Genomic DNA, 461373 nt, shown 5'->3' on the forward strand with positions numbered 1-461373 from the left:
AACACCAACTGCCCATGGACCCATGCCGTATTTCAGACCTGCGGACCATACCTTGCTGTCATTATCAGAAATACCGGCTATGTCCTTTACCTGTTTATAACCACCACCGATTGTGAAGCCTGCAACGCCAATAGAAGTACCAAAAGAGTATTCGCTCATATCTTCAGCAGCACCAAAAACTTTCCCCTCCTGATAACCTGCGGAGAACGCTACGTCAACAGCACCAAATTTGTTGACATAGTTGGCCGCAGCTGACCAACTGCGATCAAGACCGGCTTTGGGGTTCGGGGCCGAATACTGGCCATTTCCAAGGGAACCCGTTTCAGAGGTTCCATCGGGAACATAAGAACCACCCAACTGGAAGCCGGCGAAACGCGGTGTGAAATAGGTAATCTTGTCCACGTCCCGGAATCCGAACAGGTTCGGACGGGTGGTGTTCGCCTGACCCGTCGGCCAAATGTTGGGCGAATCCGCGCCATACATCGGAACCGGTGACGGACTGGCGTAATGCATCAGGTATGCAGCACTGTCTTCTGAACCGATCAGAACGCGACCGAAGGAACCTTCAATAAAGATGAAGGTTTCGTCAAGCTGGTCGGCATTTGTATAGGCTTCGAGCTGAACCTCAACACCGAACTGGATACCGTTGTCCAGAGTAGTGGAACCCTTGAAGTGGATTTCACCTTCCTGCGTTACACGGTCAGAAGTACGGCTCGGCGTGCCAGCCGGCTCATCTGAATCCTGATAGAAGTATGTGGATTGCATATAGCCGCCAACATTAAGTTTGATTTTTTCAGCGGCCAAAGCAGGTGATGCAGCCAATGCACCAACTGCGACAAGCGCTGTTGTACCCAAGATTGCTTTTTTCATTTTGTCTCCCCTCTGCTCATCACAAGCTAGAGAACTAGATTAAAATACAGACGCAAGGCCGGTTGGCCCGTTAGTCAAGACGGAGTAAAGAAGGTTAATGGCCTCCCGGTCAAGCGCAAGACGATGGCGTTTTTACCAAAATTACCGGACTGTGCTTAAAAAGTCACATTTCTGCCGCACTGCGGATTTGCGGGGCGCGGGCCCGAATCCCGAAAAGAAGGCAACTCCCTTAATTTCTGCTGTTGTCGGGGCAAGAAAGCTGGCATAAACTCACCGTTCTTGATTTTGCCCAATTTCAAGCGTCTAGTAGCCAAGAAACATGAGGGTTTTGACAGATATGACACGACGAGGAAAATTTGCACTGGCGGGCGGATGCTGCCTGGCGCTTTTGCTGGCGGGGTGTGAATCTGATATGAGTTCGAATTCGACCTTTCCGACCTCAAGTCGCGGTCAGGTCTATCAGACGGGAAATGCGCCGGATGACACGATCTTCGGCAAGGGCGGTCTTTTTGGCGGTGATGAGAAGGACCTTGAAGGTGGCGTTGGCAGCGGCGGGGGCCTTGGCGTCAATGCCTATCTCTGGCGTGCCTCTCTCGATACACTCTCTTTCATGCCGCTCTCATCCGCGGATCCGTTCGGCGGCGTGATCATTACGGACTGGTATTCCTCTCCCGATTCCCCAAATGAACGCTTCAAGGTGACCGTTTATATCCTTGACCGGCGCTTGCGCGCGGACGGTGTGCGCGTCACCGCCTTCAAGCAGAATCTGGATGCAGCGAACCAGTGGATTGCCGTCCCGCTCGCGCCGAAGGTAACGGCAGATCTTGAAAACGCCATTCTTTCCAAAGCCCGCGGCCTCAGGATAGCGCGCGAAGGCGAATAACCTTCTAAACGCCGGTCCTGCACCGGATTATGAGGCACGTCACCGCTTTTTAATGACCCACGGGCGAATACGGATCGCCCCTCTTTTATGACATGATGATCAGGATGGAACGGGAAACAGGCTATGTCCCGCTATAACGCGAAAGAAGTAGAAGCCAAATGGCAGGCCGGCTGGGCCGAGCATAAGAGTTTCGAAGTGGAGGCCGATCCGGCCAAGCCGAAATACTATGTGCTGGAGATGTTCCCCTACCCGTCCGGCCGTATCCATATCGGCCATGTGCGCAACTACACCATGGGCGATGTGGTCGCCCGCTATAAAAAGGCGCAAGGCTTCAATGTGTTGCACCCGATGGGCTGGGACGCGTTCGGACTGCCCGCCGAGAATGCCGCCCGCGACAAGGGTGTGCATCCGGCCGACTGGACCTACGCCAATATCGCCCATATGCGCGACGAGTTGAAGGGCATGGGCCTGTCCCTTGACTGGAGCAAGGAAATCGCCACCTGCCATCCCGGCTATTACGGACATCAGCAGAAGCTCTTCCTTGATTTCTTCAAGAAGGGCCTCGTCTATCGCAAGGAAAGCTGGGTCAACTGGGACCCAATCGATATGACCGTGCTCGCCAACGAGCAGGTGATCGACGGCAAAGGCTGGCGCTCTGGCGCCGTGGTCGAAAAACGCAAGCTCGATCAATGGATGTTCCGCATTTCCGACTATAGCGAGGAACTGCTGGACGCGCTCGACACCCTCGATCGCTGGCCCGATCGCGTGCGCCTGATGCAGCAGAACTGGATCGGCCGCTCGACCGGCGCCCATATCGCCTTTGACATTATCGGCGAGAGCGACCCGCTCAATATCTATACGACGCGTCCGGATACCCTCTTCGGGGCGAGCTTTATGGCGGTATCCGCCGATCATCCGCTAACCCAGCGTCTCGCGAAGGATGATGCAAAGGTCGCGGCCTTCGTCGCCGAGTGCCATCAGATGGGCACCAGCGAAGAAGCCATTGAAAAGGCGGAGAAAAAAGGTGTCGATACGGGCCTGAAAGTCGCCCACCCCTTTATTGAGGGCAAAACACTCCCGATCTATGTCGCCAACTTCGTCCTGATGGATTACGGCACGGGCGCGATCTTCGGCTGTCCGGCCCATGACCAGCGCGACCTCGATTTCGCGCGGAAGTACGGCCTTGACGTCACCCCCGTTGTCTCCCCGGACGAGAATATTCCGGAGATCGGCAATGAGGCCTACACCGGCCCCGGCAAGATCATCAATTCCGATTTCCTGAACGGTCTGGAGGTTGAGGCCGCGAAATCGGAGATTATCCGCCGACTCGAGGAAATGGGCAAGGGCACGGAAAAGATCAATTACCGCCTGCGGGACTGGGGCCTCTCGCGCCAGCGCTACTGGGGCTGCCCGATCCCGATGATCCATTGCGCAAAATGCGGCACGGTACCGGAGAAGGAAGAAAACCTGCCCGTCACACTCCCCGATGACGTCACCTTCGACAAGCCGGGCAACCCGCTCGACCATCACCCGAGCTGGAAGCATGTCAAATGCCCGGAATGTGGCGGCGCGGCGACCCGCGAGACCGACACAATGGACACCTTCGTCGACAGTTCCTGGTATTTCGCGCGCTTCTGTTCCCCCCGCGCCGACGTGCCGGTGGATCGGGAAAAAGTCGATTACTGGCTGCCGGTCGATCAGTATATCGGCGGGATCGAGCATGCGATCCTCCATCTTCTCTATTCGCGCTTTTATTCCCGCGGCATGATGGAAACCGGCTGGTCCGATGTAAAAGAACCCTTTGCCGGGCTGTTCACGCAAGGCATGGTCACCCATGAAACCTACAAATCCGCCTCCGGTGAATGGCTGCTCCCCGATGAGGTCGTCCACAACGATGCGGGAGAGCTGGTGGAGCTGGCAACCAGCAAGCCCGTCACCGTCGGCGGCGTCGAAAAGATGTCGAAATCCAAGAAAAACGTTGTTGATCCCGGCGCGATTATCGAGAAATTCGGGGCCGACGCGGCCCGCTGGTATGTCCTCTCCGACAGTCCGCCGGATCGTGACATGGAATGGACCGATGCGGGGGCGACCGGCGCCTGGCGCTTTGTCCAGCGCCTGCATCGCTATATTTCGGAGAATCTCGACATGGCCGCCGCGGTAAACGCCCCGGCGCCGGCAGATTTTTCCGATGCGGCCCAGAGCCTTCGTAAAGTCGCTCATAAAACGGTCGCCCAGGTCACCCAGAATATCGAGGATTTGCATTTCAACAATGCGATCGCCCGTATCTATGAATTCATGAAGGCGCTCAGCGAGGTCAAGTTCGAAGACAGCGCCGATGTGAAATGGGCGCTCCGCGAAAGCATGGAGGCGATTGTCAAGCTCATCGCCCCGATGATGCCCCATCTCGCGGAGGAACTCTGGCAGATGCTGGGGCATGACACCATGCTGGTGGATACGGACTGGCCAAAGGCAGACCCTGCCTTGATTGTGGAGGACAGGGTGACCATGGCGGTTCAGGTAAAAGGCAAGCTGCGCGCCACCATAGAGGTGTCACTTGATGAGGAGGCCGCGAAGGTGGAAGAAATTGCACTCGCGCAGAAATCAGTCCAGAATGCCATCGGCGAGAACGCCATTCGCAAAGTCATCGTTGTACCGAACCGGATCGTCAATGTCGTTATTTAGGGTCAGCCTTGTTTTCCTGATTATGAGCCTCGCGGCGGCCTGCGGGTTTCAGCCGCTCTACGGCAGCGCGACCCGCAATGCCGATGTTCAGGAAAAGCTGGCGCAGATGTATATCGAACCGATGCCGGGACGCACCGGCCAGATTTTGCGCAACGAGTTGCTCGATCTCGCTAATCCGGGCGGCATCCCGAGAGACCCTCTCTACCGGCTGAAGGTGACCACGGAAACCCGCGCCGAGGGCCTTGCCATCCAGAGCGACGATACGAAAACCCGCTTTAACCTGACCCTTACCAGCAAATTCTTCCTGGTCAATATCGCCGAGCAGGAAGTGCTCTATAGCGGATCGACGCAGAATATCGCGTCCTACAACGTTGTGCAGTCGGAATTTGCCAACCTGTCGGCCGCGAAGAATGCGGAAAAACGGGCCGCCCTTGTTGCCGCCGAGCAGATAAACCAGCAGCTTTCCGTCTATTTCTCGGGGCGCTAGGCCGTGGAGCTGACGAGCAGCAGGTTCCCCGCTTTCCTTAAATCCCGCGACCCGAAACTTCGGATTTTCCTGTTTTATGGCCCCGATGAAGGGCTTGTGCGGGAGCTGTCGCGCAGCCTTTGCCTGAGCGTGGTGGACAGCCTCGATGATCCGTTCCGCTTTATCGATATTCAGGCCTCCGATCTCACGTCGGATCCCACCCGCCTGATGGATGAGGTCACGGCCATCTCCATGATGGGGGGAGAGCGGGTGGTGCGCCTGCGCGGTGCGAACAACAATTCGAAAGGCTATCTGGAACCGGCAACGGAGCAAGACCTGCCGGACAGCCTTCTGGTGATCGAGGCAGGCGATATCCGCAAAGACAGCGCCCTCGTCAAGATGATCAACAAGGCTCCCCATGGCGTCGTGACGCATTGCGCCCATGACAAGGCGCAGGACATTCTCGGCCTGATCAAGGAGGTTCTGGGCGCGGCAAACATCGATCCGCCCCGCGAAGTCATTGATTATCTTCGCGAAAACCTGGGGAGTGATCGCGCCATTTCCCGTCAGGAGCTGGACAAGCTGGTCCTCTATATGCGCGGGCGCACCGACCCGATGACGCTCGCGGATGTGCGCGCCAATATCGGGGATTCCTCCGCGCAGAATATCTTCGATATCATGGATGCGGCGCTTCTTGGCAATTTGGACGGGCTGGAACGACAGCTCAACAAGGCCTTTTCCGCCGGCGAAAGCCCCATCGGCTTCCTCCGCATCATACAGGGACAGCTTAAACAGCTGCATAAGGCCGCCGCCCTTCGGGATGCGGGCGCGCGCGCCGAGGATGCCATCCGCAAGGCAGGCATTGTCTATTTCAACCAGAAAAAGGCGGCGGTGCAGATTTCCGGCAAATCGAGCCGTCATATGGCGATCTGCCTGGATATTACGCTGGATGCGGAAATAAAATGTAAAACAACGGGGTATCCCGAAGAGGCCATCTGCCGCCGGGCCCTGATGCGCATTGCCATGGCCAACCGGAAGAGATAGATGAACCGGCCGGATCTCGTTATTTTCGATTGCGACGGTGTCCTGGTGGACACGGAACCGGTTTCCAACGCGGTTCTTGCCCAAAACCTGACCCGTCACGGCCTGCCGCTCTCAACAGAGGACTGCATCGTCAAGTTTACCGGCTGGAGCATGATCAATGTCGAGCAGGAGGCCATCCGGCTCGGCGCGACCCTTCCCGAGAACTGGATCGCCACCGTCTATGCCGAGGAGTTCGAGGCGCTGAAGCGGGGCGTGGACGCGGTAAAGGGCATTCCCGAAATCCTCGACCGGCTGGAAAGCCTGTATATTCCCTTTTGCGTCGCCTCCAACGGGAGCGAGGAGAAGATGGCGATTACCCTTGGCCAGACAGGCTTGTTCCCGCGATTTGAAGGCGCAATGTTCTCCGCCCATACGCTCAACACCTCGAAACCCGATCCGGCGCTGTTTCAGGCCGCGCTTGCCGCCTTCAACATGGAGCCTGCCCGCGCCGTGGTGATCGAGGACAGCGTTCTCGGCGCGACCGGAGCGGCCCGCGCCAATATCCCCTGCTACGGCTTTGCTCCGCATCACGCCGGCGCCGACCTCGCCGCCACCGGCGCAAAGGTTTTCAAGGAAATGCGGGAGTTGCCGGAATTGCTGGGGTTCTAGACCGGAAACCTCTCGGCGAAATCCTCGCCCTCAATCCGGGCGATATTGGCGGTGAAGCTGACGGTGTGGTAGGCGCCGCAAAGCGCAATGATTTCGAGCTGTTGGTCGAGGGTCCAGGCGGACTGGAACTTTTTGAGCGTATCCTCGCTTAAATCGCCGTTCTCGCAGATTTCATCGACGACGCGGAGGAGGAACCCCTCTTCTTCCGGCCAGCAGGGCGCATCGGCATTTGCCAGCCGCGTCGCGCGGACCTGCTCGGGCGTAAGTTTCACATGTTCCGCAAAGGCGCCCACATGCACGCCCCATTCATATTCGCAATTGCGGTTCGCGGTGACGCGGAGGATGACGATCTCGCGCGCGCGCATGGAAAGCGGGCTTTCCCTGTCCAGCAGGTTCGGGACCCCTTTTCTGAGGAACCGACGGCTGTTTGCAAAAATGCGGAAGAGTTTCAGGATATAGCCGTTCCGCTGCGGATAAGTTTTTAATATTTCTGCGATTTCAGGCGAGAATGGCTCGTTAATCGGTTTCAGAACATGGTTCATTTCGGGCTCCTTTTGTGCTATGTATTCTGTAGCAACAGTATGCTACTAAATATGTAGCGTCAAGAAGGAATCATAGATGGAGCCCAAAAAACCGGGATCAAGGGTGCGCGGATCGACGACCGGACGGCCGGTTATGGTGCTGTTCGATGTGCTCGGGCAACGCTGGACATTGCGTATTCTCTGGGAATTGCGCCATGGCCGCCTTAATTTCCGCGACCTCCGCGCCCGCTGCGACGACATATCGCCGACGGTGCTGAATGCGCGGCTCAAAACCCTGCGCGACCTCGCGCTTGTCGATCATCAGGAGGGGGGCTATGCCTATACGGACGCCGGGGCGGAGCTGTCGAGCCAGCTCGCAGGCTTCGACCGATGGGCAGAAAACTGGGCAAAATCGCTCGATCTGTCATAAAGCGGTTACCTGCGGCTGGTATTTTCCGGGCCGCAAATCTATAGTTTCGGTAACTCCCCGCAACCGAGGGCCCCGCGCATGGCAAAATCACCTGACATCACCACGATAGAGGCGCTGGAGGCGCTCTATGGTCCGGTCAATCCCAACTCGCTGGCGAAGGAGACACCGTTCCTTACGCCCGAATATCGCCGCTGGATCGGGGAAGCGCCGTTTTTTGCCCTCGCGAGCAGCGGGCCCGGCGGGCTTGATTGCTCGCCGCGCGGTGATGCGGCGGGGCAGCTTTTCCGCATTCTCGATGATCGGCATATCGCCATTCCCGACCGGCGGGGCAATAACCGCCTCGACACCTTGCGAAACATCCTTCATGACCCGCGCGTTGCCCTGCTCTTCCTCATCCCGGGGATCGAGGAGACGCTCCGTATCAACGGTCGCGCGACTGTAACGACAGAATCTGAATTAATTCAGAGCTTTAGGGTTGGCGCCACGACGCCGCTCTCGGTCATTCTGGTGGATATCGACGCGGTGTATTTCCAATGCGCCCGCGCCCTCAAGCGCTCAAAACTCTGGGATCCGGCGGCGCAACTTGCGAAAGGCGGCGTGCCGACGGCCGGGCAGATGACACGCGGTGCCAAGCCCGACTTTGATGCCGAAACCTATGACGCCGAGCTCCCCGCCCGCCAGCAATCTTCCCTCTATTAAAGGGATGACAGGTTGAGCGACGGGCGGGGGTCACCAGACGAAAGCTATTGCGGCCTCTTGGACCCGGCGATAACCGCATAACCCGGCTGGACAAGAGGGAAAACCCCCTTTACCAGGCCAGTCTGGTGGGAGAAGCGTGCGCCGAACTTCTGGGCAAGCCGGCGCATGGCCATGTTATTGGGCACGAAGTTCACCTCCAGAACATCGATATGGCTGTCACGTGCACATCGAAGCGCGAGGGTCATCAGCTCCGTCCCGATCCCCATCTGCTGCCAGTCATCCTCGACGCTGATGGCGAGTTCCGCCTGCGAGGATGAAACGTTATTCCCGAACCTGAGCTCGACAACGCCGCGAAGATCGGGCCCCAGAAACGCGCCGAAGATGATCGGCAGGGGCCGCCCGTCGTTCCGGCAATATTGCGCCACAACATGATCTGAGACCGGAGAGCCGAACCGGAGACGAAGGCTTTCCACGCTAAGCCGTTGTAAATGCGGCAATAACAGATCATGCTCCGCCGGACGGAGTTCCCTGCAAAAGGGCGGTATATAACCCGGCAGGAGTTTCAGCCCGGCGGCGTTGAACGGCTCAGTCATAATGGAGCCTTGTCTGTTGATGACGGAGGGTTGATGCTTCCAACCGGGCCGTCATCCGCTTTCCGGCGAGTTTCAGCCCCCGGTAAAGCATGGAAAAGAATTTGCGGACCAACGCGTTAGCGCGCCCCATCAACTTCTGAACTTCCTCAGCCCGAAGTCGGCGGCCCTCCCGGACGCAACGATCTATGTCCGCAAGGCTGGCATTTCTTAGATTGTTCTCGTTTAACAAATCATTCATCGAAATTTCCTTTTTTACTCTTGCGAAAGACATTATCTACAGCCATATTTATGCTGCATTGCAACAATATATGCGGCAGTGCACCATTTGATAATGGCCTGACTGGTCAAAACTGTTTTGCCCCGCAGGAAAAGATGGAGACATAAGTCCCATGGACATAGCCAGCCAGATGATCCTGTTCGCGAATGTCGTGGATCATGGCAGCTTCTCAGCCACGGCACGCGCCCTCGGCCTGACCCCGTCGGCCGTCAGCAAGCAGATAAGCCAGCTGGAAGACCGGCTCGGCGTCCGGCTCCTGAACCGGTCTACCCGCCATATTTCAACGACTTTGGAAGGACGCACATTCTACGAGCGCTGTGCGGAGATTTCCGCGGGTGTGACCCGCGCCGAGCAGCTCGCACAGTCCTTCAGCGGCCGGCCGCAGGGGAATTTGCGCATCGCCGCATCGGTGGCGTTCGGCAAGGCCTGCCTGATGCCGCTGATGCCGGCCTTTACCGCCAGTTTCCCGGAAGTGACGGTCGCGCTGGAGCTGACGGATCGGCAAATTGATCTCTCCGACTCCGACTATGATCTCGCCATTCGTTTTCCCGAGCAGATTACCGATGCCTCGCTGGTTGCCTGCAAGCTGTCCAGCAGCAAGCGCCATCTCTGCGCCTCACCCGCCTATCTAGAAAAACATGGTGCGCCGCAAACGCCGGACGATCTCAAAAATCACAACTGTCTCAGGATTTCGACGGTGGCGAACTGGAATGACTGGCATTTTCGCAAAGGCGAGGAAACCTGGACCTTCGCCGCGACCGGCAATTTCGATGCCAACAGCGCCGATGCGGTCTATCACGCGACCCTCGCCGGGCTCGGGATTGCGCAGCTTTCCTCCTATCTCGTGGATCCGGATATCGCCGCGGGCCGTCTCGTTACGCTGCTGCCGGAGTATGAGGAAAAGGCCACCGATATCTTTGCCGTCTATTCCGACAAGCGCAACCTGTCCCCCAAGGTGCGCGTCTTTATCGACTATCTGGTCGAACATTTCCGCCCCCTCCCGCATTGAGGCGGGCCGCGAACATCCGTATTTCGCTATCCGGTCTTAAGAATATATTCAGGATTGTTTTTATATTCTGATTATTCTTATAAATGGTGTTTTCAGGATGGCTCGTGGCAAACAATGGAACTTACGCGGACTAAAACGGCTTTGTCCCGCCTTATGCGGAAGAAATGGGTCTGGCTTCTCCTCGTCATCGTCGGATTCTGGACCGCATCGCACGTTTGGGATTATTACAAACTCCTCTCCGGGCAGACACCGATGTACGACGTCGCCATCAAACTCAAGGTCGGCGACGAACTGGTCGAGATAAGTCGCACCGTTCCCTGTCTCGAAATTCCACAAGGAGAGGCATTACCTTACCTAGTCAAACCATCGAAATGGTTTAAACGTCCTTTTCGGTATTTTTCACGCGATATGTCGACGGGTGCAGAGCTGGAAGATGGTCAGGGGGTAATGGTCACGATCCCGACGGTCTGTGATCTGGTCCAAAAAGCGAAAAAGGAAGAGGGTGAGGGAAATGTTCTGCCGGAGGGCTTTATGCCGATGGTGGCGCTTCTGGATAATGCGGATGATCCGCAGGTAGTCAAACTGATTGCATCACGTAGCTACTACCGGCGTGATGATCGCGAAATCGATCTTCTTGAGTATGATATCACGCCAAGCCCCAAATGGGCCTTCCCCAGCTTTATGGACAAGTTTAACTGGCTTCGCAGTTTTGACCCGGCAAGCGCGGAAATTGGCAATTCAAAAGAGATGTATTTTGAAAGCAGCTATTTGACTTCAATGCCGCTTGAGCTGTTTCGAAAAAGCAGCCCCGAAACCGTTATCGTTGACGGGATAACAAAGCCAACACCGCTTAATGACTTGCAGGGATTCGTTTATCCAGTCGGTTTGAAGAAAAAATACACTGAAGGCTTTGCTTTTCCTAGGCCTCCCGGTTGGGGATTATTCGGATTACCTTTTTTTAGCATTAGTCTGGAAAGTGAACCCTACGCCAAAGATCTCTCATATGACTATGTCATCCCGATTTTTGAAACAGCTGAAGGTCAAACTTATTTTCCTGATCAAATGGGATACTTGATGCTTTATCGCCGTAGTAAAAAGCAAGAACTTTACTCAGTATCGGTTGAAAGAAGTAATACTGGGGAAGCTTTAGCGCGCACATCTCGGCATCAAACCATCCTCCGGAAAAATGGAGTTGAGATACCAGTTATTAATGAATTTGAAGAAGTCGACAAGACGGGACGAAGTGTTCGCATTCCTTTTTTCTACGATCCTTCCGAGAATACCATCTATTGGCTGCGTCCTCGAATCATGGAATTTCCGGATTTATAATATCTACGCCTTTAACTAGAATTAATCCTTCAGCGCGTCGCCGAGGGCGTTTTTGATTTCGTCGTCGTAGCCATAGTCCTCTTCGTCGTCCTCATCTTCCTCTTCCAAGGTTTCTTCGGGGTCGGGCGCGGGCTCATCTTCGGCGTCTTCGGCGAATTCATCCTCGAGATCATCGTCCTCGTCGAGCGGATCCTCCTCCGGTTCGTCGCGAAAGAAGTTCAGCGGCTCCCGCGTCAGGCGGCGGCAGGCCTCATCGAGCTGATCGAGGTCCCCATAGTGGATGGTCAGCGTGCCGTTGCCCGTATCGAAATGATCAATGGAGACTTCCATCCCGATGGCGGCGCCGAGATCATCCTCCAGCGCGCGGACATCCGGGCTTTTCATCACCCGGCGCGCCATGACGCCAAGCGGCCCCTCGCCGTCTTTGCGATGGCCCTTTTTCTTGACGAGCTTTTCCACGGCGCGGACGCTAAGTCCTTCCCGTACAATCTTTTTCGCCAGTTCCTCGGCATTGTCCTGATTGATGAGCGATCGCGCCGCCCCGGCGGACAATTTACCCTCGCGCACCATCGTCTGCACAGCGGGCGGCAGGGTCAGGAGCCGCATCATATTCGCGACATGGGTCCGGCTCTTGCCGACATGCTGAGAGAGGGTTTCCTGGGTATGATCGAATTCCCCCATGAGCCGCTTGTAGGCCTCCGCCTCTTCTATCGGCGACAGGTCCTCGCGCTGGATATTCTCGATCAGCGCAATTTCCATGGTCTCGGCGTCGGTCAGCTCCTTGATGATGACCGGCACCTGATGCAGCTGCGCCATCTGCGCCGCGCGCCACCGCCGCTCCCCGGCGATAATTTCATATTCACTGTCAGAGGTGGGGTTCCGGCGCACCAGAATAGGTTGCAACACGCCCTTTTCCGCAATGGAGGCGGCGAGGCTGTCCAGTGCCTCCTGGTCCCAGTCGAGGCGCGGCTGAAACTTGTTCGCGCGCATCTGCTCCACCGGGACCTCCTTGGCCGAGCGTACCTTGTCGAGATCGGCATAATCCGCGGCCACGTCGTCGCCCAGCAGGGCGGAAAGCCCCCGCCCCAGTTTCTTCTTTGAAATATCGTCAGTCATTGTCTATTCGCATTCCGGCCGTCAGGCCGCATTGAGGTGGCGTTCCCGCCGGATCACTTCACTGGCAAGGCGGATATAGGCCTGGCTGCCGGCACAGCGGTGATCATAGATCAGGACCGGCTTGCCATGGCTCGGCGCCTCCGAAATCCGGACATTACGCGGGATAACCGTCCGGTAGACCTTGTCGCCGAGAAAATCGCGGACATCCTGCGCCACCTGAAGCGACAGATTGTTGCGCTTGTCGAACATGGTCAGGACAACCCCCTGTATTTCAAGCCCGGGATTGAGGGTGAGACGCACCCGCTCAATCGTTTTCATCAGCATGCTGAGGCCTTCAAGCGCGAAAAACTCGCATTGCAGCGGCACAACGACCGCATGCACGGCCACCATCGCGTTCAGGGTCAGCAGGTTCAGCGAGGGCGGGCAATCGACGAGGATGTAATCATAATCGCCCCGCACTTCCGACACCGCATCATACAGCCGATGGCTGCGGCGGTCGAGTTCAATCAGCTCCAGCTCGGCGCCAGAGAGATCCGCGGTCGAGGGGACGACATCGAGCTGCGGGATGCTGGTCTTATGGATAGCGGCTCGGATCGGCGTTTCCCCCATAAGGACGCCATAGACATTCTCGCCCCGGTCTTCGCGGCCAATGCCAAGCCCGGTGCTCGCATTGCCCTGCGGATCGATATCGACAATCAGGACTTTCTGGCCAATCGCGGCGAGCGCCGTTGCCAGATTTATGGTTGTGGTGGTTTTACCCACGCCGCCTTTTTGATTTGCAATGGCCAGGATACGCGCAGATACCAGATTATGAAGACTTGCCACATCGTTACTCATGATTCTCAGGCCTCTCTCTACTATGATCGGCGGCGCAACTTGGAAATTTTCAGGATGCAGCCGTCTTCACTTGTTAAACTACGGAGTTTCTTGATCTCCATATTCCAACATTTAGAGGCTATCGTCAATTCCTCATCTACATCTTGTCCTTTTAAAAAGAATAATTCTGTGTCTTTCCGGACAAAGGGTTCCGCGAGGGTCAGCAGCTTTTCGAGCGGAGCCAGTGCCCGGGCAGAGATAATATCGGCCTCCAGGGGCTCCATGTCCTCGATCCGGCAGTTATGAACGGTGACTCCCGCCGATGTTTCACGTGAAACATTTTGCATGAAGAGGCATTTGCGCTGATCGCTTTCGACCGCATGAACCTCGAAGTCGCTGCAAATCGCGATTACCAGCGGCGGGAAGCCTGCCCCGCTTCCAAGATCGATCCAGCGGCCGGTGGTTCTCGCCGTGTGGATCAAAAGCTGTGCGCTATCGAGCATATGGCGCCGCCAGAGATCGGGGAGCGTGGACTTTCCGACGAGATTGATCGCCTTCTGCCATTTCTGCAATAGCTCGGCATATATCCCGAGCCGGTCCAATGTTTCACGTGAAACATTCAGCGCCGATCTAAAATCGTCTGGTCCGAAAGGACGATGCGGCTCAGCCATGCCGGCGATGCGCTCCGCGCTTCACATAAGAGAGAAGCGCCGTCAGGGCCGCAGGCGTAACACCGGAAATTCGCGCCGCCTGGCCGAGGGTCGTCGGGCGGACCGCCGCCAGCTTTGTCCGCACTTCCATGGAGAGGCCGGCGACGTCTTCAAACACCAGATCATCGGGCAGCCGCAACGTCTCGTCTTTCCGGAAATCCCGGATATCCGATTTCTGCCGCTCCAGATAGCCGCTATATTGCGCATCTATGGCAATCTGGTCTAGAATTTCTGGTGTGAAATCAGAAACTTCGGGCCAAATGCGCGAGATGTCCTCCGTCGTGATCTCCGGGTAGGCCAGCAAATCCGACGCCGTCCGGCGCACGCCATCCTGATTGACATTGAACCCGTGACGGCGGGCTTCATTGGGGGTCATGCTGAGGCGTTCGAACAGCGCCCGCGCCACCTCAAGGTCTTCCGTCTTCGCACGGTAGGCCACCTCTCGCTCCGGACCGATGCAACCGATTTCGAGTCCGCGCCCGGTCAGCCGCTGATCCGCATTGTCCGCCCGCAGGATCAACCGATACTCCGCGCGGGAGGTAAACATGCGATAGGGTTCCTTCGTGCCCCGGGTGATCAGGTCATCGATCATCACCCCGATATAGGCATCGGCCCGATCAAGAATGACATCCTCTCCCCCACCGGCGCTGCGGGCCGCATTCAGACCGGCCATCAATCCCTGCGCCGCCGCTTCCTCATATCCGGTCGTACCGTTGATCTGCCCGGCGAGGTACAGATTTTTGAGCCGTCGGGTCTCGAGAGTCGGCTTCAGCTCCCGCGGATCGACGAAATCATATTCGATGGCATAGCCCGGGCGATACCATTCCACCTTCTCCAGCCCCGGAATGGAGCGCAGGAACGCTATCTGTACATCTTCCGGCAGCGACGTGGAAATCCCGTTGGGATAGATCGTATCGTCATCAAGGCCCTCCGGTTCCAGGAAAATCTGATGTCCCGGCTTTTCAGCAAAGCGCACGACTTTATCTTCGATCGACGGGCAGTAGCGCGGGCCCGTGCCTTCGATCTGTCCGGAATACATGGGCGCCCGATGAAGATTGTCCCGGATAATCCGGTGGGTTTCCTCGGTCGTTGTCGTGATATGGCAGGAAATCTGCGGTGTCGTGATCTTCTTCGTGAGAAAGGAGAAAGGAACGGGAATGTCATCGCCCGGCTGTTCCACCAGTATCGACCAGTCAATCGTCCCGCCTTTAAGCCGCGCCGGCGTGCCGGTTTTAAGCCGCCCGAGCTCGAACCCGGCGCGCTCCAGCGTATCGGACAGCCCGTTGGAGGGCGCATCGCCAATCCGTCCGGCGGGGATTTTCGTCTCCCCCATATGGATAAGACCCCGGAGGAAAGTGCCGGTGGTCAAAATCACCTTGCCACAGGGAATTTCCGTTCCATCTGCGGTAATCACCCCGGAGACAACTCCGTCCGTCACAATCAAGTCTTCCACCGCAGCCGCGCGGATGTCCAGATTTTCCTGACCCCGGAGAGTGGCCTGCATGGCCTCCCGATAGAGTTTGCGATCCGACTGCGCCCGCGGGCCCCGCACAGCGGGCCCTTTCCGGCGATTCAAAAGCCGGAACTGGATGCCCGCGGCATCGGCGACCCGGCCCATCACTCCGTCCAGCGCATCGATCTCCCGCACCAGATGGCCTTTGCCAAGACCGCCGATGGCCGGGTTGCAGGACATCTCGCCAATGGTTTCCAGCTTGTGGGTGATCAGGAGGGTTTCGGCCCCAAGGCGCGCGGAGGCCGCCGCCGCCTCGCAGCCCGCATGTCCCCCACCGATTACAATGACATCATATCGCTTCATCGCGGCACCCTTGAAATTCCGCCCCTACATAACGGGAATCCGGCGCATTTACAAGACGGGAGCGTCTCTACCCGTCAAAATGTTTCACGTGAAACGCTGAATATATACTGCGGGCCGATGTTTCACGTGAAACATTTCCTCCCGTCCCTATTTTCCGATACAGAAATCGCCAAAGATGACATCCAGCACGTCTTCTACATCGACTCGCCCGGTAATCCGCCCCAGCGCACGGACGGCAAGACGAATATCCTCTGCCGCCAGCTCCGGTTCCCTCGATCCATCGAATCGATCGAGGGCCGCCACGCAATCCTCCAGCGCCTGACGATGGCGCACGCGGGTCAGGGCCGGAGCGCCGGAAAGATCGAGGCGGCGAGTCACGTCCGCTTCCAACGCGGCCAGAAGAGCATCCAGCCCCTCTCCCGCCGCGACCGACAGCGGGAAAAGATGCGGCGCGGTCTTCACCCTTGGGCTTTCCGCAACCAGGTCGGTCTTATTGACCAGCCGGTAATCCCCGTCCTGCAGCAGATCAGCGAATTCATCCGGGATTGCGGGCGCATCCGCCGTTGTCATGAAAAGACGGATATCCGCCCGCGCCGCCCGATCCCGCGCCCGCCGGACGCCTTCCCGCTCGATCCTGTTGTCCGAAAGCCGTAATCCCGCCGTATCGACGATCGTTACCGGATATCCGGCGAGATCCATCGGAACCTCGATAATATCTCGGGTCGTCCCCGCTTCGTCCGACACAATCGCCGCATCGCGGCGGGCCAGCGCGTTCAAAAGGCTTGATTTTCCGACATTGGGCCGCCCGAGAATGACGACATCCAGCCCCTCGCGTATTTTCTCCCCGCGATGACCATCGGAAAGATGCGCGATAATCTCTTTCTTCAACAGCGCGACTTTCGGGGCGACCGCCGCCGCGACCCCGCCCGGTAGATCCTCATCGGGGAAATCGATATCCGCCTCGAGATGCGCAAGAGAGGAAACCAGCGCCGAGCGCCATCCTTCATAAATCCGGCCGAGTTCCCCCTGCATCTGGCGAAGCGCCTGGGTGGCCTGTGCTTCCGTCTCCGCATTTACGAGATCGCCGAGACCCTCTGCCTCCGTCAAATCCATCTTGCCATGCTCAAAGGCGCGGCGTGTAAACTCCCCCGGCGTTGCGGGCCGATGCCCAGAAAATCCGGAGAGTTCTTCCATCACCGCCGCAAGAATGGCCGGACCGCCATGCAGATGCAGCTCAACCACATCCTCCCCGGTGAAACTCTCCGGCCCCTTGAAAAGAATGACAAGTGATTGATCTATAATGCTTTTATTTGAAGAACGATAAATATTCCGAAGGCTTGCGACCCGTGGATCGGGCGCAGTCTTGCCCGTCATCCCCTCCAGCGACGCCACGGCGCCCGGGCCAGAGATGCGCACAACGGCAACCCCGGCACGGCCCCGCCCGCTTGCCAGCGCGTAAATGGTATCGGTGAAACTCATGGCGACACCCGCCCGGAAGGCGCGCGGCTATTTGCCGTCATTGTCGCCTTTGGCAAACTGCGACCAGAACAGCTTCTGCATCTGTTCCATGCCCTGGATACCCGCCGGGAGCCATGTCTTCATCATATTCTCCGGATCGAGATTGCCGATATTCTCCAGCATCTTCGCCTGCAGCTCTTTCATAACCGCCTCCTGCATCTTCTCGACTTCCGGCAATCCGAGAAAAGTCCTTGCTTCCTGTGGCGTGCAATCAATATCAACTGTTATCTTCATGAGCGGCATACTCCTCATTGATCCGGCGACGGTTGCTCTGGTACAACAAACCCCATAGGTTTCTATATACCGAAACAGGGGTGCAAGAACAGGTTTGAGATGAAAAATTTACTCGGCGCGGAAACAAGCCCCTATCTTCTCCAGCATCAGGACAATCCGGTGCATTGGCAGCCCTGGAGTGCGGAAACGCTGGCGCTTGCGAAGAAAGAGGGCAAGCCGATCCTGCTCAGCGTCGGCTATGCCGCCTGTCACTGGTGCCATGTGATGGCCCACGAAAGCTTCGAGGATGAGAAGACCGCGGCGCTGATGAATGATCTCTTTATCAATATCAAGGTGGACCGGGAGGAACGGCCCGATATCGACCAGATATATCAGACGGCCCTCGCCCTTCTCGGCGAACAGGGCGGATGGCCGCTGACCATGTTCCTCAATTCCAGCGGCGAGCCCTTCTGGGGTGGCACCTATTTTCCACCGGCGAATTCCTACGGCCGGCCGGGGTTTCAGAATGTGCTCCAGACCGTCTCGGATATTTTCAGGAACGAGCCCGAAAAAGTCACCAAAAACCGAGATGCGCTGAAAGATGCACTGAAAAACCTCAACCGTGGCCTGGATGGGGAGCGGCCGAAACTGACCCTGGAAATTATGGACCGCATCGCCGCCCGCTATGCCGAGGAAGCGGATCCGGAGCATGGCGGCATCGGCTCGGCCCCAAAATTCCCGCAAACCTATGTGCTGGAGAATATCTGGCGGAGCTATCTGCGCACCGGCGATACCGCCCTGTCGGAGATTGTGATCAAGGCGCTCACCGCCATGTCGCAAGGGGGCATTTATGATCATCTCGGCGGCGGATATGCGCGCTACTCGACCGATACCTTCTGGCTCGCCCCGCATTTCGAGAAGATGCTTTACGACAACGCACAAATCCTCGATCTGCTGCTGCTCGTCCATCATGAGACGAAATCGGAACTGTTCGAGGAACGCATCTATGAGACGATCGGCTGGCTGCTTCGCGAGATGACAACGCCGGAGGGCGGGTTTGCCGCCACCATCGATGCGGATTCGGAAGGCGTTGAAGGCAAGTTCTATGTCTGGTCCAAGGATGAAATCGACGAAATCCTCAGTGATCACGCCCCGCATTTCGAGGAGATATATGGGGTTTCTGCTGAAGGGAACTGGGAAAATACGAATATTCTCAACAGGTTAAAATATCCAGACCGGCTCGATATCGAGGCCGAGACGGCGTTGGCGCCATGGCGCCAGAAACTGTTCGAACATCGGGAGAGTCGCATTCGCCCGACCCTCGATGACAAGGTTCTGACCGACTGGAACGGCCTGATGATCGCGACACTGGCCCGCGCAGGGCAGTATTTCGGTGAGGCGCGCTGGATCGAGGCGGCGGAGAACGCCTTTGTCGCCATCACAACGCATTCCATGGAAAATAATGGCCGCCTCCATCACAGTTTCCGTCTCGGGCGGGCGCAACATACGGGTCTTCTCGACGATTACGCCAATATGGCGCGCGCGGCCATCGCTCTTTTTGAGATAACCGGCAAGGGCTTTTACCTGGAGCGCGCCGAACAATGGACCGACATTCTCGATGCGCATTTCTGGGATCATAACGGCGGCGGCTATTTCTTCACCGCCGATGATGCGGAAGCCCTGATCGTGCGTAGCAAGAATGCCCATGACAATGCGGTTCCCGCCGGGAACGGCACAATGCTGGAAGTTCTGGCAAAGTTGCATCTGCTGACCGGAAAACGGGAGCCGTTCGAGAAGGCAACCGAGGCCTTGCGCTGTTTCTCGGCGGAGCTGGGCCGGAACTTCTTCCCGCTTGGAACACTGCTCAATAATTTCGAGACATTGGTCAATGCCCGCCAGGTCATTATCATTGGCGAGCGTAGCGATCCGCAAGTTATTGACCTGATTAATGTTTTGAAGGATTTCAGCCTGCCGTCGAAAGTTGTGAACGTGCTGGAGGATACCAGTACCCTCCCCTTCGATCACCCGGCGAAGGACAAGACAAAGCTGGACGACAAACCGACGGCCTATCTCTGTACGGGGCCGACCTGTTCGCTGCCCGCCAATTCCGTCATCGATTTTGCCGCTCTGCTGAAGGAAGCAACGCACCATGCCCCAGCTTAGCCTGCACAGCCCCGTCGGCGATTTGACCGTTACGGAGGAAAACGGCGTTATCATCTCTCTCGACTGGGGATGGGTTCCGGCAGAATGGCAAAGCACAACTCCCCTGCTTGACCGCGCCGTGGACCAGCTGAACCGCTATTTCGATGGGGAAATCGGCGATTTCGATCTGCCCCTTGATCCGCCCGGCACGGATTTTCAGAAGAAAGTCTGGTCGGAAATGCTGAAAATCCCGGCGGGACAAACGAAAAGCTATGGCGAAATTGCGAAAATACTCAACTCCGCCGCTCAGCCGGTGGGCACGGCCTGCGGCGCCAATCCGATCCCGATTATCATTCCCTGTCACAGAATACTTGCGGCGGGGGGCAAGATGGGGGGATACTCAGGCCTTGGCGGCCTGGAGACGAAAACCGCGCTGCTCCGGCTTGAAAAAGCCCTGCCGCATGAACAGCAACAGCTTGATTTATAATAATAAACTGTGGGCGCAGTTATAGAGGGAAGAACAATGACAAAAGCGATGGTACAAACAGAAGTCGGCGGACCCGAAGTCATGAAATGGCAGGATGTCGAGCTTGGCAGCCCCAAAAAGGGCGAGGTTCGCCTGCGCCATACCGCCGTCGGCCTCAATTTTATCGACATCTATTTCCGCACCGGCCTCTATCCGGCCCCGCTCCCCATGACAACGGGCATGGAGGCCGCCGGGGTGATCGAGGAAATCGGCGAAGGGGTGACGGGTTTCGCTGTCGGCGATCGCATCGCCTATGCGGGCCGCCCCGTCGGCGCCTATTCGGAGGCGCGGGTGATGCCGGCGGATATCCTCATCAAGCTGCCCGACAGTATCGACGATAAAACCGCCGCGGCGATGATGCTCCAGGGGATGACGACGGAATATCTCCTGCAGCGAACGTTTCACGTGAAACAAGGCGATACGATCCTGTTTCATGCGGCGGCGGGCGGTGTCGGCCTCTTTGCCTGTCAGTGGGCGCGGCATATTGGCGCCACGGTGATCGGTACGGTCGGATCGGAGGAGAAAGCGGAGCTGGCGAAGGCCCATGGCTGCACCCATACAATTCTTTATCGGGAAGAGGATTTCCAGAAACGGGTGATGGAAATCACCGACGGCAAGGGCGTTCCGGTGGTCTATGATGCCATCGGTCAGGAGACGTTCGAGAAATCCCTCGACTGCCTCTCCCCGCGCGGATTGATGGTCTCCTTCGGCAATTCCTCGGGTCCGGTGAAAAATGTCGATCTTGCCATTCTCGGCGCAAAAGGCTCCCTCTATGTCACCCGCCCGTCCCTGATGACCTATACCGCCAAGCGCGAGGATCTCGAAAAATCCGCTGGCGATCTAATGAAACTCGTCGGCAGCGGCGCGATCAAGGTCAATATCGGCCAGACCTATCCCCTCTCCGAGGCCCGCAAGGCCCATGAAGACCTGGAAGGGCGTAAAACCACCGGCTCGACCGTGTTTACGGTGTGATATATCTTGACAGTAATAACAAATGTTATTACTTATATATCATGAATTGATTGGTGACTGTGATGTTGAAGAATAGCAGCAAAAAATCGGGAAGCTTTAAAACCAAACTGCGCAAGACAGGAAGCGCCGTGGGGGCGACGATCCCCGCGGAATTCCTGCGTCAGCTTGATTTAAAAGCCGGTGACAAGGTAACCGTCAATGTTGAAGAAGACGGCGTGAAAATCGTCAAGTCGGATCCGGCTTTTGAAGCTGACATGACGCATTATGACGTTATCGAGGATCGCTTCGCCCCGGCATTCCGAAAGCTTGCTGAGTAATGACACTTCATTTGCCGTCAAAGGCGGTGATGCTTGAAATCCATAAACGGCAATTGGCCCGATTTGGCGGCGCGCCTGGCATCCGCGACGAAGGCGGCATTGATGCCGCTCTCGCCCGGCCACATCAATTGATTGCCTATGGCGGTGGCGAAGATGTTGATATTTTCCAGATATCGGCCTCTCTTATGTATAGCATTACCAAGAACCGGCACCCCTTTGCCGATGGCAACAAACGGGTGGGACTTGCCATGCTGTTGCTGACGCTCAGATCCAATGGCTGGTCTCTCGATATCACGAATGATCAGGCTATTCACATGACGCTTAAAGTGGCGGATGGCACAATGAGCGAGGATGAGCTTGTCCAATATTGCCGGGAAAACTCAGTCTCTCTGGCAGACTAAAAAAGGCGCCCAAATGAGGCGCCTTTTTCATATAAATACCTGATTTCGTTTACGTATTCATTGAATCGAAGAAATCGTCGTTGGTTTTGCTCTGCTTGAGTTTGTCGAGCAGGAATTCCATGGCGTCGGTGGTGCCCATCGGGTTGAGGATACGGCGGAGGACCCACATTTTCTGCAAGGTTGCCTTGTCGACCAGCAATTCCTCTTTCCGGGTGCCGGACTTGGTGATGTCGATGGCCGGGAAGACGCGCTTGTCGGAGAGCTTGCGATCGAGAATGATCTCCGAGTTACCCGTGCCCTTGAATTCTTCAAAGATAACCTCGTCCATGCGCGATCCGGTTTCGATCAGGGCGGTGGCGACGATGGTGAGCGAACCCCCCTCCTCGATATTACGGGCGGCACCAAAGAAGCGTTTCGGACGCTGCAACGCATTGGCATCGACACCGCCGGTCAGCACCTTACCGCTGGAGGGAACAACCGTGTTATAGGCGCGGGCAAGACGGGTGATACTGTCGAGCAGGATGACCACATCGCGTTTATGCTCGACCAGGCGCTTGGCCTTCTCGATGACCATTTCCGCCACCTGCACATGGCGGGCGGCCGGCTCATCAAAGGTGGAGCTGATCACTTCCCCGCGGACGGAACGCTTCATATCCGTCACTTCCTCCGGCCGTTCGTCGATCAAGAGAACGATGAGATAGACTTCCGGATTGTTGGTGGTGATGGAATTGGCGATATGCTGCAGGAGAACGGTTTTACCGGTTCTGGGCGGGGCGACGATCAGAGCCCGCTGACCCTTGCCCTGCGGTGAGACCAGGTCGATCACGCGGGCGGAATTGATGTTGTTGCTGGTCGGGTCCGGGGTTTCGAGCTTGATACGCTCATCCGGATAAAGCGGTGTCAGGTTGTCGAAATTGATCTTGTGGCGGGCCTTTTCCGGGTCTTCAAAGTTGATTTTCTGAACTTTCAGGAGCGCGAAATAACGCTCCCCGTCTTTCGGGCTCCGGATCTGCCCTTCCACGGTATCCCCGGTACGGAGCGAAAAGCGGCGGATCTGGCTCGGGCTGACATAGATATCATCTGGCCCCGCAAGATAGTTCGCATCGGGAGAGCGCAGGAAGCCGAAGCCGTCCTGGAGAATCTCGAGCACCCCGCCGCCGGTAATCTCGGCGCCGTTTTCCGCCTCATATTTGAGAATGGCAAAAAGCTGTTCCTGCTTACGCAAGGTCGAGGCGTTCTCGATCTCGCGTTCTTCCGCCAGCATCAGGATTTCAGCGGGAGATTTTTTCTTAAGCTCTTGAAGATTCATAATATTTTCTGCGCTCGATTTTGGGAAATTTTGGAAAAAGAGGAATAAACCAATAACTTATATTACGGGATTACCGGACTTTGCCGACGATAAGGTCTGATGAAAATTGCTTGTATACTCGTGATGCAATGAGACCGTGGAACAGGAATTGTCCGAAGAGATTGGCCCCTCTTGCCATTTTTGGCCGCATTAGTCAACCGAAATATGCAGGATTAATTGCCCGTCAGAAGGGTTTGACGACGACCAGAATAACAATCCCGATGACCAGAACCGTGGGTATCTCATTGACAAGACGATAGAATTTCGCCGGGCGCGTATTCTTGTCCGCCTCGAACTGTTTGCGCCATTTGGAAAGCTCCCCGTGAAACCAGCCCATCAGGAACACCAGTGTCAGCTTCAGCCATATCCAGGGTTCGCTCCAATCGACGATTCCGGGTGTCAGCAGAAGCAATCCACCGAAGAAAAAAGTGAAAATCATGGCCGGATTGATGATCCCGCGGAGCAGCCGCCGTTCCATGATCTTGAAGGTTTCAGAGAGGTCCGAGCCGACCTCCGCATCCGCATGATAGACAAAAAGCCGCGGCAGATAGAACATTCCCGCCATCCAGGCAATGACCGAGATGATATGCAGGGCTTTTACCCAGGGATAAATATCAGCCAGAATGTCGTCCAAGGTCGGTCCCTTTTCTTCAATTTATCAATCACACCCGCTATTTACGGGATTTTGCGTCATGACGCCAGCATCAAACAGTCTTTAAAATGCGCTGGGCAGGTCCGCCCGCCGCTCTCGCTCGTGACATTTGCCGATTCCATTTTAAGCACCATCGCCGCGAGGCCCGCGATAAAGTCCGCATGAACACCAACGGTATCAACCCGGTAATAGCCCGCAACGCCCTTTTCCCGCGCGAGTTTTTCATATTCGATATCGAGCTCGACCAGAGTTTCGGAATGTTCCGACACGAAAGCGATGGGAACGATGACAAGGTTGATGTTTTCTTCCCCGGCGCGATGAATTTCAGTCTCGGTCGACGGTTCAAGCCATTTCATCGGCCCGACCCGGCTCTGGTAACAGACTTTCCAGTCGAGATCGGGCATATCCAGCTTTACCGCCACCCGCTTTGCCGTCTCCTCAACCTGAAACTGATAGGGATCGCCCTCATCGACGATTTTCTGGGGCAATCCATGGGCGGAGAAAAGAAGGCGCAGGAGCTGTCCGTCCGGAATTTCCTCCATTTTCTTTGAAATCAGGTCGGCATAGGCGGCGATAAACCCCTCTTCCATCGGATAGCAGCAAAGACGCATTGTCGGTACATCAAGCCCGGCTTTTTTGGCGGCCCGCTGCCAGTCGGTAAAGGATGAGGCGGTCGTCGTTGAGGAAAACTGCGGATAGAGCGGCAGCAGGATCACTTCATCGGGGGCCCAGGCACGAACAGCCTGAACGGTTTCATCGGAGAAGGGATGCCAGTAGCGCATGCTGACAAACAATTTGTAGTCATCGCCACCGGCTGTCGCCAGGCTCGCCTCAAGCGCGTCAGCTTGCGCTTTCGTTTGCTCCAAAATCGGCGAAGAACCGCCGATAAAGCTGTAGATTTCTTTTGCGACCGGTGCGCGCCGCCGGGATATCAGCTTCGCCACCAGCCAGCGAAGCGGCGTTGGCAGACGGATAATCGCCGCATCGTTAAACAGGTTGAACAGGAACGGTTCTACCGCGTCCGGCCTGTCCGGACCGCCGAGATTAAAGAGGACAACTGCCTTTTTTGCCATATCTCCCTCTTATGCGCCGCGGATCAGTTCGCTGAGCCGCGCCACATTTTCGGGCGGCGTCTGCGGGACGATCCCGTGGCCGAGATTGAAAATAAACGGGCCCTTGCCAAGGGTTTCCAAGATTGTCGCAATCCTCTTTTCCATCGCCGCGCCACCGGTTACCAGCAGCATCGGATCAAGATTGCCCTGCACGGGGACGAGGGATTGCACCTCCCGCGCCGCCCAGTCGAGCGGTGTTCCGGGATCAAGGCTGACGGCAGTAACGCCAGTCTCCTTCACGAAGGAGATAATATTGCCGCCCACGCCCTTGGGAAAGCCGATGACGGGCAAATCCGGATGCCGGGCACGTAACCCCACCACGATCCGCCTTGTCGGCTCTATGGCCCATTTTTGGAATTCATCGTCCGGCAGGACCCCGGCCCAGGTATCGAACAGCTGGACCACTTCGGCGCCGGCCTCGACCTGCTTCAGGAGATACTCGATCGTTGCCTCGACGAGAATATCCATCAACGCCCCGAAACCGTCCGGATCGCTATAGGCCCAATGCTTGATATTGGCATAATCCTTCGAGCCGCGCCCCTCCACCATATAGGTCGCCACCGTCCAGGGGGCTCCGGCAAAGCCAATGAGCGTACATTCCTTGGGGATCGACTGGCTGAGCCGCGCCACGGTTTCGTAAACCGGATTGAGGGTCTTGTGAATGGCCGTGAGATCAAGCCTGCCAAGCTCCGTCGCCGTGCGGATGGGATCAAGCACCGGTCCCTCGCCTTCCTTATAGGCAAGCGGTTGTCCCAATGCATGGGGGATCAGCAGGATATCGGCAAAGAGGATGGCCGCATCCATGCCGTAACGCCGTAAAGGCTGCAAGGTTACTTCCTCGGCAAGTTCCGGATTATAGCACAGATCAAGGAAATTACCGGCCTTCGCCCGGGTCTCGCGATATTCGGGAAGATAGCGTCCGGCCTGCCGCATGAGCCAGAACGGAGGTCTCTCCATCTTCTCGCCTGACAAGCTTTTGAGCAGGGGCTTGTTTTTTGACACACTCACGCTGGATACCTTCTCAAAATCTTATCCCTTTAAATAATATATTTAAATAAAAGGAGGTAGTTGTTGTTATTCCCTGTGGGACATGGGGATTAAATTTTATCCCCGCCCTTTATAGATTTTCTGGGGATAAAATCCAGTGTTGTTCCGCTCTGGTGATAACTACGGGATAAATCCACATTTGGGTCACCCTGAAAAGGAGGATAACGGGGATAAGTCGAAAAAACGGACTGTGTGGTCCGCTTATGCACATTTTTAAAGGACGCAGTAGTCTATCGTCCACAGCCGCATAAACACCCCCTTAAAAAATCGGTCTTTGGGGAGAAAATTTTTGGGATTTCCCGAACAGCCATGTTATCCCTGTTATTCACATTATTCACAGGGTCTCAAGCGGCGACATGGCGGAATTTCATCTTCATCTGGTTTCGGATTCAACCGGCGAAACCCTGCAATCCATGACGAAAGCGGCGCTGGTCCAGTTTGAGGGGATTTCCCCGGTCGAACATGTCTGGACCCTGACGCGCACCGTGCGGCAGCTCGATGATATCCTTGAATCCATTGTAAAAAAACCGGGCCTGGTGCTTTATACCCTGGTCAGCAAGGAAATGCGCGATGTGCTGGAGCTGGGGTGCCAGCGGGTCGGCGTGCCCTGTGTTTCCGTGCTCGATCCGGTGCTGACGGCCTTCTCCAGCTTCTTGGGCAAGGAGATCCGCCGCCTGCCCGGACGCCAGCATATGCTGGATAAAAACTATTTTGGCCGGATCGAGGCGCTGAACTTCACCATGGCCCATGATGACGGACAGATGGCGGATGATCTTTATGAGGCGCAGATCGTCCTTGTCGGCGTGTCGCGGACATCGAAAACGCCGACATCCTTCTATCTTGCCCATCGGGGATACAAGACGGCGAATATCCCGATCGTGCCGAATATCTCCCTGCCGGAGTCCCTGTTCAATCTTGGAAAAAAGACAACCGTGATCGGCCTTACCACCAGTCCGGAGCGGTTATCCGAAATCCGCAAAAACAGACTGCTCAGCCTCAATCAGACGGTTGAAACCGACTATATCGACCGCGACCGGATCAAGGAGGAAGTCATTTTCGCCCGGAAACTTTGTACAAAACAGGGCTGGCCGACGATTGATGTCTCCCGTCGATCTGTGGAGGAAACGGCGGCGCAGATTATCACCCTTTATAATCGCCGCATGGAAGAAGTGAGATAATCCTTCATGACAGAAGAAATTTCCCTGATCCTGGCGTCGCAAAGCCCGTCCCGTGCGAAAATACTGGAACAGGCGGGCCTCCGCTTCGATATCCTGCCTGCCCGCGTCGATGAGGATGAGGTAAAACATTCGATGCAAGGCGCCAAGGCGCCGGCAAAGGATACGGCGGTGGCACTGGCGGAGCTGAAAGCGGGGCGGATTTCCCACCGCTTTCCCGAAAGCTATGTGATCGGGGCCGACCAGATACTCGACTGTAACGGAATCTGGTTTGCTAAACCCGTGGATATGGATCATGCCCGCGCCCATCTCGTCAGCCTGAAAGGCAAGACCCACCGGCTCGCCAATGCGGTATGCGTGGCAAAGGGCGGATCGATCATCTGGCGTTATGTGGATGAGGCAAAACTGACGATGCGGCAATTTGATGATGATTTTCTGGACCGCTATCTGGAGGTTGCGGGGGATAAAATCCTCTCCTCCGTCGGGGCCTATCAGCTAGAGGCGGAAGGCGCACATCTTTTTGCAAGGATCGAGGGGGATTTCTTCTCCATCCTCGGCCTGCCGCTGCTACCGCTCCTTGATTTTCTGCGCGGCCATAAAATAGGGCTGGCCGCATGAGCAGGGATATGAAGAAAATTGCCGGTGTCATGGGCTGGCCGATCAGCCATTCCCTCTCCCCGCGGCTGCATGGTTACTGGATCGAAAAATATGGCCTTAACGCGGAATATCGCGCCTGGCCGGTGAAGCCGGAGGAACTCGCCCAAAAATTGACCGCGCTCAAATCCGACTGTGCCGCGGAAGGGGCCGTTTTTCGCGGCACCAATCTCACCATTCCCCTAAAGGAAACCGCGTTTGACGTGGTCGATACCCTCGATCCGTCGGCGACGCGGATCGGGGCGGTAAACACAGTTGTCCTTGATGACAACGGCGGCCTGACGGGAAGAAATACGGACGGGATCGGGTTCAAGGATTCGCTTGCCGAAGAAACGGACGTCACGGCGCTATCGGGCGGAACGGCGCTTATTCTGGGCGCGGGCGGGGCTTCGCGGGCAATTGCCGTTGCCCTTGCCGATCTTGGATTATCGGACATCATCATCTGCAACCGCTCGGCCGCACGGGCAGAGGCACTCGCCGGGCATATCGGTGATGTTGCGCGCGCCGCGCCGTGGGACCGCCGCTCTTCCCTGCTGGAAAAGGCGGATATCCTCGTCAATTGCACCAGCCTCGGCATGACCGGGCAGCCACCGCTCGAAATTTCGCTGGGTGGCTTGAAAAAGACGACGATTGTCAGCGATATTGTCTATGTGCCGCTGGAAACAGATCTGTTGAAACGGGCGCGGCGACAGGGGAATATCGCGATCGACGGTCTCGGGATGCTGCTGCATCAGGCAAAAGCGGGATTTGAAGCGTGGTTCGGCGTCAAACCGGAGGTGGATGCCGCCTTGCGGACCCATGTACTGGATGGATTGAAGGGATCTTGAGAATGTTGCTTTTGGGACTGACCGGCTCGATCGGCATGGGAAAATCTACTGTCGGGGAGATGTTCCGAAAGCTCGGCATCCCGGTCTATGATGCGGATGCGGAAATCCATAAACTCTATGCAAAGGGCGGCGCCGGGGTGGAACCGATCCGCGTTGTCTTCCCGGATGCGGTGGTCGATGATCATGTGGACCGGCAGCGCCTCAGCAAGATCGTCGTCGGCAATGAGGAAGAGATCAAAAAGCTGGAAGCGGTCATTCATCCGTTGCTGAGCGATGGCCGCGCCGCCTTTTTTGAAAAAGCCGAAGCCGAGGGGCATCATCTTGTCGTCCTCGATATCCCGCTCATTTTCGAGACAGGCGGCGAGGATCGGGTGCATAAAATCGCCGTTGTCTCGGCTCCGGCCGATGTGCAGCGGGCGCGGGTGCTGGACCGTCCGCAAATGACTGCGGAAAAGTTCGAGGCGATCCTCGCGCGGCAGGTGGATGATGCGGAGAAGCGCGAACGGGCGGATTTCGTGATCGATACCCATTGCACGCCGGAGGAAACCTTCGAACAGGTAAAGGCGCTGGTAGAGAGGTTGCAGGATGCGTGAAATCGTTCTCGATACGGAAACGACGGGTTTCGACCCCAATGATGGGGACCGGATTGTCGAAATCGGCTGTATCGAGCTGATCAACCATATCCCGACCGAAAATGTTTTTCATCGCTATATCAATCCGGAACGGGATATGCCGGAATCCGCCTTCAAGGTGCATGGCCTGAGCGAGGAATTCCTCCGTGGTCACAAGGTGATTGCCGAGGAGATAGATGAATTCCTGGAGTTTATTGGCGAGTCAAAACTGGTGATCCATAATGCCCAGTTCGATATGAAGTTCCTGAATGCGGAGCTGACCCGGCTCAACCGGCCGACCCTGCCAATGACGCAATCCATAGACACGGTCAGCATGGCGCGGCGGAAATTTCCGGGGGCGCAGGCGAACCTCGATGCGCTTTGCCGCCGCTTCGGCATCGACAACTCTGCCCGGACCAAGCATGGCGCCCTGCTTGATGCGGAACTGCTGGCCGAGGTTTATCTGGAACTGATCGGCGGGCGGCAGCATGGCCTCTCGCTGGAAGAGGACGACAGTGGCATGGCGGCGACGGTCTCTTTGGAAGTCCGGCCGCCGCGTCCGCATGAGGCGAGCGAGGCGGAACGTGTCGCGCACGCCGCCTTCCTCGAAACGATCACCGACCCGCTCTGGCGGCGATCCTCATAACATTTCAGTTCAAGCGTGGCCTGCCGGCATCTGCTGCGCCGCCATCTGGTTCTTGTGATCGCGATAGAGCGCGGAAAAATCGATGGGATCGAGAAGCAGCGGTGAATAACCGCCGTCCCGCGTTACATCGGCAACGACCCGGCGTGCGAAGGGGAACAACAGCCGCGGGCATTCGATCATGCAGACCATTTCAATGGTCTCCGCCGGGAAATCCTTGAGCTGGAACAGCGCGCCGTAGACAAGTTCCACCACGAAGGCGGTATCCTCTCCGTGATTGGCTTTGGCCTCGATCCGGAGTTCGACTTCATAGAGGCTGTTCTCCCCGGCCCGCGCCTGTATATTGACGCCAAGCTGGATTTGCGGCGGGCCCTTGTCCGGGTCAAGGCTGCCCGGCGCGTTCGGATTTTCGAAGGAAATATCCTTTATATACTGGCGAATGATCGCCAGCGATGGCTGATTTCCGGCTGCCTGTCCCTCTGCACCACCGCCGATTGCGCCCTCTTGACCTTCATCTGACATGAACCGGTCACTCCTCAAATTGTATGGCCGCTATTCCGGCCCGGTTGAAATTGCCGAATTGGCTAGCATGGATGCGGCGAACGGACAAGTCCGTTGCCGTTATTTTTCTTTCGTCCAGGGACTATCCGGATTTGGCTTGTCCGTGGGTTCAATGGTCGGCGGTTCCTTCTCGATCACTTCATATTCCCCGTCAATCACGGTGCCGCCGCGCGCTGTGCGCCCGCCCGGGCGGCGGACATTGGCGGCAACAAAGTTGGAATTCCGCGCCATATAGGCCGCAAGGGACCGGCGAAGCGGCGGGATCAGAAGCAAGAAGCCGATCGTATCGGTCACAAATCCCGGGATAATCAGGAACAGACCGGCGAGCGCGAGGAAAATCCCCTCGAAAATTTCATTGACCGGCGTTTCCTGCCTGTCCAGCGTGGCGCGGGCGCGCATCAGGACGCCAATCCCCTGAATTCGGATCAGGAATACGCCGATAACTGCGGTGACCACGGTAATAATAATCGTATTCAGCGCACCGATTTCGCTGCCGACCTCTATAAAGACCATTATTTCGATTAGTGGAATTCCGATCAGGGCCGCTAAAAACAGTAAAGCCAAACTTGTTTATCTCCGGATAAGTTTCTATGTAACAAACAGGCGTGCGAGAGATTGGTTTACATTGACTAAGGTACTGGACCTTGGCCGTGTAACCCTTTAACCTCTTGTACAGACCTATCCTTTACATAAGGGCTATTGGATATTTTACCAAACCCAATTTGAAGATAACAGCATGGACAACGGATTTCAGTTCCTGGACATTATTTTGCTCGCCGCGGTTGCCGGATTTATTTTCCTGCGCCTGCGCAGCGTGCTCGGGCGGCGCATGGGGCATGAACAATCCCCGCCCGAAGAAAAAGCCCGGCGCCGGGTTGAAGGGCATAAAGGCGATTTCGACGAAGGACCGAAAGAAGACAATGTCGTGCTTCTGGGGGACAAGTCAAAAAAAACCGAGAGCAGCCCCTTCGCGGGCACGCCGCTGATGCGGGCGCTGAACCAGATCCGCCAGAAAGACAAGACGTTCGATCAGACCACCTTTGTTCAGGGGGCCCAGTCCGCCTATGAGGCGATCGTCGTTGCCTTCGCCAAGGGGGATCGGGAAACACTGAAAATGCTCTTGTCCGAAACCGTTTATGAAAATTTCGAAGCCTCCATTCAGGAGCGTGAAGACCGCAATGAAGAAATGTCCACGGATATCCTCTCCATTGACTCCGCGGAGATAACCGAAGCCACCATTGAGGGGTCCGAAGCGGAAATCACGGTCAGCTTCGAAGCGGAAATGATCAGTATGACCAAGGATGAGGACGGTGTTGTCATTGCCGGTGATCCGCAACCCCATAAAGTGCACGAACTTTGGACGTTTGCCCGGAATCTCCGCTCCCGCAACCCGAACTGGCTGTTGATCACCACCCGCCGCGCGCACTAGTTTTCGGTCCCGGCCGTGACGCGTATTCGCAGCTTTACCCTTAACAAGAAAACAGGCACTGGCCTTGTCGTTGCCGCGATTATTGTTGCGGCGCTTGGCTATTGGCTGTTCTCCGAGACGGTTCCGACGGAGGATCAGATCGCGCTTGAGGAAACCTCCTTTTCCGAGCTTCCCGGCTGGCCGGAGGAGGATTTTTCCGGTTTTTTCGAAGCTTTTTTCAAATCCTGCGCGAAAATCGAGACTTTGCCTGAGACCCGCTCCATGGGCGGGGCCGACCTTGCGGGCACTGCAGGCGACTGGCAGCCTCTCTGTGCCGCCGCGCTCGCGCTACCTCCCGATGCCGATGTGCGAAGAGGCTTTTTCGAGAATAATTTCACGCCCTTTCAGATACTCAATAATGATACGGAAACCGGGCTTTTTACTGGCTATTACGAAGCCAGCCTCAACGGCAGCACGGAGAAGAAAGCCCCCTATCTTACACCGCTTTACCTGCGCCCGCCGGAACTGGTGATGGTGGATCTTGGCCGGTTTCGCGATGAATTGAAAGGCCAGCGCATTGCCGGCCGGGTGGAGGGCGGCAATCTGGTCCCCTATCCCGACCGCGCCGGGATCGAGACCGGCGCACTCGACGGGCGGGATCTGGAACTTCTCTGGGTCGATAGTGATATCGACGCCTTTTTCCTGCAGATACAGGGCTCCGGCATTGTCGAGATGGAAGACGGCAGCGAAATCCGGGTCGGCTATGCCGCCCAGAATGGCCATCCCTATTTTGCAATTGGCCGGGATTTGATCGAAAAAGGCTATGTGCCGAAGGAAGAAATGTCGATGCAGGCCATCCGGACATGGCTTGAGGAAAATCCCGACAAATCGACCGAACTGATGCAGATGAATAAATCCTACGTCTTTTTCCGGCAGCTTGAGACCGGCGGCCCGATCGGGGCGCAGGGAGTGGAGCTTACGCCCGAGCGCAGCCTTGCCGTCGATCGTAAATGGCTGCCGCTTGGCGTGCCGCTCTGGCTGTCGACGGAAGTGGCGCCTGCGTCCTCAAGCCTGGAAGTAGAAAAATTCGAACGGCTGATGATGGCGCAGGATACGGGCGGGGCCATTATCGGGCCGGTGCGCGGTGATGTCTTCTGGGGCCACGGCGATTATGCCTATGATATGTCCGGCGGCATGAAAAGCGAGGGAAAACTGTGGATCTTATTGCCGAACGCGGTGGCGGCGCGGCACGCGAATATGAACTAGACCATGGAATTCCTGACGGATTATCACATCTGGGCCAGTTTTCTCTCGCTGACGGCGCTGGAGATTGTCCTCGGTATTGACAATGTTGTTTTTATTGCTCTTCTGGTCAACCACCTGCCTGAAACCCAGCGGCAGAAAGCGCGCATCATCGGCATCAGCCTCGCGCTCTTCATGCGGATCGGCCTGCTGTTCAGCGCCATCTGGCTTATCGGGCTGAAGGAACCCTGGATCGAGATTTTTGGCGCATCCTTCTCGGGCAAGGATTTTCTGATGATCGGCGGCGGCCTGTTTCTGATTGCCAAGGGAACGACCAGCATCCATGACGAGATCACCGGCGACAAGAAAGAGAGTTATCACGGCTATTCCGCCGGGTTTCAGATCACCATTTTGCAGGTTATTCTGATCGATTTCATCTTTTCTTTCGATTCCATCATTACCGCCGTTGGCCTGACGGAGAATATCTGGGTGATCATCTCGGCGATGGTCCTTGCCATGCTGGTGATGCTGTTTTCGTCAAAATTCATTGCCGATTTTATTGACAAGCATACGACGCTCAAAATGCTGGCCCTCTCCTTTATCATGATGATCGGTGTCTTTCTCGTGGCGGAAGGGCTCGGCTTTCATGTGCCGCGCGGCTATATCTATTTCGGCATGGCCTTCTCGTTCGGTGTGGAAATACTGAACATGCTGGTCCGGCGGCGGTCATCGCGTTAAGAGAACTGGCGGAAGCGCTATTCAGGCGTTATAGTTCTTTGAGAAATAGGGAGAAACAGATGTCCACGCCGGAAAAGAAGAATATGAAAGTGGCCCTTTTTGTTACCTGCCTGGTCGATCTGAACCGTCCGTCCGTGGGGTTTGCGGCGGTCAAGCTGCTGGAGGCGGCTGGTTGCACCATCATGGTGCCGGAAGTGCAGACCTGCTGCGGCCAGATCGCCTATAATTCCGGCGACAAGGAAAGCGCGAAGATAATTGCATCCCAGGTAATCCGCGCCTTTGAGGGCTTTGACTATGTGGTGGCGCCGTCCGGCTCCTGCGCCGGGATGATCCGCTATCATTACAAGGAGCTGTTCGACGGCGACGATACCATGATGGTGGCGGTAGAGGAGCTGTCCGCCCGGACCTATGAGCTTACGTCGTTTCTGCATGATGTCTGCGGATATGCGCCTCGGGATGTGGAGCTTGAAACCTCCCTCACCTATCATGACAGTTGCAGTAGTTTACGTGAAATGAAGGTAAGGGATCAGCCGCGCGCGCTTCTCGGCGGAGTGAAAGGGCTAGAGCTACGTGAGGCGGAGGACCGGGAGGCCTGCTGCGGTTTCGGCGGGACCTTCTGCCTGAAATATTCCGAGATTTCGGAAAAAATGGTCGATACAAAAATTGACAACCTGATTGCAAGCGGCGCGAAAACTCTTGCCGCCGGGGATCTCGGCTGCCTGATGAATATCGCCGGGCGCCTGAAGCGCCGGGGCGCTGACATGAAAGTGCTGCATGTGGCGGAAATCCTCGCCGGGATGGGCGACAAGCCGGGCCTTGGGGAGGGCGGAAACTGATGCAGGTCACCAGCCGTCATTTCAAGAAAGGCGCCCATGAGGCGCTGCATGATGAAAATATCCAGAGCGCCTTTTCCCGGGTGAAGAGCGGTTTTCCGCTCGCCCGCGCGCGCGCCGCGGAGGGATTGCCGGAATTTGAAGGCCTGCGCGACGAAGCGCGGGACCTTAAAAACCATATTCTGGAAAATCTCGATTATTATCTCGAATATTTCGAGGATCAGGTGCTGCTTCAGGGCGGGCGCGTGCATTGGTGCTCAAGCTATACCGAAGCGCGCGATGTCGTCCTTGAAATCTGCAAAGAAGCGAACGCAAAGACGGTAACCAAGGGTAAATCCATGATTACCGAGGAAATGGCCCTCAATGATCATCTGGAGAAAAACGGGATCGAACCGATCGAGACCGACCTTGGCGAATATATCATCCAGCTTGCCCATGAGTATCCGAGCCATATCATCGCCCCGGCGCTGCATAAAACCAAGGAGCAGGTGACCGAGCTTTTCCATGAAAATCACGGAAAATATGGCCTGACCGAGCGGATTACGGACCCGCAGGCGCTGGTGAATGAGGCGCGCCAGGTCCTGCGCGATAAATATGTCGCCGCCGATGTCGGGATTACGGGCGCCAACTTCCTGATTGCCGAGACCGGATCGACGGTGATTGTCACCAATGAGGGCAATGGCGATCTGACCCAGTCCCTGCCCAAAACCCATATCGCGGTTTCCAGTATCGAGAAAGTCGTGCCGACCTTGGAGGATGCGAGCCTGTTCCTCCGCCTGCTGGCCCGCTCCGCGACGGGGCAGGAAATGTCCGTCTATACGACCTTTTCCACCGGTCCGCGGCGGATGGAGGATATCGACGGCCCGGCGAACTTCCATGTGGTGCTGGTCGATAGCGGGCGCAGCGATCTTCTGGGCACGGACAAGCAGGATTTGCTCCGGTGCCTCAAATGCGGGGCCTGCATGAATCATTGCCCGGTTTATCAGGCGGTGGGCGGCCATACCTATGGCTGGGTCTATCCCGGGCCTATCGGCGCGGCGCTCAATCCGCATATGGTCGGGCTGGAGGAGGCGCGGGACCTGCCCAATGCCTCCACTTTCTGCGGCCGGTGCGAAGAAGTCTGCCCGGTGCGCATTCCGCTTCCCAAGATCATGCGGCACTGGCGCGAACAGGCGTTTGAGACCCAGGTGACGCCGAAGCCGGAGCGCTGGGGCATTGGTATCTGGGCCTTTTTTGCAAAACGACCCAAGCTTTACCGCCTTATGACGCGGATCAGCGCCCGCGCCCTGAAAGGGATGGCCGGTAAAAAGGGCGTTATCCGCAAGCTCCCGCTGCTGACCGGCTGGAGTTCCGTTCGCGATTTCCCCGCGCCCGAAGGCCGTACCTTTATGGAACAATGGAAAAAACAGTCGCAGGAGGGGAAGTAATGCCGTCCCGCGACAGAATTTTCGCCCGTATCCGCCATAATCTCGGCCGTGGCCCGCTGGATGAAGCGGCGGCGGGCGCCCTGAAGGCACGGATCGAGGGGCATGCATCGCATACCATTCCGACCCGCACCGACATTTCGCGCGACAAACAGATCGATCTTTTTCAGGAGAAGGCAGAGGCGCTGGCGGCGACGGTGGCGCGGGTTCCCTCGCTCGCGGAGGTGCCGGAGGCGGTGCGCGATTACCTCGCGGCCCATAACCTTCCGACCCGGATCAAGATGTCGCCCGATACGGCGCTCGACGGCCTGCCGTTCGACAAGACACCGATGCTGGAGGTTAGCCGCGGCGCCGCATCACCGGAGGATGAGGTCAGCCTGACCCCGGCCTTTACCGGCATCGCCGAGACGGGGACGCTCTGCATGGCATCGGGACCGGAGACGCCGTCCACCCTCAATTTCCTGCCGGAAAATCATGTGGTGATGATCCGCGAAAGCCAGATTACCGGCACGCTGGAAGATAGCTGGGCACAGCTTCGCGAGAAATTCGGCGCGGGCAACCTGCCGCGCACGGTCAATTTCATCTCCGGCCCGTCGCGCACCGGGGATATCGAGCAGACCCTGATCATGGGCGCGCATGGCCCCCGCCGCCTTCATATCCTTATCGTTGACGATGAAAAATAGGAAGGACAGCCGCCCGCGAGGGCTTTCGGAAAAGGATCGCGACCTCTGGGACCATGTCGCCCGCAATATAGAGCCACTTAAGAGCAACCGGGTTGTCGAGACGGGAAAAGACACCAATATGGTGCCGCCGACGGCGAAGAGTGCCACCAAGATGGTATCTCCTCGCAAGGCCGGAAAGACGGCCTCCCCCCGAAACATGAGCGCGGCGGCAATGGCGAAAGCCATGGAAAACTGGTCAAACGCTTCAATGTCCGGGGAAAACCGTTCGAATTCGCCGACCCCGTCGCGCCGCGAAAATGTGCCGGGGCTGGATCGGCGCAGTGCGGAGCGTCTGCGCAAGGGCAAGATGGAGATTGACGGGCGGATCGACCTGCACGGGCTGACGCGGGCCGAGGCGCACCGGCGGCTCCGGCGCTTTGTCACAGCGGCGCAAATTCAGGGGAAGCGTTGCGTCCTTGTGATCACCGGCAAGGGGTCGTCAAAACAGAAAACCGAGGATGCGCCTTTCATGGCGCCGGAGAAAACCGGAATCCTGCGCGAGGCCGTGCCGAAATGGCTGACGGCGCCGGATTTGCGGCATCTGGTTATTGACATCCGCGCCGCACAGCCGAAACATGGGGGCAGCGGCGCGCTCTATGTCCTGCTGAGGCGGAGCCGTCAATGAGAAGAACAAGCGGATAAGGACAGTTTCATGACCCCCTTTGGCCTTCGGGTGCGCAGCTTGCGGAAAAGTCGCGGGATTACACTCAAAAAAATGGCAGCCGACCTTGCCATCAGTGCCGCTTATCTCTCGGCGCTGGAACATGGCCATCGCGGCCGCCCGTCCTGGTCGCTGGTCGCGCAAATCTGCGAATATTTCAATATCATCTGGGACGAGGCGGAGGAATTGCAGCGTCTCGCCTCCCTCTCCCATCCGAAAGTCACGGTGGATACCAGCGGGCTCAACCCGACGGCAACGGAATTTGCCAATCTGCTGGCCCATGAAATCCGCAAAGTCCCCGAGGCACGGCTGAGAGAGATGCTGAATTATCTCAAGAATATTTCGGGGCGGCGATGAGTGAGGCAAGATCCGACAAGGGCACGCGCCTTGCGCGCGGGGTGCAGCTCCTCCTCCATCAGATGGGCTATGACAGCCTGACCGAGGTCAAGCTGCGCATCCGCCGCCGGGTCGATGTGATGGGAATTAACGACAAGGGGCGGATTATCGTGGTCGAGGTGAAATCCGGCCCCGCTGACTTCCGCGTTGATGAGAAATGGACCGATTATCTGGAATTCTGCGACGAGTTTTATTTCGCCGTCGATACGGATTTCCCGCAAGACCTGCTGCCCGAGGCGCAAGGGCTGATTGTCGCCGATAATTTTGGCGGGGCGATCCTGCGCGCCTCCGCCGATTTCAACCTCAATGCGGCCCGGCGGCGTAATGTCACACTCCGGTTTGCGCGGATTGCCGCCCGCCGCCTGCTTGATTTCGAAAACCCGATGAAGGAGAAGTTCAATGTGTTCTGAAACCCCCGACGGCACGGCCCTCCCCAGCGTTTTTATCGACAATGCCCGCACCCGCGTGACCGAATGGCGGTTCAAAAAGCGCGGCGATGCAACCGGATGGCATACCCATCAATATGACTATGTCGTTGTCCCGCTGTTCGACGGTTTTCTCGATATCGAGCTGCCCGACGGCACCCGCACCCGCAACGAGCTGAAAACCGGCGTCCCCTATTTCCGCGAGACCGGCGTGGAACACAACGTTCTCAACGGCAACGACTTCGAATGCGCCTTTATCGAGGTGGAATTCCTAACGCCCCAACCGAAGGGGTTTTAGGGAACCGAAAATCATTTGTTTTTTGCCGATTTGCGTGGTTGAAAAAACAGAGATTCTATACACGCATTGATTCCCTGACGTTATTTGTTGCGTTTGAGCAACCAGAGTGCAGTTTTTTATTAACCATAATATTTCGGAATTGTCATTAAACCGCCGTATTCAGCGACATCTCGCTATCACCAAAATTTTAGCTACTAGATGTGGTATTTTTGCGGTTGACTCCAATAAATCACATCGACATCATCCTAGGCTGATGAGGGAATCAAAAAACCCGCCGAGAGGTCGCCAAACGACTCGACGGGTTTGAAATTCTCGCACCCGCACTCCAATAACTAGATACCGGAGCGGGACAAGACTTCGTAGAGACTTCATCTTTTCACAAGTCAGAATCTTGGTCAACCGGTATCTATTTTTATATAGAAAGGAAACCAAGATATGGTTTTTGAGACTTTCCGAGATACATCCTATGAGTGGCGTTGGCGTTTGCGAGCGGCAAATTATAGGATTATCGCAGTATCAGGCGAAGGTTATCACAATAAAACAGATTGTTTGCACGCAATCAGCCTTGTTAAAGGCTCAACAAATACCCCAATAAGGGATACTTAAGCAACTAGTCCCGGCTAAGAAATTGGTCGGGACTTTTTCACCTATACGGGTCGTCTTTTGCGAGATAGTTGGTGACGTAGTCGCTGATGCCGTCTTCCAGGCTGTGGAAATTGCCGCCGAAGCCGCATGATCGGAGTTTCTGCATATTGGCTTCGGTAAAATACTGGTATTTGTCGCGAATTTCGACCGGGGTGTCGATATAGTTGATCTTTTCCGGCTTGTTCGCGGCCTTGAAGGTGGCGGCGGCGAGGTCCTTGAAGCTTCTCGCCTTGCCGGTGCCGAGGTTGAACAGCCCGGAGACCGATCCGTTATCGAGCAGCCAGAGCACCACATCGACGCAATCCTTCACATAGACGAAATCGCGGAGCTGTCCGCCGTCCTCATAATCGGGATTGTGGGACTTGAAGAGGGTAACCGCCTCCCCGGCGGCGATTTTCGGGTAACTCTGGGCAATGACGCTTTTCATCCCGCCTTTGTGATATTCATTCGGGCCATAGACATTAAAAAATTTGAGCCCCGCCCATTGCGGCGGCGTCATGGCGCCACGGGCAATCTCCCGGGCGATGAATTTGTCGATGGCATGCTTGCTCCAGCCATAGAGATTAAGCGGTTGCAGCGTCGCGAGCACGGCTTCGCTCTCGTTATCGTCAAACCCGGCGGCGCCGTTGCCATAGGTCGCGGCGGAGGAGGCGAAGATAAAGGGCGTGGCGTTTTCCGTCGCGAACCGCCAGAGATTGCGCGTCGGATTGAAGTTGCGTTTCAGGATCAGATCGCCGTCCGTCTCGGTCGTTGCGGAAATCGCGCCCATATGGATGATGGCGCGCAGGCGACTGTCATTCTTGTGAAGCCAGCTTTCGAGGTTATCCGGATCGACAAATTCGGAGACGACGGATTTCGCGATATTCTTCCATTTCTCGCCCTGCTCCAGCCAGTCGCAGATGACGATCTTCTCGCCTCGTTCCGAGAGGGCCGCAACGATATTGGAGCCGATGAAGCCCGCGCCGCCGGTGACCAGGATCAGATTTCCCATCTTAAGCCTCTTTTTGGGCGGCGAGCAGCCGCTCTATGGTGCCGGTGGTGCTGAACCCCTGTTTCAGCGTGGCGAGATGAACCCGCCCGCCGTATGCCTGAACGATATCGGCGCCGACAACGGTTTCCACGGTGTAATCCGCGCCCTTGATGAGGACGTCGGGCTTGATTTCCTCGATCAGCCTGATCGGCGTATCCTCGGCGAAGGGGATGACGAGATCGACATCGGAAAGGCTGGCGAGCACGATGGCGCGGGAATTCTCATTGGTGACTGGCCGTCCTTCGCCCTTCAGGCGGCGGATGCTGGCATCGGTATTGAGCCCGACGATCAGCCGGTCGCATTCGCCGCGCGCCTGGCTCATCAGGGAAATATGCCCCGGATGCACGAGATCGAAGCAGCCGTTGGTAAAGCCGACGGTCAGTCCGCGGCTGCGCCAGTTGGAAACCCTGTCCAGCGCGTCCTTGAGGCTGGTGATCTTGGAGTCGAGCCCGCTCAGCTCAAGGCTGTGCAGGGCGTTTTTCATGTCCGCCTTGGTCACCGCCGCCGTCCCGGACTTGGAGACCGCAATCCCGCCCGCAAGGTTGGCGATGCGCGCCGCCTCCTCCAGGGAGGCCCCGGCGGCAAGCGCAAGGGAAAGGGCGGCAATCACGCTGTCGCCGGCGCCGGACACATCGAAAACCTCCTGCGCCTCGGCGCGGATATGATGCGCCTCTGTTGCCGTGATCAGGCTCATGCCGGCCTCGGACCGGGTGACGAGAAAGGCGGAAATGCCGGTTTCCTTGATGACGGCGCGGGCCGCCGCCTCGACTTCCCGGTTTGTGCCGCAGGGCATGCCGCTCGCTGCGATCATCTCCTTGCGGTTCGGGGTCAGCAGGGTGACGCCCGCATAGCGGCTGAAATCCCGGGATTTCGGATCGGCGATGACGGGGATATTCTTCTCGCGCGCCGCCGAAATCACCTGCCGCAGCACGGTATCGGAGAGGACGCCTTTTGCGTAATCGGAAAGAACGAGGATATCCGCCGACTGAATGGCATCCTGAAAGGTTTTGAGAACCATGCCGGCGGTTTTCGGCTGCAGTTGGTGCGTCGCTTCATGATCGCTCCGGAGGAGTTGTTGTCCGTCAGCGATGAAGCGTGTCTTCACCGTAGTCGGTCGACCGACTGATTTTACAAGATACGGCGTAATGGCGCTCTGGTTGCTGAAAATCCGTTCGATTTCGGTACCTTCCGCATCCTCGCCAATGACGGAGATAAGCCCCGCCCGCGCGCCGAGCGAGGTGATGTTCCGCCCGACATTGCCCGCCCCGCCCAGCATCTGCGACTGATGGGTAATATTGAGGATCGGGATCGGGGCTTCGGGGGAAATACGCCCGGCGCTGCCATAGACGAAGCGGTCCAGCATGATATCGCCGAGCACCAGAACGTTAATCTTGGAGGTGTTGTCCAGTATGGTCAGCAGGGAGGAACGGTTTTCCATGGGGGCTCACACCAGTTTCAGGGATTTTTCGAGGGCGCCGCAGAGCATATGGCCGAGGGTGATATGCATTTCCTGTATCCGCCGGGTGGACTGTGCGGGCACGATCAGCGAGACATCGGCAAGGTCTGGCATCTTGCCGCCGTCCCGGCCGGTAAAGGCATTGGTGACGAGCCCTTTTTTGCGGGCCATTTCAAGGGCTTTCACAATATTCGGGCTGGTGCCGGAGGTGGAAATACCGACTGCGACATCGCCCGCGCGACCGAGCGCGTCGATCTGGCGGGCGAAAACTTCATCGAAGCCGAGATCATTGGCTCCCGCGGTCAGCGCCGAAGTGTCGGTATTCAGTGCGATGGCGGCGATGGGTTTGCGATCCTCGACAAAGCGGATGACAAGCTCCGCCGCGAGGTGCTGGGCATCTGCGGCGCTGCCGCCGTTGCCGAAAAACAGGATCTTGTTGCCGCCTTCGATGGCGGTGATCCAGCAGGTGAGCATTTCCTGAAACGACGGGCCGAGCGCGGCGCGGGTTTTGGCCAGAACCTCGCCATGATCTTCCAGTTCGTCGTTAAAATAGTCTCGCGGGTCCAAATTGCATCGCCCTGAATGTAAGAGGTGTATTGGTCATAGTATAATCTGGCGGCCCCTGCAAATACGGAGTTGGTGTGGCCGTCAATTCGCCGCCTTTTCCCGGGGTGGCAGGCGGCCCGCGGCGACATCTTCTATCAGATGGAGCTGACGCGGCAGCATTTTCTTCAAGGCATATCTGTCGGTGGCGGTTTTCCGCGCGGCATCGCGGATATCCTGAAGCTCGGAGACATTGTCCAGCACCTCTTCAATCTGGGCGGCAAGAGCCTCGGGATCATGAAACGGCGCGAGGAAGCCGTTGACACCCGGGCGGATAATCTCGCGGACGGGCGCCGTATCGGACCCGACGACAAGCCCGCCGCAGGCAAGGCTTTCAATCAGGGACCAGCTCAGAACGAAGGGCACGGTGAGATAGGCGCGGACAGTGGAAAACTGCAGGACCTTCACATATTCCGAATAGGGAAGCGGCCCGGTGAAATGAAGTCTTTCTGGATCGGGCTTGAGCTCCGCCACCATGCGCTTGCCCCAGCTTTCCCCTTCCGGCAGCTGCTTGCCATAGGCGACGCGGTCCTCCCCCACCACCAGGACATGCAAATTCGGCCGCTGTTTCATCAGAAGGGCTGCGGCGCGCATGAATTCCGGAAACCCGCGGTACGGCTCCATCCCGCGCGTGGCATAGGTGAGAATTTCCCCGGCATGGCTGAGGTCCAGATTGCCGATTTTCGCGGGCGCATCCGGATTCGGCCTGAAATAATCCGTATCCACCCCGTCATGAAGGACCGACAGCTTCGAATGAAAAATGGCGGGAATCTGCGAGAGTTGAAACCCCGTCGGCACCTGCCCCCAGTCGCAGGTCGCCATATCCATCAACAGCGGCATGTTCTTGCTGTGGATACGGGCGGTGTCGTCATGGCCGATGGCGGCCGGATCGAGGAAGTCGGCATCGGATCCGCGCGCGTGATAATACCATTCGAAATAGCTGAGCAGCCGCGCTTTGGGGAAGACTTCCTTCACATAGAGGCTGTTTCCCCATCCGGAGTGGGCGCAGATGATATCCGGCACGAAGCCTTTCTGCTTCAGATCGAGGCAGGTACGAAAGACGGCCTGACCGTTGAGAACCGCCGATTCCACGGAGCGGAGATAATGATGGGTTTCCGCCTTGGCGTCGCGATGCGGCTTGTAGAGAATATTTCGAACGCCGGGAATGGCTGTTGGCGCCCGGTGCGAGGCGAACACCACGCGGTTATTCTTGTCGGCGGCCAGATGGCGCGCGACATGGCGATACTGCGCCGGGAAATTATTGTGCAGAAACAATATGTTCATTGAATTTAAAGCGGATCCTTCGGCAAATCCATCGATTGTCGCGCGGCCCGCGGATCAGTGCTGTCAAAGGACGAGAAAGGCGCTTTCAGGCGGGTTTCGGCCATGCTTATATAATCCGGATTAACCTCGATGCCAATGGCCTTGCGGCCAAGGACCGCGGCCACCCGCGCCGTCGTTCCACTGCCGAGAAAGGGATCGAGAACGGTATCGCCCGCATTGGAGGAGGCCTTGATCACCCGTTCCAGCAGGGCTTCCGGCTTTTGTGTGGGATGCGGCAGGCGCTCGGCCGCGCAATAATGCACATGGCTGAATTGCCAGACATCGCCGGGGTTGGCCCCCGCCATATTGTTGCGCTTGCGATAGTATTTCTGTGGCACCCGCACGTCATCGAGGTTAAAGCACGCCTCATTCCCTTTTGAAAACCAGAGAATATCCTCATGGCGCGGGGAAAAGCCGCGCTTGCGCCCCATGCCTTGCGTGTAATGCCAGGTGATCCAGCCCTGCGGCGTCAGCTCAAACGTCTCTTCCAGCATCAGATAGAGCCGGGCGATGAACTTGACCCCCATAAAACAATAGAGCGATCCGCCGGGTTTCAGGAGGCGCACGGCCTCGTTAAGCCAGTCCCGGGTGAAAGCCTGATATTCTTCCCGGTCCTTGAGGTCGATATTGTTGCCATAGTTCTTGCCGAGATTATAGGGCGGGTCCGCCACGATCAGATCGATGCTCTTAGCGGGCATTTTCGCCATTTCCGCCGTTGCATCGCCGCAGATCAGAATGGGTTTAGGGGTTTCCTGATCCATAAAATCTATTGCGGGGAGCGTTTTGCCATGATGCGCTGTAGCGTGCGCCGGTGCATGTTGAGCCGCCGCGCCGTCTCGGACACATTGTGATCGCACAGCTCATAGACGCGCTGGATATGTTCCCACCGGACGCGATCGGCGGACATCGGGTTCTCCGGCGGTGGCGGCGTGGCGCCCTTGTCGGCGAGCAGGGCATTGGCGATATCCTCGACATTGGCGGGCTTGGCGAGGTAATCGATGGCCCCCGCCTTCACCGCCGCCACCGCAGAGGCGATGTTGCCATAGCCGGTCAGCATGACAATGCTCGCGTCCTTGTTGACATTGCGGATGGTTTCCACCACTTCGAGGCCGTTTCCATCCTGAAGCCGGAGATCGACGACGGCATAGGCGGGCGAAACTTCCGCTGCCCGCTTCTTTCCCTCTTCCACCGAACTGGCCAGCGTTGGCGTAAACCCCTTGCGTTCCAGCGACCGGCCAAGTCGGTTCAGGAAAATCTCGTCATCATCAACAATCAGCAGAGTTTTTGTCTCGTCCATATCCCGGTCTTTATTATTGTTCACGCTCAATCACCTGCAACATCAAGATTAGCATACTTTTTAATTACTAAAAGGATCAGATTTTTCGAGCCTTTGGCGCGCCCAAAGGATTTCCACGACAGCGCCGCCGCCCGACCGGTTGCTGAAGCTGAGCTCGCCGCCGCTCCGCTTGATCAGCATGTCGGCGATAAAGACACCGAGGCCCATGCCGCCCTTGCCACGGCGGCTGGACATATAGGGCTCCCCCAGCCGGCTGAGAATTTCTTCCGAGATGCCGGGGCCGTCGTCCCGGATCTCCACCCGGACCAGGCTCTCGTTCCAGTAAAGATCAATGGTGACTTTGCTGGTCGCGAACTCGGCGGCGTTGCTGAGCAGGTTGCCAAGGCCGTGACGCAGTTCCGGGCTGAGGTACAGGCGCGGAATGTCGGACATGTCGCCTTCCGTCTGGATGGTGAATTCCTTGCCGCTGTCCTTGTATTTCTCCGTGATCAGGGTGAAGAGATTGTCGAGCGCGACAAAGTTGTGATGGGCGGTGCCCTGGATGAACCGCTCGGTTTCCGGCCCCTTGGAGAGCTGCGCCAGAACCTCCGCGCATTTTTTCGCCTGATTGTGCAGCAGCGCGGCATCGTCGGCGGCATCGCTTCCGGCGGGTAGCGCCTGCGCCAGTTCCTCGGAGACCAGCAGGATGGTGTTGAGCGGGGTGCCAAGCTCATGGGCGGCGGCAGCGGCGATCCCGCCGACAGCGGAAAGCTGCTGCTCGCGCGCGAGTTCCGCCCGAGCTACGGTGAGCGCATCGGTCATTTTCCGGGAATCCGCTGCGATCAGCCAGGCATAGCCGGAGAGAAATGCGGTTCCGAGCACAAGCGCCGCCCAGAGGGCGAGAATATAGGTATCCGACAGCACCAGTGAGCTCTCGGGAAGCGGCAGCGGTTCATAAAAGAGCGCCAGGACGGAAATACAGACAAGGGTTACGAGACCGAGGAAAAACGTTCCCTGCCGGGACAGGTTCGTGGCCGAAATGGTGACCGGCACCAGAAACAACACCGAAAAAGGGTTTGTCAGGCCGCCGGTGAAATACAGAAGCCCGGCGAGTTGCAGGATGTCATAAAAAAGATAGAGGATGGCGCCGCGGTTCGGCAGCCGCGCCGACGGCTTCCGGCTGAAACTGACCAGCAGATTGAGGATGGCGCTCGCGCTGATCAGCAGGGCAACCGGCAACAGTGGTAACTCATAGCCGAAAAAGACCAAAACGATGATAACGGTCAGCGCCTGACCCAGAACCGCGAGCCAGCGAATATACACCAATGTTTCCAGCCGCATACCCGGCGCGGTCTGGTTGATCTCATCTGCCTGGTCTTCAAGTGAGTCCGGCTCACCTATTTTTTTGGCCATATTCAAGGGAACTTTCGCATCCGCCTTTTTTTCTGAAGAAATTTCGACATATTAATGCCATCATTAACCACATATTTTAATGCAGTATCCCGTTTTCCAACGATTAGTCAAAAAGGATTGAGAAGATGCAGAAGACAATCAGGGCGAGCCGTCGAACCTTCCTGTCGCTTGTGGCCGCAGGCGCTCTGCTCATGGGCTCGGGCAACCTTGCCTCCGCGGGGGAGGCGCAGGACCAGATGGTGGAAAAAGCGAAGTTCACCGTTATGGATATGACCAAAAGATCGGAAATGGGTGAGTTCCGCAAGCTGCTGGCGGTTGCCAAGGGCGTTATCGTTTTCCCGCAGGTCCTGAAGGCCGGTTTCTTTCTTGGCGGTGCAGGGGGCGGCGGTGTGCTGCTCGGTAAGGATGAGGCCGGAAACTGGTCTTCCCCGGCATTCTACAAAATGGGCCAGGGTAGCATCGGCCTGCAATTCGGCGCCCAGGTGAATGAACTTGTGCTGGTCATCATGACCGACAAGGCGTTGCAGGCAATCATCAACAACCAGGTCAAGCTCGGCGGTGACCTGTCGGCAGCGGTTGGCCCGGTCGGAACGACTCTTGGGGCGTCCACCACCACAAACCTGAAGGTTGACGTATTCTCTTTCGCGATTTCCAAAGGCCTCTTTATCGGGGCGTCCGTGGAAGGCTCGATCCTGACCTCGAATGCGGAAGGCAATCAGTCCTATTATGGACAGTCGGTCACATCCCAGCAGATTGTGATCGATAGGATGGTCTCCAATCCGCAGGCCGATGGATTACGCTCAGCACTGGTTGCCGCTGAAGCGGAATAAGACCTCAGGCCGTTTCTGATACGATCAGGAATTTGCCTCCGAGAGAAGGCGCACGACATCGGAATGACGGTTTTGCTGGGCATGCTCCAGCGCCGTCCTTCCCGTAAAGTCAGTCCGGTCCGCCGTGGCGCCCTTTTCAAGCAACAGCTTTGCCACCTCATAATGACCGGTCTTCGCCGCCTTGATCAGGGCGGTCTCTCCCTGCCGGTTTTCCTCATCCAGTTTTGACCCCGCCTCTATAAGGATAACGGCGACAGCCGTCGAACCATAGGCGGCCGCCTGCATCAGGGCTGTATTGCCAAGCGGATCGGCCAGGTCAATCCGTGCTCCGTGGCGCAGCAGGGTTCGGACGGTCTTCGTAACACCGGCGATGGCGGCATGGTGCAGAAGCGGGACTTTCTTCAGATCCCGGATATTCGGATTATTTCCGTTTAGAAGAAAGGTTTCGACCGCCGCGGAATCCCCGTGAGCCGCGCTCCGGAAGACCGGATCCTCGCCAAGCAACGACGATTGGGCGAATGCCGAAGGTGACATCAGAAGAATCAGGAATAAAACCGACCAAAAAACCCGCATGAAAAATGTCCCTAATCCGCTGTCATGTGTGAGATTCCACACAAAATTGAGGGTAAATATTAATCAATTATCTGTATTTTCGCAAAAAATACTGACATGGCCGCAGATTTTCCTATATCATGTTGCAGTGCAGCGAACTTTTGCGCAGATAAACAATAACAAGACCCATGTGAAAAGGGCCTTGTCAAATTAGGAGAGTACAACGTGCTTTACCAATTTAACGAAATGCAGAAATTGGCGCTTTCCCCAGTCCGTATGGCCGCACAAATTTACTCTCAGGTCCTGAGGAATCCGTTCAACCCGATCTCCGATACGCCGCAGGCACAGACCCTTGCCGCGAGCTTTGATCTCTTCTCGGAAACGACGCAATATCACGGAAAACCGGCCTTTGATATTACATCCACCAATATTGACATGCGCACCGTCGCTGTGACGGAAGAGATTTTGCACCGCAAAAGCTTCTGCCAGCTCAAGCACTTCAAACGGGATACGAAGCGAAAAGATCCCAAGCTCCTGATCGTGGCGCCGATGTCCGGGCATTTCGCGACATTGCTGCGCGGGACGGTCGAAACAATGCTGCCGAACCATGATGTCTATGTTACGGACTGGCGCGATGCGGCGAATGTCCCGGTGTATGAGGGTCGATTCGATCTGGATGACTATATCGACTATGTCATCGAGTATCTTGAGATTCTCGGTCCGGAAACCCATGTCATGGCCGTTTGTCAGCCCGGCGTGCCGGTTCTCGCGGCTGTTGCCCTGATGTCGGAAGACAATAACCCGAATACACCGCCGTCCGTTACCCTGATGGGCAGTCCGATTGATACCCGCCGCCATCCGACAGAGCCGTGCAAACTGGCAATGAACCACTCCATCGAGTGGTTTGAACATACGGTGATCAACCATGTGCCGATCGGCTATCCGGGTGCGTTTCGGCGTGTCTATCCCGGCTTTCTGCAACTCAGCGGCTTTGTCAGCATGAATTTCGGCCGTCATATGGAGGCCCATGTGAAGCAGTTCGATCATCTTGTGCAGGGCGATGGCGATAGCGCGGATAAGCATCGCGCCTTCTATGCGGAATATAACGCGGTCATGGACCTGACGGCGGAATTCTATCTTCAGACGATCGAAACCGTGTTTCAGAAACAGTCCCTGGCCAAGGGCGAGATGATGTATCGCGGCGACCGCCCGGTACGCACTGATCTCATCAAGAAAACCGCGATTATGACGGTGGAGGGCGAGCTCGATGACATCTCCGGTATCGGCCAGACGGTTGCCGCCCATGACATCTGCACGGGCCTGCCGGAAAGCCTGAAAACCCATTATGAGCAAAAGGGTGTCGGTCATTACGGCGTGTTTAACGGTAGCAAGTTCAGAAGCGAAATTGCCCCGCGGATCAGCGATTTCATCCTCAATCACGAGCCCAGGAACCGTATCCGTCTCTCCCTTGTTCCGAAGGAAACGAAAGAGGGGGGCGAAAAGCCTGCGCCCGCAAAGGCGGCGATCTCCGCCAAAGCGGCGGTAAAAGAGGCGCCGAAAAAACCGGCGACAAAAGTGACGGCCAAACCCGCTGCGAAAAAAGCACCGGTGCGGACGGCGGCCAAAAAGTCGGCGGTGAAGAAAGCTCCGGCAGTGCGCAAAACAACACCCAAGACAATGGCGGAAAAAACAGCTACGGTCAGCTCAGCCGCGCCCCTGAAGGCGCAGAAATCGCCGACCAGAGCCAAAACAATGGCAAAGACACGGCGGAAACTGACAAAAAAGGCTTAAGCTGGTGTGAGTGAACGACCGTTTTGGGAGACCGTGGCCCTTGAGGACATGACGTCCGAGCAGTGGGAATCCCTCTGTGACGGCTGTGCCAAATGTTGTCTTCTCAAGCTCGAAGACGAAGATACCCTTGAACTTGCCTATACCGATGTGGCGTGCCGCCTGCTCGACCTCGGGACCTGTGCCTGCACGCGCTATCCGGAAAGGTCGCGCCTTGTGCCTGATTGTGTCACCATAACCCCGGACATTATCCCGAAGTTGCACTGGATGCCGAAAACCTGCGGTTACCGCCTCCTGTCGGAAGGCAAGCCCCTGCCCTGGTGGCATCCGCTGGTCTCCGGCGATCCGGAAACCGTTCATCAGGCGGGTATTTCCGTGCGCGGGCGGGTGATTTCGGAACGCCGGGCGGGGGATCTGGAAGATCATATCGTTGACTGGCCGGATGAAGACATTGACTGAGAACGCGGCGCCGCTGTTGGTGACGGGCCCGCCGCCCTATCTTGCCTACGACGGGCGGAAAATTCCCATCGAGATATCGCGCCCTGTCCGTTCAGCCCGGATCAAGGTCCGCATCGATCCCCGGCGCGGTATTGTCCTGCTGCTGCCGAAACGCGCTTCCCTCAAGGCCGGGTTGAATTTCCTGAAGCAGGAAATTGACTGGATTACAAGTAATATCAACAAGTTACCATCCGCCGTTCCGTTTCGCGATGGCGCCATGCTGCCGGTTCTGGGCCGGATGCACCGGATTACCCATGTCCCGGAGCAGCGCGGTTTCGTCTGGGCGGAGGACGGGCGCATCTATGTCGCGGGCGCCGCCGAGCATCTGCCGCGCCGGGTAAAGGATTGGACCCGCAAGATGGCGAAGACGGAAATCAGCGTCTGGGCCGCCGACTATGCCGATAAGATCGATGTCCGCTACAGCGGTATCACCCTGCGCGACCAGATTTCCCGCTGGGGCAGCTGTTCCTCCACGGGAAAGCTGAATTTTTCCTGGCGCCTGCTGCTCATGCCGGAGGAGGTGATGAGCTACATCGTCGCCCATGAGGTGGCGCATCTTCGGCATATGAACCATTCCTCCGACTTCTGGCAGCTGGTGGATGAGCTTCACCCCACGGTCGCCCCGGCGAAGAAATGGCTGAAATCCCACGGGGCGGAGCTACATAAATATGGCGTTGAGAGAAGAGACGGGGTATGACAGGGGGCCCTCTGTAGAAAGCCTCTCATGAAACGACTCGCCCCTTCTTCAGTTACCTTCACCTTCTATCTCGCGGCGGCCGTTGCGCTCGGGCCGCTGTCGACGGATATGTATCTGCCGACATTCCCCCAGCTGGCGGCCTTTTTCAACGCGACCCCGGCGGAGGTTCAGCTTACCCTCAGCATCTTTACCTTCGGGATTGGCGGGTGCCAGCTGATCTACGGGCCGCTCACCGACCGGTTCGGGCGAAAGCCGGTCATTCTGGGGGGATTGCTGATTTATGTGCTGGCAAGCCTCGCCTGCGTGGTGGCGGTCAATATCGATCAGCTCGTGATCTCACGGTTTTTCCAGGCCCTTGGCGCCTGTGCAGCGATGGTGGTGCCGCGCGCCATGGTCCGTGATCTTTTTGCCCGGGAACAGGCGGCCCGGCAACTTTCCCGTATGGGAACAATCATGGGGCTCGCGCCCGCCATTGCCCCGGTGATCGGTGGCTATATCGTGGTTTTCTATGGCTGGCAGTCGATCTTTTTCGTTCTCGGGCTGTTCGGTTTCACCATGGCGCTGATCACGGTCTTCCTGGTGGATGAGTCGCTGAAAGTCAAAGACCTGAACGCCATTCGTCCGCGCCATATTGTCCGCAATTATTCGGATTTGATCCGCCATCGGGAGTTTCTGGGCTATGCCCTGACCGGCGGCTTCTGTTTTGGTGGCCTGTTCTCCTTTATCTCGGGCTCGCCGCTCGTCCTGATCGAGGTGTTCGGGGTCGCCGCCGATAACTTCGGCTATTTTTTCGGGATCGTGGTTCTCGGTTATATGGCCGGAACCCTGCTCGGGCCCTATGTCACCAAAAGCCGGGGGCTTTCCTTCTCCGTCGGGATCGGAACGGTGATTTGCGCCCTTGGCGGGGTGGCGATGCTAGCCGCCGCCTGGGGCGGGCTGCATAGCGTTTCGGCCGTCGTTATCCCGATGATTGTCTACACCCTCGGCCTCGGGGTTGTGCTGCCGCAGTCTCAGGCCGGCGCCATGGCGCCTTTTCCGGAAAAGGCGGGTTCTGCCTCGGCCCTGATGGGGTTTTTGATGCTGGGATTTGCCGCGCTGCTCGGATTCCTGGTCGCCTATTTCTATGACGGAACCGAGATGGCGATGGTCACGTCCATTGGCCTGATGGGCATTGGCTCCGCCCTTATCTTCCGTCTGACGGCGAGCGGATCAACGGAAGAGCACTGGGAAGAAAACTAGCGGCTCAGGGCATTTGCCGCTGTTTCTCCAGATAGTCGAAAGAATCCTTCTTTTCCGGTATCTTGAGATTGTCCGATACCGGCGCGCCGCCGCCGCTGCTCTGGGACGCGGAGTTCCGGTTTGAAAAGGCGTTGACGATCCTATCCCAGATGCTGTCGGTCGATTTTTCCTCTTCCAGCTGGTTAAAGGCCACCGCATGGGAGGTTTCCGAATGGGTGATGAAGTCCTTCCAGGTAATAGCGGGCAGGTTACTGCCGTTGACCCGCTTGGTGGCGGACCCGTCATCATTGCCGAACCAGACCCCGGCAACCAGATCCGGCGTAAAGCCGATGAACCAGGCATCGCGGTAGTCCTGCGTCGTGCCCGTCTTGCCCGCGGCGGCGAAGCCCGGGTTCGCGGCCTTGCCCGTGCCCCACTGGATTGTTGCCGACATGACATCCTGCATCTTGTTGATGGTGGCGGCGCTGATCACCTTCCCCTGACCGGAGGTCTGGCGCTGATACAGGACCGGGCCGTCCTTTTCGCGGATCTGGAGAACGCCATAGGGAAGCACCGTCGTACCGCCATTGGCGATCACCGCATGGGCGGCCGTCATCTCCAGAAGGGAGACTTCATAGGTGCCAAGTGAAATCGACGGATGCAGTGGAAAATTCCCGGTCAGGCCCAGGTTTTTCGCCATTCCCGCGACCTTGTCGCGGCCGACCTGCTCGGTCACCTTCACGGCGACGGTGTTGATGGAACGGGCAAAAGCCTCGCGCAGGCTCATGGCGCCGTTATATTTGTTGGTGTAGTTATTCGGTTGCCAGCCGTCGATATTGATCGGGCTGTCATTGAAGATGTCGTCGGGGGCAAGGCCGTTTTCAAAGCCGGCAAGATAGACAACTGTCTTGAAAACCGACCCGGGCTGCCGCCGGGCAACTGTCGCCCGGTTATAGACCGACTCCGAATAGGCCCGCCCGCCGACCATTGCCTTCACCGCGCCCGTGGGAGACATGGCGACGAACGCCCCCTGACTCACATCCATGGCGGTGCCTTCCGCCTTCAGCCGCGCTTCGATCGCGCGTTCCGCATCCGCCTGCATCTCAAGATCAAGGGTTGTGGTAATCACCAAATCCTTGCCGGTCCGTCCGATATAGGCCTGTACCTCGCTGACCACCCAGTCGGCATAATACCGGACATTGCGAAAATCCTGGCTGGCATTCACCAGAACCGCTGGATTGGCGCGGATTTTCTCTGCTTCCTCCGGCGTGAGATAGTCTTCCACTACCATGCGGTTGAGGACAACGCTGGCCCGATCCTGCGCGCGCTCGAGGTTGCGGGTAGGCGCATAGTAGGACGGGGCCTTCAAAAGGCCTGCCAGCATCGCCGCCTCGGCCATTGTCATTTCCGGCGCCGGTTTTGAGAAATATTTCCGGGTTGCGGCGTCGATGCCGTAGGTACCGGAGCCGAAATAGACGCGATTGAGATAGAGCGCGAGGATTTCATCCTTCGAATATTCCGCTTCCAGCCAGAAGGCGAGCAGGGTTTCGCGGATTTTCCGGCCCAAAGTACGCTCCGGCGTCAGGAACAGGTTCTTGGCGAGCTGCTGGGTGACGGTACTGCCGCCCTGAACCACGCGGCCAGCTTCATAGTTCCGCCAGGCGGCGCGGACGAGGCTAACCGGGTTCAGGCCGAAATGATCATAGAAATGGCTGTCTTCCGTCGCGAGGACGGCCTGTTTGATGTTTTCCGGGATATCCTCGATCGGGAGCATGTCGCCATAAAGATCGCCATAGGTGGAATATCGGATGCCATCGGCGGTTTGCAGGACCATGGAGGGGCGCTTCTCGATCACGCCAATCCCGGAAATATCCGGAAGCGTATAGGCGAAATATCCGAGAAACAGGCCGCCCAGCAGCAGGCACCATAAAGCAACCGCGCCGCCCCAGTTGAGAATTGGCGTCAAAATGCCGGAATTGCGCCGTGACTTGCGTTTTCCCTTGGCAGTGCGCCGGGCCGGGCTCTGCCGGGAGGCGGCCTTTGCCGTGCTCTTCTTCTTTCTCGGCGCGGGTTTGGGACGTTGCGGATAGCCTGCCGTTCCTGACGTTGAAGCCGACGACTTGCCGCCTGATCCCTTTGATGCCTTCTTCATAATCGAACTCGATTGCTACTCTAATATTGGCGAAATCCCATTCAAGCCGCCCTTATTACCTATATATAAGGCAAAAATGAGATAGCCAAACCGCGAAGAATTTCCTCAGGCATCCAGAAAGCTGACTTTCAGGGCATTGTCCTGAATGAAATTGCGCCGTGGCTCCACCACATCGCCCATCAGGGTCGAGAAGACTTCATCGGCCTCGTCCCCGTGATTGATGCGCACCTGCAGCAATGTCCGTGCCTCGTGATCAAGGGTCGTTTCCCAGAGCTGCTCGGGGTTCATTTCGCCCAGCCCTTTATAACGCTGCATGGTGAGCCCGCGCTTGCCGAGATTGGTTACCGCCTCCATCAGTTCGAGCGGTGAGTAGATAACCTGTCGCTTGTCCTTGTGAATAAAGGTAGAGGCTTGTGCATAGATTACCTGCAACTCTTCCTTCATTGAATTAAGTTGGCGTGCTTCGGCGGAATGGATCAGGTTGCTGTCGACCATTTGCACTTCTGTCACGCCGCGGACTTCCCGGCTGAACTTCAGGCTGAAATCCGGCAGGATTTCGCCGGTCCATCCACGCTCTGTCTCCGAAGAAATGGCATCCAGTCGTCTGGCGACAAAATCGGCGGCTTCGGGTCCGCGAACCGGATCGCTCAAAACCTCGTCACTCAGCGCCCCGGCAATGGCCACTTGCTCGACCACGGGTCGGTTCTGGATACGGGCAATCGAATCAATAAGGTCGCGTGCCTGACGGGCCCGCGCGACGAGGGCACGTAAGTCCTCTCCGCTTCGCTGCTCACCGGACGCAAGTTCCAGCACCACCTCTTCCAGGCCCTGTTCGATCAGGTAATCGTCCATCGCCTTCTGATCTTTCAGATAGACCGAGGACTTGCCCTTCGTGACCTTGTAAAGCGGCGGCTGGGCAATATAGAGATAACCTTTTTCAACCAGTTCCGGCATCTGCCGGTAGAAGAAGGTGAGCAACAGGGTCCGGATATGCGATCCATCCACATCGGCATCGGTCATGATGATGATCTTGTGATAGCGCGCCTTCTCGATGTCGAACTCTTCCGGGCCGATGCCGGTGCCGAGCGCGGTAATCATCGTGCCGATTTCGTTCGACGAGAGCATGCGGTCGAAACGCGCCCGCTCGACATTGAGGATTTTACCCCTGAGCGGCAAAACCGCCTGATTGTGACGGTCCCGCCCCTGCTTGGCGGAGCCGCCGGCGCTGTCACCCTCGACCAAGAACAGTTCGGACACGGCCGGGTCCTTCGACTGGCAATCGGCGAGTTTGCCCGGCAGGCTGGAAATATCGAGCGCGCCCTTGCGGCGGGTAAGCTCCCGCGCCTTGCGGGCGGCCTCACGGGCGGCGGCGGCCTCGACCACTTTGGAGATGACGATTTTTGCATCGTTCGGATGCTCCTCAAACCACTGGCTGAGCGCATCATAGACAGAGCTTTCAACGATCGGGCGCACTTCGCTGGAGACCAGCTTGTCCTTGGTCTGGGAGGAAAATTTCGGATCCGGCACCTTGACCGACACCACACAGGTCAGCCCTTCGCGGGCGTCGTCGCCGGTGATTGTTGCCTTTTCCTTCTTGGCAATGCCGCTCGACGCCGCATACTGGTTGATGGCGCGGGTTAGTGCGGCGCGGAACCCGGCCAGATGGGTACCGCCGTCGCGCTGCGGAATATTATTGGTGAAGCAGAGCACATTTTCATGATAGCTGTCGTTCCATTCCAGCGACGCCTCGACCGTGACCCCTTCCTTTTCCGAAGCAAGATCAATGGTTTCCGTGATTAACGGGTTCTTCGACCGATCCAGATATCTAACGAACGCAGAAATACCGCCTTCATAGTGAAGGTCCACGGTCACCGGTTCGGCGGAGCGGAGGTCGTTGATCTGGATATAGACACCGGAGTTGAGGAAGGCGAGCTCCCGCAGGCGATGTTCCAGCGTCGAAAATTCAAACTTGATATTGGTGAAGGTTTCCGGCGATGGCGTAAAGGTGATTTCCGTTCCGCTTTTTCCCACCGCGTCACCCACGATTTCAAGGGCACCCACGGGTTCGCCATGTTCAAAACTAAGGCTGTGCTCCTTGTCATTGCGCCAGATGGTCATGTCGAGCCGTGTCGACAGCGCATTCACAACGGAGACGCCGACGCCATGCAGGCCGCCGGAAACCTTGTAGGAATTCTGGTCAAACTTGCCGCCGGCATGCAGCTGCGTCATGATCACCTCGGCAGCGGAGACCCCTTCCTCATGCATATCGACCGGGATACCGCGCCCGTTATCGCGCACGGTGACGGAGCCATCGGGATTGAGGGCGACATAAATCAGGTCGCAATGGCCGGCGAGGGACTCGTCGATGGCGTTGTCCACCACCTCATAGACCATATGGTGCAGGCCGGACCCGTCATCGGTATCGCCAATATACATGCCCGGGCGCTTGCGCACCGCATCGAGACCCTTCAGGACCTTGATGGACTCCGCGCCATATTCCGCCGCCTCCAAATGCTCCGGTGTGTTACTCATTACCTTGTCTTCCCTTTCAGCGGACGGCCGTCCGGCAGATACTGCCATTATCAACCGTCAAAAACTGCGCCCGGTCTCCAAGCTCGGAAAACAGGGCATAATCGGTGCCTGTCATCCAGGCCTGTGTCTTCATTTCGTCAATCTCGTCAAACAGGGCGATGCGCCGTGTTTGATCCAGATGCGCCGTAATCTCGTCCAGCAGTAGGACTGGCGCCCGTCCCTGCCGTCCCGCCTGAAGCCGTGCATCCCCGAGGATGATGGAGATCAGCAGCGCTTTCTGTTCCCCCGTCGAACAAAGGCCGGCGGGCATGCCTTTATCCTTATGCAGCACCGAAAGATCGCTCCTGTGCGGGCCGATCGTCGTGCTTCCTGCGGCACTGTCGCCGCGCCGTGACGCCTCCAGTTCGGCGCGATATCTGTCTTCCACCGCCAGCGCGGCCATATCTTCAAGCCAGCCTTCAAGCATTCCGTCCGCGCTCAGTTCCGCCTTTGGAAAGGCGCTGGCGCCGGTTTCTGTTGCGCTCATGGCGCCGTTCAATCGGGCTGCCGTCTCGCGCCGGGCGGCGGCGATGGCCGTTCCCGTTTCCGCCAATGTCCGCTCCAGCGAGGCGAGCCAGTGCCGGTCATATCGCCCTTCTTTCAGCAGGCGGTTTCGCTCCCGCATGACTTTCTCGAAAGATGTCATGCGCTTGCCATGGGCCGGATCGAACCCGAAGGTCAACCGATCAAGAAACCGGCGACGGCCCCCGGCCCCCTCCTGAAACAGCCGATCCATCTGCGGGGTCAGCCAGCTGACCCGGATATGGTCCGCGAGGGCCGCCGATCCGCTCATATTCTGGCCGTCGATGCGGACCAAACGCCGCTCCGGTCCTTCCCTGCCCTCTGTCGCCGGATTGTTCACAAGTCCGGTTCCAAGCGTGCTCTCTCCTCCGTCCGAGCGGACATCCGCCGCGACGGCCCATCCGCCATCGCCCTTTGTATTCGCCGCCTCCAGCAGTTTTGCCCGCCGCAATCCCCGCCCTGGCGTCAGAAACGAGATGGCTTCCAGAAGATTGGTTTTGCCGCTGCCATTTGCGCCGGTGAGAACAACCGGGCGGTTGTCTGTCTCAACCTTCAAATGCGTATAATTGCGAAAATCTGTCAAAATCAGGCGCGTAATAACATAGGCGGACACAAACGGCTCCTCTATGGCGTCATCCCTCGCTGCGGCCGTCCGGACCATACTGTGCGACGAGTGCCACCTTATACCCGCATTGGCATCAGGACATAGAGCGCGCCGTCGTCGGCGCCGTCCCGGACAATGGTTGGCGATCCGGAGTCAGCAAACAGAAAGCGGGCGTTGTCGCCATCGATCTGACCGGTGATATCCAACAGGTATTTCGAGTTAAAACCAATTTCCATATCGCCCGAGTTGTAGGACGCGGAGACTTCTTCCGTGGCGCTGCCCGCATCCGCACCCGTTGCGGAAAGGGTGATCAAGTCGTTGCTGAGCGACAGCTTGATGGCGCGCGTTTTCTCGGTTGCGACGGTGGAAACGCGATCCACGGCCTGGGCAAAGGACTTGCCGTCCAGCTCCAGCATTTTGTCATTCCCGTCGGGGATAACCCGCTCGTAATCCGGGAAGGTGCCGTCGATCAGCTTGGACGTGAGCAAGGTATCACCGAAAGAGAAGCTGATTTTGGTGTCGGAGAGCGAAATGGAGACAGCCTCGTCCCGCTCATCGATCAGGCGGAGCACTTCATTGACGGCCTTGCGCGGTACGATAACGCCCGGCATTCCTTCGGCATCGGCCGGAAGGGGCGTTTCTACACGGGCCAGCCGGTGACCGTCGGTCGCGACAGCGCGCAGCATTGGCACACCCTCGGTATCCGCTGTATGCAGATAGATACCGTTCAGGTAATAGCGTGTCTCCTCCGTCGAGATGGCGAAGCGGGTCTTGTCGATCAGCCGTTTGAGGATGGACGCCGAAATGGTGAAGTTATGCGGCAGTTGATTGGTTTCCATGACCGGGAAATCATCTTGCGGCAGGCAGGCCAGCGCAAATTTCGATTGTCCGCAATGGATATAGATCCGGCCCTCGGCGCTCTTGTAGTCGAGCTCGACCTGGCTGCCGTCGGGAAGTTTGCGGATGATATCATGAAGCAGATGGGCCGGAACGGTAATCGCCCCTTCCGTGCTGATATTCGCCGCGACTTTTTCGTTGATTGCAATGTCGAGGTCGGTTGCCGTCAGGCCAAGCGATCCATCCTCGGCAATCAGCAGGATATTGGCGAGGATCGGAATTGTGTTGCGGCGTTCGACAACGCTTTGGACATGGCTCAAAGACGTCAGCAAAGCGGAGCGTTCTATTGTCAGTTTCATTGGCTCAATCAGGCTTCAAATAGGTTACTTAAAATGGGCTCTTATTATGCCCGATAAACGTCAGTTACTTCAACAAAATTCTCCCGTAACCGGCAAATCCGCCTGACCTTAAGAAATTGATTCATAACCTTGAATCGAATTTCGGACCATCGGAGAAAATGCCGTCGCACTATATCAGAAACGAGGGCGGGAAGACAGGCAATTCGCAGGCCGGCCACGGCCGGAAAGCAGGCTGAAATTACCAGCAATATCAGGGGGTTGAAAGCAGGGCTGAGAGCGGGCGGTTTACGTAAGGGTTTTTGCGCGGATAAATCGGATGGTTGCCGCAAGGTCGACGGTCATATGGAGGACGGGCGCCCGCCGCTGCGCCTGTCGCATCACGGCAGCTTAGGCCCCTATTCCAGCATCCGCCGCAAAAGCTCCAGATCCTCCGACAGGGTGACGTCCTGCTGACGAAGCTCCTCGATCTTTTTGAGCGCATGCATCACCGTCGTATGATCGCGACCCCCGAATTTCCGGCCGATGTCCGGCAGGGAGCGGGAGGTCAGCTGCTTGGCGAGATACATCGCCACCTGGCGCGGACGGGCCACGGCGCGGGCCCGGCGGGCGGAATGCATATCCGACATCCGGATATTGAAATGCTCCGCCACCTTTTTCTGAATTTCCTCGATGGTAATCCGGCGGTCATTGGCGCGCAGAAGATCGCTCAGCACTTCCTGCGTGCTTTCAAGGGTAACGGCGCGTCCGACTAGATCGGAATAGGCCAGCACCCGGTTCAGCGCTCCTTCCAGCTCCCGCACATTTGACGTTATGCGATGGGCAAGAAATTCGAGAATGCGCGGGTCGATGGTGATCTTGCCCTGCTCGACCTTCGATTGCAGGATGCCGAGACGAAGTTCATAATCCGTCGGATGGATATCGGCGACAAGGCCCCAGCCGAGGCGGGAGCGCATCCTCTCCTCCATCCCCTCCAGGTCGGTGGGCGAGCGGTCGCCGGAGATGATAATCTGGTGGTTCTGGTCAACCAACGCATTGAACGTATGGAAGAATTCCTCCTGCGTGCTGTCCTTCCCGGCAATGAACTGCACATCATCGATCATCAGCACATCGACAGAACGGAACTGATCCTTGAAGTTCATCGTATCCTTGAAACGGAGCGCGCGGATGAAGCGATACATGAATTTTTCAGCCGACAGATAGAGCACGCGCTTCTTCGGGCTGTTGGCGGCAATGGCATGGCCGATGGCATGCATCAGATGGGTCTTGCCAAGCCCGACGCCGCCATAAAGATACAGCGGGTTGAAGGGCACGGAATCTTTCGCCTCCGCCACCCGGCGGGCCGCCGCGTGGGCCAGTTCGTTCGATTTGCCGACGACAAAATTCTCGAACGTAAAGCGCGGGTCCAGCGGCGCCATCAGAGCCGGATCCGGACTTGCGGTCTCCGCCTTTGCCTGCGCCTGTGATTTGAACGGGGCCGTCACCTCGCCCAGGCCGAAGGTCGGCTTCTGAGGAGCGAGATTCTTCTTGTCCAGCGGCTTGACCCGGATATCGACCGACTTGATGGACTTGTCGGACGTGGTCCAGAGCTGGCGGATGCGGTTGGCGTAATTATTGAGCACCCAGTCCCGCAAAAACCGCGTCGGCAGGGTCATGCAGACCCGTTCCCCATCAATCCGGTCAAGCTCGATATTCTTGAGCCATGAATTGAAGGTCGCTTCGCCATACTCCTCGCGAAGTTTTTCCCGGATCTCTTCCCAGTGCCCGCTTTCAGATGTCATCAGCTCTGTTTCCACTTCAGTCCGGCGACTTTCCATCCGCCGGTTTTTCCGCGGTGGCCCTCTGCGTCAGGGCCGCCCTCAAACCCTTCCAGAACGTTGTAGCTTTTTTCAAAACCGGCGCGTGTTGCGGCCTCTGCGGCGGCAATGGAGCGGACGCCGGAGCGGCAGAGAAAAATCATCGGTGCGGATTTTTTCGGCTGAATGGCAGAAATTTCGTCAATGAAACTTGCGTTTTTCGACATATCCGGGAACAGAACCCAGGAGACCGGGTGAACAGCCTTGCCGATCGGAGAGAGATCGGGCATTCCGACATATGCCCATTCCGCGGTGGTTCTGACATCGACCAGGACGGCATCCGGATTATTTTCCAGCAATTCCCAGGTTTCCTGAACCGTCAAATCCCCTGCATAGGTGGCGGCGCCTTCCGACTTTCCCCCGTTTGTCATTCACAAGTTTCCTTCGCTCTTAATTGCGGTCAGATATCCGTTGGAAGACGGCTATCAATTCAAAGATTTTCTCGGCGGCTTCTCCCCCAAGAGCCGCCAGAATGTTACGCAAAACTCATTTCTACATGTAAGCTACTGGATACGACATCTCCCGCAGGGCGATTGGCCCCTTCATCGCTTAACAACCGGCAATTTAGGATTGGGAGTGTTCCCTTGAGAACGGGCAGACTAATCTTATCCACAGGTGCCACGCAAGGGACTGGATGTGGGAAATGTGAAAATAATTTTCTGAATTGATCCAACAAATTCTTGACCTACCAGATGTAGTAATCGCTTCCACAGGAATGCCCTTAACTGGTAAAAACAGGCGGGAACTGCCTGGGACAGACACGCTTAAAAAGCGCAAAACCCCACAAAAAAACCGCAGCCCGTAAAAGAGCTGCGGTTTGATTCTTTAGTTGATTCCCGGCTTAGGCGGAGAGGGCCTTCACTCTCGCGTTCAGGCGTGAAATCTTGCGTGAGGCCGTGTTCTTATTATACACGCCCTTGACCACGCCGCGGGCAAGTTCAGACTGCGCAACGCGGAGTGCGTCGTTCGCTTTCGTCTGATCCCCTTCGGTGACGGCCAGTTCCACCTTTTTCACAAAGGTGCGGATGCGGCTGCGACGGGCCCGGTTGCGTTCGGTCCGGGTGCTTGTCTGCCGGATGCGTTTCAATGCAGATTTATGATGCGCCATGACAATCCAGTCTTTTAGCTTCGAAATTCGGAAGCCGGGTTATAACCAGCGACAAATACGCCGTCAACAGAAGAATATCGATTATCGCCCGTATTTCGCATATTTCCGCCGTTCGGGCGCCAAAGACACGTTATTCTTCTGTTATCGGGCATGTTTCTAACGGTTTTTAAAGTCCGGAGTCCGCTTTTCAGCGAAAGCGGACATGCCTTCTTTCTGGTCTTCCGTCGAGAATGTGGAATGGAAGACACGCCGCTCGAACATGATTCCCTCCCGCAATGTGGTTTCATAGGCCTTGTTGACGCTTTCCTTGCACATCATGACGGACGGTAAGGAGAGTTTGGCGATTTCACCGGCGACCTTGACGGCTTCCTCCATCAGGTCATCCAAGGGGACGATGCGGCTGACCAGTCCGGCGCGCTCCGCCTCTTCCGCCCCCATCATCCGCCCGGTCAGGCACATTTCCATGGCCTTCGATTTGCCGACGGCGCGAGTCAGACGCTGGGTGCCGCCAAGGCCCGGAATGGTGCCGAGCTTGATTTCGGGCTGGCCGAACTGGGCATTGTCGGCGGCAAGGATGAAATCGCACATCATCGCGACCTCGCAGCCGCCGCCGAGGGCATATCCGGCAACCGCCGCAATAACGGGCTTGCGGAAAGTGGAAAGCCGCTCCGCCTCGCCCGAGAGGAAGTTGTCCGTATAAACGTCCATATAGGTCTTGGGCTGCATTTCCAGGATATCGGCACCGGCCGCGAAGGCCTTCTCGGAGCCGGTCAGGACAACGGCGCCGATATTCTCATCCGCCTCGAACTTATCGAGGGCGTCGGCGAGCTCAATGAAAAGCTCGGCGCAGAGGGCGTTCAGCGCTTTCGGACGGTCAAGGCGGATGATGCCAACGGCGCCCTTCGTGTCGATTGCGATATTATTATAGGCCATGGGAATTTCCTGTCTGTTGCATTGTTGCTCAATTTCGCGCCCATTATCTTGATGCGAAGGCCTTTGTCCAGCCCTTGCGCCAAATTCTAGCGCTGGCATTTCGGGCAGAAGAATGTCGACCGCCCCGATTGCACGATTCTCCGGATTTCACCGGCGCACTCAGGTTTAGGGCAGGGCCTTCCTTCCCTGTCATAGACAAGAAAGCGATGCTGAAAATATCCGAGCTCACCGGTTGTATGGCTGTAGTTGCGCAACGTCGATCCGCCCGAGTCAATCGCTTCAAGCAGCACGGCGCGGATGGCCGCGGCAAGATCATCTGCACGGCGCCCCTTGACATTCTCCGCCCGGCGGCGCGGAGAAATTCCGCTCCGGTACAGCGCCTCGCAGGCATATATATTGCCGACCCCGGCCACCACCCGCTGATCCAGCAGCGCACTCTTGATCGGGGACTTCCGCCCGCGGAGCCTCTCGGCGAGGATCGGTCCGTTGAATTCATTGCCGAGGGGTTCCGGCCCGATCCCGGCAAGCTGCGGATGCATCGCGAGCCCGTCCGGCTGGCTCAGCAGCATAAAGCCGAATCGCCGCGGATCATGATATCGGACGCGCACGCCCCGTTTTGTCTCAAAGATAACGTGATCATGCTTGTCGAAAGGACTGGCCGGATCAAATTCCGGCTCGATGCGAAAACTGCCCGACATGCCAAGATGGCCGATCATGACCGGCCCGCCGTCAAAGGACATCAGAATATACTTCGCCCGCCGTGTTATCGCGTCAATGCGGCGGCCCGTCAGCGCCTCGGCGAAACCGTCGGCGAACGGAAAACGCAAATTCTCGCGGCGCAAGGTTACGGAGGTGAACTGGTCACCGACAAGGGCCTGTTCCAGGCCGCGGCAGACGGTTTCGACTTCTGGCAATTCGGGCATGGCGCGACAGTAGCCTTATTTTAGCCCTTGCGCTATGCTCTTATTTCAACCAAACAGAGGCGATCAACTGAGCCAATGGACGGAAAGCGCTATGGCAGCTTCGGACAATTCATCAGACAGCACGCATTTCGGGTTTCGGGAAGTCCGCACGGACGAGAAAGCCGGGCTGGTGCGCGGCGTTTTTGAAAGCGTCGCCGAAAATTACGACCTGATGAACGACCTGATGAGCGGCGGCATCCATCGCCTGTGGAAATCGGCAATGATCGACTGGCTGATGCCACGCAAGGGTCAGCATCTGCTCGATGTGGCGGGCGGCACCGGTGATATTGCCTTCCGCTTTCTGGATGCAGTTAAAGGGGACGGCAAAGTCACCGTTCTCGACATCAACCACGCCATGCTGAGCGTCGGCCAGGATCGGGCCATCGATCAGGGCCGCCTCGCCGGGCTTGAATGGGTCAATGGCGATGCGCAACAACTCCCCCTGCCCGATAAATCCGTCGATGCCTACACGATTGCTTTCGGCATCCGCAATGTCACCGATATTCCCCGCGCCCTGAAGGAGGCGTATCGCGTGTTGAGGCCGGGCGGACGGTTCCTTTGCCTTGAGTTCAGCAAGGTTGGAGCGCCGGCTTTAAAAGAGTTCTATGATTTTTATTCATTCAAGATCCTTCCCGAAATCGGTGGCATTGTTGCCAAGGACAAGCCCTCCTATGAGTATCTGGTGGAAAGTATTCGCCAGTTTCCGGATGCGGACCGTTTTGCGGAAATGATCGAGCAGGCCGGTTTCAGCCAGGTCAAGTATCGCCGTTTGTCGGGCGGTATCGCGGCGCTGCATTCCGCCTGGCGGCTCTGAAGGGAGCAGATATTCGTGATCCGGATTTTCAACAACTTCCTGCGGCTGCTTTTTATTGCCCGGACCCTTGCGCGCCATGATGCCCTGTTTTTTCTCGATAATTTCGAGCGCCTGCCCCTCTATGTGGTGTTGCTGCGAAAAATAATGCCGGTCTTTGCGCTGGGTGCCACCCGAAGCAAGGACCTGCGCGACGGGGAACGGCTGGCCAACGCGCTTCGAGAACTGGGCCCCAGCTTTATCAAGCTCGGTCAGGCCCTCTCCGTGCGGGCCGATCTGATCGGCGAGGAAATGGTGCTTGATCTCGGGAACCTGCGGGACAGGCTGCCTCCTTTCTCCTTCGAGAAGGCGCGCGAGACAATCGAATATGAACTGGAGGCCCCGCTTGAGGAGTTGTTCGCGGACTTCAATCCCGAACCGGTGGCCGCGGCCTCTATCGCGCAGGTGCATTTTGCAACGGTGCGCGAGAGGGTGCCCGCGCCGACCGAGGCGGACCCGGACGCAAAAGAGGAAGTCCTTCGCGATGTCGCCGTCAAGATCCTCCGGCCCGGGGTGGAAAGCGCGTTCGAGAGCGATCTGCAGCTTTTCTTCTGGCTTGCGGAACTGGCGGAGCGGTATCAGCCGCATTTCCGGCGCCTGCGCCTGACGAAGATCGTGGAAACCATGGCCGATTCCGTCGAGCTGGAGATGGATTTGCGGATGGAAGCCTCGGCCGCCTCGGAAATGGCGGAGAATTTCGCCGACGATCCGGCGTTCGGCGTGCCGGAAATCGACTGGCAGCGGACGGCGCGGCGTGTCATGACGCAAAGCCGGGTTGATGGCATCAGTATCTCCAGGAAGGAGGAACTGGTCGCCGCGGGTCATGATCTCAAGGCGCTCGGCGACAATGTCATCCGGGTTTTCCTTCATCAGGTCCTGCGGGACGGCTTTTTCCATGCGGACATGCATCACGGTAACCTGTTCGTCACGGCGGACGGGCGTCTGGTTGCCGTGGATTTCGGCATCATGGGCCGGATGAGCCGGGAAACGCGCCTGTTTATGGCGGAAATGCTGCATGCCTTCCTGACCCGTGATTACAAGCGCGCGGCGGAAATCCATTTTGAGGCGGGCTACGTGCCGCGCCACAAGTCCCTCGACAGTTTCGCGCAGGCCTGCCGGTCCATCGGCGAGCCGATTCTCGGCCGTCCGGTCAGTGAAATCTCGATCGCCCGGCTTCTGGTGCAGCTGTTCCAGATCACGGAAACCTTCGAGATGGAAACCCAGCCGCAGCTCCTGCTGTTGCAGAAAACCATGGTCACGGCGGAAGGCGTCGCGCAAAGCCTCAACCCGGATATCAATTTCTGGGAGTCGGCGGAACCCACCGTCGCCCACTGGATGCGCGAGAATATGGGGATCGAGGCGCAGGCCGCCGATGTGGTGAAAGACGGCATTGCGCTCATGCGCAAGATCCCCGCGATCGTAACCCGCGCCGATGATCTTCTGTCGGAAATGGAGGCACGGGAAAAAGCACGGGCCGATCTTATGGAACTCGAAGAAAGCGCCGCACAGCAACGGCGGATTCGCGGCGGCTACCTTCTGGGTGGTGTTGTTCTTGGCGCTATCGCGGCCTATCTCGTCGTGCTGGCCACTTAAAAACCATAACTCCAAAGCACCGCAAATTTGGCGTGTCAGCAAGATTTAGCTTGCGGGATGAGTGCGGAATATCTAGTTTTTACATAAAAGATCAGTAAAACTTCGGGAATGGTATATTTTGGGCGCAAATACAGAAAACAGGTCCGTTCTGCTGATCATCGGCGGGGGAATTGCGGCCTTTAAATCGCTTCAGCTCATTCGTCTGCTCACGAAAGAAGGGATCCGCTGCCGGGCCATTTTGACGCGGGCGGCGAAGGAGTTTGTCACCCCTCTCTCCGTCTCCTCGCTCACCGGCGAGAAAGTATATGATGACCTTTTCTCCCTCACGGATGAGGCGGAAATGGGCCATATACAGCTTTCGCGAAGCGCGGATTTGCTGGTGGTTGCGCCCGCAACGGCGGACCTTATGGCGAAAATGGCCACCGGGCAGGCGAGTGATCTTGCAACGACCGCCTTGCTGGCGACAGATAAACCGGTCCTTATTGCGCCGGCGATGAATGTCCGGATGTGGGAGCATCCGGCGACACAGCGGAACCTCGGCACGCTTCAGGGGGACGGCGTTCTTGTTGTCGGACCGGAAGACGGCGATATGGCCTGCGGTGAATATGGTCCCGGACGGATGGCGGAGCCGGAAGCGATCCTGGGCAGCATTCTCGATTTTTTTGACAAACAGGGTGACAAACCGCTCAAGGGCCGGAAGGTTCTTGTAACGGCAGGCCCGACCCATGAGCCGATTGATCCTGTTCGCTTTATTGCCAATCATTCGTCCGGCAAGCAGGGCTATGCCATCGCCTCCGCGCTGGCCGAATTCGGCGCGGAGGTGGTGCTGGTTTCCGGGCCGACCCGGCTCGACGCGCCGCGGGGCGTCACCCGGCATGACGTGCTGTCCGCCAAGGAAATGCTGGCGGCCTGCGAGGCGGTGCTCCCCGTCGATGCCGCTATTTTTGCCGCCGCCGTCGCCGACTGGCGGGTGGCAACGGAATCCGGGCAGAAGATCAAGAAACAGGAAGGCAAGCTTCCTCAGCTTACCCTCGCGGAAAACCCCGATATTCTGGCAACGCTCAGCGCCCTTGACGCGGGCCGCCCGTCCCTGATTATCGGTTTTGCAGCGGAAACCGAGAAAGTCGTCGAAAACGGCCAGGCCAAGCTTGCCCGCAAGGGCTGCGACTGGATCGTCGCAAATGACGTCGGCACGGGGACCGGCACCTTTGGCGGCGATGACAACCGGGTTTTCCTGCTGACGAAAGACGGTGTAGAGGATTGGCCGAAGCAATCAAAAGAGTTGGTGGCAAGAACATTGGTGAAGAGAATTGCCACGTTTTTTCAAGGTGTTAAAGCATGAGAGATGTCGTAATTTCAATTACCCGCCTGCCCCACGGAATGGATTTACCACTTCCGGGATATGAAACAGCGGACAGTGCCGGCATGGATATCCGCGCCGCGGTCGATCGACCGATTGAAATTGCGCCAGGCGGCCGCGCCCTGATCCCGACGGGCTTTAAAATGGCGCTGCCGCAGGGATTTGAAGCACAAATCCGGCCCCGGTCCGGCCTGGCGCTCAAAAAAGGCATCACGCTTCCCAATAGTCCGGGCACGATCGATGCGGATTATCGCGGGGAAGTCGGGATCATCCTGCTGAACGCCGGAGAGGAAACCTTTACCATAGAGCACGGGGACCGTATCGCGCAGATGGTGATCGCCCCTGTCCTGCAGGCAAGCTGGTACGAAGTCGAGAGCCTTGATGAAACCGCGCGGGGCGAAGGCGGTTTTGGCTCCACGGGTGTTGCGGAAAAGGTGTCCTGACCATGCTGCATTTGCCGAGAAAAATGCTTTATGCGCTTGAGGCCGTCGTTGATATCGCCTTTAACGCGCGTCCTGACCCGGTGCAATCGAAGGAAATTACCAAACGGCAGGGCATCCCGCTCCGGTATCTGGAACAGGTAATGCAACAGCTTGTCCATGGGGGCATTCTCAAGGGCGTGCGGGGGCCGCGCGGCGGATATCGTCTGGCGCGGGAGCGGCGGCGCATTACGGCGGGAGATGTGATCCGGGTGATCAATGCGGCGGAGGCGGAAGAAAACGAGCAGATTTTCACCTCGGAGATCGGACAGAATGTCGTCGGTCCCCTGTGGAACGACGCCCAGGCCTCCTTGCTGGCGGAACTGGATTCCGTTACGCTCGAAGATCTGTGTCAGCGCGCCCTGAAAAAAGACCCTGCGGAAGTGCCTGCCGATGGCTCTCATTTCGAAATATAGATAAAAATCAATGGATTGGGCTGAAAAATGAAAAACGACCCGCCCCGCGGCAAGATCTATGACTCCATCGTCGACACAATCGGTGCCACGCCCTTGGTGCGTGCACAACGGATCACGCGGGATTGCCCGAACAATGTGCAGATACTGCTGAAGCTGGAGTTTTTCAATCCGCTCGCCTCTGTAAAGGACCGGATCGCTGCGGCCATGATCGAGGCGATGGAGGAGGCGGGCCTGATCAATGAAAAAACAGCGATTATCGAACCCACCTCCGGCAATACCGGGATTGGCCTTGCCTTTGTCTGTGCGGCGAAGGGGTATCATCTGACTTTGGTGATGCCGGAGAGCATGTCGCTTGAACGGCGCAAGATGCTGAAACTGCTGGGCGCCAATCTGGAGCTGACGGATGCGGCGAAGGGAATGAACGGCGCCATTGCCCGCGCCGAGGAGCTCAAACGCGAAATCGGCGATGCCGTGATCCCCCAGCAGTTCGAAAATCCGGCGAACCCGGCGGTTCATAAGGTGACGACGGCAACGGAAATACTTGCCGATACCGGCGGCAAGGTTGATGTGGTGGTCATGGGGGTCGGCACCGGCGGCACGCTGACAGGGGTGGGAACAGTCCTGAAAGAACACAGCCCGGATATCCGCATTGTCGCGGTGGAGCCCGAGGACAGCCCCGTTCTCTCCGGCGGTCAGCCCGGGCCGCATAAAATCCAGGGGATCGGCGCCGGGTTCTCGCCGAAAAACCTTGATGAAAGCCTGATCGACGAGGTGCTGACCATCGGCAATGAAACCGCGTTCGAAACCGCGCGGGAAGTTGCCCGGCTTGAAGGGATTCCCGTCGGGATTTCCTCCGGCGCCGCCGTTGCCGCTGCGTTGGAGATTGCCGAACGCCCGGAAATGGACGGCAAGACGATTGTTGTCGTTATCCCGTCCTTCGCCGAGAGATATCTGACCACCGCCCTGTTCGACGGCCTCTGACGCCATGGCGCTTAGTGACGACCAGCTTGACCGGTACGCGCGCCATATCATCCTGCGGGAAATCGGCGGCGCCGGTCAGCAGAAGCTTCTGCGCGCAAAAGTCCTGATTGTCGGGGCAGGGGGGCTGGGATCGCCGCTCGCGCTGTATCTGGCGGCGGCCGGGATCGGGACGATCGGCATTATCGATGACGACGTGGTCGATCTTTCCAATCTGCAGCGGCAGATTGCCCATGGCACAGCGGATATCGGGACCGAAAAGGTGACAAGCGCGGCGCGTTCGGTTGCGCGTCTTAATCCGGATGTGACGGTCGTTCCCCATATCGAGCGGCTGGATGCTTCGAATGCCGCGGCAATCATCGGCGAATATGACCTGGTTACGGATGGCACGGATAATTTCGAGACACGGTTCCTGTTGAACGACGCCTGCTATTTTGCCAAAAAACCGCTGGTGTCCGGCTCGATACTCCAGTTCGACGGGCAAATCAGTACTTTCAAGGCCTATGAAGAGGGGGCGAACCCCTGTTATCGTTGTCTCTTTCCCGTGCCGCCGCCGCCCGAGATTGCGCAAACCTGTGGCGAGGCCGGGGTTCTGGGGGCGCTCGCCGGTGTCGTCGGCAGTTTTCAGGCGGTCGAAGTGGTCAAGGAACTGCTTGCAATCGGGGAGGGGCTCTCGGGCCGGCTGCTTCTTTATGATGCCCTCACCGCGGAGGTCCGGAAAATCAAGGTTCCCCGCGATCCGAACTGCCCGCTCTGCGGCGAACATCCAACAATCACGAGCGTGTCGGCGACCGGTTAGCCGAGGAAATAGGCGGCCGCAAGGGTGAGCGAGAGGGGCAGGGTGACCATGGAGATGAGGGTCTGCACTGTGATGATTCCGGCCATCACCTCCGCATCCGCGCCGAGCAGTTTGGCAAGGGCATAGCCGGAGCTTGCGGTCGGGATTGTGCCATAGATGATCAGGATCATTGCCGGAATGCCGTCAAGCCCGACCAGTATTGCCGTTGTGGCGACAATCGCCGGAAAAACCGCGAGTTTGCAGACGGTGGAAATCACGACATAAAGCGCGCCGGTATGGATCGCCTTGATTTTGAGCCCGGCGCCGACGCAGAGAAGCGCGATGGGCAGGGATGCCTTGGCCAGAATTCCGGCGAAATCATTGATAATGGGAATGGGCCCGATTCCGGAAAAATTAAGGAACGCCCCGGCCCCGATCGCGATCAGGAGCGGGTTTCGGATAATTTCCTGAAACAGCCGCCGGGGCAGGCTTATGCCGGAGGCGCTTCCCTGATATCCGACCAGAACGCTCACGCAGAAAAGGTTGGTTGGCGGCACCAGAACCGCCGTCGCGACAGCGGCGAGCAGAAGCCCTTCCGCATGAAACAGATAATCGGCGACCGCAAAGGCAATAAAGGTGTTGTGGCGCGCGGCGCCCTGGAAAACCGCGCCGCCGATCGGGGCCGAGATGCCGAACAGCTTGACCGACGCGAGCGATATCAGACCTGTCGCCAGGAGACCGCCGAGCAGGGCCAGTGCATAGGTGCCGACAATGTCGTTTTGAAAGGGCGCGGTTGTCGTATTGTAGAAGAGGAGCGCCGGGAACAGGACCCAGTAAACCACGCGATCCGCATTATGCCAGAAATCACCGCTCGGAAAACCGTTGCGCCGCAGCAGGTTTCCAAGAACCAGCAGCAGGAAAATCGGCAGCACGGAAAGCGAAATCGCCCACATGTCTTTTTTGCATCCTTTAATTGTTGTTGACCGGGGCAGGGGGTCAGCCTGTTTTGTGATCGAATTTACACCGTTTGGCCAGAATAAAATGCTCCGGCGCCGGGTTTGAATGCAAAAAGCCCGGCGGCTCCTCTATGGAAACCGCCGGGCTTTTAAAGCTCAGTTAAGCGAATAACGCTGCTTATGCAATCTTCGGGGCGGATTGCAGGACGTCATCCTCAACATAATCGGTGAACTGCTCGAAATTCTCGATAAAGCGGGCAACGAGATCTTTTGCTTTCCCATCATACGCTGCCTTGTCCGCCCATGTATTGCGTGGGTTCAGAATTTCCGGAGGAACGCCGGGGCAGGACGTGGGCATGGCCAGACCAAAGAACGGATCTTTCTCCGTCTCGGCATTGGCAAGGGTGCCGTCCAGGGCCGCATTGACCAGCGCCCGTGTGTGGCCGATGGGCATGCGATGGCCGGTGCCGTATTCGCCGCCGGTCCAGCCGGTGTTGACCAGCCAGCAGTTCACGCCATGCTTGGCAATTTTCTCGCCGAGAAGTTTTGCATAAACCGCCGGATGGCGCGGCATGAACGGTGCACCGAAGCAGGTGGAGAAAGTCGCCTGCGGCTCATTCCCGAGGCCCTTTTCCGTGCCTGCAAGTTTCGCGGTGTAACCGGAAAGGAAGTGGTACATGGCCTGTTCCGGCGTCATCTTGGAGATCGGAGGCAGAACGCCGAACGCATCGGCGGTCAGCATGACGACATTGGTCGGAAAGCCGGCAACGCCGGTCTCCGATGCATTCGGAATAAACTCGATCGGGTAGGAGGCGCGGGTGTTTTCCGTCAGGCTGTTGTCATCGAGGTCAAGCTCTCCGGTATCCGGATCCATGACGACATTTTCAAGGACCGTGCCGAAACGGCGGGTGGTCTCATAGATTTCCGGTTCCGCCTCTTTCGAGAGGTTGATGACCTTGGCGTAGCAGCCGCCTTCGAAGTTGAAGACGCCATCATCGGACCAGCCATGTTCGTCATCGCCAATCAGCATCTTGCTGGCATCGGCGGAAAGCGTGGTCTTGCCGGTTCCGGAAAGACCGAAAAAGACACTGGAATTGCCTTCGTCGCTGACATTGACGGAGCAATGCATCGGCAGGATGTTTTTCTCCGGCAGAAGGTAGTTGAGAATGGAGAAAACGGATTTCTTGATCTCGCCCGCATAGGACGTTCCGCCGATGATCACCAGCTTCTCGGCGAAGTTCGGCAGCACGAACACTTCAGAGCGTGTCCCGTCAACGGCGGGATCGGCCTCGAAAGAGGGGACCTGAAGGATTGTGAACTCGGGCTTGAAGTTTTCCAGCTCATCGAAGGTTGGCTGTATAAACATGTTGCGGGCAAACAGATTGTGCCAGGCGCATTCGGTGATGATACGGACGGGCAGGCGGTGTTTCGGGTCCGCGCCAGCGTAGCAGTCCTGTACGAAGACTTCGCGGCCATTGAGGTAATTGCACATTTTCTGGTGAAGGTTTGCGAATTTGTCGGCGCCGATCGGCTTGTTGACCTTGCCCCACCAGATATTCTTCTCGCTTCCTGGCTCCTGGACAATGAATTTGTCATTGGCGGAACGGCCGGTATGTTGGCCAGTCAGGGCGACAAGCGGACCTCCGGCGGCGAGAGACGCCTCTCCCCGTTTGAGGGCTTCCTGATAAAGGGCGGGTGTCGATAAATTCCAGTAGGCCTTGCCTACATTGCCTAGGCCATTCTTATCCAGCCCATAACTGCTCTTACGGGGTCCTAATTGCTCCACATTCTTTCTCCAGCGCTGTCTATCGGGTCCCGTTTCCGGGTTTTCGTTTCAGAATAAGTTGCTTGTCATACCGGTGCAACATAACTGTTGCCAAAAAAGTAACTCTTAATATTGCTCTCTTTGTGGCTGTTTCAAATTTCCTTTAATTTTGTTCCACTTAAGTCATAACCGCTAAATTTTTTGTTAATTTCTAACAATTTTCAGCATTTCAATAATCTTGGTTCGGATATCGTTGGCGCTTGAAACCGGCTCATCGAAGAGAATCCGCTGATAGGTCCAGCCGCTTCGGAAGTCAATTCCCTCCCGGTCGATGCCGGTTATCTCGAAGGCGTCGGCGCCGCTTCCCTCAGCCCCGCAAAGCTCCTGCACGGCATCCGGATGATCCGCATTCATATGATCCACGACATCTGTTTCGATATCGATGTCATCCAGAAATCCGGGGGCGAGCAGAAAATCATCCTTATCGAGCCAGTGAATGTCGCCGAACCCGGCAACCAGATGCCCGCGACGGACATCCATCCGGTAGAGATTGAAATCCTTGAACCCGACAAATCCGCGGGCGGAGGGAAATCGCCGCAAATACCGTTCCGTAAGCTTCGCATCCTCGATAATGCCGAGGGTTCCCTCGATCGAGACGCGCGATAGGGTGAGCGGATCACGTCCGTCCGGTTCTTCGGCGATTAACAGGGAGACATTGTTGTTCCTGGCGATATTGCGGCTGTGAACCGCCATATCCGACAGCAGCATCAAAGGCCGCCCGGCAGGATCGGTCGCCACCATGACCAGGGACACATAGGGTGTGGCGTCCTCCGCCATGCTGGTTGCAAGGGAGGCGGTCGTCGCGCCGCGCAGGAGATTGCGCACGGTGCGGGCCCGCGTTTGTATTTCAGTCGAATCCAGCATGGGAGTGTTTTGCGGATATTTTCCGGAAATGCAAAAGGAAAAATCAAAAACCGCCGGAAAAGTTACGAAATGTGGAATTTATGATGAGGAAACGCCACAAAATCCATCCCGGACACGTAATTGCCTTAATTTGGATAAATGTAGATGGAAATTCACAGCAACAGATCATACAATATAGGTACCGACATGAATCTGGGGACTGACATGGCGACGAAAGTAGCCTTGGTCGATGACGACCAAAATATTCTGACGACTGTATCTATCCTTCTCGAATCCGAGGGGTTCGAGGTGTATAAATATTCAGACGGAGAGGAAGCCTTGAAAGGGCTCGCCGAAAATCCGCCGGATCTGGCCGTGCTGGATATCAAGATGCCCCGCATGGACGGGATGGAGCTGTTGAATCGCCTGCGCCGGACAACCACCCTGCCGGTTATCTTCCTGACGTCCAAGGATGATGAGATCGACGAGTTTCTCGGCCTTAAAATGGGTGCCGACGACTATATCCGCAAACCGTTCTCGCAACGGCTTCTGGTTGAGCGTATCCGCACCGTCCTCCGCCGCCACGGCGCGGTGAAGGAAAGCGAGAAGGAGGGCGAGGAGGATATCCTCTCCCGCGGCAAGCTGCGGCTGGACAGTGTCCGCCATGCCTGCTTCTGGGATGACAAGGAAGTCACCCTGACCGTGACCGAGTTCATGCTGCTGCATGCCCTTGCGCTGCGCCCGGGCCATGTCAAAAGCCGGGATCAGTTGATGGATGCGGCCTATGATGACAATATCTATGTGGACGATCGCACGATTGACAGCCATATCAAGCGGCTGCGCAAGAAGATCAAGGCAACGGACCCCGACTTTTCCGCTATCGAGACTCTCTATGGTGTCGGATACAGGTTCAAGGAAAAGTAAAATCGGAGCGACTCACACTGTATGACTGCGGATTCCAAGCCCTATGTCGGAAAATCGGTTCCTGACAGAAAAGCGGAGAAGCGGGAGAAAAAGACAAGACGCGGTCCTTTTTCCTCCCTTGGGCGCCGGATCATGGCGATCAACCTTTTCTCCGTCATTTTTCTGGCAGGGGGAATCCTGTATCTGGACCAGTTTCGCGACGGTCTGATCGAGGCCCGGTTCCAGGCCTTGACGACCAACGGCCGGATGATTGCCGGCGCCCTGGGCGAAGCCGCGCTGCAGGAAGTCTCCCTTGATGGACAGGTTCAGTATCTGACGCTCGATTCCCTTCCCATCAAGCGGGTTCTGCGCCGTCTGTCGCTGATCACCAACACACCGACATTGTTGTTCGACCGGGAAGGGGTGCTGATTGCCGACAGCCGGCGATTGATTTCTGCGGGTCGCAACATCGTCTTTGAGGAATTGCCGCCACCCGAGGTCAAAAGCCCCGTCCGACTTTTCTTCGAGGAGCTCTATGACGGGTGGGAGAAACTTTTCCCTGCCAAATATGACTATCTTCTCTTCCCGACAAACCCGATTCCGACCGGCGCGGATTTTCAGGAGATTGGCACCGCGATCAATGGCGATAACGGCCGGATGACACGCCAGACACAAAGGGGTGAGCTGGTCCTTTCGGTTTCCGTTCCGGTGCAGGGGTTCAAGCATATTCTGGGCGGACTGCTGCTGACGGAGAGCGGCAGCGGCATCGATGATGCGGTACGCTCCGCACAGGTGACGACATTGATTGTCTTTGCCGTGACACTTGTTATCACCCTGTTGCTCTCCCTGTTTCTTGCGCGCACTATTGCGGCGCCCATCCATGTCCTCGCCGAGGCGGCGGACAAAGTCCGCCGGGGTATCGGGCGGCGCATGGTCATCCCCGATTTTTCGGAGAGAAAAGACGAGATCGGCGATCTATCTACCTCCTTCCGGGCGATGACAACGGCGCTTTATGACCGGCTCGATGCGATTGAGGCTTTTGCGGCGGATGTCGCCCATGAACTCAAGAATCCACTCACCTCCCTCGGCACCGCGGTGCAGGCGTTTGAGCGGGTCAAGGATGAGGAAACACGCGAGAAACTCCGCGTCGTGATCTACAGCGATGTGAAGCGGCTGGATCGCCTGATTACCGATATCTCGGCGGCAAGCCGCCTCGATGCGGAGCTTTCCCGTGCGGAAGGAGAGGCCGTCGACGTCGTCAAGCTGGTGGAAGGTGTTCTCGACGGTTACCGGACAACCCAGATGTTCAACACCATTACTTTCGAGTTCAAGAAGCCGGATGAAGAGGTGACGGTAAACGGTCTGCCTGGTCGTCTGGGACAGGTACTGCGCAACCTGATCGACAACGCGATATCCTTCTCACCCGAGAAAGGCCAGGTGGAAATCGGGATCGAAGTGCATGAGAAAACCATCGAACTCAGTGTCGCAGATAGCGGACCGGGTATTCCGGAGAGTAAACTTGATGCAATTTTCAATCGGTTTTACACGGAACGGCCGAAGGCAGAGGGCTTTGGGCGCCATTCCGGACTTGGGCTCAGTATTTCCCGCCTCATCGTCGAGGCGCATGGTGGAACAATCACGGCCCGAAACAGGTTTGGAGAGGATGGCGAGATCCTGGGCGCCCTTTTCCTAATAAGGTTGCCAAGATAGGAAACTCTGGCTTAGGGTCGCGAGCATGATCACTTGTCACGCCAGTTCAGTCGAGATCGAGGGCAGGGGTGTGCTGCTGCGCGGGCCGTCCGGCGCGGGCAAATCGGACCTGGCGCTCCGGCTTGTGGACGGCGGCGGAACGCTTATTTCAGATGATTACACAGAAATCACTGTCCGGGATGGGCGTGCCTTTTTGAGTCCACCGGCAAATATCGTGGGCCGGATTGAGGTGCGGGGTCTCGGGTTGATGCCGCTTCCCTCGGTTCACGACATTCCGCTTGCACTCGTCTTCGATCTGGTGCCCTATGACCAGATTGACCGCGCACCAACGGCAGAGGTAGTGACATTTGGCGATGTTGACATTCCCCGGCGATATCTGGACCCCTTCATGGCCTCTGCGGCGGCCTTCGTTCGTCTTACCCTCAAGCAGAACCCCCTGATGACCGGCTATGAATAACATGGATAACACCCGTCAATCGGCAAATCAGGTCGTCATCGTGTCCGGTATGTCCGGCGCGGGCAAAAGTACGGCGCTCCGCCAGTTTGAAGACATGGGGTGGGAAGTGGCGGACAATATCCCGCTTACCCTGCTTGTCCCGATGGTCCGGGATGTCGGCGCAGCCGGAAATGCCAACCTTGCCATCGGCATCGATCTCAGAACTCGCGGCTTTTCGCCTGAGCAGGTCCTCTCAACGATCGAGGAGCTTCGAGATGAAGGGCACGATCCCGTGCGCCTTCTTTTTATGGATTGTGACGAAGCCGTCCTGCAGCGGCGGTTTACAGAGACCCGCCGTCGCCATCCGCTGGCGAAGGATCGCCCGGTGGGAGATGGTATCCGGCAGGAAGCACAAAGGCTCGAAGGCCTCAAGACTGCGGCCGACCTGCGCATCGACAGCTCCAATCTGTCGCAACCGGAACTCAAGCGGATTCTGACCGGGCATTTCAGTCTGCAGCGATCCTCCCGTCTCGCGGTGACGGTGATGTCCTTTTCCTATGTTAATGGGATCCCGCGCGAATCCGATCTGATGTTCGATGTCCGGTTTTTGCAGAATCCGTTTTACGAGAGCAACCTTCGGCCCCTGACCGGTCAGGATGAGGCCGTCGCGGAATTCATCGCACGGGATCCGGCCTATGACGAGTTCATGGCGCAGATCGAAATGCTGCTCTTGCTGCTGCTGCCCCGGTATGTGGAGGAGGGGAAGTCCTATCTGACCATTGCCTTCGGCTGTACGGGCGGGCGGCATCGGTCGGTTTGCATTACGGAAAAAATCCATGACCTTGTGGTAAAATCCGGCTATTTTGCTAATTTGGTGCATCGCGATCTCGCCGATGCGAGAGGAACAGTAAAGTGAAACGAGACACGCCATTTCAACAACGGAAGAGGGCACGATGATCGGAATGGTACTGGTCACCCACGGGCGGCTGGCGGAAGAGTTCGTCAATGCGACGGAGCATGTTGTGGGGCCGCAGACACAGGTGCGCGCAATTTCGATCGGGCCCGACGATGATATGGAACAGCGCCGTCAGGATATTCTGAGCGCCGTTGCCGACGTTGAAAGCGGCGCCGGCGTGATCATCCTGACCGACATGTTCGGCGGGACACCGTCCAATCTCGCGATCTCGGTCATGGAAAAGGCGAATGTCGAGGTTATTGCCGGGATCAACCTGCCGATGCTGATCAAGCTGGCAAGCGTGCGCGGGGATGATGATATGGCGAATGCTGTCGCTGCCGCGCAGGAATCCGGCCGCAAATATATCAATGTTGCCTCCCATCTGCTCGCCGACAAATCCTGACATGATGTTGCATGCTGCCTCCTGTAGGAAAGGCCGATCACGGTGAAACGTGATCTGGTCATCGGGAATGCCCGTGGATTGCATGCGCGGGCCGCCGCCAAATTTGTCAAATGCGCCGAAAAATTTGATGCCGATATCCGCGTCACCAAAGGGGAGAGCGAGGTGTCGGGCTCCTCGATCATGGGGTTGATGATGCTTGCCGCCGCTACCGGATCGACCATTTCCGTCACTGTCTCCGGGCCGGAGGCGGAAGAGGCCCTCGATGCCATCACCGAACTGGTGACCGACAAGTTCGGGGAAGAGTGAAATCGGACAAACATCTGTCGTTATAACGATATAAATATTTCTTTATATGACTATTGATTATGCGGAGCGGGGTTGCTATACAGGCGACAAAGAGGGCGTCGGCCTGTGCGCTGGTGCCTCCCCATGACGAGTTTTTGACGCGAAAGAGCATAACATGACAAAATTTGAAGACTTCAAGGTCGCCGATATGTCGCTGGCCGACTGGGGCCGCAAGGAAATTGCCATTGCGGAAACCGAAATGCCGGGCCTGATGGCGCTGCGCGAAGAGTTTGGCAACAAAAAGCCGCTGAAGGGTGCGCGCATCGCGGGCTGCCTTCACATGACCATCCAGACGGCGGTTCTGATCGAGACGCTGACGGCGCTGGGCGCGGAAGTGCGCTGGTCCTCCTGCAACATCTTCTCGACGCAGGATCAGGCGGCGGCGGCCATGGCTGCGGCGGGCATTCCGGTGTTCGCCTGGAAAGGGGAAACGGAAGAAGAGGCCCTCTGGTGCATTATCCAGACAATCGAAGGGCCGGACGGCTGGCGGCCGAACCTCATCCTCGATGATGGCGGGGATCTGACCCAGGTCATGCATGATGACTACCCGGAATTGATGAAGGGTGTCCTTGGCCTGTCCGAAGAGACGACGACCGGTGTTCATCGCCTCTATGAAATGGCGAAGGCGGGCACGCTGAAAGTCCCGGCGATCAACGTCAATGACTCGGTCACCAAATCAAAATTCGACAACCTCTACGGCTGTCGCGAAAGCCTTGTTGATGGCATCAAGCGCGCAACGGACGTGATGATTGCAGGCAAGGTTGCCGTTGTCTGCGGCTATGGCGATGTCGGCAAGGGTTCCTCTGCCTCGCTTCGCAGTCAGGGCGCCCGTGTCATGGTCACGGAAATCGATCCGATCTGCGCGCTACAGGCGGCGATGGAAGGATATGAAGTCGTCACCCTTGATGAGGCGGCGAAATATGGTGATATTTTCGTCACCACGACCGGCAATATCGACGTCATCACCCTGGATCACATGCGGGATATGAAAGACCGTGCCATTGTCTGCAACATTGGTCATTTCGACAGCGAAATCCAGATCAATGCGCTTCGGAACTATACCTGGCACAATGTCAAACCGCAGGTCGATGAGGTCGAGTTTCCGGATGGCAAGCGCCTGATCGTTCTTGCCGAAGGGCGTCTGGTCAATCTCGGCTGTGCGACCGGCCACCCCAGCTTCGTGATGAGCGCCTCCTTCACCAACCAGGTGCTGGCGCAGATCGAATTGTGGGAACGCCATGATACCTACAAGAACGAGGTATATGTCCTGCCCAAGCATCTGGACGAAAAGGTTGCAAGGCTGCATCTTGGCAAACTTGGCGTGACCTTGACGGAGCTGAGCGCGGAACAGGCAAAATATATCAGCGTCCCGCAGGCAGGTCCGTTTAAGCCGGATCACTATCGTTATTAAAGCCTTGATGGGATTAAATTCCATGAATTAAGAGAAATGGCTGGCGGGGCTATCCCTCCGGCCATTTTTTTTCTATTCTCTGGGCGTTGGCGCTGAACAGACCGGGTGACACCATAATGTTGGCACCAGCATGGTAGGTTAGACAGTAAAGGCCGTAAACTGGCAGGGATGATAGAAGACTTCACCTCGACACAGCTGATGCTTGTCTGGATATTGGTTCTCGCGGTCGTCGGCATGGCGATGGCGTTTCTCGTCATGCGCAAGAAAGCGCTGGCGCTGCTGGTGCAGGGGGACCGGGACAATGACAAGCTGGCGTCACTGGAAGAGACGATCGATAATTTGAAATCGGAGCAGGATCGCCAGAAAGCGGAAGCGATCTCGCTGAAGTCTTCCCTCGCGACGGCACGCGGAGAGCGGGATGATTTCATCGAACTGCTGAACGCCGCACCAATCGCCATCTGGCGGCGGGATCAGAATTCAAAGATCATCTGGCAGAACCGGAAATATGCGGACATCGTTGGCCTCAAGGAAGAAGAGACGACGGTGCCGGAACTGGCGCCGAGCCGGGACCCGGATCAGGCGCGGAAACTGGCGACCAAGGCCCGGGTAACCGGGGTGACGCAAAGCGAGGTCCGCCGCTATATTGTCGATGGAGACCGGCTCAGCTTCAAGATCGTCGAAACGCCGCTTGAATTTGATAACCAGCTCGCCGGTTTTGCCCTTGATACGACGAGTGAGGCCGAGCTTTCCGAGGAACTCAAGCGGCATATCGACGGGCATGCGGATGTGCTGGAAAATATTACCAGCGCGATTGCCATTTACGGGCCGGACCAGCGTCTGGAATTCTTCAACCAGACCTATGCCAAGCTGTGGCGGATCAGCGATGACTTCCTGTATGGCAAGCCGACCATCAGCGAAGTGCTGGACAAGCAGCGGGAGCTCCGGCGGCTGCCCGAGCAGGCGGATTTCTCTTCCTACAAGGAAAAGCGCCGGGCGCTCTTTACCAATGTGATCGAGATGCGCGAGGAGCTGGTCCAGCTTCCCGACGAGACGGTCCTGCGGACGATTATCACGCCGCATCCGTTCGGCGGACTGCTTTTCCTGTTCGAGGATGTGACGGACAAGGTGGGGCTGGAACGGGCGCGCAATACCCAGATTGCCGTGCAGCGCGCGACCCTCGACAACCTGTATGAAGGTGTCGCGGTATTTGGCGCCGACGCAAGATTGAAGCTCTATAACGCGGCATATTGCGCGATTTGGGGCCTTGAAGAAGGGTTTTTGCAGGAAGATTTCCATATATCGCAAATCATCGATCATTATCTGGAAAAGACGGGCGCGACCTGGAGCGATGCCTACCGGGAGAAATATATCGCCAATGTTACGCGCCGTGACGCCGCCAGTGGCCGTATCGACCATGCGGGCGGGAATATTATCGACTTCAACCGGGTCCCGCTTCCCGACGGCAATGTGCTCTTTACCTATGTCGATGTGACCCATGAGTTGCGGGCACAGAGGGCCTTGCGCGAACGCAATGAAGCGCTGGAAGCCGCCGATAAGATGAAAACCGAATTCGTGGCAAGCGTCAGCCATGAACTCAGGACGCCGCTCAACACCATCATCGGATTTGCGGAAATTCTGGTGAAGGAGTTTTTCGGGCCGCTCAATGACAAACAGGTCGAATATGGTCAGGGCATCCTCGACAGTTCCGACCATCTCCTGCTGCTGATAAACGATATTCTGGATATGGCGAATATCCAGGCGGGCAGGATGGAGCTTGAAAAGGCGCCTGTGGACATTGCCTCAACGCTTCAGAATGTGGTCACCATGGTTCAGGAGCGGGCGAAAAAGCGGCACCTTGAAATCAAAACGGACATTGACGACGACCTCGGCCTTATCGAAGTGGATGAGCGCCGTATCAAGCAGGTCGTCTTCAATCTTTTCAGCAACGCCATCAAGTTCACACCGGCCAAAGGGCATATAACCCTCTCCGCCCATAAGAACTCTGACGGCTTCGAGATCACCATCAAGGACACGGGAAAGGGCATCGCCGAGGACCAGATCGAGCAGATTTTTGAGCGATTCTCCAAGGGCGATACGACCAAGCAGAACGCCGGTGCCGGTCTCGGGCTGTCACTGGTCCGCAGCTTCATCGAACTGCACGGCGGCCGGGTGGAACTGACATCGCAGGAAAATGTCGGCACGACAGTCTGCTGCTATCTGCCTCCCTCCCTCGCGGTGGAGCCGCTGCCGATGACGGAAGGATCCTGAGCGGCGTTATGGCGCATTCCCTGATTTTACAAAGCGAGGTGAGATCGCTTGCCGAGACCGCAGCCCTGGCGGAGCGGGTGTCGGAGATTCTCAAGCCGGGGGATATCATTGCCTTGGGAGGAACCCTCGGTGCTGGCAAAACCGCCTTCGTCCGCGCCCTTGTCCGGGCGCTGGCCAGGGAAGAAATCGACGTGCCGAGCCCGACCTACAACCTCCTCCTCACCTATGATTTCGATGACTTCTGTCTTTATCATTATGATCTTTATCGTCTGGAAGCACCGGAAGAGGCGTTCGAGCTTGATATCGACGAGGCATTTGACAGCGGGGTTTCTGTTATTGAATGGCCGGACCGCCTGGGCCGTTACCTGCCGGAGAGCAATTTGCGGATAGAAATCACGGCGGAGGATGCCGGGAACAGTGAGGCGCGTCTGTTCAGCTTTTATGGTGATGACCAGTGGCGACGGCGGTTGGGGGACATCGCGGAGCGTCAGAATGCGTGAAGACCTGCTGATGTCCTTTCTGGCGGAAAACAATCTTGAGGGCGCATCGCGTGAGCCGCTTGCCGGGGATGCCTCCTCCCGCCGGTATGAGAGGGTTACCTCAGGCGAGGAGAGCCTGATCCTTATGGATGCGCCGCCCCCTCAGGACGTCCGCGGATTTGTGACCATAGCCCGGGCATTGCGGGGGCTTGGATACTCTGCGCCGGAGATAATGGCCGATCAGTCGGAACAGGGATTTTTGTTGCTTGAAGATCTGGGTGACGATGTTTTTGCTCGGATTTTTGCAGCCGGGGAACCGGAAGAGCCGCTCTATGAGCTTGCTGTGGATTTTCTTGTTGATCTTGCGAAGTCGCCGGTCCCACCGTTCCTTCCAGTATTTTCCGATGACTATGTCCGCGACCAGAACAAGATGTTTCTGGATTATTACATACCGGAGAAAACCGGCAAATCGCTGGAAGCGGAACCGCGCGCTTTTTATCTGGAAATCTGGGAGAATTTGCTGCCCCGGATGCGCGTCGGTCCCGATGTCATGCTGCTGCGCGATTTTCACTCCGAAAACCTGATTTATCTTCAAAATCGCGACGGGCTGAAGGCGCTGGGCCTGCTCGATTTTCAGGATGCGCTTTCAGGCCCCGCCGCCTATGACCTTGTCTCACTTCTGCAGGACGCGCGCCGCGATGTGGCGGAACCGCTGGCGGAGGAAATGATGTATCATTATCTCGATGCAACAGGCGTAGAGGAAACGGCGTTTCGCGAATCATACGCCATACTCGGGGCCCACCGGGCCCTCCGGATCATGGGGATCTTCATCCGCCTTGCAAAAGTTGAGGGAAAGAGAAAGTATCTTGATATGATCCCGCGCATGCAGAGACATCTTGTCGGCAACCTCGCCCATCCCGGGCTTGCGGCATTGCGCAATTGGCTGGACCTGACGATAGGCGAGGGGCGGTCATGACGGGTCTACCGGATATTTCCGATATGCGGGCGATGATCCTGGCGGCGGGGCTTGGCAGCCGCCTGCGCCCGATAACGGATAAAACGCCCAAACCCCTGGTCAAGGTCGCCGGTCGCGCGCTGATCGATTATTGCTTTGAGTTGCTCGGCGTTGCCGGTATCCACTATGTCGTCGTCAACAAGCATCATCTGGCGCAGCAGATTTCGGCGTATGTCGAGGCTGTTCCGGGGTTCGACATCGCACTTTCCGATGAGACGGAGGCCTTGCTGGAAACCGGGGGCGGGGTCAGGAAGGCATTGCCGCTTCTAGGTCAGGCGCCTTTTTTCGTGCTCAACTCCGACGTTATTGTCCGTGACAGCGGCCCGAGCTCCCTTCGCAAGATGTATGCCCGGTGGCAGCCCGAAGAGATGGATATTCTGCTGCTGCTGCATCCGGTTGAAACGGCTGTCGGATATGCGGGGCAGGGCGATTTTCATTTGGAGGAGGGCGGCAGGTTGATCCGGCGCACAAAGGGAAGCGCCGCGCCTTATCTCTTCACCGGTGTGCAGCTCATCAATCCGCGGCTCTTCGACGGGATGCTGGAAGGCGCGTTTTCCCTGAATCTCCTGTATGACAAGGCCGCCTCTACAGGACGCCTGTACGGCGTCACCCATGAGGGGCAATGGTTGCATGTCGGCACGCCGGACGCGCTGGCGGAGGCAAGCCGGATAATCGAAGGGGCGTGATGGCCGGGGCTGTTGCAAAAAGGACTGTCCTCAATATCCCGGCGGAATTCGGCTTCGTCGATGTGGTCGCGAAGGAACTGTTGAGGCGCCATGGCGCCAGCACCCGAAGCCTGAGCGAAATTACGGTGCTTACCACGACCCGCCGGGCGGCGCGGGCTTTGCAAAAGGCGTTTTTGCGGGAAACGGCCGGTCGCCCCATGATGCTGCCGCGCATGCGCCCGATCGGGGATGTCGAAGAAGATGAACTCCTGCTGGAGAGTGATCTTGCCATTGGCGGTGCCGGCGAAAAGCTGCTGGCGCTTCCTCCCGCCATCGATCCGCTCAGGCGCCAGCTCCTGCTGAGCCGCCTGATACAGGCGCGAAACGACAGCTCGGGCGGCCTTGCCGAGGCGGCGGGCCTTGCATCGGCGCTTGCCCGCTTTCTTGATCAGGTGCAGACGGAAGGGCTGGATCTCAAGGATCTTAAAAATCTCGTCCCGTCGGAATATGCCGAACATTGGCAGATCACGCTGGAATTCCTCGAAATCCTGAGTTTGAACTGGCCCGCAATCCTGACCGCGGAAGGCGCTGTCGATCCGGCGCTTCGCCGTGATTTGCTGATGCGGGCGCAGGTCGAGCATTGGCAGCAGAACCCGCCGGAGGCGCCGGTTTATGCGATCGGGTCAACCGGCTCGATCCCGGCCACGGCGCTCCTGCTGAAAACAGTGGCGGAAATGCCGAACGGCACGGTGATCCTGCCCGGGCTGGACCGCCAGCTTGATGAGAAAAGCTGGAACGCTGCCCGGAATGACGCCACCCATGCCCAGCATGGCCTCGCGCTTCTTCTCGACAAGCTTGAACTCTCGCGCGACGATGTGATTAATCTCAGCGATGAGAGTGCCCGGACATCCTCCGCGGCGCGGATGGCCCTGCTGGCGGAAGTGCTCCGGCCGGCAGAGACGAGCGATCAGTGGCAACTGGCGGAAGCGCCGGACAGGGAGGCACTTTCCGGTCTCCGGCGGCTCGATTGTCTGGATGCGCAGAGTGAGGCGCAGTCGATCGCGCTGTTGCTGCGCGAGGCGCTGGAAACCGAGGGCAAGACGGCTGTGCTGATTACACCGGACCGGGATCTTTCACGGCGGGTGGGCGCGGAGCTGCGCCGCTGGGATATCGAGGTGGATGACAGCGCCGGTATCAGCCTCGATCAGTCTCCGCCGGGTGTTTTCCTGCGGCTTCTGGCACGGATGGTCGAAAGTGAGGCGGAGCCGGTTTCCCTCCTTGCGGCATTGAAACATCCCTTGGCTACCGGCGGCGCCCTCCCCCAGACGTTCCGCCGTCATGTGCGGGCGCTGGAACTGGCGATATTACGCGGTCCCCGCCCGGCATCAGGGTTCGCCGGGATTGCGCGGGCGCTGCAAGACAGTGAAGCCGGGGAAGAGCTCAGGAACTGGTTTTTGGAACTCGCGGAAACAGCCGCCTCCCTCGAACAGCTGGCAGCCCGGCGCACGGTCGACTTTTCCGATTTCCTGACCCGGTTCATCGCCTTTGCGGAAATCTTGTCCCGTCCCGAGGGGGAAGAGGGGTCGGCTCTCTGGCAGGGCAATTTCGGGGAAGCGGCCGCCGGATTTATCTCGGAGTTGTTGCGGGCCGCTGATGTGATTGATGAGTTCGATCCCGCGTCCTGGCCGGAGCTTCTCGATAACCTGATGCGCGGGCGGATGGTGCGCCCGCAATACGGGCTGCACCCGCGCCTGCAAATATGGGGCCCGATTGAAGGACGGCTTGGCCGCGCCGATCTGGTTATTCTTGGTGGCCTGAATGAGGGAAGCTGGCCACCGGATGCCGGGAGCGATCCATGGATGAGCCGTCCGATGCGGGAAAAATTCGGATTGCCGCTGCCGGAGCAGAAAATCGGCCTTTCCGCCCATGACTTTCAGCAGGCGTTCGGCGCGGCGGAAGTCGTGATGACGCGAGCGGGAAAAATTGACGGAACCCCGACGGTTCCCTCGCGCTGGCTTCTTCGTCTCGAAACCCTGCTCGAAAAGTTCGGCATGTCGCTCGATACGGCGGGGGCGGAGAAAATCCTGAGCTGGCAGCGGCAGTTTGACCAGCCGGTGACCTACGAACCCGTTCTTGCGCCGCGCCCGACCCCGCCCGTCGCGGCCCGACCGCGCCGCCTGTCGGTTACCCGCATCGAGCAATGGATCAAGGACCCCTATTCCATCTTCGCCGCCCAGATACTGAAGCTGCGCCCGCTCGATGAGATTGCGATGGATCCTTCCGCCGCCGATAAAGGCACCTTTATTCACGCGGCTCTTGAAAAATTCATAGAGGAATTTCCGGACCGTCTGCCGGAGAACGGGCGCGAGGCACTGCTGGAGTACGGGCAGGAAGCTTTCGGTGATGTGCTCTCCTATCCGTCCGTCTGGGCCTTCTGGTGGCCTCGGTTTGAACGGATCGCGGACTGGTTTATTGCCTTCGAAACAGCGCGGCGTAAAAATTTCAAAACGCTAAGGACCGAGGCACAGGGGGAAATCAGAATTCCCTCCCCGGCGGCCGATTTTACCTTGAGCGGTACCGCGGACCGGATCGATCAGGCGACTGACGGCAGCCTGTCCATTCTCGATTATAAAACCGGCATGCTGCCCTCGCCGACGGAGGTGGAGACCGGCGTCTCCCCGCAGCTGGCGCTGGAAGCGGCCATGCTGGCGCGGCGGGGATTTCCCGGGATCACGGTCGCCCCGGTCAGCGAGCTTGCCTATATCAAACTGAGCGGTGCCGATCCGGCGGGAGAATTCCGTCAAGCGGGCGGCAGCAAGGGGTCCCCCGCAGAGACGCTGGCGGATGAGGCCTATGACGGGCTGGTGCGGCTGATTGCGCAGTTCGATCGGCAGGCAACGCCTTACCTCAGTTGTCCGCGCCCGGATCTGCCTTATCGCTTTAATGACTATGAGCATTTGGCGCGCGTCAAGGAATGGTCAAGCGGGGAGGATCCGGAATGAGCCTCGACGTACTGCTTGAAAACGGCATCGCCCGGCAGAAGGCGGCGGCGGATCCCGAAAAATCCGTCTGGGTGTCAGCCTCCGCCGGATCGGGAAAGACGCGGGTGCTGGTGGAACGTAGCCTGCGCCTGATGCTTGCCGGGACGCGACCAGAAAAAATTCTCTGTATCACCTTCACCAAGGCGGCGGCGGCGGAAATGGCCAACCGCCTCAACGGGATGCTGGGGGGCTGGTCGATCATGACGGACGCGGAGCTCACGGCCAGCCTCAGGGAGCTGATCGGCCGGACGGCGACGGAGGCCGAAATGATGCGGGCGCGGCGGCTGTTTGCGAGTGTCCTCGATGCGCCGGGCGGGCTTAAAATACAGACCATTCACTCTTTCTGCGAATCCGTTCTTGGGCGGTTCCCGCTGGAAGCCCGGCTTTCCCCAAACTTTGAAGTCATGGATGAGCGGAGCGCGGGCGAGATCATGCAGATCGCCCGCGATGATACCCTGCTTGACTGCCGCAAGCCCGAGAATGTGTCCCTCGGGGCGGCGCTGCAATTGATCAGCGAAAAGGTTGATGAGGAGAGCTTTACGGAACTCCTCGCGACCATTGCCCGGAACCGCAGCCGGCTTATGGCGCTGCGGCGGGAGATGGGCGGAACAAATGCCGCGATCTCCGCCCTCGCCAAGAAAATCGGGATTGATGCGGAGGCGACAGAAGCCCATCTGATCGCCCGCGCTTCCCGTGAGACGACCTTTGACGGCATTGCCTTGCGCCGGGCGGTGGACCATCTTCTGCCGGGCGGCAAGAGTGACGTTAAGATGGCGGAGAAAATGGCGCCATGGCTCCTAAAACCGGATCGGCGGGAAGACTTCTTCTGGGATTATGTCTCCGCCTTTTTCACGCAAGCCGGCACGGTCAAGGCGAAGCTTGCAACCAATGCCGTTGTTGATTCCATGCCGGAAATTCTGGATGTGCTCTCCGCCGAGGCGGAGCGGTTGGCGCGGGTTCAGGAGAATATCAAAAAGGCCCGTGTCCTGGCCTCGACATCGGCGCTGATCCGCCTTGGCGCGGCATTGATAGACCGGTATGAAGCGGAGAAAGCGCTGCGCGGGCGGCTCGATTATGACGATCTGATCTTGAAAACCCGCGATTTGCTGACCGGGGCCGGTATTGCGCCCTGGGTGATGTTCAAGCTAGATGGCGGGATCGAGCATATCCTTGTTGACGAGGCACAGGATACGAGCGCCGAACAGTGGCAGGTGATCGCGGCGCTGGCCGAGGAATTCTTTACCGGATATGGCGCGGTGGAAGCCGACCGCACCCTGTTTGTTGTCGGCGACGAGAAGCAGTCGATTTATTCCTTTCAGGGCGCCGATCCGGCCACTTTCGATGTCATGCGGCGGGAGTTCGAGGCGCGCGCCAGCGATGCGGAGAAGGATTGGCGGAATGTCCCGCTCGACCTTTCCTTCCGCTCAACGGATGCCGTTCTTGATCTTGTCGACCGGGTGTTTGCGGATGAGACGGCGCGGCGCGGCCTTACGGCGGCAGGGGATGAGATCAAGCATCTTGTCCGCCGGACCGGCGAGGCCGGGCTGGTCGAAATCTGGCCAACGGTGAAACCGCCGGATATCGAGGCGGCGGACCCCTGGGAAATGCCCATGGCGCAAAATCTCGACAGCAAGCCCGCGGCGCAGCTCGCGAAAAATATCGCGCTGCAGATTCGCCGCTGGCTGGAGAATGGCGAGGTGTTAAGCGCGACCGGGCGGCCGATTGCCCCGCGGGACATCATGATCCTGGTGCAAAGCCGGAACAGCTTTTTCAGCAATATCGTGCGCGCGCTCAAGCTTGCCGATATTCCGGTCGCGGGCACGGACCGGATGGTGCTGACGAAACAACTTGCGGTGATGGACCTGCTGGCGCTGGCGCGGTTTGTCCTGCTGCCAGAAGACGACCTCACCCTTGCCGTCATTCTCAAAAGCCCCTTTGTCGGCTGTGATGACAATCAGCTGTTCGAACTGGCCTATGACCGCAAGGACAGCCTCTGGCGCGCGCTGCGCGAGAACAGGACGGGGTTGCCCGTCTTCGACAAGGCACGGGCGTTTCTCGGCGAACTGCTTGCCCGGGCCGATTTCGTCCCGGTCTATGAGTTTTTTGCCGATATTCTGGGCCGCCTGGGCGGGCGGGAAAAATTGCTCGCGCGGCTTGGCGAGGAAGCGGCGGATCCGATCGAAGAGTTTCTGTCGCTCGCGCTCGGGTACCAGCGGACCGAGGCAAGCTCGCTTCAGTCTTTCCTGCACTGGATCGAAGCCGGGGCGGCCGAGGTCAAGCGCGATATGGAGCAGGGACGCAACGAGGTGCGGGTGCTGACCGTACATGGATCGAAAGGGCTTCAGGCCCCGATCGTTTTCCTTCCCGATACATGCCAGACGTCGAGATCGTCGAAAAATTCGACGGTTTTCTGGACGGAGGGGGACATCCCGTTCCCGCTCTGGCCGGTGAAGACGGGCAATGACGATCCGCTCACCGCCGAGGCGCGCCAGCTGGCGAAAGACCGGCAGCTGGAGGAGAAAAAGCGCCTGCTCTATGTGGCGCTCACCCGGGCGGAGGACCGGCTTTATATCTGCGGTTGGGAAGGCAAGAACAGACGCGGCGAAAACTGCTGGTACGAATTGATCGATCCGGCCTTTGGCGAGGGCGTCGAAGAGGTTGAGCTTCCCTGGGGCGAGGTGGCGCGGCGCTGGTCCAGCGGGGAGGTGGTTGAGAAGCAGCTAAAAGAGGATGCTGCCCCGCAAGCGCAGGCGCTGCTGCCCGGCTGGATCAGGCAGTCGGCACCGGAAGAGCCTGTCCCGCCCCGTCCGCTGGTGCCATCCCGCGATCCCGACGAGACGACGGTGTCCTCACCTCTCGGCGGGGACGATGGAAAACGCTTCCATCGCGGGCTGCTGATTCACCGGCTGCTGGAAACACTGCCGTCCATAAGCCCTGAGAATCGCGAACGCGCCGCGGCGAGCTGGCTGGCCCGACCTGTCCACGGACTTGACGAGGCCGGACAGGCGGAAATCCTGAAGGAGACCATGGCCGTTATCAATGACCCGGAGTTTTCGGCGATTTTCGGCCCTGACAGTATGGCCGAGGTGCCGATCAGCGGTGTTATTGAGGGGCGCGTGCTATCGGGCCAGATCGACCGATTGCTCGTCGGGGAGGACGAAATCCTGATTATTGACTACAAGACAAACCGCCCGTCTCCGAGAGAAATCGAGAAAGTTCCCGCCATATATATAAGGCAAATGTCGCTTTATCGGCGCTCAATGGCCGAAATGTACCCTGAAAAAGCGGTGAAATGTGCGCTTTTATGGACAGAAGGCCCGCATCTGATGAGTCTGCCGCTGGAGATTCTGTGAGCTTGTTCACTTGACGATACAAGTTGTGATACGTAATTATAGGCACAGGAAGTTTCCGCCGGGGTGCCGGAGAGCTTCGATATTTATTGCCTGAAATGAGGATATTATGACCACTACGAAAGTCACCGACGCTTCCTTCAAGGAAGATGTTTTAGATAGCTCTGGCCTGGTTCTGGTCGATTTCTGGGCAGAATGGTGCGGTCCTTGTAAGCAGATTGCCCCGGCCCTTGATTCAATCTCCAAGAGTGAAGAATTCGACGGTCTGAAGATTGCCAAGGTCAACATCGATGAAAACCCGAACACGCCGACGAAATATGGTGTGCGCGGCATTCCAACGCTGATGCTGTTCAAGGACGGACAGATTGCGGCGACGAAGGTCGGCGCATCTCCGGAAAGCGCGATTAAAGACTGGATCAAGTCGGCAAGCTGACGCGAAGCGCGGAAAAATGAATATGAAAAAGCGGGTCTTTCGGGCCCGCTTTTTTTAGTTAGAAAAGGACCCTCTTCCATGACAAATATGATCTGTAACGGCCTCTCCCTTGAGTATGAAACCTTCGGCGATGCCGGAAATCCGGCCGTCTTCCTGATCGCTGGCCTAGGGTTTCAGCTTATCGACTGGCCGACGGCCTTTTGCGAGAGCATCGCTGCAGAGGGATTTCTTGTCATCCGCTTCGATAATCGGGATATCGGCCTGTCGCAAAAGCTGGACGAAAAGGGGATCCCGGATCTTGGCCAAATCATGCAGCAGCTCCAGAACGGCGAGGCGCCCGCTGTGCCCTATCATTTAAGCCAGATGGCCGCCGACCTTACCGCGCTGATGGAGGGGCTTTCCATCGATCGGGCGCATATTGTCGGCATGTCGATGGGCGGCATGATTGCGCAGCTGATGGCGATTTTCTATCCGGAAAAAGTTCATTCCCTGACATCTATCATGTCGTCCAGCGGCAACCGGCAGCTTCCGCCGTCAACGCCTGCCGCAACGGCTGTCCTGATGACGGCCCCCGCCAGCCAGGACGTTGAGGATGTCGTGGAATTCGGCCTGAAGGTAAATGATGTCATCGGCAGTCCGGGCTATCGCTGGGACAGGGAGGAACTCCGGAACCATATTCGCGCCTGTGTGGCGCGGAATTATTCCCCGGCGGGGTATATGCGCCAGTATGCTGCGGTGCTTGCGTCGAACCCGCGGGTGTCGGAGCTGCCGGGCGTCACGGCGCCAACCCTCGTGATTCACGGAAAAGATGATGCGCTGGTGCCGCCGGAAGCGGGCATGGACACGGCGCGCCTTATTCCGGGCGCGAAGCTGGAACTGGTGACGGGAATGGGACACGACCTGTCACCAAGCCTGTGTGAACATCTCGCAGGCCTGATAATTCCGCATCTTGCGGCAAACAGATCGGCCTAGCGAAAGGCCGGTTCGTCAAAGCTGCGCAGCTTTCGGGAATGCAGGCTTTCAACGCCGCGCAGGCGAAGTTGCTGCAGGGTGTCAATCCCGATGTGAAGATGCTTTGCCGTGCGCCCTTCATAGAACTTGTTGGCCATGCCAGGGAGCTTGATTTCCCCGTGGATCGGCTTGTCGGAGACACATAGAAAGGTGCCGTAGGGAACCCGGAAGCGAAACCCGTTGGCGGCGATGGTGGCGCTTTCCATATCGACGGCAATGGCGCGGGACTGGTTGAATCTCACCGCCAGCTCCTTATGGCGCAGCTCCCAGTCGCGGTCATCTGTCGTATAGACGGTTCCGGTGCGGAAATGCTCCTTGATATCGCTGCCGCCGGAGGAAACATCAGCCGCGCGGGCGACCGCCTCGGTCAGGGCGACCTGTATTTCAGCAATGGCGGGGAGCGGAACGGAGGGGTGAATATCCTCATCCAGCACATGATCCTCGCGCACATAGGCATGGGCGAGGACAAAATCACCGAGCCGCTGAGTATGGCGCAACCCGCCGCAATGGCCGACCATCAGCCAGCAATGGGGCCTCAGAACTGCGATATGGTCGGTGATTGTCTTGGCGTTGGACGGCCCGACGCCGATATTGACCAGCGTAATGCCCATATGCTTTTCCCCGACCAGATGATAGGCGGGCATCTGGGGAAGATGGCTGGGGGCGATCCCGCTCACAGGCTCATCCGTCAGGTTCGGGTTAGGTGTAATGACATTCCCCGGCTCGACAAAGGCGCTATATTCACTCCCCTCCAGTACCTGTTTCTTGCCGTAATCGACAAATTCATCGACATAGCGCTGATAGTTGGTGAACAGCACGAAGCGCTGGAAATGCTCCGGGATGGTGCCGGTATAATGGGACAGGCGGGCAAGGGAGTAATCCACCCGTTCCGCGGTAAAAAGCGCCAGCGGACGGGGTATTCCCTCAACGGGGACATAGGTGCCATTGGCAATGCTGTCGTTGATGTTCGCCAGATCCGGCATGGTGAAGATGGCCTGAAGTGCCGGAATATCGTTGGCGGAAACATCGGAGGAGGCGGATTCAATAACGAAAGGGAGCGGCATCGGCCTGTCGCTCAGGCCGACATAGACCGGGCGCTGGTGATTCTTCAGGATCAGCCGGATCTGTTCCTTGTAATAACTCTCGAAAAGTTTCGGCTGCGTCAGCGTGGCGCCGAACGTGCCGGCGGCATCGATCTTGCCGTAAGATCGTTTTCCGGTGCGGTTGATATCCGTGGATTCAACGGTGAGGCCGAGATAGGGATAATAGGCCGGACCGGCCGGGCTGGTCCGGTCTCCCGCCTCGAACTCGGCAAATCGCGATTTTATTTTCTCGACATTTTCGTCATATAGAGCGGAAATTCGGTCAAATGCCGCCGTTTCATCCGTGAATTCCTGCAAATCCGTTACATTGCCGTGGTTTTGGTCCAGGCCAACCAGAAATTCACTCATTATGGGTCTTCCTTCTGCGGCGAGTTGCCCCTATGACAGCTCAAATATCTTTCATTCTTTACGTTTGTCGCTATTTTAACATTAAAATATGTCAAGGAAAATAGAGGAATAGACGCTTTGGCGACAGTCACGCTGGCCCCGATGGAAGGGGTCGTCGATGTATATATGCGCGATATTCTGACCCGCATTGGCGGCTTTGATCTCTGCGTCAGCGAATTTGTGCGCGTCAGCCAGAATCTGTTTCCGGCATCGGTCTTTTACAACTACTGCCCGGAGCTGAAGCAGGGCGGAAAAACCCCGGCAGGGGTTCCCGTGCATGTTCAGATCATGGGCGGCGAGGTTCAGGTCATGGCCGAGAATGCGGCCTTCGTTGCCGAGCTTGGCGCGCCGGGGATCGATATCAATTTCGGCTGTCCCGCCAAAACCGTGAACAGGCATGACGCCGGGGCGACCTTGCTGCAATGGCCGGACCGGCTCAATATGATTGTCTCGGCAGTTCGCAAGGCGGTGCCCGACACAGTCCCGGTTAGTGCAAAGATGCGGCTCGGCTTTTCCGAAAAGACTTTGGCCATGGAAAATGCCCTTGCCATCGCGGAAGGAGGAGCGGGGAAACTCACCGTTCATGCGCGCACCAAGATGGAGGGTTACAGGCCGCCCGCACATTGGGAGTATCTCCGCCCGATTGTCGAACGGCTGGACATTCCCGTTGTCGCCAATGGTGAAATCTGGACGCCCGATGACTATCGCAACTGCCGGAAAGTAAGTGGCTCGGAACATGTCATGATCGGCCGTGGCGTTATCGCCCGGCCCAGCCTTGGCCGTGAAATTGCCGCAGGCCGCGACAACAATACTGCACAGACGGCGTTCGACTGGATCAGAATTCTGGGGCTGATTGCCGAATATCATCATCTGATCAAGGCAATGAACAACCCTTGGCGCCAGGCGGGCCGGCTAAAGCAATGGATCAAGCTTCTGGCCCGGAGCTATGAGGAGGCAGGGCCTTTGTTTATGGCAATCCGCCGGTTTGACAATCCGCATGATATCCTGCGGGAAGTCGAGTTGACGCAGGAGCGGGTTCAGAGAGCAGCTTAAAGAGTCTGTCGGGCGTTTATTTGGGAATACGGGGGATCTTGGTGAAACGGGATATTGGTCTGGGGCGCTTTTTTGTGGTCGGCGCCAGCGTGGCTTTGCTTTTAAGTAGCTGTGCGGCACCTCCGCCGCCAGCGGAAGTACCGCTTGGTCAGGCCCTGCTGAAGGAAACAGGGTATGAACTGGGACCCGATAATCCCGTCCATCGAATTGAGGGCGGAGCTTGCGTGGCGGAAAGCCGTTATCAAGGAGAAAGCGGGCCTGTTCTTGTGATGGTCTGTGTTGTGCCGTTGGAGAAAGAAGGCGGTCGCATTCGGTACCGCATCAACTACAGCCCACCCGCTGCCGGCCACCGGATATGGAAAATCGATGCGAGCCTGCCGGATCAAACCCTCCAAAACCTCGGTATTATTGAAGAGCTGGAACGCAAATACGGGACGGCCAGCGCTTCGGACAGCGCGCATCAGTTCGCCTGGAAAGCAGGAACAGCGAATCTCGAAATTGAGGAAGATCGGTACGGCGTGCAGATTTCCCTATGGGATCGGTCCGTGAGGCAGGATTAAGGGGTTTCAGCGGCTCCGCCAATAGAGGAGGAGCGCCATGAGGGCCGCTCCCGCCGTAACGCCTGATAAATTTGCCACAATATCCAGAACTTCAAAGTCCCGCCCGGTAAATGGCTGGAGAAATTCGATTGCGATGCTTACGATGAGCGTAAGCGCGCAAAGCAGGCTTCGTTTATACCAGTTCCGCCCGGCGTGACAGCCTATATGGGCGACACAGGCATAAGCCGTAAAATGCCTGACTTTATCATTCACCAGGCCGGTGAAAGAAGGTTCGTTTCCAGGGGGTAGGAGGGATAACACCATAAGTGTAATGACGCCAAACCCCCACAGGAAATAAGCAAGACGGTAATTAATTTGGAACTTAGTAATATTCACAGACATTAGTGTTCCGGTCATGTGCAGTTTATAAAAAATTAACGATAATCAATGTAGGTTGTTATCAATAGATTCATGGTTTGTAGTATTTTCTGTAGGCGCCGTCGAGATAAGCTTTATCAGCCGAAGTATGACATTAGGTTTTTAAGCAGAGTGGCAATGGCGCCTGTTATCGGAGTAATTCATTGAACAAGATACCGGAGAAGGGACTGAGCGGCGGAAAGACCGTAGCCGAGGATGGACCCGTTTACGCTGGTGGATATCCCCTGTCTTCACGTGTCTTGTCGCGCATTTTCAATGTCCTGGATATACTCTGGCTGTTTTCGGCAGGATATGTCACCTATTATGTGGTTATCGGTGGGAACCTGCTCACTCACGACAAGTATCTATACGCCGTTGTTCTGACCCTGTTCATCTTTTTCTTTCTGGGGCGCTATGGCGGCATCTACTCCTTTTCAACGCTTCTTGCGCCGCTGACCAACCTGCCAAACCTCGCGATTGTCTGCATGACAACCTTTATGCTGCTGCTGGCAGTTGGCTTTTCGCTCAAAGTATCGGACGACTATTCGCGTATCTGGGTTTACAGCTTCGGATTGGCGTCTTTCGCCGTGATCCTGATCTACCGGCTGGTTGCTTTCTTTATCATTAATTATCTTGCAAGCCGCGGATTATGTACACGAAAAGTCGTTGTCCTGGGCGGTGGTAAACAGACAGAACAGTTGCTGCGGCAATTGGCGGATGAAAAACCTGTGGTGAACAAGGTTGTCGGCATTTTTGATGATCGCATCGGACGTGTTGCCCCGACGATTGCGGGCTATCCGTTGCTGGGGAACATTGATGCTCTGATCCAGTTCGTCCGCAAAAACCATGTTGATGACATCATTGTCGCGCTGCCCTGGAATGCAGATGAACGGCAGCTCGAAATCGTCAGCCGTCTTCGCCAGTTGCCAGCCCATGTGCATCTGGTCTCGGACTTGGTCGGTTTCCGTTTTCCCTATCGCCCGTCACCCAACCATTTTGGCGGTATCCCGATGATTGAGGTGGTAGATTCACCCCTGTCCGGTTTCAAGATTGTTGTAAAGGCTCTGGAAGATCGTATTCTTGGATCGCTGGCGCTGCTGGTCTTCTCGCCGGTCTTGCTGATAATTGCGCTGGCCATCCGGCTGGAGAGCAAGGGCCCGGTTTTATTTAAGCAAAAGCGTTATGGCTATAACAACAAGATATTTGAGATCTATAAATTCCGCTCTATGTACCATGACGGCGAAGAGCGCAAAAGGACGGTTCAGGCATCGAAGGATGATCCCCGTATTACGCGGGTTGGAAAATTTATCCGCCGGACCAGCCTGGATGAGTTGCCGCAGCTTTTTAATGTCGTCAATGGCACGATGTCGCTTGTTGGACCGCGACCGCATGCCATTGATCATAATGAGGAGTATTCGACCCTGATCGACGGCTATTTTGCCCGCCATAAGGTGAAGCCTGGCATTACCGGATGGGCGCAGGTAAAGGGCTATCGCGGCGAGACGGATACGCTGGAAAAAATGGAAGCCCGGGTGAATTATGATACTTACTATGTCGAGAACTGGTCGCTGTTTTTCGACCTTCAGATACTGGTTATGACGGTGTTCGTCGGATTTATAAATAAAAACGCCTATTAACCATATCATTACTTGACAATTGCACCGCCGATGCGGACAAAGGGACGGTTGAAAGTATGGTTTCTCCCGGTTTCCGAAGTCTTACAGATTTTATTCTGGACTGTCGGAACTGCCCAGGAGAACGTAAAAATTAGTATAATGTTGCTAATTTATATCATTTACCAACCATTCCTTAACTCTTTGAGCCTAAAAGGGCCTATGGTGTTTGTTGATCGACTTGAGGGGTTGTAAAATAATTAACCATAAGGATGAGCGGATAAAGCGCTGGACGAAAATTATTTACGTTGATTTAGTTGAACGGACTCGAGCAATAAAATGAGCCAGGATTTTGCAATACAGGAAGAAGAATCATCGCCGATAAATCTCGGGTCGATCATTAATGCGGCAAAGAGACGGTTTCTGTTTTTTCTGATTCCATTTGTTCTTATTATGATTGGAAGTGTGGTTGTCGGGCTTATTCTGCCGCCGACATATTCGTCGGAAGGCACCATTCTGGTTGAAACACAGCAAATCTCCACCGATCTTGTTGAATCGACTGTCAACACAGACCCTAATCAGCGCATCAAGATGATTGAGCAGCGGGTTATGACGCGGGAAAATTTGCTCAAGATCATCGACAAGTACAATGTTTACGGAAATGATCGCCGGGTCATGACAGTGTCCAGCCTTGTGGAAAGAATGCAGGCTAACATCTGGATTGATGTTATCACGTCGTCCATGGGCGCGGGTCGCCGGGGGGAGACGACAATTGCTTTCACCGTATCGTTCAATCATGAGAATCCCCAAATTGCAACGGATGTGGCGAATGAGCTGGTAACTCTCTTTCTGAGTGAAAATGTTCGCACGCGGACGGAACGGGCGACAGAAGCAACCGCTTTCCTTTCGGAAGAGGCTGAAAAAGTCCGCCGCCAGCTGGCGAAGGTTGAAAGCGAGATTGTTGCCTATAAGCAGAAAAACAAGGATGCCTTGCCGGAGCATCTCGGGTTGCGGCAAAATATGCTGGAACGCACTGAAGGCGAAATCCGGGATATGCGCCGGGATATTCGGGCGCTGGAAGAAGAAAAACGATATCTGCAGATTGAACTGACATCAGCTCGAACGGGCCGCTCGGCCGATGGCGGCCTGGAGCAATCCGAACTTGCGCGGAATCTGGCGACTCTTAAGGATAATCTGTTGGATGCGTCTACCCGTCTGACCGATTCACATCCCGACATTATTGCGCTGAAGAAACGTATTGCCGTTCTTGAAGCACAGGTGGAAGCGGAAACGGCAGAGGCTTTGGCCGCAGCAACCCAGGGGCAGTCAGCATCGAATAGTGCTTATAATCCGGTTGTTGAAACCCTTCAGGTCCGTATTGCTGCAACGGATGAGAAAATCGCCGAAATGCGTCAGCAGATAAATCAGGCGAGCAAGAGAGTTAAGGACCTTGAAGGGATTATACTGGAAATACCGCAGGTTGAGCGCGGGTTTGCAAGTCTGAACCGGACCTATGAAGACCTTCTGGACAAGTTGAATTCATTTGAATCCAAGCAGGCCCAGGCCCAGCTCTCCCAGAATCTTGAAGAAGAGAAAAAGGCCGAGCGCTTTGTGCTGCTTGAACCGCCTGTCGTGCCAACCGAGCCATGGTCACCGGATCGTCCGAAAATCATGGGCGTCGGCAGCTTGTTTGCGCTGGCCGTCGGGATTGGCGTTGTCTTCCTGATCGAGTTTTTTGATAAAAGAATTCGCAGTGCCTCGGAGCTGGAGGCTGTGCTGAAGCATCCGCCGATCGTTTCCATTCCTTATATTCACACCCAGGAAGAAGCGAGCAAGCAGCGGCTGAAAATTATTTTTTATGCACTCATACCTATTGCCGCGATCGCGCTGATACTTGTGGCGGTGCATTTTCTGTACGAGCCGCTGGATGAAATATTCTATAACCTCTGGGCGGCATTCGATAGACTCAGAGTCAGATTGTTTTAGGGGATTGACGTGGAACGCATTAAAGAAGCAATCGCCAAGGCGAGAGAAAAGCAGGGTGGCAGTGACCATCATGGGAGTGTGGCAAAGAAGATTGTCCAGAATCCCGAAATTGTTGATGGCCCGATTGTTTATAATCAGACGCGGGTGGTTGATCTTGATGTGTCGCATATGGAGAACCACCGGATCATCACGCTGGACAATGAGGATCCGAACTCAATCAGCTTTGATATTCTGAGAACACAGGTTCTGGCGAAGATGGAAGCGAACAACTGGCGGACCCTGGCGATCACATCGCCAACTCCGGGGTGCGGCAAGACGGTTGTGGCGATCAATCTGGCGCTGAGCATTGCGAAGCAGACGGATTACACGGCGCTTCTTGTTGATTTTGATTTGCGTCGTCCACGTGTTGCTTCGTATCTCGGGTTGCCGAAGGAAAATAGCTTTGCGGATTACCTTGATGGCAAGATCGAGTTTAATGATGCGTTGGTGAATCCGGGTATTCCGCGGTTTGTCGTGTTGCCGAACCGGCGTCCGGTGAAGAATTCGACGGAAGTTCTGACCTCGCGGAAGGTCAAGGCGATTGTTGACGATCTGCGGGAGCGGTATGAAAAGCGCATCTGTATTTTTGATCTACCACCGCTAAAGACAACGGATGATGCGATTGCCTTTATTCCGCAGGTCGATTGTGTGCTGATGGTGGTTTCAAGCGGGGAAACCAAGCCCGCCGAGGTTAAGGACTGCCGCCGGCAGCTTCAGTCGAGCAACCTGCTGGGTGTTGTTCTGAATAAATCCGAAGAAGTCGCCAAAACCTACTATTACTAGGTACTGGCAGAAACACATCTTCCTCTCCCATGCCTCCACCGCGTGACAGGCTCCATGGAACGGTAGCGAAAGTAGTCATATGGAATTGGCACTGCAACGCGTTGACTGGACCCGGTTCCTGCTGCCAATCTTTCTGTGTCTTGTCCTTGTTAGTTATATTCCGGACGGTTTGCTGCTGTGGGATGACTGGATAAATATAGAAGAGTTCAGCCATGGCCCGCTAATGCTGGCCGTCGCGCTCTATCTTCTATGGGCACGCCGCAGCCTTCTTGAGGCGAGCGATCGCCGCGGTAACTGGATCGGCGTTGCTCTCTGTGTTGTTGCCGTCGCCGTCTACGGTCTTGCGATAAAGGCAGGCGTCGAGAATATCCGCCATCTTAGCCTGCTTCTCATGATCTTTGGCCTGTTCATTACATTTGGCGGGGTGACGTATGGACGTTATGTGTTTCCGTCCCTGTTGCTGATCCCCTTCGTTGTGCCGCCCCCGGCCTTCCTGACCGCGAATCTGACATATGGCCTGCAGCTTCTGTCCACCGACATGAGCGTCGGAATGCTTCGTTTCGTCGGCATTTCCGTATTTCAGGACGGCAATATTATCGATATGGGAACGGTAAAGCTCGCGGTGGTCGAGGCATGCGCCGGTCTTCGTTATCTTTACCCGATGATCGGTCTCGGGGTGCTGCTGGCGATGCTGTTTGATATTCCGCTTTGGAAAAGGGGGCTTTTTATCGTTCTCGCCGCGATCGTGTCCGTGATCATGAACAGTGTCCGCATCTTTCTGACCGGCGCTTTTTCCGAATGGACCGATACGGCCATCTCGGACGGCTTTTTCCATCTGTTTGAAGGATGGGTCTTCTTTCTCGTTTCCTTCATGATCATGCTGGCCACCTGTTATCTGACGCTTAACCGGGGTGAAAAGGCAACAATCGGCGGCGGCGTGCTGAAGACCTCCCTACCGGACGAGGTGATTGCGGACAAGCCAGTCCGGATGGGTCCGGTAATCAGTGTTATGTTACCGTGTGCAGCATTCGTCCTCGCATCCCTGATTCTCAGGAGTATTGAGCCCGAAATACCCGATCGCCGCTCCTTTACCAGTTTTCCGCTGGTCTTAGATGGTATGATTGCGGAGGAGGATGTGTTGCCCGGCGTCGAGCAAACCATCCTGAATATGAGCGACTATTTCCTGGGTCATTATCGGAGTGAGGCAGCGGCGCCGATTACGCTTTTCATCGGATATTATGATCAGCAGTCCGCCGGTAGTACACCGCATTCACCCCGCGTCTGCATCCCGTCGGGAGGCTGGGAGATTGAGGAAATAACGGAGGTTACCCTGCAGAACGAGGGGCACTCTGTGGCGGTCAACCGGGTGCTGGTTACCCATGGGGAAGAAAAGCTGCTGGTTTACTATTGGTTCAAACAGCGCGGTGAGTATATGGCGAACGAATATATCGCGAAACTCAACCTGCTTTGGGGCGGGCTGTCTTCCGCCCGCACCGATGGTGCGTTGATCCGTTTGTCGGTGCCGATTGAGTCAACCAAATCGGAAGTGGCCGCGGAACAGGAGCTTAAATCATTTTCGCGCGCGCTTCTCGGAGTGCTTCCTGCCTATGTTCCTGATTGATGATGAAGTATATTGATCGCAAATATGTCCGCATCGGCGGGCTAAAATGTTATTTCCGTAATAGGAAAACAAGACGGGGTTTGCAAATTCACTCGTCAACAAGGAGAACGATATGCGAAGGCAAATAGGACTTTCCAGATATACAAGAACAGTTATTTGCTTCTTGGGTATTCTGCTGACCCAGATCGCCTGCGCCCAGAGTGGGGGATCCAGTATCCGACCTTCAGGTGAGGATGCAATGGTCATTGCCCATTGGAATGTGGTTGCGTTCCAGGCGATAGACGGTCCGTTTCAGTTCGGAATAGTTGCTTTCCATATCAACGGAGTTGATCGGGTTGACTATCAGATCAATGGTGGAGACGTACTTTCTGTCACCGACATGACCCTGAACAAGCGAACGAATACCTATGAATACTGGACGACAATTGATCCGGCAAAAATCGGTCCCCTTAATCCGGAAAATCCGATTGTTGAAATCAAGGCTACTGTCTTTCCTAAGACAGCAGGGATCCCGCGTGAGATGGATCCGATGTATTTCAATGTAAAACCGGCAGACGGAAGTCAGGATGCAATCGTCTGGGTGTCGGGCAAGGGGGATGATAAAAGGGGAGACGGCACAAAGGAAAACCCCTTCCGCCAGCCGGGACGGGCGCTTGAAGCGCTTGAGGACATAGAAGACGACCGGGATGAAGCCGTTTTCGGGGTCGTTTATCTTATGGAGGGTGAGTATATCTGGGGATCATCAGGTTATTCCGCGCCTGACACAGATTCGAGATGGGTCGAGATTGCGGCAGCGCCCGGTGTTGACAAGAGCAAGGCTGTGTTCAATGAAGATGACGGGGGCGGGTTCTTGCCGTTATTGTTGAAAGTAAAAGGCGTTACGATCAAGAATGTCTATTTCATTCCGGAAGGGGGCGAATATAGCAACCTGTGGCTGGAGGACAGCGATATGATTGGCCCCGGCGCAACCACAGGGGGCGGCTTTTACCATTCGCCGAGTTGGGATGAAGTTTTTTTCATTAATGTTCATCTTTCCGACTTCCCTAACGGAGCGACAGACCTTGCTATCGCCAGGAACGTCAAACTTACAAATATAGGATCTGACGCTTTCAGCGGGTCGCGATTGATCGTCAATAGTGAAGTAAACGGGATTGATCGTGGAGATACTCAGTTCCATCCGGACGTTTTCCAGATTTATTGCGGCAATGACGACATGGAAAATTTCATTATTTTCGGGCTCGTTGCGCGGGATGCCGAAGCACAGGGTATATTTGCAGGTGGGTGTTCTTCCCTCGACAATGTGGCCATTGTAAACGCTCTGCTGATTAGACCGCTGTTTTCGCGAGTCCCGTTTTTCTCGCAGTGGCATGTCCCTTCAAACCATTTGATCTTTTCGGGCATTACCATGCCGAACTCGACATTTCTCTGGCGTAATAATGAAGTGCGAAATGTGTTAATTGACAGCTCCGTCTTCTATGCCATGGGCGCGCCGTTCAAGGGTTATGGGTTTGACGATGACGCAATCGCCTACCAGAATACCCATTTGCTGCGACCGAGAGACGGGAGCATGCCGGTTGACGGGATCGATATCACTTCCGGTGATGCGGGCTTTCTCGATGAGGGCAAGGGCGATTTTACTCCTTCCGGAAAATCGGGTTTGCGCGGCCGTGTAAAAGCACCGTTCAGTAATGTTGATGTATATGGCAACCCCCGGAAAGGTCCGTCGACCATTGGGGCCATTGAATGACGAAAGAGAGTAGCGTGGAAAATCCGACAGTATCGATTATTGTAATCAGCTATAACACCCGCGATCTGACCCTTGACTGCATCCGATCGGTTTTTGAGCAGGCGAAGGATGTGACCTTTGAGGTTATTGTCCTCGACAATGCATCGACAGACGGTTCGGCGGAAGCAATTGCGGCGGAATTCCCGGATATAAACCTGATTGCCTCGAAAGAGAATGTCGGCTTTGCCAACGGCAATAATCTGGCGGCAAAACAGGCGACGGGGGAGTATATACTGCTGCTCAACCCCGACACTGTCGTGCTCGATCACGCCATCGACAATATTGTCCAGTTTGCGAATGCACATCCCAAGGCGGCCGTCTGGGGTGGCCGGACCCTGTTCGGGGATCGCAGCCTGAACGCGACCTCCTGCTGGCGGCGGATGACGGTCTGGTCCCTTTTTTGTTACGTTACCGGATTGAGCGGTATTTTCCCGTCGAGTGGCCTTTTCAATGCGGAAGGCTATGGCGGATGGAAGCGGGATACGGTTCGCGAAATCGATATTGTGACCGGCTGTTTCCTGCTGATGAAAAGAAATCTCTGGGAAGAGCTTGGCGGGTTTGATCGCCGGTTCTTCATGTATGGTGAGGATGCGGACCTTTGCCTGCGGGCAAAGAAGCGCGGCGGCCGACCGATGATCACGCCGGAGGCGACAATTGTCCACTACGGCGGGCAGTCGGAAAAAGTTGTTGCCGACAAGATGATCCGGCTGCTCACGGCAAAAGTGACGCTCATGCAGCAGCACTGGAATCCTGTCGCTAAAGTTTTCGGCTATATCCTGTTTTACTGCCTGCCGCTCAGCAAGATTTTGACTCATTGGCTCTATTCAACGCTCCTTCGCAAGAAGGACCGGAAAACCAACGCGGATACCTGGAAGGAAATCTGGACGAGACGGGGCGAGTGGCTGGCGGGCTTCAGCGCCTGAGCCGGAAATCTGATCTGGCACTCTGTATCATCAACAAAGAAGGGCCTCTTTTCTATCGGAAAGAGGCCCTTATAGTTTTTGGCTTTATGATGACGGGTCATCTCTGACCCGCCCCTTATCATGTCATGAAATCGCTACCGTCCAGATCGCTTGCGGAAACACCGATCAGCTGAATTTCCATGTCGATGGTGAAATCGCCATCGAGGTCGATAGAGAGTACATCCGTATTGTCATTGAAGGAGAAGGCAAAATCATCTGTGGCAAAACCTTCAAAGGACAGCATGTCGCCGTTTGTCGCATCGAAATCCATGATGACATCGCGATTGCCGTTGCCAATACCTGAGTCGCCAATTTCCGTGTAGACGAATGTATCCCGCCCTGCACCGCCGGAGAGCGTGTCTGCGCCATCGCCACCGACAAGGATGTCAGAACCGCCGAACCCAAACAGTTCGTCATCGCCGTCGAAGCCGAAGAGCAGATCGTTAGCAGAAGTACCTTCAATGTAGTCATCGCCAACTGTCGGCTCGTTATCATCTATGCTTGCAACCGTGGTTGAGAAGGCACTCAGCGTTCCGCCCAGGATATCTCCCAGCAGATTACTGATGTCCGCGCCCGCATTGATCCCGGCTGACAATGCAAAATCATCTGCATGAACCGAATTGATATTCATGTCATTGACAAAAACCTGGTCATAGGAAGATGTCGGGTAGCTCCCGGCATTCCACGGAACCGATGAGTCATAAGCAACCAGGTTGCCGCTCTGGCTGACACTGCTGCCATTCAGGACGAAAGAGTTTGAAATATTATTTTCAAGAACGCCGTTTGTTACGCCGGTCATGGCAATCCAGACTTCAAATCCTGTTGCGCTGTCCGGCGGAGAAATTACCGTGTTATCGTTAATTTCGACGCCATTAGCGTTCGTAACGGAAATACCATGATAGCCGGACTGGTAAATGACGTTGTTCTCAATAACCACATTCTGCATCGGCTGACCGCTGGTTGCGGTCATGAAGATGCCTTGAGTGTCGTAGCCATTGCCCTGGGTCATAAGGTTGTTGGTAATGACGATATCTACGTTTGACTGAAGGCCGGCTGTTACCCAGAACTGGACATAGTCAGAATGGTCACCAGTTGTATGGTAGAAATCATGGAAGTAGTTCCCGTCAATCTCCACACCTTGCACGCCTGAGAAGGTTACGCCATCAACACGAATGTCGTGGAACTCGTTATTAAAGATATTGATATTGTTCGAGCTGATAAAACCGGCACCGCCGGACATATTTGTAAATTCGCTATCTTCTACAGTAATGCCGTTTGAGTTCTTGACGATCAAGCCGGTAAAGCCTTCCGCCATTCCGGTGCTGCGAGATGTACTGACGAAGCTGTCAGAAATAACGATGTCAGAGCTGTTATCAATTGTGATGAGATATTCACCCCATGAACCGGACGGAGCATCATTGGAGACAACGTCCAGGCTGTTAAACTCGATGTTTGAAGAGTTCCGGACCGAAATTGACTCAAAATGAGCGGGATTATTCGGGCTTGCCGATGTAATGACGACAGGGGAAGAGAAGTTATAGTTATTCAAGTTGATCGTGCCATAGTCCCCGGGCGCCAGTTCAATCGTATATCCGGCAACATTCCCTGAAAGTGCCTGAATAAGTCCAGCTGTGCTGCTGACCTCAATCACGCCAAGTGTCGGTGTTGAACCGCCGCCTGTATTTCCGCCGGTTCCGCCACCGGTATTCGGGGTCGTCGGTTCGTTTCGCCCATTGATATCGACGGTAACTTCGGAAGTTGTGCCATCGATTGTACGGACGGTAAAGGTTTCCGTTACGACTTCACCCGTGTCGAGCCAGTCCAGATCATCGGAATCAGTTAGCGTATAGGTCCAATTGCCATCTTCGGAGATTGTGAAGCTGCCATAATCTCCGTTTTCGGTATCTTCCTGAAAACCGCTTTCACCTGCATCCGCATCCGCAGCGTTGAGTTTGCCGCTGGTTGTCAGATCGACATCTTCCGTGACTTCGCCATTTGATGTACCGGTAACAACAGCTTCACTGTTGTCTGCGTCATCCGGCTCGTCAGGAACGTTCGGGATATTCGGAATGGTAACGTCATCCGGAGTATCGACGACCTGGTCTCCGCCTGTAGCAGGCCGGCCGGACGATCCCGTGCCATCAGCCTGTCCGTCAATATAGAACATGCGCTCTACGATGGTGGAGTTCGGATCTATTGTGACCGCTTTGTCAATAACGGTGACAGCGGCGATCTCGCCATTGAATGTGCTGCCCCAAGGCGTGCCGCCCGCGGTGACATCCCAAAATGCGGCTTCATCAATCACGACGCCTTCGTTCGGGCCGGTATAAACTTCATTTCCGTTGTGCCAGACTTGAATCTCGTCGTTGGATACGATGACCTGGATGTCCTGCCAGCCCGTCTCCGTAATGAGGTTGTCAAACGTCAGCCTCAGGTCCTGCCCGCCCTCTTTATTAAGCTCGACAGTGAGGGTGCTTCCCCGAACCAGCAAGGCATACTGGCCGAAGTTGTTGAGAAGAACCTGCCGGTCATTACTGATCTCCGTAACGTTGAATACGGTATTCAGGGTCATGTTTGACATCGAGAAGTAATCCGCACTCCGACCCAGGTTCTGGTAACCGGAACCGAAGTCGGCGGCGGCGGATTGTAGAATTTCTTCGTCCGACTGTCCGACATTCGTCGAAGGAGCTTCTTCTTCGGGCTGCTCTACTGGCGTTTCGTCAACGACCTCTTCGGGTGTTTCCTCTTCGGGCTGCTCTACCGGGGTCTCATCCACAACCTCATCGGGAGGGGTTGTCGGTTCATTGTTGTTATTTTCATCCCAGACGTAACCGTCGCTATCAAGATTTTCCATTCTTGCGACAAGGGAGTCCTCTGGATCGACCGAAACCGGATAATCCAGTACAGTCACGTCGGCTATTTGCCCGTTAAACGCGGCCCCCCATGGAGTTCCGCCTGCAGTAACGTCCCAAAAAGACGCGTTTTCAACAACAAGGCCTTCGCTGGATCCTGAATGAAGTGTTTCGCCATTAAGCAAAATATCAAGCGTACCGGTTTCGTCATTGACGATCACATGTACGTCTTGCCAGCCGTTATCGGTAATTGCGTCTCTGAAAGTGAGTGTACGATCCTGACCATTCTCGGTATTGAGTTGGATAATAAGATCGTCATTTCTTAAAGATATGGAATATTGACCAAAGTTATTAAGCAGTACCTGATAGCCACTTGCCAGGTCGGCCGGTTTGAAAGTGACCCCCAACGTGTAGCTTGTCATTGAGAAATAATCGGCGCTGCGTCCAAGATTTTGATATCCCGCGCCGAAGGCACCTGCGGCGGACTCTAGCTTATTAAGATCAGTTTGTGATAATTCTATTGCCATAATGGTATGCGCTCCAAGCGTCACGTATTAATGTCGTAAAGCGTATTAAAAAAGGAAAAATTTAAAATCTGGTTACAAACTACGGAAAACTTTCGCTTTTTCTGCATTATGGGGACCCGAAAATAGCTCTGCCATATATGCGGATTTTCTTTTCCCGAAGTAAGTAATAAATTTTTAACCTTAAAGTAAAACATCCATACGTCGCTTAAAAATTTGTTGTTCCAAAATTTATTTTCGAAAAAATTCAAAAATAAAGGCTGATTTCAAAATTTAATATAAAATTTATGAAATGGTTTTCGTTTAAAGGCGCATTCTACGTCTTCAGTATGATCGCATTATCTTGATTAATTTGGGCAACAATGTGACTGATTAAACGGGTTGCGATAAAAAATGCAACTTTTATCCCGGTCGGAAAATAGTATAAAATACAGAATGTATTGAATATGGAAATTTTGCAATATAATAAGTAAAATATAAATATATTATTATATTTTATTGAATAAAATATTAAATAAATGGTTATTACTTTGAATAATTTAATGAAAATAAACTTCAATAACCCATGTATATTTATGCTTATTGTAAATATTGATGTAAGTATTTAATATCTATGTATTATATGGCTTGATATATCATTTAAATAGTCTCACCGGGTTACCTCACCATCAAAGTGCTTTTCAGGCGTCAAAAATTTTTTTCAACATGCGTTGCAATAATGAATCTCTGACGCGGATTTTATGGCCAAATCGGGCACGCGGCCACTTTTTTGACACAATTCACTGCAGATCAAATCGCCTTTTCAGGCATTGGTCCAGTACTTGTTCGGGTCTATCTTTTCTTGCCCGCTCAAATAAAAGCCTGTCATTATTTTAGCGCGAAAAAGCCGACACCAGAAAAGCACCAAAATGGATTTTAGCCGGTCAGATAAAAAGGGAAATTTATCGCTACGCAGCGCCTTCAGACTGTGGGGAATTGCAGACAAGGCTGTGGCCGCGCAAAGGGCTGGCCATTTGATGGAAAAGAGAGGCTTCTTTTTCCAGACATTAAATGTCATGGCGGATTGGCGTCGCCATTTCGCGCGTAATTCTTCCAGTGTGGCGCGGGCCGGATGATTCACGATGCAGTCATCCCCGAATTGGAACGTCGCTCCCGCGGCGAAGGCCCTTCGACACCAGTCAGTATCCTCCGCAATATCTGCTACAAAAGGACCGACTTCATTAAACAGAGCGCGGCTTGTCCATAGATTTCCGGTTGCGGCGTCACCTTTTACAGCGTGGGATTCCTGATCCATCGCATAAATGATATCGAATGATTCCACATAGTTTGGATGGGCGTTCTTCGGATAATAGGCGATCTTGCCGGCAAGGACGCTTCTCTCGCCGTTTTGTGTCATGTGGGCGAGGCCGGTTTTCACAAAGTCCGGATCAAGCAGGCAGTCACAGTCAGTGAACGCAATATACTCTCCGCGGGCCTCTGCCACTCCGGCATTACGTGCGGGTCCCGCACCGCGTTTCGTCTCGACAACCAGCTTGAGATTGAGGTCAAACGCCTCCAGCCCGGTGGGCGGAAAATCAGAGTTATTGTCGCAAATAATGATTTCGACCTTTTGCATATCAAAGTGCTGCTTTTGCAGTGACGCCAGGCAGGCGGACAGTCCTACCGGATCGTTGAAATGCGGAATAACGACACTAAGCTCAAAATCACTCATAGAGGTTTTGCTCGCCTACTAAATTATCTGTGGTTATTTAATCTCGGCCCATCCGGCCGGGCACGGGATAGCGGCTCAGTATTAAGGACGACGCCACGTTCCGGCGAGGGAGCGGCGGCGGGGGTGTCCTCGCTTTTCAAATGCTCCCGGATCTTCGCGCGCCGGGTTTCAATGGCCGTTGTCGCGAGAGATACGGAAGTCCCCAGGAACAGGAAGAAGGCAACCTCCGTCTGGCCAAAATAGGATACGGCGAAAAATCCCGCGACATTGGCAAAGAGCATCGTACCCGAGGCCCACAATATGATCAGCTCAGTTTTGGAATTAGCGCCCCGCATTGCCTTTCCGAGAATCCAGAAGATCGAGCCCAGCAGGAATACATACAAACCGAGCCCCAGAATACCGGCGCGAACGCCTTCCAGCACATACTGATTGGTTACATCTTCAAGGCCCATTCCCCAATGTGCGGTGGACTCCGTTCCAATTGCCCACCATTCCCAGAAATTGGCCACCGCTTTGTCCATGAGATGATAGCGATGCCAACCGGTAGAGCCACCGACCACATTCATGCGGGCAATAAGGTGCCATACCGGCTTGTCCATGATCATATGAAGCGAGAGAACAAGCGCTACCAAACCCCATCTGGCATAGCTCATATATCGGCGCAGGTAGTAAAAAGAAAATCCGATGACCGCAAAAATCAGCGCCATGACAGGCGTGCTGGATGCCGTATTCATAATAATGCCGAGAATACAGATAATGTAAACGGCAAGAGCGGTCCGCGGTATTGCCTTTGTGAACCACATGGCCCCGAGCCACGGAACAACATTAGCCCAGAATACGCCCGCCATGATCGGGTGTGTAAACGGCCCTTGGCAGCGCAGTCTGCCATTACGAATAAGTGTGCGCTCCGGGACGCCGCCAAATTCGGCAAATATGTTTCTTCCGTTAAACCTCTCAAAAAGGAAAACGCCGACCATGGGGATCGATGCAATGCCCAGCAGGCCGATCAGTCGCCTGAGGTCAAACATGTCTTTCAGATAAATTCGGGCGAGGAAATAGCAGCCAACGACTTCAAACATGTAGCCGGTTCGTGTAATGAGGCCCGAGAACCCATCCCTAAGCATTGTATAGGCGATGATTGCCCATATTGCCCAGAGAATGATGACCTTGTCTGGAAGCTGGAAGGTAAAGTCTGTATATTCCCTCCGGATAAAAACACGGAGGAACCCGGTCAGGACAACAAGCCGGATAAAAGTTAAATCAAGATCGGCGACGATAAAACGCTGAGCGCTTGGAATGGCCATTAATAAAATGACAAGCGGGAAAATCGCCCAGTTGCGGCGAACGACCAGGGTCAGGATCACGCAGCAGATCAGAATCGCGACACCTGCCGGCTGGACAGTCGATATGCCATACCATTTAGCTGCTAAAGTAGGATCCATAGGTGATGTCTCGTTCTGTCTTCTGGGCCTGAGTGTGCTATGCGTTCAGGTAAATTGATTTTGCTATTCAATCGGGATTTACTCTATCCTTGAATTTAATCCCCCAAGGCCGGAACCGTTGGACTGAACAGTAGTTATAAGATGTCCAAGTTTACTCTATGGCGTCTAAAGATAATATTAACTACCATTACATAGTTGTGAAAAATGTATCGCCCAATCTAGACCAAAATGATCAAACTAGCCAGTCAACAGACATCAATTTTTCGAATGCTGTCGCCCTGCCGCGCCCCCTAAACAGGCGCTTTCCTGACATCAAGGCGCTTCTTTAGGGAAAGAGCGCGACTTTCGACCAGATGCCATGAAAGAATGGCGAAAATAAGGGTTATGGGGAATGCAATCAGCATGTTCATCTGTGGCGTCATGGGGCCAAAATAATATACCGCCAGCTGTTGCATGGGAAAGGCGTATATATAAACCCCGTATGAGTAATCTCCGAGCTTGTTGTATTGCTCAAATCGCAAACTCTCCAAAAAGCCGACACTCACCAGAAAATACCCGATTGTAAGGTAAAACACTTCGTTGAAAATGAACGTGTCAACGAACAGGAAGGAGGATGCAAACAGGATGAGAGAGACCGGGAGGAAGACCGGAATTCTCTCCCGATAATTGAAAAACACGATACCAACCATGAATGGGAAGCCAAGGTCGGCGAGGAGAATAATTCTCGTAGGCAGCATATGTTCATAAACATTCACGGCGACATAGAACGCCATAAATGCGGCAAGCGACGCGAGAAATAATCTTTGCGACCGGAACGCCCCCAACAGACCAATGACGGCCACTCCAAAATAGCAGGCAACTTCGTAAAACAACGTCCAGAGCGATCCGTTAATCGCCTGGCCAACGGGGTTTTGATCAAAAACTCCGGGCAGGTCATACTGCATAAACGCCAGAGACATATTGCCGGGTATGTATGTCAGGGTCGCTGGTGACAATAAGTATGCGTCAAGGGGTAACTGCGTTACGAGCGGCCCAAGCAGCAGAGCGGTTAAGGTAAGCACAACGAAAAGCGCCGGAAAAATCCGGACGGCGCGCGCTATGAAAAAACCTGCGAGCGATTTGCTGCGGGTGAAGCTCATGGAAACGAGAAACCCGGACAGAATAAAAAATATTCCAACGGCAATTTCACCAAGCGTCATCCCAAGCTGGGTTTCAAATGGTTCGACGGCGTCGGAGCCGGATGTAATCGGAAAGGCGTGCGAGATGAGGACCGCGGACGCGGCCACCATGCGTATCAAATTGAGATTGTTATTCCGGCCGGCGGATATCTCGCTTAATCTGGGAATTTGGCTCATTTAATCCGGCTCATCTGCCTTTTCACATACGACCCTGCTGTCATCTTACAGCAATGTGTCTGAAGAACATTTATATATGTTTAAGCCGTGAAAGGTCTAATTTGTTCTTTGGCAATTGGTAAATCTCGGGATTCCGGGCGGATGCCTCTATTTCCTGTATCTTGCCTTGAGCTCCGCAAAAAAAACCGACACTTGTGCATCCATTCCGGTAATTTTCAGTATTTTCTGCAGGCTGTACAGGCCGAAGGCAACGCCGATAACGCCGCTGACAATGGCAGTTAGAAGTTCGGAATGAAGCGTCGCCGCAAAAATACCGAACATCGAGACAGAGGTAATCGTGAACAGAATCAGAACCAGGCGCGTCCACAGGAAGCCGGTCAGCCGACCAACGAGCAGCAACATAACCGCGAGGTACAGGACGTAGCTGGCAAAAAACATTAACCCCGTTGCTTCCAGTCCGACGATCGGCAGGCCATAATATATCAGACCAAGATATGAGCTGACCCACATTAACTCGGTGACAAAGAATAACCGGGAGTGCCCGCGGGCTATTAACACATATCCAAGCGGCCAGCTTGCAACCTTGAATAAATCTCCGCACAGCTGCCAGCGCAGCAATGGCACGGATTCCACAAATTCTGCGGAATAGAGCAGGTTGATAACAATGGGAGTCCAGCCCAGCATGATGATCAACGGCGGACCTGCCATCATCAACGCCATCTCGGTCTGATCATTGACCAGTGAGTTGGATGTCTTAACATCCTTGATGTTGGCGGCGAGCTTTGGATAATAATCTGCTGCCATGGCGCTCAGGATCAACCCGATATAGGTGACCGAGATTGCCCAGGATGCCTGGAAATAACCCGTAGCCTCGAGGCCGAAATCCTGCGTTACCCATATCCTGACAGCGAGCTGGGAAATCGCCTGCATAACGCCGGAACTCATCATCACAATGCCGAGCAGGAACATGCCGCGCCATTCGTGGTAAATTCTTTTCAGGCTAAAAACCATATGGCCCGGACGAGGTAGCTTGGCAGCGTAGTATGAGCCAATAACGATTGTTGCCAGAGGTCCGACAATGACAAAAATGATAATGCCCTGCTCTTTCCAGAGCACCACGGCGCCAACGCCGATAACCGCGGAGACAACCGAGCTGATAATTGTTGCCCGCGCAAGATCTCCGATACGGCGCATGCCTTGCAACAAGGCATATTGAGCCCCACACAGAACGGATAGAAAGACACCTATTCCAAGAAGGCTGATCAGGGTCGCGTTTTCCGTACTGTCAAACAGCAACTCCGAAATCTGATTTCGAAAAACCCAGAAGACAAGACCACCAAGTATCCCGAGAAACAGATTTGCATACCAAAGGGCACGGCGGACATAGGGAAGCTTTTCTTCATCATCCGTCGAAGCGGCAATCTGGCGGACGCCACTTGAATTCAGGCCCATGCCGGCGACGGATGCGCCCATGGTCATGGCGCTGGTCAGGACTCCGATCAGACCGACGCCTGTCGGGCCAAGAACCACGGCCAGCACTTTTATTCGAACCACGCCAATAAGGATTTTGAGGAAGCTTGCGCCTCCCATGATGAAAGTTGAGCGCAGAATTTCCTTATAGGAGGTGCGGCTTTCGCTCATTTTTTATTTAGGGAATTGGCGCATTCGCAAACATATTTCACTTCTTCTTCGGTGATATGTGGTCCGATGGGGATGCTCATGACTTCTTTTGCCATGGCTTCCGCAATCGGAAAGTCGCCAACGCCGTAGTTCAGTTCGGAATATGCATCCTGCAGATGCGGGGGAATCGGATAGTGGATGAATGTCGCGACACCCTGTTCCTGCAATGCACTCATGGTGGCTTCCCGCTGAGAAGTGCGAACAATATACTGATGCCATACAGGTTTCGCCCAGTTAGGCGCGAACGGAAGTCGCCAATCGGAATTTTGCAAATGCTTTGAATAGTAGGCGGCAACTTTGCTCCGCCGGTCATTCCACTCATCCAGATATTTCAGCTTAACATCAAGAACAGCGGCGTGAATGGGGTCGAGGCGGCTGTTATACCCTTTGACCTCGTTAACATATTTCTGCCCGCTGCCATAATTGCGGAGAATTTTGACCTTGTTAAAAAGCTCTGCATTATCTGTCGTAACAGCACCGCCATCTCCAAAGGCACCCAGATTTTTACCGGGATAAAAACTCCAGGCGACCGCATCGCCATGTGCGCCGACCTTTTTCTCGCGATATCGCGCGCCGTGGCTTTGCGCGGCATCTTCCAGAACATACAATCCGTGCTTTCTGGCGATGGCAATAATCGGATCCATGTCTGCCGGTTGTCCGTATAGATGCGTCGGCAGGATGACCTTTGTATTCGGAGTTATCGCGGCTTCTATTTTGTTCGGGTCAAGATTATAGGTTTGCTCGTCCGGTTCCACGATAATCGGCTTTGCGCCGCATTGCGTCACGGCTAGCCATGTCGCGATATAGGTGTTGGAGGCGACGATAACCTCGTCTCCCGGACCGACCGACATGGCACGCAGCGCAAGATGAAGGGCGTCAAGGCCGTTTCCAACGCCTGCGCAATAGTTAGCCTCACAATAGGCCGCGTAATTCTCTTCGAATTTTTCGACTTCTTCGCCAAGGATGAACCAGCCCGATGCGCAAACTCTGGCGACGGCTTCATCGATTTCGTCCTTGAGCTCCAGATAGGGCGATTTCATATCCAGGAAGGGAATATTCATGACTGTCTACTCTGTAATTTCCGTGCAGGGTTGCCAACAACAACCTCTCCATCGTCTATATTCCGCGTTACTACGGCGCCGGCGCCGATCATGGCATGGCGGCCGATGCGAATTCCGGGCAGGATGGTTGCATTGGCGCCGATACTTGCGCCGGCACAAACAGTTGTGCGCAGAAACGCTTCCGGAATCTGCCGGGACCGGGGGGTCAGGTCATTTGTAAAGGTTGCATTCGGCCCGAGGAAGACGTCATTCTCGATCGTAATGCCATCCCAAAGAAAGACACCGTTCTTGATCGTTACCCGATCGCCGATCGTCACATCATTTTCTATAAAGGTATGCGAACATATATTGCAATCGCGTCCGATAACCGCCTCAGGCAGGACGACAGAAAATTGCCATATGCGAGTGCCGTCCCCGATTGAACTTGACTGAACATCGGCCAGCTTATGTATCATTGTTCCCATAATCGACTTCTATACTTCAGGATTTGATACTAAATTCTTAAAGTCGTCGTAATTTCGGATGTAGTCGGCTTCATCGTAATGGTCATTTGCGAGCACCATCAGAACACAGTCATCCGAGAATTCTGACATTTCATGCCATACCATTGGGGGGATCAGGAGCCCGACATCGGGGCGATCCAGAACGATCACTTCCCGGTTTGCTCCATCGTCCATGAGGAAGTGACATTTTCCTCTCAGACATATGGCCATTTGCTCCAGTTCATGATGCGCATGCAATCCACGGACGACGCCGCTTACAGTACCATAAATATAATAAACGCGCTTGATTTCAAAGGGGACAGACTGTCCGCTCTCTACGGCGATAAGACTGCCTCTTTCATCGCCCAGAACAGAAAAATTTACCAATGCATTCTTCATCTCGCCCCTAAATCTTTACAGCTCGTTTTCTGCGCAACGTTCGTGCTTGTCCTTACCGGTCATACAATCGATAGCATATTTTGGAAAGCATTTTGAAGTATCCTGACTTCATGCCGGGCCATTTCTCGATGACAGATTAAAGCGAGATTACCGTTGTAACGAAAGTACCTTCTTCAATTGCAGTTACCAGTTTCCTAGTATGTTTGTATCAACTAATGAAGCAATCTACGTCTCATTCGTTATTAAAAATCTAATTTTAGTAAAAAAGATAATGCCCATGGTTTTTATGAATGAGGCAAGCACGGCCGGTTGCCAGTTCAGCAGCTTGATGGCGTCGGCATATTGTCCTGAATAAATCGCGGTCTTGATCTTTGTCTGGATAAGGGCAGTTTCAAGTTGAGCGACATCCGTTCGCCCTATTTTTCGGGCGTCCCGAAGCCTTTGGCCGTAAACCGCGGCGACAATATGGGCGGTTTTGAGTCTTGTGTTAACGGCGCCCGCGAAATTTTTCGGCAGCTTCTTATAAGCCGACATGCCAGATCCGACCCGATAATAAACAAGAGGAGCATTTACATAGGAAATTGGGCCAAGTAAAGCGCTGCGAAAAGCAATCACGAGGTCTTCATAACTTCCTTTCTCCTTTATCGGGCCAAATTTCTCAAACATGTTCTTTGTCCAAGCATGGGTCGCGCCAATAAGCAGTTGTGTGCTTAGGCTGATATCTATCAAGTCCATTTTATTCTTGATGATACGCGGCTCAAGCAGTCCGAGTTCCTTGCCTGTTTCATCCACCATTATTACAGATGAATGGATTGAGTTTGCCTTACGATCGCTTTTTAAATAGGCATCGACCAACTGCTCTGTCCGGCTGGGAATTGAAATATCATCCCCGGCAGCAACGACAATTAATTCACCCGTTGCTATTTCGCAAAGCAAGTTGATATGTTCGATAAGTCCAATGTTTTCGGGATTCTGTCTGACTTGTACAGGCCGGTCTGCAGCCCTGCTCTCATTCACTGTGGACTGCATTAACTCAAATGTTCTATCGCTGGATTTGTCATCCGAAAAAATAAACTCGATATTTTCGTATGTTTGCGAAAGCGCCGATAGACAGGCTTCCTCTATAAACGCTTCTTGGTTAAAGGCCAGCAGAATAAAAGTTACACGGACGGAATTATGATCGTTAATGTTCATGTAGTTTCTGTCCACGCTTAAACTATTGTGCTCATTGGCTGCCGATATTTTAGAAGTCGCTCTTCAAGAGTAAAAAAGTGTCAATAAATACCTTGTATAGGTCAGAAAATGTACAAGGAAAGCCGGAAATTCGGGATCATGTTGACACACATTGTTGCGATATTGCACCTATTAGCCAAGCCGTTGCTTCCAGAAAGTTAATAGCCATTGTTTGTTTAGGCCACCAATTAAATCTCCTTGATCATTGATTGTTTAAAATGTTCAGTAAACCATTAACAAAATGGTAAGATAGCGGGATTATTTTTCAAAATTAAGGCTTATTTTCGGTATTTTTACAGCCCGAATTCAAAATACCTTTGTTGAACATGGAACGGGCCGTTTTAAACGGAAACATTATGTCATATGCAGAACCATCTTTGCCGCACTGCGGCGGGACAATGGGCTCAAGGATTAAAAATGTCAAGAAGACCAAAGATTATGGCGATTTCCTCCGCCGGTGGACATTGGGTCCAGCTGCAACGGCTTCGGTGTGCGTGGGATGACTGTGATGCCGTTTATGTGACAACGAAGGAAGGGTATCGAGATGATCTGATTGCGGATGCCAAGCTCAGGGGACAGCCTATACCGAAATTCTATCGTGTAGTAGATGCAAACAGGTGGCAGAAATTCCGCCTTTTTCGACAGTTGGTCGGCATTGTCTCCATTCTGATCCGGGAGCGGCCGGATGTGATCGTCTCAACCGGTGCCGCCGCCGGGTTCTTCGCCCTCAAGGTTGGGAAACTCATGGGCGCCCGGACCATTTGGCTGGATAGTATCGCCAATGCTGGCGCGCTGTCGCTTTCTGGACAGAAAGCAGGTGGATGCGCCGATCTGTGGCTCACCCAATGGGAACATCTTGCTGGCGGGGATGGCACGAAGCGATCACCGGAATACAGAGGGTCAGTCGTATGATTTTTGTAACTGTTGGCCATGAATTGCGGTTTGACCGGTTGATCAAGGGTCTTGATGACTGGGCGCTCGCCTCTGGCAACGATGACATTTTCGCACAGGTCGCGGAGCTCGGAGATAGTGGCTACAAGCCTCGGAACTTCAAATGGCAGAGCTTCCTGGATCCGGATACATTCAAAAGCAGCTTTGAAAAGGCCAACCTGATTGTCGCTCATGCCGGTATGGGAACAATCATTACGGCGCTGACGATGAAAAAGCCGCTGCTTATCATGCCGCGCAAGGGTGACCTTAAGGAAACCCGAAACGATCATCAGATAGCAACAGCAGAACAGTTTGCCAAACGGAGCGGCATTTATGTTGCGGAAGATGAGGTGGCGCTGGGCCCCCTGCTGGACAAACTGATGGCAAATCCAGCCCCGGCAATTACTGAAGCCGCCAGCCACTTTGCGGAGCCGGAGTTGATTAAGACGATCCGGAACTTCATATATAACGGTAAAGTGAACGAAAACTTGTGATGCCCGATGAAAATTGGCGACTGAATTAAGCATATATTGATAAATTAGGGTTAATGTATCCTCGCCCATGTTAGGGCTGCTAGTTCGTTGTTTTTTGCGGCTTTTCGGATTTCTTGGTATATGCAGGAATTCAGAAGCGATAACAAAATTCAGTAAATTGCTTTGCATAGACGAAACTGACGTTTTTATAGCCCGCGAAAAACGAGGGTAAGGGTTTAGAGAATGACCGTTGGAAGAAGTTTTGCGGAAATGAAATCATGGCTCGCTGGTCTGGCACTGGTGATAGTGATGTTTTCTGTGGCGGCCTGTGATACGCCGGAAGAAAAGGCTCAGGCTCATTATGAAGCCGGTATGGCTTTTGTCGCAGAGGAAAATTTTGCCAAGGCCGGTGTCGAATTTCGCAATGCATTGCAAATAAACGAGAATTTTGCCGACGGTTGGTATGGCCTCGCCCTCGTGGAGGAAAACGACGGAAACTGGAGAAAATATGCCGGCAATATTCTGAAGGCGATTGAAGTAGATCCGAAGCATTTCAAAGCACAGATACGGTATGGGAAGATCATGTTGCTTTCCGGCAAGTTGCAAAAAGCGCTGGAAACCAGCGAACTGGTGAATGAGCTTGCGCCGCGAAGTCCGGATGCCCTGGCGCTTAAGGCGGCGGTCCTGTTCCGTCTGGGAGATAAAACGGGCGCAATAGAGGCTGCAAATGCCGCATTGACTCTTGATCCGGCAAATGTTGATTCAGTCCTGATTCTGGCGGCGGAAAAACTGTCAAAGAAAGATCCGGAGGCGGCAATTGATATTCTGGACAGGGGCCTCGGCCATAGCAAGGGGAATGCCCAGCTTCAGGTTATCAAGATACGAGCTCTCGAAACGTTGGGAAAGGCGGAGGAGGTTATTCAGGTCTTTCAGGAACTGATTGCGGATAATCCTGATAACAGCGCTTTTCGGAAAAGCCTTGTCCGGTTTTATCTGAAGAACGGCCAGCGAGATGAGGCGGAAAAGGAAATTCGCACCATAGCGGTGGAGAATCCGGAAGATGTAACAGCAAACCTGGATGTGGTCCGGTTCGTCAAAACGCTTAAAGGAGACGAGGCCGCAACGATCGAACTGGAACAGCTCATCGAGACTCATCCAGATGTGGTTGATTACCGATTTGCGCTTGCAACACTCGCCGAGGCGGCCGGGCAAGATGAAAAGGCGATGGTCATCCTCGGAACCATCATAGACAAGGCAAGTGCGATCGAGGATGAGATAACTGCAATAAACAAACTGGCGCAGCTTCATTTCGTCAGAGGAGAGTACGACGAGGCCTGGGCATATGCGGAAGATGCTCTCGAAATTGACTGGACAAGCACAGACGCCCTTGTCCTTATAGGCGCCATGCAGATTGATAAGGGCGAGATCGATGCTGCAATATCGACCCTGAGATCATCAATGCGTCAACAGCCGGAATCCGTGCGAGCGGCGCTGCTTCTGGCAAAGGCGCATGAAATAAACGGCAGCCATGAATTGGCTGAAGACCGCTTCGCCGCCGCCTACAGATTTAGCAAACAATCGCCACGAGTCGGTCTGGCCTATGCCCAGTTTTTCATTCGCCAGGGTAACTATAGCCGGGCAGAGAGGTTGCTGGAGAATATCGCCAAGATGAAGCCGACAGAAATAAATGCGCTTAAGTTGTTGGCGGATGTTAAGTTAAAAGAAGAAGACTGGATGGCGGCGGAAAAAATCGCTGACAGGATTCGTGCTGTCGACAGTATGAACGCGGCGGCATATCAGATTAGCGGAGCCGCGCTTGCCGGGATGCGAAACCCCGAAGAGAGTCAGGAAGCCTATAAAAAAGCATATGAGGCCACTCCGGAGACCGGACAGGCGATGGCTGCTTTGGTTCAATCTTATCTAAGGGGAGGGAATATTGCCGAAGCAGAGAGGTTTCTGGATGACGCTCTTGGCAAGAGTGAAAACAAATACCTCGCCCGGACATTGATGGCACAAATCCAGACTCATAAGAACAATCTGGGAGAGGCGGAAAGACTGTTGAAGGAAGCCATTTCCAGTGACCCTGCGGAAGCCTCCGGCTATGTTATGCTGGCGCGGCATTATTTGTCGCTGAACCGTCAGAAAGAGGCGCAGGATATTCTGGCAGAAGGTATGGAGTCGGCCGAAGACGGGTTTATGCTGAGAATTACGCAAGCGGAGATTTATGAATCTTCCGGCGCCAATTCGGATGCCATTAAAATCTATGAAGATCTGCTGGAAGAGCGTCCGAATTCTGAAATCGTCGCCAACAATCTGGCCAGCCTGATTACCGAGGAAGCCCAGAGCGACGCGGAGCTGCAACGTGCATATGCGCTTGCAAAGCGGTTTCGCAGCTCAAAAGTGCCATATTTCATGGATACATTGGGATGGATACACTACCGACTTGGAGAATATGAAATGGCAACACCGCTTTTACGATCGGCGGTGGAAAAGGCGCCGGATATAGCAATTCTTCGTTATCATCTCGGCATGGCCTACAAGGCGGAGAATAATCGCGATAAAGCCTTGAAAGAGCTGGAACAAGCTGTGACACTTGCGGACAGCCAGCCTTTTGCGGCGCGGGATAAGGCAGAGAAGGCTATCGCGGAGCTTCGTTCAGAGCCAAAAACAAACTAGAAGACCTAAATTGTGAAAATTACACCATTGATTACCCCTAAATTACGGGCGAAGGCAGACATATATGTATAGAGAGTTTTACGGACTGACGCAGAAACCTTTTTCGATTTTGCCTGACCCCAATTACCTGTATTGGGGTCACAGTCATTCTCTGGCCTATTCCATGCTCGAATATGGCGTTATGAACCGGGCCGGCTTTACCGTCGTGACGGGCGAAATTGGCTGCGGCAAGACAACGCTTATCCGTCATCTTCTTGACAGGCTTGATGAAGAGTTCACCGTTGGTTTGGTTTCCAATATTCAGGATGGTGACCTGTTACAGTGGGTACTCATGGCTTTTGGCCAACCTTATGAAGGAAAGTCCCATGTCGGGTTGCATGATGAATTGCAGCAATTCCTTATTCGTGAATACGCGGAAGGGCGACGAACCATCCTGATTGTGGACGAAGCGCAGAACCTGGGCCCGAAACTGCTGGAACAGTTAAGGCTTCTTTCCAATATCAATGCGGACAATGATCAGCTCTTGCAGCTTATTCTCGTTGGGCAGCCACAGTTGAAAGGCTTGTTGCAGGCGCCGGAGTTAATCCAGTTTGCGCAACGCATTGCCTCCGATTTCCATCTGGCGCCGCTGACGGCAGAGGACATTCACAGCTATATCGGCCATCGTCTTTCCATCGCCGGGCGTGAGGAACCTTTGTTCACCATGGAAGCCTGCGAAAAGCTGTTTGAGGCAAGCCGGGGCATCCCCCGTATCATCAATATTCTGTGTGATACCTGTCTCGTGTACGGTTTTGCGCGAATGGCGCCGGAAATTGATGCGGCGATCGTCAGCGAAGTCATTCGCGACAAGCAAACACATGGCATATTCGACGTCGGAGCGCCGAAAGGCGTGGAAGATACACGGCGCTTGCCGGTACAGACGAAGGAAGAAGTCGATGAAGATCAACCTTCTCTCGTTATTCACGATAAGGATCTTGCACAGCAGATTTTTATGAAGCTAAAGGCGCACGGCTAAAAAAACAGCCCGGAATTATCTGGCCAATAACTACGGCGAGATAATTTCGAGCGGTTTTCCGGTATCTGTGTTTATATCCTAGAAATCTTTCCGGATATAAACCGATATGACATTTTCCCGGTAATCATCCACGCCGTTATCACTATTGCGATTGAAATGACTATAAGAAAAATCGCCACTTAATGTTGGAGTGAATTGATAATTGATTCCGGTTTGACCATAGTATGTCGCAGACTCGTCACCGGCCATTTGCGGGTTTAGAACCTTTGAATATCCGCCGAGAATTGACCATTCAAGCTGGCGGGAGAGCTGTCGTGCATAGCGACCATCAATGGAAGCAACCTCTTCATCCGTACCGTCAGCAAGAAAGTCACGGACAATATAACTGCCTGCTGCAGAATAGCTGTTACGGCCTTTCTCACCTGCCAGACCCATCGAAAATGTTTTGGTCTTGGTAATGGCGTCCACATAACCGCCCGGGAAATAGTTGGGATTAACCAGACGTCCATTCTGGTCCAAGACACGCGTGTCGGCCAGCGCCTCTCCGGATCCCGCAACATCGACATGGTAACCAGCCACAAAGCTGGCTTCGCTGGAAATAAGGTAGGTAAAATCAGCGTCGACAATTCCGCCACCAAAACGATGTCCGATCTGAACGCTCAAATCTGTCCGGGGACCTGGTGTCAGACGAAACCCGCCACCATAGAAGGCGCCGCTGATTTTTTCGTTATTGATATTCTCTCCATCAAACTCGTCCCAGCCGGCAATTCCAAGGAGAGCCACATACCGATTAATGGGCATTTGCCCAGAACCTTCAAATGTGGCTCGCTTCAGATCATCGCCGCCTGAAACCTGATTATCCAGAGCAAAGGCTTCAAGGCCCCATTTTGTCCGGGCGAACTCCCGCCCGCTTTGCAGGGCGAGATCAACCCTATTCGTCTGGGAGTTTCCGGGCTCAGAAGAGGATATATCCGAACTTGTGTCGGAAAAATTGGTCATCAAGTGAGTATAGCGGGCGGTCGCAGTCGCAAATCCACCAAAATCATGAACATAATAGGGGCTGATACGGGTGTTGAGAACGCGCGTGGTATCGCTTGTCGTTGTACGATCGGAAAACGATGTGTCGCCATCGCTGGAAAACCGCTCTTCCGTAAGAGCGATTTCCGTATCCAGGAACAGATGCTCCGAGACCAGCTCGGTATTGGCGGAGGCAAGCAGGTTGTGGGTAAAACCGTCTAACTCCGAATACCTGGCATATTTATCGTACCCGAGTTCATATGCCGCCGTAAGCTGAAGACGCCGTCCCACGCCTTCAATGGTGAATCCGGCAGACAGGCTTGTGATAAAATCATCTTTTCTGTCTGTTGAATCGCCAAAGGCGTTATCCGTGTATGTTTCGCCCACGCCGACATAGGGATTGAACATCCATTCGGCGGCAAGGGCGTTTCCGGCCATTGCAAGCACGCTGCTGGCGACAACACATCCTATCGCCAGCGAAGTGCGAGACCTTTTTCCATGAACTAGCTGGTTGGCATTTAACACAATGCGACTACCTTCTATTTGATTCCACCCTCAACTCTAACGGCAACCGAAGTTGCCGCACTCACTAGAACCAGCTTTGTGGAATGATGATAATATCGCCCGGCAGCAGCGGCACGTTGGCCGATACGTCGCCATCCACGATCAGATCATCAAGACGCACATTGTAGGATTGCTGCCCTCCGTCTTCATTCCGGACAATCACAGCGCGGTTCCCGGCTGCAAATTCGGTCATGCCGCCAACTGCAATAATTGCATCAAGGACGGTCATATCGTTGCGATAAGGGATAGCTTTGGGCTCAGCTGCCTGTCCAACAATACGAATCTGTTGATTATAAGGACCGTTAAAAGACCGGACAGTCACTGTCACCAGCGGGTCTTTCACATATTTTGTGAGAACTTTTTCAATATCGCGCGCCAGTTCCTGCGATGTTTTCGTAGCCGCCATCATGTCATCGACCAGCGGAGTAGAAATACGCCCATCTGGGCGGACTGGTACAGTCACCGAAAGATCCGGATTCTGCCATACGAACACATCTAGCTCGTCCTGTGGGCCGATTATGTACTGAGGCGCAGTCGCCAAAGAAGCAGGCGCTGTCGTCGCTGCCTGATTTTGTGCGGCACAAGCCGAGACAAACAGTGCCAGTGAAACCAAGATGGTCCGGGTGGCAGCGGACTTTATCTTTTGAAGTGTAAACACGTAAGTGCCTCCCCCTATCTAAAAAATCTGATACAATCATCAGTAATGGTTAATATCGATAATGACGCTTTGTAGCACAGCATATGCGCTATTTCTAAGGGTATCGCCATATTTTTTTCTAGTATTTCCCTAAAAATGGCCATAATGCAACAATAGTTTACAGGGCTCGACCGGCGCGGGCTTTACGATATTCCTGTCCCGGACGTTTTATCGGCAAAAATTTAATCCAATTTTCAGCGTATTTTATGTACGATGACCGGCATCGGGCATTGGCAAATATGCTTACAATCAATATGATCCAGCCATGGCTGGTTTCGACTTATAGAGGGAAGCGTGAACAAACAGAAAAACCCGCTTCTGAAGGAAACTTTAGACAAATGCTCCCGGGTATTCATTATCATAGCGGTGTTTGGTCTTGCCATTAACCTGCTTATGCTAACAGCCCCGCTGTTCATGATGCAGGTATTTGACAGGGTTATCACCAGCCGTAATACGGATACCCTGATGTTGCTGATGCTCATTGCGGCATTGGCGCTGTTGACTATGGCCATGCTGGAGGGTGTCCGGTCGTTCATTCTTGTGCGAATGAGCAGATGGCTGGACGGTCAGGTTGGTGGTGCTGCGCTGACAGCGAGCATCATGTCGACGTTAACAACAGGGCGGGAAGCCAGCATCCAGGCACTTCGCGATCTGAATAGCTTCCGTTCATTTCTGACGGGTGCCGGTATTTTCCCAATACTTGATGCGCCCTTCGCACCGATTTTTCTGGGTGTCATGTTTCTGTTGCATCCACTGCTGGGCTGGATTGCCCTGCTCGGGGCTATCGTTCTGCTGGTCCTCGGCGTTGTGAATGAGAGAGCTACCCGGAAATTGCTCGCAGAATCAAGTGATCAGCAAATGGTTGCGATGAAGCAGGCGGAAACCGCCTCACGCAATGCCGATGTCATTGAGGCCATGGGCATGATGCCGCAGCTGATAAAGCGCTGGAACACCCGGCAATCGGACTCTCTGGCGTTGCAGGCCCAGGCGAGTGATCGCGGCGGCATTCTCTCCGCGGCCTCAAAATTTGTCCGGGTGATGCTACAGATCGGGGTGACAGGAGCGGGGGCATGGCTGGTCATTCAGGCAGAAATGAGCCCTGGCGCCATGATTGCTGGCTCCATCATCATGGGCCGCGCCCTGGCGCCGGTTGAGCAGGCGATCGGCTCATGGAACGGTTTTGTAACTGCTCGCGCCGCTTATGGCCGTCTGAAAGCCCAATTGGACAGCAGCCCGCCCGGAACAGATATCATGCCGCTTCCCCGGCCGAAGGGTGCTGTTTCAGTTGAGGGCTTGAGTTATTCTCATTTCAATTCGAAGGAGCCAATCCTCCGGAATATTAATTTCCGGATTGGCGCGGGAGAAATTCTCGGAATCATCGGCCCGACAGCAGCGGGGAAAACAACTCTGGTACGGCTGCTGGTCGGTAATCTTAAGCCGCGTTTTGGACATGCGCGTCTTGACGAGATGGATGTCGCTGAATGGAGCGCGGACGATCGCGGACAGTATATCGGATATCTACCACAGGATATCGAACTATTCTCCGGCACGATCCGAGAGAATATTGCCCGCATGAACGATGGTGATCCGGCAGAGGTAATTGCGGCGGCAAAAAAAGCCGGCATTCACGACATGGTGCTGCGTATGGACAAGGGCTATGAGACAGAGATCGGGGAGGGAGGCGCTGCGCTCTCCGGCGGCCAGCGCCAACGTATCGCGCTTGCCCGCGCGCTTTACGGGAATCCAAGCTTACTTGTCCTAGATGAGCCAAACGCCAACCTTGATAATGTGGGCGAATCGGCCCTGATGCGGGCGATGGAAAATCTGCGGCTGGAAGGAATGACGATTATCGTCATCGCCCATCGTCCCAACATCTTGAAGCATGTCGACAAGATACTTGTTCTGAAGGATGGGATTGTGCAGGAATTCGGCGAGCGTGATGAGGTGCTGGCAAAACTTCAGGGGGTCCAGAAGGCTCTGCCGAAGCCGGGAGCACAGACGATCGAGGTGAATGAACGACCCGGCAAGTCAGATGCACGCCCGGCATCTGGGGGCATGGCGCCCGGTCAGGAACAGCAATCGAATATCAAGACCACGAAGAAATATGCGGCCACGCAGCGGGCGACGGCATCAGCAGCGGCTCCAGGGCATCTGAACGGCACACATGTTAACGGTAAAGCCAAGACGATGAAAAAAGCGGCCGTGCTGACCATGGGACCAAGTGAAAAGATCAAGGCCAAGATACAATCGCTCTCCTCCCAGCCGCTGACGGATGCCGATATATCCAAGATATACTCACTCTTTGTCAAAGGGGATCAGGCGGGCGCTTTGAAATATATTGAGGAAATCAAGAGATGATGAATGTGCGCGGACCGGTGCTTTTCGGTCTGGTAATTATTTTCCTTTTTTTTGGTGCCTTTGTCGGTTGGGCGGCTTTCGCCCCGCTCGGGAGCGCGGCCATTGCGCAAGGCGTTGTCAGTGTTGAGGGAAACCGCAAGTCGGTTCAGCATCTTGAGGGCGGTATCGTCTCTGAAATCAAGGTTAAGGACGGTGATGTTGTAAAACAGGGCGATGTTCTGATTGTTCTGGATGAACTGCAATCAAAGGCGTCGACCGAGATTGTCCGCAGCCGTTATGCTATTGCGCTTGCCCAGAAGGCGCGGCTGATTGCCGAACGGGATGAACTTGATGAAATCAAGTTTTCCGACTGGTTGATCGAGCGCGAGGATGAGCCCAATGTCAAAGAAGCCATGCAGGGACAACAGAATATTTTTGACTCCCGTCGCACCTCCCGCGAGGGACAGGTGACTATTCTCCAGCAGAAGGCTTCGCAGTTGGAAGAGGAGATTAAGGGGCTGGAAGGACAGGTTGCGTCTTCTGACCGCCAGATTGTTCTAATTAGCGATGAAATCAAGGATGTGGAGACCCTCATCGAGAAAAACCTCGCCAAGCGCCCGAGACTTCGGGCATTGCAGCGTAGCTTGGCGGAGCTGAAAGGCAATCGCAGTCAGAATGTGTCGAAGATTGCCCAAACCCGTCAGGCAATAGGAGAGGTTGAGCTTCAGATCAACGAGCTATCAAATAATATGATGGACGAGGTGGTTGCAGAACTCCGTGATGTGCAAGCCCAGATTTTTGATTTGGAAGAACAGACCCGCGCGTCCGAGGATGTGTTGGACAGAACCGAAATCAGGGCGCCTTCTGACGGATATGTAGTTAATTTAAAAGTCCACACGGCGGGCGGCGTCATAAAGCCGGGGGAAACCGTCCTTGATATTGTCCCGGACAATGTACAGCTTATCGTAGAGGCACAAGTTAACACGAAAGATATTGACTCGGTATATATCGGAGCCTTGGCGCGCATCCGTTTTCCGGCGTTCAGTCAGCGTTTCTCGCTTCCGGCCGAAGGAACGGTGATCAGCGTGTCGGCCGACAGTATAGAGGATGAACGGACAGGCAATTTCTATTACCTGGCGCGTGTTCAGATCGACAATCTTGAAAATGCCGAAATCAAGGTTACGCAATTGCGTCCCGGCATGCAGGCGGATGTCATGATCTCGACAGGTGAGCGAACGGCGTTGGATTACTTTATCAACCCGATTATCCTCAGTTTTAATCGCGCACTAAGAGAAGATTGAGAATTATTTGCAAGCTATAATATTTATAGGCAAGATCGGGTTGGCTTCAAATTCTTGATATGACGCAAATCCATTAGTATAAATTGAATTGATATTGCCGCAGGCTTGGCGGTGCCGGATTTCAGCCAGACTTTGTATTTTCGCGTTTTATGCGTCGTTTTAATGTGCGTGTGGGACAGGTCCCTGCATATTGTGTAGCTTAAACCCCTGAAATATTGAATAGGAAGGGAACGAGGATAAATTTTTACCATTTTTAAACTTAAAATCTCTAGGTTAGGAAATAATAAATCCGGACTTGAAAGTGTCAGTAATGAAAATCGCTATTGTTTCGCGTCATGACCCGGCGGATGTAAGCGCATGGTCAGGGACACCATATTTTATCACCCGTGAAATAAAGAAAATTTCCGGTGATGTCGTGGTTGTTCGTGCGCAAAAAACGGCGTGGCTGTTAATGCTGACGAAGGCCTTCCGCTACCTGTTCAGGAAGTTCGGATCCAGCTTGGACCTGTCGGTTACCGACACTTACAGCAAGACAGTTGGCAAGGAAATACAGAAGCAAATTGATGAGGTTGATCCCGAAATTATCGTCGGAATTGCCGCCTCGCCGGAACTTGCCCATATTCACACCAATGCCCCCATCCTGCATATCTCCGATGCGACCTATGCCATTATGACGGATTATTACCCGGAGCAAAGCCGCATTCCCAACTGGCTTTGGCGGGAAGGGAACGAGATTGAACGCAAGGTGATCGGAAAATCATTCTATTCCATTTTTCCATCGCAATGGGCCATGAATTCGGCGCAAAAGGATTATGATGCTGATCCGAACAAGCTAAAATTCATCCGCCTTGGAGCAAACGTTGGCTCACTGCCCACCATTTCTGACGCATATCTGGACAAAAAATTTGGCGGAAAATGCAATCTTCTTTTCATGGGAAAAGACTGGGAGCGCAAGGGAGGGAATATTATTCTCTCTGCATTCGAGCATATTCGGGCCGCTGGCATTGATGCCCAGCTCACCATTGTCGGGTGCAACCCATTTTCAGGAAATCCGCCTAAAGACGTCACGGTTTACGAGAATCTCAAAAAAAGTGAACCGAAGCAATTTGAACTTTATAACAAACTGTTTTCGGAGGCATCCCTTTTCGTCCTGCCGACCCGTGCCGAGGCATACGGGCTCGTCTTCGCGGAGGCCGCGGCATTTGCAACCCCGGCTGTTGCTCCGACAACGGGCGGTGTTCCCTCCGTTGTCGATGATGGGAAATCCGGTGTTCTGCTGCCGTCTTCTGCGGATGGCAAAGACTATGCGGATGCTATTGTCAAGCTATGGCAGGATAAAACCAAACTGACCAAGATGGCGATCTATGCCCATGAAAAATATATGAGCGAGCTTAACTGGGACAGGTGGCGGGATGACTTTGTTGTTTTACTCAATGACCTGCAGGATGTTCGCCCATTTAAAGAGGAAAGCTCCTTAGGAACTTGATCTTCTCCCAAAAGGGCCTGTGGTTGCTCGCGTCCAGTGGGACGCGAAAACTTAAGGTCTTCAATACCCACTTATTCAAAAAACACCGGATGAGCAAGGCATGACAAAAAAGCGTATTTCCGTCGTTATGCCGGCATATAACTGCGATGCGACAATTTGCGTAACCCTTGATAGCCTTATGGGGCAGCGCCGCAAGCCCGATGAAATTATCGTTGTTGACGACCACAGCGACAATCCGGTCATCCAGATTCTCGGGGATCGTTATCCGGGCGTTCAGATATTGCGTCACGAGGTAAACAAGGGTGTTCAGCACGCCCGCAACACCGGATTTTTACATGCAACCGGAGACTATCTCTATTTTCTGGATGCGGATGATATCCTGTGTCCGGAGTTCCTGTCCGTCATGTTTGCAGCACTTGAAAAAAATGAAACTGCTGCTGCCTGTTTTGGCAGTTTCTATCAGTGCTTTGATGGAAATGCGGCTCCCCTTCTCGAAAGCCACAGGGAGCGGGAGCCAGACGTTGCCATGCTGCCACGAAGCGAGGGACTGACATTTTACCTGAATAATACTGGTGCCTTCATTCCCTCTTTCAGCATTTTTCGAAAGGCCGCGCTCGAAGAGATATGTGCGGACGGCAATCTCTTTCTGCCTGACCTCAAGAATAACGAGGATTTTCATATGTTCGCCCGGATACTGGCGAAATTCGACGTTCTCCATGTTAAAAATCCGATGGGCATATATTTTCTGCGTCCCGACAGCATCTCGCGTAATCTTGTGAAGGTATGGTCTTCGCGCGCGGTCGCGGTTGACTCACTGATTGCGCAGGCGGATGCTTTGGCGCTCTCTGATTATCATCTTGCGTTCCTGAAGCGGATGCGGGCAACGGCCGCGCGGCAACATGCCCGGGTTCTCGCAAATGGTGGAGAGCGTAAAGAAGCCTCCAGGCGGCTGTTCGAGGAATTTAAACGATTGCCGGATATAAAGACATTTATCCTGCTCGTTCTCGTGACGCTTGGGCTTCAGAAAAAGAAGATTGAGTATGGTGGTGCAGAGTATTAGGGCCTACGGATGAATCAGGAAACAATTACCGTTGTTATACCGGCGTACAACTCATCGCAAACCATTTGCGAGACGGTCGATTCAGTCTTGAACCAGACCCGCCCGCCCGATGAGATCATCATCGTCGATGATTGTGGACCCGATGATGTTAAGGCGGCGCTTGGTGAACGTCTGGATCGCGTCAAGCTGATACGCCATGAAGCGAATAAAGGGGTGAGCTGTGCCCGGAACACCGGATTTAGCGCCTCGACAAGCAGCCTGATTTCCTTCCTGGACGGGGATGACATTTTCTTTCCGCAGTTTCTTGAAACAGCCGAGCGGATATTCAAGGAAAATTTGGATGTTTCCCTGTGTTTCGGCGCGTTCCACAGCGCCTTCGAAAGCCAGTTTTCCGCGATCAAGGATCGCAGCATTCCTGCCGACCCCGAAATCAGCTTTTATGATCCGGAAACTATTCTGGGCCAGTATCTGCATGATTCCACGTCACCGCTGATCAATTTCGGACTGGTCCGGCGGTCCGCAATAGACACCATCTTGAAAGATGGGAATGTATTCGACCCTCACAGTAACCTGACCGGGGACTTTAACTATCTTCTTGAACTTCTTTTATTGTTCAAGCTGGCCTATATCGAAAGTCCATGCGGAATTTGGCGGTTGCGCTCCGGAAGCATGTCACAAAACCGGTTCGCGCTCTGGCATAGCCGTTTTGACAGCCTGACAGCGGTTCTCAAGGAGAGCTCTCTCACATCAATCAGTGCGAAAAGCCGGGAGATGCTTGAGGAAAACAAGCGAGCGACATCGAGGTATTGCGGGAAAATACTGGCCTGGGAAGGACGCCGCATGGCGGCCACAACTCATTTATTGAAGGAACTTGTTCGCGCCCCCAGCCTGAAGACGGCCGGACTGCTGGTTCTGATCGCGCTCAATTTGAAGTTCAAGACGAACAAAAATCAGTCTGCAGACTGGCGTGGCAGCAATGTTCAATAAAATTTTCTCATAAATATCATTATAAACGTCGCGGATTTTCAGAAAAATTCGGTTTTTATCGCAGTATCCCTCATATGAGGGATGCATGATTATCGACACCGTCTTAGAAACATAGACAGTCGACAGAATCCTGCTTGGAAGTAGGGGTTTTGTCAAAAAGTTCTCAAGGAGTCAGAAGCGTGCGGTTTAGTGATCTTATAGCGGCGACTTTAATACTGTTGCTTACCGGGGCAACTATTTCTGTGGCTTCGCCAGCGACAGGTGAGCATACCGCAGTCAGCTCAGTAAATACAATGACGGCACAGGAAGTTGCGTTGGAAAAAGCAGGGAGCAGTAGCGTTGCTGATGCTGATCACGTTCTTGCCTTGGTCAAGAAGGCACAGCCTACCGGCCTCTCTGAAGGCCTTTCAAATGGCCAAACAGGGAACTCCATTTCTTTACCGCCGGCAGTTCTGCTTTTTGGCGGGGCGATTGGTGCAATTTTTTGGCTTGGTCGGCGTCGCAGGCAAGAGAACGCAAACTGGGAATAAACTTGATTTTAATACAGACGGCATTTGATAAAATAAATTTTTTAATAGAAGCAGGGCCATGTCGGCTGACGCTTCAAAAGTAGCATATCAGTAACTATATAAAGTGGTGGTCTTAAGACCGCCACTTTTTTGTTGTATATGCAATCACGTAGTTGTTGGTAGAAAGCATCTATTATTGACGTTACCATAACACGATCAATAATATCAGATGCCGTATTCGATCGGTAATTGTGGGAATTGGAAGACTAGATAGAATGCCTTTAGCTCGGCTCAACAAGTTTATCTCAAGGCGTTCGCCAGCAGTGCCCGAGGGTCCTGTCTCGTCGGCGACGGCAACAATGCCTGAAGGACAACGCGCCTATGTTATCGGTGATATCCATGGTCGAGAAGATTTGCTGACTCCCCTGCTTGGGCGGATAGATGAAGAAGAAACCCGCCGCGAAAGCGCCGATACGCACCTTGTTTTTCTTGGGGATTACGTTGACCGTGGGCCCATGAGCTCTGAGGTAATTGACAAACTGCTTACCCTTGACAGGTTGGACAAAAAAGTCGTTACCCTCAAAGGCAACCATGAAGCATCAATGCTCTCGTTTTTACAGGACCCGGTTAAGGGAAAACGGTGGCTTCATTACGGTGGTGATGCGACGCTTAGAAGTTATGGCGTGGATCTGAAGCTTTCAGAGATTACTGAAGACGGTGTCCGAAAAGCGGCACGGGCCTTGAAAAAGACCCTTCCTGATTCCCATTTGCAGTTTCTGGGGACTCTTAAAACCAGCCATATTATGGGAGATTATTTCTTTACGCATGCAGGGATAGACCCGTCCCGATCGCTTGAGGACCAGGTAGAGACAGATCTTCTCTGGATACGTGATACCTTCCTGTGTCATGAAGGGCTTTTCGATAAGGTGGTTGTTCATGGGCATAGTATTATCCCCGAGCCTGAGATCAAGAAAAACAGAATTGGCATCGATACAGGCGCATTTTATTCAAATGTTCTGACCTGTCTCGTTCTGGAAGGGAATACCAAGGAAATCCTATGAACTTCCGCCCCGGTCTCGTTTGTTTTGCTGCCCTTTTCTTTTCCCTTTTATCTTTTTCACCCTCTATTTCCTTTTCCCAGCGATCTGATCCTGCCCCAGCAGACATCATCGCAGGAGAGGATATTTTTCCAATTGGCGTCTGGCTTCAGGACCCCGGCAATGCGCGGTCATTCAAGGCTCTCGGCATAAACTTTTTTGCAGGCCTTTGGAAAGGCCCGACGGAAAGGCAGCTTTCGCAGCTTCAGGCCGCAGGAATGCCCGTCTTCGCAGCCCAGAATGATCTCGCGTTGATGCCCCGGTATAAGGATGTAATCATTGGCTGGATGATGCCTGATGAGCCTGATAATACCCAGACAGGGGCTGATGGCAGCAAAAAGCCGCCTGTTATGCCAGAGGCATTGATTGCGCAATATCATCAAATGAAGGAGCGTGATCCGGTCCGGCCCATCCTCCTTAACCTCGGGCAGGGCGTTGCCTGGGATCAATGGCACGGGCGCGGAACACGCACCAATCATCAGGAAGACTACGAGCTTTATGTCAAGGCGGCCGATATCGTCTCCTTCGATATTTATCCGATCACGCATCGGGATAGCGGGATTCGTGGTCGGCTGGATTACGTGGCGCGAGGGGTCGATCGTCTCGTTAACTGGACGGATAGATCAAAACCGGTCTGGAGCCTGATCGAGACGAGCCGTGTTTCGACCGCGGAGATTATGCCAACGGGAGATCAGATCCGCAGCCTCGTATGGCTCAGTATCATTCATGGCGCACGCGGGATTATTTATTTTGTCCATCAGTTTAGCCCTTATTTTGTCGAGGCATCGCTACTTGAAAACGAGGCGTTAAGCCAGGAGGTGGCGACTATAAATGCGCGATTACAAAGTCTGGCGCCAATTCTCAATAACGAGAATGTCGCGCGGGTCGACATCGATGTAACGGCTCCTTACGGCAGTGTTTCGATACTTACCCGGCAGGATGGCTGTCATCTTTATGTCTTCTCCGGGTCTGTCAGTAAATTCGCGACGGACGCACAAATTACCATCGATGGCGATATTGCAAAGGCCAATGTGGACGTCTTGGATGAGTCGCGTCAGATTGAGCTTCGGGGAGGAAGATTTCAAGACAGCTTCGCGCCCTATGCCATACATCTTTATAGAATTGCCCTAAAAGGAGACGGTTGCGGCTAACCCGGGAGCATTCCTGGATTGCGCCGGGAATAGACCGACTGTTCGGTTGATTCAAAATGATCGGATCCGGGTAATTACAAATAGCAAACGTTCGTTTTTCTTTTAAAACAATTCTCTTATGTAAGGGTTTTTCCGTAATTACATTTTTCTCGCCATAAGTAAAAATAGAGACAGTCTACGGAGTTGACTTCATTTAATTAATTTGACTGAGACTCCTTTATTTTTTGCCAGAAGCGGAATGTCATGTAAATAACGCTTTGAAAGAAATACGTTTTTTATTCGGATAGTTCTTTTCAAATTAACCGTTAGAAGATAATTTATGAGTACATTCTGCATGCTGGAATATGTAACTGCAAAACCTGAAGGGGTGAGATTCAGAACATGGTCGCAAAGGCACAAGATCTAAAATTAGAGCAGATAAATAAAGTTCTCGCAATAGTTGAAAACCGGCTTGATAAAAAGACGGCGACAGATGCGATAAAATTTATTCGTCAGTTTTATGAACGTCCGGCGCCAGAGGATGTTCTGGGCATCTCGCCGGAATATCTCTATGGATCTGCCCTGTCACTATATAAGTTTGGCGCGACGCGGGTTCCGAAGACGCCGAAGCTTCGGGTTTTCACTCCGAACCTGGAGGAGCATGGATGGAAAACCACCCATTCGGTTGTCGAAATCGTCAATGATGATATGCCCTTTTTGGTTGATAGCGTTACCGCGGCGTTAAACCGTCGCGGTGTCACTGTTCATCAGGTTATTCATCCGGTTGTTTACGTTGAACGCGATGAAAAAGGGAGCCGCATTCAGACTTTTGAGAGTAAACCCGGACCCAAGCAGAAATGCATGCTTGAGAGTGTTATGCATTTCGAGATTGATGAGCAGTCTGACCCGGAAGTTCTCCTGGAGATTGAGAAAAGCCTGCGCGAAACATTGGATGATGTGCGCGTTTCAGTCGCCGATTGGAAACCCATTCTTTCTCATGTTGAATCGATCAGTGAAAAACTGAAAAGGAATCCGCCACCTTTGGACAAAGCGGAAATTGACGAGGCGCTGGCGCTGTTGCAGTGGATGTCTGACAATCATTTCACCTTCCTTGGCTATCGTGAATTTGAGTTCAGCGCGGACAGCAAGGGAAAATCTGACAATTGGGGCCAGGTTGAAGGCTCCGGCCTTGGCATCTTGCGCGACCCGACCCGCCGGATTATGTCGGGCGGCAAGGAAATGTCGCCGGAGGTCAAGGATTTCCTGCGCCGACGTGAGTTGATCATCGTCACCAAGGCCAATGTCCGTTCGACGGTTCACCGGGCTGTACACCTTGATTATGTCGGGGTGAAAAAATTCAATGATAAGGGAGAGGTAATTGGCGAATGCCGCTTTACCGGCCTGTTCACCTCCGCGGCCTATAACCGTATTCCCCGGGATATCCCGTATTTGCGGCGGAAAGTAAGCCAGACACTCGAGTTGTCGGGTCTTCAGAAAAACAGCCATGATGAAAAAGCGCTGGCTCATATTCTTGAGAGCTATCCGCGCGATGAGCTGTTCCAGATTACGGTTGAGGATCTTCTCGAAAACGCGACGAAAATCCTTTCTTTGCAGGAACGCCCGCGCATCGGCGTTTTGCTAAGGCGGGACCGGTTCGAACGTTTCGTGTCCGCGATCGTTTATATTCCGCGAGAAAAGTTCAATACGGATATTCGACAGAAATTCGGAGCTCTGCTTGCTGAAGTGCACAACGGCTCCCTGTCGTCCCATTATGCCCTTGTTGGCGATGATGTTCTTGCGCGAATTCACTATATCATTTCTCTCAAAAGCAAGCATAAGCCGAAAGTCGACGAAGCAGAGCTGGAGCGGCGGCTGATTGACGCCTCCCGCAGCTGGACGGATGATCTGAACGATGCGTTGCTGGAAAAATGGGGTGAGGAAAAAGGGCTGCGCCTCCGGTTCCGGTACGGCAATGCCTTTCCTGCCGGATATAAAGAGCGCTTCAATGCCGAACTGGCGCTTTACGACATCGATAAAATCGAGGCGGTCTTCAAGGCGAAGGAGCTTGGCCTCAACCTCTACCGCTGGGTGGAGGATCCGGAGAATATTGTGCGGTTCAAGGTATATAGCCAGGAAACACCGCTCACACTGTCGGATTGTTTGCCGATGCTTGAGAATATGGGCCTGAAGGTCCTGTCGGAGAACCCCTATCTGGTCACGTCCGACGACCTTCCGGGGAAAATGTGGATCCATGATTTCGAACTGATAGAACCCGGCGGTCATGCGCTCGACCTGCATGATCTGAAGGCAAAGTTTGAAGAGACATTCCGGCGTGTCTGGACCGGCAATATGGAAAATGACGGGTTCAACCGTCTTGTACTTCGCGCCGGTCTGGAATGGTCGAATATCGTGGTGCTGCGCGCCTATGCGAAATATCTGCGTCAGGCGGGAATCACGTTCAGCCAGACCTATATGATGAACACATTGTCCAGCAATCCGAAAATTGCCGAATGCCTGATAGACCTGTTTTATGCCAGGTTTGATCCGGCGTTCGAAGGGGACCGTGTTGCAAAGGTTGCCGGCATTCTGGACGGCATCTGGGATCAGCTTGATGAAGTGGCCAGCCTCGATGAAGACCGGATTTTGCGCCGGTTCGTCAATCTCATCATTAACACATTGAGGACAAACGCCTTTCAGGGCTGTGTCGATGAACAAGGTAGACCGTATTATTCCTTCAAGCTGGATAGCCAGAAGCTGGACGAACTTCCCTTACCGAAGCCGTTCGTGGAAATCTTTGTTTACAGCCCGCGAGTGGAAGGTGTGCATTTGCGCGGCGGCAAGGTTGCGCGGGGCGGACTACGCTGGTCGGATCGCCGTGAAGATTTCAGGACGGAAGTGCTCGGCCTGATGAAGGCTCAGATGGTGAAAAACACGGTTATCGTGCCGGTTGGCTCGAAGGGCGGATTTTATCCGAAAAATCTGGCCAGCACCGGGAATCGGGAGGAATTTCTGGCGGAAGGCATTAATTGCTACAAGATTTTTATCTCCGGCCTGCTCGACATCACGGACAATTATGTAGGCAACATGGTTGTGCCGCCGGAGAATGTCGTCCGGCATGACGAGGATGATCCATATCTCGTTGTCGCGGCGGACAAGGGAACGGCCACCTTCTCCGATATTGCCAATGAAGTGGCGATTTCCTATGGCTTCTGGCTTGGCGATGCTTTCGCTTCCGGCGGTGCGGCTGGCTATGACCATAAGAAAATGGCGATTACCGCCCGTGGCGCCTGGGAATCGGTTAAACGGCACTTCCGCGAGATGGGGCATGATACCCAAACAGAGGAATTTACTGTGGCCGGTATCGGGGATATGTCCGGTGATGTGTTCGGAAACGGCATGTTGCTCTCCGAAAAGATCAGGCTGGTCGCGGCGTTCGATCATCGCAATATCTTTATTGATCCATCACCGGATGCCGCAAAAAGCTTCAAGGAGCGGGAGCGGATGTTCAAGCTGCCGCGTTCATCGTGGGAGGATTATAATGCAAAGCTTATTTCGGCCGGAGGCGGAATATTTGATCGCAAGGCGAAGTCAATTACCCTGACGCCGGAGATTAAAACCCTCCTCGGCATCAAGACCGATCAGCTCACCCCGAATGAAATGATCACTGCGATCCTGAAAATGCAGGTGGATCTCTTATGGTTTGGCGGCATTGGCACCTATATCAAGGCGGTCCATCAAAGTAACGGGGAAGTCGGGGATCGCGCCAATGACGGGATACGCGTCAATGGCTGTGATGTAAGCGCAAAAGTTATTGGCGAGGGCGGCAACCTCGGTGTGACCCAGCTCGGCCGTATTGAATATGCTCTGACCGGCGGTCGCCTCAATACGGATGCCATTGATAACTCTGCCGGTGTGGATTGCTCGGACCATGAGGTCAATATCAAAATCCTTCTGCGCGCCGTGCTTGATGACGGGGAGATGACGGAAAAGCAGCGTGACCGTCTGCTCGTCGATATGACGGAAGATGTGGCAGAGCATGTATTGATAGACAACTATCTGCAAACACAGGCGTTGACGACCGCGGAACGTCAAAGCGTGGATAATTTCAATGAAAATGTCCTGTTCATGCGCAACCTGGAGAAGGCAGGGCGTCTTGACCGGGCCGTGGAGAACCTGCCGGATGATGAGGAAATTGCGCGGCGTCAGTCAGCGAACACAGGACTGACCCGTCCGGAGATGTCTGTGCTCCTCGCCTATTCGAAATTGACTCTTTATGCCGATATTCTGGAGACCAGCCTGCCGGACGATCCCTACTATGATCTCTGGTTGAGCCAGTATTTCCCGCCGCAGCTCCGTGAAAAATATGCGCCTTACGTGTCGGACCATCGGCTGCGCCGCGAGATTGTCACGACGATTATTGTTAATCAGGTTGTCAACCGCGCGGGCCCCACCTTCGTCGCCCAGATGATGGAAGAACAGGGATGTCAGGTGCAGGATGTGACGCGCGCCTTCGCCCTTGTCTGTGCGGTCTTTGATCTGGAAAAGCTGTGGTCGGGAATCGAAGCTCTCGACAATAAAGTCAGCACGGATGTCCAAGGGCGTATGATCGACGTGACGCAGAAGCTGGCGCGCCGGGCAACGCTCTGGTGTCTGCGCCATCTTTCCCGCGCCGATGATATTGCTGCCGAGGTCAAGCGGCTCTCTGCTGATATGCGCAAACTTGAAAAGGGCCTTGAGGACCTGTTGAGTGAAGAAGGCCGCACGCGGTTTGTCGGCCGAGCCGAGCAGCTTGTCTCCGAGGGTGTTCCGGAGCCGCTGGCCCGCCGGGTGGCGGCGCTGGGTCCGCTCAGATCTTCACTGGATGTGGTTCAGGCCGGAAAGGCAGTCGGGCGGCCCATCACCGAAGTCGGCGAGGTTTACTTCGCCGTTGGCGCCGATCTCAATATCGACTGGTTGCGGGGCGCAGCGGAAACGATCGAGCCGGACAACAACTGGGATCGCCTTGCCATCACCGCTATTGTTGATGATCTTTATGGTCAGCAGCGGGCAATTACCACGTCCGTCTTTGGCGGCGCCAATGGACATAAGGGCCGTGACGCCTTCAAGCATTGGGCGGGGAATAATAGGATGACAATCAAGCGTACGGGCGATTTGATAAAGGAATTCAAGTCGACCGGTACCCTCGATATCGCCAAGCTCGCCTTTGCAAACCGGCAATTCCGCTCGATGATTACCTGATAGCTAGGATTCCTGCGACTTGCGAAAAATTGCCGCATTAGTTTTTCCCGGATTCGAGCTTTTGGATCTTTTTGGACCCTTGCAAATGTTCGGGATGATGAAGAATGACTTTCGAATGCAGATAGTTGCGCAAAGCAAGTCTGCGGTTGAAAGTAATGCGGGACCTCAGGTTTTTGCGGAGGCGGATTTTGAAGATGCGATCGATTATGATCTCATCCTTATTCCCGGAGGGATGGGAGCACGGCAGGAAATAAATAATATTCGGTTGATCGACTGGATTGTGACGGCGGCAGGTCGCGCGGAACTCACTATGAGTGTGTGCACGGGAAGCGCCCTTCTTGCCAAGTCCGGTGTTTTGGATGGCCGCCGCGCTACAACCAATAAGATGGCGTTCGACTGGGTAAGTTCGCAATCAACCGCTGTAGACTGGCAGAAACAGGCGCGGTGGGTAGAAGATGGTACCTTCTATACTTCTTCAGGTGTTTCTGCGGGGGTGGACATGTCATTGGCAGTCATTGCGCGGCTTCACGGAAAGGATCAGGCAAGAAAAGTTGCCACCTGGTCGGAATATGAATGGCATGAAGAAGCTGGTAGGGACCCTTTTGCCCAAATTCATGGGTTGGTTTGAAAATAGACATCAAACGTGATTGTCTAAATCCTATCATTGTCGTAGCGTAAATCCTTCAGGGGAGCGGAAAAGGTGGGAATGACATGACCGCAATCAGTGAGGGGATGCCGCGCGAAGCAGGGCGGCTTGGAAAATTTTCCTGGGCCCTGTTCGACTGGGCGAACCAGCCCTTCTTCACCGTTGTCACGACTTTCATTTTTGCCCCTTATTTTACGTCCTTCGTGGCGGCAACCCCGGCGGAGGGGCAGGCCTATTGGGGTTATACCCAGGCAATAGCGGGTGCCTTGATTGCCATTCTAAGCCCGGTGTTCGGATCGATCGCGGATGCTGGCGGTGCGCGCAAGCCTTGGATACTGTTTTTTAGTGTTCTCTGTGCTATCGGTGCCTTCTCGCTCTGGTGGGCGGTTCCCGGATTGGAGAGCGGCATATTCTGGATACTTGCGGGGATCGTGGTCGGTACCATCGGGGTCGAGTTCAGCATTGTCTTCAATAATGCCATGTTGCCAAGCCTTGTTCCCGCCGGAAGTATGGGTCGATTGAGCGGGTTCGGCTGGGGGCTTGGTTACATTGGCGGACTGATCGCACTTTTTATCGTACTTTTTGGCTTTTCCCTGCCGGAGGTCCCGCTGTTCGGGCTGAGTAAGGTTACCCATGAGCCGGACCGGGTTACCGGACCCATGTCAGCCATCTGGTTGCTTGTCTTTATCATTCCGATGCTGCTCTTTACGCCGGACAGGCCCGCAAATGATCTGCCGAAATCGGCGGCGGTGCGTCAGGGACTTAAATCCCTGATGACGACACTCCGCTCGCTAAAGGCTCATCGCAATATCGTCTTCTTTCTCATTGCCCGGATGTTCTATAATGATGGTATTCTGGCCCTTATTGGCTTTTCGGGAATCTATGCTGCCGGGCTGTTCAACTGGGGGACGACGGAGCTTGGCATCTTCGGAATCCTGATCAATTTCTTCGCGATTGCCGGCTGTTTTATTGGCGGCTATCTGGATGACAGGCTCGGCTCCAAACCGACAATTGTTATTTCTGTACTAGGGCTCGCCTTTGCTTCCGTCGGGGTTCTCTCCATCAGCGATGGTCAGGTGCTGTTCGGATTGCCCGCTGCCATGCCGGTGGAGGAGGGTGCCTTGTTCGCAAGTCCGGCGGAAATGGTCTTTATGGTTTTCGCCTTCATCATGGGGCTGTTTTTCGGCCCGGCGCAGGCCGCCAGCCGGACGCTGATCGCACGGATGGCGCCGCCGGAAAAAGCCGGGGAATTTTTCGGGCTTTTTGCGCTGTCCGGAAAAGCAACGGCATTTGTCGCTCCGCTCATGATCGGTATTGTCACATCGGCGACCGGACAGCAACGCCCGGCCATGATTGTGATATTCATCTTGCTGATGATTGGTGCGGCACTGATGAGTTTCGTACGCGAGCCCGCACACAAATGATTGTCAGGTCAGCTTTACGGCGGTCCCCGAGACGGTCACCATCAACATGCTGTCGCCGATAACCTCTACATCAACGCTGATCCCGACGATGGCGTCCGCACCGATATCGGCGGCCTCATCCTTCATATCTGAAAGCGCATGAGCACGGGCATTGCGGATTTCCTTCTGGTAAGCATCGGACCGTCCGCCAAGCGTGTCCGTGACGCGGGCGAAAAAGTCGCGGATGAAGTTGGAGCCCATAACGGCCTCTCCGCCGACAACGCCCATATATGCGGAAATCGTTCTGCCCTCGACGGACCCGGTTGTCGTGATTATCATTTGCCCTTCCCCTGTTTTTATCAGTGACGGAAATGTCGCATGCCGGTGAAGACCATGGCAAGCCCCGCCTCATCGGCGGCGGCGATTACTTCATCGTCCCGCATGGAGCCTCCGGGTTGAATGATGGCGGTGGCGCCTGCGTCTGCGGCCGCAAGGAGACCATCGGCGAAGGGAAAGAAGGCATCGGAGGCGACAACCGAGCCTTTCGCCCAGGCCGTCGTCTCACCCGCATTCTGTGCGGCTTCCAGCGATTTGCTGGCGGCGATTTTGGATGAGTCAACCCGGCTCATCTGCCCTGCACCAACGCCGACCGTGGCGCCATTCCGGACATAGACAATTGCGTTGGATTTCACATGCTTGGCAACGGTAAAGGCGAATTTGAGGTCCTTCATCTCCTGCTCGCTCGGTGCGCGCTTGGTGACGACTTTCAGCTCGGGAGTTGCAGTCAGGGCATTGTCCCGATCCTGAATGAGATAGCCGCTTGCCAGCGATTTGACGAGACGGCCCGGCACGGTCGGATCGGGCAGGCCGCCAGTAAGCAACAGGCGAAGGTTTTTCTTCGCCGCAATGATATCCTTCGCGGCCTCATCCGCCTCCGGCGCGATAATCACCTCGGTAAAGATTTTCACGATTTCCTCGGCGGTCGCCGCATCCAGTGTCTGGTTTAGGGCAATGATCCCGCCGAAGGCAGACGTGGTATCGCAGGCAAAGGCGGTCTTATAGGCTTCCGCAAGGGTTGGCGCCATGGCGACACCGCACGGATTGGCGTGCTTGATAATGGCACAGGCCGGGCCGCTCACCTTCGGGTCGAACTCCGCGACCAGCTCGAACGCGGCGTCGGTATCATTGAAATTATTATAGGAAAGTTCCTTCCCCTGGACCTGCGTGGCCGTGGCGACACCGATACGCTTTTCATCATTGGCGTAAAAGGCCGCGGACTGGTGCGGATTTTCGCCATATCGAAGTGTTTGCTGTCGTGCTCCCGCAAGAACGAGACGGTCCGGATAGACATCCCCCAGCTGCGCCGCATACCAGTTTGAGATTGCCGCATCATAGGCGCCGGTTCGGGCATAGGCCTTGGCGGCGAGTTTCTTGCGTGTTTCAATGCTCGTCTTGCCGCCAGTCTCGGTCAGCTCGTCGATCACCATCTGATAATCGCTGGCATCAACGATAACATTAACGAAACCGTAGTTTTTGGCGGCCGAGCGGATCATTGCCGGTCCGCCGATATCGATATTCTCGATGCAGGTATGAAAATCGGCTCCCTTGGTGACGGTCTCTTCGAAGGGGTAAAGATTGACGACAACCAGGTCGATGCCACCGATCTGATGATCTTTCATTGCCTTCACATGATCCGGATTGTCGCGAAGGGCGAGAATTCCGCCGTGAATTGTCGGATGCAGGGTTTTGACCCGTCCGTCCATCATTTCCGGAAAGCCCGTATGGTCGGCCACTTCGGTGACCTTCAGACCCGCGTCCATCAGCATTTTGGCGCTACCGCCGGTAGAGAGAATTTCAATGCTTAGAGCGGAGAGAGCCTTGCCAAGTTCGACAAGGCCGGATTTATCGGAAACGGAAATTAGGGCGCGGGAAACAGGTTGCAAATCGGTGCGGGACATCGATGGAATACATCCTCTGAATCAGGTGTTGCGGGAGTATGCGCCCTATAGCACGCAAGACGGATTTGCGGAACCTTTTAACGAAAAAAAAACTTGGACAAACTATTATCTCGGCGTTACCAACGTCACACATATATATTACGGAACAGAGTATCCCATGGCGAAAACAAAACCGTCGGCCCTCAAAGGTCACGACAAGGTCAGCAGCAAAACCAAAATTTCTATTGTCGGTCTTGGCTATGTCGGGCTTCCCCTTGCGGTCGCGCTGGCCCGAAGCTTTGATGTCATTGGCTTTGATGTCAACAAGGAGCGGGTAAGAGAGCTTCGTCAGGGTTTTGACCGGACGATGGAAATTGATACGCCGAACCTTCGTGCCAGCAGTATGCGCTTTAGCACCGACATCAATGACACGCGCGATGCGGATATCCATATTGTGACGGTTCCGACGCCTGTCGATGAGAATGATAAACCCGACCTTACACCACTCAAAGGTGCCTGCTCGGCGGTAGGCCCTGTGCTGAAACAAGGCGCCATTGTCGTCGTGGAAAGCACGGTCTATCCGGGCGTCACCGAAGACGTATGCGGGCCGCTTCTGGAAGAAACCTCCGGCATGACATCAGGAGAAGATTTTTATCTTGGCTATTCGCCGGAGCGGATTAACCCCGGTGACAAGGTCCATACAGTCGATAAAATCATCAAGGTTGTCTCGGCGCAGACGGACGAAGTGACGGATATTCTGGCGGATGTATATGGGTCCGCAACAACGGGCGGAACCTATCGTGCGCGTAACATCAAGACCGCCGAGGCGGCGAAAGTGATCGAGAATGCGCAGCGTGACATCAATATCGCCTTTGTGAACGAAGCCACGATGATTTTCCAGAAACTAGGCATTTCTGCCTATGATGTGCTGGAAACAGCGGGCACGAAATGGAACTTCCTGAATTTCACCCCCGGTCTTGTGGGCGGGCATTGCATCGGTGTCGATCCTTTTTACCTCGCCCACCGGGCCAATGAGGTCGGCCATTTCGCCGACCTTATCCTGACCGGCCGTCGGATCAACGAGAATATGGGTAAGTTCATTGCCGACAGTGTGCATGACAATCTCGACGGCAAAAGCAAGATTCTCGTTCTTGGCGTGACGTTCAAGGAGAACGTTCCCGACATTCGCAATACCAAGGTTGTTGATATCATCCGTGTCCTGCGGGAGCATGGCCATGATGTTGATGTGCATGACCCGCTTGCAGACAAGGATGAGGCGCAGCAGTTCCTCGATATTGATATTATTGAAAGCCTGTCCGATCTGCATGGCTATGATGCGATTGTGGCTGCGGTTGCCCATTCGGTCTATCGCGATCTTTCGACTTCGGCGATTGAGGAAATGCTGGGCGGTAAGGGATTGCTTGCCGATGTGAAGGGTATTTGGCGTGAAACCGAGTTTTCACCCTCGATCAAGCGCTGGCAGCTCTGATAACCTCATTCTGAAAGCCGGGTAAGGGCCCATTTAATCAGGATCGGTTCCTGATCGATCAGCTGTCCGCTGATGACAATTTGCTGGTTATGGCGGCGCTCTCCCGGCATGCTGCAATATACGCTTTCTTCCAATGCAAGGCGCGGGGCGGCAGTCAGGAATTTCCAGCCTGTCCCGCTCGGGGTGCGGATCAGGATATTCTTGCCGCTGGCGCTTCTGGAAATACTTAAATCCGGGTGCAGATGGAAGCGCAGGCTGAAATGGGAGCGGCCGGATGGCGGCATTCTTTCCGGGATGATCTGGTCTTCGCCACGCAGTGCCTGTCCGCTTGCATCCAGGTAAAGCCGACGTCGATGCAGGACACCGACGGAGTCGCGATAGCCGGTGCTTTCCAGATCCAGCCAGATATTGCCTTCATCCTCATTGCGGGTGACATGTTCCGGGGGTTCACTCGAAGATCCCCGCGGCGGAAATACAGCGTTGATGTTATCGAATCCAAGTGTTGAATAGGCGGCGGTTGCGGCAAGTGCCTTGCCCCAGGCCGAGTCAGGGTCACGGACGGCGCCGCAATTTACAATCAGCCTCTCTCGTCCGTAGCTGAACTCGAAGCTTAAAAGCCCCGCATCGCGCTGGATTTGCGCATCCCGTCCGCCTTCTCCGCTTTCAAGGATGAGCAGGGCCCGCCCCGCCTTCAACCGCTCGAACCCGCCTTGCGGAAAGCGCTGGGGCGGCCGACCGGTGGCATCCGAGAGGGTCAATATATTATCGCAAAGACCATCCGGCAGCCGCAGGCCGCCGTTGAAGAGAGCGAGACTGCCATCACCATGCTGGAAAAAGCGGATGGCCGGCGCCAGGCGGTCAATTGTATTGTTGATGGCAACCGGCACCATTTCATTGGCCGACATCAGGGTGTTGCGAATACCGATCAGATCCCCGAGGAGACCCAAATGCCGTTCGGGGTTGCGGGAAATGTGGCAGCCGTCCGCCAGTACAACGCGCCCAAGCTCCGTTTCAAGGGATGCCAGAATCTTTGCGCATTGCTTGCTCATATCAGGAAAGGCAAGCGCGCCGTAAAGCAACGCCTGCCACGTTGATATTCGGTCCGGGTCTTTCGTTTTACTTCTCGCGAGACGGCTGAGGTGAATATACTGACGGCGCAAAGAGCGCAGGAATTTATAATTGAAGTCGCTTTCTTCTGCCGCCAGAAGAAACGGGCTGTGGCAAAACCAGGCAATAAGACGCTTTGAGAGAACATCCTCATCCCAGACATAGGGGCGAAAAGTGCCAAACTCCGTGATCCAGGAAGTGATCAGGGCGCGCGCGTGGCGTTTGGCCGCCTCACTGCCATTTGCAACAAAATCCCGTAGCCAGGCAAATTCATGTAACTCTTTATGCCACGCGAGGGGCATTCCCTCGACATGCCAGGGTTCCTGATCATCCTGCTCAAGGCTGAAGCCCCCAAACTTGAAATGTCCCTGAAAAATACTGTCGGCGCGCTCGCCGTCTCCGGGAAAAATATCCACGGGCGCATGGACAAGGCGCTTGGGAACGCGGCTTTTCAACAGGGCCTGATAGGCCCCGCTTGCATATATTACATCGGAAATCAGTCGCCGCGATGGAAGGCCTCCTTTCGCAGGCGTTATCGCGGTTTTGATCATGTGCGTCCCAATACCGACTTGATATTGGCGGCATACTGTTCGGCGCCGCCCTTGAACACGGCACTGCCCGCAACGAGGAGGTCCGCTCCGGCCTCAATGACCCTGGGCGCTGTTTCCGCATTGATGCCGCCATCCACTTCGAGGTCGATATCGCGCCCTGATGCATCAATCATTGCGCGGATGGTCTTGATTTTTTCAAGCTGCGAGGGGATGAATTTCTGTCCGCCAAAGCCGGGGTTGACACTCATCACCAGAATGAGATCCACGTCATCCATGATATGCTCCAGTGTGGAGGCGGGGGTGGACGGATTGAGCGAGACACCTGCCTTGACCCCGTGAGATTTGATCAGTTGCAGGCTGCGGTGCAGATGCACGCCCGCTTCCTGATGCACGGTAATGATATTGGCGCCCGCATCGACAAATTCTTCGATATAGGGATCGACCGGAGAAATCATCAGATGACAGTCAAACGGCAGATCGGTATAGCCGCGCACGGATTTGGTTACGGCCGGTCCGAAACTGATATTGGGGACAAAGTGACCGTCCATGACATCGACATGGATGAAATCCGCCCCGGCGTTGGTGATGGCGGAAATTTCCTCACCGAGCTTTGCGAAATCAGCGGCGAGGATGGACGGGGCTATTCTGACCGGTTTACGCATGGAAATTCCTTAATACGGGCGCCTTATCTGTTCAAACGGCAGATTCAGCATTTCTTTACCATGACAAATTGGGGGGCTCAAGCTATGCCGGTATATATTTTACGAAGGCGGGCGGCGTAAAAGCCGTCCATGCCGCCCATATGACAGGGCAGGGATCGTAGATCCCCTTGTGGATTTATGAGCTCCGAGACCCCTCCGGTCTCCGCCGGTTGGATCGGTTCACGTTCCAGGCTTGGATCGCGCTCAATCAGGGTAGCGATCTGGGCTTCTCCTTCTTCAGGCTGAAGAGAGCAAACGCTATAGACAAGCAGGCCGCCTGGTTCGAGCATTAGCGACGCTGCATCCAGAAGGCGGCTTTGCAAGTCCGTGAGTTTGTCGACATCGGCCTGAGATTTCAGATAAGCGACATCCGGATGACGGCGCAGCGTTCCGGTGCTTGAACAAGGGGCGTCGAGCAGAATGGCATCCGGAGCCTTTTCTGGCATGAAAGTGGCTGCATCACCGACGATGGTTGTCACGGGCAGGTTTAGCCGAGCCATATTCTCCTGAAGTCGTTTGAGCCGGTTCTTCGAGCGGTCGAGGGCAATGACATCCGCCCCGGCCGCCGCGAGCTGTGCCGTCTTGCCGCCAGGCGCGGCGCAAAGGTCAAGCACTGGCTTTCCCGTAACATCCCCGAGCAGTCTGGCAGGCAGGGCAGCAGCGGCATCCTGCACCCACCATTCTCCCGTATCGAAGCCCTGAAGCTCTTTCAGCGACGACATCGTTGAGCGTCGGAGTGTGCCGGTCGGCAACAGGGTTGCCTCAAGTTCCGCCGCCCACTTTTCCGGATTGCCTTTTACGGAAAGATCGAGCTCTGCCTCGGTCAGATGTGCTGTCGCGATCTCGCGGGTGATCTCCTCACCATAATGTCCTACCCAGGTCTTCCAGAGCCACTCAGGCGTATTGGCGCGCGGCATATCCATTTGCGCCAGAAGTTTCCGACCCTGACGATCTGAGCGTCGGAGAAGGGCATTGACAAGCCCTTTGTGTTTGCTGCGCTCGGGCACCAGTGAGACTGTGTCATGCACGGCGGCGTGCGAGGGAATTTCCATGAACAGAATCTGGGCAATGCCGATCCGGAGGATATGACGTATGTCGTGCGCTTTCTCCGGCAGCGGGCGATCCAGCATTTTATTGATTAGCTGATCAATGATTCCGAGATGACGTATACTGGTTGAGGCAATCGCGCGTGCCAGCGCCCTGTCCCGCGGGCTGAGTCCCTGCAATACAGGATCAAGAGCCTCTTCAAGTGGCTGGTGTTTTTGTAGGACACAGCCAAGAAGACGGACAGCGGCACTACGGGAATTGATTGACGGAGCGTTCATGCGCGGCTTCTATCTGAATTTCGCCTTGCGGTCTATAGAGGCTTCGGAAATACTTGCACCCAATTTAATGAGAGCACCCATTGGATAGGACAAACGGAAACAGATGACGGAAAAAAAGACGGAGAATAAACCCGAATCTCAGGAAAACAAATCGGCTGCCATTAAGCAGAAGCAGGCAAAAGGCGAGATTGGCGGCCCCAAAGGATTGGAGCCAACCCGCTATGGCGATTGGGAACGTAAAGGAATTGTCAGCGATTTTTGAGCGTTGAGCCCTTCAGGAGGGCTTTCCCTTTTCAGATAGCCAAATTCCGAACAGGACGAGCGCGAGCGCGGCCCCCTGGAACATCTCAAACGGTTCATCCAAGACGGTGACGGCGAAGATCGACGCAAAGATTGGAACCAGATTGACAAAGACGCTGGCCCGGCCGGGTCCCAATATGCCGACGCCGACGATAAAGGATATCTGGGCGATCGAGGAGGGGAACAATGCCACAATGGCAATAATTATCCAGCCGTTGATCGTGGGGGCCTGAAAATAACCGAGGCCGGTTTCGATGAAGACGAAGGGGATGGATGTCAGAAATGCCGCAAATGCCATCATTGAAATGAAAGAGAGCGCAGATACTTCCGGCCGAGTGCGTAGTGCTACGGTATATCCGGAATAAAGGACGCAGGCGAGGAGCATCAATGCATCGCCGAGATTAATCTCCAGGCTGGCGAGGCGCGCAAAGGACCCCCCGGACGCGACGATTGTAACCCCGATAATTGTCAGGGAAACGCCAACGGATTGAAGGAGGGTTACTTTGTTCCGGAAAACCAAAAACGCCCCGATCAATACAAAAACCGGCATTGATCCCTGCAGAATGCCGATATTTACGGCGGTTGTCGAATGCGCCGCCAGATAAAACAGCATGTTAAACCCGGTGAAGCCAAATGCGCCCATGACCATAAAATAAAAGATACAATGCTTCAGAACAGGCCAGTCGCGACGAAGATGGCGATAGGATATCATCGACAGGATCACCACCACCAGCAGCCAGCGAAGGCAGACAAGAGCCATCGGTGACACCTCCCCAACAGCGAGCCGACCCAGCACGGCATTCATCGCCCAACAGGTCGTTGTCAGGGTCAGAAGCATATAGGCGCGAATGTTAGAGGCTTGCGCTGCCGTTGGATCAGTTGGGGGCATGATGACTTCCGGCGGATATCAAAGAATGGAATGCGACCTTACGCGATCAGGCTGTGATCGCCAAACGCTTTTATTGTGGTCGTCTAAAGGATATGCGAGCCGGAAAGATCGTCTTGTTCGGCTTTTTTGGCTGGTTCTTCGGACTTCTTCGCGGCAAATCTGATACTTGGTTTCATTGGGCCTCCACCAAGCTGAACAGTCGCCTGCGGCATCTGAATTCCACCGGGTGGAGCACCAAATGCAGGTCCGCCAAAGCCGCCAAAGGAAATGCCGCTTTGCGGCACCTGAGCGTCATCTTCGCCCCGGATTTTCCGAAGCAGCTGATAATGATTTGGCAATCCGGCGAGCTTCTTTTGCTCATACTTTAGAAAATCAGCAATCCGTTGATCCCAGTCTTCACGGACAATGAATCTTTCCGCAGGATAGCGAATTCCACCCAGGTATCCTTTTGAGAAAAGAATGGTGTTATAGCTGAAGTAATTGAAAAGATAGACGCCATCAAAATCGGTATTTACCGGAAGTGTGTGACGATATTCCTCCAAAAGATTCTCAACGCTTTCAGGAAGCTCCATTTCCTCGCGCGCCACTCGCCAGTATTCGCTGTCCTCACGATTATTTGTGCAGTAATGCAAGATAATGAAATCCCGGATGGATTGCATCATTTTCTCGGTTTTCTCATTGAAACGTTGCGACAGGATCGGGGGAAAGCTCTTATCTGGGAAATTAATGAGCAGCAGCTTCACAAAATTCTCAATCATATAGATTGCAGTTGATTCCAAAGGTTCGATAAAGCCGGCAGAAAGTCCGATCGCGATACAGTTTTTCTCCCACGCCCGTTCCATGCGGCCGATGCGAACCGGGATAACCCGGGGCTCGGCTTTTTTCCCATCGTCACCGAGATGGGCGAGAAATTCATCTCGTGCTTCATCATCGCTACGGAAATTGCTGGAGAAGACATATCCCGTTCCGATGCGGTTATAGAGGGGAACACGCCAGACCCATCCGGCGCCAAGCGCTGTCGAGTTTGTGCAAGGTTCAATCTTACTTACATCGCGATGGGGAATCTGGACGGCCATGGCACGATTGTTTAGTAGATATTTGCTGTAATCCCGGAAGGGAACCCCCAGCACCTGATTGATGATAACGCCCTTAAATCCGGTGCAATCAATAACCAGCTCGACCGGATGGCGGCCTTGTCGCTGCAGCTTGAGGGCGGAAATATAGCCACGTTCATCCTGCTCGATTTCTTCCACATCGTCGAGCACGTGATTGACGCCCCGTCCGATCGAAATTTCCCTGAGGAATTCAGCGAATTTTCCAGCGTCCAAATGATAAGCATAATTTAGCTGACTTTCGTAGTCGCCATGCGTCAGCAGTTTCGGCCCTACTTTTGCGGCAATTGCGGCACCACTGACAGCCAAGCAATCGTCAATATTATCGCGACCCGGCGGACCGCCAAATTTATGAAAATGATAAGCGGGGTTTTGTCCCCCCAACTGTGTGGAAATACCGTCGAAGGGATGGATAAAGGAGGTACCGCGCCCTTGCCGGTCATGATTCCAATTGGAGAATCGCACACCTAGCTTGAAGGAGGCATTACACCTGATGAAGAATTCCTTCTCCGAAATACCAAGGCTTCTCAACAGGCCCGGCATGGTTGGCACCGTTGCTTCCCCGACGCCAATCGTAGGAACATTTGGTGATTCGATAAGTGTGATTATTACAGGGTTTTGCTTGTTGCGCAGGTTCATAAAGCGGACGAGAAAAGCCGCCGTCAGCCAGCCAGCTGTCCCCCCGCCAACAATCGTTACTTCGTTGATCTGATTATCCATGCCAGTCCCCCAACCCATGAATTCAGCCTGAAAATATTAGGGTTTGGTTCTAAGGCCGTCAAGCACGGGAAAGAAAGCCGCCATGAGCTTTGGGGTTATAGCCCGCCCATCTTGCTGATCAGCTTCCAGGATGGCTCATCCACCGGTACAACGGAGAGACGGCTCTGACGCACGAGTGCCAGCTCTTCAAGGCGTGGTTCGGCCTTGATATCCGCCAGAGTTACCGGATTTGGCATGGATTTGACGGCCTTGACGTCCACCATGCCGAAACGGCCCTTTTTATCGGTGTGATCGGGATAATATTTCTTGATCACCTCGACGATGCCGACAATCTGTTTCTCGGAAACCGAATGATAGAAGAAGCACAGATCACCGATCTTCATCTCCTTCATATTGTTCGATGCCTGATAATTCCGGACACCATCCCAGAAGGTGCCTTTCTCTCCTGCGTCGAGTTGATCCTGCCAGGACCAGGTGCCCGGTTCCGATTTTACAAGCCAGTACTTCATCAAGGCTCCTATTTTTTGCGTTTGCCCGGAAATATTCCCATCTGCTTGGCGACGATTTCGAGCATGATCTCGTTCGCGCCGCCACCGACGGAAGACAGTCGAAGATCGCGATATCCCCGGGAAATCCAGTTCTCCGACATAAAGCCCTGTCCGCCCCAATATTGCAAGCATTCGCTCGGAACTTTGTTACAGAGCGTGCCGACAAGATATTTTGTCATCGATGCAAGTTTGGTGACGTCATTGCCGTTGATATATTCCTCGATCGAGCGGTAAAGCAATGATCGGGCGGACTCGACCAGTGTCTGCAGCTCCGCCATTTTGTGATAGACGACCTGCTTGTCGAGGAGCGTGTCGCCAAACACCTTGCGCTGGCTTGTGTATTCGATGGTATCTTCGATCGCCATTTCACAGCCGCGCAACGCGCGCGCCGCCACATACATTCTCTCTTCCTGGAACTGCCGCATCTGATATGTGAAGCCCATATTCTCCTCGCCGATCAGGTTGCGGACGGGCACGCGGACATCATCGAAGAATATCTGTGCCGTATCGGAACAGCGCAGCGCCATCTTGTCTAGCTTGCGGGCAACGGTGACGCCCCTTGTTTTAAGTGGCACAATAATCAGGGATTTATTCCGGTGCGGGCCACCTTCTTCTGAGGTATTCACCAGCAGGCAGATCCAGTCGCCCTGAACCCCATTTGTGATCCACATCTTTGAACCGTTGATGACATAGTCGTCGCCGTCGCGCTTGGCATATGTTCGCGTATTGGCAACATCCGATCCGGCCGCTTCCTCGCTGACGCCAATGCAACCCACCATTTCACCGGCAATCGTCGGCACTAGAAACTCCTGCTTCAGTTCCTCGCTACCATAGTTGGTGAGAGCGGGGGTGCACATGGTTGTCTGAACACCGATGGCCGTGGAGACACCATTTGCGCGAATACTGCCGAGTGCCTCCGCGAAAACCATCTCATATGAGAAATCGAGATCCAGCCCCCCATATTGCACTGGCTTGCCGATACCGAGAAGGCCCGCATCCGCCATTAGCTTCATGACATCATGGGCGGGGAAGATCCCCTCTTCTTCCCACGAATCGACATTCGGATTGATATGCTCGTCGATAATCCGGCTAACGGTATCCTTGAGCGCGATATGCTCCTGCGAAAACAGCATGTGACCACCTATTGCTTTTTATTATTATTAGATGGTCACTACATCATAATATCAGTTGAATGGCAATCGTCGGGCTGTCCCTTTAGAGACCTCCGCCAATGGCATGTTTCCATGGCTTTACGATAACACTATCGAACAGTCCTGCCGTGCCATATGGATCACCGGCAACCCAGGCTTTCGCAGCTTCAAGGTCTGCATCCTCAAAAATCAGGAGGCTGCCATTCGGGGTTTCTTCATCGGCTTCCGTCGTCGGACCTGCCAGCTTCAGGGCATCGCCTTTCGCTTTCAGAAAGGCAAGATGATCCGGGCGTGTGTCAAGACGGACCTGCAGATGTCCCGGTTTGTCCGTGCAATGAGCGATAAACAGCATTTTCTTTCTCCTATTTCATTCTTCAAAAACCGGCGAGCTTTTCGTCGCGAAACGGTCGGGCTAGCAATTCTTCAACGGCGCTAGAAACGGCGATCCCTCCGTTCAGAATCTCATCGACAGCAAAACAGATCGGCATTTCGATATTGAATTTCTCCGCAAGGCGGCAGATGGCGGAGGCGGTATAGACGCCCTCCGTTACAGCAGTGCGTTGCTGCAGAATTTCTCCAAGAATATCCCCCTGACCCAACGCCGCCCCGAGGGAGAAGTTCCGCGAGGCGGTTGAGCTGCATGTCAAAACGACATCCCCGAGCCCGGACAGGCCCATCAGAGTCTCAGCACGGGCCCCCAGTTTGTCACCGAGTCGCAGGATTTCCGCCATGCCGCGGGTGATCAAGGCGGCACGGGCATTCTCTCCCAGGCGCCCGCCGGATACAACACCGCAGGCGATGGCCAGCACATTCTTGACGGCGCCGCCGATTTGCGCGCCGATAATGTCGTCAGAGAGATACGGGCGGAATGTCGGCAAACCAATTGCTTTCACCAATGCGGCTCCGATATCCGCATCCCGGATTGCCAGCGTCGCGGCGGCGGGCAGTCCTTGCGCAATTTCTCGGGCGAAATTCGGTCCTGAAAGTATGGCGAGGGTATTCTCCGGTGCGATCTCTTCGATCACTTCACTCATCAGTGAGCTTGTATCCTGTTCAATTCCCTTTGCGCACATGACAAGCACGGTGTCGGGAGATAAATCCGGTTTCAATTGGATGAGTGCGTCCCTTACATGCTGCGCCGGCACCACCAGCAGAAGGATGTCCGCATCGGCCGCGCGGGCAAGATCATCGGTCGCCTCAATCCCTGACGGAAGCGGGATATTGTCTAGATACTTGCGATTGGTTCTGTCGCGGTTGAGCGCGCTTGCATGCTCTGCCTGTCGCGTCCAGAGGAGGACGTCGTTCCCGCAGTTGCGTGCTGTGATCGCCAGCGCCGTTCCCCAGGCTCCTGCACCAATAACATTGATCTTTGTCATCCGCTCTGCATGTTCCGTTCCGTCAGAGTTCAAGATTGTGATTGAGTAACATGAACCATAGCTGCCACGAAGTGGAGAAATAACATTGCTTTATGACGCAATTAAATCTCGATCACCTCGATACCGTTGTCCGTTCCGATGATAACAGTATCTGCAAAGCCGATGAACAGTCCATGCTCGACGATACCCGGCATGGTACTCAGTGTAAGAGCAAGGGATTCCGCATCGTCAATTTTCCCGAAATCACAGTCGTAGATATAATTTCCTTCATCGGTCACGAAGGGCGTTCCGTCTTTGGCCAGTCTGAGTTCAGGATCGCAGCCTAGAGCTTCCAGCCGTGGTTTCAGGGCCGGTGCGACGAACTGGACAACCTCGACAGGCAGTTTGAAGGCGCCAAGCTGATCCACTTTCTTCTTTGCTTCCGCGATGACGATCATTTTATCGGAAAGGGAGGCAACGATTTTCTCGCGCAGATGAGCGCCGCCGCCGCCCTTTATCAGGCGACCTTGTGGATCGACCTCGTCGGTGCCGTCAATGGTGAGGTCGATGATGCTGACTTTGTCCAGACCAACAATGGGAATACCAAGGTTTCGGGCCTGCGTCGCCGTCGCCTCCGATGTGGGAACGCCAGTGATCTTGAGGCCCGCCGCTACTTTCTCTCCAACCAGATCGACCATTTTCGCCGCCGTTGACCCGGTGCCAAGCCCGACAACCATTCCGTCTTTTATATAGGTCACCGCTTTTGCGGCTGCTGCCTGTTTCTGTTCGTCTTCTGTCATTTTCAAGTCCTGCTTGTTAAGCCTTATAGCCCGCAAAAGGGGCGGGTTCCGCGTTAGGATCCAGTGGCCAGCGTGCACGCGCCGCCAAATCGAATGTGTCGGTAAAACCTGCGTTCAGCCGCTCAATGCCGGCCCAGGCAATCATGGCGCCGTTGTCGGTGCACAGCTTTGGGGGCGGCACAACCAGACGGATGCCGGCGGCGTCCGCCAGGGTTTGAAGGGCGGCTTTCAAATATTGGTTGGCGGCGACGCCGCCAGCGACGACGAGACTCCCCTCCAACCCATAATCCCGGATGAAGGTTTCAAGGGCCTTGCCGAGGCGGTCTATAAGGCTTTCAACGGCCGCTTTCTGGAAACTGGCCGCGAGATCGGAAATGTCCGTCTCGGTCGCCGTGGCGCCCAGTGTTTCACGCGCCTGTCGAACGGCGGTCTTAAGGCCGGAGAAGGAGAAATTGCATCCTTCCCGTCCTTTCATGGGCCGGGGAAAATCAAAGCGGTTCGGATTACCCGTCCTCGCGGCACGCTCAACGGCGGGTCCGCCCGGAAAGCCGAGTTCTAGCATCTTTGCCGTTTTATCAAAGGCCTCTCCCACTGCGTCGTCGATGGTGGTGCCGATGCGACGGTACCGGCCGACGCCTTCCACGACCAGAATCTGTGAATGGCCGCCGGAGACCAGCAATAGGAGATAGGGAAAGGAGACGCCATCGCTCAGCCGTGCGGTGAGGGCATGACCTTCCAGATGATTGACGCCGATCAGCGGAACACCCGCGACAGACGCGATCGCTTTTGCCGTCATGAGCCCGACAAGAACGCCGCCGATCAGGCCGGGTCCGGCCGTTGCCGCCACGGCAGACAGGTCAGAATAATCTACACCCGCCCCCGTCATCGCCTGGTCCACAAGCCGGTCCATTTCCGTGACATGGGCCCGGGCGGCGATTTCCGGCACCACACCGCCGAACGGGGCGTGGGCATCATTTTGCGAGAGAACGACATTGGCGAGAACTTCCTTATCCGCCGTTACCACCGCCGCGGCCGTTTCATCGCAGCTGCTTTCCAGCCCGAGGACTATCACTTGTTTGTTTGGCATTTGTTTTCTATTACAAAGCGGTGCACATTGCATAAGGCTCTAACACTTGAGGAAATATCCCGCAATATGACCTTTGTCAAAACATACAAGATCGGAACTCGCGGAAGCCCGCTGGCGTTGGCCCAGGCGGAGGAGACGCGAACGCGGCTTCTCGCCGCCCATGAAGGCGCGCTTGAGCCGGAGCAGCTTGAAATCAGGGTGATCAAAACAACGGGTGACCGTATTCAGGACCGCGCCCTCAGCGAAGTGGGCGGAAAGGGTTTATTCGTCAAGGAGATCGAGGAAGCGCTGATATCCGGCGAGATCGATTTTGCCGTGCACTCCATGAAAGATATGGAAACGGAGCTGTCGCCTGAACTTATCATCGACTGTATTTTGCCGCGCGAAGATGCCCGCGATGCCTTTATCTCTGCGAGTGGTAAGAGCCTTGCCGATCTTCCCTCCGGTTCGCTAGTCGGCACTGCCAGCCTTCGCCGTCAGGCGCAAATCCTGAACCGCCGACCGGATTTGAAGGTCGATATCCTGCGTGGTAGTGTGGAGACGCGGCTTCGCAAGCTTGCGGAAGGGAAGGCCGACGCAACGCTGCTGGCTCTTGCCGGGCTTAAACGCCTCGGCAAGGAAGATGTGATCACGGAGTTGATGCATGTCGATGATATGCTTCCCGCCGTAGCCCAGGGCGCTATCGGGATCGAACGGCGTCTGGAGGATGAGGAAATCGCGGCCCTGCTCGCGCCAATCAATGATTCGGTCAGTTATGCGCGGATTTCCTGCGAACGGGCCATGCTTGCGGTTCTGGACGGTTCCTGCCGGACCCCGATTGCCGGATATGCCGAACTGGTGGACGGCAACATGTTGGACTTTCGGGCCAGCGTCCTGGCAACGGACGGTTCTCTTCGCTTCGATGCCAGCGGTCAAGCGGATATTTCCGAGGCGATCGCCCTCGGGGAGCGTCTCGGTAAGGAACTAAAAGTTCAGGCAGAGGATGCCAATTTGACTTTCGTCCTGTAAAGTAGGTCATGATGACGATACTGATTACCAGACCCGAGCCGGATGGTTCCCGACTTGCGCGAATTCTGAAAAAGATGGGATATGAATCCCGCCTTGCGTCGATGATGGCGATTGAAAACCTGCCGAATAAAACCGTGGATGTGGATGGGGTGCAGGCGTTACTGGTGACCAGCGCGAATGGTGCGCGAGCCCTCGGGCAGGCCCTGAAACCACGCAATATTCTTGTTTTCGCGGTCGGAGAAGCGACGGCCGAGGCGCTTCACAATGAAGGGTTTTCAAACGTCAAGGCTGCAGGAGGCGATGTTACTACCCTTGCGGAGAGAGTAAAATCGGAGTGCGATCCGAAAGCGGGGAAACTTGTCCATATTGCCGGATCGCATGTTGCCGGGGATCTTTCCGGCCTGTTGGCCGAAGCGGGCTTTCAATGTGACCGCACTGTTCTTTATGAAGCGAAAGCCGCAACATCCCTTGATCCGAAAGTGATAAAAGAGATTAAGGACGGTAATATTGAGGCGGTTCTGTTTTATTCGCCGCGGACCGGCGCGATATTTGCTGATCTTGCTAAATCAGTGGAATTGGTGCCTCACCTGGCGTCAGTGACGGCATTTTGCCTCAGCAGGGCAGTGGCGGATAAAATCAGCGATCTGGAATGGCAGTCTGTCGAGGTTGCCACAGAACCCAGCCAGGAAAACCTGCTTGCCTTGCTGGCGGCTGTCAGCCAATCTAGGCAGCAGGAAGGTAAACCCGGCAAGCCAAGGGAGCGAGAGATGTCCGATAAAGAATCCGGCAAAAGCAAGGTCGAGGGTAAAACCGCCGTGCCCTCTGTCGGTGCGGAAGACAAGAGTAGCGCGTCCGCTGATCCGGCGGATGGTAAAGCGTCCGGTTCTGAAACAGCGAAGCCGAAATCTCGGGCCGGGCTTGTTCTGGTCGCGCTGATCTTTGTTTTCTGCCTTGGACTGGCGGCATGGCCGCTTCTCTATCCACGGCTCGCGCCCTATCTGCCGGCGGAGTCAGCCGCGATCATAGCGGGTCAGTTCGGCACGCAGGAAACAGCCGATACTCCGGATATGACTGCGGCAATCAAAGAGGTTGAGACGGCGCTTAAATCGGACTACACCGCCCTTTCGGACCGAATCCGGAAACTGGAGGACAGGCCGGAAACAACCTCGGCAGCGCCCGCAGCGGATGATGGCAGAATAGCGGATCTGTCGTCGCAGCTTGATGCGCAGGAGCAGAAGCTGACCACGGTGCTCGCGGAGCTCTCAGAGCAGAAGGAGGCGATATCCGGCATCGAGAATGCGGAGCCTGCGACAGCAGCGCCAAGCCCGGAAGTCCAGAATCAGATCGTTGATCTGAAAACTACATTGCTTGATCTCAAAACCCAGATCAGCAACCTCCAATCGGATCTGGCAAATGAACGGGAGGAAGTGAAGTCCCAGTCCACGCAGATTTTCTCGCTGGAAACGGCGCTGAAGTCCGAAATTGCTGATAAATCCAAGGAAGCGGCAGAAAACCAGCGTACGCTGATGTTGCTGGCAATTGGTCAACTGCAACGGGAAACACGAAGCGATGAGCCGTTTGAGAACGGCCTGCAACAGGTTTCCGCGGTCAGCGGCGATAAATTCGCTGATGCGATAGACAAGCTGAAACCGATTGCCGAGGTCGGGGCGCCGACTATGACAACTTTGCAGAAGGATTTTACCGCCATTGCAACGGATATCAGCCAATCCGCCCGGCTTCCCTCCGAAGAGACATGGTATGGTCAGGCGCTTCACCGGATTGCTTCCGCCGTGAAATTTCGCCGTGTAGATGAGACGGACGGGGACGATGCGGATGCAGTGGTTGCCCGGGCGGAACAGGCCCTTGATGACAATGACCTGAATAAAGCCGTTACGGAAATAGAGAAGCTGTCCGGATCGGCGGCGGAAGTCGCGTCTCCCTGGCTTGAAAAAGCAAAAACCCGCCTGACAGTCGAGCAATCCATTGCCGGGTTGCTGCAGGAAGCAACAGCGACAGCAGTGGCCGCACCGGCATCAAACTAGAGGGTCAGACATGTTACGAACCATCATCGTTTTCGCTCTGATTGTCCTTATTGCGACGGCCGCTGTCTGGCTCTCGGACTATCCGGGTGATGTTCGCCTGACCTGGGGCGGATATGTCGTTGAAACCTCTATTGTCATTGTCGGCGCCTTGGCGCTCGTCTTTGCGGTTGTCGTAGCCCTTTTGTATCGTTTCTGGATCTGGATCAAACATGGTCCGGGGCGCCTTGGCGCGATCTTTTCCGACCGCAGGCGGAACAAGGGACTTGAAGCCATTTCAAACGGCATGGTCGCGATCGCAGCCGGCGATGCCGTGGAGGCCCGGCGGCAGGCGGTTGCGGCGGAGAAGCATCTTTCCGGCGAGCCAATGACGCTTCTGCTGGCGGCACAGGCAGCAGAGCTGAATGATGATAATCGTGCGGCCAGCATTTATTACGACCGAATGATGAAACGTGAGGATACGGAATTCCTGGGCTTACGGGGACTCATCAACCGGGCCATTACCGAGGGGGACCTCAAGAAGGCGCAGGCGCTTACTAAACGGGCGGATGAGCTGCGTCCCGGCACAGCCTGGGTTCTGAAGGAGCAATATGAACTTGCCCTGAAACTGCGGGACTGGGAAACAGCGGACCAGACGCTCTCGCGGATGACGCGCGGCAAGGCGGCGAAGGGAGAGGCCGTCCGGCGGGCAAAGGCGGTTATTACCTATGAACAGGCCCTCATTGCGGTTAAGGAGAAGCGGGATGCAGACGCTCTCTCTCTTGCAGAGCAAGCGCATGAGTTGGATCGGAGTTTCGTACCAGCAGCTGCGCTTGTCGTTAAACTGACGGCGGACAAAGGGGCCTCGCGCAAGCTTCATAAGCTGATTGCGGAGACATGGGAGCATGCAGCGCATCGCGATCTCGCCGAGGTAATCCGAAAGACAGTTGCCGGGGAACAGCCGCGGGACTGGTTCCGCCGGGCGAAGGAGACGGTCGCGCCGCATAATCCGGATCACACGGAAACCCATCTGATGCTGGCCAAGGCGGCCCTGGCGTCAAATGACTGGGGCCCGGCGCGGGAGCATCTGATGAAAGCTGGCGGCGACAACCCTCCGGCCAGTATTTTCCGGATGCTGGCAGAACTCGAAGAAAAGGCCAATGCAGACGCATTTGCCGCGCGTGAATGGATCGTAAAAAGCTCTCTCGCACCGCAGGACCCGCTCTGGATTTGCGATTCCTGCGGGCGGCAGGAAGAGAAATGGCACGCCCATTGTCCCGCTTGTGACAGCTTTGACAGTTTCACCTGGCGCAATGTTGATCGTGGTTCTCCTGACCCTGAAGTAATCGAGGCAGAGATTGTGCGCGAGATCGCGCCGACGAACTAGCCAAAAAACAATCTTGCGCGAGTTCACGAAACGCTTGCTCTTCTTTTCGCGACAGACTATATGTTGCCGAAATTTACGATGTGCCGCTGTAGCTCAGTTGGTAGAGCACCGCATTCGTAATGCGTAGGTCGGGTGTTCGAGTCACCCCAGCGGCACCACTTCCTTTTCAAATTGATGTCGGTTCTGACTATTTGCCTGTCCTATAACTAGGTGAGAGGAACGGTCAGCCCCACTTTTGTACGGTTCATGACTACAGATGTCCGAAACCGCTTCACGTTTGCATCGGCAAAGAACAGACGCTTTGTCAGGCTTTCGAAATCCTGCATATCTTTTGCGAGGGCGATCAGGGCAAAATCGGCATCGCCCGTAATGTAGTAACATTGCTGGATGTAGGGTTCCGCTTTCACCTTGCGCTTGAAGGCGTCAACCTGGTCAATGCGCTCGCGTTCCAGCTCGACAAGAATGAGAAAAGTCATCAGATAACCGATAGAGTCTGGCGCCACCAGAGCGGTTTCCCCCATAATAATGCCGGCCTTTTTCAAGTATTTGATGCGCCTTTGTATTGTTGCAACTGAAAGCCCGGTCTCATATGCCATTGTTTCCAGCTTTTCGCGCGCATTTTCCTGTAGAAGTTGCAGAATAATATAGTCATTTTCTGTCAATTCACTCATATTTCCCCCAAATTTATTCAGATTTACACGCTAATCGCGCTTTAATTCCTGTTTTTAGACAATTTTTTAAAATGAACAAAAATACCTGATTTTTTTTGCACGTTTCGCGAGATTTTTAGCCCCATTAATCCAATTTCAGGGAATATAATAAGCTAAATCCCATTATATTGTGAAAATAACAGATCAAATATCACATTAAAATGATAAATTATATCAAAAATTGAGCAATTTTGAATAAATTAATAAAATTATGCCGATAAGCTTATTATTTGAAAGTATCATTTATTGAATGTGCCTAAAAACAGGAATTAACATTTTGGAATTTAAATATTTTTCTCAGGAATCATGCTTTTGTCTATATGAAGAGAGTTTTTATATATTTTCGATATTTCATGCACCCCAAATATCATCAAACATTACCACGGGATAGCAAAATATGAGCCGGATTATTGAATTCCAGAATGTATCGAAAGCCTATGGCGATCTACAGGTTCTCCGACATCTGGATATGCATGTCGAAGCCGGAGAAAAGCTGGCTCTTATCGGACCGAGCGGCTCAGGAAAAACAACAATTTTGCGGATATTGATGACACTGGAAACAATCAACAGTGGCCATGTCATGGTTGAGGGAGATTATCTTTGGCATCAGAAGGTGAATGATGAGCTGGTGCCGGCCAGCGAAAGACACCTGCGTAAAATGCGCGAGAATATCGGGATGGTATTCCAGCAGTTTAATCTTTTTCCTCATTTAACGGCGATTGCAAATATCGAACAGCCGCAGATTCTGATCAAGGGCGTCGACAAGTCAGACGCGACGAACAAGGCAAGGGAGTTGCTGGCGCTCGTTGGTCTGGAGGAAAAGCAGAATCATTATCCCCATCAGCTTTCCGGCGGACAGCAGCAGCGTGTTGCGATCGCGCGGGCTCTGGCGATGGACCCCAAAATCATGCTCTTTGATGAGGTGACTTCGGCGCTTGATCCGGAGCTGGTGGAGGAGGTCCTCAACGTGCTGAGGCTGCTGGCGGAAACCTCGGACACGACCATGCTGACAGTGACGCATGAGATGAATTTCGCCCGGGACTTTGCTGATCGCGTCCTGTTTTTCGAAAAGGGGCAAATCGTCGAATCCGGCCCGCCAAATGAAATATTCAAAAATCCGAAAGAAGAGAGAACCCGAAATTTCCTCAGGCAGATTATCGGGGAAATTCCATAAAAAGGACGTCAATTTACTGAGTGAGGAATCAACAGAGAAAGGGATAAGTGTCATGATGAGACTGGTAACAAAAACAATGGGACTCGCGGCGATCGGCGCGATAGCACTAACGGCAACAGCGACTATCGGAGTTGCCGGGACATTGGATGACTTGCGTGCGCAAGGATATGCAACGGTCGCCGTTGCGAATGAGCCACCCTACAGTGACATTAAGGGCGATGGCTATGTGACAGGGGCGGCGCCGGACGTCGCCCGCGCCGTGATGGCAAAACTCGGCGTGCCTGAACTCAGAGCAAAACTCGTTGCCTATGGATCAATGATCCCCGCATTGATGGCCCGCCGCGTGGATATGGCGACCTCAGGGCTTTACATCAAACCCAAGCGCTGTGAATCTATCATTTACTCTGAACCCGATCTCTGCGGAGCGGAGGCTTTCGCCGTTCCCAAGGGCAACCCGCATAACCTTCTGACTTATGAAGACATTGCCGCCAACCCTGAACTGACTATGACGACCTGCGCGGGTTGTGCCGAGGAGGCCTATGCGCTGGAACGGGGTGTCAAGAAAGAGCAGATCAAGGTTTTCACTGATCCGCCCAGTGGCATCAAGATGCTGCAGCAGGGTCGTGTGGATGTTTTCGCTCTTTCGGGGTTGGGGACAGCCGATCTGTTGAAGAAAACCAACGATCCGAACCTGGAGCTGGTCATGCCTGTTAAAGGCGTTCCCATGGGCTGCGCCGGTGCGGCCTTTAATCCCGATGATGCGGAATTCAGGGATGCCTATGACTCCGCCTTGGCTGAGCTGAAGGAAAGTGGTGAGTTCGCAAAGATTATCGAACCATATGGCTTTTCTACAGAAGCAACCCTGAGCGTGAAGCGGGATGATTTCTGTCCCGGAAACTGATTGTCGATTTATTTGGCTTAATGTTCAGATGAATGCTGCTCCTAACAAAGGGGCAGCATTCCGAAAGCAGCAAAAATGGATCAGGTCCTAGAATATACGCCGATTATCATTAGTGGGACGATTACGACAATTGAATTGACAGTTGCCAGTGCGATTGTTGCCTTGATTATCGCTTTCACTGTTGGTTTGTCGCGCTTTTCCCGATTTGCAGCCGTTCGTGTAGCCGCAGTCATTTATCTGGAGTTCTTCCGGGGCACATCTGCCATCGTACAGATGTTTTTTATGTTTTATGTATTGCCGTTGCTCGGGATTCATTTGTCCCCTCTCCTTGCCGGGATTATTGCCTGTGGCTTTAACTTAGGCAGCTATGGTTCAGAGGTTGTGCGCGGCGCTATTCAGGCCGTTCCGCGGACACAGCATGAGGCTGCAACGGCGCTGAATTACACGAGTTACCAGAAGTTCCGCTATATCCTGTTGCCGCAGGCGATCCCGGTCATGATTCCAACGTTTGGAAACTTGCTGATCGAGCTTCTGAAGCTGACGGCTGTTGCCTCTCTGATTACAATTTCCGATCTTACCTTTATGGCGCAGATAATTCGCGTCCAAACCGCCCTTACATTGGAGCCTTTCCTGGTAATCATGGTGATTTACTTCGTTATCGCTTCCTGCCTGGTGGCAATAACGGATTTTATTGCGAACAAGATTGCCAAGGGCCGGAACTTGACCATCAGGAAGGGGATCTAGCCTATGAACTGGAGCTGGAAAGTTGTCTATGACGTCCTGCCGCAAATGCTGGAAGGTCTTGTTATCACGGTTCAGGCGACAATCATAGGCGCGCTGGTTGCCTATGCTCTCGGGTTGATCCTTGCCATTCTGAGAATGTCTAATTCCAGGATTATTTCTCTAAGCACCTACTGGATTTCAGAGTTTATCCGCCGCACCCCCTTGCTTGTTCAGCTTTACTTCCTTTTTTACGTGTTGCCGGATTTTGGCATTTTCCTTGAACCGCTTGAGGCCGGTATTATCGGGCTCGGTCTGCATTTCAGTACCTATACGTCTGAGGTCTTCCGTGCCGGTATCGAGAATGTACCGACTGGTCAGTGGGAGGCGGCGAAGTCATTGAACTATCGTCCCTATCAAACCATGCGATATGTAATCCTGCCTCAGGCTATCCCGCCGATGATACCGCCGCTCGCGAACTATCTGATTACGATGTTCAAGGAAACGCCCTTGTTGTCGGCGATCACCGTGGTGGAGCTTTTCAATGCCGCAAACATTTATAGTAACAGTCACTACAAATATCTTGAACCGATGACGCTGGTCGGCTTGTTCTTCCTGATTGTCTCCGTTCCGTCGGCGTATATTGCCATTTGGCTTGAGCGAAAGTATCAAAGACGATACGCCCGCAACAACTGACTTTTTGCAAGACGGACGTGTGAGGGGCCTGTTTAATAGCAGTTTCCGCCAATGAAATCCGATATGTTAGTGATCGGTCAAAATATGTTCTGCTGCTGATAAATTTAGTCAACTATTATCTTTTAGTGACATTTCCAGCGTCGAAAAACTTTATAATCTGCAATGACTATGAGTTCAAAAAAATCCCCAGAGGCAAAAGCTGTTCTGCGTGCGTTCAGAACAGCGTCAGAACGTCCGATGGCATTGTTACAGCAATGTCCGGTGTACAAGCCGACACCGCTGTACGAGCATGCCGAGTTAGCCAGCCATTTCGTCGTTGCACAGCTTATTATAAAAGATGAGTCCCATCGCATGCGGCTGGGCAGCTTCAAGGCGCTGGGCGGTGCGTTTGCCGTTGCGCAGATGATTTCTGATGTTGCGGGAACTTCAGATCTGGAAAGTGAGGTTGCACGTCGTCAGGCGGAGAAGATGACCTTTATTACCGCGAGTGCCGGTAATCATGGCCTTTCCGTTGCCGCCGGAGCGCGGATATTCGGTGCCCATGCCGTTATCTATCTCGCCGCCGCGGTTCCGGAAGAATTCGCCAATCGTATCCGGGCGCTTGATGCAAAAGTGGTGCGCACCTCCGGTTCCTATGAAGACAGCGTCAAGGCGGCCATGGATGCCGCGAATGAAAATGGTTGGCTGCTGCTCGCGGATGGTTCCTGGGAAGGTTATACGGAGCGGCCGGCCCTCGTAATGGAAGGGTACACGGTTCTGGCTGAGGAATGTCGGAAAGAGTTTGTAAAAACCGGTCACTGGCCGACCCATGTCTTTCTGCAGGCCGGTGTCGGAGGTCTTGCTGCCGCTGTCGCCGGACATATTCGCGATTATTGGACGGAACAGCCGGAGATATTTATTGTTGAGCCGGAGGCGGCCCCCTGTCTTATGATGAGCGTCAGGAACAAACAGCTGACGCGGGTTGAAGGGCCGGAATCAAACATGGGTCGACTGGATTGCAAAGATGCCTCTCTTATCGCGTTTCAATCGCTGAAGCATGATGCAAACGGATTTCTTCAGGTCTCGGACGCGGCGGCGATCGCGGCTGTTGATATGCTGGCGCATCATCATATACATACGACGCCGAGCGGAGCGGCAACCACCGCTGCATTGGAGAACCTCTCGCTTCCGCCGGACAGCCGTTGCCTGATTTTTATTACGGAAGGGCCGGAGGCGGGATAACCGGATGCCAAGCCCACTTACATCGTCGCATTGGGGAACCTACCGGGTTGAAATGAAAGATGGCGAGCCTGTCTCACTGACGGCATTTGAGGAAGACCCCGCGGCGTCTCCTATCGGCAGTGCCATAATTGATACCCGAACCGGCCCTTGTCGCATTCCCCAGCCGATGGTCCGGCGGGGTTTCCTTGAAAAGGGGGTGCAAAGCGACCGGACATTGCGCGGACAGGACGCTTTTGTTCCGGTTGATTGGGAGACGGCACTGGATTTGGTCTCGGCGGAGCTTGATCGGGTTCGCGATAATTTTGGCCATGAATCGATTTACGCTGGATCTTATGGTTGGGCAAGCGCTGGTCGGTTCCATCATGCCCAGAGCCAGCTTCGGCGGTTCATGAACATGTATGGCGGTTGCACGACGTCGCGCGATTCATACAGCTATGCGGCGGCTGAGGTTATCCTGCCTCATATCGTCGGCCCAATGGCGGAGTTGCTGGAGACGCATACCTCCTGGCGGTCTATTGCGGAATCGGGGTCTTTGGTCGTTGCCTTTGGTGGGATGGCATCCAGGAATTCGCAGATGAACGCCGGCGGTGCCGGGCGTCATAGCCAGCCCGGCGATATGCGGGCCGCACGGGCTGCGGGTATCGAGTTCATCAATATAGGCCCCTGCCAATCCGATGTGAGCGACGAATTGGGCGCGGAATGGATGCCCACCCGTCCGAACACGGATGTTGCGCTAATGCTGGCGATTGCCCATACGCTCGTCAATGAGGGGTTGCAGGATCAGGAGTTTCTTGACCGGTATTGCGTCGGCTTTGAGCGCTTCCTTTCGTATTTGATAGGGGAGACGGATGGCCAGCCTAAATCGGCATCCTGGGCGGCGCCTATCGTGGAGCTTGAGGCGGATCGTATTGTGTTTCTCGCTCGGAAAATGGCCACAAGGCCGACCTTTCTGAATGCGAGTTGGTCCCTGACACGTCAGCAGAATGGAGAGCAGCCGATCTGGATGGCTGTTGTGCTGGCCTGCATGCTGGGCGGGATCGGCAAGCCCGGAACCGGATTTGGACTTGGTCTTGGCGCTGTAAATGGAGTTGGTAGTGACAGGGCATATCTTCCCTGGGCGGCTTTGCCTGCGGGGAAAAATCCGGTTGGCAGTTTTATTCCCGTGGCCCGGATCGCGGATATGCTTCTAAATCCGGGAGAGAAATTTCACTACAATGGCGGCACCTATCGCTATCCTGATGTCCGGCTGGTGTATTGGGCTGGTGGTAATCCGTATCATCATCATCAGGACCTCAATCGCTTAAGGCGCGCCTGGCGGCAAATTGAAACCGTGGTGGTCCATGATCCATTCTGGACGGCCACGGCCCGTCATGCTGATATCGTCCTGCCGACAACCATTGCGCTGGAACGGAATGACCTTGCGGCTTCAACCCGGGACAGCTATCTGGTTGTAATGAATAAAGTGGCGGAGCCATACGCCATGTCCCGGAATGACCATGATATCTTTGCGGGGCTGGCTAGCCGTCTGAGCGCATGGGCCAATACGGAAAAGGGCTTTGAGTCGGAATTTCGCGGCGGCTTGGATGAGGCGAGCTGGATAAGAAAGCTTTATGATGAAAGCCGGGAGCGGGGAAAAAAGTTCAATCACGATCTGCCGGAATTTGAGGAGTTTCTGGAACGCGGCAGCCTTTGTCTTAAACCCCCGCGAGATGCTCGGGTGATGCTCCGGGATTTTCGTAACGACCCCGTGTCTGCGCCCCTCAAGACCCCGTCCGGACGGATCGAGATTTTCAGTGAGGCAATCTCGGGATTTGGCCTGCGAGATAACCCCGGCCATCCGGTCTGGCAGGAACCGCAAGAATGGCTTGGGGCCGAAAGTACTGACCGATATCCGTTGCATCTGATCACTCACCAGCCGGAGCGACGGCTTCACAGCCAGCTTGATCCGAGCGCCCATAGCCGCGCGGGTAAGGTTAAGGAGCGGGAGCCTTGCCGACTTAATCCGGAGGATGCGGCTGCCCGTGGCATTAACGATGGAGACATTGTGCGCCTGTTTAATGGGCGGGGGCGCTGCATCAGCGCGGCCAAACTTGATAAGAATGTGCGGTCGGGGGTTATAATGATGGCGACGGGCGCCTGGTATGATCCGGATTGGGAAAATGATCCCGAATGCTGCCGCCATGGAAATCCGAATGTTTTAACACGGGATTTTCCGACATCCGGTATTGCGTGTGGCCCATCCGCCTTGAGCTGTCTGGTTGAGATTGAACGGCTGGGCAGCGATCCGCCGGATGTGAAAATCCACATGCCGCCGCGTCTTGAAAGTTCGGGTTAGGGAGTTTGTGCCATGATGCCAAAACCGACACGCGGGTTTGACTCGTCGGAATTCGAAATGAGGCTGCAGAAGGCTCAGGCCCGGATGCATGCGGCAAAACTGGATGCGATCCTGTTGACGACGGAGCCAGATGTTCGCTATTTCACCGGCTTCTTGACGCAATTCTGGGAAAGCCCCACACGTCCCTGGTTTGTTGTCATCCCTGCGGCAGGCAAGCCGATTGCCGTTATTCCCGAAATCGGCGCAGCGGGAATGGCAAGTACCTGGATAGACGATATTCATACCTGGCCGGCACCGCGACCGGCGGATGACGGAATTACCCTGCTTCGCGATGTCATCCTTCAGCTTCCCCGAAAATTTGGCCGTTTGGGTGTGCCGCTCGGCCATGAGAGCCATTTAAGAATGCCCGCCGGAGACTACGCAAAACTTTTGGCGGACCTCAACGCCTTCGAGGTGGCCGATGCGTCGATGTTGCTACATCGTCTTCGATATGTGAAATCCCCTGCCGAGATCGAAAAGATCCATTACATCTGCGATCTTGCATCGGATGTGTTTGAAAACCTTCCCAACAGCCTTAAATCAGGCGAGAGTGAAAGGCAGAACTGCCACCGAATGCGCATTGACCTTCTGGAAAGGGGAGCGGACACAATTCCCTATCTGATTTCAGGGTCGGGCCCCGGTGGATATGACAGTATTATCATGGGACCGACAGATAGAATTATTGAGACGGGGGATGTGCTAATTATTGATACCGGCGCTACCTTTGACGGTTATTTTTGTGACTTTGACCGCAACTATGCTTTTGGCTCTGCCGATGATGATGTCCGCCGTGCCTATGACGTGGTTTTTGCGGCAACGGAAGCCGGGTTTGTCGCCGCGCGTCCCGGTGCAACGACCAGCGATGTCTGGGCGGCGATGTGGGCGGTCATGGAAAAGGGCGGTGCGCTTGGAAACTCGGTTGGCAGGCTCGGCCATGGGCTCGGTATGGAGCTGACGGAATGGCCCTCCAATACGCCGGAAGACCAGACGGAGCTGGAACCGGGTGTTGTCCTGACGCTGGAGCCGGGAATGGAGTTTGCCCCCGGTAAGCAGATGGTGCATGAAGAGAATATTGTCATTACCGAGGATGGCGCCCGGATGCTAAGCCGCCGCGCGGACCCGGCTCTTCCGGTTATAGGGTGACGCAAATGGATATAGAATATGTGTTTGATGACATTGCGCCCGGCGGTCGCGTTGGACTGGTCGCACTTGCAACGGATTATAACAGCGAGACGGATTTGCGGCGCATCTTTCCGGCAGGGGTGGACCTTTTCACCAACCGTGTGATGAATGCAAATCCGGTTACCATTGAAAACCTGCGTGGGATGAGCGGAGACATTACCCGCGCCGCAAAAGGCATCCTGCCCGGACTGGGGGTTGATGTCATGATTTATGGCTGTACGTCCGGCACGGCCGCGATCGGTGAGGCGGAGCTAGAACGGCTTATCCAGATTGCACAGCCGGGCATTCCCTGCACCAATCCCATTGCTGCGGCAAGCGCCGCCTTGCGGGCGCTTAAAGCCAAAAAAATCTCAATTCTCACGCCTTATACCGAGGATGTAAACGAGGCCATTGTCGCCTGTTTCGCTGCGGAAGGGTTTAACATACTCGATATCGACGGCTTTGGCCTTGGAGATGACATCGAGATGACGGGGATTCCCTTGAGCGCTATTTCCGAGGCGGCGATGCAGGTCTGTGATGCGGATGCCGATGCGCTTTTTATTTCCTGCACGGCGCTTCGGTCGGCTCTTGTAGTCGAGGAACTGGAGCAAAAACTTGGAAAGCCCGTTGTGACAAGCAATCAGGCACTTGTCTGGCATTCCCTGCAACTCATGAAGAACCGGAGCAAGGTGACCGGGTTCGGTCAGCTATTCGATCGCGACCTCGCGAATTCCTGAAAGTCGGCGCTCAGCCCATCCGCTCAGAAGCGTAGCTGCCGGGGCTTGCCGGGAAAACGACGGTTTTGTTACCATTGAGAAAAACCCGTCTGTGGATATGGGCATGTACCGCGCGGGAGAGGACCTGGCTTTCCACATCCCGGCCGAGGCTGACGTAATCCGCCGGGCTTTGCGCATGGCTGACGCGGACAGTATCCTGATCGATAATCGGACCTTCATCGAGGTCGGCAGTCACATAATGCGATGTTGCACCGATCAGTTTTACCCCGCGTTCAAATGCCTGCTTATACGGGTTGGTGCCTTTGAAACTCGGCAGGAAAGAATGGTGGATATTGATGATCCGGCCTGACATCTTCCGGCACATCTCGTCAGAGAGAACCTGCATATAACGGGCAAGCACGATCAGTTCCGCGCCGGTTTCCTCAATAATGGCCATCTGCCGCGCTTCAGCTTCTTTCTTATTTTCCTTCGTCACCTTTATATGGTGAAAGGGAATATCGTGATTGACGACGATCTTCTGGTAATCGAAATGATTGGAAATGACAGCGACGATATCGATGGGCAAAGCCCCGATCCGCCAGCGATAGAGCAGATCATTCAGACAATGCCCGAAGCGGGAGACCATGATGACGACCTTCATTTTCTCGGCTTCGTCATGGAAGTTGTATTCCATCCCCAGACGCTTACCAATATCTGAAAATTCTTCCGACAGCGATGCCAGGTCCCTTCCCTCTTCACTCAGGAAACTGATCCGCATAAAGAAGTTACCGGTCTCCTGATCGTCGAACTGGGCGCTATCGGTGATATTGCAGCCATTCACCGCCAGGAAGGCTGAAATAGCCGCGACAATCCCGCGGGTGGATTTACATTTTACGGTAAGCGCAAATGTCTGCATGGTCGGAGTACTTTCGTGACTGAATAACCGTCAGGCGATGCTCTTTGCTGCCGTGACGAGTGAATGATGTAAGGAGGCCGCCGAGGAACGGGGGCCGAGGATTGTAAGTTCCCTACCCGATTCACGACAAATGATCAAGCAACCGAGATGTTCGATCAGACATCTCGTTGCATCTCCTGCCGAGAGGGATTTGCTGTTCAGATTACAAAGCCGTTCCAACAGGGGGATAAGATTATTTCCTGCAATGTCAAATACGACCCAGCCATCTGTTTGCTCGGTCACACTTGCGCTGTTCGCGACGACAGTTTTTACCTCCGCTGCATAGTCCGGATGACTGGATATCGGCGCCAACAGGAGCCATTGATCAACCCCCGTCCAGATGGTCGTCACATCGTCTGCGAATATCGCGTGTCCGGGATCCGGCAAATGGACGCCTGCATCTGATTTTAGCTTTGAGTAAAGTTCCGCGCCGCGATCTTTGCGGGCGGCCAGTGAGGCAATGGCAAGATCGGGGTTTTCGCGGATGGTGATGCTACCGATTGTCTCGACAACCGGTGTGTCATTGCCAAGGGCGGTCAATGGGGCGAGGAATTGTTCAGACACGGAGCCGCTCTCCTTCCGGATCGATGAAATGGGGGCCGGTGACCTCTCCCTCGATATCGAGGTTATCAAGCGGGCTGACGATGCGGATCACCTCGCCATGACGCGCCTCGCCCTTTTTAAGGAAAGCAAGCGCGATGGAGGAGCCGATATGCGGGGAATAGGCGGCGGAGGTAACCCATCCCTGATCATTCGCTGCGTTGACAGTATCGCCTGCCGTCATCAGATGTGCGCCCGCAAGAATAATTTCCTTGGAATTTACAGACTTCAGCCCGACGAGGCGGTAATCATCCTCGCGCTGAAGATAGGGACGGCCTGCAAGCACCCGCCCGATACTGTCTTTCTTCTGCGAAACCATTCGGCCCATGCCGAGCATGGCGGCGGTACTCTGGCCGTTCAACTCGTTCCCGGCTGCATGGCCCTTCTCGATCCGGAGCACGCCCATGGCCTCTGTGCCATAGGGCGTGATATCGAATTCCTTGCCTGCTTCCATAAGCCGTCGGATGAGGGCGTCGCCATATCTTGTGGGCACGGCAATCTCAAAGGCCAACTCCCCGGAGAAGGAAATCCTGAACAGCCGCGCGCGCAGGTCGTCGCAGACGGTAATTTCTCCGCAGGCCATATAGGGAAAGGCATCGTTCGAGATGTCATAGGCGGGATCAATAACTTTCTGCAGCAGCTTGCGGGCGTTTGGTCCAGCGATGGCGAACTGCGCCCAGGCCTCTGTCGTTGAGATAAGCTGGACATCCAGCCCCGGCCAGAGGCATTGGCGGCAAAACTCCATATGCTGGAAAACGGGAACCGCATTTGCGGTGGTTGTAGTGACGACAAAATGATCCTTGGCAAGGCGAGCGGCGGTGCCGTCATCCATGGCAAAACCATCCTCGCGCAGCATCAGGCCATAGCGAACCTTGCCGACGGGTAGCTTCGCGAAGCCGTTGCAATAGATATGGTTCAGGAACTCCGCCGCATCCGCGCCTTGTACATCGATTTTGCCAAGCGTTGTCACATCGCAAACACCAACAGACTTCCGGACCGCAAGCACCTCCCGATCAACGGATTGCCGCCAGTGAGTCTCCCCTTGGGTCGGAAACCACTGCGCGCGAAGCCAGTTGCCCGCCTCGACAAAGACCGCACCCTGTTCCATCGCCCATTTATGGCTTGGGGTGAGGCGGTAGGGGCGAAAATCCTTGCCCCGAGACCGTCCGGCGAACGTTCCCATGGAAACCGGCGTGTAGGGCGGGCGAAAGATGGTGGTGCCGACTTCGGAGATGGTTTTTTCTTCGAGTTCAGCTAAAAGGGCAAGTGCGCCGACATTGGCGGTCTTTCCCTGATCCGTCGCCATGCCGAGTGTGGTGTAACGCTTCATATGCTCGACGGACCGGAACCCTTCCTGATGAGCGAGCTTGACGTCCTTGACCGTGACGTCATTCTGAAGGTCCAGCCAGGCCCGTCCTTTGCCGCTCTTCACATGCCAGAAGGGTTCAATATTGACAGGCGTATCTTCCGCCTCCGGAAGCTTTGGCAATTGGGCAGAAACATCCAAATCTTTAAGTGCATTGATGGCTTCTTCTGCGCCGGAGTGAAGGGCGCCATGGGTTGAGAATATACCTGCCGCTGCGCCTGCAACACGCAAAAGTCGATCGTCGCTCGGAGCCGGGACAAAGGCAGAAATAGTCTCATTCCAGCCGGGTCTGTCTCGCTTGTGACAGGTGAGATGCACATTCGGGCTCCATCCACCTGCAAGCCCAAGAGCGCCGCAGGCAATCTCCTTCGTCGATCCATTCTTTAAGCGGACTTTCACGGACTTAAGGCTGAGCCGACCACGGCTATTAATTATTTGCCCGCCTGAAAGAACATCGAACTCGATGGAGGAGGGAGCGTCATTGCGGCTATCGATGACGGCGGCGATATTGACCCCCTTGGCGGCAAGGTCCTTCGCGGTGCGGTGCCCATCATCGTTATTGGTAAAGATGGTAATGTTAGTTGAGGCCGTCACGGCCCATCGGTTGGCGTAGGCCCGCATGGCGCCCGCCAGCATAACGCCCGGCCGGTCATTATTCTCAAAAGTGATAGGCCGCTCCGTCGCCCCGGCGGCGAGCAGCGCGCGCTTCGCATATATGCGCCAGAGAATCTGGCGCGGCCTGTCCGTGGATGGTTCCGGAAGGTGATCCGATACCCGCTCCACCGCGCCGAAAATACCGTGATCATATTGCCCGAAAACGGTTGTCCGCGGCATCAAACGCACATTTGGCATGGATGACAATTCGCCGGTGACATCCGATATCCAGTCATTTCCCGGCTGATCCACCAGAAGATTTTGCTCCGCCAGCAATCGCCCGCCGAAGGCGAAGTCTTCTTCTGCGAGGATAACCTCTGTTCCCGCTCGTCCTGCTGTCAAAGCGGCCGCAAGCCCGCTCGGCCCCGACCCGATGATGAGAAGGTCGCAATGCAAAAAGCCTTTGTCATAGCTGTCCGGGTCTTCCTTTCCAGACAGACGGCCAAGTCCTGCGGCGCGCCGGATGGCCGGTTCATAAAGCTTCTCCCAGAAGGCAGATGGCCACATGAAGGTTTTGTAGTAAAACCCGGCCGAGAGGAAGGAGGAGAGCATGTCGTTAAAGGCGAGCGCATCGAACCGGAGGGAAAGAAACCGGTTCTGGCTCATCGCGGTCAGACCATCATAAAGCTCCACCCCGGTCGCGCGCGTATTTGGCTCCTGCCGTGTGCCGCCGCGCAATTCAACAAGGGCGTTCGGCTCCTCTGACCCCGAGGAAAAAACGCCACGTGGACGATGATATTTGAAACTTCGTCCCATCAGCCGGACATCATTGGCCAGCAATGCGGATGCCAGCGTATCACCGGCATAGCCTTCATAACTCTTTCCATCGAAAGAGAAGGAGAGGGGGCGCTTGCGATCGATCTGGCCGCCGTCCAAGCGGTTTTTCTGGCTCATCTATCCCGCCCCCGCCGTTTTGCGTAAGCGGAGGCCAGCTCGACATGGGTAATCTCATGCGTTGTCACATCGCGTGTCACTACCAGCCAGGAGCGGTCCCCCTGCTCATGAAACCAGAGTTCCTGATGGCTGCCCGCCGGGTTATCCCGAAGATAAAGATAGTCGTGAAACTCATCGAGGGCGGTTTCAGCCATGGCATCCGGGCGGTCGATCAGGCGGGCATCGCCAAGATAGACAAATTCCTGTGAATCGCGCGGGCCGAGGAGGGGGTGGTTGATAATCATGCGCGCCTCAATGCAGGTTCGGCTGGGCGCCCGCGCCCTTCTCATCAATCAGGGCACCGGTCCGGAATCGGTCCAGTCGCAACCGGGTCGCCGTTTCATGCGGCGTATCGGTTGCCAGCAGATGCGCAAAGGCATAGCCGGAGGCGGGCGTTGCCTTGAACCCGCCATAGCACCATCCGCCATTGAAATAGAGCCCATCAATCGGCGTTTTATCGATAAAGGGGGACCCATCCATCGACATATCCATGATACCGCCCCACATCCGCAAGAGCCGGGCCCGGCCGATCATCGGCATCAGTGCCATACCGCCCTCCAGCACATCTTCCACCACCAGCAAATTGCCGCGCTGGGCATAGCTGTTGTAGCCATCGATATCGCCGCCGAAGACGAGCCCGCCCTTATCCGACTGGCTGATATAGAAATGCCCCGCGCCAAAGGTGATGACCCCGGGGATCAATGGCTTCAGCCCTTCGGAGACAAAAGCCTGTAGGACATGGCTTTCAATCGGCAAGCGGAGCCCTGCCATCGCCATCACACGGGATGAACTGCCCGCTACCGCAACGCCGACCTTTTTCGCGCGGATATATCCGCGACCGGTTTCCACTCCTCTAATTGCCCCATTTTCGATCCGGAAGCCGGTGACCTCGCAATTCTGGATAATGTCCACCCCATGGCTATCGGCGGAGCGGGCATAACCCCAGGCGACGGCATCATGACGCACTGTGCCGCCGCGCCGCTGTAACAGTCCGCCCTTGATCGGAAAACGCGCATTCTTAAAATCCAGAAAGGGCGCCATCCCGCGAACTTGATTTTGATCAATAAGTTCCGCGTCCGCGCCATTCAGGATCATCGCGTTGCCGCGCCGCCGATAAGCATCGCGCTGCGCATCGCTGTGGCAGAGGTTGAGAATGCCGCGCTGGCTGACCATGGCGTTATAGTTGAGATCCTGTTCCAGCCCCTCCCAGAGTTTGAGGGAGAATTCATACAATGGCTCGTTACCGTCAAGCAGGTAGTTGGAGCGGATAATCGTCGTGTTCCGCCCGACATTGCCGCCGCCAATCCAGCCCTTTTCCAGAACGGCGATGCGCACCTTTTTATACACCTTTGCGAGATAATGCGCGGTCGCCAGACCATGACCGCCGCCGCCGACAATCACATAGTCATAGCTGGCTTGCGGCGCGGGATCGCGCCACACCGGCTTCCATCCGGTTTGGCCCCGCAATCCTTCCACCAACAGCCTGAACGCGGAATAACGCAATCTCGGTTCCTTTCATGAATGCTTCAACAATCGCATAATGCCGCAAATTTAATTGTTCTGACAGGGGCATGATTGACGCCAAAAAAGACATGCATGGCGGGATTCAAAAATTTAAAGAGAAATGGGATTCTGGTAAGGGAATTTTCTCCCTAATCTCTGACAGCGTTGACAATTTTATTTTACGATGCCTACTTATAAGAGAATGTCCTAAGTAGATTACAACATGAATGAGATATTGAAGTATGGACTCAAAGACGACTGGTCAGCCTCTCAAATCCGCCAAAGCCGTATTTTATCGGGAAGAACAACATATTCCCATTGTGCTGTCCTTTATTGCCGCTTTTGTCGATGTGGTTTGTTACATTGCACTTTTTCGCACATTTACAGCCTTCGTGACGGGCACATTGATTATCCTCGCAGCAGAAATCATTCATCCGGATGAGTTGTGGATAATGAAAGTAATAGTGGTTTTCGCGTTCATCTTAAGCTTGTTTTTCTGGCTTATATTTATGAGACAATTTAAGCAATGGAAATATTTACGCGTTGTGGTGCTCACAATGGAAGCCGTTCTGCTGGGCGTATTTATGCTATCGGGTTTTTTATTGTCTCCGCTAAGCGGAGCAGATTCGCCAGAGACTATTCTGGTCGCGCTGTTCGCCGTCTTTGCAATGGCCTTTCAGAATGCGGCGATGGTGCAGATTTTCCATCAGCATGTTCCAACGACTGTGATGACGGGTAATTTCGTGCGCTTTGCGATCAGTGTAATAGATATATTTGGCTCCGGACAGGCATATGCAGAGAAGGACAAGGATGCGGTTTTCAAAACCCGAAGTCAGCTGCGTCATTATTGCTATGTTTTGGCCGCCTTTTCCGCAGGCGCCCTGATGGGCGCGATTGCCTATGATGTCGGCGGATTTTTTGCACTTATCTGTCCGGTCCTCATCCTGACTGCGCTCGCGCTGTATCTATGGCCCCGTTGGCATGATTCGGACGAATGACCTATGATTTTGGAAGTTACGGTCGAATTGTGATGTTTACAACGTTTATATCATTCTGGAAGAACGCGTCAAATTCGTATTTCGCGAGAGCGCTTGGGCTGCGTCAGTAATAGCTGGCACTAACTCAGACATGATGCGATCGTTACTCCATTCCTGAATACGGCTTATCGCTCCAATAGCTCCAATCGGCTTTCCCGTACTGTCAAAAACAGGAGCGGAAGTATTAAACTCCCCCTGATTTAGTTCATTTTTAATCATTGCGTACCCTTGCGAGCGGACGACGGCAACTTCTTCCATAATTTTTTTCGGATCGATGATTGTGTTTTCCGTCCTTTTCACCAGGTTCGATCGGCTGAGTATATCCCAGGCCTGGTCTTCCGGCATAAATGCCAAAATGCAACGTCCTGAGGAAGTACAGTAGACTGGAATGCGATAGCCGGGATGAGCCGTTGCATGCACAGTCCGGTTGCTTTGCAGAGCAATCAGATACATCAGTTCTGTGTCGTCGTGATAAACAAAGCCGACGCGACTTCCAAACTGTCTTCTTAATTCCGCAACCAAGGGGGTTGCCGCTTCGACCAATCGGCTGGAGCTAAGAAAGGCGAAGGCCGGACCGAGAACAGTGTAGGAAACAGAGTAACGCCTGCTACGGGGGTTTTTCTTGAGATATCCAAGTTGATGGAGAGTGTGTGTAAAGCGCTGCGCTGCGCTTTTACTATACCCTGTCAGCTTGATAATTTCAGTGAGCCCGAGCTCTGACTGGCCTGCTGTGAAGGCTTCCAGAACTTTGAATCCCTTCTCCAATGATTTGACGAACAGGCGGTCGTCCCGGCTGTCGTCTCCATGAGGATAATCTTCCGATTTTGTTTCTGAGCCGGTGTTCTTGATTTCTAACATTTCTTCCTCGTTATAAAAGCGCAGATTCGCGAGTACATGCTTTTCTCATTGACAAGATGCAACAATAAAAACATACTTGGTACGTAATTACAAGACTTAGTATTGCAATAAAATACTAAATTCGACTTTCTAACAGGAGTGTGGAATGAAAACATTTTATCTTTCCGCCGCGATTGCGGCAGCAGTTGTCTTGGGCGGTGGCACAACGTCACAGGCTGGTAAGGCTAATGACACGTTGATTTTTGCAACAGAGACGGATCTTGAAAATATTGATGCGTACTACAATAGCGCCCGGGTTGGCGTTATTGTTGCGCGTCATGTGTGGGACAATCTGCTGTATCGGGACCCGTCCGATTTCAGTTATAAGCCGGCACTCGCTACGTCTTATAAATGGATAGATGACGTCACGCTTGAATTTGACTTGCGGCAAGGCGTTGAGTTCCACAACGGCGAAGCCTTTACCGCCGATGATGTGGTTTATACGTTGAATTTCATCTCAAATCCGGAAAACAAAGTAGTCAGCAAGCGAAATGGTGCCTGGATTAAAAACGCGGAGAAGGTGGATGAATTCAAGGTTCGTATTAATCTTAAGGAGCCCTTTCCTGCCGCACTTGACTTTTTAGCAGGCCCTCTGCCGATTTACCCGAATGAGTATTATGCAGAAGTCGGTCCGGACGGGATGAATAAACAGCCGATAGGAACTGGGCCTTATAAAATAACTGCTGTTGAGCAGGGTAAGTCCATTAAATTTGAGCGCAACGAAAACTATTACAAGGACAGTCCAAAAGGCCAGCCAAAAATTGGCAACATGGAAATGCGGACAATCCCGGATGACAATACTGCCGCTGCGGAATTGCTGACCGGTGGTATCGACTGGTTGTGGCAGGTGACCAAGGATCAGGCTGCTTTTCTGGAAAATGAGCCGAAACTGGACGTCGTTGGCGGAGAGACGATGCGAATTGGCTTTCTCTCCATGGATGCCTTGGGCCGTGGCGGAGATCATCCTTTAAAAGATGCAAGGGTTCGTAAGGCGGTTGCCCATGCTATTAATCGGCAGGGAATAACAGAAAGTTTGATGCCGGCCGGCTCGCGTCCGGTTCATGCCGCCTGTTATCCGAAGCAGTTTGGCTGTACGGATGATGTTCAAAAGTACGCATACGATCCTGATAAGGCCAAGGAATTACTAGCTGAAGCGGGCTATCCTGACGGTTTCATTGTTGTATTGGATGCCTATCGCGATCGCGATTTGGCAGAGGCAATGATTAGTGATTTGCGTGCCGTCGGCATCATTGCGGACTTGAGCTATAACAAATACGCCGCCGCCCGTGAAAAAGTACGTACCGGACAGACGATTCTGAATTTTTCAACATGGGGTTCTTATTCGATCAATGATGCTTCGGCGATCACCAGCAACTTTTTCCGGGGCGGCCCGGATGATATGGCCGGTGACACGGAGGTGGCGGAAATGCTGGAGCAGGCAGACACGACTGTAGATTCAGAGCTGCGTAAAAAGCTGTATTCGGAAGCGCTGATGAAGATTTCGGATCAGGCATATTGGTTGCCGCTGTTCACTTATTCATATCTCTATGCCTTCAATAGTGATTTGAATTTCGAGCCAACAGCCGATGAGATCCCCCGGTTCTTTAACTCGTCCTGGAAGTAAATTCTTGACCTGTGTTTGGTCCCTTATGGGGGAGTGTGTGTAAGCTCCCCCATTTTTCCCCGGGAGGATTGTATGTTTAGATACGCGCTGAAGCGGTTGGGACTGGCCATACTGGTCATGGTAACAGTTTCAATTATCAGCTTCGCTCTGGTTCGGGCATCAGGTGACATCGCGATTGCGGTTGCCGGAGAAGGGGCAACAAATGCAGATATCGAGGCCATTCGCCACGAATATGGATTTGATCGTCCACTTGTCATTCAGTACCTCGATTGGGCTAGCGACATTGCTGTCGGAAATTTTGGTCAATCTCTTTTCTTCAAAAGACCTGTTATCGAGGTGCTGTTCGATAGAATGCCGGTGACGTTGATGTTGGGGTTCATTTCTCTGGGGTTTGCCATGCTGTTGGCAATTCCGTTAGGGACGGCTGCTGCCCTTCGGCCCAACAGCATAATTGACAGACTTTGCCTTGGTATAGCTGTCCTTGGACAGGCAACTCCATCGTTCTGGTTCGCATTGCTTATGATACTTGTGTTCGGTGTTATGTGGCGTATTTTGCCAGTCTCCGGGACAGAGACCTGGAAGCATTTTGTTTTGCCGGTAGTTGTCCTAGGGTATTATGTCATTCCGGCAATTATGCGGCTAACGCGCGCCGGAATGATAGAAGTTCTCGAGGCCGACTATATTCGGACAGCCAAGGCCAAGGGGCTGAATATAGGCACCGTTGTGTTTAAGCACGGATTGCGGAACGCAATTATTCCGGTTGTTTCTCTTTTGGCGGTGCAACTCGGATTTATGCTGGGCGGCTCCGTTGTTGTTGAGACGATTTTCTCTATTAACGGTGTTGGCCATCTGGCATTGGTGAGCATTGAGCGGTCAGATTTTCCAATGATTCAAGGAATCGTCCTGATCTTGGCCATCTTGTACATTCTGCTCACCTTGTTTGCCGACCTTCTCAATGGTTGGCTTGATCCACGTATCCGTGTTTCTTGAGGGGTAAGCTCAAATGTCAGAAGTAACGGATAGAAAAACACCGACAGTTGGTGAAGTTTCCGTGGAGGCCGCACCAGAAAGATTATCACCGCGCCGACTCCTTTATTATAGGATGCAACGGCATTTCGGGTTTAAAGTTGGGCTGGGAATGTTGGTCTTTGTCATTCTCATAGCGATATTTGCGCCCTTGCTGGCGCCATACGATCCCTATACCCAGGATCTCCCGAACAGACTCATCCAGCCGGTTTGGAGTGATAGCGGAAGCTGGGCGCATGTTCTGGGAACCGATGCTCTCGGTCGGGATTATCTCAGTCGTCTTATATATGGAGCGCAGATATCCCTCGTCATCGGCTTTTCCGCAATGATTATTTCCGGTGTCATTGGCACGGCCATGGGGATCGCTGCCGGTTATTTCGGCGGCCGGGTGGATATGGTTATCAGTTTCATTATCCTAAACCGTCTGTCGATGCCGGTCGTTCTCGTGGCGCTGGCGGTGGTTTCGATCTTTGGAAATTCACTGTTTATCATGATTATGGTACTGGGCCTTCTGCTCTGGGACAGATTTGCCGTTGTTTTGCGAAGTGCGACTTTGCAGGTGAGATCAATCGAGTATGTTGCAGCCGCGGAAGTGCTGGGTTCTTCCGTTCCACGCATTCTCTTTCGCGATATCCTTCCTAATATTTCGGGCCATTTGCTGGTGGTGGCGTCTATCGAGATGGCGCACGCTATTCTGCTGGAGGCGTCACTCAGCTTTCTGGGGCTCGGAGTTCAACCACCTTTGCCCTCCTGGGGACTGATGGTTTCGGAAGCCCGCCAGTTCATGTTTTTCATGCCCTGGATGATCACAATTCCAGGAGCTGCAATATTTGCCGTTGTGTTGGCCATCAATCTTCTTGGTGATGGATTGCGAGATGTAACCTCACCGGAGGGAAGAAATTGATCACTTATTCTGGCACCAGCTTGCTGTTTGGAACAGAATGGCGAAAGGGGAGAGGAAATGGCTGATATTGAACCAGTTCTGAGAATTGAAAATCTTTCTATTCCTTTACCAATCAATGCCGACAGAAAATATGCCGTCGAGAATTTGAATTTTGAAATAATGCCGGATGAAATCCTCTGCGTTGTTGGTGAGTCTGGATCTGGAAAATCTGTCACGTCATTTTCTATGATGGGCCTTCTGCCCAAGGTTCTGACGCCAAGTGAAGGCCGCATAATATTTGGGGGCAAAGATCTTTTGTCGCTGCCAGAAGGTGAAAAGCGCGCTCTTCGCGGCGCCCAAATGGCGATGATTTTCCAGGAGCCGATGTCGGCGCTTAATCCATGCTACACCGTTGGTCATCAGATTGAGGAAGTCTTCAAACAGCATAGCAATATGTCGTCAGAGGAGAGAAAATCACGGACGTTGGATCTATTGAAAGAGGTCAAACTCCCCAATCCCGAGGGAATTCAGACCTCCTATCCGCATCAGCTATCCGGGGGCCAGCGGCAGAGAATTGTTATTGCCATGGCATTGGCAATGGAGCCGAATTTGCTGATTGCAGATGAGCCGACAACCGCACTCGATGTCACAACGCAGGCTCAAATCCTTAAACTTATCAAGGAACTGAAAACCCGGCACAATGCGGGTATTATGTTTATTACCCATGACTTTGGCGTGGTGGCAGAGATTGCAGATCGCATCATCGTTATGCAGGATGGGAAGATCGTAGAGGAGGGTACAGCCGACGATATTTTGTATCATCCTAAACATCCCTATACGCAATCACTGATTATGGCGGTGCCGCGCAAACCGGATGTAACGGTGCCACGGGATCCAAACAAACCGATTGTCCTGACGGCTGAAAACATTCGCAAGACATTTACGACGCCTGCAACACTTCTAAAAAAGGAACGTGTTGTGCATGCCGTTAAAGATATCAATTTTACGGTAAGAGAAGGTGAAACACTCGGCATCGTCGGTGAATCTGGATCGGGGAAGACAACATTGGTCCGATGCCTGATCCGACTGATTGATCCTGACAGCGGGTCGATTTACATAAATGATATAGATTATGCAGCGCTCAAGGCATCGGAATTACGTAAACATCGAAAAGATGCTCAAATCGTTTTTCAGGATCCATATGGCTCGCTGAATCCCCGGCGCACGGTGGGCAGTATCATCACCGAAGGACCGATGAATTTTGGGGTTTCAAGAGCCGCAGCCATGAAGAAGGCCAAAGAGCTTCTGAAAATCGTTCGTCTAGATCCAAATTGTGTTGATCGATATCCCTCCCAGTTCTCGGGGGGACAAAGGCAACGCATCTGTATTGCGCGGGCACTTGCGATGGAACCCAAGGTCCTGATTGCAGATGAATCCGTTTCTGCGCTTGATGTTTCTGTGCAGAAGGAAGTGCTCAACCTGCTGGGCGATATTCGAGATGAATTTGGCCTGACCATGCTGTTTATCACGCATGATTTGCGTGTCGCCGCCCAAATTTGCGACAATCTGATTGTCATGAAAGACGGCGAGATCGCTGAGCAGGGCACCGTGGATGATGTATTCGGTAATCCTCAAAACGCCTATACGCAGATGCTGCTGGCGGCAGAGCCCGGCAAAGACTGGGTTATCCCGACACATTTTGAAAACGCGTAAAGAATGAAGGAATAGACCATTATGTCCAGCGTCCGAGATTTAGCCGTTCAGCGTGGTTATGAGCATTTCGATTCTGGAAATTTCATCGCCGGTTTGTCGAAAAACATATGCGTGGAAACAGAGAGTCAAAATCCAGAAAAACATGTCACAATGCTGGATTATTACAATGATATCCTTATACCTGCTTTTCAGGAAATGGGGTTTCAATGTCAGATACTGGATAATCCGGTAACGGGCAGTCTGCCGTTCCTGTTTGCCGAGCGAATTGAGGATGAGAGTTTCAATACTGTCCTCGGCTATGGCCACGCGGATGTTGTTTTGGGGATGGCGGACAAATGGAGCGACGGAAGATCTCCATGGAAACTTGAAACGACTGAGGATTTTATATATGGCCGCGGCACTGCTGATAACAAAGGACAGCATGCGATTAATCTGGCGGCGCTCGATATTGTTCTGAAACTGAAGGGTAGTTTGGGCTTTAACGCGAAATATTTGATCGAATGTGCCGAAGAAGTTGGTTCTCCGGGCCTTTATGAAGTATGTGAGCAGAACAGGGAATTGCTCAGCGCGGATTTACTGGTCGCCTCTGACGGGCCACGACAACAAGCAGATAAACCGACTGTCTATCTAGGGTCAAGAGGCTCCAGATCGTTTGATCTTGTCGTCAACCTGAGGGATAAGGCACATCATTCCGGCAACTGGGGCGGCGTGATCGCAGATCCGGGGACGATATTGGCGCAAGCAATTGCCAGCATCACGGACAAGAAAGGCGCTGTTGCCATACCGGAATGGTGCCCTAAAGGAATCCCGGATGACGTTCGCGCTGTTTTGTCTGAAATTACATTTGACGAAAATAATGATGAAGAACCCAAGATTGATGCGGATTGGGGAGAGCCAGGCTTGTCGGCAGCCGAGAAATTATATGCCTGGAGCTCATTTGCGGTGCTTGCATTCACGACAGGAAATCCGGCCAAACCGGTTGGGGCGATTCCGCCTCGCGCTTGGGCTCGCTGCGGGCTTAGGTTTCCGCCAGGGTTAGATATGACACATTGGGTTGAACATCTCCGCCGACATTTGGACAAAGCCGGATTTGAGAATGTGGAAATTGTGGCCTCGACTAAACATTTGGATGCGACACGCACGGAATTGGATAATCCGTGGGTCAAGCTAGCCTGCAAATCACTTTATGAAACGACTGGCACAAAACCTGTTTTGCTGCCAAATCTTGCCGGATCACTGCCAAATGGCTGTTTTACGGATGTCCTGGGGATGCCCACAGTCTGGGTGCCGCATTCTTATCCCGGCTGCTCACAGCACGCCCCTGATGAACATATGCTGGCATCCGTTGCCCGAGAAGCTTTAGGGATAATGGCCGGTCTATACTGTGATATTGGAGACGCTCCAAGAGCTAAACTGTCATAGCCGAAGATATCGGCATTAGTGGCCGGAGAGTTTGTCCGCCATCGCATGCCAGCGCAGTATAAGGGGCATAAACCAAGGATTGCCGGTATAAAACGGTCTGGTTTTAAATTCCAGGTCATCATGAGCTGTCTCACTGTCGGGTTGCCCTAGCATTTTCCGGCTAAGTTGGCGTGCAAAATACAACGACCGGGTCACGCCTGAACCGCAATAACCCATCGCATAATGAATACCGTCAATTTCGCCGAGATGAGGTGCGTGATCAAAAGTATAGGCGATATTGCCATGCCAGCAATATTCAACCTTAGCTTCTTCAAGTTGAGGGAATACCCGTCGAGCCAATGACATTATATCTGATGAAATATTCTCGGGGCGTTTTTTGCTGTCCATAACCCGCCCGCCAAAAATCATCCGCCGACCGTCCGGGGTAGGTCGATACCAGAACACCAGCCTGTGGGTGCCTCCATGCATCCGAAGCTTCGGCGTCATTTCAAGAATTTTCTCAGGACCAAGATCTTCAGTTGCAACAACACCAGCGGAAACAGGGATAATCCTTCGCCGGAAGGATTGCAGGCTCGGACCCGTATACCCATTTGTCGTCACGACCACATTGTGTGCACGAACTTCATGCGTTCCAACGCGCACTTTTTTGCCGCCATTATCATCCCGTACTAAGTTGACGGTTTGATGTTCAAATATGCGGGCGCCAGCAGCGGACGCGCGGGCCGCGAGACCTGTGACCAGCTTATAGGGATTAATGCCGGCATCGCGCTCGTAAACGACGCCACCATGATATAAATCCGTGCCAATTTCGCCATGCTGCTCGTGACGTTCAACGGGATGGAATTGCAGCCCGATCTTTTCCTTGAGCCTATTTGATTCAGCGACAAGAGTTCGAAATTCGTCTTCGGTCGCCGCGCCGCGAAAGCGCCCGACAAGCCGCAGATCACAGTCGATTTGCTCATCACGCAAGAAAGAAAGGAAATATTCTAGGGACGCAAGCCCTTCAGCCAGAATGTCCCATGTTTTTGCTTCACCATACTGACTAACGAGGCCTTTATATCCGAGCTGATGAAAACTCGGCCCGCACATGCCGCCGGACCGGCTGGAACCGCCATGGCCGATCTCATTGGCGTCAAGGACAACCACCGAGCGCCCGGCGCGGGCCAGATGTAGAGCTACGGACAGACCGGTGAAGCCGGCGCCGATTACAACGGCGTCGCAGGATGGGGGAAGCGGTCCGGAGTCTGCAGTGGCGGGATTTACGCCCTGTTTCCAGTATGATTTGGTGATGATTTCCCTATTTGCTAGCATCATCTGATTTCTTCCAACATCTGTTCCACTATTTCAGGTTCCGCCGTTTCCAAACCATTGCGACAGGGTATCTGGCACGCCACCGTGATCAATCTGTTCAGCCTGCGATGGATAATATCGTGCCACTGCTTTTCTTGCGTTTGCCCGCCGTGACCCATAGGTCCGTCCTGATTTTATTTCGGAAACTAAAAATCGAATTTGACGCCTTGCGCCAAGGGTAACTCGACCGAGTAATTGATCGTGTTGGTTTGACGGCGCATGTATGATTTCCATGCGTCAGAACCACTTTCGCGCCCACCACCTGTTTCTTTCTCGCCTCCAAAGGCACCGCCAATTTCGGCACCGGATGGCCCGATATTGACGTTGGCAATGCCGCAATCCGATCCGGTTGCGGATAAGAAAGCCTCTGCCTCGCGCATGTTTAACGTGAAGACACAGGACGACAGCCCCTGAGGGACATCATTTTGCAGGGCAATTGCATCCTCAAAATTGTCATAACCCACTACATATAAGATCGGGGCAAAGGTTTCAGAGCGCACGATGTCCGTTTGGCGTGGCATTTCCACAAGCGCGGGCGTGACATAAGCACCCCCTTGGGGTGCTGATTTGACGACCTCGCCGCCGTGGACAATCCCACCGTCGGCCCGGGCTTGTTCAAGCGCGGCAAACATCCGGTCCCGGGTGGCGATGTCGATCAGGGGTCCGACAAGTGTGCCGTCAATGCGGGGGTCACCCACGGGCAGTTTCGAATAAGCATTGGCGAGTTTGCTCACCAATTCGCTAAGGATCGACTTATGTGTAATCAGGCGCCGCAATGTTGTGCATCGCTGGCCGGCAGTACCAACGGCAGAAAACACAATGGCGCGTACAGCCATATCCAGATCAGCAGAGGGCGTAACGATCATGGCGTTATTTCCGCCAAGCTCCAGGATTGAACGACCGAAACGCTCGGCGACTTTCGGGCCGACTATCTGACCCATGCGGGTGGAACCTGTTGCTGATAAAACGGGCACGTCACGGGAGTTTACCAATGCCTCGCCGATGCTTGCGCCGCCAATAACTAACTGCACAAGATTCTCCGGTGCATCATCAAATTTTTGCAGCGCGCGATGCAATGTTTTCATTGTGGTCATTGCCGTCAGCGGGGTTTTCTCGGATGGCTTCCAGATAACAGGATTGCCGCACACCAGTGCCAGCGCCGTATTCCATGCAAAAACGGCGACCGGAAAATTGAAAGCGCTGATGACACCTGTCGGGCCCATCGGGTGCCATGTTTCCATCATTCGATGGCCGGGGCGTTCTGACGCGATGGTCAGGCCATATAATTGTCGCGACAGACCGACGGCGAAATCGCAGATATCGATCATTTCCTGCACTTCACCGAGACCCTCGGAAGTGATTTTACCAGCTTCCAGGGTTACGACAGCGCCGAGCGCCTCTTTGGCGGCGCGCAATTCTTCGCCCCATAGCCGCACCAGCTCGCCACGCCGCGGCGCCGGCACTTTCCGCCATACCTTAAATGCTTCCTGGGAGGCGGCCACGATATCCGGCATATTTGCAGCGGGAGTTTCGGAGACATTGGCGATTTCAGCGCCATCAATGGGAGATATTACCTTGAGTGTCCCCCCCGTCAGTTCTGCTTCAGTCAGACTTGCTGCTGCCAGAATTTGTGCATGTGTCATAATATATCCTTTGCTTAAGTGACAAGACCGCGCTGATCATCCCGTCCCATGGAGATAAGGAACGGTGTGTCGGTTTGCAGCGATTGAAAATCTGTCTTGCTGCCCATTCCGCGCCAATTGGCCTGTATGAGGGATTGCGCAACGGCCCCGCCCAACGTCGTACCAGGACCGGTGATAATAAACAGATCAGGGGCGAATTCTCGGGCTGCGACAGTAATGGCCCTTGTGAAATCATAGCTTTCTGTAACTTGGTGCCCAAACGTATAGTCCCACAGAGCATTTGTGTCTGTCGCCGCTCCCGGCCACCAGATCGTGCCGCGACCGTCGACTAACGGTATTTCCGGCTGTGTGAACAGTTCCACCGATAGTTCCCGTCTGCCTCGCGTTGAGACCGGCGCCTGTAATGCCGTATGAAAGGCGGCATGATTGGCAAGCCGTAATGGAAACTGATCGATGGGAGCGGCAACTTTTGTAAAATCGTCCAACCCTTCTGCATTTCCGGCCAGTACGAGCATACCACCGAGATCAATCGAGAGTCCGAGTTCGCGCCCCGGGCGGCTATTGATATCAGCTATTAAATCCTCTACAGCGGCTCGCTTGGTCGTATCCGATCGCCAGTCATTATCAACGACCGGATAGACAAGCTGACCCCCGATCAAGGCTTCTTGCATGAGCGTGCCCATCGTATTGACGACTGTGAAACCGTTCTCCGCACTGAGCGCGCCGCCGCAGGCAAGCGCCGTGTACCAACCCATGGAGTTACCTGTTACGGCGATAATCTCCAGGTCTTTAAGCGATAAGAAATCCGCATAGCTGGCCGCATAGATAAGGGCTGAGGCATTGTCTCCGCGAGTATGCCGGGCAATGGAGTAATGTTCTGCAGCATCGAGATTAACCAGCTTTTCCTGACCGGCCCGGGCACGAATTTCATCGAACCGGGCAAACATGGATGCTTTGTCTCTATGCTGGCGGGACAGGACACCCAATTCGGTCTTGTTATAGGTCCCCCGGCCAGGGCAAATGACAACTGCACGGGTCATTTTACGGCCTCCAGCGCTGCATCTATGATCTGTTCAGTGCTGGGCATGGTCACTCCATAGGCCGGACCGGTGGCGATAAAACTGTCTTCGGCCGTAAGACGGCTTACGCGGCGATGACCGGCTTCCGTGAAGAGCGCCATCAATCCTTCGGCCTGCCCGCCAGTTCGACGACATTCATCAACGATCAGAATGCTTTTGCAGCCACGTGTTGCATCCAGCAGTGCTTTCTCCGGTAAGGGAGCAAGCCATCGAAGATCAATGATCCGCAGATCAATATTTTTCTCTTGCAGCTGCTTTTCAGCCTGCCGTGATAAATAGTGGCCATTGCCATAGGTAACGATCGCCAGTTCCTTGCCCTGTCCATGAACGCCGACTTCACCCAACCGGATAGTTTGATCAGGTGAGGGATAATGCGTCATCCATCCGCTATCCTTATCCGTCAGTAAATCGCGCATTGGGTACAAGGCAATGGGTTCCAGAAATACCACCACGCGCTGTTCTTCGCGCGCCAATCGCACACATTCTCGCAGCATTTTTGCCGCGTCCGCGCCGGTCGACGGACAGGCAATGATAACCCCCGGAATGTCGCGTAATACGGCAATGGAATTATCGTTATGGAAATGTCCACCAAAGCCTTTCTGGTATCCCAGCCCGGCAATTCGCAACACCATTGGATTGGTAAACTGGCCATTCGAGAAAAACGATAATGTCGCGGCCTCTCCTCTTATCTGGTCCTCGGCATTATGCAGATAGGCGAGAAACTGGATCTCGGGAATAGGGATAAATCCGTTGCTGGCAACGCCAATGGCAAATCCCAGAATTGCCTGCTCATCCAGCAGAGTATCAACGACACGATCCGGACCAAAACGCTTCTGCAATCGCTGCGTCACACCGTAAACGCCACCTTTCCTTCCGATATCTTCACCCATGCAGATGATCTCACGATGTTGCAGCATCAAGTCCGTCAAGGCCCAATTTATCAGCCGTGACATCGGCTGCGGCTGCTCCATTGCTTTGATATCGTTTCCAAAGATTTCGAGGCGGGCTTGCGGACTTGGGCCATTGCTGATCTTGCAATTACGCTTTGGCGGTATCAATGATGCCATGACATCACTTGCCGTTTTCAGACGGGGACGTGTGACGGCCTGTTTGGCGACATGCATAACGCGATCCTGTGTGTCCAGATATATTTTCAGGGCATCTTCACGCGCAAGAGCGCCCGCTTCTTCAAGGAGGCGCACCGAATGCAGAAGCGGGTCATTTGCCTCATCGGCTTCAACAGCGTGGCTTGACATATAAGTTGTCGGAACATCCGCGCCGGCATGGCCATAGAGCCGAACCGTACGCAGATGCAAGACCGCAGGCCTTTTGCGTTTGCGTACAAATTCCGCTGCTCTGCAGGCAACATCAAATGTGTTGTAGATATCCAGTCCGTCGGCTGTAAAATATTCCAGCCCGGGGCGGTTCTGAAAATTCGCCGCAATCCAGCCTTTTGGGGTATTGGTTGAAATACCGATACCATTGTCTTCGCACACAAACAGCAGCGGTAGCGGTATCGATTGATACGCGGTCCATCCTGCCGCATTGAATGCGCCTTGCGCCGTGGAGTGGTTGACTGACGCGTCACCGAAAGAACACAGGATCAGCCCGTCATTGGCGAGACGCCGATGCTCAGGTGGATGGCGCCGGGCCAGCCCGATTCCGTAAGCGGCTCCAACAGCTTTTGGAAGGTGGCTGGCAATCGTCGATGTTTGCGGCGGGATACAAAGAGAATGGGAACCCAGCACCTTGTGCCGCCCACCGGAAATCGGATCTTCTCTGGAGCATGCAAAGGACAACAGCATGTCCCAAAGAGCGGTTTGTCCGGGCACCTGTTCTGCGCGAGATAGTTGAAACGCGGCATCGCGATAATGCAGAAACGCCATGTCTGTCGGGCGCAATGCTGCCGCGACCGCCGCCATTCCTTCGTGCCCTGACGAACCGATCGTATAAAACCCCTGTCCCGCTTTTTGCATCTCGCGGCTTGTTCTGTCCAGCGCGCGGCTCAAGCACTGTGTGTAAAACAGCCGCACCGCCTGCGGTCCGTTCAGACCGGTAGTGGGGGATTGTCCGGAAGGTAAATCCCCTTCAGCGACGCGGCGCTGGAAATTTTCATGTACAATCTGTGCGCGATCCATCATGCCATCCTAGAAAAATGCCTGCAGTCCGGTTTGTGCACGGCCCAGGATCAGGGCGTGAACATCATGGGTGCCTTCATAGGTGTTGACGGTTTCCAGATTTGCCATATGGCGAAAGACATCAAATTCTTCGTGAATGCCGTTTCCGCCGTGCATATCACGGGCATGACGAGCGACTTCAAGCGCTTTGCCACAGTTATTACGCTTCACCAGAGAAATCATTTCTGGCGCGGCGCACCCGGTATCCAACATCCGACCAACCTGCAGGGATGCAAATAGGCCTAAAGTAATTTCTGTCTGCATATCGGCCAGCTTTTTTTGAAATAGCTGGGTGCCGGCAAGTGGTTTCTTGAACTGATGACGGTCAAGGCCATATTGCCGCGCCGCATGCCAGCAGGCTTCGGCGGCGCCCATGACGCCCCAGCTAATGCCATAGCGCGCCCTGTTCAGACAACCGAACGGTCCTTTCAGACCCTCGATATCAGGTAAAAGCGCGTCTTCTCCGACCTCAACACCGTCCATAACGATTTCACCCGTCACGGAAGTTCTCAGGCTAAGCTTTCCTTTGATTTTTGCGGCTGATAAGCCGACCGTGCCTTTTTCCAATATGAAACCACGGATTTTACCTTCATGGGCGCTGGATTTGGCCCAGACGACAAAAACATCTGCAATCGGGCTATTGGATATCCACATTTTAGCGCCCGTCAGGCGGTAGCCTGTTGCGGTTTTTTCCGCACGGGTTTTCATACCGCCCGGATCAGAGCCCGCGTCCGGCTCGGTCAGACCGAAGCAACCGATTAATGTTCCGTTCGCGAGACCCGGAAGATATTTCTGCCGTTGCTCGTCACTGCCATAGGCATGGATCGGATACATCACCAGAGAGGATTGAACCGACATCATGCTTCGATATCCGCTGTCCACTCTTTCGATTTCGCGCGCGACGAGCCCATATGAAACGTAGCTGGAGCCAAGTCCCCCGTAGTCTTCAGGAATTGTCGTTCCGAGTAATCCCATTTCGCCCATTTCACGGAAAATCTCAGGCTCGACCCGCTCCTCGCGATACGCGTCACGGACACGAGGTACCAGTTTGTCGGTTGCATATGCGGCGGCGGCGGCGGCCAGCATGCGCTCTTCTTCCGTTAATTGATCGGCAAGCCGCAGCGGATCGGACCAGTTGAACGGCCCAAGTTCGGGACCTGAATTGGTTTTCAGCATATGATCATTCATTCTCTCAGTTTCCATTAGGGCCGTACAAAGCATCGGTCGCAGATCTCAGGCGCGATAAGCCGTTGCTAAGTTCAGCATCTGAATAGGCGTAGGAAAGGCGAAAGTAATCGGGCATCGAAAAAGCCCTTCCCGGGATGAGCGCCAATCCCGCAGATTTCAAGACATAGGCGCAGAAGGCCATATCATCGGTAATTCGGGTTCCATCCGGCGTCATTTTTCCGAGTGTCTTTTCACAGGAAATGAACAGATAGAATGCGCCTTCAGGAAGGATGCAGTCCAACAAGGGATTATCGTTGATGGATTGCACGACATAATCCCGTCGTGCTTCGAATGCTGCCCGTCGCGACGTGATCAGAGCCTGATCTCCTGTCAACGCTGCGACCGCGGCTGCTTGTGATATGGAACAGGCGCCCGATGTACTTTGTCCCTGAACCGCAGACATTGCCTTGATCACCGACTCAGGGCCGATCGCCCAACCGATACGCCAGCCCGTCATGGAGTATGCTTTGGACACACCATTAATGATGACGATCCGGTCCACGAGATCGGGCATGACGGCGCGAACGGATGTGAAGGGCGCATAGGAAATATGTTCATATATCTCATCAGACGCGATCCAGACGTTCGGGTGGGCGCGTAATACTTCCGCTAAGGCTTTCAGTTCACCATGCGAATAGAGGGCCCCAGATGGATTGGAAGGAGTGTTGAGCAAAAGCCAGCGCGTGGCAGGTGTAATCGCCGCTTCCAGTTGCTGAGGCGTGATCTTGAAACCTTGTTCAGACGGGCAGGGAACCTCAACGAGCCTGCCGCCGGAAAATTTTACAATGTCGCGATAACTCGTCCAAAAAGGAGCAGGAGAGATCACTTCGTCGCCGGGATTGAGTGACGCCAGAAACAAGTTTGACAAGACTTGCTTGGCCCCTGTCGAGACGATCACATTCTGCGGTTTAACGCCTGCTTTTGCTGCAATAGCAAGGCGTAAGTCCGCAGTCCCGACGGTGGGCGTATATCGGGTTTGACCTGCCTTCATGGCCGCCGTTGCTGCCGCACAAACATGGTCGGGGGTCGGGAAATCAGGCTCGCCTGTTCCCAACGAGATAATGTCCTGTCCTGCAGCGGCCATCGCCGCTGCTGATTCTGAAATCTGAACAATTTCAGAAACCTCGATATTTGCGATGCGGTCAGCGCGGCGAAATGGGCGGGCTGATAATGTAGTTGTCAGCTCTGTCATGGCTTTTGATCCTCGAAGGCTTTTCCCGCTTTGGTTTGAAGAAACATGTCGAGCGGGATCTCTTCCTGTTTCAGGAAGCCGGAATTTTGCAGCTTTCCATCCCTCACCATTTCCATGATGGCGACGACGGACGAGGCCGTCGTCCAGGCGATTGCCGTACGCCGTTTGCCGAGCAGATTGACAGGTTTATATTCCCGCACGAATTCGCTCCGGGCCAGGGCACCGTCCTTTTTGCCTTCCGCTGATACATGGACATAGACGATATCATCGTCCACAGGCGGCTTTGCGTTTACCAGAATCTCGCCGGCTTCCTTGCGGCGATCCCGCATCAATAACTCATGAAAAAAGAAATTCATTAGCTGGGCATGGCCGGGGTAGCGCATTGTCTTATAGTCAATATTTGGAACTTGGCCGAGATAGGTCTCGCACATCGTGCCCAAGCCACCGGATGTGGTGAATGCTTCTAGCTCGGTTCCGTTGATATAGAGCTTTTCGATCCACTCCATCGACGACAACCGCTTGATTTCGCCGTCTTCAAGCACTTCACAGTCATTGAGATATTCATTCACCACGCCCTCGGGGGACCAGTTAAAGGAATATCCCATCAGCCCCGTTGGGTTCTGCGGCAAAGCACCAACCCGCATCTTGCAGCTGCGGCATGTGTCAAACTGATTTATCAGGCTGGCCCCGACAATACCGATGAAACCCGGAGCCAATCCGCATTGCGGCGCCATAATACCTTTTGAGGTGGTCGCAAGCTTCATAATAGCCTTCGTAGTCGGGACATCCTCGGTCAGATCAAAATAGTGAATGCCTGCGCCATGGGCTATTTCCGCAATTGCTGTGTTAAGGTGATAGGGTAGGCAGGACAAGACAGCGTCCATCTGCCGAAATTCTTCAGCCAGTATCGAAACATCCGATAAATCAAGGGCTTTGATATCAAACGGCATGCTCTGGGATTTGAGCTGCATGTCAATGCCGGTTACACGAAAACCCGCTCCGTCCAGTAACTCGGCGGCCAATGTTCCGACTTTACCCAAGCCCAATACAGCAACTTTCTCCATCGCGAGCCCTCTAGCTTTACTGCAATATGTTACTCCTCTAACACCTCATAAAAAATCATTATTAACTCATACATAAATGACTTATAGTAATGATAAAATCAGGAGGATTAGGCGGATGAACCGTCATATCGCCATACCGTCTTTGTCTGCCTTGCGTAGCTTTGAAGCCGCCGCCCGCCACCAAAGCTTTACCCTTGCGGCGGCCGAACTGAATGTGACGCAAGGGGCCATCAGCAGGCAGGTAAAAGATCTGGAATATATTATCGGGGCGCCGTTATTCCGGCGTCTTGGCCGAAATGTCCGGCTGACCAACGCCGGACTTTCACTGGCAGCAGATTTGGCGTCAGATTTGAGCGGTTTGGCGAATACCATTGCACGTGCGGTATCTGCGGGCCAGGATGATACCGTTATCCGGCTGGCTGTCCTGCCAACCTTCGGAAATCGCTGGCTTGTGCCTCGACTTGGTGATTTTCAGGCAGAGCATCCGAAAATCAAACTCAGCATTGCCACCCGTGATCGTCCGTTTGATTTAATGGGCGAGCGGTTCGATCTTGCAATTCATTTCGGTCAGGAAGACTGGCCCGACGCACGCCTGACACGCTTGTGCAGTGAAACTCTTGTTGCTGTTGCTACCCCGGAATTTTGCGACAAGTATAACCTGCAAACGGTGCCGGATCTGATTAATGCGCCTCTGTTGAACCTGGAAACTCGACCGACGGCCTGGGATGACTGGTTTGCAAGTCACGGGCTTGTCGGCACCAGAGTGGCCCCCAAAATACAATTTGATCAGTTTTCAATGATTATTACGAGCGCAATTCATTCCTTTGGAGCAGCTTTATTGCCAACATATCTGATTGAAAATGAAATCAGGGAAAGGTCTCTCATACAGCTTTGGGATACCAGCCTGAAAACAGATAATAGCTATTACATTGTGTCATCGCTGGGCGATCAAACCGCAAGCATAAAAATTTTTACCGACTGGCTGATAAAGTCTGTCGATGGCGGTGGTAAAGAAAAGTCTCTGGGCTAGAAGCTGGACTGAAAGTTATGAAAGAGCATCCCCCAAGTCATGGAATGGCAGCTGTTACATATTGTTGATCCATCGGTATCGGGGAAGGGGCTGCCCCCTTCCCGTCAAATCGTGCAGGTGGGGATTATTTGACCTGCTTTAACCCGAACGTAATTTTGGAGACGAAACTGCGCCAATTGGACCCCGTCCACTTCGACGGCAGATATTGTGCAGACCATGGAACTAGCTGGTTCTGCGTAAAGACAATTGGCTGAGCCGGCTGAAGCCTCAAAAGACTGTTCGGCATGGCGTTCACAAATTGCCTGTTCTGGGTATAGATAAATAGTGGCCTGCCATATGTAACATTCGGCTGGGTTCCTGTCGGCAACATCCTTGGTCTGGTAAAATTCATGTTTCCGCGGAAGGCAAGTGTCCTGTATTGGCGAAATTGAGTATAATTTCCCAAGTATCGAAAATAGGTCGCAAAAGGAGACCATAAAGACCTTTGCCTTTCCAGCGCGCCATTCCCTGCAAGTTCAGAATCAATATTTTCAGGGAGCTTCGGTATATCGAAATAATCAATAGTGCCTGTAAAATCGATCTTATCTATAGTCGGGCTTTCACGATATCTGTTTTCCAGAACCCTTAACAAACCGGGACCCATGTTACCCAAATTTGTATAATTCAGCTCGCGTATGACCTTGCTGTTCTTAAACGCCTTCTCATCCAGGTAAGCGAACCCGTCTTCCGAGAAGGAATCATTATTGGTAATGGTAAGAACTTCCAGCGTCGGATTTGACGTTTCGCCATCGGCAAGCGCTTTAATGGATATGTCCGAAATATTTTTCTCATCAATATACAGGTAGACAATCGATGACTGGCCCACCGCTTTTAGTAATCGCGCAGCATCCTTATCCACGATGCCACTTGTAGTCAAATTAAAACTGGATATATATTTATTTTCACTAAAATATATAATCATATTATCCAACACTTTTTGATCAAAATCAACATCAGATCTATCAATCATTTTAAAATTATTTGTATAAATTTTTGTAATGGATTTATTTTTATTTAAATTTTTAAAAAGTTTCCTCATAAATATTTTAGTTTTATTTAAATTACTCTTTACTTCTTCTGTCATATAAAAATTTTGGGCTGGGGATTTTGTTGATATATATATTGTATGCAAATATTTGTTATTCCCTGCATTGTCGGCAATCGCATCAAGATAAAGGAACCAATCGGAGGTGAATTTTTCATTCAAAACATCTGGCAACTTGATTTTTTGCCTGGTGTCCATGCGGATATCAAGTTTTGAGACATATCTCGATATAATTGAATATTTGCTTTTGTCGCCATTTTTTATCGCGAATATGGCGGTATCAGATATGACGTTGTCAAATTCGACAGCTCGCGACAAGATAAAATTGAGTAGCTTGAGATTTTGTGCGTTCAGCCCATTAATTGTTTCTTTTAGTTCCAGTTCTGAATGAAAGTCTATGAAATATAGAAGATGGGGAGTCGTGTTTAGTTGACTCGCGACTTTTTGGGAAAACCTTTCAATCTTTGAAGCCATAGCTCCCAACTCGAGCCATTTCAGATTTTGGCTTTCATTGATTGCATGTGGGTTGGCGGCGGCTTCGGCAAATGCATTGGAATTTTCATAAAGACGCTGCCAGGTTATCTCTGGTCTGTCTGCATTCGATTGAATCATATGTATTGGAAAATATTCGACTGAAAAATGATTCTGGAACATTGAGTAGTAGAATTTTTCTCCTAACATGGAAAAATCCACTGATCCAAACCCGTCTTCATCCAAATGCTCCTCTACGGTAGCATTCGGATCGATAGCTTTGGCTAGTTCGTCCCAGCTTTTCGGCTTGACATCGGCGTTTTCAAATAATAGCTGGACAAGGGCCGTAAAAATATTTTTTGATCCGGCGCTAATTTCGCCAGCGGCTTTTCCATCAGATCCAGTTTTATAGGTGACGCCGCTTATACCGGCCTGAATTTCCGCCCAAGCGTAGCTGGCTTTTTCCAGCCCTTGCAGTTCGCGCGTTCCATATTCGGTAAAGAACCTGATCACCTTTTCAGAAGCGCCAATATCTTCCAATTTTTGTATGTCATATGAAGGGTTAAATTGGCTGGTTGAATTCGGGTCTATAAAATTAAATATTATAAAGGTTCTCAAGGACGCACCGCAACAATCAGGCCATCCACCTTGGGGCTCAATCTGAGTAGGACTTATCTTAAGTTGCCGTGGTTTCGGGCCAGAGAGCAATTTCGCGATATATTGGGAAAATGCTTTATCGTCTAGTTTCACGGCCGTCGTAGATTTAATTTCCGGATACTTCAGATTTTTAAGCTCAGAAGTAGGCCATGCGGCATCCAGCCATGCCTGCTTTTCATTGGGTAAAAATTTGACACCATAATCTTTAAGGCGGGTTTCGATGGCTTCATAATAGTCCCAAAAACCCTCCTTGCTGGTTGTTTTCAACCAGAGCCAGGTTTGAAGATATCGGAGAGCCATCAAATCCGGCTCAGCAGTGGAGAAAATACTTACTGTGCTATAGATATTTGTTTTAAATATATCACTCAAAGCCGACCATAAAACATCCCCGGGAACGGTGTTTATATCTGTTGACTTGCATAGTTCGTTGCTACTGTCGACATTGAAGACAAGTTGCTTTTTTTGGGGTTCATTGCAGAATGCAACCTTCAAAGGTGTAAGGCTTGTCCGAAAATCTTTGTGATTTATGAAAAACTTTATGGCGAGTTCTTCTTTACGCTTTTGGGCAACTGATTCCGAAACCGTTTCGGAAACTTTCAGACTGTAGTTCTCGTTTTGCAGCAAGTACTCCGCCAGAAAGGTCCCGAGCATTGCCGGTGACATATGGCTGGAAAGGCTGTGGTCCAATATTGATGGTTCAATTGGCACCGGATTGCTGGGATCAAATGGCCGAAAGAGTGAGTATATTCCGTTGCGTACGACAGCATCTTGAGGTGCTATCGGGGGTAAATCCATATAGTTCTGGATTAAACTGTAAAAGGGAATGCCTAGAACAGGATTGAGAACACCGAGATCAATGGTTTGCTTTGAAGCAGTGGTTCCCGATCCGATTTGCAACTCGAAACTTTTGTCATTGATGACATCGAACCCCTTCAGGCGCTCGACGGGGATTTTTGCATAGGCAATAAAAGACGGAAGTAATAAGGCTGCAGATAGTACTAACAGCAGCAGAGGGGTGCGAAGATATTGCATTGTTTATTTCCCCCCGTTGATGCTATCGATTATTTGCGCGGTGATATCCGTTGTATTTTTTTCGTCGGTGGTACTCGTCGCTCCCTCCTGTATGACAGTCAGGTTTTGGGAAGTCATGATTTTAGTTATGGCGTCGTTGATTTTCTCATCCAGAGCCAGAAATTCATTGTCATATTTAAGATTGATTTCGGTCAGGCCGGAAAGCCACTCTTTAACAAGATCTGCCTCCTTATTAGAGATTTCCTTCACCAAAGCGTCCCGGGATTGTTGGGTAAGCTGGTCATTTACACTCTGTGTTCGTTGATCATCCAGGCCATTATACTCAGCAAGAATATCCGCTTTCAGGGTCTCTACCGCCTTCTGATACTCAGCCACGATACCGACACTGCGGAGTATCCTGTCATAGTCTATCAGGGCGACACCATTTGCAAATGATGTCGCAGTAATGAAATTTGATATAAATATTACAATGACAATAATATATTTGTAATTATTCATAATAAAATCCTTTGGTTATTAATTTTATGTGGTTTTTTATTTAAAAAATCCCATTTGTCATGTATAGTATTTAATAAATAATTAATAATATAAAAAATATATTACAAATATTTTAATATATAAAGTAAATATTAAAAATAATAAATATAGGAGAAGATGATGTCTGGAATTTTTTTTAATTTTACTAGAAAGCAAATAGTTACTTTTTTTCGAAATATAAAACTGGCTAAAAAGGGCCTGGCAGGAGTAAATGATTTGGATGACGACTTCCCAATGGGGGTGGAGTCAAAATCAGTGAGGGAAGAACGGGAGAAACAAGATGCAAAGACACTCTATAATCTGATCTACTCTGTCGATAATATGTCTGCTCATGCATTCGGCCTCAAGATGCTGGGAAGTACCATGGACCATGCATTTGGCAATGCAACAGAAGACGAGGTGAAGAGCATACTAAATGATAAGGAGCTCATGCCAACGCCAGAATACCCGACGCCTTATGCCTATCAGGAGTTTCAGGCGGTTAATGTGAGAACAAATGTTCTGGCCGAAACAATGCAGGATCTGAACTTTCGATATCAGAGGCTCTTGGGTAAAAACAGTTTGAATGGCTTCCAGCCGCTTGCAAACTATCGATGCCTGGCGGATGCCCTGGCTGCAAACAATGGTCTTTCACTGACGGAGATTGACAAGATACAGAAAAAAGTAGCCATGCCTAAAGGTCCTACGACAATCACCCTTAGGGCATACCATCTGGCCAGTGGTCCGAATGAAATAGCTATTTCGCGACACTATGATCTCCTGGTAGAACCGGGCGATATGAAAGTAAAACCGTTTCTACTGGAGTCTATTATCTATAAGGACGGTGTTACTGATAGTGTCGGTACTGACGGGAAGAAAGGCACACCAAAATTGCCCGAACCCAGATACACCAAGAGCGAAATTGAAATGCTGCTCGCCGGAGAAAAACAATCTGCTGATTTCGCCGACCTTAGTATCCTCAATGTAACGGAGGATCTAGATAAAAAAGAATCCACATTCAAGACACAGGCCGTATTAAGTGGTGATGAGTATGTTTTGGATTATTCGGTTGTTTTGAAAATTAATGCCTCTTCCCTGCACTCTCTTTTAAAGCATAAAGCAATCGTTGATCATATTAACCAGAACGAAAAAAAGCATGCGTCTTTGGGCGTTTATACCAATGCCACAAGCTGCGGAAACTATATTATGTCCTTACTGGAGGAGGCAAATGTTATGCCTCGTCCGTTGGTTTATGATGCGCGGACCGCACCCGCTTCCGTCATGCCTCTTGACTCGTTGGAAGAGAACTTCCTGTTTAACTGCCATCTCATATATGGGAAGCAGGTCAAAGTCCTGGACGGCAAAAATAAAGAAGTTAATTGGGAAAATCCGGATTCTATCTGGCATACCACCAAAGAGTTGATCGGTACTATGGATAAGTCGGGGTTGTATATCGCGACACCGGCGAAGAACAGTTTTTTCCATACTTATTGCGCGGCGAGCGCCGGCTACCTGTATGTAAAGGACGACCAGTTGACAGATGAGGCCCATACCCCTCAACAGCTATCTGCGGCGGCCGTACAGGCTCTCTTGACGCGTGAGATTAGAAATGCACAACAAAAAATACAAAAGGAAGAAGAATACATCACTCAAAACCTGCCATTAGAAATTGAGGATATGAGTAAAATGGAAGACGTTGAGTAATGAGAGGTTTCTTTTTCAAGGGTTGCGCTAGGTAAGCTTACATTCGTCATATCAAGCTTTCAGAATGAAAATAGAAATATTCACTGCTTTTCTCGTAAATTGAAGAAAGATGGCGCGTAAAACGCGGGCTTGGTAATTGTCAAATGTGCATGCGGACGGTGATCTGCAGGCATATTTTCCGGTTGTTAGCCGTCCGGCATATTGCGCGAACGGAAATAAAAAATTTTCCATATAAATTAAATATTTATTTTTAAATTTATATTGAAATATATTTAATTATTACTATTTATTTGTATTTTTTTATTAACTTATAAACAAATTTTTTTAGGAATTATTAAAATGTCTCAAAAATTTTTTCAAGGAACAGTAAAAAATATACCTCGAATATTGACCAGGAGTCTCAATAAGTCCTTCGGAAGTGGGCTTTCAGGCATACTGCCTTATATGAACTCTCAATCCTTGTGTTTTCCCAAGACCATTCTCCGCGGCTACCGAACGGCATATATCTATACTGATTCTGACAAGGGTAATAATGCCATCCGTTCTTATGAAAATCTTTCAGAAGAAGAGAAGGAGAGCCTGATCAATCTTATTAAAGAATCCACGGCGCTGGACAGCAATTTAGGTAATTTCGATGATTTCAAGGCCCCAATAGCGAAATCTGGTGAAGAGCTGGTGCCGCTTAGCTATGAAAACACAGAAGAAAACACGAAACAGTTTTGGGGGGAGCTTGCGGAACCCCAGAAGAAAAGACTGCAAAACGATATTCCGGAAGACGACTATGCTGCCCTTAAGCACCCTGATAAAGAGGAAGATCCTTTAAAACAAACTTTCGAAATTGGTAAGGTTAATACGCCACACGGGTTTGATTCGCCCCTGCAGATGATCCTTGATAACAATTCCGTAAACCGAATAAAAAAAATATGGAGTATGCGAAGTCTTTTAAGGAAGCCCTGAAAGGCAAGCCGGGCAAGGTGACCGTCCTTCATCAGCTATTCTATAATGTAATGGGTGTTATCACTCCAAGAATGGTTGCAATTAAGGATCCCGAATATAAGCAAGGGAAGGATGAGAAAGACGCCGATTACGAATTGCGCATCGAAAATTATTTGAAGGGTGTATTCGGACAAGGCCGCGTTTCAAAGAATAAAGGTGGAGAAGGCTTCGCAATAAAAGGATGCATCTCACAACATTCCTCAATCATTATCACCGTTAATATCGGAACAGAGAAGGATCCCAAATGGGTTCAGTACGGTTATGAAACCGGCACTCCACAGGATGGAATTGGGGAGGACGGAGTGGTTCGGACAATATTAAATCAACGTAAGGGTCCGCGCTCTTCGACAACGCGCATCATGTACAAAGATCAACCCAAAAAGCCTGAAGACCTGAAGGTTGTCGAAGATCCAAATGTTGCACAAATGCAAAACCTTTACTCAGAAAATGTTTTTAATAAAGATTTTAGGTCGAGGGGAACTCCAAGTGTAACATTTACCGTAGATGCGCCATATGCTGGCAATGCCTTGCTTAATATGCTGAGTTTGACGGGCGAAGAATTTAACCACATGCTGGCAACCACACGTTATGAAGCACATGGTGAATTTCCGGGTCAGCGTGCGTCGTGCACGCTACTCCTTCCTCAAGTTTTTAATGATGCTGGTGTCGACATACGCAAAATATTTGCCGGATATCAATTCCGCCCATGGGATGCGACTGACGACGCTCAATATGAACATTATGGAAACATATTTGACGGCTTGGTCGCGGCGCTTCAGGTGAAAGATGAAACCGGATCCGTCGAAAAATTCAATGAACTTACTCCAAGGGCGTGGAGTAAAGAAACAATGCAGGAGCTTTTCGGAAGTTTTACTGCCACTCATCTCTATCTTCGAATGATGGAGGAGATTGAAAGTGCAGCCTTGGCTTCGGACGAAACCGATGATCAGTTGCTGGAAGATGTGGAAAAAATGAAAGAAGATGTCTATATGACGCCGCACGCAATGGCTGAGTACGCGCCAATTACCTGTGCGCTATATAAACTTTTTCATGAGCATTCAGATTTTCCGGCATTGCAGGAGTTTGATCAGAAAAGTGTGACGAGTATGTTGCTCGCCGCACTCGAAAACACTCTGAAGCGGACAGAGCTATACGAAAAGCTTGCGAAGGAATCTGGTGCAGATCCGGCATTGCTAAAACATCTCAAGGGTCGGTATGATCTGATCGACGAGTTGCTTTCGAAATTGCCGCCTATTGAGGCGCCCTCCAAGCCGACAAAATAGCTTGAGGGAATATTCTGGAGGATAAATGTGTATTCGACACTCCAGATGTTCACTGAATTGACGCACGAGCGGCGATCATTGTCGCTCGTGCTCATATGGCATAAATCATTTCTTATATTTCGCGTTGAAGCGTAAAGATTATACTTCTGAGCGCAATTAGTCTCTGATTGCCTTTCGCATGGCAATCAAACTCAAACCCGGAAGGGTCTAAGTGAGCAAAAAATCGCCACACAATTGTTTTTAATTGAAAAAATTGGCGCACCCGACACGATTCGAACGTGTGACCTCTGCCTTCGGAGGGCAGCGCTCTATCCAGCTGAGCTACGGGTGCTGAGATGAGGTCTCTGCTATAGCCCAAGCCTGCCCATGTTGCAACGATTTTAGGTTGCTGCGGTTTTCAAATAGCGTTGACAGTCAGCGGTTGCGTTTCAACTGATCGATTGACGCTTTATGCGCGGCCTTTTCTCGGTTCGCAGTCACGGTTGTCGCGAGATCACTGCCATGTGGTTCGGAGGTCCCTCTCTTGAGGGCTTTTTCCCCCTCCACACGTTGATGTTGCCGCTTCTTGATATTCTTCAGGCGTTCAATATCCGATTGCATTGGCATGAAACTCTCCTTTCTGAACATTATGCTTCAGTAATACATAATGTAGTTCGGAGCCGATCACATGCCAACCCGGCGATCTTAAAAAATCTGTAAACACTGCTGGTTACCTTTACGGGAATTCTACTTTCCGGCCGTTCTTGACAACCATTCTGTGATTTTTCTTCGCTGCTGCCATCAGGATATCGTCGACCGGATTTCCGCTCACGATAAGCAAATCGGCTTTAAAGCCCGGCTTTACCTGACCGCGATCGTCAAGCTCCATAAGGCCGTGTGCGACAGATGTTGCGCTTTTGAGGGCGTCAATTGGCGTCATGCCACAGTCGACCATATAGGCCATCTCCATCGCATTCTCGCCATGGAGATTAAAGGGTGTACCGGCATCTGTACCCATGGCAATCTTGCCACCGGCTTTATAGAACATCTTGAAACTCTCTTTGTGCTTTTCAAAGACACGCCGAGATTTCTCAACAACATAATCGGCAATGCCATTGTCTGCATTGTTGAGAATGTTCTGTACCGCCGCGAGGGTTGGTACGAGATAGGTTCCGCGCTCCATCATCGCATCGAGGCATTCCTGATCCATAAAAATACCATGTTCAATCGAGGTAATGCCGGCTTTCACCGCGTTCATAATTCCCTCGGCTCCTTGTGCATGGCTCGCAGATGTTTTGTGAAAGCGCCTGGCCTCATTCACACCGGCATGCATTTCTTCGGCGGAATAATGCGCATCTTCCGGGTTGACGCGCGGCGTCATGACGCCACCAGTGGCCATGATTTTGATAAGATCGCTGCCGGCATGAATCTGTTCGCGCACGGCCTTGATGACCTCGTCGCATCCATCCGCAATGCGCCCGTTCCTGTTTCCGTGGCCGCCCGTCATGCAGATCATTTTCCCAGAGGCCATAATATTGGGGCCAAAAAACCTGCCGCTATTGCAGGCATCGCGGACGGGAAACTCCAGATACTCCCGGCCGCCGCAATCGCGGACCGCCGTAATGCCGGACTTGAGGGAGAGCTGGGCGTTTTCTAGTACGCGCAGAGTAATCTCACCAGGATTCACGCCTTCAATGCTGCTGCGTGGATCCGCTTCGCCTTTATAGACCAGATGGACATGACAATCCGCAATTCCGGGCATCAGAGTGCCGTCACTGGTATCGACCCGTTCGCCCTGATAATCGGAAAACTTTTCCGCGGGCGCGACGTTCGTGATCGTATCACCTTCTACCAGGACGGCGTGATCTTTCAGCAGGTCACCGGTACCATCGAAGACGTCGCCGCCGCTGTATAAAATGGCTGTCATATCAGTCAGTCCTTGTTATTGTTTGCTTTCAATCAATTATGCCATGAATAGAGCCTGAAATTCCAATAAAAAATCAGGTGTCTGGTCCATCTGGCAGTTTATGACGTGCAAACGAAATCCGCGAGGAAGCTACTTTCCTGATGTCATTTGCAGGAATGCGTCTTCCAGATCGGGCTCTTCTGTTGTCAGGTCGACCACGTCCAGCTGGTCGTCTGTCACGGCTTTCAGAATCTTGGCCATTTCCGTTTCGCTGGGGCGAAAGGAAATATTGATCTTCCGGCCGTGTGACAGGGTTGCATTGAATTTTTTGAGGTTGTCCGGGACTTCGGTGATTTCATGACCGAGAAGAAGGCAGACATTCTTCATATCGAGTTTTCCAAGAAGGCTGCCCGTCGGTTCACATGCAACGACTTCGCCATGGTTGATAATGGCGATGGTATCGCAAAGCTCCTCTGCCTCCTCAAGGTAGTGGGTGGTGAGGATAATTGTTGTACCGTCTTCGTTCAGCTTCCTGATATAGGTCCAGAGCTGCTGGCGTAGTTCAATATCAACACCTGCAGTGGGTTCATCAAGAATGAGGACATCCGGACTATGGACCATGGCTTTCGCAACGAGAAGCCTTCGCCGCATGCCACCGGACAGGGTCCGTGCGTAGACATCGGCTTTATCACCCAGGCTCATGGCCTCCAGGATTTCGTCGGTCCGTCTTTTTGATTTTGGAACACCATAAAGACCTGCCTGGAATTCCATCACTTCCCGGGGTGTAAAGAAGGCATCGAGATTGAGCTCTTGTGGCACGACACCGACAGCACTCCTCGCGGCGCGCATGTCTTTTTCCGTATCGTAACCGCAAATGCGCACCTCTCCGCTTGTCTTGTTTACAAGGCCCGCGATGATATTGATCAGGGTCGATTTTCCGGCGCCGTTCGGCCCAAGAAGACCGAAGAAAGATCCCCGTGCAACATCAAGATTGATGCCTTTCAGGGCGACCTTGTCCGGAGCGGATCCTTTTATTTTATATGTTTTTTTCAGATCCCGCACCTGCAAGGCCGGAATTGTCGATGGAGATTCAATCATTCTGTTATATTCTTCAGCATACATTTAGTTATCGGCGTTGTTTTATATCCAGAAATCAGCGCGACCTGCATGGTCACGGTTGTCAGCGGCGTGTTCGTTCTTATAGCGCTTGACCCAGAGACAGGTTACGACGGGCGCTGGCATAAGGTGTACTGAGGTAAAGCGCTGCGCGTTGTGCTTTCGAAACCAAAGAACTCCATAATCATATAGGCGACACCGGATGCCATGGCAATATGGAAGACAGCGAGAGAGCTGCCAATGATGTTTTAAGCAAAACAAACTAAAGGCGATGCATAACTGAAGCAAATCATTCGTTCGCGTTGAGCCATTTCTCGGTTGCGTCCTTTTTCGCAATCGATATCATCCATGCGTTTGAAGGTGGCAGGAAATGATTGCCGCTGGTAAAATCGGTAATCGGCGTAATCAGACGAAGAAGTGAGACGGCTTATGCAAGCTATTGAGACAATTGAAGTAGATAGCCCTAAAGTTGCCTGCGATGGCGGCAAAGGCCCCCTTGGCCATCCACGTGTATTTCTGAATATGGGGGATAAAGGGGCGGTTGAATGCCCCTATTGCAGCCGTAACTATGTTTTGAAGGCTGGCGCGAAAGTATCGGGCGGACATTGATCCTCATCAATTCCGGCGACAACTAAACAATAAAGCAGAGAAGCGGCATGACCGAACCTGACGTCACGGGCGATCCAAATCAGAAGCACAGGATATATCTGGTCGATGGATCGGGGTATATTTTCCGCGCTTACTTTGCGATGATTCGCGGACGTCAGCCGATGTCACGATCCGACGGTACTCCGACCGGGGCGGTTCTCGGATTTTCGAATATGCTGTTCAAGCTTATTCAGGATACGCAGGCGGATGGACGTGTCAGTCATCTTGCCGTGATTTTCGATACCAGCCGGAAGACATTCCGCTCCGATATTTTCTCAGATTATAAAGCCAATCGTGATGCGCCGCCCGAGGACCTGATCCCCCAGTTTCCATTGGTTAGGGACGCGACGCGTGCCTTTAATGTTCCGGCGATCGAGAAAGAGGGCTTCGAGGCAGATGATATCATCGCCACATATGCCGCGCAGGCCCGTGCCAAGGATATGGAATGTGTCATCGTTTCATCCGACAAGGATCTGATGCAACTTGTCGGGGGCGACGTCACCATGCTGGACCCGATGAAAAACAAGATGATTGGTCCGGATGAAGTGCTGGAGAAATTCGGTGTCGGGCCAGAGCGGGTGATAGACGTTCAATCCCTCGCCGGGGATAGCGTTGATAATGTTCCGGGCGTACCGGGTATTGGTATCAAGACTGCGGCTCTCCTGATCAATGAATTTGGGGACCTTGATACTCTGCTTGAAAGAGCCGGGGAAATTCCGCAAAAGGGTCGCCGCGAGAAACTGCTCGAAAATGCGGAAATGGCGCGGATCAGCCGTGATCTTGTAACGCTTAAAAATGACGTTGATCTTGATATCGATGTCATGGATTTGACCGTGCAGATGCCGAATGCCGCCGACCTGATCGCCTTCCTAAAGGAAAATGAATTCAAACAGCTTACCGGGCGGGCAATGGAGTTTTTCGGGGATTCGTTCAGGGAGGAAGCTGCCGCCCTTCCTGATGATGAACCGGAAGAAACCGGCGCTGGAGCGCCGAAGGTTGAGGATGTTAATTATACAACGATCCTCGATATGGAAACGCTCAATTTCTGGATGAAAGAGGCTGAGCGCGTCGGACAGGTAGCGGTGGATACGGAAACCACTTCGCTGAACGCCATGCAGGCATCGCTTGTCGGGATATCGCTCTGCATACATCCGGGGCGGGCCTGCTATATTCCTGTCGGCCATGTCGGGGCAAAAGAACAAACCGGCTTCGATTTTGATGGCGTCGCGGCGAAAGATAAGGGCGATATGCCACACCAACTCCCAAAAAAGGACGTGCTCGCGGCCTTGAAACCTCTTTTTGAAGATCCGGGCGTACTGAAAATCGGCCAGAATATCAAGTATGATATGGTTATCCTCTCCCAGGAGGGAATTAACGTCACCCCGATCGACGATACGATGCTGCTCTCCTATTGTCAGGAGGCGGGATTGCATGGCCATGGGATGGACGAGCTTTCGGAGTTGCACTTCAACATCAAGCCGATACCGTTCAAGGAAGTGGCGGGAAGCGGCAAATCGCAGATTACATTTGCTGAAGTGCCTATCGACAAGGCAACGGACTATGCCGCGGAAGATGCGGATATTACCCTGCGCCTACATCAGGTTCTGAAACGGAAACTTGTGCAGTCAAAATCCGTTGACTTGTATGAAACGATAGAGCGGCCGCTTGTTCCGGTCATTGCGAGAATGGAGCAGGAGGGTATCAAAGTAGACGCCAAGCTGCTCAGTACCCTCTCAACCGATTTTGGTGATCGCATGGAGGGGCTGGTAAAAGAGATTCATGATCTCGCAGGCGAGGAGTTTAACGTCGGTTCTCCAAAGCAGCTTGGTGAGATTCTGTTTGACAAGATGGGACTTTCCGGCGGCAAGAAAGGTAAAACCGGCGCCTATACGACGGATGTCAATGTCCTGGAAGGGCTTGCGGCAGAAGGGGTCGAACTGGCGCAGAAAGTGCTCGACTGGCGGCAGCTTTCAAAACTGAAAAGCACTTATACGGATGCCCTGCAAGGTCAGATAAACAGTAAAACCGGTCGTATCCACACATCTTTCTCGCTGGCGGCCGCTTCCACCGGGCGTCTGGCTTCAAGTGAGCCAAATGTGCAGAATATCCCGGTGCGAACGGAAGAGGGGCGTAAATTGCGTCAGGCCTTTATCGCGGAGTCCGGCAACAAGCTGTTAAGTGCCGACTATTCCCAGATTGAGCTTCGTTTGCTGGCCCATATTGCGGACATCAATTCGCTTAAAGAGGCCTTTGCCGAAGGGCTTGATATTCACGCCAAAACGGCATCGCAGGTATTTGGCGTGAAGATGGAAGGCATGGATCCGATGATGCGTAGATCCGCCAAAGCCATTAACTTCGGTATAATCTACGGAATCAGCGCTTTTGGTCTCGCCCGGCAACTCGGGGTGTCCCGCACGGAAGCGCAAGGCTATATCGACCAGTATTTTGTCCAGTATCCAGGTATCAAGGATTATATGGAAAGCACTAAGAGCTACTGCCGGGAGCATGGTTTTGTGCAAACCATTTTTGGCCGGAAAGTACATTTGCCGGGGATCAACGACAAGAATGGTGCCCGCCGCAGTTTTTCAGAGCGCGCGGCCATTAACGCACCCATTCAGGGGTCAGCCGCGGATATTATCAAGCGCGCCATGATCCATGTGCCCCATGCTCTGGATGAAGCAAAGCTCTCGGCCCGAATGCTCTTGCAGGTACATGACGAGCTTATTTTTGAAGTTGCGGAGGATCAGGTCGACGATACGATACCCTTGATTAAATCCGTGATGGAAAAGGCATCGCTTCCCACGATTGAGCTGTCCGTCCCGCTGATAGCCGACGCCGGTGTGGGCGATAACTGGGGCGAAGCGCATTAAGTCCCGATGAAGCAACGGCTTGCTCCGTCGTTCGTTGGCGGGTAGGGTGACGAAAGGTTATTCTCGTGGAAGTAAGCGCGTATGCTTGAAACGGCCCTCATTGCCTTTACAACCTTTTTTGCGACCATCGGGCCGCTGGATGTCGCGGCGTTGTTTGCAGCCCTGACAGCCAACGCGGCACCGCGCGAAAGACGCCAGATGGCCGTCAAGGGCACCTTGATTGGTGGTGGAATCCTTCTGTTTTTTGCGTTGTTCGGCAAGGCGGTTCTGACGAGCTTTGGCATAACCCTGCCGGCGCTGCAGGCCTCTGGCGGAATATTATTGTTGTTGATCGCCATTGATATGGTCTTCGCCCGAACGTCCGGCAGTACGACAACGACAGATGAGGAAAATGTCGAGGCTCAGGGGAAAACGGATGTGTCGGTGTTCCCGCTGGCAACGCCTTTGATCGCGGGTCCTGGTGCCATTGGTGCGGCCATCCTTCTGGTCGCCGAGGCAAAGGGAGATACGATTGAAACGTCGATTGTGATCGGTGTCCTGCTGGGCATGGTCTTGCTGACCCTGATATTAATGCTGCTTGCCTCGCAGGTTCAAAAGCTGCTGGGTGTGACAGGTCTCCATGTGATCTCCCGGGTTGTCGGGGTCTTACTTGCGGCGTTGGCCGTCCAGTTCATCTTCAACGGTATCCGAGATAGCGGACTTCTGGGTTGAGTAAACCATTCTGACTTTTTCTTTTATACCTATTAGTAATCATTTGCTTCTACAATCCGGCATATAATTGAAGATGCAACGTCAGTAGAGGTAAGATGATCATGCTCAAACTCGCCAAGGCATTTGCGACCGGAGTAGTCCTTGCATTTGTTTTTAATGCGCCGGCGCAATCTGCGTTCATGACCTGGACGACGGAATTACCAACGGTTGATAGCGGAGTTCTGTCACCGACAACTATCTTCGGCACCGTTTATGAAAATCTGACCAACTCTGTTGAAAATGAATATCGCTCTCCCTGGCAAGGAACTTTACTTGACGGGGCTGGTTCCTACACATCGGTTCAGAACGCTTCATACGCGACTTACAGATTTGATAAAGGCCATTCATCGATTGAGTTCATGTGGGGCTCGGTCGATGATTACAACGGACTTGAATTTTACTATCAGGGCAACTGGGTGGATGCGCTTTATGGGGACGATGCCGCACTCGATGTCGTCAACAAAGGCCTCGGTTTTATTGTCGCATCCGTTATCACCAACGGGGTCTTTGACGAGCTCCGTTTCACGTCGGGAAGCAATGCCTTTGAATACGCAAACCTGACAGTTTCGGCAGTCCCGCTTCCGGCGGCATTTCCGCTTTATGGCGCGGGACTTGCCCTGCTTGGTTATATCGGGTGGCGTAAACGCCGTAAGGCGACTGACACCGCTACTTGATCAAAGGAAAACGGGGTTGTTGAGACCGCTTTTCTGACTTTATCCAAATTTACTTATATATCCGACCGGCTCTTTGGTTGTATCGGGGTAGGGACCAGGCGAAAAGGATCGCGCCTGCACGCAGACCAAATCCAATGACAATACCTATAGAGGCTGCTATGAGCGGAGAAACGCCGAACGCGGTGATGGCAATAATATAGACCGAAGCACTCGCAAGGGCGGCGGTTGCATATATTTCCTGCTTTAGCAGCAACGGCGCCTCATCGGCGACCAAATCCCGGATCAGCCCTCCGAATGTTGCTGTCATCATGCCAAGGACAACGGCAACCAATGGGCTGGTTCCGCTGCTTCGTGCGATTTCGGCTCCCAATACGGCAAAGGCCACTAATCCGGCGGCGTCCGCCCAAATCAGAAGCACATATCGCCTTTGCACGCGCGAAGCGAAGAAATAAAGGGCAAGGGCGACCACCAGGCAGACGAGCAGGTATCTTTGGTCGGTAATCCAGAACACCGGGCGGTCCAGGATCAGGTCACGCAGGGTTCCGCCGCCGATGCCGGTAAAGGTCGCCATCATGCCAAACCCGATCAGGTCCATCTCCTTGCGGCTGGCCACCAGACCCCCGGTTGCCGCAAATACGGCAACACCGATCAAATCCAGAATGATAATAAAGTCAGCAAACATAGCGCCCCCCGATCAGAAAGGCGCATAGTCTGTCAGAACAGAAAAAAGCGCAAGTACGCGGGTTTGGAAAGCTTATAGCATTGCCTGCAGAACCCGGTCTGGCGGCGTGTGGCCGTCAATAAAGGTCTTGATATTGATCAGTACCTTTTCACCCATATCGATACGCCCTTCAACGGTCGCTGATCCCATATGCGGCAGCAGGATGACATTGTCGAGTTCCAGCAGGCGTGGATTGACGGCGGGCTCGTGCTCGAACACATCAAGTCCGGCCCCGGCAATCTTCCCATTGCGCAGCAAGCGGGTTAAGGCGTTTTCGTCGACGACTTCGCCGCGTGAGGTGTTAACCACATAGCAGCTTGGCTGTAACAGGGCCAGACGGCGGGCGTTCAGTAGATGAAATGTTGCCGGGGTATGCGGACAGTTGACTGAGACAATGTCCATCCGGGCGAGCATCTGATCGAGGCTCTCCCAATAAGTCGCTTCCAGTTCGTTCTCCACATAGTCAGGCAAACGGTTGCGATTATGATAGTGAATGGAAAGTCCGAAGGCGCGCGCGCGCCGGGCGACTGCCTGTCCGATCCGGCCCATGCCGATAATGCCAAGCCTTTTTCCCCAGATCCGGTGGCCGAGCATACCCGTGGGGGACCAGCCTTTCCAGCTGCCGGAGCGCATCAGCCGTTCTCCCTCCGTCAGGCGGCGCGGGACGGCCATAATCAGGGCCATGGTCATGTCGGCTGTATCCTCGGTCAGCACACCTGGTGTATTGGTGACAGTAATATTGCGCTGGCGGGCGGTCGCCAGATCAATGTGGTCGACGCCGGTGCCGAAACTTGCAATCAGTTTCAGGTTCGGGTTGGTCTGACTGAGGACGCCAAGGTCAATTTTATCGGTCACTGTTGGCACCAGAACATCCGCCGTCTTAACCGCTTCTATCAACTGACTTTGGGTCATCGGCGTATCGTCATGGTTCAGCCTGGTATCGAAAAGCTCCATCATGCGGGTTTCGATGACATCCGGAAGTCTTCTGGTAACGACGACGACTGGTTTCTTCTGCGGCATTGGGCGACTCACTTGTTTCTGGATTTTGGGTATGACCAACAGACTTTATCTAGCAGATAGCGGTGGCGGATACAATTGCGACCTTGGCGAAAAGGACATGGATTTTGCAGACTTGACCATCTACCCCCTTGCACGGCATAAGTTGGACGGCTTCCTGTTAATTCTGAGAGTAGTACCGTCGTGAAACGCAGCATTGTATTATTTGGGGTTATTATTTCCTTTTTTATCGCAGCCTCCGCCAGCGCAGGACCGACGGGTGCCGAGACAGGATTGCCCTTGCCCCGGTTTGTCTCTTTGTCTTCTGACAAGGTGAATGTTCGCGCCGGGCCCGGAACGCGGTATCCGATCAAGTGGGTTTTTGTTCGTCAGGGCTGGCCTGTAGAAGTTATCGAGGAATATGAGCTATGGCGCCAGATTCGCGATATCGAAGGGGCGATTGGTTGGGTTCATCGTAATCTCGTCAGTAACCGGCGAACGCTCATTATTACGGAAGATGTCCGCGCGGTTTATGAAGAGCCGGATGAAGGCAGCCCGGTCGTCCTGCTCGCTGAGCCCGGCGTTGTTGGCAAGCTGGATGAATGCGATGGCCGCTGGTGCGAAATAGAGATTGCCGGACTCACCGGCTGGCTTCTGGCCTCACATTTCTATGGCGTCTATGCCAATGAGAAAATCCGCTAGAATGTAGCTTGGTCAGTCGTCCAGATCCTCGGCGAGGGCTTCTCTGGTCGCTCCCTTAATCACTGCGATATGTCCGTAATTGTCGTGGGTCACGCCAATCTGGACGTCGAGTTCCGGGTTCTTGAATGCTTTTTTCTGAGCGTCCGTCATTGGAAAGTGAAGGAAATGTATGGATGACGCTTTGCCGTCGTCCGTCGTCCGTTCTACGTCATCTTCTGGGACTGCGGCGATTTTCTCTTCACCGATTGCAAGGTAAATCGTCTTTTCGATATGTCCGAGCTTGCGCAGCATGAAATCCCGGCGCACCGGATCGTCAATTTCAATCATGAAGGTGGCAACCAGCTCCGATCCGTTCGGGATCAGCGGGTTATAGGCGGACAGTTCGTCCTGAAGCTGTTCGTCGCCGCCCTGCTCGATATAGAGCATTTCCTGGATTTGCGACCACATCGTGTCGTAGTTTTCAAAGTACATCGTCGCAAAGGGACCGATTTCCAAGCGGCGGTTTTTCTTTATCGGGATAAGTTTCTGCTTATGTTCTTTCCGAATCTTCTTGTACTCCGCGACAGGCAGAATATCTTCCGGTGCGATCTCGCGCTTTTTCAAGGCAGTCATGATCCTTACTCCTCTCAGAGGCTGTAGGCTTTGGCCAGCAATTCAATAGGATGCAAAGCAGTTCTCGAATTCACTGCATCAGAATCGAGCTTTTCAATTCCCTGCATCAAATGTTCTGCCGCTAACGGGCATTCGGACGCGATATATTTTGCATTTGTTGTCATGGCCGTTCTTGCGGCGGGCTTTCCGACTTTCAGGGCAGTTTCGTAATTCCCTTTCATTATTCCCCAGGATCCCCCGTGTCCGGAACAGCGCTCGACGATCTTGACGTCGGCCTCAGGGATAAGGCGGAGAACTTCGGCGCCCTTTGCGCCCATGTTCTGCGCGCGGGCGTGACAGGCGAGATGGACCGCCATGCTGTCTCCGATAGGGGACATCCCTGGCGCAATGCCGTCCTTCTTGGCAAATTCCACCACATATTCGGATACGTCGAATGTGGCTTTTGACAGTCTCTCCACAGCGGGATTTCCAGGGGTGAGCAGGGGCCATTCAAATTTCAGCATCAGGGCGCAGGAAGAAACGAGGGCGATAACGTCGTATCCCTGATCAATCCAGCTTCCAAGCTCGGTCGACACTTTCTCCGCATTGGCAACCACGCCCGCCAGATCACCCTGTTCCATCAGGGGCATTCCGCAGCAGCCGGGATATACGACCTCCGTTTCAACGCCATTTTTGGCAAGAACTTTGCGCGTGGCCTCCCCGATATCCGGATTGTTATAGTTGCCAAAGCAGGTAGCGTAGATCACCGCCTTGCGACCGAATGCGGGTGCATCCTTGTTAATCTCCAGGGGGTTTTCCCGGGCATATTTTTCAAAAGATTTGGACTGGTACTTCGGTAAGGCCGCATGTTTATCGATACCGAGGGTTGCTTCCATGATACCGCGGGTCACGCCATTTGACGTTTTGGTCGCCCAGTTAGCAATCGGTGCGACGGGCGCTGCCAACTTTCCATTACGATCGGTTTTTGACAGTTCCCGGCTGATGAATTTGTCCTGACCCTTTTTCTTTTCCACCGCCCGGTATCGCAGCATTAGATGCGGGAAATCAAGGTTGAATTCATGAGGGGGCACGTAGGGGCATTTTGTCATGAAGCACATATCACAGAGCGTGCAGGCATCCACGACAGGCTTGAAATCCTCTGACGCGACAGAGTCCAACTCCTCGGTCTCGGAGGCGTCGATCAGGTCAAACAGTCTGGGGAAAGAATCGCAAAGGTTGAAGCAGCGGCGGCATCCATGGCAAATATCGAAGACGCGGCGCAGCTCTTCGTCCAGCTTCTGCTCGTCATAAAAGTCAGGATTATTCCAGTCGATAATGTGCCGTGTCGGCGCGTCCAAGCTTCCTTCGCGCATAATATTCCCCTGAATATAGCTGAGTGACGAAGGGGTAGCGAATATTTTAATCCGCTACCCCGGAATATGAATCCGAAAGCCGGATTAGTCGTCTAGATTATCGAGTGCTTTCTGGAAGCGGCCCGCATGGCTTTTTTCAGCCTTTGCAAGGGTTTCGAACCAATCCGCAATCTCGTCATGGCCTTCATCGCGGGCAGTCTTGGCCATGCCCGGGTACATATCGGTATATTCGTGGGTCTCTCCTGCAACAGCAGCCTTAAGGTTGTCAGCAGTGCCACCAATCGGCAGGCCGGTCGCCGGGTCGCCGACGGCTTCGAGATATTCCAGATGGCCATGCGCATGGCCAGTTTCACCTTCCGCAGTAGAGCGAAAAACCGTCGCTACATCATTATACCCTTCGACATCGGCTTTCTGCGCGAAATAGAGATAACGGCGATTGGCCTGGGATTCACCTGCAAAGGCATCTTTCAGATTTTGTTCAGTTTTGCTTCCCGCTAGAGACATGAAGTCCTCCTGGAATGAAATTTTGGAATGAATCTGTTCAAGCCGAACAGAATTACTCCAATAATATAGGTCCGGGAAAATAGGCTGTCAATAGATTAGAATTCTTCTAAAAAAGAAAATGAAGCAGGTTGCAGATTATCAATTACGCACCGAGTTCACTCGGACAATGACGTCCACGCTGCTAATCTCTGTTCCCTGGGGAAGGGCCGGGATATTATCGACTTTTAGATCGCTCTTTGCAATATCTTCCAGCGTCCCGCTTTCTTCATGGAAGAAATGGTGATGAGGTGCGATATTCGTGTCAAAATAAGAACGGCTTGAATCAACGACGACTTCCCGCAGCAGCCCGGCAGTCGTAAACTGATGCAGGTTGTTGTAGATCGTTGCAAGGGAAATAGAGACGCCAGCATCCATCGCTTCGCTATGCAAACGTTCAGCTGTTATATGCCGATTTCCTTGCGAATAAAGCAGCCGGGCAAGCGCCAGACGCTGCTTCGTCGGGCGCAACTGAGCGTCTCTTAACTTTTTCTCTAAAATGACCAGTTCCGATTGCGACATAATACAATACTCTATATTTGGCCTTCCCAGTGAAGGGCATCAAAAGGAATATATAGTACTTATTTTAATAATTCAAATCTGCAATAGTGGTTTTTGGCTATTTTCCGGTCATTATGCGGTCAATAAGCTGCTTTACAGTCGGAATGAAGCCATTTGCATAGAAAGGATCATTGGCAAACCGGTAGGCGCCATGTCCGGCGAACATCAGGTTATTTTCGATATTTGCTTCCGAATGGATAACATCCTGAAGGGTTTTCTGAATGCAGAAGCTTCTCGGGTCGGCTTTGCGTCCCGTGTTACCCTTTTCGCCCTCTGCCCAGTTCGAAAACTTGCAATGCGAAAGACAGCCCATGCAGTCAATCTGGTCTTTTCGAATTTCCGCCATTTTCTCTGGCGTTACGAAAACGAGGGTCGAATCCGGCGTTTTCAGCGCTTCTGTATAGCCTTCCGCAACCCAGCCTTCCGCCCGGCTTTTGTCTTCTGGCGTCAGATACACTTCGCGCTTGCGGGCGCCAATACCGAATGACGTATCATGCGCACCAATCGCTTCATTTGAAAAAGCAACCTGGCGCTCTGAACGGGCTTTAAGATCATCCAGGAAATCATTACGCACCGCGGAGGACCAGAAGCCTGTCGGGCTGAATTTATTCAGGAAAACATCGCCCTTTTTCAGGGTTCCCAGTTTTTTCTTCCAGGCGTCCGAAATGGGACTTTCCTTGGTAAGAAGTGGCCGTGTTCCGAATTGAAAGGCGATTGGCCCGATATCAGGGTTATCAAGCCAGTCTTCCCATTCTTCCACATGCCAGACACCGCCCGCCATGATGATCGGTACATTGTTAAGACCGATTTCATTCATCAGTTTGCGGAGTTCCACAACGCGGGGATATGGGTCCTCCGGTTTGAGCGGATCCTCAACATTGCTCAGGCCATTATGACCGCCAGCAAGCCATGGATCTTCATACACGACACCACCAAGCCAGCCAGAGAATTTGTGATAGGCCCGTTTCCACAACGCGCGAAACGCGCGTGCCGAGGAGATGATCGGATAATAATGGACTTTATAGTCTGCCGCGATCTGCGCAATCCGGTAAGGCATACCGGCACCGCAGGTTATTCCATGAATAAGGCCTTTCGTGCCTTCCAGTACGCCATGAAGAATACGCTCAGCACCGCCCATTTCCCAGAGGACATTCATATGGATGCGTCCGTTACCACCAGAAAGTTCATGCGCGATTTTGGCCTGGGTAATTCCGCCCTGGATACCATAGGCGACCAGCTCGTCATGCCGATCCCGTCGTGTTCGCCCGTGGTAGATTTGCGGGATAATATTTCCGTCTTCGTCAAAACTGTCAGCATTAACGCCGGAAAAAGTAGCGACCCCGCCCGCAGCGGCCCATGCGCCGGAGCTTTGTCCTGAAGACACAGCAATTCCTTTACCCCCTTCAATCAGGGGCAGGACTTCCTTGCCTGACAGCATTATCGGATTCAACGGCTTCAAAAGATTATTCCCACGTCTGCATACGAAAGCATTAACCTAACACTTAAGGCATGGAGGCCCAAGCATCAAGAGGCAACTAATATTGAGGGCGGTTGCGATATATTCGCAACCGCCCTCAAAATCTGGTTTTGCGGGAGGCAGCAAGCCTATTCTTTTGCGGCAGCTTTTCCCTCATCTGCGAGAACGGCCTTCATTGACAGTCTCACTTTGCCGCGACCATCAATTTCCAGCACTTTCACGCGGACTTCGTCCCCTTCATTGACAACGTCGGTTACCTTGCCGACGCGCTGTGGCGCGAGTTCAGAAATATGAACAAGGCCGTCACGGTTGCCAAAGAAGTTTACGAAAGCACCGAAATCGACGACTTTCACGACCTTACCTGTATAGGTAACGCCAACTTCGGGATCATCAACAATAGATTTGATCCAGTTGATGGCCGCATCGGCACTTTCGGTCGTGGTTGCAGCAACTTTGACGGTTCCATCATCTTCGATATCGATTTTGGCACCTGTCACTTCACATATTTCGCGAATGACTTTACCGCCCGTTCCGATGATATCACGGATTTTGTCCTTATGGACCTGCAGCTGCGTAATTCTCGGTGCACCATCACGAACGCCGTCACGGGCACTGTCAATCGCCTTACCCATTTCCTTCAGGATATGCAGACGTCCCTCAGTTGCCTGAGCAAGTGCGATCCGCATGATTTCCTCGGTAATTCCGGAAATCTTGATATCCATTTGCAGCGAGGTAATTCCCTTGTCGGTACCGGCAACCTTGAAGTCCATATCGCCCAAGTGATCTTCATCGCCCAGAATATCTGAAAGGACAGCAAACTGGCCGTCTTCTTCCATGATCAGCCCCATGGCAATGCCCGCGACCGGGCGATCAAGCGGGACGCCCGCATCCATCAGAGCAAGCGATGTACCACATACAGTTGCCATAGATGAGGAACCGTTCGATTCCGTTACTTCCGAAACAATGCGCAGTGTATAGGGAAATTTATCCTTTGCGGGCAACAGCGGATGGATAGCCCGCCATGCGAGTTTGCCGTGGCCGACTTCCCGACGACCGGTAAAGCCGATACGACCAACCTCACCGACAGAATAGGGCGGGAAGTTATAATGCAGCATGAAATTCTCGCGATATTCGCCCTCCAGCGCATCGACGATCTGTTCATCCTGTCCGGTGCCAAGCGTGGCGACGACCAATGCCTGCGTTTCACCGCGGGTGAAAAGGGCAGAACCATGGCTGCGGGGCAGGGTGCCGATTTCCGCAATGATCGGCCGGACCGTTTTTGTATCGCGGCCATCAATACGGCTTCCTGTTGCAATGATATTGCCGCGAACGATCTTTTTCTCGATCTTTTTAAGGAGTCCGGCTGCTTCTTCGCGTTCATCTTCTTCAAGATCCGCAATTGCGGCATCCTTCACCGCGGCTACTTTTTCCGTACGGGTTTGTTTTACTTGTTCCTTGTAAGCATCAGCAAGAGCGGTTTCAGCTGCGGCCTTCACCTTCGCTTCCAGATCCTTGTCTGTCTCTTCCGGCGCGAAATCCCATGGCTCCTTAGCACAGGCTTCTGCAAGCTCAATGATTGCGTCAAGGACGGTCTTCATTTCACGATGGCCGTACATAACTGCGCCCAGCATTTCTTCTTCGCTGAGTTCATGCGCTTCCGATTCGATCATCAGAACTGCTTCTTCCGTGCCTGCGATTACTAGATCAAGCTTGGTGTCGGTCATCTGCGCGGCAACTGGGTTGAGGACATATTCCCCATTGACGAAGCCAACACGTGCGGCACCCACTGGACCCAGGAACGGGATGCCGGAGATTGTCAGCGCGGCGGAGGCGCCAACAAGCGCAACGACATCTGGGTCGTTTTCCATGTCGTGAGCCAGCACGGTGCAGATAACCTGTGTTTCATTCTTGAACCCGTTTACAAAAGACGGGCGCAGTGGCCGGTCGATCAGGCGGGACGTCAGTGTTTCCTTTTCACTCGGACGGCCTTCGCGTTTAAAAAAACCGCCTGGAATCTTGCCAGCGGCAAATGCTTTTTCCTGATAGTTGACGGTAAGCGGGAAAAAATCCAGCCCCGGCTTTTTGGTTTTCTGGGCAACTGCCGTACAAAGAACCTGTGTTCCGCCATAGGTAATCATAACTGCGCCGTCAGCCTGACGTGCGACTTTTCCGGTTTCCAATACGAGCGGACGTCCGCCCCACATCACTTCCTTGCGATGTACTTCAAACATTTTTTTTCCTTCCAATGCAGGAACGACCCTATGCCGTCCTGCCAAATCTGAGACCCTATGCCTCAGCCATTTTCATATATTCACGTTACGTGCGTTTTGGTAAGCCGGGCTTCCAAAATGCGGCAAACGCCGATGTGCGATGGGACGAGCCCAGAGCAAGCACCGGCGTTTGTTGGGAATGCGGCTCGATTTTCGAGCCAATGCATTTTTTACTTACGAATACCAAGAGCCTTGATCGTTTTCTGGTAACGTGTTTCTTCAACTTTCCGAAGGTAATCGAGCAAACGGCGGCGACGGCTGACCATTTTCAGCAAACCGCGACGCGAATGCACATCGCCTTTATGTTCCTTGAAATGCTCTGTGAGATTGCCGATCCGTTCGGTAAGAATGGCAATCTGCACTTCCGGGGAGCCAGTGTCCCCTTCGTTTGTGGCATATTCCTTGATCAGTTCTGCTTTTCTTTCTGCAGTGATCGACATCGGGTTCTCCTAAGTTACAAATTAAAAATACGGACTGGATACAATCGCTCGGCGTCAATTTTTGCGATACCGATTGGAATGGATCCCTCCATGGCGCAGACAATTCCGTCTGCTTCATTCGGGACCGCCACGTCATTGCCGTGCCGCAAACGAAAAGCTTGCGGTTCCGTTACGGCCAGTGCCGGGATGTCGTCCAGCGCGGTCGTAAGGGGGTGCAAGTCCTCAAATTTGGCGGGACACTGCCACAGCTTTGTCAACTTATCCAGCGAAATCGCACCTGCCTCTGAAAAAGGACCGACACGAATACGGCGAAGGGCTGACAAATGTGCCACAGTTCCAAGCTTAAGGGCTATATCGCGCGCCAGAGCGCGAATATAGGTACCCTTGCCACACGAGACTTCGAAGACGGCATAGTCTTCATCAAGGATCTCGATCAGGATCAGACTTTCTATATGAACATCCCGTTCAGGCATATCAAGTTCGGTACCGGCGCGGGCCAGCTTATAGGCCCGTTCGCCGCTGATTTTTATGGCGGAAAAGGCGGGAGGTTGCTGCCGGACAGTTCCAATAAAGTCAGGCAGAAGCTTTTTTATCTCATCTTCTGTCGGCCGGACGTTAGACATTTCGATAACTTTGCCTTCGATGTCATCCGTATTGCGTGCTTCTCCCCAGCGGACTGTAAAGCGATATTCCTTTGTTTCATCGACGATATATCCGACGGTCTTGGTTGCTTCACCGAGAGCGATCGGCAGAATTCCGGTTGCAAAGGGATCCAGGGTCCCGGCATGGCCGACCTTTTGGGCATTGGTGATACGTTTAACCCGCCCGACAACCTGCGCAGAACTAAGTCGCGCATCCTTATCAATGTTCAACCATCCGTGTATGGGAGTGCCGCGCCGCTTCCTCGCCATCCGCGATTACTGCGACTCTTCTGGCGTTTTATTCTTGCGGATCAGCGCATCTATATGACTGCCGTAATCGAAGGAGTCATCCTTTTTGAAGGAAAGACGAGGGGTGAACTTCATCGTCAGCTGGCGCCCCATTTCTGCCTGGATAACGGCGCTGGTACGATTAAGTCCGGCGATGACCACATTCTCATTCACGCCACCGAGAGTCGTGACGTAAACCGTGGCATTCCGCATATCCGGACTTGGTTTGACTTCCGTAATGGTGACGGACGCGCCCGCAACATCCGGATCATGGATTAGGTCACGCGCCAGCACACCGGCGATAATATGGCGGAGCTCCTCCCCTACACGCAATTGCCTCTTGCTTGAGGGACGAGGCCCTCGTTTTGAATGTGCCATAGGAAGTTTCTCCCGCGGTTAAATGCGATGCCTATGGTTGATGGCTTTAAAGCTGACGGGCGACTTCTTCAACTTCGAAGCATTCAATGAAGTCGCCAACCTTCAGATCGTGATAATTTTCGAAAGCCATACCGCACTCCATTCCGGATTTGACCTCTTTAACCTCATCTTTGAAGCGTTTGAGGGTTGAAAGAGTTCCTTCATGGATGACGACATCATCGCGGAGCAGACGTACTTTTGCTCCTCGCTTGACGTTGCCTTCGGTCACCATACAGCCGCCGATTTTACCGACCTTCGAAATATTGAAAACTTCGCGGATTTCCGCATATCCGAGGAAGTTTTCGCGCAACGTCGGCGCCAGCATGCCGGAAAGCATCGCTTTCATATCGTCAATGACATTGTAGATCACGGAATAATATTGAATATCGATGCCTTGCTGTGCGGCTTCATCACGCGCCTGTTTATTGGCACGGGTGTTAAAGGCAATGATGATCGCCCGTGATGCCGCTGCAAGGGCAACATCTGATTCCGTAATACCACCAACGCCTGAGAAAAGTATCTTGACCGCAACTTCATCGGTCCCAAGACCCTCCAGGGCGCTTGTAATTGCCTCAGCAGAGCCCTGTACATCGGCTTTGATGACGACAGGAAGTTCGTCGGCTGTTCCTTCCTTGATTGCGGTGAACATCTGTTCGATTGTGCCGCGAGCCGTGGCAGTTACTTTCTTGTCTTTATCAAGCCGTTGACGATAGGTTGCAATTTCCTTGGCCTGACCTTCCGTCTCGGTGACGACAAAATCGTCGCCCGCTGCCGGGGTGCCTTGAATGCCCAACACTTCAACAGGGACGGAGGGGCCGGCTTCTTCAACGTTCTGTCCGCGGTAGTCGAGCAAGGCACGTACCTTACCCATCGCGGGACCCATTACGAAGTAGTCACCAACATGTAGCGTTCCACGATTGACAAGAACGGTACCAACCATGCCTCTGCCGGTTTCCAGTTTTGCTTCAACGACCGTTCCATGGGCGGAACGGTTGGGGTTAGCATTCAGTTCCAGCAGTTCCGCCTGTAGCAAGATCGCTTCCTGGAGTTTATCGAGGCCGTCACCGGTTTTTGCGGATACTTCCACATCAAGAACATCACCGCCCATATCTTCGACAAAAATTTCGTGCTGAAGCAATTCCTGGCGAACCTTGTTCGGATCAGCAGCAGGTTTGTCGCATTTGTTGATGGCGACGATAATCGGTACTTCTGCGGCCTTTGCGTGCTTAATTGCTTCAATCGTTTGCGGCATCACGCTGTCATCGGCGGCGACCACCAGAATAACAATATCGGTTACTTGCGCACCGCGCATCCGCATGGCCGTAAAGGCTTCATGACCTGGCGTGTCAAGGAAGGTAATGACCTCACCCGAGGCGAGTGTTACCTGATAAGCTCCGATATGCTGCGTAATGCCACCAGCTTCACCCGATACAACATCGGATTTTCTGAGCGCATCGAGCAGTGACGTCTTACCATGATCAACATGGCCCATGACTGCGACAACCGGTGCACGGGGCTTCAGATCTTCTGGTGCATCCTCGACTTCACCGCCAAGGCCAATTTCCACATCGGATGCAGCGATTCTGCGCGCTTTGTGACCGAGTTCTTCCACTACCAACTCTGCCGTATCCGCATCGATGGTCTGATTGGCTGTTGCCATGATGCCAAGTTTCATCAACGCCTTGATGACATCCACTGAGCGTTCCGTCATGCGGTTGGCAAGCTCTTGCACAGAGATGACTTCCGGAATAGTTACTTCGCGGAAAATTTTCTGCGGCGGTTCTGCGGTTTGCTGCTGCTTCTTGCGAGCACGACGTATAGAGGCAAGAGACCGTTGTTTCGGACCCCTGTCATCGAGCGCTTCTCCGATGGTCAAGCGGCCTGAGCGGCGCCTCTGCTCATCGGGCTTGCGAACGGGAGCTGATCTTTCATCACCACCACGCCCATGCCGGATTGTCTTCTTTCGGCCACCGGCTTGATCGTCGCCAGGCCGGTCATCGTCGTCGAGGGGCCGGAGATTTCTTGGAACCGGCGCACTTGCTTCGCGGCGAATTTCCTCATCGCGTGTGGATGATTTAACTTTCTCGCGATGAACAGCGACTTGGGCATTCTTGGTTGCGTCAGCCTCTTCCATCAGGCGGCGGGCTTCTTCTTCTTCCGCTTTCCGCCGTTCTTCAGGAGACCGGCGCTTGGCCGCCTTTGCAGGTTCTGCGGATGGAGGCGTTTCCTCTTTGGGCTCTTCCTTGGCTTTTTGCATCTCTGCTTTGGCTTTTGCCTCTTCCTGGGCCTTGCGCTCTTCCGCCTCGCGAATAGATTGCTCACGTGCACCTGCAAGTGCGGCGGCACGTGCAGCCTTTTCATCGTTCGTCAGGACAATCTTCGACTCTTTCTTGTCGTCGGCCTTCGGGGCTTTGGAAGCCGTGTCCTTACTACCTGTCGCAGGTTTTGCCACATGCAGGGTTTTCTTCGGCCCTGATGCTGGTGGAGGGGGGGCGGTAGAAGGTTTCTGTCCGCCCAGACCTAATGTGCTGCGCTTTTTGCGCACTTCAACCTGCACGGTCTTGGAGCGACCATGGGTAAAATTCTGACGGACCTGACTATTGCCGCCAGCAGACTTCTTCGCTTCCAACGGTTTATTCAGGCTAAGCGATTTACGCCCATCCTTGTCATTTGTCTCAGTCATTCTTACTCCGACACTTCGGTATTTAACCCGCTCCGGCCCCTGAATTGTGACAGTCGGGAGACCGCAGCTAAAATTTTCCTCTTCAGCGCACCATTCGCCAGACTGGCATGTATAACATTTTCACGTCCTAGCGCTTGACTTAATTCAGCGCCGCTGAATATATCTATTTCTGGCAGCGGCCCGGCAATCCGCTTGAGTTTCTGCCGACCATCTGCCGCACCGTCCGATGCCGCGACAAGCAATGCCGCCTTGCCCGATTTCAGCGCTTTTTCAACTTTGGCGAATCCGACTGTGACCTGTCCGCCCTTGCGTCCCAGTCCCAGCAACGCGAGGCATTGCCGGGTTAGCGAACGCTCAATCTCTGTGACAAGGTCCGCCGGAACATCAACCGCCTGCTTTGCCGCTTTCGCAAACAAGCGCTTCTTGATCGCCAATTCAACCGCCTCCACATCACAGCTAACCCACATGCCGCGGCCTGGTAAGTTCATGCCAACATCATGAACCAACCGTCCGTCAGGAGAAACCGCAAAACGAAGAAGCGCGCCTTTTTCCAGTATCTGCCCTGTGGCTATACACCGGCGCTGCGGATCACTCAAGTCTACTTCTCCGTATCGGGCCTCAATCCGCTGAAATTTCTTCCTCAGCTTCAGGGTCGGCCTCATTCTCCTCGTCTTCAAACCAATGCGCCCGCGCAGCCATGACAACTTGGTTCGCATCATCTGCGGAAAGGCCGAATTCGCGAAGAATGCCGTCTTCCGCGCTGATCAGTTCATCCCCGGAGAGATCGGCCAGATCATCAAGTTGTTTGACGCCAGCTTCACCCAGCGCAACGATCATCGCGGGCGTCAAAAGCTGCAAATTCACAATGTCATCGCTGACACCCAGTTCTTGCCGCTTTGCTTCAAGCTCGGAATTTGTCTGCTCAACATATTCCCGCGCCCGGCTGCTCAATTCCGCAGCGATCTCCTCATCAAACCCTTCGATTTCCGCAATCTCGCTGACATCCACATACATTATGTCTTCAACGGAAGTGAAGCCTTCCGATGCCAATAGTTGGGCAATCGTCTCGTCAACATCAAGGGCATTCATGAAGCTCTGTGTACGCTCTGTGAATTCAGCCTGGCGACGGTTGCTTTCCTCTTCCTCCGTCAGGATATCAATGTCCCAGCCCGAGAGCTGTGAGGCGAGGCGCACATTCTGACCACGCCGACCAATAGCAAGCGAGAGCTGGTCATCGGGCACGACAACCTCGATACGGTTGGCATCTTCGTCCAGAACAACCTTGGCGACTTCAGCCGGAGCCAAAGCGTTGACAATAAAACTTGCCTGATCCGGAGACCACTGAATGATGTCGATTTTCTCACCTTGCAGTTCGTTGACGACGGCCTGAACGCGCGATCCACGCATACCGACACAGGCGCCAACCGGATCAATGCTCGAATCATTCGAAATAACGGCGATCTTCGCACGGCTGCCGGGATCGCGGGCAACAGCTTTCACTTCAATGATGCCGTCATAAATTTCCGGCACTTCCTGTCCGAAAAGCTTGGCCATGAACTGAGGATGGCTGCGGGAGAGAAAAATCTGTGGTCCGCGCTGCTCTTGCCGTACATCATAGATGTAAGCCCGGATACGATCACCCTGACGGAATGTTTCCCGCGGGAGCATTTCATCGCGGCGGACAACGGCGTCCGCCTTGCCAAGATCAACCGTGACATTGCCATACTCAACGCGCTTGACGATCCCGTTGACGATTTCGCCCACACGATCTTTATATTCCTGATACTGACGCTCGCGCTCTGCTTCGCGAACCTTCTGCACAATAACCTGCTTTGCGGTCTGTGCGGCGATACGGCCAAAATCAATTGGCGGCAGCGGATCAACCAGCAAGTCGCCGACAACGGCGCCTTCTTTTTCATGCTGGGCGTCGGCAGGAGAAATCTGGGTCGATTCATTTTCAACCTCCTCGACAACCTCACGGATACGCGCAAGCCGGATTTCGCCTGTCCCCCGATCGATATTGGCGCGAATGTCGTTTTCATGACCGTATTTTGCGCGAGCTGCCTTCTGAATGGCCTCTTCCATGGCCTCCAGCACGATGTCGCGATCTATGACTTTCTCTCTTGCAACCGCATCTGCGACTTGCAGCAATTCCAGGCGGTTCAAACTAGCAGCGTTTTCCATGACCAAATGTCCGTCCAAAAAACATGGTTGTGAATTTAACCGCTGCGGGAGCTTGCGGCGATCAATTCATCTGTCAAAATTAACTTCGCCTTTCTCACATCGGAAAAAGGCAGTTCAAGTCGGTTGCCATCATCAGCCTGCAACAGGACATTTTCGTCCTTAAGACCCAACAGTTTCCCGCGATATCGGCGCTGGCCTTCAACAGCCTGCTCCAATTCCACTTTTGCTTCAAATCCGGCCCAGCGTTCAAAATCCTTGAGCCGAGTCAGCGGCCGGTCAATTCCCGGCGATGACACTTCCAGATCATACGCGCCTGAAATCGGATCCTCGACATCCAGAAGCGCCGAAACCATCTGGCTGACTTCTGTGCATCCCTCGATTGTCATCGTGCCATCGGCTTTTTCAGCCATGATTTGAAGCACTTTCTTGTCACTTCCCGTCAATCGAACACGCACCAGCTCATACCCCATATCAACAAGGGGCGGCGCAATAAGTGCTTCTATTCTGTCGACTGCGCTCAGAGTACTTCTCGCTTAACCAAACAAACCATAAAAAAACAGCGGACCAGAGGCCCACCGTTCAAAATGCTCATCCTGACGGTGAGCGAACAGTATGTATGAACTATATAATAGCCGAGATGCCAGCAAAGCCAAGCCTTTTCTTTCAGTATGGCTTATGAATATTGGCTTAGCGGCGGCGAAACCGATAATACACCGGGCGAAGCCCTTTTTCGATCGCTTTCATCTCATAACGGGTAGATGGCCAATCTGAACTTCGGAACTGCCAGTCTTCCGGCTTCTCGGCCTCCCAGATAAATTCCTTCGACTGGAGCATATGCCAAAGAATCCATGCACCATAATCCGCATGATCCGTCGCAATACGTAATTCGCTTCCTGTTTTCAGAACACGGGCGAGCGCGGCAATGTTCGACGTGGAGACGAATCGCCGTTTATTATGACTTGTTTTCGGCCATGGATCGGGAAACAGGATAAAAGCCCGGTTGAGACTTGCGTCCGGCAGCTTGTCAATCAACAGCTCCGCCGCCTCGTTGTGTAGCCGGACGTTTGTTGCCGATTGCTCTTCCAGTTTACTAAGCAGGGTTGCGACGCCATTCAGATAGGGCTCGCAGCCGATAATGCCGACATCGGGATTATTGTCTGCTTGCCGGGCAAGATGTTCGCCGCTGCCAAAACCGATTTCGAGCCAGTATTCCCGGCAATTTTCCGGAAATAAAGAGGACGATTCAAGCTGACCCCGGTCAAGCGGAATGGTGAGCTCAGGTAATCGAGTCTCGATCAGGCGCTGCTGGCCTTTACGAAGTGGCTTGCCACGGCGCCGTCCATAAAGGATACGCCCTTCCCTCCCATATCGGTCGGACATGAACTAATCGACTAAAAGGCCGCTTTCAGAGTATCAACCAGATCCGTCTTTTCCCATGAGAAGCCGCCATCCGCATCAGGCTTGCGGCCAAAATGACCATAGGCCGCGGTCCGCGCGTAGATAGGCTTGTTAAGTTCCAGATGTTCGCGAATGCCGCGCGGGCTCAAATCCATGGACTGCATCAACACCTTGGCGAGCCTGTCTTCATCGACATTCCCGGTTCCAAACAGGTCAACATAGAGCGATAGGGGTTTGGATATGCCGATTGCATAGGATACCTGAATACAGCAACGTTCTGCGAGGCCGGCGGCGACGACATTTTTCGCAAGATAGCGGGATGCATAAGCGGCGGAGCGGTCGACCTTTGTCGGATCCTTGCCAGAAAAAGCTCCGCCACCATGCGGGGCAGCGCCCCCATATGTATCGACGATAATTTTCCGTCCTGTCAGGCCGGCATCTCCGTCAGGTCCGCCAATTACAAACTTGCCCGTCGGGTTGACGTAGAATTCATCTTCCGGGCACATCCAGCCTTCTGGCAGCACGTCCATAACATACTTCCGGACAATTTCGCGGACAGCATCCGTGTCCAGGTCCGGTGTATGTTGCGTCGATACGACAACAGAAGTCGCCCGTACCGGTTTGCCATTTTCATATGCCAGAGTGACCTGGCTCTTGGAGTCAGGGCCGAGGCCTTTTTCTGCGCCACTGTGGCGGGCATCAGCAAGTGCCTTCAGGATATTATGCGAATAATAAATCGGTGCCGGCATCAGGACGTCCGTCTCGTTCACCGCAAAGCCGAACATAATTCCCTGGTCACCGGCTCCTTCATCTTTATTGCCCGCTGCGTCCACACCTTGCGCAATGTCGACGGACTGTTCATGAAGATACACGTCAACCGCGGAGTTTTTCCAGTGAAAGCCATCCTGTTCATAACCAATATCTTTTACAGCAGTCCGCGCCGTTTCCTCGATCATGGATTTAGTGATGCTGGCGGGCCCTCGTACTTCACCTGCCAGGACAATCCTGTTGGTTGTTGTCAGCGTTTCGCAGGCCACGCGGGAATAAGGGTCTTCTGAGAGATATAGATCGACGATGCTGTCTGAAATGCGATCGCAAACCTTGTCTGGATGTCCTTCAGATACCGATTCACTGGTGAAAAGATAGTTTTTGGCTGGCACGGGAACATCCCTTTATTTCAATTGTTGGCATGCGATAAGTTGCCCTTGAGAAGCGGCAATTACTTGGTTTGAAAACTGCCGCACTCTAGCAAAATAGGTTGGGGGGTCAAGAAAATCCGCGTTGTAATATTTATTTCTGCGAAGAAACCTCATTTTCCAGTTCTTCGGTTGCCAATGCCTTAATAACGTCAAAGACCCTTTTCCGGACTTCAAGGTTGTCAATCTTATAGTATGCGCGAACGAGTTCCAGTGTTTCACGTTTGCCCAAGAATTCATGTTCAAATTCATCGACCGGTTCCTGAAGGCCAATTGCCTTCAATAAACTTCCAGTCGGCATTTCTTCAAAGAAAAAAGCGGGTTTAACATCCAGAATGCGGCTGAGCTCAAAGAGCCTGCTTGCACCAATCCTGTTCGCGCCGCGTTCATATTTCTGTATTTGCTGGAATGTCAGGTTAAGTTTTTCGCCAAGCTTTTGCTGGCTAAGCCCCAATAACGTCCGACGCATCCGGAGTCGGCTTCCCACATGCACATCCACCGGATGATTTGGCATCAAATTCCCTCGTATATTATAGCTGTCCAGATCAACTGTAACTGAACCGCAGTTAAGTCAGTCCAAACCCTCTGGTTGATTAAACAAGTATCGCCAAAGAATGGCGTTAGTCAAGGAATCATACTTATGTTTTCGACCTGCGTCTTGCAAGAAAAACGCCTGTAAAGATAAATATCAACACCACCAACACAGGTATTGTTTCTCCATATCGGGAATAGATAGTTCTCTCGGCGAGTGGCAGCGGTAATTGTCCATCTATTATGCCCGTTTCGTTGAGCGCAAGCTGTTGTTCGACGCGGCCAAAAGGATCTATTATTGCCGAAATTCCAGTATTCGCAGCGCGGACGACCGGTACTCCCTGTTCAATGGCGCGGGTTTGAGTGATGGCGAAATGCTGGTATGGCCCGGAGGTGTTGCCGAACCACCCGTCATTTGTGACATTGATTATCCATGAGAAAGCGGTTTGTGGGGCAACTTCCCATGGGAACGCTATTTCGTAACAGATCATCACGCGTGCCGGAGGTAATCCCGGTACGGACACGACTTTTCGGGCAGATTTGTCCGGCGTCGCGAAATCAGACATTTTGTCGAGGGCGGGAATAATGCCAGTAAGCCCTGTTGCGACCATAACGGATCGGAGCGGCATATATTCCCCATATGGGACGAGATGCTGTTTGTCATAAATATCCAGAATATTGCCTTGATCCCCCAATACCTGCAGGCTGTTCCAGTATCGGCTTTTTTCCGGATCGCGGCGTGGTGCGCCGGTTATTAAGGCACCGCCCGGGGGGACAATCCTGGCCAGTTCTTTCTGTAAGGCTGGAGCCGTCGTTAAATAATAAGGAACAGCAGTTTCCGGCCAGATGAGATAGCGCGGTTTTTCTCCTTCCTCAATCAAGCTGAGGGCGACCAGCTTTTGAAGGTGAGCCAGAAGCAGGTCGGGCTTCCATTTGTCGACTTGCTGAATATTGGGTTGAACGAGCCGGATCGGCGCATTCTCGAAATAGGTAACTGAGGAATTGTGAAGGCGGACAGCGCCGACACCATAAAAAGAGAGCAGAATTCCGATGCACGCAATTAAAGAAATTCCAGCCGTCCGCCTGGGCGTTTCCGTCTCACCGAACAGAGCGGGCAGGCTCGCGAGAAAAACAGTGAATAGGGTTAATCCATATATTCCGAAATAGGCCGTTGACTGGAGAACGGGAAGAAATGCACTCCAGCTGTAGCCAATTAGGTTCCAGGGAAAGCCCGTGAAGATAACGCCGCGGATATATTCGAAAAGGAGCCAGCAACCGCTAAAGATAAAAATTCGGGCAAGAGATTGCGCACGGGTAAGATAGGTTGCAAGTGTCGCCAAACCGGAGAGGATTGCCAGAAAAGCCGGAAGAACGAGAACCGGTAACGGGAGTAAAAGTGCGTGGGTTTGCGCATCAATTGTAAAGGCGACACCAATCCAGTACAGGCCGGCAATAAACTGGCCCCACGCAAACCACCAGCCGACGAAGAAGGCCTGCTTGCGGTTATCGACGGAACTTAATATCCAGATGAGTCCGGTAAAGCTTACGGGCAGGAGAAATATCAAATGGAGAGGCGGTAGCGCCGCGGCGACGGCTAGGCCCAGCAGGAATGCGAGAAGTGATTTCTTAAGAAACGAAAGCTCTGAAATCCATCTACTGACAGCTTTCATTCATCCTTGTCCAAGTCGGGGGAGCGTCGATGAATTCGAACCTTTTTCACCTTTCTTGGGTCGGCATCCATAATCTCGAAATCAAGACCGTCGGAATGGGAAATGATTTCTCCGCGTGCTGGAATTTGACCGGCTAGCTGGAAAACGAGCCCTCCGACAGTATCCACTTCCTCATCCTCGTCTTCGGGCAGCAGGTCGACTTCGAGCAGCGCTTCCAGCTCTTCAATCGAAGCGCGGGCATCGACTTCAATCATCCCATTGGGCGCGACAACAATCAGCGGACCTTCCTGTTCGTCATGCTCATCTTCAATATCGCCGACAATTTCCTCGACAAGGTCTTCGATCGTCACCAGACCATCAATGCCACCATATTCATCCACGACAGTTGCCATATGAATATGCGTTGCACGCATTTTTAGTAAAAGATCGGGAACGGACATGGAAGGCGGAACAAAAAGGACTTCGCGGCGGAATTTCTGCCAGTCGCCCTGATCCTTCTCGCCCCAGAAATTAATCAGGTCCTTGATGTGAAACATGCCGGTAACGTTGTCCAGTGTCTCGCTGAAGACCGGCATGCGGGAGTGGCTTGTTTCCTTGAAGCGTTCCACCACCTGATCCAGCGTTGAACTTGCAGAAATCGCCTCAATATCGGCGCGCGGGACCATCACGTCACTAATACTGAGTTCACTGAAACTCAGAATGTTGGTCAGCATCAGCTTTTCTGACGCATTGATGGATTGTTCCGGATCGTTATGTTCTTCGATCAGCTCTTCCAGAGTTGAACGAACGCTTCCTTCTGATTGTTGCCCAATACCCAAAACTCGCTTAAGGACATGTAAAACGCCGTTTGAAGGCTTTTGAGTTGTCTGTTCTTCCGGAGTTTCGGAAAGAACGTCACTCGACACATTATCGGTCATAGTCAGTCAAGGGTCTCCTGTCGCGGCGGGTCAGAAACTTCATAAGGATTAGCGATATGTAGGCTTTTCAATATCATGATTTCAAGATTTTCCATCTCTTCCGCTTCATTTTCTTCCATATGGTCAAATCCGGCAAGATGTAAAACGCCATGGGCAATCAAATGCGCAGTATGGTTCCATACGTCCTTGTTTTGGAATCTCGCCTCTTGAACCATTGTTTCCTGCGCCAGGACAATGTCACCCAATAACAATGGCTCCGACATCCTCATGGCGTCAGCAAGTTCAGTTTGATCGAGCGGCGTGTCGGGAAAAGACAACACATTTGTGGGCTGGTTCTTGCCCCGATAATCCCGGTTCAATTCTCTAACCTGAGCGTCACCCGCAAAAAGAAGACTTATTTCGACAATTGGCGTAACGTCGCCATCAAGGAGAGGCAGGTTCAGCTTTTGGCATATTTTTTCCAACGCGCACAGGACGACCTCTTCTGCTTTCTGTTCGATATCGGAAACAAGGCTATGCCAAGAATCGTTCTGAAAGCTGATCGCCAGGTCAAGGGAGAAGGGTAGGTTGTTCATTAACAGGTCATGATTTGCGGGTTTTAAGGGCGAGCTGCTTTTCCCTGTCATGTTCCCCATAGGCCCGGACAATGCGGGTGACCAGCGGATGCCGAACAACATCGGATTCCCCGAAATTGATAAAATCCACGCCCTTTACACCTTGCAAGATGTCAACGGCTTCATGCAAGCCGGACCGCATGCCAAGGGGTAAGTCGATCTGGCTCAAATCGCCTGTGACAGCCATACGGGAATTTTCACCCATCCGGGTCAGCAGCATTTTCATTTGTACCGGGGTTGTATTCTGGGCCTCATCCAGAATGATCGCTGCATTTGACAGCGTGCGCCCACGCATGAAGGCGAGAGCCGCGACCTCGATTTCTCCATTCTCCAGCCGTTTGACGACTTCCTCGGCCGGTAGCATGTCATAGAGGGCATCATAAAGCGGTCGCAGATATGGGTCGATCTTGTCGCGCATGTCGCCCGGCAGGAAGCCGAGCTTTTCACCGGCTTCCACGGCAGGGCGCGCCAGGATAAGCCGGTCGACTTTATTCTCAATCAGCATTGCAACGGCGTTGGCAACAGCAAGGTAGGTTTTACCAGTTCCTGCAGGTCCGAGACCGAAGACAAGTTCATGCGTCCGAAGTGATTTGACGTAAACGGCCTGATTAGTGGAACGGGGTGTAATCCGACGCCGCTTGGTGACAATCATATCTGCCCCGCCTGAGACAGATCCGCGGCTGCCGTCTTGCGCAGGCGCATCGCCCGCCATGCGAATGGCGCCGTCGACTTCGCCTTCCGTCACATCAAGTCCCTTCTTCAGCCGTTCGTATAAATCCATCAGAACGGTTTTGGCCGTCGCCTGTGCCGTTTTGGATCCTGAAACCGCCATTTTGTTTCCGCGAGATGCAACGGAAACACCCAGTGCCTGTTCAATGCGCGCAAGATAACGATCATGCTCCCCCACAAGCTGGGCTAGGAGATGATTGTCATCAAATTCGAGAATGATTGCGTTGTTCTTGTCTGTGTTGGGTTTCAGTATTTTAGAACTCGTTTGATTTTTAGCCACATTTGTTCCTATGCCGCATCGGCGACACTACCGGGTTTCAGTTCGCCACGCAGAGAGTTCGCATTTCCCTCTTGAACGATGACAGTTGCAATGCGCCCAATCCGATGCGCGGGAGAGGGCACGAAAACGGACTGCATATAGGGGCTGCGACCAACGATCTGCCCATCGCGTTTCCCCTCGCGTTCCAGCAAGACGTCGATTTCCCGTCCGACAAAGGATTGGTTATAAGCAAGCTGCTGTTCATTCAGCAATGCCTGTAGCCGCGCCAGCCTCTCGGATTTTACAGCTTCATCAATCATTTCGCTTTCCAGTGCCGCCGCGGGTGTTCCCGGACGTGGGCTGTATTTAAAGCTGTAGGCCTGCGCATATTTGACATCCCGGACGAGTTGAAGGGTATCTTCGAAGTCCTGATCCGTTTCCCCGGGGAAACCGACAATAAAATCTCCGGAAAGTGCCAGATCCGGCTGATAATGCCGTAATTTGTCAATAATACGCCGATATTCATCGGCCGTATGGCGCCGGTTCATCGCCGCCAGAATACGATCGGAGCCCGCCTGAACGGGCAAATGGAGATATGGCATCAGACTATCGACATCGCGATGCGCCTTGCACAGTTCTTCTGTCATTTCCAGGGGATGGGATGTTGTATACCGCAGGCGCTCCAGCCCCTCGATCTCTGCAAGCTGATATATTAATCCTGCGAGGCTGACCGGCTTTCCATCGGCGCCTTCGCCGTGATATGCATTCACATTCTGACCCAGCAGCGTGATCTCCCGTGTGCCGCCGGCGATCATGCGTTTCGCTTCCGTGACAATCGAGGCAACGGGACGGGAGAATTCAGCGCCGCGTGTGTATGGCACAACGCAGAAGGCGCAGAACTTGTCACATCCTTCCTGCACCGTCAGGAACGCGCTCAGGCTGGTGTCGATTGCTTCTTTGGGTAAATGATCGAACTTCGGCTCCACCGGAAAATCAGTATCCAGAATATGGCCTACTCCCCGGTTTGCTTCGGCCACCATTTGAGGCAGGTTATGATAGGACTGCGGTCCGAAAACCATGTCGACAAAAGGGGCACGCTTCATGATCTCCGCCCCTTCGGCCTGTGCCACACAACCGGCGACGGCGATGATCATATCGCCTTCGTTGCGGGATTGCCGTCCTTCGCGTGTTTTGCGCAACCGTCCCAGCTCCGAAAAAGTTTTCTCGGAGGCTTTCTCGCGAATATGACAGGTGTTCAAGATCGCCATGTCGGCGCTCGCGGGTTCATCTGTCAGGGTATAGCCAAGGGGTGCCATCAGGTCTGCCATACGGGCCGAGTCATACACATTCATCTGGCAGCCATATGTTGAAATATAGAGTTTTTTGCTCACGCTTTCTCGTCAACCTCGTCGAAATCCCGGGGCATACCCCGTAGATATGAAAACCGTTCCATATCATGATTAAATTAGCAGTTATATGACAAATAGAGAAGCCCGGGATGTAATTCACGGGAAAAATGGAGAAAACGGTCTGAATCGGCGGATTCGTTTGGATTAAGGCTCTTCCCGCCCGGTCAGAGCGCGGCTCAGGCTCTTGGCAATGGTGAGCTGGCAGTCGCTCGCCATGGTTTTCCGAGAATCATAATCATCGATTGTTACGGGCTTATGGAACCGTAATTCCGCTGTAATCGTTCCGCGTTTCAGAAGGGACCAAACATGACCGAGCAGTTCTTCATCCCCGACCCAGGCGACAATACCCATGGTGCCACGGGTAAGCGGAATTCCATTTAACCGGCTGTAGGCGATCGTTACCGGTTGGACCATCAGGTGACGGCCGTTTATTTCCCGCTCCGCCAGCCCAAAGTAGGCGCTTTTGAAATTCTGGATGATGATGCCGTTCGAAGATGTACCCTCGGGAAAAAGGAACAGGTTGTCCCCATTCTCCAGATGCTCTTGCATTTCCCCTTTGTGCCCCTTGATCGCGGGCCGGGTACGCTCAATAAAGATGGTCTGCTGAAGCTTCGAAATGGCGCCGACGAGAGGGTATCCCTCGACTTCTTTCTTGGCAACGAAGCTTCCTTGCATGATTTTTCCGATCACCGGGATATCGAGCCAGGAAATGTGATTGATCACAAATAATGTGGGTCTCTGGGTCTCGATCTCTCCAGAAACGATAACCTTGACTCTCATGAGCCAGCAAAGGCCTGTGTGAAAAATCTGCGGGATACAATATCGATGCTGTTTGAAGAACAGAAGGATCGTAACTTGTACAGGCACCAGCATTGCCGTCCATAATAGAACGGCGATTACGGTGATAATGGGTCTGATGTTACTCATACACAATGCCGCACGTTACTGCGATCCATTCATCAACTTTTCTTGCTGTGAGCTGTGTGCTTTATGTTCACGACAGATTCTTCAGGCGGGACATCTGCCATCGCGGATTTTGACAACGGTTTCCCATACAGCTCAAGCCGATGATCAATTAACTCAAAGCCAAGCTCCTTGGCAATCTTTGTTTGCAGATCCTCGATCTGTTCACTGGTGAATTCAATCACCTGGCCGGTTTGAACATTGATCAGGTGATCATGATGCTCATCGGACACTTCTTCATAACGGGCCCGGCCATCGCCAAAATCATGCCGTTCCAGAATACCGTTTTCTTCAAACATGCGTACGGTGCGGTAAACCGTAGAAATACTGATGGTGTCGTCCAAGTCCGACGCTCGCTTATACACGAGTTCTACGTCCGGATGGTCTTGCGATTCAGATAACACGCGTGCAATAACACGGCGCTGTTCTGTCATTCGAAGGCCCTTGTCTAGGCAGATCTGTTCCAGGCGAGTAGGCATGCGATCCTCAATATAGTGTAATGGCTGCTGTCGCTCCCGTCAGCAGCCATGATTTTATACAAATAATTTTTCTTGGGCCAGCGAAAGTAAAAATTACTTGCTTTGCGCTTTCTTGCGGCGGGTTCCCAGGCCGATTTTTTTAGCCAGGTTTCGACGTTGTTCCGCATAATTCGGAGCGACCATCGGGTAATCCGCCGGAAGGTTCCAGCGCTCGCGATATTCCTCAGGTGTCATGTCATACGAGGTTTTGAGATGCCTTTTCAGCATTTTCAGCTTTTTCCCGTCTTCGAGACAGATTATATAATCCGGGTGGACGGATTTGCGGACCGCGACAACCGGTTCCGGCTTTTCCTCCTCTTCCGCCATTTCACCAACGGTAGAAAGAGTTGCGTATACATCTTTGATCAAGGTCGAAATTTCCCCGGCCCCGACAGGGTTGCGCGATAAATGGGACGTCACAATGTCCGTTGTCAGAGCGAGAAGTTCCAGCTTTTCAATTTTCTCAGACATTGTGAACAAACCTCCATAAAAATTGAATGTCATGTAGTGTATAGTCAATATATGTTCAGAAATGGAATGTAAAATAGAATAAATAAAAAAAAGTTCGCAAATTAACGATTATCTCGAAATTAACGTTTATTTGTCTTTTTATAGGTTAAAGCGATCGTTTCATCATAAGGGCGTCTTCATATGCTGCACCATGATTGTAATAATTTGGTCGCTGCCCGGTTTCTATAAACCCTTTTGATGTATAAAGGCGCTGTGCAGGAATATTTTCAACTCCAACTTCCAAATAAAGAAATGCTACCTTGTTGCGACGCAAATAGTGGAATCCTCTCTCCAGAAGCTGGCCAGCTAAACCTTTCTCGCGATAGGCAGGCATCGTTCCCAGAGTCAATATCTCCGCTTCATCGACGACCTGCCGGTAAAGGGCGATCGCTACGGGCTGGTCGGTGAGGCTAAGTACTTCAAGCACAGTTCCCGGAATCCCGAATGCCGAGACGAAATCCTTTTCGCTCCATCCAGACTTGAAGCACTGCCCATGTATGGCGGCGGCAAGGGGCGCGGCGGATGCTGTATCGAAAAAATCTGCTGAAATATCGCTTTCCTGCATTGGATCATCATTTGCCGATGGTTGGAGTTTGACCGCCAGGTAATTTCGCATCGGGCGCGCGCAGATAAAGAGGCGCGGGCGATGTAGAATTTGGGGGGGGCGCCCCGCGTTCGAGCGCTATGCGGGCAATATGTCGCGCATCCGGATCTTCGTCGAGATTAAGAAGCTGGTATCTTGTTTCATCAAATCCGGGTTGGCTACGGAGCAGGGCGCCGCCGGATCCGATGATAAAAGCCTTCTCTAGTCCCGTTGAGGCAAGTGCTGTCTCTATTTTACAGGCCTTCGGAGACGATAGCGGTGATATGATGTCATTATCGTTCTTCATATTGAAGCTTTGCAGGTAAACTTCCCCCCGCCTTGCATCCGCAGTTGCGATCACGGGGCAACCTTGGGCCATTCCCTGTGGTACGGCCGCTGCCAGAGCCTCAAGTGTTGTGATCCCGACAAGCGGTTTCCGTGCGGCGAGGGACATGCCGCGTGCTGCCGCCAACCCAATCCTTAGGCCCGTAAATGTTCCCGGGCCGACAGTTACCGCAATCAGGTCAATTTCCGTATAGGCAAGTCCAATGCCATCCATTAAATCCTCAATCATCGGGATTAATGCTTCTGCATGGCCCCGGCGCCGCTTTTCATGAGTATGCGCAAGGATATCACGATCGTCCATAATGGCGACAGAACAGGCATTGAGCGCTGTATCAAACGCCAGTATCCTCATAATATTGCCTTCCGTAGTTGCGCCATGTAGGGTCTCGGTGAGGTCAGAGTGTTACGCCCAATGTTGCGTGAATTCAAGTAAACAGGTTTGAAATGTCCCTGAATGAGAGTTTAACAGAAATTACTCCGGCAGATTTCAACGTCGAGCTTGATCTGCGATATGCGACGGCAAATAATTTTACCGGCGCGCCTGTCTATCAGAGGGGAGCTTGTTTTCTGCTTCAGGAGTCAGCCGAAAAACTGCAACGCGCGATAGATCTTGCTGCTGATATGGACTTGAAGTTCAAGCTTTTTGACGGATTTCGCCCGACAGAGGCCGTTCAGGCACTATGGGATCATACTCCGAATGCGGATTTTCTCTCTCATCCTTCCAATGGTTCCCCGCATTCACGCGGGGCGGCGATTGACCTGACACTTATTGACAGCGACGGACAGGAACTTGAAATGGGAACTGGCTTTGATGCGATGACCCCGACATCTTTTCATGGCGCGCGGGACATTTCGGCAGAAGCCCAGCGCAACCGTTCTATCCTGCTCGGCCTGATGACTGCGGCAGGTTGGGATTTTTATCAGAATGAATGGTGGCATTACCAATTGTTTAAACCGCGTCGATATCCTACTCTTTCAGACAAGGCGGCGGGAAGCCGGATGATGGACAAGCCCGGAGTATAAGAGGTGAGCTGAGGATCGATGAGATTGACTAAAGTACAAAAATTTCGGGCCGTTTCACTTGTAGCAATGACCATCATTTCACTGGCTTGGTACGGCGTGGCGTGGGCCGCCGACTGGGCGAGTGTGATCATGTATCACCGCTTTGGAGAAGACCAGCACACGTCCACCAATATCCGGATTGATCAGTTTAAGGAACATATTCAGGAACTGAAAAACGGCCAATATACCGTTTTGCCGCTAAATGAAATTGTTGACCGGCTAGAATCGGGGGAAACCCTGCCGGACAGGACGGTTGCAATTACGATAGATGATGCATACCAGTCCGTTTACAACATTGCATGGCCCTTGCTGAAAGAGGCCAATTTACCCTTCACTGTATTTGTGTCGGTTGAAGGGGTTGAAAAGCGACTTCCAGATTACATGAACTGGGACCAGATACGGGAGTTACGGGACGCTGGCGTTCATATCGGGCATCATACCTACAGTCATTCGCATCTGCCGTTGATGAGCGCAGAGGAAATCGAGATGGACATCTATCTGGCGAGTGAGCAGTTTCAGGCAGAGCTTGGCTTTGTTCCAGCTATCTTCGCCTATCCTTATGGCGAGTACGGCAGTGATGTAAAAGCGGTTGTTCGGAAAATTGGCTTCAAGGCGGCCTTTGGACAGCAGTCCGGTGTTTCCTATTCCGGCCATGACCGGCTGGAGCTTCCCCGTTTTGCCATGAGCGAGAATTATGGGGGGATCGGTCGTTTTCGTCTGGCAGCAAATGCCTTGCCCTTGCGGGTAACGGATGTAACGCCGTCTGATAATTTCCTAAAACGTAATCCGCCGAATTTTGGGTTCACCATTGCGGAGGATTACGGGGACTTGAACGGATTATCCTGTTTCTCCTCCAATCAGACGGGCGGAGCGGTCCCCATCGAGAAGATTGGTGACTCACGGATCGAGATACGCCTTGCCGCTGCCTTCAAGCCGGGTCGGGGTCGCATCAATTGCACGTTGCTTGGGCCGGATCGGCGATGGCGCTGGTTCGGATCACTTTTTTATATCGCGAAGTAAATTCGCATTCATAGGCAGGGAGCCATCATGTATCGTCCGAATAAATTAAAAGAAAAATTACAGGCGGGAGAAAAAGTGGCTGCCTGTTGGTTGTTTTCAAATTCTTCCGATATGGCGGAGATAGTCGCTGGCGCCGGGTTCGATGCCTTGATGATTGATCACGAGCATGGGTCGGGCAGCCTTCAAACAGCGATCGATCAGTATCGTGCCGCCCGCTCGGCCAGTGATGTAACGATACTGATGCGGGTGCCGTGGAACGATACAGTTTTAATCAAGCGGAGCCTCGATGCGGGAATGGATGGAATAATGATTCCGTCAGTTAATACAGCAGAAGAGGCGAGGGCCGCCGTTGCCGCCTGCCGTTTTCCGCCAACCGGAATCCGAAGCGCCGGGCTTGGAGCCGCTCGTGCCGGCGGATATGGCCGCATGGCACGTGAATACCGGGATAACCTTGATAAGGATCTGATGATCATCTGCCAGATTGAAACCAAGGAAGCGGTCGGCAACATTGAGAGTATTGCTGCCGTCGACGGGATAGATATGCTATTCATCGGACCGAATGATCTTTCCGGCAGCATCAACAAACTAGGCGAGTTTGATGATCCGGAAGTAAAGGCACTTTTCGAGGAGGCACGGGATAAGATCAAGGCTAGCCCAGCTTTTCTTGGCTGTATTTCCAAAGGGGCGCAGGAAACAAATGACCTGTTTGCGCAAGGGTTCGATTTTCTGCTTTGTGCAGGCGACACGGGGCTGGTGGCGAGTGCTGCTGGAAGTTTGTTGAAAAATCTTAAAAAATAAAAGCTTAATGTTATATATAACACACCAAGCTCCTATTAATATTAGGGCCTGACGCCGAACTCTTCCGCTTCTTCAGTAATCTGCCGCCAGGTTTCGTTATCGATCTCGATACCTTGCGCACGGCGCAATAGCCGCTGTTCACGTTCCGGATCACCTGGCATGATGACATTGTCATGGCCTTCGCGCGGGGGTGATTGCCGGACATAATCACACATCGCTTTCATCTCACTGCCAATATAATCAGTGTCTGTCAGGCGTGTGGGATCGATCAGAATAGTGAGCATGCTGTTGATGATGCGGGTATCGCGATGGTTGCCGGGCTGAATCGTGCCGCCACCGCCAATTGCTCCGCTCAGAAGCTCGCACATCAGCGCGAGGCCATAGCCCTTATGTTCACCGATGGGCAAAAGCGCGCCAACTTTTTCTTCCCACATGACCCCGGGGTCCGTCGTCGGATTGCCATGCTTGTCAATGACCAGACCCTCTGCGACTTTCTTGCCGCTGTTGTTCGCAACGCGCAGTTTGCCGAGGGCCACCTTGCTGGTGGCAAAATCGAGAATGATGCGCGGTTCTTCCGCTGTATCCGGCAGGGAAATACAGATCGGGTTCGTGCCGTAGCGGGCATCCGAACCACGATGCGGCGCTACTAATGGACGATGTCCCGTCACATTGACAAAGTGCAGTGAGACCAATCCGGCATCAACGCATTGTTCCCCATAGGTCCCGACCCGCCCGATATGATGGGCATTGCGCAGCGCAGAAAGAGCAAGGCCGGTTTCCTGCGCCACTTTGATGGTATGTTCCATCGCTTCCCGGGCAACAACCTGACCATATCCGGCTCTGCCGTCGAAAACCAGCATTGACCCATTTTGCTGTACCGTCTCGACATGCTGGTTCGGATGCAGCAACCCGGCCTTCAAATTCGTCATATAAGCTGGAATCATGCCGACCCCATGGCTGTCATGACCGGAAAGATTGGCCAGGACCAGATGATCGGTGACGATTTTTGCTTCCGTTGGTGAACTGCCTGCTGCAGTTAAAAGGGCTTCGATGAATTCATGCAGTTTGTTATGATCAATTTGCATCGATCGTTTCCTCCCAAGACTTTTATTTGAAGTTAGATGGCGGTAAGGCCGCCATCTATGACGAGTTCCGACCCGGTTATATGGCGCGCTTCTTCGGAAGCGAGGAACAGAACGCCATTTGCGATATCAACAGGCTCGCTCGGCTTTTTGATCGGTATCCGGTCCGGAATGGCGTTCCAGCCAGCTTCAATGTCGCTGCCATACATCCCCATCAGTTCATCTCCCATATTTGTCCGCACAGGATCGGGATGGACCGAGTTGCAGCGAATAGCGTAACCGCGGTTTGCACAATGAATGGCGACCGACTTCGTCAGTTGCCGGACTGCTGCCTTTGAGGCGCCATAGGCCAGAAGATGCGGCGTCCCGATAATAGCGGCGACGGAGGAAAGATTGATGATGGCACCTCCTCTGCCTTTCATGGCCGTGACAGCGGACTGGCATCCGAGGAAAACCCCTTCCACATTCACTTTCTGAATAGCCTGCCAGTGAGAAAGGTCCGTATCCTCGATTGTCTGTCGGTCACCGATAGAGAGTATCCCGGCGTTATTGACGAGGATATCGAGGCCGGGTGACTCCGACAAAACGGTTTTCATAACCGCTTTCCAGTCTTCCTCATTGGCGACATCCTGAACCAGGAATTGTGCCCGGCTTTCGAATTCCTTCGCGGCCGCTTTCCCGGCGTCTTCATTAATGTCTGTCATGAAGACTTTTGCGCCTTCTTCAATGAAGCGGCGGGTCGTTGCCAAACCTATGCCGGTTGCAGCGCCGGTAATCAGCGCAAATTTGTTTTCTAGCCTTCCCATGGTCTCCCCCTGCTTTCTTTTTTATTGTGGGCGCGCCATTTCATGGGCGTACACTGTTTGTGAGAGTAGGTTGGAGACTATATTTTCATATCCCGCACTGTTTTGCGAGATAGAAAGTACCAATCAGATTTAGATGCAGGACTATACCGATTTTTAGGGACGGTTGTCTGCCAGCTGTTCAGGCGCTAGGAGTGCGTCTTCGAAATCCTGGAAATTATTTGTCTCAATCAGGGTTCGCAGATTATCCACATATTCCTGACCCTTTTCAGAGTAAACATGAAGTGTATCGATCAGCTGAAGACCATTTATCGTCATGTCAGATTCTGCCCTGCTCCAGGCGCGGGCCGCACGAAAATCTTCATAGGCAGGGTGCGCATTCAAATTATATGCATAGGATCGAATGGACTCGGCGATTGATTTAAAGGCCCTGACTTCGTGAGTTTCATCTTCACTTCTGTCTTCCGGAACAATTCCCTCACCAGTGGACCAGACCCGCTGACCGAAGAGGGCGTTGCCTTCACGGGCGAAACGTGACGTTCCCCAGCCTGATTCTTCAACAGCCTGCGCCAAAGCAATTGAAACCGGAATTTTATCCACCTTTTCCATAAGGGCCTTCGGATCAACGGTGTCTTCACGATAGCGTACTGCAATCTGTTGCAGCCATTTACGGTCATTCTCACTGAGAGTAGCGCCAGCGGCCTTTTTCTCCAGCAGCCCAGTTAGCCGCTCCCGCTGTACCTCGATGCCCTCATTGACGCGAAGCACCTGTGGCAAAACAAGCTTGATAAAGGTTTTCTTACGCTCCTCAACATCGTTTAGGTCGGGAATATCGGCAGGTATCCGGTCGACATAGAATCGCGGCACCGGCCCTCCGTCCCGTATGTCGTCCAGCTGGAAACTTACTTCTGAGAGAGCGGCGTCAAATGAAGCAAGGTCGAACTGGCCCTGCCTTGCTTTAATCTTTGTGGCTGTATTTCCGCTCGACGTGTCGGTTGCCGTCTGCTGGTTTAGTTTGCTGCCAATGAGCTCGGGCACCACATAGGCCGTCGCCAGAAGGATCACTGCCAAAGTCGCAATTCTGTTGGATTTTAAACTGGATTTGAGTAGCTGCATTCCGATGAACTGTGTTGTTCTCTATGCTCTAAAATCGCGCTTTCAAACAAATTATACAAAATATAGAAGGCTATATTTTAGAAGCCACTATATATAGCAATCAACAGGTAAAATTACTTTCCGGATCGGAGCTGGAATATGTCCCGCCCGTGAGACAAGATCAAGCAATGATTCTGGCGGTCAAATTTCTTCTGACATTTCAGATATTTAAGTAAGTATCTGCAATAAAGGTAAAATTTTTACCAAATTAAAATACTGCAAATGTCGAATCACCACGGAATTTGAAGAAAACCCGTGTCGATTCTCAGGTTACGGCATCCAGTTGCCGGGTTGTCAGATTCCCGGGCACGACAGTAATCGGAATCGCAAATGTTCCCGACATTTCTCCCACCAGACTTTTGATCAGTGGGCCGGGACCTCCGGATTCGGGGGAGGCCGCAAGAACAAGAATTCGGATATCTGAATCTTCTTCGATCAGGGCAAGAACTTCTTCTTTTTTGTATCCGTCACGGATGACGAATTCCGGCACAATGGTGGTTTCTTTCTGAATTTCCTCAGCGAGATTCTGCAGGAGTTCTTCCGCTGTTTCGCGGGCTTCCTCTCGCATCGCCTGCTCAACGCCCATCCAATGCTGGAATTCTGGCGGTTCAATAACATACAAAAGGATCACGCCCCCCCCGACATGCCAGGCACGACGGCTTGCGAAACGGATAGCGGATTTGCATTCCGGTGTTTCATCCACGACAACAAGGAACTTATTTCGCGCACCGCTTTGGGTCTCGTCAGACATATAGGCTCCGCCACTTGTTCAAGTTGAAAATTATCCTGCCACTATCGATGCAGTTATTTCAAGAGAATGTTGCTGATTTCCTGGAGCTGTGTACGCGCCCGCAAAACATAAAAGGCCTGTGCGGCCAAGTGATTGGGAAGAAACTGGGAATCAGGTGTCGCGTTGACCACAATAAACGGATCAAGATCAATCACGGATTTGAAGCTGGCAAGCATCTGCGCCCAGGCGTTGGTAAGCCCCCGCTCCTTGATCAGGCCCTCATAATCCTGAGCCAGTGCCTTCAACAGCATGTAATAACCGTAGCTTTGACCCTTGACGCCATAGAAAATATTATCCGCCTGAAAATCGATAAAAGCTCCAGCATTCTCATCGATATGTTTATCAATGGTGGCTGTGGAAGATCCAATATCAAGAGCAATCCGGTCCAGGGTCGCCAGAAGGTTGTCGGCGCGTCTTTCAAAGACGGCATTTCCCTCGGCAAGTCTCTTGTTATAATCAATCAGCGAGCTACGGGCCTTCTCATACTGTTCTTCGGATGCGGCCGTCGGCAACAGGGAAACGGTTGGATCCCATGCCCATTTCGTTCCCGAATACTGCAAAAGGCCAGCTGCTTCCTGCAAGTCCGGGTCCGTCTGGCTCGATCCTCGCGTACGCCCTATCTGATCTGTCAGCTCGAAACCAAATCGCGCAAGCGCGGAAATGATGCCCTGTTGGTAGTTTGGCATATTGTCAAGGGCAGCCGAGGGCATGAAAAACGGGTCGTTCGCCGTCCAGCGATTAACATTGATTTCCCGGTCAATCAGGCCGGCCATCATATTGACCGCATGGCTGCCGCCCGCGACAACATTTTTACCTGTGGGTACGAACGATGTATCGTCCTCAATATTATTGATCGTGATCATACCGATCGGATAGTAAAGGATCAAAAACAGCAAAACCAGAAGAGCAAAGACTTTCCAGCTTCTCTTCGCTCCTTCTTTTATTGCATCGGTGCGCCGCCCAATTCGTTTGGTCTCTTTGCCGTCGTTCCCGATTTCGCTCATCTTCTCTGCCCTGTCACCAGATCATTCATCCGATCTCAATTCCAGATGTATGTCCTTTTGTCCGAACTTACAAGCAGAGCTAACGCGCCAGAAGGAAGCCGACGATGTCTTTAACTTCTGCCAGCACCGGCGCCGCAAGGGCGGAAGCACGTTCCGCACCATTTTTCAGGACGGCATCCACATGGCCCGGATCAGCCCGAAGTCGCTTCATTTCCTCTCCAATGGGGCCAAACTTCTCGACGGCCAAGTCAGTCAGCGCTGGTTTGAAGGTCGAGAAGGCGGCGCCGGAAAACTCATCCAATACCTGCTGCCTCGTCATATCCGCGAGGGCGGCATAAATTCCCACCAGATTGGCAGCCTCCGGACGGTTATCCAGCTCTTCCAGCTTTGCGGGAAGTGGATCGGGGTCTGTCCGTGCCTTACGGAGTTTCGTCGCAATACTGTCACGATCATCGGTAAATGTGATGCGTGAATAGTCACTCGGGTCGGATTTTGACATCTTCTTTGATCCGTCGCGCAAAGACATGACGCGTGTCGCTTCACCGAAGATAAGAGGCTCCACCAGCGGGAAAGTTTCCGTTCCATAGTCATTGTTGAACTTCTGCGCGATGTCGCGGGTGAGTTCCAGATGCTGCTTCTGATCCTCTCCCACAGGAACATGGGTTGCCTTATAGGCCAGAATATCCGCCGCCATCAGGTTGGGGTAGGCATAGAGCCCCACGGAGGCGTTCTCACGATTCTTGCCAGCCTTTTCCTTGAACTGGGTCATCCGGTTAAGCCATCCGAGACGGGCAACACAGTTGAAGATCCAGGCAAGTTCGGCATGGGCCGAAACACTGCTTTGTGCAAAGATGATGGAGCGTTTCGGATCGACCCCCGCCGCCAGATAGGCGGCGGCAACTTCCCGGGTGTTATTGCGGAGGTCTTCCGGATCCTGCCAGACCGTGATGGCATGCATATTCACAGCACAATAGATGCATTCATAATTGTCCTGCAGTCCGACAAAGTTGCGGATCGCACCGAGATAGTTGCCAAGATGAAGATTACCGGTCGGCTGAACGCCGGAGAAGATACGAGACATTTAATAAAGCTCCTCACGCTTTGGACACGAGCCCTAGATTGACGGGCTGACCATCAGAACCGTCGGGGCTGGGATGCGGCCTTATTGCAGGCACCACGCCCATCGTCAACAGATTTACGCGCTTGTCCGTCGTTTCAGCATGTTTTTAATATCCCGAAGCGGCGCTGCGCCTGTTATGAGAACGCCAATGACATATGTACCGCCGCCACCCGCGACGAGAGCGCCAAGCGCAAGAATTCGGTCTGTCACATCGCCGGCAAACAAACTGCTTAGAAAGTCGCGTGCAATATACAAGCTGCCGGTCATTGCAATCGTGGCAAGGAACATTCCAACAAGGCGGCGCAACAGTCTTTTGTCGGGCGTGTAGTGTCCGCGCCTGCGCAGAATGATGAACAGAAAAGTTACGTTGAACCAGGAAGAGAGGGACGTCGCAACCGCGATACCAACATGATCGATATAGCGGATCAGAACGAGACTTAGAACGACATTCAAGATCATGGCAAGAACGCCGACGACGACTGGTGTGGTTGTATCTTCCCGCGCAAAGTATGCTGGCGTCAGAATTTTTACCAGCACATAGGCGGGAAGGCCGGAGGCAAAGGCCAGCAGAGCCATAGCCGTTGCCATGCTTGCGGTTGCCGTAAATTCGCCATGTTGGAACAGGACGGTGATTATTTCTTCCGGTATGATCATGAGGGCGGCAGCAGCAGGCAGAGTCAGCAGCATGGAAAGTTCCATCGCGCGGTTCATGCTGTTAAGCGCAGTTTTCTCGTCCCCGCTTCTAAGCTGCCGCGAGAGCATCGGGAGAAGTGCTGTGCCGATAGCGATGCCGATCACGCCGAGAGGGAGCTGATATACCCGGTCGGCATAATAGAGATAGGAGATGGAGCCGGTTGCCAGCAAGGAAGCGATAATTGTACCGACAAGAATGTTGATCTGCATAACTCCCGCGCCGAGCATACCGGGGAGCATAAGCCGGAAAAGGCGTTTAATATCTTTGTTGATCACAGGGCTACCAAGGGGAACTTTGATGTCGGATCGCCAGCAGGCTATGGCGAGATAAACAATTTGCGCGAGCCCGGCGACGGTAACGCTCCAACACAAGACTAAGCCGACTGTCTCCTCCCGCTGGTAAAAGGCGAGGAGAAGGCTCCCGATCAATATGATATTAAGTAGGATTGGCGCCGCCGCCATTGCCGCAAACTTGTAAAATGCATTCAAGACCCCGCCCAGCAGGGCGACGATGGCCATGGCGGTCAGATAGGGGAATGTAATACGGGTATACTCGACGGCGAGTTCATACCGCATGCCGCCAACTTCAAACCCAGGCGCGAGAAACTGCATCATTACCGGCATGAAAATCATGAACAGGGCAGAGAAGATGATTAGAAATCCGGTGAGGACACTGAGGCTGTGTCCGGCAAACTCCAGGGCCATCTCTTTGCCCTCGCTTTCCAGCTTGCGGGCGAAAAGCGGAATAAAGGCCGCTGAGAAAGCGCCCTCCGCCACCAACCGACGAAACATATTCGGAATACGGAAGGCCACAAGGAAAACGTCCGCCACCGGTCCGGCTCCGAGCACAGATGCCATCAGGATGTCGCGCAAGAAACCAAGCACACGGCTTATCATGGTAAAGCCACCGACAGTGGCAACGGACTTAATCAGATTCATAACGCCCTATACCATAGCTAAGCCGCTACTGCCCATCAGCTTCCGCCGTTTGCTGTTTTTTTGACTTGGCTGCTTTTCTTTTCGGGGCCATGTCTTCCGAAAGTGCGACCAGTAATTTCTTTTCGATATTGGCAAGCTTGACCTTGTTGGTAATTTTCAGGCCAAAGCTGTCTTTCACATAGAAGACGTCAACCGCCCGCTCGCCATACGTCGCGATATGGGCAGAGGAGATAGAGAGGGACAAGTTGAACAGCGTCCGTGTCAGATTTGCAAGAAGGCCCGGACGGTCGCGACCTCTGACTTCGATCACTGTGTGGGTGTTTGATGCCTTGTTGTCCAGGATAACACTAGGCTGAACGGTGAAAACCTCCGTGCGGCTTGGCAGGCTTGATTCCCGGCGATCGACAATTTCCAGATGCGGCTTGCGAACACCTTGTAATGTATCTTCTATGGCCTGACGCAGCTTTTTCATCCGGCCGCGCTGGTCATAGGCCTGACCCTCGGAATCCTGGATATAAAAGGTATCCAGCGCCATGCCATCCGTTGTCGTATGAATTTTCGCATCGACAATATTGGCGCCGCTCACCGACATGGCGCCGGTAATGCGGGAAAATAATCCCGGATGATCGGCCGTATAGACGATCACCTCAGTAATTGCACGGAAGGGATCGCTTTTCGCTTCAACGGTAAAAAGCGATCCATCCTTATCTGCGGCTCGCATCAGTTCTGCGTGCACCACACGGTCTTCGTTGCTGGTTGCGATCCAGTAGGACTGGTAGAAACGCCCGATATGGCGTTCGACATCGTTCTTTTTCCATCCCGTCAGTTGTTCCCGCAATTCATTCTGACAATGCTTCGCCCGTTCGGTCCGCCCCTCAGATACATGGCCGCCAGTAAGGGCATTTTCGGCTACATAATAGAGTTCGCGAAGCAGCTGACCTTTCCAGCCATTCCAGACATTTGGGCCGACGGCCCGGATGTCGGCAACGGTTAGCACGAGCAGTAGTCTTAGCCGCTCGGGGCTCTGAACGATTTCCACAAAATCTTCAACGGTTTTGGGATCTGAAATATCACGCTTGAACGCAAAGCCACTGAAAGTAAGATGATATCGGACCAGCCAGGCAACCGTCTCGGTTTCGGAAGGGGAAAGTCCGAGACGAGGACAGAGTTTTTCGGCTACCTCGGCCCCTAAAATCGAATGATCGCCGCCGCGACCCTTGGCGATGTCATGAATTAGAACGGCACAATATAGAACATTTCGCGAGACGATTTTGGGCATGATCTTGTGAGAGAGCGGATGGTCTTCCGCGAGGGCGCCGGCCTCGATCTGCGAAATAATCCCGATGGCCCGGATTGTATGCTCATCCACCGTATAGACATGATACATGTCATGTTGCATCTGGGCGACGACGCGTCCGAAATCGGGAATGAAGCGGCCAAAAACGCCAGCCTCATTCAATCGTCGCAAGGTCGTTTCCGGGTCCTTACGGCTTGTCATCATTTCAAGGAAAAGCTCATTTGCCTTCAGGTCGCTGCGAAGGCTTCGGTTGACCAGTCTCAAATCCTGCCGGATCAGCCGCAGCGCGTTCGGATGTACGTCCAGACCCTTTTCCTGAGCCAGATGGAACATTTCCAGCATCTTGATCGGATCTTTTTTGAAATCGTCATCATCGCTTACATTGATGCGGCCGCTTTCAACAATATATCCCTTCAGCTTTCGTTTCCCGAGACCCAGGCGTGGAATTGGCAGGCGGCTCATCTTCTGCTGCTCGGCTTCAAGGCTGGCGCAGAAAATCCGGGTCAAATCACCGACATCCTTGGCGACAAGGAAATAATGCTTCATGAACCGTTCGACGCCTTTGGTTCCCGCATGATCTTTATATTGCAGGCGTTTCGCGAGCTCAGGCTGAACATCGAAGGTGATTCGCTCTTCGGGGCGGCGCGTCAGGTAATGCAAATGACAACGGACAGAGCGGAGAAAGTTGGACGCCTTCGTGAATTTTCTCCGCTCCTTTTCCGTGAAAACCCCAAGCTCGACCAGTTTAGAGATATCCGTCGTGCCATGCAGGAATTTTGCGATCCAGAACAGGGTCTGCAGGTCACGGAGGCCGCCCTTGCCTTCCTTTATGTTCGGCTCCACCACATAGCGCGAGTTGCCGAACCGTTCGTGGCGCTCCTTGCGCTCTTCAAGCTTGGCATCAATGAAATCACGGCTATGTCCGGCAACGACCTCCTTCATATATTTGCGATACATCTCCTTGAACATTTCCTGATCGCCCCAAAGATATCGGGCTTCCAGAATCGCGGTCTGAATGGTGGTGTCCTTTTTTGCGAGGCGGATACATTCATTAACGTTGCGAGTCGAATGACCAACTTTCAGCCCAAGATCCCAGAGCATATAGAGTACGAATTCGATCACCTGTTCACACCAGGAGGTCTGCTTATAGGGAAAGAGGAACAGGAGGTCGACATCTGAATAGGGCGCAAGCTCGCCGCGGCCATAACCACCGACAGCGACGAGGGAGAGCTTCTCCTCCGGCGTCGGGTTGCTCAATGGATAAACATGCTGTGTGGCGATATCGAAGATGGACCGGATGATCTGGTCAACCAGAAAACATTGAGCGTACATCATTGCGCGCCCCTTGTTTGACTGGAGAAAACGCTTCTCCACCACCTTGTTCCCCGCATCCAGATTTTTCTTTAGTAATTTCAAAGTGTCACGCCGGAACTCGAAACTGCTCGGGGCATGGCGTTCGGCAATTTCCGAGATCGCCAGAACAAGGGCCCGGCGGTTTATAATCTCTTTCCGATTTGGAATCTTTTCCATTTCACATCCGATTAGCTGGCCCGGCATGTTTTTTCACACGCGGCCTTTTTCCTTATTTGAGTTGCTGTTTAGCAAAAAACAGTCGCAAAAGCCTTAATTATCTAAGTTTTTGTTATAAGATAGCTTGAGATTTTGCGATGAGGGCAACTGTAATGAAGCAATTTGAGTTTGATGATCTGTCAGTTGCCGCAGTCTATAAATCTTATCCAGGGCCCGTCAGGGCTCGGCTTTTGGCCCTCCGGCAGCTAATTTTCGAATTAGCGGAACGCCTCGACGGGGTCGAAATTTCCGAAACATTGAAATGGGGCGTCCCAAGCTATCAGTCAAGCACTAAAACCGGGACGCCAATCCGTCTTGCTTCGGCAAAGGAAGCGGATAGCTATGGCCTATATGTTCATTGTCAGACTTCGTTGATCGATGATTTCAAAAAATCCCATCCTGATGCCTTCCGATATAGCGGAACGCGCGCCCTTCTCTTTGCGCTGGATGATAAACTGCCGGAAAAAGAGTTGGAAGAATTTATCCTGGCGGCGCTGACCTATCATCAGCGTAAATCGCATGCCCTGAAGGCCTGATACATGTTTCTGTGGGAGTTTATTGACGGCGCCTTGATCGGGGCCGCGCTCATTATCGCCATTGGCGCGCAAAATCTTTTTGTTCTGCGTCAGGGAATGGCCCGGGATCAGGTTTTCATTATCTGCCTTCTCTCGGCCTGCATTGACGCCTTTTTGATATTGCTTGGAGCCCTGGGGCTTGGCTCCGCCATTGCCGCCTTTCCATGGCTGGTTCCTTGGGCTAGCTGGGGCGGCGCGCTATTTCTGATTGCCTTTGCATTGATGTCTTTGCGCCGGGCCATATGGCCACCAGTAAAGCTGGCGAAGGAAAGCGAAGCTGTGACGTCATCAAAGCGCAAGGCCATTCTGCTGACGCTCGCATTTGGCTTTCTCAATCCACATGTTTATCTCGATACCGTTATTCTTCTGGGAGGGATCGCAGCGGGATATGAGTTTATCCCAAGGATTTATTTCGTTTCTGGGGCTATTACAGCGTCATTCGCCTGGTTTTTCAGTTTAGGATATGGCGCGCGCAGCCTTGCACCTTTGATGAGAACTCGTAATGGGACCCGCGTTCTGGATTTGAGTGTGGCAGGCATCATGCTCATTGTTGCTGCCAACTTGATAATCGACCGGTTGGCAGCAGCGTGATTGCATCTTTGTCAGGCGATCGTCTGTCCGCCGTCGATCACCAAAGTCTGCCCTGTCAGGAATGTCCCTGCATCGGATGCCATATAGATTGCAGCACCGGCAATTTCCTCAGGCTGTCCGATCCGCTGTAGCGGTGCCCGCGAGGTTGCCCTTTTCAGGATATCCGGGTTTTCCCAGAGCGCCCGCGCAAACTCCGTTTGTATCAGGCCTGGCGCGATGGCATTGACGCGGATATTGTCGGCTCCATGTTCCACAGCAAGGTTCCGGACAAGCTGCATATCGGCGGCCTTTGAGATGCTGTAAGCACCGAGGACTGATGATCCTCGAATACCGCCAATTGATGAGACAATGATAATTGCCCCGTCCTTGCGTGCCTTCATTTCCGGCAGCACCATATTGCAGAGCCAGTGGTTCGACTTGATATTTGCCGACATGATTTTGTCAAACGCATCATCCGGGATGTCCGTAGATGGTCCGAAATAAGGGTTTAATGCCGCATTACATACAAGGATATGGATATCGCCGAAGATCTTGTGGGTCTCATCCACCAGGTTCTGCAATGACTCCTTGGAGTTAATGTTGCACGGGATGGAAACAGCCTTGCCACTGCTTCCTTCAGGCAGGCTTGCATTGATTTCCGCGGCCACCTCCTCACAGATGTCCGGTTTGCGGCTGGAAATCGTAACCTTGGCGCCCGCCAATGCCATCTGGTGGGCGATCGCTTTACCGATACCCTTGCTGGATCCTGTAATGACAGCCGTTTTCCCTGATAGATCAAACATGAAATGTCTCCTGTTATTGTTGTTATTTCATTGCATCTTAGAATCGAAGTTAAAGATCAGTATATCCTTTGTTAATACCAGATGCATCCTTATCCATTAATTCCTTGAGTTTATATATGAGTGAAAGTGCATCACGAGGGGATAGCTCATCGGCGTTGATTGTCGCTACCCGTTCTTCAATTTCTGACGGTGCCTTTCGCTTTTCGCTCTCCTTTGTTTCCTGGATGACAGTCGCAAAAAGCGGCAGGTCATTGGCGAGCCGGGTCGCAGCGGACCCCTGATCCTTCTCCTCAAGTGCTTTCAAAACGGATTCTGCACGGTGAATAACGGCCTTTGGCAGACCCGCCAGTTTTGCGACCTGAATTCCGTAAGATCGGTCGGCCGAACCTTCGGCAACTTCATGAAGGAAGATGACGTCTCCCTTCCATTCGCGAACCCGCATGCTGTGATTTTGAAGGGCGGGCAGCTTTCCGGCGAGCGCCGTCAACTCATGATAATGTGTCGCGAAAAGTGCCCGGCACTGATTGGCTTCATGAAGGTTTTCGACTGTTGCCCATGCGATGGAGAGGCCATCAAAAGTTGCTGTTCCGCGCCCGATCTCATCGAGGATGACAAGGGAGCGGGGGCCCGCCTGATTAAGAATCGCCGCCGTTTCGACCATTTCGACCATGAAAGTCGAGCGGCCGCGCGCGAGATCATCAGCGGCGCCCACACGGCTGAACAGACGATCTACTATTCCAATATGCGCTTTTTCTGCGGGGACAAATGCGCCGATCTGGGCCAGAATGGTAATCAGGGCATTTTGACGGAGGAACGTGCTCTTGCCGGCCATATTCGGGCCGGTGAGCAACCAAAGCCGCTGTCCTTCATTCAGGCAGCAGTCATTGGCGACGAAATCTGCCTCCGCATCAGCTTTAAGGGCCGTTTCGACAACAGGGTGGCGACCCGCTGTAATCTCGAAACTGAGACTGTCATCGACAACGGGGCGGCAATAGGATTGCTCGACTGCCAGCTCCGCATGGCTGGCGGCAACGTCGATTTCCGCAATGGCGCTTGCGGCAGAAAGAATAGCCGCTCCTGTTTCTTTAACCTTCGCAACCAGTTCGTCGAATAGCGTCAATTCCAACGCAAGCGCCCGGTCGGCCGCACGGGAAATCTTGTCTTCCAACTCACCGAGAGCAACGGTCGAATATCGCACGGCATTGGCCATTGTCTGCCGATGGATAAAGTCTTCAGTCATTTTCTCGACGAATCGCGGGGTGATCTCGATAAAATAACCCAGGACATTATTGTGCTTTATCTTGAGCGAAGGGATATTCACTTCTTTTGCATAAGTAGCCTGCAAGTTGGCAATATGGCGTCGGCTCTCGTCGCGTAGGGTGCGAAATTCATCAAGGTCGGCGCGAAAGCCGCGGGCAATAAACCCTCCGTCGCGCGCCAGAAACGGCACATCGGGAGCAAGGGCCGCTCTCAAGGTCTCCACCAGTTCCGCATGATATCCCAGCTGCTCGCTTGCGGCAGTCAGTGCCTCAGGCAAGGTGTCGAGGTTTTTTCGCGTTAGAGCATCCCGGATATTGGCGGTTTCCCCGAGCCCGTCCCGGATCAAGACAAGGTCTCGCGGCCCGCCACGCCCTAACACCAAACGCGACAAAGCTCTTTCTGTGTCGGGGCATCGCCGTAAAATATCGCGAAGCCGCCCCCGACGCTCATGATCTCCGACGAAATAGCTGACCATGTCCAGACGTTTTAATATTTTGTCCGGTTGTGTAAGAGGGCTTGAAATATCCGCAGCCAGACGCCGCCCACCCCCTCCTGTCACGGTCCGATCAATGGTTGCCAGCAGGCTGCCGCTTCTTTCCCCGCTCATGGTGCGCGTCAATTCAAGGTTCCGCCGCGTTGCAGCATCAATCGACATAACATCATTCGTCGCCACCTGAACCGGCGGCTTGATCAGAGGGAATTTTCCTTTTTGCGTAAGTTCCACATAATCGACGAGGGCGCCGGCCGCGGCCAGTTCTGCGCGGCTGAAGGCGCCAAACGCATCGAGGGTGGCCACATCAAAGAGCTTTTCTAAACGTTTCTCACCATTCTGGCTGTCGAAACGAACGGAAGGAAGCGGTGTCAGGGCCTTGTCCCATTCAGATGCCAGTTCGGCAATTTCTGTATCCTCCAGCCATTTTTCGGAAATAAGTATTTCCCCCGGCTGAAGGCGGGACAGATTAGCACCGAAGTCTTCCGGGCAGGTTGCCGTAGCAAAAAACTCACCTGTTGAGATATCCAGCCATGCCATTGCATGATCCTTGCCGACGCGCGCCATTGCCAGGAGAAAGTTATGGCTGCACGCGTCCAGCAGGTTATCTTCGGTTATCGTTCCGGGCGTCACCAGCCGCACAACTTCACGCGCGACGACCGCCTTGTATCCTCTTTTCTTTGCTTCCGCGGGACTTTCAGTTTGTTCCGCAACCGCTACACGGTGTCCTTTGCGGATGAGCTTTTGCAAATACCCGTCTGCTGAATGAACCGGCACGCCGCACATCGGGATATCCTCTCCCGCGTGCTTTCCCCGCTTTGTGAGCGCAATATCAAGTGACGCTGCAGCTATCTCCGCGTCCTGGAAAAACAGCTCGTAAAAATCACCCATCCTGTAAAAAAGCAGGCTGTCGGGATGCTCTTCCTTGATGGCCAGATATTGCGCCATCATGGGAGTTGCCGATTTATTCAGTTGCGACTTGGTTTTGACTAGGGTAGGCATGAGGGAAAACTACCATAGCAGGCTATTTTTCCAACTGCTTTGTCAGAAATTTTTACGATTTATCTAGAGCACAGAATTAGGACAGGAACGCGGGTCGATGAGTGATAAACCGGATTTCAGCCAGTATGAAGAAGCCTTGCGATATCATGCGCAGGGCAAGCCCGGAAAACTTGAAATCGTGGCAACGAAAGCGGTCGCAACACAACGTGATTTATCGCTTGCTTATTCTCCCGGTGTGGCGGGCCCTTGTCTCGTCATCGCGGATGATCCGGAGCGGGTTTATGATTACACCACGAAGGGAAATCGTGTTGCTGTGATTTCTAACGGAACGGCCGTGTTGGGTCTTGGAAACCTCGGTGCATTGGGATCGAAGCCGGTAATGGAGGGAAAGGCCGTTCTATTCAAGCGGTTCGCTGATATCGACTGCTTTGACCTGGAGCTAGATAGTGAAGATGTCGATGAACTCGTGAATTGTATCCGCCTTATGGGGCCGAGTTTTGGGGGCATAAACCTAGAGGACATCAAGGCACCGGAATGTTTTATCATTGAGCAGCGCCTGCGCGAAATCATGGACATTCCGGTTTTTCACGATGACCAGCATGGCACCGCCATTATTTGCGCTGCAGGGATCATCAATGCGCTGGATCTGACAGGGCGTAACCTGAAAGATGCAAAGGTTGTGGTGAATGGCGCAGGGGCGGCGGCTATCGCTTGTCTGGAACTGATCAAGGCAATGGGACTCCCGCATGAAAACGCGACCTTGTGCGACACGAAAGGTGTCATATATCAAGGCCGCGAAGAAGGGATGAACCAGTGGAAGTCTGCGCATGCGGTGGCGACGGACGCGCGAACCCTTGAAGAGGCCATGATCGGTTCGGATATATTCCTTGGCTTGTCTGTGAAAGGGGCCGTCAGTAAGGAGATGGTCAAATCAATGGCGGATAAACCCATTATCTTCGCGATGGCGAACCCGGATCCAGAAATCAGACCGGAAGAAATCGCGGAAGTGCGAAAAGATGCGATCGTGGCGACGGGCCGGTCTGATTTTCCGAATCAGGTTAATAATGTCCTCGGCTTTCCGTATATATTCCGAGGCGCCCTCGATGTGCGGGCGACAACCATCAACGAGGAGATGAAAATCGCTGCGGCGGAAGCCCTCGCAGAACTGGCGCGTGAGGATGTGCCGGATGAAGTAGCGGCCGCCTATAAGGGCAAGCGTCCGATCTATGGGCCGGATTACATCATTCCTGTGCCGTTCGATCCGCGCCTGATAAGTCATGTGCCGACGGCAGTTGCCAAGGCCGCCATGGATAGCGGCGTAGCCCGACGGCCCATCATTGATGAACTTGGTTACCGGAATGAACTTCGGGCTCGCCTTGATCCGACAGCGGGCTCTCTGCAGCTTATTCTGGACGAGGTGCGCACTGCGCCGCGCCGTGTCGTGTTCGCTGAAGGGGAAGAAGAAAAGGTCATTCGGGCGGCTGTCGAGTTCCAGAAGGCAGGTTACGGGATACCGATTCTGCTTGGCCGGGAGAGCGAAGTTAGGAAAATCATGGCTGAAATCGGTATTGATGGTTCGGAAAATATCGAGATTTATAACGCCAGCGAGATGGAACATCGGGAAAAGTACTACAGTTTCCTGTATGAGCGGCTGCAACGGGAAGGCTACCTGTTCCGCGATTGCGCTCGTCTTGTCAATCGGGACCGGAATATTTTCGCGTCCTGCATGGTCGCGATGGGTGATGCGGACGCCGTGCTCACGGGTGTCACCCGTCGATTCTCTGTGGCGTTCAAGGAAATTCAGAAGGTCATCGATCCAAAACCGAACCAGCGTGTTATTGGAGTGTCGGTCATTGTCGGACGGGATCGCACAGTCTTTATGGCGGATACGACGGTGACGACCCTGCCAACGGCGGAAGAGCTGGTTTCAATCTCGAAGGAAGCGGCGGAAGTTGCCCGTCGTCTGGGGCATGAGCCACGTGTTGCCCTGTTATCCTATTCGAATTTCGGCAATCCGAAACATTACACCGCCGATAGTATTCGGGATGCGGTGGAGTTGCTGGATAAGGAAGAGCTCGACTTTGAATATGAAGGGGATATTTCGGCAGACGTTGCGCTTGACCCCGAGCTGATGGCGAGCTTCTATCCTTTCTGTCGTCTCTCCGGTCCGGCTAACGTGCTCGTCATGCCGGGCTTGCACTCTGCAAACATCGCCTCGAAGCTGATGCCGGTCCTCGGCGAGAGTAAAGTCATCGGTCCGCTTCTCGTCGGGCTGTCGAAGCCTGTCCAGATTGTGCCGATTGGCGCGACTGTTTCCGATCTTGTGAATATGGCGGCGCTTGCGGCCCATGAAGCCGGGCAATAAGCCTGGCCTCAAATCTCAGTCATAAAGCCGCTGCCGCAGTTTGCGATGGGCGATGACGAACGCTGCGGCGCTGAACACCACTATATAAACCGTATGCAACGCAATGAGAGCCGGGTCGATCGCCGTTCCGGCGATAAGCGGTCGTATGGCGGCGACCAGATGTGTCATCGGAAAGAACCAGGCGAAATACTGAACTGCGTCGGGGAAGCGGGATATTTCGAAGAAAACGCCACAGAATACAAACATGGGTGTTACCCAGAATGTAAAGAAATATGCGAAGAATTCATATCCCTTTGCATAGGCCGTTGCCACCAGTCCGGTACAGGCAAAGCAAACAGAGCCCAGGAAAACGATCGGCAAGGTTATCAGCGGTTCAAATATCACGGGAACACCGCCCCACATCCAGCCGACAATCAGAACGCAGACGGCAGAAAACAGGGCCTTTATCGAGGCCCAGAGAATTTCCCCCATCATCAATTCCGCAAGCGTGACAGGGGTCGAAAGAATGGCGTCCCAGTTCTTTTGCAGGAAATAGCGGGTAAAGGCACCGATTGACGTTTCAAAACTTGCGGCAAAGGCCGCAGAATAACCGACCATGCCGGCAACGACGAATGTCATATAGCTCATGCCCGCCATGGTATCGATGAAGGATCCCATGCCGAACCCGAAGGCAAAGAGGAACAGGATAGGGTTTGCAACGTTGGATACGAGGGCAGAGCCCAGCAGCTTTCGAAAGACACGATACTGCCGGTCGTAGACTGCGTGAATATAGGGAAGTTCAGGCATTTGCATCGGTATCAATTCTCTCTTAACTGCCGCCCGGTCAGGCGCAGGAATACATCTTCCAGATTGGCAGGGCGATGGAGATAAATCGCATCTTCCGGTAAATCGGCAATAAATTCTGCGGTGTCTTCGACGAAATACAGCACGGAATCGCCTATATCCTCCTGATCCCAGCGATCGGCGGAGGAGCCCGGAACATGCGGTTTCTGAACTTCGAACACGAAGCCCTTTACCCGGCGGGCAATCAGCTCTTCCGGTGTCCCATGATCGAGAATTCTACCACCGTCGATGATAACGATCTGATCGCAAAGCCGCTGTGCTTCATCCATGTAGTGTGTCGTCAGTAGCAATGTCCGCCCGTCTTTCTTGAGTTCCAGCAATTGCTTCCAGATAAGAACGCGCGCCTGAGGATCGAGACCCGTTGTCGGTTCATCGAGGATAACCATTTCAGGGTCGCCGATCAGCGCCCGCGCGATGGTCAAGCGGCGCTTCATGCCGCCCGAAAGGGCATTGACCGGGGCATGCTGCTTGTCGATGAGTTGCATGAATTCCAGAAGCTTTTTGGCACGCTCTTCAATCACATTCCGGGGCAGAGCAAAATAGCGGCCGAAAGCATATAAATTTTCAAGGACCGTGATATCCGGATCGAGATTGCTTTCCTGAGGTACAAGGCCGATTTTGGCCTTTACGTCCCGTGCCATTCCGCTTGCAGGTTTGCCAAAGACAGTGAGCGTACCGCCGGTTACCTCTGACAGCCCCATGATCATCCGCATGGTTGTTGATTTTCCCGCTCCGTTTGGACCGAGAAGGCCAAAACACTGTCCGGCGGGAACCGAGAAGTCGATGCCCTTGACGACTTCCAGTGCGCCATATTTTTTGATCAGGTTGGTGGCGGTGATGACAGATGAATTTTCCATATGGCTCTTTCGCGTCGAAATGAGTGGCCAAGGAAAATATTTCTCGCCCACGCAAACAGAGCAGGAGATTATGGAGTTTGCCGCCGAAGCGCAAGACCAGACGTTTTTTAGTGGATGCCGAGCCCGAGCACGGTACGGTTTACATAGGAAAAATAGGCAACGGCCTGATTGATTTCGAGAATTTCGCCATCTTCCAGACCGGTATTGCGTAGTTCTTCTATCATACTGACGGAGATTTTATCGGGGCGGGCTGTCAGTAGGTTGGCATATAACATCATGGCGAGGTCTGCACCGGCAAACACGCGCTCCGGCTCGCCCGCTTCCAGGGCAGCGCGGAGGCGGGCGGCGTCCTCCTCGACCTCAAGCAGGCCTTCCAGTGTCGCGAAATAATATTCGACGCAATAATCGCATCCATTCAGCAAGCTGACATAAATGCCGATTGCGTCCAGTTTCCATTTCGCCAGTGCGTTTTCGCTGTTGTTCAGGACATGCTCCCGCAAGTCCAGATGCCCTTCCATTAGATGCGGCCGCAAGGAATGGGCCATAAGAACATTGTCGATATGTCCGTCGGGATCCTTGATCCGGTCATAAAGGTTTTTAAGTGGTCCGTCGGCATCTTCCAACGGAACAGTTTTAATCCAGGTCATTTCATCCCCTCTGGCCTTGCTCCGGGCTGGAACACGATGGTGGCTGACACCAAAGTTTACTTAAATGCTTTTGTACTCCGAATAAATAGAGCCTATATTCGCTGATAGAGCCTTAACGAAGAATTAAGAAAATCCGACAAGTTGCTGGAGACCTAAAATGGCACATGATCATAAGCATGGCGATCCACTACCAGAGACTGTCCTGCGTGTAAAAAGTCTGGAATCCCTGCTGATTGAAAAAGGCTTGGTGGAGGCCGATGCCTTAGATGCCCTTGTTGACCGTTATGAAAACAAGGTGGGCCCAAAGAACGGCGCAAAGGTTGTTGCCCGGGCATGGGTGGATCCTGAATTTAGGAAACGGCTTTTCTCCGATGCGACGTCAGCGGTTGCTGAATTCGGCTTTTCCGGGGCGCAAGGGGAAGAATTGATTGCACTTGAGAATACCGATCGGGTTCATAATGTGGTCGTTTGCACGCTGTGTTCCTGCTATCCATGGCCGGTACTGGGTTTGCCACCAGTCTGGTACAAGTCGGCGCCCTATCGGGCCCGGGTCGTACGTGAACCAAGAAAGGTTCTAGAAGAATTCGGAACGACCCTTCCAGACGATATGGAGGTCCGGGTATGGGACAGTACGGCGGAAACCCGTTATCTCGTCGTGCCGACAAGGCCTTTAGGGTCAGAGCACCTTGATGAAGAGGCGCTGGCGGATCTGGTGAGCAGAGACAGCATGATCGGAACGAAGATGGCGGAAAGCCTGGCAAAGCCCTAGGAGGCTGAGATGGACAGCATACATGACATGGGTGGAATGCATGGTATGGGCCTGGTTGTCGTGGAGGATGCCGAGCCGGTATTTCACGCGGAATGGGAAAAACGGATGTTTGCGATGAACAATGCAATAACCGCGGTCGGTGTCCGGAACCTCGACGAATCCCGCCATGCCCGCGAACGCATGGATCCGGCAAAGTATCTTTCCAGCAGTTATTACGAAATATGGCTTGATGGATTAATTCGCATCCTTACGGAAAAGGGTTTTATCTCAGAGGAAGAACTGTCCGGCGCCGTGGCTCCAAGACCTGTATCACCCCCGCGACCCGCCATGAAAGCCGAAGATGTCGATGCCCTGATGGACAAGGGCGGTAACTATCTGGCGGAAGAAGGGAAGGCGGCCCGGTTTGTTATTGGCGATACCGTGTCGGCGCGGAATATTCACCCGGCAGGTCATACCCGCTTGCCACGTTATGTTCGGGGGCATCAGGGTGTGATCATGGATGATTACGGCCTGCATGTTTTTCCGGATGCGAATGCCCATGGGAAATGCGATCCCCAACACCTCTATAGTGTCCGGTTTGCTTCTACCGAGTTGTGGGGGCCGGAAGACGGAACCAAAGGGGATTATATCTATGTCGACCTCTGGGACGATTATCTTGAGGCAGCCCGTAATGCAGCTTGATCCGGAACTCGCAAAAATAAACATACCGCGCGATGAAGAAGGCCCGGTATTTGAGGAACCTTGGCAGGCGCAGGCGTTTGCGTTGACGGTCAAGCTTCATGAGGCGAAGCAGTTTACCTGGAGTGAATGGGCGGAAATCTTTGGTGCGGAGATTGCCGCGGACACCTCCGCAGGCAATGGGGTCGGAAACACAACCTATTATCTCTGCTGGCTCGCCGCGCTTGAGAAAATCGTTGCACAAAAAGAGCTGCTGACACCGGATCAACTCAAGCGACGGAAAGCCGAATGGCAGGACGCTGCCGACCACACACCGCATGGCCAGCCCATCACACTTGAAAAAACACCCGAATAAGTTTGCTCTTCGGATGTGAAAACCTTATGTCTTCGGGACGTAGCTTTTTAACAAATGGAAATCCAGTGTCTGATAATTTTAACTCTTCCCTGCCCGAAGCCGACGTGAAAGATAAACTCGACAAAGCAGCCGAGATTATTACCAGCCATCTCGATAAAGCCCTGGAGGATTGTATTTCCGCCGGGTTGGAGCGGGATCACTTTACGGCAGCAGTCATTGCGACAATGATGCAGGCGGTTGAGACCAGTCTCGGCGGTAATGCGGCAGGGGCATTGCAGGAAATGGCGCAGATGGCAAAGGACCGCGAAGAGGAAACGCCCGCCCAGTAGGCGGGCGCTAGCCTCAGTCCAGCGTATGAATTGGTAAATCCAGCAATGCCCGACGACGGAGCCATTGACTGGGCCGATAACGGTCTTCTCCGGTAATCGCTTGCAGGTTTTCAAGAATTTTCAGGCAATTGCGATTGCCCATATGTTCCGCAAGCTCTACCGAGCCAAACGGATAATTCAGCCCCAGCTTCATTCCCTTGTCGATATCTTCAGGGCTTGCCACGCCGATCTGGGCCATTTCACAGCCAAGATTGGCGATCATTGCGCGAATACGCTGCGCTACAAACCCTGGATTGTCCTTGATGCGAGTGACTCCACTGGAAACAGCGCTCAGCATTGCCATAACGGACTGAACTATCTCTTCGTTGGCGCCGGGTGCTGCCATAATGGTTGCGCGGGAGACAACGCCCGTGTGTGTGTCAATCGCAACCAGACGCTTCGGATCAACGCCAAGACGAACTGAAACAGCCGTGCAGTCCTCTCCGATCGGATCAGCGAGAATTGGGGACGTGCCATCATCCGATGGCAGTATCTTAACCCCGATCTCGCTCATCAGCTTTTCCAACGCTTCGGACGGCTCAGCGAGAACGACCTGTGTTGCCGCAGTAGCTGAGACTTCTTCCTCTACATCCGGGCGAATGATCGTTCCATCTTCCGAATAGGCATAGAATCCGGCCTTCGTTTTTTTTCCAAGCCGTCCTGCTTCCATCATGCTTTCATGCAAGGGGTAGGTAGACAGACGTTTGTCCTGGAAATAGCCGTTATAGATGATCTGGCTGACCGGAAAATTGACGTCAATACCGGTCAGATCCAGAAGCTCGAACGGGCCCATTCGAAAGCCGCAGGCCTCCCGCATGATCGCATCCACCTGAAATGGCGTTGCAACTCCCTCGGAAACGATCCGCAATGACTCTGTTGAATAGGCGCGTCCGCCAAGATTGACCAGAAAGCCTGGGGCATCTTTAACGACCACGGGAACCCGGCCCATGCGTTTGCCGATGACTTCAAGCGCCTCGGTTACTTCCTTGCTTGTATCCGTGCCGTTGATCACCTCCACCAGCTTCATGAGAGGGACCGGATTAAAGAAGTGCAGTCCGGCGATCCGCTCCCGGTGATTACAGGCGGAAGCAATTGAGGAAATGCGGATGCTGGAGGTATTGGAAGCAATGATCGTGTCCGGTCGGACAATTTCTTCCAGCTGCTGGAATACTTTCTGTTTGATATCAATGTTTTCGACAATCGCTTCGATGACAAGGTCGCAATCCGCTAGACCATCTATATTCTCTGCAACATGGATTCGGGTGATCGCAGCATCCCCTTCCTCTTTTTCCATGCGGCCTTTTTCCATAGAGCGACTAATCATCGATGTGATGAAATCCTTTGCCGCGCTGGCAGCGCCGTCCGCTGCATCAAAAATATAAACCGGCATTCCGCCCGTTGCGGATACCTGGGCGATACCGCGGCCCATAGCGCCCGCCCCGACGACGCCAATTTTAAAATCCTGCTTTTGTGGATCGATACTCATAGATTTTTCCATTCTTGTTCTTGATTACAGATTCGAGCCACTTATACCCCGCTCACGATATTTGTGAAACCCAACCTTGATGACAGCGTGCACAATCATTACATATTTTATTGATAGTGCCGTTATGGGCTGTCAGAGGTGTCGGATCGGCGCCGATTACAAGCTGTCTCGCTCGTCGGAGGAGGAAGTGTATGCCGCGCGCAACGTCGTTTAATCACCCGCTAATGCTGGGTTTTGATCATTTTGAGCAGATTCTTGACCAGCTCTCCAAATCTTCGAATGAGGGCTACCCTCCCTACAATATCGAGCAGATTGGCGAACGAGAATTGCGAATTACTCTCGCTGTGGCCGGATTTAAGGAAGAAGACCTTCAGATAACACTGGAACAAAACCAACTTATAATCCATGGTAAGCAACAGGAAGAGACGGATCGCGTGTTTCTGCATCGTGGAATAGCAGCCCGTCAGTTCCAGCGTAAATTTGTTCTGGCCGAAGGGCTTGAAATAATGGGCGCGGAAATGGAGAGTGGACTTTTGCATATCGGATTGCAGCTGCCATTTCCAAAAACAGAAAGTCGCCGGATCGAGATAAATACCAGCCGGTCAAAAAAAGAAATCAAGACAATTAATTCGTCTGAATTGATTGACTAGAACGAACACGGGTCGCGTTAAGGAGTTTTGAAAATGCAATATCAGGAATCCACTCTCCGCCATTTAAGTCCTGCGGCGTTTGGCATGCTCGGGTCGATGGATATGGCCTATGTGCGGGCTATCGAAGAAGATGGGGCTGTTAAATATCAAATTTTTGCCGCCAATGGTCAGCAGCTGGGAGAAGAGAAATCTGCCAATGCTGCACTGGTCGTTGCCCGTCAGAATGATTTCGAGGCATTTCTGGTAAATTAGTATTGCCGCCGCCGTTAGGCAGCGCAAATGACGCCTTAGTGAAACAACCCTTCTTTTGAGCGGTGTACCAAAAGAATATTTTCCCCTCTGGGATTGTCCGCTTCTAATGAAACCAATTAGAGCGCATTCAGGAAATGCTTAAGCGGCGGACTGTGCGCTTGGTTCTATGAGGATTGCATAGAGTGCATCGGCGTCATGGCTTCCGCGAAGCTTTTCGCATCGCCCCTTGTCCCGAAGGGTACGGGATACCCGCGCCAAAGCTTTCAAGTGATCAGCGCCCGCCGCTTCCGGAGCCAGCAACAGAAACAGCAGATCAACCGGCAGATTATCCATTGAATCGAAATCGACGCCTGTATTCAGCTTTGCGAAAATTCCATACACACGATTGATGCCGGGAAGTTTTCCATGCGGGATCGCAATGCCTTTACCGATGCCGGTCGTGCCAAGCCGTTCCCTTTCAATAAGGACATCGAGTATGTCCCGTTCGGAACATCCGGTAATAGTAGCGGCGCGGCGCGCCAGTTCCTGCAATGCCTGCTTCTTGCTGGTGGCTTTCAGATCCGCAAAGACTGTCTGCGGCTGAATGAGATCACTGATTTCCATGATACCTGATCTAGTTGGTCGTTATGGGGGCAAAAAGCAAATTTCTATGCAGATTTTTCGGTTTTCGCGACCTTAGGGTCAATCCAGCCTATATTACCGTCAGGACGACGGTACACGACATTCAATTCCTGTGTTCCAGAATTGTGGAACATCATTGCCGGGAGGTTTGCAAGATCCATGCGCATCACTGCTTCGCCAACGGAACAGTCCGGAATATCCGCGCTGCTTTCCGCGATAATCATTGGCTGCCAGTCATCTTGTGCTTCTGTCTCATCTGTATCGGTTTCTGGTTCAGGTGCCAACACATAGCTTTGGGCGGCAAACGCCATTTTGGCCTGATAACGTTCCTTGCCATGATGACTTTTCAGGCGCCGCTTGTAGCGTCGCAACTGTTTTTCGATACGCTCCAATGTTGAATCGAAACTGCTATACGCATCTGTGTGATCCGCAGAGGCCGTAACATCAATACCAGATCCGATATGGACGCTGCACTCGGTATGAAAGTTATGACTGATCCGGCTTAACGTAACTTGTGCATCAATCGCGTTATCAAAATATTTGGAAACGCCGCTTTCCAGACTCTCTTCAATATGCTCGCGAAGGGCATCGCCGACATCAATCTGCTTACCTTTTACAATCACATGCATCTTAATGATCCAATCCTAGAAGTGTGACCAATTTCCGCCAAAAAACAGCGCTCAATTCCATTTGAGGGCGGGACCATAGTTTTTGCGCGTTGTAATGTCAACACACGCTATTAGAAACGAAAAAATGCTGTGCCAGAGGCACCATTTTCTGGACCCCATTTATGAAGCAATCAACTGCTTCTTTAGTCTTCGTCGTTCTACGGAAGACGGAATATTCATAGCATCACGATACTTTGCAACGGTGCGCCGCGCAATATCTATCCCTTGAAGTTTCATCAATTCAACGATTTTATCGTCGGAAAGAATCTTGTTCGGTGCTTCATCGTTCACGAGTTGTTTCAACTTATGACGGACGGATGCTGCGGAGTGAGAATCGCCTCCCGAAGTTGCATTGATGGCGGACGTGAAGAAGTACTTCAGCTCAAAAACCCCGCGGGATGTTGCCAGGTATTTATTGGAGGTGACCCGGCTAACCGTGCTTTCATGCATCGAGATTGCCTCGGCGATGGTTTTGAGATTTAGCGGTCGCAAAAACTCGATGCCCTGGGTAAAAAACATTTCCTGCTCCTCAACCAGTGCAGAGGCTACTTTCAGGATTGTCTGGGCGCGCTGCTCGAGGGATTTAATCAGCCAGTTTGCTGAATTTATGCATTCGGAGAGATATTCTTTTTCCTCTTTGTGTCGGGACTTCGTATTGATGACTGAATAATAACGATTATTGACCAGAACTTTTGGCAGGGTTTCACTGTTCAACTCGACATGCCAGCCACCATCCGGGCGCCGGCGTACGAAAACATCCGGTACTACAGTCTGCGCAACTTCGCCACCGAACTGGAGGCCGGGTTTAGGGTCCAGTTCCTTGATTTCAGCAATCATGTCTGCGAGGTCTTCCTGATCTACCCCACAAATACCAAGGAGTTCCTTGAGGTTTCCCTCCGCGAGCAGATGAAGGTTCTCGAGAAGGGCGGCAATGGCAGGATCGTAACGGTTTTTCTCTTTCAGCTGTAGCGCCAGACAATCCGCCAGATCCAGCGCGAAGACACCTGTCGGTTCCAGTCCGCGTAATGTCTCCAGAACGTTGTTCAGCCGCTCATCTGTGCAGCCTAACGATTCTGCCGCCTCTTCCAAATCGCCAACAAGATAGCCCGTGTCACTTACAAGATCGATCAGATAGGATGCGATGAGCTTGTCCACAGGGGACAAGCCGAGAAGATTAAGCTGGGCCGCAAGATGATCCCGCAGCGATATATCATCGCTCAGCGTATTTTCCAGATTCATATCGGTCCCGGAAAAGGAACTGCTACCACCGGTGCTAGCGGCCAGAAAGCCGGTGCTTGCGGCATCGGCCCCGATCACATCCGATGGATTGTCCAAGGGCGCATCACTGGTATAGATATTGTCGTAATCGGTATCGATAGCGGCGTTTTCGGCGGCTGATAGCGGCGCGTTGTCGGAAATGCTGATTTCCTCCAGCGGGCCTGTGTCGCTTTCCCCCTCGAAATCCGAGCTATCGTCGGACGCGACATAATCATCCTCACCCGGTAAGGAATCATCGCGCTCAAGAAGTGGGTTCTTTTCCAATTCCTGCTCGACATAAGCGGCCAGATCCAGATTAGACATCTGCAACAGCTTGATCGCCTGTTGCAGCTGTGGAGTCATCACAAGCTGCTGGCTTTGTCTTAGATCAAGTCTGGGCGTTAGCGCCATTGTCACTCCTGATCCCTGTCAATCTCCAGCGGTCTAGAGATTGAAGCGATCCCCCAAGTAAACGCGTCTCACTCCTTCGTCGGACACAATCTCCGACGGGATCCCCTCTTTTATGACACGGCCTTCGTTAAGAATATATGCACGATCAATGATATCAAGCGTTTCGCGAACGTTATGTTCCGTGATCAGAACGCCAATACCGCGGTCTTTTAAGTGAGAAACCAGATCCCGTATATCGCCGACAGCGATCGGGTCAATTCCGGCCAAGGGTTCGTCCAGCATTATATAATTGGGCTTTCCGGCTAGTGCGCGAGCGATTTCAACCCGTCGCCGTTCTCCGCCGGACAGAGCGATTGCCGGTGTACGCCGAAGATGCGAGATGGAAAATTCCGCCAGAAGGCTCTCCAGCAGGTTCTCGCGCTTTTCATGTACAGGCTCAATCAGTTCGAGCACAGCACGGATATTCTGTTCGACATTCATGCCACGAAAGATAGAGGCTTCCTGAGGCAGGTAACCGATGCCGAGGCGGGCGCGGCGATACATCGGAAGCTCAGTTACATCGCGGCCATCGAGAATTATCGTGCCGTAGTCCGGGCGTAGCAGGCCGGAGATGATATAGAAGCTGGTGGTCTTGCCTGCGCCATTCGGACCGAGCAGGCCAACCGCTTCTCCCCGGTTAACAGTAATATCGACGCCACGAAGAATTGGCCGTTTTTTGAAGGATTTACCGATATTCTTTGCTTTCAGGCCGCTGTTCTCTGCTACCAGCCGCGGACGCTTATCCATCTCCTGAGTTCCTGTTGTCATAACCGTTCCATACTCTACTCGCCGGCTTTTTTCTCAGGAACAAATATTCCTTTTACACGGCCGTTATTGCCTTCGGTCGCGCCGCCGCCTTCAACCCGGCTCTTGCCTGAGACAAGATCAAGCGTCAAATTATTGCCGCGCAGCACGTTCTGTCCTTGCGTTAATACCACATTTCCCTGCAAATCGATCTGTTTATTCGTAACGTCATAAACGCCCTTGTCTCCTTGCGCGGTCTCACGTGGACTGGACAGGAAAACATCGCCAGTTGCATCGATTTGTCGGATATTGGCCGGGTCACCATTCCCGGATTGATTTTTCTCCGAATAATGAACAACCAATTTGTTTGAGCGCATTCGGATTTCACCTTGAACAACCTGCACGTTTCCCTCGAAGATTGCTTGCTGATTTGCTTGTTGTACTTCAAGGGAGTCGGCTGTGATTTCTATCGGCTGATTGGTGTCAAAGCCGCCACCGCCGGCTACGGACTGCGCAAATGCACCCGACAAACTTCCATATGCCACAAGGCTGAGGACAAAAAGCACGACTGTTATTTTCGAGAGGTGACTGGGCATTCGGGGATTTGTCCGTCGTCCGTTTAGGGGTTGATGATAAGCTTGACGTTACCGTCAAAGCGTATGTTACCAGTTATCTGGTCTGCGACAAGCCTGTCCGCCTCAATAATGCCAAGCGGTCCGTGGCCTTTCAGCGGTTTGTCGCTTCTTATCGTGTTCTTTTTAAGATTCACCGTGGCGGAATCAGCGGTCAGCTGGTTGCCGCTGTCACTGAAGACGTTAATCTCGCCAAAAAGATCGAGAATTCCGGTTTCTGTATCAAGCTCCCCTTCCGGCGCCGAGACTGAAATCCAGTCACCGCTATTCAAGGTGATGTCGGCTTGAAGGTTTTTAAGGGATACCAGCGATGCCGTTGCGGTTTTCTGGGTTGCGGTATCTGCCGTGACCACATAGTTGCGATCGCTTATGTCACTTGCAACATATTGCGGATTCTTCATGGTCAAGCCATCATCGGAAACGGTGACATCCGCATAATCAAGGGTAAACCCCTCGGGCTTATCAAGGTTGGGCAGAATAAACGCGAGACCGACGAGAAGGATTGCGAGCCCGAGAAGGATAAACTTTATAATCGCAACGAAATGGCTGTAGCGTGCGTTGAATTTCGTTTCCGCAAAGCCCGGAGCTCCAATAAAATCCTTTGCCCCGGCGAGAGTTTCGCCGGAAATCTTTTCTTCGGATGTAAGGGCATCGACAGGCTTCATTCTGCTACATCACCCCGCTGCGTAGGCAGTCATGAACGCTGATGATGCCGGTAGCTTTCTTGTTGTCCACGACGAACAGGCAGGTAATCCCGTTAAAACCGGTTGAATTCATCTGCGCCAGAGCCTCGCCTGCCAGGGCATGCGCCGATATCGTCTGTGGATTGCGGGTCATGACATCATTCACAGACTTCTCCAGCAGATCTGCGCCCATGTGGCGCCGCAAGTCCCCGTCCGTAATGATCCCCGCCAGAGATTGACCCTCCGCCAGAATACCGACACAGCCAAAGCTTTTGGCTGAAATTTCTATAAGCGCTTCGCTCATCGGGGTACCTTCCGGGACAAGCGGCATGGCATCGCCCGTATGCATGAGGTCTTCGACCTTGACCAGGGATCCGCCAAGCTTGCCACCTGGATGAAAAACCCGGTACTTCTCCGCATTGAAACCGCGACGGGCGAGAAGGGCAACAGCTAGTGCATCGCCCAACGCCAAGGTGGCGGTTGTCGAGGTTGTTGGCGCGAGGCCCATGGGGCAGGCTTCCGGTACCTCAGGCAGTAGCAATAGGGCATCGGCACGCCGGCCGAGAGTGCTGTTCGCTTTGCCCACGATTGCAATTAGCGGGATATGGAACCGGCGGGTATAAGCAATAATGTCGCTCAGCTCTTTCGTGCCGCCGGAATTGGAAAGACAAAGGACAACATCGTTGTTGGTGATCATACCAAGATCGCCATGGCTGGCTTCAGCAGGATGCACAAATTGAGCGGGTGTGCCCGTGGAGGCGAAGGTGGCAGCGATTTTGTTCCCGATATGACCGCTTTTTCCCATGCCGCTGACGATAACGCGACCTTTTGCGGCAAATATATAGTCGAGTGCCTTCACGAATTCCGCATCGAGGTCACCCTGAAGCTGCAGGAGGGCCTCCGCCTCCACTTTCAGGACTTTCCGGGCGGCAACGATATCCGGGTTTTCGTCAACCCTGGCTGTTACCGCTTCCTTCGAAATTGTCATCGATAAATCCGTTGTCTGCTTGTATTTTCCGTTTCGCTCTATGCTTGGCCTGCATACTGCTGTTAAACTCACTCAATATATAAGAAAATTATGTGTTTTTAACAAGGCAAATGGCCGCTGGCTGCTTTGTATCAGCTATGCGCGAATATGTCCGTGTCCATCCATCCCGACAGATCCAGTTTCGCCCGGACCGGCAAAAATTCGAAACAGCGATGCGCGAGCTCCTGTCGATCTTCCCGTTCCAACATTTCATCCAGGCAATTTTTCAAATCATGCAGATAAAGAACATCCGACGCGGCGTATTCCATCTGTGCGTCCGAAAGTTCCTCAGCGCCCCAGTCGGAGGATTGCTGCTGTTTGGAAATGTCGATGCCAAGCAATTCCTGGCAAAGATTCTTGAGGCCATGCCGGTCAGTATAGGTTCGCACAAGGCGGGAGGCAATTTTCGTGCAATATACCGGTGCGCAGGTCACACCGAGATAATGCTCAATGACCGCAATATCGAAGCGGCCAAAGTGAAACAGCTTGAGCCTGTCGGGGTCGCCGAGTTGACGGACAAGGTTGGGAGCTTCGTACTTTTTGCCGTCGAATTTCACCAGATGGGCGTTGCCGTCGCCGGAAGAAAGCTGGATGAGACAAAGGCGATCCCGATGCGGCAGCAAACCCATGGTTTCACTGTCCACGGCGATGATGGAGCCAAGGTCCACGTCGTCCGGCAGATCACCTTGATGTTGAAAAATTGCCATTCCATCCTCCGATAACGGCTAGCGCGATATGAAGGATAGAGGCATAACCGTAAAAATATGCTGAAGTATTGGTGCCCAGGAGAAGACTCGAACTTCCACTTCCATACAGAAACTAGCACCTGAAGCTAGCGCGTCTACCAATTCCGCCACCTGGGCAACTTATTGTCGCCTCTGATATAAAGCGCGTGATCGGATGTCAACTAACTTCGTCAATTCTTTTAAAGTATTTTTCGGTTTGCACTTGGCGCAAGTGGTTTAAGCAGGTAAATATTGGCCCAGTTCAGGGGTAAGCGGGCATTGTTTTGGTGCTGCTTTAGGACAGAGGAATATAAGGTATGTCGGCTAAATTGATTACCATTTTCGGCGGTTCCGGTTTCATCGGACGCCATCTGGTGGGGCGGCTTGCAGCGAAAGGACATCAAATTCGCATCGCGACACGTGATCCAGAGAGTGCGGCACAGCTGATGACCCAGGGCACCGTGGGACAGATAGTCGGCTTTAAAACCAACGTCCGAAACCAGCTCTCTGTCGAGAAAGCCGTTGCTGGCGCCGATGTTGTGATTAACCTGGTTGGCATTCTCTATGAGAAAGGGGCGCAGAACTTCGGGCGTTTGCATGTGGATGCGGCTGAGAGGATTGCAGCTGCCGCGAAGGCAGCAGGTGCAAAACAGCTTGTCCATATGTCTGCACTCGGCGCGAGTAAAGATCACGACTCCGCCTACGCCCGCAGCAAGGCGGTTGGCGAGGAACTGGCGGCGAAAGAATATCCCGGTGCTACAATTCTCCGTCCCTCTGTTGTTTTTGGACGGGATGATGATTTTTTCAATCGGTTTGCAAGTATCTTGTCGCTGGCTCCGGTATTTCCCCTGGCGGATGGCGGAGACAAGAAAATGCAGCCAATATGGGTGGAAGATCTCGTGGATGCAATTGATCTGATACTGGAGACCCCGGAACAGCAAGGTAAAATCTGGGAGTTGTCGGGACCCGATGCATACAGCTTCTGCGAACTGATGGAGAAGGTGCTGGAGTTTACCAATCGTAAATGCCTGCTGTTGCCCGTTCCCTCGGGCATGATGTCGCTGATGGCAACGTTTTTGGCGTTGGCGCCCGGACGACCGCAGTTGACCCCGGATCAGGTCAAACTCCTGCAATATGATAATGTTCCGAGCGGCGACTTTCCGAATTTGGGGGATCTCGGCATAAAACCCGCAACTATTGACGTTATCGTACCGGAGTATCTGAAACGGTATCGTCGTGGCGGCGGCATGAAGTCAGACATCGCCGAATAGGTCCGAATCGGAACTAAAATATCCTAGTGTTAAAAAATATCTGACCAGTTTTACTTAGACCCAACGATGGTTTTGTAATTTTAGGTCATTCTTGCTGACATAAAATTACATTTTCGCTGGTATTCCTGATATAATTAAGGTATTCAGGGTCGTTGGTTCGCAATTTCCGGCTGTCCTGCCCTGTCTGAGAGGGCCTGGGAATGCCGGGCGCTGTATGCCGAATCTGACTTTGTAATAAGTATTGATCTTAAATTTGAATGGCTGAGCCCGGCACGCCGGGCTCGGAACGGGAATAGCTGATGACTGGAAAAATGCTGAAATTTGTCTCGCTGGAAAAGAAAATGCCAACGAAGCGCGCTGCGGATACACGGCGCCAGGATTTCAGCGAGATTTATGACGAATTCAACAGCGACCGCGCAACGGAGCAGGCAAGCCGCTGCTCACAATGCGGAATTCCCTATTGTCAGGTTCATTGTCCGGTTCAGAACAACATCCCGGATTGGTTGATGATGACGGCTGCCGGCCGTCTGGAAGAGGCTTATGAAGTCAGTCAGGCAACGAATAACTTTCCGGAAATTTGCGGACGTATCTGCCCTCAGGACCGCCTTTGTGAAGGATCCTGCGTGATTGAGAAAGGCTTTGAGTCCGTCACAATTGGCGCCGTGGAAAAATACATCACCGATACGGCATGGGAGAAGGGCTGGGTCAAACCAACCGTCCCGCATCAGGAGCGGGACCAATCCATTGGTGTGATCGGCGCCGGGCCCGGCGGTCTTGCGGCGGCGGATCAACTCCGTAAAAAAGGATATCAGGTACATGTTTATGATCGCTATGATCGGGTTGGCGGATTGCTGATTTATGGTATTCCCAATTTCAAGCTCGAAAAGGAAGTGGTTGAGCGGCGGGCCAAATTGTTGAATGACAGCGGCGTTACCTTTCATCTGAATTTCGATATCGGTCGCGATGCGACTCTTGCCGAACTTCGTGCAAAACATGACGCCGTTATAATTGCGACAGGCGTTTATAAATCGCGGGACATTTCCGTGCCTGGCAGCGGGGTTGCCGGCATTGTTCCGGCGCTGGAGTATCTGACGGCCTCAAACCGCAAAGGACTGGGCGATTCTGTCCCGGAATTTGAGGATGGAACGCTCAATGCCGACGGCAAGAATGTCGTTGTCATTGGTGGTGGTGATACGGCGATGGACTGCGTTCGCACGGCCGTGCGCCAGGGTGCGAAGTCCGTCAAGTGCCTCTATCGGCGGGACCGGAAGAATATGCCGGGATCCCTGCGCGAAGTTGAAAATGCTGAAGAAGAGGGCGTTGAGTTTGTCTGGCTGTCGGCGCCCAAGGCCTTTCTCGGGGACGACACCGTCCGCGGCGTCAAGGCGATCAATATGCATTTGGGGATAGCGGATTCAACAGGACGTCAGGTGCCGGTGGAGATTGACGGATCGGAGCATGACATCCCATGCGACCTTGCCATCAAGGCGCTCGGCTTCGATGCCGAGGATATTCCACAACTGTTCGATGAACCGGGTCTTGAGGTGTCGCGTTGGGGCACGATTTCCGTCAATTTCAAGACGGCGATGACCAATCTTGAGGGTGTCTTTGCCATTGGTGACATCGTGCGCGGGGCGTCTCTTGTTGTCTGGGCCATTCGAGACGGACGGGATGCGGCGCAATCCGTGCATCAGTTCCTTATGGAAAAACAGAGAAACGAACAATCGGCGCTGGCCTCTTAACGGAGTGAGATGAAAATGAAAAAGCAATTTGATAATCGGTCCGCCCGTCTCACCGCCGGTGAAGAGTTCGTCAAATCCTGGGCGGAGAATGCCGCGCATTTGCAGGCGAACGGCCTTTATGACCCGGCTGAGGAAAAGGATAACTGCGGCGTTGGTCTCGTGGCCGCTATTGATGGTAAACCATCGCGTTCCGTTGTTGTGGCGGGGATTGATGCGTTGAAGGCTGTCTGGCATCGCGGCGCTGTTGATGCGGACGGCAAGACCGGCGATGGCTGCGGCATTCATGTGCAAATTCCGCAGGACTTTTTTAAAGAGCATATTGCGCGCACCGGCCATGAACCCATTGACGGCAAACTGGCGGTTGGCATGGTTTTTCTGCCGAAGACAAATTTTGAAGCTCAGGAAACCTGCCGGACAATCGTCGAGAGCGAGATCCTCGCTTTCGGCTACTATATCTATGGTTGGCGACAGGTGCCGGTCGATGCAAGCATCATTGGTGAAAAAGCCAACGCCACCCGTCCCGAAATCGAACAGATCATGATCGCCAACTCACGCGGTGTGGACGACAATGAATTTGAACGCGACCTCTATATCATTCGGCGTCGGATTGAGAAGAAGGTCTTGGCGGCTCACATTAGCGGCTTTTATATCTGCACGCTTTCCTGCCGCTCCATCATCTATAAGGGAATGTTCCTGGCGGAGCAGCTTTCCAGTTTTTATCCCGATTTGTTGGACGAGCGTTTCGTGTCGACCTTTGCGATTTATCATCAGCGTTATTCCACGAACACTTTCCCGACTTGGAATCTGGCACAGCCATTCCGCATGCTCGCCCATAATGGTGAAATCAACACGATTCGCGGCAATATAAACTGGATGAAAAGTCATGAAATCCGCATGGTTTCCGATACGTTCGGAGACAAGTCGGATGATGTGAAGCCGATCATTCAGGCCGGAAGTTCCGACAGTGCGGCGTTGGATGCGGTATTCGAAGTTCTGGTTCGCGCGGGCCGTAGTGCGCCAATGGCGAAAACTCTGCTGATTCCCGAAAGTTGGGGAAACAAGGAGAATATGCCAGCGAAGCACAAGGCGCTTTACGCCTATTGCAACTCGGTGATGGAGCCATGGGATGGTCCGGCGGCGATCTGCGCGACGGACGGGCGCTGGGTTGTTGCCGGGATGGACCGCAACGGTCTTCGTCCTCTGCGCTATACAATCACCGGGGACAACCTGCTGCTTGTCGGTTCTGAGACGGGTATGGTCCCGGTCAATGAGTCAAAGATTACCCGCAAAGGCCGGGTTGGCCCGGGGCAGATGATCGGCGTCGACCTTCAGAAGGGCCGTTTCTATTTTGACCGTGAATTGAAAGACAAGATGGCGAATGCACAGCCGTTTGACAAATGGATCGAAAATACTGTCGATCTTGGCAGAAAAATTGCGGGATCACCGGAAGTGCGGAAGTTTGACCGGACAAACCTTCGGAAACGTCAGCTTTGCGCCGGCTGGTCACTTGAGGATCTGGAACTGATTGTCCAGCCTCTGGTCGAAGATGGCAAAGAGGCTGTCGGTTCGATGGGCGATGATACACCGCTTGCTGTGCTGTCCAATCAATATCGCGGCCTTCACCATTATTTCCGGCAGAGGTTCAGCCAGGTGACAAACCCGCCAATTGACAGCCTGCGGGAGCGCAGCGTCATGACGCTCAAGACTCGTCTTGGCAATCTGAACAACATTCTGGATGAGGATAAGAGCCAGGCTGAAATCCTGTCACTTGAATCGCCGGTGCTGACCAATGGCGAGTTTCATGCCATGCAGGAATATATGGGCGACGGTGCTCAGGTCATCGATTGCACCTTCAATGTTGATGATGGTCCGGATGCGCTGACCAACGCGCTCCGGTATATCCGGACAGAGGCGGAAAATGCTGTCAGGGGCGGTTGTGCCCATCTGATCCTGAGTGATATCACTTGCGATGAATCACGGGCACCTATTCCTTCTATTCTGGCCGCCGCCGGTGTTCATACGCATCTCGTAAACGAGGGGTTGCGGACCTTCACGTCCATTAACATCCGCTCGGGTGAATGTCTGGATGTGCAATATTTCGCTGTCCTGATTGGCGTGGGCGCGACGACGGTCAACGCCTACCTGCTGCAGGAAGCTATTATGGATCGTCATGAACGGGGCTTGTTCCCCGGTCTGGACGTTCAGAGCTGTCTGGCCCGTGCCAAAGATGCAATCGATCAGGGCCTGTTGAAGGTTATGTCAAAGATGGGCATTTCCGTCATTAGTTCCTATCGCGGTGGCTATAACTTCGAAGCGGTGGGGTTATCTCGGGCGCTGGTGGCGGAATTCTTCCCTGGCATGCCGTCCCGTGTATCCGGAATTGGTCTTCCGGGTATTCAGCACAAGGTAATTGAGCAGCACACCAAAGCCTATCGTGAGGATGTCATCAGCCTTCCTGTCGGAGGGTTGTATCGTTACCGCGCGTCAGGCGAGGTGCATTCATTTGATGGTGAACTCGTTCATCTACTGCAAACTGCAGTGGAGAAAGACAGCTACTCACTCTACAAAAAATACAGCGATGGAATGCGCCGGATGGCGCCGGTCAATTTGCGCGATCTGCTTGATTTCAAATCACAACGTCAGCCGATCTCCATCGATGAGGTGGAGAGTATCACGGAAATTCGCAAGCGGTTCGTAACCGGTGCGATGAGCCTTGGCGCCCTTAGTCGGGAAGCGCATGAAACACTTGCCATTGCTATGAACCGGATTGGCGGCAAGTCGGATAGCGGAGAAGGCGGTGAAGATGTAAGCCGTTATAAGCCGCGGGCAAATGGCGACAACGCGAATTCTGCCATCAAGCAGATTGCCTCGGGCCGTTTTGGTGTTACAGCCGAATATCTGAACAACTGTGAAGAAATCGAAATCAAGATTGCCCAGGGCGCGAAGCCCGGTGAGGGCGGCCAGTTGCCGGGTTTCAAGGTGTCGGAGATGATTGCAAAGCTCCGGAATTCGACCCCCGGCGTGACCCTGATTTCGCCGCCGCCGCATCATGACATCTATTCCATCGAAGATCTGGCACAGCTCATCTATGACCTCAAGCAGATCAACCCAGAGGCCCGGGTCTGCGTCAAGCTCGTCGCGGAAGCCGGTATTGGTACGGTCGCGGCCGGCGTGGCCAAGGCAAAAGCGGACGTTATCATGATCTCCGGCAACTCCGGTGGTACCGGCGCAAGCCCGCAGACGTCGTTGAAATATGCCGGTGTCCCCTGGGAAATGGGTCTGCCGGAGGTCAATCAGGTGTTGACCCTGAACAAGCTTCGCCACGGTGTTTTGCTGCGGGTCGATGGTGGTATGAAAACCGGCCGTGATATTGTCATCAGCGCGATGATGGGCGGAGAGGAGTATGGCCTCGGCACCGGTGCACTGGTGGCGATGGGCTGTATTCTTGTGCGCCAGTGTCATTCGAACACATGTCCGGTTGGTATTTGTACGCAGGACGAGGACCTTATCAAGAAATTCGAAGGGAACGCCGACAAGGTAGTCAATCTGTTCAGTTTCCTTGCTGAGGAGGTGCGCGAGATTCTGGCGCAGCTCGGATACCGGTCCTTGCAGGAAATCATCGGACGTAGCGGGCTGCTCTCGCAGGTCAGCCGTGGCTCGGCTCATCTTGATGATCTCGATCTGAACCCGCTGCTGGCTGAAGCCGATGCCGGAAACAATCCGCGCTATTGTGTCAATGAAGGACCGGTTCCCGTGCCGGAAACACTGGATGCGCAGATGATCATGGACGCGGCCAGTGTGTTCACAAAAGGCGGCGAGAAGAAGCAGCTTGCCTACAGTATTCGTAACACTCATCGGGCCATCGGTACCAAGCTGTCATCGCAGATCGTGCGGACATTCGGAATGACCGGGCTGGAGCCCGGCCATATCACCGTCCGGCTTCGTGGCTCGGCGGGGCAGTCTCTCGGCGCTTTTGCGGTTCAGGGGTTGAAGCTTGAAGTCCTCGGTGATGCCAATGATTACTGTGGCAAGGGACTGTCGGGCGGCAGCATTGTTGTCCGTCCCCTGACCTCAAGCCCGCTTAAATGGAATGAAAACGCCATCATCGGCAACACGGTTCTCTATGGCGCGACCTCAGGCTCGCTCTATGCAGCCGGTCAGGCAGGAGAACGGTTTGCCGTCAGAAACTCGGGCGCTATCTCAGTGGTCGAGGGTTGCGGTACAAATGGATGTGAATATATGACGGGTGGCATGGTTGCCATTCTGGGCACCGTTGGAGATAACTTCGCGGCCGGAATGACGGGCGGTATGGCCTTCGTATATGACATTGATGATGTCCTGCCTATTCACATTAATGGCGAATCAGTCGTGTATCAGCGGCTTGAATCCGCATACTGGGAAGACGTCCTGAAAAAGATGATTTCTGATCATGCTGAAAATACGCATTCGCAGTTTGCCCAGGCTCTTTTGGCTGACTGGGGCTGGGAACGGGAGAGATTTTATCAGGTTTGCCCGAAAGAGATGCTCAACAAGCTGGAACATCCGATATCGGACGAGGTTGCTCAGCGAACAGCGTGAGGATAATTAAGCCCGAATTTATGAAGCCGGAGCGATTAAGCTCCGGCTTTTTTGTGCGGCAGAATTTGCCGTAAACCGGATAGAAAGTCCCTTCTGGCGCCGGATTTCGCATGACTACAGGGCAAACAGGGCGATATTCGCCCATTCAAACTGGCATGGAGCTTGCTGCTATTCAGGTAACTCGAAGACATGAATACGGTTGCAGGAGATACCAAAATGGATAGCACAACGGCCTTTAAAAATCTGGATTCTGGATTGTCCGCCACCACATATGCCGATCCGATCATCAGCATGGTAGATGTCAAATGGGCGGCCCGCCGCTTCATCCTCGTCTATGGGGAGGAAGCTCCAGAAATGGCTCTTCGGCAGGTGGACCGGCTGGATCAGCTCGGCAAGATACGGGTTGCAGAAATGTTCGAACGAATTCGGCGTGAATGTGCGCGGCTACTTCAACGAAGTGAAAATCTTCGCATATATCCTGTCAACTGACGAACCGGTCAGCTGATCGCAACATTTTTAATAAAACCTGCAAACAGCCTATTCTACATTCCGGTCTCATGGGTTAATGTCTCCCCATGCGAACATTATATCATTTCTGGATTTCTCCTGCCTGCCGCAAAGTCCGTCTGGCACTGGCGGAAAAAGGATTGAAATTTGATCTTAAAATTGAGAAGCCTTGGGAACGGCGGCACAATCTTCTGGCCCGCAATCCGGCGGGAGAGGTGCCTGTGTTGGTGGACGAGAATGACATCATATTGTCCGACAGTCAGGCGATTTGTGAGTATCTTGACGAGACTTATGAGGATGTCCCGCTGTTCCCGAAGGATCGTCTTGACCGGGCTGAGGCACGCCGCCTTATTGGCTGGTTCGACCGGAAATTCTTCAACGAGGTGACGGATAACCTGGTTGAGGAAAAAATCATGAAGCGGCTGACCAAATCGGGAACACCGAATACGGCCGCGATCCGCGCCGGTCATCATAATATTCATTATCATCTCGAATATATTACCTACCTTGTGGAACGCCGGTCCTGGCTGGCGGGTGACGATTTCGGTCTTGCTGACATTGCCGCCGCCGCACAACTCTCCAGCGTCGACTATCTGGGAGACGTCCCGTGGGAGCAGCATCCATCCGCGAAAATATGGTATGCCCGGGCAAAGTCACGGCCGAGTTTCAGGGCCATTCTGGCGGATAATTTGCCTGGCATGCCCGCACCACCGCATTATGCCGACCTCGATTTCTAAATCAGACCCCCCCCATGTCGATAAGACGCGTATTCGCGAAATGGCGCAAGCTGAAGGATTTGATGCCGTCGGCTTTGCGCCCGCTGATATCGGTCAGATTCCGGGCAACAGATTGCAGGACTTCATCGCTCTGGAGCGCCATGGCGATATGGACTGGATTGTCGAGAAAGCGGCATGGCGCCGCCATCCGCAGGCGCTCTGGTCCGACGCGCGAACAGTGATTATGCTGGCTCTGAATTATGGTCCGGAAACAGACCCACTTGCTCATACTGGCAAGGCTGATCGTGGTGTTATTTCTGTTTATGCGCAGGGCCGTGACTATCATGACGTCATCAAGAAAAAGCTCAAGCGCATCGCGCGCGCGCTTCTCAAGGATTATGGAGGCGACGTTAAGGTATTTGTTGATACTGCACCGGTAATGGAAAAGCCGCTTGCGGCGGCGGCGGGCCTTGGCTGGCAGGGGAAGCACACCAATCTCTTAAGCCGGGAATATGGGTCCTGGCTATTTCTCGGATGTATTTTCACGACCCTTGATATTCCGCCGGATACGAGAGAAGAGGGGAGTTGCGGCTCCTGCACCGCCTGCCTTGATATATGCCCGACGAATGCCTTTCCTGCACCCTATCAGCTGGATGCGAAACGTTGCATTTCCTATCTCACGATTGAGACAAGAACACATATCGAGCGCGACCTGCGCCCATTGATCGGGAACCGGATCTATGGCTGTGATGATTGCCTGGCGGTTTGCCCATGGAATAAATATGCAAAACATGCCAGGGAATTGAGTTTAGAGCCAAAGCCGGAACTAAATGCGCCAAAACTGGCAGATCTCGTAACATTGGATGATGCGGCGTTTAGGGCACTGTTTGCCGGCACGGCAGTGAAAAGGCTCGGGCGTAATCGTCTTGTCCGGAACGTATTGATTGCAATCGGCAACGGCGGTAACAGTGAATATCTTGCAATCGTGAAGCCACTTCTCAGTGACGCGTCGCCGATTGTCAGGGTTGCCGCCGTCTGGGCGGTAGGCCGGCTCGCCGACATAGTATCCTATACTCGGTTGCGGGATGAATTTGCGGAACAGGAAACAGATGACGCTGTTCTCACCGAATGGAAATTGAGTGAGGGAGATTTTAATGAGTCGGCTGGATAGTTTTATACGGCGGGTGAGTGCGCAACGGGATTGCCTGAACCATGCGGCTGACTTGATAAAGGATTTCCCCGGCAGCGTTCTGGAACTGGGCCTTGGAAATGGCCGGACATATGACCATTTGCGTACCCTCATGCCGGAGAGGGATATTTATGTGTTCGATCGTCATGTGAAGGCGCATCCTGATTGCATCCCTGATGATGACCATATGATCGTCGGAGATTTTCTCGAAACGCTGCCGATCGCTCTTGAACGAATGAAAATGAAGGCGGTTCTGGCCCATTGCGATATTGGCTCCGGCGACAAGGCCGCGAGTGTCGCACTTGCAAAGATCCTTGGAGAGAGCCTGCCAAACTTGCTGGTGACCGGTGCCGTTATCGTCAGTGATCAGCCATTTGACCTCGATATCTGGCAAGGCCAATCACTGCCCGAAAGTGTGGCCGAAGGCCGTTACCATATATATCGTCAGGTATAGCGTTCTCTATCGCGCAAGATAGCCACCGTCCGCCACAAACTCGGCTCCGGTAACAAATGCGGCCTCGTCAGAGGCAAGATAGAGGATCATTGAGGCGATCTCCTCCGGTTTGCCAAGACGGCCAAGAGGGTGCGATTGTTTCAATCTCGTTTCTTCCGCTTCGCGTTCACTTTCGATGATTTTATCGAAGCGCCGCATCACCATAGGCGTTTCGATATATCCCGGATGAACCGAATTTACCCGGACGTTATAGCCTTTCTCTGCGCATTCAATCGCGGCGGCTTTGGTGAAGAGACGGACGCCGCCCTTGCTCGCCGCATAGGCCGAGATATTGGGCAAACCGACAAATCCGAGGACGGAGGAAATATTGACGATAGCGCCGCCGCCGGTATCTTTCATGCTGCTTACGGCGGCTTGCGTTCCGAGAAAAGTGCCGTCCAGATTGATTGCAATTGTTTGCCGCCAGAAATCATATGACATATCGAGCAAGCCCTTCGCCCGGCCGATGCCGGCGGAGTTGACCAGAATGTCCAGCCGTCCCCACCGTGCGACAACGGCATCAACAACTTTGCGCCACTCTTCAGGATTTACAACATCGAGGGATTGGTAAAACACCTCATGGCCTTCTCTCGCCAATTCCGCTGCCAGTTTCTCTCCCTTGTCCTGTTCAATGTCGGTGATGGCGACCTTCGCTCCTTCACGCAGGAACCTCTCGACGGTTGCGCGGCCAATGCCTGATGCGCCGCCAGTGACGAGGGCGATTTTTCCGTCTATTCGACCTGCTGAATTTGAATTCCCTGACATTATTCCTCCCCCTTTTTATTATTATCCAAGAACTTTGCCGCAAGCCTTGCCATCGGGCAAGCCCAAACCCGTGAATTCTAGGAGCGGAGGATTTCTCTACCGCATGCCGGTAAAGTCGAAATCGACAACGACGGGCGCGTGATCAGAGGGTTTTTCCCAGTCGCGCGGCGTCAGCATTATCTCCATAGCCTTCAGGTGGGGCTTGAGCGAAGGGGTGACCCAGACATGATCAAGCCGACGGCCACGATTGGACGCGCGCCAGTCCCGCGCGCGATAGCTCCACCAGGAGAAGAGGGGTTCAGGTTCCGGCACAAAATGGCGCATGGCATCAACCCAGCCGTGAGACTCATACATCCGTGTCATATGTTCCACTTCGACCGGTGTATGGCTGACAACCTTGAGCAGTTGCTTGTGATTCCAGACATCGGTTTCAAAAGGGGCGACATTCAGATCGCCCACCAGAATCATTTTATTGTCGTCCGCCCGTCGCTCCGTAAACCAGTCCGCCATTTCCGTCATGAAATCAAGTTTATGGGCGAACTTGTCATTCAGAGTGATATCAGCGATATCACCGCCTGCGGGAACATAGAAATTATGAATTTCTACGCCGTTTTCGAGTGTTATGGCAAGGTGACGCTTGTCGTCCCTGCCACACCACTGAATGGGCTCGGTTCGGGCAAAAGGAATTTTTGAGAAAATTGCGACGCCATTATAGCTTTTTTGTCCGGCAATGGCGTAATGCTCGTATCCCATCCCGGCAAAGTGTTTAAGCGGGAATTCATTGTCCGTTACTTTTGTTTCCTGCAGGCACAGGACGTCCGGCTGGCTTTGTTTGACAAAAGCTTCCACATGGGCAATGCGGGCACGAACAGAATTGACGTTCCAGGTGGCGACACGCAGTTGACTCATTTTTTCTCTTTCTTAGGCGATTCTTAGAAAATATTGAAGCTGTTGCCGGTAATGGCAATTGGCCAGTGGCCATGTTCAAAAAGCTTGTATTTAAGGGCAAAGGGGTGACTGTCTTCTTCTCCTGCAGCGAGGACCAGCGCCGCCTGGTGGCAGCTTTGCAGCGCTGATCCGACGGCGGCGCGGATCAACTCCTGATCCTCTACGACCGCGTCGGACGTGGCAACCTCTACGGCACTGTTGATGATGTCCGATGCCGTGGCCGAGACATGGGTGAGGGCGAGATTGAGATCCTCTTCGCTCATAAGCTCAAGGGCCGAAGTCGTTAGCGCCATACGGAGCTGTTCTTCCGCGTCCCACCATTCACTGTTGAACTCAGGGTTGGCAGCGGCATATGCTGCATCTTCCCAGCTTTCCACTTCTGCGACGAAAGCACCGGGGAAGCCCAGCCCGTCCATATAATCACGGGCCGCGATCAGGCTGTCCTGATCGAGAGGTTCACCGACTTCATTAAACCAGGGAATTGAAGGAATCAGCTTATTGAAGCGGACAACGGATATTAACGTCGGATAATCTTCGATGTCCGGCAGATCTTCATCGAAGTCGTCGTCATATTCCATATCGGTATCTCGGCTGTTGAACATGAACGATTTTCTAACATGGAACAGCAGATAAATTCATTCTTATTCGTACTGGCTGTCAAAGAAGGTGAAAAGTTCAGGTTTCAACTTGATATTTTTCTCCATCTTGCCGAGGCTGATGCTTGTCACCTGCCCTTGTGCATCGGTTACAAGCCACTGACGCAGCTGAAGTGGATTATCGCTAAAAATCAGCACGATATTGCCTTCGTCGGGATTTTCCGTATCGACAATGGTCAGGCGGAGCGTATTGGCGTCATTCTCGACCTTGGTGACGGTAACGTCATCACTTAAGTTTGCCTCCTCGTCAAGCAGGACATTCACAGGGGTTGCAGAGAGCGGCAAGCGGGTAGTTTCCTTAAGCTCCTTGTCATGGAAGACAAGCCAGAGCCCGTCCGCGACAACAAGGATCTGGGCGGGGGGCTTATACTCAAACCGCATACGACCGGGTTTGCGCATATAGACCTCGCCCTCGGCGATTCCACCGGCCGAGTCGATTTGCAGGAAGTCTGCTTTCATAGTCTTGATGGTGTCAAGGTAGGCCTCGACCCGATCAACCTCGGCCTGATCCTGTGCATTCAGTTCGGCAACCGCAGGGGAGGCACCGAGCACCAGAATCAGAAATGCATAAAGGGCATAGGCAGGTTTCAACAAGTAACGCATTTATTTCTCACTTTAAGATCAAAGCTGGTTCTTACACCGATATTCTTCAGATATGGGAATGCTCCGATAAAAAGCTAGAAAAAAGCCTGATCCTTTATCGTTCACGGTCATTGATGTCCCGGGCCAGCACTTCTCGTTTGCCCACGTGATTGGCGGCGCCGATGACACCTTCTTTTTCCATCTGGTCGATGATCCGCGCAGCACGGTTGTAGCCGATTTGCAAATGCCTCTGCACGAAACTAGTTGAGGCTTTCCGTTCCCGACAGACAAGCTCAACCGCTCGGTCATAAAGTTCATCGCCGGAATTCCCACCTGGTCCGCCTGACATTCCGTCAAATTCGCCCTGATCCTCTTCCGTGACTTCTTCCTTGTAATTGGGCTCGCCCTGCGTTTTCAGGAAACTGACAACCTGCTCCACTTCCTCGTCGGAAACGAACGGTCCGTGGACACGCTGGACCCGTCCGGCACCGGGCATGTAGAGCATATCACCCTGACCAAGGAGCTGTTCCGCCCCTTGCTCACCGAGCACGGTACGGCTGTCAATCTTGGAGGTAACCTGGAAGCTGATCCGGGTCGGGAAGTTCGCCTTGATGGTGCCAGTGATGACGTCAACAGATGGGCGCTGGGTGGCCATAATCACATGCAGCCCGGCGGCACGGGCCATCTGGGCGAGGCGTTGCACCGCTCCCTCAATATCCTTGCCAGCAACCATCATCAAGTCCGCCATTTCGTCGACAATGATTACGATCATTGGCAACGGCTCCGTATCGAGGGCCCGTTCTTCGAAAACCGGCTCGCCGCTCGCCGCGTCAAAACCTGTCTGGACGGTGCGTTTGAGAACTTCGCCCTTTTTCTGGGCTTCGCGAATACGCTGGTTATAGCCATCGACATTTCGGACGCCGAGCTCTGCCATCTTGCGGTAGCGATTTTCCATCTCCTTGACCGCCCATTTAAGGGCAACGACGGCTTTGCCCGGCTCGGTGACAACGGGAGCCAGCAAATGCGGAATTCCGTCATAAACAGACAGTTCCAGCATTTTCGGGTCAATCATGATAAAGCGGCATTCTTCCGGTGACAGCCGGTAGAGCAGGGACAGGATCATCGTGTTCACAGCGACCGATTTACCGGACCCTGTCGTACCGGCGATCAGCAGATGCGGCATCCGGGCAAGATCCGCCACTACCAGATCACCGCCAATATCCTTGCCAAGTGCAAGGGTTAGTTTTGAATTTGTGCTTTCATAAGCCGCAGCCGAGAGGAGTTCCCGTAGGAAGACGGTTTCCCGCCGCTGGTTCGGAAGCTCGATGCCGATGGCGTTGCGTCCGGGAATGACCGCAATACGCGTTGAAATGGCGCTCATCGAACGGGCAATGTCGTCAGCGAGTCCGATCACGCGGGAACTTTTCAATCCCGGGGCTGGTTCCAATTCGTAAAGAGTGACAACGGGTCCAGGCCGGACACGGCTGATATCGCCTTTGATGCCGTAATCATCCAACACGGATTCCAGCAATCTGGCGTTTTTGGATAACGCCTCTTCACTAACGGGCTTGGAGGCCTGCTTCGCACTCGGGAGCGACAGGAGATCAAGCGGCGGCAATTGATATTCATCTGCTGGGCCAAGCTTAAGTGCAGGTTGTTTTTCTGCAGCAACCCGCTTGCCGACGGCGGCGCTGGATTTACGCTGCTCGATCTGAGGTTCAATGGCCTTGCGGACTTCCGACTTTTTCGGCTTTGTTAATTGTGCTTTTTTCTTTCGGGGCGGGGCGTCCGCATCTTCGTCTTCTGTATCGTCTATGTCATCGGCACTACCGCGAAAGCGGAAATCCCGGAGATAACCGGGCGCCAGCAGCAATGTCTGCACAACGGCTTTCAGAGAAAGGCCGACAACCCGCCATTCCTGACCGGATACACCGAACGAAATAAGGAGAAGTATGGCGGCAATTACCAGCATGATCGGGCCAAGGATCGCGGGGTGAATATTCACGCCGATCTGCTGGCCGGCCACGATCACGGAATTGAAGATAACCTCTCCGACTATACCACCATAACCGGAATTAAGAGGCCAGCTATCTGTAACCGGCAAGGCGGCAAGTGTCGCCGCAGCAAAGGAAACCCCGAAAGGTAGCACTGCAAGATGGAGCCATCCCCAGCGAAGGCCGCGATGGGACATTACGCGCCAGGCCCAGGCGATGAGCCCGAGGATGAGTGCGACCGCGCCGAAGCCGATCGTTTGTAACAACAGGTCTGCAAGATGCGCACCGCCGAGACCCAGAAAATTACCAGCCGGATTGGCCGTCGCGTGGTTGAAGTTCGGATCGTCCGGGGAATAGGAAACAAGCGATAAAATACAAATCAGCGCGAGGATAAGAAGCGCAAACCCGCCCAGCTCGATAAGCCGTCGGTGAAGAAAATCTACGCTTCCACTCGGCAACAGGGAAATCGATTTGGAGCCTTTTGATTTAAACATCATACTGGTATTCTATAAGCTATTGGCCAGCCTAGATAAAGCCTCTTTGCTGTTTTCCGGTTCCGCAACGAGGGCGACACGAATATATGGATCGCCGGGGTTAATACCGTCAGCACCGGCAACACTCAAATACCGACCTGGCAATACCCGGATTGCAGCCCCTGTCCAGAGTCGTTTGGCCGCCTCGACACCATCGCCGACATCAAGCCAGAGGAAAAAGCCGCCTTCGGGGCGGTAAAATCCGAAATTCGTTCCGAAGATTTCCTCGGCCATATCGAATTTGGCGCGATAGAGAGCGCGGTTTTCCTTGACATGGGCATCGTCATTCCAAAGAGCGGCGGCGGCGGCACAGACCGGCAGCGGTGAGGCGGCGCCCGAAAAACTGCGCAAATTCAGGAAAGTTTGGATGAGCGATGTTTCGCCAACGCAGAACCCGGATCTAATGCCCGCGGCACTGGAGCGCTTGGAAAGAGAGTGAAAGGCAAGCACATGATCCAGTGCGCTTCCCTCCTCGGCACAGATCTCCAGAATTCCCGTTGGGGGCGTCTGGTCATAAATCTCGGAATAGCATTCATCCACGATCAACATGAAATCATGCTTACGCGCAAGGTTCAGCGCCGCTTTCAGATATGTCGCGTCAGCGACGGTTCCTTGCGGATTTGACGGATTGCAAAGATAGAAGGCAGACGTTCTGTCCAGCAGTTCCGGTTCGAGAGCATCAAGATCGGGAAAGAAATGCGTCGACTTTTCGGCGGGTAGGAATACCGGCTCCGCACCGGCCATCACCGCCGCCGCATGATAGACGTGATAGTAGGGGGTGGGCAGTAAAATTGCCGGTTGGGGCTGGTTATGCCCGGCCCGCTCCGTAAGAACGGATGCGATCATATACAGGGCTTCTTTTGTGCCATTTACCGGTGCGATGTTGCTATCCGCATCTATCATTCCGTCCTGAAGATCATATCGGCGATTAAGCCATCCCGTGATGGCAGCCCGTAATTCCGGGGTTCCGGCAATTGGCGGATATTTGCCGTACAAATGCTCATTCGCACGCAACGCATCGATCATTAACTGCGGGGGTTTGTGTTGTGGTTCTCCGATGGTCAGGAGCAAGGGAGCAAAACCAGGTGCAGGTGCCAGTGGATCTAGCAATCCGCGCAGGGCATCAAAAGGAGAACCGCGTAAATGGGATAATTCGGAATTAATCATATGGCCGGATGCCAGTACTAAAGGGTATAAAAAAACACGCTAGAATCTAGATAATTCACTGCGGCGATACAAGCTGCATAATATGCTGCGGCTTGTTATTTGCTCTTAGCGTGCTTTTATACCACTTTTCCCGGCATCATGGTGCCATTCAGCGTACATCTTCTTCCGGATAGGCGCCGATTTTATGAATACTGAGGTCCGCGCCGAGGAACTCATTTTCCTCTGACAGGCGGATGCCGCTAATGGCCTTAAGAACGCCATAAACAAGAAAGCCGGCGAGCAAGGCATAGACACAGCCAAGAAGGCTGACGAAGAGCTGGGCAAAAAAGCTTACGCCACCGAGACCGCCAAGAGCCTCAAGCCCGAAGATTCCGGCCGCCGTACCGCCCCAAAGTCCGCAAAGACCATGCAAGGGCCAGACACCGAGGACATCATCCACCTTCAGTTTGTTCTGACAGATAGTAAAAGCAACAACAAACAATCCCCCTGCAACGGCGCCGGTTGTCAGAGCGCCGACGGGGTGCATGATGTCCGATCCGGCGCAAACGGCAACGAGACCCGCTAATGCGCCGTTATGGATAAATCCAGGATCGTTGCGACCGGCAACGAGGGCGGCAATAATTCCGCCGACCATGGCCATAAGCGAGTTTACAGCGACAAGTCCCGAGATGCCTCCAATTGACTGGGCGCTCATAACATTGAAGCCGAACCAGCCAATGCAGAGTATCCAGGATCCGAGTGCGAGAAATGGGATATTGGAGGGAGGAATACCGATAACACGGCCATCTTTCGTGTAGCGCCCCCGCCGGGGTCCCAGAAGCAAAACTGCCCCGAGGGCAACCCAGCCGCCAATGGCATGGACAACGATTGAGCCCGCAAAATCATGGAACCCGACGCCGAAGATATTCTCAATCATGCCCTGAATGCCAAAATTTCCGTTCCAGACGATGCCTTCGAAGATCGGGTAAATCAATGCGGTCAGAATTGCTGTTGCGGCAAGCTGCGGCCAGAACTTTGCGCGTTCTGCAATGCCGCCGGAAATGATTGCCGGAATGGCAGCTGCAAATGTGAGCAGGAAAAAGAATTTTACGAGATCATAACCGTTGCTGGCGAAGGCATATCCTTCAGCAGTTGTTTCGCCAGAGAGGACTGATGCATTGACGAGAAAATCGACGCCATAGGCGACAGCATAGCCGATAAAAAAATAACAAACTGTCGAGACGCCGAAATCGGCAAGAATTTTGACGAGTGCATTCACCTGATTCTTACGACGGACTGTTCCGACCTCAAGAAAGGCGAAACCGGCGTGCATGGCGAAAACAAGAATAGCTCCAAGCAGTACGAACAGAACGTCCGTGCCCGAAATTCCCTCAGACATTTACAAAGCTCCCTCATGATATTGCCGCGTTGGGGCGCGGATTGCCTTCCCTGTATCAAGGAATGTGCCAAGAGAGATTTTAGGGGTTTACCCTAGCTTTGACGAGAATTGGAGGGATTCAGAAAAAGAAAATGCCCAAGAAATAGTCAATAAATTGACCAAAACTTGAGCATTTGCTGCAATGTTGCGCAGAAGAGATTCTGAGCAACACGCTTTAGCTTGGAGTTAGAAGGACTGGGAGCCTTGCCCGAATTCAGGGTAAGCCTCAAGTCCAAGTTCTGCTTTGTCGAGGCCTTCAAGCTCGTCCTCTTCGCTCGCTCGGATGCCGATCGTGAATTTCAGGATCAGCCAGAATATGGTGCTGAGGACGATTACGAAAGCGCCGATGGCAATGATACCAGTCAATTGTGCGACGAAGGTCACTTCCGGATCGGAAATCGCAACGGCGATTGTGCCCCAGATGCCGCAGAACAGATGGGCCGGAATAGCCCCGACGACGTCGTCAATTTTCAGCTTGTCGAGCAACGGTACGGCAAAGACGACGATGACACCACCGAGAGCACCGATCAGGATCGACATGCCGATTGTTGGATCAGCAGGTTCTGCCGTGATCGAGACAAGGCCGCCGATCGCACCGTTCAGCGCCAGCGTAAGGTCGACCTTCTTGTACATGATCTGGGTTACGATCATCGCAGCAAGGACACCGCCTGCTGCGGCCATGTTTGTATTGGCGAAGACATTGGCCATTTCGATTGCACTGGCTGCAGAGCCGAGTGCGAGTACAGAGCCGCCGTTGAAGCCGAACCAGCCGAGCCAGAGAACAAATGTTCCAAGCGTTGCAAGGGGAAGGTTTGCGCCCGGGATCGGGTTTACTCTGCCGTCGGACGTGTATTTCCCTTTACGGGCACCCAGGACAATGGCACCTGTCAAGGCGGCCCAGCCACCAACGGAATGCACCAGTGTTGATCCGGCATAGTCAGAGAAGCCCATTTCGGAGAGCCATCCGCCACCCCATACCCAGGAACCCTGGATCGGATATATGATTGCGGTCAGGAGCACGACGAAAAGGAGGAAAGGCCATAGTTTGATCCGTTCAGCCAGCGCACCGGATACGATGGAAGCGGCGGTTGCCACGAAAACCATTTGGAAGAACCAGTCAGAGGAGGCTGAGTAACCACCATCAGAAAAAGTCCCGGCCAGTGCTTCTGCATCATCGGGTCCCCAAAACGGGCTGAAGCTTCCAATATAACCGGAAACGTCCATATACATCAGATTGTAGCCGATGAGATAGAAGGTAAGTCCGGCAATCGAATAGAGGGCGATATTCTTCAGGCAGATCGTTGCGGTGTTCTTCGACCGAACAAGGCCACTTTCCAGCATGGCAAAGCCTGCCGCCATCCACATGACGAGAGCGCCGTTCACCAGGAAGGAGAAGGTATTAAGAACATAGGCGGTTTCACTATCGACTGCCGCGAAAGCAGGCGCGGCGCCGATAAGAGCAAAGGCCGCAGCTGATGCGGCGGCAGTTTTTATGTATGTCAAGTTACGCATCAATATTCTCCTAGAGCGCATCTGCGTCGGTTTCGCCCGTGCGAATACGGACCACATTCATCAAATCGAAAACAAATATTTTTCCATCACCGATCTGTCCGGTTTTGGCGGCACCGGCGATGGCTTCCACCACCCGTTCAGCCAGATCCTCTTTCACAGCGACTTCAATTTTAATTTTAGGAAGAAAGGAGATGGCATACTCTGCGCCACGGTAGATTTCCGTATGCCCCTTTTGTCGGCCATACCCCTTAACTTCGGTTGCTGTCAGCCCATCGACGCCAATCGATGTCAGGGCGTCGCGCACTTCATCAAGTTTGAAGGGCTTGATAACAGCCATAACCAGCTTCATGATGCTCACCTCTTTGACTTGTTCGTGACCGGAAAAGAATGATCCCGGTTTCGAGTCCCTTTTTTCAAGACCCGTGCCAATTGAGATGTGGAGAAATTTCTAATTTCTTATCAAAGGGTTAACATGGAGAGGGCAAAATTGAGGGGATCAAAGAGGTCAAAAAATGACTAAAAATTATGCAATATGATGTATTTGCCTAAAAATTAGACATTTAGCGGTTTGAGGGCCTGCTCAGCCGCAGCAGAAAGGCGTAGCAGCTTTCCTTCGGAGCCTCCTGGTGCCATCAGCATCATGCCAACGGGCAACCCGCTTTCCAGACCGCACGGCAGCGTTGTGGCGCAGAGACGCAGCAGGTTTGCGAGCCGCGTCAGGCTGATCGACATGAGTGTCGCACGGAGGTAGGCCTCGGTATTTTCCAGGAGCGGAGCAATTGCCGGGGGGTGTTCCGGCTGCGTCGAACCAACCACGAGATCATATACCGCGGTTTGCTCCAGATAGTCGGCTGTCAGCCTTTCCATGCCCCGATAAAGGGCGGCGGCATCAACAGCAGAGAATTTCTCCGCTGCCAGAATACGTTCTGCTATCGGTTCGTACATGACACCCGGATTGGCTCGTATCTGATCACCATACATCATGCAGGCTTCAATGGCTGCCGGACTTCCATGCCGGGCAGAGAGCGCTATCACCTCATCGAAGGCCGGCACAGGTCCTTCCGTGATTTCCGCTCCTGCTGCCTGCAATAAAGACAGCCCCTTTTTCACTTGGACTAGGATTTTGGGATCGCAGAGTTCATCAAACTGGCTCGTCGCGCGCAGGATTTTTACACCTTTCAGGGATACACCTGCGAGGTCGGCTTTTGGCCTGCCGGATAAAATCGAATAGAGAATATTTGCGTCCGCGACGTCCCTGGTAAGCGGACCAATGGTATCCTGTGAATACGAGAGCAGCATCGCGCCTTTTAGGGAAATTTGACCATGCGTTGTTTTAAGGCCCGTCAGGCCGCACCAAGCGGCGGGAATTCGGACGGAACCCGCCGTATCCGATCCGATTGCGGCTGGGGCCAGCCCTTCAGCGATGGAAAGCGCTGCTCCGGCGGATGATCCGCCCGGCACTCGTTCAACTTCCTTATCGAAGGGATTTGGTCCCGTGCCCGTCCAGGGGTTGACGCCGATGCCGGAAAAGGCAACATCCGGCATGTTCGTTTTTCCAAGGCATACGAGACCGGCACGGCTCGCCCGCATCAGACATTCAGCATCTTTCTCAGGGATACGGCCTTCGAACAGGCGTGATCCCCCTTCTGTTGCAACACCGGCAGTATCGAACAGGTCCTTCCATGAAATCGGTACACCGTCCAGCGGGCTGAGTCGCGTGCCATTTTCAGCGCGAACCCGGGCGGCGGCGGCTTCCTTCAATGCCCGTTCTTCGGTCAGGCGGACATAGATACGTTTCTGGGGATCATGTTCTTTAATCCGGCCGAGAAAATATTGCGCAAGTTCAATTGAATCAATTGCCCTATCGCCTATATGCTGCCCGAGTTCAAGGGCGGTCATGTCGTGCCAGTTTTTTGTCATGCGGGCAGATTAGGCCTATATTTAAAGCGAGGCAATAGAGGTAGCGAGTTAATGGCGGAGAAAATGTCAGGCAAGACAATGGAAGCGGATATTCTTGTTGTCGGCGGTGGATTGAACGGTCTGCCGTTTGCGATTGCGGTCGCTGCGGCGGGGCTGGAAGTCGTCTTGCTGGAGCGGGAAACGCCAGCCAATCTTGTCGACGCGAAGTTCGATGGAAGGGTATCCGCCATTGCGCATGCATCGCGAAATCTGTTGGTTGCGTCCGGTGTCTGGAATCATGTCGCCGAGAAGGAGCCAATGCTGGATATCCGCATTACGGACGGTCCCTCGAAATGTTTCCTCCATTACGATCATCGCCAGCTCGGAGAAGAGCCTTTTGGTCATATGGTTGAGAACAGGCATCTTCGTGAAGCTCTCTACCGGCGTGCCAAGGAAATTCCCACATTAACCGTTTTGGCACCGGCAGAATATCGATCGGTCACGCGAGATAGTAGCGGCGTTACGACGCAACTTGAGTCGGGCGATATTATCAAAGCGAGACTTGCCGTTGGTGCTGATGGCCGTAATTCTCCGCTTCGAAAAGAGGCAGGGATCAAGACGATGGGCTGGTCCTATGACCAGATGGGGATTGTATGCACTATTGCCCATGAGTTGCCTCATCATGGTGTCGCCCAGGAGCGTTTTCTCAACCCAGGCCCCTTCGCTATCCTGCCGATGACGGGCAACCGTTCCTCTCTCGTCTGGACCGAGCCGACAAAACGGGCACAGGTAATCATGGCGCTAGGCAAGGAAGACTTTCAGAGGGAAATGGCGAAGCGTTTTGGGAATTATCTCGGAAAACTGGAGGTAGTTGGCCCGCACTGGAGTTATCCGCTCAACCTGCATCAGGCGGAAAGATATGTCGATGAACGCCTTGCGCTGATCGGAGACGCGGCCCACGGCATGCATCCGATTGCCGGGCAGGGCCTCAACCTTGGTCTGCGCGATGTGGCGGCGCTTGCCGAGGTGGTGATTGATGCGGCCCGGCTCGGTCAGGATATTGGCGGCGTTATGACGCTTGATGATTATCAGCGCTGGCGCCGGTTTGATAGTGTCACCCTGCTGGCAATTACGGATGGCCTGAACCGTCTGTTTACGAATGATATAGGTCCTGTCCGGCTTGCCCGTGACCTTGGTCTTGCGGCAGTAAACCGGATGCCGCATCTCAAGGGCTTTTTCATGGAGCATGCGCGTGGCACGGTTGGCAAGATGCCACGGCTTCTTCGCGGAGAGGCGCTTTGAGGGATTATGGGTCGCGGCTCAGTCCGGCTCGGGCTAGATTGTCCAAATAAATCTTCCAAACACCTTCCTGATTGAGGCCGAGCTCATAGAGGTAGGCCCAGGAAAACAGCCCGGTGTCATGGAGGTCATCAAACGTAATGCGTATGGCATAATTTCCTACCGGCTCCAGACCCATAATCCCTACATGCCGCCGGCCGGAAACCGTTTGCTTCTGGCTCGCGCCATGGCCTTGCACCTCGGCCGATGGACTTTCAACTCGCAAAAGTTCGGCCGGAAAGCGAAAAGAATGCCCGTCTTTGAAAGATACCAACAGTGCTTTTTCAGATTTTTTTAGGCGCACTTCCTGCGGCTTCGGACGGCCGGCCTGGTCATAAATTTCACCGCTCATTATCTTTTTATCTCGTCTATTTCCCGGGCCTCATCCATCAACATGATCGGTATGCCGTTGCGGATCGGATAGGCAAGTCCGGCGGCCTTGCTGACCAGCTCGTTATTCTCCCGATCAAAAATCAGAGGACCCTTTGTGAGCGGACAGACAAGGATTTCGAGTAGTTTCGGATCCACAGCAAGGTTCTTATTTTCGCTCATGGCTTGGGGCTTTCATTCTTTTTTATTGGACAGTGCGATGGGCTTCAACCTGTTGAAGCATCATCTGCAAAAGACTGATCAGCAGATGCGATCGTGTTGCGATGTCGGTGGCCTCCAGAAGGGCCTGTTTTTCCGCAGGTGAAAAAGGACAAATCATTGAAAGAGAATTCACGAGGCTGTCATCTTCAAGATGGTCCAAGGTCTGCCAGTCGCTGGAGCCATCTTCAAATTCCAGAAAATGATGCAACGCGTCATGAAGCGCGTCCCGGTCGACGCAATTTCTGTGAACCGGTTCCAGGTCATGCTTGAACTTCTGGTAATTCGCGGTGACCTGGCGGTATGGCGTCGCGATATCAAGTTCCTTTACGATTTCAAACCGGCACATCCCTTCCAGCGTGATCCGCAGCATGCCGTTGGGCAATTCTCCATATTCGCATATCTTGCCGACACAGCCGACGTTATATATTTCCGGTGTTATCATGTCGGATTCCGGATCCCGTGGCTGGACCATCCCTATAAGTCGGTGCGTCGCCATGGCGTCCTGCACCATGGCGAGATAACGTGGCTCAAATATATTGAGCGGCAGGTGGCCGTTTGTCAGCAGCAGGGCACCGGTCAGCGGGAAGATCGGTAATACAGGCGGGAGTTCTTCCAATCCCGTATTTGCCCCGGTGTCCGTCATGCGAAGAGGATCGTGGACAACTGCCGTCGAAGCGTTTTCGTAAGCGGGTTTGTCGGTCCCAACATATCCAGAAGTTTTAATAGCTCCTGACGTCCTGCCGCTTCATTCCAGTCGCGATCGCGGCGGATAATCTCGATCAGCTCGTTTCCGCCTGCTTCGTGATCACCATTCCCGACCAGTGCCTTTGCAAGTTCAAGCCGGGCATCCAGATCATCCGGGTTTTGTTCGACTTTCGCACGCATAGGTTCCAGTTCCGAGGCATCTGTTGCGTTTTCCGCAATCGAGATGGCGGCAAGGGCTGCTGACACAGCCGGGGATTTTTGCGGGCTGTCGGGAATCGTTTCCATCAGGCTTTTGGCCGCCTCCAACTCGCCAAGCTTGACATAAAGCCGGGCCAGCTGCGCTTTGGCATCAACATGATCAGGTTTTATTTCGAGAATTTTGGCAAAGGCAGCCAGAGCAACTTCCGTGTCGCCCGACTCCAGTGCCTCGGTGCCGGACCCATAGGCTTCTTCCACAGGGGACGGGCCAATCGGCCCCGCGTGACGCTCGACAAACTCCTTGATCTTGCTCTCGGGCAGGGCGCCCATAAAACCATCGACCGGTTGTCCGTTCTTGAACGCAAACACCGCCGGAATGGATTGCACTTGCAGGCTCTGCGCGATTTGCGGATGCTGGTCGATATCAATTTTGATGAGTTTTACCGCACCTTTGGCATCCTTGACGACTTTCTCGATTATGGGGCCAAGTTGTTTGCAGGGGCCACACCAGGGAGCCCATAAATCTACAAGAACAAGGGTTTCCTTGCTGGCTTCGACCACATCCTGCATGAATGTCTCGGTGGAGCCATCCTTAATCCAATCATCGCCTGAGCCGGCGCCGTCACTAATCAGAGTTTCCATAAGTCCAGTTTACCAGTATTTATTCATTACCAAAGTAGCTTACGCCGCCGAAGCCGACAGCCGCACGAACCTTGAAATAGCACCTAAATCTGTCTTTGTTAAGTGGGCCTGTTGGTGATTTAGGCCAGAGCTGTAAACAATCAAGGCGCCGTCGAAATTCTCAACTGTGTTCAGGAAGGTCCAGAATTTGCGGTGTGTGCCCGCAATCGGCGATGAACTTCTCCAGATCATGTGGCAAAATCTGTGTCGTCATTGTATTGCGGAGCGGATGATAGTTGAGCAGGTCAAGGGTCATCATCCGCTTCTCAAGGACGACAGATACTTTTTTGTCCGTATCGTTTATGAGGGAAAAGGGCGTCACGGAGCCGGGTTCGACTCCCAGCACTTCGAACAACAGATCCGGCTTGCCGAAACTCAGGTTCTTCGCGCCGACAAGACTCCTGAACGCCTTGAGGTCCACTGCCGTTTCCTGAAGGCAGATGATAAGATAAAGATCGCCATTCTTGTCTTTCAGGAACAGGTTCTTGCAATGTCCGCCGGGGAGATGGTCGGTCTGCTCTTGCGCCTCTTCGACCGTGAAAACCGGCGCATGATGATGGGTTTCGTGAGTGATTCCCAATGCGTCAAGTTTGGCGAACAATTCCTCGGGCGTTGCAGGCATTCTTGGTCCTTTCGTCTACCGGATTGACGGGGAAACTAGCGGCTCTATCCATTGAGGGAAATAAAGAAATGGTAAAAGCCGCATTTTTTCAGAAAACGCGCTTGCATTCAGGGGCTATTTACGTATTATCCCGCCTCGCAACCGATGTTGCACGCTCGAGCGGGCGTAGCTCAGGGGTAGAGCATAACCTTGCCAAGGTTAGGGTCGTGAGTTCGAATCTCATCGCCCGCTCCATTATTTCAAAAGGCCCGGCCGGAAACGGCGGGGCTTTTTTGTTTTTACTTTTGCGCTTCGAGCAACCGGAAAACTCCACTTGCGTTAAAAACGATCCTGTCGCCGACCCAGGCTTCGGCCTCGACAAAGGCGAAGCCGTCACTCGTTCCGCTCTGTCGTGCCGTTCCTTCAAGCCAGTCACCGATATCCGCCGCAGCACTGAAATTGCAATTCAGGCTGACCGTTACAGAAGGTATCCGGTTTGCCCGCCGGACAGCCGTGGCCATCAGACCGTCGGCGAAGGTAGTTATCATGCCGCCATGCAGCCGTCCGCGTGAATTGCAATGGCGTTCCGTAATGAAGAGGCCGTGCCAAAAACGATCCCCATCCACCTTGTGATAGAACGGGCCATTGTGAGTGGAGAAAGGCCCACGTGTCAGGCTTTCCTTGAAGCCTGGCGGGGGTTCTCTATGTGATGGGATGTCGCTCATGCTGGCGGCCCTTGATTCAAATATTTTTGTGCATTGACTTTCGTTATTAGACTTTCTATTAATCTTATAACGAAAGTTACTATAGCAGACAAGAATACCTAACGGGGAAGGAAAAAGAATGAGCGACTATAAGAAACTGATCTTCGACCGACAGGATGCTGTCACGACAATTACCCTCAACAGGCCCGAAGTGCATAATGCGCTGGACCGGGAGCTTTCCGCCGAGTTGAAGGACGCCATTCTGGCCGTTCGCGCCGATCGGGAATGCCGGGTCATGGTCCTTCGCGGTGCGGGGAATACCTTTTGCGCCGGTGATGATATCAAAGAATTCAACGAATGGCGGGGCGATGAGAGCTACTGGCAGGTAAGGCTTTATCAGGAAACGGTGCAGCTGATCGAGGACCTGACTCCTGTCACGATTGCCGCCGTTGATGGTGTCTGCACAGGCGGCGGGCTTGAATTGACGCTTGTCTGTGATTTTGTGGTGGCGACTGACCGGTCACGCTGGGGCATGCCGGAAATTGACTGGGATATTACGCCTGGCTGGGGTGGTCTATCGCGCATTCCGAAATTTGCCGGGCGGCGCAAGGCGAAGGAATGGAATCTGATCGGCATGATGTTCTCTGCGGAAAAGGCGGAACGCTATGATCTGGTCAATCGCGTTGTCGCCCCGGAGGAGCTGGATGATCAGGTTGCCCAGCTGACGCATATCATGCTGCAGAAGCATCCGATGACGGTCCGGCGAACCAAGTTCGCCTTGAACAAAAGCGCAGACTTGCCGGTGCAGGGCGCGTTGGCATTTGAAGTCCCCATCATGCCATATGCACGTGGGTCTTCCGGCCTGAAAGATTTTAAAGATGCGGACTCCCGCAAGAAACGGCGGGAGCTTTCAAAGGATTTCTGGTCGGATTAAAATTGCTATCCACCGGTCGGGTTCGGTCGGTGGACTGCTTTGGGGTAACTGAATGTTCCATTTGCCTGAGGTGCTTGATTGCGTTGCGGCGGCAATACCGGATCGTGAAGCGATCGTTTGTCGTGGGAAGCGCTGGACCTTCGCGGACTTCCAGAAAAGGTCGAACCGTCTAGCCAACGCCTTGCTTGCGCTCGGGCTCGGCTGCCATCAGGAACGTGCGCAGTTGGAGAATTGGCAATCCGGGCAGGACCGACTCGCCATCTATCTCTATAATGGCAATGAATATCTGGAGTCGATGTTCGGCGCCTTCAAGGCGCGCCTCGCCCCGTTCAATGTTAACTATCGCTATGTCGAGGAGGAGCTAGTCTATCTTCTCAACAATTCCGAAGCACGGGTAATCGTTTATCAGCGGAGCTTCGGTGAAAAGCTGGCCGCAATCCGGGATCAGCTTCCGGCCCTTCAGTATTACATTGAAGTCGATGATGGCGGCCCTCGTTTTATTGAGGACGCCGTTGACTATGAAGACTTGCTGAGGGAGTCTGAGCCCACAACGCCGACATTACACTACAGCCCGGACGATCTTTATATTCTTTATACCGGAGGCACCACCGGAAAGCCGAAGGGCGTGCTCTGGCGGCAGGGGGATATAATGATTTCCGTTCTGGGCGGGCGGCGGTTGTCCGACAAGGGTATCATTGACAACCTTGAGGAAATCGCCGCCACCGCCCTGAAAGGAACCATGCCGGTAATGCCTGCCCCTCCCTTCATGCATGCGGCAGGACAATGGAACGCCATAATGGGATTGTTTGCCGGCAACACTGTTGTCATCCAGGATTGGGTGGATCAGCTCGATCCAACCGATATTCTTGATACAATCGACCGGGAAAAAGTCGTGATGATCTCGATTGTTGGAGATGCCTTTGCACTGCCCCTTATCAAGGAGATGAAGAAGGGTAAGCATACCCTCGCGTCGTTACGCTTCTTTTTGAACAGTGGTGCCCATTTATCCGTCAAAACTAAACATGAGTTGGTTCGGCTGCTCCCGAAAACCCGCATTCTTGATTTTCTGGGATCCTCTGAAGGGGGTAATCAGGGACAGCATGTCGATGATGTAGAGGGAAATGCGCCCGGAACATTCCGCCTATCTCCCGGCAATGCGGTTCTGAATGACACCAAAACAGGACTGCTGGGACCGGGGCATGCGGGCGTTGGGTGGTGGGCCCGGCAGGGTTATGTGCCGATCGGCTATCTTAATGATGAAGTTGCCACGAAGAAGACCTTTGTTGAGCTGGCGGGGGAGCGATACGCGATTGCCGGTGATCGTGCCCAACTCCTGCCCGGAGATATTGTCCGTCTCCTTGGCCGTGACTCTCTGGTCATCAACAGTGGCGGTGAAAAGGTTTTTGTCGAGGAAGTGGAAGAGGCTCTGAAGAAGCATGCGGCCGTCACGGATGCTCTGGTTGTGGGCCGGCAGAGTTTGCGTTGGGGACAGGAAGTCGTTGCCGTTATTGCCTGTCACGATGGGCAAAATCCAGGCATTGAGGAGCTTAAGGCAGAATGCGCCCGGCATATTGCCCGTTACAAACTGCCAAAAGCGGTTTTCCTCGTTCCGGAGATACCGCGTCATGCTAATGGAAAACCCGACTATAAATGGGCAGGAAATTACGTCCGCTCTCAATCCGTCGGGGAGGATGGCTGATAGGCTACCTGATCGAGGTCAACTTTCGTATTACAAGTCCGGCAGAAAAGGGTTGCCGAAAACACATGTCCGCATCTCTTATGGGTCAGGATCAGGGGCGGGCCCTTATCATCGGCAAGCCATTTATCACCCCAGGCAATGATCGCGAGCGGAATTGCATATAGCGCCATACCTTTCTCGGTCATTCGATATTCCGAGAGATGCGGCTGGTCGGGAACAGGGTGGGTTTTTAATATGCCCGCTGCAACAAATCGTTTAAGGCGCGCCGCCAGAATATTGCTCGCGATGGACAGGCGGCGTTGAAATACATCAAACCGCCGAACACCGTAAAAGCATTCCCGTATGATCAGGAAGCTCCATGGGTCTCCAATTGTCGCCATGGTTCGCGCGATGGAACAGGGGCGTTGTCGCTCCAGCAGGCTTTGCTCGACATATCTCATCTTGGCGAATTTTTCCCGTCCCTTGCTTCGGGTCCGAATCCGGCTTTCAAAATGAACTTCCCGGGGGTCAACCGAATGACGGCATTCAGAGCAGACCACCGCATTTTTAAGCGGCTCGCCACAATTCAAATGGATTAGGCATTCCCCTGCCGCCTTTTCGCTGGTCCAGTCCTGCCCCCAGTTCATGGCGGCGACTAAGGCGGGCAGCAGATCACGTCCTTGCTGCGTCAGGAAATAACCCTTGCGCCGTCCTCCCTCGCTGAGCGGGCGCTGCTCCATGACGCCATACCGAACAAGACGTTTGAGCACGCGTTTCAACGACTCGCGGGCTATTCCTAGGTTCGACTGAAAGCTGTCAAACTGGACTGCATGTTCCAAGAGTGCTTCTCGCAGCACCAGAAACGTCCAGGCTCCGCCGAGAATCTCGAAGGAACGCTCGACCGAGCAACTGCTATCCACCAATAACTCATTCTGCAACATCCTGTTTCTATAGCACTGCCATGCTTTCAGTACGAGACTTTTTATACTTGCGATATGAGACTTTTAAAGATATTCTTCATAATCAAAGAACAGCAAGGCGGAAAAAAGAATAATGAAAGCGATTGTTGTCAATGATCTGAGTGGACTGGAAGGATTGCAGTTGCAGGACTTTCCAGAACCGACGGTCCGGCCTCGTGGTGTTGTTGTCGAGATTAAAACGGCGGCGCTCAATTTCCCCGATGTGCTGCAACCAAAAGGTCTTTATCAGGATCAGCCGGATCTCCCCTTTGTTCTTGGTCTGGAATTCTCAGGCATCGTTAGAGAAGCAGGTGCGGATTGCCGCCGGCTCAAAGCAGGTGACCGGATTGTCGGCATGGGGCAGGGAGCGCTTGGGGAGTATAGCTCCGCGCGCGAGCAAATGTGCTTCAAGCTACCCGACAGCCTTTCCCACGATGTCGGTGCCGCAATCCCGCTTGCCGGCGGAACCGCGATGTATGGCCTGAGGTATTGTGGCCGTCTCGCCGCAGGGGAAACACTGGTTGTTCTCGGGGCAGCGGGAGGGACAGGCAATTACGCTGTACAGATTGGCAAGGCGCTCGGCGCTCGGGTCATCGCAGTTTGCTCCAGTTCTGAGAAAATGCGTTCTGCTCTGGAGTCCGGGGCGGATGTTGCGATCAACTATCGCGAAGAAAATCTTGGCGAGAGGTTGAAGGAGCTTACGGACAACCGGGGCGTTGACGTAGTCTATGATCCGGTTGGCGGCGATCTCTTTGATATTTGCTCCAGGCGGATGGCGATCGGGGGGCGGCTGCTGATTGTCGGATTTGCCTCTGGCCGCATTCCGAATCTCGGTGTCAATATGCCGCTGATAAAGTCCTATTCGGTCGTTGGAACCAACTGGTCGCTGACCGCCTGGAACCGTCCCGACATCTCCATGCGTGTAATGGAGGAGCTCTTTACATTGTGTGAGCAGGGGGCGGTGCGCCCTGTCATCGACAAAGTCTTCCCTCTCACTCAGGCAAAAGCCGCCCTTTCCCGCCTCGAAAGCCAGCAGGCTATCGGAAAAACACTGGTTCATGTCGGTTAGGTTAGTGTGTCAAAGCGCCGCGGGTGACCTTGTATCAAGCTGTTTACAGATTAACTGTAAAATTATAAGCGACTGCTGGATATTTGAATGGAGGGTATTTACGATGACGCATGTTCCCCATGAGCTCGCTGAGGAGTTTCCTGATTCCAGGGACCGGATTCATGAACTGACCCAGAGCGACGCACATTTTGCCAAGTTGAGTGAGGAGTATCATTCGGTTAACCGGCAAATTCATCGGATCGAAACGAACGTCGCTCCGGCGGATGAAGGGTTTGAAAAGCAATTGCGTCGTCAGCGTCTGTCACTCAAGGATCAGATCAGCACATATCTGTAGCGGATGTCGCCGGGTCTTGATTTTGTCCGGGGTTTCTTGTTTAACCGGGATATTATGATCAGGATCAACAACAGCATTACACTGGATGACTCGGAAATTACGGAGAGCTTTATTCGAGCTTCCGGACCGGGCGGGCAGAATGTCAATAAAGTTGAGACTGCGGTCCAGTTGCGGTTTGATGCGAAAGCCAGCCCTAATCTCCCGCCCTACGTATTTGCAAAGTTAAGAGAGCTTGCCGGGCAGCGCATGACGAAGGAAGGTGTGTTGGTCCTGAGCTCAAGTGAATACCGTTCACAGGACCGAAATCGCAAAGCCGCGATTGAGCGGCTTTGCGAGTTGATCAGAAAGGCAGCTGTTGTTCCGAAATACCGGCGGCCGACGAAACCGACCTATGCATCGAAAGTGCGCCGCCTCGAGACAAAGCAGCGCCGCGGCGGGCTGAAAAAAAGCCGCGGCAAAGTTGATCTCGATTAGTAACAGTCTTGCGTGCGATTCATTGTTTTTCTGTAAATAAAATTCACGATTTAAGGCTGCACCTCAAAGAACTTCCCTTTTTGAAGGTATGATGCCTTCATAAAGGTACAGCCCCTGCCATTTGATTTCTATATATTTGAGCAGTGCGTAAATAAAAACCAATACACCAAAAATCTCAGCAGATTCCTCCACTGTGGCTATCAGGTAGTATGTTTGATCGGCGACAGCCTCCCATTCAATAGGCTGATACCATGATGCGCCAATATACACGCTTCCCAAGAGTTCAAATCCGATTGCGCCGCCGACATAAAGGATGGCGGAGAGAATAAATAATAAGAATATTCTTTTTGGTAATGAGAAAATAAACTTCCAGTAAGCTATCGCAAGCAAAGCAACTAAAATGCCATAAACTGATGGCCAAACGTAATTGTCAAAATCCGATGGTTCGTATGCGCGCCAGAAAAGTAGGATAATATACTCATGGAGTGACGAGCCTTCATCGACGGCAAGAAAGAGAAAAATCAACGCAAGTACTAGCCAATATTTATAATCCCCGGTCCGTCCTATTTTATGAAAATTTGCTACTATAAACAAGAGAACAGAAGAGAATAATAGGATGGTTGAAGAGAAGAATGTTGGTATGTTTTCCTCGTCATCGAAAATTAATTTATAAAAAATCGTATTAATATTAATATTATAATCGAATTTTATAATAATAACAGTTAAGTTAGCCAATATCAAAAAAACTGTAACAGTGATTAGAAAAATCATTATTTTGCTAATATTGAATTGTATGTACATTTTATTACCTGAAAGCAAAACGATACTTAAATCTAAAGTTATATTTGTTTTATAAGCGGAGTTTATAGATCAGAAAACAAAAAACCTTAGAAATTATAATTTTTTGAGTGAATCATGAACTGCTAATATGCGCAAGCGCAATGTTTGGGATAACACTTTTTTATTTGCTGATATTTTCTCCTTAAGGCGAGCTTGCAGCCGGGTTGATACTGATGTTGGCATGTTTACTGAGAAGTTTAATTTGAACGTTATATCTCAATATTAGTTGTTCGGCATCCTATTTTTCTGTGTGCGAAGTTCGTGTTCATGCGCATAAATATCTCTATCGCACTAGGAACTCGAGAGAAAGTCTAGATGCCTAAAAAATAGACAAAAATACCCAGTCTCAACAGAGACTCTATGTAATTGCATAAAAAATAGACATAATGGGCAAGTTGGACGCACCGTTGTTCACATAGCACGTCTCTCTCTTTTGCTTTCTGTTAATAAAATACAACATTATCAGTATGTTACCATAAGGTGAGGGCTTTACCCCTGCATTTGGCATGACCTTTGCTTTTCAAGGGGCACTATAAAAAACAATGTGCTATGGAGGCATCATCAAATGTTAGGACTACGCAAAGTCGCAGGTGTGATTACCGGCGCGGCCATGTTGGCGACAAGCGCTCTCGGCCTGGGGACGGCTCAGGCTGCGGATGACGTGATCAAGGTAGGGGTTTTGCATTCCCTGTCCGGCACGATGGCAATTTCGGAGACAACATTGAAGGACGCAGTCCTCATGATGGTTGACGATCTCAATAAAAATGGCGGTCTTTTGGGCAAAAAGGTTGAGGCGGTTGTTGTTGACCCCGCGTCAAACTGGCCTCTTTTCGCGGAAAAAGCGCGCGAACTGATTGAAGTCGAGAACGTGGATGTGGTTTTTGGCTGCTGGACGTCCGTTTCGCGTAAATCTGTTTTGCCGGTATTCGAAGAGCTGAACAGCATGCTGTTTTACCCGGTACAGTATGAAGGTGAAGAAAGCTCACGCAATGTGTTCTACACTGGCGCCGCACCGAACCAGCAGGCGATCCCGGCCGTTGAGTATTTGATGAGCGAAGAAGGCGGCAGTGTTGAACGCTGGGTTCTCGCCGGTACTGACTATGTGTATCCACGTACGACAAACAAAATCCTTGAGTCTTTCCTGAAAGCCAAGGGTGTCGCTGAAGAAGATATCATGATCAGCTACACGCCCTTCGGTCATTCCGACTGGCAGACGATTGTTTCCGATATCAAGAAGTTTGGCTCTGAAGGCAAGAAAACTGCCGTGGTTTCCACCATCAACGGTGACGCCAACGTGCCTTTCTATAAGGAACTTGGAAACCAGGGTATCGATGCTGCGGACATTCCTGTCGTCGCATTCTCCGTTGGTGAAGAAGAGCTTGCTGGTCTCGACACCGCACCGCTGGTTGGCCATCTCGCCGCTTGGAACTACTTCATGAGTATTGAGAGCGAAGAAAATGACGCTTTCATCAAGAAGTGGAAGGCCTTCATCGGTGACGACAAACGCGTAACCAATGATCCGATGGAAGCAACCTATATCGGGTTCAAAATGTGGACACAGGCCGTTGAACAGGCCGGAACAACAGACGTTGATGCAGTGCGTCAGGCAATGTATGGCCAGAAAGTCAAGAACCTGACGGGCGGTACGGCGGTCATGAACACAAACCATCACCTGTCCAAGCCGGTACTCATTGGCGAAATCCAAGACAATGGCCAGATTGAAACCGTCTGGCGGACGGAAGATGTTGTCGTTGGCGATGCATGGAGTGATTACATTCCGGAAAGTGCGAAGCTCGTTGCAGATTGGACCTATCCATATGTCTGCGGTGGTTGTGAAAAGCCAATGTACTGATAGATGACTTTAGAAGGGCCGGCGTTCGTTCGACCCTTCTCCCTCCCATAATTCAACGCGAGAATCCGGAAACCCCCATGCGGATTATTCTGAAAATCATCATTGCGGCCCTGCTCTTCTCAGTGGCAATCCAGGCTCCGGCCCGGGCCGATCTGGAAGAAGTGGCGAGCGGTCTCCTCTCAAAAAGCTATGGCGATAAAATTCAGGCGACTGAGGCTATCGCGGCAACGGGAGACGCCCGCGCAATTCTGCTGCTGGAGACGCTGCTGGCCGGGGATCTTTATGCAGTAAAGGATACTGACCGCCTCGTTTATCATAAATCCGCTACCGGTGGGGTTCAGGTCACGGATATTCTGACTGACGAGGATTTGGGCGACCTGAAAAGCGGCGACCTGACTAAAATTCGTATTAACAACCGGATGCGAGGCCTGATAAAAGATCTTCTTGGTCGGCTTACGCTTCTGAATGAAGACCCTCTTCTCCGGCTGAAGGCCGCTGACGCCGTCTTCAAGAGTCGTCCTGTGGAAATGATAGTCCCCATGGGCGATGCTCTCGCAGCTGAGACAGATACCGCAGTAGCCGCAGCAATGCGCCGCGCACTGGCGGCACTAAACTTCGTACATGGGGATACTCCGGAAGTGCAAGGGGAGGCGCTTCTGATATTACAAGAAGAGACGGACCCTGAGGTCAGGTCCCTGTTAAGCGCGGAGGCGAACAGGCTCGCCGCCATCGAGAACCCGTTGCCGGAAATTCAGGCTCTGGCGACAGCGATTGATCAGGCACTTGCCAAGGTTGAAGAAAAGCTCGCGATGCTTGGCATTGTCGAAAATGTATTTCAGGGTATTTCGCTTGGCTCCGTTCTGCTTCTCGCTGCTATTGGCCTCGCTATCACTTTCGGGGTGATGGGGGTAATCAATATGGCGCATGGCGAAATGGTGATGATCGGCGCCTATACGACCTATGTTGTTCAGGAGCTGTGTCGGAACTTCGCCCCCGAACTTCTTACCTTCTCACTCATCGCCGCGATCCCGGCTGCCTTTATTGTAGCAGGCCTCTGCGGTATAGCCATCGAGCGGAGCATTATCCGTTTCCTTTATGGCCGTCCGCTTGAAACCCTGCTCGCGACATGGGGGCTGAGTTTGATACTACAGCAATTCGTTCGCACAATCTTCGGACCTACCAACAAGGAAGTGTCCTCTCCTGACTGGCTGAGCGGAACATGGGAGATCACCGGCGGACTGGCGCTGACCTATAACCGTATTGCCATTATCTTTTTTGCGGCGGCGGTTCTGATAATGCTGATGATGGTTCTGCGGAAGACTTCTTTCGGCCTGCAGATGCGTGCCGTCACCCAGAACCGCAAGATGGGCGCTTCGATGGGTATCCGGACTGGCTGGGTCGATGCCATGACCTTCGGCCTGGGCTCGGGCGTTGCGGGCATGGCCGGAGTCGCCTTGAGCCAGATTGACAACGTTAGCCCTAATCTAGGACAGGCATATATTATTGACAGCTTTATGGTCGTTGTATTCGGTGGCGTCGGTAATCTATGGGGCACACTCGTCGGCGCCCTCAGCCTCGGTATCACCAACAAATTCCTTGAACCATACACTGGTGCTGTTCTCGCCAAGATACTGGTTCTTGTTTTCATCATTCTGTTTATCCAGAAGCGACCTAGAGGACTGTTCGCCCTCAAAGGCCGCGCTGTGGAGAATTAAGCCATGGATGCGATAAACAACGCACAAAAAGGCCCGTTCGTTTCCCTCATGACGGGTCTTCCGGGCGGTGGCAAGACGTTTTTGGGGATTCTTCTTGTTGCCGCCCTCCTTGTTCCTCTCAGCAATATGTTCCTACCGCCGAGCTCGTCTTTCCACGTGCCCACCTATTTGGTCAGCCTGATGGGCAAGTATGTCTGCTTCGCGCTTCTGGCTCTCAGCGTAGACCTTATCTGGGGGTTTGCAGGTATCCTTAGCCTTGGCCACGGTGCTTTTTTTGCGCTGGGTGGGTACTCAATGGGCATGTATCTGATGCGCCAGATTGGCGATCGGGGTGTCTACGGCAATCCAATTCTGCCGGATTTCATGGTGTTCCTCAACTGGACAGAACTCCCCTGGTATTGGTCTGGCTTTGATATGTTTCCGTTTGCCATGCTGATGGTGATCCTCGTGCCGGGTTTCCTCGCCTTCGTCTTTGGCTGGTTTGCGTTCCGGTCGCGGGTGACCGGGGTGTATCTTTCGATCATCACCCAAGCGATGACCTATGCTCTGCTTCTCGCTTTCTTCCGCAATGATATGGGATTTGGCGGGAATAACGGCCTGACGGACTTTAAGGATATTCTGGGTTTTGATTTGCAGGCTACAGGAACAAGACTTGGCCTTTTTGTGGCCTCCCTGATTGCGCTGGCGCTTGGTTATCTGGTTTGCTGCTTTATCACTCAATCGAAGCTTGGACGGGTGCTCATCGCCATTCGTGATGCAGAGAGCCGGACCCGTTTCTCAGGCTATCGGGTGGAATATTATAAGCTTTTCGTCTTTGTCGTCTCCGCCATTCTCGCAGGTATTGCGGGGGCTCTCTATGTGCCGCAGGTCGGTATCATCAATCCGTCCGAATTTTCCCCTGCCAACTCGATTGAGATTGTGATCTGGGTGGCTGTCGGTGGACGTGGGACTTTGTGGGGAGCCGTTCTCGGAGCATTTCTCATCAACTGGGGCAAGAGTTATTTTACCGGCAGCTTTCCGGAAGCCTGGCTTTATTTCCTTGGTGGCCTGTTCATCTTCTCAACGCTTTTCCTGCCAAAAGGCATCGTCGGGACGGCGGGTATCTGGATAGACAAGCTAAAGCAAACACGGCAGGACAAGCCTGATATGAACACGCCGGTTTCAGTGAAAGAAGAACAATGACAACGCATCCCAAAGAGTCAAATGATCAGGACTTAACGTCGATCCTTTATCTCGACGGCGTCAGCGTCAGTTTCGATGGTTTCAAGGCTTTGAACAACCTCAGCTTCGTTGTTGATCCCGGCGAAATGCGCGCGATTATTGGTCCAAACGGTGCTGGTAAGACAACGATGATGGATGTGATCACGGGCAAGACAAAACCGGATACTGGCGAAGTCTTTTTCAAGAACGGCATAGACCTTACAAAGCATGACGAGGCTTATATCGCAAACCTTGGAATAGGCCGCAAGTTTCAGAAACCGACAGTGTTCGAAAGCCAGACTGTTTTCCATAATCTTGAACTTTCATTAAAAGGTGACAAAAGCGTCATGACAACGCTTTTTGCGGCGTTGAATGATGAAGAAGTCGCACGGATAATGGATGTTCTTCGTGTTATTCGGCTTACCGAGAAGGCGGGCGATCTTGCCGGCAGCCTTTCTCATGGTCAGAAGCAGTGGCTGGAGATCGGTATGTTGCTGATGCAGGATCCGGATTTGTTGCTGGTTGATGAACCGGTTGCGGGCATGACAGATGCGGAGACGGAGCAGACAGCCATACTATTGCGTGAAATCTCGGCAACGCATTCCGTTGTCGTGGTGGAACATGACATGGAGTTTGTTCGGGCGCTCAATTCGAAGGTAACGGTGTTGCATGAGGGGTCCGTTCTTGCCGAAGGCAGCCTGGATACCGTGCAAAACAACCAACGTGTCGTTGAAGTCTATCTGGGGCGCTGATCATGCTGACTGTTGAAAATGTCGATCTTTTTTATGGCGCAAGCCAGGCTTTACGGCATGTTTCCCTGGAGGTAGAGAAAGGTGAGGTTACCTCACTGCTGGGCCGGAACGGCGTTGGAAAAACCAGTACGCTCAGGGCAATTGTCGGTCAGCATCCGGTCTCTGGTGGGAAAATCATATGGGACGGCAAGGATATAACGAATATGAGCGCACATCAGCGCGCCCGCGAAGGAATTGCCGTCATTCCGCAGGGCCGCGAGATTTTTCCGCTTCTGACTGTACAGGAAAACCTCAAAACGGGCTTTGCTGCGCTCCCGCGCAAAGACAGATATATCCCGTCGGAAATCTTTGATCTGTTTCCCATTCTAAAAGATATGCTAAGAAGGAGAGGGGGCGACTTGTCGGGCGGGCAACAGCAGCAATTGGCAATTGGCCGGGCGCTGGTGATGAGGCCCAAGCTTCTTGTTCTTGATGAACCGACGGAGGGGATCCAGCCGTCTATCATCAAGGATATTGGGAAAGTCATAGAGCTGTTGCGCGCTCGGGGAGATATGGCGATCCTGCTGGTTGAGCAATATTTTGAATTTGCGCGCGATCTGGCCGATCGTTTCGCCGTTATGGATCGCGGTGAAGTGGTCTTGGCCGGGGCGAAGAAGGACATGCTGGAAAGTGACGTTCGAAAATACCTTACTGTCTGATCGGGATAAGGGGGCATCTGCGTCACCTACGAGAACAGCGTTGGCAGCCCTCGCCCGATCGAACGGTAGAGTGGAGATATCTTACCGCCGGAAAAGCACTGCTTCGAAACTTGTTCATCTTTATCAGCAGGGTTGCGGTCGGGTTCGTTTTCCCAAGGTTGATCATGCGGAATATCCCGAGGCTGTCCTGATTAATACGGCCGGTGGTCTGACCGGCGGGGATCATATGGCCTATCAGGTTGCGCTGGAATCCGGCGCAGGCCTCACGATTTCCGGGCAGGCCGCAGAGAAGATTTATAAATCGGTCGGAAATACCGCGGTGATTGACGCAGAAATGCAAATTGGCGCCGGGGCGACACTTGAATGGCTCCCGCAGGAAACCATCCTGTTTGACAAGAGCCGCTTTCGCCGACTGAACAAGGTAAATCTGGAAGCGGGAAGCCGTCTGATTGCGGTGGAGGCGACGGTATTTGGGCGGACGGCCTATGGAGAAACGCTTCATTCGGCACGTATTCAGGATGGCTGGAAAATCTGGCGGGACGGCAAACTGATCTGGTTTGATCAGTTCAAGCTGGACGGGGACATAGATGCCGAGGCAGCGCGCCCTGCGGTTCTTGCGGGGGCAAAAGGGATTGCGACTATTCTGTTGGCAGATGATGTCGCATCGACCTATCTCGAAACAGCGCAAACCCTTGCTCGGAATTCCGGAGTAAGGGCGGCGGTCACCTGCCGGGATGAGCTGCTCATCATGCGGGTGCTGGCGGAAACGGGATATGATCTTCGCCGGGCCGTTGCCAGGATATTGACGCAGTTGAGATCGACGCTGGCAGGGCACTCTGTCGCGCTGCCAAAAGTATGGGAAAATCAATAAAAGGGGCGGAGAATGCAATTCACACCACGGGAGAAGGATAAATTGCTGGTCTCACTGGCGGCCATGGTGGCACGTGAGCGGCTGGCCCGCGGCGTAAAACTCAATTATCCCGAAGCTATCGCCTTGATAACCGATTATGTGATCGAGGGCGCGCGTGATGGAAAATCCGTCGCTACTTTAATGAGCGAAGGCGGTACCGTCGTCAGTCAGGATCAGGTTATGGACGGGATTGCCGACATGATCCATGAAGTTCAGGTTGAAGCCACTTTCCCTGACGGAACCAAGCTGGTTACCGTCCATGATCCCATTCGATAAGGAGCCCGTTATGAAACCAGGAGAAATTATCCCGGCTGAGGGAAATATCGAGTTGAACGCGGGGCGGCAGTCGATGACACTGACGGTGTCGAATACAGGGGATCGCCCTGTTCAGGTGGGCAGCCATTTTCATTTTGCTGAAACTAATCCCGGACTTGAGTTCGATCGGGAGGCAGCAAAAGGATTTCGTCTTGATATTCCATCCGGAACGGCAATCCGTTTTGAGCCTGGCCAGACACGGGATGTGAAGCTTGTCGCAATTTCCGGTGCACGCAAGATATATGGATTTAATCAGGCCGTTATGGGCCCGTTGGACAAGGGGGAATAAAGATGGCGGTTACCTTTTCACGAGGCGCCTATGCCGGCATGTTTGGCCCGACGACAGGCGATAAAGTCCGTCTCGCCGATACCGAGTTGTTTATCGAGGTTGAAAAGGATTTCACCACATATGGTGAGGAGGTCAAGTTCGGGGGTGGCAAGGTAATCCGTGATGGCATGGGGCAGTCGCAGGTAACGCGGGCGGACGGCGCCGTTGATACGGTTATCACCAATGCCCTGATTATCGATCATTGGGGCATCGTCAAGGCTGATGTTGGTTTACGGGACGGTAAAATCTATGCCATCGGCAAGGCCGGAAATCCGGATATTCAGTCTGATGTCGACATCATTATTGGCCCGTCCACAGAAGTGATCGCGGGGGAAGGAAAAATTCTGACGGCCGGAGCCCTTGATGTTCATATCCACTTCATTTGCCCCCAGCAGATTGATGATGCGCTCTACAGCGGGGTGACAACCATGATGGGTGGCGGCACGGGCCCAGCTACGGGAACGAACGCTACTACCTGTACCCCCGGCGCTTTTCATCTCGCCCGGATGATGCAGGCAGCGGAAGCATTTCCCATGAATCTCGGTTTCTTCGGAAAAGGAAATGCCAGCCTGCCCGAACCACTGGTAGAGCAGGTGCAGGCCGGGGCCTGCGGCCTGAAACTGCATGAAGACTGGGGCACGACACCGGCGGCAATTGACTGCTGCCTCGCCGTTGCCGACGATATGGATGTACAGGTCCTGATCCATACCGATACATTGAATGAATCGGGCTTCGTTGAAAATACGGTGGCGGCGTTCAAGAAACGGACCATCCATGCCTTCCATACGGAAGGGGCAGGCGGTGGCCATGCGCCGGATATCATCAAAGTTGCGGGGGAGGAAAATGTGCTTCCTTCTTCCACCAACCCGACACGGCCTTTCACTGTCAATACGATTGATGAGCATTTGGATATGCTGATGGTCTGCCACCATCTGGATCCGAACATACCGGAGGACGTCGCTTTTGCGGAAAGCCGCATCCGGAAGGAAACAATTGCGGCGGAAGATATTCTCCATGATATGGGAGCCTTTTCCATCATTGCATCGGACAGTCAGGCCATGGGCCGGGTGGGTGAAGTGCTCATCCGAACCTGGCAGACCGCAGACAAGATGAAAAAACAGCGTGGCCGCCTTGTTGAGGAAACCGGGGATAACGATAATTTCCGTGTTAAGCGTTACATCGCTAAGTACACTATTAACCCGGCTATAGCCCAAGGAGTTGATCGTTACGTGGGGTCAATCGAGAAAGGAAAGCTTGCGGACCTTGTTCTCTGGTCGCCTGCTTTCTTTGGCGTGAAGCCGGATCTGGTGCTCAAATCCGGGACGATCGTCGCGGCTCCGATGGGGGATCCCAACGCGTCCATTCCGACGCCGCAGCCCGTTCATTACCGTCCGATGTTCGGGGCTTTCGGTAAAAGCCTGACGGCAAGTTCGGTTACATTTGTAAGCGAAGCATCGCTGCAATATGATTTGAAAGGTGAGCTCGGACTTGAGAGGGAGCTTTTGCCGGTCAAGAATACCCGCTCCGGGATCGGCAAGTCATCGATGATCCATAACAGCGCAACGCCGAAAATCGATGTGGATCCGGAAACATATCTTGTTCATGCAGATGGTGAGTTGCTTACCTGTGAGCCCGCTTCGGAACTGCCGATGGCGCAACGCTATTTCATGTATTAGATCATGCTCCATTCTCATACCGTATGCTCCAGAGATGACAAGTTCGACGGCAATATCCTGGATACAATAACCCTCGATTTTGACAGCCGCAGGCGCCGCCGGATAAAACTAACGGCAGATGGCGGTATGGAATTTTTGCTCAACCTGCAGGATGTAAAGACCTTGCGCGATGGTGACATTCTGCTGCTTGAGGATGGCTCGGGTATCAAGGTGCAGGCGAAAGACGAACCCGTCGCGGATGTTCGGTCCCCGGATTTGGCGCATCTCGTGCGTGTCGCCTGGCATCTGGGCAACCGGCATCTTCCGACCGAACTGATGGCGGACCGGTTACGTATTCGGCAGGATCATGTGATAGAGGATATGCTCGTCCGGCTCGGCGCAATTGTTGAACGGCTAGATGCCCCCTTCAATCCGGAAGGTGGTGCTTACGGTCATGGTGAGACGGAAGGCCATGACCACGGACATGCACATGGGCACAACCATGGATAAGCGGGCTCTCTTTCAACTGATGTCCTGGATGTCTCCTTCCTATCCGGTCGGCGCCTATACCTATAGTCATGGTATCGAATACGCGGTGGACGCAGGGTTGCTAAGCAATGTTGAGGATCTGATTCCGTGGATTACCGATATCCTAGAACATGGCAGTGGGAAGTCGGATTGTATTTTACTTGCCGTCGCTTACCGGGCGGCGCTCGACGGTGATGTAGGAACATTGAAGGAAATTGCGGAGGCGGGCCATGCATTTGCATCAACGAAAGAGATTTCGCTTGAAACTACGCAACAGGGCCGCGCCTTCATCAGTGTCACTTCTGACGTCGGGCCGCGGTCTAGGAACCTGGACGCGCTAAAGGCACATTGGTCGGGACAGATTGTGCACCCCGTTGCCATCGGGATCGCGGCGGCGGACTACTCCTTACCGCTTCAGGAAACGCTGACAGCATATCTTCACGGGTTTATCTCTAATCTTGTTTCCGCCGCAGTGCGTGTTGTTCCGCTGGGTCAAACGGACGGACAACGCGCGATTGCGTCTCTCGCGGATAAAACGGAACCTGTTGTACGCTCCGCGATGGAGGCAACAATAGATGACCTGAGCTCGGCAACTCTGATGGTTGACTGGTGCTCTTCCTTGCATGAAACACAATATACGAGGCTTTTCAGATCATGACATCAGCACATAACGGACCATTGCGTGTCGGAATTGGGGGGCCGGTAGGGTCCGGAAAAACGGCTCTTACGGATGCACTCTGCAAATTTCTGCGGGATAATCATAATATCGCTGTGATCACGAACGACATCTATACCCGCGAGGATGCGGAGTTTCTGACGCGTTCCGGTGCGCTCTCGCCGGATCGGATTGTCGGTGTCGAGACGGGCGGTTGTCCGCATACCGCTATTCGGGAGGATGCGTCGATCAACCTCGCCGCTGTCGCAGATATAACAGAAAAATTTGCCGGGCTGGAGTTGATCCTGATTGAATCCGGCGGGGATAATCTTGCCGCTACCTTCAGTCCGGAGCTTGCGGATATCACGATATATGTCATTGACGTTTCCGCAGGAGATAAAATTCCCCGCAAGGGCGGCCCGGGAATCACCCGCTCCGATCTCTTGGTCATCAACAAGATCGACCTTGCCCCTTATGTCGGTGCCGACCTTGGCGTTATGGATCGGGATTCAAAGAAAATGCGCGGAGACAGACCATTCGTTTTCACCAATATCAAGGCAGGAAAAGGCGTGGCCGAGGTCGCCGGCTTTATTCTCGACAAGGGAGGCCTCTGAGAAGAGACTGCTGTGAGGGCGTCATGGTGCACGGGTGCCATAATGGTGCCATAGTCTGTTGTTACCAGCCGGATATAGTTAAGTTCATTTCAAGTAGAGTTATTCGTAGGGGAAGATTATGGCCTGTCCTTTATGCGGCGGTAGTGTCGAACGTCAAATTCGCACTTATGCAATCAATTACAAACATTTGCAAAGTCATGTCGACCTGCCAGGAGTTTATTGTACCAATTCCGACTGCGCCGAAGGCATGGTTGAAGAAAGCGCATGGGATGACGTGGCCCGGATCAAGGCTGAACTGAAAGCGGAGTTTCTTGGCGTTATGACGCCGGAAAGAATCCGTGAAGTGCGCACCCACCTTAACTTGTCACAACGCCGTGCGGGCCAGATATTCGGCGGCGGTCCGAACGCCTTTCAAAAATATGAAAACGGCAAGGTCACGATATCACAACCCATGAACAACCTTTTGCGTCTGGTTTCTAAATATCCGGAACTGATGGTCGAACTGCAGCGTTAAGGTGGGGTTCATTATGCCCATCGACTGCGTAAGAAAATCATAGCCAAAAAGCTGATGTACAGTATTATTCCTCTGTGAGTTGGAGGGAGTAACGCTTTACCAATGATGAAATTCTGGACCTCTATCTTTAAACCACGGGCCTGGATTGCAAAGTTGCTGTTGGTGCTTGTGATCGTTGGCTTTGTGGTTTTCGGCTATCTCGGATACCTCCAACCCGTTCGCGAATTTCTGGATTCAGACAATCTTGCTTTTCACCTGGGTGAGATGCGCTTCTCCATTTATCTACTGGTGAAGGCAATCACGATCATAATAGTCCTTTTCTGGCTGGTCGGCATTCTCTCCGAGATACTGGAAAACCGGATCAAGTCTATAAAGCGTATTCGGGCAAGCAATCGGGCACTGATTATCAAGGCAATCCAGATTGCAATCTATTTCCTGGCCTTCCTGCTTGTACTGGGAGTGCTGGGGATCGATCTCACGGCGCTGACCGTCTTCAGCGGTGCCCTTGGTATTGGTATCGGTTTTGGCCTGCAGAAAATTGCCTCCAACTTTATCAGCGGGATCATTTTGCTCTTCGAAAAATCCGTTGAAGAGGGGGATTTAATCGAGCTTGGCGACGGGACTAGTGGCTTTGTCCGGGAAACCGGCGCGAGATACACACGGATTGAAACCTTTAATGGCCATGAAACCATGGTTCCGAATGAGGATTTCATTACAAATCGCGTGACGAACTGGACGTTCAGCAATTCCCGCGGGCGTGTCGATATTAATGTAGGGGTATCCTATGGAACAGACTTGGATTTTGCCGCCCGGCTTATTACGGAAGCGGCGCAGGAGCATCCGCGTTGCATGGATACGCCGGCCGCCGAGTGCTTTCTCGTTGATTTCGCCGACAGCTCTGTAAATTTCACACTCTATTTCTGGGTTGAGGATGTTGCCGAGGGCCGCATTCGTCCGCGTAGCGAAGTAATGTTCGCGATCTGGCGGAAGTTCAAGGCCAACGATATCGAGATTCCCTTCCCGCAGCGGGATCTACACATCAAGAATTCGGAGGCCCTAAAATGAGCAGCCCCATTCTGCTTGCCTATGACTTTGATGGGGAAGGTGGCGGACAATCGGTCAGTGACAAGGCTATTTCCCGAGAGCTGAAAAAGGAAAATCTTGCATGGGTTCATCTTGATTTATCCCACCCGGATACCAAGCCTTGGCTCGACAAGGAAATCTCGTATCTCGATCCTTTCGTCGTGGATGCGTTGCTGGCGGAAGAGACCCGTCCTCGCGTTGCGGAAATAGGCGATGGAGCGCTTGTCATTCTAAGGGGTGTTAACCTGAACGAGAATGCGGACCCGGAAGATATGGTTTCCATTCGCCTTTGGATTGATCCGGCCCGTATCATCAGTGTTCAGCGCCGTCAGCTAAAGGCCGTTCTGGATATTGAAGAGCGGATCAAGGCCGGCAAAGGTCCGAAGGATGCGGGCCAGTTCATTAACATGCTGATTTCCAGGCTGACCGAACGGATGGCGCCGGTGCTGCTCGAGCTTGATGAAGAGACCGACAATGTTGAGGAAAAAATCCTCGAAAATCCGGACACGATATTTCGCGAACAGATTATCGGGATCAGAAAAGAAGCAATTGTTCTGCGCCGGTATATGGCCCCGCAGAAGGATGCGATCGGGCAGCTGCGTCTGTCGGAGCTGCCCTGGATAGATGTGCCGCACAGACGTCACCTGCAGGAGAGTTTTGATCATCTGACAAGATATGTGGAAGATTTGGATGCCATTCGCGAACGGGCCCAGATCGTGAAGGACGAACTGGCAAATATTATTGCGGATCGATTGAACAGGAATCTTTACGTGCTATCAGTTATAGCCGCGATCTTCCTGCCGCTTGGTTTTCTGACAGGTCTGCTCGGGATCAATGTCGGGGGTATTCCGGGCGTTGAAAATCCGCATGCTTTTTATATATTCTCCGGAATTCTTATAGTGCTAGTCGGGGTTCAGGTCTTGCTGTTTAAGAAACTGAAATGGTTTTAATCTGAACTGATATACATATATTAAAACGAGAGGACTTTGCATGACATCGGTCCTGCTGGCCGTAAATGGTACCTTGATGCGGGGGTTGGAGTTGAACGGCAACATGGTCGCGGCGAAGGCGCGGTTCGTAAAGGAAGCAAGAACGGCCGCCTGCTATCGCCTCTGGTCAATTGAGGGCAGACATCCCGCGATGCAGAAAGTTGCGACCGGCGGTAAGGCCATTGATCTCGAGATATGGGAGGTGCCTGCCAACGGCCTCGCGGGTATTCTTGAGCAGGAACCGCCGGGACTTTGCATTGGGAAGATCGAGTTATCCGATGGGGAGATCGTCCTCGGCGTGCTTGGTGAGGCCATGCTGTGTGATGGACAAAAAGAAATTACCGGGTTTGGCGGGTGGCGCGCGTACTATGCCGCGAAGGAAACCGGTACCGTGAAAGGAAGTGCATGATTGCGGTAAGTAGCGCGTTTGATGGCGGTAATATCGAATGCGACAAAAGCGATGATCCCTCAGATATTCAATTGCGTATCCGGCAGGATACAAATGCTGAGTTTTTCCAGTGGTTTCACTTTCGCTTGAGTGGGGCGAAAGGATCTGACTGCGTTATGCGATTGAAAAACGCGAAAGACGCTTCCTATGTACATGGCTGGGAAAATTATCGTGCTGTTGCATCATACGATCGGGAAAACTGGTTTCGGGTAGAGACGACCTATCAGGACGGTGAATTGATAATCTCCCATAAGCCGGATTTCAATTCTGTCTATTATGCCTATTTCGCGCCCTATTCGATGGAGCGGCATGCGGACCTGATTGCACGCTTAGCTCTGTCGCCAAGGGTGTCGCCATCCGTTTTGGGTAAGACCGCTGACGGTCAGGATATGGATCTTCTCACAATTGGAGAAACAGGCGGTGATAAAAAGAATTTCTGGCTGATCGCCCGTCAGCATCCTGGCGAGACGATGGCCGAATGGTGGATAGAGGGGTTTCTGGATCGTTTGCTGGACCAACATGATGCCGTTTCCAAAGCACTTCTCAAGGCGGCATGTTTTCATGTCGTGCCGAACATGAACCCGGACGGCAGCCGTCGCGGCCATCTGCGCACCAACGCGACCGGCGCCAATCTCAATCGGGAGTGGCAGGAACCGGACATGGAGAGGAGTCCGGAAGTTTATCTGGTGCGTGAGAAAATGCGGGAGACCGGCATTGATTTTTGCCTCGATGTTCATGGGGACGAAGGCTTGCCCCACAACTTCATAGCCGGTGCGCAAGGCATCCCGAGTTGGAATGCAGAAAAGGACAGATTGCTGACGGACTTCAAGCGCGGCTGGCAAAAAATCAACCCCGATTTCCAGACTCAGCACGGCTACCCTATCCCAAAGAAAGGTGCGGGAAATATGACGCTGTGCGTCAACCATGTCAGCGAGTATTTTGGTTGCCTTGCCATGACACTAGAAATGCCGTTCAAGGACACCGCCGACCGGTCCGATGCGACATATGGCTGGTCCCCCGAGCGGGCGCGAAAACTTGGCGCCTCTGTCCTTGATGTCATATTTCTTCTTCTCGACCGCCTTCAAAGCGAAAATAAAAATTGAAGTTTATTTAAATTTGAGTTTCTCTTGACTAGATCTGAATCGCGTTATTACGCAGGTTTTCAGTATATGGGAGGGAAATCATGCTGGCCGGAAGATTTATCAAGTCGTCGATTATATACATCGTACTGGGAATGGCGCTGGGGATTTACATGGCGGCTTCACAAGACCATTCACAGATGCCAACACACGCGCATCTTAATCTTTTGGGCTGGGTGACGATGGCGCTGATGGGATTAATCTATAAAAACTGGCCGTCTGTCGCAGAGGCGAAACTTGCGCCGCTTACATACTGGCTGGCTCACGTAACCGTCATTGGATTGACGCTTGGCGTTGGCCTTATTTATGCGGGTATGCCGGAATATGAGCCGATTGCGATTGTCGCGTCATTGATCGCCATTTTTAACATGGCGCTGTTCGCATTTCTTTTTTTCAGGAACAGCTAAACACTATTCTTCATCGGCCGCTTCTGCAGACAATGTCTGCCCGAGCGCACTGGCCGTATTGCCCAGCGCGGCAAGACAATTATTGACACGTGTCTCTGGAATATAAACGGAAAAGCGGGTAATGAATTTCTTTTTGCCTTCCTGCTCAACTTGATCAGATTTCAGCCGGACAATATTTGCATCGAAATCGATGAAAACTTCCGAAAGCCGTGCGAGGACTCCCGGCTGATCAGGCCCCTCGCAATGGATATGGTGTGTCACTTCGGTGGGTGGCGTGTCGACATCGTCAAAGGAAAAACGGCGTAGGTCAATGTCCGCATTTTTCATTCCATCAAGGGAATGTAATTCGTCGATAAGTTCTTTTTCCGAGAGATCGGCCGGAATATCAATCACGCTTGTGAACTCGCCGCCCTTTCCAAGCACGGCGAAGGACGTATCCTCAAGGTTAACCCCCTTGTCGAAAAGATGCCCTGTGACCAGTGAAATCAGGCCGACACGGTCTTTCGAAAAAACGGACAGAAGTGCTTTATAATCGGCCATGGCTTTTCCCGTGAGTTTCAGCGTTAGAACATCGTCAGGTGAAAAGGATTACAACCTAAATTCCCAACGGACAACTCCTTTGAGTATGTTTTTCAGCATATTCAACAGGAAAACGTCCCATCGCTGTTGATGAAGGTAATTCTGCTTTTTCTCGTCGGATAACCTTGCGTTAACGAAAATGCAGTAAGACTGGGGAGCTAATTGGCGGACTATCTGTCGAATTTCGGGTGTAATGGCGAAATTGCCGGAAAACGGTGGAAACAGAACTGGAGAATAGGAATGCTCATCGGTGATATCTTGCTGGCGCAAAATTTGGTGACGCCTGAGGATATAAAAATAGCACTGCATCGGCAGAAAGAAAATGGCGGGCGCCTTGGTGACAACCTCGTCGCGCTTGGCGCGTTGACTCAGGATCAGCTCGACCGGGCCATCTATGAAGCGCCGCGTGCGCCCAAAACTATTGAGGAAACCGGTATTCCGCAATCCAATCTGCTGCGTATCCTATTCAAGCTGATGTATGTCAACAGCCTGGAAACCGCTTCGGAACTATCTGGTGCAATCAAGTTGCCGATTGGCGTTGTAAACCGCCTTATTCAGGAAGCGGGTGATCGCAAGCTTCTGGAATCTTTGGGAAACACCGATCAATCAACCTTTTCGGAAACCCGCTATGTCATCACGGAAACCGGCAGGCGTTATGCGCTTGAGTCATTGGAGCAGAACCAGTATGTCGGTCCGGCTCCGGTATCCCTGTCAAACTATCAGGCCCGGATCAATCAGCAGAAAATCACGAATGAGCGGGTCGAGCAGGAAAAGATTCAAAAAAGTTTTGAAAATCTCGTTATTACAGAAGACTTCGTGCGCCGCCTTGGCCCTGGGGTCAATGCCGGTAAGAGTATCCTTCTGTACGGCCCTCCCGGTAATGGTAAGACAACGGTCGCCGAAAAGGTAGCTGAAATCTTTGCCAATGTTATCTATGTCCCCTATTGCTTTGAGGTCGACGGCCAGGTCATCAAGGTCTTTGATCCGGCAATTCACAAACCAAAATTCGGCAGCGAGCATGAGAGAACCAAAAACTCCGGCCTTCGCCGTGAGGAGTTTGATGGCCGCTGGGTTCCCTGCGAACGACCGGTTGTCATTACCGGCGGTGAACTGACCCTGGAAATGCTCGATCTCAGCTTTAATCCGCACGCAAAATATTATGAAGCACCGCTTCATGTAAAAGCATCAAACGGAACCTTCATCATCGACGACTTTGGCCGACAGCTTGTCAGCCCTGAAGATCTACTTAACCGCTGGATTGTTCCGCTGGAAAGCCGGATTGACTATCTGAAGCTACATACCGGGAAGAGCTTCTCTCTGCCATTTGATGAGTTGGTGATTTTCTCCACCAACTTGTCGCCGGATGATCTTATGGACCCTGCGTTCCTCCGTCGTATCCCGTACAAGCTTGAAACCGTCGGGCCATCCCGCGAGCAGTATTCGCAAATCTTCAAAATGGTTGGCAGCTCGCGTGGTCTGGATATCACGGATGATATTCTCGACATCGTGGTTGAGGAGTTGCAGGTAAATAACAGGTTTGAACTAGCCTGTTATCAGCCCAAATTCATTGTCGATCAGATCATCGCGGCCTGTAAGTATCAGGGCGCTGATCCTTATATCAGTAAAGAGCTGGTCGTTGATGCATTGAAGAACCTCTATACAACTTCCGCCAAGGGTGCAGGTAAAACAGCGGCGAAAGCAGCTAACATCGATAACTCGAAGCCAACGGTTGCTGCTCTCTAGGGCAGTGGGATTGAGTCGGGGATGCTCAGGTAAACTGTATGCGATTGCCCGGAAAGACCAACCGCACCGTCGAGATGATATCATCTCCCAGCCAGCTTTTTCGATTAACGACAAGGCAGGCGGTTGTCACCTCAAGCTCCAGAAAATGATTGATCTCGGCGTTTGAGACGGCCGCCTGAATGCTATGGGTATGCGAGAGCAGCGCATATTTGCGACTGAGGTATGTGTCTGCGGTTACACGGCTGAAATCCAGACTGAGATAGTCCGGCATAAACGCCGGATGAACGTAGCGGTCCTCCAACATGACTGGAAGCCCATTCTCCCGATGCACAAAGTAGGAACGAAACACCTCATCTCCCGGTGCCATTGCTATCGCTGCGGCAACGCCTTTCTCGATTGCTTCGGCCTGCAGAAAATGTACGTCACACTGATGTCGCCCACCGCGAGAGTGGATGATATCGTCAATTTCCCGGATCTCGAGGATTTTTGGTTGCTTCTTCGGGGCGGCGACAAAGGTGCCGACGCCTTGAATACGCTCCAGATATCCGGCCTGGGTTAGTTCGCGTAGTGCCCTGTGTATGGTCATGCGGGAAATTCCCATCTCACGAACCAGCGTATGTTCAGACGGCAGCTGGAAATAGGCGGGCCAATCCCCGGATTCCATATTCTTCAATACATAGGCTTTGACCTGTTCATACAGAGGTTTTGGCGGCGTATAGGGGCGGGGGTCTTTTTGCGCTTTAAAGTGGGGCATCGGCAAGGTCCGTCATTTTGTTGGCGTCTAAATGAGGACGACACAGATTGTCCGGATGTGAATTTACGAACCAGATAATGGAGAGATTTTGAAATTAGTACTTGAACGATCATTCCAAATAAATATATGATCCCTGTACTGATCACCTTCAACTGTGAAAATATGTTGATGATCTGTGAATGGCCTGCCCCGATTTTCTGCGCCCCTCGGGGTGGGCCAGATTCACATTCCAACCTCCTAAAATCCCTTTTTTACCCTTGAATGAAATTACCTGACCGGTCATATAGACGTCAGAAGAATTTTTGTGAGATGCAGGACGGAAAATGACAGATCATATACATGAATTTCAGGCAGAAGTCGCGAAACTCCTCGATATTGTGACGCATTCGCTCTACAGCGAAAAGGAAATTTTTCTGCGTGAACTGGTATCCAATGCCTCTGATGCCTGTGACCGGTTGCGCTATGAAGCGCTGACAAAACCTGACCTGATAAAAGATGATCCGGAATTTAAAATCATCATCACGATTGATGAAAAAGCCGGGACCTTGACGATTGAAGACAACGGTATTGGGATGTCGGAACAGGAGATGGTGGAAAACCTGGGAACAATCGCCCGCTCCGGCACGTCCCGCTTTTCCGAGGAGCTGACAGGTGATGCCAGTAAGGATGTTAAGCTGATCGGCCAGTTTGGTGTCGGCTTCTATTCCGCTTTCATGGTCGCAGACAAGGTTACGGTTACGAGCCTGCGAGCAGGAGATGGCGCTGCGGCGGTCTGGTCCTCTGAAGGGCATGGGACGTTCAAGATTGAAGCCGGAACACGGGAGTCGCGCGGCACGACGATTGTCCTGCATATGCGTAAAGAGGCAAAAGAGTTTCTTGAGCCGGCACGCCTTCGCCAGATTGTAAAGACCTATGCGGATCATATTGCGCTGCCGGTTATCCTGAAAGCGTTCAAGGAAGGCGAAGAGGATGAAACGCTAAATAGCGCCAGCGCCCTTTGGACCCGGCCAAAAAACGAAATCACGGAAGAGCAATATACCGAATTCTATCACCATGTGGGGCAGGCATTTGATACCCCCTGGCTGACGCTGCACAGCCGTGCGGAAGGGCGGATTGAGTATACCATGTTGCTGTTCGTGCCCGAGCAGCCACCGTTCGATTTGTTCAACCCGGAACGCAAATCACAACTGAAGCTTTATGTAAAACGGGTCTTCATTACCGATGACTGTGAGGAGCTTATCCCGGCCTACCTCCGGTTCTTGAGAGGGGTTGTCGATTCCGAAGACCTTCCGCTCAACGTCAGTCGTGAGATGTTGCAGCATAACCCCGTATTGCAGAAAATCCGGAGCGGTCTGATCAAGAAAGTTATGGGAGAGCTTGAAAAGAAAGCGTCCAAGGATTCCGAGAATTACGCAAAATTCTGGGATAATTTCGGGGCAGTCCTCAAAGAAGGGATTTACGAAGACGCCGTGAATGGGGAACGCATTCTGAGAATATCGCTGTTCAACAGTGCGGCGGGCGAAGCCAAGACAAATCTCGCTGACTACGTGTCCCGCATGAAGGATGGGCAGGACGCTATCTACTATATAACCGGTGAAGATCTCGGCGCCCTAAAGTCCAGCCCTCAGTTGGAAGGTTTTGCGGCAAAGGGGATTGAGGTTCTGCTTCTGGCGGATGCCGTGGATAGCTTCTGGCTGAGCCGGATACATGAATTTGACGGCAAGCCGTTCAAGTCAGTAACGCGCGGCGCGGCGGAACTGGACAAATTCGCCGATACGGAGGCGAGTACGGCGGAAGAGACAAAGCCGGAAGAGGGCGAAATGGATAGCCTGATCGCCCTGTTCAAGACGGCGCTGGAAGATAAGGTCAAGGACGTTCGGTCCTCTGTCCGCCTGACCGGTAGTCCGGTCTGCCTTGTCGCAGATGACGGGGATATGGATATCCATCTCGAAAAGCTGCTCAAGGCTCATAAACAGTTTGGTGCGGGAGAGAGCCTGCGCATTCTGGAGTTGAACCCGAAACATGCGCTGATCAAGAAGCTGGCCGCAAGCAGCAAGAAAAACGGTGCCTCTGATGCCTTGAAAGACGCGGCCCTTCTGCTGCTGGATCAGGCGCATATCGTTGAAGGTGATCCGGTCGACGATCCTGTCGCCTTTTCCAAACGAATGGCAGACTTTATGGCGGGCAGCATTTCGGCCTAGGGGCTCTATCCCTTTTCCGCGATGACCAATTCTTCGTCCGAGCGGATCGTTTTTATGGCGAGCGGCAGAAGGATCAGGAAGAGTGTTGCCGCTGCCAGAAACACTACCTGGTAATCGCGGAAGGTAGAGAAAAGGACGCTGCTGATCGCCATGCCGACGGTCCCGCCGAGCATCTGGGCGGAGAGGACGATACCGCCGGCAAGGCCCTGCTTCTCCAAAGGGACCTCGTTCATGACGGCCCGCATCGGGGGTACGAATAGAAAGCCGAGACCGATACCCCAGACGATCAATGCGGGGAAGAAATAGAGGTAGCTGCCCATCTCTGCCACAACCGCTATCCAGAAAAACGAGATTATTGAGAGCGCGATGCCAAAAAATATCGGCTTTCGTGCCCCGAGACGATCCGCGAAATGTCCGGCCATTGGCGCACTGAGGGGGGCCGGCATGACGGCGGGCAAGAGCGCTATACCGGCTTCGATGGCTGTAAAATTCAATTGGTGCTGCAAATAAAGGGCACCGAAGATAAAGATGCTGATCTTGCTGAACTGAGCCGCGAAAACGACAAAATTACAGATGGCAAAACTCGCATTTGTAAAAAGATCAACTTCGATCAGTGGCTGCTTTGTGCGCAGTTCGATCAGAACGAATAGTATCGAAGCGACAATACCCATGACGAGCGGTATCCAGACAGTCGGGTTTTGCCAGCCCCAGTCAGGGCCTTGCATCAACGCAAAAACAATCAGGCCGAGCCCGGCGATCAGACTGATCAGTCCTCCGAAATCGAAACGTGCGGCCTCAGCCATACGCGGGGGATTGATCCAGGCTTTCATTACCACCAGCGCGACGGCGATAACGATGGCCGGATTGATCCAGAAAATCCATCGCCAGGAGAGCGTTTCGACAAGAGCGCCACCGGCAAGCGGCCCCGAAATCAGGCCAATCGTGCCTATGGCGCCATACGCACCAAGGGCCATTCCCCTCTCATTTTCCGGAAATACGATCGTGAGCATGGCCATGGAGGCCGGAAGTATGATGGCGGCACCGATACCCTGAATGCCTCGCATGACGATGAGCATCGTACCATCATTCATGAACCCGCAAAGCAGAGAGGCGACACCGAAGATAGAAATACCGATCAGAAACAGGTTTCTAAGGCCGAGAATGTCTCCCAGCCGTCCGCCTGCCGCCACAAGCCCGGCGAATACCAGAAGGTAGGAGTTAACAACCCAGTGAGACGCAATCTCCGACATGCCAAGCTCTTCACGCAAAGTTGGAAGGGCGACACCCAGGATCGTTTCGTCAAGTACTATAAGGGCGAGCACGCCGCCCATTGCGGCCAGAACCCACCAACGCCTGTTCTTATCGTCTATCCCCCGCATTCGATCACTCCAGACCGACAGAATTACAACTTATAATATTTTAAATTGTAAATTTTGCAATCAACTCCAAATAGTCTGAGTAGAATTAACAACGGCTCTTTCTTACTATATGAAACAGTTGCGGAAAATCCCAGTTCTCATTTTTGTCCTGTTCGGCTTTTCTGCCTGCAGCGTTATCGATGATACGCTGTTGACGGAGGAGGTGAGTGACTTTTCGCGTAATGTTGTCGAGCTGTCTGCCGTCATAAACAATGAGTTTGAATTGGCGGAGGAGCTCAACACCCTCGGTTTCATTGATAACTTACAGTTCCAGCTGGAACTCGGGGGTTATCCTGAAACCGCTTATAAACCATTGTTTCAGGCCGAAGATATTGCCGCCAGAAGGAGCGTCCTATCGGCCCTTGATGGCTATGTCGAGATGCTGGCAGTTGTTACTTCCGGCCAGTCGATCTCGTCTGTGTACACGAGCCTCTCCGGGGCGGTCGGAAATCTGAAATCATTGAGTTCCGATAATTTCAGTATCGACCATTCCCTGTCATTTCTCGACTCCAACCAACTGGTGGCAGATCTGAGTCTGTTCGATGAGCTTTTGATTCTGCCGGATCGCGATAAACGCTTGCTGCCTATTGTCGAGAAAGGGGATAAAACTCTGAAGAAAGCTGCAGTTCTTCTGCTTTTTGACATCGGAGCCCCGGAGGATCAATCGAGCAAATGCAGCTACACGGTTCCAAAAAATGATGTTGATGCCGACATGACCAGCCTGCGCTTATGTAAGGGCGGGCTTCGGGCAATTGTCAAGAACGCCATCGACTTCGATACAAACACTTGGAATGACAAGCTGGCACAGACATCAAAAAGCAGCTCAGTAAGCACGTTGGCGCGCAGAGATGCAATTAAGCGGGTTGTCAGCATCCAAAAGTTTGGACTGGAATTTGACAAGCTTCTTAATGAAACACAGATGACGCTGATCGCGATGGTCGCCGCTCACAAATCAATCAGTGAGACACTTGAGGCGGCCGAGGGCATGCAAGCTGTATCGCTCTCTGTGACTCTAAAAGGCATCGTCTTCAAGGAAAAGGTAAGAGAGCTCGTAAAATCGTTGTCTATGGTCAGAGCAGAGCTTTCAGACCTCGCCGATAGCGTTCCTGCAATGAAGAGCGTCCAGACAACCACTCTTAACTCCCTGCAAATTGGAAATGAAAATGACAACCAGCAATGAAGCCGCCTTCAAGAAGTTACAGGACGCGTTGGATGCGCTGAACTCTCAATCTGTGTCGGATTTGCCGTCTTCACAGCTCGCCAATCTTGAAAAGGGGAAGGCGGCTCTCTATGCGGAGATCCAGGCGTTGCAAGTAATGCAAATGGACGAACGTGATGCAGAATACACGACGCTCACAACAGAGTTTCGAAACGCTAAATCGGACCTACTGGATTTATCAAACTGGATAGCGGAGCGTAAACAGCGGGATCAGGCCATATTTTCCATTCTCTCGAAAGGCGTGAGCCTTACCCTCTCTTTACTTGCTTGATGATTTATCCATAATCTGATCAATCGGGCGGCGGGTGACGCTATAACCTGCCTCTTTCGGGATTAACAGGAATTTGCCCTCATCCGTCACTTCCATTTTAGGCATAACCGAAAAGGTATCCGTTGCCTTGGCATTTGCGACGACCTCCTCGCTGGAAGAAAACCGCCCCAGGACCTCAATGTTCATGCGGGTCGGGAATATGACGGTATACTTCCCGTTATCGGCCTCGTCCAATACTTCATTCGGACCAATCCAGACGGAATCAACCGATTCCTCTCCATCATGTGCTGCAAGCTGGTGAGGCGGAGCTTTTGCAATGAAAAAATGAGTATCGAAGCGTTTGGGCATATGGGCCGGTGTAAGCCAATGGGCGAAATGGCCCAATAGATCAGTCGCCAATTCCAGATTTTCCTCTCTGACCATTTCCAGGATGGGGATATCGTCATTCTGGAGCGGAACCCTGTATTTCGCCGCCAGCTTTTCCAGCCGCTCATGCGTCACCAATTCATTTGTTTCCCGGTTCCGCGCGAGAAGGATGTTGGCTTCTTCAAAACTTTCGCGGATAGAAGCGATCTTGAAGCTGCGGAGCGTATCGTCGCCGCGTTCGCTTTCGGGAAGAAAGTCAATAAGGGCAGGGTCCGTATCACCCTCGTCCACCTTGCCACCCGGAAAGACAAGTGCGCCGGAGGCGAAGTCAATCTGGTGATGACGAACCACCATAAAAACTTCGATCTTGTCTGATTCTCCAGCCCGGTCCCGGACAAGTAAAACGGTCGCAGCAGGTTTAAGGGGTACTTCTTTCTCGGTCATTTGGCACCATTCTTGTTTTTATTTTAAAGCATTGTGCCCGAGAGTTGGGAGGGGATCAACAAAATGCTTCTTATAGCTTGATTTCCAGTGCACCGAGGATGGGGCCATAAATGTCCTGTTGAATTATCAACACGCAGCCGTCACGTCCTTCCGTACGCATTTCCGCGAGATCCAGCGAGATCTCCTGGGCGGATCCGTCCCAATCACCGAGGGAGCGGATTTTGCGGACAATATTGTGATAGGTGATAATTTTGCCTGTGTTCTCGCCGCGTTGAATGTCTACATCCGCGACATGGTCTATATCCAGCAGCCACAGCGTTGCCTCTCCATCACTTTTGGGGAGAGTGACAAAAAGTTTATCTCCCTTGAAGGACCATTGCAGCGGCAACGGCTCTAAGTCGTCGGCCTGCTTCTCAATAAGGGATTTCACGCCACTGCGATCCGAACCGACAACATGGTCCATTCCGCCAACGACCATTTGCGGTGTATAGACATAGCGTGAGTTGAACTCACCTCTGTATCCTACCTGCCGTGCGTCATTGTCGGCGGTACCGAAAATGTCTTTCCAGCCGATATAATCCCAATAGGTAACGGAGAAGGAGAGCCCGAGAATATTTTCGTCTTCTATAAGTTCCCCAAGGAGCTTGTCTGCCGGAGGGCAGGAACTGCATCCTTGCGATGTGAAAAGCTCGACAACTGTCGTCGGTTGATGGGCGCTCTCGGCGCTGGCGGAATTGACTGAGATTGTCAACCCGGACAGGGTAGCAACGGCCATCGCAATGCAATTCAAGTAAAGCTGCTTCATGATGACTATTTAGCGGATTCCAGCTTCACACACAAATCACCTGTGAGTGAGAGCGGGGTGAATAAAAAACGGCGGCCAATAAGGACCGCCGTTTTGCCATTCAATACAACCCGACTTTAGCTGGCCGAGAGGTTCCGAAGAACATATTGGAGAATACCGTCATGACGATAGTATTCGACTTCGTCCAACGTATCGATCCGGCACAGAAGATCGATCGACTGCGATGAGCCATCCGTCCGCGTGATGTTGCAACGGACGCTCATGCCCGGGGTAACCCCTTCCTCAATGCCCGTCAGGTCGATGACCTCACTACCATCCAGGTTAAGCGTTTTTCTTGTCACGCCCTCCGGGAATTGCAGCGGCAGAATGCCCATACCCACCAGGTTCGACCGGTGAATGCGTTCAAAGCTCTCTGCAACGACGGCCTTGATACCCAGCAATAGGGTTCCCTTTGCGGCCCAGTCACGGCTTGAACCCGTCCCATATTCCTTGCCGGCAAACACGACGAGGGGAGTGCCTTCATCACGATATTTGACGGAAGCATCATAAATCCACATCTGTGTTCCGTCGGGCATATGGCGGGTAATCCCGCCTTCTGTCCCCGGCGCGACTTCGTTTCGCAGTCGGATGTTGGCAAAAGTACCGCGGGTCATGACCTGATCGTTCCCGCGCCGTGAGCCGTAGGAGTTGAAATCCTTCGGGCTGACCTGATGCGATGTCAGATATTCCCCGGCGGGTCCGTCCGCCTTGATTGCGCCCGCAGGGGAAATGTGGTCTGTCGTTACAGAGTCCCCGAGCAGGGCAAGAATATGGGCGCCCCTGATATCCTCAAATGCGCCGGGTTCCTTCTGCATGCCTTCAAAATAGGGAGGATGTTGCACATAGGTTGAAGTAACATCCCAGCTATAGGTCTGGCCCTCAGCCGTCTTGATTGACTGCCAGGTTGCGTCACCTGAGAAAACGTCGGCATACTGATGCTCGAACATATCGCGGGCAACGGCCTCTTTGACCGTCTTTTGAACCTCTGCATTGCTTGGCCAGATATCCTTCAGGTAAACGGGATTACCGTCCTTGTCCGTTCCGAGCGAATCTTTTGTAATGTCGACATGAAGCGATCCTGCGATGGCATATGCGACAACCAGCGGCGGCGAGGCAAGATAGTTTGCTTTCGCCTGAGGGCTTACGCGGCCTTCGAAGTTGCGGTTGCCGGAAAGAACCGAGCAAGCGACCAGTTCGCCTTCAGAAATCGCATCGGCGATATGCGGGTCGACGGGGCCGGAGTTACCAATACAAGTCGTACAGCCATATCCCACGAGATTGAAACCAAGCGCATCGAGATCATCCTGCAATCCGGCTTTTTCAAGGTAATCGGTTACGACTTTTGATCCGGGCGCGAGAGAGGTTTTTACCCACGGTTTGACGGTGAGCCCCTTCTTGAGTGCATTTCGGGCAACCAGTCCGGCGGCCAGCATTACGCTCGGGTTTGATGTGTTGGTGCAGGACGTGATCGCCGCAATTATGACATTCCCATGCCCGATCTTGTAGTCCGTTCCGGCAACATCAACCATAACGTCAAGATTGTCAGTTTTCCCAGCCAGTTCCGGCAGGCTTCCTTTGAAGGAATTTGCGGCATCGGAAAGCAGGACGCGATCCTGAGGCCGCTTGGGTCCGGCAAGGCTGGGCTCTACCGTTGAAATATCGAGTTCCAGCGTCGCTGTGAACTCAGGGTCCGGCGTATTGTTGTCACGCCACATACCTTGCGCCTTTGCGTATGTTTCCACCAGCTTGACCCGTTTTGGATCACGTGCCGTGAAATTGAGGTAATTGATGGTCTCGGCATCGATCGGGAAGAAGCCGCAAGTTGCACCATATTCCGGCGCCATGTTGGAGATGGTTGCGCGATCGGCAAGACCAAGTTCGGCAATACCCGGGCCATAGAATTCAACAAACTTGCCGACAACACCCTGGGCGCGCAGCATTTGCGTTACCGTCAGCACGAGGTCTGTTGCCGTTGTACCTTCCTTCAGCTTGCCGGTCAGCTTGAAGCCGACGACTTCCGGGATCAGCATGGAGATTGGCTGACCGAGCATAACGGCCTCCGCCTCAATTCCGCCGACACCCCAGCCAAGAACCGCTAGGCCGTTGACCATGGTCGTGTGGCTGTCCGTTCCGACAAGTGTATCCGGATAGGCGACTTCGGCGCCGTTCTGATCCTTGGTTGTCCAGACGGTTTGCGCCAGATATTCGAGGTTCACCTGATGGCAGATACCGGTTCCGGGCGGAACAACGCGGAAATTGTTGAATGCTTTCTGGCCCCAGCGGAGGAAGGCGTACCGTTCGCCATTACGCTCCATTTCCAGCTCAACATTCTGACCGAAAGAAGCGGCGGTCCCAAATTTATCCACCATCACAGAATGGTCGATAACGAGATCGCATTGAGCGAGCGGATTAATCTTTTCCGGATCACCACCCAGAGCGACCATCGCATCACGCATTGCCGCAAGATCGACGACTGCGGGAACGCCGGTGAAATCCTGCATCAGAACGCGCGCCGGACGATACGCAATTTCACGGTCCGCCTTGCGGTTTTTCAGCCATCCGGCGATAGCGCTGACATCCTCTGACGTTACGGTACGGCCATCTTCATGGCGCAGCAGATTCTCAAGCAGGACTTTCAGGGAGAAAGGGAGGCGGGACACATCACCCAGACCGGCTTTCTCGGCTTCCGGGATACTGTAGTAGTCATATTTCTCTCCATCAACATCGAGAGAACGGCGAATATTCAGGCTGTCGTGACCAGTTGTTGTCAACGTTTCGCTCCTTAAAAGGTAAGGGGAACGGGAAATGCCAGCATAGCGGCACGGGTTCTTTGGTTCAATAATGTGCGTATGTGCCCTAAATTAGAAAAATTCTCAAGTGCTATCATGCCATCGAGTGTTTCCTCCCTTAAATTATCGAAAAATGGGGCCCTGATTATTATGAATCACCAAGGAGCCCATGCGCCAAACATTTGCGAAACGCGGAATCTTGCTGTAGTCAGAGGGGATAAATGATGCCTGAACAATACGCCTTCGGAGCAATGCGCCGCTGCCATGAGTTTTTCCGTCCATAACCTCGCCTGTCAGCGGGCCGATCAGATCATTTTTGAAAATGTGTCCTTTTCTCTCGCTCCCGGAGAAGCGATCTGGGTGCGCGGGCGCAATGGCGCCGGCAAATCATCGCTGCTCAGAATCTGCGCGCGTCTGCTAAAACCTCTTGATGGTTCAATCTCCTGGCAGGGCGAGAATATACTGGATGATCCCGAGAGCTATGTCGGTGCCTATCAATATCTTGGGCATCAGGATGCTCTTAAAAGCGCGATGACGGTGGAGGAGAATATCAAGTTCTGGGCAGACTATCATGGCGAGGCGGATGTTTCTGCGGCGCTTGCCGAATTTGACCTGATGCCGCTTCGGAATGTTTCGGCCGGCATTCTCTCTCAGGGGCAGAGGAAACGCGTCAATCTTGCGCGACTGGCAGCCTCTCCGGCTTCCTTGTGGATTCTGGACGAACCACTCAGCGCCCTTGACCGGCATTACATTGGTCAGTTCAGAGAACGCTTGTCGCGGCATCTGGCAGCCGGAGGCATGGCAATTTATGCAACTCATCAGGATTTGGAACTGAATGACAGCAAATCCCTTGAATTGGGTGCGGATACATGATGGCGCGTTTTTTCCAGCTGATCCGCCGGGACGTCATACTGTCTTTCCGGCAGGGAAGTGCGGTCACGCTGAGTCTTTCCTTCTTTGTTATGGTCATTGTCCTGTTTCCGCTCGGTGTCGGACCTGAACTGTCAGTTTTGATGAGGATCGGACCGGGTGTATTATGGGTTGCCGCGCTGCTTGCCTGTTTGCTGACACTGGATCGGATGTTTCAGGCGGATTTTGAGGATGGCGCGCTGGATCTTTTCATGATCGGGCCGTTGCCAGTCGAAATTCTTGTGCTGGCCAAAGTCATTGCCCACTGGCTCACATCCATCCTGCCGCTTATTGTCGTCGCACCCGTTCTGGCGCTTTCCCTTAACCTGCCCGCCGAGGGAATTTTGGCCCTTACGCTCGCCCTGCTAATTGGGACGCCGACGTTAAGCCTGATCGGCGCGGTCGGGGCGGCGCTGACCGTGGGAATGCGGCGGGGCGGTGTTTTGTTGTCACTTCTGGTGCTTCCCCTATATATACCGGTATTGATTTTCGGTGTGGCGGCAGTCGATGCGGCGATTGCGCAGCTTTCCGTGGCGCCGCATCTGTTGTTACTGGGCGGGATTTCGCTGGGTGCGCTGGTCCTTGGGCCGCTTGCTGCGGCGGCAGGATTACGTTTGTCTCTTTCGTGATGAAACAATTTGAATGAACAGTAGTGAAGCATGGCGATCGATTTACATAAATATGCGAACCCGAAACGGTTTCTCTCGATTATCTCGGTGATCTATCCCTGGAGTGTCTGGCTGACGGTTATTCTGCTCGGGGTGGGGGTGTATATGGGGTTGTTCGTCGCCCCGCCGGATTATCAGCAGGGCGATACCGTGCGGATTATGTTCGTTCACGTGCCTGCCGCCTGGATGGCGCTGATGATATATACCATCATGGCCGTATCCTCAGCTGTTGGGCTCATCTGGAAGCATCCTGTCGCCGATCTGACCGCCAAGGCCGCTGCGCCGATCGGCGCGGCGTTCACATTTCTCGCGCTGGTAACCGGGGCTCTCTGGGGGCAGCCGATGTGGGGGACGTTCTGGGTCTGGGATGCCCGGCTGACCAGCATGCTGATCCTGCTTTTTCTCTATCTTGGCTATATGGCGATATGGGAGAGTTTCGAGGATACGGCCAAGGCTGCGAAAGCGGCGGCGATCCTGGCACTCGTCGGAGTCATCAACATACCGGTCATCCGGTTTTCCGTGGACTGGTGGAATACCCTTCACCAGCCTGCCAGCGTTGCGACTATGTCGGGGCCCAAGATACATAGCTCGATTTTGATTCCGCTTCTTGTTATGGGGCTGGCATATACGGCTTTCTTTGTCATGGTTCTGATAATCCGTGTAAAAGCTGAAATATTGCAAAGGCGACTTCGCGTCATGCAGATTGCCGAGTTACGGCAGCGGTGACATGTCCAAATAATGATCGCGGCATTGTGACGCAGAACAGGTGTTCTGGTATGTATTTTAGGGGTAGAGCAAGTATATTCGCCGGAAACAGCAGGATTTGAGGAAAATTGGCAGAGCAGATCACGACATTTTTTGATATGGGCGGCTATGGGGCATTTATATGGCCCTGTTTTGCGTTGTCAGCAATTGTGTTGCTGGCGGTTTATCTCATGAGTTCCCGCAAACTCAAGACGGTGGAGCGGGAACTGGCCGTGGCGGAAAGTCAACGATCAGAGAAGCGCTGTCGGGCCTCTGACGTTCGGGGAAGCAAGTTATGACACGCAAAAAACGTCGGCTATATTTTGTCCTTGCAGGAATGTCAGTGCTCGGCCTTGCCGCTGCGTTGGTGCTCACGTCATTTCAGGATAGTCTTGTGTTCTTCCGCAGCCCGTCTGACCTTGTCGAAAAGCCAATCCCGGCGGGGCGAAATTTTCGCCTAGGAGGGCTTGTTGAGGAAGGCAGTATAGACAGCCAGGGCGTAACGCATCGGTTTCGGGTAACGGACCTCAATGACGTTGTTCAGGTTACATTCGACGGTTTGCTTCCAGACCTGTTCCGTGAAGGGCAGGGCGTTGTTGCCGAGGGTTCCCTGACGGAAGAAGGATTATTCGTCGCAACAAATGTTCTGGCCAAGCATGATGAGAACTACATGCCGCCTGAAGTTGCAGAGGCATTGAAAAAATCGGGACAATGGAAACCCGAGGGAAATGATTGATGGTTGCGGAGATCGGGCAATTTGTTCTTATCTTGGCGCTGGTGACCGGCTGCTTTCAGGGCGCCTTGCCACTGATTGGCGCGGCACGTGGAAGTCGCCCGCTGATGCGCTTTGGTGACAATGCGGCATTTGTGCAGTTTGCAGCTATTTCAGGAGCCTTTGCCTGTCTGACCATCGGCTATGTCACCAGTGATTTTTCCATCCTGAACGTTGTGAACAACTCGCACTCCCTCAAGCCGATGCTCTACAAAATAAGTGGCGTGTGGGGGAATCATGAAGGTTCCCTTCTCCTCTGGAGCTGGATACTGGCGTTGTTTGGGATGGCTGTTGCTTTTTTCGGGCGCAATTTGCCGGACAGCTTGAAGGCAAGGGTTCTGGCTATTCAAGGGCTGATCGGCGTAGGCTTTTTGACGTTCATTCTGTTCACGTCCAACCCGTTTGAGAGGATTAGTCCGGCGCCGCTTGATGGCAACGGACTTAACCCGCTTTTGCAGGATCCCGGCCTCGCCTTTCACCCACCCTTTCTGTATCTAGGATATGTTGGGCTTTCTATTACGTTTTCTTTCGCGATTGCGGCTTTGATCGAAGGGCGGGTCGATCCGGCCTGGGCGCGCTGGGTTCGGCCATGGACGCTGGCGGCATGGGGCTTCCTGACTATTGGAATCGCACTCGGTTCCTGGTGGGCCTATTATGAGCTTGGCTGGGGCGGCTGGTGGTTCTGGGATCCGGTTGAGAACGCGTCCTTCATGCCCTGGCTGGCGGCAACGGCGCTTTTGCATTCCGCGATTGTTGTTGAAAAGCGTGATGCGCTTAAAAACTGGACTATTCTGCTGGCGATTATTGCCTTTAGTCTGAGCCTTCTGGGAACTTTTCTTGTACGCTCTGGCGTCCTGAATTCCGTGCATGCCTTTGCGTCTGATCCGGCGCGGGGTGTTTTTATCCTGATATTCCTGATATTCGTCATCGGAGGGTCGTTGTTGCTATACGGCATTCGCGCACCGAAGATGAAAGGGGGTGGATTGTTCGCTCCGATCAGCCGCGAAGGATCGCTGGTTCTGAATAATCTGTTGCTTTCCACCATTACGGCAACGGTTCTCCTCGGGACGCTTTATCCGATTTTCCTGGATGCTTTCACGGGCGCAAAAGTCTCCGTCGGGCCTCCTTATTTCAACGCTACATTTCTGCCGTTTGCCATTCCTTTAGTCGTGGCGATGGCGTTCGGGCCGTTTCTGGCCTGGAAGCGGGACGATCTTGCCGGTATTATTTCGCGTCTTAAATTTGCCCTGTTTGCGGCACTTGCATTTTCCGGATTTCTCTGGTGGTGGCAGACAGGGACGCCGGTAATGGCCCTGCTCGGCATGGGTCTGTTCGCTTGGCTGCTGGTTGGCTCCGTTCTTGAGTGGGCCGAGCGGATAAAGCTGTTTCGCGGTCCGTTCGCGAATAGCTGGAAAAGAATGATGCAGCTCCCGCGAAGCGCTCACGGCATGACTGTTGCCCATATTGGTGTTGCCCTGGTTATTCTGGGTATCACGGCATCCGAGGCATGGCAAAGCGAACATCTTGGTGTCATGCGGCCCGGCGAGACGGTAACGGTCGGCGGATATGATTTCCGTTTTGACGGCGCCGAGGCAATTACGGGACCGAACTATGACGCCGTTCAGGGTACCTTCCTCGCCTACAAGGGCGATAACAAGGGTGTATATCTTTATCCCGAACAGCGGCGATACACCGATCCGCCTATGGAAACAACGGAAGCCGCGATCCGCCCGATGCTGAGCGCTGACCTTTATACGGTTATTGGTGAAGCGGACGGAGATGGCGGTTATGCCGTTCGGATTTACCACAAGCCGTTCATTTCCTGGATATGGATCGGCGCATTCGTGATGTTTGCAGGTGGGGCGCTCAGCTTGAGTGACAGACGGTTGCGACTTGGTGCGCCAGGGCGGGCAAAGCGCGCATCTGCAGTATCTTCCGCACCGTCAGAGGCGAAAGGGTAGGGCGATGAAATTGAAGTTTCTGGTACCGGTTCTGACATTCGCGGCGATTGCCGTCGTCCTCTGGTATGCCCTGTTCAATCTGAATCCGACAGAAATCCCGTCTGAGCTGGTGAGTAAGCCGGCACCGGAATTCGCGCTGGAGCCTGTTCCCGGATACGGACCGGGCCTTGCGCAGGCGGATCTGGCGACGGGCAAGGTGACATTGCTGAATGTCTTCGCCTCCTGGTGTGTTGCCTGCATGGCCGAACATCCCTTCTTCATGGAATTGAAAAAACAGAATGTCGTCGAGATTTACGGGCTCAACTATAAGGATAAGCCGGACGCCGCCGCCCAGTGGCTGGATCGTCATGGCAATCCTTATGCACGGACAGGGATGGATTTGAAAGGGCGTGTCGGCATTGATTTTGGCGTTTACGGGGTGCCGGAAACCTTTGTCATCAGTGCTGACGGCAAGATACTTGATAAGATTATCGGCCCGGTCAGCAAGGACATGTTCGATATGCGTATCCGGCCGTTGTTGAATGAGGCGGGATCGTGACGACCGGGGTTCGTTCGTTTATTCTTGCGCTATTGTTCGTACCGATGATCCTGCTGTCGGCGTCCGCTGTCTTCCTTGAGGAACGGCTGGATGATCCAGAACAGGAGGAGCGGGCAAGGGAAATTTCCGAAGGTATCCGCTGCCTTGTCTGCCAGAATCAATCCATCCTCGACAGCAATGCTGACCTTGCAAAAGACCTGAGGCAGATCGTCCGGGAACGTGTCGCACTGGGCGAGAGCAATGACAAGGTGCGCGAGTTTCTGGTGACCCGTTATGGGGACTGGGTTTTGCTGGACCCGCCGTTCAAACTCCGCACGGTTTTCCTCTGGCTGGGGCCGGTACTGATTTTCATCATCGGAGCGATTGCGGCCATTGTGTTTCTTCGTGGCCGCAACAGGCAGCCCGATGCGGAGGAGCCGGGCGAACTTACGCCCGCAGAAGAGGCAAGGTTGAAGAACCTGCTCGATTCTGAATCGGACATATCCGGGCATAAGTCATGATCTGGATCGTTATTTCAGTCATCATTGCGGCCGCGCTCGTGATTCTGGCCTGGCCGTTTCTGCGAACGGATCGGATGCGCCGTCGTCATGCGGATCAGGGGCTCGCTGTTTACCGTCAACAGCTAGATGAATTGGAAACAGATGTTGCACGTGAAACAATCGATAAATCCGAGGCGGAGGCGATGGCGCTTGAAATCAAGCGGCGTATGCTGCGGGTGGACCGCGCTGAAAATGAAGTCTCTTCATCCCTGAATGCCAGCAAGCATTGGTATATCGCAGCTGTGCTTGCGGTTGTCATTCCTTTGCTCAGCTTTGGCCTCTATCTCGACCTCGGGTCGCCGAATGAACCGGCTCGCCCGTTGGCCGCTCGTGACCTTGCGGCAGACGCGAGAGCGCTGCAATCGCGGGATGCAGGACCCTTGATCCAGCGTCTTATTGCTGCATTGAAGGAACAGCCGGACAATCTGGAAGGCTGGGTCCTTCTGGCCCGCACCTTGAGCCGGATGGAGAGATATGAGGAGGCCGCCGAAACCTATATGAAAGCAACAATATTGGCGCCACGAGCGACGGAGCTGTTTATCGGCGCAGGGGAAAATTATTATTTTGCGGCTGACGGAAATGTGACGGCGAACGCAGAAGAGGCTTTTGAACAAGCATTTGCACTCGATCCGGAAAATCCGGGTGCACGGTACTATCTTGCCCTGAGAGATGCGGAAGCAGGGGACAATGCTGGCGCCCTTCAGAAGTGGATATTGCTTTATGAAGAAAGCCCGGCAGATGCGCCCTTCATGCCGGTTCTGGAGCAGCGCATCGAGCGGACAGCCGAACTTACCGGGACAGACATTGGCGACCTTTTCTCTCGGAAGAGTGTCCCTGATATGCCCAAAGGGCCATCGGGCGCCGATATTGCCGCCGCTGCAGACATGACCCCTGAAGCGCGGCAGGACATGATTGCCTCCATGGTGGAAGGGCTGGCGTCGCGCATGGATGAAACCCCGGATTATGAGGGCTTAATGCGCCTGGGTCAGGCATACTCTACCCTTGAAGAATATGAAAAGGCGGCGAATGCGTACGGGCGGGCACGCATGCTGAAACCGGATGATTTGACGGCAATTGATGCGGAAGCCTTTTCCTATGTCCAGATGGCAGGAAACAACGGTGTCCCGCCCGCGCAGGCGGTCGGGCTTTATCGCATGTTGATCGAGAAAAACCCCGAGCACCCGCAGGCGCTTTGGTATTTGGGCGTTGCCGCGGCAGCCGAAGGAAATGACGCAGAGGCCATAGATTTCTGGCGGCGCTTGCAGGCAGTGACGGAAGCAGGCAGTCGCGTCCATGCTGCTGCGGGAGCCGCCATAAAGAGCCTTTCCGATCAGAATAAAAATTGATACCGTTGCACTTTCACCAGCAGAAAGATCAACGGCCATTGACCTCGACAAATCCAGATGATTATGCGTTTGAACGCAAGGTACCCGCAGGCGATAATATGGAGCGCCATGTCTGCGCTGACTGCGGCTGGGTGCATTATGATAACCCGAAGATCGTTGTTGGCTCCGTTGTTACCTTTGAAGATAAATTCCTCCTCTGCAAGCGCGCCATTCACCCGCGCAAAGGCTTCTGGACTCTTCCCGCCGGATACCTTGAGCAAAATGAAACGACAGCAGACGGCGCGATGCGCGAGGCTTTTGAAGAAGCGAAAGCGAAAATTCACATTCGCGATCTGCTCGCCATTTACAGCGTGACGCATATCAGCCAGGTGCAGATCATATACCGTTCGGTCCTGAAAGAGCCGGAGTTTTCGGCGGGCCCTGAATCACTGGAGGTTGAGCTGTTCGACTGGGCCGATATTCCCTGGAACGATCTTGCCTTTCCAACTGTCTATTGGGCGCTACATCAGTATCAGGAAATCAAGGATAAGGAGAGTTTCACTCCCTTCTCCAACGCGCATGGTGACATGCTCAAAAAGTCACTCGAAATAATACGACGCTGATCGGCAGGATAGAGGACACTAAAATGAAAAAGACAATGACTGCTCTTGTCATGGGCGCGTTGATCGTACTCGCTATTGGCATGAATGCACGGGCCGGATTACTGGATACCATTCAGAAGAAAATCACGGACTCGGCCTCTTCCGTAACTGGCGGATCCAATAGCGGAAGCGCGAGCAACCTGTCGACGAGCCAGATCATCGAAGGTCTTAAGGAGGCATTACAGGTCGGAACGGAGACGGTCATCTCCCAGATCGGGACAACGGGTGGGTATAATGATGATCCGGCCATTCATATCCCGCTCCCTGAAAAGATGCAGCAGGCGCAAGCGCTTATGAAAAAGTTCGGCCTCTCCGGCATGGCGGATGATCTTGAGGCGCGGCTGAACCGCGGTGCGGAAGCGGCGGCGCCAAAAACCAAGGAAATCCTCATGAATGCGATCTCCGAAATGACCGTAGAGGACGCCCAGGCTATTTACAGCGGACCCGATGATGCGGCCACTCAATATTTCCGGAAGGTCTCAACAACCGATCTGTCCGAGACAATTCGCCCGATTATCGAGCAATCGCTGCAGGATGTCGGGGCGATCTCCCTCTATGATAGCTTGGTTTCACAGTACAAGACCTATCCGCTGGTGCCGGATATCAAGTCCGATCTGACCGATTACACCACGGATATGACGCTGGAAGGGCTGTTTCATTACCTCGCTGAGGAAGAGGCTGCCATTCGCAATGATCCGGTCAAGCGGACAACGGAAATCCTGACCACTGTTTTCGGGAACTAAGCGGCGGCTTTCGCCAGATACTCCGTGATCAATGGCTCATACCGCGGAAGCGATTTATACCCGCGCATATTGGCATTCATGGTTTGAAGCCCGTGCAGGAGACGTTCTGCGCGGGCTTTGTCTTCACATACCTCGGCAAGGCTGTTGTTGAAAATCCGGATGGTAAAAAGAATATCCGGATCATCCTCGATCCGCTGCAGGGTTTGACGTTCGACCCGGAAGAAGATCTTTTCGTCGACATTATGGCGAGTGATGGACGAATCGACGGCGCGTTCCCTGCGCCACCAGCCGGGCTGAAACAGGGCATCGCTGTCATATAAGCCCCAATTGAACCGCTCCACTTTCTTGCCAGGTCTCAGGTTCCGGAAGAAGCGGTCTATGGGGTTACCGATGCGTGGGTTGAGCCCCGGGACGGGCTGATGAATAGCCTGCATAACCTTGCCGATTTTCTCCGGCAGGTTCCATCCGGTCGGAAAGCAGACACATGCCGCCGCCAGGGTATATCCGTCATCCGTCTCTCTCATGAGGACCAGATCCTCTTGCACGATAAGGCCAGCCTGAACAAGCGGACTGGGCTCGTCTTTTGCCGATGTGCCTGCTGTAATGTCGCGATGGTTGGCGGCCAGTTCATCTTCCACAAGCTGACGGATTTTCTGCTGCGCGGGCAGGCTCCCGGATGTTTCGGCAAAGACCTGATCCCGATAATCTTGAATTAATCTGCTTTTTTCAGCGACATCCCGCCCATGGTTCTGATCCGTATCAATCCATGAACGGTCTCGCAGGGCCTGAAGCCCCATACTGAGGCGGAAATCGGTACCGTCGAGAGGGAAGTAACGAAGGCTCATGCGTCCGGATTTGGCTTTTCCTGGGTTCCGTGCCGGGTTATCAGCGGCACCTGTGCAACGAAAAAGAGGAATGTTGCGGCAGTGAATCCGAAGACCTTTGCATTGACCCATATCTCTGTCGAAAGATTTCGCCAGATCAACTCGTTTGCCACTGCCATGATCAAGAAGAAAACGGCGAGGCGGATTGTCAGCTTTTTCCACCCTTCATCATCGAGCTTCCAGAAATTATCAAACAGGATTTTGATAAAAGATTTCCCGAGCATCAGTCCGGCTAACAGAACTGCCGCGAAAATCCCGTATATGATCGTTGGCTTCATTTTTATGAAGGCTTCGTCGTTCAGATACAGGGTAAGCCCGCCGAAAATGGTCACGACCACTGCCGTAACCAAAGGCATCATCGGCAAACTTCTTGTATAGAAATAGGAAATGGCTAGCGAGAGAAGGGTGGTGATCATGATGGCCGCCGTCGCAATGAACAGATCACCAAAATAATAGGCCGCGAAGAATATCAGTATAGGCCCAAGCTCTGTCGCCGGTTTCAATCCCTTGGGCATTGGTTTGCTGCTTGTCATGTCTGCGTTCCTTTTAGTTGTCAGCGACACCGGAAAGGGCGCGGGCAAAATCCTTCGCGGCGAAGGCTTGCAGGTCGTCTTCCCCTTCACCGACACCGATGGCGTGCACTGGCAGGCCAAAGCGATCCGAGATTGCGACAAGCACACCACCGCGGGCCGTTCCGTCCAGCTTGGTCATGACCAAGCCGGTCACATCGCAGGTTTTACCGAAGATCTCCACCTGGTTGAGGGCGTTCTGACCTGTTGTTGCATCCAGCACCAGAATGCAGGAATGCGGGGCATCCGGATCGAGCTTTTTGATCACACGCAGAATTTTCTCAAGTTCCGCCATCAAGTCCGACTTGTTCTGCAGACGCCCGGCGGTATCGATCAGAAGTAAATCCGCGCCGTCATTCTTCGCTTTCTCAAGGGCTGAATAAGCGAGACCGGCCGCATCACCTCCGACTTTGGTAGTGACAACGTCGCAGCCCGTGCGCTGGCCCCAGACTTGGAGCTGTTCAACCGCCGCCGCACGAAATGTATCTCCCGCGGCGAGAACGACCTTTTTGCCCATCGCCCGATATTGCTTGGCAAGTTTGCCAATGGTCGTCGTTTTCCCGGATCCGTTCACCCCGACAATGAGAACCACATGGGGCTTGCGATCTTCCTGTAGTTCAAAATCCTTTGCGACCGGATTGAGAATGAGGGCGACCTCATCAGCGAGTGCGGTCCGTATTTCCTCAGGTGATGTCTCTTTGTCATAGCGGGATTTTGCGATATTGGCTGAAATGCGGGCGGCCGTTGCAACGCCAAGATCAGCGCTGATCAACAGCTCTTCCAGCTCTTCAACGACGTCATCGTCGAGCTTGCGCTTTGTGAAGATATCGGAAATACCACTCGATATGGCGCCAGAGGAGCGTTTTAAGCCATCGCTTAGTCGACGGAACCAGCCCTTTTTCTCTTTCGTTTCACTCATTACGCTGTTTGTTCCAAAGGTCCGGCAAATAATTTTCTGCCATCTGTGCCCGTAATTCTAACGTCGACAATGTCGCCTCCGTTTACTGGGAAATCAAGGTCGACCGGAACATAATGCAGTGTCCTTCCCGTTGTCTCATTTTCCACCAAGATGGATTGTTCGGTTCCGACCAGCGTTTCAAGAAACCGGGACAGGTTAAGCTCTCCCGCCTGACGAAGGGCAGCGGCACGGGCCTTTCGAATATCTCCCGGTACCTGCGGCATTTTTGCGGCGGGCGTCCCCGGACGTGCGGAATAAGGAAAAACATGCAGATAGGCGATATCGCATTCCTCGATCAGCTTCAGGCTGTTTGCTGCCATTTCATCGGTCTCGGTGGGGAAGCCCGCAATGATATCCGCGCCGAACACGACTTCTGGCCTCAGCTTTCGCGCTTTTTCGACAAAATCATATACGTCTTTCCTCAAATGCCGCCGTTTCATTCTTTTCAAAACCATATCATCCCCCGCCTGAAGGCTGATATGAAGATGCGGCATAAGCCGGGGTTCCGACTCTATAAGGCGCCATAAGTCATCATCGACTTCCACCGGATCGAGTGAGGACAGACGTAACCGTTCGATTTGTGGTACGGCACTCAGCAGGCGGCGGCACATCTGACCCAAGGTCGGTCGGCCGGGCAAATCTTCGCCATAGGCAGTGATGTCAACACCGGTCAAGACGAATTCCTTGTATCCATTCTGGGTGAGCGCGCGCGCCTGATCGACGATTGCCCCGAGGGGGACTGACCGGCTGTTGCCACGGCCATAGGGGATAATGCAGAAGGTGCAGCGATGGTCGCATCCGTTCTGGATTTGCAGGAAAGCCCGGGCGCGGCCGTCGAACCCCTCGATCAGGTGACCGGCGGTTTCCTCCGCGGACATGATGTCATTTACCTGAACGCGCTCGCTCTGTTCCGTTTCGAAGGCGCTCGGTTCCAGCTTTTCTAGATTCCCGAGGATCTGGTCAACTTCGGGCATTTTTGCAAACTGATCCGGGTTTGTCTGGGCGGCGCAGCCGGTGACAATGATTTTTGCGTCCGGGTGGTCCCGGCGGGCCTTTCGCACGGCCTGCCGTGCCTGGCGCTCGGCTTCATTGGTGACGGCGCAGCTATTGATGATGATGGCATTGTTCATGCCCGCCGCAGCGGCATGTCCGCGCATGACCTCGGACTCATAGGTGTTCAGGCGGCAGCCGAAAGTTATCACTTCCGGCAGGGCGAGCGGTTTTGCCTCTCCCATCACGCGGCTCCTTTCAACAGGGCAGTATCCAGAAACCCGCGAAAAGACGTTGCAATTGCGCCGCCCATAAAGATATGGCCGTTCTCGTCAATGCGCATGTCAAGCGGCCCGCCATTAAGGTGTAATCTGGCGGTCTTATCTACAAAACCGCGGATGTTGGCGGCGACCATGGTGGCGCAGGCCGCCGAACCACAGGCAAGCGTTATGCCGACACCGCGTTCCCAGACACGCAGCCGAAACTCACCGTTCTCCATCCTGCTGACAACGCTGATATTTGCCTTTTCGGGAAACATCGGGTGGGTTTCAGCCACCGGACCCCATTTTTCGAGATCAACCGTCTCCGCGTCGTCAACAAAGAAGACGGCGTGGGGGTTGCCCATATTCACCGCAACCGGATCGGCAAGCGGTCCGATTTCAAGCCGGACATGTGCCGTGTCCTCAGGCTTCGACAGCGGAATTTGTTGCCACTCCAGCTTTGGCTTTCCCATATCGATAACGATGTCGCCGTGATCGCTTCTGGTACCGATGAGCAATCCGGCCCGCGTTTCTATGGTGACCACTTGCGTGCCACTTTCCTGCATTAACAGATGGGCAACACAGCGCGTCGCATTTCCGCAGGCTTCCGCCTCGCTACCATCTGCATTATAGATACGCATGAAAATCGTGGCATCCGGACCACCCGGTTCCATCACGATCAACTGGTCGTAGCCGACACCGCGATGCCGATCGGCAATTGCACGCAGGGCGTCTCCCGACAGTTCGGGCAGCCGCTCGCGTCCGTCAATGATGACGAAATCATTGCCAAGACCATGCATCTTTATGAAAGGTATCGGTTCCATAACCCGCGATATAGGCGTTTGTGTGCCTGCGGTCCAGCATATTTATCGGCGGCTCACCAAGAGTTCTGCTTGACTTATGCGGGTGTCTGTGGCTAATTCCGGCCACTCAAGACAACTGAGTCGCAACATAGAAGTACCATTTTGGTATCCGTCAGCCCGCGAGTTTCGCGCCCTGGCGCTTTTTTGCGTTGCTTGAAACGGTTGCCGCGAGATGGAATTAAAGCGTGGTTTGAACAGGTTAAAGGCCAAATGTTCGAAAGTTTGACAGGCAGACTGGGCGATGTGCTTGGGCGATTGACCAAGCGGGGTGCCCTTACAGAGGCAGACGTCTCGGAGGCGATGCGCGAAGTGCGCGTTGCCCTTCTTGAGGCCGATGTCGCGCTGCCTGTTGTCAAAAGCTTTATCAAGCGGGTCAAAGCCAAAGCGGTTGGCACGGAAGTTCTGAAGTCCGTTAATCCGGCGCAGATGGTCATTAAGGTTGTTCATGACCAGCTGATCGAGATGTTGGGCTCCGAGCAGCAGGAGCTGAACCTCGTCGCTGTGCCCCCGGTTGTCTACATGATGGTTGGCCTGCAGGGTTCCGGTAAAACCACATCGACAGCGAAAATTGCGAAATGGCTGACGGAGAAGAAGGGCAAGAAGGTCATGATGGCCTCTCTTGACGTTCGCCGTCCAGCGGCTCAGGAACAGCTAAAAATCCTGGGTGAGCAAACAGGTGTTGCTACATTGCCGATTGTTGCCGGTCAGATGCCGGTGGATATCGCGAATCGCGCCGTTCAGTCGGCCCGGTTGCAGGGTATCGATGTCATCCTTCTGGACACAGCGGGCCGCCTGCATGTGGATGAGGAACTGATGGCGGAGATGGACGCCGTCCATCGCAATACCAAGCCAACGGAAACCCTTCTCGTTGTCGATAGCCTGACCGGTCAAGATGCCGTTAACGTGGCGGAGCAGTTCAAGTCGCGTGTTGATGTCACCGGTATCGTCATGACCCGTATCGATGGCGATGGCCGCGGCGGTGCGGCTCTCTCCATGCGCGAGGTAACCGGCTGTCCCATTAAACTGCTGGGTACCGGTGAGAAGCTTGATGCGCTGGAATCGTTCCATCCGGACCGGATCGCGAACCGGATTCTTGGCATGGGCGATATCGTTTCGCTGGTCGAGAAAGCAGCGGAAACCATCGAGAAAGACGAAGCTGAGAAGCTTGCCCTCAAAATGCAGAAGGGCACGTTTGATCTGGATGATCTGGCAAACCAGTTGCGTCAGATGCGTAAAATGGGCGGCATGAACAGCTTGATCGGGATGTTGCCTGGTGTCGGTAAGATGAAGAAGCAGCTGGATTCGGCAAATCTTGACGACAAGCTTCTGATTCGTCAGGAAGCCATGATCCAGTCCATGACACCGAAGGAGCGGCGCAATCCGCAGATTATCGCCGCGTCCCGTAAGAAGAGGATTGCCGCAGGATCCGGCATGAGCGTTCAGGATGTCAACCGTCTGCTGAAACAGCACAAGCAGATGGCCGGCATGATGAAAAAAGTAAAGAAACTTGGCAAGAAGGGCATTGCGCGTGGTGGCATGCAGGGCCTTTTACCGCCGGGAATGAAACTGTAACCGAAATTGAATCTGTTAAAGGAAAGAACCTAATATGGCATTGAAAATTCGCCTCACCCGTCAGGGCGCCAAGAAGCGGCCTTTCTATCGTGTTGTCGTGGCCGAAGCCAGCAGCCCGCGCGATGGTCGGTATATTGAACGCCTTGGTACCTATAACCCGATGTTGCCGAAGGATAGCGAGGATCGTGTATCCCTGAATGCCGAGCGTATCCAGTACTGGATCGGGAATGGCGCAAAAGCGACGGATCGCGTCGCCAGCCTGATGGCAAGCGCCGGTCTCGGTGAAAAGCCCGTTCGCAACAACCCGGAGAAAGCGAAGCCAAAAGCCAAGGCGCAGGAACGTTTGCGGGAGCAGGCCGAAGCAAAGCAGGCTGCGGAAGAAGCAGCTGCTGAAGCTGCGGCAGCACCTGAAGAAGAGGCTCCGGCAGAAGAAGCACCGGTTGAAGAGGCCGCTGCTGAAGAAGCTCCTGCCGAGGAAGCTGCGGCAGAAGAGGATGAGCAGAAAGCGGAAGCTTAAGGACTTATCGTTATGCCACAGGCGGGCATGTTGCTGCTGGGCGTGATCGTCGGGGTAAAAGGTATCAAGGGCGAGTTGAAGGTGAAAAGTTTCACTGAAAAACCCGAAGATATTGCCGCCTACGGCCCCTTGCAGGATCAGTCGGGCAAGACAACTTATAAGCTGAAAGTTGTCGGCCTCAGCAAAGGTTTGCCGGTGGTGCGAATAAAGGGTATATCAGATCGCACTGCGGCCGAGGCTCTTAAGGGAACAGAGCTTTATATCGCACGGGACCGGTTGCCCGAGACGGAAGAAGAGGAAGAATATTATCATGCCGACCTGATCGGCTTGCCGGTATTCTTTCCGAATGGAACGAAGTTCGGAACGATCCTGCGGCTGCATGATTTTGGTGCGGGCGACATGTTGGAGATTGTGCCGGAGAACAAAGGCGATAAATCGGCGGTATTGGTCCCCTTTACCGTCGAGATGGTGCCCGAGGTGGATCTTTCGGGAGGCCGGGTCGTCGTCGAGTTGAGTGAGGATTTTTTTGAAAATCCGGAGGCTCCGCCAGAGACGGCTAAGTCTTAGCGCGGGTCAACGGGTGGCAGGAAAACGGATGGTCTGGACTGCCCATATCTTGAGCCTTTTTCCGGAAATGTTTCCGGGACCGCTTGGGGTAAGCCTTGCGGGGAAGGGGCTGGAAGAAGGGGCGTGGGGCCTGAAAGTCAGCGATATACGCGATTTTGCCAAAGGCAGGCATCGCGCAGTTGATGACAGTCCTTTTGGCGGCGGAGCCGGAATGGTGATGCGGCCGGATGTGCTGGGACCAGCAATCGATACGGCGCTTGCATCGGCAGAAGAGGGGACGCGGGTTATTTATTTCAGCCCCCGTGGACGGGTCATGGATCAGGCCTTTGTGCGGAAGCTGGCGGACGAACCGGGAGCGATTATGGTGTGCGGTCGCTTCGAAGGAGTGGATGAGCGGGTCCTGGAAACCCGAAATGTGGAGGAAGTCAGTCTTGGTGACTTCATCCTGTCCGGTGGCGAGGTGGCGGCACTGGCATTGTTGGATGCGGTGGTTCGTCTGCTCCCCGGCGTGACGGGAAACAGGGAATCGCTGGAGGAAGAGAGTTTTGCGGATGGGCTGCTGGAATATCCCCACTATACCCGCCCGCCGGTCTGGGAAGGCCGATCGGTTCCGGAGGTTTTACTTTCGGGCCATCATGAGAAAATAAGGGAATGGCGGCAACGTCAGTCCGAGGAATTGACAAAGGACCGAAGACGGGACCTGTGGGATCGTCGGAAGCGTAATTTTTGATAAAGGGTGAAGACCATGAATACGGTTGAAAAGCTAGAACAAGAGCAGATCGAGAAATTGGTGGCGGAGCGTCCCGTTCCCCAGTTCCGCCCCGGAGATACTCTTCGGGTCCATGTAAAAGTTGTCGAAGGTACGCGTGAACGTATCCAGGCATTCGAAGGCGTTTGCATTGCGCGAAACGGCGGCGGCATCAACGCTAACTTCACGGTACGGAAGATTTCCTATGGTGAAGGTGTTGAGCGTATTTTCCCGCTGTATTCACCGCGTATCGATCATATCGAAGTTGTCCGCCAGGGTGTCGTCCGCCGGGCCAAGCTGTATTATCTGCGCGAACTGCGTGGTAAAAAAGCACGTATCCGTGAGCGCCGTGAAGATCGCTATAGCGGGAAAACCGCGAGCTAAAGGTTGTCGGCGCGCGGAGTGCGAAAGGCCAGTTTTCTGGTAAGGGTGTGAAAAGATCAATAAACAGGATGTGAGAAAAGAAATGGGAAACCCTAGAACCTTATATGATAAAATCTGGGACAGCCATGTTGTAGATCAACTGGAAGACGAAGCCTATATTCTTTACATTGATCGCCATCTTGTTCATGAAGTGACCAGCCCCCAGGCCTTTGAAGGTCTGCGGGTCGCTGGCCGGAAGGTTCGGCGTCCCGAAGCGACGTTCGCAGTTGCCGACCATAACGTTCCGACCAAGGATATTGAGAAGGGCATCACCGATCCGGAAAGCAGGCTTCAGATTGATACGCTGGAAGCCAACACAGCGGAATTCGGTATTCCCTACTTCTCTATGACTGACGATCGCCGCGGTATTGTTCATATTATCGGGCCGGAGCAGGGGCTGACCCTGCCCGGGATGACGATCGTCTGTGGTGATTCCCACACCTCCACTCACGGAGCGTTCGGTGCGCTTGCCCACGGTATCGGAACGTCGGAAGTCGAGCATGTTCTGGCAACCCAGACGCTGGTTCAGGAAAAAGCCAAAAACATGCGGGTAACGGTGCATGGTGATCTGCCTCTCGGTGTTACGGCGAAAGACATTGCACTGGCGATTATCGGGAAAATCGGCACGGCGGGCGGTACCGGCCATGTAATTGAATATGCCGGGGATGCGATACGCGCGCTGTCCATGGAAGGGCGGATGACTCTCTGCAATATGACGATTGAGGCAGGCGCGCGCGCCGGTCTGGTTGCGCCGGATGAAGTCACGTTCGACTATATCAAGGGGCGTCCGTATGCCCCCAAAGCAGGTACATTCGAGCAGGCCGTTGCCTATTGGAAGACGCTTAAGTCGGACGAGGGTGCCAAGTTTGATAAGGAAGTCGAGCTCGATGCAAGTGAATTAATCCCTTATGTTACCTGGGGGACCAGCCCGGAAGATGCATTGCCGATTACCGGATCTGTGCCTGCCCCAGGCGACTTTGCGGATGCCGGCAAGCGCGGTGCGGCCGAACGAGCCCTCAAATATATGGGACTGACGGCGGGCATGAAGCTTTCCGATATTGAGGTGGATCATGTCTTTATCGGATCCTGCACCAACGGCCGGATCGAGGATTTGCGCGCCGTTGCCAAAATTGTCGAGGGCAAGAAGGTCAAAGACACGGTCAACGCCATTATCGTTCCGGGTTCCGGTCTTGTGAAGCTGCAGGCCGAAGCCGAAGGTCTGGACAAGATTTTTGAATCTGCCGGCTTTGAATGGCGCCAACCCGGCTGTTCCATGTGCCTGGCCATGAACCCGGACAAGCTGGCGCCGGGGGATCGTTGCGCGTCGACGTCTAACCGTAACTTTGAAGGCCGCCAAGGACAAGGCGGACGGACTCATCTGGTGAGCCCGGCAATGGCCGCCGCTGCGGCCGTGACCGGCCATTTGACCGACGTGCGGGAATTGGGATAAGGGGACAAAAAATGGAAAAATTCAATAAACTGACGGCGGTTGCCGCACCAATGCCCTTGGTCAATATCGATACCGATATGATTATCCCGAAGCAATATCTCAAAACCATTCAGCGCGCGGGTCTGGGAAAAAATCTGTTTGCAGAAATGCGTTATGATAGTGATGGCACGGAAATCGGGGATTTTGTCCTAAACCAGCCTGCCTACCGGAATGCGGAGATCCTGGTTGCCGGAGATAATTTCGGTTGCGGTTCCAGCCGGGAGCATGCGCCCTGGGCCTTGCTTGATTTTGGCATTCGCTGTGTGATTTCCACAAGTTTTGCGGATATTTTCCATAATAACTGCTTCCGCAATGGAATCCTGCCGATTGAAGTGTCTCCAGAAGATCTGGAAAAGCTGATGGAAGATGCCTCGCGCGGCGCCAATGCGACAATTTCGATTGATCTGGAAGCCCAGGAAATCCGGGGGCCTGATGGCGGGGTCATTCATTTCGAGATAGACCACTTCAACAAGCATTGCCTGTTGACGGGTCTTGATGAAATCGGGCTGACCATGAAGAAGGAAGACAAAGTCGCCGAATATGAAGAAAGCCGCAAACTAAGTCAGCCCTGGCTTTAACTTTCCTTCTCCTTCTCCTTCTGTCCTTTGAGAGTGTTTTACGATGGCATCTAATAAATCCCTGTTGATCCTGCCCGGTGACGGCATTGGTCCTGAAGCAATGGGCGAAGTACGCCGTATTGTTAGCTGGATGGAAGATAACCGTGCTGTTTCCTTCGATCTTGACGAAGATCTCGTCGGCGGTTCCTCTATCGATGCGCATGGCATTCCAATCACCGATGAAGTGGTGGACAAGGCGCAGAATGTGGACGCGGTGCTTCTGGGCGCGGTTGGCGGACCGAAATGGGATAATCTTGACTTTTCGGTTAAGCCGGAACGTGGCCTGCTACGCCTTCGCAAGGATCTTGAACTGTTTGCCAATCTGCGCCCTGCAGTTTGTTTCGATGCGCTTGTCGATGCATCCAGCTTGAAGCCGGAGCTGGTGAGCGGTCTGGACCTCATGATTGTGCGGGAACTGACGGGTGGCGTCTACTTTGGAGAGCCACGCGGCATTGAAGATCTGGGGAATGGCATTCGCCGGGGTGTAAACACGCAGGTTTATACAACACCGGAGATCCATCGTGTTGCCCGCGTCGCCTTCGAACTGGCGAAAAAGCGTAACAACCGGGTTTGTTCCAGTGAAAAGGCCAACGTCATGGAATCAGGTGTGCTTTGGCGCGAAGAAGTGACGAAAATTCACGATATGGAATTCCCGGAAGTGGAGCTAAGCCATATGTATGCGGACGCGGCCGCCATGGAGCTGGTGCGGAAGCCGAAACAGTTTGACGTGATTGTCACGGATAACCTCTTTGGGGATATTCTCTCCGATTGTGCGGCCATGTTGACCGGATCACTGGGAATGCTGCCTTCGGCCTCGCTGGGGGATATTGATGAAACCGGGCGCCGTAAAGCTCTTTATGAACCGGTTCATGGATCGGCGCCGGATATTGCCGGACAGGGAATTGCCAATCCGATCGCAACCATCCTTTCCTATGCTATGGCGTTGCGATATAGCTTCGATATGGGCGATGAAGCGAACCTTGTTGAGGTGGCCGTGCAAAAAGTCCTTGCAAGTGGCATCCGCACTGGCGATATCATGTCCACGGGCATGACGCAGGTATCGACGACAGCAATGGGCGATGCCATTATCCGGGAGCTGGACAAAGCAAACGGATAAAAGCCTGCGGAAGACCGATTTATTAACACCCGGAACGCCCGTTCCGGGGCAACAAAGAGATAGGAAAATGGGATATAGAGTAGCCGTAGTCGGCGCCACCGGTAACGTGGGCCGCGAAATGTTGAACATACTGCACGAACGGCAGTTCCCGGTAACTGAAGTTATCGCGCTGGCCTCGAAACGGTCTGCAGGACGCGAGGTATCTTTTGGCGATAAAACGCTGAAAGTCCAAGTGCTGGATGATTTCAACTTTACGGGAACGGATTTCGCATTGTTTTCGGCGGGCGGTACTGTCGCGGCAAAATTCGCGCCGCGGGCTGCAGCCCAGGGATGCATCGTCATCGACAACTCTTCTCATTTTCGGATGGATCCGGATGTACCGCTTGTTGTGCCAGAGGTTAACCCCGAGGCAGCAGCCGGGTATACGCGCAAGAACATCATAGCCAATCCGAACTGCTCGACTGCGCAGCTGGTTGTGGCGTTGAAGCCTCTTCACGATGCTGCGGTTATCAAGCGGGTTGTGGTTTCGACCTATCAGTCCACTTCGGGCGGCGGCAATGAAGCCATGGATGAGCTGTTTACGCAGACCAAGGGTATCTATGTGAATGATACGCCGACGCCGTCAAAGTTCACCAAGCAGATTGCGTTCAACGTCATTCCGCATATCGATGTGTTTATGGAAGACCGTTACACCAAGGAAGAATGGAAGATGACGGTTGAGACCAAAAAGATAATTGATCCAAAAATCAAGCTGACGGCGACCTGCGTCCGCGTGCCGACTTTCGTTGGCCATGCGGAGAGCGTCAATATCGAGTTTGAAAATGAACTGACCGCGGATCAGGCGAGAGAAATTTTGCGCGAGGCGCCTGGCATCATGGTCGTCGATAATCCTGAAGAAAACGGCTATGTGACACCAGTTGAGTGTGTTGGCGATTATGCGACATTCATTTCGCGTATTCGCGATGACGCCACCATCGAAAATGGCATCAATCTTTGGTGCGTATCTGATAACCTTCGCAAGGGCGCAGCGCTGAATACGGTGCAGATTGCAGAGTTGGTTGGCCGGGAATATCTTAAAAAAGCGGCCTGATACGCAAGAGAGCAGATTATTAATTCAGGGCAGTCGTGATCAAGCGTGGCGACTGCCCTAAACTTATCTCCCGCGCAAGCTATCTTTCTAGTATCCTGGCGCCGTACCGTAATTGCGAACCAAGAGCCGGAGGCGAGTATGGTAAGAGCTTTGTTTAGTTTATCAGCGCTGGTTTCGCTCCTCCTTCTTTTGCCGGCATTCTCCTCTCTCTCAATAGCGCGGGATCATTATGTGGACCCGGGGGTGGCCGCGAGTGTATCCGCTGATGGCAATGCGGATACACCCTGGCGAAGCCTGCAACAGATCATCGATGATGATATTATCGAGCCCGGAGATCGCGTCATTCTGGCGACCGGCGATTATGGCCGGTTGCTTGTTGAAAATAAAAGGATGTCCGAGGAGACAACCATTCTGGCGGGTCAAGGGCAGAAGCCGGTCTTCGAGATTGTTGATATTCTGGGCAGTTCCAACTGGCGCCTGGAAGGGCTTACCGTAACATCAGACGGGCAGCGGAAGCCGGAATCTATTTCTCATGTCTGGATTGATGAGAATTCCGAGCATATTACCGTCAACGACTTCTCGATTTATACGGTTGCGGATATCTCGGACTGGTCGGATGTTGATTGGAACGAACAGGCAATCGACGGCATTTTCTCTTCCGGGAATTTCACGGAGTTCAGAAACAACAATATTAGGAATGTCAATTTTGGCATCACGATCGTCGGCGACCATGGCGCAGTTGTGAATAATCATGTTGAGAATTTTGCCGGCGATGGGCTGCGCGGCCTTGGCGATCACGCCTTGTTTGAAGGGAACGTTGTTAAAAACTGTTATCAGGTGAACCGGAATCACGCGGATGGATTTCAGTCATGGTCTGTAAGCTCTGACGGCGAGATTGCGGCGGGGGTCGTCAAGGATGTCATATTGCGTCGCAATCTAATTCTCAATTTCGAGGATTTTGACCAGCCATACCGATGCCAGCTTCAAGGTGTCGGACTGTTTGGCGGCGTGTACGAAGACTGGATCATCGAGAATAACATCGTCATCGTCGATAACTGGCACGGGATTACCGTGTTGGGCGCGCGAAATGTTCTTATCCAGCACAACACGGTTCTGGATGTCGACTATTTCGAGCCCGGCCCCGCCGCCATTACGATCCGGCGGCAAAACGGCGGTCCGCCCGTGGAAAACAGCTTGATTGCCAATAATATAGCGAATGATATTTTCGGCGATTCTGACGGCGTTGTCGTTGTCGGCAATTTCATGGATGCTGATTTTGATGACGTCTTCGTCGATATTGATGACGGAGACTACAGGTTGCCGGATGATAGTGAGGCGATTGACATCTGCGCTGCAGATCAAAAAGTGGCTATCGATTTTTTTGGTAATCCTAGGCCTGTCGGTAAATGTGCGGATGCCGGGGCGGTTGAGTATAGGGACTGATCTGCTGATTTGGCTGTCGGGTAATTTTCCTCTTCTGTGTGTCTGCTTATTGCGTCGCAGCAAAAACCTACTATGATATGATCGAAATTCTCACTTAGTATCAGGAAAAAAGTAAGGGCATCAAAGCCCAGGGATCAATAATGACAAAATCAATCCGCCCCCGTCGGTCAGTACTTTACATGCCGGGCTCCAATGCCCGGGCACAGGAAAAAGCGAAATCTCTTGCGGCAGATGGCCTTATTCTGGACCTTGAAGATGCCGTTGCGCCGGACAAGAAAGCGGAAGCCCGTGATATTGTATGCGCCAATGCTGCCTCAGGCGGATATGGAAAACGCGAGATCATCATCCGGGTCAACGGACTTGATACGCCCTGGGGTGAGGACGATATTGTCGCCGCCGCCAAGGCAGGGCCGGACGCCATTCTGCTGCCCAAAGTTGAAAGCGCAGATCAGGTCAAGAAACTTGAAAAGATCATGACAGCAGCCGGGGCGCCGGATGCCACGACAATCTGGTGTATGATGGAAACGCCGCTCGGTATTTTAAAGGCTGAGGAAATTGCCTCTTCCAGTCCCCGGGTCGATTGTTTCGTCATGGGAACATCGGACCTTGTGAAAGATCTTCAGGCGCAGCATACGCCTATGCGCCTTCCCGTGATTACATCGCTTGGTTTATGCCTGCTGGCGGGCCGGGCATATGAGCTGACAGTTCTGGATGGAGTTTACCTGGACCTTGATGATGAAGGTGGGTTTCATGAATCCTGCGTTCAGGGGCTGGAACTGGGGTTTGACGGCAAGACCCTGATCCATCCGAAACAGCTGGCTTCGACCAATGACGTGTTTGCGCCCTCCGAAAAAGAGGTGGCGCATGCCCGTAAGGTCATCGAGGCCTTTGAGGCAGCCGAGAAAGAGGGGAAAGGTGTGGTTCTGGTGGACGGCAAACTCGTCGAGAACCTTCATGTGGAAATTGCCAAGGCGAAGGTCGCCATGGCTGATGCTATCGCGGCAGCGGCCGAGTAGGGGAAGGGAATGACAATGAGCAAAACAAACCCCGGCAACTATTTTGAGGATTTCAAGGTTGGCCAGGTCCTCAATCATGCGACACCTCGCACGATCACCGAGGGGGATGTCTCGCTTTATACGGCGCTTTACGGCGGACGGTTTGCGCTGCAGTCAGCGGACAGCTTCGCGATGGAATGCGGCCTTGATGCGGCGCCTATCGATGATCTTCTCGTCTTTCACATCGTTTTTGGTAAAACCGTACCCGATGTTTCCCTGAATGCCGTCGCAAATCTCGGCTATGCGGATGTGCAGTTCAAGGCGCCTGTCTTTCCGGGCGATACAGTTCAGACGAGTTCTGAAGTTATCGGACTGAAGGAGAATTCCAATGGCAAGACGGGGGTGGTCTATGTGCGCTCTACCGGTACCAACCAGATGGGGGCGATTGTTCTCGATTATGTCCGCTGGGTAATGGTGCGCAAGAAAGATGAATCTGCTCCCGCTCCTGAGGAGATCGTTCCTAACTTGCCGGAGCGCGTTGATCCGAAGGATCTCTCGATACCGGGTGGTCTGGATTTTTCGGGCTATGATGCGACGCTGGCGGGATCTCCTCATTTTTTTGAAGACTATGAAGTCGGAGAGAAAATTGATCATGTCGATGGCATGACGATAGAGGAAGCCGAGCATATGATGGCGACGCGGCTGTATCAGAATACCGCCAAGGTCCATTTCAACCAGCACCAGATGCAGAATGATCGTTTTGGCCGCCGATTGATCTATGGAGGACACATCATCAGCTTGGCACGGGCGCTATCCTTCAACGGCCTTGGAAATGCCCAGCTCGTTGCCGCTATAAACGGCGGATCGCACACGGCGCCGACTTTTGCCGGACATACGATTTATGCCTGGAGCAAGGTTCTGGAAAAAGCGGAACTGTCAGAAAGTCAGACAGCAGGCGCGCTTCGCATCCGGACATTGGCGACGAAGGACATGCCCTGCGACAGCTTCCCGGACAAGGCCGCTGACGGCAAGCGTGATCCTTCGGTCGTTCTCGATCTTGATTATTGGGTTGTCTTGCCAAAAAAGACGATATCAGTGTAAATACATTAAAGGTTATGTTGACTTGGATAAGCGGAGGATTAAACTCCAGCGCAATTCAGTGAATAACAGGTATCAAAACTATTAAGCGAGAAAGATTTTCTCATGGCGAATATTGAACGACCGCTGTCGCCGCATCTGCAGATTTATAAACCTCAGATCACGATGATTACCTCAATTACGCACCGTGCGACAGGGATTGCACTCAGTGTAGGCACTTTGTTGCTGACCTGGTGGCTGATTGCCGTGGTCAGTGGACCGGAAGCTTATGCAACGGTCAGTGCGTTTATCTCCTCCTGGTTTGGACGATTGGTTCTGTTCGGCTTTACCTGGTCCCTGTTTTATCATCTCTGCAATGGCATTCGTCACCTGTTCTGGGACATGGGTAAGGGATTTGAACTGCCGACCATGCGGAAATCCGGGATGGCTGCGATTATCGCCTCTGTCGTGCTGACGTTTCTCACCTGGATAATCGCCTACGGAATGGGAGCCTGAGCATGGGAATGAAAGCACCGCTTAAAAAGGTAAGGGGTCTCGGTTCCGCCAAGGACGGCACAACGCACTGGTGGCATCAAAAAGTCACGGCACTTGCGATGATCCCGCTGTTTGTCATTGCGCTTGCCTATGTCATAAGTCTCGTCGGCGCGGACTACAGCTATGTGCGCTATGTTCTCGGTACGCCCGTTGCCTCGTTGGTCATGTTGTTGCTGATCGTTGTCATGTTCTATCACATGAAGCTTGGTATTCAGGTGGTCATCGAAGATTACATTCATACTGAAAGCACGAAATTCGTTCTCTTGCTGCTTAACAGTTTCTTATGTGCGGTCGTTGGTTTGGCCGCTGCTCTGGCCGTATTGAAGCTGGCGCTTGGGAGTTAAAATAGTAAAATGTCTGAAGCCTATCCTATTACAGAACATAAATATGACGTGGTTGTTGTTGGCGCGGGCGGCGCCGGTTTGCGGGCGACCATGGGCATGGCCGCCGCTGGGTTGAAAACAGCTGCTGTCACCAAAGTATTTCCGACCCGGAGCCACACCGTTGCCGCGCAGGGCGGTATTTCCGCGTCTCTTGGAAATATGGGTGAAGATAACTGGCAATGGCACATGTATGATACCGTCAAGGGATCAGACTGGCTTGGCGATCAGGATGCTATCGAGTATATGTGCCGGGAAGCCCCTGCCGCTGTGCTGGAGCTGGAACAGTTCGGCATGCCTTTCAGCCGGACGGAAGAAGGAAAGATCTATCAGCGTGCTTTTGGTGGCATGACAACGCAATTTGGCGAGGGACCTGCGGCACAACGGACCTGCGCGGCAGCGGACCGGACCGGACATGCGATGCTGCATACGCTCTACAGCCAGAGCCTCAAGCATGATACTGAATTCTTCATAGAATACTTCGCTCTTGATCTGATCATGGATAAAGACGGTTCCTGCAGGGGTGTGCTATGCCTCAGCCTTGAGGATGGTACCCTGCATTTGTTCCGTGCCCATATGGTGGTGCTGGCGACAGGGGGCTTCGGTCGCGCCTATTTCAGCTGTACCTCTGCCCATACCTGTACAGGTGACGGCGGTGGTATGGTGTTGCGCGCCGGTCTGCCGTTGCAGGATATGGAGTTCACTCAGTTTCATCCGACGGGTATTTATGGCGCAGGTTGCCTGATTACCGAGGGCGTGCGCGGTGAAGGCGGGTTCCTTGTCAATGGCGAGGGCGAGCGCTTTATGGAGCGCTATGCGCCTCATGCGAAAGACCTTGCCAGCCGTGATGTGGTGAGCCGGTCGATGACCTTAGAAATCCGTGAAGGACGCGGTGTCGGCCCTCGCAAGGACCATATTTATCTGCATCTTGATCATCTCGATCCGGCAATGATTGACGAGCGGCTTCCGGGCATCTCAGAGAGTGCGCGAATTTTCGCCGGCGTTGATGTGCACAAGGAGCCGATCCCGGTGCTGCCAACGGTGCATTACAACATGGGCGGAATTCCGACGAATTATCATTCGGAAGTCGTTGATTTGAAAGATGGCAATCCGGACGCAATCGTACCGGGCCTGATGGCCGTTGGTGAGGCGGCCTGTGTGTCTGTGCATGGTGCAAACCGTTTGGGATCGAACTCCCTCATCGATCTGGTCGTCTTCGGTCGTGCCGCTGCGCTGCGGGCGAAGGATGTCGTGACACCGGGCGCAGCCCATGCGCCGCTCCCCTCGGATGCCTGTGACGAGGCGCTGGCGCGTCTTGACAAGTTCCGCAACGCAAACGGCGGCAGTTCGACAGCAACCGTGCGTGACAACATGCAGCGGGTAATGCAGGACGATTGCGCGGTTTTCCGGACCAGCAAGACTCTGCTTGAAGGCGTCGGCAAGATTAACAAGGTCTGGGATCAGATGGCCGATATCAAGACAACTGACCGTTCGCTAGTCTGGAATTCCGATCTCGTTGAAACCCTGGAACTGGACAATCTGATCCGTCAGGCGGTCATCTCCATGACGGCAGCGGAAAACCGGAAGGAAAGCCGCGGTGCCCATGCACATGAGGATTTCCCCGATCGCGATGATGAAAACTGGATGAAGCATACGCTGACCTATCACAGCGATGAAGAGGGCGTGAAGCTCGACTATCGTCCGGTTCATGATTATACGCTGACGGATGAGATTGATTACATTAAACCAAAAGCACGTGTGTACTAGGCGCGTAGGGATTAGACATGGTTGAACTGACATTACCGAAAAACTCGAAGGTTGGCACGGGCAAGACTTACCCGGGACCGGAAGGGGCAACCAATCTCAAGACATTCAATGTGTATCGCTGGTCGCCGGATGACGACAAGAATCCAGCCATCGACACCTATCATGTCGATCTTGATACCTGCGGTCCGATGATTCTGGACGGGTTGATCAAGATCAAGAACGAGATTGATCCGACCCTGACGTTCCGTCGCTCCTGTCGGGAGGGGATTTGCGGTTCCTGCGCAATGAATATCAACGGGACGAACACTCTGGCCTGCACGACCGGTATGGATGAGGTGGATGGGGACATTAATATCTATCCACTCCCGCACCAGCCGGTGGTAAAGGACCTGGTCCCGGACCTTACGAATTTTTATGCACAATATGCGTCGATTCAGCCCTGGCTTCAGGCGGAAACGCCGCCACCGTCGAAGGAAAGGCTGCAATCGAAAGAGGATCGCGAAAAGCTCGACGGGCTTTATGAATGTATTCTCTGTGCGTGCTGCTCCACTTCCTGTCCGAGCTATTGGTGGAACTCGGACCGTTTTCTGGGCCCGGCCATCCTGCTGCAGGCTTATCGCTGGATTATCGACAGCCGGGATGAGCATACCGGTGAACGTCTCGATAATCTTGAAGATCCATTCCGGCTCTATCGTTGCCATACGATCATGAACTGCGCAAACACCTGTCCGAAAGGCCTGAACCCGGCAAAAGCCATCGCCGAGATCAAGAAGATGATGGTGGAACGCCGGTAGAGTGGCGCCATGATTTATAAGAAATTGGCTCTTTTGTGGGGCCAATTTATCAATAGAGTAAGGCCGCTTATTAAAGCGGCCTTTTTTATGGAATAAACTGATGTATGTCCCTCCGCATTTTTCCGTTCCGGGGAAGGAAACCCTGATCCGGCTTCTGCCCGAGGCGAGTTTCGCCCTTCTGATCTCTTGCGGGGAGGGCGGCGTACCGATTGCGACGCACTTACCATTTTCCTACGATGAAAGCCGCGGTGAATATGGAACCCTGACCGCCCATATGGCGCGGGCCAATCCGCATGGTAAAATTCTGGAGCAAAGCGAAGCACTCATTATCTTTCAGGGACCACATGCCTATATCTCCCCCCGCTACTATTCGACAGACACAAATGTGCCGACCTGGAACTATGTCGCGGTGCATGCCTATGGCACCCCTTCGATCATTGAGGATAGCGATAAGGTTCGTGCGCTGCTTGATCAGTTGACGGAAGATAACGAGAAAGATCGGGCCGAGCCTTGGCGTACCGATATGCTGGATCAAAAGCGGCTGGAGGGGTTGATGCGGGGCATTATTGCCTTCGAAATCCGGATTGACCGGATCGAGGGGAAGGCCAAACTCGGCCAGAATAAATCGGCCGAAGATCAGGCGGCGGTTCGGACGATAACCGGTGATCTTTGGAAATAGGCGATACCAAATTCTACCAAACCACTAATTGAATATCTTGACCTTACATGAATATATGACAAGTATCCTTGCAGTATAAATTTATGTGACCGAAGGTTGAGAAATGTCGGATACTTCTACTGCATATGACGCGCCCTCCAGTATACCAAAACCCAAATGGAGGCCGATAATTCAGGCGGGACTGGTTGGCAATATCATGGAATGGTATGATTTTGCCGTATATGGCTATTTTGCTAGTATCATAGGTACTCAGTTCTTTCCTTCCGAGGATCCTGCTGTATCCCTCATTGCGGCATTCGGGGCATTTGCGGCCGGCTTTCTTATGCGGCCGATAGGGGGGATCCTGTTTGGCAGAATAGGCGATGTTTACGGGCGCAAGCGGGTTCTGACCTTATCCGTTCTTTCTATGGCTATTCCAACGGTATTGATCGGCCTCATGCCGAATTATGCAGCTATCGGAATCATGGCGCCGATCATGATTGTTGTCCTGCGTATGATTCAGGGACTTTCCGTTGGCGGTGAATATACCAGTTCGGTTGTGTTCATGATTGAAAAGGCGCCGAAAAACCGACGTTCCTTTTTCGCCATGTGGAGTATATGGGGCGCTATTTTCGGCATTATGCTGGGTTCCGGTATAGGTGCCGCCGCCGCTGCGATTTTTGGCGCGGAGGCGCTTGCGGACTGGGGATGGCGCGTTCCCTTCCTTCTGGGAGCGCTTGTTGCACTGACCTGCTTCCTGGTACGCCGGGCAATACATGCGGAGGAACAGAATATTGGTTCTGAAACGCCGGTACGGGATACATTCTTCATGCATCTTGGCGATGTTTTTAAAGTCATCATGCTGGATATCGGTTATGCCGTCACATTCTATGTGGCGTTTGTCTATCTCGTCACTTACCTTAAAGTGATCGACAAGCTTCCTGAAGAGGAGGCCCTCAATATCAATACCGGCAGCATGATCATCCTGCTTTTGCTGATCCCTATTACGGCAATCCTGGCGGATCGGTTCGGACGCAGGCCGATCATTATTCTTGGCTATCTGTTCCTAAGCCTTGGCGCCGTGCCCTTTTTCGAAATGATCCACTCTGCCGAGACGATCAATATTTTCCTTGGTCAACTCGGCTTTGTCTTTGGCTTTGCCTGTTTAACGAGCGCCTTGACGGTGGCAAATGTTGACATGTTGCCTGCATCCGTCCGGTGTACGAGTTATGCCGTTGCCTACAATGCTGCCGTCGGCCTGTTTGGCGGGCTGACCCCCTTGATAGTGACCTGGCTTATTACGGAAACGGGCGATCCTGTCGTGCCTGCTTTCTGGGTTGCCGGGACGACAGGATTTTCACTGCTTGTGGCTATTTTTGTCTATAAGGAAACACGGCCTCGCCACTTTGCCAAATAGGTTGTGGACCGATTGCGCCGCCAAGACGGATTAGCCGGAAAGAGCCATAATTTCGGCAACGTCCTCAACTGTTTTAATGGGGCGCGGATTGGCCTGTACCACTGGATGGGTAAGTGCCAATGATTTGATCTCCGCAATTGCCTCTTCAGAAATACCGAGGGCACTTAGTTTGTTCGGCAGGCCGAGGGCGCCGATGAAGTCCTTCAACGCCGGAGCAACATCCGATGCGGTTTCTACATCCAGTACCCCGGCAATCCGAGTTTGCGGATCTTCCGTTACGGGCAGGTTATATGTCAGGACAGCGGGCAGGAAAACGCAGGACGTGATGCCGTGCGGAACGTTCCCCAAGACGCCCAGAAGATATCCAAGACCATGACTCGCCCCCATTCTGTAGCGGGATATTCCGGCGGTCGCATAATAGACGCCGAGCTGGCTGCTCTCCCGGTAAATAAGGCTATCGGGATCTTTTCTCGTTTCAATCATGCTGCGATAAAGTAGTGCGAGGCCATTGGCGCAAAATTCAGCGCTTTCATGATCAACGCCAGGAGCGCAGATCGTCTCGACCGCGTGATCGACAGCGCGAATGCCCGTCGACAGCCAGAGCTTTTCAGGTGTGTGCAGGGAGAGAGGTGCACAAAGAATGATATTGTCCGGCAGCAGGAAGGCGTGGGAAAACCCCGTTTTTCTGCCGGTAATGCTGCTGGTTGCTCCGGCAATCGGCGTAAACTCGGCGCCGGAAAGCGTTGTCGGCACCGCGATATGCTGTATCGGCCAGGTTGCTATGTCTTTCGTTTTTCCAAGGGAGCTTGCAAGTTCTTCGAGGGCCTCTGCATCCCTGATTTGCAGGTTGGCGGCTAGGAGCGCTATTTTCCCGCCGTCAATAACGCTGCCGCCACCGATTGACAGAAGATGCGTTGCCTTGCTGGACGTAATTTCATTGGCAAGCTCGAACACCTTGTCGTATGGCGTATGCTCGGTAAGAACACTGACCACACCAATGATCTGGCCGTGCAGTTGCTCTTTCAAGTCTTCAACAACGGAGGAACTGGCCAATAGCGAGCGGGAAATGGAGATCAGGATACGTGGATCGTCCGAGCCCGCGGTTAAACTTGAAACCGCGGCGACAATATCATCCTCAATTAACAGGCGTTTCTTTATATTGGCCATGTCCGGAAATGCGGGTGCAGTCATTTTTGTGATCCTTTTTGCTGCCTCGCAAAACTATAGCAGGTCGGGCTCAAAAATAAATGCCTGTGTCGGCTTCCTTGCGGTCTAACCCTTCAGATAGTCTTCAGAGCGCATTTCCATCAGCCGCGAGACGGTGCGGGCAAATTCAAAGCTGCCATCCCCCTCGGGATAAAGAGCTTCCGCGGGCACTTCGGCGGAAATCACCAGATTGGTTTTCGCTTCGTAAAGAATATCAATGAGCGTCACAAACCGCTTGGATTCATTTCGTCGGGCGGGTGACAATTGGGGCACATTTTCCAGAAGCAATGTATGGAAATGTTCCGTCAGGGTCAGATAGTCCGAGGCGCCAAGCGCCCGTGCGCAGAGTTCTTCAAAAGAAACGCGGGCGACCCCGCGGGCGGTTCTCTCGATTGTCAGATCGCGTCCCTGAGTGGTCAGGGTCTGCGGGACAATTTCGCGGCCTTCCGTCAGCTCTTCAAAAATACGGTCCATTTCGGAGGCCGCATGATCGTCAAGCGGCGCAAAATACACCAGATTTTCCGCCAGCCGCTCAAGCCGGTAGTCACGCCCTCCGTCAAGGTGCAGGATATCCAGCTGTTCCTTCAACATGGCAATAAAGGGAAGGAACAGTTGCCGGTTGAGGCCATCCTTGTAAAGATCGTCCGGAACCCGGTTTGATGTCGCGACAACAACGACCCCCCGATCAAACAGAAACTCAAACAGGCGACCGAGGATCATGGCATCGGCCACATCCGTCACCTGAAATTCATCGAAGCACAGTAGCCAGGCCGACTCGGTAATGGAATCGGCGAGGGCAACAACCGGATCCACATCATCCTTGTCGGCTTTCTGTCGCTGCTTGTGCAAGAACGCATGAACTTCCAGCATGAAGGCATGGAAATGAACCCGTCTTTTATGCGTGACCGGAGCGGTTTCGAAAAACAGATCCATCAGCATCGACTTGCCCCGGCCGACATCGCCGTAAATATATAAGCCTTGCGGTGGTTCGATACGGGGCTTGCGGGAGCCGAGGCGGAAGAAATGTGTCCACTTCGTACTAGTGCGAGGATCATAATTGACAAGGCGACGATGAAGAGTCTGCAGTTTCTCGACCGCCAGGCGCTGAATGGGGTCGGGTTGCAGCTCATTTAGCGAGAGCAGTTTGCGATAGGCTTCAAGCGGGCCAAGTACTTCAGTCATAAAATGCGGAAATTTCTCTCTTTAATCAGGGCGATGGAATTGGCACCAGACTTGATCTGTACAGACATGAACTCTTTCATGCAACGATCAGGAGGGCTTTTGATTCATTTTTCGAATTATTCGCTTGCCAAAAGGGCTGTCGGACCATGATTTGCCCGACGCAATCTGGCAAAAGGAATTGGCATTTCTTGGATCCGGCGGCTTAATTTTCCGGTACTGTAAAAAATTGGCAATAATTTCCCAGACGATCTTGCTCTCTGCTGGGAAACGCGGTAGTACCCACGATAATATTCACAAGAGGACTTTCTGTCTTCTCAGAGAGCCCTCCCATCTTATTGCTTCGGAGAATGTAATGGCTCGAAAAAAAATTGCCCTCATCGGCAGTGGGAATATTGGCGGTACCCTTGCACACCTCGCCGGCCTGAAAGAATTAGGCGACATCGTTCTTTTTGATATTGCGGAAGGATTGCCACAAGGCAAGGCGCTTGATATTGCGTCTTCTTCCCCTGTGGATCGCTTCAATTCCAATCTCTCCGGCGCAAATGACTACAGCGCGATCGAAGGTGCGGATGTCTGCATCGTGACGGCAGGGATTGCCCGCAAGCCCGGAATGAGCCGTGATGATCTGCTGGGAACGAATATCAAGGTTATGCAATCGGTTGGAGAGGGCATCAAGAAATACGCGCCGAACGCCTTTGTTATCTGCATTACCAATCCGCTGGATGCCATGGTCTGGGTCCTTCGCGAGAAATGCGGACTGCCGCACAACATGGTTGTCGGTATGGCCGGTGTGCTGGACAGTGCCCGTTTCCGTCTTTTCCTTGCTGAAGAATTCGACGTCTCGGTTGAAGATGTGACGGCATTTGTCCTCGGCGGACATGGTGACACCATGGTGCCGCTGATCCGCTATTCGACAGTGGCCGGTATTCCTGTGCCGGACCTGATCAAGATGGGCTGGAGCACTCAGGAAAAAATTGATGGAATTATTGACCGGACACGTAACGGCGGCGCCGAAGTGGTGGCATTGCTGAAAACGGGTTCAGCTTTCTATGCGCCAGCATCCAGCGCGATCACGATGGCAGAAGCCTACTTGAAAGATAAAAAGCGGGTCCTGCCCTGCGCAGCCTATGTGGATGGCCCATATGGCCTTGATGGCATCTATGTCGGTGTGCCGACGGTCATCGGCGAAAATGGTATCGAACGCATCGTTGAAATTGATATGAACGATGATGAAAAGGCCATGTTCAACCATTCAATCGATGCGGTGCGAGGTCTGATCGATGCCTGTGTCGGAATAGACGAAAGCCTAAAAAGCTAGGCGGCAAAATCTAAGGGCACAACAATAAGCGGTTGTGCCCTTTTTTATGGTGCTATACCGTACGGTTTGAAATATCTGACATACAAACATAACCGACGTAAATCCATGTCTCTGAATAGCAATTATAACGGAATACAATGAATATTCATGAATATCAGGCGAAAAGCCTGCTTGCAAAATATGGTGTGACGGTGCCCAAGGGTGGCGTTGCCTATACCTCTGAAGAAGCCAAGACAGTTGCACAAGAGCTTGGCGGCCCGGTCTGGGTGGTGAAGGCTCAAATTCACGCAGGTGGGCGTGGCAAGGGCGGCGGCGTCAAAGTCGTCAAATCCATCGATGAAGTGCTTGCAACCGCGAAATCCATGATCGGGATGCAGCTGGTCACCCATCAGACGGGACCGGAGGGCAAGGAAGTCAAGCGCGTCTATATCGAAGAAGGTTGCGATATCGCAAGGGAGCTGTACCTCGGGGCAATTATTGATCGCGCTAAAGATTGTATCACCTTCATGGCGTCTACTGAAGGCGGCATGGAAATTGAAGAAGTTGCCGCGGAAACACCGGAAAAAATCCTGATGGTCAGCATTGACCCGGCAACCGGTATTATGCCCTTCCATGCACGGAAGATTGCCTTCGGCCTCGGTCTTGAAGGCAAGCAGGTAGGTGCGGCCGTTAAATTCATTATGGCGCTTTATCGGGCCATCGTTGAGACTGACGCAAGCTTGGTTGAAATCAATCCTCTTGTCGTTACGGGAAGCGGCAATGTCATCGCACTCGATGCGAAAATGAATTTTGATGACAATGCGCTTTTCCGCCACAAGGAAATTGCCGATCTTCGGGATCCGGATGAAGAAGACCCGGCTGAGCTTGAAGCGGCACAATATGACCTCAACTACATCAAGCTCGACGGCAATATCGGTTGCATGGTGAATGGCGCGGGCCTTGCCATGGCAACGATGGATATCATCCAGTTAAATGGTGGTACGCCGGCCAATTTCCTTGATGTCGGTGGCGGCGCAACGAAGGAGAAAGTTACGGAAGCTTTCAAGATCATTTTGAAAGATGAAAATGTTGAAGGTATCCTTGTAAATATCTTCGGTGGCATCATGCGTTGTGATGTGATTGCTGAGGGGGTGGTTGCGGCTGCGAAAGAAGTCGCGCTCAGCGTTCCGTTGGTTGTCCGGCTTGAAGGGACGAACGTGGATTTGGGCAAGAAAATCCTTGCTGAATCAGGTCTGCCTATTCTGTCGGCGGATGATCTCGGGGATGCCGCGGAGAAAATTGTTAAAGCAGTGAAGGAGGCAGCGTAATGGCCGTTCTCGTTAATAAGGACACAAAGGTCATCTGTCAGGGTTTCACGGGCTCACAGGGGACATTCCATTCTGAACAGGCAATTGCCTACGGCACGAAAATGGTTGGCGGTGTGACGCCGGGCAAGGGCGGGGAAAAGCATCTCGATTTGCCGATTTTTGACACTGTTGGTGAGGCAAGATCAAAAACTGGCGCCAATGCAAGTGTGATTTATGTGCCGCCGCCATTTGCCGCGGACGCGATCCTTGAAGCGATCGACGCAGAGATCGAATTGATTGTCTGCATCACGGAAGGAATTCCTGTTCTTGATATGGTAAAGGTCAAGCGAGCGCTGAAGGATAGCGGCTCTCGTCTCATCGGCCCGAACTGCCCCGGCATTATCACGCCGGATGAATGCAAGATTGGTATCATGCCTGGACATATTCACCGTCGCGGCAATGTGGGCATTGTTTCTCGCTCCGGTACGCTTACGTATGAAGCTGTGGCACAGACAACAGCGGCTGGCCTAGGTCAGTCAACCTGTATCGGTATTGGCGGTGATCCGGTCAACGGCACCAACTTTATCGATTGCCTTGATCTGTTTCTCGGAGATGACGAAACTGAATCGATTATCATGATCGGGGAAATTGGCGGATCGGCTGAAGAAGAAGCAGCCGAGTTCCTCAAAGCCTCGAAAACAAAGAAGCCGGTTGTCGGTTTCATTGCGGGTGTCACCGCTCCTCCGGGCCGGCGCATGGGCCATGCCGGTGCGATTATTTCCGGCGGTAAAGGCGGTGCGGAAGACAAGATGGATGCTATGCGAAGTGCAGGCATTACAGTCTCTGACAGTCCATCTGCATTGGGTTCGACATTGGTAAGAGTTTTGAAAGGTTGACGTACTAGAGTTAACCATTAATTTTAAATTGGCTCTAAAGGGGGCGGGCCGGTCCCGCCCGATTACTTAAAATGTCGCAACAGCTGGATAATTCTTCTTTCCTCTTTGGATCCAACGCCGGATTTATGGAGAACCTTTACGCGCGCTATCTCGACGATCCCAATTCCGTTGATGACAGTTGGCGCCAGTATTTCCAATCCCTTGGTGATGATGTAGAAACCATTGTCGCCGAAGCCCGCGGGGCTCCCTGGACACCTTCCAATGGACTGGAGCCGGAAGATGAGTATGAAATTCTCGGGGATGCAGCCAACCGCGCAACGAAGAAGGCGGAAAAATCCGGTGCCTCGCAAATTGATGTAAGGACTGCCGCCATTGATACGATCCGCGCCCTGATGCTGATCCGGTCCTATCGCGTAAGAGGGCATTTGAGGGCCAACCTCGATCCGCTCGGCCTTGAAATACCGAAAGAGCATCCGGAGCTGAACCCGGCTACATATGGCTTCACGGAAAAAGACTGGGACCGTCAGATTTTTCTCGATAACGTCCTCGGTCTCGAAACAGGCAGCATTCGAGAAATCCTCGCCATCGTCAAGCGGACCTACTGCTCGACCATCGGTGTCGAGTTTATGCATATTCAGGAGCCCGACCAGAAAGCCTGGATTCAAGAACGGATCGAAGGTCGCCATAAAGAGGTTTCCTTCACCAAGGAAGGCAAGATTGCTATCCTCAGCAAATTGATCGAAACAGAAGGTTTCGAGCAATTTCTCAATGTCAAATACACCGGCACCAAGCGTTTCGGTCTTGACGGGGGTGAATCACTTATTCCTGCGATGGAAGGGATTATCAAACGCGGTGGTCAGCTGGGCGTTCAGGAAATTGTTCTCGGAATGCCTCATCGCGGACGCCTCAATGTTCTGACGAATGTCATGGCCAAGCCTTTTCGGGCAGTCTTCTCCGAATTTCAGGGAACGCCGGCCAACCCCGAGGATGTTGAGGGTTCCGGCGACGTTAAATACCATTTGGGCACGTCATCGGATCGGGAATTCGACGGCAATAAAGTACATTTGTCACTGACGGCTAACCCGTCCCATCTTGAGGCGGTGAACCCGGTAGTGCTGGGTAAGGCGCGGGCAAAACAGGCCCAGATCGGACCTGATGTCGGCGGCAAGGTGATGCCATTACTGATGCATGGTGATGCCGCTTTTGCGGGACAGGGGATCGTTGCGGAATGCTTTGGCCTGTCGGAACTCAAAGGATACCGGACGTCCGGCACGATCCATTTCGTCGTCAATAACCAGATCGGCTTCACCACGAGCCCGAAATACTCACGCTCCAGCCCGTATCCGTCAGACGTGGGCAAGATGGTCCAGGCGCCGATCTTCCATGTGAACGGTGATGATCCGGAAGCAGTCTGCCATGTTGCGAAAATCGCGACGGAGTTCCGGCAGTTGTTCCAGATCGATGTGGTTATCGACATGTTCTGCTACCGCCGACATGGTCATAACGAGGGTGATGAACCGGCCTTCACGCAGCCGTTAATGTACCGGACGATTGCCCAGCATCCGACAACTATGCAGATTTACGCCAAAAAGCTGATTGCGGAGGGCGTGCTCTCGGAAAAAGAAGTCGAGCGCATGATTGCAGACTTCAAGGACTATCTTGAAAAGCAGTTTGAGACGTCAAACAGCTTCAAGCCGAACAAAGCCGACTGGTTTGAAGGTCGCTGGCAGGGTTTTGAACGTGCCGATGAAGGCGCACGTCGCGGGACGACCAGCGTACCGATTGATGAATTAAAAGCGATTGGTGCGAAGCTCACGGATATTCCGGACAGCCATAACGTGCACCGGACGCTCCAGCGTGTTTTGAAAGCCAAGAAAAAGATGATCGATACCGGTAAGAATATCGATTGGGCAACAGCCGAGGCGCTGGCGTTTGGATCGCTTCTGAAAGAAAAAGTGCCGGTGCGCCTGTCCGGGCAGGATTGCGGGCGGGGCACTTTCTCCCAGCGTCACTCGGTCATTGTCGATCAGGTGACCGAAGACCGCTATATTCCGCTCGACAATCTGGGTGGAGAACAAGCCCATTTTGAGGTTATTGACAGCCTGCTCTCTGAAGCTGCGGTTCTCGGGTACGAATACGGATACTCACTGGCGGAACCGAATGCGCTGGTTCTGTGGGAAGCGCAGTTTGGCGACTTTGCCAATGGCGCTCAGGTGATCATTGATCAGTTTATTTCCAGCGGTGAATCCAAATGGCTCCGTATGAGTGGTCTGGTGATGTTGCTGCCGCATGGTTATGAGGGTCAAGGGCCGGAGCATTCTTCCGCCCGGCTTGAACGGTATCTGCAGCAATCCGCCGAAGATAACTGGCAGGTCGTGAACTGTACGACGCCGGCGAACTACTTCCATGTGCTGCGCCGTCAGATTCATCGCAAGTTCCGTAAACCGCTTGTTGTCATGACACCGAAATCCCTCCTGCGGCATAAATTGGCCGTATCCACATTGGAGGATATGGCGGATGGTTCAACCTTCCATCGCGTGCTGTATGACAACGAGAAGTTGTGCACCGACAAGGATGTGAAGCGCGTCGTTCTGTGCTCCGGCAAGGTTTACTATGACCTGCATGCGCGGCGGGAAGAACTGGGACTGAAAGATACATATTTCTTGCGGCTGGAACAGCTTTACCCGTTCCCTTACCAGGCCCTTGAAGAGGAGATGAAGAATTTCCGACATGTAGAGGAGGTTGTCTGGTGTCAGGAAGAGCCCCAGAACATGGGCGCCTGGACATTTGTCGAACCGCATCTGGAAAAAGTCTTTGAGAATTTGAAAATGAAGAAAGTCAAGCGCCCAAGATACGCAGGCCGTGCTGCGTCTGCATCAACGGCGACGGGACTTTTGAAAAAGCATGTTCTTCAACAAAACGCATTGGTAGATGACGCCCTCGGCGTGAAATCGGAATAGGAAATCAAGATGACGGTTGAAATTCGCGTGCCCACACTCGGTGAATCTGTAACTGAAGCAACGGTCGGACAGTGGTTTAAAAGTGTTGGCGATGCCGTTGAGAAGGACGAGCCGCTCCTGGAACTGGAAACTGATAAGGTCACGCTCGAGGTAAATGCGGCAGAAGCAGGCCGACTTGACGAGATTATCGTCGCCGAGGGCGAGGATGTAGAAGTCGGTGCGCTGCTCGGGCATTTGGCAGAAGGCGCCGGAGGGATCGCTTCCAAATCCACTAAGGAAGAATCCAAAGAAGAGCCCAAGGAAAAGCCGGAATCGGCCGCGCAAGCATCACCCGAACCGGAAGCTGAACCAGAAAAGCCATCCTCGGGCTCTGCCACGGTAGACGTGTTACCTGCGGCACAAAAACTCATTGATGAAAAAGGACTGGATGCCGATCAAATTACGGGCACGGGCAAGGACGGACGGATCACCAAAGGGGATGTTCTGGAAGCGCTGGAGAACGGTGGTAAGTCCGCGGCGGCTTCCACTCCGAAGGAGGCGCCGAAGCCCGCTACTGCAGAGGCCCCCGCCACTCCTTCCGGCCCGCGTGCCGAGGAAGACCGCGAAGAGCGCGTGAAGATGTCGCGGCTTCGCAAGAGTATTGCCGCAAGATTGAAAGATGCCCAGAACACGGCAGCGATGCTGACCACCTATAATGAGGTGGATATGACGGCTATGCTGGACCTCCGGTCGCAATATAAAGATCTGTTCCTGAAGAAGCACGGTGTCAAACTGGGCTTTATGTCCTTCTTTACCAAAGCCTGTATCGCGGCACTTCAGGAAACCCCGGCGGTGAATGCGGAAATCGACGGTGACGATCTGGTTTACAAGAACTACTACAATATGGGTATTGCGGTCGGGACGGACTCCGGCCTCGTCGTGCCGGTATTGCGCGACGCGGACAAGCTCGGGTTCGCGGATGTCGAAAAAGGCATTGCGGAACTCGGCAAGAAGGCCCGCGACGGGAAACTCAGCATGGCTGACATGCAGGGCGGAACATTCACGATTACAAATGGTGGTGTATACGGGTCACTTATGTCATCGCCTATCCTGAACCCGCCACAGGCAGGCGTGCTCGGTATGCACAAAATTCAGGAACGGCCCATGGTCGTCAAAGGTGAAGTCAAGATCCGTCCAATGATGTACCTGGCATTAACATATGATCACCGGATTATCGACGGCAAGGAAGCTGTCACCTTCCTGGTGCGTGTAAAAGACGCATTGGAAGATCCGCAACGGCTGCTGCTGGACCTTTGATCATACTAATTCGAAACGAGGCATAAGATGAGCGACGAAACTTTTGATCTTGTCGTGGTAGGCGGCGGTCCGGGCGGTTACACGGCGGCAATTCGCGCGGCTCAGCTCGGGATGAAAACGGTCTGTGTTGAAAAGCGCGGGAAGCTGGGCGGCGTATGCCTGAATGTCGGCTGTATTCCATCGAAGGCACTTCTGCAGTCGTCCGAGTTGTTTGAGGAGGCGCAGCATAGCTTTGAAGACCGCGGGATTTCGACAGGAACCCTAAAACTGGACCTGAAGAAAATGATGGGCCAGAAAGAAGCCACGGTCGATGGCCTGACGCAGGGGATCGAGTTTCTGTTCAAAAAGAACAAGGTGACCTACGTGAAGGGAACTGCCACGCTTGAGGGCGGTGGACGCATTGAGGTAAGCGGAGATGAAGCGCAGACTCTTAAAGCAAAAAATATTCTGATCGCTACCGGCTCTGATGTAATGCCGCTTCCGAATGTGGAGATTGATGAGAAGCAGATCGTGTCCTCAACGGGGGCATTGGAATTGCCGAAAGTGCCGAAAAAGCTTGTTGTGATCGGTGCAGGCGTTATCGGCCTGGAGCTTGGAACCGTCTGGCGCAGGCTTGGGGCCGACGTCACAGTGATTGAGTTTCTGGACCGTATCCTTCCGGGAACAGATAATGAAGTCGCCAAAAACACTCAGCGGATCATGAAGAAGCAGGGCATAAATTTCATGCTTGGCAAGAAGGTGACAGGCGCGAAAAAGACCAAGACCACTGTCACATTGACTATGGAACCCGCGAAAGGTGGAGATGAGGAAACCCTTAAAGCTGATGTGGTTCTGGTCGCGATCGGCCGCCGCCCCTATACGGAGGGGCTGGGACTTGATGATCTGGGTATCGAAACCGACAAGGCAGGCCGGATTGTCGTAGACAAGAATTTCAAATCCAGCGTTAACGGTATCTATGCCATTGGTGACGTTATTGAAGGGCCAATGCTCGCGCATAAGGCAGAAGACGAAGGCGTTGTGTGCGTCGAAAAGCTGGCCGGGCAAAAACCACACATCAATTACGATGCCATTCCGGGCGTCATCTATACCTGGCCGGAAGTTGCGACCGTTGGCAAAACCGAAGAGCAGCTTAAGGATGCGGGCACTGAATATAATGTTGGCAAAGTGCCTTTTATGGCCAACAGTCGCGCCCGTGCAAACGGGTTTACGGACGGTTTCGTCAAAATTCTTGCGGACAAGAAAACCGATAAAATTCTCGGCGTTCATATTATCGGACCGGATGCCGGCACAATCATTTCTGAATGTGTGTTGGCAATCGAGTTTGGCGCCTCTGCCGAAGATTTGGCCCGCACCTGTCATGCGCATCCGACCCTGAATGAAGCTGTCAAGGAAGCCGCCCTTGCGGTGGCGGGACGCACAATAAACAGTTGACGTTTTTCGTATAAGGCTAGCACAATGAAGGGGCGGAAATTTTCCGCCCCTCTTTTTTTATGTGGCCAGTTCCCCAAAGGAGACGTCATGAAGCTCTGTTACAGCGCCCTGTCCCCCTTCGTTCGCAAGGTCAGAATCACAGCGATTGAGAAACATCTTATGGACGAGATTGAGATAGTCGATTCGGACCATAGTGATATGTTCAAGGGTATCAATCCTGCCAATCCGCTCGGTAAAGTTCCAAGCCTGACGCTGGATACCGGTGATGTTCTTTTCGATTCCTTTGTCATCTGTGAGTATCTCGACAGCGTTGGTAGCGGCCCGTCTCTTTTCCCGACAGAAGGGTTGGAGCGTGCCAGAGTGCTCACGCTTCATGCCATGGCAAACGGAATGACGGATGCAGCCTATCAGCGGCGGGTTGACAGCATCATGCCCGAGGGTGAGGGCTCCCCTAGCTGGAATAACCGACTGAAGCTCGCAATGGAACGCTGTCTTGATGAGATGGAAAAGCAGGCGGACGGTTACGGTGATACAGTGAACATTGGAACAATCGCGGTTGGGTGCGCGCTCGGGTATCACGACTTCCGGTTTGGAGCTGAGCAATGGCGAAATAACCGCCCGAAACTGGCCGCATGGTATGAAAAATTCTCGGCAAGACCGTCCCTGGCACAGACAGCTCCCGCCTAACATATGTGGCGGGTACCGTCTTCCGGACCCCGGCTGACAGTGGCGCTCTGCATTGCGGAAATTGTGGCCATGTCAACCTTTGCGTCTTTTCCGGCCTTAACCCCCTTCTTCTTTGATCATTGGAACCTGTCCGGTGAAGATGCCGGCTGGGTCAATGCTGCCTTTTTCTTCGGCTTCACGCTCGTTGGACCGGTCGTCACCTCCATGACGGATCGCATCGATGCGCGCCGGATATTTCTGATCGGGTGTTTTATGGCGTTCGTAGGCGCTTATGGCTTCGCTTTTTACGCCGATGGTTTCCTTTCCGCCTTGCCATGGCGCTTTATTTCCGGGGCGGGCCTTGGCTGTACATATATGCCGGGCCTTAAATTGCTTACCGACCGGCTGCCGGATGGGGATCAGTCCCGAGCGATCGCGTTTTACACGGCGTGTTTTTCGACAGGCTCCGCGATATCCTTTCTTCTTGTCGGACAGGTTGATCTCTGGTTCGGGTGGGAAATGGCGCTGGTCTCAACAATCGCAGGGCCGCCCATCGCGATCATCATTATCCTGCTGTCGACCGTCCCGAGACAGATGACGGCACAGCGGCCATGGTCGCAGATATTCAACTATGCGCCGGTGGTTACCAACCGTTTCAGCATGGGTTATATCCTAGCCTATGTGTGCCATACTTGGGAACTGGTGGCGATGCGGTCCTTTATGCTCGCCTTTCTGGCCTATTCCCATGCCCTTACCGATGCACCGGCATGGATGGACGTTTCGGCTATTACTGCCGCGGCCGTATTCCTGGGGTTGCCCTCCAGCGTGCTGGGCAATGAGTTATCGCTCAGGATCGGTCGGCAACGATCGATCACCCTTGTCATGATTATTTGCCTTTTCTTTTCCTTTACGGTTGGATTTACCGCTCATATGCCGTTTGTTTTCGTAGTCGCAATGGCGGCGCTGTATGGCGTGATGATTACGGCGGACTCATCATCAATTACAGCCGGTGCTGTTGGAAGTGCGCCCGCGGATCTTCGCGGGGCGACGATGGCAGTACATAGTTTTCTCGGCTTTGGTGGCGGCATGATTGGTCCGGTTGTCGCCGGTATTGTCCTGGATCAGGCAGGAGGACCGGGGTCTACTCTAGGCTGGGGCCTGATGTTCATATCCATGGGAGCGATCACCCTGTTGGGACCATTTGCGTTGCGCCTGACGCGAAACCGATAGGGCGAATTCAACTTTTGGGGTGGGTCTGGTCATACATTGCCAGCAGCTTTTCCGTATCCAGATCCGTGTAGCGTTGTGTTGACGAGAGAGAAGCATGACCGAGCAGCTCCTGAATGGAGCGGAGGTCACTCCCACCCGCCAGCAAATGGCTTGCAAAGCTGTGCCGCAATGCATGAGGAGTAGCCGTTTCCGGAAGCCCGAGGTTTCGCCGAAGGGTTTGCATTTTAAGTTGAATGGCGCGAGCCGTCAGCCTCTTCCCTCTTTTTCCGACGAAAAGCGGATCGGTATCACTGAGAGAAAAGGGGCACTCCTTCATATAGAGGTGAATAGCTTCGCGGACGGCGGGCAGGACCGGAACCATACGCTCCTTGTTACCTTTGCCGATCAGCGTCATGCTGTCTGAAACAGGTCTGTCTCCGAAATTTAGCGAGAGCGCTTCCCCGATCCGAAGGCCGCAGCCATAAAGCAGGGTAAGGACAGCCAGATCACGATATCTGATCCAGTTTGCTTCCTGCGGATTTATTTTATCCTCAAGAAGTTTCTGTGTATCGACTTCGGGAAGGGGCCGGGGAAGGCGTGTGCCCGCCTTCGGGGTACGCAGGGTTTTAAGATAAGGGTTGTGCAGAAGGTCGTTGCGTTCCTGACGTTTGAAAAAGCTGCGGATCGAGGATAGCACCCGGCGGAGCGACGTTGCGCTTAATCCTTCCTGCCGTCGATGCGCGAGATAGGCTCTGAAATCTGCTGTCCGCAAATCAGCGAGGCTATCAACATCTGGTTCGCTGCCGATATGGCCGGCCAAAAAAGCCAGAAAATCCCGAAGGTCTCGCTCATATGCTTCGACAGTATGGCGGCTTGCCTTCTTCTCATGAACAAGCCAATCGATCCAGTCGTCAAGAATGCGGGCAAGTGGCGGTTGGCTAACCATAATTAGGCCGGCTTCTGCTCCAGCCACATTTGCAGGCATGCCTGCATGCAATTGGCAAGAAACCGGAGCAGATCTGTTGCCTGCTCTTCATGAAAATGCCCTTCCTGCCGACTGCCAAAGGCGACCATCGCCTGCGTGTGGAGCGACGGAACGTCGAGCCTGATCAGTGCATCTGAATGGACGAGATCTTTCGCGGGGCCAAAAACGGCCTTTGATTTGGGGGCCTGTGGCCGCAGTATTATATTCCGGCCATGCCAGGGCGCGCGATTGATACTGCCCGATTTCAGGCGTTGTAGACCGGTTATGTCCGGCAGTTTGACGGGCCCATCTTCAATACACAGCGTTATGACATCGATTTCCAGCAATTCGGGCAGATCCTGGGTCATGATATGGACGAAATGGGCAAGGCTTGTCGCATGCAGAATCGCCTGGATAGAGGCATGAACCATATCCTGGGTATGTATGTTGTTTCGGGCAGCCTCAACAAAGTCATCCTGCAGTACTGTCAGATGAGTCACTTCTTTTTGCAGACGGCTGACGAGAAAGGACTGCATATCGACGACGCCATCCCCTGATATCCGTTCAGGCGGCAGGACCATCGTCAGCAGGTCTGCATTGTTGTTCAGGAAATCAGGGTTCTTGATCAGCCAGTTCCTGACCTCCTCCTCACTCAAGGAAGGGTTGGCGTTGTCTGCAGTTTCTTTAACTGGTTTGCCTGATTTTTTTGCCACGAAATCTACTCACACATTAACTGTTATCCGAGAATGGTCTGACCGGACTTCTCCCAATCCGCAAGGAATGCAGCAAGTCCCTTATCCGTTAAAGGATGGGAAACGAGTTGCTTGAGGACTTGCGGTGGAATAGTACAGACATCCGCGCCCAGCAATGCCGCTTCGACAATATGTGTCGGATTGCGGATGGAGGCGACGAGGACTTCCGTCTTTAAATCTGCGTAGTTGTCATAAATCTGAACAATATCCCCTATCAAATCCATGCCTGTCTGACCGATATCGTCCAGCCGGCCGACGAAGGGCGAGACAAATGCCGCCCCGGCCTTGGCGGCAAGGATTGCCTGCGCCGCAGAAAAACAGAGAGTGACATTTACCTGAGTGCCTGCGCGGCTCAATTCAGCGCAGGTTTTCAATCCTGCCATGGTGAGCGGAACCTTCACGGCCACATTGTCGGCAAGACCGGCGAGCTTTTTTCCTTCTTCCAGCATGGTCTTGAAGTCCGTTGCTGCAACTTCGGCGCTGACCGGGCCATCGATAAGACTGCAAATCTCCTGTATAACAGTGAAGAAGTCCCGGCCGGTTTTGGCAACAAGTGACGGATTGGTTGTCACGCCGTCAAGGAGGCCCGTATCGGCAAGCTCGCGGATTTCTTCAGTATCCGCTGTATCAACAAAAAATTTCATGAGTAAACTTTAAATCCTAACGCTAACGACTGGTTCGAAATGTCAGAATAGTCTATCGCATAGATATGAGCAGTACAATTAAACATCGCCGTGTTCGTGTTCTTCTCCCTCTCTCAATCGGAGACGTCTATGATTATCGAACGCCTGCTTCCCTCAACGTTGAAACAGGGGACTTTGTGACAGTCCCGCTGGGCCATCGGGAAGTGACGGGGGTTGTCTGGGAAGAGGCGACAGATTCAGTCCTTACCGAAGATCGAATGAAAGACATTCAGGCGGTTCTGCCAGTCGAGAGACTGCCAGCAGAGAGCCGGGAATTCGTTGACTGGGTTGCCCAATATACTATGCAGCGCAGGGGCCGGATACTGAGGATGGCAATGAGTGTCCCGGAAGCCCTTTATCCCAAGGCGCCGCGAACCGGGTATCGGTTCACGGGTGAAATGCCGGACAAAATAACTGCCGCCCGCAAGCGCGTTCTGGATATAGCGATGGAAGGTGGAACGCAGACCGCGAGTGACTTTGCTGCGATCGCCGGGGTTAGTACATCAGTTGTCAAAGGACTTGCAGAAAAAGGCGTGCTGGAGGCAGTTGATCTGCCGTCAGAGGCTCCCATTCCTTCGGCAGATTGGCAACACGCAGTATTTGAGCTCTCTCCGGATCAGGCAGAGGCCGCGAACATCCTTATATCAGATGTAGAGCAAAATGCATTCGCAGTGTCATTACTTGATGGCGTTACCGGCTCCGGCAAGACGGAGGTCTATTTCGAGGCAATTGCCGCCAGTCTCAAAGCCGGTCGACAGGCGCTTGTATTACTTCCCGAGATCGCCCTGACGGCACAATGGCTCACGCGATTTGAAGACCGTTTTGGCACCCGGCCAGTGGAATGGCATTCGGACCTTAGTCAGTCGGAGCGTCGCCGAAACTGGCGCGCTGTCATAGAAGGCCGCGTGGATATCGTCGTCGGCGCCCGTTCTGCCCTTTTCCTGCCCTTCAAGAATCTCGGACTGATCGTTGTCGATGAAGAGCATGAAGCCTCATTTAAGCAGGATGAAGGGGTGCCTTATAACGCCCGTGACATGGCAGTCGTGCGCGGGAAGATTGGAGGCTTACCGGTTGTTCTCGCGTCGGCCACGCCGTCGCTGGAAAGCCTGATGAACGCTCAAATAGGAAAATACAAGCATATTAAACTTGCGTCACGCTATGGCGGCGCGGCCTTGCCGGATGTGAAGGTTGTCGATTTGAGACAACACCCCCCCGGCTCGCAACGCTGGATATCGGAGCCTCTCAGGCTTGCGGTGGAAGAGGCACTTGCTCAGGGGCAGCAGGTAATGCTTTTCCTCAATCGACGTGGTTATGCTCCCCTAACCCTTTGCGATACCTGTGGTCACCGGCTGCAATGTCCGAACTGTAGTGCATGGCTCGTAGAACACAGGCTTACGAACCGCCTGCAATGTCACCATTGCGGTTACACCACGAATTTACCGACAAGCTGCAGCGAATGCGGTGCTGAAGGAAGCTTTAAAGCCTGCGGGCCGGGCGTCGAGCGGTTATCGGAAGAAGCTGAAATCCTGTTCCCGGGCCGCAAGATTGCAATGATGGCGAGCGATACGGTTTCAAGTCCGCGCGCGGCGGCAGAGTTTGTTGGCGCAATGGAGCGGGGAGAAATCGAAATACTGATCGGCACCCAGATGGTCGCCAAGGGATATCATTTCCCGAATCTTATGCTGGTTGGAATAATTGATGCGGACCTCGGGCTTGCGGGTGGGGACCTTCGGGCCGCGGAAAGGACCTATCAGTTGCTCTCGCAGGTGACCGGTCGGGCCGGACGCGAATCTCTTTTGGGGAGGGTCTTGCTGCAATCCTATCTGCCGGAGCATCCGGTGATTGAGGCAATTGTTCACCAAAAAAGTTCCGATTTTTTCGCATTGGAAGCGGCCGGACGGGAGAATGCCGGAATGCCTCCCTATGGGAGACTGGCAGCGTTGATTCTCTCAGGCGTGCAAGCCGAATCAGTGGCCGGTTTTGCGAATGAACTGGCGCGGCGGGCGCCGATGGGTGAGAAAATAACGGTCCTGGGCCCGGCACCGGCGCCGCTTTCCATGATACGGGGCCGCCATCGGTATCGCTTTCTGGTGAAATGCACAAAAGATATCAATATCCAGTCTGTTATCGGAAAATGGCTGCAGGGACGCAAGGTGCCCAACAATATCAGGCTGCAGATAGATATCGATCCGTATAATTTTATGTAGAAATGTCTTTTTTGCGGTCTGAAAGACGCAAATAGGGAAATTTGGTGAATAAACTGGCGTGCAGCATATTGCCACCCGGAATTCACTGTGCTAATAACCCGGTGCCTCAACGATGGGGGCCCGAAAAGGTCGCCATGCAGAGGGGGAATTCATTTTAGTCTGACGCGTTTCGCGTCATTATTTTCAGGCCTGGGGATCGTTTCTTGTCAGCTGAGAACATAACAGTTTCCGGTATCGCGGGTCGTTATGCGACGGCCCTGTTTGATTTGGCGGCATCTGCCAAACAACTGGACGACGTCGCTGGCAATCTGGCGACAATCAAATCGATGATGGATGAGAATGCAGATCTTGCCCGTCTGGTCAAAAGCCCGGTCATCAGCCGTGATGATCAAGCCCGGGCGATGGGCGCCGTTCTTGAAAAACTGGGTGTGAGCGATCTGGTTCGGAGGTTCATTGGAACGGTTGCCAAAAATCGGCGGCTATTTGCGCTGTCCGACATGATTGCAGCTTATGGCCAGTTGCTCGCCGCGGAGCGGGGCGAAGTGGTGGCGCGGGTCACCTCTGCGAAAAAACTCACGAAAAGTCAGCTTGACGCTGTGTCAGCGGCTCTCAAATCTGCCATTGGCAGTGATGTCAGTCTCGAATCAGATATTGATGAGAGCCTGATCGGGGGCCTTGTAATCAAAGTTGGTTCACGTATGGTCGATAGCTCGATCCGAACCAAGCTTCAGAATCTTAAGTTTGCGATGAAAGGGGTTGGGTGATGGACATCCGCGCCGCAGAAATTTCCGAAATTCTTAAACAACAGATTGCGGGTTTTGATACGCAAGCTGAAGTCTCAGAAGTTGGCCAGGTGCTTTCCGTCGGTGACGGTGTGGCACGTGTCTATGGTCTGGATAATATTCAGGCCGGTGAAATGGTCGAATTTCCGGGCGGTATTAAGGGGCTGGCCCTGAACCTGGAAACCGACAACGTCGGTGTTGTGATTTTTGGCTCTGACCGCGACATTCGTGAAGGCGATACGGTCAAGCGGACAGGCGCAATTGTCGAAACAGGTGTTGGCAAGGGCCTGCTGGGCCGCGTCGTGGACGGCCTTGGCAACCCAATTGACGGCAAGGGCCCGATCGATGCAGAGGAAACCCGCCGCGTTGATGTGAAAGCGCCGGGCATTATGCCGCGTAAGTCTGTGCATGAACCGATGATGACGGGCCTTAAAGCCATTGACAGCCTTGTGCCGGTTGGGCGTGGTCAGCGTGAGTTGATTATTGGTGACCGCCAGACCGGTAAGACGGCTGTTGCGGTTGACGCTATCCTTAACCAGAAGTCTGTCAACGCGACAGATGATGAAAGCAAAAAGCTTTACTGCGTTTATGTCGTTATTGGCCAGAAGCGCTCCACGGTTGCGCAGGTTGTGAAGACGCTGGAAGAAAACGGTGCGCTGGAATATTCGATCGTTGTTGCGGCAACGGCCTCCGACCCGGCACCGCTTCAGTATCTGGCTCCATTTACCGGTTGCGCAATGGCGGAATATTTTCGTGACAACGGCATGCACTCCCTGATCATTTATGATGATCTGTCCAAGCAGGCGGTTGCCTATCGTCAAATGTCCCTGCTGCTGCGTCGTCCGCCAGGACGTGAAGCCTATCCAGGCGACGTTTTCTATCTCCATTCCCGCCTGTTGGAACGTTCGGCTAAACTGAACGAAGATAATGGCTCTGGGTCAATGACAGCATTGCCGGTTATCGAAACCCAGGCCGGGGACGTGTCGGCATACATCCCGACCAACGTTATCTCGATCACGGATGGCCAGATCTTCCTTGAGACGGAACTCTTCTATCAGGGCATTCGTCCGGCCATTAACGTGGGTCTGTCGGTGTCTCGTGTGGGCTCTTCCGCGCAGACGAAAGCGATGAAACAGGTTGCCGGCTCCATTAAACTGGAACTCGCGCAGTATCGTGAGATGGCGGCCTTTGCGCAGTTCGGCTCCGATCTTGATGCGGCAACGCAGCGGTTGCTGGCTCGCGGTGCGCGCCTGACGGAACTGCTGAAACAGCCGCAGTACAGCCCGCTTACCATGGAGGAACAGGTTGTTGTGATCTTCGCCGGTGTGCGCGGTTTCCTCGACCGGATCGAGGTTGGCCAGATTGGCGACTTTGAAAAACAACTTCTTTCGGAAATGCATGCGAAGCATCAGGACCTTCTTGATACAATCTTGAAGGAAGGGGCTCTTTCCAGCGAGAGCGAAGCGAAGCTGACTGATATTCTTGACGGCTTCTCGAAGACGTTTGCTTAAAAATTGAGCTTAGGAAAGGGATAGCCGTAACATGGCGAACCTTAAGGAACTCAAAAACCGGATCAGCAGCGTAAAATCAACGCAGAAGATCACCAAGGCCATGAAGATGGTGGCAGCGGCAAAACTCCGTCATGCGGAAGAAGCCGCGAATGCTGCCCGGCCTTATGCTGAACGTATGGACAGCATGATGGCCTCGCTCGCAAGCGGCATGGTGGGGCGTGATGATGCGCCGAGGCTTCTGGCGGGTGCCGGTTCTGATCAACGGCATCTGATCATCGCGGCAACTGGTGAGCGCGGGCTTTGCGGCGGATTCAATAACTCGATCGCCAAAGCCGTTTCGCTGAGGGTCGATAAACTCATTGCAGCGGGTAAGGATGTCAAAATCCTCTGTGTTGGTAAGAAGGGGCGTGATGCGCTTAAACGCAAGTATGGTCATCTGATCATCGGTCTGGTGGATCTCTCAGCTTCCAAGCGGATCGGGTTCAGCGATGCACTGCCGATTGCTCAGCGGGTTCTAGCTATGTTTGACGCTGAAGAATTTGACGTCTGCACCATATTTTACGCTAAGTTTGTGTCCGTCATGACGCAAGAAGTTCAGGGTCAGCAGATCATTCCTGCCCCTGTTCCCGAAGGTACGGAGACAGGGGCGGGGGATGTTGTGTATGAGTATGAACCGGACGAAGAGGAAATTCTCGCAGAATTGCTTCCTCGTAATCTGTCGGTGCAGATTTTCCGGGCCCTTCTCGAAAACTCGGCCTCTGAACAAGGTGCCCGTATGTCGGCTATGGAAAACGCGACCCGTAACGCAGGGGAAATGATTGATAAATTGACCCTGCAATATAACCGTGAACGCCAGGCAGCGATTACGAGTGAACTAATTGAAATTATCTCCGGTGCGGAAGCTCTTTAAGCTTTTCCATCGATTGTTAAGAACTGAAGTGACCCTGTAGGGAGCATGAAAATGGCAAAGAATGTCGGCAAAATCACCCAGGTATTGGGCGCCGTCGTAGACGTACAATTTGATGGGGAGCTGCCCAAAATCCTGAATGCGCTGCATTGTGAGAATAATGGTCAGCGGCTCGTACTAGAAGTGGCACAGCATCTCGGCGAGAATACTGTCCGGACGATTGCTATGGATGCGACCGAAGGACTGGTTCGCGGACAGGAAGTATCCGATACGGGTGACGCAATTCGTATGCCGGTTGGTCCTGAAACTCTTGGCCGCATTATGAACGTGGTGGGTGAGGCAGTGGATGAGCGGGGCCCGGTCAAGACCGATAAAACTGCGCCAATCCATGCGCCGGCTCCTGACTTTGCTGACCAGTCGACCGAAGCTGAAATTCTGGTTACCGGCATTAAGGTCGTTGACCTGCTAGCCCCTTACGCAAAGGGCGGTAAAATCGGCCTGTTTGGCGGCGCCGGTGTGGGTAAGACGGTTCTGATTATGGAACTGATCAATAACGTTGCCATGGGCCATGGCGGTTACTCCGTGTTTGCTGGCGTGGGGGAACGTACCCGTGAAGGTAACGATCTTTACTATGAAATGATTGAAGGCGGCATTATCGATCTGGAAGGCGATAAATCGAAAGTGGCGCTTGTATATGGTCAGATGAACGAACCACCCGGAGCACGTATGCGTGTTGCTTTGTCCGGTTTGACGCAGGCTGAATATTTCCGTGATGTTGAAGGTCAGGATGTGCTGTTCTTCATTGACAACATCTTTCGCTTTACGCAAGCAGGTTCGGAAGTGTCCGCACTTCTTGGTCGTATTCCTTCCGCTGTGGGGTATCAGCCAACGCTGGCAACTGACATGGGGGCGCTTCAGGAGCGCATTACATCAACCAACAAGGGCTCGATTACATCAGTGCAGGCCATTTACGTTCCCGCCGACGACTTGACTGACCCGGCGCCGGCTACGTCCTTTGCCCATCTGGATGCGACGACCGTTCTGTCCCGTCAGATTGCAGAGCTTGGTATTTATCCGGCGGTGGACCCGCTCGATTCTACTTCGCGCATGCTTGATCCGGCGATTGTTGGTGATCGGCACTATGAAATTGCACGTGAGGTTCAGGAAACGTTGCAAACCTATAAATCGCTGCAGGATATTATTGCTATTCTGGGTATGGATGAGCTGTCGGAAGAGGATAAGCTTATCGTTGCCCGTGCGCGTAAGATCCAGCGTTTCCTAAGCCAACCATTCCATGTAGCCGAAGTCTTTACCGGTTCTCCCGGCAAATTCGTCAAGCTTGAAGATACGCTCGACGCTTTCGAGAAAATCGTTGCCGGTGAATATGATGAACTTCCTGAAGCCGCGTTCTACATGTGCGGTGGTATCGAGGAAGTACTTGAAAAGGCGAAGAAACTGGCCGCGGAAGCCGCCTAATTATTGCCGCCTGAAGGAATGTTGATATGGCCGAGATGATCACTATGGATCTGGTTTCGCCCGAAAAGCTACTACTTTCGGACCAATTCGAAATGGTTGTAGTCCCTGGCGCGGAAGGTGATTTTGCCGTGCTGGCAGGGCATGCGCCGATTACGTCGACGTTGCGCCCCGGAGTCATCAGTATCTATGACGGGGATAAGGAAAAGGACCGAATTTTCGTCAATGGCGGGTTTGCTGAAGTTTCCAACGATAAGCTGACAGTTTTGGCGGAAGAAGCAATTTATGTCGCGGACCTTGACCGTGCCAATCTGGAACAGCGTATTCAGAATGCGCGTGAAGATGAAGAGGATGCGAAAGACGATGAGACGCGTCGGCGCGCCGCAGAAAATCGCGATCACCTCCAACAGCTGCTTGATGCAATGGCATGAGAGCGTTCACAGCGCAAAGATAAGGAAGGGGCCATTGGCCCCTTTTTTTATGCAAGAGTTGCTGACTTTGCGCTTCAGGGTGCCTAATATTCTCGGAACATTCGAAATGCGTAAATGTCTTGAGGAATTTCAGTGCCTGATCAGAAGCAGTATCAAAGAGCCATTGTAACAGGAAGCGGGTTTGCCGGCCTTCTTGCAGCGCGTGTATTATCTGATTATTTCCAGCAGGTGGTGATAGTCGAGAAAGACAATCAGCCAAGTACGCCCGTTCCGCGAAAAGGTGTTCCACAAGGGCATCATATTCATGTTCTGTTGAACGCGGGCGAACAAATACTGGAAGACTTGTTTCCGGGTATAAAATCAGAAATGCTGGAGGCCGGATCCCAGACGGCCGTCCTTGGTAACGAGGTGCGATGGCGCGTTGCCGGGAAATGGATGCCGCCGTTCGACGGCGGCATGACAACCTTTTTTCAGACCCGGCCTATGCTTGAGCTCGTTTTACGGCGTCGTGTTGCGAATGTGGAAAATATAACGTTCAAATATGGGGCGAAGAGCAAAAAATACAGCCTTTCCGAAAATGGCGATAAAATTACATCCGTGACACTGGTAGACGTGACAACGGGGCAGGAAAGCGAGGAAAAGGCCGAGCTCTTCGTGGAAACCTCAGGCGCGTCAACCGATATCATCCAACGACTGTCCGCAATGGGTTATCCCGTCCCAAGAGAAAGCGTTGTAGAGCCGGATTTCGCCTATTCAAGCTGCCTCATGGAAGTGCCGGAGAGCTGGAAGGGGCGTTATAGAAGTGTGCTTATCTATCCGAACGCGCCGGAAGAAACACGCGCCGGGGCCTTTGTCCCTGTTGAAGGTGGAAAATGGATGGTAACGGCAGCCGGGTATTGCGGCGACTATCCTCCGACGACATCCGAGGAGCTTCTCGAATTTTTTAAATCCCTGCCAGAGACGGATGTTTATGAGACTGTAAAATCCGCGAAGGTTGTTGGAGAAATCCGCTCGTTCAAGTTTAAAAAAGCGATACGGCGACATTTCGAAGAGGTTAAGAGCTTTCCGGAAGGGCTAATTGTTCTCGGCGATGCCGTTTGCCGGGCAAATCCGTTTTTCGGTCAGGGCATCACTGTGGCGGCCCTGGAAGCACTTGCTCTTCAGAAAAACCTCGAAAAAATCAGCAAATCCGGGGTCAGTATCCCGACGTCAATCGCCAGGCTTTTCTTTAAAGACGTTGCACAGATACTCGACGTATCATGGGAAATGGCCGTTGGTGAGGATTTCAAATACCCGACCACCAAAGGGAAGCGTCCTTCGACATTTGCGCTCACAAGATGGTTTAAAGACAAGGTAATGGCGTCAAATGATCCAGAGGTCGCAAAGCAGTTTTACCGTGTCATGCATTTCGCAGAACCTCCGACCAAATTGTTCGCCCCCAAAATGCTTTATCGGACGTTTCTGAAACACTAATCAGTGCCGCATAAACTGCATTTAAGTTCAATAAAATATTGGCAAAATACCTCGAATTAAGGCGTCATTAACCTTTACATTCTATTTTCATTGACTTGTGAAATACGTCATTTGCCTATTTGGATAGCTTAGCAGGTATAAATGTGGAAACTTGAACGTATCGCCAGACATTTCGGCGATGGTAAGTTCAAAATTGATATGTTTTCTCTCCACTTCAAAGAAAAGGATGTGGAGAAGCTTCATAATGCTCTCGAGCTGAAAAAAGCTCTGCCTGTAATCCGATTATCGCTTACTGGCGCAGTCCTCATATATGCAATCTTTGCTATTTTGGATATCTATGCCATCCCGGAAATCCTGTATGAAGCATGGGCAATCCGATTTCTGATAATCTGCCCGTTCTTTATTCTTGCGGCCCTGTCGACATTCTGGCTGAAGACCCAGCCATATGCGCAGCCAATCTCTGCAGTATGCGTGCTGGCGAGTGGTTCCGGTGTTATTGCTATGATTGCCCTCGCGGATCCGCTTGGCGGGTCGATCTATTTTGCAGGGTTGGTACCGGTCTTTATCTATACCTGCTGTGTTCCGCCGGTGCGCTTCCTCTATGCAACAGCGGTTACCATATTCCTGCTGTTTCTATATTTCATTGTCACGACCGTCATAAACCCGCTGCCTTTTCTGGATTTACTGGAGAATGCATTCTTTCTCGTTTGCGCTGCGGCCATGAGCATTTTTGCAAGTTACATTCAGGAACTTGCCCGCCGAAAAGACTTTATCAATATGATGATGCTCGATGAGGAGCGCGTGAAAAGTGATGAACTTGCCGAGAAAGCGCAGGCGGCAAACCATTCAAAATCTGAATTCCTGGCTATTATGTCGCATGAACTGCGGACACCCTTGAATGCCATCATCGGCTTTTCGGAAATATTGGAAAAAGAGATGTTTGGCCCGCTGGGGCAGGAGCGGTACAAGGAATATTCAAAGGACATAAATGTCAGCGGACAGCATTTGCTCAGTATTATCAATGATATTCTTGACCTCTCGAAAGCAGAGGCAGGCAAGCTGGTTTTGCAGGATGAGGAGGTTTCGATCGTCGATACTGTAAACTCGACCTTACGGATCATTCGGGATCATGCTGCGGAGCGGGGGGTTCGTCTTGCCTTTGATGTCCCGGGGCATGACTATCATATGATTGGCGATCCACGGTTGCTTGCACAGGTATTTCTGAACCTTTTCTCCAATGCGGTTAAATTTACCCATAAAGGCGGATCAGTGGCGATCAGCTTTGAAGAGGTTCGAAACGGCGGTCTTCGGGTCCGGATCAAGGATACGGGGATTGGCATCGACCCGGCAGATATTCAAAAGGTGTTTGCTCCGTTCGTCCAGATCGAAAGCTCCATGTCCCGCAACTATGAGGGAACGGGACTTGGGTTGCCGCTCACGAAAAATATTATGGAATTGCATAATGGCTCCATTACTCTGGAAAGCCATCTGGGTGAGGGAACGGTTGCGATTGTAGAGTTTCCAAAAGAGCGCATGGTCAACCATAGCTCTGATGACACCCGGCATCACCGTCAGGCCCGCGGCTAAAGCTCAAAGAAAACAGGAACTGCTACGGCAAAATTACTCCGGTTTGCCGATGATCAGAAGGTGGCAATGCCCGGTCGAATCAACCGCAACTTCACGCGTCGCCTCTACATCAATCTCCCGCGCAAGTTCAAGCATTTCTTGTTCATTGCGATGAACGAGTGTCCAGTCGCAGACATATTCCACCTGCCATTCAAGACTTTCCTCAGAGGTACGCATACATCCGATAAGCAAAGTTCCGCCGGGGGAAAGGTTGCTGTAAAGATCATTGACAAGCTTAGTCGCCCGCTTTTTACCGAGGTAATCCGCAAGGCCGACGGCATAGATCAGATCCTGCTTTTCAAGCTTTCTAAATAGCTTACCCGTCGCCAGAAACTCGAGAAAGGTGGCATGAAGGCATTTAACGGATGCCATGCCGTCCAGCCGCGCGACTTGAGGGTAGGTGCTGTTGTACGCATAGGAAAGGGCGTCGTGATCCTGATCTATCAAGGTAAATTCCATCGATAGCGGCAGTTTTGATGTTTTCAGATAATTCGCGACTTCCTGCGCCGGCCCGCAGCCGAGGCTCGCCACCTTGAAGCGCGTTTTCCCCTTGGCGGCGCCTTTCGTGCTCAGATTGGCAATGGTCTGCTTGGTCATTGTCATCCGGGTTGCAATGAATTCCCCTGTCGAGGTCCCAAGACGGTGACAGAATTTTGCGTAGGCAGTATCCCCTTCCAAATTGAGATTATACGCGAAATTCATGACTTGATAGTCGCCGGGATATCCAAGCGGCTTTGTATATGCGCGATTCCAGCTTGCACCGGCCATGAGTTCCGGCGTCAACACCAGCTCCGTATATCTTTTGGTTGCCTCAATGGCCGCCTCGTCATTCCCTAGAGATTGCGTAATTGCCAGGCATTTTCTGGAAATCTCTTTCCAGCGGGTCAAAGCCTTTGTCTCGCATGCTACGATAATATCCTTTATCCGCTCATCCCGTCTGGAATCGTCGCGATTGAGATCACTTTCAACCTTGTCCAGTACCTTACGAATGGAGCGGAGCATATAGACCGCATCGCTGATTGCTTCCTTATATTCGGCCGGAACCAGGTGAGACTCATCCGCTAGTCCTACGGTGACGGCCTGTTGAAGGGCCAAGTCATCATGCTGATCAAGGATTTTTTGAATATCGAGAAAGCCCTTTGTCAGCTCAATCGCAACTTTATGCTGGCTTTCGTGGGGTTCGATCCGACGGATCTTCCCATTCCCTGCAAAAATTTCTGTCGCCCCTAATTTGAGCTTAAGCGGAACATCTTTATTCATGTCCTCAAGCCAAGAAAAATTCTGTGGGCTGACAAAACTGATGCCGCTCATGCTGATGTCAAAAAGATCAAAGGATTTGTCATCAACATCAATGACAGGTGAGATACTGCTCATCAATGTTTTCGCATTGAATCGTTCAGCGCGATAAAAAACGCGTCTCCCCTCTCCTCCGGTTAGCTCCTCGTAATGTTTCATTCTACGCTCACTAAACGACTACTAAGACATCCTAGAAAGGCTATTGGCTATGCATCCTATTTGCAAGCCGTTAATTTTTTTGATCTCTTTAGTAACGACATGAACAAACAAGACAAGCTTCTGACGCACCAAAAATTAACCAACTTTGTTAACTATAAGCAATAGTCTTCAGTTAACAACTAGTTAAGATTATAAGCGGAACTTAAATGGAAACACAACCAGTTAAGTCTCATTTTAGTTGAAAAGAATGGAAATACTACATGTTGGGAAATATACAAATTTATCATTAGGGCTGTACCACTGATAGCGGTGGAGGCAAAATCGGTGTGCCTTGGGTTTTAAAGTTTGGGTCCAAATCTTTGCAGAATTGTCTCATAAAGATCACGCTTGAAGGGTACGATCAGCTGTGGAATTTCCGACGCTTCCGCCCATTTCCATTCCGAAAATTCAGGATGGTGAGTCACGATATTTATATCCTGATCTTCTCCCAAAAACCGGAATAAGAACCATTTTTGCTTTTGCCCGCGATATTTACCTTTCCACACTTTGCCGATCAGATCGTCAGGAAGGTCATATGTTAGCCATTCTTCCAAGCTATGAAGAAGCTCAACATCGCGAGTGCCGATTTCCTCATCCAGTTCACGAAGAGCGGCGTCAAGCGGTTGTTCCCCATCGTCTATACCGCCTTGCGGCATTTGCCAATGTTCACTGATCATGTCGATCCGTTTTCCGACAAAGACCTGCCCTTTCTTATTCAAGATCATCATTCCTGCACAGGGGCGGTAGGGGAGGTGCTCAGGTGGCGTTTTCTCGGTCATTCGATATCCTGCTTTTTAACAAGGGCTGATATGGGGGCCAAGGTGAGCCCTTTTTTATCCAGGGTACTGGCCCAGTCTATTATATGTTGAAATGTCTCAGTGTGAGGATAGGCTATTCCGACGGAAAATCCGACCCGCTGAGCGATATTTTCAAGGTCTTCCAGACGTGTATCGATGATATCGCCGTCCGCCTTGTGATCCAGGAACCGGTTGTTGATGGCAACCGGAATGTCAAGTTCGGCGGCAATATTGGCGGCCACACTGTCACTCGCTGTCCTGCTATCCAGATAGAGAAGCCCTTTTTCCTTCATAGCTTGAAGGATCGGCGTAATCGACGCCGGCTCCGATGTAAATTTCGAGCCCATCTGGTTCGTCAGCCCCACATAGCCTTTAATGCGGTCAAGTACCCAGTCAAGGCGCTCGAGATTTTCCGCGTCTTCAAGATCGGTTCTGAGGGCTTGTGGGCCTGGATCTATCTGTGGATACCCCTTTGGTTCCATAGGAAGTTGCAGCAGAATCTCATGACCTTTGCTCCTTGCCTGATCGACAAAATTCTGAAGATTACTGCCATACGGATTGAAGGCAAAGGTAACGGGTGCGGGCAGAACTTCAATGGCCTCTCGTGTCCGGCTTGCGCTAAAGCCGACGTCACTGAGAATGATTGCTATGAGGGGGCGATCGTCGCTTATATCAAACGCGACGGCAAACTCCTCCATTGGCGTCTTGGGCGCTTCGGCGACAGGTTCTTCCGCCGGAGTATTAATTTGCGGCAACCGCTCCTCCGCTGTCTCACTCGGGGGCACTACTTCTGGTGTGGCCTCTGGCTCACTCGCGGCGACCGTATCCGCTTCATCTTGCGATGCTTGCTCTTCTTCTTCAGATGCTGTTTCTTCGGGCTCCTCATCGGGAAGTTCCGGCCACGCGGTATCCTCAGGGAGGGGAATAAATGTCGAAGTTTCTTCTTCCTGCTCAGATTGATCAGCCAGCGGACTATCGGTTGGCCGGCTTGGGCTAATCTGTGGTTCTTCCTGATCTCCAAGCTCCGGCAGGATTAAGATTGAGCTGGTCGGAGGGCTATCGGAGGTGGGGGGCTCTGCTGTGTCGACTGGGACTGGCTGCTCCATGGATTCAGGCTCAGGCTGACCCGCCTCGGCAACAGCTTCAGCTTGTGTTTCGATCTCTGGCAAGGGAGCTTCTTCTTCCGATGCCTCAGATTCCGTTGTTTCAATACTTTCCGTCGGCGGTTCCGGAGGCTCCGGTTCCTCAGCAACCTCAACCGGTGCGGCCGAAATTTCTATCGTTTTGCTAATCTCAGTACTGGCAGTGGCGATTAGTGCTTTGGGGCGAGCCGGCGTGCTAAAGTAGGCCCAGCTGGTGACGCCGATTATCGCGAGTATTACCGCCAGAGATGCAATAAACAAAACCGACACCTTGTTTTTCGGTGCCGGTTTCGCGTTTTGATCATTAATCGAATTTCTCACAGCAATCCGCCGATAAAGTTGATCCTTCCGGCGAGGCGGTTATTTGCGCACTCTACTAATTTCCGACGGAAGGACTGAAGATGTTGACACTACTTGACTTCCTTTTTCGCAAACAGCCAGACACCTTTTAACAGATCTTTTGCGCGAAGAAGCTGATAGTCAAGTATGTCGGCTGCCTCCATATCCTCTTCATTCGAGCTGTCAGAGGTCTGTGGCTCGTCGCTGTTTTCAAGGTGGTTGCGAAGATCTGCCTCAGAACGCCCGCGGGCAGTTTCCAGAACTTCAAGTTTGGCTTGCTCAACCTCGATATCCGGGACAATGCCTTTCGCCTGGATTGAGGTGCCGGACGGCGTATAGTAGCGGGCCGTTGTCATACGCATCGCACCGTTCCCCTGAAGTGGTACAATCGTTTGGACTGAGCCTTTACCAAAGCTTTTGGTGCCAAGAACAACGGCACGGCCGTGGTCCTGAAGGGCACCCGCCACAATTTCGGATGCGCTGGCGGACCCGCCATTGATCAGAACGACAATCGGCTTGCCATCGACGATGTCATCCGGTTTTGCGTTATAACGTTGGGCGTCGTCGGAATTGCGGCCGCGGGTTGAAACGATCTCTCCTTTTTCGAGAAAATCATCCGAGATTGCAATTGCCTGATCGAGAAGTCCGCCGGGATTGTTTCGGAGGTCTAGGATGAGGCCCTTGTAATCTCCGTCTACTTCAGTTTTTAATTGCTCGATGGTTTTGCGAAGGCCACTATCTGATTGTTCTGTAAAGCTGGAAATGCGGACATACAGTATATCGCCATCCTCAATCCGGCCCCGTACGGACTGGACCGTAATAATGGCGCGGGTCAAGGTAATTTCAATCGGTTCTTTCTGGTCGGCACGACGGATCGTCAGGCTGAGGTCCGTATCAACCAGCCCCCTCATTTTCTCAACTGCCTCGGCAAGCGTGAGGCCAAGGACCGGTTCGCCGTCAAGATGGGTGATGTAGTCACCGGCGAGAACGCCGGCTTTGTCCGCTGGTGTATCGTCTATAGGGGCAACGACTTTCACCAGACCATTCTCCATGGTCACTTCAATGCCCAACCCGCCGAATTTGCCGCGCGTTTGCACTTTCATACCGTCGTAATTCTTGGGGTTGAGATAGCTGGAATGCGGATCGAGTGAGCTCAACATACCGTTTATGGCGGCTTCGATCAGTTTTTCGTCATCAACCTCTTCGACGTAATCCTCGCGGATCTTGGCAAAAACATCGCCAAAGAGATTCAGTTGCCGATAAGTCTCGGAACTGGCTTCCACACGCTCATCCGGAGTTGCAATAATGGCGATCGATAATATGAGCACTAACGCCGCCAACACTCCTGTTACAACATGTCTCATTATCCGCTAACCTTTCTATTCTCCGCCATTAACCAGGGGACAGGGTCAATGGGGGCTCCGTTGTTTCTAAGCTCCATATAGAGCTTTGGTCTTTCTTTACTACTACTTTCCATTCGGCCAACCGGTTCCCCGGCGAGTAGCAATTGGCCGACCGTTCCGTCGATGGACCCCATACCCGCCAATAATGTATGGTATCCATCGCCGTGATCAATGATCAGCAGCAGCCCGTAATGCCGGAAAGGGCCGGCAAAGGCGATCTGACCATCAAAAGGCGAGATAATGGCCGCTTGCGGGCGCGTCTCTATCGTAATTCCCTTTTTATGGCTGACGTCGTCACTTTCATCATAGCGCGTGACGATTCTGCCGCCAACTGGTAATGGAAGCAAGCCTCTCGCATCCGTAAACTGACGGGTTGGACCTAGGCTGGCCAGTTTACGGGACACTTCCGGTTTTTGTACCGGCTGTGGGGGCTGTGCTATCTCTTTATCGGGTTCGACAGCGGCTAAAGCGTTTCTTTCTTTTTCCTTCGCGGCGATTTCTCGCTCAAGCGGTTCTTTCTCGGCAGCGAGTTGTCGGGCTTTGTCTTGCTCAATCCGTGAGAGCAATGCTGTCGTATCGCGAACCTCGGCAGCAAGTTTCTCAAGGCGTTGCTGCTCGTTCTCTCGTTCACTTTCTACCTTGCTTTGAGCGGCGCGTTTCTTCGAGAGAAGCTGATCTAGGGCGTCCTGTTCCGCAATGCGTTCGTCACGAAGCGCGCTGAATTCTTCTCTCTCCGTTGCATATTCCGCACGGAGGCTGGCCAGGGCGTTTAACTGGACAGCAAGCTGGTCCGCATCATTTTTAAGCTTCGGCAGGATCGATTGCAGCAAGGTAGAGGCCCGTAAGCTGTCGACCAGACCGGACGGGTTTCCCATCAAGGTTCCCTCCGGCTGGCGGCTAAGGTTAACCAGAGCGGACAGCGTTACGGCAAGTTCGGCATTCCTTTTTTCAAGGTCCTGGAGGGTATTGTCCTCCACTTGCCGTATCTGATCCAGCCGCTCTTCCACATCGACGAGTTTCTCATCAAGAAGCGTCAGATTTCGGGCTGCTGTAACGGACTGTTGTTTGAGGGTCTTGATTTCGCCGTCGAGGTTTTCAAGCTGAGCAGCAATATCTTCCTGCCGGTTCTCCGCTGCGCTCAATGCCGCTTGCAGGGCCTTGAGATCATCGTCTGGGGCGGCGAGGGAGGTCACGGGCGACAACAATATGATGATCCCAATCAAACCAATGGTTATGGGATATCGGTAAACGCGACGACGCGAACTGAACTTAAGACGCAACACGGTTTGTTTCCAGCCTCTCCCTCTCTTCGACAAGGTTTTTTCCGGTCATTTCCGGCGGAACTTCCAGCTTCATCAGATTCAATACGGTCGGCGCAAGATCGGCAAGCGTACCATCATGAACAATGGCATCGTTTTCACCTACAGCCACGACAAAGGGGACAAGATTTGTCGTGTGGGATGTATAGGGTGAGTTGGTATCAGGATCGCGCATCACTTCGATGTTGCCGTGGTCGGCTGTAATGACCATCGCGCCGCCGACTTCTTTGATCGTTTTGGTGAGATCGCCAATACATTCGTCAATCACTTCGACAGCCTTGATCGCGGCCTCCATCACTCCGGTATGTCCAACCATGTCCGGATTGGCGAAATTAACGACGATCAGATCAAACTTCCCGGATTTGATGGCTTCAACCAGTCTATCCCGGACTTCAAAAGCAGACATTTCAGGTTTTAGGTCATAGGTCGCGACTTTCGGGCTGGGAACCAGAATGCGTTCCTCTCCCTCATAAACCCGTTCTTCGCCCCCGTTCAGGAAAAAGGTGACGTGGGCATATTTCTCCGTTTCCGCAATGCGGAGCTGCGTTTTGCCGGCGCTGGCGACAACTTCACCAAGCGTTTTTTTGACATCTACTGGCGGAAACAGAGCCGGAGCTACATCGGCGAGGGCCGCCGAATATTCGACCATTCCTTTTACAGCGACAAGTGCCGGACGGCGGTGGCGGACAAAGCCCGTGAAGTTTTCGTCAGTGATCGCCGTCAGAATTTCCCGGGCCCGGTCGGCGCGGAAGTTGGCCATGATAATGGCATCCCCGTCTTTGATGCCATCATATCCTTCGGCAATGCGAGGGCTGATAAATTCGTCCGTCTCACCCGCTGCGTAGGCAGTTTCAAGGGCCACGGCGGCATTTGAGAAAGGAGCGCCGGTTCCGTCAAACATTGCGTTGTAAGCCTGTTCAACCCGGTCCCAGTTTGTATCCCGATCCATCGCAAAATACCGACCTACTAGCGTCGCAATATGACAATTGGTCAATCTATTGAGCTTGGCTCCAAATTCGGTTACATAGCCGGCACCGCTTTTCGGTGGTGTATCACGACCATCCATAAAGCCATGGATGTGAACAGAAATTCCCGCTTCCGATATGATCTGGGCAAGGGCAACCATATGATCCTGATGCGAATGTACCCCCCCCGGTGATAGCAGACCGGCAATATGACAGCGTCCACCTGAGGCTTTTAATCTGGAAATAACGTCAAGAATTTCAGGATTTTTTGCCAGGAGCCCCGTTTCAATTTCATGGTTGATACGGGGAAGATCCTGAAGAATGACGCGCCCGCCACCAATGGTCATGTGGCCGACCTCGGAATTTCCCATCTGACCGTCCGGCAGGCCGACATCCCTCCCGGAGGTCCCCAGCAGGCTGTGCGGTCGCGTAGCAATCAGGCGATCCCAGTTCGGTGTGTTTCCAGCCGCGATGGCGTTATCGACCGCAGTTTTGCTATATCCCCAGCCATCGAGAATACACAGCATTACCGGCCGCGGGGTTGATTGGTCAGGATGATTTTTCATAATCGCCTTTATAATCCCCTTAAACTTAAGATTCCATTATTATCATACGCGATGATAAGGGTGGTTCGACAAAATCGAAGATGCACGGTACAGCTGTTCCGCAAGTAGCCCCCGCACCATCAAATGTGGCCATGTCATGGGCCCGAGAGACAGAAGCTGATCGGCCTTGTCGAGGGTGGCACGGCTATGTCCGTCCGCACCGCCAATTAGAAATGCGAGATTCTGTATTCCTTCATCAGCATATTGGCCGAGCATTTTGGCAAACTCGGGGCTGGTCATGGATTTCCCTTTTTCGTCCAGCGCGATCAGGGTGGCACCGTCGGCAACGGCGCTTATCAAAAGCTCAGCTTCCCGGGCCTTGCGTTTTTCACCTTTAAGGGGCTTTTTCTCCTCAACCTCTCTCAGTTCTATCGGCCAAGGCAGGCGGCCTGCATAGTCCGCATACATTTCCTGCAGCGGTCCGCCCCGAAACCTGCCAACGCTGGCGACAACGAGGCGCATCCACTACTCCTCTTCCACAGAAGCCAATTCCCTTACGGGATGCTAGCTGATCATCTCCATCGGAATATCCGGCGCCCAGATTTTCTCCAGGTTGTAGAAATTCCGAACCTCCGGGCGGAAGAGATGAATTATGACATCACCGGCATCGACCAATATCCAGTCGCCGCTGGTTTGTCCTTCCGTCCGAACAGTGCCAAAGCCCTCTTCCTTGATGCGCGTTTTCAAATGATCTGCCATTGCCGCCACCTGTCGGGTGGAGCGACCGTTGGCAATAATCATGTAATCAGCGAAGGAAGTTTTTCCGGCAAGGTCGATAGAGACAAGATCTTCCGCTTTGTCGTCGCTCAATGTTTTTTCAACGAGATCGCGGAGTTTAGCAACTACAGCTTTGTTAGCTTTCATAATAGGGATCAATTATTCTCCAGTTACAGTGATCAATTTCACATCCTTACTCTTATAATTTGGGAATTTTTTGGCTTAAGAGCAAGTATTTCCTGCATTGTCACGATATTTTCTTATTTGAGTGCTGCTCAGCTCAATCGTTGTTTCCGGCAAAAATGCCCAGGCGGGAGGGCGCATATCCGCCAGCTGGCGTCGGTAATCACCCTTGAGCCCGCTCTTAAGGCGCTGGCGTCGGTATTTGAGAGCAACCTTTCCGTTTAATGCTTTATAGGTATATCCGGGGCGATTGAACACCGCGATCGGAACGAGTGACATAATCTGCTCCCATTGCTGCCATTCGGGCAGTTGGACCATATTATCCGCACCCATGAGCCAGACGAATTTGTGTTGCGGATATGTCTTTTTGAGTGCGGCAAGGGTACGTACTGTTCGTTGCTCCCCTATGCGGGCTTCAAAATCGGAGACCACAATTTTGGGGTGCCGTGCAATTGCTTTTGCGGCGTCAAAGCGCTCGGTGAAACCTGCCATGCCCTTTTGGGATTTCAGAGGATTTTGCGGCGATACCAGCCACCAGACCTGATCCAGGCCCAGCAGGCGCAGCGCGGCCAGACTTATCCTGCGATGCCCGTCATGGGCAGGGTTGAACGAACCGCCCAGCAATCCGATTTTCAGGGCCTGCATAATAAACTCAAGGCCGCGTCTGGCCAGTCCCTTTAACGACGTATTTAAAGCTGGTCAGCTGTTCAACACCAACCGGTCCGCGGGCATGCATCTTGCCGGTGGAAATGCCGATTTCCGCACCCATGCCGAATTCTCCGCCATCTGCGAACTGGGTGGAGGCGTTTTGCAGCACAATCGCGCTGTCAACTTCCCGCATGAAAACATTCGCGGCGGCATCGTCCTCTGTGATGATGCAATCGGTATGATGCGAGCCATATGTATCGATATGGTCAATCGCCGCGGCCAGATCATCGACAACCTTTATGGAGAGAATGGGCTCAAGATACTCCGTGTGCCAGTCGTTTTCGGTGGCGGCTTTGACACGGGAATCAAGGGCCTGAACGGCCTCATCGCCGCGCACCTCGCATCCGGCTGCCAACAGGTCATCCAGAATATCGGGAAGCAGCTGTGTCGCTACATCCCGGTTTACCAGAAGAGTTTCGAGCGCGCCACAGATGCTGACCCGCCGCATTTTGGAGTTGAACACGATCTCGCGCGCCTTGGCCGGATCGGCCTGTTCGTCGATATATATATGCACCAGCCCGTCAAGATGGGAGAAAACCGGAATGCGGCTTTCCTTTTGCACACGCTCGATCAGGCTACGGCCACCGCGGGGAACGATCACGTCAACGAACTCACTCATACTCAGAAGTTCGCCAACAGCGGCGCGATCGGTTGTCGGGATCATCTGGATCGCTTCAACGGGCAGTCCGGCTGCGCGTAGCCCATCCTGCAGGCAGGACCATATAGCCCGGCTGGAATGAAAACTCTCTGATCCACCACGCAGGATACAGGCGTTGCCCGCCTTCAGACAGAGGCTTCCGGCATCCGCGGTGACGTTGGGGCGTGATTCATATATGATTCCAATAACTCCGAGCGGGACGCGGACGCGCGATATTTCAAGGCCATTCGGACGATCCCAGTCAGCGATGACATCGCCAACCGGGTCTTTCAATGTTGCAATTTCATCCAGCCCGGCAGCCATGGATTCGATGCGGGCATCATTGAGTTCCAGCCGATCAAGGAGTGCGGGCGATATGTTCTTCTCGCGGGCCGCCGCCATATCTTTTGCATTGGCTTCAAGAATATCCTGACGGCGGGCGCGCAGGGCGCTGGCGGCTTCTTTCAATGCCTTATTCTTCGCATCCGTTGGAACGAGAGACATCGTCTTCGCAGCTTTGCGTGCGCTACGGCCCAATTCTTCCATCATCTGGGCGATGGAGTTGCTTTCGGTGATTTGAGGCTGTGCAGTCATAGAGTTTCCCCGTTCCTGGGATTTAGTTTAACGCAAGTTCGTCACGATGAATCATTTCATTGCGGCCAGAATAGCCGAGAATTTCCTCGATCTCACCACTTTTATGGCCAATGATACATTCGGCGTCTTCCGAAGAATAGGCGACAAGTCCACGGCCAAGATCCTGTCCCTCACTGTTCGTCACCATTACGAGGTCCCCGCGCTCGAACGGTCCCTCAACTTTTATGACCCCCGCAGGCAGCAGGCTTTTGCCGGACTTGAGTGCTCTTTCCGCTCCTTTGTCAATGACAAGGCGGCCACGGGAAGAGAGGCTTGCCGCAATCCATTTCTTGCGCGCTTTGCGGGGTGTATCATGGGCAATAAAGCAGGTACTGTTGGCGCCATCTTCAAGTGCCTGCAGGGGATGCAGGATCGTGCCGCTGGCAATAAACATGTTGCATCCTGCGGCCATGGCAATTTGCGCCGCCTTGAGCTTGGTCTCCATCCCCCCACGGCCGACATCGGTTTTCGTCTTGCCTGCCATCGCGAGAATGTCATCACTTAATTCGGACACCTCGCGGATTAGTTGGGCGCCTGCACCGCTTTTCGGATCTGCCGTATACAGCCCATCCACGTCACTTAACAGGATCAGGCAATCTGCCGTAATCATCTGAGCAACTCTGGCTGCAAGGCGGTCATTGTCGCCATAGCGGATTTCGATCGTGGCGACTGTATCATTCTCGTTCACGACAGGTAGCGCGCCGAGAGAGAGGAGGGTGGTAATTGTGCTCCGGGCGTTTAGGTAACGGCGACGTTCTTCGGTATCGCCGGGCGTGAGCAGAATCTGTGCAACCGGAATATTTTCAAGCGCAAGAATTTCCTGATAGGCGTGAGCGAGCTGGATTTGACCGGTAGCCGCGGCTGCCTGGCTCTCTTCAAGTCGCAGGGGCGAGTTTTTCAATCCCAATATATGGCGTCCCAATGCGATTGAACCGCTTGAGACCACGAGGACCTCCTGACCGCGGCGGCGCATTTTCGCGATATCCTGACTAAGAGCAATAAGCCAGTCGCGGCGCAATCGCCCGTTCTTGCTGTCAACAAGCAGGGACGAGCCAATCTTAATAACTACACGTTTCGCGCCTGTGAATCTGCTGATCAGGGTTGCCATGTGGTCGGCTCTTCTCCAGCAATTGATTGTTCTTCCGCTTCCTGTTCTACCTTTTCGGCGACTTTGCTGACGTCTACAATCTTCAGAAGCGCGAAGAGCAGGGGTTCGACATTCTCGCCAATCACGGCCGAAATGGCATGCACCGGTTTCTTCGAGATGCTCTGGAGTGATTTTACCTTCGCCTTCAACTCATCATCTGTCACCGAGTCCATCTTGTTAAGTGCGATGATCTCGTCTTTGCCTGCTAGATCATCGTCATATGCGGCAAGTTCGTTACGAATTGTCTTGTATGATTCGACAACATCGTCTGCCGTTGCATCAATCAGATGCAAAAGGACCCGGCAGCGTTCGACATGCCCCAGGAAACGATGTCCAAGGCCTACTCCTTCCGATGCTCCTTCAATCAGGCCCGGTATGTCAGCAAGCACAAACTCACGCGATCCAACAGCGACTACGCCAAGCTGTGGGACAAGGGTTGTAAAGGGATAATCGGCGATCTTCGGCTTTGCCCGGCTTGTGACGCTCAGGAAGGTCGACTTGCCGGCATTTGGCAGCCCGATCAACCCGACATCGGCAATCAGTTTCAGGCGCAGCCAGATCCAGCGCTCTTCTCCGGGCCACCCTGGTTCGAATTTGCGGGGTGCGCGGTTTGTCGAGGTTTTGAAAGCGGCATTGCCGCGTCCCCCGTCTCCGCCTTTGCAAAGAGTAATTCGTTGCCCGACTTCAGTAAGGTCCGCAATGAGTGTTTCATTGTCTTCTTCGAGAATTTGGGTGCCGACCGGGACTTTCATGACGATATCATTTGCCGCCGCGCCACTACGGTCGCGTCCCATGCCATGACCGCCGTTTTTGGCTTTGAAATGCTGCTGGTATCGGTAGTCGATCAGGGTATTCAGCCCCTCGACGCATTCAATAATGACCGAGCCGCCACGCCCTCCGTCACCGCCGTTGGGTCCCCCGAACTCAATAAATTTTTCACGCCGGAAACTCAGCGCACCGGGCCCGCCATTACCGGAACGGAGATATACCTTGGCCTGATCGAGGAATTTCATTTCGCTGCCGTCTGTTGCCTAGTTTGACGGGACACTGCCCGCAAGATTTCAAAATAAAAAAGGGGAATGGCCGGACCATTCCCCTTCTCAAATCTTTTAACCGTCGGAGGCGGGCGTTATGCCTGCTGCTCTACGGATACATAGATCTTTCCGCCACTTTTCTTGGTAAATTTAACATTACCATCGGTAACGGCGAAGATGGTGTGATCCTTGCCAATGCCAACATTCTCACCCGGGTACCATTTGGTGCCGCGCTGGCGCAGAATAATATTTCCCGGGATTACCTTTTCGCCACCATATTTCTTGATGCCGAGGCGGCGACCGGCTGAGTCACGACCGTTGCGGGATGAACCGCCAGCTTTCTTATGTGCCATTTAGCTTACTCCTCGGTTTTCTTGGCGGCGGTCTTCTTCGGCGCCGCTTTCTTTGCGGTTTCTTTCTTCGGTGTCGCGGCCTTTTTCGGCGCTGCTTTCTTTGGAGCGGCCTTTTTCGGTGCCGTTTTCTTCGGCGCGTCCTCAGCTTTTTCCGTTTTCGAAGCAGTTTCAGCTTTGGGTTCAGCGGCCTTTTTCGGCGCCGCTTTCTTCGCGCCCTTTGCTGCGATGTCGGTTATCCGGAGCACCGTGAGGTCCTGGCGATGACCTGCCTTGCGGCGGTAGTTCTGGCGACGCTTCTTCTTGAAAACGACAATTTTATCGGCGCGCGCCTGTTCCAAAAGCGTGGCGGAGACGATAGCACCTTCGATGAGAGGAGCGCCAACGGAAAGGGCGCCGTCATCACCAGAGATTGCCAGAACCTGATCCAGCTGTACATTATCGCCAGCTTCGCCTGCGAGGCGCTCTACCTTGATAACATCATCTTTGGCGACTTTATATTGCTTGCCGCCGGTTTTGATCACTGCAAACATGGCTGATCCGTTTCGAACATAATTAACAGGCCGCAAAGACCGATTTCTTAGCGCACCGTGATTGAAGGGCGCAATATATCCATGGCCCGGGTGAAGTCAACATGATTCAGGCCTTGTATTAAAGTTTTTACCTGATTCTACGCTTGCGCCGCAATAACCCATGCGTTACAAGCCTGATCCTTGTGACGAAGAGCAGTTTTGGGTGGTTTAAGATGACTCAAAAGGCTCTTTTTAAATGCGGTCGGTTGGCAGAGTGGTTGAATGCGCTGGTCTCGAAAACCGGTAAGGGTGCAAGCCCTTCGAGAGTTCGAATCTCTCACCGACCGCCACTTTCCCGAGTTATATTTATAGTTATATAAGATTAATTGATGCTCTTATCGATGAAATTAAGTGTTCAAAACGAGCTGACGGTTCCTTTTTTCTAAGGCAGTTTTGTTCGCAATTTCACGTATTTCTGATGATTTATTAATATATAAGTTTCTAAAATTCGACCCGATAGATTGACATTATTGCTTTAACCTGACACCAATTAGTTCCCCCACATCCCTGCATGTCATGCAAGATCAAATAGGGTTGCCCCGCCGCTTTAGCTTTGGAAATAAAGCAGCGGGGCTGGGGATAGTAGTCATTACCTGGTGCCTGTCCTGGCTACTATCCCCAATTTCGATAAGGTTAAAATCTTCCTCATCGCGATGTCGTTAAATCCAACTTGTTCTATACTTTTTCACCTAACCAACCAACCAAAGGGGTTAAAAATGAAAAAGTTTGAATACACGACAGATTTATGCCGGTCCGGTCACCTCGTTGACATGATGCGTCCAATCGTAAAAGCGATGAACCGGAGCGGTTTCAAGTACAGTATCCGATATGATATGGACGGGTGGGCGCACGCCCGCGCTGCAATGGACCCTAGTCATACCGTTGTGATGCCGACATTTGATCCTGCGGTGTGCGATCAATCGGACAGCTATTGGATTGAGGCGACGAACAGCGAGAATGAGGTCTGTGCCGTTATCGCGGCGCGGCGATTTGATACGGAAGACTTCGTCGAACTTATGCGGACCGGGCATGTCTGGGCTGACACCCCTAATCATCATCGGTTGAGGCTGTCTCTGCCATCGAGTTTTGCTATGCGGGGCGCCATACTGTATCGTGGCGGCTTGTGCGTTCGAAAGGATCATCGGAAATCCGGCCTTTCCTGGGCTCTGCCGCGCTTGGTTGCGCTCATATCAATTGACCAGGGCATTGACTTCATAGTCTCCCATAATCTGGCGGATCTTCATGGCAACGGATTTACGTTTCGCGTATATGGGCATGCCGGATCCGAGCTTTGTTTTGACGGAACGGAATATTTCCCTCCCACGGAGGATAAACGGAAGGCTTTCTTCGTCTGGACTGACTTGCGTTCCTCCCTCAGGAATGCCAGACGGGACAACGATGTCCTGATAACGGGCGGCGACAAGCAACTCTGTGATCTTGCCTTTCTCGCGCAGAGGCCAAATCAGGTGAGTGTACCGCCGCGAGTCGAAATGGCTCTTAGTCACCATTGATAGGCGGGGAAGACCGGAAATCTGCGGGAATGTATAGGCCGATGTAATGGCGTCTCTCGATAACTGGTCTTCCCAATCCCCTAGGATCAGCCCTTTATAATTTGTGTAATTATGCATTTGAGTCCGGTTGTCATACTCAAGTACCTTGAATGCGAATGCATTTTCATGGTTCACATCAATACGATGGAAGAGTATGTCCGGAAAACGGCTTCTAAATACCTCCATCGGAGGTATTTTGCTGGCGACACCTAACTCATCACTTGTGTACAAATAACCAATAAGGTTATTGATGTCTTGGCACAGCGAGGTTGCGCTCTCAAGCGTAACTTGAGTTTCCTCGATGGAATAGTCCTGGGTGGCCCAGACGCTCGTTTGAATTTCCAGTGGTTGATGCACTATCGATAACGCCCATTCTACTAGTTCAACGATATGTTGAATTAAGTAAATGCGTTTATCAAGGTTAAATGTGTTTAAAATTGCGCATACTTGAAAAAAATATCAAAAAAATTTCAAGTGACCTGTAATTTATAGCTCGCGCGTGCAATGTCAGGCGTCACAGCTTTGGCAAAAGAGTCAAACTCACTCCACAAATTCTCGGTTGGTTGAAAAACCTTTCGACGCTGATCCTTGCTATCTGTCAGTGAGTTTAGAAGTCCTTCTTTTTCCATTGCCCCTACTTGTACAGTGATTGTATTTCTTGCTCTGCCGGTGACATGCGCAAGGCCACTGACATCAATTGACCTCCCTTGGAGAGAAGATTCGATCACAAAAAGCGCTATCTCCCATTGCACATCATTTTCAAATGCAGATTGCGTGCGTCTCCTGGAGCGGATCGACAGCAATAATGTACTGAGCGCATGGCGAGTGTTTGAATTCTTCATTACTGTACTTTGCAAACTCAACATGGACGCTCGAAACATATGACATAGAACGGTATGTTAGGCTGTAAGAGCCAACAAGTCCACAACTATATAGAGTTCTATCAGGTTAAGCCTGAAGGCAGCCATTGTGCTGTTGCTGTTGGCCAAGATAGGCGAAACCATCATATGGAATTTCTTATATTGCGCCTTTGCTTCTAAGATCGGCAATATGATCTTCACTGATCCCGAGTGACTTGAGTACGGCATTTGTATCCTGTCCGTGTAGTGGGCCGGTTATGTTAACCTTGCCTGGCATTCGGGCAAATTTTGGCGTGACAGCCTGCATGGCAACCGGCCCGAGTTCTGGATCATCGACTTCAATAATGGCTTCGCGGGCGCGATACTGCGCTGAATTGAATATATCTTCTATTGAGAATACCGGACCACCTGCAACGCGTCCGGAGCGCATCTCTTCTATTGCTGCCAATTGCGTCCTTTCTGAAAACCACTTGCCGACAATTTCGTCAAGTTCATTAGCATGTTCGACCCGCTTTTTATTGGTTGCAAACCGTGGGTCGGTAATCAGTTCTGGCCGACCCATTTGTCGGGCAAAATTTTCAAAAATCGATTGGGCTGAAGCACTTAATGAGATCCATTTGCCATCCTTGGATTGATATATGTTGCTGGGGGAGGCGTACTGGCTTCTGTTTCCGGAGCGTTCCCTGACATGTCCAAGCTGGTCATATTCGATTGGGAGGAACTCGAGAATGCGAAACATGGACTCCACGAGTGATAGGTCGATAATCTCGCCCGGTGCGTCAGGATTCTTCGCTTTATTCCAACATGCGATCATGATTCCGAGTGCCCCGAATATACCAGTGGTGGCGTCGGCAATCGGGAAGCCGATATGCATCGGGCTTCGATCTTCGTATCCGCAGAGATAGGTAAATCCGGAAAAGGCTTCTGCGACGCGTGCGAAGCCGGGACTCGTCGCGTTAGGACCGGTCTGGCCATATCCGGAGACGCGTAGGATTACAAGACCCGGATGGCGGTCCTGAAGAACATCGGGCCCTAGCCCATATTTTTCGAGTGTGCCCGGACGGAAATTTTCTACAAGAACATCAAAGTTGCTGATGACGTCGAGAAGGAGTTCACGCCCCTCTGGTGTGCGAACATCAAGGGTTATGCCTTTTTTGTTGCGGTTCGTCACTTTCCACCACAGGGCTTTGCCATCTTTGTGAGGAGGAAGCGCGCGTAACGGATCTTCACTTCCCGGAAGCTCCACTTTGACAACATCTGCGCCAAAATCTGCGAGAAGTGAAGAGGCCATCGGGCCCGCCAGCATGGTTGCCAGATCCAGTATTTTAAGTCCTGATAGAAGTTGTGGGTTTTCGTTCATTGGTTTCCTATCTGTTGATGGCGTCAAATTCTTCGCCAATTAGCTTTGCAGCCTCGATGGCCGCCGGCGCATATTTTTCGATATTTTCTTTGTTGTACCGTCCTTTAGGCATGGCGATTGCGATGGCGGCGAATACTTTTCCATTTTTGTCGTAGGCGGGAGCTGCAACACCCGCCGCTTCCGCCGCCCATTCTCCTTGAGCCGTACCCCAGCCGAAAGACTTTATGAATTCCAGTCGATCCAGTAGCACTCGCTTGGTCAATCCATACTCCTTTGAAGGAGGATCGTTTTCCATAAACAAACAAAGAGCTTCCAGCTCCTCCGAATCCATACCGGACACAAGGCAGGCACCGGATCCGCTCAGATAAAGGCGGTTGCGTCGGCCGACTTCCATCACATAACGGACGGGTTGGAAGCTTGGTTCACTCGCGATAACGACACGATCCCAACCTTCGCGAACAAGAATGGTCACCGTTTCTCCCGTCTCGTCACGCGCTTTGCGTAAATGTTTTCTCGAGATTTCCGCCAGGCTGTTGCGATCCAGCATGGCGTCAACAAGGGCAAGACAGCCGAAGGAAAGGGAGTAACGATCATTTTGCGGGTCCTGGCTTAGCAAGCCCTCATAAACAAGTGTGCGGGCAAGCCGGAACGTTGTGACCTTATTAAGCTGCAATTCATTTGTCAGTTCTTTAAGCGACATGTCTCGCGTGCCGCCGTTGAAGGCTCTTAAAACGGCGACAGCGCGGCTGACTGTCTGCAAATATTGTGTCGGATATTTCTTCGGCGGCTTCACGATGATTTCTCCCAAATTGTAAATCGCTTCATCCGGCTTAGGTTCGCGCAATTGTATGACATGACTTGATGGTTCTTGACTACCATAGCCATTTCAGGATATTGTTTCAATATAAGATATTTCATTTCAAATAATGAAACAATAAGAATAATGCGCTAGCTTAAAACTAACGCAGTAATCCTAGGAGGAGGAGAATATGAAGCTTCTGAAACATATCTTTGCAAGTTCAGCGATATTACTGACTTTGGCCGTGTCGTCGGCACATGCGGATGACAATCCCATTAATATCCCATCCGGACCATTTGGAACGGGAAGCAACGCTTTGAGCGGCGCTATGGAGCAGATTTCAAAAAAGACGGACGCAAAGGTCAAGGTGGTTGCTGCGGAAAGTCCGGGGTTGGTGTTTAATCTGAAACAATTGAAGGCGGATCCGGGAAGTAAACCCGAGACGCTTACGCCCTACACATCCGGTCTGGCATATCTTGCTGAAAATGGATTAAAGCCTTTCGATGAGCCGACACCAGCACCAAAATTGATGGCAACCTATCTGTTGGGTTCAGTCTGGCTGGCTACGTTGGACGAAAATATCAAAGAACCGAAAGATCTTGTCGGCAAACGTGTCGGGCTAGGTCGCCCGCCACAGATTCTTTGGACGATTGAACCTGAGTTAATCATTAAACATGGCTGGGGTCTGGACGGACAAATTGATATTGAGTATCTCGGCACCAAGCAAGCCGCGCAGGCATTGTTGGACGGGACTGTGGATGCCGCTATTATTGGCGGGTATGCCGACCCGATTAACAAGACTTTCAAAGCAAGTCCGCAAACTCTAACCGTTGTCGGCAGTGGCAAGACACTTTATCATATCCCTTGGGGCGAAGAGGCCGTTGAGAAAACCATTGCGGCCGGTGTCGGGATTAACAAGATTACTATCCCTGAAGGTGCGATTGATGGTGTTACTGCAGATATGCCGGGGTTCTTCGATCCAATCGCATGGGGTGCCTATCCGGAAATGCCGGAAGAGACTGCTTACCAGATCACAAAAATGATTATCGAGAATGTTGGCACATTTAAGGAATATCATGCATTGGGCCAATTGATGTCTCGTGAGTCGCTCGCCTACGGTGTTGATCCTTCCAAGATTCATCCTGGTGCGCTTCGCGCATATAAAGAAGCAGGCCTTAAATAATCAAGACAATATCTACGACCCTCGCTGGCAATACTAGCGAGGGTCGATGACTATGAAGTTGGGGAGGTCCTTTATGGACAAGGGGTTTGACCGTACTATCAGAATTGCAGTTTACGTCGTTGCTTTGGCGATGGTTGCATATCATATGCTCAGCGCATATGGAATTCTGTTGGGGAGCATTGAGCATCAGACAGTGCATCTTGCCTTTATCTTCGGACTGACCTTTCTCGTCGTTGTTCGTTCTTCCGCCAGCCCGGTTCGGCGTTTGATATATCTAGCCTTTTTTGCCTGCGGTATGTTTGTTACGGCATATGTGTATATCAATCTCGATACACTGGAACAGAACGTCGGATTTCCTGCCCCAACGGATGTCGCCGTTGGCATTTTAATGATCATTTTGGCATTTGAGGGAACCAGGCAGGCCTGGGGCTGGATTCTGCCTATTGTTGCTTTGGTTTTTGTCGCCTATTTCCTGTTTGGTCATTATCTTGGAGGTCCTCTCTACCATCGAAACTTTCCGCTCGGATATGTCATATCCTATCTGTCAATTGGATTTTCTGGCATTTACGGGACATTCCTTTCAATCTCGGCGAACCAGATATTTCTGTTTGTTGTCTTCGGAAGTATGATGGGGCTCCTGCGCATTAATGATTTTCTGTATGAACTTGGAAAGCTGGTTGGGCGTCGCATTGCGGGAGGGCCTGGCCAGACGGCCGTTGTTTCAAGCTCCCTTATCGGCATGGTGTCCGGAGCAGCGGTCGCGAATGTCGCCATTACGGGTGCCTTTACGATACCTTACATGAAACGGGCCGGTTATTCCGCGCCCTTGGCAGGTGCAATCGAGGCGACTGCCTCGACCGGTGGTCAATTAATGCCCCCAGTGATGGGGGCGGCCGCATTCCTGATGGCATTTTTTGTCGGCGTCCCCTACACCGATATTATGATTGCGGGCCTTATTCCCGCGATTCTTTTTTATGTAGGTGTAATGCTTTCCGTACAGTTTGCCTCGACTGCGGCGGGTATCAAGGCGCCGCGCGAAATGCCGAACTGGTCGGTAATCGCTCGTGGTATTCCAATGTTTGTTATTCCCGTAGGAGTCCTGACAGGTTTACTTCTGTTTCGTTTCAGCCCTTCCTATGCGGCTTTTTGGGCGATCTGTACAGTCATTGTTCTAAGTTTCTTCCGGTCCGGCGGTAGACCGAAGGCTGCGGAGTATCTTGAATTTCTGACTGAGGGGGCTGTTGTCGGAGCTCAAATTGGTGTTTCCCTCTGTATTGTCGGTTTGATCTCACAGACACTTATAACGACCGGACTTGGTGGTAAAATAGCCGGTCTTGTGGAACTGTTCAGTGCGGGAAATCTTGTTATGGGTTTGCTGTTGACGATGATTGTTTCTCTCATCCTAGGATGCGGTGTTCCGCCTGTGGCGGCATATAGCCTTGTCGCTCTCGTGGCCATTCCCACGATTATCAAGATGGGTGTTCCGACAATGGCGGCACATTTTTTCTGTTTCTACTTCGCTATTATTTCTGCTGTAACGCCACCGGTTGCCATGGGGGCGCTGGCAGCTTCAGCGATCGCGAAAGCCAACTATTTTGCGACAGCAATGAAAGCTTTCAAGTTATCACTTGCCGGTTTTATCATCCCGTTCCTGATTGTTTTCAATCCGGCTATGACGTTGCAGAGCACGGATATGCTCAATGCCATCCTGTCCATTGTGGCTATCTTTATCGTACTGGCTGCAGGAACGGCATTGCTGTATGGGACCGGCGCAGTTCGCTTTAGCAGGCGCGATTGGATATTTGGACTTGTTGCAGTCGGTGCCTGTGCTACTTATGCTCTGTGCCGGAATATCCTCTCTGCAGAATTTGAATTATTCTTTTTCATTCTAGGAGCAGCATTTGCTGTGCTGCTTTTCTTGTCGCAGCTTCGACAAAAACGCATGGCCGTCTCAGACGCAGTAGTGAGTTGACACTGCTATTATGTTATTGGATTGAATATATCCGAAATCATCGCTATTTCCGCTTGCTTTCGCGGACGGTGGTGTAGGTCGTCGCCGCGACGATCATGCCACCGCCGATCCATATGTAGATATCCGGAACCTCGCCAAAGGCGAAATAGGCAATGATGGAGATCCAAATCAATCGGGAGAACTCAATTGGGAGGACGACTGGCGCTTCCCCGAACTTAAGGGCGTTCGCCATCGCAAATTGCCCCAGGCTCCCCGAAATCCCGATCGCAATCAGCCATAGGTAATCATGGAGGGTCGGCACGGTCCAGACGAAAAGCGCCGGGATCAATATGATCGGGGCCATGGTAATGGACATGTAGGCAGTCGTTGTCGCGGCGGACTCTGTCTTGCCGAGCTCCTTTATGATAATCATACAGACAGCCCAGCCAAAGGCGGCGCCCAAGGTTACAATACTCTCGATGCCAACGTGAGCTAACCCGGGTCGAACTATGACAAGGGTGCCAGCGAAGCCGATAAAGATTGCTGTCCACCGTTTCAGCCCGACCTTCTCCCCAAAAAAGAAGACAGCCAGAACGATTGCAAAAAGTGTCGCGGTAAAGCCAAGTGCTGTAACACGGGCCAACGGACCAATAGAAAGGGCATAGAAAAAGCCCATCATGCATCCGGCGTTGATAACGCCGCGCAGGATATGCATGGGCAGACGGCTTGTTCTAAGAATTCCATATCCGTGCCGGAAAAAAAAAGGAAGGATAGCAAGGAGGCCGAATACAAGCCGGAAAAAGGCGATTTCGAATGGATGAAGACTCTCCGACACATGCCTTACCGACGCATGCATCCCACACATCGAGAGCGTATAAAGGATCATCCAGAATATTCCGGTCAGATTATTGTTACGCAGGGAGGCCGCGCTATTTTGAGGGTCTGATGACACTGGCGAAATCAGCAAGGAAACTTGGCGGGGAGCATCGGGATACTTTCAACGCGTGAGCAGAGCTGGTCTTTTAATCCTATCATAAAGACTGAATGTGATCGGCGATAGAGGGGATCGTGATTAAATGCCTTTAATTCATGCTTTTCTTGTGACGATATAGACAGCGGCCAATATGAAGGGAATGGCAATCCATGTATTAAGGCTTGGCTGCTCTCCCAGAATAAAGATTCCGAGTAGCGTGCCCAATATCGGGACAACGTAGTTCACCTGTTGCAGCCGACCGGCACCGATGCGGGGAATAAGATAGAAATAAATCGCTGCCGCGAGAGCCGTCGGCCCAATTCCCAAATAAAGAATAGCCAATAGTGAACCAAGCGAAGCCGTTTGCGGTTGCCAATTTGCCATACTGATGATGCCGATGAACAGGGCACCGACAAGAACTGATGCCGCGGCTGTCTGCATTGGCTTTTCATGCGGAAAGCGGCGGGAGAACAATGCTGTAAAGGCGTAGCAAAAGGCGGCACCCAACAAGGCAAGCTGGGCAAGGGTTTCATACCCCATATCATCAAATGCGCTGGGCCCGACAAGGAGGCCTACCCCGCCGAAACCGACAAGTGCGCCCACAATTTTCCGTCTCCCGAGAGTTTCTTCATGATGGGCGAGTGGCGCTAAAACGAGTGTGACGACGGGCGCGATCCCCATGATAAGGGCGGCAAGCCCGCTATCCACACGCTGCTCAGCAAAGCTGATCAACAGGAATGGCAGTACATTCCCCGTAAGGCCAACGGCCGTGGCAATTAGCCATCCGCGCCATCCCATTTTAAGTGACCCCTTGCCAAGCAGCAAAATGAGAATGAGGAAGGCAGCGCCGATTCCCATCCGCCCTGCGACGACATCTACAGGGCTAACCGTCTCGACCGCAATGCCAATCGCCAGAAAGGAACTGCCCCAAAGCCACGCAAGGCAAAGCCAAATCGCCGTATCTTTTGGGTTCATGATCTTCCTCTTGATTGGTGATTATTGTCGAAGGCGGAAGTTTGGTATGGGCGATAATGTATATGCTGTAAGAAAATTCAATGAAATAGTCGAAGCTGACAAACGACCAGAAACGGCGCGGCAAGTTTAGCTCATAGAGTACTTCTTGGCAGAGTGAGCGGTGAAATGCCGCATGTCACTTAAAACGCATGACATTCCCGCAGTGAATGCTAATCTGTCAAGGAATGAACGGAAGGATTGTAGGGCATAATGTTTGATATCAGTGCGTTGGACCTGGCGCGAATACAATTCGCCTTCACCGTATCTTTTCACATTATTTTTCCGGCTTTTTCCATTGGACTTGCTAGCTATCTTGCCGTTCTTGAGGGGCTTTGGCTCTGGAAGAAAGAAGACCGCTATATGGAGGTCTTCAACTACTGGAAAACTATTTTCGCGGTCGGCTTCGGCATGGGCGTTGTCTCGGGTGTGGTGATGGCGTACCAGTTCGGCACAAACTGGTCTGTTTTCTCGGATAAAGCAGGGCCGGTCATCGGCCCGCTTATGGGATATGAGGTTCTGTCGGCGTTCTTTCTTGAGGCCGGTTTTCTCGGCATCATGCTGTTTGGGCAGAAACGCGTTGGCCCGAAGCTTCACTTCACCGCGACATTGATGGTTGCCGCGGGAACGCTGTTTTCGGCTTTCTGGATCTTGTCTGTTAATTCCTGGATGCAGACGCCTGCCGGTCATGCGATGAATGCGCAAGGTCAATTCATCCCAGATGACTGGATCGCCGTGATTTTCAACCCGTCCTTTCCTTACCGCCTGGTGCATATGGTTCTGGCGGCATATTTGACGACAGCCTTTGTGGTTGGTGCGGTTGGCGCCTATCATCTTCTGAAAGACAAGGCGAATGCACATGCGCGGCTGATGTTTTCCATGGCCATGTGGATGGCCGCAGTTGTCACGCCGTTGCAGATACTGGCCGGGGATCAGCACGGTCTCAATACGCTGGAACATCAGCCTGCAAAGATTGCCGCAATTGAAGGACATTATGAAAACGTAACGGGTGCGCCGCTCATTCTGTTTGGCATTCCCGATAACGAGAAGGCGGAAGTTCTGTATTCGATTTCCGTGCCTAAACTGGGCTCACTGATCCTCACGCATAGCTGGGACGGGGAATTGCAGGGGCTGGAATCTTTTCCGAAGGAAGACTGGCCGAATACATTTCTGATATTCTGGACATTCCGGATAATGGTCGGTATCGGGTTTATCATGCTTGCCATAGGCGTGTGGAGTCTGCTGCGACGATATCAAGGCGAGCTATACGAAGACCGCTGGCTTGCACGGGCGGTTACTCTGGCAGGGCCCAGCGGATTCGTTGCCGTATTATGTGGCTGGATCACGACGGAAGCCGGACGGCAACCCTGGACCATTTACGGGTTGCTGCGAACCTCCGAGAGCGCCTCACCTCTCGTCGCCGCCGAGGTTGGGACAACATTGCTCGCTTTTATTGCTGTCTATTTTACCTTGTTCGGTGTCGGGGTCTATTACATGTTGCGGCTGATGGCAAAAACACCGGAGAAAACACCCGAGACGATGGAAACACTGAAACGCGCAGTGGGCATGGTGAGCGCGTCATCCAATATCGATGAGTCAAGGACCTGAGGGAGGATAATGATGGAAATTGATTTACCTCTCATCTGGGCTGCACTCATTGCATTCGCAATTCTTGCCTATGTCTCGCTTGATGGCTTCGATCTTGGAATTGGCGCTCTGTTCCTGCTGGCACCGGAAAAATCGGGCCATCGCGATATCATGATGAACTCCGTTGCCCCGATCTGGGACGGGAATGAGACTTGGCTCGTGCTTGGCGGGGGTGGTTTACTGGCAGTGTTTCCGCTGGCTTACTCCGTGGTTTTGCCGGCTCTATATATGCCGATCATCGCCATGTTGCTGGGCCTGATATTTCGCGGGGTGGCGTTTGAGTTCCGCTGGCGGGTTTCACGCAAGTATCGCGTTTGGTGGGACTGGTCATTCGCTTTCGGTTCCCTGCTTGCCGCATTCGCTCAAGGCGTATGTTTGGGCACGCTGATACAGGGGATTGAAATTGTTGATCGCAGCTATGCAGGCGGCCGGCTTGACTGGCTGACTCCGTTTTCCATTCTGACAGGCATTTCACTTATCTTTGGATATGCTCTTTTGGGGGCCACCTGGCTCGTGATGAAAACGGAAGGTGAGTTGCAGGATATGGCGCGGAAATATGCCGTGATTACCGGTCTGATAACGCTGGCACTTGTGGGCGTCGTCAGTATCGCAACGCCATTCCTTGATGCGGAATATCATTACCGCTGGTTCGAAGGCGCCAATCTCGTCTACAGTATTATTGTTCCTTTCCTGATGGCGGGGTGTGCCGCTGTTCTGTTTTATGGACTGAAACAGAAAAGGGATATCCGACCCTTCTTCGCGGCCCATGGCATCTTTGTGCTGTGTTACATCGGTATCGGCATCAGTTTTTATCCGCGCATGATCCCGCCCGATCTTACCATCTGGCAAGCTGCAGCGCCCGACAAGAGCCTTGGCTTTTTGCTCGTCGGCGCGGCTTTTCTTATCCCGATCATCCTTTGCTATACGGCGTACAGCTATTGGGTGTTTCGAGGAAAAGTCGGCGAAAATGAGGGATATCACTAAATGCCCCGGCGACTGCGGCAGCTGCTCTGGTTTGTCGCTTTATGGGCGGCGGGTGTTCTGGTGCTCGGGGCAGTCGCTATGCTTATCCGTCTGGTCCTGATGCCCTCTTAAGTGAGACAGGCGTTCATGGTACTGCGGACCATATCATATCTGTTTTTGATAAATTGGTAGTCTGCCGGTGTTGTCGCAGCGAAGCCGGTTAATAACAAATCATTCCGAATAGAGCCGGGCAGGGAAGCTATTGCCTCGACAACGGCACGGTGAATCCGGTCAACTTCGGCTTTGGGTCGGCGGGTTGTGATATAGGGAAGACCCGGCGTTGGAAGCGTCTGGCCGATGATGCGTAAGCATCCCGTGGCGCGCTCATGGCGCATGGCCAGTTCCCAGGTGACCGCATCGATGGCGGCGACATCGACTTTCCTCTCGGATAGCTGTTGAATTGCATTTCGGTGAGACATAACCCTTTCAAATCTGGCGATTTTATTTAACGGAATGCCGGAGGCGTGGAAATGGGAGAAAAAGGCTGCCGCTCCGGACTGTGACAATGGATCATTATAGGCAAATACAGCGCCGTCGAGATCAGCACAGGTTTCAATGCCGCTGTCGTTATGCACGACGATAACGCTGTAATAGGAACCCGCGCCACAATCGATATCGTAGGCTGGCGTGCCAATCAGGGAAACGTCAGCCGAAAGATGATCCACAAATGGCAAACCGCATGTTTGCGCAATCAAAAGCTGCGGGCTTCGCCAGAGAGGAAAAGGATCGTCAGGACGAGACAGATATTCTGGCGGGGTAAAACCCTGCTCCGCAAGAGCCTCACGAAGGGTATTCCAGTATTCATTTGTTGCGTCATGGACTTCCGGCCAATCATACATCGGCAGGAGCGCTATGGGATTGTTCATCTGATCAGTCTGCGCACGCGATCAAAGTGGATCAAGAGGGAAGGCCACCGGTTCTTTGCGGGCAAAAGCATATTTTCGGATCACGTCGAGATAGCTTTTATAAAAATACCCCTGGTTCATCTCAAGGAAGCGGCTTTCATGAAGACGGAAAAGGCCTGGTAACCGGTACCACGCAACGGAAGGAAAGGCGTGATGCACTGCATGAAGATTGTTGTTCAGGAATAAATAGCGCAATACGCCCTGATCATCAATCAGAACGGAACGGACCCGGCGGTCCGGGTGTGCCTGATGCTCCAGAAACGTCCGGATCATCAGGACGGACATACCAAAATAGGTCGAAACCAGATATGCAAGAACGGGCAATGAGCCATAGAGCGAGAGTACGCCGAGAAAGATAACGCAAAGCAGAAGATGGATAATCCAGATTGAAAGAATGCGACGATTACCGCGGAAAATACTCTTCGCGTCTGCTTTGAGCAGCGTATAGATACTTAGCGCCGGACCTATGAGAAGCCGTCCGATCAAGGTGTTGTTTAACCTCAATAGCGCCTTGGTAATGCCGCCAAGCTCTTCCCACTTATTCGTTGCAACATACCAGCTTTCCGGATCCTCGACCGGATCGGTAATGCGGGCGCGTTGGTGATGCGTTAGGTGATTTTCCTTGAACCTTGGATATGGAAGAAAAATTCCAACCGGAAAATAAATGAGCAGATCATTGAAGCGGCTGTCGGAGAATGGATGGCCATGGATGCATTCATGCTGGAGTGAGGAATGAAAGGCAACCACCGGGACAAGCAGGGACGCTGTGAGCCAGCCTGGCAAAATAGTTGGCACAAACAGAAGAACTCCCCATACCCCGAAGCACAATAGGATTAATCCCAGAGTCCGGATTTCCTGTCGTTCACGCAATAACACTAACTACTGTCCTTTCGCCTTGAAAATTTGTGGCAAAATTATGACAGCTGTGGCAGGAAATATACAATGCGACAGTTCGCGAATTTTTATGTTATTATAAAACTTAAGTTTAAATATATAACTTAATATGGATTATGCTGTGAATTCACAACATTCAGGCATCGAACATATAGACAAGCGGGACGTTGCCGAAGCGTTTCGGGACAGAATGGCCCTCCTCCTGGCGCGAAAAGGGTTCAATCTGAGCCAGTTTGCCGAAAGCGTCGGTATCGACCGTTCCGCATTGAGCCAGTTTTTGGCGCCCGGCTCGACCCGGCTGCCGCGCGCGGAGACGCTTTGCACGATTGCCCGCACCTATGGCGTTTCCGTCGACTGGCTGATGGGGCTGATCGCCAATGACGAGGTGGCAAGCGAAGCAGTACCAATGATCGAGATTGAGCGGGTTACGGAGGCTTCCGCGAGCATCAAGCTGGCGACATGGCACCGTGAAGCCATGGGATATAAAATCCGCTATGTGCCGACGACCTTGCCCGATCTCTTGCGGACCGATGAAATCGGAAGCTATGAATTCGGCGATTTTACAAAAATCGAACGTGAGGCGAAAGAGCAGCAGATGCATGATCAGCTCAGCTATTCAAGGCGGCCGGAGACGGATATGGAAGTCTGCATGCCATTTCAGTCGATTGAGCAGCTCGCGAAGGGAGAAGGAAACTGGAGTCAGGTGCCCCGTCATGTGCGGAAAGATCAGATGGAGCATATGATCCGGCTGACCGAGGAACTCTACCCGACGTTTCGTCTTTTCCTGTTCGATGCGCGTAAGCATTATTCGGCCGCTTACACCCTGTTCGGCCCTCTCAGGGCGGCCATCTACATCGGTAACATGTATCTCCTGATAAATTCGGTGGAGCATATCCGCGCCCTGACGGGTCACTTTGATGGATTGATTCGGAACGCAGACGTCGCGCCAGACAAAGTCGCGGGAAGGCTTGTCGATTATATGGATATCCTGCGTTAAGGTAGGACCCAAAGCGATTGACGGGGAAGCTGTATGATAACCTCTGTTCCGGTTTGAAGCGATTCCGCCGTATTCGGTGACAGCAAGGCACTCAATTCCTGTTCTGCTGCAATGAGTTCCAGCCGCGTCTGGCTACCAAGAAATTTTTTGGATGTTATCGTTGCCGGAAAGCTGTTATCCGACCTTGCGCCAGAGCCGATTACAATATTTTCGGGCCGGATGGTTAAAAGTCTGCCGTCCGCGGGCGCATTTTCGGGCAGGACGATCTGCCCGAGCGGGCAATCGAATTTTCCTGCTTCAACCCTGCCTGAGATAAAGTTTCGGGCCCCGAAAAACTGCGCTACCTCACGGTCTTTCGGGTGGTTATACAGATTTTGCGGGATATCATACTGGCGAAGCCGACCTGAAAGAAGAAGCGCTATTTTATCGGCCAGCGTAATTGCCTCTTCCTGATCATGGGTCACGAAGAGCATGGTCGTTTTCATTTCCGTGTGAAGTGATTTCAGCAATGCCTGCATCTCCAGACGCAGGCTTTCATCCAAATTTGAAAATGGTTCATCCAGCAATAATATTTTGGGGCGCAGGATGAGGGCTCGTGCAAGCGCTACCCGTTGCTGCTGACCGCCGGATAACTCTGAAGGTTTGCGCTTCTCCAGGCCGCTCAACTGGACCAGCTCCAGGATTTCTCGGACGGCGCTGGCGATTTCCTCCTTGGGCCTCCCCCTCATTTTAAGGCCGAAGCTTACGTTCTCACCCACCGTCAAATAGGGAAAGAGAAGGTGATCCTGAAAAACCATCACCGCATCGCGGGATTGTGGTGGTTGTCTGAGTACGGAGCTGCCGGAAAACCGTATATCGCCTGAGGTTGGTGTAAGCAATCCGGCGATCATTTTCAGAATTGTAGATTTCCCACAGGCCGACGGCCCAAGCAATGCCGTCAGGGAACCGCTCTCAACTTCAAGGGAAACATTGTCTACGGCTGGTGTTTCTGAGCCAGGATAGACTTTTGTTAGATGTTCGAGCGCAAGGTCGCTCATATCCGGTGCATCTCCTCAATATTGCTGTTGTGTCCGGTCAGGTGCCGCGCGGCAAAAAGCAGTAAAAGGATACCTGGCAGAATATAGATCATGCTGATGGCGCCGGTGATGTCATTGCGGCCTGCGCTTGCAAAATTAAACAGTAGCAGCGGCAGAGTCACGACTCGCCCACCGCCGATCAGGAGCGTCAGGATATACTGGCTCCAGGAGACAAGGAATGTAAATAATGACCCGACGATGAGGCCAGGCAGAATGGCGGGCAGTGTTACATAATAGAAGGCCTGAAACGGATTGGCGCCAAGGCTTCGGGCCTGTGCTTCCGCAGCAGGATTGTAATTGGAGAATATCCCGGACATGACCAGCACCATATAGGGCAGCGTGGGTATCAAATGAACTATCATGACCCCGATAACAGACCCCGCAAGCCCCAACTTTAAGAATACGACATGAAGACCGAGTGCAACGGCGATGCCGGGCACGATCATTGGCGCCAATATGAGAATCTCAATGACGGCCTTGCCGCGAAACTGATAGAGCCCGAGCGCACGCCCCGCCGGAACGCCAATAATCATGGAAATACAAGTTGACCCAAGCGCAATCAATGCGGTTTGTCCAAGCGCGGGGAGGACTTCGGAAGTTGTCGAGAACACATAGCTCCAGGCCCGTAGACTGTATGAAGAGGGCAGAAGATCCGGGAAGAACCAGCTTCGGCTCACTGACCAGAGACCCAGCGGAACGAGGGGAAGTATCAACCAGCTTATCAACAGGGCGAGAGAGAGCCAGGCCAGTCCTGATAATCCGCGCTCCCGGTTGTCTCTCGCGTTCGATCCTTGAATATGCTTTTTCATTTTCGAATATACCGTCGTGCGAACCGCGCATAGCCATAGATCATGACAGCGCTCAGCAGGGCGATAATCATTGCCATGGCGAGAGCCTCCGGACGGGCATTAAGGTCTACATCGGTAAAAGCCTGATAGGCAAGTACCGGCAGGGCGGCAGGGTAACTCTGACCGAGCAGGGCCGGGATTTCATAGGCGCCGAAGGTGAAGGCAAAGACGATCATCCCTGCTGTCAGCAGGCCCGGCATCAACTGGGGTAGGAGAACATGGCGAAAACTCTGCCAGCGGCTGGCCCCGAGCGATTGGGCGACGGCCTCATAATCACGGCCAATTGTCTGCATATTTGCCAGCAGGATCAGGCCGATAAAAGGAACCTCTTTCCAGACATATTGCATAATTATCCCAATTGCCAGAGGGTCGAAGATCATGGCCGGGAACTCTGACGGCCTGGAAATCAGGGAAAATTCATAGGCAAGCCGGGCAAAAACGCCGGACTGGGAAAAAAGATATAGGATGCCGACGGCTCCCACCAGATGCGGCACGGTCAGGTTAATCTGGAAGAGAAAATTAACAACGGATCGACCGAGGAAACTCTGGCGGAGGATTAGGGCGGTCCCAAGTGCCAGCAGGGAGGCAATAACCGTGGAGGTGAAAGCAATATGGAAAGTCAGCAGGAATGAGAGAAGAAATCGCTCCGATGACAGAATCCGTTGGTAAGCATCGAGATTAAAGGTTTCCTGTCCGATAAGGGGCATATAACCCAGACTTCCGACAAGTCCGAGAGCGAGCCCGCCGATAAAAAGTCCACAGACTATCAGCAATGCCGGAGACAGCATCAACGGAATTTTCCATCGCTCAAACATAAGATGTTTTACAGATCAACCCGCTATCGCACAAGCGGGCAGGATTGGCGCACTAGTTACCGACATTTTCCTGCCATCCTTTCTCGATTGCGCTGATCCAGTCGGGATGGAGTTCAGGAAGAGATTTACGGGCAAGAACCTCGGGGGCAACAACTGCGGGATGCCTGGGAAGGGCTGCAAAACGCGCGGCGGCATCGTCATCCAGCTTGGTTACATCAATTGCCGGTGCCGCACCCCAAACGTTGGATTTCGCTTTTTCGTATTGCGTATCGAAGGAGAGCAGATAGTTGGCGGCGACCATCGCTGCGGCCTTGTTCGGCGAGTTATAGGGAATGGCGACATAGTTGGTGTTGCCAATGGTTCCGTCTTGCAGACCATAGGAGCGTGTCGTTTCCGGAAAGATACCATTTTCAACATTGATTCCGAATATTGCCGGGTCATAATCGAAATAAAGCGCGACTTCCCGGTTGGCGAATAGCTGGGCGAGACTGGCAATGGCGTTGGGGTAGGTCTCGCCTTCCCGCCAGAGATAGGGTTCCATCTCATTCAGAATGGCCCAGGCTTTTGGGGCAATGGTATCGAATTTTTCCTGGTCGAAGTCCCCGAGCAATGCTTCTGGTCCTCCTGCGGCGTGATAGAAGACATGTCTTACGAAAACGCTACCATTGAAATCCGTTGCCGCCGGATAGGTGAATTCTCCGGGGCTTTCTTTAACCCAGTCAATGAGCTCCGCGATGCTCTTTGGCGGGTTCTCAGTGCGCGCATTGTCATAGGCGAACGCGAATTGTGCCCGGTTCCAGGGAACCTCGCATTCATCTACCGGGAGGCCGAAATCATTTGCGATGGACGGATCCTGCCAGTTGACGAGCTTGTTATTGGGAAGCAGACTGTGATAGCCGCAATACAGCAAATCACCTTGCTTCATCGTCCGAAAATTTCCGCCATTGATCCAGATGAGATCAACTGAACCGGCATCATCAATTCCTGCCTGCTTTTCCCCGATAACGATATTGACCGCTTCCGCCGTATCGTTGATCCCGACCCGTTTCAGGGTAACATTGTAGCGGTCCTTAAGCTCGCTTCCAATATAGCCACTCACATATTCATTGATATTATCCGCGCCACCCCACATAAACCAGTTCACCGTCCCGCCGCGCGCAGCCTCAACCACTTCTTCCCAGTTGTTGAAGCTTTTTTTGTCTGCTGCTTTAGCCATGAGGGGAGCCATGATGGCAAGGAGGGTTAAAAAGGCGGCAAGGCGGGTTGCGATTACAGAATTGGCAAACAGGTTACGTCGCATGGTCTCAGGTTCCATTTATCGTCAGATCAAAGATTATTTTCGGACATCCTAAACAAGTCGCGTCGTTACGTCCGCATAATACTGGTCAAACCTCTACAACTTTTCGAGATCGTCGGAAGGTAAGCTATGCGGGGAAATTTTCTGGTCTTTTCCGAAGGAAACGGCTTAGACTTGAACCTGATTCATTTATCCGAGATTGCGGGACGTTGCAGGTAGCGAATGCTGGCATTGGACAGGACAGATTACAGAATCCTTCGCGAAATCCAGGCGAATGGCCGTATTTCTCTGGTCGATCTCTCCCGCCGCGTCAATCTGACCAAGACGCCCTGCGCCGAGCGAGTGAAAAGGCTCGAAAAAGCGGGCATCATCCGGGGTTATTTTGCGGCGCTTGATCCTGAAACGGTTGAGGCCGCTCATGTGGTCATGGTGCAGGTTCAGCTCTCGACCACGACTGCCGAGGCGCTTGAAGAATTTAACAATGCGGTACGGCAGATTCCTGAAATACAATCCTGTATGATGATTGCCGGTGGATATGATTACCTCCTGAAAATCAGGACCCGGGATATTGCCTCCTATCGCGAGTTGCTGGGTGCGGCTATTTCGCAATTGCCCCATGTGATGCAGACTCATAGCTATGTGGTTATGGAGGTTGTCAAGGATGAGGTTACGCTGGCGATTTCCGATTCAACAGGAAAGAAAGTGCCATGAAAAAGGCAATCCGGGGTCGGTGTCTTTCCTATCGGGGCAATCCCTTTGCGGACCCGGTTTCCGATTGCCTTCAGTATGAAGAGGATGGCCTGATTGTCATCGAGGCAGGGCATATCATCGGTTTCGGCCCTGCTTCCGATATCCTGCAGGAGATCGGTCCGGGCGTAACTGTCACGGCTTACAAAGACGCCCTTATTTGTCCGGGGTTTATCGACTGCCATGTTCACTATCCTCAGACAGAAATGATTGGCGCCTATGGAAAGCAGCTGATTGATTGGTTGAATAAATACACTTTTATTACCGAGCAGAAATTTGCAAACAAGGACTACGCCGTTAGATCGGTGAAGGTCTTCCTGAAGGAAATGTTGCGCGCGGGAACAACGACATCCGCCGTGTTCTGCACAGTCCATCCCCAGTCCGTCGACGCTTTTTTTGAGCAGTCGGCGAAACTCAATATGCGGAACATCGCCGGCAAAGCCCTGATGGACAGATTTGCGCCAACTGGACTTAAAGATACAGCGCAGACCGGATATGACGAGACGAAAAAGCTGATTGAAAAATGGCATGGGAAGGGACGTGCGCTTTATGCGGTCACCCCGCGCTTTGCTCCGACAAGTACGGAAGAGCAAATGGAGATGACCGGAGCCGTCTGGCAGGAGCATCCGGGAACCTACTTGCAATCCCATGTTTCGGAGAACAAGGCGGAGATTGACTGGGTAAAGGAACTGTATCCGAACCACAAGAGCTATGTAGATGTGTATGACCACTATGGCCAGCTTGGAGAACGGGCGATCTTTGGCCATGCTGTTCATTTTACGGAAGAGGATTTTCGTATCTTTTCGGAAACGGGAACAGCGATTGCACATTGCCCGACTTCTAACCTGTTTCTGGGAAGCGGTCTTTTCCAGCTTGAAAGAGCCATGACAGGAACTTCGCCTGTGCGGGTCGGCCTTGCCACGGATCTTGGCGGTGGCACAAATTTCTCCCAGCTCGTCAGTATGAACGAAGCCTATAAAATCGCGCAGCTGAACGGCTTCGCGCTGGATGCGCATAAAGCTTTTTATCTCATTACTCGAGGGGCGGCAGAGGCACTGTATCTGGAAGACAGGATTGGCAGCCTTGCAGAGGGATATGAGGCTGATATTACAGTACTTGATCTCAAGGCGACACCTATTCTGGACTATCGCCTGGATCATGCCGAGACACTGGAAGAACAGCTTTTCGCGTTGGTGATGCTCGGAGATGACCGGGTAACTCGCGCGACTTACGTCGCCGGAGAGCTGGTCTATGAGCGGAACCATGAAACCGGCGATACCAGATTCATCGGAATTTAGTCACATAATTTCATTTTTATCTGGGATGCTTGCCGCCAAGCGCGGTTGTGATTTCGGCGGCGATACCCACCGTTATGCGGCCAAGCTCTTTCAGTCTCTCCTGCGAAATGCGGGCAGCAGGCCCGGAAATTGACAGCCCCGCTAACGGCTCCGCATGCTCATCATAGATAAGCGCTGCGGCGCAGCGCAGGCCGATGGCATGTTCTTCGTCATCCATGGCGAAGCCGCGCTTGCATGATTCCTCCAGCTCTGACAGGAGCATTTGCGTATCCGTTATCGTTTTATCCGTCAGCTTTTTAAGCGTCTTGTTGGCAATGATCCGCTGAATATCTTCTGGCCTCATCGCCATCAAGATAGCTTTTCCAACGCCGGAACAGTGCATCGGGACATGGTTGCCCGGTTTTGAAAAGACACGCATCATTTCCCGGCTTTCGACCTGCGCGAGATAAATAACCCTGTTTTCATCTGCAATGGCGAGATTGACCGTCTCGCCGCTGAGCTCCATCAACCGGCGCATATAGGGCCGCGCCACGGTTGCGAGATCCCGCGATGTTAGGAAACCGTTTCCGGTAACAAACGCCCGCATGGCAATCTGCCAGAGGCTGCCATCCCGGTCATATTGCACGTAATGCTCCTCCTGCAGCGTCGTCAGCAGGCGATGTGTGGTAGAGGGCGCAAGCTTGAGCAATTTTGAAATTGACGTCAGGGAGAGGCCGGGCGGATTGTCGGCAATGGCATTCAGTATGGATAGCGCCCGTGTCAAGGATTGAACCTGCCCCGTTCTGACTGATTGTGTGGTGGATGCTTCGGCCGACATCATAAATTCCATAATGTGAAAATCTTTCCATTATTAGTTTATTCTCTTTCCCGAGACTGTCAATATCGCTCCGCTGATCAGCGGCCGGCAGGGTTTTGCAGGCTGCCTGAGAATTTTTTATTATCACGGGCGAGATTGGACAGATGACAAAGCGTGTGACAAAAAGCGGCCTTCAGGTTGCGACGGAAATTGCCGACCTTGTTGAAAAGGAAATCCTACCGGGCCTTGACCTTAAAGAACAAGTGGTTTGGATGCTTCTGGCTGACCTGGTTGCAGATTTCGGGCCGCGCAATCGATTGCTTCTTGAGAAGCGGGATGAGCTGCAGAAAAAAATCGATGCCTGGTATCTCGCTGCCAAGGGCAAACCTCATGATCCGAAGGCCCATAAATCCTTTCTTCAGGAAATCGGATATCTTGTTCCGGAAGGCCCCGCCTTTAAAGTAACGACAGCCAATGTCGACCCGGAGATATCAGATGTTGCCGGTCCACAGCTTGTTGTGCCGGTGATGAATGCCCGGTACGCGCTGAACGCAGCAAATGCCAGGTGGGGGAGCTTGTATGACGCCCTCTATGGCACGGATGTCCTGTCTGAAGAAAACGGATGCGAAAAAGGAAGCAGCTATAATCCCAAACGCGGGCTTGCCGTCATCGACTATGGCTTTGGCGTCCTTGATCGCGCGGCCCCACTCACCAAGGGTGGACATAAAGATGTTCGCGCCTATCGGTTGAAAGAGACGGGCGGGCAAAAGCAATTGGAAGCGGAACTGGCGGATGGCTCCGTCACAGGGCTTGCCGATCCGAAGCAGTTCGCAGGCTATCTTGAAGATGATGCGCTTACTTCTGTCCTTTTGACCAAAAACGGTTTGCATCTTGATATCCTGATTGATCCGGATCACCCGGTCGGGAAGGATCATCCCGCAGGAGTGAAGGACATATTGATGGAATCGGCGATGTCTACCATTCAGGATTGTGAGGATTCTGTCGCTGCCGTCGATGCCGAAGATAAAGCCCTTGTATATCGGAACTGGCTCGGCTTGATGAAAGGCGATCTGGAAGATCAGTTCAAAAAGGGCGGGAAGATGATTTCCCGCACATTGAACCCGGATCGCGTTTATCTGGATCCGGCAGGCAGGGAGATGACATTGCATGGACGGAGCCTGCTTCTCGTTCGGAATGTTGGCCATCTGATGACGACCAATGCCGTGCTGGATAGCGGAGGCAAGGAGATTCCGGAAGGGATTCTGGATGCCGTTATGACAACGGCGGCGGCACTACATAACCTGAAAGGTCACGCCCGCTATTCAAACAGTCGTGCGGGCAGCCTTTATATCGTGAAGCCAAAAATGCATGGCCCCGAAGAAGCCGCGTTCACCAATGATCTGTTTGCGGCAGTGGAAGATGGCCTTGGCCTGCCGCGCAACACAATAAAAGTTGGCGTAATGGATGAGGAGCGGCGGACAACGGTCAATCTAAAGGAATGTATTCGCGCTGTATCTGAACGGATATTTTTCATAAATACGGGCTTTCTGGACCGGACAGGGGATGAAATCCATACCGGTATGGAAGCAGGAACCTTTATGCGGAAGGATGACGCAAAGGGGGAACCATGGATTGCGGCTTATGAGGACTGGAACGTCGACATAGGACTTGAGACCGGCCTGCCCGGCCATGCCCAGATCGGTAAGGGAATGTGGGCAATGCCAGACGAGATGGCAAAGATGATGGATGTCAAAATAGGCCATCCGAAGGCCGGCGCGAATTGCGCGTGGGTTCCATCACCGACGGCGGCGACGCTTCATGCGCTTCATTACCATGAAGTCTCTGTCAAGGACCGACAGGCGGAAATCGCTCGGCGGGGTCGGGCAAGCCTTGAAAGCATTCTGACACCACCGCTTCTCAAAGGAGCAAACCTCTCTGAAAAAGAAGTTCAGGCCGAACTGGACAACAACGCGCAAGGCATACTCGGTTATGTGGTCCGCTGGATCGATCAGGGGGTCGGATGTTCCAAAGTGCCGGATATCAACGATATTGGCCTTATGGAAGACCGGGCGACATTGCGCATATCCAGTCAGCATATTGCAAACTGGCTGCATCATGGAATTTGCAGTGAAAAAGATGTCCTGGAAACCATGAAGCGCATGGCAGGGGTTGTCGATGGGCAAAATGCAGGGGATCCGTTGTATAAGCCAATGACAGGGCATTTTGATACGTCAGTTGCGTTCAAGGCGGCCTGTGATCTCGTATTCGAAGGACGCTCACAACCGAGTGGATACACTGAGCCTATCCTGCATGCCCGTCGCTTAGAGGCAAAGGCCCAATAGCGTCGGTTAAGCAGCTAAGAAATAGATATTTATATTCCTAATTGGAGGGCAAAATGCTCAATATTAAACGCCTGTCCCATGCAGACGCACTTATTCTTATTCATGGTGCCCGCGAGAAGGCAAAAGAAATCGGTGTACCGATGTGTATCTCGATTGTCGACGAGAGCGGAAATCTGATTGCGTTCGAGCGGATGGACGGCGGCAAGGTGACAAGCATTACCATTTCAGCGGACAAGGCCTACACGGCTGCAGCAGCGCGAAAAGCTACCCATGAGTATAACGCCGTGAATGTCCCTGGGAACCTGGCGTTCGGTATTCACACTGAAGTCGGCGGGCGTCTCTCTTCTGTTGGTGGAGGACTGCCGGTAATTGTTGACGGAGAGGTCGTCGGCGGTATCGGGTTGAGCTCGGGCACACCGGCGCAAGACATGGAATGCGCCGAGGCCGGACTAGAACATTTCTATGACGTGATGGAATAGTCTCGCGCTCCCTTGTGCTTCGCTATATTCTGTGGCTATAACAATTCTCTCGGCAGAGTCATTGTCGACTATGGAGCGAAAGCAGGAGCCCGGCGGAGCGCAATGTCAGCGGAAAAATCCAAAAACGGAAAGCAGCTTTCCGATGAAATGCAGATGACGGCGCTGGAGGGCATCGTTGGGTTTCATATGCGCAAGGCGATCCTGCGAGGGCAAAGCAGGTTTGCGACCGCTGCGGGCCGGAAACTCGTAACGGGCCAGTTTTCTGTCATGGCCATCATCAATGAAAATCCGGGCAGAACCCAGAGCGCTATTGCAGAAGCTGCGGGTCTGGATCGCTCGTCGCTTGTTCCCATCCTGAATAAATTTGAGAAGGACGGCTTGATTCATCGCGCGCCGGTGAAGGGCGACAAGCGCGCTTATGCTGTTCGATTGACCAAGAAGGGAGAGAAGGAACTTGCGGTGCTTGAAGAAAAGGCCGAAGAGATCGAAGCACAGGTAATTACCGGCCTGGGCGCGAAGGACCATGCCCGGCTGATCGATCTTCTTAAAAGATTTCATGACATCATTTAAGCAGTGGCAGGCTGTCTTCACAAGCGTCTGATTCGCCTGTTAGGTATCATCGTTTGAAAAGATCGGCGACCTCGGCAATGATAGTAATTGTTGTTTTCGGTGAGATGGCAACCATATCTTGTGAATGCATTAATACAATTTTATGCACGCAAAATAATACGTCCTTAAAAGTGTATAAAAATAACACATAGCAACCAAAACGCTAGTTGAGAATGGCGTCCTCCCATATACTGTTTCCAACAGCAGGCGAAGGCGATGCTCGTGGAGAGCAACGCAAGAAAAGGGGGACGACATGGGCATGATGTTTCGCGATTTTAACAAAGCACTTTCCGTTAAAAGCTGTTATTCCAAATTCCTCTTGTCCTCTGCGGTTTTCGTGTTGACCGCTCTGCTTTCCGTCTCGTTTCTCGTCCATGAGCCCCTGCAAGGAGATAAAAACACCTTGCCAATTGAGACGACAGCTCTTCTCGACTAGGGTCAATCCCATAGGCCGAATTGGCTAAATTCTGCCATTTTGGGCTGCGAGAACACTTCCTTAATGAAATGGTGTATAAATTCCCCCTTAGAACAGGTCGATATGATTGACCCGAAAGGTAAGGCACGACTCCGGATGAGTATTGAGACAGGTACGCTGGAAGCTTATCGCGTACGCGCCCGAAATACGAATGTAAATGACGTCACTCTTCTGGCGACGGATTATCTCAACCATTTCAACGAAGCCCTGATGCTCGCTGAGCTGGTTATGGATATGCCGGACATGCTCGATGAATTTATCGGCTGGGGTCCCTGCAGCTATAAGGATCATTTTGCCGCGAGTGGTATTGCCGACAAAGAACTGGCGATAGAGGCCTACGCATTTTCCCCGACGGAATATAAGCAGCCATTCGAAACCACCATTCGGCGACTGGATACCGAAATAAGGTCTTTACAAAGTTGCCTTGGGACGAGCGAGGGACTTGATGGCGTGCAAAATGTCCGAGCCGCTGCTGAACATCAATGTCAAATCATTCGGGAGCTAATCGACAATGCCGGCGCCATCATAAACGGTAAACTCCGGGAGGCGCACATGCAGTCATTCAGTATGTCGACCGAGACCGGCGAGGCAAATCTCGACCAGGATGAAATCAATGCGTTATTCGGCTAGTTTTGAAACCCTGTACACCAAAATTCCAAAATGGATGTCTATGCGCCAGAAAGATATCCGCTGCGGCTATGCCTTTTTTGCAGCTTTCCTCTTCTTGTGGCCTGCAAGCGCACTAGCTGAGACGGATAAGGAATGTCTTGCAATCTGGAAAAAGCCGGACGTCAAAATCGAGGTTGTATCGAACAAACCTCGGCTGGACCATGGAAAATCATCTCAGCAGATTGAGCAAATTGCCAAGAAAAGTGGTTTTGCAAAGTCGCTGCGCCATGCAAATCTTCTCGGTTTGACCCATTCATCAATAGGACCAAGCCTGGGCGTTGCGACCAAGCATGCGGAGTTGAGGGGCGGAAAAAACTGTCTGCGTCTTGACTGGGTTAGGCTCACATTCGGTGCCAGAAAAACCAATGTTTATATCGACCGGAAATACCGGAAAAGCAGTTGCGCCTATAAGGCGGTTTTTGCACATGAGATGGAGCATGTCCGAATAAACGAGCGTGTCATAGAAGAATATCTTCCAATAATCACAAAGGAGCTGGAAGAACGGGCAGCCGAGGTCAGACCGTTTTACACAAAAAGCTCTAAAGATGCTGGGCGTTCCATCGTCAATCGGTTGATGTTCGAGCTTGATCCCCTACTAAAGGAATTCAATGCGGCGCGCATGGCGGCAAATGATTTGATCGATACGCCTGCTGCCTATGCAGCAACTCAGGCACAATGCACAGATTGGTAAGCATTGAATCTAGTTATTTGCGAATTATTAAGATTTTCTTGATTAAGTTAAGCAGGGTCAAAGAACAGATTTGTTCCGGCTGAAAATACAGCCTTCGGAAAACAGAGAACTGAGATGATCATTGCGAAAGATATCAAGAAAATGCTGAGAGCGCTTGAAGTCGAAAGCGATCACGTCAAGACAGGCAGCGCGAAAGATAGACGGTATCGCCGGGCCGACGTCCGGTGGCCCGCGACTATCCGCGCGGAACGCGGTCATGCCTGCCTTCACGAGGAAGAACGTGAAGTGAGTGGAATTATCAAGGATATATCGGCCAATGGCGCGCGGATAGATGTCGAGGGTCTGTTTTTTGAGAAAAACAATCTCTTGTTGCAAGCGTCTCAATTCGGTGCCCTTCGGTGTGATCTTGTCTGGCGCCGTGGAAACAAGATTGGACTGCAGTTTTCAGAAGACCCGGCAAAAATTCTTGCGAAATTACAGGAACTCATTCCCGGATTTGATAATACAGCCCCCTGATGGCAGACACCCAGTTCCAGGCCGTAAAAGTACTCCTTTTTGATCCTGATCCGGCCATGCGACACAACACGCGAAGCGCGCTGTTGAATACCGGCTTTGGGGAGGTTGTTGCCTGTGCGCACCTCGTTGAATTTGAGGACAAGGCTCAGACCGGAGAATTCGATCTGATCCTCGCGGAAACGGGTATAGCCGATGCAGACACCCACCAGATCATCCACGAAATTCGGCGTCACAAGATTGGACGGGATCCGTTTGTGAATGTTGTTTTGTCGCTCTGGAATTCTGCGCCTGAAGTCGTCGACAGGGTGATGAAATCCGGCGCGGATGACTTGATTACCCGACCGATGTCTCGCAGCCAGATTGTCTCGCGCATCCAACGTTTGGTCGCAACGCGTAAGCCGTTTGTTGTCACCGCAGATTATATTGGCCCTGACAGGCGTCTTGTGGCGAGGACTCCGAGCGCGATGCCAGCAATTATCGTTCCTAATTCCCTGAAGGCAAAAGCGGAAAACCGACCGGAATTGTCGGCGACACCAGAAGCCATTCAGCTCGCGATGAAAGTTGTAAATGAGCGGAAGATCTCGATATACACTGAGCAGTTAATGCGGCTTTCCTCGGCGGTGGTTCTTTTGTTTGGCACAACCGGCTCGGCACGGGATCGGCGGGCGATTGTTGCTGCAATGCAGGACCGGAATGGGGGGCTCGCGACAGTCGTCAAGGGAACGAAGTTTGAGCATGTTACTTCCCTCAGCGATGCATTGGACGATTTATTGCAATCCATCGATGTCGAGGGGCACGCTCTTTCTGATAAGGATCGCGAACTGTTGTCACAAATTCCCTACGCCATTCACAAGGCCTGCATGGAAGTACATCATACGGCAAGCCTGGCTTTTGACATCCGGGATGTTTCAAGTCAGTTGAGGAACAAGCAAACCCGGCAAAATATGGGCACCCCCTCGGAAAATGAAGTAAATATTCCTGTTTTTGACTAGTTCTTACTTTGCTCCTGAAATTTGAGGACTATTATCAATATTAAAGCTTAGCCTAGAAAATCAGGAGGGTAGGATCATTTCAATCGCAAGACCGTCAACGCGTGCCGGGGTATTCTTTTCATTTCTCTTGATTATTTGTCTCATCTTTGGAGCTGCCAGTGCGCAAAGTATCACTTTCCTGCGTATTGGCACCGGATCGACAGCGGGGACCTATTACCCCATAGGCACGCTGATCGCGTCTGTCATTTCCAACCCTCCGGGCAGCCGTCCTTGTGAGGCAGGTGGTTCCTGTGGCGTTCCGGGCCTAATCGCGACGGCCCAGACAACCCATGGATCCGTTTCCAATATTCATGGCGTTGCGAATGGAAGTTTCGACACGGCGCTGGCCCAGTCGGATATGGTTGCGGCGGCTTACAAGGGGCAAGGCATTTTTCACAAGAACGATCCGGTCACATCGATCAGGGTAATCGCCAATCTTTATCCGGAAGATATCCATCTGGTTGTGCGCAAGGGGGCCAACATCGAAAGCGTTGGCGACTTGAAAGGCAAGCGGGTGTCAATTGACGTTCCAGGGTCTGGTACGCGGGAGAATGCACAGCAGATTTTAAAGGCCTATGGACTGTCAATAAAGGATATCGATGCTGTGACCGCGGATCCCGACAAGGCTGTCACCCTGATGCTAACGGATTCTCTGGATGCGTTCTTCTTTGTCGCGGGCTATCCTGTAACGGCGGTTTCCGAGCTGGCGGATGCCGGAAAGATTGATCTTTTGCCCATTGAAGGGGAAGTCGCGGAGAAATTTCTCTCTGAGCATCCATACTATTCCGATTCTGAAATACCGGCAGAAACCTACCGGGATTTGGGATCTGTGCCAACGCTTGCGGTCACTACCCAGTGGATCGTAAACGCGGGTATGCCGGAAGAGCTGGTCTATGAAATGACGCGGGCTCTATGGCATCCGGAAAACCGGCATCTGCTGGACCGTGGGCATGAGAAGGGAAAGCTTATCCTACCCGAAACAGCACTTAAAGGCGTTAGCACCCCAATACATCCCGGCGCGGAACGATATTATCGAGAAATAGGGGTTCTTACTGACTAGGAAGTCGGCGAGAAATTTTATAGGCTGCTTTTCTCATATTCATTAACGGCTGTTGCCGTCTCTCGATAGCCTTGTTAGGGTTGTCAAAAGTTAGAGGAGTAGATCGTGCCCCCCTTTATTGTCACGACCCCAGAAACGACCCCGAAATCCATTATCGTTGTCGAAAAGGCAGAGTTTGATAGTTGGCTCGCATCGCAGCCGGGTACGTATAAAAATTGGATTGAAGCCCACGATTTTGAGCCCGAAGATGGAAAATTTCTCCTTCTCCCGGGAACGGATGAAGGGATCGATGCGATTGTCTTCGTCAAGGACAAAGATTGGGATATCTGGTCTCTGGCCGATTTGCCAGCGCAATTGCCGGTTGGCTTATACGCCCTTGATGCCAAACTCGATGCAGCAGAGGCCACAAATCTGGCGACGGGCTGGTCTCTCGGCACCTATAATTTTGATCGTTATAAAAAGAACAAGAAAAACTACGCGACACTGGTCTTGCCGGGCGCAGCGGATGAAAACAAGATTGACCGCACGGTAAAAGCCATGACGCTGGTGCGGGACCTTATCAACACGCCGGCGGGCGATCTGGGCCCCACCGCCCTCGAAGCTGCGGCCTCTCAGGTTGCCGGTGAGTTTGAGGCGGAACAGACGAACATTATCGGAGATGATCTCCTGACCTATCATTTTCCCATGGTCCATGCAGTGGGACGCGCAGCGGCGGATGCTCCCCGGCTTATTGACATCACATGGGGGGATAAGGACGCCCCGAAAGTCACGCTGGTCGGCAAGGGCGTCTGTTTTGATAGCGGCGGTCTTGATATCAAATCAGCGGCGGGCATGCTGATGATGAAGAAGGATATGGGGGGCGCCGCGACGGTTCTTGGGTTGGCCTATATGATTATGGCCGCAAACCTTCCTGTTCGGTTGCGTGTACTCATCCCGGCTGTGGAAAATGCGATATCCGGAAATGCGTTTCACCCGGGCGATGTCCTGATCAGCCGGAACGGGAAAACGGTTGAAATCGGCAACACGGACGCCGAAGGAAGGCTCATTCTGGCAGATGCGCTATCGGCGGCGGATGAGGAATCTCCTGATTTGCTGATTGACATGGCCACATTGACCGGCGCGGCGCGTATAGCTGTGGGAACGGAAATCGCGGCGACCTTTACTGACGATGACGCATTGTTTGATGCAATTGAAGAAAATGCGCGGCGTGAAAAAGATCCCGTCTGGCGGATGCCGCTTTGGGATGAATACCGCAATCTCATCGATAGTAAAATCGCTGATATCAATAATTCAGGTTCCGGCGGCGGATATGCCGGGGCCATTACTGCGGGGCTGTTCCTGAAGGAATTTGTCGAAAATGCTTCAAGCTGGGTTCATTTCGATGTTATGGCCTATAACGTCAGAAGCCGCCCCGGCCGCCCCATCGGCGGGGAGGCATTTGCCATGCGCGCATTGTTTTCGTTGATTGAAAAACGATACTCCAGCTAGTTCTTAGTAACCCTTTTCAACATCAACTGCGTGAAGTAGTTCTTCGCCGTTTTCAGTGCGGATGATATTTTCCGCGACTAGTCTGGCGACGCTTGCCGGATCGGAGATACTTGCGACATGAGGGGTGATCCGAATTTTCGGATGATCCCAGAATGGATGATCCTCAGCCATCGGCTCGACATGGAACACATCAAGTGTTGCGGCCGAGAGTTGTCCACTATCCAGTGCGGGGATTAGGTCATCCTCTGCAAGATGCGGCCCGCGCCCGGCGTTAATGATACCGGCCCCCTTCGGCAGCTTGGCAAACAGGTCGGCGTTCAGGATGTTTTTTGTTTGCGGCGTCAAGGGAAGTAGACAAACCAGAATTTCCGAACGCGCAAGAAAAGCATCAAGCTGGTCATCACCAAAGAAGCTCTCCACTCCGTTAATCTTCTTTTCGGAACGGCTCCACCCCGCGACATCGAATTTCAGAAAACTAAGCGCTTCCGCAGCACCGCCGCCAAGTTCTCCCATACCCAGGATGCCGACTTTGCGTTCGCTTGCGAAAGGAGCGAAATGCTCCTTCCAGACATGCGCGCGCTGTTGTGCGTCATAGGCATGGCAGAAGCGGTGATGGTTCAACACATGCTGGACAACATATTCCGTCATGCGCCCGGTCAGGTTTGGATCAACAACTCGGGAAAACGGCAAATGACGTGGAAAGTCCGGATCTGCGAGAAGGTGATCGACACCGGCCCCAAGAGAATAGACAGCGCGGAGGTTTTTCAGCTTTGCCAGTTCCCCATGCGGCATTTTCCAGCACAGCGCATATTTAATGTCGTCCGGGTCGCCAATATCGGGCCAAATCCGGACATCAAGGTCCGGAATGTATTTCCCGAGTTCACGGCGCCACCAGTCAGCGCGGTCAATATTACTCTTGAATAGTAGGGCCATTTTTGTCTCCGATACCTTGTTCCGGTATCTTATTTGTTTACGACACCATCTGCGGCGGTCTCAAGGTCGAACGCCGCCTTCATCAGTGCCTTTGTATAGGCTGTTTCAGGATTGTCAAAGATTTGTGCGGATGGACCTTGCTCGACAATCTTGCCATTACGCATGACGACGACGCTGTCAGCAATGGCCCGCACAACTTTCAGATCATGGCTGATAAACAGATAGGTCAGATTATGCCGGTTTTGCAGATCCCGCAAAAGATCGACAATTTGCGCCTGAACCGACATATCCAATGCTGACGTCGGTTCATCCAGTACAATGAATTTAGGTTTCAGGATGAGGGCGCGGGCAATGGCGATGCGTTGCCGCTGTCCACCGGAAAATTCGTGAGGATAGCGATCTTGCGCTTCGGGCGGAATACCGACTTCTTTCAGGATTTCCGAGATGCGCTCTCGTCGCTCCAGTCGATCGCCGCGACCTTCATGAACGATGACCCCCTCCTCGATAATCTGGCCTACCGATAGGCGGGGACTGAGGCTGGAATATGGGTCCTGAAAAACAATCTGCATTTCTGATCGCAGGGGGCGTAGTTCTTTCCAGGTGGAATGCTGGATAGGATTGCCGTTGAACAGAATGGTTCCGTCAGAAGATGTAAGCCTCAGCAGGGCAAGGCCGAGTGTTGATTTTCCTGAGCCGCTCTCGCCGACGATTCCGACGGTATGTCCCTGTTTTACCGAGAGTGAAATGTCGTCTACCGCGCGGACATAATCGACGGTCCGTTTCAAGAGCCCTTTTTTGATAGGGAAGTAAACTTTCAGATTCTTGCAAGAGATTACGTCGGGCAGGGCATCGTTCTTGCGGAGAGGAAGCCCTTTCGGCTCGGCTTCGAGCAGCATTTTTGTGTATTCATGATGCGGGCGACGAAATAATTCGGCGGTGGTATTTGCCTCGACGATTTCGCCGTTCGTCATGACACAAACGTCCTTCGCCATTTTGCGGACAATTCCAAGGTCGTGGGTAATCAGCAATATCGCCATGCCAAGGCGCTTTTGCAAATCCAGCAACAATTCAAGTATCTGGGCCTGGATTGTTACATCGAGCGCCGTCGTCGGCTCATCCGCGATGAGCAGGTCCGGTTCATTGGCAAGCGCCATGGCGATCATGACGCGTTGACGCTGACCTCCGGACAATTGATGTGGATAGGCATTGAGACGCTCGTCAATCGCGTCGAGACCCACCATATCCAGAAGTTCCCGAACGCGCGCCGAGGCGTCCTTCTGATTCATGCCCTTGTGTACAAGCAGGGTCTCGTTAATCTGCTTTTCGATCGTATGCAGCGGGTTGAGCGATGTCATCGGCTCCTGAAAGATCATTGAGACATGATTTCCGCGGAATTTCCGCATTTCCTTTTGCGGTCGGCCGACAACCTCCTGCCCATCGATTTTGATAGAGCCCTTCGGATGCTTGGCGATCGGGTAGGGCAGAAGCTGAAGAATACTGAGCGCTGTCACGGATTTGCCTGATCCGCTCTCCCCAACGACGGCCACCGTCTCACCCTTTTCAATATTGAACGTGACACCCTTAACGGCCGGAATGTCTTTTCCGTCGGATTTAAAGGTAACCCAAAGATCGTTAATCTCAACTAGCGCCATTACTGAAATGTCTTTCTCGGGTCAAACGCGTCTCTGATTCCCTCTTGCATGAAAAAGGCGAGGGTCAACATGATCGACAGTGTCAAAAAGGCGGTGATCCCGAGCCATGGTGCCTGCAGATTGGCCTTGCCCTGAGCCAGCAGTTCTCCAAGCGAGGGGGAGCCCGGCGGCAAGCCAAGCCCAAGAAAATCAAGCGATGTGAGGCTGACGATGGAACCGGTCAGGATAAAGGGCAGGAAGGTAAGCGCGGACACCATGGAATTTGGCAACAGATGCTTGAACATGATGACACCGTCGCGCACACCCAGGGCGCGGGCGGCCCGGACATAATCGAAGTTGCGGGAGCGCAGAAACTCGGCCCGCACTACACCTACAAGGCTTGGCCAACTGAACAGGAGCAGTAATCCCAGCAGGATCAGGAAGCTCGGCTCAATGAGGGCGGCGAGAATGATCAGGATATAGAGGCTCGGCATGCCACCCCATATCTCGAGAAAGCGCTGGAATATCAGATCAACCCAACCGCCAAAATATCCCTGAACGGCACCGGCGGAGACACCGATAATGGAGCTGAAAATTGTCAGTATTACGCCGAAGGCGACAGAGATACGGTACCCGTATATTACTCTGGCCAGGACATCGCGTCCCTGATCATCGGTTCCAAGCCAGTTCTCCGCATCCGGCGGAGAAGGTGCGGGGGTCTTAAGATCATAGTTGATGGTGGAATAGCTGTAACGGATCAGGGGCCACATTTGCCAGCCATCCTGATTTATGAGATCGGCAACGAAAGGATCCCGATAATCCGCCTCGGTTTCAAAATCTCCGCCGAAGGCTGTTTCGGGGTAGGCAATGAGAAAGGGAAAATATAGCTGCTCCTTGTAGGAAACGACAAGCGGCTTGTCATTTGCGATGACTTCCGCGAAGAGCGAAATTACAAAGAGCAGAACAAAAAGGATCATCGACCAATAGCCGCGGCGGTTGGCCTTGAAATTTTTCAGTCGGCGTTGATTGATGGCGGAGAGCTGCATGGATCAGGCCTCCCGCGCTTCGAAGTCGATCCGTGGATCAACGAGCGTATAGGTCAGGTCACCCACAAGGTTCATGATAAGGCCAAGCAGAGCGAATACATAAACAGTGGCGAATATGACGGGATAATCGCGATTAATGGCGGCTTCAAAACCGAGAAGGCCCAAACCATCCAGGCTGAAAATCACCTCAATTAGAAGCGAGCCGGTAAAGAGTATGCCGATAAAAGCACTTGGAAACCCGGCAATCACGATCAGCATGGCATTACGGAAGACATGACCATAGAGGACTCGTCTTTCGCTGAGGCCCTTGGCGCGGGCGGTAAGCACATATTGTTGGCTTATCTGATCGAGGAACGAATTTTTGGTCAGTTGCGTCAAGGCCGCAAAGCCGCCAATAACAAGCGCCGTCACGGGTAAAGCAATGTGCCAGAGATAGTCGGTTATCTTTCCAAAAATACTCAGCTGTTCCCAATTATCCGATGTCAGCCCCCGCAGCGGAAACCAATCGAGATAGGAGCCACCAGCAAAAAGAACGATGAGGGCGACGGCGAATAAGAAACTTGGAATTGCGTTACCGACAATAACCAGACTACTGGTCCAGATATCAAACTTCGTTCCGTCACGAACTGCCTTGGCAATCCCAAGCGGGATGGATATGAGATAGACCAGAAGCGTGGTCCAGAGACCGATAGAAATCGATACGGGAAGCTTTTCGATCACCAGATTGACAACCGTTTCATCCCGAAAATAGCTGTTGCCGAAATCAAACATCAGATAGTTCTTCATCATGAGGAAAAACCGTTCATAGGCCGGTTTGTCGAAGCCGAACTGTACTTCAAGCTCCTTGATGAATTCTGGGTCGAGCCCTTGCGCTCCGCGATAGGCGCTGTTGGACCCCACGCTTGATGAAGAAGAGCCGCCGCCTGAGGTATCACCAGCGCCGCTCCCGCCGATACGGGCGGTCGCACCCACCGCTGTTCCCTGAATTTCTGCAATGATCTGCTCGATCGGACCGCCGGGGGCAAACTGGATAACCACGAAATTGAGAACCATGATTCCAAATAATGTCGGTATCATGAGCAGGAGGCGTCTCAATATATAAGCAAACAACGACTACTCCTCTGTCCGTGGTAGCTGACTAATTACCCTGCTGGCGCGAAAGCTCCTCAGCTTTCGCCTCATCATACCACCAGCTATGCAAGACCGCACGATCAAAACCCGGCTTTTTTGCAGAAGGTTGGCCGAATTTGTCCCAATAGGCGACGAAATGGCTACTCTTGTACCATTGTGGAATAAAATAATAACTCCACATCAGGACCCGGTCGAGGGCACGGGCCGCGGTGGTGAGTTCCTGACGGGATTTTGCATCGATTATCTTTTCAATCAGGGCATTCACGGCCGCGTTCTTTACGCCCGCGATATTCAGCCCTCCCGTTATATCTGCGGATGAAGACCCCCACCAGTCCCGCTGCTCTACGCCCGGGACTTGAGGTTGGGGAAAGCGGCGGACAACAATGTCAAAATCGAATTCCCGAACGCGGTTCTGCCAACTCGCACTGTCCAATATACGAATGGAGGCATCAATTCCGACCCGCTTCAGGTTCGCAACATATGGGTTGATAATGCGTGTGAAGGATTGCTCATACAGCAAAAATTCTACCTTCATCTGGACGCCGGCCTCGTTGACAAGTCTTTTGTTTTTCACTGTCCAGCCGGCCGCCTCGAACAGCTTCAGCGAAGCGCGGATCTGATCGCGGATATTACCCGTTCCGTCGGTTCTGGAAGGTGTGAACTCCTGAGTAAATACTGCGTCCGGCAGGATGTCCCGGAATGGTGTTAGCAGATCAAGTTCTGCAGGCGAGGGGAGGCCGGTCGCTTTCATTTCGGAATTTTCGAAAACTGAGCCCAAGCGATCATAAAGACCATAAAACAAATTCCGGTTTGTCCATTCAAAATCGAAAAGGAGGCCGAAAGCTTCCCTTACTTCAATGTTGTCAAAGGGTGCGCGGCGGCTATTCATGAAGAAGGCCTGCAGGCCTGTCAGGGTTTCATCTTCGAGGACGTCCTGCTTGATGTAGCCTTTTCTGACGGCTGGTTTGTTTTCATACTCGGTTGCCCAACTTCGGGATGTGAATTCTTCCCGGAAGTCATATTCGCCGGCGAAAAACGCCTCCAGGGCAATTGTTCTGTCGCGATAATAGTCAACCTGAATGACATCGAAATTAAACCGGCCTTTATGCACAGGCAGATTTTTCGCCCAATGATCCTTGACGCGTTCATAGCGAAGGGTTCGTCCGGGGCTGACGCTAGCAAGTTTATAGGGGCCGGAGCCCAACAAAGGCTCCATAGTCGTGACCGCGAATTCCCGATTTTCAAATGAGGCCTTGGACAGGATCGGCATGACGGCAACCTGATATGGCAAGTCACGTGTCAAGGCACCTTCGCGGAACTCAAAGCGGATTTTATGCGGGCCGAGCACATTGGCGGAGATAATGTCTTTGTAAAGCAGGCTGTATCTCGGATGGCCTTTCTCTTTAAGGGTATTGAAGGTAAAGGCGACATCGTCGGCGGTGATGGGGGTGTCATCATGAAATTGCGCGACAGGCCTGAGGTTGAATTCCACCCATTGGCCCTGATCATCAATTGTGACGGTTTCTGCAAGCAGCCCGTAAACCGCATCCGGTTCGTCATAGGAGCGAGCCATCAGTTGCGTAAAGTTGAAGAAGCTATCGCCGCCCTTGTCGCCATTGATCAACGCCGGATTGCCTTTCAGCAAGAAGGGATTGACGGTATCGAAGCTATCCAGGTCACGCAGCTTGATTGTTCCGCCTTTTGGGGCATCGGGATTAACATACTCGAAATGCGAGAAATCCGGGCCGTATTTCAAATCTCCGAAGACGGACAGCCCGTAACTCGTAACGGGTTCTGCTTCGGCATTTGTTGCCATCAATAAAATTGCAGCGAGGAATGGCGCAACCGTCCTGTTCATCTCAAATCTCCCTAATGGCGCTCTTCGTTACTGCGGTTGCTGTATTTTCTTCAGACCTTCTTGCAGTCGACGCTCCTTGTCCGGATCGACCCACCAGCTCAGGATGTCCGGGCCCTGAGCCGGGTTGACGTCCATATGGCCGAATTTATTCCAATAGGCGATGCGATCATAGGAGGCGTGAAACTGCGGAACTACAAAGAAATTCCATGTCAGCACCCGATCGAGCGCGCGAACAGCCGGAATAAGTTTTTCGTATGTCGGGGCGGCAATGAGGTTTTCAATCAGGGCGTCGATGACCGGATCGTCAATCCCCATGACATTTCGGCTACCCGGGCGTTGTCCGGCGGCACTGCCCCAGAATTCACGCTGCTCGTTACCGGGACTGATGGACTGGCCGAACCCAGCAGTTGTCATGTCGAAATCATAATTGCGAAGCCGTTCGGTGAACTGTGCCGAGTCGACAACGCGCGATGAGGCATCAATACCAAGTTTCTTAAGGTTCTTGATATAGGGTCCCGTGATCCGCAAACTGTTGGGATCATACATCAGAAACTCGATGGTGAGCGGCTTACCGGTATTGGGGTCAATCAGCTTGCCGTTTTCTACCTTCCAGCCTGCGTCATTCAGGATTTTCTTTGCCTGACGAAGCGGGGCCCGATCCTGTCCGGACCCGTCCGTAACTGGTGCCTTGAAGGCCGGGCCGAAGACGCGCGGTGGAAGTTGGTCACGATACGGTTCCAGTATCGCCAGTTCCTCTTCCGTCGGTTCGCCCGTCGCGGCCATAACGGAGTTTTCAAAATAGCTGTTTGTGCGGCTGTACTGGTCATAAAAGATGTTGCGATTCAGCCATTCAAAATCGAAGGCATAAATAAGCGCCTCGCGCAGGGCCGGGTCCTGGAATTTCTCTCGCCGCAAGTTGAACACGTAGCCCTGCATCCCGGCGGAACGCTCATTTGGTACTTCCTCCAGAATGACAAGGCCTTGATTCACGGCGGGAAAATTATATCCGGTCGCCCAGCTTTTCGCGCTGTTCTCGGACCTGTAGTCATATTCGCCAGCCTTGAACGCTTCCAACAGTACAGCCGTATCTCGATAAAAATCATAGCGGAGGGTACCGAAATTATTTCTGCCGACATTTATCGGCAGGTCCTTACCCCAGTAATCAGGCACCCGTTCATAGGTGATGTAGCGGTTGGCCTCAAATGACTTGATACGGTATGGCCCTGATCCGAGAATTGGTGTGAGTGTTGTTTCCTCAAACTTATGAGTTTCAAAGTATTTCTTTGACAGGATGGGTAATAGCTGGCCGACGATCTGCGGCAATTCCCGGTTCGGCGGGCCGGAGAAATTGAACTTGATTCTGTGATCATTCAGTTTTTCCGCTGATTCTACATTGGCGTAATAGTAGCGGAAAAGTGGTGTGCCACTCTCCTTCACTGCGGCCAAACTGAAGATCACATCATCCGCAGTGATCGGAGCACCATCGTGAAAGCGCGCCTCGGGTCGCATATTGAAAATCGCGAAGGACAGATCTTCCGCGACCTCAACACTTTCCGCAACAAGGCCATATTCCGCACTCGGGTCATCATAGGACTGGGTCAGCAACGTCTCAAATGTAAGGCCAAGACCGTTTGCCGCCTGTCCTTTAGAGATGTAGGGATTCAGGTTATCGAAACCGCCAACGGCGGACAGCTTGACGTCCCCTCCCTTGGGGGCATCCGGATTAACATAATCAAGATGTGTGAAGTCCGGTCCATATTTCAGGGGCCCGGCCAGAGACAGCCCATGGCTTTTGATCGTTTTAACTTCCTCAGCACTGGCCAAGAGAGGCAGAGTGATGAAAAGAATAGCGGCGACGGCTGATCTGACAAATCCCATAGATGTCCTCATTTGATTGCGCGTGTCTCGGCATGTTTTCCAAGATGGGAGGTTAACCCGGAGACATCAAGGAGAAAAGGCGTTTCAAATCGCGTTGGGGTTATTCAAGTATTTTAACGGCTTGTGAGTGCAGGCCAATATCGCCAGTCGCAAGAACATAGCCGGGATTAGAAAGTGTCAGGGGGTTTCCGCCCCAGTCCGTTATCTTTCCCCCTGCATTTTCGACAATCGGAACGAGAGCGCAATAGTCGAAGGGTTTCATATCGCAATCGGCAATGATGTCAACAAAGCCCAGAGACAGCAGGCCATATGCATAACAATCATACCCGAAGCGCTTTCTCTTTACGGCGCCATATAGATTCCGAAATTGCTGTTCATGGCTTCCCTCCATCAGTTCTGCCCCCCAGGCAAACAATGTCGCCTCTGAGAGATGCGCGCATTCCCGTGTCGAAATTGGAGTGCTGTTGAGAGTTGTGGTTCCGTTTGCGCCGACCCAGCGTTCATTGGAGATAGGCTGGTTCAGAATTCCCATAACAGGGATACCATTTCGGGTCAGCGCGATCAGCGTTCCAAATGTTGGGCTTCCGGAAATAAAAGAGAGCGTGCCGTCTATCGGATCAAGAACCCAGACATACTCTGCGTCGGTTCTGACATCTCCATGTTCTTCACCGATAATGCCATGATCCGGAAAGGCCACTTCGATAAGGTTTCGCATTGCCATCTCGGCATCACGGTCCGCAATCGTGACCGGGCTACTGTCTGCCTTCCCGATAATATCAATTTTCTGCCGGAAGTATGGCTGAATGACGTCACCGGCGGCATCTGCCATCCGATGTGCAAGTTCAATGAATTCTGGCGGACAATCCTTGTTCACGAAAGCCGCGCGCTGAATTATTCAGCAGGCGGCAGCGGAACGTCGCTCTTTCCGAGGGTTCTGAGATACGAGATAAGGTCAGCCCGGTCTTCGTCTTTCTTGATACCGGCAAATGACATTTTCGTCCCTTTGATGAAGTCGCGAGGCTTGGTCAGGAAGATGTTGAGGTCCTCATATCCCCAGTTGCCACCCTTCTCAATCATTGCATCTGAATAGCTGAATCCATCATGTGCACCCTTTGGGTTGTTCAGGACGCCATAAAGGTTTGGGCCGATCTTGTTGGGGCCACCTTGTTCAACGGTGTGACAGGCTGCGCATTTCTTGAAGACGTCTTCGCCTTTGGCGGGGTCTGCGGAGGCAAGCAATACACCAATTGACGGACCGACGACTTCATCATTCGAGGCAACTTCCGAGCTGGCAACATTACCTGTATCAATGGCGTAGGCGGGTTCTTCCGGATATGTCGGACTAACCGCAAGCGTTGCTACTTCATTGATAACCATAATAATTAAGACGCCTGCGAGAACGGCGGCGGCGATTTTGTTGAACTCAAAAGTATTCATTGCTGACCTCAGCTATCAAACCTGCCGGTACATTTACCAGCCGCGATTAAAAAAAGCGAGGGGAAATTAACCGCTTTCTCATGTCGAGCGCAAGACGTATATATGCCCTTTACGGTTAAAATTGACGTTTGGAACATACTTTCATGAGTACTAAAGCGCTAAAACCACTGATTGTCATTCCGGCGCGTATGGCGTCAACCCGGCTCCCGGGAAAGCCGCTCGCAGATATTGACGGGCTGCCCATGATAGTCCAGGTGCTGCGCCGGGCGGAGGAAGCCGGCATAGGTCCGGCTGTTGTAGCCTGCGGGGAAGAGGAGATCGCCATTGCCGTCGAAGCTGCCGGTGGAAAGGCAATCCTGACACGCCCTGATCATCCTTCGGGTTCGGATCGGGTATTCGAGGCGGTGGAAAAATTCGATCCCGAGGGCAACTATGATGCCATTGTCAACTTGCAGGGCGATCTGCCAGCGCTGGACCCCAACGCCATTGCCGCCGTGTTCCAGCCGCTACAAAATGTCGCAGTCGATATTGCGACACTTGTCGCCGAAATCACGGATCCGGAGGAACTGGAGGATGAAAATGCGGTAAAGGCGGTTGTCTCGCTTAAGGAAGGTGAGGGAATTGGCCGCGCCCTTTGGTTTAGTCGCCTGAAGTCGCCATGGGGAACGGGGCCGCATTATCACCATATAGGCCTATATGCTTATCGCCGGGCTGCTCTGGAACGGTTTGTCGCACTGCCGCCTGCACCTCTTGAACAGAGAGAGAGGCTCGAGCAGTTGCGGGCGCTTGAAAATGGGATGCGAATTGATGCCGCCGTCGTTGACACAGTTCCCCTTGGTGTTGATACTCCCGAAGACTTGGCGCGTATTCGCCGTATGTTTGTTTCCTGAAAATTTGAGAATTTTAAGATGTCTGAAATCGAACCTGACAACCGTATTACCTTTCAAGGTGTTCCCGGGGCCTATGGCCACCTTTCCTGCAGTACGGTCTTTCCGGATATGGAAGCCATTGCCTGTGATACTTTTGCGGACGCCCTGACCGTTGTCCGGGATGGGCAGGCGTTACTCGCCATGATTCCCATTGAAAATTCATTGGGTGGGCGGGTTGCCGATATTCATCATTTACTGCCGGAATCAGGCCTTTATATCATTGGGGAGCATTTTCAGCCGGTAATGCATCAGCTTCTTGGTGTGCCGGGGGCTACACTCACTGACGTGAAGGCTGTCCACAGTCATGAGCAGGCCCTTTCCCAGTGCCGGGGTTTGATCCGTGATCTCGGAATTGAGCCGATCATCCATGCGGATACCGCCGGATCCGCGAAAATGATCGCGGAGCGGGGGGACAAGTCGCAGGCGTCCATTGCGTCCAGCCTGGCCGGAGAGATATACGGTCTTGATGTGCTGCGGGACCGGGTTGAAGATCGTATCGGAAACACGACGCGCTTTATCATTATGTCAAGACAGCGCCAGGATCCCGACCCGAAGGAAGGAAGCTGCATGACCAGCTTCGTGTTTCAGGTTAGAAGCCAGCCGGCGGCTCTTTACAAGGCTCTCGGCGGGTTTGCGACAAACGGGATCAATGTGACAAAGCTGGAGAGTTATATCACCGACGCGAGTTTCGAGGCGGCACAGTTCTATATCGACATAGAAGGACATCCCGAGGAGGCAAGGGTAGCCCGTGCGATTGAAGAATTACAGTTTTTCTCGGCAAAACTTAAAATCCTCGGTGTATATCCTGCAAATCCGTATCGTCGGCAGTATGGTGCCTGATTCGACTTGATCGTATCACATTTAGTTCATATATAGCGACCGCAGTTACGGAATTTCTTGCGCGCGTGCTGACAGCGGAATTGCGAGAGGGAGAGAAATGCTCAAAAATCATATGGACGACCTGACAGGTCTCGGTTTTGGACAGAAGGTTTTTCTTCTGGCAGGTGTCATCGCTATGGCGGTTGTCGTAACCGGTTCCAACATACTCGTTGAACTACCGCTTAACGACTGGTTCACTTGGGGCGCAATTTCCTATCCCGTTGCTTTCCTTGTGACCGACCTGACCAATCGTACCCTTGGTGCCCGGCTCGCGCGTAAGGTGGTATTTGTTGGCTTTATCGCGGCGGTTGTTATGTCAATCCTGTTTGCCAATCCGCGCATCGCGGTGGCTTCCGCCACGGCATTCCTCATTGCGCAGATGCTGGATGTCGCGATTTTTGATCGGCTGCGGCGGCAGAGCTGGTGGAAAGCGCCTATCGCCTCTTCCTTTATCGCGTCATTCGTTGACACGGTTATCTTTTTCACGCTGGCCTTTGCGGGGACCGGATTGCCATGGCATACATGGGCGCTTGGCGACTTTGCGGCAAAAATCATTATGGTCGCTGTCCTGATTTTGCCGTTCCGTGGCCTTATCCGAATTACCGACCCGCTTACGCTTGCCCCGGCAACCCGTTAATACGGCAGATCAGAGTTAGTCTACCCAGGCTTTGGCCAGTTGGTGGGCAAGCGCAATCGGGCCGCCCATGCGTAATCCCGTTGGCTTCGTGCTTTGCTCCAGCATTCCGCGCACCTCATCGCGTGTAAACCATCGCGCATCGTGAAGTTCTGTTTTATCCACGATAATTTCGTCATTGAGTGCCTCGCCGAAACAGCCAATCATCAAGGAAGAGGGAAAAGGCCAGGGTTGCGATTGATGATAGCGGACATCTCCAACTTTAATACCGGACTCTTCCAATACTTCCCGCCTGACTCCTTGCTCGATAGTCTCACCAGGTTCAATGAATCCCGCAAGGCAGGAATAAAAATCAGATGGAAAGTTTATCCCCTGACCCAATAGACACTTGTCACCATGGGTTACCATCATGATGGCAACAGGGTCTGTTCTTGGAAAGTGAGTTGCCTTGCAGGCGGGGTCTTTGCATATTCGAGAATACCCAGCTTCCTGCGAATAGGTCTGTGCGCCGCACACCGCGCAAAAGCCATGCCGGTTATGCCAATCGATCATTGAACGCGCCTGAGCCAAGGCGCCCGCTTCGCCGGAGCTGAGCTGGGGGGCGATTGAACGTACGTCGATAAATTTCCCCCAGTCGGAATTGGGCAGTTGTTTGGGGTTTTCAATTGCCGAAACGTCTATTGCGAAATGGCACGCCCCCTCTTCGATCCCGAGGAATATAAATGGCGCGCCGACATCGATGAATTCACGGACATCATCGACACCACGCCAGTCAATGGCTGCATTCCCGGCAAGGTTAACCAAGGCTTTCAACTGATGCATTGGTAAGAACCGACTGCTCGGGTCTTTAAGTTTCTCGGTGACCCAATTCGGATCAGTACGGAGGTGGGAGGCGCGGTCAAGACGGCCGCCAGCGAAGACAATCGGTTTTTCCATGATCGGCAGATTGTCACAAGTTTTTCGTTCCCGCAATCGCCAAGATACCGGTTTTTGAATGATTGTTCTATTTTGCGATCGAAAAAAGCGGCAAAAAGGGCTTGCTAAATGATGACATCTGCATGATATAGGCGGTGGAAGGCTGGCGATGGGCGTGCCCCTCGCGAACCCGGTCAGATCCGGAAGGAAGCAGCCGTAACGAGTTTCGGTGCGGGTCGTTGTCAGTCTTCTTTATTATGCCGGTCGATCCCGCATTTCTCTCACAAAACCGCTTCCTTTAACTGGCATTGTGAAGATGAACTCTGCTATGATCGCATCATGACCAGCGATCAATCCAAAAGCCCTTATCGTGTCCTCGCCCGGAAGTACCGTCCCTCAACATTCGATGAGTTGATCGGCCATGAGGCGATGGTAAAGACGCTCTCCAATGCACTGGAGGCGGGACGTCTTGCCCATGCTTTTGTGCTTACCGGGACCCGGGGTATTGGAAAGACGACAACCGCCCGCATTATCGCGCGCGGCCTCAATTGCACCGGAGCCGATGGGAATGGCGGGCCGACGATTGCGCCCTGCGGTGTTTGTCAGAATTGCGTCGCCATTGCCGAAGATCGCCATCAGGACGTCCTGGAAATGGACGCTGCCAGCCGTACCGGCGTTGATGATATTCGCGAACTGATCGATGGTGTGCGGTATTTGCCGGTCGCCGCGCGCTTCAAAATCTATATTATCGACGAAGTGCATATGCTCTCAAAAAATGCGTTTAATGCGCTGTTGAAAACGCTGGAAGAGCCGCCGGAGCATGTAAAATTCATTTTCGCAACGACGGAGATTCGCAAAATTCCGGTCACCGTGCTGTCCCGCTGTCAGCGCTTCGATTTGAAACGGGTGGATGGAGAGACGCTCGCAGCCTACTTCGCAACGATTGCCAAGAAGGAAGATGCCGAGATTGAAGACGATGCCCTTGCCTTGATCGCCCGTGCCGCCGAGGGATCGGTGCGGGACGGGTTGTCGTTGCTGGATCAAGCGATTGCCCATGGCGATGGCAAGGTTACGTCGCTCCAGGTGCGTGACATGCTTGGCCTGGCGGATCGAACCCGAATCCTCGATCTGCTGGGGCTGCTGATGGAAGGGGACATCAAGGCAGCGCTGGCCCTGTTGCGCGGTCAGTATGATAGCGGTGCAGACCCCGTCGTGATTATACAGGACCTCCTGGAACTCACCCATTGGCTCACGTCGCTGAAGGTTACGCCGGAAGCGGCAAACAATATTGCCATGGCGGGAGGTGAGGTCACGCGCGGTGAGGAAATGGCGGCGAAGCTGACAATGCCCGTTCTCGCCCGCTGTTGGCAAATGCTGCTGAAAGGGTTGAATGAAGTCAGTCACGCGCCGATGCCGCTTGCGGCGGCAGAAATGCTTCTCGTGCGGCTTGCCTATGTCAGTGAATTGCCAACACCGCATGATTTGGCGCGTCAAAGCGTTGATAACCCGCAGGAAAAAAATACGCCGCGGCAAAGTAATGGCGGTGGCGGATCGGGTTCACGTTCCACAACCGCGATGTCCACTTCGGGCGGGCGTGCTGCTGCGGTGGCGCTCGCAGAGTCGCCTGCGCAACAATCTGAGGCAGATCCCCGGGCGCATCTCTCGCTGGTGGCAAAAAATGATGAGGTGCCGGAGCCTGTTATCGAGCCGCCTGCGGAGGAAAAAACCTCTCCTAATTCTCTGGAGGATGTCATTGAGCTGCTGGTTGAGCGAGAAGATATCAAACTGAAGGCGGAAGTGCTCAATTTTGCCCGCCCGGTGACCTTCAAGCAGGGACTGATCGAGTTTAGCCCGGCTCTCGGAGCGAAGGCGGATCTTGCAACGCGACTTGGCAAGCGCCTGCGGGACATAACCGGTGAGCAATGGGAAGTCCGCATGACGGCGCAGGCTGAAGGCGCCGCGACGGTTGCAGAGCAACGCCAAAGTGACAAGGCAGCAGAAATCGCAGCGCTTGAAAGTCACCCGCTTGTCCAGAATATCAAGTCGCTTTTTCCGGCGGCCTCAATCCGGGAGGTCCGGCATCTCGGACCCTCACTTGACATAGCGCTTCCCGATGACATATCCGGTGAAGATGAATTCGATGATGGAGAGACACTCTGATGAAGAACCTTGGCAACCTGATGAAGCAGGCCAAAGAAATGCAAACCAAAATGGCGGAGATGCAGGCCGAGTTGGAGCGTCACGAGGTAACAGGGCAATCGGGCGCTGGGATGGTCAGTGTCACGCTGAACTGCAAGGGCGAAATGCGAAAGCTCCAGATTGATCCCTCTCTCGTTGATCCGGAAGACAAGGAAGTCATGGAAGACCTTATCGTCGCGGCGCATGCGGATGCACGCAGCAAAGCAGACGCCTATTCGGCGGAAAAGATGAAAGAAATGACGGGTGGTCTGGACCTTCCACCCGGCATGCAGCTGCCGTTCTGATATCCGGGCGGTCTTCATTCCGTATGAGCCAATCTGAAATAGAGCATCTGATACAGTTACTCTCGAAGTTGCCGGGACTGGGGCCGCGGTCGGCGCGCCGCGCGACGTTGTATCTGATTAGCCGTCGTGAGAGTCTGTTGACACCTCTTGCGAGCGCAATGCAGGCGGCGGCTGAAAATGTGAAAGTCTGTGGTCAATGCGGCAATCTCGATGTGACCGATCCCTGTGCAATCTGCCGCGATACGCGCCGCGATGCGAGTCTTCTGTGTGTGGTCGAGGATGTGTCGGATCTTTGGGCGCTGGAACGGTCAGATGCCTTTCGCGGCAGATATCATGTGCTGGGGGGCACCCTCTCCGCGCTGGACGGCATCGGTCCGGATGAGCTGAATATCGAACCGTTGATCCGCCGTGCGAGCGACGGGGTTATCAGTGAGGTCATATTGGCGCTCAATGCGACGGTGGACGGTCAGACGACGGCCCATTATCTCTCTGACCGGCTGGATGAAATAGGCGTGCGGGTAACACGTCTTGCTCATGGTGTTCCGGTAGGCGGAGAGCTGGATTATCTCGATGATGGCACACTCTCTGCGGCCCTCAAATCCCGACGTTCAATGGATTAGGATGTCTCTTCCGGGCTTGGCGCTCTCTCCGGCGGCCCTGAGAGAAGATCTTCACTTTCCTCTCCCAGCTGCAACTCTTCGATTTTCTCGGCCCGGCTGCTGATTTTCCGGCTGGACGTTTCGATTAACTCTATATCCTTGCTCGCCTGCTGGAAATGTTTGCCGAGATTTTCGACGCGCGCATCAAGGCGCTCGACGTCCTTCAAGAGCACGCCAACCTCTTTCTGGATGACACCCGCCTGCGCGCGCATCTGGCTGTCCTTCAGAACCGCCCGTACCGTATTGAGTGTCGCCATCAGGGTCGTCGGGGAGACAATCCAGACTCGTGCCTTGTAGGAACGGTCCAGAATGGCAGGAAAATTGGCGTGAAGCTCCGCATACACCGCTTCGGACGGCAGGAACAAGAGCGCCGATTCGGCCGTTTCACCATCCAGAATATATTTATCACTGATATCTGCGATATGCTTTTGCATTGCGCCGGTAAAGGCACGCGTCGCAATAGTTTTATCGCTTTCCGTCTCCGCCTGTCGTAACAAGTGATAACTTTCCAGCGGAAATTTCGCATCGACGACAATGGAACCCGGTGGATTGGGCAGCTTGATCAGGCAGTCCGCCCGTCGCCCATTGCCGAGCGTTACCTGAAAATCATAGGCGGAGGGCGGCAGGGCTGATTTGACCAAATCATTCAGCTGTATTTCCCCGAACGCCCCGCGCGCCTGCTTGTTTGCAAGAATATCCTGTAGCCCGACAACCTGGTTGGAAAGCTCGGTCAGGTTCGACTGGGCTTTGTCGATAACGGCAAGACGCGTCTGCAACTCGGAGAGGCTTTGCCCGGTTTTCTCCGCTGACTGGCTCAGGCTGTCACCAAGACGTTTTGAAACGGAATCCAGGCGGTCGCTCAATGTCTGGTTTATCTCCTGCCGGCTTGCCGCTGTGTCGGCGGAGACCTGTTTGAGCTGGCCTTCCAGTTGAGCCTGCTGATTGACGAGGCTTTCCGTCAGGCGCGTAAGAGTCTCGCTATTGACGGAGGCTGCCGTCGCCAGTTTCTCTGCCTTTGACATCTTGACGAACAGGAAGAGAATCCCAATCAGCAAAAGCACGATCACAGCAATGAGGGCAATTTCCATTAATATACTCCCGAATGCCCGGTTTCGCGGGGGTCAACAGCCTTGACGAACGCGAACAGGCATAATACCTAGTCTGTGATATATCGTAATGTGAATGACAACGGAAGACCATGGCCCTTTTGCCCATATATACGGCGCCGGATCCGCTTTTGAAAACAGTCTCGAAACCCGTGGACACGGTCGATGCGGAAATCCGCAAGCTGGTTGATGATATGTTTGAGACAATGTACGCCGCACCCGGTATCGGCCTCGCCGCCATACAGGTTGGTGTGCAAAAGCGTCTGCTTGTCGTTGATATTGTTGGCAAGGGAAACCAGGACGCCGCCCCGCAGCCGATGGCCCTTATAAACCCGGAAATCACCTGGGTTTCGGATCATGATGCCACTTATGAGGAAGGTTGCCTCTCCGTGCCGGATCATTACGCCGATGTAGTACGTCCGGCTGAAGTTGAGGTGAGCTATCTTGATGTGGATGGGGAAGAGCAAATCCTTCGGGCGGATGGTCTTCTTGCCACCTGTATTCAGCATGAGATGGACCATCTTGACGGGATTCTCTTCCTGGACCATCTCTCCGCTCTCAAACGTAATATGATCCTGCGAAAACTGCTTAAACAGAAAAAGCTGGCGAGCTGAAGGAGCCGATATGGCGGGACTGCGACTTGCCTTTATGGGAACGCCGGCGTTCTCCGCCCATATTCTGAGAGCTTTGATCGGTTCGTCGCATGATGTGGTTTGTGTTTATTCCCAACCACCACGCCGGGCGGGTCGCGGGAAAAAAATGCTGCCCTCTGCCGTTCAACAACTGGCGGAGAATGAAGGGATTCCGGTCCGGACGCCGGTGTCGCTGAAAGCTTCGGATGTTCAGGCGGATTTTGCAAGCCTACGGCTGGATGCGGCTATCGTGGTTGCCTACGGGCTGATCCTGCCGAAACCGATCCTTGAAGCGCCAAAATATGGATGCCTCAATCTGCATGCGTCCTTGCTGCCGCGATGGCGCGGGGCAGCGCCGATCCAGCGGGCCATTATGGCAGGTGACCGGGAGACGGGAATTGCCGTGATGCAGATGGAAGCAGGGCTGGATACCGGACCTGTCCTGAGCGAGACAACGGTTCCTATAACCGCAAAAGCTACCGCTGGCTCACTCCATGATACCCTCGCAGAGGAGGGAGCAAAGTTGCTGCTCGAAACACTTGGGCATCTTGGGGATGAAAGTCTGGTGGCCAGGCCACAGAGCGAAGAAGGCATTACCTATGCCGAGAAAATCTCGAAATCCGAAGCGAAAATTGACTGGACGAAAAGTGCCATCGAACTCGATCGTCTGATACGCGGACTTCACCCAGCTCCCGGTGCATTCTTTGAACATGACGGACTGCGAATTAAAATAATTTCCGCGGCGCCGATTAATGTTTCCGGGAAGTCAGGTGAAGTTCTCGACGGACAGCTGACCATCGCTTGTGGTGAGGGTGCGCTGGCGCTGGAGATGGTCCAGCCTGCCGGAAAAGGCCGGATGAACGCTGCGGCATTCCTCAATGGCCATCCCATTCGCCAAGGAGAGGTTCTTCCCTGATGCCGTCATATCGCATCACTATAGAATATGACGGAAGAGAACTGGTTGGCTGGCAGCGACAGAAAAACGGTCCGTCGGTACAGCAACATATCGAAGAAGCAATATATCGCTTTTGCGGTGAGGAAGTGCGTATCCAGGGCGCGGGTCGCACCGATGCGGGCGTTCATGCTCTGGGGCAGGTGGCCAATTTTGAACTGGCCTCCGTTCGTAAACCGCAAGTTGTCATGAATGCCCTTAACCAGCATCTGAAGCCGGCGCCGATCGCGATCCTTGAATGCAAGGAGGTGGATCAGGCGTTCAACGCCCGTTTTGACGCGACCAAAAGGTATTATCTTTATCGGATCATGAATCGCCGGGCGCCGCTTACTGTGGATGCGGGGCTTGCATGGCATGTTAAGCGGGAGCTTGATAGCGACGCCATGGCAGATGCGGCAAAAATTCTTCTGGGTCGTCACGATTTTACCAGCTTCCGGGCGGCGGCATGTCAGGCCAAGTCCCCGATCCGTACGTTGGATGAATTAACGGTTAAGCGGCATGGGGAGGAAATCCGGATACGAGCAACTGCCCTTTCCTTCCTGCACAATCAGGTGCGATCCATGGTGGGCAGCCTTTCGCTCGTCGGGACGGGACAGTGGTCCAAGGATGATCTAGCCGCGACGCTGGAGGCGCGCGATCGGCAGCGCGCTGGACCAAATGCACCGCCCTACGGCCTTTACCTTACAAAGGTCGAGTATAACTAGGACGCGGCGGTAAACAGCCAGTCAGCAAAAGTAGCCTGTATCAGGATCACTACAAGAAACTCGATGAAGGCAAAGCCAACGGCCATGCCGCCTGCCACATTGAGAGTGATACGTATGATATACCAGAGATAGGCGTAGGTTATGATTATAAACACGAGGTTTATTCCGGAGGCGAGTTCCGCCGGCAGGATGCCGTTTGCAATAATGGACAGCGGAAACCAGACAATAATCAGGGCGAGCTGAACCCAGTTATAGACGATGACGAATACGCTGTATCTGTCCGAAAATCCCATGAAGCGTGCCAGAATGGCCATGACCGCAAGATAGGCCCCCCAGCTAATCCAGAGAGCAAAGCACAACAGGATAAGAAACGAGACCAATGACGTTTCTGTCCCGATTGACTTGTAGTCAACCGCGTTCTCGAAAACGAACAGAGGAACGGCAAGGAGCATCGCGGCAAAGGAATGATAAAATCCTTCCGTCGAAATATTGAAATAGCTAAGAGCGTCGGGGTTACGACGCGCCAGCATATAGGCACCGTAGAGGGAGCTCGTGATTTCACGGAGGCTTACCACCCGCTTTTCCGAAAATAGCTTCTTAAAATATCCGTATAGATATCTGTCAGAGCTTCGACATCCGCAACACTAGCGCGCTCATCAATTTTATGCATGGTCTGGCTGATCAGCCCAAACTCGACCACCGGGCAGTGGTCCTTGATGAAGCGGGCATCAGAAGTGCCGCCGGTTGTGGAGAGTTCCGGCTTCCGCCCGAGACGCTTTTCAATAGCCGCGACGACAAGGGCGCTGAAATCCCCCTCAGGCGTCAGGAATGGGGATGAGTTTTTGCTGCACTCCAGCTCATAGCCGCATCCACGGGCTTCAGCGGTCTTGTCCAGCACCGCACGCACCGTTTCCTCAAGGGAGTCGAGGCTGTGATGGGTGTTGAAGCGGATATTGAAGGTCGCCTTCGCAGCCTTTGGAATGACGTTGGTTGCCGTATTGCCGACATCAATGGTGGTGAATTCCAGATTGCTGGGCTGAAAATGCTCCGTCCCATCGTCAAGGTCAAGGGCGCCAAGGGCCCCGACCATCGCCGCAAGATGCGGAACGGGATTATCCGCGAGATGCGGATAGGCCACATGACCTTCCGTACCAGTAACTGTCAGGTATCCCGTAAAGGAACCTCGCCGTCCGATCTTGACCATATCTCCAAGCTCGGCCGGATTGGTCGGTTCACCCACGATGCAATGATCTATTCTCTCGTCATTGGCAACCATCCAGTCAAGAACCTTGCGTGTGCCGTTAATGGCCGGGCCTTCTTCATCGCCGGTAATCAGCAGGCTAATGGACCCATCAAACTGTCCATCTGTTTCCTTGATGAAACGCTGCGATGCGACGGCAAATGAGGCGACAGCGGCTTTCATATCGGCCGCGCCGCGGCCAACGATCATTCCGTCCCGGATGGTGCCATCGAAAGGATCAACGCTCCAGTTGTCGGGATCGCCGACAGGGACCACATCCGTATGGCCGGCAAAACAGAAATTGGGTGCGCCGGCGCCATAGCGGGCATAGAGATTTTCGACGTCCGGTGTATCTGCATCGCTGAACGTCAGGCGGTGGCAGGTAAATCCTGACTTCTCAAGTGCATCCTGAAGAACATCAAGTGCTCCAGCATCCTTTGGCGTAACACTCGGGCATCGCATCAGGGACTGAGTGAGCGAGATAACATCCATGTCTTGAGCATTTTTATTCATAGATGTCCTTTACCGTTCGCCGGGGGCAATGGTCAATGGGGAAGGTTACGCTGGTTCTAAATATATATGATCTCTTGTTGCGGTTTCATGATTCTCGGGATAAGACAGCCGGACAAAAAAGAGAGAAACAAGATGTTGCCCGACACGGCCATAAATTCCAGAAATATTCGGGCGATTCTGTTCATAGTTGTCGCCATCTTCTTCATGAGCACGATGGACGCCGTGGCGAAGCTGCTTGTCGAGGCCGATTACTCCGTTCTTCAGATACTGGCAATTCGTGGCCTTGTTCTGATGCCGGCTTTATGTTTCTGGCTTTTTACCCATGGTGGACTGGGATCCATCAGGACGCGGCAATATAAGGGCCATGCACTTCGAATTGTTTTGGGGGTGCTGGCGCCACTGCTGTTTTTCCTGTCGCTGAAAAAGCTGCCACTCGCGGATGCGACGGTGATTTTCTTCGTCTCCCCCTTTGTGATGACGGCACTTTCGGTTCCGCTGTTTAAGGAGAAGGTCGGCATCCATCGCTGGAGCGCTATCGTCGTCGGTTTCATGGGGGTTTTGTTCGTCATGCAGCCGACCTCGGGACTGTTGGAGATCGAAGCATTCATGGTTCTTGGCGGAAGTCTCTGCTATTGCGGTATCATGCTGACGGGACGTGTTCTAAGCCGGACCGAAACGACTTTTACAATTATCTTCTACAGCAATGTCGGACTTATGCTCATTACAGGCGCCATGGCGCTGTTTACATGGGAGCCAATGCCGCTTCAGGACATCGGGCTTGTCGTCTTGATGGCGCTCTTGTCTCTCGCCGGGAATATTTGTCTGATCAAGTCATTCGCATCGGGAGAAGTCGGTGTGATTGCTCCCTTTGAATATACAGGGCTGCTTTGGGCCGTGTTGCTCGGCTTTTTCGTTTTTGGCGATTTTCCGGCGGTCAACGTCTGGATCGGCGTTGTCATCATCGCCGGAAGCGGGCTGTATATGATTTACCGCGAAAATTTAAAGCACGGAACAGACCGGCAGGGATAGCCCCGCCGGTTCAGAATTCATCAATCGCGCAAAAGTTCATTGATGGACGTTTTTGACCTCGTCTGCTCATCGACGGTTTTTACAATGACGGCGCAATAGAGGCTCGGTCCGGGAGATCCGTCAGGAAGCGCTTTCCCCGGCAGGCTGCCCGGCACGACAACGGAATAGGCCGGGACGCGGCCAATATGAACTTCACCGGTGTTGCGATCGACGATCTTTGTCGAAGCACTAATGAAGACACCCATTGAAAGAACAGAGCCTTCTTCGACGATCACCCCTTCGACGATCTCGGACCGGGCGCCGATGAAACAGTTGTCCTCAATGATAACCGGATCGGCCTGAAGCGGCTCCAGGACGCCGCCAATACCCACGCCGCCGGACAGATGAACATTCTTGCCGATCTGGGCGCAGGAGCCGACGGTCACCCAGGTATCAACCATCGTGCCGCTGTCCACATAGGCGCCGAGATTGACAAAGCTTGGCATCAGCACAGCCCCGGGGGCGATATAGGCACTCTTGCGGACAACACAGTTAGGTACGGCGCGAAAACCGGCTTCACGGAACCTGTTATCACCCCAGCCTTCAAACTTGCTCGGCACTTTGTCCCACCAGTGAGAATTGCCGCCGGGGCCACCGGAGATCATTTCCATGTCATTGAGACGGAAGGAGAGCAGCACGGCCTTTTTCGCCCACTGATTGACAACCCAGCCGTCACTTCCCTTCTCAGCAATCCTTAGCTCACCATTATCGAGGGCATTCAGGGTTGCTTCGACGGCGTCGCGCACCTCTCCTGTCGTGGTAGTGGAAATCTTGTCCCTGTTGTCCCAGGCGGCGTCAACGACCGGTTGCAGTTCGGCTAATGTCATGGCTTATTCCTGAATTCTGGTTAATATTCGTTCGCGAGAACATACCCGCCCTCCGGCAGAAGTCAATTAGCCGAAATGGGATTTTTCATATGATGTTATTTCGGTCCGCAAGCAGCTCGGTCAGCCATCGTGCCAGATCATCCGTCTGGTAA

Annotated in this window: 432 protein-coding genes, 5 tRNA genes, 1 other RNA gene and 2 pseudogenes (2 of these 440 cut by a window edge); 233 read left to right on the top strand and 207 right to left on the bottom strand. The window is 53.2% G+C overall.

Features of this window, described 5'->3' with window-relative positions; genetic code table 11:
• Window positions 1-870 carry the 5' portion of a porin gene (locus tag AAC599_RS01135; protein ID WP_340148563.1) on the bottom strand. It extends 219 nt beyond the left edge of the window, so the window shows 870 of its 1089 coding nt (coding positions 1-870); the start codon lies at window positions 868-870; its stop codon lies beyond the left edge, outside the window.
• A gap of 337 nt (window positions 871-1207) precedes the next feature.
• Here AAC599_RS01135 and AAC599_RS01140 point away from each other — a divergent pair, with 337 nt between their 5' ends.
• From AAC599_RS01140 to AAC599_RS01160, 5 genes are all read left to right on the top strand, one after another.
• Window positions 1208-1753, top strand: coding sequence for a DUF3576 domain-containing protein (locus tag AAC599_RS01140; protein ID WP_340148564.1), 546 nt, complete (start codon window positions 1208-1210; stop codon window positions 1751-1753).
• Window positions 1754-1876: 123 nt separating this feature from the next.
• Entirely contained in the window at window positions 1877-4435 is a 2559-nt protein-coding gene (leuS, locus tag AAC599_RS01145; protein ID WP_340148565.1) for a leucine--tRNA ligase, read from the top strand.
• On the top strand, window positions 4422-4922 hold the full coding sequence (lptE, locus tag AAC599_RS01150) for an LPS assembly lipoprotein LptE (RefSeq protein WP_340148566.1): 501 nt from the start codon (window positions 4422-4424) through the stop codon (window positions 4920-4922). The genes leuS and lptE overlap by 14 nt, the downstream gene beginning before the upstream one ends.
• 3 nt (window positions 4923-4925) lie before the next feature.
• Window positions 4926-5945 carry a DNA polymerase III subunit delta gene (holA, locus tag AAC599_RS01155; protein WP_340148567.1) on the top strand — a complete coding sequence of 340 codons (1020 nt, stop codon included), beginning with the start codon at window positions 4926-4928 and terminating at the stop codon, window positions 5943-5945.
• A complete protein-coding gene (locus AAC599_RS01160; RefSeq protein ID WP_340148568.1) occupies window positions 5946-6593 on the top strand; it encodes an HAD-IA family hydrolase in 648 nt (215 codons plus the stop codon).
• Here the strand turns inward: AAC599_RS01160 and AAC599_RS01165 are convergent.
• Window positions 6590-7135, bottom strand: a complete 546-nt coding sequence (locus tag AAC599_RS01165) for a carboxymuconolactone decarboxylase family protein (protein ID WP_340148569.1) — start codon at window positions 7133-7135, stop codon at window positions 6590-6592. The genes AAC599_RS01160 and AAC599_RS01165 overlap by 4 nt on opposite strands.
• Window positions 7136-7211: 76 nt before the next feature.
• Here AAC599_RS01165 and AAC599_RS01170 point away from each other — a divergent pair, with 76 nt between their 5' ends.
• Together AAC599_RS01170 and AAC599_RS01175 are read left to right on the top strand one after the other, a co-directional pair.
• Entirely contained in the window at window positions 7212-7544 is a 333-nt protein-coding gene (locus AAC599_RS01170; protein ID WP_340148570.1) for a helix-turn-helix domain-containing protein, read from the top strand.
• 78 nt (window positions 7545-7622) lie between these two features.
• Window positions 7623-8243, top strand: a complete 621-nt coding sequence (locus tag AAC599_RS01175; protein ID WP_340148571.1) for a pyridoxamine 5'-phosphate oxidase family protein — start codon at window positions 7623-7625, stop codon at window positions 8241-8243.
• A gap of 44 nt (window positions 8244-8287) precedes the next feature.
• Here AAC599_RS01175 and AAC599_RS01180 read toward each other — a convergent pair whose 3' ends face one another.
• Together AAC599_RS01180 and AAC599_RS01185 are read right to left on the bottom strand one after the other, a co-directional pair.
• Window positions 8288-8836: a GNAT family N-acetyltransferase gene (locus AAC599_RS01180; RefSeq protein ID WP_340148572.1), complete on the bottom strand. Its 549-nt coding sequence runs from the start codon at window positions 8834-8836 to the stop codon at window positions 8288-8290.
• Window positions 8829-9074, bottom strand: a complete 246-nt coding sequence (locus AAC599_RS01185; RefSeq protein WP_340148573.1) for a hypothetical protein — start codon at window positions 9072-9074, stop codon at window positions 8829-8831. The genes AAC599_RS01180 and AAC599_RS01185 overlap by 8 nt, the downstream gene beginning before the upstream one ends.
• Before the next feature lie 151 nt (window positions 9075-9225).
• On the opposite strand from AAC599_RS01185, the gene AAC599_RS01190 reads away from it, so the two are divergent.
• Both AAC599_RS01190 and AAC599_RS01195 read left to right on the top strand, forming a co-directional pair.
• Window positions 9226-10122 carry a LysR family transcriptional regulator gene (locus AAC599_RS01190; protein WP_340148574.1) on the top strand — a complete coding sequence of 299 codons (897 nt, stop codon included), beginning with the start codon at window positions 9226-9228 and terminating at the stop codon, window positions 10120-10122.
• A gap of 252 nt (window positions 10123-10374) precedes the next feature.
• Window positions 10375-11451, top strand: a complete 1077-nt coding sequence (locus AAC599_RS01195) for a hypothetical protein (protein WP_340148575.1) — start codon at window positions 10375-10377, stop codon at window positions 11449-11451.
• A gap of 21 nt (window positions 11452-11472) precedes the next feature.
• On the opposite strand, the gene AAC599_RS01200 is transcribed toward AAC599_RS01195, so the two are convergent.
• From AAC599_RS01200 to AAC599_RS01225, 6 genes are all read right to left on the bottom strand, one after another.
• The gene (locus AAC599_RS01200; RefSeq protein WP_340148576.1) at window positions 11473-12567 is read right to left on the bottom strand and encodes a ParB/RepB/Spo0J family partition protein; all 1095 of its coding nucleotides are present in this window, start codon (window positions 12565-12567) and stop codon (window positions 11473-11475) included.
• Between the two features lie 21 nt (window positions 12568-12588).
• Window positions 12589-13404 carry a ParA family protein gene (locus AAC599_RS01205; RefSeq protein ID WP_340148577.1) on the bottom strand — a complete coding sequence of 272 codons (816 nt, stop codon included), beginning with the start codon at window positions 13402-13404 and terminating at the stop codon, window positions 12589-12591.
• Between the two features lie 20 nt (window positions 13405-13424).
• Window positions 13425-14054 carry a 16S rRNA (guanine(527)-N(7))-methyltransferase RsmG gene (gene rsmG / locus AAC599_RS01210; protein WP_340148578.1) on the bottom strand — a complete coding sequence of 210 codons (630 nt, stop codon included), beginning with the start codon at window positions 14052-14054 and terminating at the stop codon, window positions 13425-13427.
• The gene (gene mnmG, locus AAC599_RS01215; RefSeq protein ID WP_340148579.1) at window positions 14047-15909 is read right to left on the bottom strand and encodes a tRNA uridine-5-carboxymethylaminomethyl(34) synthesis enzyme MnmG; all 1863 of its coding nucleotides are present in this window, start codon (window positions 15907-15909) and stop codon (window positions 14047-14049) included. The genes rsmG and mnmG overlap by 8 nt, the downstream gene beginning before the upstream one ends.
• A 147-nt stretch (window positions 15910-16056) precedes the next feature.
• The gene (mnmE, locus tag AAC599_RS01220; RefSeq protein ID WP_340148580.1) at window positions 16057-17388 is read right to left on the bottom strand and encodes a tRNA uridine-5-carboxymethylaminomethyl(34) synthesis GTPase MnmE; all 1332 of its coding nucleotides are present in this window, start codon (window positions 17386-17388) and stop codon (window positions 16057-16059) included.
• A gap of 27 nt (window positions 17389-17415) precedes the next feature.
• Complete coding sequence (locus AAC599_RS01225) at window positions 17416-17661, bottom strand: DUF6489 family protein (protein WP_340148581.1); 246 nt, start codon at window positions 17659-17661, stop codon at window positions 17416-17418.
• A gap of 99 nt (window positions 17662-17760) precedes the next feature.
• Here AAC599_RS01225 and AAC599_RS01230 point away from each other — a divergent pair, with 99 nt between their 5' ends.
• The 5 genes from AAC599_RS01230 to AAC599_RS01250 all read left to right on the top strand — a co-directional run bounded on the left by AAC599_RS01230 (window position 17761) and on the right by AAC599_RS01250 (window position 21998).
• Window positions 17761-19803, top strand: a complete 2043-nt coding sequence (locus AAC599_RS01230; protein ID WP_340148582.1) for a thioredoxin domain-containing protein — start codon at window positions 17761-17763, stop codon at window positions 19801-19803.
• Window positions 19790-20269, top strand: a complete 480-nt coding sequence (locus tag AAC599_RS01235) for a methylated-DNA--[protein]-cysteine S-methyltransferase (RefSeq protein ID WP_340148583.1) — start codon at window positions 19790-19792, stop codon at window positions 20267-20269. Before AAC599_RS01230 ends, AAC599_RS01235 begins: the two co-directional genes overlap by 14 nt.
• A gap of 36 nt (window positions 20270-20305) precedes the next feature.
• On the top strand, window positions 20306-21280 hold the full coding sequence (locus AAC599_RS01240) for a quinone oxidoreductase (protein ID WP_340148584.1): 975 nt from the start codon (window positions 20306-20308) through the stop codon (window positions 21278-21280).
• 62 nt (window positions 21281-21342) lie between these two features.
• On the top strand, window positions 21343-21597 hold the full coding sequence (locus tag AAC599_RS01245) for an AbrB/MazE/SpoVT family DNA-binding domain-containing protein (protein WP_340148585.1): 255 nt from the start codon (window positions 21343-21345) through the stop codon (window positions 21595-21597).
• Complete coding sequence (locus AAC599_RS01250) at window positions 21597-21998, top strand: type II toxin-antitoxin system death-on-curing family toxin (RefSeq protein WP_340148586.1); 402 nt, start codon at window positions 21597-21599, stop codon at window positions 21996-21998. Before AAC599_RS01245 ends, AAC599_RS01250 begins: the two co-directional genes overlap by 1 nt.
• Window positions 21999-22047: 49 nt before the next feature.
• On the opposite strand, the gene rho is transcribed toward AAC599_RS01250, so the two are convergent.
• The 4 genes from rho to hemE form a co-directional block, all read right to left on the bottom strand.
• Window positions 22048-23307, bottom strand: a complete 1260-nt coding sequence (gene rho, locus AAC599_RS01255; protein WP_293962148.1) for a transcription termination factor Rho — start codon at window positions 23305-23307, stop codon at window positions 22048-22050.
• Window positions 23308-23530: 223 nt separating this feature from the next.
• A complete protein-coding gene (gene hemJ / locus AAC599_RS01260) occupies window positions 23531-23980 on the bottom strand; it encodes a protoporphyrinogen oxidase HemJ (protein ID WP_293962150.1) in 450 nt (149 codons plus the stop codon).
• Window positions 23981-24036: 56 nt separating this feature from the next.
• Window positions 24037-25071, bottom strand: a complete 1035-nt coding sequence (gene hemH, locus AAC599_RS01265) for a ferrochelatase (protein ID WP_340148587.1) — start codon at window positions 25069-25071, stop codon at window positions 24037-24039.
• A gap of 9 nt (window positions 25072-25080) precedes the next feature.
• Window positions 25081-26118, bottom strand: coding sequence for a uroporphyrinogen decarboxylase (gene hemE / locus AAC599_RS01270; RefSeq protein ID WP_340148588.1), 1038 nt, complete (start codon window positions 26116-26118; stop codon window positions 25081-25083).
• A 395-nt stretch (window positions 26119-26513) separates the two neighbouring features.
• Here hemE and AAC599_RS01275 point away from each other — a divergent pair, with 395 nt between their 5' ends.
• From AAC599_RS01275 to dnaQ, 5 genes are read left to right on the top strand one after another with little or no spacing between them, the layout of a single operon-like run.
• Window positions 26514-27335: a pyruvate, water dikinase regulatory protein gene (locus tag AAC599_RS01275; RefSeq protein ID WP_340148589.1), complete on the top strand. Its 822-nt coding sequence runs from the start codon at window positions 26514-26516 to the stop codon at window positions 27333-27335.
• A 6-nt stretch (window positions 27336-27341) separates the two neighbouring features.
• Window positions 27342-27950, top strand: coding sequence for a Maf family protein (locus AAC599_RS01280; RefSeq protein WP_340148590.1), 609 nt, complete (start codon window positions 27342-27344; stop codon window positions 27948-27950).
• Window positions 27947-28813 carry a shikimate dehydrogenase gene (locus tag AAC599_RS01285; protein WP_340148591.1) on the top strand — a complete coding sequence of 289 codons (867 nt, stop codon included), beginning with the start codon at window positions 27947-27949 and terminating at the stop codon, window positions 28811-28813. The genes AAC599_RS01280 and AAC599_RS01285 overlap by 4 nt, the downstream gene beginning before the upstream one ends.
• 2 nt (window positions 28814-28815) lie before the next feature.
• Window positions 28816-29406 (top strand): dephospho-CoA kinase, encoded by a 591-nt coding sequence (gene coaE, locus AAC599_RS01290; RefSeq protein ID WP_340148592.1) that lies wholly within the window; start codon window positions 28816-28818, stop codon window positions 29404-29406.
• Entirely contained in the window at window positions 29399-30070 is a 672-nt protein-coding gene (gene dnaQ / locus AAC599_RS01295) for a DNA polymerase III subunit epsilon (protein WP_340148593.1), read from the top strand. Before coaE ends, dnaQ begins: the two co-directional genes overlap by 8 nt.
• A 9-nt stretch (window positions 30071-30079) precedes the next feature.
• On the opposite strand, the gene secB is transcribed toward dnaQ, so the two are convergent.
• Window positions 30080-30589, bottom strand: coding sequence for a protein-export chaperone SecB (gene secB, locus AAC599_RS01300; RefSeq protein ID WP_340148594.1), 510 nt, complete (start codon window positions 30587-30589; stop codon window positions 30080-30082).
• A gap of 99 nt (window positions 30590-30688) precedes the next feature.
• On the bottom strand, window positions 30689-31192 hold the full coding sequence (locus tag AAC599_RS01305) for an FxsA family protein (protein WP_340148595.1): 504 nt from the start codon (window positions 31190-31192) through the stop codon (window positions 30689-30691).
• Between the two features lie 172 nt (window positions 31193-31364).
• On the opposite strand from AAC599_RS01305, the gene AAC599_RS01310 reads away from it, so the two are divergent.
• The 10 genes from AAC599_RS01310 to AAC599_RS01355 are packed head-to-tail and all read left to right on the top strand — an operon-like array spanning window position 31365 to window position 38775.
• Complete coding sequence (locus AAC599_RS01310; RefSeq protein WP_340148596.1) at window positions 31365-32057, top strand: Tim44/TimA family putative adaptor protein; 693 nt, start codon at window positions 31365-31367, stop codon at window positions 32055-32057.
• 15 nt (window positions 32058-32072) lie between these two features.
• The gene (locus AAC599_RS01315; protein ID WP_340148597.1) at window positions 32073-33302 is read left to right on the top strand and encodes an MltA domain-containing protein; all 1230 of its coding nucleotides are present in this window, start codon (window positions 32073-32075) and stop codon (window positions 33300-33302) included.
• A 3-nt stretch (window positions 33303-33305) separates the two neighbouring features.
• Entirely contained in the window at window positions 33306-34016 is a 711-nt protein-coding gene (locus AAC599_RS01320; protein WP_340148598.1) for a TerC family protein, read from the top strand.
• Window positions 34017-34075: 59 nt separating this feature from the next.
• Window positions 34076-34852: a (Fe-S)-binding protein gene (locus AAC599_RS01325; RefSeq protein WP_340148599.1), complete on the top strand. Its 777-nt coding sequence runs from the start codon at window positions 34076-34078 to the stop codon at window positions 34850-34852.
• Window positions 34852-36276 carry a LutB/LldF family L-lactate oxidation iron-sulfur protein gene (locus AAC599_RS01330; protein ID WP_340148600.1) on the top strand — a complete coding sequence of 475 codons (1425 nt, stop codon included), beginning with the start codon at window positions 34852-34854 and terminating at the stop codon, window positions 36274-36276. Before AAC599_RS01325 ends, AAC599_RS01330 begins: the two co-directional genes overlap by 1 nt.
• On the top strand, window positions 36276-36956 hold the full coding sequence (locus AAC599_RS01335) for an LUD domain-containing protein (protein WP_340148601.1): 681 nt from the start codon (window positions 36276-36278) through the stop codon (window positions 36954-36956). The genes AAC599_RS01330 and AAC599_RS01335 overlap by 1 nt, the downstream gene beginning before the upstream one ends.
• A complete protein-coding gene (locus tag AAC599_RS01340; protein ID WP_340148602.1) occupies window positions 36946-37620 on the top strand; it encodes a Smr/MutS family protein in 675 nt (224 codons plus the stop codon). The genes AAC599_RS01335 and AAC599_RS01340 overlap by 11 nt, the downstream gene beginning before the upstream one ends.
• A gap of 27 nt (window positions 37621-37647) precedes the next feature.
• Window positions 37648-38013 carry a helix-turn-helix domain-containing protein gene (locus AAC599_RS01345; protein WP_340148603.1) on the top strand — a complete coding sequence of 122 codons (366 nt, stop codon included), beginning with the start codon at window positions 37648-37650 and terminating at the stop codon, window positions 38011-38013.
• Window positions 38010-38462, top strand: a complete 453-nt coding sequence (locus AAC599_RS01350; protein ID WP_340148604.1) for an MmcB family DNA repair protein — start codon at window positions 38010-38012, stop codon at window positions 38460-38462. Before AAC599_RS01345 ends, AAC599_RS01350 begins: the two co-directional genes overlap by 4 nt.
• On the top strand, window positions 38452-38775 hold the full coding sequence (locus AAC599_RS01355; protein WP_340148605.1) for a cupin domain-containing protein: 324 nt from the start codon (window positions 38452-38454) through the stop codon (window positions 38773-38775). Before AAC599_RS01350 ends, AAC599_RS01355 begins: the two co-directional genes overlap by 11 nt.
• A 643-nt stretch (window positions 38776-39418) precedes the next feature.
• Here the strand turns inward: AAC599_RS01355 and rfaD are convergent.
• The 7 genes from rfaD to AAC599_RS01390 form a co-directional block, all read right to left on the bottom strand.
• On the bottom strand, window positions 39419-40411 hold the full coding sequence (rfaD, locus tag AAC599_RS01360; RefSeq protein WP_340148606.1) for an ADP-glyceromanno-heptose 6-epimerase: 993 nt from the start codon (window positions 40409-40411) through the stop codon (window positions 39419-39421).
• 1 nt (window position 40412) lies between these two features.
• Window positions 40413-41888: a D-glycero-beta-D-manno-heptose-7-phosphate kinase gene (gene rfaE1 / locus AAC599_RS01365; RefSeq protein ID WP_340148607.1), complete on the bottom strand. Its 1476-nt coding sequence runs from the start codon at window positions 41886-41888 to the stop codon at window positions 40413-40415.
• Window positions 41889-41894: 6 nt separating this feature from the next.
• On the bottom strand, window positions 41895-42473 hold the full coding sequence (locus tag AAC599_RS01370) for a D-sedoheptulose 7-phosphate isomerase (RefSeq protein WP_340148608.1): 579 nt from the start codon (window positions 42471-42473) through the stop codon (window positions 41895-41897).
• Window positions 42474-42554: 81 nt separating this feature from the next.
• Entirely contained in the window at window positions 42555-43793 is a 1239-nt protein-coding gene (locus tag AAC599_RS01375) for a glycosyltransferase family 4 protein (protein ID WP_340148609.1), read from the bottom strand.
• A gap of 5 nt (window positions 43794-43798) precedes the next feature.
• Window positions 43799-44593 carry a site-specific DNA-methyltransferase gene (locus AAC599_RS01380; protein ID WP_340148610.1) on the bottom strand — a complete coding sequence of 265 codons (795 nt, stop codon included), beginning with the start codon at window positions 44591-44593 and terminating at the stop codon, window positions 43799-43801.
• Window positions 44594-44598: 5 nt separating this feature from the next.
• Window positions 44599-45153 carry an ActR/PrrA/RegA family redox response regulator transcription factor gene (locus tag AAC599_RS01385; RefSeq protein WP_340148611.1) on the bottom strand — a complete coding sequence of 185 codons (555 nt, stop codon included), beginning with the start codon at window positions 45151-45153 and terminating at the stop codon, window positions 44599-44601.
• A 36-nt stretch (window positions 45154-45189) separates the two neighbouring features.
• Complete coding sequence (locus tag AAC599_RS01390) at window positions 45190-46521, bottom strand: ActS/PrrB/RegB family redox-sensitive histidine kinase (protein WP_340148612.1); 1332 nt, start codon at window positions 46519-46521, stop codon at window positions 45190-45192.
• A 125-nt stretch (window positions 46522-46646) separates the two neighbouring features.
• Here AAC599_RS01390 and AAC599_RS01395 point away from each other — a divergent pair, with 125 nt between their 5' ends.
• Window positions 46647-47351, top strand: a complete 705-nt coding sequence (locus AAC599_RS01395) for a lipid-binding SYLF domain-containing protein (protein ID WP_340148613.1) — start codon at window positions 46647-46649, stop codon at window positions 47349-47351.
• A gap of 24 nt (window positions 47352-47375) precedes the next feature.
• Here AAC599_RS01395 and AAC599_RS01400 read toward each other — a convergent pair whose 3' ends face one another.
• Window positions 47376-47924: an ankyrin repeat domain-containing protein gene (locus AAC599_RS01400; RefSeq protein ID WP_339865779.1), complete on the bottom strand. Its 549-nt coding sequence runs from the start codon at window positions 47922-47924 to the stop codon at window positions 47376-47378.
• A 204-nt stretch (window positions 47925-48128) separates the two neighbouring features.
• On the opposite strand from AAC599_RS01400, the gene phaZ reads away from it, so the two are divergent.
• The 4 genes from phaZ to AAC599_RS01420 are packed head-to-tail and all read left to right on the top strand — an operon-like array spanning window position 48129 to window position 52125.
• Window positions 48129-49694 (top strand): polyhydroxyalkanoate depolymerase, encoded by a 1566-nt coding sequence (gene phaZ / locus AAC599_RS01405; protein WP_340148614.1) that lies wholly within the window; start codon window positions 48129-48131, stop codon window positions 49692-49694.
• Between the two features lie 6 nt (window positions 49695-49700).
• Window positions 49701-50150: a YcgN family cysteine cluster protein gene (locus tag AAC599_RS01410; protein ID WP_293962645.1), complete on the top strand. Its 450-nt coding sequence runs from the start codon at window positions 49701-49703 to the stop codon at window positions 50148-50150.
• Window positions 50143-50886, top strand: a complete 744-nt coding sequence (locus tag AAC599_RS01415; RefSeq protein ID WP_340148615.1) for a SprT family zinc-dependent metalloprotease — start codon at window positions 50143-50145, stop codon at window positions 50884-50886. Before AAC599_RS01410 ends, AAC599_RS01415 begins: the two co-directional genes overlap by 8 nt.
• 27 nt (window positions 50887-50913) lie before the next feature.
• Complete coding sequence (locus AAC599_RS01420; protein WP_340148616.1) at window positions 50914-52125, top strand: multidrug effflux MFS transporter; 1212 nt, start codon at window positions 50914-50916, stop codon at window positions 52123-52125.
• Window positions 52126-52129: 4 nt separating this feature from the next.
• Here AAC599_RS01420 and AAC599_RS01425 read toward each other — a convergent pair whose 3' ends face one another.
• The 9 genes from AAC599_RS01425 to mutM form a co-directional block, all read right to left on the bottom strand.
• Window positions 52130-54256 carry a PBP1A family penicillin-binding protein gene (locus AAC599_RS01425; RefSeq protein ID WP_340148617.1) on the bottom strand — a complete coding sequence of 709 codons (2127 nt, stop codon included), beginning with the start codon at window positions 54254-54256 and terminating at the stop codon, window positions 52130-52132.
• A gap of 105 nt (window positions 54257-54361) precedes the next feature.
• Window positions 54362-56788, bottom strand: coding sequence for a DNA topoisomerase (ATP-hydrolyzing) subunit B (gene gyrB, locus AAC599_RS01430; protein ID WP_340148618.1), 2427 nt, complete (start codon window positions 56786-56788; stop codon window positions 54362-54364).
• 16 nt (window positions 56789-56804) lie between these two features.
• The gene (gene recF / locus AAC599_RS01435) at window positions 56805-57962 is read right to left on the bottom strand and encodes a DNA replication/repair protein RecF (protein WP_340148619.1); all 1158 of its coding nucleotides are present in this window, start codon (window positions 57960-57962) and stop codon (window positions 56805-56807) included.
• Between the two features lie 68 nt (window positions 57963-58030).
• The gene (gene dnaN / locus AAC599_RS01440; RefSeq protein WP_340148620.1) at window positions 58031-59149 is read right to left on the bottom strand and encodes a DNA polymerase III subunit beta; all 1119 of its coding nucleotides are present in this window, start codon (window positions 59147-59149) and stop codon (window positions 58031-58033) included.
• A gap of 395 nt (window positions 59150-59544) precedes the next feature.
• Complete coding sequence (gene dnaA, locus AAC599_RS01445) at window positions 59545-60927, bottom strand: chromosomal replication initiator protein DnaA (protein WP_340148621.1); 1383 nt, start codon at window positions 60925-60927, stop codon at window positions 59545-59547.
• Window positions 60927-61373: a rhodanese-like domain-containing protein gene (locus tag AAC599_RS01450; RefSeq protein WP_340148622.1), complete on the bottom strand. Its 447-nt coding sequence runs from the start codon at window positions 61371-61373 to the stop codon at window positions 60927-60929. Before AAC599_RS01450 ends, dnaA begins: the two co-directional genes overlap by 1 nt.
• A 470-nt stretch (window positions 61374-61843) precedes the next feature.
• A complete protein-coding gene (gene rpsT / locus AAC599_RS01455) occupies window positions 61844-62110 on the bottom strand; it encodes a 30S ribosomal protein S20 (RefSeq protein WP_340148623.1) in 267 nt (88 codons plus the stop codon).
• 156 nt (window positions 62111-62266) lie between these two features.
• Complete coding sequence (locus AAC599_RS01460) at window positions 62267-63043, bottom strand: enoyl-CoA hydratase (RefSeq protein ID WP_340148624.1); 777 nt, start codon at window positions 63041-63043, stop codon at window positions 62267-62269.
• 86 nt (window positions 63044-63129) lie between these two features.
• Window positions 63130-63966, bottom strand: coding sequence for a bifunctional DNA-formamidopyrimidine glycosylase/DNA-(apurinic or apyrimidinic site) lyase (gene mutM / locus AAC599_RS01465; RefSeq protein ID WP_340148625.1), 837 nt, complete (start codon window positions 63964-63966; stop codon window positions 63130-63132).
• 91 nt (window positions 63967-64057) lie between these two features.
• Between mutM and ubiE the strand changes: the two genes are divergently transcribed.
• From ubiE to moeB, 7 genes are all read left to right on the top strand, one after another.
• On the top strand, window positions 64058-64819 hold the full coding sequence (ubiE, locus tag AAC599_RS01470) for a bifunctional demethylmenaquinone methyltransferase/2-methoxy-6-polyprenyl-1,4-benzoquinol methylase UbiE (protein ID WP_340148626.1): 762 nt from the start codon (window positions 64058-64060) through the stop codon (window positions 64817-64819).
• A 15-nt stretch (window positions 64820-64834) separates the two neighbouring features.
• The gene (gene ubiB / locus AAC599_RS01475; RefSeq protein WP_340148627.1) at window positions 64835-66448 is read left to right on the top strand and encodes a 2-polyprenylphenol 6-hydroxylase; all 1614 of its coding nucleotides are present in this window, start codon (window positions 64835-64837) and stop codon (window positions 66446-66448) included.
• 118 nt (window positions 66449-66566) lie between these two features.
• Window positions 66567-67790 carry a bifunctional phosphopantothenoylcysteine decarboxylase/phosphopantothenate--cysteine ligase CoaBC gene (gene coaBC, locus AAC599_RS01480; RefSeq protein WP_340148628.1) on the top strand — a complete coding sequence of 408 codons (1224 nt, stop codon included), beginning with the start codon at window positions 66567-66569 and terminating at the stop codon, window positions 67788-67790.
• Complete coding sequence (gene dut / locus AAC599_RS01485; RefSeq protein ID WP_340148629.1) at window positions 67787-68251, top strand: dUTP diphosphatase; 465 nt, start codon at window positions 67787-67789, stop codon at window positions 68249-68251. Before coaBC ends, dut begins: the two co-directional genes overlap by 4 nt.
• A gap of 2 nt (window positions 68252-68253) precedes the next feature.
• Window positions 68254-68703 (top strand): Rrf2 family transcriptional regulator, encoded by a 450-nt coding sequence (locus AAC599_RS01490; protein WP_340148630.1) that lies wholly within the window; start codon window positions 68254-68256, stop codon window positions 68701-68703.
• A gap of 27 nt (window positions 68704-68730) precedes the next feature.
• Entirely contained in the window at window positions 68731-69684 is a 954-nt protein-coding gene (gene cysK, locus AAC599_RS01495) for a cysteine synthase A (RefSeq protein WP_340148631.1), read from the top strand.
• A gap of 4 nt (window positions 69685-69688) precedes the next feature.
• Window positions 69689-70480, top strand: coding sequence for a molybdopterin-synthase adenylyltransferase MoeB (moeB, locus tag AAC599_RS01500; RefSeq protein ID WP_340148632.1), 792 nt, complete (start codon window positions 69689-69691; stop codon window positions 70478-70480).
• Here the strand turns inward: moeB and AAC599_RS01505 are convergent.
• From AAC599_RS01505 to AAC599_RS01515, 3 genes are all read right to left on the bottom strand, one after another.
• Entirely contained in the window at window positions 70477-71412 is a 936-nt protein-coding gene (locus AAC599_RS01505; RefSeq protein WP_340148633.1) for an AEC family transporter, read from the bottom strand. The two genes, moeB and AAC599_RS01505, sit on opposite strands and share 4 nt — an antisense overlap.
• Before the next feature lie 181 nt (window positions 71413-71593).
• Window positions 71594-73201 carry a phosphoenolpyruvate carboxykinase gene (locus tag AAC599_RS01510; RefSeq protein WP_340148634.1) on the bottom strand — a complete coding sequence of 536 codons (1608 nt, stop codon included), beginning with the start codon at window positions 73199-73201 and terminating at the stop codon, window positions 71594-71596.
• Between the two features lie 183 nt (window positions 73202-73384).
• Window positions 73385-74104, bottom strand: a complete 720-nt coding sequence (locus tag AAC599_RS01515; RefSeq protein WP_340148635.1) for a DUF2470 domain-containing protein — start codon at window positions 74102-74104, stop codon at window positions 73385-73387.
• A gap of 204 nt (window positions 74105-74308) precedes the next feature.
• On the opposite strand from AAC599_RS01515, the gene AAC599_RS01520 reads away from it, so the two are divergent.
• From AAC599_RS01520 to AAC599_RS01590, 15 genes are all read left to right on the top strand, one after another.
• Window positions 74309-75007: a response regulator transcription factor gene (locus AAC599_RS01520; RefSeq protein WP_340148636.1), complete on the top strand. Its 699-nt coding sequence runs from the start codon at window positions 74309-74311 to the stop codon at window positions 75005-75007.
• A 21-nt stretch (window positions 75008-75028) separates the two neighbouring features.
• The gene (locus AAC599_RS01525) at window positions 75029-76696 is read left to right on the top strand and encodes a stimulus-sensing domain-containing protein (RefSeq protein ID WP_340148637.1); all 1668 of its coding nucleotides are present in this window, start codon (window positions 75029-75031) and stop codon (window positions 76694-76696) included.
• Window positions 76697-76721: 25 nt separating this feature from the next.
• On the top strand, window positions 76722-77153 hold the full coding sequence (locus tag AAC599_RS01530; RefSeq protein WP_340148638.1) for an HPr kinase/phosphatase C-terminal domain-containing protein: 432 nt from the start codon (window positions 76722-76724) through the stop codon (window positions 77151-77153).
• Window position 77154: 1 nt separating this feature from the next.
• Window positions 77155-78048, top strand: coding sequence for an RNase adapter RapZ (gene rapZ / locus AAC599_RS01535; RefSeq protein WP_340148639.1), 894 nt, complete (start codon window positions 77155-77157; stop codon window positions 78046-78048).
• A 37-nt stretch (window positions 78049-78085) separates the two neighbouring features.
• Window positions 78086-78490 (top strand): PTS sugar transporter subunit IIA, encoded by a 405-nt coding sequence (locus AAC599_RS01540; RefSeq protein WP_340148640.1) that lies wholly within the window; start codon window positions 78086-78088, stop codon window positions 78488-78490.
• A 42-nt stretch (window positions 78491-78532) separates the two neighbouring features.
• Window positions 78533-78796, top strand: a complete 264-nt coding sequence (locus tag AAC599_RS01545) for an HPr family phosphocarrier protein (protein WP_340148641.1) — start codon at window positions 78533-78535, stop codon at window positions 78794-78796.
• A 154-nt stretch (window positions 78797-78950) separates the two neighbouring features.
• The gene (gene ahcY / locus AAC599_RS01550) at window positions 78951-80246 is read left to right on the top strand and encodes an adenosylhomocysteinase (protein ID WP_340148642.1); all 1296 of its coding nucleotides are present in this window, start codon (window positions 78951-78953) and stop codon (window positions 80244-80246) included.
• A 168-nt stretch (window positions 80247-80414) separates the two neighbouring features.
• Window positions 80415-82514, top strand: a complete 2100-nt coding sequence (locus AAC599_RS01555; RefSeq protein WP_340148643.1) for an ATP-binding protein — start codon at window positions 80415-80417, stop codon at window positions 82512-82514.
• Window positions 82515-82522: 8 nt separating this feature from the next.
• The gene (gene tsaE, locus AAC599_RS01560; RefSeq protein WP_340148644.1) at window positions 82523-83014 is read left to right on the top strand and encodes a tRNA (adenosine(37)-N6)-threonylcarbamoyltransferase complex ATPase subunit type 1 TsaE; all 492 of its coding nucleotides are present in this window, start codon (window positions 82523-82525) and stop codon (window positions 83012-83014) included.
• Window positions 83007-83969 (top strand): phosphotransferase, encoded by a 963-nt coding sequence (locus tag AAC599_RS01565; RefSeq protein WP_340148645.1) that lies wholly within the window; start codon window positions 83007-83009, stop codon window positions 83967-83969. The genes tsaE and AAC599_RS01565 overlap by 8 nt, the downstream gene beginning before the upstream one ends.
• Entirely contained in the window at window positions 83966-84694 is a 729-nt protein-coding gene (locus AAC599_RS01570) for a nucleotidyltransferase family protein (RefSeq protein WP_340148646.1), read from the top strand. The genes AAC599_RS01565 and AAC599_RS01570 overlap by 4 nt, the downstream gene beginning before the upstream one ends.
• Window positions 84694-87675 carry a double-strand break repair protein AddB gene (gene addB / locus AAC599_RS01575; RefSeq protein WP_340148647.1) on the top strand — a complete coding sequence of 994 codons (2982 nt, stop codon included), beginning with the start codon at window positions 84694-84696 and terminating at the stop codon, window positions 87673-87675. The genes AAC599_RS01570 and addB overlap by 1 nt, the downstream gene beginning before the upstream one ends.
• On the top strand, window positions 87672-91067 hold the full coding sequence (gene addA, locus AAC599_RS01580; RefSeq protein WP_340148648.1) for a double-strand break repair helicase AddA: 3396 nt from the start codon (window positions 87672-87674) through the stop codon (window positions 91065-91067). Before addB ends, addA begins: the two co-directional genes overlap by 4 nt.
• 106 nt (window positions 91068-91173) lie before the next feature.
• Window positions 91174-91497, top strand: coding sequence for a thioredoxin (gene trxA, locus AAC599_RS01585; protein WP_340148649.1), 324 nt, complete (start codon window positions 91174-91176; stop codon window positions 91495-91497).
• Window positions 91498-91575: 78 nt separating this feature from the next.
• Window positions 91576-92469, top strand: a complete 894-nt coding sequence (locus AAC599_RS01590) for an alpha/beta hydrolase (protein WP_340148650.1) — start codon at window positions 91576-91578, stop codon at window positions 92467-92469.
• Here the strand turns inward: AAC599_RS01590 and AAC599_RS01595 are convergent.
• Window positions 92466-93959 (bottom strand): AMP nucleosidase, encoded by a 1494-nt coding sequence (locus AAC599_RS01595; RefSeq protein ID WP_340148651.1) that lies wholly within the window; start codon window positions 93957-93959, stop codon window positions 92466-92468. The two genes, AAC599_RS01590 and AAC599_RS01595, sit on opposite strands and share 4 nt — an antisense overlap.
• Before the next feature lie 117 nt (window positions 93960-94076).
• Here AAC599_RS01595 and AAC599_RS01600 point away from each other — a divergent pair, with 117 nt between their 5' ends.
• The gene (locus AAC599_RS01600) at window positions 94077-95051 is read left to right on the top strand and encodes a tRNA-dihydrouridine synthase (RefSeq protein ID WP_340148652.1); all 975 of its coding nucleotides are present in this window, start codon (window positions 94077-94079) and stop codon (window positions 95049-95051) included.
• A gap of 41 nt (window positions 95052-95092) precedes the next feature.
• Window positions 95093-95611, top strand: coding sequence for a hypothetical protein (locus AAC599_RS01605; RefSeq protein WP_340148653.1), 519 nt, complete (start codon window positions 95093-95095; stop codon window positions 95609-95611).
• A gap of 6 nt (window positions 95612-95617) precedes the next feature.
• Here AAC599_RS01605 and AAC599_RS01610 read toward each other — a convergent pair whose 3' ends face one another.
• On the bottom strand, window positions 95618-96025 hold the full coding sequence (locus AAC599_RS01610) for a VanZ family protein (protein WP_340149058.1): 408 nt from the start codon (window positions 96023-96025) through the stop codon (window positions 95618-95620).
• 146 nt (window positions 96026-96171) lie between these two features.
• Between AAC599_RS01610 and AAC599_RS01615 the strand changes: the two genes are divergently transcribed.
• From AAC599_RS01615 to AAC599_RS01640, 6 genes are all read left to right on the top strand, one after another.
• Window positions 96172-97644, top strand: coding sequence for an undecaprenyl-phosphate glucose phosphotransferase (locus AAC599_RS01615; RefSeq protein WP_340148654.1), 1473 nt, complete (start codon window positions 96172-96174; stop codon window positions 97642-97644).
• A 315-nt stretch (window positions 97645-97959) separates the two neighbouring features.
• A complete protein-coding gene (locus AAC599_RS01620) occupies window positions 97960-99606 on the top strand; it encodes an XrtA system polysaccharide chain length determinant (RefSeq protein WP_340148655.1) in 1647 nt (548 codons plus the stop codon).
• A gap of 9 nt (window positions 99607-99615) precedes the next feature.
• Window positions 99616-100428, top strand: coding sequence for a CpsD/CapB family tyrosine-protein kinase (locus AAC599_RS01625; protein WP_340148656.1), 813 nt, complete (start codon window positions 99616-99618; stop codon window positions 100426-100428).
• Window positions 100429-100507: 79 nt separating this feature from the next.
• Window positions 100508-102049 (top strand): VPLPA-CTERM-specific exosortase XrtD, encoded by a 1542-nt coding sequence (gene xrtD / locus AAC599_RS01630; protein WP_340148657.1) that lies wholly within the window; start codon window positions 100508-100510, stop codon window positions 102047-102049.
• A 112-nt stretch (window positions 102050-102161) separates the two neighbouring features.
• Window positions 102162-103796 carry a hypothetical protein gene (locus AAC599_RS01635; RefSeq protein ID WP_340148658.1) on the top strand — a complete coding sequence of 545 codons (1635 nt, stop codon included), beginning with the start codon at window positions 102162-102164 and terminating at the stop codon, window positions 103794-103796.
• A complete protein-coding gene (locus AAC599_RS01640) occupies window positions 103793-104758 on the top strand; it encodes a glycosyltransferase family 2 protein (RefSeq protein ID WP_340148659.1) in 966 nt (321 codons plus the stop codon). The genes AAC599_RS01635 and AAC599_RS01640 overlap by 4 nt, the downstream gene beginning before the upstream one ends.
• Window positions 104759-104876: 118 nt before the next feature.
• On the opposite strand, the gene AAC599_RS01645 is transcribed toward AAC599_RS01640, so the two are convergent.
• The 9 genes from AAC599_RS01645 to AAC599_RS01685 all read right to left on the bottom strand — a co-directional run bounded on the left by AAC599_RS01645 (window position 104877) and on the right by AAC599_RS01685 (window position 117497).
• Window positions 104877-108176: a VCBS domain-containing protein gene (locus AAC599_RS01645; RefSeq protein WP_340148660.1), complete on the bottom strand. Its 3300-nt coding sequence runs from the start codon at window positions 108174-108176 to the stop codon at window positions 104877-104879.
• 799 nt (window positions 108177-108975) lie between these two features.
• Window positions 108976-109884: a glycosyltransferase gene (locus tag AAC599_RS01650; RefSeq protein ID WP_340148661.1), complete on the bottom strand. Its 909-nt coding sequence runs from the start codon at window positions 109882-109884 to the stop codon at window positions 108976-108978.
• A gap of 23 nt (window positions 109885-109907) precedes the next feature.
• On the bottom strand, window positions 109908-111326 hold the full coding sequence (locus AAC599_RS01655; RefSeq protein ID WP_340148662.1) for a hypothetical protein: 1419 nt from the start codon (window positions 111324-111326) through the stop codon (window positions 109908-109910).
• A gap of 290 nt (window positions 111327-111616) precedes the next feature.
• Complete coding sequence (locus AAC599_RS01660; RefSeq protein WP_340148663.1) at window positions 111617-112681, bottom strand: acyltransferase; 1065 nt, start codon at window positions 112679-112681, stop codon at window positions 111617-111619.
• Between the two features lie 147 nt (window positions 112682-112828).
• On the bottom strand, window positions 112829-114322 hold the full coding sequence (locus AAC599_RS01665; RefSeq protein ID WP_340148664.1) for an O-antigen translocase: 1494 nt from the start codon (window positions 114320-114322) through the stop codon (window positions 112829-112831).
• Entirely contained in the window at window positions 114319-115422 is a 1104-nt protein-coding gene (locus AAC599_RS01670) for a DegT/DnrJ/EryC1/StrS family aminotransferase (protein WP_340148665.1), read from the bottom strand. The genes AAC599_RS01665 and AAC599_RS01670 overlap by 4 nt, the downstream gene beginning before the upstream one ends.
• Entirely contained in the window at window positions 115419-115886 is a 468-nt protein-coding gene (locus AAC599_RS01675; protein ID WP_340148666.1) for an acyltransferase, read from the bottom strand. Before AAC599_RS01675 ends, AAC599_RS01670 begins: the two co-directional genes overlap by 4 nt.
• Before the next feature lie 9 nt (window positions 115887-115895).
• On the bottom strand, window positions 115896-116303 hold the full coding sequence (locus tag AAC599_RS01680) for an FdtA/QdtA family cupin domain-containing protein (protein WP_340148667.1): 408 nt from the start codon (window positions 116301-116303) through the stop codon (window positions 115896-115898).
• A gap of 225 nt (window positions 116304-116528) precedes the next feature.
• A complete protein-coding gene (locus tag AAC599_RS01685; protein WP_340148668.1) occupies window positions 116529-117497 on the bottom strand; it encodes a glycosyltransferase in 969 nt (322 codons plus the stop codon).
• A gap of 456 nt (window positions 117498-117953) precedes the next feature.
• Between AAC599_RS01685 and AAC599_RS01690 the strand changes: the two genes are divergently transcribed.
• From AAC599_RS01690 to AAC599_RS01705, 4 genes are all read left to right on the top strand, one after another.
• Window positions 117954-118448 (top strand): hypothetical protein, encoded by a 495-nt coding sequence (locus AAC599_RS01690; protein ID WP_340148669.1) that lies wholly within the window; start codon window positions 117954-117956, stop codon window positions 118446-118448.
• A complete protein-coding gene (locus AAC599_RS01695; RefSeq protein ID WP_340148670.1) occupies window positions 118445-118960 on the top strand; it encodes a glycosyltransferase in 516 nt (171 codons plus the stop codon). The genes AAC599_RS01690 and AAC599_RS01695 overlap by 4 nt, the downstream gene beginning before the upstream one ends.
• A 222-nt stretch (window positions 118961-119182) precedes the next feature.
• Window positions 119183-121615: a tetratricopeptide repeat protein gene (locus AAC599_RS01700; RefSeq protein ID WP_340148671.1), complete on the top strand. Its 2433-nt coding sequence runs from the start codon at window positions 119183-119185 to the stop codon at window positions 121613-121615.
• A gap of 64 nt (window positions 121616-121679) precedes the next feature.
• A complete protein-coding gene (locus AAC599_RS01705; RefSeq protein ID WP_340148672.1) occupies window positions 121680-122630 on the top strand; it encodes an AAA family ATPase in 951 nt (316 codons plus the stop codon).
• A 78-nt stretch (window positions 122631-122708) separates the two neighbouring features.
• On the opposite strand, the gene AAC599_RS01710 is transcribed toward AAC599_RS01705, so the two are convergent.
• Window positions 122709-124172 carry a TIGR03016 family PEP-CTERM system-associated outer membrane protein gene (locus AAC599_RS01710; protein WP_340148673.1) on the bottom strand — a complete coding sequence of 488 codons (1464 nt, stop codon included), beginning with the start codon at window positions 124170-124172 and terminating at the stop codon, window positions 122709-122711.
• A 64-nt stretch (window positions 124173-124236) separates the two neighbouring features.
• A complete protein-coding gene (locus AAC599_RS01715) occupies window positions 124237-124869 on the bottom strand; it encodes an XrtA/PEP-CTERM system exopolysaccharide export protein (RefSeq protein ID WP_340148674.1) in 633 nt (210 codons plus the stop codon).
• 333 nt (window positions 124870-125202) lie between these two features.
• Here AAC599_RS01715 and AAC599_RS01720 point away from each other — a divergent pair, with 333 nt between their 5' ends.
• The 11 genes from AAC599_RS01720 to AAC599_RS01770 all read left to right on the top strand — a co-directional run bounded on the left by AAC599_RS01720 (window position 125203) and on the right by AAC599_RS01770 (window position 142123).
• Entirely contained in the window at window positions 125203-127266 is a 2064-nt protein-coding gene (locus AAC599_RS01720) for a type I secretion system permease/ATPase (RefSeq protein WP_340148675.1), read from the top strand.
• Entirely contained in the window at window positions 127263-128546 is a 1284-nt protein-coding gene (locus tag AAC599_RS01725; protein ID WP_340148676.1) for an HlyD family type I secretion periplasmic adaptor subunit, read from the top strand. The genes AAC599_RS01720 and AAC599_RS01725 overlap by 4 nt, the downstream gene beginning before the upstream one ends.
• Window positions 128547-128856: 310 nt before the next feature.
• Window positions 128857-130032, top strand: coding sequence for a glycosyltransferase family 4 protein (locus tag AAC599_RS01730; RefSeq protein ID WP_340148677.1), 1176 nt, complete (start codon window positions 128857-128859; stop codon window positions 130030-130032).
• Window positions 130033-130132: 100 nt separating this feature from the next.
• On the top strand, window positions 130133-131092 hold the full coding sequence (locus AAC599_RS01735; protein ID WP_340148678.1) for a glycosyltransferase family 2 protein: 960 nt from the start codon (window positions 130133-130135) through the stop codon (window positions 131090-131092).
• Window positions 131093-131101: 9 nt separating this feature from the next.
• A complete protein-coding gene (locus AAC599_RS01740; RefSeq protein WP_340148679.1) occupies window positions 131102-132079 on the top strand; it encodes a glycosyltransferase family A protein in 978 nt (325 codons plus the stop codon).
• A 293-nt stretch (window positions 132080-132372) separates the two neighbouring features.
• Entirely contained in the window at window positions 132373-132609 is a 237-nt protein-coding gene (locus AAC599_RS01745) for a hypothetical protein (RefSeq protein WP_340148680.1), read from the top strand.
• Window positions 132610-132947: 338 nt separating this feature from the next.
• Complete coding sequence (locus tag AAC599_RS01750) at window positions 132948-133649, top strand: metallophosphoesterase family protein (protein ID WP_340148681.1); 702 nt, start codon at window positions 132948-132950, stop codon at window positions 133647-133649.
• On the top strand, window positions 133646-134836 hold the full coding sequence (locus AAC599_RS01755) for a hypothetical protein (RefSeq protein ID WP_340148682.1): 1191 nt from the start codon (window positions 133646-133648) through the stop codon (window positions 134834-134836). The genes AAC599_RS01750 and AAC599_RS01755 overlap by 4 nt, the downstream gene beginning before the upstream one ends.
• Before the next feature lie 381 nt (window positions 134837-135217).
• The gene (locus tag AAC599_RS01760; protein WP_340148683.1) at window positions 135218-140053 is read left to right on the top strand and encodes an NAD-glutamate dehydrogenase; all 4836 of its coding nucleotides are present in this window, start codon (window positions 135218-135220) and stop codon (window positions 140051-140053) included.
• A 19-nt stretch (window positions 140054-140072) separates the two neighbouring features.
• Window positions 140073-140681 carry a DJ-1/PfpI family protein gene (locus tag AAC599_RS01765; RefSeq protein ID WP_340148684.1) on the top strand — a complete coding sequence of 203 codons (609 nt, stop codon included), beginning with the start codon at window positions 140073-140075 and terminating at the stop codon, window positions 140679-140681.
• An 83-nt stretch (window positions 140682-140764) separates the two neighbouring features.
• A complete protein-coding gene (locus tag AAC599_RS01770) occupies window positions 140765-142123 on the top strand; it encodes an MFS transporter (protein ID WP_340148685.1) in 1359 nt (452 codons plus the stop codon).
• A 3-nt stretch (window positions 142124-142126) separates the two neighbouring features.
• Here AAC599_RS01770 and AAC599_RS01775 read toward each other — a convergent pair whose 3' ends face one another.
• Both AAC599_RS01775 and purH read right to left on the bottom strand, forming a co-directional pair.
• The gene (locus tag AAC599_RS01775; RefSeq protein ID WP_340148686.1) at window positions 142127-142441 is read right to left on the bottom strand and encodes a heavy metal-binding domain-containing protein; all 315 of its coding nucleotides are present in this window, start codon (window positions 142439-142441) and stop codon (window positions 142127-142129) included.
• 20 nt (window positions 142442-142461) lie between these two features.
• The gene (gene purH / locus AAC599_RS01780; RefSeq protein ID WP_340148687.1) at window positions 142462-144060 is read right to left on the bottom strand and encodes a bifunctional phosphoribosylaminoimidazolecarboxamide formyltransferase/IMP cyclohydrolase; all 1599 of its coding nucleotides are present in this window, start codon (window positions 144058-144060) and stop codon (window positions 142462-142464) included.
• A gap of 157 nt (window positions 144061-144217) precedes the next feature.
• On the opposite strand from purH, the gene AAC599_RS01785 reads away from it, so the two are divergent.
• Window positions 144218-145528, top strand: a complete 1311-nt coding sequence (locus AAC599_RS01785; protein WP_340148688.1) for a nucleotide sugar dehydrogenase — start codon at window positions 144218-144220, stop codon at window positions 145526-145528.
• Between the two features lie 5 nt (window positions 145529-145533).
• On the opposite strand, the gene AAC599_RS01790 is transcribed toward AAC599_RS01785, so the two are convergent.
• The 3 genes from AAC599_RS01790 to AAC599_RS01800 form a co-directional block, all read right to left on the bottom strand.
• Window positions 145534-147186, bottom strand: coding sequence for a heparinase II/III family protein (locus tag AAC599_RS01790; RefSeq protein WP_340148689.1), 1653 nt, complete (start codon window positions 147184-147186; stop codon window positions 145534-145536).
• The gene (rpe, locus tag AAC599_RS01795) at window positions 147183-147848 is read right to left on the bottom strand and encodes a ribulose-phosphate 3-epimerase (RefSeq protein WP_340148690.1); all 666 of its coding nucleotides are present in this window, start codon (window positions 147846-147848) and stop codon (window positions 147183-147185) included. Before rpe ends, AAC599_RS01790 begins: the two co-directional genes overlap by 4 nt.
• 77 nt (window positions 147849-147925) lie before the next feature.
• A complete protein-coding gene (locus AAC599_RS01800; RefSeq protein ID WP_340148691.1) occupies window positions 147926-149212 on the bottom strand; it encodes a transcription antitermination factor NusB in 1287 nt (428 codons plus the stop codon).
• Window positions 149213-149315: 103 nt separating this feature from the next.
• Here AAC599_RS01800 and AAC599_RS01805 point away from each other — a divergent pair, with 103 nt between their 5' ends.
• Window positions 149316-149474 carry a succinate dehydrogenase assembly factor 4 gene (locus tag AAC599_RS01805; RefSeq protein WP_340148692.1) on the top strand — a complete coding sequence of 53 codons (159 nt, stop codon included), beginning with the start codon at window positions 149316-149318 and terminating at the stop codon, window positions 149472-149474.
• 12 nt (window positions 149475-149486) lie between these two features.
• Here the strand turns inward: AAC599_RS01805 and AAC599_RS01810 are convergent, their stop codons facing one another.
• The 8 genes from AAC599_RS01810 to tsaD form a co-directional block, all read right to left on the bottom strand.
• Window positions 149487-150401 (bottom strand): DMT family transporter, encoded by a 915-nt coding sequence (locus AAC599_RS01810; RefSeq protein WP_340148693.1) that lies wholly within the window; start codon window positions 150399-150401, stop codon window positions 149487-149489.
• A gap of 83 nt (window positions 150402-150484) precedes the next feature.
• Window positions 150485-152233: a tryptophan halogenase family protein gene (locus tag AAC599_RS01815; RefSeq protein WP_340148694.1), complete on the bottom strand. Its 1749-nt coding sequence runs from the start codon at window positions 152231-152233 to the stop codon at window positions 150485-150487.
• Window positions 152234-152328: 95 nt separating this feature from the next.
• The gene (locus AAC599_RS01820; RefSeq protein WP_340148695.1) at window positions 152329-152742 is read right to left on the bottom strand and encodes an EVE domain-containing protein; all 414 of its coding nucleotides are present in this window, start codon (window positions 152740-152742) and stop codon (window positions 152329-152331) included.
• An 8-nt stretch (window positions 152743-152750) separates the two neighbouring features.
• Window positions 152751-153914: an acyl-CoA dehydrogenase family protein gene (locus tag AAC599_RS01825; RefSeq protein ID WP_340148696.1), complete on the bottom strand. Its 1164-nt coding sequence runs from the start codon at window positions 153912-153914 to the stop codon at window positions 152751-152753.
• A gap of 82 nt (window positions 153915-153996) precedes the next feature.
• Window positions 153997-154284, bottom strand: a complete 288-nt coding sequence (locus tag AAC599_RS01830; RefSeq protein ID WP_340148697.1) for a YciI family protein — start codon at window positions 154282-154284, stop codon at window positions 153997-153999.
• A gap of 22 nt (window positions 154285-154306) precedes the next feature.
• Window positions 154307-155308, bottom strand: a complete 1002-nt coding sequence (locus tag AAC599_RS01835) for an NAD(P)H-dependent glycerol-3-phosphate dehydrogenase (protein ID WP_340148698.1) — start codon at window positions 155306-155308, stop codon at window positions 154307-154309.
• Between the two features lie 101 nt (window positions 155309-155409).
• Window positions 155410-156087, bottom strand: a complete 678-nt coding sequence (rpiA, locus tag AAC599_RS01840; protein ID WP_340148699.1) for a ribose-5-phosphate isomerase RpiA — start codon at window positions 156085-156087, stop codon at window positions 155410-155412.
• A 16-nt stretch (window positions 156088-156103) separates the two neighbouring features.
• On the bottom strand, window positions 156104-157174 hold the full coding sequence (gene tsaD / locus AAC599_RS01845; RefSeq protein WP_340148700.1) for a tRNA (adenosine(37)-N6)-threonylcarbamoyltransferase complex transferase subunit TsaD: 1071 nt from the start codon (window positions 157172-157174) through the stop codon (window positions 156104-156106).
• Window positions 157175-157240: 66 nt separating this feature from the next.
• Between tsaD and hemC the strand changes: the two genes are divergently transcribed.
• From hemC to AAC599_RS01865, 4 genes are all read left to right on the top strand, one after another.
• Window positions 157241-158182, top strand: coding sequence for a hydroxymethylbilane synthase (gene hemC, locus AAC599_RS01850; protein ID WP_293961572.1), 942 nt, complete (start codon window positions 157241-157243; stop codon window positions 158180-158182).
• 11 nt (window positions 158183-158193) lie between these two features.
• The gene (locus AAC599_RS01855; RefSeq protein ID WP_340148701.1) at window positions 158194-160224 is read left to right on the top strand and encodes a uroporphyrinogen-III synthase; all 2031 of its coding nucleotides are present in this window, start codon (window positions 158194-158196) and stop codon (window positions 160222-160224) included.
• Between the two features lie 10 nt (window positions 160225-160234).
• Window positions 160235-161587, top strand: coding sequence for a heme biosynthesis HemY N-terminal domain-containing protein (locus AAC599_RS01860; RefSeq protein ID WP_340148702.1), 1353 nt, complete (start codon window positions 160235-160237; stop codon window positions 161585-161587).
• 82 nt (window positions 161588-161669) lie between these two features.
• A tRNA-Thr gene (locus AAC599_RS01865) sits at window positions 161670-161745 on the top strand.
• A gap of 48 nt (window positions 161746-161793) precedes the next feature.
• Here the strand turns inward: AAC599_RS01865 and AAC599_RS01870 are convergent.
• Window positions 161794-162258, bottom strand: coding sequence for an Lrp/AsnC family transcriptional regulator (locus AAC599_RS01870; protein WP_340148703.1), 465 nt, complete (start codon window positions 162256-162258; stop codon window positions 161794-161796).
• A gap of 436 nt (window positions 162259-162694) precedes the next feature.
• Here AAC599_RS01870 and ehuA point away from each other — a divergent pair, with 436 nt between their 5' ends.
• The 8 genes from ehuA to AAC599_RS01910 all read left to right on the top strand — a co-directional run bounded on the left by ehuA (window position 162695) and on the right by AAC599_RS01910 (window position 171281).
• On the top strand, window positions 162695-163471 hold the full coding sequence (ehuA, locus tag AAC599_RS01875) for an ectoine/hydroxyectoine ABC transporter ATP-binding protein EhuA (RefSeq protein ID WP_340148704.1): 777 nt from the start codon (window positions 162695-162697) through the stop codon (window positions 163469-163471).
• A 52-nt stretch (window positions 163472-163523) separates the two neighbouring features.
• Entirely contained in the window at window positions 163524-164372 is an 849-nt protein-coding gene (gene ehuB / locus AAC599_RS01880; protein WP_340148705.1) for an ectoine/hydroxyectoine ABC transporter substrate-binding protein EhuB, read from the top strand.
• A 75-nt stretch (window positions 164373-164447) separates the two neighbouring features.
• Window positions 164448-165116, top strand: coding sequence for an ectoine/hydroxyectoine ABC transporter permease subunit EhuC (ehuC, locus tag AAC599_RS01885; RefSeq protein ID WP_340148706.1), 669 nt, complete (start codon window positions 164448-164450; stop codon window positions 165114-165116).
• Between the two features lie 3 nt (window positions 165117-165119).
• The gene (gene ehuD / locus AAC599_RS01890; RefSeq protein ID WP_340148707.1) at window positions 165120-165788 is read left to right on the top strand and encodes an ectoine/hydroxyectoine ABC transporter permease subunit EhuD; all 669 of its coding nucleotides are present in this window, start codon (window positions 165120-165122) and stop codon (window positions 165786-165788) included.
• Between the two features lie 168 nt (window positions 165789-165956).
• A complete protein-coding gene (locus AAC599_RS01895) occupies window positions 165957-167009 on the top strand; it encodes a diaminopropionate ammonia-lyase (protein ID WP_340148708.1) in 1053 nt (350 codons plus the stop codon).
• A 4-nt stretch (window positions 167010-167013) separates the two neighbouring features.
• A complete protein-coding gene (locus AAC599_RS01900; protein ID WP_340148709.1) occupies window positions 167014-169344 on the top strand; it encodes a molybdopterin guanine dinucleotide-containing S/N-oxide reductase in 2331 nt (776 codons plus the stop codon).
• A 12-nt stretch (window positions 169345-169356) separates the two neighbouring features.
• Window positions 169357-170526: a Xaa-Pro peptidase family protein gene (locus tag AAC599_RS01905; protein ID WP_340148710.1), complete on the top strand. Its 1170-nt coding sequence runs from the start codon at window positions 169357-169359 to the stop codon at window positions 170524-170526.
• A gap of 5 nt (window positions 170527-170531) precedes the next feature.
• Window positions 170532-171281: a hypothetical protein gene (locus AAC599_RS01910; protein WP_340148711.1), complete on the top strand. Its 750-nt coding sequence runs from the start codon at window positions 170532-170534 to the stop codon at window positions 171279-171281.
• A 10-nt stretch (window positions 171282-171291) separates the two neighbouring features.
• Here the strand turns inward: AAC599_RS01910 and purU are convergent, their stop codons facing one another.
• Genes purU through AAC599_RS01935 form a run of 5 tightly spaced genes read right to left on the bottom strand, consistent with a single transcriptional unit; the run spans window position 171292 to window position 177271 of the window.
• Window positions 171292-172176: a formyltetrahydrofolate deformylase gene (gene purU / locus AAC599_RS01915; protein ID WP_340148712.1), complete on the bottom strand. Its 885-nt coding sequence runs from the start codon at window positions 172174-172176 to the stop codon at window positions 171292-171294.
• A gap of 30 nt (window positions 172177-172206) precedes the next feature.
• Window positions 172207-172779: a hypothetical protein gene (locus tag AAC599_RS01920; RefSeq protein ID WP_340148713.1), complete on the bottom strand. Its 573-nt coding sequence runs from the start codon at window positions 172777-172779 to the stop codon at window positions 172207-172209.
• Window positions 172772-175729: a sarcosine oxidase subunit alpha family protein gene (locus AAC599_RS01925; RefSeq protein ID WP_340148714.1), complete on the bottom strand. Its 2958-nt coding sequence runs from the start codon at window positions 175727-175729 to the stop codon at window positions 172772-172774. Before AAC599_RS01925 ends, AAC599_RS01920 begins: the two co-directional genes overlap by 8 nt.
• Window positions 175726-176013, bottom strand: a complete 288-nt coding sequence (locus AAC599_RS01930; RefSeq protein ID WP_340148715.1) for a sarcosine oxidase subunit delta — start codon at window positions 176011-176013, stop codon at window positions 175726-175728. The genes AAC599_RS01925 and AAC599_RS01930 overlap by 4 nt, the downstream gene beginning before the upstream one ends.
• Before the next feature lie 7 nt (window positions 176014-176020).
• Window positions 176021-177271, bottom strand: coding sequence for a sarcosine oxidase subunit beta family protein (locus tag AAC599_RS01935; protein ID WP_340148716.1), 1251 nt, complete (start codon window positions 177269-177271; stop codon window positions 176021-176023).
• 320 nt (window positions 177272-177591) lie between these two features.
• Here AAC599_RS01935 and AAC599_RS01940 point away from each other — a divergent pair, with 320 nt between their 5' ends.
• Window positions 177592-178269 (top strand): YoaK family protein, encoded by a 678-nt coding sequence (locus tag AAC599_RS01940; protein ID WP_340148717.1) that lies wholly within the window; start codon window positions 177592-177594, stop codon window positions 178267-178269.
• A gap of 45 nt (window positions 178270-178314) precedes the next feature.
• On the opposite strand, the gene AAC599_RS01945 is transcribed toward AAC599_RS01940, so the two are convergent.
• Entirely contained in the window at window positions 178315-179166 is an 852-nt protein-coding gene (locus AAC599_RS01945) for an IclR family transcriptional regulator (protein WP_340148718.1), read from the bottom strand.
• 145 nt (window positions 179167-179311) lie between these two features.
• On the opposite strand from AAC599_RS01945, the gene AAC599_RS01950 reads away from it, so the two are divergent.
• The 5 genes from AAC599_RS01950 to AAC599_RS01970 all read left to right on the top strand — a co-directional run bounded on the left by AAC599_RS01950 (window position 179312) and on the right by AAC599_RS01970 (window position 185873).
• Window positions 179312-180829: an ABC transporter substrate-binding protein gene (locus AAC599_RS01950; protein ID WP_340148719.1), complete on the top strand. Its 1518-nt coding sequence runs from the start codon at window positions 179312-179314 to the stop codon at window positions 180827-180829.
• 72 nt (window positions 180830-180901) lie between these two features.
• A complete protein-coding gene (locus tag AAC599_RS01955) occupies window positions 180902-181819 on the top strand; it encodes an ABC transporter permease (RefSeq protein WP_340148720.1) in 918 nt (305 codons plus the stop codon).
• Window positions 181820-181832: 13 nt separating this feature from the next.
• Window positions 181833-182759, top strand: a complete 927-nt coding sequence (locus AAC599_RS01960; protein ID WP_340148721.1) for an ABC transporter permease — start codon at window positions 181833-181835, stop codon at window positions 182757-182759.
• A 57-nt stretch (window positions 182760-182816) separates the two neighbouring features.
• The gene (locus tag AAC599_RS01965) at window positions 182817-184451 is read left to right on the top strand and encodes an ABC transporter ATP-binding protein (RefSeq protein ID WP_340148722.1); all 1635 of its coding nucleotides are present in this window, start codon (window positions 182817-182819) and stop codon (window positions 184449-184451) included.
• 21 nt (window positions 184452-184472) lie between these two features.
• Entirely contained in the window at window positions 184473-185873 is a 1401-nt protein-coding gene (locus tag AAC599_RS01970) for a M20 family metallopeptidase (protein WP_340148723.1), read from the top strand.
• 15 nt (window positions 185874-185888) lie between these two features.
• On the opposite strand, the gene AAC599_RS01975 is transcribed toward AAC599_RS01970, so the two are convergent.
• From AAC599_RS01975 to AAC599_RS02005, 7 genes are all read right to left on the bottom strand, one after another.
• Window positions 185889-187187: an FAD-binding oxidoreductase gene (locus AAC599_RS01975; RefSeq protein ID WP_340148724.1), complete on the bottom strand. Its 1299-nt coding sequence runs from the start codon at window positions 187185-187187 to the stop codon at window positions 185889-185891.
• Between the two features lie 182 nt (window positions 187188-187369).
• Window positions 187370-188866, bottom strand: coding sequence for an aldehyde dehydrogenase family protein (locus AAC599_RS01980; RefSeq protein ID WP_340148725.1), 1497 nt, complete (start codon window positions 188864-188866; stop codon window positions 187370-187372).
• A gap of 14 nt (window positions 188867-188880) precedes the next feature.
• Window positions 188881-189906 (bottom strand): hypothetical protein, encoded by a 1026-nt coding sequence (locus AAC599_RS01985; protein ID WP_340148726.1) that lies wholly within the window; start codon window positions 189904-189906, stop codon window positions 188881-188883.
• Complete coding sequence (locus tag AAC599_RS01990) at window positions 189903-192086, bottom strand: thiamine pyrophosphate-dependent enzyme (RefSeq protein WP_340148727.1); 2184 nt, start codon at window positions 192084-192086, stop codon at window positions 189903-189905. Before AAC599_RS01990 ends, AAC599_RS01985 begins: the two co-directional genes overlap by 4 nt.
• 6 nt (window positions 192087-192092) lie before the next feature.
• Entirely contained in the window at window positions 192093-193310 is a 1218-nt protein-coding gene (locus AAC599_RS01995) for an acyl-CoA dehydrogenase (RefSeq protein WP_340148728.1), read from the bottom strand.
• 4 nt (window positions 193311-193314) lie between these two features.
• Window positions 193315-194541 carry a pyridoxal phosphate-dependent aminotransferase gene (locus AAC599_RS02000; protein WP_340148729.1) on the bottom strand — a complete coding sequence of 409 codons (1227 nt, stop codon included), beginning with the start codon at window positions 194539-194541 and terminating at the stop codon, window positions 193315-193317.
• A complete protein-coding gene (locus tag AAC599_RS02005; protein ID WP_340148730.1) occupies window positions 194538-195605 on the bottom strand; it encodes a saccharopine dehydrogenase C-terminal domain-containing protein in 1068 nt (355 codons plus the stop codon). The genes AAC599_RS02000 and AAC599_RS02005 overlap by 4 nt, the downstream gene beginning before the upstream one ends.
• Window positions 195606-195720: 115 nt before the next feature.
• Between AAC599_RS02005 and AAC599_RS02010 the strand changes: the two genes are divergently transcribed.
• Window positions 195721-196635 (top strand): LysR substrate-binding domain-containing protein, encoded by a 915-nt coding sequence (locus tag AAC599_RS02010; protein WP_340148731.1) that lies wholly within the window; start codon window positions 195721-195723, stop codon window positions 196633-196635.
• Window positions 196636-196759: 124 nt separating this feature from the next.
• On the opposite strand, the gene AAC599_RS02015 is transcribed toward AAC599_RS02010, so the two are convergent.
• Both AAC599_RS02015 and AAC599_RS02020 read right to left on the bottom strand, forming a co-directional pair.
• The gene (locus AAC599_RS02015; protein WP_340148732.1) at window positions 196760-199879 is read right to left on the bottom strand and encodes a hypothetical protein; all 3120 of its coding nucleotides are present in this window, start codon (window positions 199877-199879) and stop codon (window positions 196760-196762) included.
• A gap of 3 nt (window positions 199880-199882) precedes the next feature.
• Window positions 199883-200377 carry an OmpH family outer membrane protein gene (locus AAC599_RS02020; RefSeq protein WP_340148733.1) on the bottom strand — a complete coding sequence of 165 codons (495 nt, stop codon included), beginning with the start codon at window positions 200375-200377 and terminating at the stop codon, window positions 199883-199885.
• Between the two features lie 156 nt (window positions 200378-200533).
• Between AAC599_RS02020 and AAC599_RS02025 the strand changes: the two genes are divergently transcribed.
• The 3 genes from AAC599_RS02025 to AAC599_RS02035 all read left to right on the top strand — a co-directional run bounded on the left by AAC599_RS02025 (window position 200534) and on the right by AAC599_RS02035 (window position 204378).
• Window positions 200534-202099 (top strand): hypothetical protein, encoded by a 1566-nt coding sequence (locus AAC599_RS02025; protein ID WP_340148734.1) that lies wholly within the window; start codon window positions 200534-200536, stop codon window positions 202097-202099.
• A gap of 339 nt (window positions 202100-202438) precedes the next feature.
• Window positions 202439-203056: a hypothetical protein gene (locus AAC599_RS02030; RefSeq protein ID WP_340148735.1), complete on the top strand. Its 618-nt coding sequence runs from the start codon at window positions 202439-202441 to the stop codon at window positions 203054-203056.
• Window positions 203023-204378, top strand: a complete 1356-nt coding sequence (locus AAC599_RS02035; RefSeq protein WP_340148736.1) for a hypothetical protein — start codon at window positions 203023-203025, stop codon at window positions 204376-204378. The genes AAC599_RS02030 and AAC599_RS02035 overlap by 34 nt, the downstream gene beginning before the upstream one ends.
• A gap of 254 nt (window positions 204379-204632) precedes the next feature.
• Here AAC599_RS02035 and AAC599_RS02040 read toward each other — a convergent pair.
• The 4 genes from AAC599_RS02040 to AAC599_RS02055 all read right to left on the bottom strand — a co-directional run bounded on the left by AAC599_RS02040 (window position 204633) and on the right by AAC599_RS02055 (window position 207361).
• Window positions 204633-204709: transfer RNA gene (locus AAC599_RS02040), tRNA-Arg, on the bottom strand.
• Window positions 204710-204792: 83 nt separating this feature from the next.
• Window positions 204793-204984, bottom strand: a complete 192-nt coding sequence (locus tag AAC599_RS02045; protein ID WP_340148737.1) for a hypothetical protein — start codon at window positions 204982-204984, stop codon at window positions 204793-204795.
• A gap of 109 nt (window positions 204985-205093) precedes the next feature.
• Window positions 205094-206284, bottom strand: coding sequence for an amidohydrolase family protein (locus AAC599_RS02050; protein WP_340148738.1), 1191 nt, complete (start codon window positions 206282-206284; stop codon window positions 205094-205096).
• 129 nt (window positions 206285-206413) lie between these two features.
• Window positions 206414-207361, bottom strand: coding sequence for an ABC transporter ATP-binding protein (locus AAC599_RS02055; RefSeq protein WP_340148739.1), 948 nt, complete (start codon window positions 207359-207361; stop codon window positions 206414-206416).
• Window positions 207362-207808: 447 nt separating this feature from the next.
• Between AAC599_RS02055 and AAC599_RS02060 the strand changes: the two genes are divergently transcribed.
• The 4 genes from AAC599_RS02060 to AAC599_RS02075 all read left to right on the top strand — a co-directional run bounded on the left by AAC599_RS02060 (window position 207809) and on the right by AAC599_RS02075 (window position 212321).
• Window positions 207809-207988, top strand: coding sequence for a zinc-finger domain-containing protein (locus AAC599_RS02060; protein WP_340148740.1), 180 nt, complete (start codon window positions 207809-207811; stop codon window positions 207986-207988).
• A 47-nt stretch (window positions 207989-208035) separates the two neighbouring features.
• Window positions 208036-210897 carry a DNA polymerase I gene (gene polA, locus AAC599_RS02065; RefSeq protein ID WP_340148741.1) on the top strand — a complete coding sequence of 954 codons (2862 nt, stop codon included), beginning with the start codon at window positions 208036-208038 and terminating at the stop codon, window positions 210895-210897.
• A gap of 81 nt (window positions 210898-210978) precedes the next feature.
• On the top strand, window positions 210979-211608 hold the full coding sequence (locus AAC599_RS02070) for a MarC family protein (protein ID WP_340148742.1): 630 nt from the start codon (window positions 210979-210981) through the stop codon (window positions 211606-211608).
• Window positions 211609-211703: 95 nt separating this feature from the next.
• The gene (locus tag AAC599_RS02075; protein ID WP_340148743.1) at window positions 211704-212321 is read left to right on the top strand and encodes a VPLPA-CTERM sorting domain-containing protein; all 618 of its coding nucleotides are present in this window, start codon (window positions 211704-211706) and stop codon (window positions 212319-212321) included.
• Window positions 212322-212370: 49 nt separating this feature from the next.
• Here AAC599_RS02075 and AAC599_RS02080 read toward each other — a convergent pair whose 3' ends face one another.
• Both AAC599_RS02080 and AAC599_RS02085 read right to left on the bottom strand, forming a co-directional pair.
• Entirely contained in the window at window positions 212371-213003 is a 633-nt protein-coding gene (locus AAC599_RS02080; protein ID WP_340148744.1) for a trimeric intracellular cation channel family protein, read from the bottom strand.
• A 72-nt stretch (window positions 213004-213075) separates the two neighbouring features.
• On the bottom strand, window positions 213076-214062 hold the full coding sequence (locus tag AAC599_RS02085) for a D-glycerate dehydrogenase (RefSeq protein ID WP_293962773.1): 987 nt from the start codon (window positions 214060-214062) through the stop codon (window positions 213076-213078).
• Between the two features lie 31 nt (window positions 214063-214093).
• On the opposite strand from AAC599_RS02085, the gene AAC599_RS02090 reads away from it, so the two are divergent.
• Both AAC599_RS02090 and AAC599_RS02095 read left to right on the top strand, forming a co-directional pair.
• A complete protein-coding gene (locus AAC599_RS02090; protein ID WP_340148745.1) occupies window positions 214094-214246 on the top strand; it encodes a hypothetical protein in 153 nt (50 codons plus the stop codon).
• The gene (locus AAC599_RS02095; protein WP_340148746.1) at window positions 214243-214740 is read left to right on the top strand and encodes an SH3 domain-containing protein; all 498 of its coding nucleotides are present in this window, start codon (window positions 214243-214245) and stop codon (window positions 214738-214740) included. Before AAC599_RS02090 ends, AAC599_RS02095 begins: the two co-directional genes overlap by 4 nt.
• A 12-nt stretch (window positions 214741-214752) precedes the next feature.
• Here the strand turns inward: AAC599_RS02095 and AAC599_RS02100 are convergent, their stop codons facing one another.
• The 26 genes from AAC599_RS02100 to tsaB form a co-directional block, all read right to left on the bottom strand.
• Window positions 214753-215352: a DUF3501 family protein gene (locus tag AAC599_RS02100; protein ID WP_340148747.1), complete on the bottom strand. Its 600-nt coding sequence runs from the start codon at window positions 215350-215352 to the stop codon at window positions 214753-214755.
• A 14-nt stretch (window positions 215353-215366) separates the two neighbouring features.
• Window positions 215367-216704, bottom strand: coding sequence for a heterodisulfide reductase-related iron-sulfur binding cluster (locus tag AAC599_RS02105; protein WP_340148748.1), 1338 nt, complete (start codon window positions 216702-216704; stop codon window positions 215367-215369).
• A gap of 84 nt (window positions 216705-216788) precedes the next feature.
• The gene (locus AAC599_RS02110; RefSeq protein WP_340148749.1) at window positions 216789-217208 is read right to left on the bottom strand and encodes a rubrerythrin family protein; all 420 of its coding nucleotides are present in this window, start codon (window positions 217206-217208) and stop codon (window positions 216789-216791) included.
• 138 nt (window positions 217209-217346) lie between these two features.
• On the bottom strand, window positions 217347-217766 hold the full coding sequence (irrA, locus tag AAC599_RS02115; protein WP_340148750.1) for an iron response transcriptional regulator IrrA: 420 nt from the start codon (window positions 217764-217766) through the stop codon (window positions 217347-217349).
• 97 nt (window positions 217767-217863) lie between these two features.
• Window positions 217864-219264, bottom strand: coding sequence for a nitronate monooxygenase (locus AAC599_RS02120; RefSeq protein WP_340148751.1), 1401 nt, complete (start codon window positions 219262-219264; stop codon window positions 217864-217866).
• A gap of 146 nt (window positions 219265-219410) precedes the next feature.
• Window positions 219411-221513: a polyribonucleotide nucleotidyltransferase gene (pnp, locus tag AAC599_RS02125; protein ID WP_340148752.1), complete on the bottom strand. Its 2103-nt coding sequence runs from the start codon at window positions 221511-221513 to the stop codon at window positions 219411-219413.
• A 209-nt stretch (window positions 221514-221722) separates the two neighbouring features.
• Window positions 221723-221992, bottom strand: coding sequence for a 30S ribosomal protein S15 (rpsO, locus tag AAC599_RS02130; RefSeq protein ID WP_293962781.1), 270 nt, complete (start codon window positions 221990-221992; stop codon window positions 221723-221725).
• Window positions 221993-222006: 14 nt separating this feature from the next.
• Window positions 222007-222903 (bottom strand): tRNA pseudouridine(55) synthase TruB, encoded by an 897-nt coding sequence (gene truB, locus AAC599_RS02135; protein WP_340148753.1) that lies wholly within the window; start codon window positions 222901-222903, stop codon window positions 222007-222009.
• A gap of 6 nt (window positions 222904-222909) precedes the next feature.
• Window positions 222910-223299, bottom strand: coding sequence for a 30S ribosome-binding factor RbfA (rbfA, locus tag AAC599_RS02140; protein ID WP_340148754.1), 390 nt, complete (start codon window positions 223297-223299; stop codon window positions 222910-222912).
• Between the two features lie 46 nt (window positions 223300-223345).
• Window positions 223346-226021: a translation initiation factor IF-2 gene (gene infB, locus AAC599_RS02145; RefSeq protein WP_340148755.1), complete on the bottom strand. Its 2676-nt coding sequence runs from the start codon at window positions 226019-226021 to the stop codon at window positions 223346-223348.
• A gap of 2 nt (window positions 226022-226023) precedes the next feature.
• Window positions 226024-226617, bottom strand: a complete 594-nt coding sequence (locus AAC599_RS02150) for an RNA-binding protein (protein WP_340148756.1) — start codon at window positions 226615-226617, stop codon at window positions 226024-226026.
• Between the two features lie 22 nt (window positions 226618-226639).
• Window positions 226640-228205: a transcription termination factor NusA gene (gene nusA / locus AAC599_RS02155; protein WP_340148757.1), complete on the bottom strand. Its 1566-nt coding sequence runs from the start codon at window positions 228203-228205 to the stop codon at window positions 226640-226642.
• Between the two features lie 35 nt (window positions 228206-228240).
• Window positions 228241-228726: a ribosome maturation factor RimP gene (rimP, locus tag AAC599_RS02160; protein WP_340149059.1), complete on the bottom strand. Its 486-nt coding sequence runs from the start codon at window positions 228724-228726 to the stop codon at window positions 228241-228243.
• A gap of 166 nt (window positions 228727-228892) precedes the next feature.
• Complete coding sequence (locus AAC599_RS02165) at window positions 228893-229585, bottom strand: tRNA (guanine(46)-N(7))-methyltransferase TrmB (protein WP_340148758.1); 693 nt, start codon at window positions 229583-229585, stop codon at window positions 228893-228895.
• Window positions 229586-229596: 11 nt separating this feature from the next.
• Window positions 229597-230763: a methionine adenosyltransferase gene (gene metK / locus AAC599_RS02170; RefSeq protein ID WP_340148759.1), complete on the bottom strand. Its 1167-nt coding sequence runs from the start codon at window positions 230761-230763 to the stop codon at window positions 229597-229599.
• A 130-nt stretch (window positions 230764-230893) separates the two neighbouring features.
• Complete coding sequence (locus AAC599_RS02175; RefSeq protein WP_340148760.1) at window positions 230894-231313, bottom strand: helix-turn-helix transcriptional regulator; 420 nt, start codon at window positions 231311-231313, stop codon at window positions 230894-230896.
• A gap of 124 nt (window positions 231314-231437) precedes the next feature.
• A complete protein-coding gene (gene lnt / locus AAC599_RS02180) occupies window positions 231438-233000 on the bottom strand; it encodes an apolipoprotein N-acyltransferase (RefSeq protein ID WP_340148761.1) in 1563 nt (520 codons plus the stop codon).
• A complete protein-coding gene (locus tag AAC599_RS02185; RefSeq protein ID WP_340148762.1) occupies window positions 232997-233917 on the bottom strand; it encodes a hemolysin family protein in 921 nt (306 codons plus the stop codon). The genes lnt and AAC599_RS02185 overlap by 4 nt, the downstream gene beginning before the upstream one ends.
• Before the next feature lie 2 nt (window positions 233918-233919).
• Window positions 233920-234492 (bottom strand): rRNA maturation RNase YbeY, encoded by a 573-nt coding sequence (gene ybeY / locus AAC599_RS02190; RefSeq protein WP_340148763.1) that lies wholly within the window; start codon window positions 234490-234492, stop codon window positions 233920-233922.
• Window positions 234493-234499: 7 nt separating this feature from the next.
• A complete protein-coding gene (locus tag AAC599_RS02195) occupies window positions 234500-235540 on the bottom strand; it encodes a PhoH family protein (RefSeq protein WP_340148764.1) in 1041 nt (346 codons plus the stop codon).
• Between the two features lie 8 nt (window positions 235541-235548).
• Complete coding sequence (miaB, locus tag AAC599_RS02200; RefSeq protein ID WP_340148765.1) at window positions 235549-236910, bottom strand: tRNA (N6-isopentenyl adenosine(37)-C2)-methylthiotransferase MiaB; 1362 nt, start codon at window positions 236908-236910, stop codon at window positions 235549-235551.
• Window positions 236911-237072: 162 nt separating this feature from the next.
• Window positions 237073-237855 (bottom strand): lysophospholipid acyltransferase family protein, encoded by a 783-nt coding sequence (locus AAC599_RS02205; RefSeq protein ID WP_340148766.1) that lies wholly within the window; start codon window positions 237853-237855, stop codon window positions 237073-237075.
• A gap of 32 nt (window positions 237856-237887) precedes the next feature.
• Window positions 237888-238325: a Fur family transcriptional regulator gene (locus tag AAC599_RS02210; protein WP_340148767.1), complete on the bottom strand. Its 438-nt coding sequence runs from the start codon at window positions 238323-238325 to the stop codon at window positions 237888-237890.
• A 138-nt stretch (window positions 238326-238463) separates the two neighbouring features.
• A complete protein-coding gene (locus AAC599_RS02215; protein ID WP_340148768.1) occupies window positions 238464-238880 on the bottom strand; it encodes a MucR family transcriptional regulator in 417 nt (138 codons plus the stop codon).
• Between the two features lie 145 nt (window positions 238881-239025).
• On the bottom strand, window positions 239026-239484 hold the full coding sequence (locus AAC599_RS02220; protein WP_340148769.1) for a GNAT family N-acetyltransferase: 459 nt from the start codon (window positions 239482-239484) through the stop codon (window positions 239026-239028).
• A 7-nt stretch (window positions 239485-239491) separates the two neighbouring features.
• On the bottom strand, window positions 239492-240199 hold the full coding sequence (gene tsaB, locus AAC599_RS02225; protein ID WP_340148770.1) for a tRNA (adenosine(37)-N6)-threonylcarbamoyltransferase complex dimerization subunit type 1 TsaB: 708 nt from the start codon (window positions 240197-240199) through the stop codon (window positions 239492-239494).
• Window positions 240200-240291: 92 nt separating this feature from the next.
• Here tsaB and ddpX point away from each other — a divergent pair, with 92 nt between their 5' ends.
• The 3 genes from ddpX to AAC599_RS02240 are packed head-to-tail and all read left to right on the top strand — an operon-like array spanning window position 240292 to window position 242727.
• Complete coding sequence (ddpX, locus tag AAC599_RS02230) at window positions 240292-240870, top strand: D-alanyl-D-alanine dipeptidase (RefSeq protein ID WP_340148771.1); 579 nt, start codon at window positions 240292-240294, stop codon at window positions 240868-240870.
• Between the two features lie 24 nt (window positions 240871-240894).
• Window positions 240895-241929, top strand: coding sequence for a polysaccharide deacetylase family protein (locus AAC599_RS02235; RefSeq protein ID WP_340148772.1), 1035 nt, complete (start codon window positions 240895-240897; stop codon window positions 241927-241929).
• A gap of 27 nt (window positions 241930-241956) precedes the next feature.
• Window positions 241957-242727 (top strand): aldolase/citrate lyase family protein, encoded by a 771-nt coding sequence (locus AAC599_RS02240; RefSeq protein WP_340148773.1) that lies wholly within the window; start codon window positions 241957-241959, stop codon window positions 242725-242727.
• A gap of 41 nt (window positions 242728-242768) precedes the next feature.
• On the opposite strand, the gene AAC599_RS02245 is transcribed toward AAC599_RS02240, so the two are convergent.
• From AAC599_RS02245 to AAC599_RS02280, 8 genes are all read right to left on the bottom strand, one after another.
• Complete coding sequence (locus tag AAC599_RS02245) at window positions 242769-243812, bottom strand: malate/lactate/ureidoglycolate dehydrogenase (RefSeq protein WP_340148774.1); 1044 nt, start codon at window positions 243810-243812, stop codon at window positions 242769-242771.
• Between the two features lie 32 nt (window positions 243813-243844).
• The gene (locus tag AAC599_RS02250; protein ID WP_340148775.1) at window positions 243845-244615 is read right to left on the bottom strand and encodes a glucose 1-dehydrogenase; all 771 of its coding nucleotides are present in this window, start codon (window positions 244613-244615) and stop codon (window positions 243845-243847) included.
• Window positions 244616-244768: 153 nt separating this feature from the next.
• A complete protein-coding gene (locus AAC599_RS02255) occupies window positions 244769-245728 on the bottom strand; it encodes a glucosaminidase domain-containing protein (RefSeq protein WP_340148776.1) in 960 nt (319 codons plus the stop codon).
• 304 nt (window positions 245729-246032) lie between these two features.
• The gene (locus AAC599_RS02260) at window positions 246033-246518 is read right to left on the bottom strand and encodes a universal stress protein (protein WP_340148777.1); all 486 of its coding nucleotides are present in this window, start codon (window positions 246516-246518) and stop codon (window positions 246033-246035) included.
• Window positions 246519-246571: 53 nt separating this feature from the next.
• A complete protein-coding gene (locus AAC599_RS02265; protein ID WP_340148778.1) occupies window positions 246572-247561 on the bottom strand; it encodes a DUF2333 family protein in 990 nt (329 codons plus the stop codon).
• Between the two features lie 79 nt (window positions 247562-247640).
• Window positions 247641-248642, bottom strand: coding sequence for a tryptophan--tRNA ligase (gene trpS / locus AAC599_RS02270; protein ID WP_340148779.1), 1002 nt, complete (start codon window positions 248640-248642; stop codon window positions 247641-247643).
• A gap of 114 nt (window positions 248643-248756) precedes the next feature.
• Complete coding sequence (gene murJ / locus AAC599_RS02275; protein ID WP_340148780.1) at window positions 248757-250313, bottom strand: murein biosynthesis integral membrane protein MurJ; 1557 nt, start codon at window positions 250311-250313, stop codon at window positions 248757-248759.
• Window positions 250314-250338: 25 nt separating this feature from the next.
• Complete coding sequence (locus AAC599_RS02280) at window positions 250339-253140, bottom strand: [protein-PII] uridylyltransferase (protein WP_340148781.1); 2802 nt, start codon at window positions 253138-253140, stop codon at window positions 250339-250341.
• 152 nt (window positions 253141-253292) lie between these two features.
• On the opposite strand from AAC599_RS02280, the gene AAC599_RS02285 reads away from it, so the two are divergent.
• Together AAC599_RS02285 and AAC599_RS02290 are read left to right on the top strand one after the other, a co-directional pair.
• Window positions 253293-253715: a DUF1801 domain-containing protein gene (locus AAC599_RS02285; protein ID WP_340148782.1), complete on the top strand. Its 423-nt coding sequence runs from the start codon at window positions 253293-253295 to the stop codon at window positions 253713-253715.
• Window positions 253716-253718: 3 nt separating this feature from the next.
• Window positions 253719-254345, top strand: a complete 627-nt coding sequence (locus tag AAC599_RS02290) for a LysE family transporter (protein WP_340148783.1) — start codon at window positions 253719-253721, stop codon at window positions 254343-254345.
• Window positions 254346-254356: 11 nt separating this feature from the next.
• On the opposite strand, the gene AAC599_RS02295 is transcribed toward AAC599_RS02290, so the two are convergent.
• Window positions 254357-255127: an SDR family oxidoreductase gene (locus AAC599_RS02295; protein WP_340148784.1), complete on the bottom strand. Its 771-nt coding sequence runs from the start codon at window positions 255125-255127 to the stop codon at window positions 254357-254359.
• Between the two features lie 49 nt (window positions 255128-255176).
• Window positions 255177-257828, bottom strand: coding sequence for a DNA mismatch repair protein MutS (gene mutS, locus AAC599_RS02300; protein WP_340148785.1), 2652 nt, complete (start codon window positions 257826-257828; stop codon window positions 255177-255179).
• A gap of 148 nt (window positions 257829-257976) precedes the next feature.
• Here mutS and AAC599_RS02305 point away from each other — a divergent pair, with 148 nt between their 5' ends.
• On the top strand, window positions 257977-260244 hold the full coding sequence (locus AAC599_RS02305) for an NADP-dependent malic enzyme (RefSeq protein WP_340148786.1): 2268 nt from the start codon (window positions 257977-257979) through the stop codon (window positions 260242-260244).
• Between the two features lie 15 nt (window positions 260245-260259).
• Here AAC599_RS02305 and AAC599_RS02310 read toward each other — a convergent pair whose 3' ends face one another.
• The 3 genes from AAC599_RS02310 to AAC599_RS02320 form a co-directional block, all read right to left on the bottom strand.
• Complete coding sequence (locus AAC599_RS02310; protein ID WP_340148787.1) at window positions 260260-261036, bottom strand: ABC transporter permease; 777 nt, start codon at window positions 261034-261036, stop codon at window positions 260260-260262.
• Between the two features lie 5 nt (window positions 261037-261041).
• Complete coding sequence (locus tag AAC599_RS02315; protein WP_340148788.1) at window positions 261042-261944, bottom strand: ATP-binding cassette domain-containing protein; 903 nt, start codon at window positions 261942-261944, stop codon at window positions 261042-261044.
• Between the two features lie 107 nt (window positions 261945-262051).
• Window positions 262052-262591 (bottom strand): hypothetical protein, encoded by a 540-nt coding sequence (locus AAC599_RS02320; protein WP_340148789.1) that lies wholly within the window; start codon window positions 262589-262591, stop codon window positions 262052-262054.
• Window positions 262592-262748: 157 nt separating this feature from the next.
• Between AAC599_RS02320 and nthA the strand changes: the two genes are divergently transcribed.
• The 4 genes from nthA (at window position 262749) to AAC599_RS02340 (ending at window position 264722) form a co-directional block, all read left to right on the top strand.
• A complete protein-coding gene (gene nthA, locus AAC599_RS02325; RefSeq protein ID WP_340148790.1) occupies window positions 262749-263360 on the top strand; it encodes a nitrile hydratase subunit alpha in 612 nt (203 codons plus the stop codon).
• A 9-nt stretch (window positions 263361-263369) separates the two neighbouring features.
• Window positions 263370-264041 (top strand): nitrile hydratase subunit beta, encoded by a 672-nt coding sequence (gene nthB, locus AAC599_RS02330; RefSeq protein WP_340148791.1) that lies wholly within the window; start codon window positions 263370-263372, stop codon window positions 264039-264041.
• Window positions 264031-264393, top strand: coding sequence for a nitrile hydratase accessory protein (locus AAC599_RS02335; RefSeq protein ID WP_340148792.1), 363 nt, complete (start codon window positions 264031-264033; stop codon window positions 264391-264393). Before nthB ends, AAC599_RS02335 begins: the two co-directional genes overlap by 11 nt.
• 65 nt (window positions 264394-264458) lie before the next feature.
• Complete coding sequence (locus AAC599_RS02340; RefSeq protein WP_340148793.1) at window positions 264459-264722, top strand: hypothetical protein; 264 nt, start codon at window positions 264459-264461, stop codon at window positions 264720-264722.
• Between the two features lie 13 nt (window positions 264723-264735).
• On the opposite strand, the gene AAC599_RS02345 is transcribed toward AAC599_RS02340, so the two are convergent.
• Window positions 264736-266247: a 3-hydroxyacyl-CoA dehydrogenase gene (locus AAC599_RS02345; RefSeq protein ID WP_340148794.1), complete on the bottom strand. Its 1512-nt coding sequence runs from the start codon at window positions 266245-266247 to the stop codon at window positions 264736-264738.
• Between the two features lie 191 nt (window positions 266248-266438).
• Here AAC599_RS02345 and AAC599_RS02350 point away from each other — a divergent pair, with 191 nt between their 5' ends.
• A complete protein-coding gene (locus AAC599_RS02350; protein WP_340148795.1) occupies window positions 266439-266897 on the top strand; it encodes an Hsp20 family protein in 459 nt (152 codons plus the stop codon).
• Window positions 266898-266930: 33 nt separating this feature from the next.
• Window positions 266931-267149: a hypothetical protein gene (locus AAC599_RS02355; protein ID WP_340148796.1), complete on the top strand. Its 219-nt coding sequence runs from the start codon at window positions 266931-266933 to the stop codon at window positions 267147-267149.
• Between the two features lie 138 nt (window positions 267150-267287).
• Here AAC599_RS02355 and ptsN read toward each other — a convergent pair whose 3' ends face one another.
• The 9 genes from ptsN to AAC599_RS02400 form a co-directional block, all read right to left on the bottom strand.
• Window positions 267288-267752, bottom strand: coding sequence for a PTS IIA-like nitrogen regulatory protein PtsN (gene ptsN, locus AAC599_RS02360; protein WP_340148797.1), 465 nt, complete (start codon window positions 267750-267752; stop codon window positions 267288-267290).
• Between the two features lie 44 nt (window positions 267753-267796).
• A complete protein-coding gene (gene raiA / locus AAC599_RS02365) occupies window positions 267797-268399 on the bottom strand; it encodes a ribosome-associated translation inhibitor RaiA (RefSeq protein WP_340148798.1) in 603 nt (200 codons plus the stop codon).
• 159 nt (window positions 268400-268558) lie between these two features.
• On the bottom strand, window positions 268559-270106 hold the full coding sequence (gene rpoN, locus AAC599_RS02370; protein ID WP_340148799.1) for an RNA polymerase factor sigma-54: 1548 nt from the start codon (window positions 270104-270106) through the stop codon (window positions 268559-268561).
• A gap of 33 nt (window positions 270107-270139) precedes the next feature.
• Complete coding sequence (lptB, locus tag AAC599_RS02375; protein ID WP_340148800.1) at window positions 270140-270913, bottom strand: LPS export ABC transporter ATP-binding protein; 774 nt, start codon at window positions 270911-270913, stop codon at window positions 270140-270142.
• A 14-nt stretch (window positions 270914-270927) separates the two neighbouring features.
• Window positions 270928-271419: a lipopolysaccharide transport periplasmic protein LptA gene (gene lptA, locus AAC599_RS02380; protein ID WP_340148801.1), complete on the bottom strand. Its 492-nt coding sequence runs from the start codon at window positions 271417-271419 to the stop codon at window positions 270928-270930.
• A gap of 89 nt (window positions 271420-271508) precedes the next feature.
• The gene (lptC, locus tag AAC599_RS02385) at window positions 271509-272186 is read right to left on the bottom strand and encodes an LPS export ABC transporter periplasmic protein LptC (protein WP_340148802.1); all 678 of its coding nucleotides are present in this window, start codon (window positions 272184-272186) and stop codon (window positions 271509-271511) included.
• A gap of 4 nt (window positions 272187-272190) precedes the next feature.
• A complete protein-coding gene (locus AAC599_RS02390; protein ID WP_340148803.1) occupies window positions 272191-273192 on the bottom strand; it encodes a KpsF/GutQ family sugar-phosphate isomerase in 1002 nt (333 codons plus the stop codon).
• Between the two features lie 131 nt (window positions 273193-273323).
• Window positions 273324-273938, bottom strand: coding sequence for a ribonuclease H-like domain-containing protein (locus AAC599_RS02395; RefSeq protein WP_340148804.1), 615 nt, complete (start codon window positions 273936-273938; stop codon window positions 273324-273326).
• Between the two features lie 69 nt (window positions 273939-274007).
• Window positions 274008-274094, bottom strand: a tRNA-Leu gene (locus tag AAC599_RS02400).
• A gap of 179 nt (window positions 274095-274273) precedes the next feature.
• On the opposite strand from AAC599_RS02400, the gene AAC599_RS02405 reads away from it, so the two are divergent.
• The 7 genes from AAC599_RS02405 (at window position 274274) to AAC599_RS02435 (ending at window position 284413) form a co-directional block, all read left to right on the top strand.
• Complete coding sequence (locus AAC599_RS02405; protein ID WP_340148805.1) at window positions 274274-275227, top strand: complex I NDUFA9 subunit family protein; 954 nt, start codon at window positions 274274-274276, stop codon at window positions 275225-275227.
• Between the two features lie 299 nt (window positions 275228-275526).
• Complete coding sequence (locus AAC599_RS02410; protein ID WP_340148806.1) at window positions 275527-276969, top strand: NAD(P)-dependent oxidoreductase; 1443 nt, start codon at window positions 275527-275529, stop codon at window positions 276967-276969.
• A gap of 15 nt (window positions 276970-276984) precedes the next feature.
• Entirely contained in the window at window positions 276985-281547 is a 4563-nt protein-coding gene (gltB, locus tag AAC599_RS02415) for a glutamate synthase large subunit (RefSeq protein ID WP_340148807.1), read from the top strand.
• A gap of 216 nt (window positions 281548-281763) precedes the next feature.
• The gene (locus tag AAC599_RS02420) at window positions 281764-282036 is read left to right on the top strand and encodes a hypothetical protein (RefSeq protein ID WP_340148808.1); all 273 of its coding nucleotides are present in this window, start codon (window positions 281764-281766) and stop codon (window positions 282034-282036) included.
• An 86-nt stretch (window positions 282037-282122) separates the two neighbouring features.
• Window positions 282123-282791, top strand: coding sequence for a glutathione S-transferase family protein (locus tag AAC599_RS02425; RefSeq protein WP_340148809.1), 669 nt, complete (start codon window positions 282123-282125; stop codon window positions 282789-282791).
• A 40-nt stretch (window positions 282792-282831) separates the two neighbouring features.
• Window positions 282832-283941, top strand: a complete 1110-nt coding sequence (gene queG, locus AAC599_RS02430) for a tRNA epoxyqueuosine(34) reductase QueG (RefSeq protein WP_340148810.1) — start codon at window positions 282832-282834, stop codon at window positions 283939-283941.
• Complete coding sequence (locus AAC599_RS02435; RefSeq protein WP_340148811.1) at window positions 283925-284413, top strand: class I SAM-dependent methyltransferase; 489 nt, start codon at window positions 283925-283927, stop codon at window positions 284411-284413. The genes queG and AAC599_RS02435 overlap by 17 nt, the downstream gene beginning before the upstream one ends.
• Window positions 284414-284419: 6 nt before the next feature.
• On the opposite strand, the gene AAC599_RS02440 is transcribed toward AAC599_RS02435, so the two are convergent.
• The 10 genes from AAC599_RS02440 to AAC599_RS02485 form a co-directional block, all read right to left on the bottom strand.
• Window positions 284420-285217, bottom strand: a complete 798-nt coding sequence (locus AAC599_RS02440; RefSeq protein WP_340148812.1) for a glucose 1-dehydrogenase — start codon at window positions 285215-285217, stop codon at window positions 284420-284422.
• A gap of 96 nt (window positions 285218-285313) precedes the next feature.
• The gene (xth, locus tag AAC599_RS02445; protein WP_340148813.1) at window positions 285314-286126 is read right to left on the bottom strand and encodes an exodeoxyribonuclease III; all 813 of its coding nucleotides are present in this window, start codon (window positions 286124-286126) and stop codon (window positions 285314-285316) included.
• A gap of 23 nt (window positions 286127-286149) precedes the next feature.
• The gene (locus tag AAC599_RS02450) at window positions 286150-286767 is read right to left on the bottom strand and encodes a hypothetical protein (RefSeq protein ID WP_340148814.1); all 618 of its coding nucleotides are present in this window, start codon (window positions 286765-286767) and stop codon (window positions 286150-286152) included.
• Window positions 286768-286806: 39 nt separating this feature from the next.
• Window positions 286807-287424: an outer membrane lipoprotein carrier protein LolA gene (locus AAC599_RS02455; protein WP_340148815.1), complete on the bottom strand. Its 618-nt coding sequence runs from the start codon at window positions 287422-287424 to the stop codon at window positions 286807-286809.
• A 94-nt stretch (window positions 287425-287518) separates the two neighbouring features.
• Window positions 287519-289894 (bottom strand): DNA translocase FtsK 4TM domain-containing protein, encoded by a 2376-nt coding sequence (locus tag AAC599_RS02460; RefSeq protein WP_340148816.1) that lies wholly within the window; start codon window positions 289892-289894, stop codon window positions 287519-287521.
• Window positions 289895-289903: 9 nt separating this feature from the next.
• Window positions 289904-291097 (bottom strand): aminotransferase class I/II-fold pyridoxal phosphate-dependent enzyme, encoded by a 1194-nt coding sequence (locus AAC599_RS02465; protein ID WP_340148817.1) that lies wholly within the window; start codon window positions 291095-291097, stop codon window positions 289904-289906.
• 148 nt (window positions 291098-291245) lie between these two features.
• Complete coding sequence (locus AAC599_RS02470; protein WP_340148818.1) at window positions 291246-292475, bottom strand: ammonium transporter; 1230 nt, start codon at window positions 292473-292475, stop codon at window positions 291246-291248.
• Between the two features lie 225 nt (window positions 292476-292700).
• Window positions 292701-294026, bottom strand: a complete 1326-nt coding sequence (locus tag AAC599_RS02475; RefSeq protein ID WP_340148819.1) for an ammonium transporter — start codon at window positions 294024-294026, stop codon at window positions 292701-292703.
• Window positions 294027-294036: 10 nt separating this feature from the next.
• Window positions 294037-294375: a P-II family nitrogen regulator gene (locus AAC599_RS02480; protein ID WP_293961804.1), complete on the bottom strand. Its 339-nt coding sequence runs from the start codon at window positions 294373-294375 to the stop codon at window positions 294037-294039.
• 203 nt (window positions 294376-294578) lie between these two features.
• Window positions 294579-295946 carry an amidase gene (locus tag AAC599_RS02485; RefSeq protein WP_340148820.1) on the bottom strand — a complete coding sequence of 456 codons (1368 nt, stop codon included), beginning with the start codon at window positions 295944-295946 and terminating at the stop codon, window positions 294579-294581.
• A gap of 51 nt (window positions 295947-295997) precedes the next feature.
• Between AAC599_RS02485 and AAC599_RS02490 the strand changes: the two genes are divergently transcribed.
• A complete protein-coding gene (locus AAC599_RS02490) occupies window positions 295998-297227 on the top strand; it encodes a UbiH/UbiF/VisC/COQ6 family ubiquinone biosynthesis hydroxylase (RefSeq protein ID WP_340148821.1) in 1230 nt (409 codons plus the stop codon).
• A gap of 4 nt (window positions 297228-297231) precedes the next feature.
• Here the strand turns inward: AAC599_RS02490 and AAC599_RS02495 are convergent, their stop codons facing one another.
• From AAC599_RS02495 to AAC599_RS02515, 5 genes are all read right to left on the bottom strand, one after another.
• Window positions 297232-297615 carry a DUF971 domain-containing protein gene (locus AAC599_RS02495; RefSeq protein ID WP_340148822.1) on the bottom strand — a complete coding sequence of 128 codons (384 nt, stop codon included), beginning with the start codon at window positions 297613-297615 and terminating at the stop codon, window positions 297232-297234.
• On the bottom strand, window positions 297615-297815 hold the full coding sequence (locus AAC599_RS02500) for a Trm112 family protein (RefSeq protein WP_340148823.1): 201 nt from the start codon (window positions 297813-297815) through the stop codon (window positions 297615-297617). Before AAC599_RS02500 ends, AAC599_RS02495 begins: the two co-directional genes overlap by 1 nt.
• A gap of 22 nt (window positions 297816-297837) precedes the next feature.
• Window positions 297838-298497 carry an LON peptidase substrate-binding domain-containing protein gene (locus tag AAC599_RS02505; RefSeq protein ID WP_340148824.1) on the bottom strand — a complete coding sequence of 220 codons (660 nt, stop codon included), beginning with the start codon at window positions 298495-298497 and terminating at the stop codon, window positions 297838-297840.
• A complete protein-coding gene (gene trxA / locus AAC599_RS02510) occupies window positions 298494-299399 on the bottom strand; it encodes a thioredoxin (protein WP_340148825.1) in 906 nt (301 codons plus the stop codon). Before trxA (AAC599_RS02510) ends, AAC599_RS02505 begins: the two co-directional genes overlap by 4 nt.
• Window positions 299400-299559: 160 nt before the next feature.
• Window positions 299560-300060, bottom strand: coding sequence for a prolyl-tRNA synthetase associated domain-containing protein (locus AAC599_RS02515; protein WP_340148826.1), 501 nt, complete (start codon window positions 300058-300060; stop codon window positions 299560-299562).
• Between the two features lie 159 nt (window positions 300061-300219).
• Here AAC599_RS02515 and AAC599_RS02520 point away from each other — a divergent pair.
• Window positions 300220-300294: transfer RNA gene (locus tag AAC599_RS02520), tRNA-Gly, on the top strand.
• A 44-nt stretch (window positions 300295-300338) separates the two neighbouring features.
• On the opposite strand, the gene AAC599_RS02525 is transcribed toward AAC599_RS02520, so the two are convergent.
• Entirely contained in the window at window positions 300339-300764 is a 426-nt protein-coding gene (locus tag AAC599_RS02525; RefSeq protein ID WP_340148827.1) for a PaaI family thioesterase, read from the bottom strand.
• Between the two features lie 118 nt (window positions 300765-300882).
• Here AAC599_RS02525 and AAC599_RS02530 point away from each other — a divergent pair, with 118 nt between their 5' ends.
• Window positions 300883-301677: an enoyl-CoA hydratase/isomerase family protein gene (locus AAC599_RS02530; protein ID WP_293961825.1), complete on the top strand. Its 795-nt coding sequence runs from the start codon at window positions 300883-300885 to the stop codon at window positions 301675-301677.
• Between the two features lie 52 nt (window positions 301678-301729).
• On the top strand, window positions 301730-303376 hold the full coding sequence (locus AAC599_RS02535) for an AMP-binding protein (RefSeq protein ID WP_340148828.1): 1647 nt from the start codon (window positions 301730-301732) through the stop codon (window positions 303374-303376).
• Here the strand turns inward: AAC599_RS02535 and AAC599_RS02540 are convergent.
• On the bottom strand, window positions 303352-304296 hold the full coding sequence (locus AAC599_RS02540) for a helix-turn-helix domain-containing protein (RefSeq protein WP_340148829.1): 945 nt from the start codon (window positions 304294-304296) through the stop codon (window positions 303352-303354). The genes AAC599_RS02535 and AAC599_RS02540 overlap by 25 nt on opposite strands.
• Window positions 304297-304408: 112 nt before the next feature.
• On the opposite strand from AAC599_RS02540, the gene AAC599_RS02545 reads away from it, so the two are divergent.
• The 3 genes from AAC599_RS02545 to arfB all read left to right on the top strand — a co-directional run bounded on the left by AAC599_RS02545 (window position 304409) and on the right by arfB (window position 306191).
• Window positions 304409-305383, top strand: coding sequence for an NADPH:quinone oxidoreductase family protein (locus AAC599_RS02545; protein ID WP_340148830.1), 975 nt, complete (start codon window positions 304409-304411; stop codon window positions 305381-305383).
• A 103-nt stretch (window positions 305384-305486) separates the two neighbouring features.
• Window positions 305487-305717, top strand: a complete 231-nt coding sequence (locus tag AAC599_RS02550; protein ID WP_340148831.1) for a DUF465 domain-containing protein — start codon at window positions 305487-305489, stop codon at window positions 305715-305717.
• A 3-nt stretch (window positions 305718-305720) separates the two neighbouring features.
• Window positions 305721-306191, top strand: coding sequence for an alternative ribosome rescue aminoacyl-tRNA hydrolase ArfB (gene arfB / locus AAC599_RS02555; RefSeq protein WP_340148832.1), 471 nt, complete (start codon window positions 305721-305723; stop codon window positions 306189-306191).
• Between the two features lie 63 nt (window positions 306192-306254).
• Here arfB and AAC599_RS02560 read toward each other — a convergent pair whose 3' ends face one another.
• A complete protein-coding gene (locus AAC599_RS02560) occupies window positions 306255-306992 on the bottom strand; it encodes a hypothetical protein (protein WP_340148833.1) in 738 nt (245 codons plus the stop codon).
• A gap of 604 nt (window positions 306993-307596) precedes the next feature.
• Here AAC599_RS02560 and urtA point away from each other — a divergent pair.
• The 18 genes and pseudogenes from urtA (at window position 307597) to AAC599_RS02650 (ending at window position 322833) form a co-directional block, all read left to right on the top strand.
• The gene (gene urtA, locus AAC599_RS02565) at window positions 307597-308883 is read left to right on the top strand and encodes an urea ABC transporter substrate-binding protein (RefSeq protein WP_340148834.1); all 1287 of its coding nucleotides are present in this window, start codon (window positions 307597-307599) and stop codon (window positions 308881-308883) included.
• 77 nt (window positions 308884-308960) lie between these two features.
• Window positions 308961-310598: an urea ABC transporter permease subunit UrtB gene (gene urtB, locus AAC599_RS02570; RefSeq protein ID WP_340148835.1), complete on the top strand. Its 1638-nt coding sequence runs from the start codon at window positions 308961-308963 to the stop codon at window positions 310596-310598.
• A 3-nt stretch (window positions 310599-310601) separates the two neighbouring features.
• Entirely contained in the window at window positions 310602-311780 is a 1179-nt protein-coding gene (gene urtC / locus AAC599_RS02575; protein ID WP_340148836.1) for an urea ABC transporter permease subunit UrtC, read from the top strand.
• Complete coding sequence (urtD, locus tag AAC599_RS02580; protein WP_340148837.1) at window positions 311777-312550, top strand: urea ABC transporter ATP-binding protein UrtD; 774 nt, start codon at window positions 311777-311779, stop codon at window positions 312548-312550. The genes urtC and urtD overlap by 4 nt, the downstream gene beginning before the upstream one ends.
• A 2-nt stretch (window positions 312551-312552) precedes the next feature.
• The gene (urtE, locus tag AAC599_RS02585; protein WP_340148838.1) at window positions 312553-313248 is read left to right on the top strand and encodes an urea ABC transporter ATP-binding subunit UrtE; all 696 of its coding nucleotides are present in this window, start codon (window positions 312553-312555) and stop codon (window positions 313246-313248) included.
• Window positions 313249-313318: 70 nt separating this feature from the next.
• Window positions 313319-314119 carry an urease accessory protein UreD gene (locus AAC599_RS02590; protein WP_340148839.1) on the top strand — a complete coding sequence of 267 codons (801 nt, stop codon included), beginning with the start codon at window positions 313319-313321 and terminating at the stop codon, window positions 314117-314119.
• 12 nt (window positions 314120-314131) lie between these two features.
• Entirely contained in the window at window positions 314132-314434 is a 303-nt protein-coding gene (locus tag AAC599_RS02595) for an urease subunit gamma (protein WP_340148840.1), read from the top strand.
• Between the two features lie 10 nt (window positions 314435-314444).
• Window positions 314445-314759, top strand: a pseudogene (locus AAC599_RS02600) (urease subunit beta); the annotation flags it as partial.
• A 5-nt stretch (window positions 314760-314764) separates the two neighbouring features.
• Window positions 314765-316477 (top strand): urease subunit alpha, encoded by a 1713-nt coding sequence (ureC, locus tag AAC599_RS02605; protein WP_340148841.1) that lies wholly within the window; start codon window positions 314765-314767, stop codon window positions 316475-316477.
• 3 nt (window positions 316478-316480) lie between these two features.
• Window positions 316481-316966, top strand: coding sequence for an urease accessory protein UreE (gene ureE, locus AAC599_RS02610; RefSeq protein WP_340148842.1), 486 nt, complete (start codon window positions 316481-316483; stop codon window positions 316964-316966).
• A complete protein-coding gene (locus AAC599_RS02615) occupies window positions 316911-317642 on the top strand; it encodes an urease accessory protein UreF (protein WP_340148843.1) in 732 nt (243 codons plus the stop codon). The genes ureE and AAC599_RS02615 overlap by 56 nt, the downstream gene beginning before the upstream one ends.
• The gene (gene ureG / locus AAC599_RS02620; protein ID WP_340148844.1) at window positions 317639-318253 is read left to right on the top strand and encodes an urease accessory protein UreG; all 615 of its coding nucleotides are present in this window, start codon (window positions 317639-317641) and stop codon (window positions 318251-318253) included. The genes AAC599_RS02615 and ureG overlap by 4 nt, the downstream gene beginning before the upstream one ends.
• Before the next feature lie 118 nt (window positions 318254-318371).
• Window positions 318372-318767 carry a type II toxin-antitoxin system MqsA family antitoxin gene (locus AAC599_RS02625; RefSeq protein WP_340148845.1) on the top strand — a complete coding sequence of 132 codons (396 nt, stop codon included), beginning with the start codon at window positions 318372-318374 and terminating at the stop codon, window positions 318765-318767.
• A gap of 102 nt (window positions 318768-318869) precedes the next feature.
• Window positions 318870-319832: a mechanosensitive ion channel domain-containing protein gene (locus AAC599_RS02630; protein ID WP_340148846.1), complete on the top strand. Its 963-nt coding sequence runs from the start codon at window positions 318870-318872 to the stop codon at window positions 319830-319832.
• Window positions 319829-320800, top strand: coding sequence for a zinc transporter ZntB (locus AAC599_RS02635; protein WP_340148847.1), 972 nt, complete (start codon window positions 319829-319831; stop codon window positions 320798-320800). The genes AAC599_RS02630 and AAC599_RS02635 overlap by 4 nt, the downstream gene beginning before the upstream one ends.
• Window positions 320801-320840: 40 nt before the next feature.
• Window positions 320841-321248: a hypothetical protein gene (locus AAC599_RS02640; RefSeq protein WP_340148848.1), complete on the top strand. Its 408-nt coding sequence runs from the start codon at window positions 320841-320843 to the stop codon at window positions 321246-321248.
• A complete protein-coding gene (locus tag AAC599_RS02645) occupies window positions 321245-322390 on the top strand; it encodes a M14-type cytosolic carboxypeptidase (RefSeq protein ID WP_340148849.1) in 1146 nt (381 codons plus the stop codon). Before AAC599_RS02640 ends, AAC599_RS02645 begins: the two co-directional genes overlap by 4 nt.
• Before the next feature lie 80 nt (window positions 322391-322470).
• On the top strand, window positions 322471-322833 hold the full coding sequence (locus AAC599_RS02650) for a hypothetical protein (RefSeq protein WP_340148850.1): 363 nt from the start codon (window positions 322471-322473) through the stop codon (window positions 322831-322833).
• Between the two features lie 3 nt (window positions 322834-322836).
• Here AAC599_RS02650 and AAC599_RS02655 read toward each other — a convergent pair whose 3' ends face one another.
• Entirely contained in the window at window positions 322837-323373 is a 537-nt protein-coding gene (locus AAC599_RS02655; protein WP_340148851.1) for a hypothetical protein, read from the bottom strand.
• Between the two features lie 279 nt (window positions 323374-323652).
• Here AAC599_RS02655 and AAC599_RS02660 point away from each other — a divergent pair, with 279 nt between their 5' ends.
• Entirely contained in the window at window positions 323653-325155 is a 1503-nt protein-coding gene (locus AAC599_RS02660; RefSeq protein WP_340148852.1) for an AAA family ATPase, read from the top strand.
• Between the two features lie 25 nt (window positions 325156-325180).
• On the opposite strand, the gene AAC599_RS02665 is transcribed toward AAC599_RS02660, so the two are convergent.
• Window positions 325181-325909 (bottom strand): UTRA domain-containing protein, encoded by a 729-nt coding sequence (locus AAC599_RS02665; RefSeq protein WP_340148853.1) that lies wholly within the window; start codon window positions 325907-325909, stop codon window positions 325181-325183.
• A 323-nt stretch (window positions 325910-326232) separates the two neighbouring features.
• Between AAC599_RS02665 and htpG the strand changes: the two genes are divergently transcribed.
• Window positions 326233-328110, top strand: coding sequence for a molecular chaperone HtpG (gene htpG / locus AAC599_RS02670; RefSeq protein WP_340148854.1), 1878 nt, complete (start codon window positions 326233-326235; stop codon window positions 328108-328110).
• Between the two features lie 5 nt (window positions 328111-328115).
• On the opposite strand, the gene AAC599_RS02675 is transcribed toward htpG, so the two are convergent.
• On the bottom strand, window positions 328116-329489 hold the full coding sequence (locus AAC599_RS02675) for an MFS transporter (protein ID WP_340148855.1): 1374 nt from the start codon (window positions 329487-329489) through the stop codon (window positions 328116-328118).
• 109 nt (window positions 329490-329598) lie between these two features.
• Between AAC599_RS02675 and AAC599_RS02680 the strand changes: the two genes are divergently transcribed.
• Window positions 329599-330708, top strand: a complete 1110-nt coding sequence (locus AAC599_RS02680; RefSeq protein WP_340148856.1) for a hypothetical protein — start codon at window positions 329599-329601, stop codon at window positions 330706-330708.
• Window positions 330692-331018, top strand: a complete 327-nt coding sequence (locus tag AAC599_RS02685; RefSeq protein ID WP_340148857.1) for a hypothetical protein — start codon at window positions 330692-330694, stop codon at window positions 331016-331018. Before AAC599_RS02680 ends, AAC599_RS02685 begins: the two co-directional genes overlap by 17 nt.
• Here the strand turns inward: AAC599_RS02685 and AAC599_RS02690 are convergent.
• The 3 genes from AAC599_RS02690 to acnA form a co-directional block, all read right to left on the bottom strand.
• Window positions 331007-331828, bottom strand: coding sequence for a hypothetical protein (locus AAC599_RS02690; RefSeq protein ID WP_340148858.1), 822 nt, complete (start codon window positions 331826-331828; stop codon window positions 331007-331009). The two genes, AAC599_RS02685 and AAC599_RS02690, sit on opposite strands and share 12 nt — an antisense overlap.
• A 70-nt stretch (window positions 331829-331898) precedes the next feature.
• Window positions 331899-332633, bottom strand: coding sequence for a DUF1223 domain-containing protein (locus AAC599_RS02695; protein ID WP_340148859.1), 735 nt, complete (start codon window positions 332631-332633; stop codon window positions 331899-331901).
• 116 nt (window positions 332634-332749) lie between these two features.
• Complete coding sequence (gene acnA / locus AAC599_RS02700; protein WP_340148860.1) at window positions 332750-335443, bottom strand: aconitate hydratase AcnA; 2694 nt, start codon at window positions 335441-335443, stop codon at window positions 332750-332752.
• A 282-nt stretch (window positions 335444-335725) separates the two neighbouring features.
• Between acnA and ccmA the strand changes: the two genes are divergently transcribed.
• The 11 genes from ccmA (at window position 335726) to AAC599_RS02755 (ending at window position 344322) form a co-directional block, all read left to right on the top strand.
• Window positions 335726-336334 (top strand): heme ABC exporter ATP-binding protein CcmA, encoded by a 609-nt coding sequence (gene ccmA, locus AAC599_RS02705; RefSeq protein ID WP_340148861.1) that lies wholly within the window; start codon window positions 335726-335728, stop codon window positions 336332-336334.
• Window positions 336331-336999: a heme exporter protein CcmB gene (ccmB, locus tag AAC599_RS02710; RefSeq protein WP_340148862.1), complete on the top strand. Its 669-nt coding sequence runs from the start codon at window positions 336331-336333 to the stop codon at window positions 336997-336999. Before ccmA ends, ccmB begins: the two co-directional genes overlap by 4 nt.
• A 30-nt stretch (window positions 337000-337029) precedes the next feature.
• Window positions 337030-337764, top strand: a complete 735-nt coding sequence (locus AAC599_RS02715) for a heme ABC transporter permease (protein ID WP_340148863.1) — start codon at window positions 337030-337032, stop codon at window positions 337762-337764.
• Between the two features lie 107 nt (window positions 337765-337871).
• Window positions 337872-338081, top strand: a complete 210-nt coding sequence (gene ccmD, locus AAC599_RS02720; protein WP_340148864.1) for a heme exporter protein CcmD — start codon at window positions 337872-337874, stop codon at window positions 338079-338081.
• The gene (gene ccmE / locus AAC599_RS02725) at window positions 338078-338518 is read left to right on the top strand and encodes a cytochrome c maturation protein CcmE (protein ID WP_340148865.1); all 441 of its coding nucleotides are present in this window, start codon (window positions 338078-338080) and stop codon (window positions 338516-338518) included. The genes ccmD and ccmE overlap by 4 nt, the downstream gene beginning before the upstream one ends.
• The gene (locus AAC599_RS02730; protein WP_340148866.1) at window positions 338518-340515 is read left to right on the top strand and encodes a heme lyase CcmF/NrfE family subunit; all 1998 of its coding nucleotides are present in this window, start codon (window positions 338518-338520) and stop codon (window positions 340513-340515) included. The genes ccmE and AAC599_RS02730 overlap by 1 nt, the downstream gene beginning before the upstream one ends.
• A gap of 4 nt (window positions 340516-340519) precedes the next feature.
• Window positions 340520-341053 (top strand): DsbE family thiol:disulfide interchange protein, encoded by a 534-nt coding sequence (locus tag AAC599_RS02735; protein WP_340148867.1) that lies wholly within the window; start codon window positions 340520-340522, stop codon window positions 341051-341053.
• Window positions 341050-341553 (top strand): cytochrome c-type biogenesis protein, encoded by a 504-nt coding sequence (locus AAC599_RS02740; protein WP_340148868.1) that lies wholly within the window; start codon window positions 341050-341052, stop codon window positions 341551-341553. The genes AAC599_RS02735 and AAC599_RS02740 overlap by 4 nt, the downstream gene beginning before the upstream one ends.
• Window positions 341550-342938, top strand: coding sequence for a c-type cytochrome biogenesis protein CcmI (gene ccmI / locus AAC599_RS02745; protein WP_340148869.1), 1389 nt, complete (start codon window positions 341550-341552; stop codon window positions 342936-342938). The genes AAC599_RS02740 and ccmI overlap by 4 nt, the downstream gene beginning before the upstream one ends.
• Before the next feature lie 38 nt (window positions 342939-342976).
• Window positions 342977-343540 (top strand): NUDIX hydrolase, encoded by a 564-nt coding sequence (locus tag AAC599_RS02750; protein WP_340148870.1) that lies wholly within the window; start codon window positions 342977-342979, stop codon window positions 343538-343540.
• A gap of 23 nt (window positions 343541-343563) precedes the next feature.
• A complete protein-coding gene (locus tag AAC599_RS02755) occupies window positions 343564-344322 on the top strand; it encodes a DUF4197 domain-containing protein (RefSeq protein ID WP_340148871.1) in 759 nt (252 codons plus the stop codon).
• Here AAC599_RS02755 and AAC599_RS02760 read toward each other — a convergent pair.
• From AAC599_RS02760 to dapF, 5 genes are read right to left on the bottom strand one after another with little or no spacing between them, the layout of a single operon-like run.
• Window positions 344319-345167 carry a DUF3445 domain-containing protein gene (locus tag AAC599_RS02760; protein ID WP_340148872.1) on the bottom strand — a complete coding sequence of 283 codons (849 nt, stop codon included), beginning with the start codon at window positions 345165-345167 and terminating at the stop codon, window positions 344319-344321. The two genes, AAC599_RS02755 and AAC599_RS02760, sit on opposite strands and share 4 nt — an antisense overlap.
• Window positions 345164-345739: a septation protein A gene (locus AAC599_RS02765; RefSeq protein ID WP_340148873.1), complete on the bottom strand. Its 576-nt coding sequence runs from the start codon at window positions 345737-345739 to the stop codon at window positions 345164-345166. Before AAC599_RS02765 ends, AAC599_RS02760 begins: the two co-directional genes overlap by 4 nt.
• 13 nt (window positions 345740-345752) lie before the next feature.
• Window positions 345753-346694 carry a signal recognition particle-docking protein FtsY gene (gene ftsY, locus AAC599_RS02770; RefSeq protein ID WP_340148874.1) on the bottom strand — a complete coding sequence of 314 codons (942 nt, stop codon included), beginning with the start codon at window positions 346692-346694 and terminating at the stop codon, window positions 345753-345755.
• Entirely contained in the window at window positions 346694-347968 is a 1275-nt protein-coding gene (gene mtaB, locus AAC599_RS02775) for a tRNA (N(6)-L-threonylcarbamoyladenosine(37)-C(2))-methylthiotransferase MtaB (protein WP_340148875.1), read from the bottom strand. The genes ftsY and mtaB overlap by 1 nt, the downstream gene beginning before the upstream one ends.
• Entirely contained in the window at window positions 347968-348807 is an 840-nt protein-coding gene (gene dapF, locus AAC599_RS02780) for a diaminopimelate epimerase (protein WP_340148876.1), read from the bottom strand. Before dapF ends, mtaB begins: the two co-directional genes overlap by 1 nt.
• A 249-nt stretch (window positions 348808-349056) precedes the next feature.
• On the opposite strand from dapF, the gene ffh reads away from it, so the two are divergent.
• From ffh to AAC599_RS02870, 18 genes and pseudogenes are all read left to right on the top strand, one after another.
• Entirely contained in the window at window positions 349057-350418 is a 1362-nt protein-coding gene (gene ffh, locus AAC599_RS02785; RefSeq protein WP_340148877.1) for a signal recognition particle protein, read from the top strand.
• Window positions 350419-350452: 34 nt separating this feature from the next.
• Window positions 350453-350683 (top strand): annotated as a pseudogene (rpsP, locus tag AAC599_RS02790) (30S ribosomal protein S16); the annotation flags it as partial.
• Window positions 350684-350947: 264 nt separating this feature from the next.
• Complete coding sequence (rimM, locus tag AAC599_RS02795) at window positions 350948-351502, top strand: ribosome maturation factor RimM (RefSeq protein ID WP_340148878.1); 555 nt, start codon at window positions 350948-350950, stop codon at window positions 351500-351502.
• A 28-nt stretch (window positions 351503-351530) separates the two neighbouring features.
• A complete protein-coding gene (trmD, locus tag AAC599_RS02800; RefSeq protein ID WP_340148879.1) occupies window positions 351531-352232 on the top strand; it encodes a tRNA (guanosine(37)-N1)-methyltransferase TrmD in 702 nt (233 codons plus the stop codon).
• 15 nt (window positions 352233-352247) lie between these two features.
• Entirely contained in the window at window positions 352248-352634 is a 387-nt protein-coding gene (gene rplS / locus AAC599_RS02805) for a 50S ribosomal protein L19 (RefSeq protein ID WP_339634583.1), read from the top strand.
• Window positions 352635-352716: 82 nt separating this feature from the next.
• The gene (gene leuC / locus AAC599_RS02810; protein ID WP_340148880.1) at window positions 352717-354123 is read left to right on the top strand and encodes a 3-isopropylmalate dehydratase large subunit; all 1407 of its coding nucleotides are present in this window, start codon (window positions 352717-352719) and stop codon (window positions 354121-354123) included.
• Window positions 354124-354134: 11 nt separating this feature from the next.
• Window positions 354135-354740: a 3-isopropylmalate dehydratase small subunit gene (gene leuD / locus AAC599_RS02815; protein ID WP_340148881.1), complete on the top strand. Its 606-nt coding sequence runs from the start codon at window positions 354135-354137 to the stop codon at window positions 354738-354740.
• A 43-nt stretch (window positions 354741-354783) separates the two neighbouring features.
• Window positions 354784-355896 (top strand): 3-isopropylmalate dehydrogenase, encoded by a 1113-nt coding sequence (leuB, locus tag AAC599_RS02820; RefSeq protein ID WP_340148882.1) that lies wholly within the window; start codon window positions 354784-354786, stop codon window positions 355894-355896.
• 67 nt (window positions 355897-355963) lie between these two features.
• Window positions 355964-356986 carry an aspartate-semialdehyde dehydrogenase gene (locus AAC599_RS02825; RefSeq protein ID WP_340148883.1) on the top strand — a complete coding sequence of 341 codons (1023 nt, stop codon included), beginning with the start codon at window positions 355964-355966 and terminating at the stop codon, window positions 356984-356986.
• 138 nt (window positions 356987-357124) lie between these two features.
• Window positions 357125-358429, top strand: coding sequence for a hypothetical protein (locus AAC599_RS02830; RefSeq protein WP_340148884.1), 1305 nt, complete (start codon window positions 357125-357127; stop codon window positions 358427-358429).
• A 140-nt stretch (window positions 358430-358569) separates the two neighbouring features.
• Complete coding sequence (locus AAC599_RS02835) at window positions 358570-359445, top strand: CoA ester lyase (RefSeq protein WP_340148885.1); 876 nt, start codon at window positions 358570-358572, stop codon at window positions 359443-359445.
• Between the two features lie 15 nt (window positions 359446-359460).
• Complete coding sequence (locus AAC599_RS02840) at window positions 359461-360525, top strand: MaoC family dehydratase (protein WP_340148886.1); 1065 nt, start codon at window positions 359461-359463, stop codon at window positions 360523-360525.
• Window positions 360526-360627: 102 nt separating this feature from the next.
• Complete coding sequence (gene sdhC / locus AAC599_RS02845; RefSeq protein ID WP_340148887.1) at window positions 360628-361017, top strand: succinate dehydrogenase, cytochrome b556 subunit; 390 nt, start codon at window positions 360628-360630, stop codon at window positions 361015-361017.
• A 2-nt stretch (window positions 361018-361019) separates the two neighbouring features.
• Window positions 361020-361400, top strand: a complete 381-nt coding sequence (gene sdhD / locus AAC599_RS02850; protein ID WP_340148888.1) for a succinate dehydrogenase, hydrophobic membrane anchor protein — start codon at window positions 361020-361022, stop codon at window positions 361398-361400.
• A gap of 9 nt (window positions 361401-361409) precedes the next feature.
• Entirely contained in the window at window positions 361410-363203 is a 1794-nt protein-coding gene (gene sdhA, locus AAC599_RS02855) for a succinate dehydrogenase flavoprotein subunit (protein WP_340148889.1), read from the top strand.
• Between the two features lie 17 nt (window positions 363204-363220).
• Entirely contained in the window at window positions 363221-363997 is a 777-nt protein-coding gene (locus AAC599_RS02860) for a succinate dehydrogenase iron-sulfur subunit (protein WP_340148890.1), read from the top strand.
• A gap of 100 nt (window positions 363998-364097) precedes the next feature.
• Window positions 364098-364676 (top strand): FMN-binding negative transcriptional regulator, encoded by a 579-nt coding sequence (locus AAC599_RS02865; protein ID WP_340148891.1) that lies wholly within the window; start codon window positions 364098-364100, stop codon window positions 364674-364676.
• 103 nt (window positions 364677-364779) lie between these two features.
• Window positions 364780-366072, top strand: coding sequence for an MFS transporter (locus AAC599_RS02870; protein ID WP_340148892.1), 1293 nt, complete (start codon window positions 364780-364782; stop codon window positions 366070-366072).
• Window positions 366073-366102: 30 nt separating this feature from the next.
• On the opposite strand, the gene AAC599_RS02875 is transcribed toward AAC599_RS02870, so the two are convergent.
• Window positions 366103-367263 (bottom strand): iron-containing alcohol dehydrogenase, encoded by a 1161-nt coding sequence (locus AAC599_RS02875; RefSeq protein ID WP_340148893.1) that lies wholly within the window; start codon window positions 367261-367263, stop codon window positions 366103-366105.
• 81 nt (window positions 367264-367344) lie between these two features.
• Window positions 367345-368460: a cell division protein ZapE gene (zapE, locus tag AAC599_RS02880; protein ID WP_340148894.1), complete on the bottom strand. Its 1116-nt coding sequence runs from the start codon at window positions 368458-368460 to the stop codon at window positions 367345-367347.
• A gap of 352 nt (window positions 368461-368812) precedes the next feature.
• Between zapE and mdh the strand changes: the two genes are divergently transcribed.
• The 8 genes from mdh to AAC599_RS02920 all read left to right on the top strand — a co-directional run bounded on the left by mdh (window position 368813) and on the right by AAC599_RS02920 (window position 379543).
• The gene (gene mdh, locus AAC599_RS02885) at window positions 368813-369778 is read left to right on the top strand and encodes a malate dehydrogenase (protein ID WP_340148895.1); all 966 of its coding nucleotides are present in this window, start codon (window positions 368813-368815) and stop codon (window positions 369776-369778) included.
• A 137-nt stretch (window positions 369779-369915) separates the two neighbouring features.
• Entirely contained in the window at window positions 369916-371085 is a 1170-nt protein-coding gene (gene sucC, locus AAC599_RS02890; RefSeq protein WP_340148896.1) for an ADP-forming succinate--CoA ligase subunit beta, read from the top strand.
• A complete protein-coding gene (gene sucD, locus AAC599_RS02895) occupies window positions 371085-371960 on the top strand; it encodes a succinate--CoA ligase subunit alpha (RefSeq protein WP_293961690.1) in 876 nt (291 codons plus the stop codon). Before sucC ends, sucD begins: the two co-directional genes overlap by 1 nt.
• A gap of 71 nt (window positions 371961-372031) precedes the next feature.
• Complete coding sequence (locus tag AAC599_RS02900) at window positions 372032-374920, top strand: 2-oxoglutarate dehydrogenase E1 component (RefSeq protein ID WP_340148897.1); 2889 nt, start codon at window positions 372032-372034, stop codon at window positions 374918-374920.
• Window positions 374921-374929: 9 nt separating this feature from the next.
• The gene (gene odhB / locus AAC599_RS02905; protein WP_340148898.1) at window positions 374930-376216 is read left to right on the top strand and encodes a 2-oxoglutarate dehydrogenase complex dihydrolipoyllysine-residue succinyltransferase; all 1287 of its coding nucleotides are present in this window, start codon (window positions 374930-374932) and stop codon (window positions 376214-376216) included.
• A gap of 27 nt (window positions 376217-376243) precedes the next feature.
• The gene (lpdA, locus tag AAC599_RS02910) at window positions 376244-377647 is read left to right on the top strand and encodes a dihydrolipoyl dehydrogenase (protein ID WP_340148899.1); all 1404 of its coding nucleotides are present in this window, start codon (window positions 376244-376246) and stop codon (window positions 377645-377647) included.
• 87 nt (window positions 377648-377734) lie between these two features.
• Window positions 377735-378334 carry a glutathione S-transferase N-terminal domain-containing protein gene (locus AAC599_RS02915; RefSeq protein WP_340148900.1) on the top strand — a complete coding sequence of 200 codons (600 nt, stop codon included), beginning with the start codon at window positions 377735-377737 and terminating at the stop codon, window positions 378332-378334.
• Window positions 378335-378403: 69 nt separating this feature from the next.
• Complete coding sequence (locus AAC599_RS02920) at window positions 378404-379543, top strand: MFS transporter (protein ID WP_340148901.1); 1140 nt, start codon at window positions 378404-378406, stop codon at window positions 379541-379543.
• Between the two features lie 7 nt (window positions 379544-379550).
• On the opposite strand, the gene AAC599_RS02925 is transcribed toward AAC599_RS02920, so the two are convergent.
• From AAC599_RS02925 to fsa, 3 genes are read right to left on the bottom strand one after another with little or no spacing between them, the layout of a single operon-like run.
• On the bottom strand, window positions 379551-380468 hold the full coding sequence (locus tag AAC599_RS02925; protein WP_340148902.1) for a tyrosine recombinase XerC: 918 nt from the start codon (window positions 380466-380468) through the stop codon (window positions 379551-379553).
• A 2-nt stretch (window positions 380469-380470) separates the two neighbouring features.
• Entirely contained in the window at window positions 380471-381199 is a 729-nt protein-coding gene (locus tag AAC599_RS02930) for a DUF484 family protein (RefSeq protein ID WP_340148903.1), read from the bottom strand.
• A 23-nt stretch (window positions 381200-381222) separates the two neighbouring features.
• A complete protein-coding gene (gene fsa / locus AAC599_RS02935; RefSeq protein WP_340148904.1) occupies window positions 381223-381882 on the bottom strand; it encodes a fructose-6-phosphate aldolase in 660 nt (219 codons plus the stop codon).
• 65 nt (window positions 381883-381947) lie between these two features.
• Between fsa and AAC599_RS02940 the strand changes: the two genes are divergently transcribed.
• From AAC599_RS02940 to AAC599_RS02975, 8 genes are all read left to right on the top strand, one after another.
• Entirely contained in the window at window positions 381948-384128 is a 2181-nt protein-coding gene (locus AAC599_RS02940; protein ID WP_340148905.1) for a primosomal protein N', read from the top strand.
• Window positions 384129-384331: 203 nt separating this feature from the next.
• Window positions 384332-384892: a F0F1 ATP synthase subunit delta gene (locus AAC599_RS02945; protein ID WP_340148906.1), complete on the top strand. Its 561-nt coding sequence runs from the start codon at window positions 384332-384334 to the stop codon at window positions 384890-384892.
• A complete protein-coding gene (atpA, locus tag AAC599_RS02950) occupies window positions 384892-386421 on the top strand; it encodes a F0F1 ATP synthase subunit alpha (protein ID WP_340148907.1) in 1530 nt (509 codons plus the stop codon). The genes AAC599_RS02945 and atpA overlap by 1 nt, the downstream gene beginning before the upstream one ends.
• Window positions 386422-386452: 31 nt before the next feature.
• A complete protein-coding gene (locus AAC599_RS02955; protein WP_340148908.1) occupies window positions 386453-387331 on the top strand; it encodes a F0F1 ATP synthase subunit gamma in 879 nt (292 codons plus the stop codon).
• A 51-nt stretch (window positions 387332-387382) separates the two neighbouring features.
• Window positions 387383-388804: a F0F1 ATP synthase subunit beta gene (atpD, locus tag AAC599_RS02960; RefSeq protein ID WP_340148909.1), complete on the top strand. Its 1422-nt coding sequence runs from the start codon at window positions 387383-387385 to the stop codon at window positions 388802-388804.
• Window positions 388805-388830: 26 nt separating this feature from the next.
• Window positions 388831-389232, top strand: coding sequence for a F0F1 ATP synthase subunit epsilon (locus AAC599_RS02965; RefSeq protein ID WP_340148910.1), 402 nt, complete (start codon window positions 388831-388833; stop codon window positions 389230-389232).
• Window positions 389233-389364: 132 nt separating this feature from the next.
• Complete coding sequence (locus tag AAC599_RS02970; RefSeq protein WP_340148911.1) at window positions 389365-390705, top strand: FAD-dependent monooxygenase; 1341 nt, start codon at window positions 389365-389367, stop codon at window positions 390703-390705.
• 141 nt (window positions 390706-390846) lie between these two features.
• Window positions 390847-392292, top strand: a complete 1446-nt coding sequence (locus AAC599_RS02975) for a HAMP domain-containing sensor histidine kinase (protein WP_340148912.1) — start codon at window positions 390847-390849, stop codon at window positions 392290-392292.
• 33 nt (window positions 392293-392325) lie between these two features.
• On the opposite strand, the gene AAC599_RS02980 is transcribed toward AAC599_RS02975, so the two are convergent.
• The 14 genes from AAC599_RS02980 to rplU form a co-directional block, all read right to left on the bottom strand.
• Window positions 392326-393705 (bottom strand): hypothetical protein, encoded by a 1380-nt coding sequence (locus AAC599_RS02980; RefSeq protein ID WP_340148913.1) that lies wholly within the window; start codon window positions 393703-393705, stop codon window positions 392326-392328.
• A gap of 419 nt (window positions 393706-394124) precedes the next feature.
• Entirely contained in the window at window positions 394125-394604 is a 480-nt protein-coding gene (locus AAC599_RS02985; RefSeq protein ID WP_340148914.1) for an RNA pyrophosphohydrolase, read from the bottom strand.
• Window positions 394601-396025, bottom strand: a complete 1425-nt coding sequence (locus AAC599_RS02990; protein WP_340148915.1) for a divergent polysaccharide deacetylase family protein — start codon at window positions 396023-396025, stop codon at window positions 394601-394603. Before AAC599_RS02990 ends, AAC599_RS02985 begins: the two co-directional genes overlap by 4 nt.
• 149 nt (window positions 396026-396174) lie before the next feature.
• Entirely contained in the window at window positions 396175-397467 is a 1293-nt protein-coding gene (locus AAC599_RS02995) for a S41 family peptidase (RefSeq protein WP_340148916.1), read from the bottom strand.
• Window positions 397467-398711: a peptidoglycan DD-metalloendopeptidase family protein gene (locus AAC599_RS03000; protein WP_340148917.1), complete on the bottom strand. Its 1245-nt coding sequence runs from the start codon at window positions 398709-398711 to the stop codon at window positions 397467-397469. Before AAC599_RS03000 ends, AAC599_RS02995 begins: the two co-directional genes overlap by 1 nt.
• A 64-nt stretch (window positions 398712-398775) precedes the next feature.
• Window positions 398776-400356: a 2,3-bisphosphoglycerate-independent phosphoglycerate mutase gene (gene gpmI, locus AAC599_RS03005; RefSeq protein WP_340148918.1), complete on the bottom strand. Its 1581-nt coding sequence runs from the start codon at window positions 400354-400356 to the stop codon at window positions 398776-398778.
• A 42-nt stretch (window positions 400357-400398) separates the two neighbouring features.
• Window positions 400399-400857: a 23S rRNA (pseudouridine(1915)-N(3))-methyltransferase RlmH gene (rlmH, locus tag AAC599_RS03010; protein ID WP_340148919.1), complete on the bottom strand. Its 459-nt coding sequence runs from the start codon at window positions 400855-400857 to the stop codon at window positions 400399-400401.
• Between the two features lie 42 nt (window positions 400858-400899).
• Window positions 400900-401259 carry a ribosome silencing factor gene (gene rsfS / locus AAC599_RS03015; protein ID WP_340148920.1) on the bottom strand — a complete coding sequence of 120 codons (360 nt, stop codon included), beginning with the start codon at window positions 401257-401259 and terminating at the stop codon, window positions 400900-400902.
• A gap of 75 nt (window positions 401260-401334) precedes the next feature.
• Window positions 401335-401940, bottom strand: coding sequence for a nicotinate-nucleotide adenylyltransferase (locus AAC599_RS03020; RefSeq protein ID WP_340148921.1), 606 nt, complete (start codon window positions 401938-401940; stop codon window positions 401335-401337).
• 7 nt (window positions 401941-401947) lie between these two features.
• Window positions 401948-403234, bottom strand: a complete 1287-nt coding sequence (locus AAC599_RS03025; protein WP_340148922.1) for a glutamate-5-semialdehyde dehydrogenase — start codon at window positions 403232-403234, stop codon at window positions 401948-401950.
• 22 nt (window positions 403235-403256) lie between these two features.
• A complete protein-coding gene (gene proB / locus AAC599_RS03030; protein ID WP_340148923.1) occupies window positions 403257-404381 on the bottom strand; it encodes a glutamate 5-kinase in 1125 nt (374 codons plus the stop codon).
• Window positions 404369-405433, bottom strand: a complete 1065-nt coding sequence (gene obgE, locus AAC599_RS03035; RefSeq protein WP_340148924.1) for a GTPase ObgE — start codon at window positions 405431-405433, stop codon at window positions 404369-404371. The genes proB and obgE overlap by 13 nt, the downstream gene beginning before the upstream one ends.
• Window positions 405434-405549: 116 nt before the next feature.
• Window positions 405550-405807: a 50S ribosomal protein L27 gene (gene rpmA / locus AAC599_RS03040; protein WP_288904789.1), complete on the bottom strand. Its 258-nt coding sequence runs from the start codon at window positions 405805-405807 to the stop codon at window positions 405550-405552.
• Window positions 405808-405812: 5 nt separating this feature from the next.
• Window positions 405813-406337, bottom strand: a complete 525-nt coding sequence (rplU, locus tag AAC599_RS03045) for a 50S ribosomal protein L21 (protein ID WP_340148925.1) — start codon at window positions 406335-406337, stop codon at window positions 405813-405815.
• Between the two features lie 239 nt (window positions 406338-406576).
• Between rplU and AAC599_RS03050 the strand changes: the two genes are divergently transcribed.
• Together AAC599_RS03050 and AAC599_RS03055 are read left to right on the top strand one after the other, a co-directional pair.
• Window positions 406577-406666, top strand: a tRNA-Ser gene (locus tag AAC599_RS03050).
• 426 nt (window positions 406667-407092) lie between these two features.
• On the top strand, window positions 407093-407887 hold the full coding sequence (locus AAC599_RS03055) for a hypothetical protein (RefSeq protein ID WP_340148926.1): 795 nt from the start codon (window positions 407093-407095) through the stop codon (window positions 407885-407887).
• Between the two features lie 509 nt (window positions 407888-408396).
• On the opposite strand, the gene AAC599_RS03060 is transcribed toward AAC599_RS03055, so the two are convergent.
• The 3 genes from AAC599_RS03060 to AAC599_RS03070 all read right to left on the bottom strand — a co-directional run bounded on the left by AAC599_RS03060 (window position 408397) and on the right by AAC599_RS03070 (window position 410939).
• Window positions 408397-408792 carry a hypothetical protein gene (locus AAC599_RS03060; protein WP_340148927.1) on the bottom strand — a complete coding sequence of 132 codons (396 nt, stop codon included), beginning with the start codon at window positions 408790-408792 and terminating at the stop codon, window positions 408397-408399.
• Window positions 408793-408943: 151 nt separating this feature from the next.
• Complete coding sequence (locus AAC599_RS03065; RefSeq protein ID WP_340148928.1) at window positions 408944-410146, bottom strand: CoA transferase; 1203 nt, start codon at window positions 410144-410146, stop codon at window positions 408944-408946.
• 7 nt (window positions 410147-410153) lie between these two features.
• Window positions 410154-410939: an IclR family transcriptional regulator gene (locus tag AAC599_RS03070; protein WP_340148929.1), complete on the bottom strand. Its 786-nt coding sequence runs from the start codon at window positions 410937-410939 to the stop codon at window positions 410154-410156.
• A 196-nt stretch (window positions 410940-411135) separates the two neighbouring features.
• Between AAC599_RS03070 and AAC599_RS03075 the strand changes: the two genes are divergently transcribed.
• Both AAC599_RS03075 and AAC599_RS03080 read left to right on the top strand, forming a co-directional pair.
• The gene (locus AAC599_RS03075; protein WP_340148930.1) at window positions 411136-412128 is read left to right on the top strand and encodes a TAXI family TRAP transporter solute-binding subunit; all 993 of its coding nucleotides are present in this window, start codon (window positions 411136-411138) and stop codon (window positions 412126-412128) included.
• Window positions 412129-412201: 73 nt separating this feature from the next.
• A complete protein-coding gene (locus AAC599_RS03080) occupies window positions 412202-414100 on the top strand; it encodes a TRAP transporter fused permease subunit (protein ID WP_340148931.1) in 1899 nt (632 codons plus the stop codon).
• Between the two features lie 43 nt (window positions 414101-414143).
• Here the strand turns inward: AAC599_RS03080 and AAC599_RS03085 are convergent, their stop codons facing one another.
• Together AAC599_RS03085 and AAC599_RS03090 are read right to left on the bottom strand one after the other, a co-directional pair.
• Complete coding sequence (locus AAC599_RS03085) at window positions 414144-415031, bottom strand: EamA family transporter (RefSeq protein WP_340148932.1); 888 nt, start codon at window positions 415029-415031, stop codon at window positions 414144-414146.
• A 135-nt stretch (window positions 415032-415166) separates the two neighbouring features.
• A complete protein-coding gene (locus AAC599_RS03090) occupies window positions 415167-416027 on the bottom strand; it encodes a DMT family transporter (protein ID WP_340148933.1) in 861 nt (286 codons plus the stop codon).
• A gap of 249 nt (window positions 416028-416276) precedes the next feature.
• Here AAC599_RS03090 and AAC599_RS03095 point away from each other — a divergent pair, with 249 nt between their 5' ends.
• Genes AAC599_RS03095 through AAC599_RS03105 form a run of 3 tightly spaced genes read left to right on the top strand, consistent with a single transcriptional unit; the run spans window position 416277 to window position 418805 of the window.
• The gene (locus tag AAC599_RS03095) at window positions 416277-417671 is read left to right on the top strand and encodes a cytochrome ubiquinol oxidase subunit I (protein WP_340148934.1); all 1395 of its coding nucleotides are present in this window, start codon (window positions 416277-416279) and stop codon (window positions 417669-417671) included.
• A 9-nt stretch (window positions 417672-417680) separates the two neighbouring features.
• Window positions 417681-418694 carry a cytochrome d ubiquinol oxidase subunit II gene (gene cydB, locus AAC599_RS03100; protein ID WP_340148935.1) on the top strand — a complete coding sequence of 338 codons (1014 nt, stop codon included), beginning with the start codon at window positions 417681-417683 and terminating at the stop codon, window positions 418692-418694.
• Complete coding sequence (locus tag AAC599_RS03105) at window positions 418695-418805, top strand: DUF2474 family protein (RefSeq protein WP_340148936.1); 111 nt, start codon at window positions 418695-418697, stop codon at window positions 418803-418805.
• On the opposite strand, the gene AAC599_RS03110 is transcribed toward AAC599_RS03105, so the two are convergent.
• Both AAC599_RS03110 and AAC599_RS03115 read right to left on the bottom strand, forming a co-directional pair.
• The gene (locus tag AAC599_RS03110) at window positions 418802-419599 is read right to left on the bottom strand and encodes a PhnD/SsuA/transferrin family substrate-binding protein (RefSeq protein ID WP_340148937.1); all 798 of its coding nucleotides are present in this window, start codon (window positions 419597-419599) and stop codon (window positions 418802-418804) included. The two genes, AAC599_RS03105 and AAC599_RS03110, sit on opposite strands and share 4 nt — an antisense overlap.
• A 21-nt stretch (window positions 419600-419620) precedes the next feature.
• Complete coding sequence (locus AAC599_RS03115) at window positions 419621-420433, bottom strand: fatty acid desaturase (protein ID WP_340148938.1); 813 nt, start codon at window positions 420431-420433, stop codon at window positions 419621-419623.
• A 220-nt stretch (window positions 420434-420653) separates the two neighbouring features.
• Here AAC599_RS03115 and AAC599_RS03120 point away from each other — a divergent pair, with 220 nt between their 5' ends.
• Entirely contained in the window at window positions 420654-421529 is an 876-nt protein-coding gene (locus tag AAC599_RS03120; protein WP_340148939.1) for a helix-turn-helix transcriptional regulator, read from the top strand.
• Here AAC599_RS03120 and AAC599_RS03125 read toward each other — a convergent pair.
• From AAC599_RS03125 to AAC599_RS03140, 4 genes are all read right to left on the bottom strand, one after another.
• Window positions 421526-422566: an ABC transporter ATP-binding protein gene (locus AAC599_RS03125; RefSeq protein WP_340148940.1), complete on the bottom strand. Its 1041-nt coding sequence runs from the start codon at window positions 422564-422566 to the stop codon at window positions 421526-421528. The two genes, AAC599_RS03120 and AAC599_RS03125, sit on opposite strands and share 4 nt — an antisense overlap.
• Entirely contained in the window at window positions 422563-423414 is an 852-nt protein-coding gene (locus AAC599_RS03130; protein ID WP_340148941.1) for an ABC transporter permease, read from the bottom strand. Before AAC599_RS03130 ends, AAC599_RS03125 begins: the two co-directional genes overlap by 4 nt.
• On the bottom strand, window positions 423411-424241 hold the full coding sequence (locus tag AAC599_RS03135; RefSeq protein WP_340149060.1) for an ABC transporter permease subunit: 831 nt from the start codon (window positions 424239-424241) through the stop codon (window positions 423411-423413). Before AAC599_RS03135 ends, AAC599_RS03130 begins: the two co-directional genes overlap by 4 nt.
• Window positions 424242-424320: 79 nt before the next feature.
• On the bottom strand, window positions 424321-425568 hold the full coding sequence (locus AAC599_RS03140) for an ABC transporter substrate-binding protein (protein ID WP_340148942.1): 1248 nt from the start codon (window positions 425566-425568) through the stop codon (window positions 424321-424323).
• A gap of 219 nt (window positions 425569-425787) precedes the next feature.
• Between AAC599_RS03140 and AAC599_RS03145 the strand changes: the two genes are divergently transcribed.
• Window positions 425788-426276: an Lrp/AsnC ligand binding domain-containing protein gene (locus AAC599_RS03145; protein WP_340148943.1), complete on the top strand. Its 489-nt coding sequence runs from the start codon at window positions 425788-425790 to the stop codon at window positions 426274-426276.
• Complete coding sequence (gene guaD, locus AAC599_RS03150; protein WP_340148944.1) at window positions 426273-427610, top strand: guanine deaminase; 1338 nt, start codon at window positions 426273-426275, stop codon at window positions 427608-427610. The genes AAC599_RS03145 and guaD overlap by 4 nt, the downstream gene beginning before the upstream one ends.
• Window positions 427611-427626: 16 nt before the next feature.
• On the opposite strand, the gene AAC599_RS03155 is transcribed toward guaD, so the two are convergent.
• Complete coding sequence (locus tag AAC599_RS03155; RefSeq protein ID WP_340148945.1) at window positions 427627-428427, bottom strand: IclR family transcriptional regulator C-terminal domain-containing protein; 801 nt, start codon at window positions 428425-428427, stop codon at window positions 427627-427629.
• A 143-nt stretch (window positions 428428-428570) separates the two neighbouring features.
• Here AAC599_RS03155 and AAC599_RS03160 point away from each other — a divergent pair, with 143 nt between their 5' ends.
• From AAC599_RS03160 to AAC599_RS03205, 10 genes are all read left to right on the top strand, one after another.
• The gene (locus AAC599_RS03160; protein WP_340148946.1) at window positions 428571-430748 is read left to right on the top strand and encodes a malate synthase G; all 2178 of its coding nucleotides are present in this window, start codon (window positions 428571-428573) and stop codon (window positions 430746-430748) included.
• Between the two features lie 53 nt (window positions 430749-430801).
• Window positions 430802-431227, top strand: a complete 426-nt coding sequence (locus AAC599_RS03165) for a heme-binding protein (RefSeq protein WP_340148947.1) — start codon at window positions 430802-430804, stop codon at window positions 431225-431227.
• A 102-nt stretch (window positions 431228-431329) separates the two neighbouring features.
• A complete protein-coding gene (locus AAC599_RS03170; protein WP_340148948.1) occupies window positions 431330-431797 on the top strand; it encodes a MarR family transcriptional regulator in 468 nt (155 codons plus the stop codon).
• Window positions 431798-432095: 298 nt separating this feature from the next.
• Window positions 432096-432272, top strand: coding sequence for a hypothetical protein (locus tag AAC599_RS03175; protein ID WP_340148949.1), 177 nt, complete (start codon window positions 432096-432098; stop codon window positions 432270-432272).
• Window positions 432273-432407: 135 nt separating this feature from the next.
• Complete coding sequence (locus AAC599_RS03180) at window positions 432408-432941, top strand: hypothetical protein (RefSeq protein WP_340148950.1); 534 nt, start codon at window positions 432408-432410, stop codon at window positions 432939-432941.
• Window positions 432916-433671: a hypothetical protein gene (locus tag AAC599_RS03185; protein ID WP_340148951.1), complete on the top strand. Its 756-nt coding sequence runs from the start codon at window positions 432916-432918 to the stop codon at window positions 433669-433671. The genes AAC599_RS03180 and AAC599_RS03185 overlap by 26 nt, the downstream gene beginning before the upstream one ends.
• A 114-nt stretch (window positions 433672-433785) precedes the next feature.
• Complete coding sequence (locus AAC599_RS03190) at window positions 433786-434187, top strand: PilZ domain-containing protein (protein WP_340148952.1); 402 nt, start codon at window positions 433786-433788, stop codon at window positions 434185-434187.
• Window positions 434187-435179, top strand: coding sequence for a response regulator (locus tag AAC599_RS03195; RefSeq protein WP_340148953.1), 993 nt, complete (start codon window positions 434187-434189; stop codon window positions 435177-435179). Before AAC599_RS03190 ends, AAC599_RS03195 begins: the two co-directional genes overlap by 1 nt.
• Before the next feature lie 127 nt (window positions 435180-435306).
• Window positions 435307-436278, top strand: a complete 972-nt coding sequence (locus AAC599_RS03200) for a TAXI family TRAP transporter solute-binding subunit (RefSeq protein WP_340148954.1) — start codon at window positions 435307-435309, stop codon at window positions 436276-436278.
• 105 nt (window positions 436279-436383) lie between these two features.
• Window positions 436384-437766: a leucyl aminopeptidase family protein gene (locus AAC599_RS03205; RefSeq protein WP_340148955.1), complete on the top strand. Its 1383-nt coding sequence runs from the start codon at window positions 436384-436386 to the stop codon at window positions 437764-437766.
• Window positions 437767-437769: 3 nt separating this feature from the next.
• On the opposite strand, the gene AAC599_RS03210 is transcribed toward AAC599_RS03205, so the two are convergent.
• The 8 genes from AAC599_RS03210 to AAC599_RS03245 all read right to left on the bottom strand — a co-directional run bounded on the left by AAC599_RS03210 (window position 437770) and on the right by AAC599_RS03245 (window position 447680).
• Complete coding sequence (locus AAC599_RS03210) at window positions 437770-438699, bottom strand: glyoxylate/hydroxypyruvate reductase A (RefSeq protein ID WP_340148956.1); 930 nt, start codon at window positions 438697-438699, stop codon at window positions 437770-437772.
• Between the two features lie 29 nt (window positions 438700-438728).
• On the bottom strand, window positions 438729-440351 hold the full coding sequence (locus AAC599_RS03215; RefSeq protein WP_340148957.1) for an ABC transporter ATP-binding protein: 1623 nt from the start codon (window positions 440349-440351) through the stop codon (window positions 438729-438731).
• On the bottom strand, window positions 440351-441376 hold the full coding sequence (locus AAC599_RS03220; protein WP_340148958.1) for an ABC transporter permease: 1026 nt from the start codon (window positions 441374-441376) through the stop codon (window positions 440351-440353). The genes AAC599_RS03215 and AAC599_RS03220 overlap by 1 nt, the downstream gene beginning before the upstream one ends.
• 3 nt (window positions 441377-441379) lie before the next feature.
• A complete protein-coding gene (locus AAC599_RS03225) occupies window positions 441380-442486 on the bottom strand; it encodes a microcin C ABC transporter permease YejB (RefSeq protein ID WP_340148959.1) in 1107 nt (368 codons plus the stop codon).
• 28 nt (window positions 442487-442514) lie between these two features.
• The gene (locus tag AAC599_RS03230; protein ID WP_340148960.1) at window positions 442515-444365 is read right to left on the bottom strand and encodes an extracellular solute-binding protein; all 1851 of its coding nucleotides are present in this window, start codon (window positions 444363-444365) and stop codon (window positions 442515-442517) included.
• 27 nt (window positions 444366-444392) lie between these two features.
• Window positions 444393-446243: an extracellular solute-binding protein gene (locus AAC599_RS03235; RefSeq protein ID WP_340148961.1), complete on the bottom strand. Its 1851-nt coding sequence runs from the start codon at window positions 446241-446243 to the stop codon at window positions 444393-444395.
• A gap of 100 nt (window positions 446244-446343) precedes the next feature.
• Complete coding sequence (gene hisN, locus AAC599_RS03240; protein WP_340148962.1) at window positions 446344-447117, bottom strand: histidinol-phosphatase; 774 nt, start codon at window positions 447115-447117, stop codon at window positions 446344-446346.
• Window positions 447118-447134: 17 nt separating this feature from the next.
• Window positions 447135-447680, bottom strand: coding sequence for a cytochrome c family protein (locus AAC599_RS03245; protein ID WP_340148963.1), 546 nt, complete (start codon window positions 447678-447680; stop codon window positions 447135-447137).
• Between the two features lie 143 nt (window positions 447681-447823).
• Here AAC599_RS03245 and AAC599_RS03250 point away from each other — a divergent pair, with 143 nt between their 5' ends.
• The 3 genes from AAC599_RS03250 to AAC599_RS03260 all read left to right on the top strand — a co-directional run bounded on the left by AAC599_RS03250 (window position 447824) and on the right by AAC599_RS03260 (window position 450125).
• Window positions 447824-448570, top strand: a complete 747-nt coding sequence (locus AAC599_RS03250) for a 3-deoxy-manno-octulosonate cytidylyltransferase (protein ID WP_340148964.1) — start codon at window positions 447824-447826, stop codon at window positions 448568-448570.
• An 18-nt stretch (window positions 448571-448588) separates the two neighbouring features.
• Window positions 448589-449449 carry a prephenate dehydratase gene (locus AAC599_RS03255; RefSeq protein ID WP_340148965.1) on the top strand — a complete coding sequence of 287 codons (861 nt, stop codon included), beginning with the start codon at window positions 448589-448591 and terminating at the stop codon, window positions 449447-449449.
• Window positions 449450-449546: 97 nt separating this feature from the next.
• A complete protein-coding gene (locus AAC599_RS03260; RefSeq protein ID WP_340148966.1) occupies window positions 449547-450125 on the top strand; it encodes a queuosine precursor transporter in 579 nt (192 codons plus the stop codon).
• Window positions 450126-450140: 15 nt separating this feature from the next.
• Here AAC599_RS03260 and nudC read toward each other — a convergent pair whose 3' ends face one another.
• On the bottom strand, window positions 450141-451058 hold the full coding sequence (gene nudC, locus AAC599_RS03265) for an NAD(+) diphosphatase (protein WP_340148967.1): 918 nt from the start codon (window positions 451056-451058) through the stop codon (window positions 450141-450143).
• 137 nt (window positions 451059-451195) lie between these two features.
• On the opposite strand from nudC, the gene ffs reads away from it, so the two are divergent.
• The 4 genes from ffs to recR all read left to right on the top strand — a co-directional run bounded on the left by ffs (window position 451196) and on the right by recR (window position 454140).
• An RNA gene (gene ffs / locus AAC599_RS03270) (signal recognition particle sRNA small type) lies at window positions 451196-451291 on the top strand.
• 85 nt (window positions 451292-451376) lie between these two features.
• The gene (locus tag AAC599_RS03275; protein WP_340148968.1) at window positions 451377-453197 is read left to right on the top strand and encodes a DNA polymerase III subunit gamma/tau; all 1821 of its coding nucleotides are present in this window, start codon (window positions 451377-451379) and stop codon (window positions 453195-453197) included.
• Complete coding sequence (locus AAC599_RS03280; protein WP_340148969.1) at window positions 453197-453520, top strand: YbaB/EbfC family nucleoid-associated protein; 324 nt, start codon at window positions 453197-453199, stop codon at window positions 453518-453520. Before AAC599_RS03275 ends, AAC599_RS03280 begins: the two co-directional genes overlap by 1 nt.
• Before the next feature lie 23 nt (window positions 453521-453543).
• Window positions 453544-454140: a recombination mediator RecR gene (gene recR / locus AAC599_RS03285; RefSeq protein WP_340148970.1), complete on the top strand. Its 597-nt coding sequence runs from the start codon at window positions 453544-453546 to the stop codon at window positions 454138-454140.
• Here the strand turns inward: recR and rmuC are convergent.
• Window positions 454137-455267 (bottom strand): DNA recombination protein RmuC, encoded by a 1131-nt coding sequence (rmuC, locus tag AAC599_RS03290; protein WP_340148971.1) that lies wholly within the window; start codon window positions 455265-455267, stop codon window positions 454137-454139. The genes recR and rmuC overlap by 4 nt on opposite strands.
• Before the next feature lie 110 nt (window positions 455268-455377).
• Between rmuC and def the strand changes: the two genes are divergently transcribed.
• From def to truA, 3 genes are read left to right on the top strand one after another with little or no spacing between them, the layout of a single operon-like run.
• Complete coding sequence (gene def, locus AAC599_RS03295) at window positions 455378-455899, top strand: peptide deformylase (protein WP_340148972.1); 522 nt, start codon at window positions 455378-455380, stop codon at window positions 455897-455899.
• Between the two features lie 10 nt (window positions 455900-455909).
• Window positions 455910-456833: a methionyl-tRNA formyltransferase gene (gene fmt, locus AAC599_RS03300; protein WP_340148973.1), complete on the top strand. Its 924-nt coding sequence runs from the start codon at window positions 455910-455912 to the stop codon at window positions 456831-456833.
• Window positions 456833-457573 (top strand): tRNA pseudouridine(38-40) synthase TruA, encoded by a 741-nt coding sequence (truA, locus tag AAC599_RS03305; protein ID WP_340148974.1) that lies wholly within the window; start codon window positions 456833-456835, stop codon window positions 457571-457573. The genes fmt and truA overlap by 1 nt, the downstream gene beginning before the upstream one ends.
• Here the strand turns inward: truA and AAC599_RS03310 are convergent.
• On the bottom strand, window positions 457570-458148 hold the full coding sequence (locus AAC599_RS03310; protein WP_340148975.1) for a hypothetical protein: 579 nt from the start codon (window positions 458146-458148) through the stop codon (window positions 457570-457572). The two genes, truA and AAC599_RS03310, sit on opposite strands and share 4 nt — an antisense overlap.
• On the bottom strand, window positions 458142-459326 hold the full coding sequence (dapE, locus tag AAC599_RS03315; protein WP_340148976.1) for a succinyl-diaminopimelate desuccinylase: 1185 nt from the start codon (window positions 459324-459326) through the stop codon (window positions 458142-458144). Before dapE ends, AAC599_RS03310 begins: the two co-directional genes overlap by 7 nt.
• Window positions 459327-459458: 132 nt before the next feature.
• Here dapE and AAC599_RS03320 point away from each other — a divergent pair, with 132 nt between their 5' ends.
• Window positions 459459-460355, top strand: a complete 897-nt coding sequence (locus tag AAC599_RS03320) for a DMT family transporter (protein WP_340148977.1) — start codon at window positions 459459-459461, stop codon at window positions 460353-460355.
• Between the two features lie 20 nt (window positions 460356-460375).
• Here AAC599_RS03320 and dapD read toward each other — a convergent pair whose 3' ends face one another.
• Together dapD and AAC599_RS03330 are read right to left on the bottom strand one after the other, a co-directional pair.
• Window positions 460376-461221, bottom strand: a complete 846-nt coding sequence (gene dapD / locus AAC599_RS03325) for a 2,3,4,5-tetrahydropyridine-2,6-dicarboxylate N-succinyltransferase (RefSeq protein WP_340148978.1) — start codon at window positions 461219-461221, stop codon at window positions 460376-460378.
• Between the two features lie 85 nt (window positions 461222-461306).
• Window positions 461307-461373: the 3' end of a pyrimidine 5'-nucleotidase gene (locus AAC599_RS03330; protein WP_340148979.1), read on the bottom strand. It continues 629 nt past the right edge of the window; the window shows 67 of its 696 coding nt (coding positions 630-696); its start codon lies beyond the right edge, outside the window; it ends in the stop codon at window positions 461307-461309.

The sequence above is a fragment of the uncultured Sneathiella sp. genome (assembly GCF_963976355.1).
GTDB lineage: Bacteria > Pseudomonadota > Alphaproteobacteria > Sneathiellales > Sneathiellaceae > Sneathiella.

Excerpts from the sequence above, each read along its gene's own strand:
- ahcY (WP_340148642.1), top strand. The coding sequence starts at position 78,951 with ATGACAAAATTTGAAGACTTCAAGGTCGCCGATATGTCGCTGGCCGAC.
- AAC599_RS01700 (WP_340148671.1), top strand. The coding sequence starts at position 119,183 with ATGACCGTTGGAAGAAGTTTTGCGGAAATGAAATCATGGCTCGCTGGT.
- AAC599_RS03165 (WP_340148947.1), top strand. The coding sequence starts at position 430,802 with ATGCTCAATATTAAACGCCTGTCCCATGCAGACGCACTTATTCTTATT.
- xth (WP_340148813.1), bottom strand. The coding sequence starts at position 286,126 with ATGAGTCAACTGCGTGTCGCCACCTGGAACGTCAATTCTGTTCGTGCC.
- AAC599_RS02715 (WP_340148863.1), top strand. The coding sequence starts at position 337,030 with ATGGCGATCGATTTACATAAATATGCGAACCCGAAACGGTTTCTCTCG.
- AAC599_RS01140 (WP_340148564.1), top strand. The coding sequence starts at position 1,208 with ATGACACGACGAGGAAAATTTGCACTGGCGGGCGGATGCTGCCTGGCG.
- tsaB (WP_340148770.1), bottom strand. The coding sequence starts at position 240,199 with ATGAGGATACTGGCGTTTGATACAGCGCTCAATGCCTGTTCTGTCGCC.
- urtE (WP_340148838.1), top strand. The coding sequence starts at position 312,553 with ATGCTGACTGTTGAAAATGTCGATCTTTTTTATGGCGCAAGCCAGGCT.
- lnt (WP_340148761.1), bottom strand. The coding sequence starts at position 233,000 with ATGAAAGCTGTCAGTAGATGGATTTCAGAGCTTTCGTTTCTTAAGAAA.
- nthA (WP_340148790.1), top strand. The coding sequence starts at position 262,749 with ATGGCACATGATCATAAGCATGGCGATCCACTACCAGAGACTGTCCTG.
- AAC599_RS02495 (WP_340148822.1), bottom strand. The coding sequence starts at position 297,615 with ATGAGCGGTGAAATTTATGACCAGGCCGGCCGTCCGAAGCCGCAGGAA.
- AAC599_RS03180 (WP_340148950.1), top strand. The coding sequence starts at position 432,408 with ATGAGTATTGAGACAGGTACGCTGGAAGCTTATCGCGTACGCGCCCGA.
- AAC599_RS01895 (WP_340148708.1), top strand. The coding sequence starts at position 165,957 with ATGAGTTCAAAAAAATCCCCAGAGGCAAAAGCTGTTCTGCGTGCGTTC.
- truB (WP_340148753.1), bottom strand. The coding sequence starts at position 222,903 with ATGGCGAGGAAGCGGCGCGGCACTCCCATACACGGATGGTTGAACATT.
- lptE (WP_340148566.1), top strand. The coding sequence starts at position 4,422 with ATGTCGTTATTTAGGGTCAGCCTTGTTTTCCTGATTATGAGCCTCGCG.
- AAC599_RS01655 (WP_340148662.1), bottom strand. The coding sequence starts at position 111,326 with ATGGATCCTACTTTAGCAGCTAAATGGTATGGCATATCGACTGTCCAG.
- AAC599_RS02455 (WP_340148815.1), bottom strand. The coding sequence starts at position 287,424 with ATGCGTTACTTGTTGAAACCTGCCTATGCCCTTTATGCATTTCTGATT.
- AAC599_RS02470 (WP_340148818.1), bottom strand. The coding sequence starts at position 292,475 with ATGTCTGAGGGAATTTCGGGCACGGACGTTCTGTTCGTACTGCTTGGA.
- rpoN (WP_340148799.1), bottom strand. The coding sequence starts at position 270,106 with ATGGCGCTAACGCCCAGACTTGATCTAAGACAAAGCCAGCAGCTTGTG.
- AAC599_RS03145 (WP_340148943.1), top strand. The coding sequence starts at position 425,788 with ATGCTGGCATTGGACAGGACAGATTACAGAATCCTTCGCGAAATCCAG.
- AAC599_RS01330 (WP_340148600.1), top strand. The coding sequence starts at position 34,852 with ATGCAGGTCACCAGCCGTCATTTCAAGAAAGGCGCCCATGAGGCGCTG.
- AAC599_RS02685 (WP_340148857.1), top strand. The coding sequence starts at position 330,692 with ATGACAACCAGCAATGAAGCCGCCTTCAAGAAGTTACAGGACGCGTTG.
- ccmI (WP_340148869.1), top strand. The coding sequence starts at position 341,550 with ATGATCTGGATCGTTATTTCAGTCATCATTGCGGCCGCGCTCGTGATT.
- AAC599_RS01245 (WP_340148585.1), top strand. The coding sequence starts at position 21,343 with ATGTTGAAGAATAGCAGCAAAAAATCGGGAAGCTTTAAAACCAAACTG.
- dnaN (WP_340148620.1), bottom strand. The coding sequence starts at position 59,149 with ATGAAACTGACAATAGAACGCTCCGCTTTGCTGACGTCTTTGAGCCAT.
- rfaD (WP_340148606.1), bottom strand. The coding sequence starts at position 40,411 with ATGGGAAATCTGATCCTGGTCACCGGCGGCGCGGGCTTCATCGGCTCC.
- ehuB (WP_340148705.1), top strand. The coding sequence starts at position 163,524 with ATGATGAGACTGGTAACAAAAACAATGGGACTCGCGGCGATCGGCGCG.
- AAC599_RS02240 (WP_340148773.1), top strand. The coding sequence starts at position 241,957 with ATGTATCGTCCGAATAAATTAAAAGAAAAATTACAGGCGGGAGAAAAA.
- leuD (WP_340148881.1), top strand. The coding sequence starts at position 354,135 with ATGGAAAAATTCAATAAACTGACGGCGGTTGCCGCACCAATGCCCTTG.
- AAC599_RS01970 (WP_340148723.1), top strand. The coding sequence starts at position 184,473 with ATGTCCAGCGTCCGAGATTTAGCCGTTCAGCGTGGTTATGAGCATTTC.
- rbfA (WP_340148754.1), bottom strand. The coding sequence starts at position 223,299 with ATGGCACATTCAAAACGAGGGCCTCGTCCCTCAAGCAAGAGGCAATTG.
- mutM (WP_340148625.1), bottom strand. The coding sequence starts at position 63,966 with ATGCCCGAATTGCCAGAAGTCGAAACCGTCTGCCGCGGCCTGGAACAG.
- AAC599_RS02450 (WP_340148814.1), bottom strand. The coding sequence starts at position 286,767 with ATGTTCAACAGCCGAGATACCGATATGGAATATGACGACGACTTCGAT.
- trmD (WP_340148879.1), top strand. The coding sequence starts at position 351,531 with ATGGTCTGGACTGCCCATATCTTGAGCCTTTTTCCGGAAATGTTTCCG.
- secB (WP_340148594.1), bottom strand. The coding sequence starts at position 30,589 with ATGTCAGATGAAGGTCAAGAGGGCGCAATCGGCGGTGGTGCAGAGGGA.
- AAC599_RS03160 (WP_340148946.1), top strand. The coding sequence starts at position 428,571 with ATGACAAAGCGTGTGACAAAAAGCGGCCTTCAGGTTGCGACGGAAATT.
- AAC599_RS01770 (WP_340148685.1), top strand. The coding sequence starts at position 140,765 with ATGACCGCAATCAGTGAGGGGATGCCGCGCGAAGCAGGGCGGCTTGGA.
- rpiA (WP_340148699.1), bottom strand. The coding sequence starts at position 156,087 with ATGACAGAAGACGAACAGAAACAGGCAGCAGCCGCAAAAGCGGTGACC.
- AAC599_RS02985 (WP_340148914.1), bottom strand. The coding sequence starts at position 394,604 with ATGACCGAGAAAACGCCACCTGAGCACCTCCCCTACCGCCCCTGTGCA.
- AAC599_RS01955 (WP_340148720.1), top strand. The coding sequence starts at position 180,902 with ATGTTTAGATACGCGCTGAAGCGGTTGGGACTGGCCATACTGGTCATG.
- AAC599_RS02655 (WP_340148851.1), bottom strand. The coding sequence starts at position 323,373 with ATGGCCGATTATAAAGCACTTCTGTCCGTTTTTTCGAAAGACCGTGTC.
- AAC599_RS01490 (WP_340148630.1), top strand. The coding sequence starts at position 68,254 with ATGCTGCATTTGCCGAGAAAAATGCTTTATGCGCTTGAGGCCGTCGTT.
- xrtD (WP_340148657.1), top strand. The coding sequence starts at position 100,508 with ATGGAATTGGCACTGCAACGCGTTGACTGGACCCGGTTCCTGCTGCCA.
- AAC599_RS03185 (WP_340148951.1), top strand. The coding sequence starts at position 432,916 with ATGAAATCAATGCGTTATTCGGCTAGTTTTGAAACCCTGTACACCAAA.
- AAC599_RS03055 (WP_340148926.1), top strand. The coding sequence starts at position 407,093 with ATGAAAAAGTTTGAATACACGACAGATTTATGCCGGTCCGGTCACCTC.
- AAC599_RS02080 (WP_340148744.1), bottom strand. The coding sequence starts at position 213,003 with ATGTTTGCTGACTTTATTATCATTCTGGATTTGATCGGTGTTGCCGTA.
- AAC599_RS01275 (WP_340148589.1), top strand. The coding sequence starts at position 26,514 with ATGGCGGAATTTCATCTTCATCTGGTTTCGGATTCAACCGGCGAAACC.
- AAC599_RS03220 (WP_340148958.1), bottom strand. The coding sequence starts at position 441,376 with ATGCAGCTCTCCGCCATCAATCAACGCCGACTGAAAAATTTCAAGGCC.
- AAC599_RS03155 (WP_340148945.1), bottom strand. The coding sequence starts at position 428,427 with ATGTCGGCCGAAGCATCCACCACACAATCAGTCAGAACGGGGCAGGTT.
- rfaE1 (WP_340148607.1), bottom strand. The coding sequence starts at position 41,888 with ATGGAAAACCGTTCCTCCCTGCTGACCATACTGGACAACACCTCCAAG.
- AAC599_RS01390 (WP_340148612.1), bottom strand. The coding sequence starts at position 46,521 with ATGGCCAAAAAAATAGGTGAGCCGGACTCACTTGAAGACCAGGCAGAT.
- AAC599_RS02515 (WP_340148826.1), bottom strand. The coding sequence starts at position 300,060 with ATGCCTGCAACGCCCGAGGAATTGTTCGCCAAACTTGACGCATTGGGA.
- AAC599_RS02075 (WP_340148743.1), top strand. The coding sequence starts at position 211,704 with ATGATCATGCTCAAACTCGCCAAGGCATTTGCGACCGGAGTAGTCCTT.
- AAC599_RS01825 (WP_340148696.1), bottom strand. The coding sequence starts at position 153,914 with ATGCTGTTTTCGCAGGAGCATATCGCGCTCAAGGATACCGTTAGCCGG.
- AAC599_RS02255 (WP_340148776.1), bottom strand. The coding sequence starts at position 245,728 with ATGCAGCTACTCAAATCCAGTTTAAAATCCAACAGAATTGCGACTTTG.
- AAC599_RS02625 (WP_340148845.1), top strand. The coding sequence starts at position 318,372 with ATGGCCTGTCCTTTATGCGGCGGTAGTGTCGAACGTCAAATTCGCACT.
- rapZ (WP_340148639.1), top strand. The coding sequence starts at position 77,155 with ATGGATAACACCCGTCAATCGGCAAATCAGGTCGTCATCGTGTCCGGT.
- AAC599_RS02475 (WP_340148819.1), bottom strand. The coding sequence starts at position 294,026 with ATGCGTAACTTGACATACATAAAAACTGCCGCCGCATCAGCTGCGGCC.
- AAC599_RS01420 (WP_340148616.1), top strand. The coding sequence starts at position 50,914 with ATGAAACGACTCGCCCCTTCTTCAGTTACCTTCACCTTCTATCTCGCG.
- AAC599_RS01185 (WP_340148573.1), bottom strand. The coding sequence starts at position 9,074 with ATGAATGATTTGTTAAACGAGAACAATCTAAGAAATGCCAGCCTTGCG.
- dapF (WP_340148876.1), bottom strand. The coding sequence starts at position 348,807 with ATGGAACCGATACCTTTCATAAAGATGCATGGTCTTGGCAATGATTTC.
- AAC599_RS01570 (WP_340148646.1), top strand. The coding sequence starts at position 83,966 with ATGACGGGTCTACCGGATATTTCCGATATGCGGGCGATGATCCTGGCG.
- AAC599_RS01450 (WP_340148622.1), bottom strand. The coding sequence starts at position 61,373 with ATGACAAACGGGGGAAAGTCGGAAGGCGCCGCCACCTATGCAGGGGAT.
- AAC599_RS02185 (WP_340148762.1), bottom strand. The coding sequence starts at position 233,917 with ATGACCGATAATGTGTCGAGTGACGTTCTTTCCGAAACTCCGGAAGAA.
- AAC599_RS01380 (WP_340148610.1), bottom strand. The coding sequence starts at position 44,593 with ATGGATCAGGAAACCCCTAAACCCATTCTGATCTGCGGCGATGCAACG.
- AAC599_RS02025 (WP_340148734.1), top strand. The coding sequence starts at position 200,534 with ATGATGTCTGGAATTTTTTTTAATTTTACTAGAAAGCAAATAGTTACT.
- AAC599_RS01540 (WP_340148640.1), top strand. The coding sequence starts at position 78,086 with ATGATCGGAATGGTACTGGTCACCCACGGGCGGCTGGCGGAAGAGTTC.
- AAC599_RS02310 (WP_340148787.1), bottom strand. The coding sequence starts at position 261,036 with ATGCAAATGCCTGAACTTCCCTATATTCACGCAGTCTACGACCGGCAG.
- lpdA (WP_340148899.1), top strand. The coding sequence starts at position 376,244 with ATGAGCGACGAAACTTTTGATCTTGTCGTGGTAGGCGGCGGTCCGGGC.
- rplS (WP_339634583.1), top strand. The coding sequence starts at position 352,248 with ATGAATACGGTTGAAAAGCTAGAACAAGAGCAGATCGAGAAATTGGTG.
- AAC599_RS01945 (WP_340148718.1), bottom strand. The coding sequence starts at position 179,166 with ATGTTAGAAATCAAGAACACCGGCTCAGAAACAAAATCGGAAGATTAT.
- AAC599_RS02830 (WP_340148884.1), top strand. The coding sequence starts at position 357,125 with ATGGTAAGAGCTTTGTTTAGTTTATCAGCGCTGGTTTCGCTCCTCCTT.
- AAC599_RS02390 (WP_340148803.1), bottom strand. The coding sequence starts at position 273,192 with ATGACAATTTCGAAGGAAGCGGTAACAGCCAGGGTTGACGAAAACCCG.
- AAC599_RS02485 (WP_340148820.1), bottom strand. The coding sequence starts at position 295,946 with ATGACAAAAAACTGGCACGACATGACCGCCCTTGAACTCGGGCAGCAT.
- AAC599_RS03255 (WP_340148965.1), top strand. The coding sequence starts at position 448,589 with ATGTCTGAAATCGAACCTGACAACCGTATTACCTTTCAAGGTGTTCCC.
- AAC599_RS02460 (WP_340148816.1), bottom strand. The coding sequence starts at position 289,894 with ATGATGTTTAAATCAAAAGGCTCCAAATCGATTTCCCTGTTGCCGAGT.
- AAC599_RS03170 (WP_340148948.1), top strand. The coding sequence starts at position 431,330 with ATGTCAGCGGAAAAATCCAAAAACGGAAAGCAGCTTTCCGATGAAATG.
- AAC599_RS02210 (WP_340148767.1), bottom strand. The coding sequence starts at position 238,325 with ATGACAGAACAGCGCCGTGTTATTGCACGCGTGTTATCTGAATCGCAA.
- dapD (WP_340148978.1), bottom strand. The coding sequence starts at position 461,221 with ATGACATTAGCCGAACTGCAACCGGTCGTTGACGCCGCCTGGGACAAC.
- AAC599_RS02420 (WP_340148808.1), top strand. The coding sequence starts at position 281,764 with ATGGATAGCACAACGGCCTTTAAAAATCTGGATTCTGGATTGTCCGCC.
- htpG (WP_340148854.1), top strand. The coding sequence starts at position 326,233 with ATGACAGATCATATACATGAATTTCAGGCAGAAGTCGCGAAACTCCTC.
- AAC599_RS02435 (WP_340148811.1), top strand. The coding sequence starts at position 283,925 with ATGAGTCGGCTGGATAGTTTTATACGGCGGGTGAGTGCGCAACGGGAT.
- leuB (WP_340148882.1), top strand. The coding sequence starts at position 354,784 with ATGGCATCTAATAAATCCCTGTTGATCCTGCCCGGTGACGGCATTGGT.
- dut (WP_340148629.1), top strand. The coding sequence starts at position 67,787 with ATGAGAGATGTCGTAATTTCAATTACCCGCCTGCCCCACGGAATGGAT.
- AAC599_RS02525 (WP_340148827.1), bottom strand. The coding sequence starts at position 300,764 with ATGAGCGACATCCCATCACATAGAGAACCCCCGCCAGGCTTCAAGGAA.
- rpe (WP_340148690.1), bottom strand. The coding sequence starts at position 147,848 with ATGCGTAAACCGGTCAGAATAGCCCCGTCCATCCTCGCCGCTGATTTC.
- AAC599_RS01190 (WP_340148574.1), top strand. The coding sequence starts at position 9,226 with ATGGACATAGCCAGCCAGATGATCCTGTTCGCGAATGTCGTGGATCAT.
- AAC599_RS02245 (WP_340148774.1), bottom strand. The coding sequence starts at position 243,812 with ATGCAAATTGATCATAACAAACTGCATGAATTCATCGAAGCCCTTTTA.
- AAC599_RS01695 (WP_340148670.1), top strand. The coding sequence starts at position 118,445 with ATGATTTTTGTAACTGTTGGCCATGAATTGCGGTTTGACCGGTTGATC.
- atpD (WP_340148909.1), top strand. The coding sequence starts at position 387,383 with ATGGCAAAGAATGTCGGCAAAATCACCCAGGTATTGGGCGCCGTCGTA.
- AAC599_RS03215 (WP_340148957.1), bottom strand. The coding sequence starts at position 440,351 with ATGGCGCTAGTTGAGATTAACGATCTTTGGGTTACCTTTAAATCCGAC.
- AAC599_RS01690 (WP_340148669.1), top strand. The coding sequence starts at position 117,954 with ATGTCAAGAAGACCAAAGATTATGGCGATTTCCTCCGCCGGTGGACAT.
- AAC599_RS03190 (WP_340148952.1), top strand. The coding sequence starts at position 433,786 with ATGATCATTGCGAAAGATATCAAGAAAATGCTGAGAGCGCTTGAAGTC.
- tsaD (WP_340148700.1), bottom strand. The coding sequence starts at position 157,174 with ATGCCAAACAAACAAGTGATAGTCCTCGGGCTGGAAAGCAGCTGCGAT.
- AAC599_RS02345 (WP_340148794.1), bottom strand. The coding sequence starts at position 266,247 with ATGAGTATCGATCCACAAAAGCAGGATTTTAAAATTGGCGTCGTCGGG.
- AAC599_RS01230 (WP_340148582.1), top strand. The coding sequence starts at position 17,761 with ATGAAAAATTTACTCGGCGCGGAAACAAGCCCCTATCTTCTCCAGCAT.
- AAC599_RS02350 (WP_340148795.1), top strand. The coding sequence starts at position 266,439 with ATGCCGCGCGCAACGTCGTTTAATCACCCGCTAATGCTGGGTTTTGAT.
- AAC599_RS03090 (WP_340148933.1), bottom strand. The coding sequence starts at position 416,027 with ATGAACCCAAAAGATACGGCGATTTGGCTTTGCCTTGCGTGGCTTTGG.
- purH (WP_340148687.1), bottom strand. The coding sequence starts at position 144,060 with ATGTCCCGCACCGATTTGCAACCTGTTTCCCGCGCCCTAATTTCCGTT.
- cydB (WP_340148935.1), top strand. The coding sequence starts at position 417,681 with ATGATGGAAATTGATTTACCTCTCATCTGGGCTGCACTCATTGCATTC.
- AAC599_RS03065 (WP_340148928.1), bottom strand. The coding sequence starts at position 410,146 with ATGAACGAAAACCCACAACTTCTATCAGGACTTAAAATACTGGATCTG.
- AAC599_RS01240 (WP_340148584.1), top strand. The coding sequence starts at position 20,306 with ATGACAAAAGCGATGGTACAAACAGAAGTCGGCGGACCCGAAGTCATG.
- AAC599_RS02690 (WP_340148858.1), bottom strand. The coding sequence starts at position 331,828 with ATGACCGAGAAAGAAGTACCCCTTAAACCTGCTGCGACCGTTTTACTT.
- AAC599_RS03195 (WP_340148953.1), top strand. The coding sequence starts at position 434,187 with ATGGCAGACACCCAGTTCCAGGCCGTAAAAGTACTCCTTTTTGATCCT.
- AAC599_RS01340 (WP_340148602.1), top strand. The coding sequence starts at position 36,946 with ATGAAAAATAGGAAGGACAGCCGCCCGCGAGGGCTTTCGGAAAAGGAT.
- AAC599_RS02410 (WP_340148806.1), top strand. The coding sequence starts at position 275,527 with ATGACTGGAAAAATGCTGAAATTTGTCTCGCTGGAAAAGAAAATGCCA.
- rimM (WP_340148878.1), top strand. The coding sequence starts at position 350,948 with ATGCCACAGGCGGGCATGTTGCTGCTGGGCGTGATCGTCGGGGTAAAA.
- pnp (WP_340148752.1), bottom strand. The coding sequence starts at position 221,513 with ATGTTTGAAGTACATCGCAAGGAAGTGATGTGGGGCGGACGTCCGCTC.
- AAC599_RS02695 (WP_340148859.1), bottom strand. The coding sequence starts at position 332,633 with ATGAAGCAGCTTTACTTGAATTGCATTGCGATGGCCGTTGCTACCCTG.
- AAC599_RS01680 (WP_340148667.1), bottom strand. The coding sequence starts at position 116,303 with ATGAAGAATGCATTGGTAAATTTTTCTGTTCTGGGCGATGAAAGAGGC.
- AAC599_RS02840 (WP_340148886.1), top strand. The coding sequence starts at position 359,461 with ATGAGCAAAACAAACCCCGGCAACTATTTTGAGGATTTCAAGGTTGGC.
- AAC599_RS02635 (WP_340148847.1), top strand. The coding sequence starts at position 319,829 with ATGAGCAGCCCCATTCTGCTTGCCTATGACTTTGATGGGGAAGGTGGC.
- sucD (WP_293961690.1), top strand. The coding sequence starts at position 371,085 with ATGGCCGTTCTCGTTAATAAGGACACAAAGGTCATCTGTCAGGGTTTC.
- moeB (WP_340148632.1), top strand. The coding sequence starts at position 69,689 with ATGGCGCTTAGTGACGACCAGCTTGACCGGTACGCGCGCCATATCATC.
- ehuA (WP_340148704.1), top strand. The coding sequence starts at position 162,695 with ATGAGCCGGATTATTGAATTCCAGAATGTATCGAAAGCCTATGGCGAT.
- AAC599_RS01755 (WP_340148682.1), top strand. The coding sequence starts at position 133,646 with ATGAACTTCCGCCCCGGTCTCGTTTGTTTTGCTGCCCTTTTCTTTTCC.
- fmt (WP_340148973.1), top strand. The coding sequence starts at position 455,910 with ATGGCGGGACTGCGACTTGCCTTTATGGGAACGCCGGCGTTCTCCGCC.
- gyrB (WP_340148618.1), bottom strand. The coding sequence starts at position 56,788 with ATGAGTAACACACCGGAGCATTTGGAGGCGGCGGAATATGGCGCGGAG.
- AAC599_RS01515 (WP_340148635.1), bottom strand. The coding sequence starts at position 74,104 with ATGCTGGATTCGACTGAAATACAAACGCGGGCCCGCACCGTGCGCAAT.
- cysK (WP_340148631.1), top strand. The coding sequence starts at position 68,731 with ATGAAAAACGACCCGCCCCGCGGCAAGATCTATGACTCCATCGTCGAC.
- leuC (WP_340148880.1), top strand. The coding sequence starts at position 352,717 with ATGGGAAACCCTAGAACCTTATATGATAAAATCTGGGACAGCCATGTT.
- AAC599_RS01870 (WP_340148703.1), bottom strand. The coding sequence starts at position 162,258 with ATGAGTGAATTGACAGAAAATGACTATATTATTCTGCAACTTCTACAG.
- AAC599_RS01200 (WP_340148576.1), bottom strand. The coding sequence starts at position 12,567 with ATGACTGACGATATTTCAAAGAAGAAACTGGGGCGGGGGCTTTCCGCC.
- AAC599_RS01930 (WP_340148715.1), bottom strand. The coding sequence starts at position 176,013 with ATGATTATCAACCACCCCCTCCTCGGCCCGCGCGATTCACAGGAATTT.
- AAC599_RS02505 (WP_340148824.1), bottom strand. The coding sequence starts at position 298,497 with ATGACGGACACCGGGGCAAATACGGGATTGGAAGAACTCCCGCCTGTA.
- AAC599_RS02335 (WP_340148792.1), top strand. The coding sequence starts at position 264,031 with ATGCAGCTTGATCCGGAACTCGCAAAAATAAACATACCGCGCGATGAA.
- AAC599_RS01205 (WP_340148577.1), bottom strand. The coding sequence starts at position 13,404 with ATGAGTAACGATGTGGCAAGTCTTCATAATCTGGTATCTGCGCGTATC.
- AAC599_RS01180 (WP_340148572.1), bottom strand. The coding sequence starts at position 8,836 with ATGACTGAGCCGTTCAACGCCGCCGGGCTGAAACTCCTGCCGGGTTAT.
- rsmG (WP_340148578.1), bottom strand. The coding sequence starts at position 14,054 with ATGGCTGAGCCGCATCGTCCTTTCGGACCAGACGATTTTAGATCGGCG.
- AAC599_RS01820 (WP_340148695.1), bottom strand. The coding sequence starts at position 152,742 with ATGAAGTACTGGCTTGTAAAATCGGAACCGGGCACCTGGTCCTGGCAG.
- trxA (WP_340148825.1), bottom strand. The coding sequence starts at position 299,399 with ATGGAAACTCTGATTAGTGACGGCGCCGGCTCAGGCGATGATTGGATT.
- AAC599_RS01660 (WP_340148663.1), bottom strand. The coding sequence starts at position 112,681 with ATGAGCCAAATTCCCAGATTAAGCGAGATATCCGCCGGCCGGAATAAC.
- AAC599_RS02915 (WP_340148900.1), top strand. The coding sequence starts at position 377,735 with ATGAAGCTCTGTTACAGCGCCCTGTCCCCCTTCGTTCGCAAGGTCAGA.
- dnaQ (WP_340148593.1), top strand. The coding sequence starts at position 29,399 with ATGCGTGAAATCGTTCTCGATACGGAAACGACGGGTTTCGACCCCAAT.
- AAC599_RS01320 (WP_340148598.1), top strand. The coding sequence starts at position 33,306 with ATGGAATTCCTGACGGATTATCACATCTGGGCCAGTTTTCTCTCGCTG.
- polA (WP_340148741.1), top strand. The coding sequence starts at position 208,036 with ATGACCGAACCTGACGTCACGGGCGATCCAAATCAGAAGCACAGGATA.
- AAC599_RS02875 (WP_340148893.1), bottom strand. The coding sequence starts at position 367,263 with ATGACTGCACCCGCATTTCCGGACATGGCCAATATAAAGAAACGCCTG.
- AAC599_RS02290 (WP_340148783.1), top strand. The coding sequence starts at position 253,719 with ATGTTTCTGTGGGAGTTTATTGACGGCGCCTTGATCGGGGCCGCGCTC.
- AAC599_RS02215 (WP_340148768.1), bottom strand. The coding sequence starts at position 238,880 with ATGTCTGAGAAAATTGAAAAGCTGGAACTTCTCGCTCTGACAACGGAC.
- AAC599_RS01805 (WP_340148692.1), top strand. The coding sequence starts at position 149,316 with ATGACGGAAAAAAAGACGGAGAATAAACCCGAATCTCAGGAAAACAAA.
- AAC599_RS02760 (WP_340148872.1), bottom strand. The coding sequence starts at position 345,167 with ATGAGCCTTCGTTACTTCCCTCTCGACGGTACCGATTTCCGCCTCAGT.
- gltB (WP_340148807.1), top strand. The coding sequence starts at position 276,985 with ATGAAAAAGCAATTTGATAATCGGTCCGCCCGTCTCACCGCCGGTGAA.
- AAC599_RS02465 (WP_340148817.1), bottom strand. The coding sequence starts at position 291,097 with ATGATTAATTCCGAATTATCCCATTTACGCGGTTCTCCTTTTGATGCC.
- queG (WP_340148810.1), top strand. The coding sequence starts at position 282,832 with ATGGCGCAAGCTGAAGGATTTGATGCCGTCGGCTTTGCGCCCGCTGAT.
- AAC599_RS03140 (WP_340148942.1), bottom strand. The coding sequence starts at position 425,568 with ATGCGACGTAACCTGTTTGCCAATTCTGTAATCGCAACCCGCCTTGCC.
- AAC599_RS01635 (WP_340148658.1), top strand. The coding sequence starts at position 102,162 with ATGCGAAGGCAAATAGGACTTTCCAGATATACAAGAACAGTTATTTGC.
- AAC599_RS02085 (WP_293962773.1), bottom strand. The coding sequence starts at position 214,062 with ATGCCGCAGAAGAAACCAGTCGTCGTCGTTACCAGAAGACTTCCGGAT.
- sucC (WP_340148896.1), top strand. The coding sequence starts at position 369,916 with ATGAATATTCATGAATATCAGGCGAAAAGCCTGCTTGCAAAATATGGT.
- AAC599_RS01425 (WP_340148617.1), bottom strand. The coding sequence starts at position 54,256 with ATGAAGAAGGCATCAAAGGGATCAGGCGGCAAGTCGTCGGCTTCAACG.
- AAC599_RS01395 (WP_340148613.1), top strand. The coding sequence starts at position 46,647 with ATGCAGAAGACAATCAGGGCGAGCCGTCGAACCTTCCTGTCGCTTGTG.
- tsaE (WP_340148644.1), top strand. The coding sequence starts at position 82,523 with ATGGCGCATTCCCTGATTTTACAAAGCGAGGTGAGATCGCTTGCCGAG.
- AAC599_RS01620 (WP_340148655.1), top strand. The coding sequence starts at position 97,960 with ATGAGCCAGGATTTTGCAATACAGGAAGAAGAATCATCGCCGATAAAT.
- AAC599_RS03175 (WP_340148949.1), top strand. The coding sequence starts at position 432,096 with ATGATGTTTCGCGATTTTAACAAAGCACTTTCCGTTAAAAGCTGTTAT.
- AAC599_RS01355 (WP_340148605.1), top strand. The coding sequence starts at position 38,452 with ATGTGTTCTGAAACCCCCGACGGCACGGCCCTCCCCAGCGTTTTTATC.
- hemC (WP_293961572.1), top strand. The coding sequence starts at position 157,241 with ATGACCTTTGTCAAAACATACAAGATCGGAACTCGCGGAAGCCCGCTG.
- AAC599_RS02980 (WP_340148913.1), bottom strand. The coding sequence starts at position 393,705 with ATGAGCAGTATCTCACCTGTCATTGATGTTGATGACAAATCCTTTGAT.
- AAC599_RS02315 (WP_340148788.1), bottom strand. The coding sequence starts at position 261,944 with ATGGAAAATTCATCTGTCATCACCGCCACCAACCTGATCAAAAAATAT.
- AAC599_RS02660 (WP_340148852.1), top strand. The coding sequence starts at position 323,653 with ATGCTCATCGGTGATATCTTGCTGGCGCAAAATTTGGTGACGCCTGAG.
- addA (WP_340148648.1), top strand. The coding sequence starts at position 87,672 with ATGAGCCTCGACGTACTGCTTGAAAACGGCATCGCCCGGCAGAAGGCG.
- ccmB (WP_340148862.1), top strand. The coding sequence starts at position 336,331 with ATGATGGCGCGTTTTTTCCAGCTGATCCGCCGGGACGTCATACTGTCT.
- AAC599_RS01170 (WP_340148570.1), top strand. The coding sequence starts at position 7,212 with ATGGAGCCCAAAAAACCGGGATCAAGGGTGCGCGGATCGACGACCGGA.
- zapE (WP_340148894.1), bottom strand. The coding sequence starts at position 368,460 with ATGACTGAAGTACTTGGCCCGCTTGAAGCCTATCGCAAACTGCTCTCG.
- AAC599_RS02735 (WP_340148867.1), top strand. The coding sequence starts at position 340,520 with ATGAAATTGAAGTTTCTGGTACCGGTTCTGACATTCGCGGCGATTGCC.
- AAC599_RS01335 (WP_340148601.1), top strand. The coding sequence starts at position 36,276 with ATGCCGTCCCGCGACAGAATTTTCGCCCGTATCCGCCATAATCTCGGC.
- AAC599_RS01745 (WP_340148680.1), top strand. The coding sequence starts at position 132,373 with ATGACGGCACAGGAAGTTGCGTTGGAAAAAGCAGGGAGCAGTAGCGTT.
- AAC599_RS02020 (WP_340148733.1), bottom strand. The coding sequence starts at position 200,377 with ATGAATAATTACAAATATATTATTGTCATTGTAATATTTATATCAAAT.
- AAC599_RS01725 (WP_340148676.1), top strand. The coding sequence starts at position 127,263 with ATGATGAATGTGCGCGGACCGGTGCTTTTCGGTCTGGTAATTATTTTC.
- mdh (WP_340148895.1), top strand. The coding sequence starts at position 368,813 with ATGGCTCGAAAAAAAATTGCCCTCATCGGCAGTGGGAATATTGGCGGT.
- mnmG (WP_340148579.1), bottom strand. The coding sequence starts at position 15,909 with ATGAAGCGATATGATGTCATTGTAATCGGTGGGGGACATGCGGGCTGC.
- AAC599_RS01835 (WP_340148698.1), bottom strand. The coding sequence starts at position 155,308 with ATGACAAAGATCAATGTTATTGGTGCAGGAGCCTGGGGAACGGCGCTG.
- AAC599_RS01975 (WP_340148724.1), bottom strand. The coding sequence starts at position 187,187 with ATGATGCTAGCAAATAGGGAAATCATCACCAAATCATACTGGAAACAG.
- sdhD (WP_340148888.1), top strand. The coding sequence starts at position 361,020 with ATGGGAATGAAAGCACCGCTTAAAAAGGTAAGGGGTCTCGGTTCCGCC.
- AAC599_RS02005 (WP_340148730.1), bottom strand. The coding sequence starts at position 195,605 with ATGGAGAAAGTTGCTGTATTGGGCTTGGGTAAAGTCGGAACATTGGCC.
- mnmE (WP_340148580.1), bottom strand. The coding sequence starts at position 17,388 with ATGAGTTTCACCGATACCATTTACGCGCTGGCAAGCGGGCGGGGCCGT.
- AAC599_RS01165 (WP_340148569.1), bottom strand. The coding sequence starts at position 7,135 with ATGAACCATGTTCTGAAACCGATTAACGAGCCATTCTCGCCTGAAATC.
- AAC599_RS01815 (WP_340148694.1), bottom strand. The coding sequence starts at position 152,233 with ATGGATAATCAGATCAACGAAGTAACGATTGTTGGCGGGGGGACAGCT.
- AAC599_RS02110 (WP_340148749.1), bottom strand. The coding sequence starts at position 217,208 with ATGTCTCTAGCGGGAAGCAAAACTGAACAAAATCTGAAAGATGCCTTT.
- atpA (WP_340148907.1), top strand. The coding sequence starts at position 384,892 with ATGGACATCCGCGCCGCAGAAATTTCCGAAATTCTTAAACAACAGATT.
- nusA (WP_340148757.1), bottom strand. The coding sequence starts at position 228,205 with ATGGAAAACGCTGCTAGTTTGAACCGCCTGGAATTGCTGCAAGTCGCA.
- AAC599_RS02675 (WP_340148855.1), bottom strand. The coding sequence starts at position 329,489 with ATGCGGGGGATAGACGATAAGAACAGGCGTTGGTGGGTTCTGGCCGCA.
- AAC599_RS03210 (WP_340148956.1), bottom strand. The coding sequence starts at position 438,699 with ATGGCCCTACTATTCAAGAGTAATATTGACCGCGCTGACTGGTGGCGC.
- AAC599_RS02630 (WP_340148846.1), top strand. The coding sequence starts at position 318,870 with ATGATGAAATTCTGGACCTCTATCTTTAAACCACGGGCCTGGATTGCA.
- AAC599_RS01980 (WP_340148725.1), bottom strand. The coding sequence starts at position 188,866 with ATGACACATGCACAAATTCTGGCAGCAGCAAGTCTGACTGAAGCAGAA.
- AAC599_RS01350 (WP_340148604.1), top strand. The coding sequence starts at position 38,010 with ATGAGTGAGGCAAGATCCGACAAGGGCACGCGCCTTGCGCGCGGGGTG.
- AAC599_RS01670 (WP_340148665.1), bottom strand. The coding sequence starts at position 115,422 with ATGAATATTCCCTTCCTGGATATGAAATCGCCCTATCTGGAGCTCAAG.
- ptsN (WP_340148797.1), bottom strand. The coding sequence starts at position 267,752 with ATGGAAATCAGTGATCTCATTCAGCCGCAGACAGTCTTTGCGGATCTG.
- obgE (WP_340148924.1), bottom strand. The coding sequence starts at position 405,433 with ATGAAATTCCTCGATCAGGCCAAGGTATATCTCCGTTCCGGTAATGGC.
- AAC599_RS01995 (WP_340148728.1), bottom strand. The coding sequence starts at position 193,310 with ATGAATGATCATATGCTGAAAACCAATTCAGGTCCCGAACTTGGGCCG.
- AAC599_RS02975 (WP_340148912.1), top strand. The coding sequence starts at position 390,847 with ATGTGGAAACTTGAACGTATCGCCAGACATTTCGGCGATGGTAAGTTC.
- AAC599_RS01530 (WP_340148638.1), top strand. The coding sequence starts at position 76,722 with ATGATCACTTGTCACGCCAGTTCAGTCGAGATCGAGGGCAGGGGTGTG.
- AAC599_RS02355 (WP_340148796.1), top strand. The coding sequence starts at position 266,931 with ATGCAATATCAGGAATCCACTCTCCGCCATTTAAGTCCTGCGGCGTTT.
- AAC599_RS01235 (WP_340148583.1), top strand. The coding sequence starts at position 19,790 with ATGCCCCAGCTTAGCCTGCACAGCCCCGTCGGCGATTTGACCGTTACG.
- rsfS (WP_340148920.1), bottom strand. The coding sequence starts at position 401,259 with ATGAAAGCTAACAAAGCTGTAGTTGCTAAACTCCGCGATCTCGTTGAA.
- AAC599_RS02405 (WP_340148805.1), top strand. The coding sequence starts at position 274,274 with ATGTCGGCTAAATTGATTACCATTTTCGGCGGTTCCGGTTTCATCGGA.
- nthB (WP_340148791.1), top strand. The coding sequence starts at position 263,370 with ATGGACAGCATACATGACATGGGTGGAATGCATGGTATGGGCCTGGTT.
- AAC599_RS02595 (WP_340148840.1), top strand. The coding sequence starts at position 314,132 with ATGCAATTCACACCACGGGAGAAGGATAAATTGCTGGTCTCACTGGCG.
- ubiE (WP_340148626.1), top strand. The coding sequence starts at position 64,058 with ATGGCAGCTTCGGACAATTCATCAGACAGCACGCATTTCGGGTTTCGG.
- AAC599_RS02640 (WP_340148848.1), top strand. The coding sequence starts at position 320,841 with ATGACATCGGTCCTGCTGGCCGTAAATGGTACCTTGATGCGGGGGTTG.
- AAC599_RS02500 (WP_340148823.1), bottom strand. The coding sequence starts at position 297,815 with ATGAGCGAAAATAAGAACCTTGCTGTGGATCCGAAACTACTCGAAATC.
- AAC599_RS02920 (WP_340148901.1), top strand. The coding sequence starts at position 378,404 with ATGTCAACCTTTGCGTCTTTTCCGGCCTTAACCCCCTTCTTCTTTGAT.
- lptB (WP_340148800.1), bottom strand. The coding sequence starts at position 270,913 with ATGACAACAGGAACTCAGGAGATGGATAAGCGTCCGCGGCTGGTAGCA.
- urtD (WP_340148837.1), top strand. The coding sequence starts at position 311,777 with ATGACAACGCATCCCAAAGAGTCAAATGATCAGGACTTAACGTCGATC.
- AAC599_RS01760 (WP_340148683.1), top strand. The coding sequence starts at position 135,218 with ATGGTCGCAAAGGCACAAGATCTAAAATTAGAGCAGATAAATAAAGTT.
- AAC599_RS02940 (WP_340148905.1), top strand. The coding sequence starts at position 381,948 with ATGAGCAGTACAATTAAACATCGCCGTGTTCGTGTTCTTCTCCCTCTC.
- coaE (WP_340148592.1), top strand. The coding sequence starts at position 28,816 with ATGTTGCTTTTGGGACTGACCGGCTCGATCGGCATGGGAAAATCTACT.
- trxA (WP_340148649.1), top strand. The coding sequence starts at position 91,174 with ATGACCACTACGAAAGTCACCGACGCTTCCTTCAAGGAAGATGTTTTA.
- AAC599_RS01310 (WP_340148596.1), top strand. The coding sequence starts at position 31,365 with ATGGACAACGGATTTCAGTTCCTGGACATTATTTTGCTCGCCGCGGTT.
- rmuC (WP_340148971.1), bottom strand. The coding sequence starts at position 455,267 with ATGGAAATTGCCCTCATTGCTGTGATCGTGCTTTTGCTGATTGGGATT.
- AAC599_RS02055 (WP_340148739.1), bottom strand. The coding sequence starts at position 207,361 with ATGATTGAATCTCCATCGACAATTCCGGCCTTGCAGGTGCGGGATCTG.
- fsa (WP_340148904.1), bottom strand. The coding sequence starts at position 381,882 with ATGAAATTTTTTGTTGATACAGCGGATACTGAAGAAATCCGCGAGCTT.
- AAC599_RS02680 (WP_340148856.1), top strand. The coding sequence starts at position 329,599 with ATGAAACAGTTGCGGAAAATCCCAGTTCTCATTTTTGTCCTGTTCGGC.
- AAC599_RS01640 (WP_340148659.1), top strand. The coding sequence starts at position 103,793 with ATGACGAAAGAGAGTAGCGTGGAAAATCCGACAGTATCGATTATTGTA.
- def (WP_340148972.1), top strand. The coding sequence starts at position 455,378 with ATGGCCCTTTTGCCCATATATACGGCGCCGGATCCGCTTTTGAAAACA.
- rpsO (WP_293962781.1), bottom strand. The coding sequence starts at position 221,992 with ATGTCGATCACTGCAGAAAGAAAAGCAGAACTGATCAAGGAATATGCC.
- ftsY (WP_340148874.1), bottom strand. The coding sequence starts at position 346,694 with ATGAGTGAAACGAAAGAGAAAAAGGGCTGGTTCCGTCGACTAAGCGAT.
- AAC599_RS01375 (WP_340148609.1), bottom strand. The coding sequence starts at position 43,793 with ATGAACATATTGTTTCTGCACAATAATTTCCCGGCGCAGTATCGCCAT.
- mutS (WP_340148785.1), bottom strand. The coding sequence starts at position 257,828 with ATGATGGCGCAATATCTGGCCATCAAGGAAGAGCATCCCGACAGCCTG.
- AAC599_RS02530 (WP_293961825.1), top strand. The coding sequence starts at position 300,883 with ATGAGCGACTATAAGAAACTGATCTTCGACCGACAGGATGCTGTCACG.
- AAC599_RS01645 (WP_340148660.1), bottom strand. The coding sequence starts at position 108,176 with ATGGCAATAGAATTATCACAAACTGATCTTAATAAGCTAGAGTCCGCC.
- AAC599_RS01520 (WP_340148636.1), top strand. The coding sequence starts at position 74,309 with ATGGCGACGAAAGTAGCCTTGGTCGATGACGACCAAAATATTCTGACG.
- AAC599_RS02265 (WP_340148778.1), bottom strand. The coding sequence starts at position 247,561 with ATGAGCGAAATCGGGAACGACGGCAAAGAGACCAAACGAATTGGGCGG.
- AAC599_RS02425 (WP_340148809.1), top strand. The coding sequence starts at position 282,123 with ATGCGAACATTATATCATTTCTGGATTTCTCCTGCCTGCCGCAAAGTC.
- gpmI (WP_340148918.1), bottom strand. The coding sequence starts at position 400,356 with ATGAAAAATCATCCTGACCAATCAACCCCGCGGCCGGTAATGCTGTGT.
- AAC599_RS02755 (WP_340148871.1), top strand. The coding sequence starts at position 343,564 with ATGAAAAAGACAATGACTGCTCTTGTCATGGGCGCGTTGATCGTACTC.
- rpmA (WP_288904789.1), bottom strand. The coding sequence starts at position 405,807 with ATGGCACATAAGAAAGCTGGCGGTTCATCCCGCAACGGTCGTGACTCA.
- raiA (WP_340148798.1), bottom strand. The coding sequence starts at position 268,399 with ATGCATGTGATTGTAAAAGGTAAGCAGATTGATGTCGGCGATGCCCTT.
- AAC599_RS03105 (WP_340148936.1), top strand. The coding sequence starts at position 418,695 with ATGCCCCGGCGACTGCGGCAGCTGCTCTGGTTTGTCGCTTTATGGGCG.
- AAC599_RS01525 (WP_340148637.1), top strand. The coding sequence starts at position 75,029 with ATGACTGCGGATTCCAAGCCCTATGTCGGAAAATCGGTTCCTGACAGA.
- AAC599_RS02995 (WP_340148916.1), bottom strand. The coding sequence starts at position 397,467 with ATGAGACATGTTGTAACAGGAGTGTTGGCGGCGTTAGTGCTCATATTA.
- AAC599_RS02000 (WP_340148729.1), bottom strand. The coding sequence starts at position 194,541 with ATGACAGAGCTGACAACTACATTATCAGCCCGCCCATTTCGCCGCGCT.
- AAC599_RS02205 (WP_340148766.1), bottom strand. The coding sequence starts at position 237,855 with ATGAGTAACATCAGACCCATTATCACCGTAATCGCCGTTCTATTATGG.
- urtB (WP_340148835.1), top strand. The coding sequence starts at position 308,961 with ATGCGGATTATTCTGAAAATCATCATTGCGGCCCTGCTCTTCTCAGTG.
- AAC599_RS02925 (WP_340148902.1), bottom strand. The coding sequence starts at position 380,468 with ATGGTTAGCCAACCGCCACTTGCCCGCATTCTTGACGACTGGATCGAT.
- AAC599_RS02440 (WP_340148812.1), bottom strand. The coding sequence starts at position 285,217 with ATGTCAGGGAATTCAAATTCAGCAGGTCGAATAGACGGAAAAATCGCC.
- AAC599_RS02295 (WP_340148784.1), bottom strand. The coding sequence starts at position 255,127 with ATGTTTGATCTATCAGGGAAAACGGCTGTCATTACAGGATCCAGCAAG.
- AAC599_RS02090 (WP_340148745.1), top strand. The coding sequence starts at position 214,094 with ATGACCAACAGACTTTATCTAGCAGATAGCGGTGGCGGATACAATTGC.
- irrA (WP_340148750.1), bottom strand. The coding sequence starts at position 217,766 with ATGTCGCAATCGGAACTGGTCATTTTAGAGAAAAAGTTAAGAGACGCT.
- AAC599_RS03110 (WP_340148937.1), bottom strand. The coding sequence starts at position 419,599 with ATGAACAATCCCATAGCGCTCCTGCCGATGTATGATTGGCCGGAAGTC.
- AAC599_RS01505 (WP_340148633.1), bottom strand. The coding sequence starts at position 71,412 with ATGTGGGCGATTTCGCTTTCCGTGCTGCCGATTTTCCTGCTGCTGGTT.
- dnaA (WP_340148621.1), bottom strand. The coding sequence starts at position 60,927 with ATGACATCTGAAAGCGGGCACTGGGAAGAGATCCGGGAAAAACTTCGC.
- AAC599_RS01565 (WP_340148645.1), top strand. The coding sequence starts at position 83,007 with ATGCGTGAAGACCTGCTGATGTCCTTTCTGGCGGAAAACAATCTTGAG.
- AAC599_RS02030 (WP_340148735.1), top strand. The coding sequence starts at position 202,439 with ATGTCTCAAAAATTTTTTCAAGGAACAGTAAAAAATATACCTCGAATA.
- AAC599_RS02395 (WP_340148804.1), bottom strand. The coding sequence starts at position 273,938 with ATGGCAATTTTTCAACATCAAGGTGATCTGCCGGACGACGTGGACCTT.
- AAC599_RS02955 (WP_340148908.1), top strand. The coding sequence starts at position 386,453 with ATGGCGAACCTTAAGGAACTCAAAAACCGGATCAGCAGCGTAAAATCA.
- AAC599_RS02305 (WP_340148786.1), top strand. The coding sequence starts at position 257,977 with ATGAGTGATAAACCGGATTTCAGCCAGTATGAAGAAGCCTTGCGATAT.
- ffh (WP_340148877.1), top strand. The coding sequence starts at position 349,057 with ATGTTCGAAAGTTTGACAGGCAGACTGGGCGATGTGCTTGGGCGATTG.
- AAC599_RS02480 (WP_293961804.1), bottom strand. The coding sequence starts at position 294,375 with ATGAAGCTGGTTATGGCTGTTATCAAGCCCTTCAAACTTGATGAAGTG.
- AAC599_RS01160 (WP_340148568.1), top strand. The coding sequence starts at position 5,946 with ATGAACCGGCCGGATCTCGTTATTTTCGATTGCGACGGTGTCCTGGTG.
- AAC599_RS01790 (WP_340148689.1), bottom strand. The coding sequence starts at position 147,186 with ATGATCAAAACCGCGATAACGCCTGCGAAAGGAGGCCTTCCATCGCGG.
- AAC599_RS02060 (WP_340148740.1), top strand. The coding sequence starts at position 207,809 with ATGCAAGCTATTGAGACAATTGAAGTAGATAGCCCTAAAGTTGCCTGC.
- AAC599_RS02280 (WP_340148781.1), bottom strand. The coding sequence starts at position 253,140 with ATGGAAAAGATTCCAAATCGGAAAGAGATTATAAACCGCCGGGCCCTT.
- AAC599_RS01195 (WP_340148575.1), top strand. The coding sequence starts at position 10,375 with ATGTACGACGTCGCCATCAAACTCAAGGTCGGCGACGAACTGGTCGAG.
- infB (WP_340148755.1), bottom strand. The coding sequence starts at position 226,021 with ATGACTGAGACAAATGACAAGGATGGGCGTAAATCGCTTAGCCTGAAT.
- dapE (WP_340148976.1), bottom strand. The coding sequence starts at position 459,326 with ATGAATAAAAATGCTCAAGACATGGATGTTATCTCGCTCACTCAGTCC.
- AAC599_RS02035 (WP_340148736.1), top strand. The coding sequence starts at position 203,023 with ATGGAGTATGCGAAGTCTTTTAAGGAAGCCCTGAAAGGCAAGCCGGGC.
- urtA (WP_340148834.1), top strand. The coding sequence starts at position 307,597 with ATGTTAGGACTACGCAAAGTCGCAGGTGTGATTACCGGCGCGGCCATG.
- AAC599_RS03245 (WP_340148963.1), bottom strand. The coding sequence starts at position 447,680 with ATGAATACTTTTGAGTTCAACAAAATCGCCGCCGCCGTTCTCGCAGGC.
- AAC599_RS01590 (WP_340148650.1), top strand. The coding sequence starts at position 91,576 with ATGACAAATATGATCTGTAACGGCCTCTCCCTTGAGTATGAAACCTTC.
- AAC599_RS02490 (WP_340148821.1), top strand. The coding sequence starts at position 295,998 with ATGGCGGAGAAAATGTCAGGCAAGACAATGGAAGCGGATATTCTTGTT.
- AAC599_RS01830 (WP_340148697.1), bottom strand. The coding sequence starts at position 154,284 with ATGCTGTTTATCGCTCATTGCACGGACAAACCGGGACATCTGCAGGTC.
- AAC599_RS01730 (WP_340148677.1), top strand. The coding sequence starts at position 128,857 with ATGAAAATCGCTATTGTTTCGCGTCATGACCCGGCGGATGTAAGCGCA.
- AAC599_RS02545 (WP_340148830.1), top strand. The coding sequence starts at position 304,409 with ATGAAAGCGATTGTTGTCAATGATCTGAGTGGACTGGAAGGATTGCAG.
- AAC599_RS03075 (WP_340148930.1), top strand. The coding sequence starts at position 411,136 with ATGAAGCTTCTGAAACATATCTTTGCAAGTTCAGCGATATTACTGACT.
- AAC599_RS03080 (WP_340148931.1), top strand. The coding sequence starts at position 412,202 with ATGGACAAGGGGTTTGACCGTACTATCAGAATTGCAGTTTACGTCGTT.
- AAC599_RS01990 (WP_340148727.1), bottom strand. The coding sequence starts at position 192,086 with ATGATGGATCGCGCACAGATTGTACATGAAAATTTCCAGCGCCGCGTC.
- AAC599_RS02835 (WP_340148885.1), top strand. The coding sequence starts at position 358,570 with ATGACAAAATCAATCCGCCCCCGTCGGTCAGTACTTTACATGCCGGGC.
- mtaB (WP_340148875.1), bottom strand. The coding sequence starts at position 347,968 with ATGGGAGAGGCAAAACCGCTCGCCCTGCCGGAAGTGATAACTTTCGGC.
- AAC599_RS03060 (WP_340148927.1), bottom strand. The coding sequence starts at position 408,792 with ATGTTGAGTTTGCAAAGTACAGTAATGAAGAATTCAAACACTCGCCAT.
- sdhA (WP_340148889.1), top strand. The coding sequence starts at position 361,410 with ATGTCTGAAGCCTATCCTATTACAGAACATAAATATGACGTGGTTGTT.
- AAC599_RS02015 (WP_340148732.1), bottom strand. The coding sequence starts at position 199,879 with ATGCAATATCTTCGCACCCCTCTGCTGCTGTTAGTACTATCTGCAGCC.
- AAC599_RS01905 (WP_340148710.1), top strand. The coding sequence starts at position 169,357 with ATGATGCCAAAACCGACACGCGGGTTTGACTCGTCGGAATTCGAAATG.
- AAC599_RS02320 (WP_340148789.1), bottom strand. The coding sequence starts at position 262,591 with ATGACCTGGATTAAAACTGTTCCGTTGGAAGATGCCGACGGACCACTT.
- ureE (WP_340148842.1), top strand. The coding sequence starts at position 316,481 with ATGCTCCATTCTCATACCGTATGCTCCAGAGATGACAAGTTCGACGGC.
- guaD (WP_340148944.1), top strand. The coding sequence starts at position 426,273 with ATGAAAAAGGCAATCCGGGGTCGGTGTCTTTCCTATCGGGGCAATCCC.
- AAC599_RS02165 (WP_340148758.1), bottom strand. The coding sequence starts at position 229,585 with ATGTCCGACCGATATGGGAGGGAAGGGCGTATCCTTTATGGACGGCGC.
- trpS (WP_340148779.1), bottom strand. The coding sequence starts at position 248,642 with ATGTCTCGTATCTTCTCCGGCGTTCAGCCGACCGGTAATCTTCATCTT.
- ehuC (WP_340148706.1), top strand. The coding sequence starts at position 164,448 with ATGGATCAGGTCCTAGAATATACGCCGATTATCATTAGTGGGACGATT.
- AAC599_RS02535 (WP_340148828.1), top strand. The coding sequence starts at position 301,730 with ATGTTCCATTTGCCTGAGGTGCTTGATTGCGTTGCGGCGGCAATACCG.
- AAC599_RS02045 (WP_340148737.1), bottom strand. The coding sequence starts at position 204,984 with ATGCCAATGCAATCGGATATTGAACGCCTGAAGAATATCAAGAAGCGG.
- AAC599_RS01685 (WP_340148668.1), bottom strand. The coding sequence starts at position 117,497 with ATGAACATTAACGATCATAATTCCGTCCGTGTAACTTTTATTCTGCTG.
- AAC599_RS02250 (WP_340148775.1), bottom strand. The coding sequence starts at position 244,615 with ATGGGAAGGCTAGAAAACAAATTTGCGCTGATTACCGGCGCTGCAACC.
- ddpX (WP_340148771.1), top strand. The coding sequence starts at position 240,292 with ATGTCCCTGAATGAGAGTTTAACAGAAATTACTCCGGCAGATTTCAAC.
- AAC599_RS02540 (WP_340148829.1), bottom strand. The coding sequence starts at position 304,296 with ATGTTGCAGAATGAGTTATTGGTGGATAGCAGTTGCTCGGTCGAGCGT.
- AAC599_RS02650 (WP_340148850.1), top strand. The coding sequence starts at position 322,471 with ATGCTGGCCGGAAGATTTATCAAGTCGTCGATTATATACATCGTACTG.
- AAC599_RS02965 (WP_340148910.1), top strand. The coding sequence starts at position 388,831 with ATGGCCGAGATGATCACTATGGATCTGGTTTCGCCCGAAAAGCTACTA.
- AAC599_RS02260 (WP_340148777.1), bottom strand. The coding sequence starts at position 246,518 with ATGTCTGACGAGACCCAAAGCGGTGCGCGAAATAAGTTCCTTGTTGTC.
- truA (WP_340148974.1), top strand. The coding sequence starts at position 456,833 with ATGCCGTCATATCGCATCACTATAGAATATGACGGAAGAGAACTGGTT.
- arfB (WP_340148832.1), top strand. The coding sequence starts at position 305,721 with ATGTCGCCGGGTCTTGATTTTGTCCGGGGTTTCTTGTTTAACCGGGAT.
- AAC599_RS03020 (WP_340148921.1), bottom strand. The coding sequence starts at position 401,940 with ATGCAGGCCCTGAAAATCGGATTGCTGGGCGGTTCGTTCAACCCTGCC.
- AAC599_RS02100 (WP_340148747.1), bottom strand. The coding sequence starts at position 215,352 with ATGACTGCCTTGAAAAAGCGCGAGATCGCACCGGAAGATATTCTGCCT.
- AAC599_RS02220 (WP_340148769.1), bottom strand. The coding sequence starts at position 239,484 with ATGCAGGAAAGCGATATTTCAGCAGATTTTTTCGATACAGCATCCGCC.
- AAC599_RS02560 (WP_340148833.1), bottom strand. The coding sequence starts at position 306,992 with ATGTACATACAATTCAATATTAGCAAAATAATGATTTTTCTAATCACT.
- rplU (WP_340148925.1), bottom strand. The coding sequence starts at position 406,337 with ATGTTTGCAGTGATCAAAACCGGCGGCAAGCAATATAAAGTCGCCAAA.
- AAC599_RS01225 (WP_340148581.1), bottom strand. The coding sequence starts at position 17,661 with ATGAAGATAACAGTTGATATTGATTGCACGCCACAGGAAGCAAGGACT.
- AAC599_RS01400 (WP_339865779.1), bottom strand. The coding sequence starts at position 47,924 with ATGCGGGTTTTTTGGTCGGTTTTATTCCTGATTCTTCTGATGTCACCT.
- AAC599_RS01925 (WP_340148714.1), bottom strand. The coding sequence starts at position 175,729 with ATGAGCCAGAAAAACCGCTTGGACGGCGGCCAGATCGATCGCAAGCGC.
- AAC599_RS01280 (WP_340148590.1), top strand. The coding sequence starts at position 27,342 with ATGACAGAAGAAATTTCCCTGATCCTGGCGTCGCAAAGCCCGTCCCGT.
- AAC599_RS03125 (WP_340148940.1), bottom strand. The coding sequence starts at position 422,566 with ATGAGCGACCTTGCGCTCGAACATCTAACAAAAGTCTATCCTGGCTCA.
- ccmA (WP_340148861.1), top strand. The coding sequence starts at position 335,726 with ATGAGTTTTTCCGTCCATAACCTCGCCTGTCAGCGGGCCGATCAGATC.
- AAC599_RS01800 (WP_340148691.1), bottom strand. The coding sequence starts at position 149,212 with ATGAACGCTCCGTCAATCAATTCCCGTAGTGCCGCTGTCCGTCTTCTT.
- AAC599_RS01740 (WP_340148679.1), top strand. The coding sequence starts at position 131,102 with ATGAATCAGGAAACAATTACCGTTGTTATACCGGCGTACAACTCATCG.
- AAC599_RS01175 (WP_340148571.1), top strand. The coding sequence starts at position 7,623 with ATGGCAAAATCACCTGACATCACCACGATAGAGGCGCTGGAGGCGCTC.
- AAC599_RS02765 (WP_340148873.1), bottom strand. The coding sequence starts at position 345,739 with ATGACAAGCAGCAAACCAATGCCCAAGGGATTGAAACCGGCGACAGAG.
- proB (WP_340148923.1), bottom strand. The coding sequence starts at position 404,381 with ATGGCAACCCTGATCAGCAGATTCACAGGCGCGAAACGTGTAGTTATT.
- ureC (WP_340148841.1), top strand. The coding sequence starts at position 314,765 with ATGGCGGTTACCTTTTCACGAGGCGCCTATGCCGGCATGTTTGGCCCG.
- AAC599_RS03230 (WP_340148960.1), bottom strand. The coding sequence starts at position 444,365 with ATGAACAGGACGGTTGCGCCATTCCTCGCTGCAATTTTATTGATGGCA.
- AAC599_RS01965 (WP_340148722.1), top strand. The coding sequence starts at position 182,817 with ATGGCTGATATTGAACCAGTTCTGAGAATTGAAAATCTTTCTATTCCT.
- AAC599_RS01285 (WP_340148591.1), top strand. The coding sequence starts at position 27,947 with ATGAGCAGGGATATGAAGAAAATTGCCGGTGTCATGGGCTGGCCGATC.
- AAC599_RS02730 (WP_340148866.1), top strand. The coding sequence starts at position 338,518 with ATGGTTGCGGAGATCGGGCAATTTGTTCTTATCTTGGCGCTGGTGACC.
- lptC (WP_340148802.1), bottom strand. The coding sequence starts at position 272,186 with ATGAAGCCTGTCGATGCCCTTACATCCGAAGAAAAGATTTCCGGCGAA.
- AAC599_RS02900 (WP_340148897.1), top strand. The coding sequence starts at position 372,032 with ATGTCGCAACAGCTGGATAATTCTTCTTTCCTCTTTGGATCCAACGCC.
- AAC599_RS02010 (WP_340148731.1), top strand. The coding sequence starts at position 195,721 with ATGAACCGTCATATCGCCATACCGTCTTTGTCTGCCTTGCGTAGCTTT.
- AAC599_RS03025 (WP_340148922.1), bottom strand. The coding sequence starts at position 403,234 with ATGACTGCACAGCCTCAAATCACCGAAAGCAACTCCATCGCCCAGATG.
- AAC599_RS02175 (WP_340148760.1), bottom strand. The coding sequence starts at position 231,313 with ATGCCAAATCATCCGGTGGATGTGCATGTGGGAAGCCGACTCCGGATG.
- rho (WP_293962148.1), bottom strand. The coding sequence starts at position 23,307 with ATGAATCTTCAAGAGCTTAAGAAAAAATCTCCCGCTGAAATCCTGATG.
- AAC599_RS02665 (WP_340148853.1), bottom strand. The coding sequence starts at position 325,909 with ATGCCCCACTTTAAAGCGCAAAAAGACCCCCGCCCCTATACGCCGCCA.
- AAC599_RS02285 (WP_340148782.1), top strand. The coding sequence starts at position 253,293 with ATGAAGCAATTTGAGTTTGATGATCTGTCAGTTGCCGCAGTCTATAAA.
- ehuD (WP_340148707.1), top strand. The coding sequence starts at position 165,120 with ATGAACTGGAGCTGGAAAGTTGTCTATGACGTCCTGCCGCAAATGCTG.
- AAC599_RS01705 (WP_340148672.1), top strand. The coding sequence starts at position 121,680 with ATGTATAGAGAGTTTTACGGACTGACGCAGAAACCTTTTTCGATTTTG.
- AAC599_RS03275 (WP_340148968.1), top strand. The coding sequence starts at position 451,377 with ATGACCAGCGATCAATCCAAAAGCCCTTATCGTGTCCTCGCCCGGAAG.
- AAC599_RS03260 (WP_340148966.1), top strand. The coding sequence starts at position 449,547 with ATGCTCAAAAATCATATGGACGACCTGACAGGTCTCGGTTTTGGACAG.
- AAC599_RS02865 (WP_340148891.1), top strand. The coding sequence starts at position 364,098 with ATGTATGTCCCTCCGCATTTTTCCGTTCCGGGGAAGGAAACCCTGATC.
- AAC599_RS02870 (WP_340148892.1), top strand. The coding sequence starts at position 364,780 with ATGTCGGATACTTCTACTGCATATGACGCGCCCTCCAGTATACCAAAA.
- AAC599_RS01250 (WP_340148586.1), top strand. The coding sequence starts at position 21,597 with ATGACACTTCATTTGCCGTCAAAGGCGGTGATGCTTGAAATCCATAAA.
- AAC599_RS01345 (WP_340148603.1), top strand. The coding sequence starts at position 37,648 with ATGACCCCCTTTGGCCTTCGGGTGCGCAGCTTGCGGAAAAGTCGCGGG.
- ccmE (WP_340148865.1), top strand. The coding sequence starts at position 338,078 with ATGACACGCAAAAAACGTCGGCTATATTTTGTCCTTGCAGGAATGTCA.
- addB (WP_340148647.1), top strand. The coding sequence starts at position 84,694 with ATGGCCGGGGCTGTTGCAAAAAGGACTGTCCTCAATATCCCGGCGGAA.
- AAC599_RS02105 (WP_340148748.1), bottom strand. The coding sequence starts at position 216,704 with ATGCGCGAAGGAAGCTTGGACGCGCCGACACGGCACATTATCGACTGG.
- AAC599_RS02860 (WP_340148890.1), top strand. The coding sequence starts at position 363,221 with ATGGTTGAACTGACATTACCGAAAAACTCGAAGGTTGGCACGGGCAAG.
- AAC599_RS01750 (WP_340148681.1), top strand. The coding sequence starts at position 132,948 with ATGCCTGAAGGACAACGCGCCTATGTTATCGGTGATATCCATGGTCGA.
- AAC599_RS01985 (WP_340148726.1), bottom strand. The coding sequence starts at position 189,906 with ATGACCCGTGCAGTTGTCATTTGCCCTGGCCGGGGGACCTATAACAAG.
- AAC599_RS02050 (WP_340148738.1), bottom strand. The coding sequence starts at position 206,284 with ATGACAGCCATTTTATACAGCGGCGGCGACGTCTTCGATGGTACCGGT.
- AAC599_RS01785 (WP_340148688.1), top strand. The coding sequence starts at position 144,218 with ATGGCGAAAACAAAACCGTCGGCCCTCAAAGGTCACGACAAGGTCAGC.
- leuS (WP_340148565.1), top strand. The coding sequence starts at position 1,877 with ATGTCCCGCTATAACGCGAAAGAAGTAGAAGCCAAATGGCAGGCCGGC.
- AAC599_RS02615 (WP_340148843.1), top strand. The coding sequence starts at position 316,911 with ATGGTGAGACGGAAGGCCATGACCACGGACATGCACATGGGCACAACC.
- odhB (WP_340148898.1), top strand. The coding sequence starts at position 374,930 with ATGACGGTTGAAATTCGCGTGCCCACACTCGGTGAATCTGTAACTGAA.
- AAC599_RS03235 (WP_340148961.1), bottom strand. The coding sequence starts at position 446,243 with ATGGGATTTGTCAGATCAGCCGTCGCCGCTATTCTTTTCATCACTCTG.
- AAC599_RS03130 (WP_340148941.1), bottom strand. The coding sequence starts at position 423,414 with ATGAAAAAGCATATTCAAGGATCGAACGCGAGAGACAACCGGGAGCGC.
- rlmH (WP_340148919.1), bottom strand. The coding sequence starts at position 400,857 with ATGCGCCTCGTTGTCGCCAGCGTTGGCAGGTTTCGGGGCGGACCGCTG.
- ybeY (WP_340148763.1), bottom strand. The coding sequence starts at position 234,492 with ATGAACAACCTACCCTTCTCCCTTGACCTGGCGATCAGCTTTCAGAAC.
- AAC599_RS03280 (WP_340148969.1), top strand. The coding sequence starts at position 453,197 with ATGAAGAACCTTGGCAACCTGATGAAGCAGGCCAAAGAAATGCAAACC.
- AAC599_RS03320 (WP_340148977.1), top strand. The coding sequence starts at position 459,459 with ATGTTGCCCGACACGGCCATAAATTCCAGAAATATTCGGGCGATTCTG.
- AAC599_RS02645 (WP_340148849.1), top strand. The coding sequence starts at position 321,245 with ATGATTGCGGTAAGTAGCGCGTTTGATGGCGGTAATATCGAATGCGAC.
- nudC (WP_340148967.1), bottom strand. The coding sequence starts at position 451,058 with ATGGAAAAACCGATTGTCTTCGCTGGCGGCCGTCTTGACCGCGCCTCC.
- AAC599_RS03250 (WP_340148964.1), top strand. The coding sequence starts at position 447,824 with ATGAGTACTAAAGCGCTAAAACCACTGATTGTCATTCCGGCGCGTATG.
- AAC599_RS03095 (WP_340148934.1), top strand. The coding sequence starts at position 416,277 with ATGTTTGATATCAGTGCGTTGGACCTGGCGCGAATACAATTCGCCTTC.
- AAC599_RS02070 (WP_340148742.1), top strand. The coding sequence starts at position 210,979 with ATGCTTGAAACGGCCCTCATTGCCTTTACAACCTTTTTTGCGACCATC.
- AAC599_RS01950 (WP_340148719.1), top strand. The coding sequence starts at position 179,312 with ATGAAAACATTTTATCTTTCCGCCGCGATTGCGGCAGCAGTTGTCTTG.
- AAC599_RS01665 (WP_340148664.1), bottom strand. The coding sequence starts at position 114,322 with ATGAGCGAAAGCCGCACCTCCTATAAGGAAATTCTGCGCTCAACTTTC.
- AAC599_RS02825 (WP_340148883.1), top strand. The coding sequence starts at position 355,964 with ATGGGATATAGAGTAGCCGTAGTCGGCGCCACCGGTAACGTGGGCCGC.
- murJ (WP_340148780.1), bottom strand. The coding sequence starts at position 250,313 with ATGAATCTGATTAAGTCCGTTGCCACTGTCGGTGGCTTTACCATGATA.
- urtC (WP_340148836.1), top strand. The coding sequence starts at position 310,602 with ATGGATGCGATAAACAACGCACAAAAAGGCCCGTTCGTTTCCCTCATG.
- sdhC (WP_340148887.1), top strand. The coding sequence starts at position 360,628 with ATGGCGAATATTGAACGACCGCTGTCGCCGCATCTGCAGATTTATAAA.
- AAC599_RS01735 (WP_340148678.1), top strand. The coding sequence starts at position 130,133 with ATGACAAAAAAGCGTATTTCCGTCGTTATGCCGGCATATAACTGCGAT.
- AAC599_RS01460 (WP_340148624.1), bottom strand. The coding sequence starts at position 63,043 with ATGGCCTATAATAATATCGCAATCGACACGAAGGGCGCCGTTGGCATC.
- hemH (WP_340148587.1), bottom strand. The coding sequence starts at position 25,071 with ATGGCAAAAAAGGCAGTTGTCCTCTTTAATCTCGGCGGTCCGGACAGG.
- AAC599_RS01675 (WP_340148666.1), bottom strand. The coding sequence starts at position 115,886 with ATGGGAACAATGATACATAAGCTGGCCGATGTTCAGTCAAGTTCAATC.
- recR (WP_340148970.1), top strand. The coding sequence starts at position 453,544 with ATGAGCCAATCTGAAATAGAGCATCTGATACAGTTACTCTCGAAGTTG.
- AAC599_RS02550 (WP_340148831.1), top strand. The coding sequence starts at position 305,487 with ATGACGCATGTTCCCCATGAGCTCGCTGAGGAGTTTCCTGATTCCAGG.
- AAC599_RS01855 (WP_340148701.1), top strand. The coding sequence starts at position 158,194 with ATGACGATACTGATTACCAGACCCGAGCCGGATGGTTCCCGACTTGCG.
- AAC599_RS01910 (WP_340148711.1), top strand. The coding sequence starts at position 170,532 with ATGGATATAGAATATGTGTTTGATGACATTGCGCCCGGCGGTCGCGTT.
- AAC599_RS01960 (WP_340148721.1), top strand. The coding sequence starts at position 181,833 with ATGTCAGAAGTAACGGATAGAAAAACACCGACAGTTGGTGAAGTTTCC.
- AAC599_RS01595 (WP_340148651.1), bottom strand. The coding sequence starts at position 93,959 with ATGAGTGAATTTCTGGTTGGCCTGGACCAAAACCACGGCAATGTAACG.
- AAC599_RS01555 (WP_340148643.1), top strand. The coding sequence starts at position 80,415 with ATGATAGAAGACTTCACCTCGACACAGCTGATGCTTGTCTGGATATTG.
- AAC599_RS01900 (WP_340148709.1), top strand. The coding sequence starts at position 167,014 with ATGCCAAGCCCACTTACATCGTCGCATTGGGGAACCTACCGGGTTGAA.
- AAC599_RS01860 (WP_340148702.1), top strand. The coding sequence starts at position 160,235 with ATGTTACGAACCATCATCGTTTTCGCTCTGATTGTCCTTATTGCGACG.
- AAC599_RS01775 (WP_340148686.1), bottom strand. The coding sequence starts at position 142,441 with ATGATAATCACGACAACCGGGTCCGTCGAGGGCAGAACGATTTCCGCA.
- ureG (WP_340148844.1), top strand. The coding sequence starts at position 317,639 with ATGACATCAGCACATAACGGACCATTGCGTGTCGGAATTGGGGGGCCG.
- AAC599_RS01810 (WP_340148693.1), bottom strand. The coding sequence starts at position 150,401 with ATGCCCCCAACTGATCCAACGGCAGCGCAAGCCTCTAACATTCGCGCC.
- rpsT (WP_340148623.1), bottom strand. The coding sequence starts at position 62,110 with ATGGCGCATCATAAATCTGCATTGAAACGCATCCGGCAGACAAGCACC.
- purU (WP_340148712.1), bottom strand. The coding sequence starts at position 172,176 with ATGCAGACATTTGCGCTTACCGTAAAATGTAAATCCACCCGCGGGATT.
- AAC599_RS03135 (WP_340149060.1), bottom strand. The coding sequence starts at position 424,241 with ATGCTGTCTCCGGCATTGCTGATAGTCTGTGGACTTTTTATCGGCGGG.
- AAC599_RS01650 (WP_340148661.1), bottom strand. The coding sequence starts at position 109,884 with ATGAGTGATTTTGAGCTTAGTGTCGTTATTCCGCATTTCAACGATCCG.
- AAC599_RS01325 (WP_340148599.1), top strand. The coding sequence starts at position 34,076 with ATGTCCACGCCGGAAAAGAAGAATATGAAAGTGGCCCTTTTTGTTACC.